Origin of the sequence: Roseomonas fluvialis (assembly GCF_022846615.1) — a bacterium.
GTDB lineage: Bacteria > Pseudomonadota > Alphaproteobacteria > Acetobacterales > Acetobacteraceae > Neoroseomonas > Neoroseomonas fluvialis.
Genome location: NZ_AP025637.1, coordinates 2,112,887 through 2,557,942, shown reverse-complemented (window position 1 = coordinate 2,557,942; position 445,056 = coordinate 2,112,887). Strand labels below are relative to the sequence as shown.

Genomic DNA, 445,056 nt, shown 5'->3' with positions numbered 1-445,056 from the left:
CATCCGCCGCGCCGGCAGTTCGCGCTGCGCCGCGTCGGTGCGTTCGGAATGCACGATGCCGCGCCCGGCGGTCATCCAATTGAGTTCGCCTGGGCGGATCGGCTGCTGCGACCCGAGGCTGTCGCGGTGCAGGATCTCGCCCTCGAACAGGTAGGTCACGGTGGACAGGCCGATATGCGGGTGCGGGCGCACATCCAGCCCCTGCCCCGTCAGGAATTCCCCCGGCCCCATCTGGTCGAAGAAGATGAAGGGGCCGACCAACTGGCGCTCACGCGCCGGCAGGGCGCGCCGCACCTCGAAGCCACCCACGTCGTGGGCGCGCGGGATGATGACGGTCTCGATGCCGGGCGGGGGCGGCGGGCAGAGCGGGTCGGTCTCGTCGAGCGTGGACATGGCGTCTCTCCTGGGGCTGTCCCCCATGTCGGATGGCCGCGAGGGATTGCCCAGCGCAAGCTTCAAATGGCGGCGATCACCGGCGCTGATGGCCGGGAGCGACATCCGACCCGATCACGATGCGCCCGACAACCGTGCCGCTCGCCAACGTCACCGCCGCGGACGTTGAAGCGCGGATCGCATCGCATGCCATTCAACCCAGGGTGCGGAGCAGGCACGCCACCGCCCGGAGTGGAGGCCAGGGTGCGTGAGCATGCCTACCATCCGCGCTGATCGATCCGAAGTCCGCCGGCCTGGTCTGGAGGGGCCCTGACAGCCGGTGGGGAGGCGCAGCGTTCAGGCGGCGTCGCCCTCATCCGAGGCGCCGGGGGCTGGATACAGGATCGTTACCACCTCGACCTCCTCGGCGCCGGCGGGGGTGCGGATGCGCCGCAGGTCCCCCACCCGCGCGCCCAGCAGGGCGCGCGCCACCGGCGCCACCCAGGCGATGTCGCCGCGCTCGGCATCGGCCTCGTCGACGCCGACGATGCGGATCGTCACCTCCGCGTCGTCCGAAACGCGCGCATAGGTCACCGTTGCCCCGAAGAAGACCTGGTCGCGCTTCGCCTGCGCCGCCGGATCCACCACCTGCACGCGGTCCAGCCGCTTGCGCAGGAAGCGCACGCGCCCGTCGATCTGCCGCAGCCGCCGCTTGCCGTACTGGTAGTCGGCGTTCTCCGACCGGTCGCCGAGCGATGCCGCCCAGGAGACCACCTCCACCACCTTGGGCCGTTCATCCTCCCACAGGGCGCGGATCTCCTCGCGCAGGGCGGCCGCGCCGGCAGGGGTCATGTAGAAGGGCGTGCCGGGGGGAAGGCCGGGCGGGGTGTCCTCGCCCTCGTCGTCGTCGCTCACGGGTCGAGCAGCGCGGCGCGCAGCGCCTCCCAGGACGCGCGGTCCGGCGCACAGATCAGCCCGCCATCGCGATGCGTGGGCCGATAGTCGCTGCCATCGAAGCGCGCCGCGTAACCGCCGGCCTCGCGGTGCAGCAACCAGCCCGGCAGGTGGTCCCAGGGCATCAGCCGGTTGTACAGCTGCGCATGGGCATGCCCGCCCGCCGTCAGCCGGTATTCATGCGCCGCACAGCGATAGCCCACCGTGCCGGCCAGCCGCGGCAGGCGCGCCGTGACCCGCGCGCGCAGCGGTTCCGGCAGATAGGTCCAGGACACCGCCGCCACCATGCGCTCCACCGGCGCGGGCGCCGCCACGCGCAAGTCGGCCATGTGGCGGCCCTGAGCATCGGCGAGCCAGGCCCCCTCACCACGCAGCGCCATGGCGGTGTCGTCGCCGAGCGGGTCGTGGATCCAGCCCGCCACCACCTCGCCCTTCACGACGGCGGCCGCCATGCAGCCGAACAAAGGCACGCCCGCGGCGAAATTCGCCGTGCCATCCACCGGATCCACCACGAAAGCCAAGTCGGCATCCACCAACCGGTCCAGCACGGCCGGGTCGGCGGCGCAGGCTTCCTCCCCCACCACCACGCAGCCGGGGAACAGGCGTGTCAGGCCGGCTTCGATCACGCGCTCCGCGGCCTCGTCGGCATCGGTGACCAGGTCTAGCGGGCCGGACTTGGCGCGCACCGCGCCCTGCGCCAGGCGGCGGAAGCGCGGCAGGATCTCGGCGCGCGCGGCCTCGCGCAACAGGGCCGCGACATCGGCCGCGCGGGCGGCGCCGATCATGCGCGGCCTTCGAAGCGCGCGCGGTCGGCGGACGAGATGCGTACGGTCAGGCGGATCGCCTCCTCGCCATCCTGGCGCGCCAGCACCTCGGCATGCGCATAGAGCCAGGCCAGGCCGGCGCCGTCGGTGGTGGGCAGGCTGACCTCCATCGTCTCGAGGCCCGCCGACAGGCGCGCATCGATGGCGCGGCGCAGTTCGTCCAGGCCTTCGCCGGTCAGCGCCGAGACCGGCACCGCGCCGGGCGCGCGGCGTGCCACGGAATCGACGCCGCCGAGCAGGTCGGACTTGTTCAGCACCTCGACCACGCGTTCCTCCCAGTCGGCTTCGAGCGCGGCATCGGGGCCCTCGGCCATCTCGGCCATGACGCCGAGCACATCGGCGCGCTGCGCGGCGCTGTCGGGATGCGCGATGTCGCGCACATGCAGGATGATGTCCGCCGCCGCGACTTCTTCCAGCGTGGCGCGAAACGCTTCCACCAGCTGCGTCGGCAGGTCGGAGATGAAGCCCACCGTGTCCGACAGGATCGCCGTGCGCCCGGACGGCAGCCGGATGGCGCGCATCGTGGGATCGAGCGTCGCGAACAGCTGGTCCTGGGCGTACACGCCCGCCCCGGTGAGTTCGTTGAACAGCGTGGACTTGCCGGCGTTGGTATAGCCGACCAGCGCGACCACAGGGTAGGGCACGCGCGCCCGCGCGCTGCGATGCAGGCCGCGGGTGCGGCGCACCTGCTCCAGTTCGCGCTTGAGCTTCACGATGCGGTCGGTAATCAGGCGGCGGTCGAGCTCGATCTGGCTTTCGCCAGGCCCGCCCAGGAAGCCGAAGCCGCCGCGCTGGCGTTCGAGGTGCGTCCAGGACCGCACCAGGCGCGTGCGCTGGTAGTCCAGATGGGCCAATTCGACCTGCAGCGCGCCTTCCTTCGTGCGCGCGCGCTCGCCGAAGATCTCGAGGATCAGGCCTGTGCGGTCGATCACCTTGCAGCCCCAGGCGCGTTCCAGGTTGCGCTGCTGCACGGGCGTCAGCGCAGCATCGACGACGACGACGCCGACCTCCTGTTCCTTCAGCGCCTGGCCGATCATCGCGACCTGGCCTTCGCCCATCAGGGTGGAGGGGCGGCGCTCACGCAGCGGATGCACCGCGGAATGCACGATGGTGACGCCGATCGAGGCCGCGAGCCCGACGGCTTCGGCCAGCCGCGCCTCGGCCGCGCGATGCCCGCCGGCATCGCCGATGGCAACGCGGTTGGACCGTTCGTGGGGCAGGATGACGGCGGCGCGGGTGGGTACGCCGCCGCGCGCGTCAGTCGCTTCCGCCAGGGGCCACCTCGCGCGACAAGGTCATGCGCGTCTCGGACGGCGACGAGGTGCCGGCGGACGGCGCGGTGCCCTGGGTCGCCCCCTGGGCGGCCGCGTCGAACAGCATGATCGGCGCGCCTGGCATCACCGTGCTGATTGCGTGCTTGTAGACCAGCTGGGTATGCCCATCGCGGCGCAGCAGCACCGAGAAGTTGTCGAACCAGGTGATGATGCCCTGCAGCTTCACGCCGTTCACCAGGAAGATCGTCACGGGGGTCTTGGATTTGCGAACATGATTCAGGAACACGTCCTGCACGTTCTGGGACTTCTCGGCGGCCATTGGGACCGGTCCTTCTGTTCTTGCCGGTCACCGACCGGTCTGCGGACCGGCGAAAACCATTTCCGGCCGCCGGCAGGCGAGAGTTTCCCCGCCCTGTCAGGCCTTGGCAAGGGAAAGCAGGTGCGCTTCCAGCGCATGGCCATCGCGGAATGCCGCATCGGGCTGCGCGGCCGTCACGCCGCCGTCATGTGCCGCATCGCCGAGCAGCACGGCGCGGCAGCCCGCGGCGCGCGCCGCCTGCATGTCGAGCACGGTGTCGCCGATGTACCAGACCTGCGACGATGCCGGCACGCCAAGGCGTTCGAGCGCCAGCAGCAAGGGTGCGGCGGAAGGCTTGTCGGCGCTGGCATCACCGGCCCCGACAAGCGCGCCGAATCGCGTGGCCCAGCCCAGATGGGCGGCCTCGGCGCGCAGCAGCGCACCCTGCTTGTTCGACACCACCGCCTGCGGGCCCAGCGCCGCCGCGGCCCCGATGGCCTGCGCCGCGCCGGGCATCGGGTGCAGCACGTCCAGATGGCAGGACCGCACCGTGGCGTAGAAGATGTCGCGCGCACGCTCCCACTCCGCGCCGAACATCGGCGGGAAGGATTCGGGCAGCGACTTGCGCACACGTGTGAGCACCGTCGCGCGGTCCCATTCGGGCAGGGCAAAGGCGCGGAAGGCGGCGTTCAGCCCGGCCTCGATCGCCGCCCAGCCGTCGACCAGCGTATTGTCCCAGTCCCAGAGAATCGCGGTGGGGCGGGTCATCCGCGGAGCTGATTCAGCAGGCCGAGCATGTCGCCCATCACCCACAGATGCCGGATGCGCCCGACATCGAGCGTGAAGAACCCCACGCCTTCCCAGGCGAGCGTCCGCCCGCTGGGCGGCGCATCAAGGAACGGCCCGGCATCATGCACGCCGGAGAAGCGCACCCGCGCCGCGACGCGCTCGCCATCCACCAGCAGGTCCAGCACCTCGCAGCGATAGGTCGAGAAGGCATGGCGGACCGAGCGCACATAGGCGCCGAAGGCCTCAAGGCCCCGCATGGTCTGCCCGAAGGTGCCCTGGAAGGCGACGTCCTCGTGCATCAACGCGGGCAGGCGCGCGAGATCGCCGGCTTCCCAGAGCTCGGCGTAGAAGGCGCGGATGACCTCGGCGTTGCCGGTGGTCACGCGGCGTTCTTCATGCCGCCCTTCACATGGCGGGCGAAGATGTCGAAGAGCTGGCGCACCACCGGGCCGACCTTGCCATCACCGACCGGCGCGCCGTCGATCTTGAGGATCGGCTTCACGAAGGAAGTGGCGGAGGTAATGAAGGCCTCGCGTGCGCGCTTCATCTCGTCCAGGGAGAATTCGCGCAGCTCCACCGCGATGCCGGCCTGCTGCAGTTCCGCGATCAGCGCCGCGCGCGTGCAGCCGGGCAGGATGGCGTCGTCCAGGTGCCGCACGCGGATCACGCCGTGCTCGTCCACGATCCAGAAGGAGGTCGCGGCACCTTCGGTCACCATGCCGGTCTGCGGGTCGAACAGCACGGCCTCGATCGCGCCCTGCTCGCGCGCCGCCTGGCGGGCCAGGCAATTGGGCAGAAGGTTCACGGTCTTGATGTCGCAGCGCGCCCACCGCAGGTCGGGCGCGGTGATGACCGACGCGCCCCAGCGGTCCACATCGGTCGGGTAGGGCGCGATGCGCTTGATGGTGACAACCAGCGCCGGCGGCGTGGGCTGGGTCGGGAAGGCATGGTCGCGCCGGGCCACGCCGCGCGTGACCTGCATGTAGAGCAGACCCTCGGTCACGCGGTTGCGGCGCGCGACTTCGCGCAGCACCAGCCGCAGCGCGGCGCGCGACATCGGCATGGGCAGGCGGATTTCCCGCAGCGAGCGTTCCAGCCGGTCGAGGTGCAGGTCTTCGTCGATGTAGCGCCCATCATACAGGTGCACGACCTCGTAGATGCCGTCGCCGAACTGGTAGCCGCGGTCCTCGATGTTCACGCTGGCTTCGGGCTGCGGCACGTAGCGGCCGTTCACATAGGCGATGCGGGACATGCGGTCCTGTCCTTCAGGCGTTGCCGACGGTGCCGGCTGGGCTCGCGCGGTCCTCGGCATGCACGCCGAGGAATTTCAGCTTCCGGTGCAGCGCGCTGCGCTCCATGCCGACGAAATTCGCGGTGCGCGAGATGTTCCCCCCGAAGCGCAGCAGCTGCGCCTCGAGATACTGGCGTTCGAACAATTCCCGCGCCTCGCGCAGCGGCAGCGTCATGATCTCGGAACTGCGGTCGAGCTTGAGCACCGCGGGTGCCGCGGCGCCCACCTGCGGGGGCAGCATGTCGGGGCGGATGGGTTCGCGCGCCTCGCCCGGCGCCATGATGAGCAGCCAGTCGATCAGGTTGCGCAACTCGCGCACATTGCCCGGCCAGTCATAGGCCTGCATGGCGGCCAACGCGTCTTCGCTCAGCTCGCGCCGGGCCATGCCGGTCGTCTCGGTGGACCGGCCGATGAAGTGGCGTGCGAGCAGGGGCACGTCCTCGCGACGTTCGCGAAGTGCGGGCACGCGCAACGGCACGACGGCGAGGCGGTAGTACAGATCTTCCCGGAAGCGCCCGGCCGCGATCTCGGCCTGCAGGTCGCGGTTCGTGGTGGAGAGCACGCGCACATCCACCTTCACCCGCGTGCCGCCGCCGATGCGCTCGAAACCCTGTTCCTGCAGGGCGCGCACGATCTTGCCCTGCGTCTCCAGCGGCATGTCCGCGATCTCATCGAGCAGCAGCGTGCCGCCATGGGCGCGTTCCAGCACGCCGGCGCGGCGCGGCTGGGCGGAGGCATCGGCGCCGGCCTCGATGCCGAACAGCTCCTCCTCGAAGCGGGCGGGGTTCAGCGTGGCGCAGTTCAGCACCAGGAAGGGTCCATCGGCGCGGCGAGAACGCGCATGGATCATCCGCGCCGCGACTTCCTTGCCCGCCCCCGCGGGGCCGGTGATCAGCACGCGCGATCCGGTCGGCGCGACCTTCTCGATCGCCCCGCGCAACTGTCCGACCGGCGCGGACCCACCCAGCAGGTCGGTCTCGGGCCCGGCGCGCAGGCGCAATTCGCTGTTCTCGCGCCGCAGCTTCGCCGCTTCCAGTGCGCGTGAGACGATCAGCAGCAGGCGGTCGGACTTGAAGGGCTTCTCGATGAAGTCGTAGGCGCCCTGCTGGATCGCCTGCACCGCGGTCTCGATCGTGCCGTGGCCGGAGATCATGATCACCGGCACCTGCGGTTCCTCGACATGCAGGGCTTCGAGGATGCCCAGGCCGTCCAGCCGCGAGTTCTGCAGCCAGATGTCCAGGATCACGAGCGAGGGCCGGCGCTGCCGGAAGGCCGCGATGGCGCTGTCCGAATTGTGCGCCTGGCGCGTCTCGTAGCCCTCGTCGGACAGGATGCCCTCGATGAGCGTCCGGATGTCCGGTTCGTCGTCTACGATCAGGATCTCATGCGCCATGCGCGACCTTCGCTCCCTCGCCGGTCCTGGCGGCATCGGGGCCGGCCTCCGCCGCGGCACGGACGGGCAGCACCAGCATCACCCGCGCGCCGGGGCCATCCCCCCGGTCTTCCAGAACAAGCTTCCCGCCATGGTCCTCCATGATCTTCTTCACGATGGCAAGGCCAAGCCCGGTTCCCTTTGCCTTGTGAGTGACATAGGGCTCGGTCAGGCGGTCGCGGTCCTCCTCCTGTGGCAGGCCGACTCCGTCATCGGCGACGGCGATGGTCACCTGATCGGGGGTCGCGCGGACGGTCGCGGTGATGCGCCCGGCCCCCTCGGCGGCACGCATCGCGACCGCATCGGCGGCGTTCTGGAGCAGATTCGTCAGCGCCTGGCCGATCAACCGGCGGTCGCAGGGGATCACCGGCGCGGGGTCGGCATAGTCGGTCTCGTAGGTGATGTCGGGATGCGCGTCGCGCTGCAGCACGAGCGCCTCGCGCAGCAGGTGGTTGGCGTCCTCGGGGCGGATCACCGGCTGGGGCATCCGCGCGAAGGCGGAGAATTCATCGACCATCCGCCCGATGTCGCCGACCTGGCGCACGATGGTGTCGGTGCATTGCCTGAAGGTGTCGGGGTCGTCAGTGATCTGCTTGAGGTAGCGGCGCTTCAGCCGTTCCGCGGAGAGTTGGATCGGCGTCAGCGGGTTCTTGATCTCGTGCGCGATGCGCCGCGCCACATCGGCCCAGGCGGCCTTACGCTGGGCCGACAGCAATTCAGTGATGTCGTCGAAGGTCAGCACGTAGCCCTCGACCCGCCCGCCCTGCATCTCCGCGCCCAGGCGCGCGATGAAGGTGCGCCGGGCATTGGGCGAACCCGACCGGATCTCCGCGGTCTGCGGCCGGTCGGGCGTGGCGCGCGCGGCGTCGATCAGCGGCGCGAATTCCGGCGCCACGCCGGCCAACGGCAGCCCGATCGCGGCATCGAGGTCGACACCCAGCAGCGCCGAGGCCGAGCGGTTCGGCAGGTTCACCCGCCCCTCCGCATCCAGCCCGATCACGCCCGCGGTGACACCGGACAGCACCGTTTCCGTGAAGCGCCGCCGTTCGTCGATCTGCCGATAGGCCTCCATCAGCTCGCCGCGCTGCGCACCCAACTGGCTGGTCATGCGGTTGAAGGCGCGCGACAGGGATGCGACCTCGTCATCCGCCTCGCCCTCCTGCACACGCGTGGCGAGGTCGCCGGCGCGCACGCGCTCCGCCGCCGTGATCAGGCGCGAGATGGGGCGCGCGATGCGGTTCGCGATCAGCAGCCCGAGCAGCACAGCGCCCAGCAGCACCAGCAGCGTCGCGATGGCGAAGATCAGCACGAAGGTGATCTGCAGGTCGCCGCGGTTGCGGTCCAGCCGGTCGTATTCCTGGAAGGCCAGTTCCGTGGTGCGCATGTGCTCCAGCACGCCGGGATCGACCGGGCGCGAGATCATCAGCAGCAGTCCGGGCGGGATATTGAGCTGCACCAGCGCGCGCACCCGCCCCTCCCCGCTCTCGCCCGGCAGCACCGCGACTTCGCCCGCGCGCGCCGCCTCCATGGCCCATGATGGCGGGACATCCACCACCGATCCCGTGGTCAGCCCCGCCGAGGCGATCACCTGGCCGAGCGTCGGTTCCACCACCAAGGATTCGGTCAGGCCACGGATGCCGGTATGCGTGGCCAGCAGGCGCGCGAAGGCGATGCCGTTGTCGGGCAGCAGCACCGGCGCGGCACGGTTCAGGTCGTTGGCGATGGCCAGGATATCGGCGCGGATGGTGTTGCGGTGTTCCTCGAGATAGGCGCGCGAGGCCACCAGCGAGGCTTCCAGCGTGTCCCTCACCCGGTCGGAGAACCAGGACTGGATGCCGAGGTTGAAGAACAGCGCCGCGAAGCCCGCCACCAGGATCGACGGGCCCACCGCCACCACGCCGAACAGCAGCACCAGGCGCACATGCAGCCGCGACCCGGCCGACCCGCGCCGGCGTTCCACCCACATGCGCACCACGCGCGCCACCAGCGACGCCGCCAGGAGCAGCAGCACGGCCAGGTTCGCCAGGATGATGCCGACCACCTGCCCCGGCCCGGTCGGACCCAGCGGGGTGCCCCCGGACAGCACGGCGAAGGTCGCGAGCCCGAGCACCAGGGCCAGAAGGGCCATGCCGATGGTGGCACTCGGCCCGAGCAGCGCATCGCCGAGTCGCCGCCCCCAGGATCCCGGCGCGGTCGGTTCGCCCCCGATCGGCCCGGGGGGCTGGGCAGCGCGCGATTCCGGGCGGCCCGCGGCGCGGCGTTGGAACAGGCCCTTCATGTCAGGGCCTGTACACCCTCAGGACAGCCCGCGCACCACCGGCAATTCGAGCTCCCGGATCTTCTTGCGCAGGGTGTTCCGGTTCAGCCCCAGCATCGCTGCGGCCTTGATCTGGTTGCCGCGCGTGGCGCCGAGGGCGAGGCGCAGCAGCGGGCGCTCGACCTCGGCCAGCACGCGCTCGTACAGGTCGCGCACCGGCATGCCGTCCTTGTGCGCCGCCATGAAGGTCGCGAGGTGGCGCTCGACCGCCTGTTCGAGCGTGGCGGGCATGGCCTGGCCATCGGGGCCGGCGGGCTGCACGGCCTCCGCGAGTTCGGCCGCGACCGCATCGGCGCCGATCATTTCCTGGGGATAGAGCGCCGCGAGCCGGCGCATCAGGTTTTCGAGTTCGCGCGCATTGCCTGGCCAGGCATGGCCCTTCAGCGCGTCCATCGCCTCGGGGCTGAGCTGCTTGCCCGGCAGGCCGGCGGCGCGCGCGCGGTCGAGGAAGTGGCGCGCCAGCAGCGGGATGTCCTCCATGCGCTCGCGCAGCGGCGGCAGGCGGATGGGCACCACGTTCAGGCGATAGAACAAATCCTCGCGGAACAGGCCCTGGCGGATCAACTGGCGCAGGTCGCGGTGCGTGGCGGCGACGATGCGGACATTCGCCTTGATCGGCTGGCGGCCGCCGACCGTGGTGAACTCGCCCTCCTGCAGCACGCGCAGCAGGCGTGTCTGCGCCTCGGGCGGCATGTCGCCGATCTCATCGAGGAACAGCGTGCCGCCGGCGGCCTGCTCGAACCGGCCGATGCCGCGGTTGAGCGCGCCGGTGAAGGCGCCGCGCTCATGGCCGAACAATTCGGCCTCGATCAATTCGCGCGGGATGGCGGCCATGTTGATGGCCACGAAGGGCCCGGCGCGGCGCTTGCCGTAGTCGTGCAGCGCGCGCGCGACCAGTTCCTTCCCGGTGCCGCTCTCGCCCGTGATCATGGTCGTGAGGTCGGTGGTCGTCAGGCGCGCGACGGTGCGGTAGATTTCCTGCATGGCGGCCGACCGGCCGACCAGGGGCAGCTTTTCGCCCTCGCCGTCCTCGCTGGCGGCCACGGCGCTGGGCGGCGCCGCCAGGGCGCGTTCCACGACGGCCAGAAGTTCCTTCAGGTCGAAGGGCTTGGGCAGGTATTCGAAGGCCCCGCGCTGGGTCGCCTTGATGGCGGTCGCGAAGGTGGATTGCGCCGACATCACCACGACGCGCAGTTCCGGGCGCACGCGCTTGATGCGCGGCACGAGATCCAGCCCGTTCTCGTCAGGCATCACGACGTCGGTGATGACGAGGTCGCCCTCGCCATCCTCGACCCAGCGCCAGAGCGTGGCGGCGGAGGATGTGGCGCGCACCTGGTAGCCCGAGCGTCCGAGCGCCTGGCTGAGCACGGTGCGGATGGCGCGGTCGTCGTCGGCGATCAGGATGGTGCGCGCGTCGTTCATTGGGCGGTCCCGAAACTTCCCGGCGGTGGCGTTGGCATCGAAAGCCGGAACACGGTCCTGCCGGGACGGCTGTCGCATTCGATGAGCCCCCCCTGGTCCGCGACTAGCTTCGCGACGAGCGCGAGGCCGAGCCCCTGCCCGCCCCGCTTCGTGCTCACGAAAGGTTCAAAAAGCGTGCCGCGCACCTCGTCGGCGATGCCCGATCCATTGTCCCGCACGCTGATCTGCAGCGGCAGGTGCACACGGTCCGACGAACCGGGCACCGCGATGCGCACCCCGTGGTGATAGGCGGTGGCGAGCACGATCTCGCCATTCAGCGGGTCAACCGCTTCCGCCGCATTCTTCACCAGGTTCAGCAGAATCTGTACCAGCAGGTCGCGATTGCCCCAGACCGGCGGCAGGGACGGGTCGTATTCCTCGAGCAGCCGGAGGTGCGACGCGAAGCCGGTCGACGCGATGCGCCGCACGTGGTCCAGCACCTGGTGAATGTTCACCGGCCCGAGGTCGACCGGGCGTTCGGAGAACATGTCGAAGCGGTCGACCAGGCCGCGGATGCGGTCGGCCTCGTCCTGCACCAGCTGGCACAATTCGCGGTCGCCATCCGAGGCGGCGGATTGCTCGAGCAGCTGCGCCGCGCCGCGGATGCCCGAAAGCGGGTTCTTGACCTCATGCGCGAGCATCGCCGCCATGGCGGAGGCACCGCGCGCCGCGCCACGGAAATTCAGTTGCCGGTCGAGCATCTGCGCGGTCGACCCATCCTCGAGCGTCACCACCACGCCGCCCGGCAGTTCGGGCAGCGGCGCGGCATGGACCGTGACGCCGCGGCGCGACAGGCGCGGGCTGTCGAGCGTGAGGTCGTGGTCCGACACCCGCGCATCGAGGTGGCGCACCTGCGCGATGACCGCGAAGATGCGGCTGTCCTCCGGCACCAGGTCCGACAACGACATCTGCGACAACGAGGCGATCGAGGTGCGGAAGAACTGCTCCGCCGCCGCGTTCGCGCTGCGGAAGCGGTTCTCGCCATCCAGCACCACCACGGGCACGGCGATGGCGCCCAAAATGGCGGCGGCATCGGGCACCGGGCGGCCCTGCCAGCCGCTCGGGCGGATGGCGCGGCGCAGCAGGCTGCCCTTCATGCCGCGATGCGCTCCCCGCCCGCGTCCTGTGTCTCGCCGGCAGCGCGGAAATCCTCTCGCGCGGCCTCGACGCCATGTTCGATCAGCGGGTCGTAGAAGGCGTGCACGAGGTCGAGCACGGCGTCGGCGGTGTCGCAGCGGTTCACCTGCACGCGGAATTCCGCCGACCCGGGCAGGCCCTTGGAATACCAGGCGACATGCTTGCGCGCGAGGCGTACGCCGGGGTCGCGGCCATGGTGGTCGAGCATGTCGGCGTAGTGGTCCAGCAGGATGCGCTTCTGCTCCGCCAGGACCGGTTCGGCCGCCGCGCGCCCGGACAGCCGTGCCGCCACCACGGCCGGCAGCCAGGGACGACCGTAGCAGCCGCGGCCGATCATCACGCCATCCGCGCCTGACTGGCGCAGCGCTTCCTCCGCATCCTCGGCGGTCAGGATGTCTCCGTTCGCGATCACTGGGATCGTCACGGCGTCCTTCACCTGGCGGATGAAGGCCCAGTCGGCGGTGCCGGTGTAGAACATCTGCCGGGTACGGCCATGCACCGTGACCAGGCGGATGCCGCTTTCCTGGGCGATCCGCGCGAGGCGCGGCGCGTTCAGGCTCGCGTGGTCCCAGCCCATGCGCATCTTCAGCGTCACCGGCACCGACACCGCGCGCACGGTGGCTTCCAGGATGCGCGCGGCGGCGATCTCGTCACGCATGAGCGCCGAACCGGCGGACTGCCCCACCGCGACCTTCTTCACGGGGCAGCCGAAATTGATGTCGACGATGGCGGCGCCACGATCGACCACGAGGCGCGCCGCTTCCGCCATGGTCTCGGGATCGCAGCCGGCCAACTGGACCGAGGCCGGGCCGCCGAAGCCGTCCACCTCCGCCATCTTCAGCGTCTGGCGGTTGGTGCGGACCATCGCCTGGGAGGCGATCATCTCGCTGACCACCATCGGCGCGCCGAGGCTGCGCGACAGGCGCCGGAAGGGCAGGTCCGTGACCCCAGACATCGGGGCCAGGATGACCGGTGTGTCGATGCGGATGTCGCCGACCATGATCGGCGCCAGGCGCGGCGCGGAGGTGTTGCTCATGATTTGTGCAAGATAGAGCCAGTGCCGCCGTTCCGCAACGGTGGCACCGGCCCTCCGGTCACGGAATGGGCAGGACGCCCCCGCCGTTTGCACCCCGGCCGAAGCGCCGTATCAAGCGGCATGACGATCGCAGCCCTTCTCATGGCCGCGGGCACCGGCCAGCGCTTCGGCGCACCGCAGCCCAAGCAGTACCTGCCGCTGCTCGGCCGCCCGGTGATCCGGCACGCTGCCGAATCCCTGCTGGCGGACGGCCTCGTGGACCGCCTGTTGCCGGTGGTCGCCGCTGGGGAGGAGGCGCGTGTCGCGGCCATCCTGGATGGCCTGCCCGCCCTGCCGCCAGTTGCCGGCGGCGCGACGCGTGCCGAGAGCGTGCGCGCGGGGCTGGAGGCGCTGGCTGCAGACCCGCCCGCGATCGTGCTGGTGCACGATGGCGCCCGCCCGGTCATCCCGCCCGGCACCATCGCCGCGCTGCGCGATGCGCTGGCCCGGGCCCCCGGCGCCATTCCGGCCCAGCCGGTGACGGACACGCTCAAGCGCGGCGCGGCGGGCCGCATCATCGAGACGGTGCCACGCGAGGGCCTGTTCCGCGCCCAGACGCCGCAGGCCTTCCGCTTCGACGCCCTGCTGGCGGCGCATCGCGCCGGCGACGGCAGCGCCACCGACGACGCCGCCCTTCTGGAAGCGGCAGGGCTCGCGGTCACGCTGGTGCCGGGCGGGGAAGCGAACATCAAGATCACCTGGCCCGAGGACCTGATACGCGTGGAAGCCCACCTGTCTGCCCGCCTGATCCCCCGCATGGGCACCGGCTTCGACGTGCACCGCCTGGTCGAGGACCGCCCGCTGGTGCTGTGCGGCGTCACCGTGCCGCATCCGCTCGGCCTGTCTGGCCATTCCGACGCCGATGTCGGCATCCATGCGCTGTGCGACGCGATCTACGGCGCGCTGGCCGAAGGCGATATCGGCCGCTGGTTCCCGCCGAGCGAAGCACGGTGGAAGGATGCCGATAGCGCCCGCTTCCTGCGGCACGCCGCGGCGCGCATTGCCGCGCGCGGCGGGATCCTGGCCAATGCCGACGTCACGCTCATCTGTGAGCGCCCGAAGATCACGCCCCATGCGCCGGCCATGCGCGCGCGCCTGGCTGAACTGCTCGGTGTCGACATCGGGGCGATATCGGTGAAGGCGACCACGACCGAGCGCCTGGGTTTCCCCGGCCGCGGCGAGGGCATTGCGGCGCAGGCCGCCGCGGTGGTGCTGGTGCCGCCGGCCCGTGATACCTGTGCCAATACGTAATTCATTATCTTTTTCCGAGACACGGTTCCGGCCTATCCTATTCGCCAAGCTTCGACCGAGTCCGATCGCCAGAATGAACGCCGTCACCCTCATCGCCTCGCATGCGAGCCTCGCCTGCCCGCTATGCGGACTGCGTGACGCCCCGGCGGCGGGGGCGGCCGGTCGCTGCATCTGCGCCCTGCACGATGAAGCGCTGGAAGGCCTGGTGCTGCGGGCCGTAGCGCTCGACCCCGAGGGTCGTGACCATCCGGTGCGGGTCGGGCATATCGCGGCGCTGCTGGCCGAGGTGCTCGGCATCGAGGCGCCGGAACGGGCCCTCCTGCGCCGTGCGGCCGTGCTGCACGACATCGGCAAGATGGCATTGCCCGAGGGCGTGCTCGGCCACAGCCACGTGCTCGACCCCGCGGCGCGACGCGTGATGGAACGCCATACGACGCTCGGTGCGAGCATCCTCGCGCATGCCCGCGCGCCATGGATGCAACTGGCCGCAACGATCGCCTTGAACCACCATGAGCGCTGGGACGGCAGCGGGTACCCCGCGGGCCTGGCGGGCGAGGAGATTCCGCTGGCGGCACGGCTGGTGGCCGTGGCGGATGTCTACGACGCGCTCCGGTCGGATCGCCCCTACAAGGCGCCGCTCGAACATGACGAGGCGCTGGCGCGCCTGCGTGACGGCGATGGGCGAATCGCGCCGGCGCAGTTCGACCCGCAGGTGTTGGCGGCACTGCAGGATTGCGCGGCCGCGGTCGGCGCCATCGAACACTGACCGCGCTGCAGGCGTTCAGGTGAGTGCGGGGGTGCGCAGCGAGTCGATCACGCCGGGCACCTGGTCCGGCGGCACCGGACGGCCGAACAGGTAGCCCTGCGCGGCGTCGCAGCCCTCGGCCAGCAATTCGCGCAGTTGCGCATCGGTCTCGACACCCTCGGCGATCACCGCGATGCCGAGGCTGCGTCCGAGCCCGGTCACGGCACGCACGATGGCCGGCGCATCGCCGCCCAGCGGGAGGTCCTTCACGAAGGACCGGTCGATCTTGATCCGGTCGAAGGGAAAGACCCGCAGCTGTGTCAGCGAGGAATGCCCGGTGCCGAAATCATCCATGGCGATGCGCACGCCGGCTTCGCGCAGCGCGAGCAACTGGCTCAGCGCCGCGTCGCCATTGGCCAGCAGCACCGTCTCGGTCACCTCGAGTTCGAGCCGATGGGGCGCCAGGCCGCATTCGGCGAGCAAGGCGGCGATACTGCCGGGCAGGCAGCCATCCTCGAACTGCGCCGGAGCCAGGTTGACCGCGACGGAGAGTTCGCCAGGCCAGCGCATCGCGGTCTCGCAGGCCTCGCGCAGGACCCAGGATCCGATCCGACGCATCAGGCCGAGCCGTTCGGCCATCGGCAGGAAGGCGCCCGGCGCCAGGAGCCCGCGTTCGGGGTGGCGCCAGCGGATCAGCGCCTCGAAGCCGGTCAGCACGCCCGACGGCAGGGCCACCTGCGGCTGGAAGTGCAGTTCGAACTCCTGTTCGGCGACCGCGCGGCGGAGCGCGGCTTCCATCACGCGCGCCTCCTGCCAGCGGACGTCCATGTCCGGCGTGAAGCGGCGCCATGCCCCATGGCCTTCGGCCGGTGCGTCGTGCCGGGCCATCGCGGCGCGGCGCAGCAGCAGCGCGGCATCGGCGCCATCCGCCGGGGCCAGCGCGATGCCGATGCGCGGCACGATCACCACGGTCTCCCCGGCGATGAGATAGGCGCGGCCCAGAAGGTCGACCAGCCGCGCCGCGAGGGCTGCGGCGTGGGAGGCCTCGGTGACCTCGCTTTGCAGGACGGCGAATTCCTCCCCGGCCATGCGCGCCACGAGGTCGCCGTCGCGCACCGCGGCCTGCAGGCGCCGTGCGGCGGCCCGCAGCAGGTCTTCCCCGATGGCGTGGCCCAGCACCTGGTTGACCGCGCGGATGCCGTCGAGGTCGACCAGCAGCACCGCGGCCCCGCCGCGGCGCCGCGCCGGGCGGTCGAGTGCCGCGGCGAGGCGCGCCTCGAACATGGCGCGGTCGGACAGGCCGGTCAGCGGGTCGATCCCGCCGCCGCCGGCGAGCACCGTCTCGGGCGTGATGGCGAGCACCCAGGTGCCCTGGGTGGCGCGGCGGATGCCGAAGCGCAGGCCCGGCGCCCCGGCCAGCCGCAGGTCGGCCTCGGCATCGCCATCGGGCAGCGTGGCGGTGAGGCACGCCGCGGCGATCACGGCCACCGCCTCGCGGTCCAGGCGCGGGCTGGCTTCCAGCAGGTCGCACACGCCCTGAGCGTGGCGCGCGGTGCGGGCCAGGCCGAGCAGCGCCGCGGCGCGGCCGCTGACCAGGCCCACGCGCAGGTCGGCATCGAAGCTGACCACGCCGTCGGGAAGGGTCTCGAGCGCGGCCGCCGCCAGCTGGCCACGACCGGGCGGCTTCTGGGGCTTGGTCGCGCCGCCGGCTTCCGCCATCCCGTCCATCGCGCGCTGTCGTCCTCCGCTGGGCGTCCGGGACCCGGGCGGGGGCGCCGTCCGGGGTCCGGTCGAAGCGGCAATGTCGCGTGCGAGAGGTGAAGAAAGCGTGGATGGCGTGCTGGCGGCGGTCTCGCGAAGGGCTTCGCGCGGCGCTTCGCATTCTGCAAACCGCATTGGGCAAAAAGAAGGGCCATCCCTGCGGATGGCCCTGAGGCAAGGTTGAGGAAGGCTAAGCTGCCAGGCCCGGGAGGATCCCGCTGCCAGACAAGCCGGGACTTGCATGGCCCGTGCCAGCCCTGCCGGCGGCACCGTCGCCCAGTCGCGGGGCCGCAACGGCGGGGTGCACTCTCCCGGGGCAGGCCAGCAGGGCACGGCGCGCGACGGATCGGCGCCACGGGCACCCCGGCGCATGGCGCGCGCTGTTCAGGCGGCCCTCCGCACGGCCCGCGCACCGGCCAGTGCCCGGGCCTCGAGCCGGGCGCGCGTGGCACGCGGCAATTGCCGGGCGGATTTGGCGTGCGGCAGCGCCATCTCCCCGATCTCGCGCCCCTCGGGATAAAGCGCGGCAAATTCGGCGTGGTTGTCGAAGGCGTCGCGGCCGATGTGGTCGCAGAATGTCTCGACCGGCGCGCCGTTGGCCAGCACCACCTCATGCGCCTCGGTTTCGATATTGTAGTAGACGAAGACCGGCGCGGGCGCGGGCATGCGCCGGATCGACAGGCCGTTCACCAGCGCCTGGGCCGCCACCAGCATGCCGTCCACCACGATGCCGTGCTGTGGCGAGGCCTGCAGGTCGCGATGCGGCACGCCATCGGCCAGCGCCCCCGCCTCGATCAGGATGGGCAAGCCCTGCGCGCCGCGGGCGGTGCGCGCTTCCACCGTGGTGCGCCCGGCGAACAGGATCGGCACGGCGCGGCCATCGGCGGTCAGCACCAGGTCGCCCACGCGCAGGGTCTCGATGGCGCGGTCCCCGGCGGGGGTGGCGATGAGGGTTCCGGCGAGGAAGCAGGGCGTCGGCAGGATGACCGCGTTGGACGGGTCGTTGTTGTTGTAGAGGACGTATTCGATGTCGTCGGCGACGAAGTCGACACCGTCGTTGGTGCCGAGCTGCGTCTCATTGTCCGTGACCCGCCAGCCGCCGGCGACGCGCTCCCAGGTGTATTCGTCCGGTGCGCCGTTGAACACGACGGTGTCGCTGCCGGTGCCCCCGAACATCTCGTCGTCGCCGGGCTGGGCGTCCATGAAGTCGTCGCCGGCGCCGCCGTCGAGCAGGTCGTTGCCGGTGCCCCCCTGCAATTCATCGTTGTCGTTGCCGCCGAAGACCTGGTCGTTACCGTCGCCGCCGGACAGCACGTCGTCACCGCCGCGGCCTTCCATCGTGTCGTTGCCGTTGCCGGCGAAGATGTTCGCGACGGTCGGAAAACCGTCGGCGTCGAGCTCGAAATCCTTGTCGTTGCTGCCGACATAGATGTCGTCGTCGTCGGTCCAGGTGTCCGGGTTGCGGGCCACCCCGCTGGAATCGTTCCAGGTTCCGGACATCGCGCACTCCTCGCCGAGATCGGCGGGCGGATCCGCCGAATTCAACTAGAGCGCGATTTTATCGAATCTCAACATAAAGTAATTGGTTTCACGCCGCATTCACGCGCGCGGTGATTACCGCGCCCGTTCCAGAATCGACACGTAGTTCGCGACCGCCGCGCCGCCCATGTTGAATACACCGCCGAGTTCCGCCTTCGGCAGTTGCAGCGCACCCGCGGTGCCGGTCAGTTGCATCGCCGCCAGCACATGCATCGACACCCCGGTAGCCCCGATCGGGTGGCCCTTCGCCTTCAGCCCGCCCGAGCGGTTCACCGGCAGGCGCCCGCCCGCCGCGGTCCAGCCCTCGATCGCGGCGCGCCCGCCCTGCCCTTCGGCGGCCAGGCCCATCGCCTCGTATTCAATGAGTTCGGCGATGGTGAAGCAGTCATGCGTCTCGGCGAAGGACAGGTCGCCGACGCCGATGCCGGCCTGGTCGTAGGCCCGGGCCCAGGCCTCGCGCGCGCCCTCGAAGCGGGTGATGTCGCGCGCGGCGATCGGCAGGAAGTCGTTGACCTGGACCGCGGCGCGGAAGCGCACCGCCTTGGCAAGCCCCGCGGCGGTGTCGGCATCGGCCAGCACGACAGCCGCGGCGCCGTCGCTCACCAGCGAGCAGTCGGTGCGCTTCAGCGGCCGCGCAACATAGGGGTTCTTCTCGCTCTCGGTGCGGCAGAACTCGTAGCCCAGGTCGCGGCGCATCTGCGCCCAGGGGTTGTCCACGCCGTTGCGGTGGTTCTTCGCCGCGATCGCGGCCAAAGCGTCGGACTGGTCGCCATGCTTCTGGAAATAGGCCTCGGCGATGCGCCCGAAGACGCCGGCGAAGCCGCCCTCGATGTCGTGCTCGGTCTTGCGGTAGGACGCGGTCAGCAGGATGTCGCCGACCTTCGGCCCGGGGGTCGCCGTCATCTTCTCGGCACCCACCACGAGGGCGAGGCGACCGCGCCCGGCGGCGATGAAGTCCCGCGCGGCGTGGATTGCGGCGGAGCCCGTCGCGCAGGCGTTCTCCAACCGCGTGATCGGCTTGAAGCGCAGTTCCGGCAGCGATTGCAGCACCAGGGAGGCCGGGAAGCCCTGCGGGGTGAAGCCTTCCCCGAACACGCCGACAAAGCCGGCATCGATCTCCGCGGGCGTAACGCCGGCGTCCTCGATCGCGGCGCGCGCCACGCCGGCCATTAGCGTCTCGAGGTCGGGCGCGTCGTCGCGCTTGCCGAAGGCGGAATGGGCCCAGCCCACGATGCAGGCGTCGGTCATGGCGGATGCTCCCTCGGTTCGCGTCGCAGTCTATCCCCGGGCGTGGCGAGGCGCGAGGCGCTCAGCGCGTCGGCTTGATGGGCAGCGACGGCACGGCGGCAGGCGTCAGCGGCGAGGCCGCCAGCCGCGCGCGAAAGCTGCCGACCTCGAGGCTCGGCGCGGTCGGGGCCGTGGGCGGAGACCAGCCCATCGCCTCGGCCCGCCAGGCGAGCAACGCGCGCAGCGTGGCGTCGGGCGGGCAGCGCGGCGCGCAGGGCGACGAACCGGGCTCGGGCGGCGCTGTCTCGACCGCCGCGCCGCAGGCCAGCACGGCATCATGCCCGGCCAGGACGATCTGCACGGCCGCGAGGGCCGCACCCGCCTCGACCAATATGCCGCGGTCGTCAGCGAGGTCGCCGACGGTCACCAGCGTGCCGTCCAGCAGCACCGCATGGCCTGGCGGGAGCACCAGGTCGTCATGCGGGGACCCATCAGCCAGGGCGCCGGCGCGCAGGCGCACGAACGGCCCCGGCAGCAGGACGCGCCGCAGTTCGACGACCGACTGGAACGGTGCGGCGCCCCCGCCAACGGCCAGCACCAGCATGCCCGGCACCAGCGCCTCGACCGCCACTTCGCCGGTGGGGGTGAGCACGGGCGTGCCGAGCGGCAGGCCGAGCGGTGGCGGAGCTTCGGGCACGCGGATGACGGTTCCTCGGATCGTTGGGCGCAACTGTGGCGTGATGCGGCTGGCGGCGAGGCGACACTTCGCTTGCCCGGAGCGCGGCGGTCAACCGGGGCGCGTGGTGCCTTAGGCGTGGCGGGAGGCGCGGCCCGTTCCCGCGCCCTCCGGGCAGCGGCGCGTGCGGCGTCGGTTGGGCTGACTGCGGTTCACGACGGCACCAATGCCCAGGAGCAACGCCCGTGACCGGACCGACTGCGGTGGTGGCCGCGACGCATCGGCGCCTGGCGACGAGCGATCACGCGCTCCTCGTTCGTCGGTTGCGTGGAAGAATCTTGACGTCGACGGTCCGCGAACGCCTCGCAGCGCGTTCGCGCGCGCCCTGCAGGTTGACTGAATATCCTCCGGACGTCCCGCGGCTGTCCCCTGAGGCGCAGCGAACCGCGCCCACCATCGATGATCATCATCCAGCCGAAAATGATTGTTGACTAGGAAATGAAAGGCGTTTAGTTTCCTAGTCAATAAGGATGTAGCATGGCCTCCCCCTCAGCACTCACCGATCACACCGGATACTGGCTGCGCGTGGTGTCGAACGCCGTATCGCAGGAATTCGCCCGCAAGGTTTCCGCCGAGGATGTCACCGTCGCGGAGTGGTCGTTCATGCGCGCGCTTTTCGATGTGGAGCCCACGCCTCCTTCAGTCCTGGCCGAACGGATGGGCATGACCAAGGGGGCGATCAGCAAGCTTGCCGAAAGGCTCGTCGCCAAGGGGTTGGTCGAGCGGACGGAAAACCCACAGGACCGGCGCGCCCATAGCCTGTCCCTCACGACGGCCGGTCGCGCCAGGATCCCGGTCCTGGCATCGCTGGCCGACATGAATGACGCTGAATTCTTCGGCGTGCTGACTGAGGACGAGCACGACATGCTCGGCCGCATCCTGAAGCGTCTCGCCGAACGGCGCGACCTGAAAGCGACGCCGGTGGACTGAACGCGCCGCCGAAAGTGCCGTTCACATGAAAGGAACTCCGCCATGGACGCGGAACGGATCTCGGTTGCCGAAACCTGCCTGCACGCTGCGCATGATGGCAGCCTGAGTTTCCCGGCGATCATCGGCAAACTGCTCGCCGCCGGCTTCGAGGGGTACACGGTCGACTATCGCCGCAACAGCCAGACCTTCTACCTGCCGGACGGCGACAGCGTCGCGTTGGACATGAAGGCATCCGCCGGCACCGTCCCCGCCGCCTTCGATGCCAACGAGGTCGAGCGCCTGGTGCGTTGGGCGCAGTCGAACGCCGCCGACTACAGCTTTGCCGCCTTTTGCGAGAAGGCGAAGGTCGCGGGCTGCGCGGGATACCTCGTGTCGTTCCTGGGCGGACGCGTGGTCTATTTCGGCCGGACCGCCGAAACCCATGTCGAACACTTCCCGAAGTGACGGTGGGCCGGGCAGGACGATGTCTGAACTCCCGGTCGGAGGCATTGTACCGGCCATCTACCTCGGGCGCGGTCCGAGCATCTTCACGCTGGGGGCGGCGGTCGGCCATCTCCAGCAAATGGTGAGCGCGCACAACTTTGCGCCGGGCAATACCGGTACCATCTCCTGGACCGGTATATTCATCCCACTATTCAGATTTACACTGCTGCGACTGAGCCCTTGCACCGCGGATTCCGGCACGGCGCCAATATTGGCGTGACCCGGCACAAAGGATTGGCGCGCCTCGATAGCGCGACTTCGAACGAGTTGCTCGAAGTCCTTGGCCATTGGAACACCATCCTTGAGCACCGTGGGGCCTCTGTCCCGCCGGTGCCGCCATGTCCATAAGCGGCACCTTCAACGAAAAGCAAGGCTCGGCCTCCCTTCCCGCTCCGGCGCAGCCGCACCGGAACCGCCTCGCGCCGTTCAGCCTGCGTCTATCCGAGGATGAGCGCGCGCGGCTAACGGTGGAAGCCGGGGGCGCGCCGCTCGGTGCGTATATGAAGGCGAAGCTGCTCGGCGAGACGATTCCCGTCCGCATGCGGCGCAGCGGCCTCGCGGTCGAAGACCGGCAGGCGCTCGGCAAGGCGCTGGCCCTGCTGGGCCAGTCCCGGCTTGCCAGCAATCTCAACCAACTCGCGCACCTCGCCCATATCGGCGCGCTCCCGGTCTCGCCTGAGATTGAATCCGAACTCAAGAACGCGGTGTCCGAGGTGCGCGCCATGCGCTGCCTCCTCGTGACCGCACTCGGCCTCAAACCGGGGGCCGAAGAATGATCCTCAAAGGCTCCCAGCGCGGCGGCGGCCAGGACCTGGCCCAGCATCTGACCCGGCTCGATGACAATGAGCATGTGAAGATTGCGGAGCTGCGCGGCTTCGCTGCCGATGATTTACGCGGTGCCTTCAAGGAAGCGGAAGCGATCAGTCGCGGCACGAAGTGCCGCCAATACCTGTTCTCGCTGTCCTTAAGCCCGCCCGCCCAAGTGAACGTCTCGGAAGAAGTGTTCCGGGGAACGATCGACACGATCGAGACGCGGCTCGGGCTGGAAGGCCAGCCGCGCGCGATCGTCTTCCATGAGAAGGAAGGCCGCCGCCATGCGCATTGCGTGTGGTCTCGGATTGATGCCGACACAATGACGGCGCGCACGCTGCCCTACTTCAAGAACAAGCTCATGGGCGTGTCGCGCGATCTCTACCTCGAACATGGGTGGAAGCTGCCGCGCGGCCTCGAAACCCCCTCGGAACGCGATCCCACCAACTTCACGCTGGCCGAATGGCAACAGGCCAAGCGCCAGGGGATTGACCCGCGCTGGATCAAACAGACCGTCCAAGGCTGCTGGGTGGGTTCTGACAACCGCCAATCCTTCGAGCGCAGCCTCGAAGAGAAAGCCCTGTTCCTCGCCAAGGGAGACCGGCGAGGCTTCGTGGTGCTGGATCATGGCGGCGAGGTCTATGCGCTGCCGCGCCTATTGGATGTGAAGACGAAGGATGTTCGCGCCCGCCTCGGCGAAGGCGACGGGCTTTCCAGTGTCGATGAGACGAAGGCCAAGATCGGCGAGCGGATGACGCCCGCGATCAAGCGTCATGTCGAGGAAGCGCGGGACCGCTTCCGCGAACGCTCCGCCGAACTCGGCGCGGCCAAGGAAGCGATGACGCGGGCGCACCGCAAAGCGCGCGCAGAATTGCAATCCGGCCAGGCGCAGGAATGGGAGCGCGAGACGAAGGAACGCGCAGGCCGTCTGCCCAAAGGCTGGCGCGGCCTCTGGCAGCGATTGACTGGCACCTACCAAGAAATCCGCACGGCAAACGAAGCCGAGGCTGCCCGCACCCAGGCGCGCCACGCAGGCGAGCGGCAAGGCTTGATCGAGAGCCAGCTCGATCAGCGCCGCGCCCTGCAATCGGACTTCAAGGCGCTGCGAAGCGCGCAGGCGGCGCAGCTGGGTGAGCTTCGTCAGGACATAGGCCGGTATCTGCGCTTCTCGCGCGGGCAAGGCGAAAGCCAGGCCCGCCAGCGCGAGACGTCGCGCGGCCTTGGCCTGTCCCGGTGAGTGAACAGGAAGGAGGTCAACGATATGTCGAACCAGAACAACGAGGCGGCGGGGTTTGCGATGGTGTTCGTCTTTATCGCCATGGCGATTTTCATTTGGGCGGCGCTCATCTTCGCGCTCGCGACCTTCGCGGCGGTGGTGTTCACGTTTGTCGCCCTGTGGGCTTGGGATCGTCCGCGAAGCATCTTTGGCCAGGCGATCTACCCGCATGAAGCGCGCGCCTTCGTCTATCGCGGCCTGCTCGGCATGGTGCTGTTGCCGCTCTTCGTCATCTTCTGCGCGGCCATGTTCAAGCTGCACATCGTCGATGAGGCGTGGGTCTACATCATCATCGGCGGCTACACGGCGGGCTCGGTCGGGATCGAGTATCTGAAGGCGCAGTACGAACAGGATGCGGCGGCCAATGCCACCTATATCCCGCCCGCGCCTCCGGCTGCCCTGCCGCAACCGAAGGAGACGGCGCGGCCCGAGCCGCGCAAGCCCTTCGTGTTCGGCGATTGGGATGATGAGGAGCGGCCCCGGTGAGCCTCTCCCGCGTCGTCGAAATCTATCAGTTCTTATGGATGTTTGAATCGCACGCGCAGCAGCGCCTGTCGTGGGACGATGCGGCGCAGGCCCGTATCGCGCGCCTGCGGGCCGAACAACGGGCGGCGGCGCAGCTTCACGCCATGTTGGCTGCGAACCCCAGCGGCCAGCTTGGGCATGCGCGGCTGAATGACCGGGATGCGCTTATCCGGGCGGGGCTGCTGTGAGTGAGATGATCGTCCCGCGCCAGGTTGTCCGGCGCGGGATCGAGCTGGGTTTCTTCGAGGGACGCCCACTCATCTATGACGGGACAGAACCCGTCGCCATCGACGCGCAGGCGGGCAAGGGAAAGCTCACCCGCTTCCTTGGCGTCAATCTTGTCTCGCCGCGCACGGCGCACCTCACCAAGATCATCACCGACCCGAAAGACGGTGAGCTCGCCTGGGTCTCGTGGAAGACGTTGGAGCGCCAGGGCTACAAGGTCCGCTTCATCAATCCGGGCAGGCTCTACGGCTATCCATCCGAGACGTTCAACTTCAACACGCGGCTGATTGAGGTCGCGGGGATGCCTGCGCTGCGGCCTTTGGTCGGCCAGGCTGCCTATGATGCCGCGAGCTATCTGCTTCCCGTCGATCCGCATCCGGGACACCGATGGATCGGCCAGGGCGCGCGCACGTGCGCCGCGCTCTACTACAAGCTGACCGCGCTCTATCCGTCACCCCGCTGGCCCTGCACACCGAGCGGGCTGTGGGATTTTTACGGGCGCGGCGTCGAAGATATCCGGGATGATCTGCTCGTCTGGGCGAGTGATGGCCGGATGCAGGACGATGCGGGCATGTGCCTTCAGGTCGCGAGCCTGACCAACTCGCGCGATCAGTGGAACGCTTATTCATCCACGCTGATAGAACGGCTGCAAGGCTTCCAGCCGGGATCGGCGGCGCGGATTGCCACGGATACCAACTCCTTCGATCCGGCCGATATGAAGCGGGAGCGCACGGCGCTCTTCATCATCGGCTCGGCGCGCAGCGATACCAGCCGCACCCTGGTCGGCGCGATGGCGGCGGCCATCATCGAGCGTTTTGCCGATGCGCATGGTCCGCTGCGCGCCCTGGTGGTCGGCGAGGAATGGGGCCAGCTCTATGTTTCCAACTTCTATGAGATGCTGACCCTGTTTCGGGAGGGCGGTATCAACTTCCTCGGCGTGTTCCAGAACGCGAGCGCGCAGATTGAAACCCGCTATGGGCGGGAGACGGCACGCATCTGGAAGAAGGCGGTCGCGCACACGCTTTATCGGGGGCTGCCGGACACCGACACGCTGAAGGACATCGAGCACCGCTCCGGCAAGACGAGCGTGATGGTGCGGGGCTTCAACGTCTCGAACAACCAGGTGAACGGGTCCGGCGATAACCTGGTCGAGCAATCCCGGCCTCTGCTTCAGGTTGAGGATATTCGGGAGGCGACGGGCGGCGATTGCGGCCTGCTCGATGCGCGGGATTCCGGATTCTTCGTGGTGGATATGCCGGAGTTCTGGGAGCGGCCCGAGCTGGCCGGGATGCTCCGAGATGTGCGGCAAAGGCCGGACAAGCATGCCTGGCTGATGCGCGGCGGCGGCGATCCCGCGCGGGTCCATCGTCGATCCGTGCGGGAGGGGTGAGCATGGGAACCGTCATCAGCCTCAAAGGACGCTTCGAGGCGCATGTCCGCCGCCAGATGGAGGAATGGGCCAGCGGAGATCCCGCTCGCTACCTCGGCACGGATTGGTGGCAGCTCTCGCCCGCCGAGGAAGAGGCGTTCGAGATTGACCGGGAGCGCTTCCCGGTCATGGCCTGCGCGCTCTTCGCCTACGAGACATTCAAGGATATCGCCCAGGTCGATGACTTCGGCCCTGGTGCTGTCCTGCACGATGCGCGGCTGCGGTTCCCGCAATGGGCGCGGCTCCGCGTGATCGAGGTCAATGAGTTCATCGCCTTCGCGGCGCACTTCTGCGGCCTGACGGCGCGAGAGGCGCATGCGATCTACTGGAAGCATGACTTCTGGAACGTGCGGGCCAGTATCACTCACTTCGTCGATGAGGGCGTGGATTGAAACAGAGGTTCAGCTCGTCTGAACCTCTGCCCTTCGGCGAGAATGGGGGTGCAAGCGAAGATGCGCCTTCGCAGGGACCCGGCTGGCAGGATCGCGCTTGCGATCCGAAGCTGGGTGGAAGGCGCTTCGCAGCGCGCCGGGGGCGAAGCCCCAAGTCTTAGTGCCTTACCGCACCGCTTCGTGTGGATTGACCTACCTTGACCTCGAACATGTCTAAATCAATTTGGAGTGGGAAATTTGAGATCAGTAGCTCCGTCGTTGACCGCCGGTGGCTGGAGTCGGCTGATATGACGCTCGGCCTAGAAACAATATATTGGTGCCAACCGTCAGCATACAAAGCTGAGATCGATTCGTGATCAGCATTGCTAACGACGACGCGTGCGCCTCGCCTGCTAGCAGCAGAGAGACAGTCTCTCAATAATTCCTGATCGCGCCATTGGAAAAGTTTTTCATTGTATTTCACAAAGCCATTTAGGTTATGCTTCACGGTATAAGGCGGGTCTGCATAGATAAAGTCATTCTTACCCGCTCGGGAGATAGTTTCATTATATCCGCACACTGATAAAGTCTTCCCGGAGAGCGCTCTGGCAATTTCACAAAAATCATCGGTTGGAAGAATCACAGCAGTCTTACTTCCTATCGGGACATTAAATACGCCATTCAGATTGACTCGGTAAATTCCATTGAAGCAGGTTCGGTTCAAATAAACGAATTGCACAGCACGCTCGAAATTAGAGGAGTATATCCTCTCTCTCTCCTCATAATAGAAAGATGTGGAGTGAAGTTCTTGATACGCTTTCAGTTTGGCTTCGAATTGTCTGGGACGGCAGCGAATTTGCTTGTAAACATTAATGAGCGCCTCGTTCGAATCAGATAGATGGGCGCGCTCGGGCTGCGTGAGGAAAAATACTGCCCCGGCGCCCAGGAACGGCTCGTAATAGGTGCCTCGCACAGGCACAAAGGCTGCGCCGAAATCTTGTACGAGCCAACGCTTACCGCCTGGCCATTTCAAAAATGGGAGTATCATGCCGCTTTTGCCGCAACCTCGACGATAACCTTAGAAGCTCGCTTAAAAAACTCCTCATGGATCATCTCGATAAAGTCCAACTCGGCCTCTGTCAAAGGGCGTCCTGCTGACTTATGGGCAGTTTTCTTTCTGACATCGTTAAGCTTGTCCATCCAGCGCAGATACTTTGCTTGCCCACCTTTTTCATCGGCCAACTGTATACTAAAGATGTCTTGAAACCAGCCCCAGTGCTCCGATTTTTCTACAACTTTCTTGTAGTCTATGAGATTTAGATATTCCTCAAGCGCGCCACGTTCACTAATGTCATCGTCTTGCGCTCGTCCATAGGCGTCTGTTTTCATCTGCTTGTTGGTGACTCCTCGATCCCAGTAGTCTTTCTCTCCATACTCGCGCTTGAAGATGCCGAATATGACGGCGCAGATCCGATCATTGAGCTCCTGGACCTTGTCAGAAGCGTCCTTCGCGCGCTCCTGGCTCTGCGCAGAGCGCCAAACATCAAAGTCAGCCGGGCCAAATCTAGGCGTCGTCTCACGGATAACGCCCACAAGTTTCAAGAAGAGCTCCCGAACACCGCTTGAGCCGTAGGGCACGTCATCACGGAACAGCTTCGAAATCTGAGCCAACGTCTGCGCCTTAATTCTAGCTGTAATCGGCGCGATGAGATCCTGCACCTGCTCAGCTATCTCCTCTGCCGACAATTCCTTGCAGTCCAGCTTCGTAGCTGCTTCGTAGTGTTCAATCGCCGCCGCGATGATCAACAGCAGGGCGGAAACGCCTGTGTTCGTCCAAACGTGGCCGTCGGCACCAAGCCGCCAGACCTCCGGATTTGCTTCCTTGAGCAGGGAGAAGATGTCTTCAAGCGCATGCCGAGCGCGATCCAGCGTTGCGAAATCGTCTTTGCCCGTGAACGGCCCAGGCTGATACGATTTCAGCTTACGATGGACGCCCCCCAAGAGATTTGATCTTCGGAGCCCTTCCACCAGGGCCGGTAAGGTGAGGCATGTTTCTCGTGTTGTTCGTAGGCCAGTTTGCACAACCCGCGTGTGGAACGGACCGCCGGGCTCGCTGTTCAATATATTCACCAAGCGCGAACACATCGCAACGACACGTTCCCGAGGATCGTCAGATCCCCATTTCAACTCGCCCTGCAAATCATCCAAAAGAGTCCGAGGAACTGTCTTTTGCTCGTTATTGATGGTAACAAAAAGGTTCGCTTCATCCTCAATGGGCATCTGCTGAAACGCAAGCACCACAATGTTATGATTTTTTTGGAGATCAGCGTGCTTCGAATACCCATACAGACGATGCTGACCATCGATGACCCAGGCAGACTTATACTTGTCAGGAAGATATAGAGTGCCGAAATGGATATCTGCCTCTTCTTCTTTTAGTTTGATCTCGAATTTTGGCTTCGTGGTAAAATTGATGATGATATTGGTTGGGAAAAATCCGCCTTCGCTAAGGAAGTTATGAATGTCCTTGAGCCTGTTCCTCGCGATCAGCCTTTGATACGTTGGCATCCCCTTCGGATCGTTAAGAGTTCGATGGTTCACGAAGGCGATCTTTAGAAGGCGCTCAGGGGTGGTGACGAAAGCATAAAACTGCCTGCCCCCGAGCTTTCCGCGTAGTGCGGGCACTCGTCTATCGTCTAAGCCAGGCACCTTCTGGTTCTCTAAGAAGTGAGCTAAGAACTGATAGCGCCCGGCGGGGCCCAGATGCTTTGCAAGTTCAGAAAAGTAGCGGAGTTCTCGCTCCGTAATGACAGATATATTTTCGCCTGCTGCTCGCTTTTTGTCTTCATTGGTCCAAATAATTTTGTCTGTTGCGAAAGCCCATATAATTTTAGGTTTGAATCCTGAACCATAATGCTGTTTGATCGCCTCAGAAATCTTGCCCTTGAGATTGGCGAATTCTTCGATATCCTTCTGCAGAGATTTTTTTCTAATTTCGGCCGAAGCCTTACACTCAACAACAACAACTGTCTCATCATCCTTGGCAAAAACATCAATCTGTTTTTCACCATCAATTTTATTATTCCGCCGGAAGCGGATTTTGAATTTCCTGCCCTGGTTGAGTTCCGGAAATCCTAGTTCAGCTAGTAGAACCCAAACTCTATTCTCCAGATCCTCGTCGATTGAGTTCTGACGTCGCACGCGTGTACGGTGCTTAAGTTTTTTATCTAAGATCCAGCCTGACGCTATTAAGGATTCGGCTTCACCGTTTGACACGGTTTGGTACGTAAACTGGTCGCGCCTCTTCTTGCGCTCAGTACTACGCGAACTGGGCGTGGTGATCAGAGGATTTAGAAGGAGTAGTTGCTCCACCCGGTGTCTCCCAGAACGTCATTTTCTTCAAGATTGTTACAAATAGCTGATTTTTGTAAACTCGCAAGCAAAACCACTTTCGGAAAAAGGCCCTGGATGCTTGCGCCGCTCCAGATTGAGGGGGCGGGCGTTTACGACTCGATATTCTTGAGAGGCTAGCACGGACTGAGTTGGCGGCATGCGTATGCTCATGGCTTAGAGCTTTGGAGGCGAGCTTGTCAGCCCGGCGATATTGGAAGTTGCGGCTCCGCCCCCGTCGAGGCCAAGACACGAAGACGGATGAGAGTGTTCCGAAGTTCCTGAGCAGACGCTGGATCGCCAGTGCAGCCGCTGGTTGGTCTGGGAGTCGAGGGGCAGGCGAGCTCCTCGGTCGATGGGGTCCAGGCGAGAGCGAAGTCTCCCCGGTCGCAATCCACCCGCGATGAGGGTGGCAGCATCCAATCCGCGTAGGGTTGGCCGCTCGGGAGAGGCAGGGTTCCAAGGGGCAGGCACGCCCCTTGCCCATGGGGTGTCGGGGAGCATGGAGGCTCACTGACTGGCGATCCAACGGCCAGACGTTGGGCCGGGAGGGATGCAACGGGAGGCGCGCAGCGGGCCTCCCTTGCCAAGATTGCGGTACTACCCCGCACATCTTGCACTTAACGAAAGGGGCAAACTCCGCGGATAACAACGCGTCAGGGCGGAAATGAAGAACGAGATCAGGCCTATCACCTTCGGTGTGGCGGAGTGACCTCAGCGGACGCGCAAAAAATGACCTCAGCGGCCTCGAACCTGCCCCTCCAAGCCTCGATGGTCTTTGGTAAAGTTGTTTTAAATGAGGGCACGTTTGTAAAATAATATACCTTTGAATCATTAAGATATGCTACCCACATTTCGCCAGCATTGTTTAGCATTACAATACTTTCCATGAATGTATATAGTCCAGCTACGCCCCCAGTAATAACTTGAGCGTTGAGTTCATGATCAAGATTTTCGGAGCTTCCAATATCGCTGGTACAATCTAATAGCTTATCGAAATGAGACCCTGTGATATTGTACAATCGTGAAAGCTCTAGCTCATTTATGAGGCCAATATCAAACCAGGGGGCACGATCTCTAGAGTATTTTCCTGAGAAAGTGGCGCGCATTCCATGATAAAAACTGCATAGGGCGGTTTCTTCAATCTCTATTATTCGGTTAGAGCCCACTAAGCTGCGTTTAAATACTAATTCACCGTCATTGCCAGTGTCACCATTGGCTAGGCGGCAATAGGCCAGGTCATTGGAGACTATGCGGGCGTAGGCTGTAACGGAGCCGTTGTGTGCTCCATGAACAACGTCAAGGTCAAATAGGAATCCACAAGGACCGACCTCCCTTATAAAGAGGTAGCCTCCCGCCGAGCCTGAGGAGAAATTCCATTTTCCCCACCACAAGTTACCGCTGCTGCCAGTAGGTAGATTGGCGGAGGCGCCATCTTTAAGAGAAGTGCGCAAGAATGCTTCCAGGCGTCCTTGTAGTAGCCCCTGAGACTCTTTGCGGTCTCCATTTTCTGTTGCATCGTAAACCGCGACGCGCCGACCGCGCAAATCGAAAGGCAGTAGCTCCGGACCACCGAAAGCCGCGTTCATGACCAGTATCACGTTGTCCCACCCAAGTTCTGCTATAGCGTAACCAAGCTCTATGAGGACGTTTGGGTTAGGTGTTGGGCGTGTTGTGCCTTGAAATATAATGCTAACATCTGCAACAAACACATCCGATGCGGAAATTTTTGTAAGTATGCTCTGAGTAATATCGGGTGTTCCAGGTAATCCTGCTGTATCACGATCGAGTACGGGGAGAATTTTTGCATCATCTTCGCGGCCAATGGCACGCATGGCTTTCTGTAATGATCTTTCAATCAAGTTTCTATTGCAGGCGGCAGGAAGGTCAGATTGCCAGGAATAAAAAACTGTTCGTTTCATGGGACCCTCAAGAAAGAATAGACAGAAATTGCTCTTAGCCTATAGATATTTATTCGAAGATATTAGTTTATTCAAAGTGGATCGATAGATAAGTCATTTAATATCATATTCAGAAGAGCTCCCCCACTGAGAAACGATTGTTCCTCGGGATCGAAGAACCCATTCGTCCGTTTGCGGCTATGGGCTTGGACCGTTCCCATGACCGTAGCATGAATCAGCCGTTCCCGGAACATCAGCACGGCCAGCCGCTCCTTCTCGCCCCGGATGCCGATGCGCTCATAGAAGTCGTGCACGGCGTCGATCACCGCATAGGCCTCGGCCCGCCGCTCATCCGAATAGACCCGTGCCAGCGGGCAAGCGCGGCACTGCCGCGCCTTGCGGTTGCCGAGGCGGAAGTTGCGCCTGCATGTCTCGTTCATGCCGCAGACGGCCAGCGTCTCGAAGTACTCCATGCGGATGATCCGCTCGTGCTCCGGCTGCGCGATGCTGGTGAGCATGCGGTTCGTGCCGTGCCAGCGATTGAAGGCGGGCTTCAGCAGGCGAGCGCGAAGCTCCAGGTAGAGCCCCCTCACCGTCTTGACGCTGAGGCCCGTGTTGCGCGCCGCGACCTTGGTCCCGATGCCCTGGCAAAAGCAGTAGGCTAGCCGGATGAGTGTCGTCTCGTCGAACTTCGCACCCGGCTTGAACTGGTTGTCGCCCTCGGCGACGCGGCGCGGCGGCCTGGCCTTGCGTTTACGAGGCGGGGCCTCAGAAATCGCGCCATATCATCGGCTTAGCGACAACCCTCCTTCCACAACTGATTAGACGCCTCGCGCAGCGTCTTCAACGCACCGCCGCTCGGTGCGATCTTCCACGGCGAAGCATCGCCCTGAACGGCTTGGCATTCCAAGCCGAAGCGGCGCTCTGCGGAATGGCTTCAGGCGGCAGCGAAGAACAAGCTTGGGATTCTGACAAGGAATTTATTCCTTGTTTATGTTCCTTATTTGTTCTATACTCGGCAGCTTCCTGTAACCACGAAACAGACAAGGAGGCGCGCGATGGAATTGGACAATAGCAGGCCCTCTGGGCCGTTCGGCCAGGCGGTCAGCGTGGGGCCTGCGGGCATGGAACCCGACATCGCCAAATACGCGGGCGAGTTGGACGATCTGGACATCACGGAAGACCAGAAGCGCGAGCTTCTCGAAACGCTCTGGTCGATCATGCGCAGCTTCGTCGAGATGGGCTTCGATGTGGATATCTGCGCCGCCCTGACCGATGGCGGCACCGATGCCGATTCGGCTGAGATAGAGTGAAGGCAGGCAGCAACAGAAGGAGACGCCAGCAGGCGACACGGAAAGGACGCGGGTTTGAGCAATGAGCGCTAACGAATACAAGCAGGCAGTAATCTACTGCCGGGTGTCAGACCCCAAGCAGGTGAAGATGGGGAACGGCCTGGAATCGCAAGAGACCCGCTGCCGCGAGTTCGCGTCGATGCGGCGTTTCGATATCGTCGGCGTGTTCAAGGACGATATTACCGGCGAGACCGCCAATCGCCCCGGCATGAAGGCGCTTCTCGCCTTCGTGCGTAAACACCGCGCGAGCGGGATGATCGTCATCATCGACGATATCTCCCGCCTCGCCCGCGACATTCACACGCACACCGATCTTCGTGGCGTGATCGCCAAGGCGGGCGGCATTCTGAAATCGCCCTCCATCGAGTTCGGCGACGACGCGGACTCCCGCCTGCATGAAAACCTCATGGCGAGCGTGTCGCAGCACCAGCGGCAAAAGAACGCCGAGCAAACCAAGAACCGCATGAGAGCCCGCGTCCAGAATGGCTACTGGGTGTTCCAGGCCCCTATCGGGTTCCGGTTTCAGCGCGTCACCAATCGCGGGATGATGCTGACGCGGGATGAGCCTGTTGCCTCAATCGTCCAGGAAGCCCTGGAAGGCTATGCCAGCGGGCGTTTCGAGACGCAGGCCGACGTGATGCGCTTCCTGCAAGACAACCCCCTCTTCCCCAAGGACAGCCGGGGCATCGTCCGTCATCAGCGCGTGGGCTGCATCCTCAGCCAGGTCGCCTATGCCGGATATATCGAGGCCCCGAATTGGGATGTGTCGCTGCGCCCCGCCCAGCACGAAGGGCTGATCTCCTTCGAGACCTATCACCGCATCCAGGAACGGCTTCGCGGCATTGGGCGGCTGCCCAAGCGCCGCAACCTCAACGCGGACTTCCCCCTGCGCGGCCATGTGCTCTGCGCGGACTGTACGACGCCGCTGACGGCGTGTTGGTCCACGGGTGCCCATGCGCGCCATCCCTACTACCTCTGCCCAAAGAAGGGATGCGCCAGCTACGGGAAGTCGATCCGCCGGGACAAGATCGAGGGCGAGTTCGCGGAGCTGCTGAACACGCTCCGCCCGTCCGACAAACTGTTCACGGTGGCGCGGTCCATGTTCAAGGAACTATGGGCGCGGCGGGTATCGCTCGCGCAGGAGCAGAAGAAGGCCATGGCGCTGGAACTGGCGAAGATCGACGGCCAGGTGAAACAGCTTCTGGAACGTATCCTCGATGTGAGCGTTCCGAGCGTCATCGCGGCCTATGAGCAGCGGGTCCAGCGATTGGAGGAAGAGCGCTTCGCGCTGTTGGAAAAAATCGCCAGCAGCGGTCGTCCGGCGAGCGATTTTGACGGGGCACTTAGAACGGCGCTCGATTTCCTCGCAAACCCTTGGAATCTCTGGCGTTCGGAGCGTCTGGAAGACCGGCGGGCGGTGCTCAAACTCGCCTTTGCCCGGCCCCTGCACTACGTCAGAAATGAGGGGTTTAGAACGGCGGATTTGTCCTTACCGTTCAAGGTTTTAGGCGGTGCTTTGGGTGGTGAAAACAAAATGGCGCGCCCTGAGGGATTCGAACCCCCGACCCACGAGGTAGAAGCTCGTTGCTCTATCCAGCTGAGCTAAGGACGCGTGCCGCGCTCATAGCACGGCGCGGGCTGGTCAGTGGGACCAGTTCTCGGCCCGGCCAAAGCGGAAATTCTCGGCATAGACCTTCGGCTTCATGGTGGCGCGCGCGGGCGGCGCCTCGACCTCGTAGGCGATGCCTTGCGCCAGGGCATAGGCGACCGCCTGGTCGCGCGTGTCGAATTGCAGCCGCACCTGGCCCAGCATGTCGCCCGACCCGTACCAGCCAGTCAGGGGGTCCAGGACCTTGGACTCGGCGGGTTCATAGGACAGCACCCAGCCCTGCGCCTTGGCGCGGCCGGACTGCATGGCCGACTTCGGCGGCTGGAAGATGCGGGCAAGGCCCTTGTGCTGCGCCATGCGTGACGTCCTCGAAAGCCGAATCGGGGCGACTGGATTCGAACCAGCGACCCCTTGGTCCCAAACCAAGTGCGCTACCAGACTGCGCTACGCCCCGTCGCGGCGCACCCTAGGGATGGGGGGCGGCGTGGGCAAGCGGCTTGCTCCGGTACGGGATGCGACCGACCTACGAAAAGACGCAAGGCGGCAGGGCCTGACCGGCCTTGAGGGCGGCGACATCCTCTTGGGTGATCTCGCCGAAATGGCCATAGCGCGTGACAGCCGCATTCACCGTGTTGGTGAGCAGCAGGACCTTGTTGGCCGTGGGCACGCGCTGCCCGAAGCCGCGCTCGAAGGCGCCAAAGGCATAGGTTTCGACGTGCCCGATCTCGGTCTCGCTCGCCAGGTCGCGATGGAGCATCACCACGAGATGGACGGCGGTCGGGTCGGTGATGCCGTAGAGCTGGGCAAACACGCCGGCGATGTCCTCGACCTCCTCGTCCCGCTTGGCGGCCAGGTGGGCAAAGGCGAGCGCCTGCAGCGGAGTCTCCAGCGAGCGCGTCGGGTTTCGAACCATCGCCGCGAAGGGCCAGCAGCCGCCGGACGCCGCCTGGGTCCAGAGGATTTCCTCGAGGTAGCCGGGGCCGCAATCCGCGGTGAAATGGCCGCTCTGGCCATTGGCGGTCATCGGCACTTCCGTCTCGAGGACACGGCCGACGTAGCCAACCGTCAGGCGCACGCTACCGGCAGGCGGCAAGGCCCAGGGCGTGCAGGCGGCGCGTGGCGCGTCGGGCGGATTGTCCAGGACGATCATGGCGGCGCTGCCCCCGTGCGTGCGTGGCGCTGCGTCGCGCTCAGGGCGCGGTGCCGAAGATCCGGTGCAGAACGCGGTCGCCGGCGCGGATGTCCATCCGTTCCGTCACACCCGCGCCCAATTCCAGCGTCGCGCGCACAGGCCCGTTCGACGACACGGTCGCGAGGCTGAGCGGCACCGTGCGCTCCGCGATGCGATGGATGCGCCCGTCGGCGGCGATGAACACCATGTCCAGGCTGGTGATGGTGTTGCGCATCCACATGCTGCTCTCGCGCGGCGCACCCCAGTCGAACAGCATGCCCTCGTCTGGCTTCACTTCGGGGCGGAACATCAGGCCGATCATCTGGTGTTCGGGTGCCACCGCCATCTCGACCGTGAAGGGCAGCCGGCGGCCATCGCGGGTGACGATCACCAGCGGTTCGGTGGGCAGGCGCGGCTGCGGGCGGTCGACGCCCGGCTGTGCGCGCAGCGGCACGGGGGCAAGGGCAGCCAGGGCGAGCATCACGGTTCGGCGGAGCATCATGGGCACCGTCATGCCACGCGCGGCGGGTCGGCGTGAAGGCCGGCCAGGGCGGCGGCAGCGGCGCGCCGGACCGCCGCGCGCACCACACCCGGGCGCGGAGCGTCGGCCAGGGTGGTGAACCAATGCTCCGGCGGGTCCCGCCAGGCGGCGCGTGCCGACATAGCTGGCTGCGCGCGCAGGTTCCGCAGCACGGCCTCGGCTGCCGGGGGCAGGCGGTCGGGCATGGCGTGCCCGGCCAGCACGCCCCAGACCCCCGCCCAGCAGCGCGCCACCGACCACGGGTTGTAGCCGCCGCCGCCCAGCACGATCAGCCGCGGGGCGCGCGCCATCACCGCCGCCACCACCGCGCGATGCGCGTTGTTGGACAGGCTCAGCTTCGCCAGCGGGTCTTCCTCCAGCGCGTCGGCGCCGCACTGGACCATGATGGCTTGCGGGCGCAACCGGTCGATGACAGGCAGGATCGCGTGGTGCAGCACCCAGCCGAATTCGCTGTCGTTGAAGCCTGGCGGCACGGGGATATTGGCGGCATGACCCCCGGCACGGTCGTCGCTGGCGCCAGTGAAGGGCCAGCGCCCATCCTCGTGGATGCTGAGGGTGAAGACGCGCGGATCATCCTGGAAGGCATCCTGCACGCCATCGCCGTGATGCGCGTCAAGGTCGAGATAGAGAATATTATTCAACCCCTGGTCGATCCATGCGAGCAGGCCCAGCACCGCGTCGTTCAGGTAGCAGAACCCGCTCGCGCGGTCGGGGCGACCGTGATGCGTACCCCCACCAGGCACGTGCACCACGCCGCCATGGGCGGTCAGCCGTCCCGCCAGCAGCGTGCCGCCCGCCCCCGTGGCGGGGCGCGAGAACACCTCGCGGAATACGGGGTTGCCGTCGGCGCCGATGCGGAACCGCGCGCGGTCGTCGGCACTCACGGTCTGCGTGTGTTCGGCCCGCAGCAAGGCGTCCAGGTAGTCGCGGCGATGAAAGCGCAGCAGCTCACCGACGCTCGCGCGCGGGCTGTCGCGGTACTGCGCGGGGTCGACCCAGCCCAGCGCCTGCACGAGGTCGAGCATGGTCGACACCCGCGGGATCGCGAGCGGATGCTTCGGCCCGTAGGTCGAGCCGCGGTAGATCTCGGAGCCGATCAGCAGCGGTGTCATGGAAGCTTCACCCGGGAGATGGAGCGTGCAGCGGCGTCATCAAGCACAACCGCATGGACCGGTGGCCCCGGCGCGATTAGCGTCAGCCGGCGTCCGCGATTCGGCTCGCCGCGCCTGCAGCGCGGACCCTGCGCGACAGCCGGAGGTGGCCCTTGCGTTTCAGTGATCTGATCGTCGCCCTCGAACTCATCTCGCGCCAGGACGCCGACGAGGCGCTGGAGCGCCAGGCGCGCACCGGCCGCAAGTTCGGCGAAGTCCTGGTCGAGCTCGGCATGCTCAGCGCCCACCAGGTGCACGAGCTCGAGGACGGGCTGCCCGCGCCGCCCGACAGCGTGCTCGAGCTCGGCATCGAACCGCGCATCGTCTTCGACATCATGGTGAAGTTCCTGAGCACGGCGGGCCAGGGCAATGCGGCGACCATCGCCGAGACGCTCTCCATCTCCCGCAGGCTGGCCTCGGTGCTGATCGAACAGGCGCGCGCGCAAGGCATCGTCGAACTCAAGCCGGGCATCGTGGCCGGCGAATTGCGCATCGAGCTGACGCCGCGCGGGCGGTCCATGGCGGTCGAGGCCTTTGCCAGCAATGCCTATATCGGCCCGCTGCCGGTCTCCCTGAAGGAGTATTCGGCCCGCGTGCTGCGCCAGACCATCCGCGGCGAGACGGTGACCGCGCACGCCGTGCTCCAGGCCATGCAGCCGCTGGTGGTCAACGATGAATTGCTGGCCAAGGTCGGCATCGCCGCCAATGCGGGCCGGTCCATCCTGCTGTATGGCGCGCCTGGCAACGGCAAGACCTCCATCGCCGAGCGCATGGTCAAGGTGTTCGGCGCCATGGTGCTGATCCCGCATTGCTTCGAGGTGGGCGGGCAGATCGTCAAGGTCTACGACCCGTCGGTGCACAAGCGCCTGGGCACGCGGATGGAGGCGACGCATGCCTCCTCCCTGCTGGCCGATGAATTCGACCCGCGCTGGGTGCCCTGCCGGCGGCCCTTCGTCGCGGCGGGCGGCGAACTCAGCCTCGACATGCTCGACCTGAAGTTCGAGGAGACGGCGCGCTTCTACGAGGCGCCGCTGCACGTCAAGGCGATGAACGGCGTGCTGCTGATCGACGATTTCGGCCGCCAGCTGGTGCGCCCCGAAGCCATGCTGAACCGCTGGGTGGTGCCGATGGACCGGCGCATCGACTTCCTGAAGCTGCACACCGGCCAGTCCTTCCAGATCCCGTTCGACCAGCTGCTGGTGTTCTCGACCAACCTCAGCCCGCGCGACCTGATGGACCCGGCCTTCCTGCGGCGCCTGCCCTACAAGATCAACGTGAGCGGTCCCTCGCCGGAGGAATTCGCGCATCTGCTGCGCAACAACGCGCAGGATCACGGCGTGGCCTATACGGTCGACGCGATCGCCTACACGGTGGACCAGATCGTGCGCCACGGCACCCCGCTGGCCTATTACCAGGCGACCGAGATCCCGCAGCAGATCAAGGATTTCTGCGACTTCCTCAATCGCCCGCCGATCGCCGACGAGCAGACGATCCGCTTCGCGCTGGGGAATTTGCTGGTGAGTTAAGGCGCCCTCAAGCGCCGGGGGCCGGCATCCGCCGGTTTGGCTTGCGCGCCACACGCTGGTGCGCCCGGCGCGGCCGTTGGTCTGGGCGCGGTCGCGCTTGGCGCTGCCGGGCCGTGCCTTCGTACAATCCGAAAGTCAGGCGCCCGACGGCGCGGGTCAGCCCTGCGGCATCCCCTCGGGCACGACGGTGCGGATCAGGCTCGCGTCCAGCGCCTCATAGGCGTGGTAGCCGATCGTCTCGTACAGTTGCGCGCGGGTCTGCATGCGCCCGACCATCTTCTGCGTGCCGCCGTCGCGCGCGATCGCGGCATACAAATCCTCCATCGCGCGCGCGGCAATGCGCAGGTGGCTGACCGGCCAGATCACCATGGCGTAGCCCATCGCCTGGAATTCCTCGGCGGTGAAGAACGGCGTGCGGCCGAACTCGGTCATGTTGGCCAGCAGCTTCACGCCGGGCATGCGGTTCGCGAATTCCTCGAACATCTCGCGCGTGGTGAGCGCCTCGGGGAAGATCGCGTCCGCCCCGGCGTCGAGGTACATCCGCGCACGCGCCACCGCGCCCTCGATGCCCTCGCTGGCGGCCGCATCGGTGCGCGCGATGATGACCAGGTGGCGCCGGGCGCGCCGCGCGGCGGCGACCTTCGCGGCCATGTCCTCCGCACTCGCGAGCTTCTTGTCGTTGAGGTGCCCGCACTTCTTGGGCAGCAGCTGGTCTTCCAGGTGCACCGCCCCTGCCCCGGCTTCCTCGAAGCAGCGGACCATGTGCATGACGTTCAGCGCCTCGCCATAGCCGGTGTCGCCATCGACCAGCACCGGCAGGCCCGAGGCTCGCACCACCTGGCGGATGTGCCACGCCACGTCGTCCACCGTGATCATGCCGAGATCCGGCAGGCCCATGGTGGCGGACATCGCGGCACCGGACATGTACAGCGCCTCGAACCCCGCCTGCTTCGCCAGCAGCGCCGAGATGCCCAGATGCGCGCCGGGCATCTGCAGGATGCCGGGCGCATCCAGCATGCGGCGGAAGCGCACGCCCGCGGGTTCGTCGGGCAGGTCGTCGGCGATCACGTAGGGCATCGGGCCCTCCTCAGAAGAAGATCAGCGTCACCAGTATGAACAGCGGGATCAGGAACACCACTGCCCAGCCGACATAGCCGAAGAAGGAGGGCATGCGCTCGCCGTTCTCCTCCACGATGGCCTTGACCATGAAGTTGGGCGCGTTCCCGATATACGAATTGGCCCCCATGAACACCGCGCCGCAGGAGATCGCGGCCAGCGTGAGCGCGCCCTGCGTCATCAGGTAGCCTGGGTCGCCGCCCGCCAGGTTGAAGAACACCAGGTAGGTCGGCGCGTTGTCCAGGAACGAGGACAGCGTCCCCGTCAGCCAGAAATACACCCACGGGATCGGCTGGCCCGCAGCGTCCGTCGTCATGGCCACCAGCGGCGCCGCCGCACCCTCCATGCCCGCGCGCAGGATCGCGAGCACCGGCGCCATCGTGACAAAGATCGCGGCGAACAGCTTTGCCACCTCCAGGATCGCGCCCCAGGCGAAGCCGTTCGCTTCCCGCAGTTCCGGCGTCGTCAGGCGCATCGACAGCCAGGCGATCGCGACGAACACGGCGATGCCGACCAGGCGCTCGAGGCCGATGGTCTCGCCGAGCAGGTAGGCATTGCCCGGCCGCCAATAGCCCTGCACCAGGACCATCACCACCACCGCGCCGATCAGCGCGAGGTTCACCAAGCCCTCGACGCGCAGCGGTTCCTTCGCGCCGGTGCCGGGCACCACCGGCTTCTCCCGCGCCCAGGCGATGGAATCCAGCACGTAGTAGATCGCGAGCAGGATGACGGCGCAGACCATGAATTCCCAGAACATGTGGGTCGTGGTCCAGAAGAACGAAACGCCCTTGAGGAAGCCGAGATACAACGGCGGATCGCCGAGCGGCGTCAGCGACCCCCCGATGTTGCTCACCAGGAAGATGAAGAAGACGAAGGTGTGCGTCTTGCGCTTCCGGAACGCATTTGCCCGCAGCACCGGGCGGATCAGCAACATCGAGGCACCGGTGGTGCCCATGACGGACGCGATGACCGTCCCGAAGGCCAGCAACGCCGTGTTGGCGGCAGGTGTGCCAACCAGCGTGCCCTTCAACAGCACACCGCCGCCGGTCACATACAGTGCCAGCAGCAAGGCGATGAACGGGATGTATTCCTGCAGGATGATGTGCCAGACCTCGCTGGCGGCCACTTGCGGGCCGAACACGATGGCGAAGGGCAGCACCAGCAGCACCGCCCATCCCGCGGCGATCTTGCCGTAGTGGTGGTGCCACAGGTGCCCCGCCACCAGCGGCATCAGCGCGATCGACAGCAACAGCCCGGCGAAGGGAATGCCCCAGGCGAGCGACATCCCTGCCCCCGATACGCCGGCCGCGGCGGCGGGCATGGCGCCGGCGGCCAGCATCCCGGCGGCCAGCAGGGTCGCGGCAAGGGGGCGGCTGAAGCGCATCGTCGGTCCTGTCTCCCATTGCGGCCGGTGCCCCCGGCCCTTCCCGGTGGCTTGCAGGAACATCGCACCGGCCACAAGAGGGGCGCGCCCCCTTTTCCCACCCCCTCCCCGGCCCTAGGTTGCCCGCCAGACAGGAGACTTCGTCATGGACATGAGCGGCGAGCGTCGCATCCCCGCAGCCCGCACGCGGGTGTGGGAGGCGCTGAACGACCCCGAGATGCTGCGCGCCGCGATCCCCGGCTGCGAATCCGTCACGCGCACCGCGGACGACGCCTTCGAGGCGAAACTCGCCCTCAAGATCGGCCCCATGGCCGCCAAGTTCGGCGCCAAGGTGAAGCTCGAGAACGTCAACCCGCCCGCCTCCTACACGATCAGCGGCGAGGGCAATGGCGGGGCGATGGGCTTCGCCAAGGGCGGCGCCGACGTTTCGCTCGAGGAACTCGGCCCCGAGGAGACGTTGCTGCGCTACACCGTGAAGGCGCAGGTCGGCGGCAAGATGGCGCAGCTCGGCGCGCGGCTGATCGACAGCACGGCCAAGCAGATGTCCGACCAGTTCTTCGATCGCTTCGCCGCGGCCCTGACACCACCGGCGCCGGAGACCGAGGCCGCGCCGCAGGCCGCCCAGCCGGCTGCCGCGCCGCGCCCGCCCATCACCACCCCCGCCGGCATCTCCATCTTCGACCTGCTGCCCGAAGCACCGCTCGGCATCCCGCTGATGGCCTGGGTTGGCAGCGCGATCATGCTGGTGATCCTGGGGCTGATGTTCCTGTGAGGGCGCCGGGCGCAGGGGCGCCGCGATGACCCTCACCCTGCCGGCCAGCGTTCAGGACACCCGGGCCCTGCTGGGCGCCGGCGGCTATGTCGCCGACCGTGCGCTCGCGACCACCGTGCATCTGGCGCTGCGCATGGGCCGTCCGATCTTCCTGGAAGGCGAGCCCGGCACCGGCAAGACCGAGATCGCGAAGGTGCTCGCGAAGATGCTGCCGCGCCACCTGGTGCGGCTGCAATGCTACGACGGTCTCGACCTGTCCGCCGCCGCGTACGAATGGAACCACGCCAAGCAGCTGATGGCGATCCGCCTGGCGGAGGCCTCCGGCGAGACCGACCGCGAGGCGCTGGAACGCGGCATCTACGACCGCCGCTTTCTCCAGCCTCGCCCGCTGCTCCAGGCGCTGGAGGGCGAACCGTCGGTGCTGCTGATCGACGAACTCGACCGCGCCGATGAACCCTTCGAGGCCTTCCTGCTCGAGATCCTCGCCGATTTCCAGGTGACCATCCCTGAACTCGGCACGATCCGCGCCGAGACCCCGCCGGTGGTGGTCATCACGTCGAACCGCACGCGGGAGGTGCACGACGCGGTGCGCCGGCGCTGCCTGTACCACTGGGTGGACTACCCCGACGCCGCGCGCGAACGCGCCATCCTGGCGCTGCGCGCGCCCGGCCTGCCGGAGAAGCTTTCGGCGCAGATCGTGGCCTTCGTTCAGAAGGTCCGGCAGGGCGACTACTTCAAGCTACCTGGCGTGGCGGAGACCATCGACTGGGCGCAGGCGCTGGCCGCGCTCGACGCCAAGGAACTCGAACCCGGCGCGGTCGACGAGACGCTGGGCGTGCTGCTGAAGTACCAGGACGACATCGCCAAGCTCCGCGGCGCCGAGGCGGCGCGGATGCTCAGCGACCTGCCGGACTGAAGACCGGGCGCGCCGTCGCCCAGATCAGCAGCGGCGACAGCAGCAGGCCCGCGAGGACGGGCGACATCCAGGCCGCGAGGCCCGGATCGACCGCCAGCGCCGCGCCGAGCATCAGCAGGCCGAGCACCACGCCCGCGCGGGCGAAGCGCCAGGCCTCGTCGAACGGCAACAGAACGTCGCCGCGCGCCTGGGATTTCCACCCTGAATCCCGGCCCAGCAGGACCGAGACGACATGCCCCGCCTGGCGCACCATGGTCGCCGGGGAGATCAGCGCCGAGACGATGATCTCGACCCCCGCCCCGCCGACCAGGCGGCCCCAGCCGCGCAGGCTGCGCGGCCGGCCCGCAATCAGGGCCACGGACAGTATCCCCAGCAGCTTGGGCGTCAGCAGCAACAGGATCGTGCCGGCGAAGACCCAAAGCGCGCGCTGCGCATCGACCACCGGCCATTGTGGGAACAGCACATGCGTGTCGGGGAAATAGGCCGGTGTCAGGAAGCGTGCCTGCAGGGCGGTGGCGATGCCCAGCACCAGGAACACCAGCCACAATGCAGCGCTCAGATACGATCCGATGCCGATCGCCAGGTGCACGCGGCTGAGCGGATGCAGCGCCGGCGCGCCGATCACCGCCGCATGCTGCAGGTTGCCCTGGCACCAGCGCCGGTCGCGCGCATCGAGGTCGGGCAGCGTTGGCGGCCCGCCTTCGAAACTGCCGCCCAGGTGGGGCAGCATCTGCACGCCCCAGCCGGCGCGGCGCAGCAGCGCGGCCTCGACGAAATCATGGCTCATGATGTCGCCGCCGAACGGCTTCGGGCCGCGCAGCGCCGGAAGGCCGCAGGTCTGCGCGAAGGCGCGAGTGCGGATCAGCGCATTGTGCCCCCAGTAGTTGCCGTCCGCCCCGTGCCAGGCGGCCGCACCGGCAGCGAGGATCGGCCCGTAGACCCGGCTCGCGAATTGCTGGAGGCGCGCGAAAACCGTGGTGCCGCCGCGCAGCACGGGCACGGTCTGCAACAGCCCTGCTTGGGGCATGGCGTGCATCGCCGCGACCAGCCGGCGCAACGTGTCGGCCCGCATCAGACTGTCGGCATCGAGGATGAGGAAGGCCTCGTAGGCGCCGCCGAAGCGCCGCACCCATTCGGCGATGTTGCCCGCCTTGCGGCCGGCATTGTCGCTGCGCTGCCGATAGAACACGCGGCAGCCGGGGGCCGCGCGCAGGCGCAGCACGGCATCGACCTCGGCCGCGGCAATCGCGGGGTCGCGGCTGTCGCTCAGGACAAAGATGTCGAACGCGTCGTCCGCGCCATCCGCGTGCAAGTCGGCACGCATCGCCGCCAGCGCGGCCGCGACATCCTCGATGTTCTCGTTGCGGATGGGCGCCAGAAGCGCGGTGCGCGACCCCGGCACGGCCGGCGCCATGGCCTGCGGCGCTGGTCCGCGCAGCAGTTCCACGAAGCCGAGCACAGCCGTCGCGAAGGACAGCGCGATCGGGACCAGCAGCACCGCGAACAGCGACGTCATCACCACGCCCGTGATCGTCCAGCGCGCGAGGCCGAGCACCTCCCACATCTCCGCGGTGGCGAACAGCGTGAGGATGACCGTCATCGCGAGCACGAATGCGCGGCGGCGGCGCGTCCCCCGCGGCGAGGCGGGCGCGGGCTGCGTCAGGTCCGGCAACGCATCGAGCGGGCGCACCGGCATCTCAAGCCGCGCCTCCGCCGGCAGCAGAGCGGCGGTGCGGGTCAGCCCGTCCATCGGAACGTCCAGGTCTCACTGACCGGCCCGGCCTCGCTCGCGAGCACGGCAGCCACCTCGCTCAGCCGGCTGCGGTCGGTCTCGAGGTCAAAGGATAGGCGCAGCCCGCCGGTCTCGGGATTGGGCTGCACGACCGGGTTGGCGATGCGCCCCGCGCTCGCGCTCACCTGCGCCTGCGGGAGCGTGTCCATCCGGCCCTGCAAGGGCGTGGTGTCGAGGACAAAGCGCAACGCACCGCTGCCGTTGCCCGCACCGCTGCGGGTCGCGGCGAAGCGCAGCAGGCCGCCCGGCAAGGGCGGCTCCGAGACCCAGTGCAGGCGGTACCGGACCCGGCGCGCCTCGCCTGCCTTCAGCCCTTCGCGCGGGACCCAGGCGGCGACGATGTTGTCGTGGATCTCGCTCGGCGTCGGGATCTCCACGAGCTGCACCTCGCCCGGGCCCCATTCGTCCATGGGTTCGACCCACAGGCCGGGCCGGCGGTGGTAGGACGCCTCGAGGTCCTGGTAGTCGGCGAAGTCGCGGGCGCGCTGCATCAGGCCGAAGCCGCGCGGCGCGCTGTCCTGGAAGCCGCTGACCTGAAGCCGCCGCGGGTTCGACAGCGGCCGCCAGATTTGCACGTCGCGCCCGGTGCGCATGAGCAGCCCGTCGGAATCATGCACCGCGGGGCGGAAGTCGCTGACCGTGCCGCGATGGCCGGGGTTGAACAGGAACATGCTGGTGCCGGGCGCGATCCCGAAGCCGTCGACCGCCACGCGCGCAAAGATCTCGGCCTGCACCTCCATCACGGTCGATGCGCCAGGGGCGATCGCGAAACGGTAGGCGCCGGTCAGGCTCTGGGACTCGAGCAGCGCATGCACCACGATGCTGCGCGCCCCCGGCGCCGGGCGTTCGATCCAGAAGGCGGTGAACGCCGGGAATTCCTCACCCTGCGGGTGCCCCGTGCGGATCGACAGCCCGCGCGCCGACAGCCCGTAGGCATGCCCGCGCCCCAGCGCCCGGAAGTAGCTGGCGCCGAGGAAGCTGCACAGCTCGTCGAAATGATCCGGCCGGTTCAGCGGATGCGTGATGCGGAACCCGGCGAAGCCGATGTCACCCAGGTCGGCCGGCGGCGGGCCGTTGTCGAAGGTGAAGTGGGATGCGTCATAGCTGATCGGCATCGCCTGCCCGTCGGCCACCTCGAACAGGTCGACGCGCTCCTTGAACAGGAAGCCGAGGTGATGTGGCTGCACCTGGAAGTCGAGCCCCGCGCCCGCCCAGAGCGCGCGTTCGGCACGAAAGCGGATGCCGCGATAGCCGTCGTAATCGAGCGTATCCAGCACGCGCGGCAGGTTGCCGCGACGCGGCCGGTGCGGGCGTGTGGAGAGCTCCCGCGCCAGCGTCGGGACGATCTGCGCATCGAAGGAGCTCGGCGCCGCCGCGCTGGTCGCGCGAGCGGTGGAGATCTGCCGTGGCGCGGCCAGCGCGGCCGCGCCCGCGACCACGGCGAGATGCCTTCGGCGCAGCGTCGGCGCCGCGTCGCGGATCGCGGATATGCGGAATCGTTCGGGCAGCACCACAACCTCCATCGATGGGCATTCCTCCAGGCCCACCAACGCGACGCGACGCACAGGGTTGCCGGCGGTCCTGGGCATGGCGCGCGAAGGCGCTATGCTCGCCACGCAGCCATTACGGACCCCATGACCCCCGATCGCGACGCGTCCCGCATCATTGGTGTCGCCCAGGCCCGCGCCGCCGGTGCCGCAACCGCGCCGCGCGGCCACCTGGCCGCGAACCTGCTCGCCTTCACGCGGCTGCTGCGGCGTACCGGCCTGCCGCTCGGTCCGGGCGAGGCGATCGCAGGGCTCGAGGCGCTGACCGAGATCGACCTCGCGGACCGCCGCCAGGTGCATGCCGCGCTGCGCGCCGTCATGGTCCATCGCCGCGAGCATTTCGAAATCTTCGACCAGGCCTTCCAACTGTTCTGGCGCGACCCCGAGGCCGCCGCCCATGCCGCCGCCATGGCGCTGCTGGACGGCAACAAGCCCAAGGACGAAAAGCCGCCCCCGGCGTCGCGCCGCCTCGCGGAGGCGATGCAGCAGAACGCGCCCAAGCCCAAGCCGCCCGAGGAACCGCCCCCGCGCCACGACATGACCTTCACGGTCAGCGAGCGCGAGCGCCTGCAGCAGATGGATTTCGAGGCGATGTCGGCCGACGACATCACGCAAGCCAAGCAGGAGATCCGCCGCCTGGCCCTGCCTCTCGATGAACAGCGCACCCGCCGCTTCCGCCCCGACCCCTTCGGCCCGGCGACCGATCTGCGCGCCACCGTGCGGCAATCGCTGCGCACCGGCGGCGAGATCCTGGACATCGCGCGCCGCCGCCGTGTGACGCGCCCGCCGCCGCTGGTCGCGCTGTGCGACATCAGCGGCTCCATGGCGCGCTATGCGCAGATCCTGCTGCATTTCATGCATGCGGTGGCGAACGACCGGGACCGCGTGCACAGTTTCCTGTTCGGCACCCGGCTCACCAACATCACGCGGCAATTGAAGCACCGCGACCCGGAAGTGGCCTTCCAGATGATCTCCCACATCGTGGAGGACTGGTCGGGCGGTACGCGCATCGGAGAATCGCTCGCGCTGTTCAATCGGCAGTGGGGGCGGCGCGTGCTCGGCCAGGGCGCAGTCGTGCTGCTCATCACCGACGGCCTCGACCGCGAGGGTGCCAAGGGGCTCGCGGAAGCAACGGAACGCCTGCGCGGATCGTGCCGGCGGCTGATCTGGCTCAATCCCCTGTTGCGGTTCGATGGCTTCCAGCCCAAATCCCAGGGCATCCGGGCGATGCTGCCCCATGTGGACGACTTCCGCCCGGTGCATAACCTGAACAGCCTGCGCGAACTGGTCGCGACCTTGTCGGACCCTCACGCCGCGCAGCGCGGGAGGATGGCGGCATGACCACCGACACCACGCATTCCGAGGATATCCTCGCCATCGCCGCCGATTGGCGCGCGGCGGGCGAACAGGTCGCGATCGCGACCGTGGTCGAGACCTGGGGCAGCAGCCCCCGACCGGCGGGTTCGCGCCTGGCGGTCACGGCATCCGGCCGGCTGATGGGCTCGGTCTCGGGCGGCTGCATCGAGGGCGCGGTGGCCGACGCCGCGAAGCAAGCGATGGCGACGGGCCAGCCGCAACTGCTCGACTTCGGCGTCTCCGACGAACGCGCCTGGGAGGTCGGTCTGTCCTGCGGCGGCAAGGTCAAGGTCTTCGTGGAGCCGCTCGCGTGAAGACCGAAACCCTCGCGCGGCTGCAGGCCGAACGCGCGGCGCAGAACCCTGTCGTGCTCCTCACCCGCCTGTCCGACGGCGCGCAGCACCTCTGGCCCCAGGAGAGCCTGCCCGACGCGCTGGCCGATGCGGCGCGCACGACGCTCGGCACCGAAAAGGCGGCGAGCGTAACCATCGATGGCGAGGCATGGTTCATCCACCCGCACAACCCGCCGCTGCGCATCATCGTGGTGGGTGCCGTGCACATCGCGCAGGCGATGGCGCCGATGGCCGCGCCGCTTGGCTTCGAGATGATCGTGGTCGACCCGCGCCGCGCCTTCGCCACCGCAGAACGCCTCCCCGGCGTGTCGCTCAACACCGACTGGCCGGACGAGGCGATGGCCGCGCTGAAGCCCGATGCGCGATCGGCGGTCGTGACGCTCACGCACGACCCGAAGCTCGATGACCCCGCGCTCGATGCCGCGCTGCGCAGCGCGGCCTTCTACATCGGCGCGCTCGGCAGCCGGCGCACGCATGCCAAGCGCGTCGCGCGACTGAAGGATCTCGGCCATGACGACGATGCGATCGCGCGCATCCATGCGCCAGTCGGCCTCGACATCGCCGCGGTCACGGCGCCCGAGATCGCACTGTCCGTGATGGCCGAAATCGTCGCCGCACGCCGCGGCGCGGCGCTCGGCGCACCGCGCCCACAGCCAAGCGAAGCGCGCATCAGCATCGGCATCTCCGCATGATCTTCGGCCCCACGCCGCTGGACGAGGCCAAGGGCGCGATCCTCGCCCATTCCCTGCGCCTGACCGGCCGCGTGCTGAAGAAGGGTACGGTGCTGGACGAGGACGCGATCGCCGCCCTGCGCGAGGCCGGCAAGCGCGACGTGATCACCGCCCGTCTCGAGGCCGGCGACGTGCCGGAGAACGACGCGGCGGACCGCCTGGCCACGGTCCTGACCGCGCCGCTAATTGCGAAGTCGCGTGCGGCCACGGGGCGCGTGAACCTGCTGGCCGAGACGGCCGGGCTGCTGGTCATCGACGCGAAGCGCATCGATGCGATCAACGATGTCGACGAAAGCCTGACGGTCGCGACCCTGCCCAACCACACGCCGGTCTCCCCGAGGGAAATGCTGGCGACCATCAAGGTCATTCCCTTCGCGGTGCCCGGTGCGGTGCTCGGCGTGGCCGAGGCCGTGGCGCGCGGCCGCGGGCCCGTCTTCGCCGTGCATCCCTTCCGCCCGCTCAAGGTCGGCCTGGTGCTGACGGAATTGCCGGGCATCAAGGAAAGCGTGATGGAAGGCGCGGTGGAGGCCACCAGCGCGCGGGTCGAAGCGCTATGCGGCACCATGCTGCCGGTCGAGCGCGTGCGGCACGAGGAAGCACCGGTGGCCGAAGCCCTGGGCCGCCTGAAGCGCGCCGGGGCGCAGGTGCTGCTGGTCGCCGGCGCCTCGGCCGTGGTGGACCGGCGCGACGTCGGCCCCGCTGCGATCGTGCGCGCCGGCGGGCGCATCCACCATTTCGGCATGCCGGTGGACCCGGGCAACCTGCTCTGCCTCGGCGCCATCGGCGACATCCCGGCCATGGTGCTGCCCGGCTGCGCGCGGTCCCCGAAGCTCAACGGCTTCGACTGGGTGCTGCAGCGCATCTTCGCTGGCGTGCCGGTGGCACCGGCCGACGTGATGGCGATGGGCGTGGGCGGCCTGCTCAAGGAAATCGAGGTGCGCCCGCTGCCGCGCGACCAGGCGCCGCGCGTGGCCCCGCCCGCGCTGGCGCCGCGCCGCGCGCGCTCCGTCGCGGCCATCGTCATGGCGGCCGGGCGGTCGCGCCGCATGGCGCCGCTCAACAAGCTGCTGGTGGCCGACGCGCAGGGCACACCGATGGTCGCGCGCGTGGTCGACAACGTCATCGCCTCCCATGCGCGGCCGATCATCGTGGTCACCGGCCATGAGCGCGACCGGGTCGAGGAAGCGCTCGCCGGCCGCCCTGTCATCTTTGCGCATGCCGAGGACTATGCCGAAGGCCTGTCGGCCTCGCTCAAGGCCGGCATCGCGGCCCTGCCGCCTGACGCCGAGGGCGTGCTGGTCTGCCTGGGCGACATGCCGCTGGTGGCCGGCCCGATGCTCGACCGCCTGATCGCCGCCTTCGACCCGGAGGAAGGCCGCGCCATCGTCATGCCGACCTTCCGCGGCAAGCAGGGAAACCCGATGCTCTGGGCGCGCGAGTTCATCCCCGAGATCATGACCATCACCGGCGATGTCGGCGCCCGCCACCTGGTGGGCCGCCACGGCGAGCGCATGGTCGAGGTCGAGATGGCCGACGACGCCGTGCTGCGGGACTTCGACACCACGGATGCGCTGAAGGGGCTGCCGGGCGGGGCGCGCGGCGGATGAGCCTGACCGAGGGCGCGAGCGCGCCCTCCCTCGGCAAGGTCGTCTTCCGCGACATCGCGGCCGTGCCGATGCGCTTCTGGCGCCCGCCGGAGGACGGGGCGCGGCTGCCCGGGGGCGTCGTATTTCCCGGCGATGCGCCGCGCTGGGTGCACATGCCGCTGCTGGGCGGCAAGGTGTGGGCCGAGGGACCGCCGGCCGACCCGCCGGAGGCCGAGCCGCTGCCCGGTCGCTACGCCTTCGTCGGCCCGACCGCGCACCATTTCGGGCACATGTGCGCAGAATTCCTGCACCGGCTCTGGGTGCTGCGGGACGACCCTGACCTCGTGCCGCTGCTGGTGAATGCCGAGCCCGCCCGTCCGCAGATTCCCCGTTTCGTGCGCGACTACCTGCGCCTGATCGGGGCGCGCGAGCCGGTCCTGGTGACGCAGCCCGTCCGGATCGAGGAATTGGTCGTGGGCGAGCCGGGCCGGATCTACCGGACAACCTGCACCGCCGCCTATGGCCGGCTGGCCGGCAGCCTGCTGCCTGCCGCGGTGGTCGAACCGACCGGCCAGGCGCGGCACCTGGCGGTGCTGCGCGGGCACCTGCAGACCGGCCGCTGCCTGGGCGAGGCCTGGATCGAGGCACAGCTGGCCGCCGCCGGCTACCGCGCCTTCCACCCCGAGAAGCACACGATCGAGGAACAGATCGCCGCCGTCATGGGGGCGGAGCGCATCGTCTTCTCCGAAGGCAGCGCGCTGCATTTGCTCGACCTGCTGCCGCCGCTGCGTGCGCAGGTCGCCGTCATCGGGCGGCGACCGGGCATGGCGCTGGTCCGCCACAGCCTGGAGGAAAAGGCGGCGCATCTCGCGTTGTATCGCCCGCCCTTCATGATCGGGTCGCTGTCGAAGCGCGGGCGTCGCGCGAGCGCCCTCACCTTCCTCGATCCCGCCGACGTGCTGCGCTTCCTCGCCGAACGGGGCTTCATCGACCCGCCCGCCGCCGCCGGCTTCATCGAGGATGACGAGCTGTTGCGCGCGGATATCGCCGCCTATGCTGGCTATTGGCGGACTGCACCCGGCGACGGCGAGGCGGCCGCCTTCATCGACGCCGCTCTGGCGTGCTGCCGCAGCCGCAAGCCCAACCCGCAACTCGCCCTGACGTTGCGGCCGCTGGCAGACCCGGCGAGCAGCCCGCCTGCCCCCCCTGCGTCGCGCCCTGCCGGCGCAGCCACGAGAGACACGCCTGTGCCTGAAGCCAAACGCACCGCCATTCTCCATATCGGCGTGATCAAGACCGGATCGACCTCCGTGCAGGCGTACCTTGAGGCCGCACGGCCGCAACTCCAGGCGGCCGGGCTGCACTATGCCGGCGCCGTCGGCGGGCGCGCCCACAAGGCGCTGGCGGATGCGGTGCGGGACGCGGCGCAGGGCGGCGACGGCGCGGGCGCGGCGCAGGATCGGCTCGACCGCATGATGGTCGCGCTGCAGGCCGAGCTTGCCGCCCTGCCCCCGCACACCGACCGCGTGATCTTTTCCTCCGAACATCTCTCGGGGCTGCCGGATGCCGCGGTGTCGCTGCTGCGCGCGCGGCTCGCGCCGATGTTCGGGCGCTTCCTCGTGGTGGCGTATTTGCGCCGCCAGGATCACTTCGCGATCAGCCGCTACACGAACATGGTGCGCGGCGGAAAGGGCGTGGCCTCGCCGCTCGACGTGCCCCCGCCCGACTACGAGCGCCTGCTGAACCGCTGGAGCCTGGTCTTCGGCGCCGAGGCGCTGCAGCCGCGCATCTTCGACAGCCGCAGCATGCCGGGCGGCAACGTCGTGCTCGACTTCGTGTCGCTGCTCGGCGTGGAGGGGCTGCCGGAACCGACGGCCGAGCGCGCCAACCCGAACCTCACGCCGGCGGCGCTCGAGCTGCTGCGCCGCTTCACCGACCTCGCGCAGCGCGATGGGGTCGCCGGCATCGACAAGGTGCGCGAAAGTGTCACGGCCAGGCTGCAGCGTGTCGCGCCGGGGCGCGGCCACAGGCTGGCCCGCGCCGAGGCTACCGCCTATGTCGCGCGCCGCGCCGCCTCCAACGAGGCCGTGCGCCGGCGATGGTTCCCGCAGGCGCCGAGCCTGTTCTCCGAGGATTTCTCGGATTACGCAGAGACTGCGGAACCGCCCGTCGACATCGACGCCGTGCTCGACCTGGCGCTGCGCCTTCTGGCTGCCGAGGACGACTGAGCGTCCTGTCCACGCGGGTCAGTGCCCGCGGCACACCGCGACCGTTGGTATGTGCATGGGCCCGCCCGGCCACACCATGCGACCCGTTCCAGAATGCCGGTCGCCGGGTGGGGCCGCGGATCGGCGCCGGACTCGTCAAACAGGCACCGATGCCGAGGCAGACGGCGCGGTGGCGAAGAAATGGTCTTCCTCGACCAGCCAATGCAGGCGGTTGATGTGCTCGAGCGTCGCGCGCACGATCTCGGGCCTGTCGAAGCGTTCGAGCATCCGTGTCGTGCCCTGCTTCACCATGCGCGGCGCGGCCGCCACCGGCGCGACGATGCCGATCGCGCGCGCGGCGTTGCGCAGCAGTGCGGGGTTCGACAAGTGCTGGTATTCGACCAGGTGGATCGCCTTGCCCGCCTGGTCGCATTGCGCAACGAGGCCGGCATAGAAGCGGCGATACAGCTCGTATTCGTGGAGGAATTCCTCCGGCGCGAAGGGCAGCGTTGGCGGCGGGGCGGGTTCGCCGGCACGCTGGATGTAGCGACCGGTCAGCCGCGCGGTCCGCTGCGAGGCGAACAGCGCCAGGAAGTTCTCACGGTACAGAAGGATGACACGCCAGGACGGGTCGGCCACGACATGGTCGCGTATCGTGGCATCGTGCCCACGGAACCACTTGAAGCCGAAGATGCGGGTCGGGCAGGCCGCAATGGCCTCGGCCAGGAAGCCGCGCGGATCGCGGTCGCGCCGGGTGCGCAGCGCGGCCTGGTCCTGGGTCGGCTTCGCCATGAAGGGGGGCAGGTGCAGCTTTTCGCGGTGGAAGATCTCGTGCGCGAAGCTGGTGTCGGGCTGATCGTTCAGGAACTCCATCAGCATGGTGGAGCCCGAACGCGCATGCGCTAGCATCACCGCCTTAATTTCGACCGACACCGCGTCGCTCCCCTAGGGCAGATCCCGACCGGCTGGAATCACCCGGTCAGGCGAAGATGGTCGCGAAAACCAGACCTTGCCGCGTGCCCAGAGCGGGCCGGTGCCGACACCGACAGGTCGCGGAACGCGCCACAGGCATTGACGTGAGCCATGGCGAACGGACGCGGCTCTAGCCCAGCGCCGCGCGCACCCATTCCCCCCAGGCCAGCACGGCGGCGTCGTCCCCGATCCGCCCGGCCACCTGCACGCCGAGCGGCAGGCCGCGCGGCCCGGCTCCGGCCGGCACCGTCACGCACGGCCCGTGCAGCAGCGTCCAGAGCGTGTTGAAAGCCGGGTCGCCGGTCCAGCCGAGGCCCTCGGGCGCCTCACCTGGCGCCGCGGGGGTCAGCACCGCGTCGAAGCCCTGGATCGCGTCGGGGAACGCGGCGCGGGCTGCGGCGAAGGCGGCGCGGCCCTCGGCCAGCGCGGCGGCGCCCTGCGCCCGGCCCCAGTCCATGCGCTCCTGCAGCACCGGGGTGATCAGCGCGCGTGCCTGGGCCAATTCCCAGCCTAGCGCCTCCGCCGATTCCGCGTTCATCACCGTGGGGTGCGCGGCGTAGGCGGCCGCGAATACTTCGGGCAGGGTCAGCGGCGTGACGGTGGCGCCGGCGCGGCGGCAGGCCTCGGCCACGCGGTCCATCAGGGCCAGCGTCTCGGGCGCGGCCTGGTCGGCCGACGGGCCCATCACCAGCGCGAGGCGCGGTGCGCGCGGCGCCTTGGCCTCGGGCGCGCCGAAGTCGCTGCCGGTCATCGCCGCCATGGCCAGGGCGCAATCGGCGACCGAGCGCGCCATCACCCCGATGGTATCCAGGCTCTCGCTCATCACCTTCATGCCGGCGCGGTGCAGCGTGCCGTAGCTCGGCTTGAAACCGACCGCGCCGCAATACGCCGCCGGGCGGATGATGCTGCCGGCGGTCTGGGTGCCGAAGGCCAGGGGAAAGAACCCCGCCGCCACCCCGGCGGCGGACCCCGATGAAGACCCGCCCGGCGTGTGCCGCGGGTTCGCCGGGTTGGCGGTCGGCCCCGGGTGGCGCGTGGCGAATTCCGTCGTAACGGTCTTGCCGATCACCACCGCCCCGGCGCCGCGCGCTGCCGCCACGCAGGCCGCATCGCCGCGCGGGCGGTGCCCGGCCCAGGCGGGCGATCCGTACTGGGATGGCAGGTCGGCGGTGTCGATCACGTCCTTCACGCCGATCGGGATGCCGGCCAGCGGCCCCTGCCCCGCCGCGGCCGCCGCGCGGCGCGCCTGCGCGGGATCGAGCCAGGCGAAGGCACGGATGGTGCCCTCCCGCGCCGCGATGCGGTCGAGGCAGGCTTCCATGAGATCGGCGGCGGACAGCCGCCCGGCGCGGATCGCGGCAAGGGCGGCTGTGGCGGTGAGGTCTGCGGTCTCGGTCATGCCGGCATGTCGCGGCCCGGCGGGCAGGCCGTCAAGACGACGATGCCTGGGCGCCTGTCACACTGGCGCCGTCGCCCGCCCCGCACGCCGTCGCGCGCCTCATCCCCGCGCACCGTCGCGCACTTCATGCCGGCGCGCGCTTCATCCCCCGCGCGCCTTCACGCGACGCACGCGATCGCCACTGGCGCACCACCGTCACGCTTGCGACACTCGGCCATGCCCACCCCGATCCGGGTCGCGCGCGCCTCGGATGGCGTGCTGGCCTACGCCATCCCGCTGCCGCCGGAAGCCCTGCCCCCGGTTGCCCCGCGCGACCTCGAAGCCGCCTGGGACCGGGCCCGCGCCGCCGCCGCCGCCGAACGCTGGGGCGCGCCGCGCCGGCTGCTGTTCCGCCGCCAGGACGGCAGCGCCCAGGAACTGCTGCTGGCCGACGCCGATGCCGCCTGCTGGGCCGAGGCCGTGGATGCCGGCCATGACCTCGGCACCCTGGCGGGGCTGTCCTTGTGCCTGCGCCTGCTGGCGCTGGTCGAGGTGATGACGCGCGCGCCCTGGATGCGCGGCCTGTTCACCCTGGCCGCCGACGGGATCGAACTGCACCCCACCCTGCTGCGTGCCGCCGCGGCCATGCCCCTGGACGCGGCGGCCCGGTTCGACGAAACCGCGCTTCGGCGGCTATTGTCGCGCCCGATTCCTTCCGGAGCATCCGCATGACCCGCCTGGCGCCCACGCTGTCGCTCCCTGCCATGCTGCTTCTGGCGGCCTGCGCGACCGCCGATGCGCCGCGCAGCCTGTCCTCGGCGACCGCCGGCGCGGGCACCGACAGCGTGCTGCGCGCCACCTGCACGGCCGAGGCGGAGCGCGCGGTCAATTTCCGCGAACGCGGCCAGTCGGCGCGCGACGACCAGGCCATGTTCATGACCGACCAGACCAACAACATCCCGACGCTGCGCGTGCAGGCCGACCAGTTCAACCGCCGCGTCCTGCGCGAGGACCTGATCCGCGAGTGCATCCGCGCCAATACGGCGGGCCCGCAACCACAGGATCCCGCTGCGCCGGCCGCGCGCGGCCGCCGGAGCTGACGGCGCGGGCACCGCCCCGCCATGGCCTCGCTCGGCACGCTCGGCCGCGCACTCTCCCACCGTAACGCCCGCATTTTCTTCGGCGCGTCGCTCACGGCCTGGACCGGGCTGTGGATGCACCGCATCGCGGTGTCCTGGCTGGCCTGGGAACTGACCGGCAGCGCCTTCTGGGTCGGCGTGGTGGCGTTCTGCGACCTCGCACCCGCCGTCGTCGTCAGCCCGATCGCGGGCGCCATCGCCGACCGCGCCGACCGGCTGCGCCTGACCATGTTCAGCCAGGCCGCGATCGGCCTGAATGCCGCGCTGATCGCGCTGCTGGTCGCCCTCGGCTGGATGGATATCTGGCTGCTGCTGGTGCTCGAGGTTCTGGGCGGCATCGCCGCGTCCTTCGCGCAGCCCGCACGGCAATCCCTGATGCCCGGGCTGGTGCCGCGCGCCGACCTGCCGGCGGCGGTGGCGCTGAATTCGCTCACCTTCAACGTGGCGCGCTTCATCGGCCCCGCGCTGGCCGGGCCGATCATTGCCGTGGCCGGCGTGTGGCCCGCCATCGCAGCGAATGCGGTGGCCTACCTGCTGGCCACGCTGACCACGCCGATGCTGCGCGTGGAGGCCGCGGCACGGCGCGGCCATGCCGCCACCGCCTCCCTGATGGGCGAGACGCTGGATGGAATACGCTACGCTGCGCGCCACCCCGGGCTGGGCCCGATCCTGCTGTTCGCCGCGGTCTCGGCGCTGCTGCTGCGCGGCGTCCAGGAGATCCTGCCCCCCTTCGTGGAACGCGCCTTCGGGCGCGGGGCAGAATCGCTTGCGGTGCTGACGGCGGCCTTCGGCGTGGGCGCGCTGGTATCGGGCCTGGCGGTGGCGGCGCGTGGGCGGATGGAGGGCACCACGCGCCTTGCGGTGCTGGGCGTGCTCGGGCTCGCGCTGTCCACCGCGGGCTTCGCGGCGACCGGCTGGTTCGCCTTCGGCGTGCTCTGCGCGGCGCTGATGGGGGCCGCGGGGTCGGTGCATGGGATCAGCGTGCAGACCCTGGCGCAGAATGCGTCCGACCCGGCGATGCGCGGGCGGGTGCTGAGCCTGTGGGGCCTGATCACCCGCGCCTTCCCGGCGCTGGGCGCGCTGATGCTCGGCGCCGCCGGCGAGGTCTGGGGCCTCGCCTGGCCGACGCTGGCCGCGGTGCTGCTCTCGCTGCTGGTGGTGGCCTGGGGGATGTGGCGTCTGCCGCGCATACGCGACGCGCTGGAAGGGCCGCCGGACGGCGCGGCCGCGCGGTGAGCGGCAACGCGGCCCCACGAATGGGGAGCGGATCCATGCCCAGCGCGCGCCGGCGGCTCGCGGACGAGAACGGGATCCTGCCGACCCTGCCGCGGCACGGCTTTCGCCTGATCCATGCCGAGGCCATGACCGTGGCCGAACCGGCGCAGCGTTTCCGCGTCGCGCGGATGGTCATGCGCCTGAACGGCGCCGGCCTGTCCACCCTGATCCTCACCGCGCCCGGCTGCCGCGTCATCGAGCTTTCCGCGGAGGGCGAGAGGGACTTGCCCGCCCATGTCCGGCAGCTTTCGGCGGGCTGCAGGCACGACTACGCAACGGCCCGGCTGGAAGGCGATGGCACGGATGCCTACCGGATCGCCCCGGCGGACCTGCTGGCGGCGCTCGCTGCCGCCGGCGCGCGGGCCGGTTGACCGCCGCCGCCGCCGCGGCCATTCACCACGCCCGCCACGCAGACCTTCGAACAGCAGGATCACAACATGCTCGACACCGCCATCATCGGCATGGGCCGCTGGGGCCAGACGCTGGTCGACAGCGTGCAAGGCCGCAATGACGCCGGCATCCGCTTCGTCGCCGGCTGCACCGGGCGGCCCGAACGCGCCGCCGACTGGGCCGCGCGCCAGGGCGTGCGGATCCTGCCCGACTTCGCAGCGGTGCTGGCGGACCCGCAGGTGAAGGCGGTCGCGATCGCCTCGCCGCACGGGATGCATGCCGAACAGGTGATTGCCGCGGCAGCCGCGGGCAAGCACGTGTTCGTGGAGAAGCCCTTCACCATGACCAAGGCCTCGGCCCAGGCCGCGGTCGAGGCCTGCCGCGCCGCCGGCGTGGTGCTGGCGCTCGGCCATAATCGCCGCTTCCTGCCGGCGGTGGCCGAGATGAAGGCGATGCTGGCCGATGGGCGCCTCGGCACGCTGCTGCATGTCGAGGGTCAGTTCAGCGGTCCCGGCGCGGTCGCCTACAAGCCGGGCATGTGGCGCGCGGATCGCTCGGAAAGCCCGCTGGGGGGCATGGGCGGCATGGGTATCCACATGGTCGACATGTTCATCAACCTGGCGGGGCGCATCGCCGAGGTGACCGTGCAGTCGCATGCGCGCGTGCTGGACAACGGCCTGGATGACACGACCGCGGCGCTGTTCCGCTTCGACAGCGGCGTCACGGCGAATTTCGCGACGCTGGCCCTCGCACCGCGGCTGTGGCGCGTCGGGCTGTTCGGCACCGATGCCTGGGCGGTGCTGCACGGGCACGAACACCTGACCACCTGCACCCGCGACGGCACGCCACAGGAGCATGTGTTCCCGAAGACCGACATCGAGGCGGCGGAACTCATGGCCTTCGCCGCCGCCGTCGCGGGCGGGCCGGCCTATCCGCTGCCGGTCGAGGACGCCATCCACGGCGTGGCGGTCTACGAGGCGATGATCGGCGCCGCGGCCTCGGGCAGCACCTATCGCGTGGCATGACGCGCCGGGCACGGCCGTTCATGCCGAATTGACGCACGTGGCCGACCAACCGGGCGAATCGGTGCTGCGGGATGCGCCGGCGCGGCCTAGGGTCGTCGGGTCCGAACCGGAGTCCGCGATGAACCGACGTCGCCTTGCCGGACTTGCCCTGCTTCCCCTGCTCGCGCTGCCGCGCGACGCCGGGCGCGCCGCCGCCGTGGCCGGCCCGGAGCCGCGCCGCAATTGCGGAGACCCCGGCGGCCGCTTCATCGCCTGCGAGGCCCTGCAGGACAGCCTGCCGCTTGCGAGCAACGGGCGCTGCCCGCTGTGCGGCGGGCGGCACCGTGTCCCGGTCACGCCCTGAACCGTTTCGCTGACGACGGGCCGGGTGCGGCGCAGGATGACCGCATGAACACCACGCGCCGCGCCCTGTCCGCCACCGCCCTGCCGCTGCTGCTGTTCGGCGCCGGCTTGCGCGCCGCAGCGGCCAAATCGGCCGGTCCGGATACGCCGGACGCGGAGGCTTGCGTGCCGGGCGAGCCCTCCAAGCGATGCGCCGCCGCCAAGGCGCGGTTCCTCGCGGATGGCGGTGAGGCCGCCAGCGGCTGCCCGCACTGCGCCGCCGTATCGAAGGATTGGCGTTAGCACGCGGGGAGACCAGGCGGCGCCCCTTCCAAGATGCGGTCGTTGGCCGGGCGGCAGGGCCAGCGGGCCGATCCCGACAGGACGTCAGCGCGCTGACCGCCGACCCGCCCCGAGATTGCGCGTGCGTCACGCCGCGCGAGGCCGCATGATGCCGGCATGAGAACGACCCGCCGCCTGGTCTGCACCGCCGCCCTGCTGATGCCCGCCGCTGCCCTCGCGCGCCCGGCCGACCTGCCGGTGGCGCCCGACGCCTGCGAGGCGCCCGCGTTGCACGAGACGCTGCGCACCGACCTTCTCCGGCGCGCCGGCCAGCCGCCGGGCGCCGGCACGCCGCCGGACCTGGCGCAGGCCCGCTGCCCGCGTTGCGGTTGCGACCTGTTTGGCGCCGGCTCCGCGCCGCGGGACATTCCCGACCCGCGCAACCTGTTCTAGAAGCGAGGCCGCGCGCGAGCGCCGCACCGCGCCCCTGCCCGGGGTGCGCCTGGCACCCGCGCCCGTGGCGCATATCGCAAAGGAACGGCCCGCATGAGCAAGATCACCCGCCAGGGGACCAACAAGATCCTCTCGACCTCGGTCGAGTACCACAACTTCGTCTACCTCGCGGGCATCACCGCCGATGACCTGTCCAAGGACATCAAGGGCCAGACGGCCGAGGTGCTGGCCAAGATCGACGCCGCGCTGGAATCGAACGGCACCGACAAAACCCGCCTGCTGACTGCGACCATCTGGGTGAAGCACATCGCCGACCGCGCCGCGATGAACGAGCTCTGGACGCCGTGGCTGCCCGAGGGCGCGGCCCCGGCACGCGCCTGCGTTGAGGCGAACATGGCCGATCCTCGCCACCTGGTTGAGATCATGGTCACCGCCTGCCGCTGACGCTTTTCCCGCCCCTCAGTGGGGTTCGGAAACATTTCCTCGACTCTGATGACAACGCCCGGTGCCATCCGCACCGGGCGTTGTTGCTTTCCGGACACCACACTGTGGCTCGGTCCAGATCCTGCCCAATTCCGGGGTATATCTTCCTGATACCGGACCCGCGCCATACGAGTTGCGCGCAAATCACCCAAGATTACGCCCGGTAACAGACGCACGGGTTGCCTGCCCGCCGCCTGGGTTGTTAGCCACGTCACACGGCGATGCGTCCATGACGCGACGCCAGGGGGTTACCAGGGGGTTCTGGGGCAATGACGGCAAAAGGCGCAGCGATCGTCGCGGCGATCTTGTTCGGCGGCTTGGGACTGGTGGCGCAGGATGCCGCCGCCCGGGCACCCGAGGCACGGCAGGGCAAGCCCGCCGCCCGGGCAGCGAGTGCACCGGCGCCGAGCGCCGCGCGGCGCGAGGCGGCCCGCCCGGCCAATCCGACCGCGCGTTCCACCGCCCAGCGCGGCCAGAACCGCGCTGTGCAGGTCGCCGCGACCGGGCGCGGGGCCACCGCGCGAAACGGGCGGCGTAGCCTTGCCGGCGGCCGCGGCGGTGGTGGCATCTCCTGCGTGCCCTATGCGCGCCAGGCCACGGGGATGGACATCAGCGGCAATGGCCGCGACTGGTGGTACAACGCGGCGGGCCTCTACGCCCGGTCGAACCGTCCCGAAGTGGGCTCGGTGATGGCCTTCCCCGGGTCGGGCGGGATGCGATCCGGCCATGTCGCCGTGGTCGAACGTGTGGTCTCCTCGCGCGAGGTGCATATCCACCACGCGAACTGGGGCGGCCCCGGCATCCGGCGCGGCAGCATCATGCGCGGCGTTTCGGTGATCGACGCTTCGCCCAACAACGACTGGACGCAGGTGCGCGTGCAGGTTGGCCACAGCGCCGAGAACTACGGCCGCACCTACCCGGTCTATGGCTTCATCCACAATCGGCCTGACGCGACCGGCGGCACCATGATGGCCGGGCGCGCGCCGCTGCGGGTGAATGCGGCGCAGGCCGCGACCGCCTCGCTCGGCTATGACGAGGTTGCGCAGGCGCCGGCCCGCCGGCGCTGACGCGCGAAAACTTCGCATCAAGCGATTGAGGTGGGAGGGCCACTCCGGCGACGGGGCGGCCCTTTTCACATTCAGGCGGCGAGCGTGTCCCGGCTGCGGTCCCACAGGTTCGGCACGGCGGTGTTGTCGTAGCCCGACACGAAGCGCTTCTCCGCCCCCGTCGCGGCGTCGAAGACGCTGCGGATGACTGCGCCGATATTGCCGCCGTAGACATGAATGCTGATCGACGCGCGGTCGCGCAGCGCGTTCTCGACCACGTGGATGTCGTATGTGTCGGCGCTGACCGCGACGACCTCGCCCTGCTTCAGATGGTCCACCTGGCCGGTCCGCATGGGCGCGCCGCGGACCATTTCGGTCGAGACCTCCTCCCCGCGCAGCATGCCGACCAGGCCCCACACGGTGTGGTTGTGGATCGGCGTCCGCTGGCCAGGGCCCCAGACGAAGGAGACGACGCAGAAGCGCTCGAGTGGGTCGCAATGCAGCAGGTACTGGCGGTAGCGCGGACCGGGTTCGGCGAAGGCATCGGGCAGCCAGGCCTCGTCGGCGACCAGGCCGCGCAGCAGGGTGGCGCCCTCGGTCAGCCAGCGCGTCTCGGATGCGTCCTCGTTGGCCAGGCGGGTCATGGCACGGATGAAGTCGCGCAGTGGTGCCACGTCGGTCATGATGGAACCCTCCCGGCAGAACCTTGCGAAGGAGGCAAGGTTCCCATGGAAGACGGAGAACGGGCAATGCACGAACATCGGCGCGACGGGGCGGAGATACTGTTTCTCCGGCAGGATCCGGAGATCCCGAACAATCCCCGGCTGCCGGTGGTGGTTCATCGCGGCGCCGTGGCGCCCGACGCCGTGGCGGCCGAGGCGATGTTCCGCCGCCACGGCTGGCGCCCCGCCTGGCGCGGCGGGATCTTCGACACGCATCACTACCATTCCAACGCGCATGAGGCGCTGGCTGTGGTCGCGGGCCAGGTCCGGGTGCAACTGGGCGGCGAGAGTGGCGTTTTGCTGGACCTGTCGGCCGGCGACGTGGTGGTCCTGCCAGCCGGGACCGGGCACCGCAACCTCGGCGCCGACGAAGCACTTCTGGTCGTCGGCGCCTATCCCGACGGCGCCGCGCCGCCCGACCAGTTGCACGGCGCGCTCGCCGAACGGGCACGGGCCCTGCACGCCATCGCCGCGACCCCGGATCCGGCGACGGATCCGGTGACGGGCGGGGCCTACCCGCGCGGCTGACAGCGCACCGACCCGCGCCAGGCAGACGTCTCGGTTTCCAACGAATTGCGGGGCTGGCCGGCGGGGCGCGCGCGGGGCGCACCCCGCCCTGCCGTCACGCCGCGGTCAGCACGATGCGCCCGACCACCTTGCCGTCCTTGAGCCGGTTCAGCGCGGCATCGGCCTGGTTGAGCGGCATGGTGGTGATCGGGATGGCGGGAAGTGCGCCAGATGCTGCAATACCAACGAGTTCACACAGTTCTTTCACGTTGCCGACATAGCTGCCCTGGATGGTCAGGGCACGGATCGGCACCAGCGGAAGCGGGATGTTCATCTCACCGCCGAACAGCCCGACCTGGATCAGTTTTCCGCCCTTGCGCAGGGACTCGAAGGCGAAGCGGGCGGTCTCGGTGCCGTTCACCAGGTCGATGATGGCGCCGACCGCGCCATCGGCCGCGGCCATGATGGCCTTGGCGGTATCGGGGCCGTTCGCGAGGACGGTGTCGGTGGCACCCGCGGCCTTCGCGGCGTCGAGCTTCGCCTGCGCCACGTCCACCACCACGATCCGCCGGTGGCCCTTGGCCTTCAGCACCGCGATGGCGTTCAGCCCGAGCCCCCCGGCGCCGACCAGCACGATGGGATCGTCGGGATCCATCGGCATGACCTTGTTGATGGCGCTGAATACCGTGATGCCGGAACACGCGTAGGTGGCGGCCAGGGCGGGATCGAGGCTGCCGACCGGGACCAGATGGCGCGGTTCCGGGGCCAGCACATGCGTCGCGTAGCCGCCATGCTGATACACACCCAGGCTGCGAGGCGTGAGGCACATGTTGTCCTCATCCGCCAGGCACTTCGCGCATGTGCCGCAGCCGACCCAGGGGAAGACGATCATGTGGTCGCCGACCTTCAGGCCGGCGGCGTTGGCCTCCGGCCCCCATTTCAGCACGCGGCCGACGATCTCGTGCCCCATCGCCAGCGGCAGCGTCACGCCGCGGTCAGTCAGGCGCATCTTGCCGCGGGAGCCGAGGTCGTATTCGCCCTCCCAGATGTGCAGGTCGGAATGGCAGACGCCGGCATGGGTGATCTCGAGCAGGACCTGCTTGCCGGTGGGTTCCGGGGTGGGGAGCTCGATTTCCTGCAGGGGCTTGCCGGTCTCGATGACGGCCCAGGCGCGCATGGTTGGTTCCTCCGGTTGATCTCTGGCGTGAAGCCATCGGACCAAGGGGGGTGCGGCGGGTCAAGCGGGCCAGCAATGTGGATGCGCGCGCGCAACCGATGCGCGTAGGATCGCCGCCACGACGATCGCGACGGGAGGGACAGGATGTCGGACAGGATGGGCGGCGGCCTCGAAGGGCTGCTCGGGTTGCTGGCCGGGGGCCAGGGCGGCGCGCAGGGGCTGGGATCGCTGGTGGACCGGCTGCGCCAGGCCGGTCTGGGCGAGGAGGTGGACAGCTGGGTCGGCACCGGGGCGAACAAGCCGGTGGCGCCGGAGCGGCTGGAGAGCGCCTTCGGGCCGGATACACTGGCCGGCCTGGCGCAGCAGTTCGGCGGCGGCAGCGGCGGTGCTACCGGCGCGGGCGGTATGGCCGGCGTGCTGGCCGCCGTGCTGCCGCAGCTGATCAACGGGCTGACGCCACAGGGCCGCGTGCCGCAGCGGGACGAGGAGTTTGGCGCCGGCGGCGTGGGCGGGATGCTGGCGCAGATGATGGGCGGCCAGGCTGGCGGCGCGCCGCAGGGCGGCGGCGGGCTGGGTGCGCTGCTCGGCGGGCTCATGGGCGGCGGCAGCGGCGGCGCGGCGCCGGCGGCGGGCGGGTTAGGGGCGATGCTCGGGGCGCTGATGGGGGGTGCTGGCGGCACTGCGCCATCGGCGCCGGAACCCCAGCCCGGGGGCAAGCATTTCGCGCCGGACCAGGGCGGACCGCTGCCGCAGAAGCCGCGGCCTCTGGGCTGAGGCAGGCGGCTACGCCATCAGGAAATCGAGAGGCATCGAGGCGCGCGTGGCGTCAGGGGGTGGCGCACCGCGCGGCGAGCCGGTCGCGGAGGTGGGTGGCCTTTGCGATCTGCCGTGCTGCCCCGGCGCGGCGATACTCTTCTAGGGCCGCTTCTGCTTGGACCAGGGCTCCCGACCTACGGTTTTGGCGGCCTCACGTTCGGCGAGCACTTCTAGGGTCCGAGCGCAATTTTCGGTTGTCTGCGCCCAGAGGAAGGGCTCGCGGTCGCGCGAAACCACTTGCAGCGCCGCGTGGTAGGCCAGCACCGCCTCCTCCAGCCGCGCCGTACCGCGTTCGCGCTCTCCTAGTACTGTGAGCGCAGTGCCCAGGTTTTGCTGCACGGCCCCCCATTGGAGCGGCGTGCGATCGCGAGTGTATTCCTCCAGCGCTGCCCGATGGGCCAGCACCGCCTCCTGAAGCCGCGCCAGGCCACCTTCGCGCTCACTTGGTACGACGAGTGCAGTCCCTAAATTGTCCTGTGTCATTGCCCATCAATATGCTGCCACCAAATGCCGCGGCCGGCCAACGCCCATCATGGCAAGTCCATCTTTTCGGCGGATGGCCGGTTCGCCCTCTCTCAGGGGGCGATTGAGCCTGATTCTGCGTTATCGCGCGGGTACCTCGCTCAGAAACCCCAGCACCGCGCGCACCCCCTGCCCGCGATCGTCGTTCAGCACCGCCGGATGCGCCCCGCCCGGCAGCACGACCAAACGTGCATCGCTGGCCCCCGCCGCCATCCGCCGCGCATGGTCCACCGGCGTGATCCGGTCGCCCTCGCTCGCCACCACCAGCACCGGCGCGCGTATGCCGGGTAGCCGCGACAGGCTCTCGAAGCGGTGGCGCAGCAGCAGGTCGGTGGGCACCACCGGGTACATCCCGCGCGCCAGGTCGGCCACCGAGGTGAAGGGGCTCTCCAGCACGACCGCCGCGATGCCCGGGCGGTTCTCGGCCAGGCGGGTCACCACACCGGTGCCCAGGCTCTCACCCCACAACACCAGCGGGCGGCGGGGAAAGCGCGCCTGGGCCCAGGCCAGCATGGCGACGGCATCGGCGGCGATGGCGTCCTCGCCCGGCCGTCCCGGATTGCCGCCATAGCCTCGATATTCTGCAAGAACAATGCTGTAGCCAGCACGGTTGAGGGCGGAACCGAGCCCTGCGCGGTCCTCGGCATTGCCGCCATTGCCGTGGAAATGCAGCACGACCGGCGCGCCGGGTCGGCCTTCCACCGCCAGCACGGCCAGGTCCAGCCCGTCAGTGGTGCGGATCACCGGCCGCTCCCAGCCCGGCGGCGCCGCGATCACGCGCGGGTCGGGCATGAAGATCAGCCTCTCCTGCCCTGCCCAGAGCGCCCCCACCAGCAGCAGCGGCAGGCTGGCGATGATGGCGATGGCGGTCAGCACGCGGCGCATGGCGGGGTCATGGGGCTGATCTGCGGGCGCGCGCCGCATGGCGCAAGCGCAGCACTTTCAAGCGCGGCACCTGGCCGGCGCGGCGCCGGTCGCGTCGTACCGCGCGCTTCGTCGGGGCATCGCCATGCGGTCGCGCCGCGGCCTGCCCGCGTGCCGGGCGCCCGGCCGCGGGGTCCACGCAAGCCGGCGGCCTCCGGCTGGGCGCGGGCGCCTCGCATCGGCACAGCCACGGCGGCGGTCTACTTCGGGGTCTCGCACGGCACGCTGCCGATCGCAGCGCCAGCGAGCGCGCCCACGCCGGCCCCGATCAGTGCCCCGCGCGCGGCATCCGCCTGGGTCGATCCGGCGATGGCGCCCATGCCGGCCCCGATCGCCGCACCATAGGCCGCCCCCATGGCCGGGTCGTCGCAGACCGGCGAGGACGGGACCGGCAGCGGCACGGGCTGCACCACCACGCAGGCAACGAGCGGCAGGGCCAACAGCGGGACAAGCGCCTTCATGCCCACAGCCTGCCACGCTGGCCGTGGCAGCGGTGTGGCGCGTTTCATGGCAGCGCTGGACCGGCCTGAACCGGACGGGGCTGCGCCACAGCCGTCAGGCCATGGGGTCGGCGCGCAGCGGTCCACGGCGCGGCATCGTCCTGGCCGGTGGCAGCACCCGGCCGCACGCTCCTGTGCTGCGCGGCATCGTCCCCGCCGGTGGCGGCATCCGGCCGGACGCTGCCGTGCACGCCGGGGCCACGTCGATCAGTCGGGGCGGATGTTGTTCTCGCGCACCACCTGCGCCCAGACCTCCATCTGCCGCGCGACGAAGGGGCCGAACACCGCCTCCCCCTGCGGGTCGAGGTCGATGCCCAGGCCCAGCACGCGGCTGCGGATCTCCGGCACATCGAGCGCGCCGCGGATCGCCGCCTCCATCCGCTGCTTGACCGCGGCAGGCAGGTTGGCGGGGCCGAGGAATCCCCAGAAGGCCCGCGCGTCGATCCCCGGGATGCCGGATTCCGCCAGCGTTGGGATGTCGGGCATCGAGGGCGATCGCGTGGCGCCGGTCTGCGCCAGGGGGACCAGCGCGCCGGAGTCGATATGCACGCCGATCGCCGGGCGCGTCGCGATGGGCAGGTCGACCTCCCCGGCCACCGCCGCGACCGCGAGCGGCCCGCCGCCGCGATAAGGCACGTGCACCAGGGAGAAACCGCCCGCGCGCTGCGCCAGCGCCATGGTCAGGTGCGCGAGCGACCCGTTGCCGATGGTCCCGTAGGTCACGGTCTCGGGCCGCGCCTTGGCGGCCTCGACCACCTGCGCCACCGACCGATAGGGACGCGTGCGATGCGCCGTCAGCACCATGGGTGCGGTGCCGAACAGCAGCAGCGGCGTCAGGTCACGCTGCGTGTCGAAGCCGATCGTCGGGATCAGCGCGGGGTTCACCGCATGGGTGTCGAAGACCAGCACCCAAGTATTGCCGTCAGGGGCCGCGCGCGCCGCCGCGGCGGTGCCGAGCGCGCCCGAGGCGCCGGCGCGGTTCTCGACCACCACGGGCACGCCGAACTCGGCGGACAGGCGCGGCTGCAGAAGGCGCGACAGCGCATCGGTGGACCCGCCCGGGGGGAAGGGCACGATGATCCGGATGGGTCCGTTCGGCCAGGCGGCCTGGGCGTGGGCGACCGCCGGGGCGGCGAGCAGCCCCGCCGCAGCCAGCAGCGAGCGTCGTTCCATCATGGCGTTGTTCCTCCGCGGTTTGTCTTGGCCGCGGAGGTCGCCCAGCCCCGGGGCCGCGTCAAGGCCCGCGCGGCGAGGGCCCGGCCGAGAGGGCGGCCAGCGCCGCGCTGGCGCTGGGGATGCGCGGCGGCTGGGCCAGGCGGCGCAGCGTCTGGTCGGGGCCGGCGGTGAAGATGCTACGCGGCAGCGCCTGCGCCGCGGCGGCACGGTCATTCGCGTCGAGCGCATCGGCCGCCCGGGTCAGCCCGTCGATCACGTCCTGTGCCGACGCAGTGCGCGGAATGCCGAGCGCCTGGCGCGCCTGGTTGCGCGCCTGGATCAGCTGCACCTGGGCCGAACTGGAGGCGGTCTGCCAGCGCGGGTCGGCCGGCACCGCACCGGCGAGGTATTCGATATCGGCAATGGCGCGCGCCGCGACCGCCGGCTGGTTGGGCTGCGGGCGGCGGAAGAAGGCGGTGGCGTTGTTGCCGGCGCGCACGATGGGGTCGATCACGCGCTCGCCCGGGGCGGCGCTGACCGGGATGGTCGGTGGCGGCGTGACCGGGCCGCAGGCGGCGATGGCGAGCGTGCCGAGCAGGATGGTGCGACGGATCATGGGGGGTTCCTCCGGAGGCGGGGGTAGTCTGCCAGGGGTGGCGGCCCTGCGGGATGATTTCGCGCAATCCGGCGCTTCGGTTAGCGGGCAGGTGCGGTGCGGTCGCGCGGGAGGGGCCGGAGCCGCTGCCGCTCGCCCCGGCTCTCGGTGACGCCTCCAGCCCTTGGTGTCACGAGCATCTTCAACCGGTCGGGTAACTCGGCCTCACCGGGTTCGGCGCTACCCGTAGCCGGCCTCGCGGATGCGCGCGCCGAGCACATTCACCTGCACGGCCAGCGCCGCGCTTTCCTCCTCGCGCAGGCGGGTGCGCAGGCCGGTGGCGGCGGCCTCCATCTCCCGCAACAGGGATGGCAGGCCTGGCGGCGGCTCGGCGCCGGCCGACAGGCGCGCGGCGATGCGTTCCAGCCCGTCGAGGTTCACGCCGAGGAAGCGGCGCGCTTCCTCCAGCCGTTCAGGGCGGCGTTCGAACTCGTCCAGCACCGCGCCGATGGCGGTGGCGACCGGCAGCAGGCGCGGTTCGGCCAGGCGCTGGGCAGTCCCGGCGATGGCTGCGAGGCGCGCGCGTGCGTCGTCCAGCGGGCGGGGCGGCGGCGGCGCGGCCGGTTGCGGCGGCGGCGCCGCTTCCTGCACACCGGTATAGAGCAACCGCGTACCGCCCCAGGCGCCGAGCGCGAGCAGCCCGGCCGCGATCGGCCCGGCATCCGCCCCCAGCCAGGCGACCGCGGCGACGGACGCACCCATGGCGAGCGCTGCCCGACCGGCATCCCCGGCCTGTCCCCGGCGCATCAGCCAGGCGGCCAGCAGCGGGAAACCGAGCCCGAGCAGGCAGCCCAGCAGCGCCCATTCGCGGCCGGCGAACAGGTTGAACAAGGTGGCCGGGATCAGCGGCAGGATGGTGAAGGGCAGCAGCCAGCGCCGCCAGAAGGCCGACAGCATCAGGGGACCACCGCCATGACCGACCGGAACAGAGCGAGCAGCCCGGCGATCCACATGGTGCCGCCAAGCAGGAAAAAGCCGATCAGCCGCGTGCCGAAGGGCGGCGGCGCCGTCGGCGGGGCCATGGGGAGTGTGCGGTTGCTCATCACGCCGCCTTAGATCGCCCCCCTGCCCCGCCCGATCAAGGCGCCCCGGTACGCTGCAGGGCGCGTGGCACGCATCGCGGCGGTGGGCAGCCGGGCGCGAAGGGTTGGCCCTGGCGCGCCCAGGCCGTGCGGGGCGGCCCGGCGCGGGCGTGCTGCCCACTGGATCGGCGGCGCGAAGCCGGCAATGCTGCCCGCGGATGACGGAGTGTCCGGCATGACCAACCTCCAGGCGGCGCCGCGCGCCGGATCGGTGCGGTAGGACCATGAAGCGCATCCTGCCCTGGCTGCTGGTGCTAGTCGGCCTCGGGTTGCTCGGCGGCGGTGGCTTCGCCGCGTGGCGCGAAGTCGAATTCCGCCGCGGCGCGATCGAGACCGATGGCCGCGTCGTGCAGATGCTCGCGCGCAGCAGCCGCGACCGCGACCGCGGGTCCTCGACCACCTACACCCCGGTCTTCACCTTCGAATTGCCAAGCGGAAAACTGCAGCGGGTGGAAGGCGGCGTTGCCTCCAACCCGCCCTGCTGCCGGGTGGGGGATACCATCCGCGTGCGCTACAGGCCCGAGGCACCCGATCGCGCGCAGATGACCGGCTTCATGGAAAGCTGGTTCGTCGCGACGCTGCTGGGCGGCATGGGCCTGGTGTTCACGCTGGTCGGCGCGGCCGTGATGCGGGCAGTGCGCCCCGGGACGGCCGGCCTGGCGCAGGCGGCGGGCCTTGCGCAGGCGCCGCCCGGCGCGCCGCCGCTGACCTTCAGCGTGCCGCTCGCGGGACTGCGGCGCGACGGTGCGGGGCGCTGGATCCTGCAGGCACGCTGGGCGGACCCGCGCGGCGGCGTGCAGCGTCTGTTCGAAAGCGAGCCCCTGCCCTTCGACCCGGTGCCGCAGATGCGCAGCATGACCGCGGTGAATGTCAGCTTCGATCCCGGCCAGCCGGACGGCCCCTACTGGATGGACCTGTCCTTCCTGCGCGAGCCCGATCCCGACGCCACCGTCGTGCAGCGGCGGGGGTAACGCGCGTGGTGTGACCGGCGGCACGCCGTGCCGCGCGGCACCGCCGCAGGCTGGTGCGCGGTGCAGGGAGGCGGTCGATGCGGCGGCGCGTGACGGCGGAAGCCCTGATCTTCGGCGGCGTGATGCTGGTCGGCCTTGCGCTGCTGGCCGGCGCGGCTTGGGCGATCCTGGCCGAACTGTCCTTCCGCGCCGGCGCGCGCATGACCGATGCACGCATCGTGGAGATGCGCCCAAGTACCAGCCGCGGATCCGACGGGCGGGACAGCACGGTCTACTACCCGGTCCTCGAATTCGCGCTGCCCGATGGGCAGGCGGTGCGCGCCGTCGGCCCGATCGGCAGCGGGGCGCCCTGTTGCGAGGTGGGCGACGTGGTTGCCATCCGCTACGACCCCTCCAACCCGCGTCGCGCCGCGCAGGACAGCTTCGAGGACAGCTGGCTGCTGCCGACCGTGCTCGGCGGCTTCGGCAGCCTGGTGTTCGGCATGGGCTTGCTGTTCTTCCGCGTCTTCGGCGGCGCGCCCGCGGCGAAGGCCCCGGCCTATGCGCCGCCGCAGTTCCAGGAGCGCGGACTCGCCCGCATCACGCGGGTGCAGCGGACCGACACGGCAGACGGCCCACGCTGGGTGGTCCAGGCGCGCCTCACCGACCCGCTGACCAACGAGGAACGGGTCTTCGAGGGCGCGCCGCTCGACTTCGACCCGAAGGCGCGCTTCGCCGTGCTGCCGACGCTGCTGGTGCAGTACGACCGCGGGCCGGGCGCGGGGTATGTGCTCGACCAGACGATCCTCCAGCCGGTGCGGCCTGCGGCAGCCGCGGCGCCGCCGGCCGGACGCGAGTCCCGGAGCCTTGTTGGGTTGGTGCCGATCGGCATCGGCGTCGCCTTCCTGGCCGGTGCCGCCGCGCTGGCCTGGCCGCAGACCGCCTTCATCCGCGCCAGCCAGAGCGTGCCGGGGCGCGTGGTGGACATGCGCGTGACCAGCGGCGGCGCCTCGCCCGTCTTCGTGTTCACGCCGCGCGGCGGTAGCGAGCAGCGCGTGACCTCGCGCATCGTCTCGAACCCGCCGTGCTGCGAGGTGGGCGAGGAGGTCACGGTGCGCTACCGGCCCGAGGCGCCGCGCGACGCCCGCATCGCGAGCTTCATGGATGCTTTTCTATGGCCGACCGTGCTGGGCGGGTTCGGGCTGTTCTGGCTCGGCATCGTGGTGATGTCCGGGATGTCCGAGCGCGCACCCGCGCCGCGCCCCGGCGGGCGCGCGCAGGGCGGCGCAGGGGTGGCGCGGGGCCGCCCCGCGCCCGGGCCGCGCGCGCAGGCCGCGGCGGCGCCGGCCGGGCTCGCGGCGATCGAGCTGCCGCTCGCGGGCCTGCGCCGCGCCGAGACACAATCCGGCCCGCGCTGGTTCGTGCAGGCGCGCTGGCAGGACCAGGCGCGGGGCGGCGAGCGCATCTTCGAAAGCGCCCCCCTGCCCTTCGACCCGGTGCCGCAGATGCGCGACAGGACCAGCGTGCGGGTGTTGTTCGACCCCGGCCTGCCGGAGGGGCCGCATCAGATGGACCTGGCCTTCCTGCACGATCTCGACGCGGATGCGGCCAGGGTGCGGCGGCAGGGATGACGCCGGACGCTCCGCGCGACCGCGAGCAACGATCCGGCATGGCGCCGCCCGGCTGTGCCCCCGGGGCTGCACGTGCGCCGGCGCCGGCAGATGGCACGACCCACGCCGCTGCGACCGGGCGGCGGGCTGACATGGCACCGGCAGAGGCGAAGTCGGGTGCCTTGATGGGCGGGCTGCTGCTGGTCGGCGTGGCGCTGCTGCTCGGTGCCGCCTGGCCGGCCGGGTCGCACATCGCGTTCCTGAGCCGCGCGACGATCACCGAGGCGCGCATCGTCGACTTCCATCTCGTGCCCCGCAGCAGGGACTCCGGTCGGTTGCGGCGGGTCGCGATCTACGAGTTCGCACTGCCTGACGGCAGCCTCCAGCAAGCGGTGGGACCCATGTGCAGCAAGCGTGGGTGCAGCGAGCGCGTCGGCACCATCCTGCGCGTCGGGTACGACCCGGCCGACCCAGGCAGCGTCAGGCGCCTCGGATTCCACGATGCCTGGGCGCTGCCGGCGGCGCTCGGCGGCTTCGGCGCGCTGTGGATGGCGATCTGGGGGTTGGGGGCATGGCTCGGCGTCCGCGAGGCACGATTGCTCCGCGCGACCGAGCGTGCGGCGAGCGGGCGCCTCCGCCGCAGGCAGGATGGCGGCCGCGGTGCGGACGACTTGGTCGTGGTGCTGTCGGTGGTCATCGGCATCTTCGCGCTGGGGGCGGTGGCGGCGGCGCTGGGCGGCTTTCCGTGGCTCGCCGTGGCGCTGGTCGGCTTCGGATTGTTCTGGCTGCTGCTTGGGTGGCTCGTGAGCCGCGACCAGGGGTGATCCGCGATCAGGCCTGCAGGAAGCCCAGTGTGGCGCCCTCGAACACGCCGCAGGTGAGCGGCCCGCCCGACCAGGCGGCGGTGTCGAGGCAGATGCGGTTGTCGCGCACCACCGGCTGGAAGCCCGCCGTGTGGCCGTGGACCACGACGATGCCGTGGTCGCGCTCGGACCCGAGGAAGTCGTGGCGGATGCGCAGCAGGTCCTCGCGCGACTGGTCCTCGAGCGCGATGCCGGGGCGGATGCCGGCATGCACGAACAGGTAGCCGCCTTCCTGGTGGAACAGGTGCAGCCGGCGAAGGAAGCGCAGGTGCTGCGGGGCGAAGTGCTGCGGCCAGTCCTCGCGCGGCGTGTCGGCGCTCACGCCCCAGGCGTCGAGCGTGGCGCGGCCGCCGCCCCACAGCCAATCCGCCGCCGCAGCACCGTCGCCATCGAGGGCGGCGAGCATCGTCTCCTCGTGATTGCCGGTGAGGTTGAGCGTGTCGATGCCAGGCACCGGATCGGTCTCGATCAGGTGGTCGAGCACGGCGCGGCTGTCGCCGCCCTTGTCGACGTAGTCGCCGAGGTGGATCAGCAGCGCGGAGGCGACCGGGCGGACGCGCAGGTCGGCGGCGATCTGCCCGTGCAGGTCGCGCAGCTGCGCGATCGAGCCGTGGATGTCGCCGATGGCGTAGATACGCCGCCCGCGCGGCAGGGTGGCCGGTGCGGCGCGCAGCGCGATCATTTCTTGTCGGCGCGCGGGTCGAGCGCGTCGCGCAGCCCATCGCCCATCAGGTTGAAGGCCAGCACCACGATCATGATGGTGAGCCCCGGGAAGATCGAAAGCCACGGCGCCTGCGTCAGGAAGCGCTGCGACGAATTCAGCATCGACCCCCAGGACGGGTTGGGCGGCTGCATGCCCAGGCCCAGGAAGGACAGCGCGGCCTCGGCGATGATGGCTTCCGCGATGGCGAGCGTCGCCTGCACCAGCAGCGGCGGGATGATGTTGGGCAGCACATGCACGAAGGCGATGCGCCAGGGCGGGTTGCCCAGCGCGCGCGCGGCTTCCACCCAGTCGGTCGATTTCGCATCCAGCGCCATGCCGCGCGCAAGCCGCACGAAGACCGGGGATGCGGTGATGGCGATGGCGAGCATCGCGTTCTCGAGCGCGGGTCCCAGGAAGGCGGCGAGCGCGATGGCGAGGATGAGGAACGGGACGCTCAGCATCGCATCCGCGATGCGAGAGATGACGGCATCGACCCAGCCGCCGGCGAGCCCGGCGATGAGGCCGAGCGGCACGCCGATGATGAGCGCGCCCAGCACCGAGATCACGCCCGCCATGAGCGACGCCCGCGCACCCCAGATGACGCGCGAGAGCACGTCGCGCCCGTTCTCGTCCGTGCCCATCCAGTGTTCCCAGGATGGCGGGCGGCGGATGCGCGACCACGAGGTCTGCAGCGGGTCGTAGGGCGCGATCAGCGGCGCGAGCGCCGCGACCAGGATGAACAGCACGACAACAAGCAGGCCGAAGACCGCCAGGCGGTGGCGCAGGAAGCGGCGGATGGCGCGGCGGGTCGGGCTTTCGGCGGTGATCGCGGTCGCGCTCATCGGCGTGGCAACCCGGCTTCCAGTGCGGCGGGATGCGCCACGCGGCGCGGCCATTGCGCGCGCCAGAACCAGTAGACGAATCCGGCGAATACCAGCGCGAGGGTGCTGGTGAAGCCCCGGGCGATCCAGCGCTCGACCACGGCATGAGGCGGGTCGTGCCAGGTCCAGGCCGCAATCGCCGCCATCGCCGCAGCCGGCAGCGCGATGAGCCCCGTGAAGATGGCGGTCGAGGCCTTGCCGACGCCGGTCTCGATGCGGACGGGATGGCCCGTCGCGACCAGCCGCTGCGCGAGAGCTCGCACGAAGTCGGGGTAGGAGCGGCGGGCAGCGGCGGCATCTCCGGGGTCGGCCACGGGGTCGAGGCGCAGCGTCTCTCCGCTGGCGAGGAACAGGCGGAGTTCGGGCGCGTGGCCGTAGGTGGTCTGCCCGAGGCCGGCGCGCAGGCCGGCGATGTTGCGGATGGGGATGGGCCGGTCGCCACCCTCGGCGCCGACCAGGCCGACGAGGTCTGCGGTCAGAACGACCGTCACCGTCCTGCCGTGGAAGCCTGCCTGCCGCAGGGATCGCGGCATGCGGGCGGTGAAGCTGGGGCCGAGGGCGGACATGCGCCTAGGCGTTCCTCAGCCGCGGATTAATGGCCATGTAGAGCATGTCGGCGATCAGGCTGAGGACTACGAAGATCAGCGCGGTCGCCAGCACCACGCCCTGCACCACCGGGTAGTCGCGGTTGAACACCGCATCGACGATGAGTTTGCCGAAGCCGGGGATGGTGAAGATCTGCTCGGTCAGCACGGCGCCGGCCAGCAGGCGGCCGAATTCGATGGCGCCGAGTGTCACCACCGGGATCAGTGCGTTGCGCAGCGCGTGCTTCCAGACGACGACGCGTTCGCGCAGGCCCTTGGCGCGCGCGGTGCGGACGTAGTCCTGCGACAACGCGGTCAGCATCGCCGCGCGGGTGTGGCGCATCAGCACGGAGGCCACGCCGGTGCCCAGCACGAAGGCCGGCATGATGGTGGTCGCGAGGGACTGCACGGGGTCCTCGAACAGCGGCACGTAGCCCGAGGGCGGCAGCCAGCCGAGCTCCACGCTGAACAGCAGGATCATCATGATGCCGAGCCAGAAATTCGGCGTGGAGATGCCGAACAGCGCCGCGCCATTCGCCGCCCAGTCCGCCGGCGTGTCGCGCCTCACGGCACTCAGGATGCCGAGCGGCACGCCGATGATGATGGCGATGATGAAGGCCATGGTGGCCAGCTGGAACGTCACCGGCAGCTTCGTGAGGATCAATTCCGACACCGGCACGCGGATGCGCCAGGAGAACCCGAAATCCCCGGTGAGCACCTTGCCCATCCAGAGCAGGTATTGCTGCCAGATGGGCCTGTCGAGGCCGAGCTCAGCGCGGATGGCTGCGAGCACCGCGGGGTCGCCGCGTTCCTCGCCTGCCAGGATCAGCGCCGGGTCGCCAGGCATGAGCTGCTGCAGCCCGAAGATCAGGATCGACAGGATCAGCAGCGTGGGAATGACCTGGCCCACGCGGCGCAGCAGCCAGATGCCCATGGCGGGCTACGCCCCCGCTCGCGCGAGCAGCCCCGTGGGGATCGCGCGCATGCGCGATCCGGGAGCGCAAAGCGCGACTGCTTCCGGACCGACCGACGCGCCGGGCACAACAGTGCCGGGCGCGAAAGCCAAGGCGCGTGGATACGTGGCGCCGGCGCCTGAGGGCGTCGCGCCAGCGGCGCTCACGGTCACTGGAACCTCATTCCCTGCAGTCGGATCATGCCGTCCGCGATCGGGCGGTAGCCCACCAGGCGCGTCTGGTGCGCCATGATGTTCTTGCGGTGCCAAAGGTAGATGCGCGCGACATCCGTCCCGATCGACTGGCGCAGCGCGCGGGCATAGAGGTCGCGTCGCTTCTCGATGTCGAGTTCCGTGCGCGCGGCCTCGAGCAGCGCATCCACGTCAGGGTTGGAATAGCGCCCGTCGTTCTGGCCGCCGCCGGTGCGGGTGAAGGTGTAGAAATTCCCGTCCGGATCGGTGCGGCCGGACCAGCCCACCAGGTACAGCTGGTATTCGCCGCGCGTGGCCGCCTGCAGGGAGGAGGCGAATTCCATCGCGCGCAGCGTCACCTGGAAGCCGGCCTCGGCGACCATGGACTGGATCACCTCGCCGACCTGGCGCAGGTCGGGGTTGTTGGGGACCGTCATCTCGATCTGGATCGGCGTGGTGATGCCGGCTTCGCGCAGCAGGGCGCGGGCGCGGTCCACGTTGCGCGCGGGCGGCGTGAAGTCGCGCACATGGAAGGGGTTGGCCGGCGGCCAGGGCTGACGCGTGGGCGTGTACATCCCTTCGTAGACCACCTGGTTGATGGCGGCGCGATCCAGCGCCAGCTCGAAGGCCTGGCGCACCCGCGCATCGCGGCCCATCGGGTTGTTCGCCCGTTCGCCGTTGTTGTGGTTGATGGTGATGGACTGGTAGCCGAGTTCGTCCACGTTCACCGCGCGCAGGTTGCGGGCGCGCTGGATGGTGCGGATGTCGTCGGGTTCCATGCGCTCGACGAATTCGACCGCGCCGGATTGCAGGTTGGCCAGGCGCACCGTGTTGTCCGGGATCGGCAGGTAGGTCACGCGGTCAAAGTGGATATTGGCGGCGTCCCAGTATTCGCGGAAGCGTTCGACCACGATGCGTTCCTGTGCGACGCGCTCGACGAAGCGGAAGGGGCCGGCGCAGACCGGGCGGGTGCCGAAATTGCGGCCCAGCGCCTCGGCGGCCTTGGGGCTGACGATCATGCCGGCGCGGTCGGTCAGTGCGGCGAGGAAGGATGCCGAGGGGGTCTTGAGCACGATGCGGACCGTGCGCGGGTCCACCACCTCGACTCGGTCGATCTCGCTGATCTCGGACCGACGGAAGGACCCCTGCATGGTCAAATGGCGATTGATGGAATAGCGCACCGCCTCGGCGTCCATCGCCTCGCCATCGTGGAAGCGCACGCCCTCGCGCAGGGTGATGATGAGCGTCGTCGGGTTCTCCCAGCGATGCGCGGTGGCGAGCTGGGGCACGATCTCGAGCCGTTCGTTGATGTCGAACAGCTTGTCGCACAGCGCCATGTAGACGATGCGCCCGACATAGGTGCGCGACAGGGTGGGGTCGAGGATGTCGGGATCCTCGCGCAGGCCGATGCGCAGGTTCTGCGCGCTGGCCGAGGCCGCGCCCGCCAGCAGCGTGAGCGCGGCCAGCATGGTCCTGATCGTGGTCTTCATTGTGGCACTCCCGGTTGCGGGCTCGGGGCCCGGAAGAAGGATTGCAGGCGCTTCAGCCTTTCGCCACCCGCCATGCGTTCGGCCCGCGGTGCCGGGGGCGGCAGGCGGCCGTCCAGATGGCACGCGACGCGGTGCGGCGGAGCGGTGAGTTCCGGCGACGCCTCCCGGCAGGCGGCTTCGGCGAAGGGGCAGCGCGTGTGGAAGCGGCAGCCCGGCGGCGGCGCGATGGGTGATGGCACGTCGCCTTCGATCGGCGGCGCCTTCACGCCATGGCCCGGGACGGCGGCGAGCAGCGCGCGCGTATAGGGGTGCTTCGGCGCGGAAAGCACGGCGTCCGCCGGACCTTCCTCGACGATGCGGCCGAGGTACATCACCGCGACACGGTCGGCCACGTGGCGCACCACACCGAGATCATGGCTGATCAGCACGAAGGTGAGGCCGAGGTCGCGGATCAGGTCCGACAGCAGGTTCACGACCTGCGCCTGCACGCTGACATCGAGCGCGCTGACGGGTTCGTCGCCCACGATCAGCTTCGGCTGCGAGGCGAGCGCCCGCGCGATCGCGATGCGCTGGCGCTGCCCACCGCTGAATTCATGCGGCCAGCGGCGCGCCAGTTCCGGCCGCAGCCCAACGCGCAAGAGCAGGTCCGCCACCCGCGCGGCTTCCTGCGCGCGCGGGACGATGCGGTGCAGCCGCAGCGGTTCCGCCACCGCCTGTTCGACCGTCATGCGCGGATCGAGGCTCGCGAAGGGATCCTGGAAGATCAGCTGCATGTCACGCCGGCGCGCGCGCAACGCGGCGGGCGAAAGCCTGACGAGGTCGTCGCCGCAAAAGCGCACCGTGCCGGCATCGGGCGTGATGAGGTTCAGCATCAGGCGGCCGAGGGTGGATTTCCCGCAGCCGGATTCACCGACGATCGCCAGCACCTCACCCTGCGCAACGCTCAGCGAGACGCCATCCACCGCATGCACGGCCCCAGCCCTGCGCCCGAGCGCATCGCGCACCGGGAACCGCTTCACCAGCCCGTCGAGTTCCAGCAGCGCGGTCATGCCGCCAGCACTCCGTCGAGCGGCGCGCGCCAGCAGGCCGACAGATGCCCCGGCGCCACTTCCGCGAGCGGTGGCGTGGTCGCGCAGCGCTCCACCACGAAGGGGCAGCGCGGGGCGAAGCGGCAGCCGGGCGGGGGCGCGCGCAGGTCGGGCACGGTGCCCTCGATGCTGGCCAGGCGCTGCCCGGGTTCGCCCTCGCCCGGCGCCGCGCCGAGAAGGCCGGCGGTGTAGGGGTGTTCGGGCCGCGCGAACAACGTCGCCGCCGGCGCCTGCTCGGCGATGCGCCCGGCATACATCACGGCGACCTCGTCGGCATGGTCGGCCACCACGCCGAGGTCGTGCGTGACCAGCACCACCGCGGTGCCAGTCTCGCGCTTCATATCATCGAGCAGCGAGAGGATCTGCGCTTGCACCGTCACGTCCAGCGCCGTCGTGGGTTCGTCGGCGATCAGCAGCTTCGGCCGGCAGGCCAGCGCCATGGCGATCATCACGCGCTGGCGCATCCCGCCCGAGAGCTGATGCGGGTACTGCCGCGCGCGGCGCGCCGCATCGGGGATACGCACGCGGTCGATCATGCGGGTGGCTTCGGCGAAGGCGGCGGCGTCGTCCAGGCCCTGGTGAAGGCGCAGCGCCTCCGCCACCTGTTCGCCGGCGGTGAAGGCCGGGTTCAGGCTGGTCATGGGTTCCTGGAAGATCATCGCCATCTCGCCGCCGCGCAGACGGCGACGTTCTTCGCGCGACAGCGCCGTCAGGTCGCGGCCGGCGAGGCGGATGGCCCCGCCGATGCTCGCGGTATCCGGCAGCAAACCCATGATCGCGAGGGCCGAGACCGATTTGCCGCAGCCGGATTCCCCGACGATCGCGAGCGTACGCCCGGCCTCGACATGGAAGGAGACGCCGTCCAGCACGCGCAGGCTGCGCCCGTCCTGGCGGAAGTCGAGCGTCAGGCCGGCGACCTCGAGCGCAGGCGCGCCAGCGTTCCCCTGCCCCTTCCTGCCTGCCGCGGGATCCAAGACCATGGCGCGAGTAACCGCGCCGCGCGCCGGGGCGCAAGGGGGATGGCCGCCCGAATGGTGCCCGTCGGCCGGACACCTGCCCGCGTCGCTCGCAGGACTGCCTCGCGATTGCTCAGTGATCGCTTGAGAATGCCGGCATCGATCGGATCGAACCTGCTGCGCAACAGCCAGCGCGCCGACGCGCGGGAAGGCGTCGCGCTGCCACCGCGCACCGTGTAGCCTGTGCCGGTCCTGGAGCCCGTGAGCCGATGCGCCGCATGATCCTTTGCCTGCCCGCCGCGTTCCTGCTCGGCAGCCTCGGTGCCGCCGCGCAGATGCCAACGCCACGCGCGGAGCGCGAGCCCTCGGCGGGCGCGGTCCGCGAGGCCGAACGCGCCGCGGGCGTCGCGCCCAGCGCGGCCGAGCAGGCGCGCGACGCGCGCACGGAAGACCAGCTCTACCGGGAACTGACCGGCCAGAATCCGAACACGCCGCCGCCGCCCGGGCCCCTGCCCGGCTTGCGGCAGGGGCCGCAGACGCCCGCGGTGGAGCAGATCTATCGCGAGCTCACGCCGCCCGCGCCACGCTGAGCGGCGCGGCCGGAGTTCCGCCCGGCGCCCGGTGCGCCGCCCGCTTCGGCAACGCGTGCATCATCGGGCGCAGCGCGCCCCCAGCCATCGGTCTCAGCACTCCGTGCATCATCGGGCACGGCGGGCCTTCATGCGTCTGCCTATTCGGCAGCCGGCTTCAGCACGCCGCGACGCACCTGGTCCAACTCGATGGATTCGAACAGCGCGCGGAAGTTGCCCTCGCCGAAGCCCTGGTCGCCCTTGCGCTGGATCAGTTCGAAGAAAATCGGGCCGATCACCGTGTTGGTGAAGATCTGCAGCAGTCGCCCGCCCGACGGCGAACCATCCATCAGGATGCGGTTGCGGGCCAGGCGCGCCATGTCCTCGCCGGTGTCGGGCAGGCGCTGGGGCAGCAGCTCGTAGTAGGTGTCGGGCGTGTCGAGGAAGCGCACGCCGCCCGCCGCCAGCCCTTCGACCGAGGCGTAGATGTCGTCGCTGCCCATGGCGATGTGCTGAATGCCCTCGCCATTGTAGGCGCGCAGGTATTCCTCGATCTGCGAATGGTCGTCGCTGCTCTCATTGATCGGGATGCGGATCTGGCCGCAGGGGCTGGTCATGGCCTTGGACTTGAGGCCCGTCAGCTTGCCCTCGATGTCAAAGTAGCGGATTTCGCGGAAGTTGAACAAACGCTCGTAGAAGCCGGCCCAGGCGTCCATGCGGCCGCGGTGCACGTTGTGGGTCAGGTGGTCGATGACCGTGAGGCCGGCGCCGACGGGGTTCGGTTCGGCACCGTCGATCGGACGGAAATCGACGTCCCAGATGCTGCCGGCCGGACCGTAGCGGTCGACGAAGTAGATCAGGCTGCCACCGATGCCCTCAATGGCCGGGATGTTCAGTTCCATCGGGCCGACGCGGCCATGGAAGGGGCGCGCGCCGAGCCGCACAGCCCGGTCGAAGGCGGTCGCGGCATCGGCCACGCGAAACGCCATGGCGCAAGCGCAGGGGCCGTGCACGCGGGCGAAGGCCTGCGCGAAGGAATCGGGTTCGGCGTTCACGACGAAGTTCACCTGGCCCTGGCGCCAGAGCGTGACCTGCTTCGAACGGTGCCGCGCCACCGGCGCGAAGCCGAGGGAGCGGAACACGCCTTCCAGTTGCGCGATGTCGGGTCCGGTGAATTCAACGAATTCGAAGCCGTCCGTCCCCATCGGGTTGGCATCGCAGACGCGGCCGGCGACGGCGGTGCGGTCGGGCGGGATGTCCATGGCGCGGGTCCTTGCTGCGTGGGTGCAGGATCGCCTCGGTCACGCGCCATTTTCCGGCGATCTTGGTAAACTGTGCAGCTATTCTGGGCGGAATTCTCCAGAAATGGCCGAAATCATGCCGGAATCCACCATCGATCTCGATGCCACCGACCGGCGCCTCCTGCGCGAGGTGCAGCGGGACGGCCGCGCTTCCGTCGTGGCCCTTGCCGAGCGGATCGGGCTTTCCGCGACACCCTGCCAGCGGCGGCTTAAGCGCCTGGAGGAAGCCGGCATCATCGCTGGCTATGCGGCGGTCCTGGACGCGCCGCGCCTGGGACTCGGGCTGACCGCCTTCGTGCAGGTCAGCCTGGCCTCGCGATCCGAGGAGACCGTCGAGGCCTTCCATGCCGCGATCGGACGCATGCCCGAGGTGCTGGCCGCCTGGGCCATGAGCGGGGAGACCGACTACCTGCTGCAGGTGGTGGCCGCCGACCTCGAGGCCTATGGCGAGTTCGCCACGCGCCGGCTGCTGCGCCTGCCCGGCGTGAAGGACACGAAAAGCGCCTTCGTGCTGCGCACGGTGAAGCCGCCGGCCGGGCTGCCGGTGTGATGCGCGCGCCCGCTATCGCAACCCGAGGCGCATCAGCGGTGCCACGAAGCGTTCGTCGTACAAGGCGAGGAACGCCGGCTCCGCGGACATCGCGTGGTCGCGCAGCGGCCGCGCCAGCACGTCGGGCCAGCGGCGCTGGATCTCCGCCAGCACCTCGCGCGCCGCGTCCTCCTGCCCGTCCATCGCCAGGGCCGCGGCGCGATACAGCAGGCGCTCCCCGCGCGGCATGAAGGCGCGGGTGGGCCCCGCCGGGTCGAACAGCGCCTCGCCGAATCCCGGGCGGCCCGCGAGCAGTTCCGCCAGCGCCAGGTACAACCGCCAGGTGCCGGCGAAGACGTGGCGCGGGCTCTCGGCCAGGACGCCGCGCAACGGTTCGATCGCCGCGTCCGGATCGCCGAGGAGGAGCAGCATCAGGCCCACATTGGCGCGCGCGCTGGCGCGTTCGGGGTCGGCGCCGGCCAGGCGGTAGAAGGGCAGCGCCTCGGCGTAGCGGCCCGCATGGCGCAGCGCGATGGCGCGCGCATTCAGCGCCTTCGGATCGGCCGCATTCGCCGCCATCGCGAGATCCGCGTAGCGGTCGAGCTCCGCGCGGTCGAAGGCGATGTTCGTGGACCCACGGACGGTCAGCAGGTTGCCGTGGACGAAGGCGGCCTCGGCTGCGGCCGCGGCGTTGGTCGGGTCGCTTGCGAAGGCGTCGCGGAAGAATGGCAGGCTGCTGCGCAGCCGTTCCTCGAAGGTGCCGGGCCCCCGCTGGATCGTGAGGCCGTGTTCGAGCAGCCGGTGGGCGACGAGCCGCGCATCCGGGGTGGGCATCGGCACCGCGACCGGCGCCGGTGCCGGCCGCGGCATCAGCGCCGCGAGAGGAAACGCGAGCGTGCCGAGCGCGAGCACCGCGACGGTCCAGACCATCCGCGAATGACCCGGCGCGGCGACCAGCAGCGGGAGCAACGGCACCCGGGACGCCCGGGGCAGGCTCGGCGCCGCCCCCTGCGTCACCGAGGCTGCGAAGATGTACCCGCGCCCACGCACCGTGCGCAGCAGGCGCGGCCCGTCCGGACCCAGCGCCTGGCGGATGTCCGTGACGCATTGCGTCAGCCCGTCATCGACCACCGCGATGCCCGGCCACACGGCATCCAGAAGGTCTTGTCGCGTGACCAGCGTCCCGGCATGGCGCAGCAGGTGGCCGAGCACATCGGCCGCCTTCGGGCGCAGCGTCAGCGGCGCGCCATTGACCCACAGCAGGCCCGCCGCGGGGTCGAACGCATAGCCTTCGAACAGGAGGATCGAGGGGCCTTTCGACATGTATTTACTGAAGCGTGAGTCGATGCCGCGGTGCAACATGAACCTGATTTGCACCCTGTCGGTGATCACGCGCCCGGGGCTCAAGGCTGCCCGCCGGCGCGGGTGACGTAGCCGGTGGAATGCGCAAGACTTCGTGCTTGAACGGAATGCGGCCCGCAGACGGCCGCCCAGGAGGAACGTCATGACAGTTTTTCGCCGGTCCCTGCTGCCTGCCGTGCTGGCCGCGGCCTGCGCCGCGCCTGCCCTCGCGCAGGAGTATCCGACCCGCACCATCACCATCGTGGCCGGCGCCGCCGCCGGCGGGCCGACCGACGTGATCTCCCGCCTGGTGGCCGAGGCGATGGCGAAGCACCTGCCGCAGCCCGTGGTGGTCGAGAATATCGGCCCCGCCCATGTCGGTGCGCAGCGTGTCGCGCAGGCGCGGCCCGACGGCTACACGCTGCTGATGACCAATGTCGGCATGGCGGCAGGGGCCACGTTGTTCCGCCGCCTGTCCTTCGACACGCTGAACGGCTTTGCGCCGCTCGGCCTGGTCTCCGATGCGGCGATGACGATCATCGCCAAGCCGGGCTTCCCGGCCGAGAACCTGGCCGGCCTGGTGGCCGAGTTGAACCGTCGCGGCGAAGCACTGAACCTCGGCACTGCGGGGCTGGGTTCGGCGGCGAACCTGTGTGGCTTGCTGCTGCAGCAGGCGGCCGGCAATCGCGCGACCATCGTAGGCTTCCGCGGGACGGCGCCGGCGATCACGGAACTCATGGCCGGGCGGCTCGACCTGCTGTGCGACCAGGCGACCAACACCGCGCCCTTCATCCGCGACAACCGGGTGCGCGCCTTTGCCGTGACCAGCCCGCAACGCCTGCCCGGTCTGCCGAATATTCCGACCACGGCCGAGGCCGGCGCACCGGCGATCAGCATGAGCACCTGGCACGGGCTGTATGCGCCCGCCGGCACGCCCGAAGCGGTGCAGCAGCGCCTCAATGCCGCGCTGCTGCTGGCCCTGCAGGACGAACGCCTGCGCACGCGCTTCGCCGAACTGGTGACCGATCCGGCCACGCCGGAGCGCGCCAGCCTGGCGTTCCACCGCCGCTACCATGCCGAGGAGATCGCGCGCTGGCGGCCGATCATCACCGCCGCGGGGTCCTTCGCGGACTGACGCGGCGGGCGGCTTCGCCGGACCAGTCTGCGCGCAGGATCGATGTGCTCCCGGTGCGGCGGTTGCGCGCCGCATCGTGCGTGTGCAGGCGGCGTTTCGCGGGACTGACGCGGAACCGTCACACCGCCATCGCGCGAACGGGCTACAGCGGAGCGGGGCCGGTGCGAGAGGTCCGGCGCAGCCAATGGGCCGGCCCGGCGTTGCGCCGGTGTCCCAGGAACGCCTGCGAGAGCCGCTACATGACCGACGCCACTGAAGACCGCCCCTGGCTCGACCTCGAGCTCGAGGATGATTTCGACGAGGAGCTGGAGCAGGAGATCGACGACGCACGCATCCCGGCGGAGCTGCGCGCGCTGCTTGGCAAGCGGCAGAAGGCGACGATCGACCGCGGCGTCTACTTCCGCGAACTGCTGCGGCTGCAATCCGAACTGGTGAAGCTGCAGGATTGGGTGAGCCACAAGGGCCTCAAGCTGGTCGTGCTGTTCGAAGGGCGCGATTCTGCCGGCAAGGGTGGTGTCATCAAGCGCATCACCCAGCGCGTGAACCCGCGATCCTGCCGCGTGGTGGCCCTGCCGGCGCCCAACGACCGCGAGAAGACGCAGTGGTATTTCCAGCGCTACGTCCCGCACCTGCCGGCGGCCGGCGAAATCGTGCTGTTCGACCGGTCCTGGTACAACCGTGCCGGCGTCGAGCGGGTAATGGGCTTCGCCAGCGAACAGCAGGTCGAGGAATTCTTTCGCGACGTGCCGGAGTTCGAGCGCATGCTGGTGCGGTCGGGCGTCGTGCTGGTGAAGTACTGGTTCTCCATCACGGACGAGGAGCAGCAGTTCCGCTTCCTCATGCGCATCCACGACCCGATCAAGCAGTGGAAGCTCAGCCCGATGGACCTGCAGTCCCGCGTGCGCTGGGAGCAGTATACCAAGGCCAAGGAGGCGATGTTCGAACGCACCAACATCCCCGAGGCGCCCTGGACCATCGTGGAAGGCAACGACAAGAAGCTGGCGCGGCTGAACTGCATTGCGCACCTGCTGTCCGTGATTCCCTATGGCGAGGTGCCGCACGAACCCGTCGTGCTGCCCGAACGCGTGTTCAACCCGGACTACGAGCGCGCGACGCTGCCGCGCGAATTGTACGTGCCCGATGTCTATGGGCCGAAGGCGCGGTAGGACGGGTCGCGAGACGGTCCCGCCCGCGACCCGCGCGGTCGAGGCCGCGACGGTCGTCCGGCGCCTGCGGCGCAAGGCTGCCGGCGCGCGGCGAAGGCTCAGAACGCCAGCAGATTGTCGCGGAACATCGCGTGGTCGTAGGAGCGGCGCGTCAGGCCGCGGCGCTGGAGTTCAGGCACCAGTCCGTCGGCGATCTCCGCGATGACACGCCGCGAGGTCTGGTTTGTCGTGATCAGGAAGCCGTCGCCGCCGATCTCCTCCATGGCCGCGCCCATCTGCTCGGCCACCTGGGCCGGCGTGCCGACCAGCGGGATGGAGCCGGCGTCGGAGTAGATCTCGGCGGCCTCGCGCAGCGTGCGGTTGCCGGCCTTGCGCAGGAACTCGTCCAGCGACTGCTGGTGGCCGTTGGTGGTGAGCGAGCCCAAGGGCTTGTCGAGAGGCAGCGCGCCGAAATCGAGGTTGGTGATCTTCGACAGGTGCGCGAGCCGGCGCGCGATCTCGTCCTCGGTGGTGGCCAGGCGCCGCTTGTGGCGCGCGCGGGCTTCCTCCTCGGTGTCGCCCAGCACCGGGGAGACCAGGAACAGCACCTTGCAGTCGTCAGGGTTGCGCCCGTGCGCGACCATGCGCGCGCGAATGTCGTCGCGGTAGGCCTTCATCCCCTCGGTGCCCTTCACCATCGCCACGATGGTGTCGGAATGGCGGGAGGCGAATTGCCGGCCGCGCGGTGACCCGCCCGCCTGGGCGATGACCGGCTGGCCCTGCACGCAGGGGCCGGAATTGAGCGGCCCGCGCACCTTGAAGTGGGGTCCGTCATGGTTGATGGCGTGGACCTTGGTGTGGTCGACCAGGATGCCGCGCTCGCGGTCGGCGATGATCGCACCGGGCTCCCACGAGCCCCACAGCTTGCGCGCCACCTCCATGTATTCGTCGGCGATGTCGTAGCGCGTGTCGTGCGGCGGCATGCCGTCCAGGCCGAAATTGCGCGCAGCGAAGTCGGAACTCCCGGTCACCGCGTTCCAGCCGATCCGCCCCGACGATACCTGGTCGAGTGTCGCGACCAGGCGCGCGAGCAGGTAGGGCGGATAGGCGAAGGTGCCGAAGGTCGCGACGATGCCGATGCGGCTGGTTTCGCGCGCCAGCAATGCGGCCACGACAGACGGGTCCTGCCGCGGCACGGACAGGCCGTGGTGCAGGTAAATCTCGCGCGACCCGCCGTAGGATTCGCCGATGTAGGAACTGTCCTCCAGCAGCACGTAGTCGAAGCAGGCGCGCTCGAGGTTCTTCGTCATCTCGATGAAGAACTCCGGCACCATCCATTCGGTGCCGATGTTGCCGGTCCAGTCCTCGCCCCAGGCCTGCACCGAGGAGCCCTGCAGGAACCAGCCGAGGTGGAATTTCTTCGCCGCCATGATCGCCCTCGCGCCTGTGCTGCGGTGCAGCGTGGCGCGGGATGGGAGGCGCGTAAAGCCGGGGCGCGTTGACCGGCGGTCGGGCGCCGAACAGCATCGCGCCATGGACACCACCGCCGAGACCCGCCTGATCCGTCACCTGGTTGAAACACCGGACAGCGCCATACCGGCCTCGGCCCTGGCGGCCGCGCGGCGCTTCATGGTGGATGCGCTGGCGGTGGGGCTGGCCGGTTCGGCGCATCCGGCGCAGCCGGGGATGATCGCCGCGGCGGGGCGCTGGGGCGGCGGCGAGGAAGCCTCGGTCTGGGGCGAGGCGATCGCCCTGCCCGCTCCGCAGGCCGCCTTCGTCAACGCCTTCCAAGCGCATGCGCTGGAATTCGACGCCATCCACGAAGCTGCCGTCGTGCACGCCATGACGCCGGTGCTCGCGGCCGCGCTGGCGGAGGCCGAGCGCGCCGGCGGCGTCAGCGGCACGCGGTTGCTGGGCGCGGTCGTGCTGGGGCTCGACCTGGCCTGCACCATCGGCGCGGCGGCGCGCGGGGCGATGCGCTTCTTCCGGCCCGCGACCGCCGGGATGTTCGGCGCCTATGGCGCGGTGGCGCGGCTGCGCGGGCTGGATGCGGCCACCGCGGCGGCGGGCGCGGGGCTGCTGCTGGGGCAGATCCCCGGGACCATGCAGGCGCATCACGAAGGATCGGTGGCGCTGGCGGTGCAGATGGGCTTCGCGGCGGCGGCGGGGTTCCGCGCGGCGGATCTGGCGCAGGCGGGGCTGGCGGGTCCGGCGGCCTGGCTCACGGGGCCGTCGGGTTTCCTCGCGATGACCGAGCCGGAGCACGACATCGCGCCGGGGTTGGCGGCGCTCGGCCGCGACTGGCAGGTCGAGCGACTGTCGCACAAGCCCTTCCCCTCGGGTCGGCTGACGCATCCGGCGATCGATGGCGTGCAGCGCATCCTGGCGCAGGGCGCCGTGGAAACCGCGCGCGTATATGAGGTCCGGCTGCTGCTGCCGCCGCTGGCGATGCGCCTGGTGGGACGGCCGCTGGTGCCGGGGCTGACCGCCAATTACGCTCGGCTGTGCCTGCCCTATGTCGTGGCGACAACCCTACGATTCGGGACGGTGGGGTTGCAGGATTTCACGGCGCCGCGGCTGGTGGATGCCGACACGCTGGCACTGGCCGCGCATGTGGCGATGCTGCCCGATGGCAGCACCGACCAGAACGCCGTGGTGCCGCAGGTGGTGGAAATCGCCATGGCGGATGGCGCGCTGCACCGCGCCGAGGTGCAGGCGACCATCGGCAGCCCTGAGAATCCGCTCAGCGATGCGGCGCAGCGCGCGAAGGCCGAGGCCTGCGCCGCGGCCGCGCGGCACCCGATGCCTCCGGCACGGCTGTACGAGATGGCGCGCCTCGTGGAACGCCTGGCGTCGCTGCCGGACGCCGCGGTGCTGGGGCGCGCGCTGCGCACGGCGTGACGGCGGCGGGCAGGACCGAAGCCCTGCCCGCGCGCCGCTACAGCTTCACGCGCAGCAGGTTCGCGATCTCGCCCACGATGCCGCGCCGGAAGGCCAGCACGACCGTGACGAAGATGGCACCCTGGATGACGGTGACCCAGGCGCCCATCTCCGCCAGGTAGTTCTGCATGGTCACGATGACGGCCGCACCCACCACCGGGCCGAACACGGTGCCGAGGCCACCCACCAGCGTCATCAGCACCACCTCGCCCGACATCGACCAGTGCACGTCGGTCAGCGTGGCGATGCCGAAGACCAGCGACTTCACGCCGCCCGCGACACCCGCCAGCGTGGCCGACAGGATGAAGGCCACCAGCTTGTAGTCATCCGTGCGGTAGCCGAGCGATGTGGCGCGCGGTTCGTTCTCGCGGATCGCCTTCAGCACCTGGCCGTAGGGCGAATGGATGATGCGGTGGATCATCAGGAAGCCGGCCAGGAAGATGGCGGCGACGAACCAGTACATGTTCATGTCGGAATACAGGCTGATGCTGCCGAACAGCGCGCCGCGCGGGATGGCCTGGATGCCGTCCTCGCCGCCCGTGAAGGGCGCCTGCACGCAGACGAAGTAGATCATCTGCGCCAGCGCGAGCGTGATCATCGCGAAGTAGATGCCCTGCCGGCGGATGGCGATCCAGCCGAAGATCCAGCCCTGGAAACCCGCCACGGCGGCACCGACCAGCACAGCCAGTTCGGGGGTGAAGCCATAGGCCTTGGCGGTATAACCCGCGATGTAGCCGCCCATGCCGAAATACGCCGCATGGCCGAAGGACAGCAGTCCGACATAGCCGATCAGCAGGTTGAAGGCGCAGGCGAATAGCGCGAAGCACAGCAGTTTCATCAGGAAGACGGGGTAGAGGAAGAAGGGCGCGGTCGCGAGGAAGGCGACCAGCACGCCAAGGGCCGCAAGTTGCGCGCTGGAGAAGCCCCAGATCACGCCCTGGTCGTTCGCGACGGGCGCGATCGCGCCGGCGGTGGTTTCGGACGCCATGGCTCACGCCCTCCCGAACAGGCCGGCGGGACGTGCGAGCAGCACGATCGCCATGATGACGAAGATGACCGTGGCGGATGCCTCGGGCCAGAAGACTTTCGTGAGTCCCTCGATGATGCCGAGCCCGAAGCCGGTGATCACCGACCCCAGGATGGACCCCATCCCCCCGATCACCACCACCGCGAAGACCACGATGATGAGGTTGGTGCCCATCTGCGGGTTTACGGAGTAAATCGGCGCAGCCAGCACGCCGGCAAGGGCCGCCAGCGCCACGCCCGCCCCGTAGGTCAGCGTGATCATGCGCGGCACGTTCACGCCGAAGGCCTGCACCAGGGCGGCGTTCTCGGTCGCCGCGCGCAGATAGGCCCCCAGGCGCGTCTTCTCGATCACCAGCCAGGTCGCCAGACAGCAGACCAGCGCGAAGACCACCACCCAGCCGCGGTAGATCGGCATGAACATGAAGCCGAGATCCCAGGCCCCCTGCAGTTCCGCGGGGATGCGGTAGGGCAGGCCGGAGGAGCCGAATTCATTGCGGAACACGCCCTCGATCATCAGCCCGATGCCGAAGGTGAGCAGCAGGCCATACAGGTGGTCCAGCTTGTACAGGCGCGAGATCATCAGCCGTTCGATGACCACGCCCGTGGCGCCCACGATCAGCGGCGCGATCAGCAGCGCCCACCAATAGCCCAGCCCCCCCCACGCCAGCAGCATCCAGGCAACGAAGGCGCCCATCATGAACTGCGCGCCATGGGTGAAGTTGATGATGTTGAGCAGCCCAAAGATCACCGCGAGGCCAAGCGAGAGCATCGCATAGAAGGCACCGTTGATGAGGCCGAGCAGCAACTGTCCGAACAGCAGCGGCGCCGGGATGCCGAGGGCGTTCTCGATGATATCGAGCATGGGCAGTCAGATCCTTGTCAGGAACGCACGAGAGAGCAGCCGCCCTCGGCCAGCGGGCGGAAGGCTTCCTCCGCCGGAGTGGTCGCGGCGACCTTGTAGTAGTCGTAGGGGGCTCGGGATTCAGCTGGCGACTTCACCTCGAACAGGAAGACCGGGTGGATCTTGCGGCCATCCTCGCGGATGCGCCCAGGGCCGAAGGCGTCGTCGTCGGTGGGCATGGCCTTCATGCGCGCGACCGCCGCGCGGCCATCGGCCTTGGCGGCGGCGGCCCCCATGTCGGCCACAGCTTTGAGATAGTGCAGCGTGGCGCCATAGCAGCCGGCCGGCACCATGGCGGGCGGACGGTTCTGGTTGGCCTGGCGCACGCGCTGCGTCAGCGCGCGGGTTCGGTCATTGAGGTCCCAGTAGAAGGATTCCGTCAGCAGCAGCCCCTGCGCCGATTCCAACCCCAGCGCATGGATGTCCATGACACCCATCAGCAGGGCGGCGAACTTCATGCTGCGATGCAGGCCGAATTCACGCGCCGACTTGATGGTGTTGACCGTGTCGGTGCTGGCATTCGCCATGCCGAGCACCTTGGCGCGGGACGACTGCGCCTGCAGCACGAAGGCGGAGAAATCGGTGGTCGCGGGAAACGGATAGCGCACCTGGCCCAGCACCCGCCCGCCGGCCGAGCGCACGAAATTCGCTGTGTCGCGTTCCAGCGCATGGCCGAACGCGTAGTCGGCCGTGATGAAGAACCAGCTGTCCCCGCCGGTGCGCACGATGGCCGCGCCGGTGCCCTTGGCGAGCATCCAGGTATCGTAGGTCCAGTGCACCGTGTTCGGGCTGCACTGCGCGCCCGTGAGGTCCGAGGACGCCGCGCCGGAATTCAGGAAGACCTTGTTTTTCTCGCGCGCGATGGTGTTGACCGCAAAGGCGACCGACGATGTCGGCACGTCGACGATCGCGTCCACCCCTTGGTCGTACCATTGCCGCGCGATGTTGGCGCCGACATCGGGGCGGTTCTGGTGGTCGGCCTGCAGCACTTCGACCGTGAAGCCGCGGTTGGCGAATTCGGCGGCGGCGGCCTGCGTCAGCACCACGGACCCGGGGCCCGTGGTGTCGCGATAGGGGCCGGACATGTCGGTCAGCACGCCAATGCGGATGGCGGTGCCCTGCGCGCGGGCACGCGCCATCGGAAGCGCCGCGCTGGCGGTGGCTCCGGCAAGAAGGCTTCTGCGGCTCGTGTCCATCATCTGTCCTCCCAGGGTGTTGCGTGGTGCGCCGGCGGGCGGGGTCTTGGGGCCCCGTCCCGCCGGGCGATCGGTCTCGTCAGCTCCGGACCAGGCTGCAGCCGCCTTCGGAGATCGGGCGGAAGGCCTCGTTCGCCGGGGTGGTCTGCAGCAGCTTGTAGAAATCCCACGGGCCGCTGCTTTCGGCCGGGGCCTTCACCTCGAAGAGGAAGGACGGGATAAGCCGGCGGCCATCGGCGCGGATGGTGCCGGTGCCGAAGCAGTCGTCCTCGCTGGGTGTCGCCTTCATGCGGTTGATGAGTTCAACGCCCGACGCCTTGGCGGCCGGCACGCCCATGGCGGCGACGGTCTTGAGGAAGTGCAGCGTGGCCGAATAACAGCCGGCATGGATCATGTTCGGGTAGTTGGTCGGCGTGCGGCGAATGATGCGCTGCGTCCAGGCGCGGGTCTTGTCGTTCATGTTCCAGTAGAAGGATTCCGTGCAGACCAGCCCCTGCGCGGTCTGCAGGCCGATGCCCTGCACGTCGTTCACGAACAGCAGCAGAGCCGCGAGCTTGATGCCGCGCCGCGTGATGCCGAATTCGGCCGCCTGCTTGACGCAGTTCGCGGTGTCCGCACCGGCATTGGCCAGGCCGATCACCTTCGGCCGCGCGGCCGCCGCCTGCACCAGGAAGGAGCTGAAGTCGGTGGTGCCCGGGAAGGGCGTGCGCACCTGCCCCAGCACGCGCCCGCCAGCAGCGCGCACGAAATTCGCGTTGTCGCGCTCGAGAGCATGGCCGAAGGCGTAGTCGGCCGTGATGAAGAACCAGCTGTCACCGCCTGCGCGCACCATCGCGCCGCCGGTCGACTTCGCCAGCATATAGGTGTCGTAGGCCCAGTGGATGGTGTTGGGCGAACAGGCCGGCCCGGTCATGTCCGCAGTGGCAGAACCGACATTGAGGTAGGCCTTGTTCTTCTCGCGCGCGATCTGGTTGACCGCGAGGCCGACGGACGAAGTCGGCACGTCCACGATCACGTCCACGCCCTGGTCGTACCACTGGCGCGCAATGTTCGACCCGACATCGGGGCGGTTCTGGTGGTCGGCCTCAACCACCTCGACCGTGAAGCCGTGGCTCGCGCCGAACTCGGCCACGGCCTCGCGCGTGCAGGCGACCGAGGTCGGGCCGGTATTGTCGCGGTAGGTGCCCGACATGTCGGTCAGCACGCCGACGCGGATCGTGTTGGCCTGCGCGCGGGCGCGCGACAGCGGCGCGATCGCGGCGGCGGTGCCGGCGGCGAGCGCAGTACGGCGGGTCAGTTCCATGGGGCACGTCCTCCTTGTCGTTGTGAAACCGGGCGGGGTTGGCTCCCCGCGCCGGAGGCATTCAGGGAATGCGCGCGGGCGCATTCCGAGGTCCGGCACCGGGCCCCTCCCGGCACCGACGGTATGCTCGTCGGTGACCAGGGGGTCGGTGCCGGCATATCAAGAAGCGGTCAGCTGCGCACGAGCGAGCAGCCGCCTTCGGCGAGCGGGCGGAACGCCTCGTCCGCCGCGGTGGTCTGCAGCAGCTTGTAGTAGTCCCACGGTGCGCGGCTTTCGGCCGGCGTCTTCACTTCCAGCAGGTAGGCCGGGCAGAGGCGCCGGCCATCGATGCGGATCGAGCCGGGGCCGAAGGCGTCGTCCTCGGTGGGGATCGCCTTCATGCGCGCCACCGTCGCGGCGCCATCGGCCTTGGCGGCTGCGACGCCCAGCTCCATCACCGCCTTCAGGTAGTGCATGGTGCCGGAATAGCAGCCGGCCTGCGCCATGCCCGGACGCAGCCCCTGCGGCATGTTGGGCAGCACGCGCTGGGTGAAGGCGCGGGTATTGGCATTGAGGTCCCAGTAGAAGGTCTCGGTGCAGACCAGGCCCTGCGCGGTCTGCAGGCCGAGCGAATGCACGTCCGAGATGAACATCAGCAGCGCGGCCAGCTTCACGCCGCGGCGCGTGACGCCGAATTCGGCCGCCTGCTTGATGGAGTTGATGGTGTCACCGCCGGCATTGGCCAGACCGATCACCTTGGCGCGCGACGCCTGCGCCTGCACCAGGAAGGAGCTGAAATCCGTGGTTCCCGGGAAGGGCGTGCGCACGGCACCCAGAACCCGTCCGCCAGCCGCGCGGATGAAGTTGCCGGTGTCGCGTTCCAGCGCGTGGCCGAAGGCATAGTCCGCCGTGATGAAGAACCAGGTGTCGCCACCGGCGCGCACCATCGCACCGCCGGTCGACTTCGCCAGCATGTAGGTGTCGTAGGTCCAGTGCACCGTATTGGGCGAGCAGGCCGAACCGGTCAGGTCGGACGTGGCGCCCGAAGAATTGATGAAGACCTTGTTCTTCTCGCGCACCACCGTGTTGACCGCGAGTGCCACCGACGAGGTCGGCACGTCGATGATCATGTCCACGCCGTCGCGGTCGATCCATTGGCGGGAGATGTTCACGCCCACATCCGGGCGGTTCTGGTGGTCGCCCACCACGACTTCCACGTTGATGCCGCGCGCCGCGAGGCCGAGGTCGGCGATTGCCTGTCGCACGCAGGCGACAGAGCCCGGGCCGTTCACGTCGCGGTACAGGCCGGACTGGTCGTTGAGCACGCCGATCTTAATGGTATTGGCGGCCTGTGCGCGGGCGCTGCGATAGGGCAGCGCGCCCCAGGCGGCGCCGGCGGCACCGGCGGCAAGGACGCTGCGGCGGTTGACTGCGGACATCAGTATCTCCCTGTGGTCGTCTGTCGGCGCCGGGCGCCGCGGGTTGAACTCAGCTGCGCACCAGCGGGCAATTCCCGTCCGCCACCGGGCGGAACGCCTGGTCGGCCGGCGTGGTCTGGAGCAGCTTGTAGTAGTCGTAGGGCGCGCGGCTTTCGGCCGGCGTCTTGACCTCGAACAGGTAGGCGGGCGTCAGCTTGCGGCCGTCGCCGCGCACCGAGCCGGGGCCGAAGGCGTCGTCGTCGGTCGGCATCGCCTTCATGCGCGCCACCGCTGCCGCGCCGTCCTTGGCGGCCGCGACGCCCATGTCCTTCACCGCCTTCAGATAGTGCAGCGTGGCGGAATAGACGCCGGCCTGCACCATGGTGGGTGGCGCCTGGTTGGGCATGCGCGGGCGCACGCGCGTCGTGAAGGCGCGGGTGCGATCGTTGAGGTCCCAGTAGAAGGTCTCGGTCAGCACCAGGCCCTGCGCGGTCTGCAGCCCCAGCGAATGCACGTCGCTGAGGAAGACCAGCAGCCCGGCCAGCTTCACGCCACGCCGCGTCAGGCCGAATTCGGCCGCCTGCTTGATGCAGTTGGTCGTGTCCGACCCCGCATTGGCGAGCCCGACCACCTTGGCGCGCGAGGTCTGCGCCTGCAGCAGGAAGGACGAGAAGTCCGACGTGCCCGGGAAGGGCGTGCGCACCTGCCCGAGCACGCGGCCGCCGGCGGCGCGCACGAAATTCGCGGTGTCGCGTTCCAGCGCATGGCCGAAGGCGTAGTCGGCGGTGATGAAGTACCAGCTGTCGCCGCCCGCGCGCACCATCGCGCCGCCGGTCGAATTCGCCAGCATCCAGGTGTCGTAGGTCCAGTGGATGGTGTTGGCGGTGCAGGCCGCGGCCGTGAGGTCGGAGGTCGCGGCCCCCGAATTCAGCATGACCTTGTTCTTTTCCTTGACGAGCTGGTTCAGCGCCAGCGCGACGGAGGAGGTCGTGCCATCGGTGATCATGTCCACGCCGTCGCGGTCGATCCACTGCCGCGCGATGGTGGAACCGACGTCGGGGCGGTTCTGGTGGTCGGCTTCGACCACCTCGACATTGAAGCCCTGGGCGCCGAATTCCTGGATGGCCTGGCGCACGCAGACCGTCGACCCCGGCCCGCCGAGGTCGCGGTACATGCCCGAGCCATCGCCCAGCACGCCGATCTTGATGGTGTTGGCGGCCTGTGCGCGCGCGCGCGACAGCGGCAGCGCGCCCCAGGTGGCGGCAGCCGAACCGGCGGCGAGGACACCGCGGCGCGTGAGGTCAGTCATGGTCGTCTCCTTGTGCAAATCATGCGCGGCGTGCGGGCCGTTGGCCCCTCAGACGCCGAGGTATTCGTGCAGCCGGTCCATCGAGGCGTTGAGGTCCTCGTTGCGGACCATGTCGACCACGCGGCCGTGCTCCATCACGTAGTGCCGGTCGGCGACGGTCTGGGCGAAGCGGAAATTCTGTTCGACGAGCAGCACGGTGAAGCCGCGGCGCTTCAACTCGCGGATGGTGCGCCCGATCTGCTGCACGATGACCGGTGCGAGACCCTCGCTGGGTTCATCCAGCAGCAGCAGCTTCGCACCCGTGCGCAGGATGCGCCCAATCGCGAGCATCTGCTGCTCGCCCCCGGACAGCTTGGTGCCCTGGCTGCGCGCGCGTTCCTTAAGGTTCGGGAACAGTTCGTAGATCTCACTGACTGCCATCCCGCCGGGCCGTACCACCGGGGGCAGCATCAGGTTCTCGGTCACGTCCAGGGAGGCGAAGATGCCGCGCTCCTCCGGACAATAGGCGATGCCCGCACGGGCGATCACGTCCGACCGCGCGTTGATCAGTTCCTGCCCGGCATGGCGGATGGAGCCGGCGCGCCGCGGCACCAGGCCCATGATCGAACGCAGCGTCGTGGTCTTGCCCGCGCCGTTGCGCCCGAGCAGCGTGACCACCTCGCCCTCGTGGATGTCGAGGGTCACGCCATGCAGCACGTGGCTTTCGCCGTACCAGGCCTCGAGACCCTTCACCGCCATCAGCGGCGTGCCAGTGGCCTGGCTGCGGGCCGGCGCGGTGTCGATTGCGTCAGCCATGGGCGGCCTCCATCGCGGGCGCTTCGCTGCCGAGATAGGCGGCGATCACTTCGGGGTTGCGCGCGACCGTCGCGTAGTCGCCCTCGGCCAGCACGGACCCGCGCGCCAGCACCGTGATGGTGTCGCACAGGCCCGAGACGACCTTGAGGTTGTGTTCGACCAGCAGAACCGTGCGCCCGACCGCCACGCGCTTCACCAGCGCTACGATGCGGTCGACGTCATCATGCGCCATTCCGGCAGTCGGTTCATCGAGCAGCAGCATCACGGGGTCGAGGGCGAGCGTGGTCGCGATCTCGAGCGCGCGCTTGCGGCCATAGGGCAGCTCGCCCGCCGTCAGGTTGGCGTAGGTTGACAGTCCGACATCATCCAGCAGTTCGCGCGCCCTCGAATCGTAGGACCGCAGGATGCTGTCCGATCGCCAGAAATCGAAGGACCCGCCGCGCTGGCGCTGGAGTGCGACGCGCACATTCTCGAGCACCGACAGGTGCGGAAACACTGCCGAGATCTGGAAGGACCGCACCAGCCCCAGCCGCGCCACCTGCGCGGGCTTCATGCCCGTGATGTCGCGCCCGTCGTAGCGGATGGTGCCGCGCGTCGGCGGCAGGAACTTGGTGAGCAGGTTGAAGCAGGTGGTCTTGCCCGCGCCGTTCGGGCCGATCAGCCCGTGGATCGTGCCGCGCTTCACTGACAGGTTCACGTCGTTCACGGCCACGAAGCCGCGGAACTCCTTCGTCAGGCCGCTGGTTTCCAGAATCGCGTCGGACACGCCGTCACTGCTCCCCTTGCCTCGCCGGCCTGGGCGGCCGATCGCGTTTCGATGACAAGGGTGTAGGCGAGGCGCGGTGCGCCGCGCAAGGCAGGCCCGCGGCCTGCGCATGAATTTCCGTGACGCAGGCGCTGCATGGCGTCCCGGCGTCTTCGCCTGCACGAAAAAGGGGCAGCCGGTCGCCCGGCCGCCCCCTGTCGTGTAACCGCGCGTGGCGTCAGGCGACGGCGGCGGAGAGCTCGTCGGGCGTCACCTGGCGGTCGGTGACCTTGGCGAGTTCGATCATGAAATCGACCACCTTCTCCTCGAAGATCGGCGCGCGGAGGTTCTCGGCCGCCTGCGGATTTTTGCGGAAGAACTCCAGCACCTGCTGCTCCTGGCCCGGATAACGCGAGGCCTCCTGGCGCACGGCGCGGGCCAGTTCGTCCTGCGCGACCTGGACGTTGTTCGCGCGCCCGATCTCCGAGAGCATCAGGCCGAGGCGGATCCGACGTTCCGCGATGGTGCGGTATTCGGCCTTCAGTGTCTCCTCGTCCTTGCCCTGGTCGTCGGCGTCGAGCCGTCCGGCCTTGAGATCGGCCTCCACGCGCTGCCAGATCTGCGTGAATTCCTGCTCCACCATGCCATCGGGCACGGGGAAGGACGCGCGGTCGGCCAGGACATCCAGCAGCGCGCGCTTCACCTTCATGCGCGACAGCGCGTCGTATTCGCGCTGCAACGACCCGCGGATCGCATCCTTCAGCGCCGCCAGGTCGGCCATGCCGACGGCCTTGGCGAGGTCGTCGTCGATGGCGACGGCGCGGCGCGCCTTCAGCGCCTTGGCGGCGATGGTGAAGCGGGCATGCTTGCCGGCCAGTTCGGCCGACCCGTAGTCGGCCGGGAAGGTCACGTCGATGTCGCGGCTGTCGCCCGGAGCCATGCCGACCATCTGCTCCGTGAAGCCGGGGATGAAGCCCTGGCCGGCGACTTCGATGGGCATGTCAGTGGCGGCACCGCCGGCGAAGGCCGGGGCCTCCGGTTCCTCGGCGCCGGGCACGACGCGCATCGGGCCCACGCGCAGCGTGAGGTCCACGGTCGCGCCGGCGGGCACCGAAATCTCGATGACCGGCCGCGCGAAGGCCAGCGCCGCATCGTCGACCAGTTCGAAGGTGGCGCGGTCGCCATGCGGGTTCAGGCTGCAGGTGGCGCGGGTACCGCGCAGGAAGGCGTCGGCCGAACGCTCGTTGAAACCGAACTGCGCCATCGCGCCCTGCGGCAGCGCGCCGGCGGCGACATGGGCCTGCACCGACAGCGTGTAGGTCGCGGCCGGCTTGGCCGCCAGGCCATTCGGACGGGTGGCGAAAATGCGGATGAAACCGCTCTCGGTGGCGGTGCCGCTGACCTTGGCGTCGAAATACGGCAGGCCGCGTTCGGAACCGATCGCGGCCACTTCATGCGACAGGCCGGCAGAGACATCGACCGACCAGTCGGTCGGCGGCTCGCCCGGGCTGCCCGGGCGTGCGCCCAGGCCCACGCCGTTCTTCAGCAGGTTGACCGGCAGGCGGCCGGTGAAGTCGCAGACCAGGATGTCGCCGGCGCCGGCGGCGCGCGGCTCGGCGTCCGCGAGTGTGCCGTTGCGCTCGGCGATGGAGGCCAGCGCCTTGTCGATCGCCTCGTCGGTCGGTTCGGTCCTGAGGCGTTCCAGTTCGATGCCGGCGAATTCGGGCATCGGCACCTCGGGCAGCACCTCGAGGTCCATGCGGAATTCGAGGTCCGAGCCGTCGGCGAAGTTCACGATGTCGATCTTGGGCTGCAGCGCCGGCTTCAGGCCGCGGTCGCTGACCACCTGGCGCGATGCGTCGGACACCTGCTGTTCCAGCACCTCGCCGAGCACGGCGGCGCCGTAGCGCTGCTTGACCACCGACATCGGCACCTTGCCGGGGCGGAAGCCAGGCATGGAGACGGTCTTGGCGATCTCGGCCAGGCGCTTGTCGCGCGTGGAGGCGATATCCGCCGCGGTGACGGTGACGGAATAGGCGCGCTTCAGCCCGTCATTCGCGAGCTCGGTGACCTGCATCGAGGGACGTCCATCCAAAAAGCTAGAGAAAACCGGCAGCGCCTTTGGTGCGGGCGAAGGGATTCGAACCCCCACGGCTTGCGCCACCGGAACCTAAATCCGGCGTGTCTGCCAGTTCCACCACGCCCGCAAGGCGCCGAAGGCGGCAGGAGGCGGGGTGTAGCGCAAGCCGGCGGGGTTTCCAAGGCGCCGCATGGGCGGGCTGGACGGTGGCCGGGCGGCCAGTCCAGTTTCGCCCGATGCCCCCGTCCGCCATCCCACCCTGGCACCCCCCGGCGCGCGGCGGCCCCCTGCCCGCCTTGCCGCCACCCTTCTCGGCCGCCCCGTCGGTCTTTGCCTTCTCCCTGGCCAAGGCCGGTTCGACCCTGCTGAACGACCTGCTGCGCGTGCTGGCGCCGGCGGCGGGCCTCGCGTTCTTCTCGATCGAGGACGCGTTGTTCGCCAGCGGCATACCAGCGCCGATCGACTGGCCGCAGGCGGCGCGGCTGTTCCACCCGCGCGGCTATTGCTACGGCGGGTTCCGGGCAATGCCACGGCACCCGCTGCCGCCGCTGGCGTCGTGCCGCGCGGTGCTGTTGGTGCGCGACCCGCGCGACATGATCGTGAGCCAGTTCCATTCCTTCCGCGCGAGCCACCTGGTGCCCGAGGATGCCGGGCCCGACCACCCGATGCACCGCGCGCGCGAGGCGGCGCAGCGGCAGACCCTAGCGCAATTCGCCCCCGGCGCCGCGCAGCGCTTCGCCAGGCGCTTCGAGGGCTACCTGGCGCAGGGCTTCGCCTTCCGCGAGACCACGGCGGTGTTCCGCTACGAAGACGTGGTCTTTGCCAAGCGGGCCTGGGTGGAGGGACTCTGCGCCTGGTTCGGCTGGGACCTGCACGAGGCAGTGCGCGCCGAGGCCGCGGCACGCTTCGACGTGTTGCCCGCGGCCGCGGATCCCGCGCGCCACATTCGCCAGGTGCACCCGGGCAACCACCTGTCCGAGATGAGCGCGGCAACACGCGCGCAGGTCGAGGCTGTCCTGGCGGAATCAATGACGGCCTTCGGGTATCGCTGACGTCGCGGGCGCCGAGGGGCGCGGATGCGCCAGAAGGCGCATCCGCGAACAGACGGTCAGTGGCCCAGCAGCGCCTCGGCGCAGGCATCGAGGATCGCGTCGGTGTCGAGGCCGTACTCGCGGTAGAGGTCCGGGATGTCCCCGGCCTGCCCGAAGCGGTCCACGCCGAGCGGCACCACCCGCTGGCCACGCACCGCGCCCATCCAGGCATGGGCGGCGGGGTGGCCGTCCAGCACCGTGACCAGCGCGGCGTCGCGCGAGAGCGGCGACAGCAGGCGTTCGACATGCGACTGCGCGCCTTCGCCGCGGCGCGCCGCGCGCCGTGCCGCGAGCCAGTCCGCATGCATGCGGTCGGGGCTGGTGATGGCGAGCAGGCCGGCGGTCGGTTCCTCGCTGCGCAGCTCCTCGAAGGCGGCGATCGCCTCGGGCGCGAGCGCGCCCTGGTAGGCGACGGCGATGCGCGCCCCCGGAGCCGGCGGCACCACCCAATGGCCGCCGGCGATCACCGCCGCCGGGTCTAGCGCGCGGGCCGGCTGTTCCAGCCCGCGCGTGGACAGGCGCAGCCACACGGCGGAGCCATCGGGCTTCTGCATGTGGTCGAAGGCGTGGCGCAGCAGGATGGCGAGTTCATCCGCATGGGCCGGTTCGAATGACGCGAGGCGGTCCGCCGCCATGCCGATCAGCGGCGTGTTGACCGACTGGTGCTGCCCGCCCTCGGGTGCGAGCGTCAGGCCGGAGGGCGTGGACACCAGCAGGAAGCGTGCATCCTGGTAGCAGGCATAGATCAGCGCATCGAGGCCGCGGTTCACGAAGGGGTCGTAGACCGTGCCGATCGGCAGCAGCCGCGCGCCGTACAGGCGGTCCGCCATGCCCAACCCGGCCAGCATCAGGAACAGGTTCTGCTCGGCGATGCCGAGTTCGACATGCTGGCCTTCGGGCGACATGCCCCAGCGCTGCGCGGAGGCGAGCTTCGCATCGCGGAAGACGTCGTTCTTCTTGTGCCGGTCGAAGATGCCGCGGCGGTTCACCCAGGGACCGAGATTGGTGCTGACCGTCACATCCGGGCTGGTGGTGACGATGCGCTTCGCCAGTTCGGCATACTCGCCGTGCCCGCGGCCGATCTCGGCCAGGATGTCGCCGAAGGCGGCCTGGGTGGATTGGCGGCGGCCCTCGCCCACCTTGGGCGCGGTGAAGGCCGCCGGCACGTGGATGGCAGGCGAGGCGAGCCGGCGCCCGCCCGGCGTGAGGGGCTGCGCGAAGGGCACCTGCGCGAGGAAGTCGCGCAACTCCGCCTCGGGGATGTCGAGGCCCTCGAACAGGTCCCATTCATGGTCGGGACGGATGCGCATGGCGTCGCGGAAGACGGCCATCTGCTCCTTGGTCATCAGCCCCGAATGGTTGTCCTTGTGGCCGGCGAAGGGCAGGCCCATGCCCTTCACGGTGTAGGCGATGAAGCAGGTGGGCTGGTCGCCTTCGGCATCCTGGGCGCGAAAGGCATCACCGAGCGTTTCGATGTCGTGCCCGCCGAGGTTGGTCATCAGCGCCGCCAGCTCATCGTCGGTCAGCGGGTCGATGATGGCGCGGATGCCAGGGATGCGGCCGAGTTCGGCCAGCAGCGCGGCGCGCCAGGCGGCCCCGCCCTGGAAGGTGAGCGCGGCATAGAGGCTGTTGGGGCAGTCATCGATCCAGCGGCGCAGCGCGTCGCCGTCGGGCCGCGCGAAGGCGGCTTCCAGCTTGCGGCCGTATTTGATGGTGACAACGTTCCAGCCCATGTCGCGGAACAGGCCCTCGATACGGCCGAACAGCCGGTCGGGCACCACGGAATCGAGCGACTGCCGGTTGTAGTCCACCACCCACCAGACATTGCGGATGTCGTGCTTCCAGCCTTCCAGCAGGGCTTCGTAGATGTTGCCCTCGTCGAGTTCGGCATCGCCCACGATGGCGACGTGGCGGCCGGCGGGCAGACCCTCCGGCGCGAGATTGTGCAGATGGACATAGTCCTGCACCAGCGAGCCGAAGGAGGCGAGCGCAACACCCAGGCCGACCGACCCGGTCGAGAAATCCACCTCGGCCCCGTCCTTCACGCGCGACGGATAGGGCTGGATGCCGCCGAAGGCGCGCAACGTGGACAGACGTTCGCGACCCTGCCGCCCCAGCAGGTAGTTGATGGCATGGAAGACCGGCCCGGCATGCGGCTTCACCGCCACCCGGTCCGCCGGCTTCAGGATGCCGAAATACAGCGCCGAGAGGATCGACACCGAGGACGCGCAGGACGCCTGGTGCCCGCCCACCTTCAGCCCGTCGCGGTTCGGGCGGATGTGGTTGGCGTGGTGGATCATCCAGGCGCTCAGCCAGAGCAGCTTGCGCTCGAGCGCGTGCAGGATCTCGACGCGCCGCGCGGAATCCGGCGTATCGACCCGCCGGCCCCTGCCCTGCACCGTCATTCGTGGTCCTCCCGCACCGCGTACGGACCCGAGTATGGGCGTTCCGCCGGGCCGGGAGAAGGCCGCGAGGGGCGCCAGCGTTCAGCCGGCGCGACGGTGCCGCTGGAAGGCCACCGGGTCCCCGCCGCGCCGTGCGCGTAGCGGCACCACGCGGCGAACGCAGGCCGCGGCAAGCAGCGCCGGCGCGGCTGCTAGGGTCAGGATGAAGGCGAATTGCACGAGTGCCACCATGGCGTTGTTTCCTCTCGACCCGCCATGCTTGGCGTGCGGGGCGACCCGGCTGCCGTAATGCGGGTCACGTCCCGGCGGGGCGCCGTGGCGCCCGGCGTTGCCGCATCGCGTGCGGTGCGATCCGGCCCGCGGCGGGGGGCTTCAGCCCTTCGCGAGGCGCTTCAATGCGGTGGAGACGGCGCGCTTGCCCTCGCCCACGTAGCCCTCGTGGTTTTCCTCGATCCGGTCGGGGTCGTAGACGTAGTTGACCATCAGGCCGAGGGCCTGACGCATGCCGTTGTCCGACGTATCGGGACGCCAGTTCAGCCGGTCGATCCGGGCACCGTTCGACAGGTGGAAATGCGCGACCGGGTCGCGCGCGCGTCCGGCGCGGCGCGGCGCGTCCTCACGCACCAGGTAGCGGGCGCACAGGCGCACCAGAAGCGGTTCCAGGAGCTTCGCCACCGCCTCCTCCCGCGACCAGCCGCGCCGCGCGATCAGCCGCTGGAGCGCGGCCAGCGCGTCGTCGCCGGGTGGCGGGGCCTCGGCGCCCTCGGGGGCGGGCAAGGCCAGCAGGGCGGGCGATGCGGCCAGCAGCGCGCGGCGTTCCTCATCCGTGAGCGTCACGGCGCCGTTGGCGATCGCGCCATCCAACCAGCGCCGGAAGCCCGGGATCGGCGAGAGCGTGCAGAAGGATTTGAGGTTGCGGAATTCGTCGGACAGCAATCCCACCACCCGCTTGATGAGGAAATTGCCGAAGGAGATGCCATCGAGCCCGCGCTGGCAGTTGTTGATGGAATAGAACACCGCCGTGTCGGCGAGCTTCGGGTCGAGCACCGGCGCCTTGTCATCCAGCAGGCGCTGCACGCTGTCGGACATGCCCTGCACCAGCGCGACCTCGACGAAGATCAGCGGTTCCTCGGGCATTCGGGGGTGGAAGAAGGCGTAGCAGCGGCGGTCGGATTCCAGCCTGTTGCGCAGGTCCCGCCACGACCGGATGCGGTGCACCGCCTCGTACTGCACGAGCTTTTCCAGGATGATGGCGGGCGAATGCCAGTCGATCCGGCGCAGATCGAGGAAGCCCACGTCGAACCAGGCGGCGAGCAGGCCCTTGAGGTCGGTCTCGAGTGCCGCAAGCAGCTTGTCGCCATCGAGGCGCGCGAGCAGGTCGGCGCGCAGGTCCACCAGGAACTTCACCCCGTCCGGGATGGCGGCGAAGGCGGTCAGCAGCCGGATGCGCGGCGGTTCGAGGGCGCGGCGCAGGCGCGCGGTGGCGACCGCGCGTTCCGCCGCATCGGCGGCGGCGGCGACCTTCTCCATGGCGCGGGCGACAGCATCGGGGTCGGAATCGAAGGCCGCGAGGGCGCGCAGGAATTCGGTGCGGCCATCGGCGTCCAGCGTGCGGTAGGCCTCGGCCAGGCCCGCCGCGCGGTTGCGGGCGGAGACCTCACCGCCGCGGGCTTCGAGGCATGCTGCCAGGCGAGCGGTGAGGTCAGGATCGGGCTCCCCCACGCCAACCGCTGCGGCCATGTCGCGCCAGAGGTTGGAGACGCGCTTCAGCGCCCTGTCGAGCAGCCCGGCCTGGGCGGCAACGTCCGACATCCCCTATCCCGCTCCCGTTGGGGCCTGAAATCTATCGACACAATCCGTGAAGCGCCAGGGTTGAATGATCCCGATGCGACAAGGCCGCGCACCTTGCGGAGCGCGGCCTTGCGAGAAGGTTGACGACACCCGCCGCGCGGCGGGCGCGGATCAGGCCTTGCCGATCCCGAGCAGGGCGGCGCGGACCGACGAGACGACGCCGGCCGGTTCTTCCTGGGCGACCGCGCTGGTCGCGACGGCGCCCATGGGCGCGCCGGTGGTGCCGTTGCGCGGCATCTCGGCGGCGGGTGCCTCGCTGCCGACCGGGCCGGGCATCGCGATCGGCATGCTGGCGGGCAACGGCGGCGCCAGCTGGATGACAGGAGCGGTGCCGCGGTCGGCATCCGCCGATGCAGCGCCGAGGCTGACTGCGACCGACGGTTTCGCGTCGTACAGCGACAGCAACTTGTGGATGCCTTCCAGCCTTTGGAAGGGCTTGGAGGCGCGAAGTTCCTCGATGATGGAGCGCTCTTCGCTGTGAAGGGCGCTGACGAGAGTGCTGCTCATTGGATCCCCCGGGGTTTTCCCTGGCGTTAACCTAACGTGGGAGCTTCGCGGGCTTCAACACATTCATCGAGGATTGTGTTAAAATTGGAATAACACAGGATGTTGCGACCGGAAAGAAGTCGACCGCCTACATCTGGTTCGCGCATAGGTAGTTTGAGCCCTGACATCCTGCACGCAACACGGAAAGTTGAAAACCTGACGCACGCCCTGGAGTGCAGCGCATCTGCGTCATCAAGTCAGCCAGTCTCCCCAATTCATTGATTTTAATAACTTACCGCTGCCGTGCGCTCGCGCGCCGCGATTTCGGATACGCGCCGCGTCTTCTTTTTCAGCCGCCCCGCGCTACGGCCGCCGCCATCGCCGCCGGCAGTCGGGGCGCGAGGTCCTCCGCCAGCAGCCCAGCGCCGCAGGCGAAACCCGCCTCGCCATGCAACCACGCCGCTGCGCAGGCGGCCTCGAATCTCGCCAGCCCCTGCGCCAGAAGTGCTGCAACCAGCCCCGCCAGCACATCCCCCGTCCCGCCCGTGGCCAGCCAGGGCGGTGCATGGTCGTTGATCGCGGCACGCCCATCGGGTGCCGCCACCACCGTATCCGGCCCCTTGAGCAACACGACCGCACCGGTCAGCGCCGCCGCGCGCCGCACCGCCGCCAGGCGGTCCTCGCCGGCCGGGCCGAACAGCCGCGCGAATTCCCCCTCGTGCGGCGTCAGCACCGCACAACCCGCCACCGCCGAGGGGTCCGCGGCCGCCGCCCCCAGCGCACCCGCATCCGCCACCACCGCCCGCCCGGCCGCGACCACGCGTCGCAGCAGCCCGAGCGTCGCCGGGTCCGGTGGCAGGCCGGGTCCGATCACCCAGGTCGCGTGGCGCGGATCGGCCAGCAGCGCCTCGGGTGTGGCTTCGGTCACGATGGCGCCGGGCGCGCCGGCGCGCAGCACATGCGCCGTGGCAGCATCCGGCGCGACCAGCGTCAGCAACCCTGCACCGCCGCGCCGCGCCCCCGCTGCCGCCAGCCGCGCCGCACCGGTCATGCCTGCCCCGGCCACCACGGTGACCTGGCCGCGGGTATGCTTGTGCGCGCCCGGCGCGATCGCCGGCAGCCGCCACAACCCCGGCAGGTTATGGACGCAGCCGGGCGCGACCTGCGCCAGCACGCCGCTGGGCAGGCCGATGTCCGCCAGCACGACCTCGCCGCATAGGAGCCGGCCGGGCAGCAGCAGGTGGCCCGGCTTGCGGCGGAAGAAGGTGACGCTGAGCGCCGCCTGCGGCGCGTAGCCGCGGACCTGGCCGGTCGCGCCATCGACGCCCGAGGGCATGTCCACCGCGACCACCGGCCCGCCCGCAGCGGCGAGCGTCGCCGCCACCAATCCTTCGACCGGGCGCGCCAGGCCGGCGCCGAACACCGCGTCGACGACCAGGTCGGCGCGCCCCGCCGCGTCGGGCCCGAAGGGCAGCACAGGGCCGCGCCAGCGCGCCGCCGCCGCCGCGGCGGCACTGCCCGTGCGTGGCAGCGCCAGGGCCGCGACCGCCACCGGCCATCCGGCCTGGTCCAGCAGCCGCGCGGCGACGTAGCCATCCCCGCCATTGTTGCCCGGCCCGGCCAGCACCAGCGTGCGCACCGGGCGGAACCGGCGCATCACGGCGCGGGCGACGGCGCGCCCGGCCGCGTCCATCAGCCGTTCCACCGCCACGCCGCCGGCGGCGGCCAGGGCATCGGCGCGGTCCATCTCCGCGGGTGTCAGTAACTCGGTCGGACTTGCCCGGCCGGGTCGGGCTGCGACATGCTTCATGCGTAAATCACGATCAACAAAGGGAGGCACCACGACCATGCCGGGCAATACCAGGATCGAACGCAGCGCCGCGGAACTCTACCGCGATGACCCCGAACGTGCCGATGCGCTGGTCTGGGGGCGGCGGGACACGCTGAAGGGTGCGGCGCTCGCGGCGATGGGCCTGGCGGTGGGCAGCGCCATCCCCTTCGCCCGGCACCTGCCGCGGGGCGTCGTGCCGGCCGCCCTGGCCCAGTCCGGGGCGCCGCAATTCCTCGAAATGGAGGGCAAGGCGCGGCTGATCCTGCAGGGCGAGCGCCCGCTGAATGCCGAGACGCCCGAGCACCTGCTTGATGACGACATCACCCCGGCCGACAAGTTCTTCATCCGCAACAACGGATCGGTGCCCACCCCGGCGGCCGATCCGCGCGCCTGGAAGGTTACTGTCGATGGCGAGGTGAACACGCCGCTCGAGCTCACGCTGGGCGAGCTTGAAGCCCGTTTTCCGCTGGTGACGCTGCGGCTGCAGATGGAATGCGGCGGCAATGGCCGGTCGGGCTTCGCGCCGCAGGCAGCGGGCAATCAATGGGGCAATGGCGCGATCTCCAACGCCGAATGGACCGGGGTGCGGCTGCGCGACGTGCTGCGCGCCGCCGGCCTGAAGGAGAGCGCCAAATTCACCGGCCAGCACGGCGCGGACACGCATCTCTCGGCGCAGGGCCCGGCGATCAGCCGCGGCATGCGCCTCGACAAGGCGATGGACGAGGACACCCTCATCGCCATCCGCATGAACGGCGCGGCCATCCCGCAGATGCACGGCGCGCCGGCGCGCCTGATCGTGCCGGGCTGGCCGGGATCGCTCAGCCAGAAGTGGTTCACGCGCATCGAACTACGCGCGGCACCGCATACCGGGCGCGGCATGGGCGGCACCTCGTACCGCATACCGGTGCGTCCGATCGTCCCCGGCAGCCGCAACAACGGCGCCGACTTCGTGGACATGGAGAGCATGCCGGTGCGTTCGGTGCTGACCAGCCACGCGCATGGGACGCGCCTGCCGGCGGGGACCCGCAGCCTCGATATCCGGGGCCAGGCCTGGGCCGGGGACCTGTCCGTGCGCGCGGTGGATGTCTCAGTCGATTTCGGCCAGTCCTGGCAGGCCATGGCGGTCGCCGCGCCGCCAAACCGGCATTCTTGGCAGCGCTGGAGCGGGCGCGTCGCCTTCCCGTCTGACGGGTATTTCGAGATCTGGTACCGCGCCACCGACAGCAACGGGCGGATGCAGCCGCATGTCGCGGCCAACTGGAACCCGCAGGGCTACGGCGCCAACCCGATCAGCCGCGTCGCGGTCCTGGTCGGCTAATGCGGGCATGGATGCTGCTTGCGGTGGGCGCGCTGCTCACCGCCAGCCTCGCCCTCGCGCAGGATGCCGACCTGGCGCGCCGCCAGGCGGAGGCGGCCGCCGGGATCGCCGCGCGCGCCGAGGACGAGACCGTGCTGGCCGAGGGCGAGGGCCGGTCCGAGACCTTCGCCTACTGCACCGTGTGCCACAACACGGCGCTGATCCGCCGGTCCGCCTTCACGCGCGACCGCTGGGACGAGCTGATGGACTGGATGGCCGAGAAGCACGGCATGAACCCAATCGAGGGCGAGTTCCGCGCCACCATCGTGGACTACCTAGCGCAGCACTATGGGCCGCGGGCGCGCGGGCCGCGCGGGGGGAATCCGTTCCTGAACTGACAATCCCGTGTGGCCGGAGGCCCCGCCGCAACCGATGGTCGCAAGCCTACTACCGTTGCGCTACCGTTGCGGCAAATCGGGCGGCATCGGGCCGGCCGGCGGAGTGCGCAGCATGAGCGAAACCAGGACCGCCAGCAGATCCCTGCCCGCCAGCGTGTCGACCAGCTGGACCATGATCGGCGCGACCATCGCCGGCGCCACGCGGCGCGTCTCCCTCGACGCCGATGGCGGGATCGAGGACATGGTGGACGCCGCGACCCGCTTCCGCGACGTGACCCATATCCGAGTCTACAGCGGCGTGCATGGCGATCCGCAGGGCATGATACAGATCGACGACCCGGACTTCACCGCGGACGACCTCGAGGCGCTGGCGGAGGAAGCAGACGGGCTCACCATCGACGTCCGCGCCATGCCGATGCCCGATGGGCCGAACGACCCGATCCCGGAGGCGCTCAAGGCGGATCTCGATGACCCGGCGATCTTCGTCATTCTGGGCTGGTGCTACAGCGCGAACTACCTGACCTTCATGTCGTACGAGCCGCCAGGCTGACGCGCGGGGGCGCGGCGCATGGTTCTGCTATGCTGCACCGCCACACACGGAGTCGCGCATGGCCTTCGTCATCGCCGTCGCGCAGCGCAAGGGCGGGGCGGGCAAGTCCACCATCGCCGCCAACCTCGCCGCCGCCTATGCCGAGGAGGGCGCGCGCGTCGCCCTGCTGGACATCGATCCGCAGCGCACCCTGGCGCGCTGGGATGAGGTCCGCGGGCGCGCTGCGAAGGCGCGCCCGCTGCATTTCGAGGCGCCGACCGGCTGGCGCCTGCCCTCCATCCTTGACCGGCTGCGGCGCGAGAGCGACGTCGTGCTGCTGGATACCGCGCCGCATGACGACAGCGATGCGCGCACGGCCGTCCGTGCGGCCGACCTGGTGCTGGTGCCGCTGCAGCCCTCGGCGGCGGACCTGTGGTCGATGGATGCGACGCTCGACCTCGCGAAAAAGGAAGGGCGGAAGGTCGCGCTCGTGCTGAACCGCGCGCCGGCCTCGGGGCGCTTGCTCGACCAGGTGCGCGCGCAGATCGCCGAGCGCGGGCTGCCGCTGGCGGATGCCGTGCTGGGCAACCGCACCGCCTTCGCGCAGGCCTTCATGGCCGGGCTCGGCGCGGTGGAGGCGGCGCCGAAAGGAATCGCAGCGAACGAAACCCGCGCGTTGGCCGCCGCGCTGCGCGCGTTGCAGGGGCGCTGAGCATGGCCACGCTGCTGTTCGTGCTGCATGTGCTGGGCGCGGTGGTGTGGGTGGGTGGCATGGCCTTCGCGCTGCTGGTGCTGCGCCCGGCCGCGCATGAGGCGCTGGAACCGCCCCAGCGCCTGGCCTTGATGGATGGCGTGTTCCGCCGCTTCTTCCGCATCCTGTGGCATGTCGTGCCGATCGTGGTGCTGACCGGCTGGGCGATGTGGCTGGGCTGGTACTGGGGCTTCGGCGCCAGCATCTGGCATGTCCACCTGATGCACCTGACCGGGCTGGTCATGGCCGCCATCTTCGGGTTGGTCGCGCTGGGGCCGGGGCGGGCGATGCGCGCGGCACTCGCGGCGGGCGACCGGCCTGGCGCTGCGACGGCGCTGGACAGGATCCGGAAAGGCGTGAGTGTCAATCTGGCGCTGGGGCTGCTCACGGTGGCGGTCGCGGCATGGGGACGGTTTGGCGGATGAGCATGGCTGAGACGCGCGGCTTCGAGATCGTCGAGGATGCCGCGCCGGAATTCGAGGCAGTCGGCGCCATCCAGCGCGGGCTGCACGCCTTCAACCAGTCCATGGGCGGGGATTACGACCGCGAGCCCGTGACGCTTCTGGTGCACGACCCCGACGGCAAGACGCTGGGCGGTCTGCTGGGGCTGACCTTCTGGGGCTGGCTGTTCGTCGACTGGCTATGGCTGAGCCCCGAGATGCGTGGCAAGGGCGTAGGCGCGGAACTGCTCGCGCGCGCCGAAGCCATCGCGCGCGAGCGCGGCTGCACCAACGCCTATACCGACACCTTCAGTTTCCAGGCGCCGGGCTTCTGGCAGCGGAACGGCTATGCCGAGTTCGGGCGGCTGGAAGGCATGCCGGCGGGGCATGCGCGGGTCTGGTTCCGGAAGGCGCTGTAGCAGGCGCCGGCCGGGATCAGATGTCCCGGTCCAGCCATTCCGAGACGTTCCCTGCGGCGCGGATCTGGTCCGGTTCGCCATCGTCGCCGATGCGCGCGAAATCCATCACGGTGGCGAGGTGGTCGCGGTCGATGGGCAAATCGTCGATCGACAGCGCCTCCTGCGCTGCCTTGGCGCGATAGGCCTGGATCGCCGCCTTGATGGCGCGGATCGCGGTCGCCAGCGGGTGGAGGTGTTCGTGCGTCTCCGGCGCGTCGATGCCGGCCAGGTGCTTGTCTTCGACATAGCGAAGCGTCGTGTCCAGGTCGCCCAGCATGTCGAGCGGAAAGGGGATGCGGGATTCCTGGGGGTCCATCGTCGCGCGCTCCGTGCCTGATGCCTACAACGGAGACCAGGCCGGGCCGGCGCGTCAACGACCTTGGTGCGCTGCGCGCCGCGCCGCAGGGTCAGCGCTTGACGCCAAGCACCACCTCCCGGTGCCAGATGTACAGCCCGGCGCCCACCAGCACCGCGATGCCCGCGAAGTCCCAGGCATCGGGCAGTTCGGCCCAGATGAAGCCGCCCAGCGCGGTGGTCCAGACAATGCCGGAATACTCGAAGGGGGCGAGCAGCGTGGTCTCCCCGCTGCGATAGGCGCTGGTCATCAGCACCTGTGCCAGCGCGGAGACCAGGCCGATGCCCAGCAGCAGCAGCCACTGCAGCGGCGTCGGCCACACCCAGACCGGGAGGGCCGCGATGCCGGCCAGCACGGCGGAACCGACGGCGAACCAGAAGACGATCGCGACCGCGCTCTCACCCGCCTCGCCCATGCGGCGGATCGTGATCATCGCCAACGCCCAGCCGACCGACCCGAGCAGGCAGAGCGTGACCGCCAGCCCCTCCCCGCGCATGCCCTCCCCGCCCGGACGCACCATCATCAGGACGCCGAGGAAGCCGACCAGCACCGCGGCACCGCGGCGCCAGCCAACGCGTTCGCCGAGCAGGGGCACCGACAGCACCGTGAGGAACAGCGGCATGGTGAAGCCGAGCGCCGTGACGGTCGCGATCGGCAGGTGCACATAGCCGTAGAAGGCGCCGATCATTCCCATCATGCCGAACAGGGTGCGCGCGGCGTGGCTCATGGGGTTGCGCGTGCGCAGCGCGGCCCAGCCGCCGGCCGCCAGCACCACCGGCAGCAGCGCCGGGATGGCGAACAGGTTGCGGAACAGGATGACCTCGGCGACCGGCACGGCGGCACCGATCGCCTTGGCGAAGGCGGCGGCCAGCGCGAAGGTGGCGGAGGCCATCAGCACCAGAGCGATGCCGCGCCGCCGCGCGCGCGAGAGGGCCGCGGGGTCGGGCGGTGCCGGGGGATCGGGGTGCATGGACGGTTCCAGGCGGCAAGGGTAGGGTCCGCGGCGCATGAACGCCAGACCGCCGAAGGCGAAGCCCATTCCCGCGCATCAGGGCCTTGAGGTGCTCTCGGACGAGGTGGTCTGGGACGGGCGCTTCCCGCTGCAGCGCGTGCGCTTCCGCCGCACGCGGTTCGATGGCGGGGCGGGCGGCATCCAGACCTGGGAATTGTGGCGTCGCGGCCAGGCGGTGGCGGTGCTGCCCTGGGACCCCTGGGACGACCGCGTCGCGCTGATCGAACAGTTCCGGCTGCCCGCGCTGGCCGGCGGCTTCGCCCCGGTGATGCTGGAATGCCCGGCCGGTCTGCTGGAGGATGGCGAGGACCCGCAGGACGCCGCGCGCCGCGAACTGGCCGAGGAGACCGGCCTGGTCGCCGACCGCATGCTGCCGATGGGGCGCTACATCCTGAGCCAGGGCGGCTGCGACGAGGGCATCACGATCTTCCTCGCACGGACGCGCCTGCCTGAGCCTGGCCATGCCGGCACGCATGGCCTGCATGCCGAGCACGAGGATATCCGCCTGCTGGTGCTGGACGCCGACGACGCCATCGCCATGCTGGACGACAACCGCATGGCGAACGCCACCGGCGCGCTGTGCCTGTCGGGCTTCGCGCGTCGGCGCGCGGCCCTGCTCAAGGACTGGACGGACTGAATGGCGACCGGACTTCTCTATCGCGAGGATGCCTACGCGCGGGAGGCCACCGCGCGCGTGGTGGCGGCCGGGCCCGAGGGCTTGGTGTTGGACCGCACGAATTTCTACGCCCGCGCGGGCGGGCAGCCGGGCGATGCCGGCGTGCTGCGTTGGGTGGGCGGCGAATGCGCCATCACCGAGGCAGTGAAGGGGCCGGAGGACACCGTGCTGCACCTGCCCGCCCCCGGCGTCGCGCTGCCCGCGCCAGGCACCGAGGTGACCACGGTGCTGGACTGGGACCGCCGCCACCGCTTCATGCGCCTGCATACCACGATGCACCTGCTGTGCAGCCTGATCCCGGGTGCCGGCGTGACCGGCGGACAGATCGCGGTCGAGAAGGCGCGGCTCGACTTCGACCTGCCGGAGCCGCCGACCAAGGAGGCGTTGACCGAGGCGCTGAATGCACTGGTTGCGGCCAACCATGCGGTGAGCGAGACCTGGATCACCGAGGCGGAACTCGACGCGAACCCATCCCTGGTGCGCACGCTGTCGGTGCAGCCGCCGCGCGGGTCGGGCCGTATCCGCCTGGTGCGGATCGGCGATACGGCCGCGCCGGTGGACCTGCAGCCCTGCGGGGGCACGCATGTGCGCAGCACCGGCGAGATCGGGCGCGTCGAAGTCAGCAAGATCGAGAACAAGGGCAAGGCCAACCGGCGCGTGACGCTGGTGCTGGCGGGGGAGTGACGCGGATGGAGATGCTGGTCTCGACCGAATGGCTTGCAGCGGAGCTCGGCAACCCGGACCTGGTGGTGTTCGACTGCTCGACCTTCCTGCCCAACGAACCCGGCAACAAGCACGACGCCTTCCGCGCGGCGCGGATTCCCGGCGCGCGGCTGTTCGACATCGACAAGATCGCCGATGACGAGACCGAGCTGCCGCACATGGTTCCCACGCCGGCGAAATTCGCGCGGATGGTCGGCGCGCTCGGCGTTTCGAACGCCACGCGCGTGGTGTTCTACGACCAGCACGGGCTGCGCGGTTCCCCGCGTGGGTGGTGGATGATGCGGTTGTTCGGCCACGACCAGGTGGCGGTGCTGGATGGCGGGCTGCCGGCCTGGATGAAGGACGGCCGACCGGTCGAGAGCGGCGAGGCCCCTACCCCCGCGCCCACGACTTTCGTGCCGGATTTCCGGGCCTCGATGCTCGCCGGAATCGGCGACGTGAAGCGCATCGTGGCCGATGGGTCCGCGCTGATCATCGACGCCCGCGCCAAGGGCCGCTTCGACGGCAGCGCAGCGGAACCGCGCGTGGGCCTGCCCTCCGGCCACATGCCCGGTGCGGCGAACGTGCCCGTGAGCGAGATGGCCGGCCCCGATGGCCGCGCGAAGGACCCCGCCACGCTGCGCGCCATCTTCGCCGCGGCGGGCGCCACCGGCGGCAAGCCTGTGGTGACGTCGTGCGGGTCGGGTGTCACGGCCTGCGTGCTGGCCTTCGGCATGGTGCGTGCTGGGCTCCCCGAACCTGCCGTCTATGACGGATCCTGGACCGAATGGGCCTCGCGCCCGGAAACCATCAAGCAGAAGAGCGCCTGACCATGCCCGACGATCACGCCCCCAAGGCGACCCAGGGATTCGCCACCCGCATGTCCCATGCCGGGCGCGCCGGCACGCGCGCGCATGGCTTCGTGAACCCGCCGGTGCATCGCGGATCGACGGTGCTGATGCCCTCCGCCCAGGCGCGGCGGGACTTCGCGAAGGACCGCTTCAACCGCGTGATGACCTATGGCACCGCGGGCGGGCCGACGCATTACGCCCTTGAGGACGTGATCTGCGAGATCGAGGGTGGCACCCGCTGTGTGCTGGTCGGCACCGGGCTGGCCGCGGTGACGGTGCCGCTGATGGCGTATCTCAAGACGGGCGATCATTGCCTGATGCCCGACAGCGTCTATGGCCCGGCGCGCAACATCGCGAACGGGCTGCTCGCGCAATACGGCGTCGCGACAACCTTCTACGATCCCACCATCGGCGAGGCCGAGGTCGCCGCGCTGATCCAGCCGAACACCAAGGTCGTCTATACCGAGAGCCCCGGCAGCCACACCTTCGAACTGCAGGACATCCCGGCGATTGCGCGCGCGGCCCATGCGCGCGGCTGCACCGTGATGATGGACAACACGTGGGGCATCCACAATTTCATGCCGTTCGAGCACGGCGTGGATGTGTCGATCCAGGCGCTGACCAAGTATGTCGGCGGGCATTCCGACGTGCTGCTCGGGTCGATCACCACGAACACCGAGGAAGACTACCTCAAGGTGCGCACCGCGGCGTCGCAGATGGGGCATTTCGCCGCACCCGATGATTGCTGGCTGGCGCTGCGCGGAGCGCGCACCATGCCGGTGCGCCTGAAGCACCAGGAGCAGAGCGCGCTGACCGTGGCGCGCTGGTTCGAGAACCGGCCCGAAGTGCAACGCGTGCTGCATCCGGGCCTGCCGTCGCATCCGCAGCATGCGCTGTTCACACGGGACTTCCGCGGGTCGTGCTCGCTGTTCGGCGTCGTGCTGCAGCCGGCCTATACCGAAGCGGACATGTTCCGGCTGATCGACAGCCTGAAGCTGTTCGGCATCGGGGCGTCCTGGGGCGGATACGAGAGCCTGGCACTGCCCACCACCGGCTTCATCACGCGCACCGCCACCAGCGAGGATCTCGGTGGCCAGACCATGCGGATCCATATCGGGCTCGAGGACGTGGCGGACCTGATCGCGGACCTCGAGCAGGGCATGGCGACGCTGCCGCGCTGACGGATGGTGGCCGCGCCCGGCGTCATCATCCGGCCGGCCACCGCGGCCGACGCGCCCGGCATGTCGCGCGTGCTGCGCGACATCGTCGCCTGGAACGGGCGGGCGCGCGAGACCGGGCCGGAGCACGTGCTCGCCACCTATGTCCGCCATCCGTCGGGGCTGCTCTGTTCTGTCGCCTGCGAGGCGGACGGGGCGGTGCTCGGCTTCCAGTCCATGCTGTCGGCCGCGGCGGACAATGCGTATGGCACGCCGGAAGGCTGGGGGATCATCGGCACGCATATCGCGCCCGGCGCGCATGGGCGCGGCATCGGGCGCGCGCTATTCGCGGCGAGCCTGGACGCGGCGCAGCAGGCCAGCCTCACGCGCATCGAGGCGCTGATCGCCGCGGACAATAACGGCGCGCAAGCCTTCTACGAGAGCCTCGGCTTCCGCACGCGGGTCGCGGATGCGGATTATCTGCGCAAGGTCTTCGTCGTCGCGCCGCGCTGAGTCTGATTGTCACGCGCGGCACCGGCCCGCGCTTCGCGAGTGCGCCAAAGGACGCACTCCCAAACACGCACCGAGCCAGGCGCCTCCCGGAGCCCCCGCGCTGCGCGCTACTGCGACGTGGTGCTGCGGTGCTGCCGCTCGCCCTGCTGCACCCCGCGCTGGTAGGCGGCGTTGAGTTGCGCCTGGCGGCGTTCGGCGGCCTGGCGCTCGGCGATCTCGTGCTGGTTCCACAGGTAGCCGCCGACCACGCCCACGCCGGCACCGATCAGCGCGCCCATGCCGGCACTCGCGGTGAAGGACCCGATCGCCGCCCCAGCCAGCGCGCCGCCCGCGCCACCCAGCAGCACGTCGCGCCCGCCCGCGGTCATTTGGTCGCCTCCGGCGCAACCGCCGAGCCCGAGCGCCAGCGCGGCGACGGGAAGAATGATGATCCTGCGCATCTGCGCTCTCCCTCTCAGCGGGATGCCGGCCGGCGCGTGGGCGCGGCCGGGCACGGGTAGGTGGCGATGAACCAGCGCGCGACGCCGTCCACCGCGAGTTCGCCGCCCGCCTGCGGGTTGGCGCGCGCCCAGGCGGCAAAGGCGGCGGCCGCCTGCTCGCCGCTCGGAGCCGGGTCTGGCACGCAGAACAGCGGGCGGTGGCGCGTGCCGGGCTGGGTCATTGCCGCGTGGTATTGTGCGAAGCCGGCCAGGAAGCCGCGGCAGAGGCCGCTGGCATGGGCGAAGGATGGGTCGCCCGCGGGCACCGCACACAGCGTGCCGAGTTCCGCGACCGTGGCGGTGTGGGACCCGCGGTTGGCGGCGGCGCTCCCCTGCGCCGCGGCGGGCCCGGCGGCGAGCAGCGCCAGGGCCAGCAGGTGGGGGATTTTCATGCGGCGGCTCTCCTCATGCGCGGGCGTGTCGCACGCCCGTGTCGACGTCCGGTCCCGACTCGCCAGCGCCATGGAGAGCATCGGCGCGTCGCCGCGCAGTCGCAAGGCAGGCGTGGGCGCTGCGCGCAGCGGCGGGGCGGCCGCAACCGCGCCGGCGGTGGCTAGGCGGCGGGCACCGCCTTGCCTGGTACGCGGCGCGTGGCCGCCCCGGCGCCGTTGGCTCAGCGCCGGCCGCGGTCGATCGCGTAACCGCTGACGCCGCCGACGCCGGCGCCGATCAGCGCGCCCCAGCCGGCATTGCCCGACAGCGAGCCGATCGCGGCGCCGCCCAGCGCACCGATGCCCGCACCGGTGGCGGTGGCACGCTGGCTGTCCGACATGCCGGCGCAGCCCGTCAGGCCGATCCCGCCGGCGAGCAGCACCACGAGGCGAAGGGACTTGATGGTGGTCATGGCGTTCTCCTTCGGCTCAACGGCGGCGCGCGGGGGCTGCGGGGGCGGCGCAGGGGTAGCTGGCGGCGGCGAAGCGCAGGACGCCCTCGGCCGCGCGCACGCCGGCAAATTGCTGGTTCGCCGCAACCCAGGAAACAAAGGCCGCCGAGACCGTCTCGATCGCCGGCGACGGGTCGGGCAGGCAGAAGACCGGGCGCGCAGCGTCGCGGCCCGTGGTGTAGATCGCGTGCGTCTGGCCGATCGCGACCAGCGTGGCGTAGCAGGCCGCGCGCGAGGCCGGCGCATTGGCATCATTCGCCGCCGGGCCGCAGGCGCGTGCGAGGTCCGCCGTGGTGAAGGCGGGCGCCGCCGCCGGCGTGGTCTGTGCCATGGCCGGAGCGGCGGCGCAGGCCACGGCCAGCGCAATGGCGGGGATGATGGATCGGAAGATCATGACGGCCTTTTTCCTCCTGCGCCGCGTCGCGATGGCGCGGCTCTGACGTGAGTCCCGTGTCCCGAGTGCGAAAGCGCTGCGGCCTTCGTTCTCGCGCCACGAGCGGTAGTCCCTGGTGGCCTGCGTGTTCGCTGCCTGGTGCAGCGGACGTCGCGGGCTCGACAGTAGTGTGTTTCGCCGCCGCGCGGGAATGGCCCTGCGGCGCATGAGCAAACCGCGCCGCCCCGCCGCGGGGAAGGGCGGACCGCCACCGCGGCACGCCACTGCGACAGGCGCTACGGTGCTGGGACGCAGGGCCAATTCAGGCGGCGGCGCAGCGCGCGCATTTGCCCTCGATTTCCACCGTCGCGACCGCCAGCACGAAGCCGGCCCGCCGCGCCGCCGATTCGATGGCGTGCGAGACGGCGTGGTCGGCGATCTCGGCGGTCGCACCGCAGGTGCCGCAGATCAGGAACTGATGCGGGTGGCCGTGATCGTGCGCATGGCCGTGCCCCGCGTCGGCGCAGCCGATGAACGCGTTCAGCCGCTCGACCTTGTGGATCAGGCCGTGCTCCAGCAGGAAATCCAGCGCGCGATATACCGTGGGCGGCGCCGCCCCCGGGCGGTCCGCCTTGAGCCGGTCGAGCAGAGCATAGGCGCCGACCGGGGCCTCCGACTGCAGCACGAGGTCGAGCACCTGGCGGCGCAGCGGGGTCAGTTGCGCGCCGCGGCGCAGGCAGGCCTGCTCGGCTTCCTTCAGGGCGCGTTCGCGTGCCGCAGCATCCGGCATGGTGTGATCCTCGCCTCGGGTCCCGGGTATATTGTATCATCTGGCGATGACAACGACCGACGCCACCGCCCGCTTCCTTGCCGCGCTCCGCTTCGATGCCGCCGGCCTCGTGCCCTGCATCGCACAACAGCACGATACCGGCGAGGTGCTGATGATGGCCTGGATGAACGCCGAGGCGGTGGCCGAGACACTCGCCACCGGGCGCGTCTGCTACTGGTCGCGGTCGCGGGGCGCGCTGTGGCGCAAGGGCGAGAGCTCGGGCCAGGTGCAGCGCCTGGTCGACCTCAGGATCGATTGCGACGGCGATACGCTGCTGGCGCTGGTGGACCAGACCGGGGTCGCCTGCCACACGGGTCGGCGCAACTGCTTCTTCCAGGCGCTGCGCGACGACGCGCTGGTCGAGATCAGCCAGCCGCTGGTGGATCCGAAAGCGCTCTACGGCGCATGAGGGTTCCGGTCACGGTGCTGACCGGCTTCTTGGGGGCGGGCAAGACGACGCTGCTGAACCGGCTGCTGCGCACGCCGGACTTCGCCGGGGCCGCGGTGCTGGTGAACGAATTCGGCGAGATCGGCATCGACCACCTGCTGGTGGAGCGCCTGACCGAGGAGGTCGCGCTGCTCGAAGGCGGCTGCCTGTGCTGTATGGTGCGCGGCGACCTGGTGCGCGCGCTCGAGGATCTCGCGGCACGGATCGCGGCGGGCACGCCGGTGCGGCGCGTGGTGATCGAGACCACCGGCCTGGCCGACCCCGCGCCGATCCTGCAGACGCTGATGACCGACCGGCGCGTGCTGCGCGGCTTCGCGCTTGATGGCGTGGCGACGCTGGTGGACGCGGTGGCGGGTGCCGCGACGCTCGATGCGCAGAGCGAGGCGATGGCGCAGGTCGCGGTCGCCGACTGGCTGGTGCTGACCAAGACTGACATCGCCGCACCCGGCGTCGCGGCAGCGCTGACGGCGCGGCTGCGGGCATTGAACCCCGGCGCACCGCTGTTCGAGGCCGCGAGCGTGCCGGCCGCAGCACTGCTGGACGCCGCGAACATCTCGGCCGGCGGCCGCGCAGTGGCGGTTGCGGCACAGCCCGCGCCGCAGGCAGGCCGGCATGACCGGTCGATCGAGTCCTTCACGCTGACCTTCGATGCGCCGCTGCCCTGGCAGGGCGTTTCGGCTTGGCTCGGGATGCTGGCGCTGACGCGCGGCGAGAGCCTGCTGCGGGTCAAGGGGCTGCTGAACATCGCGGGTGAGGACAGCCCCGTGGTCGTGCATGGCGTGCAGCACGTGTTCCATCCACCCGCCATGCTGGCAGCCTGGCCCCAGGGCCACGACCGCAAGTCACGGCTGGTCTTCGTGCTGCGCAACCTGCCGCGGGAGGTGGTGGAACAGGGCCTGTCCGCCTTCATCGCCGCAACCGATGAAAAAACGATCATGGAGGTTCGGTGACGATTGCGTGGCTACCATTTTGAAGCCGCGCTGCGATAGGCTGCGCGAACTCTCGGGAGGTTTGGATGCACGCAGCAAAGGTCACCCGCGCATTGTCTGTTCTCGCGGGTGTCTTCGTGGTCACGCTGGCGGCGGCGCCGGCGATGGCGCAGCCGGCCTCACGCACACCGTTCCGCGACTGCCCGGATTGCCCCGAGATGGTCATGCTGCCCGGCGGGACCTTCAGCATGGGCGTGCCGGCCATCGAGGAGGAGCGCGAGGGCGTCCCGGCCGATGTGCGCGGGCGGTCCTCGCCGCAGATGCGCGTGGTGATCGCGCCGGGCCTCGCGATGGGGGCGCGCGCCATCTCGCGCGGGGAATTTGCCGCCTATGTCGCCGAGACCGGCTTCGAGCCCGGCACCGGCTGCTGGACCTTCGTGAACAACGGCGCCTCCTACGAATACCTGGAGCAGCCCGGGCTGTCCTGGCGCGACCCGGGCTTCCCGCAGACCGACGATCACCCGGTGGTGTGCGTCACCTGGGAGGACGCGAACAACTACGCCGCCTGGCTGTCGCGCAAGGCGGGCCGGCGCTACCGCCTGCCCAGCGAGGCCGAATGGGAATTCGCCGCACGCGCGGGCACCAGCAGCGCGCGCTTCTGGGGCGACAGCAACACCATCGCCTGCCAGTTCGGCAATGTCGCGGACCTGACCCTGGCCAGCGCGCTGAACCTGGACCGCCGTCCGGCCTTCACCTTCCGCTGCACCGACAACTTCGTCTACACCGCGCCGGGCGGCAGTTTCCGGCCGAACGCCTTCGGGCTCTACGACATGCTCGGCAATGTCTGGCAATGGGCGCAGGACTGCTTGAACCCGTCGCTGGAGGGCCAGCCGGCGAACGGCACGGCGCGGCTGACCGGGGATTGCTCGACGCGCGCGATGCGCGGCGGGTCCTGGAGCCACCTGCCCTGGTATGTGCGCGCCGGCAACCGGGTGCGCGGCGGGGCGACCGACCGCTTTTCCTTCGCCGGCTTCCGCCTGGTGCGCGACCGGTAGCAGGCCCCCTTCCCGCCCGGGGCGCGGCCCCGTATGCATCGCGCCATGGCTGACGGATTGCGCTTCGAGACCCTGCAGGGCGACGCGCTGCGTGCCTGGCTGCCGCGCCTGGCGGGGCTGCGCATCGCGGTGTTTCGCGACTGGCCGTACCTCTATGCCGGCGAGGCCGGCTACGAGGAAGGCTACCTCGCGGCCTATGCCGCGAGCCCGGGCGCCGCGGTCGTCGCGGCGATCGAGGGCGATCGCGCGGTGGGCTGCGCCACCTGCCAGCCGATGCGTGAATCGGCGCCGCGCGTGCAGGCGGCGTTCAGCGGGCGCGGCATCGACCCCACGCGCTTCTGCTATTTCGGCGAGAGCGTGCTGCTGCGTGCATTTCGCGGCCAGGGTGCGGGCGTGCGCTTCTTTGCCGAACGCGAGGCGCATGCCCGATCGCTGGGCCTCGAGGCCACTGCCTTCTGCGCGGTGGTGCGCAACGCGAACGACCCGCGCAAGCCGCCAGGCTACGTGCCGCTGGATGCCTTCTGGGGCAAGCGCGGTTACCGGCGCCGCGCCGACATCTCCGTCGTGTTCGACTGGAAGGAAGTCGGCGACGATCGCGAAACGCCGCATACGCTCGGCTTCTGGGTGAAGGACCCGCTGTGAGCGCGCCGCTGCGCCTGGGGCTGCTGCAATACGGTGTGGGGCGGCCCGCATCCGTCGCGGCATTCGCGCGCGCGCTGGAGGCGCGGATCGAGGCCGGGCGCGCCGGGGCCGACCTGCTGGTGCTGCCGGAATATGCCTGCGTGGAACTCGGCACCACGCTGGCCGGCGCGGATGGCGCCGACGAGGCGGGCGAACTGGCCGCCATGGTCGCCGCCGCGCCTGACATCCTGGCGGCGATGCGCGCGGCGGCGATGCGCGCCGGCATTTGGCTGCTGCCAGGGAGCCTGCCGATGCGGCGCGAGGATGGCGCGGTGATCAACCGCGCGCCGCTGATCTCCCCGGATGGCCGCCTGGCCTTCCAGGACAAGCGCGCCATGACGCGCTTCGAGGCCGAGCGCTGGGGCGTTTCGCGCGGCGCCGATCCCTGCGTGTTCGACACGCCCTGGGGGCGGATCGGCATTTCCATCTGCTACGACGTGGAATTCCCCAAGCATGTGCGCGTGCAGGTCGAGGCCGGCGCCTGGCTGGTGCTCGCCCCGTCCTGCACCGACACGCCGCATGGCTTCAATCGCGTCGCGATCGGCGCGGCCGCACGGGCGATGGAGAACCAGTGCTACGTCGCAATCACGCCGACGGTCGGCGACGCACCGTGGTCGGCGGCGCTGGACGTGAACCGCGGCCATGCGGCGGTCTTCGGGCCGGTCGATCGCGGCTTTCCCGAGGATGGCGTGCTGGCACGGGGCACGCCCGATATCGAGCAATGGGTGTTCTGCGAGCTCGACCCCGCGCGGATCGGTCGCGTGCGCGAGGATGGCCAGGTGCGCAACCATCGCGACTGGCCGCGCATGCCCTTCGCACGGCCGGTGCCGGCGGTCTTCACATGACGCTGGTCTATATCGTGGCCGGCGAGGCCTCGGGCGACGTGCTGGGAGCGCGGCTGGTCGCGGCCCTGCGGGCGAAGCGGCCGGACCTGGATTTCGCCGGCATCGGCGGCCCGCGCATGGCCGAGCAGGGCGTGGCGAGCCTGTTCGACTATCGCGAATTGGCGCTGATGGGGCTGCTGGAAGTGCTGCCCAAGATCTTCCGGCTGAAGCGCCTGCTGGCCGATGCGGCGGCCGATATCGCGACGCGTCGTCCGGCGGTGGTGGTGACCATCGACAGCCCTGGCTTCACGCTGCGCCTGGCGGAGATGGTGCGGCCCTTCGGCCAGCCGGTGGTGCACTACGTCGCGCCGCAGGTCTGGGCCTGGCGGCCGGGGCGCGTGTTCAAGCTGAAGCGCAAGGTGGACCGTATCCTGTGCCTATTGCCCTTCGAGCCGATCTTCTTCGAGGCCGCCGGCATTCCCGTGACCTTCGTGGGCCATCCGGTGCTGGAGAGCGGCGCGGATGCGGGCGACGCCGCGGCCTTCCGCGCGCGGCACGCGCTGGCCGAGGGCGACCGCCCCGTCATCGTGATGCCCGGCAGCCGGCGCATGGAGGTGAGCCGCCTGCTGCCGGTATTCGGCGCCGGGTTGCACTTGGCCGCCCAGCGCATGCCGGGGCTGCGCCCGGTGGTGGCGGTGGGGCCGATCGTAGCCGATGCGGTACGTGCCGGCGTCGCCGACTGGCCCGGCGCGCCGATCCTTGTGGATGGGCTGGCCGACAAGCACGACGCCTTCGCCGCCGTCGCGCAATCGGGCGGGGCCGGATTGATCAAGTCCGGCACCTCGTCGCTCGAGATGGCGGTGGCGGGCATTCCGCATGTCGTGGCGTATCGCGTGAACCCCATCACGGCGGCGATCGTGCGACGGCTGGTAAAGGTGCCGCATGCGTCGCTCGTGAACCTGCTGGCGGAGCGCGAGGTGGTGCCGGAACGCATCCAGGACGACTGCACGCCCGAGGCACTGGCCGAGGCGCTGCTGCGCCCGATGCTGGACCCGCAAGCCGCGGCGATGCAGCGCGCGGGCTTTGCCGAGGCGCTGGCGAAGCTGCGCGCGCCGGAGGGGCTGCCCTCGGTCGCAGCGGCGGAGGCCGTGCTGGGGACGCTCGGGTAGAGCCGCCCCCCGACCAGATGGATTCATCCGATCTGGTGCGGATGTTCGCGCATACACGGGGTTCGCGGCGTTGCCGCAGGCGGGCACGTCGCTAGCTGTCGCGGCGGCGCCGCAGCGCCAGGTCCAGCATCAGCAGCAGCGTTGTGAACAGCACGAGCAGCACCGCGACCGCGGCCATCGCGGGGTCGAGGTTTTCGTTGATGCCATCCCAGATGCGGCGCGGCAGCGTGAACACGTCGCGCGAGGCGATGAAGAGCACCATCACCAGCTCGTCCCAGGAATGGATGAAGGCAAAGATGGCGCCGGAGAAGATGCCCGGCGCGATGCGCGGCAGGATCACCCAGCGCAGCGTCTGCGCCAGCGACGCCCCCATGCCGCGGGCCGCCTGTTCGAGGCGTGGATCGAAGGCGGCGAGCGCCGTCGAGACGGTGATGACCACATAGGGAATGCCGGTGACGCCGTGCGCGATCACCACGCCGGCGAAGCGGTCGAGCAACCCGAGCGGGCCGAAATAGCGATACAGCCCGATGGCATAGACGATGGACGGGATGATCAGCGGCAGCAGCATCAGCACGCGCACGAGTTCCGTTGCGCGGCGGGAGATCCGCCAGCAGCCGATGGCGCAAAGCGTGCCGGCCACGACGGACAGCACCGTCGCAAAGACCGCGATCACGAAGGACTGCCAGATCGACCCGAGCCATTCCGGCGAGGTCAGCACCGTCGCAAAATGCCGGAAGGAAATGCCGTCCTGCGGCAGCGACAGGAAGCGCTGGTCGGTCAGTGCCACCGGCAGCACGATGAGGATCGGCAGCACCAGGTAGAGCGCCGTGGCCCAGGCGAGGCCGCGCGCGGTGCGTCCGGGCGGGTGGATGCCGTCCATCGCCTCAGGCCCCGGAGCCGAAGATGCGCCGCAGATCTACGATCCGCGAGAAGACCGCGAGCGTGACCAGGATCGCGATGATCAGCATGGTGGCCATCATGGTGCCGAGGCCCCAGCGGATCAGGTCGAGGATCTGCAGGCTGATCCACTCCGCCACCATCAGCGTCTTGCCGCCGCCGAGGATGGCGGGGGTGATGTAGAAGCCGAGCGAGAAAATGAAGACCAGCACCGCGGCAGCGATCACGCCGGGCATCGACAGCGGCAGGAAGACGCTGCGGAACACCTGCGCGCGCGAGGCACCGAGGCCGCGCGCGGCGGCGAGCAGCCGCGGGTCGATCTCGCGCATCGAGGCCAGCATCGGCAGCACCGCGAAGGGCACCATGTAGTGCACCATGCCGACGATGATGCCGAATTCATTCCACACCAGCGGCAGCGGCTCGGTGATGACGCCGGCATTCATCAGCGTATTGTTGACCAGCCCTTGCCGGCGCAGCAGCGTGACCCACGCGAAGGCGCGCACCAGCACGCTGATCCACAGCGGCACCAGCACTGCCATGATCCACCAGCCCCGTGCGCGCGGCGAAGCGAGCGTGATGGCATGGGCGATCGCATAGCCCAGCAGCAGCGCCAACACCGTGGTGATCAGGCAGATGCGCAGCGTGGTCAGGATGACACGCTGCACGGATTCCGAGGTGAAGATGCGTTCGTAGTTGCCCAGGCCTGGTTCCGGTTCGGTCACGCTGATAGCGAGCACCTGCAGGATGGGTGCGACATAGAAGACCAGCAGCAGCAGCAGCGCGGGCAGGATCAGCAGCCACCAGCCCAGCGCGGGCCGACCGGCGGCGGTCATGGCGCGTCGTCCTCGACCGGCACGGCGGCGTCGGCGGACCAGCCGAGGCGTACCGGCAGCCCTTCCGATGGCGCGAAGGCGGCCTGCCAGGCCGGCAGCGTGGCGCGGAGTTCGCCCAGGGTATCGGTCTCGACCCGCAGCGCGAAGCCGGCGCCGAGGTAGGACCAGGCGAGGATGCGCCCGTCCACCGCATTGTCCGCGGTGTCGCCATCGGCCAGCAGCGCGATCTTCTCCGGCCGCAGCGAGAGCAGCCGGCGCGTGCCTTCCGGCGCCGTCTGGCCACGCACACCGATGCGGGCTGCCCCGGCGGCCAGCACGAATCCGTCGGCATCCGACGCCGCGACGGTGCCTTCGATGAAGTTCGACTTGCCGAGAAAGTCCGCCACGAAGCGTGTGCGCGGGCGCTCATAGAGTTCCCCCGGCGCGCCCGCCTGGATCAGCTTGCCGTGGTTGAGGATGGCGATCCGGTCGGACAGGGAGAGCGCTTCCTCCTGGTCGTGCGTGACGTTGATGAAAGTGCGCCCGACCCGGCGATGCAGCGCCTTCAGCTCCTCCTGCAGTTCAGCCCGCAGCTTCTTGTCGAGGGCCGAGAGCGGCTCGTCCAGCAGAAGCAGGTTCGGGTCGAACACCAGCGCGCGGGCCAGCGCGACGCGCTGCTGCTGCCCGCCGGAGAGCTGCTTCGGCAGCCTCTCCGCGAAGCCCGAAAGTTGCACCAGATCCAGCGCCGCCCGCACCTTCGAATCGCGATCTGCACGCGACATCCCGCGCACGCGCAGCGGAAAGGCGACGTTGTCGGCGACGGTCATGTGCGGGAACAGCGCATAGCCCTGGAAGACCATGCCGAAGTTGCGCTTCTCCGGCGGCAGCGGCGTGATCTCGCGCCCGTCCAGCAGGATCGAGCCTGCCGTGGGTGCGACGAAGCCCGCCACCGCCATCAGGATCGTGGTCTTGCCCGACCCCGATGGGCCGAGCAGCGTCAGGAACTCCCCCCGCCCCACATCCAGCGAGACATCATCGACCGCGGTAAAGCTGCCGTAGCGCTTGGTCAGCCCAAGCAGGCCGAGCGCGTGGCCGGCGGCAGCACTCACGCGACGTAGTCCGGCTGCTCGCGGTCCAGTTTCCGGCGCAGCGCCTGCCAGGGCAGCCAGCCCTTGGTCGGGCCGGTGCCGAATTGCTCGCGCGCGCGACGCACCACGGGCGCCGGCGGCACGGCCAGCGGCGCGCCGGATGACTGTGCGGCCAATTGGATGCGGCAGGCCTGTTCCAGGTAGTACATCCAGTAGAAGGCCTCGGCGACCGTGCGCCCCACCGTGAGCAGCCCGTGGTGGCGCAGGATCATGCAGGGGCGATCGCCGAGGTCCTGCACCAGCCGGTCGCGCTCATCCAGGTTGTCGTCGGCGGCGATGCCTTCGTAGTCGTGCAGCGCAACGCGGCCGTCGAATTCCATGCTCATCTGGTTGAGCGGCAGCAGCGCGCCGGTCTGCGCCGCCACCGCCATCCCAGCTAGAGTGTGCGTGTGCATGACGCACATCGCGTCGTCGCGCGCGCGATGCACGGCGGAATGGATGACGAAGCCGGCGGGGTTCACCGGCCAGTCGGTCGGCTGCGCCGGTTCGCCATCGGCATCGACGACGACCAGCGACGACGCGGTGATCTCCTCGAACAGCAGGCCGTAGGGGTTCACCAGGAAGCGGTGCCCTTCGCCCGGCAGGCGCGCGGAGAGATGCGTGAAGACCAGGTCGGTCATGCCGAAATGGGCGACCAGGCGGTAGGCGGCGGCGAGGTCCTCGCGCACCTCGCGCTCGGTCGGCACACGGTTCGGATTAGGCTTCGCGGGCGGTGGTGGCAGCGGCATCAGTAGCCTCGCTCGGGGTCGTAGACATTGGGCGGCGCCTCGCCGCGTTCGATACGCGCGATGCAGTCAGCGACATAGCGCGCACGCTCCAGCCTGCTGGGCAGCGAGCCGACATGGGGCGTGACGGTAATGCGTGGGTGCGACCAGGCAGGGCTGCCGGGCGGCAGTGGCTCCGGGTCGAACACGTCGAGCACCGCGCCGGAGAGCTGCCCGCTATCCAGCGCGTCGATGATGTCGGGCAGCACCTGCTGCACGCCGCGGCCGACCTGCACCAGGCCCGCACCGCGCGGCAACTGCGCGAGCAGCGGGGCGGCAATGAGGCCGGTGGTCTCCGGCGTCGCCGGCAGCAGGCAGACCAGAACCCCGCTGCGCGCCAGGAATGCCGGGAGGTCGGCGACGCCGGCGAAGGTTTCGACGCCCGGAACGTCCTTGCGCGTACGTGACCAGCCGACCACGGGAATGCCCAAGCCCAGCAGCATCTGCGCGCTGCGCAGGCCCATCGCCCCCAGGCCCATGATGCCCACGGTCTGCGCGGACGCGGCGAAGGGTGGTTCGAACCAGTCCCATTCGGCGCGTGCCTGCGCCAGCGCCATGCGGCGCGCATCCTTGTTCAGCGACAGCACCGCCCAGCACACGAATTCGCCCATGCGCTGCGTCGCCTCAGGCGGCACGCAGCGCACCAGCGGCACGCCGCGCGGCAGATGCGGGTCGGCGACGATGCCATCCACCCCCGCGCCGGAGCCGAAGATCGCGCGCAGCTTCGGCAGGCGCGCCAGCCGCCCGGGTTCGGGGTCCCAGACCAGCGCATAGTCCACGCTGGCGGGGTCGAGCGATGGTTCATCCCACCAGCGCACCTGCAGTTGCGGCGCCACCGCGGCGAAGCACGCCTGCCATTCCGGCACGGCGCGCTCGCCGCCCGACTTCACGACCAGGATCACGGGGCTGGTTCAGCCTGTGACCATGTCGATGTAGTCGGCATTCACGCGGGCGTAGTTCTCGCCCCACCAGCGGCCATTCTGCGCCACTTGCAGCGCGGCATTGGCTGGTTCGGTCGGGTTGAAGCGCTTGAACTCCTCGGGCACCAGCGCGGCGGCGCGCGGATTGGTCGGGCCATTGCCGAGGAACTTCAGGAGCTCGACCTGCGGTTCGGCGTTTGCCAGCATGGAGGCGAGCAGGCGCTGCGCCATCTCGCCACCGGGATTGCCGCGCGGGATGACGAAGATGCCCGGCTGCAGGATCCCCTGGTTCCAGATGAACTTGAAGCGGCCGTTGCTCTCCTGCTCCAGCACCTTCGCACGGGTATGCCAGATCTGGCCCATCACCGCCTCGCCGGTGCGGATGAACTGTTCGGATTCCGCGCCACCGGTCCAGAAGACCAGGTTGCGGCGGATTTCGCGAACGCGGGCGAGCGATGCGCGCACGTCGAGCGGATAGAGATTCGCCATGTCCTTGCCGAGCGACATCTGCGCGGCATCGAGCGTGCCGGCGGCGTCGCGGCGCAGCAGGCGCGTGCCGGGGAATTTCTGCAGGTCCCAGAAATCCGCCCAGCCGGTCGGCGCGGTCGGGAATTTGCTGCTGTCGTAGACCAACACGTTCGAGAAAGAATACGGCGCCGCCCCGTGGTCGAGCGCGAAGGTCGGCCCGATCACGTTCTCCCGGTTGACGATGTTGTAGTCGATCCGGTTCAGCAGGTTCAGCCCGCCCAGCAGGAAGGACGAGGTGGCCGAGGAGTCGCACAGGTCCCAGGTGACGCGGCCGCTCTCGACCATCGAGCGGATGCGCCCGGCGGACGGGCCGGTGCTGTCCTGCACCACGGTCCAGCCGGGGTTCGCGGCGACGAAGGGCGCGCCGTAGTTGTTGCCGAAGCCCTGGTTGGCGATGCCGCCCCAGTTGACCATCACCAGCTGCCGTGCCGCCTGCGCCTGCGCGTCGTTGCCGGCAAAGACGGCGGCGCCGAGCGCGGCCAGGCCGGTGAGCAGCGTACGCCGGTCGACCTCGCCGCGCCGGTACTTGCGGTAGGCCAGGTCCACGCAATCCTGCTGGAAGCTTTGCATCACCGTCTCTCCTCATGGGTGGCGTAGCGGGCCGCTCGCGCCTGGGTTGAAAATCGCCCAAGGTGCAGCAGCACGGCGCGGCACCACTTGCGGTTGCCGCCGTGCCGGCGTGAACTCTCCCGAACAAATCTGACCATGGGCAGGCTGATCGGGCAATGACCTCCGCGCACGCGCTATTGGCGCCAGGCTTCAAGACCACGCCATGGTGGTGGGAGGCTGCCGAGCCACCCAAGCGCGACAGCGTGTTGCCCACCGATGTCGGCGTGGCGGTGGTGGGCGGCGGCTATGCCGGGATGTCGGCTGCGCTCACGCTGCGCCGGCTGGGGCATGACGTGGCGGTGATCGATGCGGAACGGATCGGCTGGGGCGCCTCCTCGCGCAATGGCGGCATGGTCTCGGGCGGGCTGAAGGTCGCTTCCGGCGCCCTGCAGAAGCTGCACGGGGCCGACCGCGCAAAGGCGATCGCCCAGGCCGCCGCGGCATCCTTCCCCTTCATCGAGGAGACGATCGCGCGCGAGGGGATCGACTGCGACTACGTTCGCTGCGGGCGCTTCGTGCCGGCCTGGACGCGCAAGCACTACGACGCGCTGGCCGCGCGAGCCGACTTCATCGCGGAAGTGACCGGCCTGCCCACCGCCATGCTGCCGAAGGAACGCCAGCACGAGGCGCTGGGCAGCGACCACTATCATGGCGGGATGCTGGCCGAGGCATCGGGCAGCCTGCATCCGGGCAAGTACGCGCGCGGGCTCGCGGCGGCGGCTGACCGCGCCGGTGCACGGCTGGTCGATGGCGTCCGCGTGAATGCAATCAAGCGCGACGGGACCGGCTTCCGCGTGGCGACCGATCGCGGGTCGCTGCGCGCCGGCGCGGTGCTGGTCGCGACCAACGGCTATTCGCGCGACGACAAGGGGCGGTCCGCCATGCCCTGGCTCGCGCGCCGCATGATCCCTGTGGGGTCCTACATCATCGCCACCGAGGAACTGCCGCACTACGCGATCGACAAGTTCTTCCCCGGGCGGCGCATGATCAGCGACACCAAGCGCGTGCTGAACTACTTCCGGCCGTCGCCCTACGGCAACCGCATCCTGTGGGGTGGGCGCGCGAGTTTCGGCCCCACCGACCCGGCCACCGCCGCACCGGTGCTGCACCGCTTCATGACCGCGGTGTTTCCGGAACTGAAGGACGTGCAGATCACTCACGCCTGGACCGGCAACGTCGCCTTCACCTTCGACTTCCTGCCGCATATCGGCGTGCAGGACGGCATGCACTACGCCGCCGGCTGCCAGGGGTCCGGGGTGGCCATGGCGACCTGGCTCGGCCATCGCGCCGCGCTCAAGATCGCAGGGGCCGAGAATGAGGCCTTCGCGCTCGATGGCCTGCGCTTCCCGACGCTCCCGCTGTACAATGGCAATCCGAACTGGTTCCTGCCACTGATCGGCGGCTGGTATCGCCTGCGCGACCATATCGACCGAGTGGCGGCATGAACGCCGATTTCGTTTTGCTCGACGGGCGCGTCGCCACGCTGGATGCGGCGGGCACCGAAGCGCAGGCGCTGGCGGCGCAGGGCGGACGCATCGTGGCGCTGGGCAGCAGCGACGCAATGCGCGCGCACATCGGCGCGGGCACGCGCGTGCTGAACGCGCAGGGCCGGCGCGTCATTCCCGGCGTCGTGGACAGTCACGCGCATCCGGATAGCTATGCCGTGCGGCTGCGCACGTGGACGCTGCTCTCGCCCGACCGCGTGCGCACGCGCGCCGAGGTATTGGCCACCATCAACCGCGTATGCATCGCGCTGCCGCCAGGCCGCTGGGGCGCCTTCTACCGGCTGAACGAACGCGCCTGCGGCGGTTATCCGACACTCGATGAACTGGATGCGGCGTCGGCCGGGCATCCGGTCTTCATCCTGCGCACGGACGGGCATCTGGGCCTGGCGAACCGCGCCGCCTTCGCCGCCTGCGACGTCCCGGCCGATGCGCCCGACCCGCCCTTCGGCGCCTTCGACCGCGACCCCGCCAGCGGCGCCTTTACCGGCCTGGTGCGCGAGACCGCGGCGCATGTCTTCCTGAATGCCATACATGGCGCGGACAGCGAGGCCGACATCGCGGACGGCATGGAGATGGTGCAGGACGAATGCCTGCGCCACGGCATCACATCCGTTGCGAATTCACTGACGCCGTCGAAGGCCATCCGCGCCTATCAGCAGATGCGCAGAGACGGGCGCTGGCGGATGCGCATGGGCATCATCGCGTCCGGGCGCGACGAACCGTTGATCCCGCATCTGATCGGTGCGGGCGTCCGGTCGGGCTTCGGAGACGACTGGCTGAGGTTGATCGGCGTGGAGTGGTGCCCGGACTGCTCCACCTCCGGCCGGACGGCGGCGTATTGGGAGCCCTATCGGGGTACGCCGGTGCCCGGCGAACCGGTGCCGAACACCGGGATGCTGCTGTATGACCGCGACGACCTCACGCAGCGTGCCACAGCCGCTCACAAGGCCGGGCTTCAGGTGATGATCGAGGGCGTCGGCGACCGCGGCATCGACTTCGCGCTGGATGTGATGGAGGCCGCGCTGGCCGCACACCCCGTGGCGGACCACCGGATGCGGGTGGAGCATTGCTGCTACGTGACGCCGCCGATCCTCGAGCGCCTCAAGCGCGGCGGCTTCGTCGATTCCTCAGCGACTGGCTTCATGGACGAACTGGGCGAGGCCTATGTCGCCAATCGCGGGCAGGACGCGATGCGCCACATGTGGCCGCATCGCAGCCTGATCGCCGCCGGCATTCCTGCACCTGGGCATTCGGATTTCGCGGTCTGTCGCGTGAACCCCTTCACCGCGATCGGCGCCATGGTCACGCGACGCAGCCAGACCGGCGCCGACCTCGATGCCGCCGAGGCCGTGACGCCCGTGCAGGCGTTGGCGGCCTACACCACGCTCGGCGCCTGGGCGCAGCGCGAGGAGCATGACAAGGGCAGCCTCGAGCCCGGCAAGCTGGCGGACCTGGCGGTGCTCGACACGGACATCCTGGCCTGCGATCCGTCCGCGATACGCGGCACGAAGGTGGTCGCGACCGTGGTCGGCGGTGTGCTGCGCCACGGAGGCTGACACCCCCTTCCCCGGGCAGGATGCGGGGTGCAACATCCGCCGCGTCACCGTGCGCCGAAAGGGTGCCCCGATGCGTCGTCTGCTGCTTGCGTGCCTCCTGTTCACCCCGCTGCCGGGCGCGACCCAAGGCCTGGTCAGCGAACGCAACATCAGCGCGTCACTGGCCGCCGAGGCTGTCGCGGCCGCGGTCGAAGCCTGCGCCGGGCGCGGCTTCCGCGTGAGTGCAGCGGTGGTCGATCGTTCGGGCGTGCTGCGAGCGCTGCTGCGCGCGGATGGCGCCGGGCCACATACGGTCGCGTCGGCTCGCGCCAAGGCCTACACGGCAGCGAGCATGCGCGCGAACACCACGCAGATCCTGGAGACGGTGCGCACCAACCCCGCCGCCGCGCGACTGCCGGACATCGAGGGGTTCTTGGTCGTGGGCGGGGGCATTGCGATCCGCGCGGGCGAGGAAGTGGTGGGCGCGATCGGCGTGGGCGGCGCACCGGGCGGACACCTGGACGACCAATGCGCCGAAGCCGGAATCGAGCGGATCCGCGACCGGTTGGGCTAAGCCCGGCTCCCGCGGCGAGGCTCGCCGGATCGGCTCACGCACAGGGGATGATCATACGGCCACGCCGATTCCGTTGGTCGTTTTCTGTGTCAGCGCTTCAGGGCGAGCCGCTTCGCCGCAGCACCCGTCGCGCGCTTTTCCAAGCGCGACAGCACGTCATCCGGCCAGGCGCCGACGCGGCGCGCGGTGAGGTCCACGCACAGGTACAGGACCTCGTTCTCCGCGGCCTGCCAGCCTTCGGCGGCATGGAACATGGTGTGACGACACAGAAGGCGCTTGGCGTCGAAGGACAGCACCTCGCTATCGAAGGCGAGCGGCGCGCCCTCGGTCACTTCGCGGTTGTAGGCCTGCCAGGACTCGGCCGCGAAGGTCCCCAGGCCGCGGTCACGGAAGCCATCGCCCAGCCCCAGATCCGGCCACAGCGCATCGGTCGCGATGTCGAAGGCCACAAGGTAGTAGGCGAGGTTCATGTGCCGGTAGTGGTCCACCCACCCCGGCAGCACGGTGCAAAGCGGCCGGCGCATTGGGCTCAGTGGATGTCGTCGGACTGCGCCAGCGCTTCCTTCAGCCGATCGATGTTGAAGCCAGGCGCACGCGCCATGTCGAGGATCACCTTCTCCTTGCGCGTCAGCAGGTCGACGGCGGCGGGAATCTTCGTGACCACGTCGTGCGGGATGACGACCGCGCCGTGCAGGTCGGCATGCACCACGTCGTCGTGCTTCACCTGCATGCCGTGGATGGTCACCTCGACGTTCACCGCGACGATGTGGACATGGGCATGCGAGGGGTTCACCACGCCCGCGATGCCCTGGAAGCCGGGGGCGAACATGTCGAGGTCGCGCACTGACCCGTTGGTCACAACGCCCTGCGCGCCGAGGCCCTTGTGCACGGCGGAATTCACCTCGCCCCAGAAGGCGCCGACGCCGGGCGTGTCATCGAGGTCCTGCAGGCAGACCACGGTCGGCAGCGCGGCATCGGCGACGTAGGTGTACCAGGCGATGCGCATGGCCTTGTCGGCGTCCTTGCTGCGGCCCGAGGGGAAGGCTGCGCGCTGCGTGCCGGTGCGCGCCAGGCCGCAGATCGGCGGCAGCTTCGGGAAGACGGCGGTCATCGGCCGCACGGTGAAGCCGTAGCCACGGCGTGCGGGAGCGACGACTTCCAACGCGTTGCAGATGGTGGGCGTGTCCCACTGGCGCAGCGCCTCGAGATCCGCGGCAGTGAAGGGATAGGTCATGGCGTTGGTTCCTCCGTTGCCGGCAGCATCGACCGGCCGCGCGCTGCGGTCAAAGGGGGTCAGTCGGCGCGGACATTGCCGTCGCGGACCACGCGCAGCCAGCGCGCGCGCTCGGCCGTGACCAGCGCCGCGTAGTCGGCCGGCGGGCCGCCGCGCGGGGTGGTGCCGCGTTCGGCGAGCTGGCGGCGCATGGCTGGGTCGGTGAGCGCCGCCTGCGCCGCCGCGGCCATGCGCGCGACCACGGCATCCGACGCGGTCTTGTGCGTGTGCAGGCCGAACCAGGCCTCCGCCTCGAAGCCCTCCATGCCGAATTCGGCGCCGAGTTCGGACAGCGCCGGCACATCGGGCAGGTCCGGCACGCGCGTGCGCGACGTGACGGCCAGCGCGCGCACCGTGCCGGCGCGGATCTGCGGCAGCGCGGTGGGCAGGTTGTCGATCAGTGTATCGACCTCGCCGCCGATCACCGCGGTCATGGCGGGGCCGGCGCCGCGATAGGGCACATGGGTGATGCGCGCGCCGGCCAGCTGGCCGATCAACTCGCCGGTCAGGTGCGTGGAGGTGCCATTGCCGGCGGACGCGAAATTGCGTTCGTTCGGCTTCGCGCGCGCCTCGCGCAGGAAGGCGCGGATGTCGCCATCTGGCACCTTGCGCGGATTGGCGACCAGCACGTTGGGCACGGTCACCAGCAGCGTGACGGCGCGGAAGTCGGCCTCGGGATCATAGGGCAGGTTGCGATACAGCGCCGGGCCGATGGCATGTGAGGCGATCTGGCTGAGGAACAGCCCGTGGTCGTCCCCTTCGCGCGCGAAGCGACCGGCCGCGAGCGTGCTGCCCGCACCCGGCTGGTTCTCGACCACCATGGTGCGGCCGAGCGGGTCGCGCATCGCGGCCGCCATCAGGCGCGCTACCACGTCGGTCGTGCCGCCCGGTGGAAAGGGGCAGACCAGACGCAGGTCGCGGTTGGGCCAGGCGGGCTGCGCGCGCGCCGCGCCGGCAGTGACCGCAGCACCGGCGAGCCCCAGCACGCCGCGGCGGGTCATATCGGTCATGGTGTGTCTCTCCCGGTTGGCCCCGCGAGGATGCTGGCGCGCGCGCCCCCTGTCGAGATGGCGGCGCTGCTGGCACCATGCCGCCCTGGAGGATGCCATGACCCACCCCGACCACGCCCCGCACGATGCCGGTGGCCGCTTCGACGCGCCGATCGCGCAGGAGGACGACCACCAGGCCGCGCATTGGGAAAAGGAAGCCGACGCGCTGCGCATGCTGCTGGCCGACCGCAAGCGGCATTTCTTCACGACCGATGAAAGCCGCCGCGTGCAGGAACAGCTCGACGGCGAGACGTACTGGTCGCTGCCCTACTACCAGCGCTGGATCCACGCGACCTCATCGCTGATCATCGATAAGGGCGTGGTGACGCTTTCGGACCTCGAGGCCGAGGAGGCACGACTGCGCGCCACGGGTGCGCACCGCATCGAGGGCGAGGCCGCCGGCCATCATCACCACGACCACGATCACGATCACGATGACCATCCCTACCAGGAGGATGATGATTCCGGCCTCGATGAGGTCCCGCCGCTGCGGCTGCGCGGCATGGCGCTGCGCAACCTGCTGCTGGCGCGCGGAATCGTCACGGCGGAGGAAATCCGCGCCGAGATCGAACGCATGGACGCCCGCGGCCCCCATAACGGCGCGCGCGTGGTCGCGAAAGCATGGGCGGATGCGGCTTACGCCGCGCGGCTGGCGGCAGATGCGGGGTCCGCGGTGGAGGAATTGGGCCTCGCGCGGGGCGAGACGGTTCTGACGGCGCTGTTCAACACCGACCGACTGCACAACCTGGTCGTGTGCACGCTGTGCTCCTGCTATCCGCGCAGCGTTCTGGGGCGCCCGCCGGCCTGGTATAAATCGCGCGCCTATCGTGCGCGGGCTGTGCGCGACCCGCGCGGCGTGCTGGCGGAATTCGGCACGGTGCTGCCGGAGGGCACGGAGTTGCGCGTGCACGACAGCAATGCGGAGTTGCGGTACCTAGTGGTGCCGGCACGCCCGGCGGGCACGGATGGCTGGGACGAGGCGCGCCTCGCGACGCTGGTGACGCGGGATTCGATGATCGGCGTGACGCCGGCGCGCAGCCCGTAGAATCGCTATCGCGCGCGGCGCTACCCGGCCGGATGGTTCCGTACGATCGGGATGTGCTTCAGCACATGCGTTGCGCGTAGCGGTCGCGCCAGCCTTCGCCGGCGATCCAGCAGCGCAGCGTGTCACCATTGGGCGCCACGCCGCACAGCGCCGTCACGCTGCGCCAGCCCAGCGCCGTCATGCAGGAGATGACCGGCGCGCCGTCCACCGCCGGGTTGTCCAGGATCGGCTTGAGCGTCGGCATGCCGGTGCCGAGCAGGATGATCGCATCCACGCCCGCGCCCGTCATGCCGGCGAGCGCCTCGGCCGCGCTGCCGGCGGACATGGCATAGATCGGGTGGAATGCGGCGTCCGGTGCGGCCGCGGCCACGATGCGCCCCACCGTGAAGCCGCGCGACGCCCAATAGGCCGCGGAGGCTTCCGTGAGGTCGAGCGGATAGGGCGACACCAAGCCGATGCGGCGTGCGCCCAGCGCCTGGAAGGCATCGCAGACCGCCCGCGCGGCGGTGATGAACGGCACGCCCGTGCGCGCCTCGATCCGCGCCACCGCCGCGTCCTCCGCCGCCGCACCGACCAGGTAGGACGCACCGGTGCAGGCGAAGGCGATCGCACCCAGCGGCGCATTCGCGAATTGCGCGACCGCGGCATCGAGGCCATCCACATAGTCCACCAGGCGCGCCGCGATCGTCGGCTTGGGGCTGGTGAGGCGCGCATTCAGCATGGCCATGCGCGGCGGCAACAGGATCCCGAGTTCGGGCTCGACCGTCGTGTTGGCCTGCGGCGTCAGCACGCCGAGCAGTCCTTCCGCACCGTATTCCACCGCCATGATTGACCGTCCCCTCTTCACGCCGGGCATGTCGTGGGCGATATGCCGGCGACGCGCCGCTGAGGATAGACGCATGACGGCAGAACGCGACCCGGTCGCCATCATCGGCGCCGGCCCGGTCGGGCTGGTGCTGGCGCTGCTGCTGGCGCGGGCCGGCATTCCCGCCGTGCTGCTGGAGGCGGAGGGCGACATCAGCGAGGAGCTGCGCGCCTCGACCTTCCATCCGCCGACGCTCGACATGCTCGACGGGTTGGGGCTGGCGGCGCCGCTGATCGCGCAGGGGCTGGTCACGCCGACCTGGCAAATCCGCCGGCACGAGGATGGCGCGCGCGCGGTCTTCGAGCTGGGCGTGATCGCGCCCGACACGGCGCATCCGTATCGGCTGCAGGCGGAACAGTGGAAGCTATCGCGCCTGGTGCTCGCGGACCTGAATCGCGCGGGTGTGGCGCCGCGCTTCGGCTGCGCGGTCGAGGCGCTGACGCAGGATGCCGATGGCGTCACGGTGACCGCGCGAGGCTTCGAGGCCTTCCGCGCGGCCTTCGTGGTCGGCTGCGATGGCGCACGATCGGTAGTGCGGCGCGCGATGGAGATGCCCTTCGCGGGCGATACCTATCCCGAGACCACCATCCTCGCGACCACGCCCTTCGACTTCGGCGCGGTGTTCGATGGCCTGTCCAACGTCAACTACATCTGGACCGAACACCCGACCTTCTCGGGCACCTTTTCCCTGCTGCACGTGCCGGGAAAGTGGCGCGCGAGCCTGCACACCGCGCCGGGCGAGGATGTCGAGGCCGCGCTCACGCCCGAGGCTATCGAGTGCAAGCTGCAGGCGATCCATCCGAAGCCCACGCCGTACGACGTGCCGGACCTGCGCCCATACCGCATCCATCAGCGCATCGTGCAGGACTATCGGCGCGGGCGGATGCTGCTGGCGGGCGATGCGGCGCATCTCAATTCGCCCTCGGGCGGGATGGGGATGAATGGCGGTATCCATGATGCGTTCGAACTCGCCGCGCATCTTGTGCCGGTCTGGCGCGGCGAGGCGGAGGCGGCGCATCTGGATCGCTACACGCGCCGCCGCCGCCCGATCGCCGAGCGCGAGATCATCGCTCAGGCCGACCGCAACCGTGCCCGCATGCGCGAACGCGACCCCGGGCGACGTGCGGCAATGCTGGCCGACCTGCAGGCGACAGCGGGCGATCCTGTCCGCGCCCGCGAACACCTGCTGCGATCGTCCATGATCACCGGCCTGCGTGCCGCCGCCGCGGTCGAATGAAGGGTCACGCCATGAAGCGCCGCTCGGTTCTCGCCTCGCTGTTCGCCACACCTGCCATCGCGCAGACGCAAGCCTGGGCGCCGAGCCGCCCGGTGCGCCTGGTGGTGCCCTTCCCGCCCGGCGGCGCGACCGACGTGGTGGCGCGCCTTGTCGCGCAGCGCATGGGCACGGCGCTCGGCCAGCCCGTGGTGGTCGAAAACCGCGCTGGCGCCGGCGGGACGGTCGGCAGCGACTTCGTCGCCAAGAGCACGCCGGACGGGCACACGCTGGTGGTCTCCAACATCGCCAGCCATGGCGTCGGGCCGAGCGTCTATCGCGCCCTGCCCTATGATGCGATGCGCGACTTCACGCATATCGCGCTGCTGGCCGCGATCCCGAATGTGCTGATCGTCAATGCCGCACGCCCGGAGCGCAGCGTGGCAGACTTCATTGCGACCGCGCGGCTCGACCCGGGCGGTGTGCGCGTGGCCTCGCCCGGCAATGGATCGTCGAGCCATGTCACCCAGGAATTGTTCAAGCGCCTGGCCAATATCGAACTGACGCATGTGCCCTATCGCGGCAGTGGACCGGCCTTCAACGACATCGTCGCCAACCAGATCGAAGGCATGATCACCACGCTGCAGGAGGCCGGGCGCAACGAGCGTGTGCGCATCCTGGCGGTGATGAGCCGCGAGCGTGTTCCCGGCTGGCCCGACGTGCCCACCATCGTGGAGCAGGGCTTCCCCGACCTGGTGGCCTCCACCTGGTTCGGGCTGTCCGGTCCCGCCGGCCTGCCCGCCCCGGTGGCCGACCGGCTGCATGCCGAGGCAATAGCGGCGCTGGCCGCGTCGGATGTGGCGCAGCGGCGCGCGGAGATCGGCGCGCAGTCCCCACCGCTTTCGCGCGCCGACTATACCGCCTTCGTCGCCGCCGAGATCGCGCGCTGGTCGGAGGTGGTGCGCGTCTCAGGCGCGCGCGTGGACTAGAGCCGGTCCCGATCGGATGGAAGCATCTGACCCGGTCAGCACGCTCGTGAGAACGAGAGCTGGGGGCATTCCCGCAAGCCGGGTCGAGCGGAGGCGGCTCTAGCGGGCGAGCGCGCGCCAGACGCTCTCGGGCGTGAGCGGCATGTCGATGTGCGACACACCCAGCGCGTCGCACACCGCCGAGACGATCGCCGGCGGCGCGCCGCAGGCCCCACCCTCCCCCGCGCCCTTCACGCCGAGGTCGTTGGACGGGTTCGGCACGATGTTGAGGCCGAGCTTGAACGCCGGCGCGTCGTTCGCGCGCGGCATGCAGTAGTCCTGGAAGGTGGCGGTGAGGAACTGGCCGCTCTCGTCGTCGTAGCGCGCGTGCTCGAGCATGGCCTGGCCGATGCCGGACATGATGCCGCCATGGCACTGACCGTGCACGAGCATCGGGTTGATCACCACGCCGACGTCATCGACCGCGGCGTAGTTGACCAGCGCGACCTCGCCGGTGTCGGGGTCGATCTCGACCTCGGCCACGTGGCAGCCATTCGGGAAGTTGCACTCGGTGTCGCGGGTGTAGGTGAGGTTCTCGTCGAGGCCAGGGGCTTCGCCGTCCGGCAGGCGCGCCGGGTCATGCGCGGCGGCGACTACGGCGGGCCAGTCCACCGAGAGGTCGGTGCCGGCCACGCTGAAGCGGCCATCGGCGAATTCGATGTCGGCCACGCCGGCTTCCAGCAGATGGGCCGCGATGCGCCTGGCCTTGTCCAGCACAAGGGTCGCGGTGCGGCTGATCGCCACGCCGCCCATTTGCGACGACCGCGATCCACCCGTGCCGGCACCCTTCTGCACGACCTCCGTATCGCCCTGGATCAGGTCGATGCTGTCGTAGGGGATGCCGAGCTTCTCGCTCAGCACCTGCGCATAGGCGGTCTCGTGGCCCTGGCCGTGGCTGAATGTGCCGACAGTCAGCTTCGCGCGGCCCTCGGGCGTGAGGGCCACGCGCGCCCATTCGAAGGGCTGGCCGCCGGAGGCCTCGATGAAATAGCCCAGCCCGATGCCGCGCTTCCTGCCGCGTGCGGCGGCATCCGCGCGGCGCTGCTGGAAGCCTGACCAGTCGGCCAGGCGCAGGGCCATCTCCTGCGTCTCCTCGAAGCGACCGGAATCGATCACGTTGCCGGCGGCATTCGCGTAGGGGATCTGTTCGGGCTTCACGTAGTTGCGCCGGCGGATCTCGTCGCGCCCGATGCCGAAGGCGATGGCCCCCTGGTCGAGCAGGCGTTCCAGCACATAGGCCGTCTCCGGCCGTCCCGCGCCGCGATAGGCGTCGGTGGATACCGTGTTGGTGAAGACGCAGCGCACCTGCACGTTCAGCGCCTGGATGTCATAGACCGTGCCGTTGATGCGCCCGCCCGCGAGTGTCGGGATGCGTGGGCCGAAATCCAGCAGATAGGCGCCCATCGCCGCGGTGGTGCGGATGCGCACGCCGGTCATCTTCGCATTCGCATCGAAGGCCATGTCAGCCTGGGTGACGTGGTCGCGGCCGTGAGGGTCGGACAGGAAGGTCTCGGTGCGCCCGGCCCGCCACTTCACCGGCCGGCCGAGGCGCTGCGCGGCCCAGAGCACCATCGCGGATTCCGGAAACAGCTTGCCACGCAAGCCGAAGCCGCCGCCGACATCAGGGGAGATCACGCGGACCTTTTCGAGCGGCACCTTGAAGGCGTATTTCGCGAGGGACTCTCGGACCTTGATCACGCCTTGCGTCGGCGAGGTGAGCGTCCAGCGTTCGCCGTCCCATTCGCCAATCGCGACGCGCGGTTCCATCGGATTGCCGACCAGGCGGTTCTGCACGAGTTCCACGCTGACGGTGCGATGCGCTGTGGCGAAGGCGGCGTCGGCCTGCTCCGCACGGCCGCTGTCCCAGTGGACACAGAGGTTGCTGCCGTTCTGCTCCCAGATCACCGGCGCGTCGGGATCGAGTGCGCGGGCGGTCTCGGTGATGCTGGGCAGGATGTCATAGTCGATGGCGATGAGTTCGCAGGCATCCAGCGCCTGTTCGCGGGTCTCCGCCACCACCAGCGCGACGGGGTCGCCGACGTAGCGCACACGGTCGGTCTGCAGGATGCGCCGCGGCGGGCAGAACAGCGGCTTGTCCTTGCCAGGCACGTCGACATGCACGGGCAGCAGGCCGATCCCGTCGGCATCCGCGTCATGGCCGGTCAGCACCGCCAGCACGCCGGGCGCAGCCAGCGCCTCCGTCACATCCATCGAGACGATGCGCGCATGGGCGTGTGGCGAGCGCAGGATGGCGGCATGGGCCTGGCCGGGCTTGTCGATGTCGTCGGTGTAGGTGCCGCGCCCGGTCAGCAGGCGCAGGTCTTCCTTCCGCCGCACGGGCTGGCCGATGCCGAACTTGTCCATGGTGCTGGTCCCGAGAGTAAAAGCGCCCGATAGATGACAGGCGACGCCGCCTTGTCCAGGGGGTCAGCTCAGCGCGGCGAGCGCATCCGCGACGGTGGTGACCGCTGCGACGGGGCGCAGGCCCTCGACGGCGGCGTCGTGGATCGCCGGCGCGAAGGCGGCACAGCCGTCTTCCAGCAGCGTCACGTCGAATTCCCGCACGTGCGCGCCGCGCACGGTGGAGGCGACGCCGCCATTGGTCACGATGCCCGCGACCTGCAGGCGCGTCACGCCGGCGCGCCGCAGCACCCATTCCAGCCGGCTGTTCCAGAAGGCGTCGTAGCCGAGCTTCTCCACCGCCAGGTCCGACGGCGCGAGGTCATCCACCAACGCATGACCCCAGGATCCCGGCGCGAAATCGCCCTTGCCGAGGAAGGGGCGCATCTGGCGCAGGTGGTCGGCGATGAAGGGCTCGCCCCCCTTCCCCGGCACCAGCGTGAAATGCGTGGAGACGATCCAGCCGCCTTTCGCTCGCAGCGCATCGGCCAGCGGCTTCAGGCGCGCCGGCAGCGCGGCGATGGCCGGTGCGGATTGGCCGGCACGGCCATAGGCGCCCTCCGGATGGATGAAGTCGTTCTGCAGGTCGCACAGCAGCAGCGCGGTGGTGTCGTGCATCACAGGCCCAGATAGGTGCGTTGCAGATGCGGGTCGGCGCGCACCTGCGCCGCCGTGCCGCTGATGGCGAAGGCGCCGTTCTCGAGAACATGCGCGTCATCCGCGACATCGAGGCTCTGCGCCACGTTCTGCTCGACCAGCATGATCGCCAGGCCATCGGCGTGCAGGCGGCGGATCAGCGCGAACATCTCCTCGACCAGCAGCGGCGAGAGGCCGAGCGAGGGCTCGTCGAGGATCAGCAGCCGCGGTTCCGCCATCATGCCCCGGCCGATCGCCAGCATCTGCTGTTCCCCGCCAGAGAGCGTGCCGGCGAATTGCCGCGCACGTTCGCGCAGGCGCGGGAAGGTGTCGAAGACGCGGTCCATGTTGCGCGCGCGGTTGGCACCCGCGCGGCGATAGGCGCCGAGGTCGAGGTTTTCCCGCACGCTCAGGTTCGGGAAGATCTTGCGGCCTTCCGGCACATGCACGAGCCCGGCCGCGGCGATGGCGGGCGGCGAGAGCCCGTCGATGCGCTGCCCCTCGAAGGTGATGGACCCGGCGCGCGCCTTCACCAGGCCGCTGATGGTCATGTTCAGCGTGGTCTTGCCAGCGCCATTCGCACCCAGCACCGCCACGATGCGTCCGGCGGGGACGGACAGGTCCACGCCGCGCAGCACGGTGACCAGGCCGTAGCCGGCCTCGAGGCCGCGGATCTCAAGCATGGGCGCCGCCCTGCAGCCGCGCGGCCGCGCCGTGGCCGAGATAGGCCTCGATCACCTGCGGCGCGGCGACCACTTCCGCTGGCGTGCCGGAGCAGATGATGCGTCCCTGTGCCAGGACGTGCACGCGCTCGCACAGGTTCATCACGGCCTGCATAACGTGTTCGATCATCAGCACGGTCACGCCTGAGTCGCGGATCGCGCGGACTACGGGGACGATGTCGCGGACCTCGGAGGGGTTCAGACCCGCCAGCACTTCATCGAGCAGCACCAGCTTCGGGCGCGTGGCCAGCGCGCGCGCCACTTCCAGGCGCTTGCGCCCGGCCACCGTCAACGCGGCGGCGGGCTTGTCGAGCTGGTCCGTCAAGCCGACCTGCGCCGCGACCTGTTCAGCGACAGCCAGAGCGGCGGCGCGCCGGCTTTCGCGCAGGAAGGCGCCGACGGCGATGTTCTCGCGCACCGACAGCCCGGCGAAGGGCTGCACGATCTGGAAGGTGCGCGCGAGGCCCATACGCGCCAGGTCGTGCGGCTTGCGGCCGGTGATGTCTTCGCCTTCCAGCATCACCAGGCCCGAGGTCGGCGTCTCGAAGCCCGCCACCACGGCAAACAGCGTGGTCTTGCCTGCGCCGTTCGGGCCGATCAGGCCGGTGATGGAGCCCTCCGCGACGTCCAGCGTCGCGTCGTTCACCGCGACCAACCCGCCGAAGCGCTTGGTGATGCCGCGCACGGCCAGGAAGGCGGGGTCGGGGCCGGTGCCGGTCATCGCCGCCACCGCTTCAGCAGGCCGGGGATGTCGCGCGGCGGGAAGCGCACGACCAGGATCAGCACGATTCCGAAGACCACCAGGTCGATGCCCGGGATGCGCCCGGCGATGGTCTTGGTCGCCTCCGCCAGCCCGTGCAGGATCACGGCGCCGAGCAGCGGGCCGAAGACCGTGCCGGCACCGCCGACGATGGGCGCGAGCAGCGCCTCGACCGAGATCCAGGTGCCGTAGGCAATCTGCGCGTCGAGGTAGAGGAAGTACTGCGCGTAGAGCCCGCCCGCCGCCCCCGTCATGCCCGCAGACAACACGATGGCACGCAGCTTGACCGCCAGCACGTCGACGCCGAGCGCCTGGGCCGCGGCTTCGTTCTCCCGCACCGCGACCAGCTGCGCGCCGAGGCGGGAGCGTTCCAGCGCAAGCGTGGCGAGCAGCGCGAGCGTCACCAGCGCCGCCGCGACCCACAGGAAGGTTCCGCGTTCGGCAAACTGGAAATTCATCGGGTCGGCGCGCAGGCGGATCAGGATGCCGGCCGCGCCGCCGGTGACCTCCGAGGCATTCGCCAGCACGCGGAACACTTCGGCGAAGGCCAGCGTCACCAGCGCGAAATACGACCCGCGCAGCCCGGATCGGAACGCCATGAAGCCGATCGCCAGCCCGACCAGCGCCGCCAGCGCGATGCCGGCCGCGAAGGCCGGATAGGCGTTCATCCCATAGCGCACCTGCAGGATCGCCGTGAGATACGCCCCCGTGCCGAAGAAAGCCGCATGGCCGAAGGAATACTGCCCGCCATAGCCACCGAGCAGGTTCCACCCCTGCGCGGCCAGCGCGATGATCAGCGTGAAGACCAGGAAGTTCAGCACCACGTTGCTGGTGACGAACAGCGGCACGCAGGCCGCCAGCAGCGCGAAGACGGCGATCGGCAGCAGGTCCCGACCGGTCATGCCCGCGCCCCGAACAGGCCCGTGGGGCGCACCAGTAGCACCAGGATGAAGATCAGGAAGATGCCGATCTGGCCCAGGCTCTCACCGAGATACAGGCCGCTCAGGCTCTCCACCACGCCGATCACCAGCCCGCCGACCAGCGCGCCCACCACCGACCCCATGCCGCCCAGCACCACGATGGTGAAGGCCACCAGCACGAAGGCATTGCCCACCCGCGGCGAGACATAGAACGACGGCAGCAGCAGCGCCGCCGAGATCGCCAGGCACGCGGTGCCGATCCCGAAGGTCACGGCGTAGATATGCGCGACGTCGATGCCCACCAGCGCCGCCCCGGTGCGTTCCTTCGCCACCGCGCGGATCGCCTTGCCGGTCGCGGTGAAGCGCATCAGCACGAACAGCGCGATGCCCACCAGGATGGTCGCGCCGAAGCCGATGACGCGCGGGTAGGACAGCAGCGCCGGGCCGAACTCGATAACCTCCATCGCATAGGGCACGTCGATGCTGCGCGTGTCGGATCGGAACACCGCCAGCATCAAGTTCTCGATGATGATGGACAGGCCGAGCGTCACCAGCAGAATGTTCTCGTCCTTGCCCCGGCTGGCCGGGCCGATCACCAGGCGCTGCACCAGGTACCCCACGCCGAAGAACAGCGCGGCCAGGGGCAACGCCGCGACATAGGGGTCCACGCCGAAGGACGCGCGCGCCACATAGGCGGCATACATTGCCGCCGTCAGCAGCGCGCCATGAGCGAAGTTGATGATATGCAGCACGCCGTAGACCAGCGTGAGGCCGAGCGCCACCAGCCCATAGACGGCCCCAGTCAGGAGGCCGTTCAGCACGGCCTCCAGGATGATGTCCGGCGGGAAGCCCACGCTCAGCCAGTGACGGGATAAACGGGCTGCGCGTCGGCGAAATCGCGGGGGAAGATCACCTTGATGTCGCCGCCCTGCACCTGCGTGTTGACCGGTGCGCCAGCCTGGTTCTGGCCATTGACGAAGCGCGTCGGGCCATAGGGCATGATGTGCTTCGTGAAGGCGCCATCGGTCGCGGCCAGCGCGGTGGTCAGCGCGGCGCGGTCGTTGCGCCCGGCGCGCTCCAGCGCATCGGCCACGAGCATCACCGCGGAGTAGTTCAACGGCACGTTATACAGCCAGAAGCGGTTCTGCGCCTCGACAGCGCGGCGCAATTCCGCGGTGCGCGGCTTGCGCGGGTCGGGCCAGTGGTTGCAGTCCATCACCAGGTTCGCCGCATCGGGGAATTCGCGCACGAAGCGATAGTTGGACGCAGCACCATTCAGCACGCAGTAGATGCCCTTCGGGCGGATGCGCTGCTGCTGCATGGTGCGACTGAGCAGCACGAATTCCGCATAGTACGACGACGGGATCACCAGGTCCGGCCGCAGCGACCGGATGCGCAGCGCGACGTTGTTCATGTCGCGCGCCGGGGTCGGGTGGGCGATGGTCTCGAGCACCTCGAAGCCGCGCTTGGGGAGTTCGGTGTTCAGCAGCCGCGCCATGCCCGAGCCGAACAGCCCGTCCTCATGCACGATCACCACGGTGCGCGACGGCTTGCCCGCCGCGTCGTTCAGCGCAACCAGGTTGTCGAGCGCGGTCTGCGTCACCACGCCGAAGCCGGGGCCGAAGCGGAAGGTGTTGCTGAGGCCGCGGCTGACGATCTGGTCGGACACGCCGACATCGACCACATAGGGGAGATCGTAGCGCGACGCCGCCTGCGAGGCCGCGAGGCAGATCGGGCTGGCGAAGCCGCCGACGATGGCGGTGACGCCCTCGGCCTGCATCTTCTCGACCTCGGCGACGCCACCCTCGGGGTTCGACCGCGCATCTCCGAACACCGTCTCGATGCGCGCACCGCCCAAGGCGCGGATGCCGCCGCCGGCGTTGATCTCGGCGATTGCGAGTTCGGCGCCGAGACGCCCGTATTCGCCATCCTGCGATAAAGCGCCGGTGACCGGCTGGAGGATGCCCAGCTTCACCGCGGGCGCCTGAGCGCCTGCCACGAGTGGCGCGCCAAGCACGCCGGCGCCGCCGAGCATCAGGCTGCGCCGCGCGATCCTGTTCGTCGACATGATCCTGCTCCCATTATGGCCGCCCTGAGCCGGGCGGTATCGATGCCGCGTTCTGGCGCCTGGACGGCCCCGACGCAAGGCGTGGACTATTCCGGACGGAGAACGCGGAATGCATGGCGTTCCAGGAAATCGACCCTGGCCGCGATGTCGTCCACCGCGCAGATCATCGCGCAGGTCACGCCGGCCCCGGCGATGCGGCTATCAGGCCGCTCGGGCGTACCGAGCGCGACCCCCTTGCCGCCATCGATCTCGACCAGGATCTCGCGGCCAGGCTCCGCGACCTCGATCACACAGGTCTGCGGCGCATAGGCCGTGAGTGCGACACTCACGAAGGCCGGCGGCGCGGCATTCACACCGAAGGCGCGCAGACCGACCGTGACAGCCGAAGCCGGGCCAAGCAGCCCGAGATAGACGCGCACCGGCCCAATCGGCGCGTCCTCGGGCAGCGTCAACCGCAATCGCGCCACACCGGGGCGCGTCCAGACGCCCCAATGCTCGCGCGCGCACCAGTTCAGCCCGTCGCGCATCAGGTCGCTGACGGCCTTGGCCCGGCTTGGCTGGCCCCCGCCCTGCAGGCCCAGGGCATAGGTCTCGCCGGGGACCAGCGCCATGCGCTGCGTCGAGGCGGGCTTGCCGGCATGCGCGGCGACCTCGCGCATGACCTGGTCCGCGACATCGCCCCAGCTGCGCAGGCGCGCGGAAGTGGCGATGTTCGCTTCGCGGCGCTCGCGTTCCGCCGTGTCGAAGATCAACATCTCGAGCTGTGCCACCAGGTCGGGCTCGTTCATCGACTCGAAGTAGACGGCAGCATCTCCGCCGGCCTCGGTCAGCGACGTGTTGCGCGCGACCAGCGGCACGCGGCCGAAGGACAGGCTTTCGGTGACCGGCAGGCCCCAGCCCTCGTAGAAACTGTTCGTGACGGTGAACATCGCGCGATCATACAGCGCGGCGAGCGCCACGTCGGGCACTCCATGCGCGATCGAGACCTTGGCCTGCAGCGCTGGCGATCGCTGCCACAGCGTCATTGCCGCCTCGGCCAGCCAGCCGGCCTTCCCGATGCACACCAGGCGCGGCACGCGTGCGGCGCCGTGCTTGCGCAGCAGCGTTAGCCAAGCGTGGAATAGCATCAGATGGTTCTTGCGGCTCTCGATCGTACCGACGCACAGCACGAAGGGCTCGTGCGCGGCCGGCAGGTCGGGGCGCTCCGGCCAGTCATGCTGGGTCGTCGGTCCCAACTCGCGCCGCAGATCCGCGTCGAGGCGCACCACGGTCACGTCGAATTGGCGCTGCGGGGCCACTTCGCGCGCCAGGCGGCGGGCATCGGCGGCCGACCATTCCGAGATGGCGAGAGCGGAATCCGAGAGCGCGACCATGCCAGAGAACCAGTCCGCGAATTGTTCGACCAGCAGCTGCTGGCAGTGTTCGGGTGCAACCAGCGGAATGCAGTCGTAGATCAGCGGCACGTAGCGTACGCCGTAGAGCCGCGCGGCGTTGCGCACCCGCAGAAAGTAGTCCGGGATCCACCAGGATGTGCCGAGGTTCACCAGGCTTGCCCCCGGCGCGAAGGCGAACTCTTCGCCGCCCTGCAGCGCCGCCTCGAGCGTGGCAATCGCCTCTGCCCAGTCCGGCGCCAGCGGGTCGCCGCCGATCCGCGACAGACGCCATAGGCGCAGGAACAGGTCGCGTCTGATCTCGCGCCACCCGCCCGAGGCGGTATCGAAGGCGACCGCAACCGTAGCCACGCCTTCGATCGGGTCGAGCAGGGCCCGCGCAGTGATGCTGAGCTGCACGCGCTGGATGCCGGTGGGCGTCCGATCAGAACGGAAATACGCCATCAGGTCGGAGGTGTCGAAGACCACCTGAACCGCCTGGCCAGGTGTTGGCGGCGATAGCACCATTGGCGAGGCGAGGCGCGACAGGGCGGCGGCCTCGCGCGAGGCTTCCTCGTTCGCCGGGTCGAGCTCCAGCGCGCGAGCATAGGACCGCCAGGCCTGCGCGGCATTGCCGGTGAGCTTCAGCGCATGGCCGATCTGCAGGTGGATGTCGGGGTTGTTGGCTGCCAGTGCTTCCGCCGCGCGATAGGCAACCAGCGCTGCCGACGGGTCGCCTGATTCCTTCAGGCAGTGGCCGAGCTGGAGCTGCGCGCGCCAATCCTCGGGGTTCCGTTCAAGGTGGCGACGATAGGCGGTGGCCGCGGCATCCCACAGGCGCTGGTCGCGCAGCGCATCGGCCTGGCGGAGCCGGTCATCGGGGGTTGGGTCCTGGCGTTGCCCGTCCATGCATGTCCTCGTGGAGCCGGGGCGCGCGGCCCGGCGTCAGGTGTCGATGGTGACGCCCATCTTGGCATAAGCGTCACGCAGCCGCACCCGATAGCGCTCCGGTGAAAACAGCGCGGCCTGGCCAGGCCCGGCCTGTGACAGCCGGCCGCGCAAGTCGGCATCGGTGTCGAGCGCGCGAATCCCCTCGACCAGGGCCCGCACGTCGTAGGGGTCCGCCTTCATGGCGGCAGCGCCCACCACCTCGGGCATCGAGGAAGTGTTGGAGGTCAGCACCGGCGTGCCCAGCAGCATCGCCTCCAGCGCCGGCAGACCGAAGCCTTCGTACAGGGATGGGAACAGCACCGCCTTCGCGCCCCGGATCAGGCTGACGAGCAGGGGGAACGGCGCGTAGTCGAGTTGCTGCACACGATGCCGCTGCTGCGTCACGCCGTCCTGCGTAAACAGGTAGCGGACATGATCGTTGCCGAACAGCAGACGCAGCTCCTCGCTCGACTGCCAGGCCTTCTTGCCGACGATAACAAGCGGATCCTGCACGCCCGAGGCGAGGTAGGCCTCGATCATGCGGCCGACGTTCTTCTTCGGTTCGATGGCGCCGAAGAACAGGAAGTACTTCTGATAGGTGAGGCCGAAGGTGCCCTCGATCTCGGATTTCACATCCGTCAGGGGCTTCTGGGCGTAGGGCGCCGGGATGTCGACCGCCTGGTAGGTATTCGAGACCTTCTCCTCGGGCACGCCGAGCAGGCTGACGATGTCGCGCTTGGAGGCCTCGCTGACGGTGATGATGTGGTCGCTGCGGCGCGCCAGCTGCTGCGTGAGGCGGAAGTAAATGCGCTTGTTGTCGAGCGTGGTGTAGGGCAGGCGCAACGGCACCAAATCGTGCATGGTGTAGACGTTCTTTGCACCGCGCACCTTGATCGCCAGCGGATAGGTCCAGTGCATGATCTGCGGCGCCTGCCGGAAATACACGTTCATGCGGTTGCGATAGAGCTTGAAGTGCAGCCGCTGCATCTCGAACAGGTTCTGCACGTTCCAGACATGGTCGAAATGCGGCAGGCGGGACTTGAAGGTGTCGCGCACGACGCGCCCGGTGATGGGCACCTGGGTCGCGATCTCGCCGAAGGGGCTGCTGAGCGCACGGCGCATCGCGCCCGCGGCCTGGGTGATCTTGGACGGCTGACCCACGCGCGGGTCGAAGAAGGCGATCTCGCGGATCAGTGAATTCGTGCTGATGGTCGAGGTCCTGGTGCCGTACAACACGCCGACCTCGGCACCCATGTCGCGCAGGCAGAAGGACAGATTTCGCGCATAGGTCGCCACACCCGTCCCCTGTTCGAGGGCCAGGTTGTAGCCATCGATGAAGATGCGCGGCGAACGGTCGGAGGGCATCAGCGGCGTAGTCCGTTCCAGGCGAGGCAGTCCGCGCCGGATCGTGGCGCCTTGGCGCGGCAACCTGAGGCGTGGCCGGCGCGAGGTCAAGCAACCCTGCGCCCCGCAACCACCGGCGTCAGTCGAGGAATTCCGGCGATACCAGCCGCGGCAGGAACAGCGTTACCTCCGGCCACATGATCACCAGCACCAGCACCACAAACATCGGGATCAGCATGATGAATGTGTCCTTGAGCGCGTCCATCATCCGCATCCCGGCCACGTGGCAGGCGATCATCAGGCAGAGCCCATAGGGTGGCGTGACCAGTCCGAAGGCGAGGCTGATGATGCCGATCATCGCAAAGTGTACCGGGTCGATGCCGACCGCCGCCGTCAGCGGCTGAAGGATGGCGCCGACGATGATGATGGAGGGGATCGCATCGAGGAAGCAGCCCACCACCAGGAACACCGCCGCCACGAAAAAGCCCGTCGCGATCTTCCCCATGCCCCAGGCCGAGACGCCGGTGAGGATCGCCTCGGGTATCTTGTAATAGGCCAGCAGCCAGCCAAAGGCGGATGCGGTGCCGACGCAGAACAGCGTAACGGCAGCGAGGCGCCCGGTCTCGCCCAGCGCACCCCAGAATTCGCGCAGTCCCATCTCGCGATAGACGAACAGCGATAGCGCGCCGGCATAGAGCACGGCGATGCACGCGCTCTCGGTCGCGGTGAACCAGCCGAAGACCTTGCCGCCGATGATGATCAGCGGCGTCATCAGCGCGGGGCCGGCGACGAAGATGGCGCGCGCGAACTCGCCCCAGGCGGCCTTCGGATAGGTCGGGTAGCCGCGGCGCTTCGCATAGGCGTGCACCGTCGCCATCTGGACGCCGGCGATCAGCGCGCCCGGTATGATGCCGGCGAGGAACAGTGCGCCGATCGAGGTGGTCAGCACGCCGCCCCAGACGATCATCAGGATCGAGGGCGGGATGATGACGGCCAACACCGCCGAGACTGCGGTGATCGCGACCGAGAAGCTGTCGTCGTAGCCTTCCTTGCGCTGGGCCTCGATGAAGATCTTGGATTGCGACGCTGCGTCTGCAGTCGAGGATCCGGAGATGCCCGCGAAGAAGAACGACAGCACCACGTTGATCTGCGCCAGCCCGCCCGGGAAATGCCCGACCATGGTGCGCGACAGGCGCATGAGCCTATCGGTGATGCCGCCCACATTCATCAGGTTCGCGGTCAGCAGGAAGAAGGGCACCGCCAGCAGGATGAAGGAGTTATAGGCGTTGAACGTCTCCTGCATCAGCGTCATCGGCCCCAGGCGGGGCTCGAGTGCCATCACTGGCAGGCACGCGAGGCCAAGCGCCACCGCAACCGGCACGCGCAGCGCCAGCAGCGTGAAGAACACGCCGAACAGGATCCAAGCCGCCTGGCCGGGCTCGAGGACATTGCCACCCATCAGGCCGCTTCCCCATGGATCAGCACGCGCAGGTCGGCCACGAATTTCTCGCCCCCGAAGATGAGCCAGGAAAAGCCCAGGATCGGCCAGGCCAGGTGGATCAGCCACAGCGGGAGTTCCGCCAATTCGCTGATGCGGAACCACGCGAAGTCCACGAACTCGATCCCGAACCACAGGAAGACCGCGCCGAAGCTCAGCACGAACACGCCCGAGACCAGGTCCATGAAGGCGCGGAAGCGTCCTGTCAGCCGTGGCCAGAGATCCACGATGAAATGGATGCCCTCGCGCTGGCCGACGATGGCGCCGATCATGATGGTCCAGACGAGCAGGAAGCGGGCCATCTCCTCGGTCCAGATGTAATGCGGCAGCAGCGAGGTCTGGCGCGAGACCACTTGCAGCGTGACCGGAAACACCAGGATGAGGACCGAGATGGCAAGCAACGTCGAGAGCAGCCGCGCATAGGCGTCGGCCACCCGTCGCACCAGGCCGCGCAGGGGCATGGAAAGCTCCGGATGTGGCGCAGGGATGAGTCGGCCGGCGGCATGCGTGCCGCCGGCCGGGCGCGGGTCAGGCGCTGATGGCGTTGATGCGGGTGTAGATGCCCTCGGCATCCACTTCCCGCGCATAGGCGATCATCACCGGATCCACCGCGCGCTTCAGCGCGGCGCGTTCGGTGAATTCAACACGCCGCAGGCGTCCGGCGCGTTCGAGCGCCTCGACCTTCTGGCCGTCCTCCGTGCTCTCGGCCTGCCGACCGAACACGCCGGCCTCGCGCCCGGCGCGCTTGACCGCTTCCTGCAGCGGCGCGGGCAGGCGCGAGAGCGTCTGGGTCGAGAAGCAGATCGGGCGAATGGTGATGGCGTGCTGCGTCATGATGAGGTTCGGCGCGACTTCGTAGAAGCGCATCGCCTCAACGCCCGCGGCCTCGTTCTCGCCGGCCTCGATGACGTTGTTCTGGATGCCGTTGTAAACCTCGTTGTAGGCGATGACCGAGGGCGACATCCCGGCCGCCTGGAAGGTGCGCGACCAGATCGGCGCGCCCTGCACGCGCACCTTGAGGCCGCGCAGCTCGGCCATGTTGGTCACGCGCTTGTTGGCAAAGATGTTGCGCACGCCGCCGCCGGCATAGCCGATCAGCGCCACGCGGGCACGGCGTTCCACTTCCTGTGCGACCGGCGCGAACAGGTCCTGGTCGAGCACGGTGTTCCAATGCGCGAGGTCGCGGAACAGGAAGGGCGCATCCACGAAGGGCGCGGCGCGCGAGAAGGTCGACATGTGCGCGGGCGAGACGATGCCGTAGTCCACGGCGCCGCGCCCGGCCGACATGTACTCGAAATACTGCTTCTCGAGGCCCAGGCTAGAGTTCTTGTGCAGCACGAAATTCACCGGGGACGCGGTGTAGTACTGCTTCACCAGTTCCTCGAAGCGCACAAGGGCGCGGGTGAAGACGTGGTCGTCGTTGAACTGCACCGCGCCGTTCAGGGTGATGGCCTGCTGCGCGCGCGCCACATGGGGGCTGGCCAGCAGAGCCGCGCTGGCGGCGACGCCGCCGAGCAATTGCCTACGGTTCATGGAACGGACTCTCCCTCATCTCAGCGCCGGCTTGGTGCCGGCTGTCCGGCGACTATAGGGGTGGAATTGCGCCCATGGGAACCGTGCGGTTACTGCCCCCTTCCCGCCGCGGCGCCGGTATCCGAGACTGACTTACGAATGCAAAGGGGAAACGCATGAACCGCATCGACCTGGCCGGGCGCGTGGCCATCGTGACCGGCGCCGCGCGCGGCATTGGCCTCGCCATCGGCAAGCGCATCGTAGAATCGGGCGGCGCCGTCGCGGTGTGGGACATGGACCGCCCTGCAGCGGAGGAGGCGGTGCGCGTGCTCGGCCGCGCCTCCGCGCATGTGCTGGACCTGACGGATGAAGCGGCGATCGGTGGCGCGCTGGCGACGACGCAGGCGGCGCATGGGCGCGTCGATATCCTGGTCAACAACGCCGGCATCACCGGCGGCAATGCGCCCGCCTGGGAACTGCCCGTGGCGGAATGGAAGCGGGTGATCGAGGTGAACCTGGTCGCGCCCTACATGGTCTCGCGCGCCGTGGTGCCGGTGATGATCGCGGCGGGCTATGGGCGCGTGGTGAACATCGCCTCGATCGCGGGCAAGGAGGGCAATCCGAATGCCTCGCACTACAGCGCGTCGAAGGCGGGGCTGATCGGCTTCACCAAATCGCTCGGCAAGGAACTGGCCAAGACCGGCGTGCTGGCGAACTGCATTACCCCGGCAGCGGCCGAGACCGATATCTTCAAGCAGATGACGCCCGAGCAGGTGGCCTGGATGCGGTCCAAGATTCCCATGGACCGCTTCGTCAACATCGAGGAGATCGCAGCACTGGCCTGCTGGCTATGTTCTGAGGATTGCTCGTTCAGCACCGGCGCGGTGTTCGACATCTCGGGTGGGCGCGGGACGTATTGACGAGCCCTCAGGCGCCGGACGCCAGCAGCGCCGGCTTGGCTTTCGCCGGACCACCGGCGGATAGCATTCCGGGACCCCGCACGCGTTGCGAAGCAACGCTGACGGGAACCCGTGGCGGCCTCGGCACGAGTCTGAAGCTCGTGCCGCCGATCTACAGCCCATCCAGCGCCGGCAGCAGGTAGTCGAGGAACAGCGGCGGGTTCTCGGCGAAGGGGAAATGGCCGATCCCGTTCATGCGGGTGAAGCGCGCGCCGGAGATCTTCGCCGCGGTCGCTTCGGACATCTCGGCCGTACAGGAATAATCGTACTCGCCGGTGAGCATGACCAACGGGCAGCGCGTGGTGTCGATGCGATGGACACGATCGCGCGCATCCCATTCGCCCGAGTAGAATCCGATGTCGCGGTGGAAGGTGGCGAAGCCGCCCTGCGAGTAGTGCCACCAGATCTGCGCGGCGCAGTCTGCGGGGCTTTGCGGCGCCATCAGCCCGTGGATCCATTCGGGCGCGAAGATCGCCTGGTTGATGCGCGGGTCGGCGGACCAGGGGGTGCGCCGGCCAGGCACATGGTCGCAGGCCTCGCAGGCGATGATGGCGCTGAACGCCTCGGGATGGCGCAGCGCGATCTCCAGGCAGATCTCGCCTGACATGGAGGCGCCGAGCAGCACGGGCTTGTTCAGCCCCGCCGCGGCGACCACGCCCATGATGAGGTCGACATAGCGGTCCGTGGTCAGCCGCCACGCGCCGGGCACTTCGGCCGGCGGTGGGCTCTTGCCGTGCCAGGGCATGTCGAACGACGTCAGCCGGTAGCGCTCGGTCAGCCGACGATCGGCCATGATGCCGTGGAACTGCCGCCCATCCGCGCCGGCGGTGTGCAGGCAGAGCATGTCGCGCCCCTGCCCGGCTGACTCAGCATAGAGCCGCCAGTCGCGCCCATCCGCGCTGACGACCAGGTAGCGGCCAGCGACGTCAGGTGCTGGCGACAGCGGCAACACGGGGCGTGGGAAGGCAGGCACCGGGCCGTCGCCATGCAGCACCAGCCAGCGGCCGATCTCGAGCACGCGGCGCGTCAAGTGGCAGTGGCGCAGGAAGGCGATCTCCTCCCCGATGACGCGGAATTCCGGCACGCGGTGGCGCATCGCGAAGATCGCGTGGTGGTGGCGCGGCGGGATGGGTAGCAGGTGCAGCGCCCAGACATGCGGCGGTGCTTCCAGGGCGAAGTCGGCTGCGGCGGGTGCATCGCCGAAGGCGAATTCCGCGCGCGCATCGCCGCTGACGATGGCGAAGCGCGTCGCAGCACCCGCACGCCATTCCGCCAGCACGGCATCCCCCGCGCAGGCGGCCTGCCAGCGCGCGACGAATGCCGACCACGCCTCGCCCTCCGGCCACCCCGCCATGTGTTCCTCCCTGGTGCAGACGGGACGAATCATGCCGGCAGCCCCCTGCCCCGGCAACCGGCGTTGCCAGCATCGCAGCGCCCGCGCACATTGCGGCCCGCAACGCAGCGGAGGAAACGCGCATGTCCACCAAGATCGCCGTCGTCACCGGGGCCGGCACCGGCGTTGGGCGCGCTGCCGCCCTCGCGCTGCTCGGGGGCGGCTGGTCGGTGGTGCTGACCGGACGGCGCAAGGACGCGCTGGAGGAGAGCATCGGCCTCGCAGGCGATGCTGCTTCGCGCGCTATGGCGGTGCCGTCGGACGTGGCCGACCCCGCTTCGGTCGATGCGCTGTTCGCCGCGGTGAAGGCGAAGCACGGCCGCATCGACATGCTGTTCAACAATGCCGGCCAGAACGTGCCCGGCATGCCCTTCGAGGACCTGACCTATGCCGACTGGACGCGGGTGGTCTCGGTCAACCTGACCGGGTCGTTCCTGTGCGCGCAGGCCGCCTTCCGCATGATGAAGGACCAGTCCCCGCAGGGCGGGCGCATCATCAACAACGGGTCGATCAGCGCGCATACGCCGCGCCCCGACAGCGCGCCCTATACCGCGACCAAGCACGCCATCACGGGGCTGACCAAGTCGCTGATGCTGGACGGCCGGAAGTACGACATCTGCGCCGGGCAGATCGACATCGGCAATGCCGCCACGCCGATGACCGCGCGCATGTCGAAGGGCGTGAAGCAGGGCGACGGGTCCATCGCGGTGGAGCCGACCATGGATGTAAATCATGTCGGCCAGGCGATCCTGCACATGGCGAACCTGCCGCTGGAATCAAACATCCTGACCATGACGATCAAGGCGTCGAAGATGCCCTTCGAAGGGCGCGGCTGAGGCCGCTCAAAAGTCCGGGCGGCGTGAAGGGCGTCGCTGTCCCCGGTGCAACCGCGCGGCGCGCAACTCCGGCGCCGCGCGCGTGTTCTTCCGTTGACGCGCCGCCGCGTGCGCGCAGGAGAACACGAATGCCCGACCCCAAGACCACGCCCCCGCCCCCCGAACCCGACGCCACGGGCCAGGGCACGATCCCTGTGCCGACCCCCGCCAACGCGAAGCACCCCGAACCCGCGCCCGAGCCCGACCCGGCTGAGGAACGTGCCGACGAACACGGCAAGGGCGTGATCGACGCGCCGACCCCGCCCGCCGGAAAGCACCCGGGCTGATAGGCTACGCCTCCCCGCGTTCGGCCAGCAGGCGCTTGACGTCGGCCTTCGGCACCTTGCCGTAGCCTGACCGCGGCAGCGCATCCCACACCACGATGCGCGCCGGGTGCTTGTAGCGACCCAGCCGGCCGTGCAGATGCGCCAGCACAGCGGCCGGGTCGATGGTCGCGCCATCGGCCGCCACGAGGACCGCCACGCCGGTCTCGCCCCACTTCGCATCGGGCATGCCGACCACGCAGGCCTCGGCGATGCAGGGGTGGGTCAGCAGCGCTTCCTCGACCTCGCGCGGATACACGTTCGACCCGCCGGAGATGTACATGTCCGACTGCCGCCCGGTGATGAACAGGAAGCCGCGCTCATCGAGGTGACCGAGGTCGCCGGTGTGGAACCAGCCGCCGGCAAACGCCTTCGCGTTGGCGTCATCATTGCCGAAATACCCGGCCATCACGGCCGGGCCGCGCACGCAGATCTCACCGGTCGCTCCGGCGGGCAGGCGGGCTTGCGTGGCGTCCAGGATCGCCACCTCGATTCCCGTGCGCGGGTAGCCGCAGGAGCCCAACGGCATTGTCGGGTCGTCCTCGACGCTGTGCCATTCGGGCGGCAGCACGGTGATGTTCCCGGTCACTTCGCCCAGACCAAAATACTGCACCAGGCACGGACCCAGCTTCCGCAAAGCGTGCTTCTGGTCCTCGCGATACATCGGCGCGCCGGCGTAGATCACGTGGCGCAGCGATGAATGGTCATATGCGTCCACGCCGGCATCGCGCACCAGCGCGTTCAGGATGGTCGGCACGGTGAACATGTTGGTCACGCGGTGCTGCTCGACCAGCCGCCAGGCTTCCGGCACGTCGAGCCGCTCGCCCGGCAGCAGCACCGAGACCGCGCCGCGCGCCACCTGCGCCATGGCATGGATTCCCGCACCATGGGACAGCGGCGCCACCACCAGGGAGGCATGGTGTTCGTTCAGCCCCGGCATCAGGTCGGCGATGTGGTTCACCACCACGAAGGCGAGTTGCCCATGCGTCAGCGTACCGCCCTTGGGCCGCCCCGTGGTGCCCGAGGTGTAGAACAGCCAGGCCGGATGGTCGCGATCCACCGCCGCCGTCTCCGGCACCGACGCGCCCCTGCCCTCGGTGACCAGGTCTTCCCAGGACAGGCCCGAATCCTCCCCAATCGCGACATCGAGCACGCAGGCGAGGTTGTCGGCGCGCGCGGCGGCGCGATGATCGGGAAAGCCCGTGTCGAACACGTGCGCCCGGCAGCCGGCATTAGCAGCCAGGTAGGCGACTTCCGGTGGGCTCAGACGAAAATTCGTCGGCACCCAGACCGCGCCAATGAGCCAGCAAGCCCAGCAGGATTCGAAGATAGCATTACCGTTGCGCGCATGAACGAGAACGCGGTCGCCGGCGCCAATGCCGCGCGCTCGCAGCGCGGTCGCCGCGGCGCAGACGCGCGCAGCGAGGTCCGACCAGGTCCATGTCCGCTCGCGCCAGGCCAGCGCCGGGCGGTCGGGCAACCGCCGCGCCGTGTGCAGCAGGAGCGAAGCCAGGTTCGACGTCGGGATCATGGCGCATCCTCCGAATGCTTGATCTGCCGCGACGCGGCGCCTATCGCAAGCACGGGTTGGAAACGGAGGGCACGCGCATGCGGCTCCAGGACCAGGTCGCGGTCGTGACCGGCGGGCTGTCGGGCATCGGCGCGGCCATCGCGGCACGCTTCGCAAGCGAGGGCGCACGGGTGGTCGCGGCCGACCTCGCCGCGCCGGAAGGCCCGCTGGATGCCGGCGCCACCATCGCGCCTCTGCACGTCGACGTGACGCAGGAAGCCTCGACCGATGCGATGGCCGCCGCGGTGATGGACGCACATGGCCGGATCAACATCCTGGTGAACAGCGCCGGCTTCGGACTGGATATCCCCTTCCTCGATACGCCAGTCGCGGTGCTGGACCGGATCCTGGCCGTCAATGTCCGCGGGACCTTTCTCGCCGCGCAGGCCTGCGGGCGCGCCATGCGCGACGCCGGGTCGGGCGCCATCGTGAACATCGCGAGCGTGTCGGGGCTGCGCGGGTCCTCCGGGCGCGCCGCCTATGGCGCGTCGAAAGGGGCGATCGTGACGCTCACGCAGGTCATGGCGATGGACCTGGCGCAATACGGGATCCGGGTGAATGCCCTGGCTCCGGGGCCGGTCGACACGCCGCTGACGCTGCGCGTGCACACGCCCGAGACGCGCCAGGCCTGGACGCGCGCTACCATGCTGCGCCGTTACGGGACCCCGGAGGAGATGGCCGCCGCCGCGCTGTTCCTTGTGAGCGCGGAAGCGGCCTACATCACCGGCCACGTCCTGCCGGTCGATGGCGGCTTCGCGGCCGCCGGCATGGACAGCCGCGCATAAGGGCGCTTGCCGCGGCGCCCCCGGCCGGGCCAGTCTTGCCTCCAAGCGCCGGGCCACGGCGCATGTCCATCCCAGGGAGCGACACCAGATGACGATCCATCCCCCGCGCCGTGCGCTGCTGCTCGGCGCCGGCGTTCTCGCGCTGCCGACCGTGGCGCGCGGGCAGACGCAATACCGCGCCGAATACAAGCTGTCCGTCGTCGGCAACCGGCCGATCCCGCTGTCGGAGGGCGCCTTCCAGTGGGCCGACCTCGTCACGCAGCGCTCCGGAGGGCGGATCAACGTGAAGGTCTATCCGGGCAGCCAGCTGGTCGGTGGCGACCAGACGCGCGAACTGGTGGCGATGCGCCAGGGCGTGATCGACATGGCGGTGTTCAGCACCATCAACATCTCGCCGCAGGTACGCGAGATGAACATCTTTTCCCTGCCCTTCCTGCTGCGCGACCATCGAGGCTTCGACGCCATCATCAATGGCGAGGTCGGCCAGGACCTGTTCCGCGTGCTGGCGACGCGCGAAGTGGTGCCCGTCGCCTGGGGCGAGAACGGCTTCCGCGAGTTGTCGAATTCGAAGCGCGAGGTGCGCCGGCCGGAGGACCTGCGCGGCATGAAGATCCGCTTCGCCGCCGGCGCCATCTTCAGCGAGATCTTCACCGCCATGGGGGCGAACCCTCTGCAGATGTCCTTCGCCGACCTGCAGCCCGCGCTGTCCACGGGCGCGGTGGATGGGCAGGAGAACCCGGTCAACCTGTTCCTCGCCTTCCGCATGGACACGCTGGCGCAGAAGTACCTGACCATCTGGAACTACGTCGCCGATGCCGGGATCTTCGTGGTCGGCAAGCAGATGATGGACAGCCTGGCACCGGCGGACCGCGAACTGGTGGTGGCCTGCGCGCGGGAAGCCGCGGCCAAGCAGATCGAGGCATCCCGCAAGGGCACGGGCATCGGCGGCGACCGCTCGGCGCTCGAGGAATGCGCGCGGCGCGGCGTCGCGGTGGCCGAACTCACCGCGGCGGAGAAGGAAGCCTTCGCCCGCGTCACCCGTCCGGTCTACGACAAGTGGGCGCAGACGGTCGGCACGGCGCTGGTCGAAAAGGCGCAGGCCGCCATCAACCGCGCCATCTCCTGACGCGCCGGTGAGCGCCGAGCTCGACCCGGCTGCGGCGCAGCCGGAACCCCGCACGCGCCTGCCCCTGACCTTCGAGCGGGTGCTGCTGGCACTCGCGATGTCGGCGATGGCCCTGATCACCGCAGCGAACGTGGCGGCGCGCTACCTCACCAATGTCTCGCTCGCCGTCACCGAGGAATACTCGGTGGTGCTGATGGTGATCGTGACGCTGGTGGGCGCCGCGCTTGCCACGGCCGCGGGTCGCAACATCCGGGTCGAGTACTTCACCGGCCTCATGCCCGCGCCCTGGCAGCGACGCGCCGAGATCCTGGCGCTGCTGCTCGCCATCACCTGCTTCGGCCTGCTGGCGTATTTCGGTGCGAAGCTGGCTTACGACGAGTACCGCTTCGAGGTGCTGTCGAACGGTCTGGGCAATCCGAACTGGCTCTATACGGGGTGGCTGCCACTGCTGTCGCTGCTGGTGATCGGGCGCGCGGCGGGGCGGCTGGTGCGCATCGCGCGCGGTGAAGCGGCATGATCGCCGCCACGCTGTTCCTCGGCTTCGGCGTGCTGCTGGCGGCCGGCGTGCCGGTGGGCATCTGCCTCGGGCTCGCCGGCGCCTTCGCGATCTGGCTGGCGGACCAGTCGATCATGGCGATGCCGACCAACGTCTATGCCGGCATCGCGAAGTATCCGCTGATCGCGATCCCGATGTTCGTGCTGGTGGGCTGCGTTTTCGAACGCACCGGCGTGGCGTTGCGCCTGGTGCGCTTCGCCAGCGCGATCGTCGGTGCGGGGCGCGGGGCGCTGGCCTCGGTCGCGGTGCTGGTGGCGATGGTGCTGGGCGGCATCACGGGGTCCGGCCCTGCCAATTCGGCCGCCGTCGGGCAGGTGATGACGAAGGCGATGGTCGAGGACGGCTACCCCCGCCCCTTCATCGCCAGCACGGTGGGCGCGGCGGCGGCAACCGACATCCTGATCCCGCCCTCGATCGCCTTCATCGTCTATGCGGTGCTGGTGCCGGGTGTGTCGGTGCCGGCGATCTTCGCCGCGGGCATGATCCCGGGCGTGCTGGCGGGGCTTTTCATCATCGGCGCGGTGGTGGCGATCTCGATCGTCAAGGATTTCGGCGGCAAGGCGCGCAGGACCGAGGTGCTGCACGTCTGGCAGACCTTCAAGGAAGCGATCTGGGGCTTGATGGCGCCGGTGGTGATCCTGGGTGGCATGCGGATCGGCATCTTCACGCCGACCGAGGCCGCCGTCGTCGCGGTGTTCTTCGGCCTGTTCGTCGGCTTCGTGGTCTACCGGTCGCTGACCCTGCGCGACGTCTACGAGATGCTGATCGAAGCCGGCGAGATCTCGGCCGTCATCCTGATCGTGGTGGCGCTGGCGACCGTCTTCGCCTGGTCGACCAGTACGCTCGGCATCGTGCGCCCGATCGCGGAATGGGTGGTGGGGCTCGGCTTCGGGTCGGCTGGCACGCTGGCACTGCTGACAGTGTTCCTGATCATCGTCGGCATGTTCCTCGATGGCATCTCGATCTTCCTGATCCTGCTGCCGATCCTGCTGCCGATCGCCGCCACCTTCGGCTGGGACCTCACCTGGTTCGGCGTGGTGCTGACCATGATGATCGCGATCGGGCAGTTCACCCCACCCATGGCGGTGAACCTGATGGTGTCCTGCCGCATCGCCGGCGTGCCGATGGAGACCACCATCCCCTGGGTGACCTGGATGGTGCTGGCCATGACCGCGGCGGCAGCCTGCGTGATGGCGGTGCCGGACCTGGCGCTGTGGCTGCCGCGGGTGATGGGGCTGGGCTAGGACGCGCGCAGCCCGAGTTCCTGGACGGTGCGCTTCTCCTCCTCGTTCTGCATCATCGCCGCCGTCGCGTAGTCCTCGGTATTCAGGTAGCGCACCGGCATGTCGAAGCGCGCGATGGTCGCGAGATGCGCCGGGTCGTACAGCGCCTCCTTGAAGGCATCGTGCAGGATGCGCACCACGCCTGGGTCCATCCCACGCGGGCCAGCGATGCCGTAGGTGCTCTCGCCGAGCACGTCGAAGCCGGCCTCGCGGAAGGTCGGCACGTTCGGGAAGCGCGCGGCGCGCTCGCTCATCCACACGCCGATCGGGCGCACGCGACCTTCCAGTGCCATGTCGGCCCAGGCGCTGGTCTCGGCCGAAAAATGGATCTGCCCGCCGAGCAGCGCCTGCAGGTTCGGCGCCGCCCCCCGGAAGGGCACCGCCACCCAGTCGATGCCGGCCAGCCGCGCGAGACGCGTCATCTGGATATCGGTGGTGTTCGCCCCCGGCGTGCCGTAGCTGAGACGGCCCGGATGGGCGCGGGCATAAGCGACCAGTTCCTGCATGGAATGCCAGGGCGAATCCGGACGCACCACCACGCCGCCCATGTAGCCGACCAGGCGAATGATCCAGGTGAAGTCCCGCGTCGGATCCCATTGCGGCCTGTCGGTCATGGCCGGCATGCGGAAGGTGCCGTTGGGAACCTGGCCGAGGGTGTACCCGTCGGGCCTCCCCTCGCGTGCCAGGAACTGCACGCCGAGCGTGCCGGACGCACCCGGCTTGTTCTCCACGATAACCGGCTGGCCGAGCCGGCGCGATGCCTGGTCGCAGATCGACCGCATCTGGATGTCGGTGGCCCCGCCCGGCGTCCAGGGTACGATCACGCGGATCGGTCGATCCGGGAAGGGCGGCTGCGCCAGCGCAGGGCGCGCGAGAATCGCGCCGGCAGCGAGCAGGATGGCGCGACGGCGCGCGAGCAATGCGTGCGGCATGCTGTTCCCTCCCAATGTCGTTGGCGGGAACGCTACCACCCTGGCGTGCCGGCGGGGCAGGATTTTCGCCTGCCCCGCCGGAGCCTCAGCCGCCCGGCTGCGGGACGATCCGGATGTAGGGCTTGGGCTCGCGCCAGCCGTCCGGGAACAGCGTCTTAGCGTCCTCGTTGCTGACCGAACCGGCGATGATCACGTCCTCGCCATGCTTCCAGTTGGCCGGCGTGGCGACCTTGTGCTTCGCGGTCAGTTGCAGGCTGTCGAGCAGGCGCAGAACCTCGTCGAAATTGCGCCCTGCGGTCATCGGATAGGCCAGGTACGCCTTCACCTGCTTGTCCGGGCCGATGAAGACCACCACGCGCACCGTGGCGTTCGTCGCGGCGGTGCGCCCTTCCGAGGTCGCGCCCGCATCCGCCGGCAACATGCCGTAGGCCTTGGACACCGCGAGCGTCGGGTCCCCAATCATCGGATAGGTCACCGCGTGGCCGGTGACCTCGGCGATGTCGCCTTCCCAGCGGTGGTGGCTCTCCACCGGGTCCACCGATAGGCCGATGATCTTGCAGTTCCGCTTGTCGAACTCGGGCTTGAGGCCGGCCATGGTGCCGAGCTCGGTCGTGCAGACCGGTGTGAAGTCCTTGGGGTGGCTGAACAGGATGGCCCAGCCATCGCCGATCCAGTCATGGAAACGGATGCGGCCCTGGGTGGTGTCGGCCTCGAAATCGGGCGCGATCTGGCCGATCTGGATGGACATGGCGGATGCTCCTGCGGATGTCAGGCGCGGACCCGAGCACGGCTGCGCCGGATCGCGCAAGCGCGGCAATGCGCTGCTTCACCGCGCGCTGCGCGGAGCAGCATCGGCCACCGCACATGCCTGCGGCGCAAAATCGTGCCGAAGCCTCGGCTCGCGCGCGTCAGGTATTGGCGACGCGCCGGATCGCCTGCGCCACGCGCGCGGGCGTAATGCGCATCGCATCCTCCAGCGGCGGGCTGAACGGCACCGGCGCGCGCGGGGCGCCGAGGCGCTCGATCGCACGCAACCCGCCGGGGCCCACACCTTCGACCACGCGCGCGACGATTTCCGCCCCGAAGCCCGAGACGGTCACAGCCTCATGCACCACCAGCAGCCGTCCGGTGCGCCGAACCGAGGCCACCACCGCCGCCTCGTCCCAGGGCCAGAGGCTGCGCAGGTCGAAGACGTCGCAGGCGATGCCGCTCTCGCGCGCCGCCTGCTCGACCACCGGCACGGTCGCGGACCAGGTCACGACGGTGAGCGCATCGCCCTCCGCCGCGTGGCGGGCAATGCCGAACGGCACCGGCGTGATGTCGTCGGGAACCTCGCCTTCCGTCGTCCAGAGGTTCTTGGGTTCCATCAGCACCACCGGATCGTCGGAGCGGATTGCCGCGGCCAGAAGCCCGGCAGCATCCGCCGGCGTGCCGGGTGCCACCACGACGAGCCCCGGGATATGGGTGAGCCAGGCTTCCAGGCATTGGCTGTGCTGCGCGGCAGAATTGCGCCACATGCCCTGCGGCATCCGCACGACCAGCGCGGCGCGTCCCTGCCCGCCGAACATGTAGCGCACCTTAGCGATCTGGCTGACGAGTTCGTCCATCGCACACAGCGTGAAGTCGGCGATGCGCATCTCGATCACCGGCCGCGTGCCGCACAGCGCCGCACCCAGGCCTGCGCCCATGATGGTGCTTTCGCTGATCGGCGTGGAGACGATGCGGTCGGTACCGAACTCGCCGGCCAGGCCCTTGTACTGTCCGAAGATGCCGCCCTGCACCAGGTCCTCGCCGAGCGCCCAGACCAGCGGGTCGCGGCGCATCTCGGCGGCCAGCGCGCAACGGGCGGCTTCCGCGAAAGTCATGCGCGTCATGCCGGCGCCCCCGCATCCTGGACGTCGGAATAGGCTGCACCCGGATCAGGCCAGGGCGCGGCCATGGCGGCGGCGCGGTGCGATGCCATCTCGGCCGCGGCCTGTGCCTCGATGCCGGCGATCTCGCCGGCGGCGATGCCTTCGGCCTCCAGCACGGCGGCGAGGCGGCGGATCGCGTCGCGCCCGCGCGCGGCGGCCGCTTCGTCGGCCGGCCTGTACGCTGCGGCGTCGGTGCCGGTGTGGCCTTCCCAGCGATAGCATATCGCATGCAGGAATTGCGGGCCGGCGCCGGCGCGGATGCGCGCGACCAGGTCAGCGGTGACGGCATCGACGGCCAGCACGTCCTCGCCATCCACCGCCGTGGCGGGCACGCCGCAGGCCTCGGCGCGCACCGCGGGGCCGCCGCCGGCCGTCACCGCGCTGTTGCGCGTGAAGGCGGCGAAGCCGTTATCCTCGCAGACGAACAGCACCGGCAGGCGATACAGCGCGGCCCAGTTCATCCCTTCCAGGAACGGCCCACGATTCACCGCGCCATCGCCGAAGAAGCACGCCACGATCGCGTCTTCCTTGGTCAGCCGGATCGCCTGCGCCGCACCGCACGCGATGGGAATGCCCGCGCCGACGACCCCGTTCGCGCCGAGCATTCCCACCGCGAAATCCGCGATGTGCATCGACCCGCCCTTACCACCACAGGACCCACCAGCGCGGCCATGCAGTTCCAGCATCATCGCGCGCGCATCCGCGCCCTTGGCGATGGCGTGGCCATGCCCGCGATGCGTCGACGTAATCCGGTCTGCGCGCTTGAGGTTCGCGCAGACACCGACGGCGACACCCTCCTGCCCGATGGACGGATGCACCACGCCCGGCGCTTCGCCCGAACGCATCGCCGCCACCGCCTCGCGCTCGAAGGCGCGGATGCGCGCCATGTCGCGCAGCATCGCCATCCGCCGCGCCGTCTCGTTGGACGTGCCCGACATGCCGATCCCTCCCCCTGTTGCCAGTCCTCCGCCCGCGCTCTACTCCCGCCACGGGAGCAAGGAACGCCGCATGCTGGACCGGCTGATCGTGGTGGACAGCGTCACCCGGCTGGGGCCGGAGGCGCAAGGGCGCGTCATCGTCGGCGGGTCGCATGGCGGGATCTATGCGGCGTATCTCGCGGCCAAGGCGCGCGTCGCCGGCGTGCTGCTGAACGATGCCGGCATCGGGCTGCAGGGCGCGGGGATCGCGGGGCTGGATTACCTGGACCCCCTCGGCATACCGGCCGCCTGTTGTTCGCACCGCACCGCACGCATCGGCGATGGCTTCGACATGCTGGGCCGCGGAATCGTCACCGAGGTGAACGCCGCCGCGGCAGCCCTGGGCGTTGAACCTGGCATGTGGTGCCGCGAGGCCGCGCGCCGGCTGGCCGGCGCGCCGGTGCCCGCGGTCGATGCACCGGCCAGCGTGGAATCGCGCTTCGCCATCGGACCGCGCGCATCCGCGATGGATTCCAATTCGTTGATGACGCCCGCCGATGACGGCACGGTCGTCGTCACCGGCAGCCATGGCGCTCTGCTCGGCGGACGACCCGAGACCGCCGCGCGCGCCGCCGTGTTTGCCGCGCTCTACAACGATGCCGATGGCGGGATCGACGGCGCAGGCTTCACCCGCCTGCCCGCGCTGGATGCGCGTGGCATCGCCGCGGCCACCTATTCCGCCTGGACGGCGCGGATCGGCGATGGCCGTTCCGCCGTCGAGACCGGCATCGTCTCCGCCGTCAATGCGCGCGCCGCATCGCTGGGCCTGACGCCCGGCGGGACGGTCCGCGACGCCGTCGCCCTGCTCGCCGACGCCAGCATGAAGGACCACCGCGCGTGAGTGCATCCAACACGACCCTCACCATCACTGGCGGCGAGGCTCTGGCGCGCATGCTCCAGGCCCACCAGGTGGGCCCGATGTTCGGCATGGGCGGTTTCCAGCTGCTGCCCTTCTACGAGGCCTGCCGCGCGCTCGGCCTCAAGCACCACCTGATCAACGACGAACGCTGCGGCACCTTCGCCGCCGATGCCTGGGCGCGCGTGACCAACCGGCCGGGCGTGGTGGACGCCACGCTCGGGCCGGGGGCGACCAACCTCGTCACCGGCCTGGTGGAATCGCTGAACGCCGGCATCCCGATGGTCGCCATCACCGGCGACGCCAACCGCGAGCACGCCTGGAAGAACATGACGCAGGAGGCCCGGCAGGTCGAAATCCTGCGCCCCGCCTGCAAGGAACTGATCCGCGTCGAGCATACCAAGCGCATCCCCGAACTGGTCCGCCGCGCCTTCGCCATCGCCACCTCCGGCCGCCCCGGCCCCGTGGTGCTGGACGTGCCCGAGGATGTCGCCCACGGCGAACACGACTTCGCCGCCGACGAGATCTGGGCCGACCCCGGCACGCTGATGGCGCAGGCCCGCCGCACCCGCCCCGACCCGGACGAGGTCGAGCGCGCCGCCGCGCTCCTGGCGAAGGCCAAGCGCCCGATGCTGCTGGTGGGTGGCGGCATCCACATCTCCGGCGCGCATGACGCGCTATTGGCGCTGGCCGAGGCGCAGAACATCCCGGTCGCGCACACCATGTCCGGCAAGGGGGCCATCCCCTGCACGCATCGCCTGTCGCTTGGCGTCTTCGGGCGGTATTCGCGCATCGCCAACGATTTCATCGCGCAATCCGACCTGCTGATCGTGGTCGGCTGCAAGCTCGGCGAGATTGCCACCAGGCGCTTCGCCCTGATGCCGGCCGGCGTGCCGGTCGTGCATATCGAGATCGTGCCGGAAGAAATCGGCCGCACCACCCGTGCCGATGTGGCGCTGGCCGCCGATGCGCGCCTGGCGCTGTCCGACCTGTTGATCGCCCTGCCGCGCGGCGCCCTGCCCGAGGAACGCGCCGACTTCGCCGGCGCCGTCGCCCCGCGCATGGCCGCCTGGCGCGTGGGTGCGGCCGACCGGCTGGAATCGAACGAGACGCCGATCAATGTCGGCCGCCTGATCAACGAACTGAACATCGCCATGGCGGCAGACGATATCCTGGTGGCGGATGGTGGCTTCGCCGGCCATTGGGGCGGGCTGTTGTTCGACACCAAGGCGGCCGGGCGGCATTTCATCGCCGATCGCGGCTTCGCCTCCATCGGCTATGGCGCGCCGGGTGCGATGGGCGCGCAGATGGCCGCCGGTCCGAAGCGCCGGGTGGTCGGCCTGACCGGCGATGGCGGCTTCAACATGACCATCGGCGAGATCGAGACGGCGAAGCGCATCGGTGCCAACTATGTGCTGTGCGTGTTCAACAACGGCGCGTCGGGCTACGTGAAGGCGCTGCAGCATGCGGTGTACGGGCCGGGGAAGTATCAGTCCTCGGACCTGGGGGAGACCGACTACGCCGCCGCCGCGCGCGCTTTCGGCTGCCATGGCCTGCGCGTCGAAAGCCCCGATGCCCTGGCCGGCGCCATCCGCGAGGGCCTGGCGAACACCTCGACGCCGACCATCCTCGACGTGATCGTCACGCGCGACCCGGCGCGGATGCTGCCCGGCACCGACAACCGGACATTGAAGGTCGAAAAGGGCGACAGGCCAGTCTGAATTCCGCCGCAACATGCGCTATGATGCGCGCATGAACGCCACGCAGCGCCAGCGCGCCTGCCTCGTTGCCCTGCTCGCGGCGCTTGCGCTCCCGGCCGGGGCACAGACGCCGGAGCGTGGCCTGCCGCGCGTCTTCTATGGCACGCCCCCACCACAGGTGTTCTACGGCACGCCGCTGGAGCCCGCGCCGGCCCCCGGCCCGGTCGCGCCGCCCCCACTGGCCGCCCTTCCGCCGCAGGTGCCGGACACAAGCCTGACCATCCAGACCGGCCCGGCCTACCTGCCGCCGCCCTCCTACTGGAACCGGCCGCCGGCCTGGCTCGGCCAGCCGGAACGACCGCCCCGCCAGCCGCGGGCGCAGCCGCGCCGCACCGTGCGGGAGCCCGGCCCGTATGATTCGCCGCTCCCGGATGCCCGTCGCGTCGGGCGCCCTTCGGACGCACCCTTGCGCGCGCGGCCCTGGCCAACGCCTGAACGCCCGCTCTATGGCCGCCCACCGGGCTCCTGAACGCCGCCATCGCGTCGCCATAGGTCGACCCTAGCCTGCTTCCAGGAATCGTACCGACCGTCATGGTCCGGTCTTTCCAGGAGGATCGCGGATGCACCGCAGCGCAATGATGGCCCTTGGCGCGGTCGCCCTGGTCGGGACGGCCTGCACCAACCCCTACGACCCTGGGCAGCGCGCGGTAGGTGGCGGGCTGATCGGCGCCGGTACGGGCGCGACGATCGGCGCGCTGGCCGGCGGCGGCCGCGGCGCAGCGGTGGGCGCGCTGGCCGGGGGCCTCGGCGGCGCGGCGATCGGTGCGGCGACCACGCCGCCTCCGCCGCAATATGGCGGCGGCTATGGCGCGCCGACCTATGCGCCGCCGGGTTATGCGCAACAGGGCTACGCGCCCCAAGGCTACGCAGCTCAGGGATATGCGCCGCAACCCTACCAGGGCGGCTGGCAGCAGGCGCCGCAGGGGGGTGGCTATGTTGGCGCGCCGTACCCGCAGCAGCCCCCGCCGCCGCAGGCCTACCAGCCGCCGCCGGGGTCCTATTGGCAGCCCCAGCCCTACTACGCGCCACCGGATGCGGCGGGGTACTACCGCTACTGACGCTGCCGGCGTCGCGCGACGACCCGGACTCAGCCTCCCCCGGCAAGGATCGCCGCGAGGCGCGGCAGGGACGGCACCGCGCCCGCCTGCTGGCAGGCCAGCGCCCCGGCCACCACGCCACGCCGCAGCACGGCCGAATCCTCCAGGTGCTCCGCCAGGCCAGCGGCGAAGGCACCGATGAAGGCATCGCCGGCACCCGTGCTGTCGACCACGCGCACCGCGGGTGCAGGCACATGCAGCAGCGCGGCGCCGGGCCGCCCCCACACGGCGCCTGCCGCGCCCGCGGTCAGCACCGCACCGCGACGAAAACGCGGTGCGAGCGCAGCGGCGAGGTCCTGCGGCCTACCGTCACGCCCGACGATGCGCGCGGCCTCCGTCTCGTTTACCACCAGCAGGTCGGTCGCATAGAGCAGCGCATCGGGCAGCGCCTGCGCCGGCGCGGCGTTCAGCAGCGTGACCGCACCGGCGGCGCGCGCGGCGGCGAAGGCGGCGATGGTGGTCGCGACCGGCGTCTCGAGTTGGGCCACTGCCAGCGCGGCGCCAGCGAAGGCATCGCCGGGCGGCGGCGCCAGCGCCGCATTGGCGCCGGCCACGATCACGATCTCGTTCTCGCCGGCATCATCGACGAGGATCAGCGCCTCGCCAGTCGACAAGGCGGGATCGCGGATGACATATCGCGCTTCGACGCATTCCGCCGCCCAGAGGTCGATCGCCCCCCGCCCCGGCGCATCGGCGCCGATCGCGGCGACCATCGCGACTGTCGCCCCGGCGCGCGCGGCGGCGACCGCCTGGTTGCTGCCCTTGCCGCCGTGGAAGCGCGCCATGCCCGCCGCGGCCAGCGTTTCGCCGGGCTGCGGGAAGCGCGGGACGCGCAGCACGGTATCGCGATTGTAGGACCCGACGACGACGATGCGGCCCATGCACGCCTCCCCTGCGCGCGCCACGCTGGCGCGCGGCCGCGCGCAGGGTCAAGGCTGCGCCGAGGAGGAGTGCCCGCCATGTCCGAAGCCCTGCAGGTCGTCTGCCCGCGTTGCGATGCGGTGAACCGCGTGCCTGCCACGCGTATCGCGGACCACCCCGTCTGCGGCGCCTGCAAGGGCGCGCTGTTCACGGGCAAGCCTGTCGCGCTGGATGAGGCTCGGTTCCGGCGCCAATTGCGCGCGTCCTCCCTGCCGCTGCTGGTCGATTTCTGGGCGAGCTGGTGCGGCCCCTGCCGCGCCATGGCACCACAGTTCGAGGCAGCGGCAGGCATCCTGGAACCCGGTATGCGGCTGGTGAAGGTCTCGACCGAGGACGCCCCGGCGTTGGCGCAGGAGATGGCAATCCAGTCGATCCCCACGCTCGCGCTGTTCAGGGGCGGGGCAGAGGTAGCGCGCCAGGCCGGTGCGATGGGCGCAGCGCAGATCGTAGCCTGGGCGCGCCAGGTGGCCGGCTGACCGCGCGCGGGTTGCGGGCCGGCGGATGCGGCCCATCCTTTGCATCGAACGCCGCAACGTTTCCCGAGGACACCCATGCCCGACACCAACCTGGCCGACCCCACCCTGCTGAAGTTCGGCATCGGCCAGCCCGTGAAGCGCCAGGAGGACCCGATCCTGCTGCGCGGCCAGGGCCGCTACACGGACGACATGGCGGTCGAGGGCCAGGTGTGGTGCGTGATGGTGCGCAGCCCCTACGCGCATGGCGTGATCCGCGGCATCAGCGTGGATGAAGCGCGGGGGATGCCGGGGGTGCTGGGCGTGTTCACCGCGGCCGACATGGCGGAATACGGGCCGATGCGATCGGTGCTGCCGCTGAAGAACAAGGACGGCACGCCGCTGATCAACATCGACCGCGGGCCGCTCGCCGCCGACCGTGTGCGCTTCGTGGGCGACCCGGTCGCCTTCGTGGTGGCCGAGACGAAGGCGCAGGCGAAGGACGCCGCCGAGGCGGTGGAGATGGACATCGACGCGCTGCCCGCCGTGACCGAGGCCTCGGTGGCCGCCGCGCCGGGCGCACCGCTTCTGTACGACCACGTACCCGGCAACGTGGTGCTGGATTTCCGATTCGGCGATGCGGAGAAAGTCGAGGCGGCCTTCGCCAAGGCCGCGCATGTCACGACCCTCAACATCCGCAACAACCGAATCGTCGTGGCGGCGATGGAGCCGCGCAGCGCGATCGGGGAATGGGACGCGGCCGAGGGTCGCTACGTGCTGCGCGTCGGCAGCCAGGGCGTGTTCGGTCTGCGCAACCAGATGGCCAACGACATCCTGAAGGTACCGGTGGACAAGGTGCGCATCATCACCGGGAATGTCGGCGGGTCGTTCGGGATGAAGGCCAGCGCCTATCCGGAATATGCCTGCGTGCTGCATGCGGCGAAGCTGCTCGGCCGGCCGGTCAAGTGGACCGACGAGCGCAGCGGGTCCTTCCTGTCCGATTGCCACGGGCGCGATCACGAGACGGAGGCGTCGCTGGCACTGGATGGCGATGGCCGGTTCCTGGCGGTGCGCCTGCGGTCCTACGGCAACATGGGCGCCTATCTGTCCACCGTGGGCAACCTCATGGGCACGGGCAATTTCAGCAAGAACATCCAGTCGAACTACGCGACACCGCTGCTGTTGGTCGAGACGAAGAACGTGGTCACCAACACCACGCCGGTGAGTGCGTATCGCGGCGCCGGGCGGCCCGAGGGCAACTACTTCATGGAGCGACTGATCGAGACGGCCGCGCGCGAGACCGGGCGCGACGCGATCGCCCTGCGCAAACTGAACCACATCAAGCCGGAGGCCTTCCCGTTCAGCGCACCGTCGGGGTCTGTGTACGATTCGGGTGATTTCTCTGCGGTGCTCGATCGCGCATTGGAAGCGGCCGACTGGAACGGATATGCGGCACGCAAGGCAGAGAGCGACGCACGCGGCGTGCTCCGCGGGCGCGGTATCGGCAATTTCCTTGAATGTACGGCGCCACCGATGAAGGAACAGGGCGAACTGGTGTTCGAGGCGGACGGGACCGTCACCATCGTCACCGGCACGCTCGACTACGGCCAGGGGCATTGGTCGGCCTTTGCCCAGGTGCTGCATTCGAAGCTCGGCGTGCCCTTCGAGAAGATCCGCCTGATGCAGGGTGACTCCGACCGGCTGGTCGCGGGGGGCGGCACGGGCGGGTCGAAGTCGCTGATGGCCTCGGGTGCCGCCATCCTTCAGGCGGCTGACATCGTCATCGAGAAGGGCCGCGCGGCGGCCGGCTACGTGCTGGAAGCGGCGGCCGAGGATATCGAGTTCACCGCCGGGCGCTTCAGCATCGCCGGTACCGATCGCGGTATCGGCATCATGGAACTGGCGGCGAAGCTGCGCGCGATCGGGCCGCTGCCGCAGGAGGTGCCGAACAGCCTCGATGCGCAGACCGTCTATGACCAGGCGCCGATGGCCTATCCGAATGGCTGCCACGTGTGCGAGGTCGAGATCGACCCCGACACCGGCATCGTGCGCATCGACCGCTACGTCACGGTCAACGACTTCGGCGTGATCGTGAACCCCATGCTGGTCGAGGGCCAGGCGCATGGCGGCATCGTGCAGGGCATCGGCCAGGCGCTGCACGAGCGCGTGGCCTATTCCGAGGACGGGCAGCTGCTGACCGGCACCTACATGGACTACGGCCTGCCGCGCGCCGACGACCTGCCCTCCTTCGGCTTCGAGAGCGCGCCCAGCCCCTGCACGACCAATCCGCTGGGTGCCAAGGGGTGTGGCGAGGCCGGCTGCGCGGGATCGCTGCCGGCGGTGATGAACGCGATCTCGGATGCGCTGGGCGGGCGGCATATCGACATGCCGGCGACGCCGGAGCGGGTCTGGGCTGCGCTGCGAGGCTGACGGGCAGCCTCTTCCTGATTGGCCCGTGTCGTTCCATACCGGTGGCGCGCGCAACCCGTCGCGCCACCGGTTTCACGACACGACCCGAGGAACGCCCCCATGACGCCACCCGAAAGAATGCGCGCCCTGCTCAGCCAGCCGGGCTTCGTCGCCATGCCTGCCGTGTGGGACGGGCTGTCGGCGAAGCTGACTGCGGCGGCAGGCTTCAAGACCGCCTTCCTGTCTGGGTCTTGCGTGGCGGCGAGCCGCCTCGGCGGGCCCGACCTCGACCTGCTGTCGTTCGCAGAGATGCTGAACAGCCTCGAGATGGTGCGCGGCGCGGCACCGGACCTGCTGGTTCTGGCAGATGGTGACCATGGCTACGGCAATGCGATGAACGTGCAGCGCACGGTGCGCGCCTATGGCCGCGCCGGTGCCGCCGCCATCCTGATCGAGGACAAGATCACCCCGCGCGCGCTCACCTCCGACGGCAAGCCCTGCATGCCGCGCGAGGAAGTGCGCATGAAGATCCGCGCCGCAGTCGAGGCCGCGAAGGACAGTGGCATCCTGGTCATGGCGCGCACCGATTGCCGCCCGACCGCCGGCATCGAGGAGGCGCTCGCGCGCATCGAGATGTATGTCGAGGAAGGCGCCGACATCCTCTTCCTCGACAGCCCGAAGGACGAGGACGAGGTGAAGCGCGGCGTCGCGGCGTCAAAGGGCCGTCCGCATTTCGCCGTGCTGTCGCCCGGCGCGGGGCGCGAGACGCCGACGCAGAAGCGCGCGCATGAACTGGGGTTGAAGATCGGGACCTTCCCGACCGGCACGCTTTCGCCCGCCATGGCGGGGATGAAGGCGGGGCTGGCGGCGCTGGCGGCTGGCGCTTCCGCTGCCGAGAGCGCGCTGCCGACGAAGGAATTCCGCGATACGCTGGGCTACGCCGACTACGACGCCCAGGCGAAGAAGTTCATCGGCTGACGGGGTCGGGGGGCGTGGCGCCCCCCGCCCTTTTCACGCCGCGACGAAGACGCCGCCTTCCTCGCTGAGCGCGGCCAGGTGGTGGTCCATGTCGCCGAACATGTTCTCAATGACGGTCAGCCGCTTCAGGTAGTGGCCACCGGCATATTCCATCGTCATGGCGATGCCGCCATGCATCTGGATGGTCTGCTGGCCGACGAAGCGGGCGTTGCGGCCAATCTCGATCTTCACGGCGCGCATGTTGCGGCGGCGTTCGTCATCGTTGCGCTCGCTCGCCATCATCGCCGCCAGCATCGCCATCGATCGCGCCTGCTCCAGGCAAACCATCATCTCCGCCGCGCGATGCTGCAGCGACTGGAAGGAGCCGATCGGGCGGCCGAACTGCTTGCGGGTTTTCAGATAGTCGATGGTGAGGTCCTTGGCCGCCTCCATGCAGCCGATCGCCTCGGCGCCGAGCGCGGCGATGGCTTCGTCCGCCACGCGTTCGACCAGCGCGAGCCCGCCTTGCAGCTCGGCGGCAGCGTCTACCTTTACCGCATCGAAGGTGATGTCGGCGGCGCGCTGCCCGTCGGAGGTGCGGAAGCCGCGGCGCGTGACACCGGTCGCATCCGCCGGTACCAGGAACACGCCGATGCCGTCGCGGTCGCGCCGCCCGCCCGAGATGCGCGCCGTCACCACCAGCTGGTCGGCGGTGTCGCCATGCACCACCACGCCCTTACGGCCCTCGATGACCCAGCCGTCGCCATCCTTCTTCGCGGTGGTGGCCACATCATGCAGGTCGAAGCGCGATTGCTGTTCGGTATGCGCGAAGGCCATCAGCAGCTTGCCTTCGGCGATCATCGGCACCAGCGCGCTGCGCTGCTCCGGCGTCGCGCCATGGCGCAGGAAGCCGCCACCCAGCACGACCGTGGAGACGAAGGGTTCGAGCGTCAGCGCGCGGCCCATCTGCTCCATCACGATCATCGTCTCGACGGCGCCGTAGCCCAGGCCGCCATCGTCTTCCGCGAACGGCATCCCCAGCAGGCCGAGGTCCGCGAAGGCCGCCCAGACCTCGCGCGACCAGCCGGTCTCGGACTTCAGGTAGGCCTTGCGCTGCTCGAAACCGTACTTGTCCTTCAGCAGCTTCGCCAGGCTGTCCTGGAGAAGGCGCTGGTCTTCAGAAAGGTCGAAATCCATGTGTGCTCAGAGCCCCAGAAACGCTTTGGCCATGATGTTCTTCTGGATCTCGGTGGACCCGCCGTAGATCGACTGCTTGCGCCAGTTGAAATAGGTCGCCTGCGCCAGCGTCTGCCAATCCGCCGCGACATCCGGTTCGTTGCGCCCATCGGCTTCCGGGTCGTGCGGGGCGGCCAGGCCGTAGGGGCCGGCAGCCATGACATACAATTCGCTGATCGCCTGCTGCAGTTCCGTACCGCGGATCTTGAGCACCGACGAAGCCGGGTTCGGCTTGCGCTGGCTGAGCGCGCGGTTCTCATCCGCCAGCACGCGAAGCGTGGTCATCTCCAGCGCCTTCAACTGCACCTCGACATCCGTCAGGCGCGAGCGGAACCGCGGGTCCTCCATGACCGGCCGCGCGCCGCCCGGCGTTTCCTTCGCGATCAGCTTCAGCCGGCGGATGCGTTCCTTGGACGCACCAACGCGCGCCTGCCCGGTGCGCTCGTTCGACAGCAGGAACTTCGCGCAATCCCAGCCGCGGTTCTCCGTGCCGACCAGGTTTGCCATCGGCACCTTCACATCGTCGAAGAAGACCTCGTTCACCTCATGCGCGCCGTCGATGGTGATGATCGGCCGAACCGTGATGCCCGGCGTCTTCATGTCGACCAGCAGGAAGGAAATGCCCTCCTGCTGCTTCGCCGCACCGGCATCGGTACGCACCAGCAGGAATATCCAGTCGGCGTGCTGCGCCAACGTGGTCCAGGTCTTCTGGCCGTTGACGATGTAGTGGTCGCCCTCGCGCTTCGCGGCACACTTCAACGACGCAAGGTCGGACCCCGCGCCGGGCTCGGAGAAGCCCTGGCAGAACCACAGATCGAGGCTCGCGAGCTTCGGCAGGAAGTGCTTCTTCTGCTCATCCGTGCCGAAGGCGATCAGCACGGGACCGAGCATGTTGCAGTTGAAGCCGAGCGGCGATGGCGCCGGCGTCGACTGGATTTCCTCGGACAGGATGAAGCGCTTGATGGCGCTCCAGGGCTGCCCGCCCCATTCCACCGGCCAGTGCGGCACCGCCCAGCCCTGGGCATAGAGGCGCTTCTGCCAGTCCACCTGCATCGCCTTGGTGGGCGTGCGGCCCGACGCCATGCGCTCGCGCGTCTCGGCCGGCAGGTTGGCGTCGATCCAGCTGCGGACTTCCTCGCGGAAGGCGCGCTCCTCATCGGTGAAGCGGAGTTCCATCCTCGTCTCTCCCCGTTCGAAATTCGGTCAGCGGCCCATGCCGGCGAAGGTCCCGCCCTCGGCCGCGAGCTTTTCGATCAGCGCCGTCGGCTTCAGGTTGGCGTCGTTGGTCGCCTCGGCATAGCGCGCCAGCTTGTCGCGCACGGTCTTCAGCCCCTGGGTATCCGCCCAGAACATCGGCCCGCCGCGGAAGGCAGGCCAGCCGAAGCCGTTGATGAAGATCACGTCGATGTCGATGGGACGGTAGGCGATGCCTTCCTCGAGAATGCGCGCGCCTTCGTTCACCATCGGCAGCAGCATGCGGTCGAGGATCTCCTCGTCGGATATCTTGCGCCGCCGCACCTGCATCTTCTCCGCGACGTCGAGGATGATCTTCTCGACCTCCGGGTCCGGCAGGCGGTTGCGCTTCTCGTCGTACATGTACCAGCCCTTGCCGGTCTTCTGCCCGAAGCGCCCCAGCGCCACGACGGCGTCGGCCACCGGTGCGACCGTCCCGCGCGCCTTGCGCACCGCCGCGCCGATATCGAGGCCCGCGAGGTCACCCGTCGCGAGCGGCCCCATGGCCATGCCGTAGCCTTCCATCACCTTGTCGATGTCGGCCGGCAGGCAGCCTTCCAGCAGCAGCTTTTCCACCTGCGGGCCGCGCTTGCCGGTCATGCGGTTGCCGACGAAGCCGTCACAATTGCCGACCAGCACCGGCAGCTTGCCGATCCGCTTGCCGAACTCCGTTGCCGTCGCGATCGTCGCCCAGGAGGATTTCGACCCGCGCACATTCTCCAGCAGCCGCATGACATTGGCAGGCGAGAAGAAGTGCATCCCAACCACCAGTTCCGGGCGAGACGTCGCGCTGGCGATCTCGTCGATCGACAGTGTCGAGGTATTGGACGCCAGCACCACGCCCGGCCGCGCTGCCTTGTCGAGTCGTGCGAAGACTTCCTTCTTCACGGCCATGTTCTCGAACACCGCCTCGATCACCAGGTCGGCCTTTTCCACGGTGCCTTCGAAATCGGTGCTGCCGGTCAGCAGGGCTTTGCGCTTCTCATAGTCGGCCTGCGACAGCCGGCCCGACGCCACCGTCCGTTCCCAATTCGCATGGCAGCGCGCCAGACCCTTTTGCAGGGCTTCCTCGCTGGTCTCGACGATGGTCACCGGCACGCCATTGTTCGCAGCCGACATGGCGATGCCGCCGCCCATCGTGCCGCCGCCGATCACCACCAGGCGTTCGACCGGCAGCGACTTCGCCTCCGCGGGCATGCCCGGGATTCGCAGCACCTCGCGCTCGCCGAAGAAGATGTGGCGCAGCGCCTTGGACTGCTCGCCCGCCACCAGCGTCGCGAACAGGTCGCGTTCCTTCGCGAGGCCCTCCTCGAACGGCAGCGTGAAGGACGCGCGCACCGCCTCCGCACAGCCCTTCGGGCTTTCCTGCCCGCGCGTGCGCTTGAGCAGACCTGCCACCACGGCCTCGAACGCCGCCGGATCCTGGCCGCTGATCTTGTCGGTGCGGTTGCGCGCCAGCGTGAAGGTCTTCCCAATCGCCGCCTTCGCCCAGGCCACCGCGCCGGCCTCGAGGTCGCCCTCGATCACCGCATCCACCACGCCGAGCTTGACCGCCTTCTCGGCCGGGATCGGGTCGCCGCTGATGATGATCTTGGCCGCTTCCTCCGGCCCGATCAGACGCGGCAGGCGCTGCGTGCCGCCCGCGCCGGGCACGAAGCCGCGCTTCACTTCCGGCAGCCCGACCTGCGCGCCCGGTGCGGCCACGCGCGCATGGCAGGCCAGCGCCAGTTCCAGCCCGCCGCCCAGCGCCGAACCATGGATCGCCGCGACCACGATGCCGGGGAAGCCCTCGATCGCGTCGAACACCTCGGTCAGCGACGGCGGCTGCCGCGGCTTGCCGAATTCGGTCATCTCGGCGCCGGCGCAGAACATGCGGCCGGTGCCGATCAGCACCACCGCCTTCGCGCCGCCGGCCTTCGCCGCCGCCAGCCCGGCATGCAGCCCGGCACGAATCTCTGTCCGCAGCGTGTTCACCGGCGGGTTGGCCAGGCGCAGCACATGGACATCGCCATGCTGCGCGTGCTGCACGAAGTCGGACACAGGCGTTACTCCCTCAATCGCGTGTGGGCCTGGACAGCCCTTCTTGGCGGCGGAGTGTCCGGCAGAACCGCGCCGACGGCAAGCACGACGCACCCGGTTGCCCGCGCGCCCCGCGCATGCTGCGCTGCGCCCCGCGCACAACAAAGGGAGCGGAACGCATGACCCTGTTCGACCTGACCGGAAAGGTCGCCGTCGTCACCGGCGGCAGCCGCGGCATCGGCCGCGCCATCTGCGAACGCATGGCCGAACACGGCGCCAAGGTCGTCGTTTCCTCCCGCAAGGTGGATGCCTGCCAGGAGGTGGTGGACGCCATCACGGCCCGCGGCGGCACCGCGATGGCGCTGGCCTGCAACATCGGCCGCAAGACCGAATGCCAGGCGTTGATCGACCAGACCATCGCCGCCTGGGGCCAGGTGGACATCATGGTCTGCAACGCCGCCATCAACCCGCATTTCGGCCCCGCCGTGACCATGCCGGACGAGATCTTCGACAAGATCATGGCGTCCAACATCAAGTCGAACCTCTGGCTCGCCCACATGACGGCGCCCGGCATGGCGGAACGCGGCGGCGGGTCGATCATCGTCGTCAGTTCGATCGGAGGCTTCCGCGGCTCGCCCGTCCTCGGCGCCTACGCGATCTCGAAGGCGGCGGACATGCAGCTCGTGCGGAACCTCGCGGTCGAATGGGGTCCGAAGAATGTGCGCGCGAATGCCATTGCGCCCGGCCTGGTGCGCACCGACTTCGCCCGCGCGCTTTGGGAGGATCCCGGCATCTACAAGAAGCGAACCAAGGACACGCCGCTGAAGCGCATTGGCGAACCGGACGAGATCGCAGGGGCAGCCGTGTTCCTGGGGTCCGCCGCGGGGTCCTTCATGACCGGCCAGACCATCGTGATCGATGGCGGCGTGCTGGCCGGCCCGCCGTCGCGCTCCGACGACGACTGATCAGCGCAAGCCGAGCGGCTTGCCGGTCGGGTCGAAGCCCGAGGACGGCCCGCCGCGCTGGATCGGCGGCTTCACGCTGATCCCCGGGCCTTCGCGCACGGGTGGCGCGGGCGCGGGCGCGGGTGCACGCGGTGGCGTCACAGGCAGGCGCGGGGACTGCGCCGCCTGCGAAGGGCGCGATGCCGCCGGCGGCTCGGGGTCGGCGGTGACGGGCGGCAGCGGCGGCGGCGGCAATACGGCCACGGGCGGCGGGGCGGGTGGGGCCTGCACCGGGGGCTGCGGCGGGGGCGCCGTCGGTCGCGTCGCCGCCGGCTGGGTGGGGCGCTGCGGCGTGGCCGGCGGTGGTGCCACGACGGCTTGCGGCGGCACGGCGCCGCGCGCGGCTGCCAGCACCTCCTCGCGCAGCCGGTCGCGCGCGGGCAGGCCGCGATCGCGCGAATCCGCCGCATGCCGGGCCGCCACGTCCAGATAGGGGCGCAGGTCCGGTACGCCGCGTGCCTCGGTCTCGCGCGCCACGACGCCGGCTTCGGTGGTCAGCGTCGCGCGGTCCGCACTGCGGCCCAGATCAGCGACGATGCGGGCATAGCCATCGAGCGAGAGCTCGCGCTCGATCCGCAACTGCTCCAGTGCGCGCGCCCAGCCAGCGCGCATCTCGGGGCTCGCCTGCACCACGTCGGCACCGGCGAGCAGCGGCTCGATCCCGTCCATGCGCCGCTGCGACTGGCCCGCGGCACGCGCAAGGACCGCGGCACCTTCCAGCTGCGCGCGCAGCCCTGCGCGTTCCTGTTCGAGGCGCGCACGCTCGGCCGCCATCAGCCCGGCCTCCAGCCTGTCGAGGCCCTGGCGCAGGCGCGGATCGGCGCCTTCGCGCAGTGCGGCGATCTGGCGGCGCGCGTTCTCGGCCTCGGTGCCACTGGCACGGCTCTCGGCCTCGAAGGCACGGTTCAGCGCCTCGGCACGGCGCAGGCTCGTGGTGACATGGGCTGCGAGCGCGACCCGGAAGCCCACGGATGCCAGGCGCGTGGGCTGGCCATCCGTCGCGTCATAGGGCGGCACCTCGATGCGCAGCGAGGACCGCAGCGCCGCCTCCGGCGTGCGGTAATCCCCGCCCTTCACCACCACGCCGCCCGCCTGGCCGTGCAGGCGCCCGACGCGTACCGCGCGGAAGGGTTCCAGCACCAGTTCGCCGACATTGCCCAGCATGTCGTGCAGGCCCAGCGGATTCGGCTCCAGCGCGCCCACCGGCTGCGCGCGGCCCGATGCCGACCGCGGCCCCTGGAACCAGGCGTAGCGCGACGTGCCCTCGGGCATCGGGAAGGTGCGGCCGAGGAAATCGAGTTCGCTGACGGCGGCGCCGCCGCGCGCCGCGTATTCCCATTCCTCCTCGGTCGGCAGGCGCACGAAGGCGGGCGTGCCGTCGGCGTGGGGCAGGCGCGCGGCCGCATTGCGCAACAGCCAGGTGGTGTAGCGCTGCGTGAAGGCCACCGCGTCGAACCAGGACAAGCTGGCCGCCGGCAGGCGCCCGGCTGCCGAGGCAGCCGGGCAGCGGTCCTCCATCACCGCGGCGTATTGGTCGCGGGTGACCTCGTACTTGCCGATCCAGAACAGCGCGACATCGCGGCCGGCCGCAGCAAAGGGGCCGGCAACGGCTTCGCGCCGCGCGAATTCCGCCACGCCACCGGCCGGGTCCGTTGTGCCGAGCGTGACGGGCCGGTCCTCCAGCGCACCAGGACCGGCCGGTGTCTCGATCGGGCGGAACGCCATGGCGGCGCCGCAGGGCATGGGCAGCACCAGATCACGCTCGGCGGGGCGGGGATTGGTGAACTCCTCGGGCCAGGGCGACTGCGCCTGCAGCGGCGAGGCGAGCAGCAGCGCGCACAGGATCGCGGCGCCGCAGTGCGCAACGCCCGACCCGCGCGAAGCTGTTGTCGCGAGCGTGGCAGCGAACCGCCGCCGGGATTCGATGCGTGCCATCATCCCTCCGCCAGCCCTTCGGCCGGCGCCACGCCCGCGGCCCGAATGCCCGCCAGCACCGACGCCATCATCGCACCCAGCAGAGTCACGCCGGCTGCGCCCAGGCCCATCGCCGCCGTCAGCAGGCAGACCGGGCGGTCCCCGGCGACCGTCCCGGCGAAGGCACGGTTCAGCACGCCCGCCACCGCCGCCGCCACGGCGAAGGCGCAGATGGCGCCGGCCAGCGCGACCGCGACCGCCTGGATCACCGGCAGCATCAACAGCGCGCGGCGCTTCAGCCCGAGCAGCGACAGCAACGCGATGTCACGCCGCTTGCGTTCCACCTGCGCCCAAAGCCCGACGCCCAGGCTGATCAGGTAGCCCGCCCCCCCTGCCCCGGCGAGCGCCAGGAACAGCAGCGCGAGGTTGCGGTCGAGCCGCAGCAGCCCCGCCACGGCCTCGGCCCGCGAGGCCACCTCGATCCCGGCCAGGCGGAATTCGCGATCGAGCGCGGGCACATCCTCGATCCGCGTGGCATGCAGGCGGAAGCCGGCGAAGGGGCGCGTGCGCGCGAGGTCCTCGCTGACCGGGCGTGCATCCGGGCCAACGGTGCCATCGAGGAAATCCTCGACCAGCAGCAGCACGGGCACGGCGGCAAAGGCGGCATCGCGCGTCGCGGCCGACAGCGGCGCGACGCCGCCCACGCGCATCGGCAGTGTCAGCGCCTCCCGCTGGCCATCGCGAAGACGCGGGATCGAGGCGAGCACCGGCTCACCGGCCCGCAGGCCAAGACGCTCCAGCGCCGTGGTCGAGACCACGAGTTCATCCGCATCGGCCACGCTGCGTCCGGGCAGCAGCGGGTCCTGCGCCGCGGTCGGCAGCAGTTCCACGCGAAGGCCGCTGCCAGGACGGGCCGGGTTCTCCAGCACGATGGTCGCCGAGAGCGCGCGCGTGCGAGGCACCAGGAAGGCGATGCGCGGATCGGCGGCGAGGCGTTCGAACAGGGCCGGTTCCAGCGTTCGGTTGACGACCGAGACCACCTCCCGCGCACGCGGGTCCTCGAGCAGTTCGGCGCGCAACCCGGCCACGACCCCCTGCCGCAACCCGAACAGCACGATGAGCGGCGCGAGCACAGCCGCGCAGCCGAGCACCGAGCACAGGAACAGCACCCGTTCGTGCCAGAGGTCCGCGAGTGCGAGGCGCAGCATGGTCAGGCCGCCTGCGCGACCGGCGCGCGCACGAAGATCGACCGCGCGACGCCATCGGCACCGGGTGCGTGCGTCTCGCAGGACAGCACGGGATAGCCCGCGCGCACGGCGCGATCGGGGTCGTGGGTCGCAACCAGCAGGGCCGCGCCGGCCGTCTTGCATTCCCGCCGCAGCAGCGCGAGCACGACATCGGCCAGTTCGGGATGCACCGCGGCGGTCGGCTCGTCCGCCAGGACAAGCGCCGGGCGATGCGCCAATGCCCGCGCGATCGCCGCGCGCTGCCGCTGGCCCACCGAGAGCTCAGCCGGTCGCTTGGCAAGCTGCGCGCGGATGCCAAGTTCCTCGGCGAGGGCACGCACACGCGCCGCATCCGGCCGGCCCGCGATGCGCTGCGTCAGCGCGATATTCTGCTCGACCGAAAGGAAGGCCAGCAGCCCGCCGGTCTGCGGCACCACCCCGATGCGCCGTGCGCGCAGGTCGGCGAGCGCATCGCGCCCACCGCCCCTCCAGTATCGCGCGATGTCCTGCCCGGCGAAGCTGAAGCGCTGCGCGGCATCCGGTGGCGCGGCGAGGGCCAGCATCATCAGCAGCGTGGACTTGCCGCTGCCCGAGGGGCCGGCCAGCGCCAGTGCCTCACCCTCATCGAGGTCGAATTCCGGGACCTCCAGCGCGAAGGGCGCGGCATCCCCGCGATAGGCGCGCGTCACGCCACGCAGGGACAGCAGCGGGGTCACGGGAGCGCGTCCAGCGGGACGGGGAAGAACGCCTCGCCGCCTGGCCGCCCGTCCAGCGTGACCCAGAGGTCAGGACGCGCGGCGAATTCCTGGTAGAGGCGCAGCTTCGTCTCGATGCCATTGATGAGTTCGCGCTGTGCGGCGGCACCCATGGCGAGCCATTCCTGCTCGGTGAGTTCCATGACCTGCGACTGGTATGGCAGCCCATCGAGGTATTCGCCGAGTGCCTGCCCGACGCGCGCGAGGTTGCCCAGCCGCGCCGGGTCGCGCGCCGTGGCCGCGAAGGCCGCGCGCAGCTGCCCGAAGAACGACCGCGGATCGGTGCGCCCCGCAAGTCCCGCATCGAGGATCCGCGTCAGCGCCTGTGACAGGTCCGACAACTGGTTGCGCGTGAGTAGCACCCGGATGTCCAGAGCGGCGAGCGTGGGGTCTCGCAGGTCGCGGTCGGTGGTGAAGGACCGCACCACGTCGGGCGCCGTGGTGCCGCCTTCCCGCCCCAGATACGCAAGGCGCATCGCGGTCGCGACGATCTCGATCTGCTGGGCCATGCGCTCGGCCTCGGGCGTGCGTGCGGGTTCCACGCCGCCGACCGGGCGGCCGACCGTGTCCGCGACCTGGCGGAACAGTGCGTTCGTCAGGCCGTTCACGACCTGCTCGAAGGCCTGCGGGCTGCCGCCGGCGACGGGGAAATACAGCGATCCGGCGGCGCCGTAGCGCGTCAGCTCGGTGTACTGCGCGCGCGCGCCGGCGTGGTTGGACCGGCCCTCCGGCGTCTGGAGGTGGATGGCGAACAGAGCGACGCCGCGCGCCTCGGCCAGCGCCTTGATTTCGGGAATGCCGAGCCGCGTCTGCGACTTCGGGTCGGTGGCGTCCAGCGCGCCGGCATCGGTGATCAGCACGACGTAGCGGCCACCGAATTGCGACCAGTCCACCTGGTCGATCGCCACGCGCAGGCCGGCGATGGCGTCCTCGTCGAACTGCTCGGTCGAGACGGTGGCGGCGCGCACCGTCTCGAGCGCCGGCAGGATCGCCGCCGGCGGTTGCGAGAAGTCCGGCGCCGCCACCAGGCGCGTCACGTATTCGAGTTGCGGCCGCGTGCTGATATCGGCGCGATAGGCCACCATGCCGAAGCGGAAATTGTCGCGCACCGCGCTGTCGCCGATGCGCCCGACGATGCGCCGGATCGCCTCGCGCGTGCGGTCGATGTAGGGCTGCATCGACACCGTGCTGTCGATGACGAACACGATGCCGCCGCGGAAGTCGCGCAGGCGCGACGGGTCGGCCTGCGTCGGCGCCTGGCGTAATTCAGCGGGCGCGGAGATCACTTCCAGCGAACGCATCTGCGTGCCGTCGCGGCGCTGGATCGTCTCGGCCTCCAGGATCGGCAGCAGGTAGAAATTGCGCTGGATGTCGATGAAGGTCTCGGGCTCCAGCGCCACCACGGGACTGCCGGGCTGGCCGGCGGCGGCCCGCAGCGCGACGGCATCCTGGGTCATGGTCGGCGAGGCGAGCAGTCCGCGCAGCACATCGGCATCGCGCAGGAACATGGTGCGCTCGCGCCCGGCGGGGTTGGTGAAGGCGCCGACCATGGTGTGGCGCCAGTCGATCGCGCGATCCTCGCGCACCCAACCCTGCACCTGGCCGTCGGCCTCGCGGCCGATCTCGATCCAGCCATCGCGACGGGCATAGACATGCGCCACGGTGAAGCCCGCGAGCGGGCGGCCCTGCGGCGCATTCGGCTGGGCATGCAACGTGGCGCCGGGACGCATGATGACGCGCTGGAACAGCGTGGTCTTGCCCGGAATCAGCAGTGGAGCGCGCGGTGCTGTGCGGATACCGCGCTGCTGTGCCTGCGCGACCTGCGGCAGCAGGGCGGCGGTGGCCAGCAGCAGGATGCGTCGCGGCGTCATTGCCAGAAATCCCTGATGGTCAGCGGCGCGTTGATGTCGCCCTCCCGTGCGCGGTCGTCGAGCCATTGGCGCAGCCGCGCGCGCGGTGCGGCGGCGGCGGCGTCACCGGCGGTCACCGCCTCGCGGTAGTGGCGCGCGGCCTGGCGCGGGTCGGGGTCTCGGAAGGGCCGCCCCGGGGTGAAGCCGACAGGATCATAAAGCCCCGCGAGCCGCGTGAGCGACGAAGCATTTCCGGCCCGCGCGGCGGCCTCCCAGAGCAGCAGGGCGTCGTCATAGCGGCCGGCTTCGTAGCGCCGCGCGGCTTCGCCGGCGATTGCGGCGGGGGATGTGGCGCGGGCGACGACTTCGGGCACCGACAGGCCATCGAGCGTGACCGGCGCCTGCGGTTCGGCCTGCGGGCGCACCGGCGGCAAATCGGGCGGCGGCAGCGCGGGGCGTTCAGGGCGAGGCAGCGGTTCGGGGGCGATGATGATCGGTTCGCTGGTCGGTTCCGATTCGGTCGGCGGCGCTGGCGGTTCGCGTCCATACAGCCACCAATAGGCGCCGCCTCCGCCCGCGGCGAGCAGTAGCAGGACCAGCAGAATCCAGGGCAGCGCCGACCCGCGTTTCGCCATCGCCGCGGGCTGCGGCACCGACAGCGCCGGTTCGGGTGCGGGCACCGCGCGCGGCAGGACGATGGTCGCGTCCGGATCCTCGATGCCCGGCAAGGGCGCCGCGGCGGGCGGCGGCGGCGCGGCGCGCGGCACGGGCGGCGGCGGGACCGCCATGGTGTGGCCCGACCCGCCATGCAGCGGCGGCACATCCGGCCAAAAGAGCGGTGCGTCGATGCGCGCATCCGGCAGGCGGAAGATCACCGGTCCGGCTTCCAGCCAATCGACAACCTGCGGGCCGAGATACAGCCGCACGCCCTGCGGCGAGGCCTCGACGCGATCTGGTGCGATCAGCGCGTCGCTCACCTGCCAGCCCTCGGGTCCGAGCGTCCCCTTGCCCCAGCCTTCGCGCAGGATGCGGAAGCGTGGGTCAGCGGGGATGTCCATCAGGCCCTGCAGCAGGATGATGGCGTGCCCGCCCTCGGGGTGCGCCGGGTCGGCGGCGGCGCGCACCACGCTCATGCGGCGGCGCCGAGCGCACCCAGGATGCTGCCCAGGCGCGCATTCTGCGCGACGTCGATCTCGAGCCCGCCCGGCGCGGTCACGTTCTCCTCTGCCAGGCGTGAGAAGGCGCTGATCCAGTCGACGTGATACTGCTTGTCGTAGGGTTCGGGCTGCGGGCCCAGCACCGGCATGCCGTTCACCGGCGCGCGCGGCGCGAAGACCGGGCGGTCGGTGCGCCCAGCGCGTGGTCGCTGGTCCACCGGCAGGTCGGCGTAGCCCAGCGAATGGACGTAGCGGTTCACCACGCCCTCGGCGACCATCACGGGCTTCGCTGCACTTTCCGACAGCTTCTGACGATAGGACGCCGCTTCGCGCAGGCGTTGCGCAATCCGCGCGGACAAGCCCGTGCGCCGCGCGCCGGCGCCGATCTGCGCGACCAGCGCCGACGCCGCCTCGCGCGGCAGCTTGAGCTGGTCCGCGGTCTCGGGTTCGGCCGCGGCGCGGTGCATCTTCTCCAGCCATTCGACCACCGCCATGTCGGCGTAGCGTTCGAAGGCGTCGCGCGCGCGGTGCTCGCCCTGCGCGGCGGGTGCCACCAGGTCGCCGAGTTCGGCCAGGTAGTCCTCCTCCCCTGCCCGCGCGCCGACCGGGGCTTCTTCCGCCGGCTCGGTCTGCATGCGCCACCAGGCGGAGGTCAGTTCCTCATGCGTGACCTGCAGGCTGCGGATCAGCCGCCCGAAGGCCTGGGCGGAGGCGCAGGCGACCAGCGCACGACTGACGACGCGCGCTTCCTCGCGCCGCTTGTTCAGTTCCGCCGTGAGGTCGCCCGAATGCCAGTACGGCGAGAGCCGCGCCATCATGTCGATCCGCAGCGATTCCAGCCGCGCGGCGATCTGGTTGCGCTTGATGGCGGGGTCGCAGACCGGGCGCAGGCTCTCCGCGAGATACGAGATGCCGCCATCATTCAGCGTCATCGCCGCATCCCAGGCGCGCTCGGGATCGGAGAAGTGACGACGTGCGTCGTCGTTCGACAGGAACTCCTCGCGCAGCCGCGCGATGCGCGGCGCCTCGGACGCGCGCGGCGCGGCCTCCCGCCCCTGCTCGTCGTAGTCGAGGATATGCTTCGCCGCGACATTCGGATTGCGCAGCCAGTAGGAATTCGCAAACGGCGCACCGGCGGCCCAGTTGCGCGGCCAGTCGTATTCCTTGCCGAAGAAGTCCAGCAGCGACGCATTCAGCCGGATGGTCCAGCGACTGCCGGTGCCTTCCGTCGCGCCCTTCTTTTCCTCGAACTCCGTGTCGAACTTCGTCAGCACCAGGAACAGCGCGTTGCGGTGGCGCGCGCGTTCCTCTGGCGTGGTGCCCAACGTGCCGTCCACCCAATCCTTGATCATCCGCGGCAGGGTGCGGACTTCCTGGTTGGACGGCCCGATGCACAGCAGCATCGAGGTGATTTCCTGCTCCGCGCAGTAGCGCTGGTACAGGTAGGCGACCTTGCCGCGCAGGAACAGGCCGGGGAGCTTGCCCTTCTCGGCCAGGAACCGCCCCGGCTGCGTCAGCTTCTCGCGCGACCGCGCGCCAGGGAAGTCGAGCAGGTCGGTGACCTCGAAGAAATCCCAGGGCTTGTCGCGCAGCGCGATGGTCAGTTCCGCGACCAGCGCGGCGACGGCGGCGCGCGGCAGCACAGCCTGGCGCCCGGCGCGCGTCCGCAGCGCCAGCTTGCCGTCGGACGGATCACCGAGGCCCGACAGCGTGCGAACATCGATGATCGAGGTCTCGCGCGGCGACAGGGCGTCCAGTGGCGCGAAGGCCTCGTCCGGGAAATCGAGTGCCGCCAGCGCGGTCAGAAGTTCGCGCGCGGCGGCGGTGACGGCCTCATGCCCGTTCCACAGGATCGAGAAGAACGCCGCGCGTTCCGCCACGGGCAGCCGCGGCGCGATGGACGCCGCCTGCACCCAGAAGGCGGAGCCCAGGCCGGGCACCAGCGGGTGGCCGCGGAACAGACCCTCGAAGTACTCGCGCAGGTCGTCGACATCGTCTTCGGTCAGCCGGTCGGTCGGTTCCGCGGCGATGCGCGAGGCGAAGCGCGCGCAATGCGACTGCACGAGTTCCGGCGAGGGAATATCCACCTCCGCCGGATCGAAATCCTCGAGGAATGTATTGCCCAGGATCTTGATGACATCGGTCTGCGACAGCAGCCGCAGCACCACCGGATGGCCCGGCATTGCCGCCGGCGGGCGCAGCGTGAAGCGGGTGACCAGGCCCGTCGCTTCCTGCCCGCCCTCGGGGTTGATGTCGCGCACGAAGTCGAGCGCGGTGCCGTCGAACATCGCGGTCACGCTCTCCTGCCCGCGTCGCGCCAGCGCGCTGATCAGGTAGGACTTCCCCGACTGCGACGGCCCGAACACCGACACGCACATCGGCCGTTCGGCCGCGACTTCCAGCTTACGCGCACGCCGCGCGAATTTGCGGAAGTCGCGTGCGACGGCCTGCGCTTCCTCGCGCACCTTGGCGCGGTTGTCGCCGAGCCAGTCGATCGCTTCTGCGGCGGCTTCGGCGGTGGACCGCGCGGCAGCGGCCAGCGCGGCGTCGGTGCTCACGGAAAGCCTCACGACAGCCCCACCACGCCGGTGTCGCGCCAGTAGCCGGCCTCGTTCTTCATCGTCTGCAACCGAATCTCCACATCGGATCGCCTGAGCGCGGTGCCTTCCGAATCCTCGATTTCCTCGACGCGGAAATCCTCGCGCTTTTCTTCCTGGCCGGGCGCGTCCGGGTCCATGTCGGCGCGGCGAATCTTCACGCGCAACGGCAGCGCCATGCGCGGAACGCTTTCAGGGTTGGCGAACTCCAGCGCATAGAGCGGCGTCGCCGGCCAGCGTTCGATCGGCAATTGGCGGAAGCCGAGGAAGGTCGGTGCCGCGAAGGTCATGGTGAATTCGACGCCCTCCGAGGATGCCGGGCGCTTCTCCAGGTCCACTTCCGACAGCAGCACGCCCTGCTCGCGGATCTGCCCGGAAATCTCCATGCGTCCGATAAATCGCGCGGTGGATTTCATGGCGAGTTGCGAGGTCCGCATCAGGAAGGATTCGAGCCGCCCCTCAGCCAGCGCGCAGAGCATCGCGCCGACCGCCGCACTTGTCTTGGGATCCTCGATGCGCGCATTCGCGTCACGGAAAGGGTACCAGCCGCCGACCGCATAGCGATGCATGCCGATCATCCGATGCGGCGGCACAGGTGACTTCGCCAGCACGATGTCGGTCACCGCGCGCAGGCGCGACGGCCGGCCCGACAACAGCAACACGTCGCAATCATAGTGCCAGACCACCTCACACAGATCGGCCAGCACCGGGCCGAGCGTGGCCTGGATCACCGCCTCGACCCGCCGCGCATCAGCGGCGACCTCGACATCGGCGATGGCAAAGCCGCGCGCGCCGGCCTGGCGCGCCGCGGTCTCGAAGAACGCCACGGCGCGGGCATTCGCCGGCTGCGCGCAGGCATCCAGCACCGCGCGCACGGTCGAGCGGAACACCTCTCCCATCTCGCGCCCTTCAATCCGCTCATAGGCATGCAGTACGCCGAGCCCGACCGGTTCCAGCACCTGCGAGACGAATTGCCGGCGCAGGTGGCGTTCGACCTCGCTCTGCCCGCCGCGATCGCCGCCCAAGGTCTGGCGCAGGAAGGCGTTCGGGTCGGACATGCCGGCGGCGCGCAGCGCATCGGCGACCTGCGGCAGCACCAGGTGCGTGATGAGCCCTTCCAGGACCTCGTCGCCGGCGATCTTGAAGCCCTCTCGGAATTCCTGGCGCGGCACGATGGTGTCGCGATTCTCGACCGACCAGGTCACCACCATCAGGTCCGTCGTGCCGCCGCCGATGTCGATCGACGCCACGCGCAGGCACGGGTTCGGCCCGCGTTCCGGCCGCACGCGCCCGGCCAGTTCGAACATCCCCTGCGCGTCGCCCTGCAGGCGCTGGGTGATCTCGGTGTAGAGCCAGACCACCTGCGTGGCGGTCGCTTCATCCAGGTTCAGCAGCACGCGCGGTTCGGGCGGCGCGGTAGGACCCGCCTCGGTCCAGCCCAGCATGTCCCAAGCGAGCTTGATCGCGCCCTCGGCGCGTTCGCGCAGGATCTTCTGTTCGGCGAGGGGCATGGCTGGCGGCAGCGTCAGGATCACGCGGCGCAGACGGCGCGGCACGTCGGCGAAGCGGCGTGCGGCACGCGTGGCGGGCGCGTTGATCTGCGTGATCGCCTGCATCAGCAATTCGGCCAGCAGGAAGGTGTACATGGCCGATCGTGAAAAGCGCGCGCGCACCGCAGGCTGCCCGCGGCCACGCAACATGCGCAGCGCCTCGCCGGTCTCGGTCACATGCGCCATGAAGGGGCCGCTCACCGGCGGTTCCGTCGTCACGCCATCCGATGCGCGGCCATTGAAGCGCCAGCCCTGAACGTTCGGCCGGCGGTCCCATAGGTACCGCTTCGGCGACGAAATCCCCGTCGCACCTTCGTTGCCCTGCGTCGCCGCGGCGAGGCGCATGGCTTCCGGCCCGACGCGCACCGGCGATGGCCAGCGGAAGGCATTAGCACGCCCCGACCGGCGCGAGATGGCGTCCCGCCCGAACGACCCCACGGCGAATTCCACGCGGCTTTCGAAGGGCCGTGCATAGACGTCCTCCGGGTGCGACAGGTCGCGCAGGGCCAGCACCTGCGAATTGTTCAGCGACGGCGCGTCCTGGCTTTCCTCGACGAGCAGGCCGCAGGTGCGCGCATTGCCCACATCCAGCACCAGGTCGACATTGATCGGCGCATAGCCGCGATTGTCGGAGACCACATCGACCAGCCGGATGCGCGGCAGGATGCCGATGCCCTCCAGAAGCCCGAGGAAGCCGAGATACCGCGCCCAATGCTCGCAGGCATGGGGAGAGTCCTCGGGGCGCAGCGGGCGCCCGCCGCGCTGCGCCTGGCGCAATTCGCGGAAGCCTTCCTCGAGCCATTGCCCGACCCAGGCTTCGTTGAGGAACCAAGCATTCTCGCCATGCCCGCAGACCGGCGCGAATTCCTGCTGCCGCGCGGAATCCTCGGGCGCCGGCGCGACATAGGGGCGTTCCGCGATGCGCGGCATCAGCGCCGTATCGAAGGCCAGCACCAGCCGGTGCGACTTGCCATCCGGATCGCGCACCGGCTTCTCGGCGACGTAGGCGCGCGCCCAGTTGGACGGCCCACGGTCGAACACTTCCTTGCCATCCGCCCCGCGCGCATGAACGCGGAAGTACGGCAGCGGCACCCACTTGTTTAGGAACGGCTCCAGCGCCTGCGCGCGGGAGATCGCATAGGTTTCCTCCTGCGGCGGCACCTGGCGCGTCACGGGGTCCGCCAGGTTGCCGTCGGCGTCCTGTTCCAGCACGCGCAGGATGGTGGGCGACTTGCCCTCATGGTCCACCTGTTCGCGCAGCTGTTCCTCCCAGAAAGACCGCGACCCACGCGGCAGCCGGTCCATGTCGAAGTCGATGTCGAGGAACTGGATGCCGGAGGACGGCACCAGGCTGACCAAACCGGCAGGGGTGGCGGAACTGCTCATGAACATTCCATCTCGCGCCCGCGAGTGTGCCGCAGCGCAGGCCCTGGCGCCAACGTGGCAGTCATGGGCAGTTCAGCCGGTAGCGCCACCGGGTGTTCGAGAAAGGCCCGATTACCACAACCTCCACCACATTGTCCCCGCCCTGCGGCCGCCAGTCGAAGCCGATCCGCCCGCGGCCGCTGACCATCCCCGGCGTCGAGGCGATGACCTGGCCGCGATAGCGCACCTCGATGCGGTCCGGCACGGTCTGGGTATCGTAGTCGAGCGTGACCGGACCCGGTGTCGGGCCAACGTAGTGGCGCGTGCGCGTTTCCCCGGCCCCGCCCGACTGCGTGTCCACGTTGCAGGGTTGCGTGCCGGGCGGCGGCCCGGGCGGCGGCTGCGGGGGCCGCTCCGGCTCAGGCGGGGGCGGCGGCGGCTCAGGCGGGGGCAGCGGCAGCGGGTCCTCGCGCGGCGGTTCCGGCGCCGGGGGCGGCGGTGGCTCGGGCGGGCGCGGCGGTGGGGGCGGCTCCGGTGCGCGCGGCAATGGGCAGGCCAGCCGCCGGCGACCGAGTTCCTCCTCCAGCCGCGCCAGTTCGGTGCGCAGATCGCGCTCGCCGCGCTCGGCCTCGACCAGGCGGGCCAGGGCTTCGAGATCGCCCGGCGCCGCGACGCATTGTGCCTGCGGCGGGGTGAAGAAGCGCCAGGCCAGCAGCGGGCCGAGCAGCCCGGCCAGCAGCGCCAGCACCGCCAATGCACCGAGCGTGACCGCCCAGACCCCCCAGGGCCGGCGCGGCGGCGGCTGCCAGTGGCGGCCATCGTCGAACCGCGCCAGCAGGCCGAGCGGCCCGGGTGCCGCCCCGCCCACATGGCCCCAGCCTGCCAGCACCGGCCGGCCATCGACCGCGAAGACCAGGTCGAAGGATGGGATCTCGGCCAATGCCGGCCACAGCGTCGTCAGCGGGCCGCCGCCGCTTGCCGCCTGGCGTTCGGCCTCGCGCCGCAGGTCGGACAGAATGCGCCCGGCCTCGGTGGTCAGTGCGGCGCGGGAGGCGGCGTCGATGTCGGCATAGCGCGCCGAACGCTGCCCCGGCGCGCCCCAGGCGATGCCCCCTTCCTCCGCCAGCGGCTGTGCGAACAGCGCGGCATGGGCGGGCGAGAGCCGCCCGGCCTCGGCCTGCAGGACGGCAAAGGCCTGGTCGGGCGGCATCGGCAGCAGCGGCCGCAGATCCTGCGCGCGCGTCGCGACGAGGCGGATCATCGGCCACCCCCACGACCCGCGGCCCGATGCCTTGCAGCGGTCCGGTAGCGCACGGCGCGACTGCGCGCAAACCACCCGCCGCGTCCGGCGCAACACCGCACGACGCGCAAGCCAAGCCCACGGATGCGGGCGCCCGGCGCCTGAGGGCCGAAAAGACTCCTCCCGCTCATGGCACCGTGAACTCCCCGACCACCTGGTCGCGCATGCCCTGTCGCGCGGTGCCGGTGAAGACCTGGTCGGGCCGCCCCTCGCGGCGCACCGTCACGCGGTAGGGCGTGGTGGGGCCGTCGGCCCGGTCGAAGTAGTCCACCACGATCCGGTAGGTGCCGGGCTGCGGGTCGCGTTCGAACACGACGTTCTCGACCGGAGTGCGCGTGGTCGGCCCGCCCGCGGCGTTGCGGTCGATATCGAGCGATCCGCCGCAGGCCGTACGGTTGCGGAAGTCGATCCGCTGCCCACCCGGGCAGATCACCGCGAGGTCGAGGTCGTTGCGGTCATCCCAGGCCAGGATGACCTGCGTGCGCCCGCGCCGCGCGCCCTGCCGGTCGGCGCGATCGAGGTCGGTGTTGCGCGGCTGCTCCGGCGGCGGTTGCTGGGGCGGCGGCTGCGGCGGTGGGTCCGGGCGGCGCGGCGGCTCGGGCGGGCGCTGAGGCGGTTCGGGCGGGCGGGGTGGTTCCGGCGGGGGCGGCGGCTGGCACAGCAGGCGGCGCTCGCCCGCCTCGGCATAGATGCGCGCGAGTTCGGCACGCAACGCGCCCTCACGCGCTTCTTCCTCGCGCAGGCGGTCCAGCGTGCCGACCTGCGTTGGTGGTGCCACGCATTGCGCCTCGGGCGTCGCGAACCAGCCGGAGGGGTCGCGCCAGAGCAGCCAGAGCGCCAGCAGCAGCGCGAGCAGCATCAGCAGCGCGGCCAGCAGCCAGGGCCAGATGCGCGCCCTCGCCACGGCCATGGCGGCCGGTGCGCCGACCATCGCCATCGGCGCCACCGGCGTCGGCACCATCTTCACCAGCAATTCGCGCACGCCGCCCGGGCCAGCCTGGGTATGGCCCCAGGGGGCGAGCACCGGCACGCCGTCACGCACGCGGATGGCGCCCTGGTCGGGAATCTCCAGCGCCAGGCGCAGCAATTCGCCGAGGAAGCGTTCGCCTTCGCTGGCGGAGCCGCGCAGCTTTTCGGCTGCCGCCTGGATTTCGGCGACCATGGGCATGAGGAGCGCGCGCGTGGCCTCGGCGGCGGCGGGGTCGAGCTGCGGCAGCGGCACGGCCGGCCCGGTGCCGGGCGCGTACCAGTCGATGCTGCCCTTTTCCGGATCGGGATTGGGTTCAGCAAACAGCGCGGCATGTCGCGGCGAGAGCGCGCGGCGCAAATACTGCGTCAGTTGCTCCCAATGCTGAACCGCGAGCTGCCCGCCGACACCCTGCGCCAGCAGGTCTCGGTTCAGCGTGGTGGCGATCAGGCTGTCGTCCACGGGGGCGGGCCGATCAGCGCGGGAAAGGCGGCATAGGGATGCCGGGCATGCCGGGGATCGCCGGAGCGGGCCCCGGGACGGCCGGCGTCGCATCGGCCGGCGGCGCGGCCGCGGGTGGTCCGGTGGGCGCGGCAGGCCCGGGGGCAGGTGCCGGAGCAGGAGCAGGAGCAGGTGCGGCCGGCGCACCGGCCGCGGCGGGCGCCGGGGTGCAGGCGCCGGTCACCTCAGCCACCGTCACGTTGTTCGCCGTGAGGAAGGCCAGCAGCGAGTCGACCTTCTGCGCGTAGGAGACACGCTCCCCCTGTTCGGCATTGAAGAAGCCAAAGGTGTTGACGCCCACCACGCGCCCGCAGCGGTCGACCAGCGGCCCACCGGAATTGCCGCGGCTGATGGCGGCGGTGTGCGGCATGACCACCAGGCCGGAGGGCAGGTTCTGCACCGCGCTGATCAGCCCGTCCGTCACCGCGAGTTCGGGGATGGACTGGATGTTGCCGTCCAGCAGCGCCTGGAAGTTGGCGTCCGTCTGCATGATGGCCTGCGGGAAGCCGGCGGCGATCACCGGATCGAGGCGGCTGGCCACCCGCGTCAGGCCGAGCGGGCTGAGGGCGGGTGCGTCGGCCGGCAGGCGCAGGATGGCGAAGTCGGTGCGCCCCGGCGCCGGGTCGGGCGTTTGCGCCACCACCTGCACGGTGCGCGGTCGGCCCAGCACGCGATTCACCACATAGGTCCGCGCGGGGTCGAGGTTCGCGACCACATGCGCGTTGGTCACGACGATGCCGGGTGCGACGACGAAGCCGGTGCCGGTGCCCACCCCCTGCCCGTTCGCCAACGGCCCCAGCACGAGAACCGTCGCCTGGTCGAGCAGCCCGATCAGCGTGCCCTGGAAAGGCTGTTGCCCAGGTGCGGGTGGCGGCAGTGCGGAAGGCTGCACCGGCGTGATCTGCGGCGGCGTCAGCGGCGAGAGCCCGAAATCGCCCGGCCGGCAGACATCGCCGGCGAGCGCGGCGCGGGCCTGTTCGATCTCGGTGCGCAGCGCGTCGTTGGTCTGGCGCTGGCGGGTGATCTGCTCGGTGATGCGGGGTTCGTCGGCCACGTGCGCGACCAGGCGCTGCTGCGCGATGCGGTCGGAAATCAGCTGCCAGCCGAGCCAGAAGCCGAGGCCGAGGAAGATGATCGCGACCAGCAGCCCGACCGGCAGCAGCCACCAGTTCCAGGCGGAGCCGGTGGCGCGCGCGGCCGGCGCAGCGGCGGCGGCGGGCGCGACCGGCGGCGGTGGTGGTGGTGGCGGTGCAGCGGCGCGCGGCGCCGGTGGGGGTGCCGCGGGGCGTGGAGGTTCGGCGGCGGGTGCGCCCTCCGCGGCCAAGGTCGGCGGCAAGGCCGCGCCATAGACTCCGCGCAGATGGGCAGCGCGCGAGGCGGGGTCGCGCAGCGCGCCGGCCGGCGACAGACCCCAGCCGGTCAGCACCGGGCGGTCCTCGATGGCAAGGATCGACTCCGGCCCGGCCAGCACCAGCGCGCCGCGCAGCAGCGGGTCGCTCAGCAGCGGCGCGAGGGCTGCGAGTTCGGCGGCCAGGCGTTGCTCGACCATGGCGCGGCGCGCCGGCGGCAATGCGGTGATCGGCACCGGGTCACCGGCGGCCTCGGCATACCACGAGACTGACCCCGCATTGCGCCCGTTGCCCCAGGTGACCGTAGGTTCGGCGAACAGCGCCGCGCGGTCGGGGCCGAGCAGCGCGCGCAGCCGGGCATCGGCGTCGAGCACCGCGGCGCCGCCGACGGCGACGGGCTCCAGCCCCTGGAGGTCGGTCTTCAGGATGAAGCGCGGGCTCGCCATGGTGTCGTCGGCTCCGGGCGGAAGGCTGCGGCGGCGCGGTCGAGTCCCGCGTCGCCATCGACTGTAGAAGCCAGCATGGCGCGCGAGAATGGCGTTGCCGTGGCGGGGATCACCTTGCGGCAGCGCAAGGTGGCGCGTCGGTGAAGCGGTTCACGCCTCGGCGGCGGGGCCTAGGCCTCGACCACCACGTAGCTGTCCTCGACGCGCACCGGGAAGGTCTCGGCCGTGTAGGGCCCTTCGACCAGCGCGGCGCCAGGCTCCACATGCGCCGGGAACGGCCGCACCTTCACCCGCCTCGGGTCGAACCACGATTTCCCCGTGCGGATGTCGAATTCCCACTGGTGCCAGGGGCAGCGCAGGAACTCCCCGGCGCGGGAGAAGCGGTAGGTGCCCGGCGCGTCGGACTGTGTCAGCCCGCATTGCAGCCCGCCCGACAGCGGCCCGCCCTGGTGCGGGCAGCGGTCCAGCAGGGCGAAGAAGTCGCCATCGAGGTTGAACACCACGATGCGCTTTCCCGCCGCGTCCACCACCTTGCGTCCGCCGGGTGGGATCTCCGCCACCGGCGCCACCACGTGCCGCGCCATCAAAGGCTGTACAGCGCCCGCGCATTGCCGCCATAGATCGCGGCGCGCTTCGCTTCGGGGATGAAGGACGGGATCGCCAGGCGCGGATCGTCGAAGTCCCAGTGCGGGTAATCGGAGGCGTAGAGGATCCGGTCCCAGCCGATCCAGCCCATGGTGTCGAGCAGGTGCTCGGGCCGCTCCGGTTCCTCGATCGGCTGGGTCGAGACGTAGACGTGTTCGCGCATGATTTCGCTGGGCGCGCGCTTGAGGTGCGGCACCTCGTCGCGCAGCCGCTTCCAGGCGCCATCGAGCCGCCAGGCGAGCGATGGCATCCAGGCGAAGCCGCATTCGATCATCAGCACGCGCAGGCCGGGGAAGCGGTCGAAGATCCCCTCGACCACCATGGAGGCCACCTGCGCCTGCGCGCTGGTCGCGTGTTCCTGCACCTCCTCGACATAGAAGGACGGCCAGCCGCCATTGGTCATGGCATGGCCCGAATAGCCGAAGGCGTGGATGCCGACCGGCAGGCCGCATTCCGCCGCCGCCTGCCAGATCGGCCAGTAGCGCGCTCGCCCCAGCGGTTCGCTGGTTCGGCTCATCATCAGCACCTGGCAGAAGCGGTTGTCGCCGGCCCAGTGGCGGATCTCGGCCGCGGATGCCGCGCCGTCCTCGTAGGGGACCACGATGGAGCCGCGCAGATGCGGTTCATGCCGCAACCAGTGCTCCACCTGCCATTCGTTCACCGCGCGCGCCATCGCGACCGACAGCCCGTCATTCGCGTCGCCCTGCCCCGAGGGCTGCAGCGGGTTCAGCACGCCCACATCGATGCCGTGCTGGTCGAGCATTTGTTGCTGCAGGAACGGCAGGTCCGAGGCCGGTGGCCCGCCGCCCGGCGGCCAGGCATCCCGCCGGCAGGCCAGCGGCGCCGCCTTCGGGAAGGGGTAGCCCTTGGCGAAGCCGTGACGCTGATGGATGCCGTAGGTCGCGAGCCGATGCCACGCGGCATCGCTCAGGAAGGGCCGGAACTCCGACAAGTCGCGCACCCGCGGATGGATGTCGCAGTCGATCAGGCCAAGCGTGGCGGCCGCCGGGCGACCGGGCGCGGCAATCGGGCGAACGAGGTTCATGCGCTGGCTCCTTCCCTGAGGCGAGCATAGGTCGCCAGCGGGTTCTCCACCATGATCTTCGGCAGCAGCCCCGCCGGCAGGCCAGGCGGCAGGATGGCGTCGCCCTCGAAATGCGCATGCGGCCAGTCGGTCGCCCAGAGCAGCATCTCGTCGGAACGCAGGTGATCCAGGACGCGTTCGATGGTCTCGCCATCCTCCGGCGCGTCGAAGGGGCGGATGGTCAGGCGCACCTGGTCGCGCACGATCTCGGCCGGCGGGCGGTCCACCCACGGGATCTCGAAGCGCACGCCCTTCCAAGCCTTGGTCAGCCGCCACAGGAAGCCCGGCAGCCAGGACACGCCGGATTCGATCAGCACGACCTTGAGGCCCGGATGCTTGCCGAACACGCCCTCGGTCAGCAGCGAGGCGAGGCTCGCCTGGAAGCCATAGACGTTCGAGGTGTATTCCTCGACATGCCAGGACGGCCAGCCGACCGAGGTCGGTGGATGCCGCCAGGCGCTGCCGGCATGGATGCCGAGCGGCAGACCGTGGCGCTCCAGCGCCGCATGGACCGGCCACCATTCGCGCCGGCCGAGCGGGATTTCCCCCATGCAGAGCACCAGGCCCTGCACGAAGCGGTGGTCGGGGGCGAGGCGCTCGATCTCGGCCACCGCGTCATCGACCGCGTTGGGCAGCACGATGGAGGCGCGCAGGCGCGGGTCGCGGTCCAGCCATTCGGCGCGGATCCAGTCGTTCAGCGCGCGCGCCATGGCCGCCGACATGTCGCGCGAAAACGGCAGTTGCACCGGGAACAGCGGGTTCAGGATGCCGATCCGCGCGCCCCAACGGTCCATCGCCTGGGATTGCAGGGCGGACACGGTGGCGGGCGCCTGCCCCTTCGGCCCGCGCCAGTCGGCCCGCACGGTGGTCGGGGCATTCGGCGGGTAGGAGGCGCTTTCGAGGGATTCGATCCCGCGCTCCACCAGCGTATGGCGCCAGTAATCGTCCATGTAGGGCAGCAGCGTCGCCACACCCGGCACGGCCGGATGCAGGTCGCAATCGATGGCGGCGTTGGTCACGTTTCCTCCGCGCCCCGTTCGTGGCGTCACGCACAGGTTCGGCCGGTTCGCCGCCGCCGGCAATGGCAGCCATGTGCGCGGCGGGGTTGAGCCCCCCGCCGCGGCGCGCCACGCTGCCGCCGCATGGACATCGCCCCCCCTCTGCCCGGCCAGGCCCGCGAAATCCTCCCCGGCCTGCGCTGGATGCGCTTCCCCCTACCCTTCCCGCCGCATGACGTGAATGTGTGGCTGCTGGAGGACGGGCCCGGGTGGTTCGCCATCGATGCCGCCATCGCCAATGACGAGACGCGCGGCCACTGGCGCACCGCGCTGCATGGCGAGGCCTTCGGCAATCGTCCGCTGACCAGCCTGCTGGTGACGCATTTCCATCCCGACCATGCCGGGCTGATGGGCTGGCTGTCGGCGGAGCACGGCCTCACGCCGATGATGACGCGCATAGAATGGCTTCAGGCACGCTCCCTGTGGTTCGACACGGGGCCGGAGATGATCGACCACCAGGCGGAATTCGCGCGGATCGCCGGCGCACCGGAGGAATACTGCGCCTTCCTGCGCGGGCGCGGCGCGCTGTACGTGCGCGCGGTGTCGCCCCTGCCGCGGGCCTTCGCCGCGATCGCCGACGGCGATGTGCTGACGATCGGCGGGAGAGACTGGCGCGTGCTGACCGGCCAGGGCCATGCGCCGGACATGGCCTGCCTGTTCTGTGCCGAAGCGCGCGTGCTGATCGCGGCCGACCAGGTGCTGCCGCGCATTTCGCCGTATATCGGGCTGCATGCGGGCGAGCCGATGGCCGATCCGCTTGGCGCCTTCCTGGCCACGCTGGAGCACTTCCGCGCGCTGCCGGAGGATACACTGGTGCTGCCCTCGCACGGGCTGCCCTTCACGCCGCTGCACGCGCGGCTGGACGCGCTGGCCGCCCACCACGCGGACCGGTTGGCCGCGCTGGAGGACGCCTGCGCCGCGCCCGCCACCGCCCATGCGCTGCTGCCCGCTCTGTTCCGCCGCCCGCTCGACCAGCGCAACCTCGGCTTCGGGCTGGGCGAGGCGCTGGCACATCTGCGGCGGCTGGAAGCGGCGGGTCGCGTGGAACGGATGCCTGGCGCCGATGGCGTCATCGCCTGGGGGAGAAAGTAGCCATGCCACGTCCCGCCCGCCGCATCCCCACGCCGCGCGCCATGATCGTGGCGCCGCAGCCCGAGGCGGTGGAGGCCGGCGCCGCCGTGCTCGCCGCAGGCGGTAACGCCATGGACGCCATGGTCGCCTGCGCGCTGACGCAGGGCGTGGTGGACCCGATGATGTGCGGCATCGGCGGGTTGGGCGTGATCACGCTGCATGACCCGCGCAACGGTACGCAGGTGGTGTTCGACGGGCTTTCCCCCTGTCCCGCCGGCGCGCATGCCGAGATGTGGTCCAACCTTTTCGAGCGCGAATGCTCCGACGGTTACGGCTTCGTGCTGCGCGGCGCGGTAAACGAGATGGGGCGCAGCGCGGTGACCGTGCCCTCCATCCTGCGCACGCTGGCCGATGCCCATGCGGCGCATGGGCGGATGCCATGGTCCGGCCTGTTCGATGGTGCGATCGCCTGCGCGCGGGACGGCTGGATGGTGCGCCCGCACGTCCACACCATGATGGCGATGGACGAGACCGCCTACGGCCGCGTCAATACCGCCGAGAAGCTGAAGCTCACCGAGGATGGCGCGCGGCTGTACCTGCGCGCCGACGGCACCCCGAAGCGGCCGGGCGATCGCGTGGTGAATCCCGAACTGGCGGCGACGCTCGGCATCATCGCGCGCGAAGGCGCGGACGCTTTCTACACCGGCGACATCGCACGCCGCATCGCCGCCGATATGGCCGCGCATGGCGGGCTGATCACCGAGGCCGACCTAGCCGCCGTTCGCTCCCGCCGTGTCGCGCCCCTACGCGTGGACTACCACGGCCGCACGCTCGTGCTGCCGCCGCCCCCGGCCGGCGGCGTCTTCGTGGCCGAGGTGCTGCGCATCCTGGAACACTTCGACCTGCCGGCGATGGGCCACAACAGCGCCGCCATGGTCGCCGTGCTGGCCGAGGCGATGAAGATCGCCGGCATCGACAAGGACACCCATGTGGGCGATCCGGATTTCGCGCCGGTGCCGCTCGACCTGTTGCTGGGAAATACGCACACCGCCGCGGCGGCGGCACGCATCCGCGCGGGGGAACGTGCGGACCTCACGCGCGTCGGCGCCGAGCCGAAGGGCACCACCACCATCTCCTGCGTCGATGCCGACGGGCTGGTGGTGAGCATCACGCATACGCTCGGCGTGCCCTCGGGCGTGGTGGTGCCGGGGCTCGGCTTCATGCTGAACGGGGCGATGAACTGGTATGATCCGCGACCGGGGCGGCCGACCTCGATCGCGCCGGGCAAGCGCCGTTATTCCTCGATGTCGCCGTTGATCGTCATGGAGGGCGCCACGCCCGTCGCGACGCTGGGCGCGCCGGGCGGTGCGTGGATCGGGGTGGCACTCGCGCAGGTCCTGGTGAACCTGCTGGATTTCGGCATGGGCCTGCAGGAGGCGGTGCTTGCGCCGCGCGTCAGCGCGACCAGCGCGACGCTGGATATCTCCCTGCGCATCCCGCGCGCGACGGAGGCCGCACTCGCCGCGCAGGGCTATGCCGTGAAGCGCGTGCCCACCACCTACGCCTTCGCGGGCGTGCACGGCATCGCGATGTGGGACGGCATGCTGGAAGGCGCCGCCGACCCGCAGCGCGACGGCTACCCCGCGGGGGTCGCGTGATGGAACTGGCCGCCTTCTGCCGCGCGCTGCCGAAGGTGGAGCTGCATGTCCACCTGCTCGGCGCCATCCGGCTGGACACCCTGGCCGAGATGGCGGCGCGCCAGGGCGCCGGCTACACCGCCGACGAAGTCGCCGAGCTGGCGCGGCGCGACGCGAAGCCCAAGGGCGTGCTGCACATCCTACGCGCACTGGAACAGCGCATCCTGCGCGGGCCGGAGGACCTGCATCGCATCACCTACGAATACCTGGCCGACGCCGCGGGACAGGGAGTGCGCCATGCGGAGATCTTCTGGAACCCGACCGGCACCGCGCGCGACAGCGGCATCCGCTATGCGGCCGGCGCCGACGCAATCCTCGCCGGCTTCGACGACGCGAAGCACGATCACGGCGTCTCAGCCCTGCTGATCCCCTCCATCGACCGTGAAGCCACGCCCGAGGAGGCGGTCGAGATGGTTGGCTGGATGACCGCGCATCGGCGCGAGCGGATCATTGGCCTCGGCATCGACTACCGCGAGAATGATGGTCCGCCCGAGGCCTTCTGGAAGGCCTATCGCGATGCGAAGCGCGCCGGCTTCCGCCTCACGGCCCATGCCGGCGAATTCGGCTGCCACTGGCGCAACGTCGAGACGGCGATCGACCTGCTCGGTGTCGAGCGCGTCGACCATGGCTACACCGTGCTGGACAATCCTGAGCTCGCGCGCCGCTGCGCTGATCGCGGCATCGTCTTCACCGTGGTGCCGACCAATTCCTACTATCTGCGCACCCTGGCCCCGGATCGCTGGGCGGCCGACCACCCGATCCGCCACATGCCCGCCGCCGGGCTGCGCATCCACCCCAACACCGACGACCCGCCGCTGCATCGCGTCGATCCGCAGCGCTGCTGGTCCATGATGGTGCAGGATTTCGGTTTCACCCTGGACGACCTGCGCGGCTTCATGCTGAACGGTATCGACGGCGCCTTCATCGCTGACGCCGACAAGCCCGGCCTGCGCGCCACCTTCACCGCGGAGTTCGACCGCCTCCGCGCCGCCATGGATACGCCCGCATGAACGCCAACCAGACCATCGCCGCCATCCGCGCCGATGCCCGCTTCGCCGCCGCCGCCGCCACGCTCGCCGCCGAGCACGACCGCACCGTGGCCGACCTCATCACGCTCACCGAAATCCCGGCGCCACCCTTCGCCGAGGAACAGCGCGCCGCCGCGTATCTCGATATGCTGCGATCGCACGGCCTCGAGGAGGTCGAGCAGGACGAGATCGGCAACGTGATGGGCATCCGCCGCGGCTTCGGCAATGGCGACGTGCTGGTGGTGGCCGCGCATCTCGACACCGTCTTCCCCGCCGGCACCGATGTGCGCGTGCGGCGCGAGGGGACGAAACTATTCGCCCCTGGTGTCTCCGACGACACCTGGTCGCTGGTGGTGAACCTCGCCTTCATTCGCGCGCTGGACGCTGCCGGCATCCGTACGCGCCACGACCTGCTCTTCGTGGGCGATGTCGGCGAGGAAGGGCTCGGCGACCTTCGCGGCGTGCGACACCTGTTTGCGCAATCGCGCCACCGCCCGCGCATTCGCGCGTTCCTCAGCGTGGACAGCCCACAGGTGGATCGGATCGTCTCGGGCGGCGTGGGATCGCGGCGCTACCGCGTCACCTTCCGCGGGCCGGGCGGGCATTCGTATGCCGCCTTTGGCCTGGTGAATCCGATGTATGCGATGGCCGAGGCGGCGCGTGGCCTCGCTGCGGTGAAGGTGCCGACGGACCCGCCCACCACGCATTGCGTGAGCGTGGTCTCGGGCGGTACCTCGATCAACGCGATCGCGAATGCGGTGACCATCGAAGTGGATCTGCGCTCCGCCTCGGCCGCGGAGCTGGAGCGCCTCGACAGCGCCTTCCTCGCCATCGTCGATCAGGCGGTGGCGGGCGAGAACGCCGCGCGCTCCACCGCCGCGGGCGCCATCGCCGCCGAGATCACCCGCGTGGGCGACCGCCCGGCCGGCGAGACGCCCGCCGGCGCGCCGATCCGCGGCCTCGCCGCCGCCGCCGTCGCGGCCGAGGGCTATGCGCCCCGCTTCGAATTCTCCTCCACCGATTCCAACGTGCCCATGAGCCTCGGCATCCCCGCGCTGACGGTGGGCGCCGGCGGGACCGGCGGACGCGCGCATTCGCTCGAGGAATGGCTCGACGTGGAACCGACCGAGAGCCTGCGCGGCATGCGCACGACGCTCGCGACCATCCTGGCGGTGGCGGGGATGGAGGGGATTGGCTAGCGCACGACGCCCGCGCGAGGGCAGCCCGTCGCGCGGTCAGCCGCCGCTCATGGCCGTCGTCACCAGCATCTCCGCCGCAGGATGCATCGGCGTGCGCAGGGCCGCACGCTCTCCGTCCACGAAGACGTTGATGTGACGCCGGATGGCGGGCGTGGAATCGACCAACCGGTCGGCCATGCCTGGCCAGCGCGCATCCAGCACGGCGATCGCGGCGGCAACGTCGCCCGCCGTCACATCAACCTCCCGCGGCGCGCCGGGAAACAACCGCACCAGCGCCTGGGGCAGCAGCACGCGCACCATCACTAGCCCTCCATCACCTCGACCGAGGTGATGGTCGGCAGATGCTGCGCGATGCACGCGAAATGCGCGCCTTCATCTGCGCTGGCATAGAGTGACCCACTGCTGGTGCCGAAATACAGCCCAGCCGGTGCGAGCGTGTCGGTCGTCATGGCCTGGCGCAGCACGCCGAAGAAGGCGCTGCGTTGCGGCAGGCCCTCGCGCAGCGCCGTCCAGGTCGCGCCGGCATCCTGCGTGCGCCAAACCGCGGCCGCGGCCTCGGGCACATACCGCCCCGCGGTGTCCCCGTTCAGCGGCACCAGGAACAGCGTATCGGGGTCACGCGGATGTGCCGCGGCAGGAAAGCCGAAGGTGGAGGGCAGCCCGTCCTCGATGCTGACCCATTGCCTTCCGGCATCCTCGCTGCGGTACATGCCGCAATGGTTCTGTTGGTACAGCCGGTCGGGCATGCCGGCCGCCATCACCAGCGAGTGCACGCATTGGCCGTGCTCCGGGTAGAGCTGATCCTCCGGCGCATAGTCCTGCCGCGTGCCGCGGTTGCGCGGTTCCCAGGTGGCGCCGCCATCGGCGGTGAAGAACACCCCACCGGTCGAGATCGCCACCCACAACCGCTGCGCATCGGTCGGATGCGGCAGGATGTGGTGCAGGATCAGCCCGCCGCCGCCCGGCTGCCATTCGGGGCGAGAGGGATGGTCGCGCAGCCCGTGCAGATGCGTCCAGGTCGCGCCGCCATCGGCGCTGTGGAACAGACCCGCCGGCTCGACACCGGCATAGAGCCCGCCCGGGCCCTTCGCGAGGGACCAAACCGATTTGACCGGCGTCTCGCCGGCGGTGTAGGCGAGGCCGGCGCTAGAATGCGTCCAACTCGCTCCGCGGTCGTGCGAGGTCCAGACCGCCGGGCCGAACCATTCATTGCCGCCGCCGGCATGGATGGCGCCGGTGGCGGGGTCTGCGACCACGTGATTGACGGGCCAGGCATCGCAGAACGGTCCGCGCAGCGTCCAGTCGCGGCGCTGAACGTCACCCTCCATCAGGAAGGCACCTTTCTTGGTGCCCACGAGCAGCGTCACGCCGCCTGCCATGCGAACCTCCCGTTGTCGCGCAATGACGATCAACCGATCCGGCGATAGCGCGCCGACATCACCTCGACCCAGCTGCCGTCCGGCTTCTGCATGCGTGATGTCAGGGTGCGCGCGTCATCACCCTGCAGGGCGATGATGTCCTGGTAGCGCGCCATGGCGCCGCTCCCGAAATCCGGTCCCTCGGTGTCGAGCGTGAGCGTGTCGTCCGCAAGCGTGCCGCGATACGACCAGAGATGCGTCATCATCGATGCCACGAAGGTGCCCACGAAGGCGCCCTGCACAGGGTCGAAGCCCAGCGTCATGAGGCTGTTCGCGGTGCCGCCGCCGGGCATCTCGCCCTCGCCCTCGGCCAGCACCCACAGCCCGCCCAGGCTGCGCACGCGCTCGGTGCCGGTCATCTGCACCGCCGCCTCGCCGGGCGGGGCCGCGCATTCGCCCTCGGTCCGCCAGGTGCCGACCAGGCGCTGGAGCCAGCGATGCTCGATGCCGGGTTGCGGGATGTCCATGCTGCGTCTCCGTGTCAGGCGGCGCCGAAGCGCGTGGTCAGGCGGTCGAGCGATTCCGTCCAGCCGCGGCGATGCCGCGTCGCGGTGCCTTCATCGGCGAAGCGGTCATGCGTGAGCGTCACCTCGGTGCCCTCGGCGATCTGCCGCAGCACGACCGTCACGCGCGACACGCGCTCCGGCGCATTGGTCCAGGCCCAGGAGAACACCAGGCGCTCCGGCGGCGCGACCTCGGCATAGGTGCCGCTGATCTCGTGCCGCGCGCCGGTATCCTCGACGAGCACGACGCGGAAGCGGCCGCCCTCGCGCGGGTCGATCTCGGCCTCCAGTACGCGGGTATGGTGCGGGCCCCACCAAGTCGCGAGGATCTCGGGCCGCGTCCAGGCGTCGAACACCGCGGCCGGCGCGGCCTTGATGCGGCGCACCAGGGTCAGGCTGGGCACCACGGCGGTCATGGCTTGGCCTCGAGCGCGGCGGCGAGGCGATCGAGGCTCTCGGACCAGAAGCGCTGATAACGCGCGAGCCAGCCCATGGCATCCTCCATCGGTGCAGCGACCAGGCGGCAGGTGACGGTGCGCCCGGCCTTGCGACGCGCCACCAGGCCCGCGTTCTCCAGCACGTCGAGGTGCTTCATTACCGCCGGCAGCGACATCGGCAGCGGGCGCGCGATCTCGCTGATGCTGAGCGCGTCCTGCGCCGCGAGGCGTTCGACGATGGCGCGCCGCGTCGGGTCGGACAGAGCGCCGAAGATCCGATCCAGCCCGGGCTGCTGCAAGTCAACCATTCGGTTAACTTACCGCGCCACGGCAGCCCCGGTCAATCCCTGCGACCCGTTCAGGGTGCGAGGATGATGACGCGCACCTGGCTTGGCACGATCCGGCAACCCGGGATGTTGGTGCTGTTCTGCAGCGACATCGAGGTGAGGCGCGTCGCGGGCATCCCGCCCACGAGCATCGTGAAGGACCCGAGGAGGTGGCGCGAAGGACCCATCACGGTGCCCGACGCGACGCCGGTGGCGACGCCGGCATTGTCGCCGTTCGTCAGCGGCGTCGTGGTGCCCATGTTGTGCATTGGCGCGCCCAGCACCATCGTGGTGACCTGGCTGGGGATGGCGGTCGGACCCATCGCTATGTTCGGGTACGGGATCGGGATCGGCGCAGGCACCGCGGGCGTGAGGCAGACATCGGGGAACCCCATGTCCATGCCCATCATCTGCGTATTGGCGAACATAGCGCCTCTCCTCAGCCCATGTGGATCTGCGCGCCGTCGATCTTGACGACCAGGCCGGCCTGCAGCGTGGTCGTGTCCCCCTTCAGCGTCATGTGGCCGCTGGCGCGCTGGTCGATGTCGCGCGCGCGCAGGTGTTCGCCTTCCTCGACGAAGCGGTAGCTGCGGCGGAAGCGGCCGATGATCCGTGTCGCGATGGTCTCGATCGCCTCGGCGATGGCGGAGACGCGGCCCAGACGCGCCTCCGTCTGCGTCGCCGCAACGCCGAGCGTCTGTGTCGCTACCTGCGTCGTAGCCGCCTGCATCACCAGCGTTTCCGCCGAGAGGTTGAGGCGCCCGCCATCGGCGGCGACCGTCGCACCGTCAGGTAAGGCGAGGCGCATCGCGGCCGTGCCACGCCGTTCCAGCACGGCAAGGATGTAGGGCGAAGCCGCCCCCTGCGCGACCAGCACGACATCGCCGGGCTCGGGCTCGACCAGGCAGGAGAAGGCGCGCCGTGCGGCCTCCTCGCGCCCGTCCTGCAGCACCAGGCAGTCCTCGCCCTCGCGGGAGAGCACCTCCGCCACCTGGCCGCCGGACATCGCGAAGGCGCTGAACCCCGTGATCGCGTTCATCTGCTGTGCTCCGTCTCGATGTTCATCTCAGGCCCCTGCCCAGCGCTGCTGCCACTGTTCCGCGCGGGCGCGGTCGGTATCCGGCTGCAGTGCCGCGCGTCGGTCCGGGATACGCGCGCCGGCCTCGCGGATCATATGAAGGTTTGCACGGAACAGCGTCACCCCCGCGAGATCCGCCCCTTCGAGGTTCGCGTGGCTGAGGTCCGCATAGGTCATGTCGCATTGCCCGAAGCGCGCCTGCGGTGCCGTCATGCCGACGCAGATCGCCTGATACATGCGCGCGCCGGTCGCATCCGCACCGGTCAGGTCGGCGCCCGACAGGATCGCGTTGGATAGGTCGGCCCCGCGCAGCACGGCCCCGGGCAGCAAGGCTTCCATCAGGATGGCCTTGGCCATGACGGCACCTTCGAAGCGCGCGCCGGCGGCCTTCGCCTTCTGCATCCCCGCCTGCGTCAGGTCCGCACCCGACAGGTCGCAACCGGTGAGGTCGCATTCGGTGAACTGGCAGCCGGACAGGCCGAGGCCCTGCAGCGAGCGCCCCGCGAACATCCCGAACATGAAGACCGTGCGGAAGAATCGCGTGCCGGCGAAGTTCGCCTCGCGCAGGTCGGATTCGATGAAGACCGCGTCCTCGCACCCCGCGCTGCTGAGGTCGATGCCGTCCACGCGGCACTTCATGAAGCGCCCCTTGGTCAGGTTCGCCTTGGCGAAGGAGGCCCGTGTGAGGCGGCATTGCGCGAAGGTCGCCACCTGCAGATCGGCATCCGCAAAGACCGCGCCGCGCATGCCGCAGTTCGTCGCGGTCCAGATCTGCGCCTTCACGCCGGCCAGGCGCGCATGCGTCATGTGGCATTCGGTGAAGGTCGAATGCGCCAGGGTTGCACCCGACAGGTCCGCCCCGTCGAAGCGCACGCCAGCCACGACGGACTCCCGGAAATTCGCCCCGCGCAGATTCGCATTCGCGAAATCCGCGCCCTCGATGATCGCGCCCGACAGGTCCGCCCCCGCGAGATCCGTACCCGCCCAGCTCCGCTCGCGCCCGATCACCTCGCCGTCGCGCACCAGCGCCTCGATCGCATCGCGGCTCATGTCGGGCTCCGGCGCGGATGGATGCGGGCGCGGCTGCGGTGGACGCGTTCGTAGCGCGTGGCGGTGTCGCTCTGGATGCGGGCGAGGTCGGCCTCGTGCAGGCTGCTGTCGCTGAGGTCGGCGCCGCTGATGTCGGCGCGCGACAGGCTCACCCCCATCAGGTCGGCACGGGTGAGGCGCGCGCCGCGCAAGTCGGCCACGGTGAAGCGCGCCGCGCGCGCGCGCGCCAGGTCGAAGGACGCGCCCTGCAGCTTGCACTCCGACAGGTCGGCATCGTCGAGCACCGCCCGGTCGAACACGGCGCCTTCGAGGTTGCTGCCGCGCAGGTTGGCGCCGGCGCAACGCGCGCCGGTGAAGCGTGCGCCCGGCATGGTGCAGGCCTCGACGAACACGGCCTTCGTGAGGTTCGCGCCGGCGAAGACGATGCCCGGCGCCGCCGCGCCCAGGAAGGTTGCCTGCGTGAGGTTCGCGCCGCTGAAGTCGGCATTGCCTAGCTTGGCGTTGATGAAGGACGCCTTGGCGAAATTGGCGCGCGCCGCCGTCACGCCGGAGAGATCCGTCTCGAGCATCATCAGCCCGGCGCAATTGACCTCCGAGAGGTCCGCACCCGCCAGGGAGGCATCGCCCAGCATCGCATCCGACAGGTCGGCTCGCAGGAAGCGCGCCCCGCTCAGGTCGGCACCGCGCAGCACGGCGCCGCGCATCCGCGCATGCGCGAGGTCCGCCCCGGCGAGCTTCGCACGGCCGAGATTGGCGCCGTCCAGTTCGGCCCCGGCCAGCACCGCGCGCTCAAGCCGCGCATGCGCCAGCACCGCGCCCTGAAGGCGCGCGCGGCCAAGATTCGTGCCCGCCAGGTCCGCGCCATCGAGCCAGGCACCGGTCAGGTCGAAGCCTGACAAATCGAGGCCGGACAGGTCGGCGCCGCACAGGTCAGCCCCCGCGGCGTTGCGCCGCCCATCCATCAGCCGTTCGCGCAGCGCAGCATTGGCCGCGGCATCGAGCCGCGGAGCGGGGTCCTGCTGGTCGGCACTATCGACATAGGCCTGCCGCTGCGCCGCCTCGAAGTCGGTGAGGCGCTTCATCGCGACCGGGTCGGCCAGCATGGCGCGCAGCACGCCGGCATCGCCGTCCCCGGCCTCGATGCGTTCGGCGTTGGCCTGCATCTCCGCCATCGTCGCCGCGGCCGAAAAGCGCGGCGGCCCGGACGGGCGCTTCTTCGGATCGACCGGTTCCATGCCGGCCTGCACCGCCACCTCGCGCGACTGCGCCTCCATCTTCGCGCGCGTCTCGTCGGCGGCGACCTGGCGCTCGGCGGCTTCCTTGCGGACGCGCTCGATCACGGCGGGTAGATTCTCGAGGGTCGGCACCGGTTCGTGTGCCACGGGCGGGGGCGGAGCATACAGATCCGGGTCGAGCTTCATGTCGACCATCCGCCGGCGCGTCGCGGCGTTCTGCTTGAGCGCGCGCTGGTGGGCGCGCTGCGCGAGCAGGCCCTTCTCCTCGTTCATCATGCGCTCCGCCTCCATGTCCGGGTCGGGCACGATGAGGTCGGCGGGCACCAGCGCGCTGTCGCGCAGCGCTTCGAGCGTGCCGAATTCGGGATGCAGCCGCTGGTCGACGGCCTCCTGGAAGGCAGCAATGGGGCGCGGTGCGCCGAGCATGTCGGCGCCGAGCACCAGGCGCGTCACGTCGCGCGCATCCTCCTCCGTCACGCGGGTGCGGCCGTGGTGGATCATTACCAGGCGCTTCTGCGTCGGGAAGAACCACACCGTGGTCAGCGACAGCGGGATATCCTCGAGCCCCGAGCCACCGCGGCGCTGGATCAGGATGCGCGGCAGGATGCCCGGCAGGCGCCCGGTGATCTCGGGCTCGCTGGGGTGCATGTTGCCTATGGCGTAGTCCTCGTCGCCGCGCAGGAAGCCAGGGAAGCGCTGGTCCGGGCTCGCGGCCATGAAGACGCGCCAGTCGGTGTCGCGCGCGAAGCCGGGGAAGTCCTCCTCGAGCCATTTCTGGTCATGCGTGCCGGCCAGGCGCTGGCGCTGCGGCCAGCCGAGGTCCATCGGACCATAGTTGACGGGCTCGGGCGCCGATGGGCGCGGCGCGCCGGCGGGCAGCACGACGTTGGGCAGCGCCACGCGGAAGCCGACCCCCTGGATGGGCACTTCGTCGATGCCGCGCCCGAGCGGGTTCTGCGCGTACTTCTTGCCGCCATAGGACCGGTCCCAGCCCATCGGCATCTCGACGAATGGCCGCGGCTGGGTGGGTACGCCGTCCTCGATGTAGCGCTCCCCCACGGCCGAAAGGCGCTTGGTCACGGCGCCGAGGCGCACCGATGTCGTGATGGTCTGAACCGGCACCCCGCCCGGCGCGAAGGCACTGCCGGAAACCAGGAATTCGCCCGCGGTCTTGGGCAGCACCATGTCAAGCGGCGTCTCGGGCGGCAGCGCCTTCGCGAGGAACTTCCACATCGCAACCTCGCCCAGCAGCGCCGGATGGTCGCCCATGGGGCAGAAGCTCACGGCGGCGACGCTGAGGAAAAAGCGGCGGCCGAATTCCATCGGCCGCGTGAGCACGCTGAGGGCGAGCGGCTTGAAGGTCTTCATGCGGTGCGACCGGGCGGCGTCACGGGGCGATCGCGACCAGTTCGGGCCGGGCTGGGTCGTAGCGCACCTGTAGCACCGTGCCGGGGCCCACGGTTGTTACCTCGATCACCGACATGACGCGGCGGATCGAGGCCTGCCAGGGCGGGCGCCCCTCGGCCGTCACTTCAAGATGGATGTCGACGATGGGCATGCTGTTGCGCCGGCTTCCGGTGTCCTCGAGGCGCAGAATGCGCGCGGTGGCGGGCAGCCCATCGGCGCGCACACGCGCCTCCTGGCGATGGCGCAGATACGCCGGGCCGAAGAAGAATGCCGGGATCGCCAACACGATCGCAGCGATCAGCGCCAATTGCCAGAGACCGCGCATGCGCCATTCCCCTTCAAGCGTGCAGCGTGAAGCCGGTCTTGAGCTGAAACGTGTAGGTCCTGGCGATCATCGACTTGTTCTTGATCTCGACCGCGCCGTTCGCGATGGCGATGCCGAAATTGTCGATCTTCACGCCCACGGTACCGATCACCATGCCGATGTTCTCGATCTTGAAGCCGCAGTTGCTCTGCACGAAGCCGTAGGCGTCGCCGTTCGTGGCACCGGTGTTGTAGAAATTAGGCGTGGTCTGCAGCAGGCTGGGCGCGACGTGGTTGATGACGGCGGCACTCGTCACCGTCATGGGCGACGGCGTGGTGACGGTGATGGCGCCGGCGACTGTCATGCTCAGCGTGCCGCCAATGGTGTCGGTAACCGCGGCGCCGATGGTGCGGGTGACGTTGGACGCCACCGTCTCCGTGATCGAACCGCCGATCGTGCGTGTCTCGTTCGCCGCATAGGTCTCGGTCACGTTGCCGGTGACCATGCGCGTCTCGGTGCCGCCGATCGTCTCGTCGAACTTCTTGGTGACCTTCGTGGTCTTGTTGCCCAGGATGGTGGTGGTCTCGTCGTTCTTGATGTCGGTGGTTCGGTTGCCGATGCCCTTGCCGCCGACCTTCCGCGTCTCGTTGTTCTCAATGAGGCTATTGAGGTCCTTCTCGGCGTGGAAGTAGACTTCCTCCGAGCCCTTCTTGTCCTCGAAGCGGAACTCGTTCGAACCGCCGCCGCCCTTCGAGGAATTCGACTTGATGCCCGACTGGGTCTTATTGGCCGGCAGCGTGTAGGGGACGGTGTTCTCGGCGTTGTAGACGCGCCCGGTGATGATGGGGCGGTCCGGGTCGCCCTCCAGGAAGTCAACGATCACTTCGTGGCCGATGCGCGGTATATGCATCTGGCCCCAGCCCTGCCCTGCCCAGCCCTGCGAGACGCGGATCCAGCAGGATGTCTTGTCGTCCCTCTGGCCCAGTCGGTCCCAGTGGAACTGGACCTTCACCCGGCCGTGCTCGTCGGTGTGGATTTCCTCGCCGGACGGGCCGGTCACGATGGCGGTCTGTGGGCCGTGCACGAAGGGCCGCGGCGTCACGCGCTCGGGCCGAAACGTCACGGTCTTGGGGATGGCGACGAAGCTGTTGGTGTAGATCGGGTCGCGCGGCTCCCGGCCCCAGTTCTCCATGGTCCAGTGGCTGAAATCCTCGGCGTGGTGGTGCACCTCGGTCAGCAGGAAATTGCGCGTCTGCCGCACGTCCGCCTCGAACACCATGCCGGCGCTGAAGCAACTGACCTGGCCGTCGCCGCGGCGGACGAGGTGGAAGGTCTCCTCGTTCTCGATGCGGTGCTTGGCCACCGTCCGTCCATCGGCGGTCACCTCGAAGATGCCGGGGTAGTCGTAGCGCTCGCGGTTGGCCATCTCGGGGATTGCGACCGTGGTCGGCTCGGTCCCTTCCAGGATCGTCGAGGGCGTGAGGAAGTTGAAGTCGCGCACGGTCCACTTGCCCGACCGCACAACCGATTCGTCATCCAGGCGCGAGAGCGACATCGCACCGCCATCGCCGCCCAGGATCCCCACCGCGCCCACCGGGCAGGTGGTGGCCGCGGTGTTGCTGTCGGCGAGCACCATCGTGTGCTGCGATTCCGTGTGCTCGTGCCAGTAGAAGATACCTTCCTGTTCCATCAGGCGCTGCACGAAGTCGAGCGCGCTTTCGCGGTATTGCACGACATAGTCGCGCGGCGCGTAGGTCCCCATCAGGCGGTCGTCGACCGACGTGACGCCGTGCATCTGCAGCACTTCCTTCACGATGTCCGGGATCGATTTCTCCTGGAAGATCCGGCAGTCGCTGGTGCGCGAGAGGAACCACAGGTGGGGCACCACCTCGGCGTACCATTCCTCGGCCATGCCGGTGCGGTCGCCCGCGCCGCGCCGCAGCTTCCGCACCAGGCCGTGCAGCTTGCGCCGGCCGTCCGCGAAGGCGCTTTCGGGATAGCCGAACTGGATCGACACCGCCTTGCCGAGCAGATCCTTGGGCGTGACGTTCAACTCGGTCACGAAGCGGATCTTGAACACATAGGGTTCGGAAATCCGCTCCTCCCCGTCCAGTTCGACAAGCATGAGGGCGTCCGCGCCCAACGGGCTCTGGATCTCGAGGATGCGGTCGGTTTGCGAGTAGGGCATGTCACTTGGCCTCCATCAGCACGGTCCGTACCGCGACAGCATCATACTGCGCTGGCCTCGGGTGGAAAATCCATGATCGGGGCGCGAAGCTGCGACGCGGCCGCCATGGGCGCGATGAAGCGTTGCACAGGCGGGCAGCGGGCGCACGCACGCGCGGGCTTGGCAAGCCGGCGCGGGTGGGGCTTCCTGCCGCCGCATGCGCGTCCTGATCCTTCCTCCCCGCCGCGTGTCACGGGCCGTGATGGCGCTGGTCGTCCTGCTGCCGGGCATCGCGGGCGCGCAGGCGCCGCGCCCCCCGGCCGGCGGCGCCCCGTTGCGCGACGAACCCGGAGACTGGTGGGGCGACGTGCATCGCTGGACGGGGTCGGATGCAACCCGTCCGCGGGGGGGGGCTGCCAGATCCGCCGCGCCGGCGCCCCCGACCGGCCGGACGGTGACAACGGTGCGCACCGGCCGCGCCAACCTGCGGCGCGACCCGTCGATGACGGCGCCGGTGGCACGCATGCTCCCGCCTGGCACGGTGCTGAACGTCTTCGCCGAGGGGCCGGATGGATGGCTTCAGGTCGGCGAGGGAGACCGTCCGGCGGGCTGGATCCATCCCACCGCGCTTGCGGCGCCTTGAGGGCGCGACGCCGCGGCACAGCGTAAGCGCTGCCGGGCGTGAGCACGGGCCGGATCGGCGACCGCCCGCGCCGTTGGCTCGCCTCCCGGGCCCCGGGAACATCGGACAGTTCCTCGGTGCGCCGCGCTTGTGTGGCAATCCGGCACGGTTGATGCGGCCGATGTGGCTGTCCGTTCAACCGGTCGCACGATGGGTGACGGCGGACGTCAGACACGGCGAACACCCCCCGGCCATCGCAGGCCCCGCGCCGATGCCCTAACCTGCGGGGCGAACGTCATCGTCGGGGCTGGCCGCCATGCAGTCGGAACGTGGTCTGCGCCGGATGATGTTCCTGCTGCCGGTGGTGGCCACCGGCCTCGCAGCCTGGGCGATGCGGCTCTACGCCGACGACCTTGGCGCGCTGTGGCGTGATCCGTATCACGACCGGAATGCGCATTTCTCGTCGGCATTGACGATCGCATTGGCGTTGCGGACGGGCGATCTCGCGGCACTGCTCCACGAAGTCGCGCGGCCTTCAGTTTGGCCGCCGCTGCAGGCGCTGCTGCTTGGCGGCTGGATGGCGGTGGCCGGGCCGGATCTGCGCTGGGCGGTCCTGCCGGCGACGCTCGGCTGGATCGGGACCATGGGCGGGCTGGCGGTGCTGTGCAGGCGCGCCGCCCGCGACCCGGTGCAGGCGCTGTGGGCCGGGAATGTGGCGGTGGCGCTCGCGGCCACGAGCCCGGCCTTCGCGCTGCTCGGCGCCGACGCGATGATGGAGACACCGGGCGCGGCGCTGACCGTGCTGGTGCTCGCCACCGCCCTCGCCCGGCCCGTGCCGTGGCGCCTGCTGGCCGTGCTGCTGACGCTGCTGGCGCTGCACAAGTACAACTATTGGGTCATGGTCGTCGTGGCACTTCCGTTGGCCGCGCCGCGCGACGCGATGGGCTGGGCATGGCGGCTGATCGGCACGGTGGATCGGTCTCGCCTGACGCACGATGCGCCGTTGCGCGCGGGCGCGCTTGTCCTCGCTGTCACCGCAGTGCTGCTGCCAGTCGATCCGCCCTGGCGTGTCCTCGGCATCCAGCTGCTGCCGGGGCATGTCGCCGCGCTGGCCTGGGGCCTGGGGCTGCTTGCCGCTGCGCGTGCTTGGCGGCGACGCGGCGCGGCCTTCGACGCGGCGCTGGGCGACCCCGCGCGGGTGCTGCTCGCCTGGCACGCCCTGCCCGTTGCGCTGTGGCTGCTGGTGCCGGGCAAGCTGCCGGCGCTGTTGTGGTTCCTCTCCCCCGGCCATCGCGGCGCGACGGTGCCTCACGGGCTGCTGGAGGCGATCACCTTCCACTGGCAGGGCTTCGCCGAGGGCTTCTCGCCGCACCCGGTCGTCGGCGCCGCAATCCTGGGCCTCGCCGCGCTTGGCGCCTGGTGCGCGCCGCGGCTGATCGTCATCTTTACCGGCCTCGGCATCGCTGCACTTTTGCTGCATCCGCAACTGCAGTGGCGCTTCCAGGCCACGGTGCTGCCGGCGGTCTGGGCGCTCGCGGGGCTGGGTGCGGCGCGGCTGCTCGCCCCGGTCCGCGTGCCGCTGGCGGCGGTGGCGGTGCCGCTGCTGCTCGTGGTCGCCTTGCGATCGCTGCCGATGCCCGCTCTGGCCGACGCCGTCGCGATCCGCCGGCCGGACCTGCCGCGCGACCTCGACCTTGCGCTGGCCTGGCGAGACCTTCCTGTCGAGCCGCAGGGCGTCATCGTGCTGGCCAGCATCGGCCGGTCGGAGCTGTTCGACTGGACCATCCGCCTGCGCTGCCGCTGCCTCGCGCCGGTCGACCAGCCGCCCTGGATGGAGTTCGGCGATGCTGCCGCGGTCGCCGCCATGGCGAACAGCAGCGCGCCCTGGCTGCTCGCGGTCACGATGCCCGCGCCCTATCCGATCGCGGGGCATACCGGACCGCTTGCGCTGCCAGTCGAGCCGGTGCTGGCGGCGCAATCACGCTACCGGCGCGAGGCGACCCACGAAGGAGCGGCCCATGCTGCGCAGGTCGCTTGGTGGCGCGCCGCGGCGCCACCGGAGGGCCCGCCCCCGCCCCGCCGCCGCGGCCTCATCGAGGTCGCGACCGGTCTGCTCGCCCTCGCGACCCTGCTCACCGTGGTGTGGCGGCGCGCATGACGGCTTGCCGCCGGCGCGCCACGCGCCAAGGATTGCCGCCATGCGCATCGGCCTGATCCTCGAGACTTTCGATCCCGCCGGCGGCGGGGCCGAGCGCTGGACCGCGCAGTTCCACGACCACCTGCGCCGCGCGGGGCACGAGGTGCATGTCATCGCCTTCGCCGCGCGCGGGCACGATACGGTGGAGCACCTGCACCTGCTCACCGACCCGGGCACGTTGCTCGGCCGCGCCGAAGCGGTCGCCGCGGCCGTGGCGCGCCTGCCGCCGATGGTGCTGCACGACAGCGGCACCGGCTGGTCGGCGCATGTCTTCCACCCGCAAACCGGATCGCGGCTGCTCAGCCTCGAACGCATGATGTCGGCGCGCGGGATCGCGGGGCGGCTGCGCTGGCGGGTCGACCCGCGAATGATCCGGCTGCGCCGCATCATGGCGCGCATCGAAGACCGTGCGGCGCGCCAGGCCACGCGCGTAATCGCGGTATCGCGCGTGTTGCGTGACCTCCTCGCCGCACGCCACGGCATCGACCCCGCGCGCATCGCGACCATACCCAACGGCGTGGATACCGCGCGCTTCGACCCCGCGCGCCTGGCGCCGCTGCGTGCCCTCGCGCGCGAGCAGCTCGGGCTGGGGGCGCAAGAGTTGATGCTGTTGATGGTCGCGCACAATCTGTGGCTGAAGGGCGTGGACACCGCGCTGCGGGCGCTGACCCTGGCGCGTGCGCAGGGCGCGGTGGCACGGCTGGTAATCTGCGGCGGCGTGCCGGATGCCGACTGGCATGCCCTGGTCGCGCGGCTCGGCGTCGCGGAGCATGTCGTCTTCGCCGGCGATGTGCCAGAGGTGCAGCGGCTCTATGCCGCCGCCGACGCCATGCTGCACCCCACGCGCTGGGACGCCTGCAGCCTCGCCACCATCGAGGGCATGGCGGCGGCGCTGCCGGTGGTGAGCAGCACCGCGAACGGCGCCGCCGACCTGATCGAGGATGGCGTGAGCGGCCACCTGCTGCACCGCGCAACGGACCACGAAGCGCTGGCGGCGATCATCCTCGCGCTGCGCGATGGGGCACTGCGGCGGCGCATCGGCCAGGCGGCGCACCACGCGGCGCGCAGCGCCGACATCGCGCGCAACTGCGCCGCGGTCGAGGCCGTGCTGCACGTGGCCGCGGAGCAGGCCGGTCAGTCGTTGCCGGGATAGGCCGCGCGTAGCTTCGCCATCAGCGGGTCGAGGTAGCGCGCGCGCGAAACCTGGCCCTCCGTCTCACGCACGACCTCCTGCTCGGTGTGCAACAGGCGGGAGGTGTACCAGCAGTGGAACACGCCGCCTGCGACGGTCGGCACGCGCGGATGCCCCACGTCGAATGCGGCGCAGAAGGCGATCTCGTGCCCGATCACGCCGCGGCCCGCGGCCAGCACGCGGATGGTCGCTTCCTCGCCGGTGTCGGTGTCGTCGCCGCGCAGCTTGCGCAGCACCACCAGCCCGCCCAGGTCGCGCTTGCGGAACGCCATGAAGTGCGGGTGGATGTACCAACCATGCGGGTTGCCGCGATGCGGGCTGCGGAACACCGCGCCGGCGATCGGGCGCGCATCATCGATCAGGTCCACGCTGGTGGCGAGCCAATCGTCGGCGATCGGGAAGGCATCGGAATCGAGCAGCACGACGTGCTCGTGGCGGGCCGCGCGGGCGCCGCGCTCGGCGGCCTCGCCATGGCGGTGGCCGGCGCGGCGGAACCAGTTGCGCTGGCGCAGCACCCGAAGGTCGGGCTGCGCGCGGCACCAGGCGATTGTGCCGTCCGTGCTGCCCTGATCCACCACGATGACCTCATAGGGCCGGTCGCGCACGGTGGCGCGCACGCGCTCCAGCAGCAGTCGGGTGAAGAACAGCCCGTCGCGCGTGACGGTGAGGATGCTGACGGGGCGCGGGCTCATGCGCTACAGGTCCTGTCTTGGCGCCCCGGTCCGCGGGCTCCGGAGGAATGGCCGCGCGCATGTCCCGCCCCGCCGTCACGGTGCTGATGCCGGTGCGCGACGGGGCGCGCCACCTGCCCGAGGCGCTCGGGAGCATCCTCTGCCAGACTTGGCGCGACTTCGAATGCGTGGTCTGCGACGACGGCTCCGTCGATGCCACACCGGAGATCCTGGCCCGCGCCGAGGCCGCCGATGCGCGGCTGCGCGTGCTGCGCCTGCCGCGGTCGGGCATCGTCGCGGCGCTGAATGCGGGCTTGGCGGCGGCGCGCGCCGACTGGGTCGCGCGCATGGATGCCGACGACATCGCCGCCCCCGACCGGCTGGAACACCAGATGGCGGCCGCCGCACGCCACCCGGAGAGCGCTGCGATCGGCGGTGCCTGGCGCGTGGTCGGCGCGGATGGGCGCGTGCGCCGGCACATCGCGCCGCCCACCGAACCAGACGCCATCGCCGAGGCGCTGCTGCGCCACAACCCGCTCGCGCATCCGACCATGCTGCTGCGGCGCGATGCGGTGCTCGCGCTCGGCGGCTATCGCGCCGCCTTCCACAGCGCCGAGGACTACGACCTCTGGCTGCGCCTCGCCGAACGCCACCCGATCCGCTGCGTGCCGGAGACGCTGATCGACTACCGCGAACATGCCGGGCAGACCGCCTGGCGGGAGATCGCGCATCGCGTCCATGCCGAACTCGGCGCGCGGGCCGCCGCGCGCGCGCGCCGCGCCGGCCTTCCCGACCCGGCCGACGGTGCGGAGGCGATCGGCGCTGTCTGGCTGCGCGCGGCGGGCGTCAGCGAGGCCGAGATCGTCGCCACCATGACCTCGCGCGCGCTCGGCACAGCGAAGGATGCGCTGGCGGCTGGACAGGGGCCGGCGGCGCGCGCGGCGCTGCGGTTGCTGCGCGCGCAGCCCGGCCTGCGCCCGCGCACCCGGGTGCATGCGGCGCTGCTGTGGCTCTGCAGCCTCATGCCAGGGCAGCGGCAATGATGCCCTCCGCGGCCTCGGGCCAGGACAGGTGGCGGAACTCGTCGCGGATGCGCGCCTCCCATGCGCCGCGCGCCGCGGGGTCGGTGATCCAGCCGGCCATCGTCGCGATCCAGGCCGGTACGTCGAGCGGGTCGAGGCAGGGTGCGAGGCCACCCGCCGTCTGCGGCACCGCCCCGCCGGTCGAGGCGATGACCGCCTTGCCCTGCGCCATCGCCTCGATGATCGGCAGGCCGAAGCCCTCGGCGCGCGAGGGATAGAGGCAGAAGGCGGCATCGCGGTACAGCCGCGCGAGGGTTGCATCCGATGGCCCATCCAGGTGCAGGAACTGCCCGTTCGCCTTGTCCGATAGCGCCGCGATCTCCCGCATCACTCCATCCACCATCCAGCCGCGGCGCCCGGCGAAGACCAGGTGAAAGCCCGCACCCTGCGGCACCCCGCGCGCCAGCAGCGCGCGCCACGCCTCGAGCAGCACGGCGTGGCCCTTGCGCGGTTCGATGGTGCTGACGAACAGCGCGAAGTGGCCGGGTGCCAGCGGCGCGGGCAGCGGCGGCAGTGCGGCCGGCAGGCGTGGTGGCGCGTAGCCGAGCGGCACCACCACGGGATCGCAGGGACCGAGCGCCTCCGCGCGCGCGAAGTCGCGCAGGTCCTGCGCCACGCAATCGGCGTTGCACAGGATACGCGCGGCAGCCGGGATGGTCTGGCGCCAATAGGCTCCGAATCGAGCGACATCCTCAGGAAAGAACCATTCGGGATGGGTCAGCGGCAGCAGGTCGTAGCACAGCACCACCAGGCGGAAGCCGTGGCGCCGGCTGAATTCGACCAGCGCGCCGCCCTTGTGGAGCCAGTCCGTCCCGGCCGAGAGCACCGTATCGCCCGGCCCCGGCGCAACCGGCGCGCCGAGCGCGGTGTTGAAGGGCACCACCGCCATGCGCCGCCCAGCATCATCCACGAAGGGATGCACGCGCCCGTGCCGCCCCAGCACCAGCCGTTGCGCGGCGCCGGCCAGCGGCAGCCCGGCGAGGCGTGCGCGTTCCAGCGCCATCACCACCGGATAGCGCGGTGCCAGCGCGCGGCGCCAGCGCGGTTGGTGCCGCCGCACATCAAGCCAGATCGTCTCCAGCACCGCATCCGGGCCGACCAGCAGGTCGCGCCAGCCCGGCGCGACCGGGCGCAGCATGCCGGACGATGGATCGTGGAAGGCGAGATCGACATCGCCGCCGCGCCGCAGCGCCTGCAGCGCGATCTCCTGTTCCACCCGCACGATGCCGACCGGCGGGCCGGACCAGCGCGCATTGGTGGAGATATCGACGATCAGCCGCGCCATGGCGCCATGATCCCGACGGCCAGGTCGTGCAACGCGACGGGCGTCGGCATAAGGCCAAGCGCGCGCAGCCGCGACGGATCGCCCACAACTCGCTGCGGGTCGTCGCGGCGTAGGCCGTCCTCGCGCAGGGCGATCCGTACCGGCACGCCGCGCGCGGCGGCCAGCGCGCCCACCATGTCCCGTACCACGGTGCCGCTCCCCGAACACAGGTTCAGAAGTGGGGGCAGCGCCCCCGCTTGCGCGGCGATGGCCGGCACCAGCCGTCCGATCTCCGCGACCGTCAGGTAGTCGCGCTCGCGCAAAGGCCCGGCGACGCGCACCACGCCGCCGCTGGCGGGCAGTGCGGCGATCTCGGCGGCGATGCGGCCGAGCAGCGTGAAGGGCGGCGCATGCGGCCCCGCCGCGGTGAACAAGCGCAATACGCAGGCCGGCCCGCGCCCTTCCCGCGCATGGCGCAGCACCGCCTGCATGGCTGCGTGCTTGGCTTGGCCGTGGGCGGAGGTCGGCGCGCAGGGATGGTCCTCGGTCAGGTTGGGGGAACCGACCGGCACGGGACCGAATTCCGCCGCGCTCCCGAAGGCCAGCAGCAGCGGCGGGTCCGCCATTCCAGCGAGCGCGTCCAGCAGCGATTGCGTGCCGGCCACCGTCACGGCGTGCTGGTCTGCGGCCGGCAAGGCCGGTGCCGCGGCCGCGAGATGCACCACGAGACCCGGGCGCAACGCCGCCAGGGCGCGCGCGAACCCAGCCGAGTCCGCTGCTGATTCGACGGCCACATGGTCCGGCCCATCGCCCGGCCGCGGGATGCCGATGGTCACGGCGCGCAGCCCGGCTGTGCGCAGCCCCTCCACCACATGCCGACCGACGAAGCCGCGCCCGCCCGTCACCAGGGCCGTACCGGAACCCAAGCTCATTCGCCCCCGCGCGCCGCAGGCGCCCATGGCGACGCTTGGCACTGGGCGATGGTGACGTTACGAAACGAGAGTGGCAACCACGCCCCTGGCCGAGCCCGGCCCTCCGATCCTCGGACCCTTGCACCGCATGTGGCGGCTGCTGCCCCCGCGCACTCGCCGCGAAGCGCTGTTCACGCTGACCGAATTCGCGGCGCCGCGGCCGGCCCGCCTGCCCGCGCAACCCGGCCTGCCGGTGACCGTGGCAGGGTATTTCCGCGCGCCCAGCGGGCTCGGCGAAGGCGCGCGACGGCTCGCGACGATGCTCGAGGCCGCCGGGGTCGCGGTGCATCGCGCCGACCTGACGGCCGCGCTGCGGCAGGGCCCTGCCGGACCGGGGCCGGAGATGCCGGCAGGGCCAGGCACGCTGGTGCTGCACGTGAACGGGCCGATGGTGCCCTGGGCGCTGCTCGCGCTCGGGCGGCGGCGCGTGGCGGACAAGCGCGTGCTCGCCTTCTGGAACTGGGAATTGCCGACGCTGCCGCGCGACTGGACCCGCGGATATCGCTTCGTCGAGGGCATCCTGGCGGCGTCGGGATACGCGGCGGCGGCGATGCGCCGGGCGGAGGGACCGCCGATTTCCGTGGTACCCTATCCCGTGGTCGCGCCCGCGCGCTCGGCGCTGTCGCGCGAGTCGTTCGGGCTGGCGCCAGAGGCCTTCGTCACGCTCTCGGTGTTCGACGCGGCGTCCTCGGTCGAGCGCAAGAACCCGCTCGCAGCCATCGCGGCACATCGCGCGGCCTTCGGCGGGCGCGCCGACCGCGTGCTGGTGCTCAAGACCTACAACACCGCCATGGGCGGCGCGGCCTGGCGGGCTGTGGCGGCGGCGGCCGAGGGCCAGGCGAATATCCGCATCATCGACGGGCACATGACGCCGGCCGAGGTGGCGGGGCTGATCGGTCTGGCGGATGTCATGCTCAGCCTGCACCGCGCGGAGGGCTACGGCCTGGCGCTGGCGGAGGCGATGAGCCTCGGCCGGCCGGTGGTCGCCACCGGCTGGTCGGGCAACATGGAGTTCATGGACCACGGCAGCGCCCTGCTGGTCGGCCACCGCTTCGTGCCCGCGGGCGATGCGCGCGGCACCTACGACGTGCCCGGCGCCAGCTGGGCCGAGCCCGACATCGCCGAGGCGTCCGAGGCGCTGCGCCGCCTTGCGGCAGATGCCGACCTGCGCGCGCGCATCGGTGAGGCCGGCCGCCAACGCGTCGCGACCCTGACGCCCGAGGCCTGCGGCGCTCGGGCGCGCGCAGCGATCGGCGCATGAGGCTCTGGCTCGATGTCGAGGACCTATTCGGCTACGCCGCCCATCACGCACGCCCGACCGGCGTGCAGCGTTTCTGCTGCGAACTCTACGGTGCACTTGTGGACGCGCATGGCGATCGCATCGGCTTCGTGCGCCACGACCCGGCCGGCGACGGGCTGCGCGTGATCGGCGCCGAGGCCGTCGCGGCGCTCTACGCCCGCATGGCCGAGGCACCCGCGCCGAAGGTGGCGCGGGCGGCACCTGACGCGCCGGCGCAGCGGCGGCCGCGGGCTGGCTGGCTGCCGCGCGAGGTTCGCGCACCGCTCGGCCGCGCCGCGCGGGCGCAGCGCACGGCGCTGCTGGCGGGCTTCGAGGCGCTGCGTGCGCTGCCGGCGACCTGGCGCGGCGGCGCACGCACGGTGCTCGGCCCTGATCTGCGAGAGGTGGCGCAGCCCGGCGATGTGCTGGGCGCCTTCGGCTCGCCCTGGTCGGAACCCGGCCAGCCCGCGCGGCTGGCGCGCGTGGCGGCGGCGACGAGCGCGCGCATCGCCATCCTGGTGCACGACATGATCCCGCTGGAGCGGCCGGAGTTCTGCGACCGTGCGCAGATCCTGGCATTCCGCGAGCATATGCGCGCGGCGCTGCCCGCGGCCGACGTCATCTTCGCCAATTCACGCGCCACCGCCGGGGCTGTGGAAGCCTGCGCGCGGCGCGAAGGCGTGGCCCTGCGCGGGGCACCCGACGTCGTGCCGGTGGGCGCGCGCCCCCCGCCCTCGCCTTCCGCTCTTCCAGAAGGGCTCGCAGCCGGGGGCTACGTGCTGATGGTCGCGACGCTGGAAGCACGCAAGAACCACCTGCTGGCCTTCCGCGCCTGGCGGCGCCTGGTTACCGAAATGCCGCGCGGGCGCGTCCCGACGCTGGTCTTTGCCGGGCGGCGCGGCTGGATGGTCGAGGACCTGCTGCAGGCGCTCGAGAATTGCGGCTGGCTCGACGGCATGATCCGCTGGGTCGAGGAGCCGGACGATGCCGCGCTCGCCGCACTCTACCAGGGCTGCCGCTTCACGCTGTTTCCCTCGCATGTCGAGGGCTGGGGGCTGCCGGTGACCGAGAGCCTGGCAATGGGCAAGCCCTGCGTCGCGAGCGGCCATGGCGCGATCGCCGAGGCCTCCGGCGGCCTGACGCTACAGATCGACCCGGACGATGCGACCAGCGCGACAGCCGTGCTGCGTCGCGCGATCGAACAGCCGGAGGAGATTGCAGCCCTGTCCGAGCGCATCCGGCAGGAGTTCCACCCGGTGACCTGGGCCGAGACCGCGCGAGCCCTCATGGCGGCACTGGAGAGGGCCAGGTGACGTGCTGCGTCGAGGTCGGATGGAAGTGGCGTCCCGTACGGGATTCGAACCCGTGCTGCCAACGTGAAAGGCTGGTGTCCTAGGCCTCTAGACGAACGGGACAGGCCGGAGCGCGGGGTTACTGCCCGCACGCCACGCGGTCAATACCCTCACGCGACCGCCGCATCCACCACCTGCATCGACGGTGCCGTCTCGCCGTTCCATTGCTCGGCGCGCAGATGGCCGCACAGGTGCAGCGGCACGCGGTCGGAGGCCAGCAGCGCCTGCGCCAGCGGCCCTTCCTTGGCACGAAAGCAGATCGTCTTGAGCCGCCCGCCGCCCTCGCCTTCCACGATGGCGCGCACGGTGGCGCCTTCCTTGCCCACGCGATCGGCCTTCACCACGCGGGCGCGCTGCAGGGCGAAGATCGGTTCCTCGTTGCCCGGCCCGAACGGCGCGAGGCGCGCGACCTCCTGCGCCAGTCCGGTCTGCGCGGCGATCACGTTGAGCGTGCCTTCCACCATCAGGTCCGCCGCGCTGGGCAGCAACGCGGCGTGGCTGAGGCGCTCTTCCAGGAAGGCGTGGAACTCGGCATCGCGTCCCGCTCGGAAGGAGAACCCCGCCGCCATCGCATGCCCGCCGCCGGTCTCTAGCAGCCCGGCCTGGCGCGCTGCGATGACCGCCGCACCCAGGTCCACGCCAGGCACAGACCGGCCCGACCCCTTTGCCATCCCGTCCGAAAGGCCCGCCACGCAGGCCGGGCGGTTGAAGCGTTCCTTCATGCGCCCGGCGACGATGCCGACCACGCCGGGGTGCCAGCCCTCGCCCACCAGCAGCAGCACGGCGCGGCCCTCGGCGGCCTGGCGCTCGGCCATGGCGTGCGCGGCGCCGATCACCTCGCCCTCGACCTCCTGCCGGCGGCGGTTCACCGCATCCAGCTTCTCGGCGATGGCGCGCGCCTCGATCGGGTCCTCGCAGAGCAGCAGCCGCAGGCCGAGATCGGGCTCGCCGATGCGGCCGGAGGCGTTGATGCGCGGCCCCAGGAGGAAGCCCAGCGTATGCGCCGTGGGCGCATCGCGCGCGCCCGTCACCTCGAGCAGCGCCGCGATGCCCGCGCGGCCCCGCTGGCCCATCACCTTCAGCCCCTGCGCCACCAGCGCGCGGTTGAAGCCCGTGAGCGGCATGACGTCGCAGACCGTCGCCAGCGCGACCAGGTCGAGCAGCCCGAGCAGATCAGGCTCTGGCCGGCGCGCGAACCAGCCGGCGCGTCGCAGCACGCGCGTCGTCGCGGCCGCTGCCAGGAAGGCAACCGCGGCGGCGCACACATGGTGCAATCCGGACCCGCAATCGAGCCGATTCGGGTTCACCGCCGCCAGGATGCGCGGCAGCGGCCCCTCGGCCTTGTGGTGGTCGAGCACCACGACGTCGGCACGGCCCTCGGCGGCGGCGAGCGCCTCGCCCGCCGCGATGCCGCAGTCGACGCAGACCACCAGCGACGCGCCGCGGTCGCACAGCGCGCCCACCGCCGCCGCGTTCGGCCCGTAGCCCTCCTTCAGCCGGTCGGGGACATAGGGCGTGACCTCGCAACCGAGGTCGCGCAGGAAGCGCGACATCAGCGCGCCGGAACACGCCCCGTCCACGTCGTAGTCGCCGAACACCGCGACATGCTCGCCGCTGCGCACCGCGGCCGCGATGCGGTCCGCCGCCAGGTCCATGTCGAGCAGCGAGGACGGGTCGGGCATCAACGCCTTGAGCGTCGGCTCGAGGTAATGCCCCGCAAGCTCCACCCCGATCCCGCGCGCCGCGAGCAGCCGCCCGACCATCTCGGGCACGCCCAGCCGCTGCGCGATGCCCAGGCCCGTGCGCGAATCAGCCGGCCGCCACACCCAGCGGCGCCCGGTGACCGAGCGCTGGACGCCGAGAACCGCCGCGTCAGCGTCCATCAGGCGACGAAGGCGCTGGGCTTGCGCGCGAAATTGTGGTGGCCCTCGACGTAGCGCACCGTGCCGGACTTCGACCGCATGACGATCGAATGGGTGTAGGCGCCGCCGGGCGTGCGGCGCACGCCGCGCAGCATGGCGCCCGAGGTCACGCCGGTCGCGGCGAACATGACGTTGCCGCGGGCCATCTCGTTGACGGAGTAAATGCGCCTGGGGTCGGTGATGCCCATGGTGGCGGCGCGCGCGACCTGGTCCTCGTCCTCGAACATCAGGCGGCCCTGCATCTGCCCGCCGATGCACCGCAGCGCGGCGGCCGCCAGCACGCCTTCGGGCGCGCCGCCCGACCCCATGTAGATGTCGATGCCGGCCTCGGGCTGGCTGACGTTGATCACGCCGGCCACGTCGCCATCGCCCAGCAGCGTGATGCGCGCGCCGGCGGCGCGGCAGGCCTTGATCAGGTCCTTGTGGCGGTCGCGATCGAGTGTGCAGACCATCAGGTCGCTGATCTCGCAGCGCTTGGCTTTCGCGAGTTCCCGCAGGTTCTCGGCCGGGGAGGCATCCAGGCTGACGACGCCCTCCGGCAGGCCGGGGCCGACCGCGAGCTTGTCCATGTAGATGTCGGGCGCGTGCAGGAAGCCGCCCTTTTCGGCGAGCGCCACGGTCGCGATGGCGTTGGGCCCGCCCTTGGCGGTGATCGAAGTACCCTCGAGCGGATCGACCGCGATGTCGACTTCCGGCCCGCCGCCGGCACGCGCGTAGAGCCCGACCTTCTCACCAATGTAGAGCATCGGCGCCTCATCCATCTCGCCCTCGCCGATCACGACGGTGCCGGTGATGGCGACGGTATCGAAGGCACGGCGCATGGCCTCGACCGCGGCGCCGTCGGCGGCGTTCTTGTCGCCCCGGCCGATCCAGCGGGACGCGGCGAGGGCGGCGGCCTCGGTCACGCGTACCAGTTCGAGCGCCAGGTTGCGGTCGACGAGCAGGCTGGGAACGTCCGGGCTCTCGGGCATTGGCGGCTTCCTCCGAATCGGGGGGATGTGCGGCACCACCCCCCTGCTCCACAGCCCATAGCCGGAATCGCGCGCCGCGTCAGCGCAGCGACAGCAGCGGCGCCCCCGCGCGGCAGGCGGCGGCCGAGGGCGCGTCCGGCGCGCGTTCGACCCGAAAGAAGGAACAGCCAGGACCCTGGACCCGGCCCTGGATCTCTCCGCCATCGGCCGAAAGATGCCCCTCCAGCCCCACCATCACGTAGTTGGGCGGCCGGCGCAGCCAACGCTGCGGGCCGAGCGTGACCTGGCGCGTCGCCGGCGTGTAGCCGCCCTGCATCTCGTAGCAGCCGGTCGGCACATCGGGATTATCGGGCGCTGCCTCGAAGTGGAACAGCGCCGACAAGCGGCCGTCCTTGGCGGGTTCGATGGTCAGCGCCAGGGCGGTGTTGCCCTGGGCGCAGATATAGTCACCGCGCCAGGTGCCGCGCAGTTCCTCCTGCGCCACGGCCGGCGTGGCAAGGGCCAGCGCGCCAAGCAGCGCGGCGGCCGCCCGGATCACAGCGCCTCGATCCGGATCAGCGCCGGCTTCTCCACCACGGCATCGAGCGCGGTGATCCGCGCCAGCGCCGCCCGCACCGAGGCCTCGCTGGTCTCGTGCGTGGTCAGCACCACCGGCACCGCCTCGCCGGGCGACCTTCCGCGCTGGAGCATGGATTCCAGGCTGATGGCGTTGTCGCGCAGAACGCCGGTCACGTCGGCGATCACGCCTGGCCGGTCCACCACCATCAGGCGCAGGTAGTAGGCACCGGTGTGGCGGTCCATGGGCAACGAGGGCTCGGGTTTCAGCGTCGCGGCCTCCGCGCCCCAAACCGGGGTGCAGCGCCCGCGCGCGATGTCGATGAGGTCGGCCACGACGGCGGAGGCCGTCGGCCCACCGCCGGCACCGCGGCCTTCCATCATGATGCGGCCAACGAAGTCGCCTTCCGCCACCACGGCATTGAACACGCCATCGACGCGCGCGATCGGCGCGCCGACCGGCACCATGCACGGATGCACGCGGGTCGAGATGCCACCGTCCTCCCGCCGTGCGATGCCGAGCAGCTTGATGCGGTAGCCGAGTTCCTCCGCCAGCGCGATGTCGAGCGCGCTGACCTCGCGGATACCCTCGACATGCACGGCACCGAAGTCCACCGGTCGGCCGAAGGCCAGCGCGGCCAGGATCGCCAGCTTGTGCGCGGCATCGATGCCATCGATGTCGAAGGACGGGTCGGCCTCGGCGTAGCCAAGCTTCTGCGCTTCCGTGAGCACTTCCGCGAATTCGCGCTTCTGCTCGCGCATCGTGGTCAGGATGTAATTGCAGGTGCCGTTCAGGATGCCGGCCACGCGCGAAATGCGGTTGGCCGCGAGCCCTTCGCGCACCGCCTTGATGGCGGGGATGCCGCCGGCGACCGAGGCCTCGAAGGCCAGGGCCACGCCCTTCGCCTCGGCCTGGGTGGCAAGCGCCGCGCCATGCACCGCGAGCAGCGCCTTGTTCGCCGTGACCACATGCTTGCCCGCGGCGAGCGCCGCTTCCACCAGCGCCTTGGCGGGCCCATCCGAGCCGCCGATGCATTCCACCACCACCTCGACCTGCGGGTCGGCGGCGAGTGCGACAGGATCATCGTACCAGCGCAGCCCGGACACCGGCACGCCGCGGTCGCGCGAACGGTCGCGCGCGGAGACGGCGGTCACCGCGATCGGCCGACCGGCGCGCGCGGCGATGATGTCGGCATTCGCGCGCAGCACGTTCACCACACCGGCGCCGACCGTGCCCAGGCCGGCGACGGCAACGGAGACAGGTCGGCTCATGCGTTGATCGCTTCCTGCTGGGCTTCCACAGGCGCGGCATTGTCGCCCGACAGGAAGGTCTTGATGCCGCGCAGCGCCTGGCGGATGCGGTGGTTGTTCTCCACCAGAGCGATGCGCACATGTTCGTCGCCGTGCTCCCCGAAGCCGAGGCCCGGCGCGACCGCGACCTTCGCCTTCTCGAGCAGGAGCTTCGAGAAGCCGACGGAACCGAGGTGGCGGAAGCGCTCGGGGATCGGCGCCCACATGAACATCGAAGCCTCCGGCGAGGGAACCTCCCAGCCGGCGGCGCGCAGCCCCTTCACCAGCACGTCGCGGCGGTCCTTGTACAGGACCCGCATCTCCTCGATGCAGTCCTGCGGTCCGTTCAGCGCGGCGGTGGCAGCGATCTGGATAGGCGCGAAGGCGCCATAGTCCAGATAAGACTTCACCCGCGCGAGTGCGGCGATCAGCCGCGGATTGCCCGCCGCGAAGCCCATCCGCCAGCCCGGCATGTTGTAGGTCTTGGACATCGAGGTGAATTCCACCGTGATGTCCTTGGCCCCCTCCACCTCGAGAACCGAGGGCGGCGGCGTGTCGCCGAAATACAACTCGGCGTAGGCAAGGTCGGACAGGATGAACAGCTCGTGCCGCCGGCACAGCGCGACCAGTTCGCGGTAGAACTCGATGCCCGCCACCAGCGCCGTCGGGTTCGACGGGAAGTTCACGATCACCGCGGTCGGCTTGGGCACCGAATGGCGCACCGCGCGGTCGATCGCCGAAAGCATGTCGTCATTCGGCGTATACGGAATGGAGCGCACGGACGCGCCAGCGATGATGAAGCCGAACTGGTGGATCGGATAGGACGGGTTGGGCACCAGGATGGTGTCGCCCGGGCTCGCGATGGCCTGCGCCAGGTTGGCGAGACCCTCCTTCGAACCAAGTGTGGCGACCACCTCGGTCTCCGGGTCCAGCTTCACGCCGAAGCGCCGGTCGTAATACCCCGCGAGCGCCTTCCGCAGGCCCGGGATGCCCTTCGACATCGAGTAGCGGTGCGTGCGCGGGTCCTGCACGGCCTCGACCAGCTTGGCGACGATGTGCGGCGGCGTCGGGCTGTCGGGGTTGCCCATGCCGAGGTCGACGATGTCTTCCGCTGCCGCGCGCGCCTTCGCCTTCGCCGCGTTCACCTCGGCGAATACGTAGGGCGGCAGGCGGCGGATGCGGTGGAAGTCCTCGGTCATGGCCATGGTCCGTGGTGCAAGGGCGGCGAGCTATAGAACAAGGCTCGGGCGCTGTGTATCGCTGCGTCAGCGCGGGCGGGGTGCCAGCAGTTCCGCCGGCGGTGGCGGTGGCGGAGCGCTGGGGGACAGCAGTTCGGCCGGTGGCGGCGGAGGCGGCGCGTTGTCCATGACGGGCGGCGGCGCAGCCGCCGGGCCGGGCCGGGTCTGCGGTGCCGGCGCGGGGCCCGGCTGGGGCACGGCGGCCGGGGACGCCGGCGGCGGCAGGCCGGGCGTCTCCCACGGCACGCGCGGCGCCGCGGCGACCGGCGCGGCACCAGGCGGGCGCATCGGCAGGCTGGCGTCCCCCGCCGTACCGGCCGGGCGTATCGGCTCCGGACGCATCTCGGGGTCGAGAGGATTGCGGCTGCGCTGGCGGTCCTCGGCCAGCGCCGCGGTCAGCGCATCGCGTACCGCGGGGTCCGCCACCGCCGGGCGGGCCGGGATGGTGCCGAGGTTCGGGAAGGGCTGGTCGGTCCCGGGCGGCGGCTCGCGTCCCTCGAAGGCCGGGCCGGTGATGCGCGCGAAGACCGGGCCGATCGATTCCGGCCCCTGCCCCGGGCTGCAGGCGGCCAGCAACAGAAGCGCGAGCAGGGCCGGCCGCGCTTGATCGCCCCCCGCCCGCCCCCTACCGTTGTGGCTCACATTCACGTGGCCCATCCCTAAGGTCATGCCGCCTTCTGTCCGCATCACACGGAAGCGGTAACCCGAATCGGAGGTCGCGCGAAGCCGGGCATGCTGCCCCACCGACCGGAACGCCCATGGCCGACAAAGATCCGACCAACCCCACCTTCCGGCTGCCGGACCCCGCGCTGGTCAGCCGGACCATGGCGGATGTGGCGGAACGCGGTCAGCGCATCGTCTCGGATTTCCTGAAGCGCCAGGCGGGCGAATCGCCCGACCCCGATCCGCTCAAGATCGGCCACGCCTTCCTCGAGATGACGACGCGGCTGATGGCGAACCCCGCGCGGCTGGTGCAGGCGCAGCTCGGCTTCTGGCACGACTACCTGACGCTCTGGCAGAACACCGCGCGGCGCATGATGGGCGATGTGCCGGCACCGGTGATTGCCGAGGACGACAAGGACCGCCGCTTCAAGGACGACGCCTGGCGCGAGCACGAGGTCTTCGACTTCATCCGCCAATCCTACCTGCTCTCGGCGCGCTACTTCCGGTCGGTAGTGGAAGGGGCGGAAGGGCTCGAGCCCAAGACCGCGCAGAAGGTGGATTTCTACACGCGGCAATTCGTCGATGCGATGAGCCCGACCAACTTCCTGATGACCAATCCGGAGGTGCTGCGCCGCACCGCGGAATCGGGCGGCGAGAACCTGCTGCGCGGGTTGTCGAACCTGCTGAGCGACCTCGAGCGCGGACGCGGCAAGCTGCGCATCCGCATGACCGACGACACCAAGTTCAAGGTCGGCGAGAACATCGCCGTCACGCCGGGCAAGGTCGTGTACCAGAACGACCTGATGCAGTTGATCCAGTACGCGCCCAGCACCGGGAAGGTGCTCAAGCGCCCGCTGCTGATCATCCCGCCCTGGATCAACAAGTTCTACATCCTGGACCTGCGGCCGAAGAACTCCTTCATCCGCTGGGCGGTCGAACAGGGCCACACGGTCTTCGTGATCTCCTGGGTGAACCCGGACGAGACGCTCGCGGAGAAGGGCTTCGACGACTACATGCGCGAAGGCCCCTATGCGGCGCTCGATGCGATCGAACAGGCGACGGGCGAGAAGGGTGCGAACGTCATCGGCTATTGCCTGGGCGGCACGCTGCTCGCGTCCACGCTCGCGCACATGGCATCGAAGCGCGACACGCGCGTGAAGTCGGCGACCTTCTTCACCACCATGGTGGATTTCGCCGAGGCCGGGGAACTGGGCGTCTTCATCGACGAGGAGCAACTCGCCGCCCTCGAGGAGAAGATGCAGAAGACCGGCTATCTGGAAGGCCGCGAAATGGCGACGACCTTCAACATGCTGCGCGCCAACGACCTGATCTGGTCCTTCGTGGTGAACAACTACCTGATGGGCCAGGAGCCCTTCCCCTTCGACCTGCTGTACTGGAACGACGATTCCACGCGCATGCCGGCGAGAATGCACAGCTTCTACCTGCGCCGCATGTACCAGGAGAACGACCTGGTGAAGCCGGGCGGGATCGAGCTGGCCGGCGTGAAGCTCGACCTGCGGAAGATCAAGCTGCCGACCTACATCCTCAGCACGCGCGAGGATCATATCGCGCCGTGGAAATCCACCTACCGCGCGACGCAGATCTACAAGGGACCGACGCGCTTCGTGCTCGCGGCGTCCGGGCACATCGCCGGCGTCGCGAACCCGCCCGATGCCGGCAAGTACAGCCACTGGGTCAGCGACGACCTGCCGGCCGATGCCGAGGAATGGTTCAAGGGCGCCACCGAACTCGCCGGCTCCTGGTGGCCGGACTGGCATCGATGGGTCAGCGCGCTCGACCGCACGCAAGTTCCCGCCCGCATCCCGGGCGACGGCGCCCTGCCAGCCCTCGAGGACGCCCCCGGGTCCTATGTGAAGGTGATGGCGACCGACTGAGACCGGCGTCGGCCAGCGACGATCGCCGGCGGGGCGGCACCGCGCGCCTATGCGGCCAGCAAACCGCTGGCGGCGTGCCTACTCGCCGAGGCCGAGCCCGTCCGTGATCGCCCCGGGTGCGCCGGCCTGCCACCAATTCCCCGCCCCCGCCCAGCCGCGGTCGAGGTCGAGCCGGCGCACGTCGCGCGCCAGGGCCGCTGTCGCCTGCTCGGCCGCCGGCAGCGGTCCGATGGCCGCGAGCCGGTCGAGCGTCGCCTCCCCGCCCGGTTCGAACAGGGTGGCCGGCAGTGCATCCACGGCACCCGCGCGGTTGCCGGCGCGGAGCCTCGAAGCCACCAGCGCCAGTGCGCGCACCACATCCGCCCCCGGCGCACGCTGGGCAATGCCAAGTGCGGCGCGCGTCTCGTCGCGCGCGGTGCGCATGGCGAAGCCGACGCTGGGCGAGAGCGCGGGCCAGGCGCGGCGGTCCGCGACCTCGATCTCCAGCGCTTCGAGCCGCGCGATGGCGAGCGCGGCCTCGGCCGGCTGGCCCTGCAGCGCCGCGCCCTGGTTGGCAAAGGCCGCGGCAGTGGCGAAGACCGCCGCGCGCAACGGCGCGCCGGTGCCGGGCGCGGAGGCCAGCACGCCCGGCGGCAATGCGGCCGGGGTGCGCAGTTCGGCACAGGCCGGCAACGTGAGGGCACCCAGCAGCACGCGTCTGCGCAGCGTCATGGCCACCGGTCCCGGCTCCCCTGGCGCTGGATGCGCCACAGCTCGTTCTGTGCGCGGATGGCCGCCCAGGCCGTTTGCGGCAGCGGCGGCAGCGCCGACAGCCGCGCGAAGGATGGCGCGCCGCCCGGCGTGACCAGGGGCGGCGCCAGCGCGGCGGCGGCGGCGGCCTCGTCCCCGGCGCCTACGCCCATGCGCACCCGAGTCATCGCGTCGATCACCGTCTGCGGTTCGGCCTCCGGCGCGATGCCGAGGGCGCCGCGCCATTCCGGACGCGCCTGCAGGAAGGCGATCTGCACGAGCGGCAGCATCTCGGTCCAGCGCTGGTTGGTGCTGAGGTCGATCGCCAGGAACTCGGCCTCGGAGATGGCCTGCGCGGCCTCGGCCGGGCGTCCGGCCAGGCGCTGCGGGTCGGCGAAGGCATAGGCGGTGTGCAGGATCCCCTGCCGCGCCAGGTCGGCGAAGGGATTGTTCGGATCGGCAGGCAGCGCGACGAAGGGCGGCGGCGGGCGATTGCAGGCGGCAAGCGTGCCGAACACCAGCACGGCGGCGGCGCGGCGCGGCAGGGCGAGATGGGTCATGGCGGCGGCGTCCCGCCCGCGCATCCGCCGCCGCGCGCAAGCCGTCGCCATGGCGCGCGCGGGCATCACAGGCAGCCGGCGGCGCGTGCCCGGGCCCGCACTAGCGCCAGCACGGTGCGGCAGGTCGGTGCCGGCTCGTTTACCAGGTCGGCGAGTTCGACCACGGCGCCGAGCAGCGCCTCGACCTCCATCGGGCGGCCGCGCTCGAGGTCCTGCAGCATGGAGGTCTTGTGCGCGCCCACCTCGGCCGCGCCGGCGATGCGCTTGTCGACATCGATCGCAAAGCGCACGCCAAGCGCCTCGGCCACGCGCTGGCCTTCCAGCATCATGGCGCGCGCCACGCCGCGCTGCTCGTCATCGGCGATCAGCACGTCGAGCGTCGCGGTTGTCAGCGCCGAGATCGGGTTGAAGGCAAGATTGCCCCAGAGCTTGACCCAGAGTTCGTCGCGGATGCGCGGACGCACTGGCGCCTTGAAGCCGGCGGCGATCAGCGCCTCGCTCAGCCGCTGCGCGCGCACAGAGCGCGACCCGTCGGGTTCGCCGAGCGAGAAGCGATCGCCGTAGGTGTGTTCGATGATCCCGGGCGCGCTGACCTCGGCCGCCGGGTAGACGATGCAGCCGATGGCCCGCGCGGGCGGCAGCAGCCGCGTGACGGCGCCGCCGGGGTCGACGCTCTCGACGATGCGCCCGGCATGCGCGCCCTCGATGCCGTGGAAGTACCACCAGGGCACGCCGTTCACCGCGCTGACGATCGCCGTGTCCGGCCCGATCAGCGGCTGCATCTGCTGCGCGGCGCCCGGAAGCGAATGCGCCTTCAGCGTGACGACCACATAATCCTGCAGGCCGGCTTCCTGGGCGCTGGCGACGCAGCGCGGGCGGGCCACCACTTCCTGGCCCTCGGAGACCAGGCGCAACCCGTCGGCCTGCATCGCTGCCAGATGCGGACCGCGCGCGATGACGGTAACCTCGGCCTCACCCTTGAGGGCCAGTTTCGCGGCCATCAGCCCGCCGATCGCGCCGGCGCCGAAGATGCAGATCTTCATGCGGTCAGCCCCAGCTTCTCGGCGAGCCCGATGCGCATCAGCTTGCCCGTCGCGCCCTTCGGGATCTCGGGCAGGAACACCACCTTCCGCGGCACCTTGAAGTCGGTCAGGTGCTGGGCACAAAAGTCGCGCAACTCGCGCTCGGTGCACTCCATACCCTCGCGCAGCACAACAGCCGCGCCCACTTCCTCGCCGAGCTTGGCGTGCGGAATGGCGAAGGTGAGTGCCTGCGCCACCGCCGGGTGGCCCGACAGCACGCCATCGACCTCCAGCGGGCTGACCTTCTCGCCGCCGCGGTTGATGAGCTCCTTGAGGCGGCCGGTCAGCGTCAGGAAGCCGTCCTCATCGAACGCGCCCTGGTCGCCAGTGCGGAACCAGCCATTTGTGTAGGCCTTGGCGTTGGCCTCGGGGTTCGCCTCGTAGCCGGCGGTCACGTTGGGGCCGCGGATCACCACCTCGCCGATCTCGCCCTGGGGCAGCAGCGTGCCGTCATCGGCCATGATCGCCACCTCGGGCCCCGCGGGCTGGCCCACAGAACCGGGCTTGCGCGGACCGGCCAGCGGGTTCGAACACATCTGGTGCGAGGCTTCCGTCATGCCGTAGCTCTCGACCAGCGGGCATCCGAAGACCTGTTCGAGCTGCTGCATCACCGGCCCCGGCAGCGAGGCCGAGGACGACCGCAGCAGGCGCAGCGGCGCGCGGCGGATGACGTCGGCATTGCGCTCCGCACGCGACAGGATCGCCTGGTGCATCGTCGGCACGGCGGTCACCCAGGACGGGCGTTCCTCATCCAGCCAGCGGAAGAAGCGCAGCGCATCGAAGCCCGGCGTGCAGACCACCGCGCCACCCGCACCGACCGATGCCAGCACGGCCGCCATCAGCCCATGGATATGGAACAGCGGCATGATGTTGAGGCAGGCATCGTCCGGCGTCAGCGCCAGCGTGCGCGCGATGTTGCGCGCCGAGGCGCAGACATTCGCCTGGGTCAACGGGACGATCTTGGGCCGCGCCGTGGTGCCCGAAGTATGCAGCACCAGCGCCACATCCTCCGGCCAGGCCAGGCCGGGCTTCTCGGGATTGGCTGGGCTGCCGCCTTCCAGTGTGAAGTCGCCCGCGGCCTCGCCCGGCACCAGGTCGAGCACCGGGATGGACAGCCGCGCGGCCACCTCCCGCGCATCCGACGCAACGCCCTGCAGCACGACCAGGGCCTTCGCGTTGAGGTCGGTCAGGTAGAAGGTGAATTCCTCAGCCCGGTAGGACGGGTTCAGCGGCGCTGTGGTCGCACCGGCGCCGATCGCGAGGAAGGCGGCGGCCATCTCCGGCCCGTTCGGCAGCACGATCGCCACGCGGTCGCCGCGACCGATGCCGATGGCGTTCAGCGCCTTCACCGTGCGGGCGCACAAAGCGCGCAGCGCGCCGAAGCTCAGCGGCGGGCGTTCGTTGGTGCCGCGCAACGCGGGGGCCTCGGCGGCACCGTCGGTGATCAGGAGGGAGATGGTCTCGGTCATGGGCGTCCTTGGACCTCCGGGGACGGCCCCGGTTCTGGCAGGGATCGCCAGGCGCGTCAGCCCCCCGCGAGGGAGCGCCGGTGCCGCCCGGCCAGTTCGACATAATGCGGCGCCGTCCGGTCGAAGCCGGCCCGACGTTCCACCGTCAGCACCTGGACCATCTTGGCGGGGTTGCCCATCCAGAGCTCCATCGCCTTGATGACCTTGCCCGGGGGCAGGACGGAGCCCGCGGCCAGCACGCCGCCTTCCTCGATGACGGCATCATCCAGCACGGTGGCGCCCATGCCCACGAAGGCGCGGTCCTTCAGCGTGCAGGCGTGGATGATGGCGGCGTGACCGACCGTCACGTCGTCGCCGATGGTGGTGCACTGACGCCCAGCATTCACATGGACGATGGTGCCGTCCTGGATGTTGGTGCGTGCGCCGATGGTGATGGTGTTGGTGTCGCCGCGCAGGACGCAGTGGTACCAGATGTTCGACCCCTCCCCCACCGTCACCTGGCCGATCACCGCGGCGGTGGGCGCGACGAAGGCACTCGGGTGGATGACCGGCACGTGCCCTTCAAAAGTATAGAGCGGCGGCAGGGTCAGGGTCTGGTTCGTGTCCATGGCGGGTCCTCCCGGAAAGCCGGCGCAGGATGCGCCGGCTGGCGCGGCGGTGGAAGCCGCGCGCCGCATTCTGCCCCGGGCCCGACACGCGCGTTTGTGTGCCCGGCCCGATCGCGCCTTCCGCTCCCGGCCCGAGGCAGCGCCCCGGGCCGCCGGAACCGTTGCGCCTATTCCGCGGCGGCGGGACGTGCCGCGGGCAGGTCGGCCTGTACCGGGATGCCTAGCATCAGCCCGAGGTTCTGTACCGCCGCACCCGACGCCCCCTTGCCGAGATTGTCGTAGCGCGCGACCAGCACCGCCTGGCCCAGCGTGGCGTCGCCATGCACGCGGATCTCGAGCCCGTTGGTGCCGTTCAGCGCCTGGGGTTCGATCTTGCCCGAGGCTTCGGCCGGCACGACGCGGACATACTGGCTGTCGGCGTAGCGCGCGGCGAGCAGCGCCTCGATCTCCGGAGGCGTCACGCGCTTCGCGAGCGTGTCTAGATGCAGCGGGATGGCATCGATCATGCCCTGCGCGTAGTCCGCCACGGCCGGCACGAAGATCGGGCGGCGCGCCAGCAGGGCGTATTTCTGCAGTTCCGGCACGTGCTTGTGCTTCAACGCCAGGCCGTACATCTCGAAATCCGGCGCTGTACGCGATTCGTACGCCGCGACCATCGCCTTGCCGCCACCGGTGTAGCCAGAGACCGCGTTCACCGTGACCGGATGGTCGGCCGCCATGATCCCGGCCTCGACCAGCGGGCGCAGCATCAGGATCGCGCCGGTGGGGTAGCAGCCGGGGTTCGAGACGCGCATCGCGGCCGCGATCGCGGCCGGCTGGTCGGGCGTGAGTTCCGCCAGGCCATAGACCCAGTCCGGATCGACCCGGTAGGCGGTTGAGGCATCGAGCAGCTTCGGTGCTGCGGCACCCAGCGAGGCCGCCATGGAAGCGCTCTCCTTCGCCGCGTCATCGGGCAGGCAGAGAATGACCAGGTCCACCTCGGCCATCATCTCGCGGCGCGCGCCGGGGTCCTTGCGGCGGTCGGCGGCGATCGATCGCAGGGCAACATGCGGGTTCGCCGCCAGCCGCTCACGGATCTGCAGGCCGGTGGTGCCGGCCTCGCCGTCGATGAACACCGTGGGGGTCTTGGGCATGGGATGGACCTCCGTTGCGATGCGGCATTTGCCGCGAAACGACCCTAGAAAAGCAAGAGGGGCGGGCCCCTGCGGACCCGCCCCCTGATGGAACCAGCCATGCGGCCGGGCGTGGCGCCCGGTCCGCCGGGCGTCAGCGCTTGGAGAACTGGAAGGAGCGTCGCGCCTTCGCCTTGCCGTACTTCTTGCGCTCGACCACGCGGGGGTCGCGCGTCAAGAAGCCGGCCTTCTTCAGAATGGCGCGCAGTTCCGGCTCGTAGTTGGTGAGCGCGCGGGAGATGCCGTGGCGCACCGCGCCGGCCTGGCCCGACAGACCGCCGCCGACCACGGTGCAGATCACGTCGAACTGCTGGTAGCGGTCGGCCACCAGGAAGGGCTGGGTGATCAGCATGCGCAGCACGGGACGGGCGAAATAGCGCGCCGCCGGCTTGTCATTGATCAGGATCTGCCCCTTGCCGGGCTTCACCCAAACGCGGGCCACGGCGTCCTTGCGGCGGCCGGTGGCATAGGCGCGGCCGAAGGCATCGCGCTTCGGTTCGCGCTTGATCGCGGCCTCGGGCGCCGCCGGCGTGCCGGCGACGAGCTCCTTGAGGTCCGCGAGGGTACGGGTCTCGCTCATGACCTCAGGCCACCTTCTTCACGAGGACGGAGTTCTTGCGGTTCAGCGCCGCGACGTCGATCGCCTCGGGCTGCTGGCCGGCATGGGGGTGCTCGGCACCTGCATACACATGCAGGTTGCGCATCTGCGCCCGGCCCAGCGGGCCGCGCGTGATCATGCGCTCGACCGCTTTCTCGATGACCCGCTCGGGGTACTTGCTCTCGAGGCGCTCGCGCACTGTGCGCTGCTTGATGCCGCCGGCGTAGCCGGTGTGCCAGTAGAACACCTTCTGCTCGGCCTTCGCCCCGGTCACGCGCACCTTGCGGGCGTTGACGATGACGACATGGTCGCCGCAATCGACATGCGGGGTGAATTGCGGCTTGTGCTTGCCGCGGAGGCGATTGGCGACGAGGGTGGCGAGGCGGCCGAGCACGAGCCCATCCGCATCGATCAGCACCCAGGCCTTCTTCACCTCCGCCGGCTTCAGCGAGGTTGTCTGTCTCGTGAGCATCGGTTTTCCAGGTTCAGGCGTGTTTGGTGACCGGCTTATCGGCACTGGGCGCGGGAAAGTCAAGCGATCCGGCGCATTCCCGGTGACGGTATCCCGATACCGCAGACCTCAACCCGCCATCAAGCCGTCGAACCACGTCTTCCACGCCGGCACGGACCGCGCATAGGTCCCGCGATGGGTGGCGTCGGCACCGGCGGAGATCGCCTCGACCTTGTCGTTGCCGAAGGCGCGCTGGAACTCCATCGCCAGCCGGCCTATCCCCACGCGGATCGCCTCGTCGTTCTCGCCGAAATAGTTGCGGACCGGCGTGCGGATCACCCAGCGATAGGCCTGGTTCGCCGCCAGCAGCCGCCCCAGCACGGAGGCCGCGAAGAAGGCCGGGTCGAAATACGCATCGTTCACCAGGTCGTGCAGCGCGGTCGGGATCTGCGCCGGATCGACCGCCGCCCCCTGCCAGGCGCGCTGCGCGACGTCGTAGTGTTCGGGCTTCAGCACGGACCGGGCGAGGCCAGGCACCGCGTAGTAGGTCTCGAAGGAGAACGCGACCAGGATGAACAGCGTCGTTATCCAGGATGCGTCATTGGGTCGCGGGAAGGCCAGGAAGCCACCCAGCGTCGCCCAGGGATCGACCGGCGCGCTGGCGGTGACCGCGGCGCGCACCGGCAGGCCGATCGCCTCGAGCCGTTCGAGCAGCGCCATCGTCACGTAGCCGCCCTGCGACCAGCCGGCGAGGCACAGGCTGGGCGCCGCAAGGCCCAGTGCCTGCAGCACCGCCCGCGCGGCCGGGATCAGGTCCGCGCAGGCCTGCTGGTGGCTGCCCTTCACCATGTAGCCCTGCGGTTCGGCGGATTCGCCCATGCCGATATAGTCCGCACCCGCCAGCGCGTAGCCCTGCCCGGCGAACTGCGCGAGCATCAGTTGCGTCTCCGGCGACTGGTCGGGAAACGAGGGCACCTGTTGCCGCCCGTACACCGTGCCGTGCTGGTACGACACCAGCGGCAGGGTCGTCGCGCTGACCTCCGGCACGGCAAGCAGGCCGCTCAGCGTGACGGGCCGGTTGCCGCGCTCCGGGACGACCGAGGGGTAGCTGACCCGGTACAGCCGCACGGCGTTGCGCGCGGGGGAATAGGCGACCGGCACGCCGAAGAAAGATGGCGTATCGACCGACAGGATCCGGTTGAGCCGGCCGACATCCCAGCGCCCGACGAGGCGGTAGGTGATGCCGCCCGCAACGGATGCGGCGGCGCCGGCCTGCTGCGCGGCAGCCCGCGGGGTGGCGGCGGCCGTCGCGCCGATCATGAAGGCCGCGCCGCCCAGCACGCGGCGCGACAAGGGCGGGGACGGGTCGGCTCCGGTCATGCGATCTCCTGGTCGGGCGTGGTGCGGTGGCGTGCGCAGCATGCCGGGCGCGTGCGAAAATTCCATTGAAGTCCGCGGCATGTGGTGCGCGCCCCAACGCGCTGGACAGCGCCGCGCCGCGCGCGGCAGGCTTGGCGCAATCCAGGGAGAAACGCCGCATGACGGCCATGAATCGCCGCGCCTTGCTGATCGCGAGCCCCGCCGCCCTCGCGGCCCCTGCCCTGGGCGCCCAGGGTGCCTGGCCCGGCAGCGGGACGGTCGCGGTCGTCATCCCGTATTCGCCGGGCGGCGCGTCGGACGTGGTCGGGCGACTGGTCACCCAGGGCCTGCAGGAGAAGCTTGGCGGGTCCTTCGTCATGGACCACAAGCCCGGGGCATCGACCTCGATCGCCGCACGGCACGTCGCCAGGGCGCGGCCCGACGGCATGACGCTGCTGCTCGGCACGATCGCCACCTTCAGCCTGACGCCGCTGGCGCTGCGCAACCCGGGCTACGACCCGGTCGCCGACTTCATCCATGTCAGCCAGGTCTGCGAGACGCTGTCGCTGCTGGTGGCGCATCCGCGCTGGAACAGCCTTGATGAACTGCTGGCCGCGGCGAAGGTGCGGGCAGAGGCGGTCTCCTATGCCACCTGGGGGGCCGGGACCACGGCGCACCTGCCGATGCTGGACCTGGGTGTCCGTGCCGGCGTGAACATGCTCCACGTACCCTACAACGGCGCGCCGCCGGCGCTGACCGACACCATCGCGGGGCGCACCGACTGCATGTTCGCGCTGCTCGCGGCAGCGAAGGGGCACCTCGAGGCCGGGCGCGTGCGCGGCCTGGCGGTGCCAACCGCGCAACGCCCGCCCCAGTTGCCCGAGGTCCCGACCTTCGTCGAGAAGGGCTTCGACGGCTTCATCTGGGGCGGTTGGTATTCCGTGCAGGCGCCGCTGGGCACGCCGGCGCCCGTGATCGATCGGCTGACCGGCGCGCTGAACCAGGTCTTTGCGGACCAGCGCACCATCGACTTCATGGCGACCCAAGGTCTCGCGCCGGCGCCGATGGGCAGCAGCGCACTGGTGGCGCGCATCCAGCGCGAACTGCCGCTGCATCGCGGCCTGATGCAGCGCGCGGGTCTCGAACCCTCCTGATCCGCAACCCGGATCAAGCGCCGCGGCGCTAGCATCGCGCCGCGGTGCAGGAGGCCGCACGCATGTACAGCCACACCACCCTCGGCACGAACGACATCCGCCGTGCCGTCGCCTTCTACGATGTCGTGCTCGGCGGCCTCGGCATCGCGCGGCAGGAATCCGACATGGACAAGGGCTATGCCGGGTATGCCGCAGCCCCCGAGGCCACGCCGCAATTCTGGGTGACCGGGCCGTTCGACCGCCAGGTCGCCAGCGTCGGCAACGGCGTCACCATCGCCTTCGAGGCCCCGGACCGCACCAGCGTGGATCGCTTCCATGCGGCCGGCCTGGCCCATGGCGGCACGGACGAAGGCGCACCCGGGATCCGCGCGCACTACCACCCCGACTATTACGGTGCTTATCTGCGCGACCCAGACGGCAACAAGATTTGCTGCGTGTGCCACCACCCCGGATAGACGGCGGTGCCGCGCCGCGGTGCGGAGGACACGCATGACCGACAAGAAGCCCGGTGACGATGGACGGGGCGCGGCCCCGTTCGGCCTCGGACGCAACGCATCGAACTACGGCGACCCGGCCTTCGCGCTGTACCTGCGCCGGTCCTTCGCCAAGTCCATGGGCTATTCGCAGGCCATGCTCGACAAGCCGGTGGTCGGCATCGCCGACACCGCGTCCGACTACAACAACTGCCACCGCACCATCCCCGAACTGATCGAGGCGGTGAAGCGCGGCGTGCTCGCTGCCGGCGGCCTGCCGCTGTCCTTCCCGACCATCAGCATCTGCGAGCCCTCGCTGTCCCCGTGCTCGATGCACTACCGCAACCTGATGGCGCTCGACACCGAGGCGATGCTGGCGAACCAGCCAATGGATGCTGCGGTGCTGGTGGGTGGCTGCGACAAGACCGTGCCGGCGCAGCTCATGGCCGCGATCAGTTCCGGCACGCCCTCGGTCATGCTGGTGGTCGGGCCCATGCTCGCGCAGGCTTTCGAGGGCGAGCGCCTGTCCGCCTGCACCGATTGCCGCCGCTACTGGGCGCGCTACCGCGCCGGCGAGGTGAGCGACGAGAAGATCGCCACGCTGGAAGGCAAGCTCGCCACCACCGCGGGCACCTGCGGGGTGATGGGAACGGCCAGCACCATGGCGTGCCTGGCCGCCACGCTCGGCTTCATGCCGCTCGATGCCGCGAGCGCGCCGGCCGTGCACGCCGACCGGCTGCGCATCGCGGAGGAAGCCGGCGCGCAGGCCGTGCGCCTGATCCACAAGCCGGTCGCGCCGCTGTCGCTGATGACGCAGGGCAACCTCGACAATGCCGTGCGCGTGCTGCTGTCGCTGGGTGGGTCGACCAACGCCATCGTGCATCTCGCGGCCATTGCCGGGCGCGCGGGGCTCGACCTGGACCTGAAGCGCCTCGATGCGCTGAGCGAGACCACGCCTGTACTGGTGGACCTCAAGCCGACCGGCGAGGGCTACATGGAGGATTTCCACAGCGCCGGCGGCATGCGCGCGCTGCTGTGGGAATTGCGCGACCTGCTCGACCTGACGACGAAGGACCTGGACGGCGTCTCGCTCGCGGACCGCATTGGCGATGGCACCCACTTCGTCGACCGGCGCATCATCCGCGCGCGGGGCGCACCGGTCTCCCCGGTCGGTGGGCTGGTCGCGTTATTCGGCTCGCTGGCGCCGGACGGCGCGATCCTGAAGCGTTCGGCGGCCACACCGGCCCTGTTCGAGACCGAGGCGCGCTGCCTCGTCTTCGACGGGCTGAAGGACCTGTCCGACCGCATCGACGACCCCGACCTCGATGTCACGGCGCAGGACATCCTGGTGCTGAAGGGTGCGGGGCCGCGCTCGCCCGCCGGCATGCCCGAAGCGGGCTACCTGCCCATCCCGAAGAAGCTCGCACGGCAGGGCGTGAAGGACATGGTGCGCATGAGCGACTGCCGCATGTCCGGCACCGCCTTCGGCACCATCGTGCTGCATATCGCGCCGGAGGCCTCGGTGGGCGGGCCGCTGCAATTCGTGCAGACCGGCGACCGCATCCGGCTGTCGGTGAAGAACCGGTCCCTCGACCTGCTGGTCGACGAGGCGGAACTGGCGAAGCGCCGCGCCGCCTGGGCGCCCGCACCCGCACCCAAGCGCGGCTGGGACAAGCTTGTGCACGACCAGGTGACCCAGGCGCCGCTTGGCGCCGACCTCGCCTTCCTGCGCGCGGAGCCTTGACCGCGCATCCCGCCGCCGGCGCACCCATATGCGCGGGGTGCGCCGCGTGACCCTTCTGATCCTATTGTTCTGTGCCCTGGCTGGGGCGGCCCTGCTGCTGCCGCGCCTGCCCGAGCCCTGGAATCCCTTTGCACCGATCGACCTGGCGGGGCCGACGGGGCCGCTGACGCGGCACAAGCTGCGCGGCCTGGCGCGCGACCCCGCTGCGTGCTTCGCGGCGCTCGCGGCAGCCGGCATCCAGGCCACGCCACTGCCGGATGCCGAGGCCGGCGCGGATTGTCCGCTGCGGGCCACCACGCGCCTGCCGGGGCCGCTCGATCCAGCACGCCCGCTGGTCACCTGCCCTATGGCCGCGGCGTGGACGATCTATCAGCGCCAGGTGCTGGATCCAGCGGCGCAGACACACCTCGGGACGGGCATCGCGCGCGTGCGCCACCTCGGCACGCTGTCCTGCCGCAACGTGCGCGGCGGGACACGTCGCAGCGAGCATGCCAGCGCCAATGCCATCGATATCGCCGCGCTGCGGCTGGATGACGGGCGGGAGGTCTCGGTTCTGCGCGACTGGGGCCGCGACACGCCGGCCGCGGCCTTCCTGCGCGATGCCCGCGACGGCGCCTGCCGCATCTTCGCCGCCGTGCTGGGGCCGGAGCGCGATGCGGCGCATGCGGATCATTTCCACCTCGACCTCGGACGCTGGACGGCCTGCCGATGACAATCGCCCTGATCGGCGCGACCGGCCGGTCCGGCGCGGCGCTGGCCCGCGCCCTGGCGGCGGAGGGCAAGCCCTTCATTCCCGTGGCGCGCGATGGGGCGAAGTGGCAGGCACTCGGCCTGCCCGGGATGCTGCGCACGGCCGACCTGCGCGATGCCGAGGCGCTCCGGCGCGCCCTGGCGGGCGCATCGTGCATCGTCAGCACCGTCCATGCGCGCTGGGCGCCGGCCCTGCTGGCAGCGGCGGACGCCGGCGCATCCTTCGTGCTGATGGGATCGACGCGGCGCTTCTCGCGCTGGCCCGATGCGCATGGGGATGGCGTGCGCGCGGGCGAAGCGGCCTTCCTCGCATCGGGCCGCGCCGGCGTGATGCTGCACCCCACCATGATCTATGGCGCGCAGGGGGAGGACAATGTCCGCCGCCTGGCCGCCCTGCTGGCACGCCTGCCGGTGGCCCCGCTGCCCGGCGGCGGCCGCGCGCTGGTGCAGCCCATCCATCAGGGCGACGTGACGCGCTGCCTGCTCGCGGCGCTGCGGCACGATTGGCAGGACCCGCAGACCATCGTCATCGCCGGGCCTGCGGCGATACCCTATCGCGACTTCCTGCGTGCCGTCGCCGCCGCCGCGGGGCTGCGCGCCCCGCCCATCCTGCCCATCCCGGCGCTGGCGCTGCGGATGGCGGCCCCCCTAACCCGCATCATTCCCGGCCTGCCGCACGTCGGCGGCGACGAGGTCCGCCGCCTGACGGAGGACAAGGCCTTCGACGTCGCCGCGATGCGCACGATCCTGGGAGTCGAGCCCATCGCGCTCCATCAAGGCCTTGCCCTCACCTTTGCGCCGCCCCACACCACCGGCTGACACGACGGAGGCCCCCCATGCCCGTGCACAACCGCATCGCCGATTTCCATGCCGAGATGACGGCCTGGCGGCGCGACTTTCACGCCCATCCGGAACTCGCCTTCGAGGAAGTCCGCACCTCGCGCATCGTTGCGGAGAAGCTGCGCGAATTCGGCTGCGACGAGGTGGTGACCGGCATCGCGCGGACCGGGGTCGTCGGCGTGATCCGCGGCCATGGCGCCGCATCCGGCCGCGCCATCGGCCTGCGCGCCGACATGGATGCGCTGCCTATCCACGAGGAGACCGGCGCAGCGCATGCCTCCACCTTTCCGGGCAAGATGCATGCCTGCGGCCATGACGGTCACACCACCATGCTGCTGGGTGCGGCCAAGTACCTGGCCGAGACGCGCAATTTCGACGGCACCGTCTATGTCATCTTCCAGCCCGCCGAGGAGAATTTCGGCGGCGGCGAGGTGATGGTGAAGGAAGGCCTGTTCGACCGCTTCCCGATGGAGCGCGTGTTCGGCCTGCACAACTGGCCCGGCGCGCCGGCCGGCACCTTCCTGTGGCGCGAAGGGCCGGTCATGGCCGCGGTGGCGAACCTGGAGGTCACCATCACCGGCAAGGGCGCGCATGGCGCCATGCCGAACAATGGCAACGACCCGATCGTGGTCGCGGCTGCCATCGTGCAGGCGTTGCAATCCATCGTGGCGCGCAATGTCGAACCCGTCGAAGGCGGCGTCATCACCATCGGCCACATCAATGGCGGCTTCACCTACAACGTGATCCCGGAGCAGGTGCGCATGCTGGGCACCGCCCGCTGGTTCGCGCCCGAGGTCGGTGACCTGCTGGAGAAGCGTTTCCTCGAGACCGTGAAGGGCATCGCGGCGGCCTTCGGCGCGGAGGCCGAGGCGCTGTTCATCCGCCTCTATCCCGCCACCATCAACGAGGTGACGTCGGTCCACCTTGCGGCGGATGCCGCCCGCGCCGTGCAGGGCGAGTCCCGCGTGCTGCCCCTGCCCAAGCCGACCATGGGGGGCGAGGATTTCTCCTTCATGCTCAACGCCAAGGACGGCGCCTACCTGATGCTCGGCGGCGGGCGCGGGGGGGATGACGCGCAGGTCCACCACCCGAGATACGACTTCAACGACGACATCCTTCCGATCGGCGCCTCCTGGTGGGCAGCGCTGGCGGAGCGTCTGATGCCGCGCCAGGGGTGATGCAGGGCGCGCGTTAGCGGGTTGGCAAGATTTGCCGGCGAAGGTTGCGAAGTCCTGTCCTTCGCACCGGAGCCCCCGACCATGCGCCACCCCAATCGCAGCATCGATGCCTGGCCGTTGCTGCCGCGCAGCACCGCCGCCTGGGCCCATGGCCGCCCGGTCGATGAACCGGCCCGCGCCGCGATCGATGCCATGGCCGGCATCGCCGCAACGTTGCTCGCACTGCGCTGGCTGCTGCCGGACGCCGCCCTGGCCAATGCCTTCGCGGCGCAAGTCGCGCTGTGGGGCGGGCTTGGCGGGATGGCGGTGACGGCGGCGCTCCTGGCGCTGCTCGCGGCCATGCCGCTGGCCATGCCGCTGATGAACGGCATGGGGGCGCTGAAGGACGCCGCCCTGCGCGCCTTCGACCATGCGGTTCACCTGGCGCTGGTGCTGAGTTGCGCCGGCATGCTCGGCGCGCTGGTGCTGTTCGGCTACGTCAGCGTGCCAGTGCTGTGGTTTGCCGGCCAGGCGGCGCTCCTGCTGCTGTGCCATCGCACGCGCATCTGGCTCGCCGGGGAACGCACGGCCTGAGGGCGGCGGCGGCCCCGGATGGTCGCCGAACACCGTTCCACCGAAGGCAGGCCGGGGAGCAGCCATTTTCAGTCGGCGCACCATTACGGCAAGGCCATCGCTTTTTGCACCGCAGGGCTTGCGGCCGCGCCATTCCGCCGTTTCACCTGCGCCACCACGACGTGCCGCAGGAGATCCGCATGCCGCATGACGGCCACGACCACGCCAGCATCCCCGAGGATGGCTGGAAGCATTCCGGGGTCCGGGTGATCCCAGCCGGCAGCCTCGACCCCAATACCGCCCAGACGCCCGGTATGAATCGCGCCGCGGCCATCAACGCAGCGCGTGTCGGCGCGCAGAAGATCTGGGCCGGCACGGTCCATATCCACCCTGATGCCAAGACCGGCGCGCATCACCATGGGCACCTCGAGAGCGTCATCTACGTCGTGAAGGGGCGCGCCCGCATGCGCTGGGGCGAGGCGCTGGAATTCGTCGCCGAGGCCGGCCCGGGCGACTTCATCTACGTGCCGCCCTACGTGCCGCACCAGGAAATCAACGCCTCGGCCGACGAGACGCTGGAATGCGTTCTGGTGCGATCCGATAACGAGGCGGTGGCGATCAACATCGACCTCGAACCCGTCGAGAAGCCCGAGACGGTGCTCTGGGTGGACCCGATCCACCGCGCGCCGGGCTGAGGACAGCGCGGCACCCGCCATTGCGCAGGGCGCGGCCAGGGGGAACACTGTTTGCCCCTTGCCCGGGAGAGCCGCCGCCATGCGCATCCTTGCCACGTTGCTGACCCTCGCCTGCCTCGCGGCGCCTGCGCAGGCGCAGCACCTGCGCATCGGCCTCACCTCCGACCCCGACGTGCTTGACCCCACCCTGTCGCGCACCGTGGCAGGCCGGCAGGTCTTCGCCGCCATGTGCGACAAGCTGGTGGACATCAACGAACGGCTCGAGATCGTCCCGCAGCTCGCCACCGCCTGGCGCTGGGCGGATGACGGACGCGCGCTGGTCTTCACGCTGCGCGCGGGCGTGCGCTTTCATGACGGCGAGCCCCTGACCGGCGAGGCGGCCGCGATCGGCCTGCGCCGGCACCTCGAGACGCCAGGCTCCACCCGCCGTCCGGAGATGGGCCCGGTCAGCGAGGTGGTCGCGACCGGCCCGATGGAAGTCACCATCCGGCTGACCGAGCCCTTCGCGCCCCTGCTGGCGGCGTTGGCCGACCGCGCGGGGATGCTCGTCTCGCCCCGCCAGGCCCGCGTGACCGGCGCGGATTTCCAACGCGAACCCGCCTGTGCCGGCCCGTTCCGCCTGGTGCGGCGCATCGCCCAGGACCGCATGGAACTGGAACGCTTCGAGGGCTACTGGGACCGCGCGAGCATCCACTACGAGCGTGTCACCTATCGCCCGGTCACGGATGCCACGGTGCGGCTGGCGAACCTGCGCGCCGGTGCGCTCGAGGTGATCGAGCGCGTGAGCCCCTCGGATGTCGGCGATTTCAGGCGCGACCAGCGGGTCCGTCTGCATCAGGGGCCGTCGCTCGCGACCTTTTACATCGCGATCAATGTCGGCAACGGGCCGCGGTCGCAGACGCCGCTCGGACAGGATGCCCGCGTGCGGGAGGCGCTGGAGCGCAGCATTGACCGCCAGGCGCTGGTGAACGTGGCCTTCGAGGGGCTGTGGAAGCCGGCCAATCAGGCGGTGCCGCCGGACCACCCTTTCTACGCGCGGTCGGTGCCGATCCCGCCGCGCGATGTCGCCCGCGCCCGCGCGCTGCTGCGCGAGGCCGGCCACCAGCGCGTGCGCATCCGCCTGTCGGTGCCCAACACCACCGACTACCAGCAGGCCTCGGAAGTGATCCAGGCGATGGCTGCCGAGGCTGGCATCGACATCGACATCCAGCAGGTCGAGACCGCCACGCTGCTCAACCAATGGAGCGTGGGGGACTTCGAGGCGCTGATGATCCAGTGGTCGGGGCGCGTGGACCTGGATGGCAACCTGTTCGCCTTCCATGCCTGCGGCGCGCCGTTGAATGGCGGGCGGTACTGCAACCGGGATGTCGAGGCAGCGCTGACCGATGCGCGGCGCAGCGTGGACCCGGCGGTGCGCGCCTCCGCCTATGACCGCGCGGCGCGGATGTATCTCGCGGATCGCCCCTACATCAACCTGTGGCAACCGCTGACGCTGCATGGTGCGCTGGCGTCGATCCAGGGCTTGCGCGTGGTGCCGGATGGCCTCATTCGCGTGCAGGGATTGCGGGGAGCACGGTGAGATGAGCGGCATGATGCGCGCGGCGGTGGTGACGGCAGATGGCGTGAAGGTACAGGAGGCACCGCGCCCGATCCCCGGACCGGAGGAGGTGCTGGTGCGCGTGCGCGCGGCCACGCTGAACCGTGCGGATCTGGGCGTTGCCGCTGGCGGGTCGCATGGCGCGATGGGCGGGGCGGGCACCATCCTGGGGCTGGATTTCGCAGGGGAAGTGGCGGCTGTGGGCAACGCCGTGACCGGCGTGAAGCCGGGCGACCGCGTGACCTGCTCGGGCGCGGGCGGCTACGCCGAATATGCCGTCGCCGATATCGGCCGCGTGCTGCCGGTGCCGGACCGCAACCTGTCCTGGGAACAGGCGGCGACGCTGCCCGTGGCGTTGGCCACCATGCACGACGCGCTGGTGGTGAACGGGCGCTTCGCGAAGGGCGAGAGCGCGATGATCCTCGGCGCCTCCTCGGGCGTCGGGCTGATAGGAATGCAGATCGCGAAGTTCCTCGGCGCAAAGGTCGTGGTGGGCACGTCGACCGACGCGGCGCGGCGCGCGCGGCTGGCGGAATTCGGCGCCGATGTCGCGGTGGACACCAAGGATTCCGGCTGGGTGGACCAGGTGCTGGGCGCCACCGGCGGGCGCGGCGTGGATGTGGTGGTGGACCAGATCAGCGGCGCGACCATCAACGCCGCGATGCGCGCCACCGCCATCACCGGGCGCATCGTCAATGTCGGGCGCCTGGGTGGCGGGCGGGCGGAGTTCGACTTCGACCTGCATGCCAACCGGCGCATTTCCTACATCGGCGTCACGCATCGTACCCGCTCGCGCGACGAGATCCGCGCCGAATACGCCGCCATGAAGCGCGACCTGTGGCACGCCGTGCAGGAGGGCCGCTTCGCCCTGCCGATCGACAAGGTGTTCCCGTTGGAGCAGGCCGTCGAGGCGCTGGCGCACATGAAGGCCAACCTGCATTTCGGCAAGATCGCCCTGTCCGTCTGAAGGAGCAGCGCCATGCATGACCTGGTGATCCGTGGCGGCACGGTGGTGGATGGCACAGGCGCCGCGCCGTTCGAAGCGGATGTCGCCGTCGCCGGTGGACGCATCGTCGCGGTTGGTCGCGTGGCTGATCGCGGCGCGGAGGAGATCGATGCGAGGGGCCTGTTGGTCACGCCCGGCTTCGTCGATATCCACACGCATTACGATGCGCAGGCGACCTGGAGCGAGCGCCTGGTCTCCTCCTCGATCAACGGCGTCACCACCGCGCTGATCGGCAATTGCGGCGTTGGCTTCGCGCCCTGCCGGCCGGACAAGCGGGAGGCGCTGGTCAAGCTGATGGAAGGCGTCGAGGACCTGCCCGAAGTCGTGCTGACCGAGGGCCTGCCTTGGGCCTGGGAATCCTTCCCCGACTACATGGATTTCCTGTCCCGCCGCCGCTTCGACACCGACATTGCCGCCATGGTTACCCACGCGCCGCTGCGCGTGCACGTGATGGGCGAACGCGCCGAGGCCCATGCCGAAGCGACGCCGGCGGAATGCGCGGAGATGGCGCGGCTCGCCGCGGAAGGCCTAGCCGCGGGCGCGGTCGGCATTTCGACATCGCGCGCGCTGGCGCATCGCACGCTGGATGGCCGGCACATTCCGACCCTCGGCGCGCCCGAGGCCGAGCTGGAAGCGCTGGCCGGCGCGTTGCGCGCACATGGCAGCGGCTGGCTGCAGGTGATCTCGGATTTCGATGATCCGGCGGAGGAGGAATTCGCCCGACTGAAGCGTGTCGCGGCGGTGGCGGGGCGCCCCCTCACCTTCTCCCTGCTGCAGCGGGAATCGAAGCCGCGCTTCTGGCGCTGGCTGCTCGACCGCGTGGACGAGGCGAATGCCTCGGGCGTGACCATGCTCGGCCAAGTGATGGGCCGCCCGGTCGGGCTTATGTTCGGCTTCGAATTGTCGCAGCACCCCTTCCTCACGCGGCCATCCTTCCGCGAGGTTGCGCACCTGCCGCTACCGGCGCGCGTCGCCGCCTTGCGCGACCCGGCACGCCGCGCGCGGATCTTGGCCGAGGCCACCGAGGACCCTGCGCTGAAGGCGCGTCTGAACACTTGGGACAAGATCTTTCCGCTCAACGACCCGCCGGACTACGAACCGCCGCCCGAACGCTCCGTCGCCGCCATGGCCGCCGCGCGCGGCATCACGGCCGAGGCGCTGTGCTACGACCTGATGCTGGAGCGCGACGGCCGCGCCATCCTGAACCGCCCGCTGCTGAACTACGCCGATGGCGACCTGGCGGCGATCCGCGAGATGATGACCCATCCGCACACGCTGATGGGGCTAGGCGATGGCGGGGCGCATGTCGGCTACATCTGCGATGCGTCCTGCATGACGCATATGCTGGTGCATTGGGCGCGCGACCGGCAGCGCGGCCCGCGACTGGCGGTGGAGCAGGCCGTGAAGCGCATCAGCCGGGACAATGCTGCGGCGATGGGCCTGGCGGATCGCGGGGTGGTGGCGCCTGGATACAAGGCCGACCTGAACGTGATCGATTTCGCCCGGCTCCGCATGCGCGCACCCGAGATGCGCTACGACCTACCCGCCGGCGGCAAGCGCCTGGTGCAGGAAGCGGAGGGCTATGTCGCGACCGTGCTGTCGGGTGGGGTCACCTATCGCGAGGGCACGCCGACCGGCGCGCTGCCCGGTCGCCTGGTGCGCGGGCCGCAGCGCGCTTGATCCCTTGCGTTTGAAGACCGCGCGCTCCGGCGACCTGCGGGACGCACCATGAACGCGCTATTCCTTGTCCACGCATTCCGGCCAGGAGGCTTCTCCTTGGGTGGCTTCACCGCCGTGTGAGTCGCTTCGCAGGATCTGGTGTCGCAGCCCTGGCTGCGTCGAGTTGGATCGCGGAGCGGAGCGACCGATGCGTTCGGTGGTTGCGCCTTCTGTCGAGACGAGGGAACCAGCGTGTGCTGCCTGGGCATATGGGAGCGGCGGAACGCCGCGCGGCTCCGAACAATGGTGTGCGACGCAGGCGCAACACTTCACCCTGTAGCTGCGGCGCCACCAGCCCGGCGTGCATGGTTCGGGCGCCAACGGGTGAGGCCGCGCACGGGTTCCTTCTGACGCTCCGGACCCTTAAGGGAGCCTAGGACCAGACCTGCTCCAGCGTCAGCGGTCTCGCGATCAGCCCCTGTGCTGCACACCAACGCGAGGCCAGGTCGATGGCCGGCGCCAGCGCCTCGCGCGTCGTGGTGGCCGGCCCGAAGATTCGCAGCAGTTCCGCGACCACAGCGGCGTCCTCCGCGACCTCGGTGCGCACCACCACCAGGTGGTTCACCGGCACGAAGCCGTAGCGCGCCTGGAAGTCTCGCCCAGCCGCGGCGACGTCCGGAAACACCGGGCGGAAGTCATGGCCCGGCGGCAGTTCGGCACCGAAGATCGCGGCGTCCAGGTCGCCATCCCGGAGCATCGCCGTCATGTCTGCGCCGCCCGATGCGCGCTTCGCGAAGGGCGGGTCGGTGAAGCCCGGCACATGCGCGTCCTCGAAGGTCGTCCAGGCGATCGATTTTGGCGCGACGCCATGCGCATGCGCCAGCACGCCGCGCAGCCACATCCCCGTGGTCTGGCTATAGGCACGCACGCCCACGCGCTTGCCAGCCAGGTCGGCCGGGCCATGGATGGCGCTGTCGGCACGGCACAACAATGCGCCTTCCTGGAAGCGCGCCGCCATCACCACCGGCAACAGCGTGACCGGGATGCCCGCGGCCTTGGCCATGAGCAGGGTTGCGATCGCCATCTCGGAGACGTCGTAGCGCGCCTCGCGCACCATGGGCGCGAAGGCGCGGCTGATCGGCTTCACCGTCACGCGGTCGAGACGCAGCAGCGTGGACTCCGGTAGCGCGGCGGTATGCGGGTAGTCGCCGAGCGCGGCGCTCAAGACACGCTGGTTCATGCGGCGATCTCGGCGAAGAAGGCCTCGACCTTCGCGTTGAAGGCGGCGGCGTGTTCGAAATGGCCGGAATGGCCGGCTTCGGGCAGGGGCGATACGCGCGCGCCGGGAATGTCGGGGGCCATGCCGGCCGGCGCGAAGGGCGGGATCACGACATCCTCCTCGGATGGGACGAACAGCACCGGCGTCTGGGCCGCGGCAAACGCGGCAGGCGCGCGGTTACGCGCGGCATGCAGCCTGGTGCGCAGCGCCTCGCGGTCGAAGCCCTGGGTCAGGCCGTAGATGTGCTGGTAGATCTGCGCCAGCGCCGGCTGCTCCTCCGCCATACGCGCCCCCGAGGCGGGCAGGATGTTGCGCGCCAGCAGGTCGCTCCGCGCCTCGGCGCTGGACTTGCTCCAGGCGGACAGGCGGGATCGCTCCGGCTCGCGCATCTGTCGCGGGTCGAGCGACCCGGTCGTGGCCGCCAGCACCAGGGCCTTCACACGCCCCGGTCGCATGAGCGCGTATTCCACGCCCGACCAGCCGCCCATCGACTGGCACACCATCCGGATGTCACCGAGGTCGAGTTCATCCACCAGCGCCGCCACGTCGCCCGCATACTGCGCCGGATCGGGGCCGTCTGCCGGCGCGGTCGAGGGGAAGAAGCCACGATGCGAAAACGCCACGCAGGTGTAGCGCGTCGCGAAATGCGCGACCTGCTGCCACCAGGAGAACAGGCAGCCGCCCAGGCCATGCGCGAAGACGATGGCCGGCCCCTGCCCGGTCGCTTCGTAGCGGATGCGCGCGTCGGGGCGCTCGATCCAGCCGGCGCGGCGCGGCGGTGCGGCGAAGCTCACGCCAGGCTCTCCACCACATGCGGGAAGACGGACTGGTAGCCCTCGCCCCAGGTAATCGACTTGTCGGAATTGCGCGCCGCCTGCGCACCGCGCTGCTGGGCGACGCGGGTGTAGTACTCCCACAGGTGCTCCTGCCCGGCCATGCATTCGATGGCGGCGCGCTTCTGCGGCCAGGCGCTGCCGATATCCAGCAGCACGTCGGGCTTCCAGCCGCATTGCTCGGGCTGGTGGGGTTCGAACAGGAAGACCGGCGGCGCGCCGAGCACCTTCTGCCCCGGGTTGTGCCCATGTGCCTGGGCGGTGATGCGCGCATGCTGCGCGAAGTCAGTCACCGCCGGGTGGTCGCGGTTGTAGATGTCCTCCTTGCTGTGGGTCAGCACGAAGGCGGGGTGGATGTCGCGATACACATCCACCAGGCGGAACAGCGAATCGTTGGTCAGGGTGATCGGATAATCGCCCAGGTCCCAGAACTGGATGTCGTGGACGCCCAGCACCTCCGCAGCCTTCTTCGCCTCGGCCTCGCGCTCGGCCTTCACGCGCTCGAGCGTCATGCCCGGCACGCGCCAGAGCTTCGCGGATTCGCCCCGCTCGCCATAGGACAGGCAGACCACCGTGACCTTCCAGCCCTTCGCGGCATGCAGCGCGATGGCACCGCCGGCACGCCAGACGAAATCGGCGGAATGGGCGGAAACAACCAGGGCGGTCTTGGACATGCGGTTCCTCCAACGGGACAATCGGCGCGCAGTCTGGCGGGACACGGCGCGCCCGCCTAGGCTGCCCGGAACGGAAACCCCAGGGAGCCGACCGCCCGCCATGGCCAGCACGCCCGACACCTTCGACTACGTCATCGTCGGCGCCGGCGCCGCGGGGTCCATCCTGGCCGCGCGGCTGACCGAGGACCCCGGCGTCACGGTCTGCGTGCTCGAGGCCGGCCCGCCGGACCGCAACTTCTTCATCCACCTGCCCGCAGGCTTCATCAAGACGCTGGTGGACCCGTCCGTCACCTGGCAGTTCAAGACCACGCCCACCGAACGCACCGGCGGTCGCGGCATCGCGACGACGCAGGGACGCACCCTTGGCGGGTCGTCATCGGTGAACGGCCTGATCTACAACCGCGGCCAACCGAACGACCTGAATGCCTGGGCACAGCGCGGCAATCGCGGCTGGGGCTATGCGGATTGCCTGCCCTACTACATGCGCACCGAAAAGCGTGTCGGCCATGGCCGCGAGGATCGCCGCGGGCGCGGCGGCGCGCTGCCGGTCACCGACATGGACTGGTTCCACCCGCTCAGCGAGGCCTTCATCGAAGGCTGCATCGCCGCCGGCGTGCCGCGCGCGCCGGACTACAACAGCGGCGACCAGGCCGGCGTGGGCTACTACCAGCGGCTGATCCAGAATGGCTGGCGTGTCTCGGCCGCGCGCGCCTTCCTGCATCCGGCAATGGCGCGCCAGGAGCTCGAGGTGCGCACCAATGCGCGCGCCTGCGGCATCGTCTTTGAAGGCCGCCGCGCGGTCGGCGTGCGCTACCTGACCGAGCGCGGCGGCACGCCGGTCGAGGTGCGCGCGCGGCGCGAAGTGATCGTCTCCGCGGGCACGGCCAATACCGCGCGGCTGCTGCAGGTCTCGGGCATCGGCCCCGCTTCGACCCTCGCGCGCATCAACGTACCGGTCTTCCATGAATTGCCGGTGGGCGAGAATTTCCGCGATCACTACGCATCCCGCTTCGTGATGCGTGCCAAGCCCGGCGTGGAAACGCTCAACGAACTCGCGCGCGGCTTCAAGCTGGTGAAGCAGGTGGCGCGCTGGGCGATGGGCAAACCGAACATCCTCGCCACCTCGCCATCGCATGTGCACCTGTTCTGGAAATCCTTCGAGGGTCTGGACGAACCCGACTTGCAGGGGGTCTTCACCCCGGGGTCCTATGCCGCGGGCAAGACCTACGTGCTCGACGACTATCCTGGCTGCTCGGCGGGCACCTGGCAGCACCGGCCCGAGAGCATCGGCTGGGTGCGCTCGAAATCCGCCGACGTCTTCGAGGACCCGGACATCCAGCCCAACTACCTGAGCGACGAGAACGACCGGCGCGTCCACCTGGGCGGCATGCGCTTGATGCGCCGCCTGCTGCAGACGCCGCAGATGATGCGCCTGCTGGAAGGCGAGGTCCTGCCGGGCCCAGATGCGCAGACGGACGACGAACTGCTCGACTTCGCCTACCGCAACGGGACGACGACGTATCACCTGATCGGCACCTGCCGCATGGGGCCGGAGACAGACAAGACGTCCGTTGTGAACGACCGGCTGCAGGTTCATGGGCTCGAGGCGCTGCGCGTTGTCGATGCGTCGATCATGCCGTCCATGCCATCCGCGAACACCTACGCGACCACGATGATGATCGCCGAGAAGGCGTCCGACTTCATTCGTGGTCGTGCGGCCCTGCCCGCGGCGGAGGCGGCGTGAGCGATCGTCCCTGGTCCTTCGACCGGCCCGTCTCCTCGCGCGGGTATCGGTGGTGGTATGTCGACGCGCTGTCGGATGATGGCGCGCATGGCATCACCATCATCGCCTTCATCGGCACGGTCTTCTCGCCCTGGTATGCCTGGGCGCATCGCCGCGGCGAGGTCGATCCCGCTGAGCATTGCTGCGTGAATGTCGCACTGTATGGCACGCCGAAGCGCTGGGCGATGACGGACCGGCGCGCCTCGGCCCTGACGCGCGACGCGGATACGTTGGCGATCGGCCCGTCGGCGCTGCGCTGGGACGGCACGGCGCTGACCATCGACATCGAGGAAGTGACGGCGCCGATCCCTTCGCGCTTGGCGGGCCAGGTGCGGGTGCTGCCCGATGCGGTGTCGGACCGCGCCTTCGTGCTGGACGGCGCCGGCCGGCACCGTTGGCAGCCGATCGCGGCGCGCGCGCGGGTGGAGGTGACGCTTGCGCACCCGTCACTAACCTGGTCAGGCCCGGCCTATTTCGACACCAACAGCGGGACCGCACCGCTCGAGGACGACTTCGCGGAGTGGGACTGGTGCCGCGCGCCGATGCCCGACGCAACGGCGGTGCTCTACAACGCCACGCGTCGCGACGGCACGTCGCAATCCCTGGCGCTGCGTGTCGGCCGCGACGGCAGCGTCGAGGATTTCGAACCGCCACCGCCGGCCAGCATGACGCAAACGCTATGGCGCCTGCCGCGCCCGACGCGCGCGGAGGGCGGCCAGGCGACCGCCACGCGCACGCTGGTCGATGCGCCCTTCTATTCCCGGTCGGAGATCCGCACGCGCCTGCTCGGGCAGAATGCGACGGCGGTGCATGAATATCTGAACCTCAAGCGCTTCCGCTCGCCGATCCTGTATTCAATGCTGCCCTTCAGGGTGCCGCGGACGCTGCGCTGAGGGCGTGCTCGGCGCGCCAGCCGACATCGAGCGTCGCGACCTCCCCGAAAGTCGCGCGCTGCGCCATGGCGGCGCGGATGATCGGCCAGGTCGTGTATGTCATGGTCAGGAAGGGCATGGGGTCGCGCGCGCTCCAGGTCACGTCGCGCGTCGTGACCAGCGCGCGCAGCTTGGGCAGGAAGCCACCGCCACGGAACAGCGAGAGCTGCGTCTCGGTCAGGCAGGAATAGAATTGCTGCAGGCGGGTCTCGGGGCGGTGGCGCAGTGGATGCGCGGGGTCGACCACGGCGCGCGCGATGTCGTCGGTACCGAAGAAGTGCAGGCCGCTGGTGGTGCGCGGGTTGCACTCGATCGCGAAGGGATGGCCCGTCTCGTCCAGCATGAAGTCGAAGGACAGGAAGCCCGTCCAGCGCGTCGCGGCGGCGTAGCCGCGCACGAAGGCTTCGATCAGCGGGTCGTCTACCCGTTTGAACGCGATGCTGACCGAGCCCGACTGCATCACGCCCTGGTAGACGACGGTGCCGCTGACCACGCCGTCATGGGCCAGCGAACAGGTGCTACGCTCGTGGCCCAGGATGCGGGCCTGTACGATGGCGGGCGTCTCGGGCGCAGGCAGCGCCGCACCGCGCGTGATGATGCGCACGCCTCGCCCCGAACACGCATGCAGCGGCTTCACCACCACGTCCTGCTGCTGCGCGAGCGCCTCGGCCTCGGCACTGCCGAGCGGATGCGTGGCAGGCACCGATAATCCCCAGGATGCCGATTGCGCGGCAAAGCGGCCCTTGTCGTGGGCGGCCAGCACCGCCTCCTGCGGCATGGCGAAGATCCGCGTACGCGCCGGTACGCGGCCATGCAGCGCCGCGACATGCACGATCTCCTCCGAGACCGGCACGACCAGGTCTACATCCTCCTCGGCAACGACGCGCAGCAGGTCCGAGAGATAGGTCTCCCGATCCTGCGCCGGCGCCGTGACCTGCACGCTGCGCGCCACCGTGTTCGACGCGCCGACGAGATGACGCCTGAACGGTTCCGCCACCACCACGCGCCAGCCGGCGGCATGGAAGGCGCGCGCCAGGTCGAGCGCCTTGGGCAGCCGACCGAGCGTCAGCAGGACCGTGTTCATCGCGCCGGCGTCACGGTGACCATGATCTGCCCGACCGGGCGGGTCGTCAGCCGCGCGGCTGGGCGCACCGCCTCGGGTGCCGCGACATGGAAGTCGAAGCGGCGGAACAGGCGCGCGACCAACAGCACGGCTTCGACCTGCGCGAAGGCGGCGCCGGCGCATACGCGCGGGCCGATGCCGAAAGGGATATAGGCGCCCGCGGTCATCTCGGCCTCGCGGTCGAAGCGGTCCGGGTCGAACAGATGTGGGTTGCGCCAGTAGGATTGGTGCCGGTGCAACACCCAGGGTGCGACCATGACCAGCGCGCCGCGCCTGATGCGGTACCCATCGAGCGAGGTCGCCTCGTTCGCCACGCGCGGCAGGAAGGTGATGGGCGGATACAGCCGGAGCGTCTCGCGGAAAACATTGCGGATGAAGGGCATCCGGCGCGTCTGCTCGAAGGTGACAGGGCCGTCGCCACAGACGGCCTGCACCTCCGCGCGCAGGCGTGCGACCAGCGCGGGCTGCGTGGCCAGGATGAAGAACACCCAGGTCAGCGCGCTGGCGCTGGTCTCGTGCCCCGCGAGGAACAGCACGCCGAGCTGGTCAATCAGTTCCTTGCGCGTGAAGGCGCGGCCCTCGATGTCGCGCGCCTCGATCACCGCGGCGCAGATGTCGTCGAAGGACGCGCCGGCTTCGAGATGCGTGTCCAGCAGCGCGCCCAGATGGCCGCGGATCAGCGTGCAGGCGTCGAGCACATGTTGCTTCTGCGGAATGCGCGTCCAGGCGCGGTCCATGATGAGGCGCCGGATCTCCACCTGCGCGACCGAGCGTTCGAAGTCGGTGAAGGCGTCGAACACCTCGTGCGCGACCTGGCTCTCCAGGCTGGTGGAGAAGACCGTGCGGCAGATGATGTCGGCCGTGAGGTGGCTCATCATCAGGTCGAGCGAGATGGGCTTGTCCGCCCGCGCCAGCGTCTCCTCGGTGGCGGCCGCGCCGGCCTCCATGGCGGGAAAGGCACGGTTCACGCGCATCATGGTCAGCGCGGGATCGATCATTTCGCGCTGGCGCCGCCAGGTGTCACCGGAGGAGACGAAGATCGAATCGCCGATCAGCGGGTCCAGCGCCTCCACCATCAGGTCTGATTTCGGATAGATCCCTTCGGGATCCGAAAGCACGTGGCGCACCAGATCCGGCCGGTTCACGATGATGGTCGATCGTCGCGACCACCCCAGCGGGCCGATCGGCATGCGGTACGCCTGTGCCGGCAGGAGGCCGAGCAGGTTGCCCTCGCCTTCCAGCATCGCGCGAATCAGCGCGACCACGGCCGGCAACGACCGCGGATGCGGCGGTTCGAAGGGCGCCCATGGCGCAACGCTGTCCATGAATGCGGCGCTCATGGCCGATGCGCTTTCGCGCCAGTGTCGGGTCGCTTCACGACCTGCCCGTATCCCTTGCAGCGCCGCCATTGGTTTGCTTGACAGCACCATCTGTCAAGGTCGATTGTCGGGCAGTAGCGCGAGGGCCATCGAGGATGGAACTGCTCCTGTTCCATAGCCTGGTTGCCGCCCACATCGTGACGGGCGCGACCGGCGCGATCGCCTTCTGGGTCCCGGTGATTGGGCGCAAGGGCGGTGCCAATCACCGCTGGTGGGGGCGGCTCTTTAACCGCTGCATGCTGATCACCGGGTGCCTCGCGATGTGCATGGCGAGCCTGACGCTGATAGACCCAATCGGTACGCATCCGCATCTCGAGGGGCGCTTCGACGACGCCTTCCTGCGCGGCATCTTTGGCTGGATGATGCTGACCACGGGGCTGCTGACGGTGAACCTCGCCTGGTATGGCTGGCTCGCGGTGCTGAACAAGCGCGGTGCGCATGAGCGCAACCGCACGCCGCTCAACATCGCGCTGCAATACCTGCTGCTGATCGCCTCGCTGAACTGCGCGCTGCAGGGATGGCTGATCGCGCAGCCGCTGATGTACGGCATTGCGGTGGTGGGCGTCGCGACGGTGGTGACGAACCTGCGCTTCCTCTGGGCCGCCTCGCCAGGCCCGACCTACTGGTTGAAGGAACACGTGAAGGCGTTGGTCGGGGCTGGCATCTCGGTCTACACGGCCTTCATGGCCTTCGGGTCGGTGCGCGTCCTGCCCGAACTGGCGCTGCATCCCATCATGTGGGCGATTCCCTGCGCGACGGGCATCGGCATCATCCTGTGGCACTGGCGCGCGGTGGATCGGCAATTCGCCGCTCGCCGCGCCGTCCCTGCCTGAGGCGCCATGCCCGAGCCGCGCGTCATCGTGGTCGGCGCGGGCATGGGCGGGCTCGCGGCCGCGGCCGACCTGGCGCGGCGCGGTGCGCGCGTGACGGTGCTGGACCGCGCCGACGCGCCCGGCGGCAAGATGCGCCGCATCGAGGTGGATGACGTCGGCATCGATGGCGGCCCCACGGTCTTCACAATGAAATGGATCTTCGACGGGCTGTTCGGCGATGCCGGGCAGCGGGTCGAGGATCACCTGACCCTGCACAAGGCGGACATCCTCGCACGGCACGCCTGGCGCCGCGGCGGCCGGCTCGACCTGTTCGCCGACGTCGGGCGTTCGGCCGAGGCGATCGGCGACTTCGCCGGCGCGCGCGAGGCAGCGGCCTACCGCGCCTTCTGCACGCGCGCGCAGGGCATCTACCGCACGCTGGTCGGGCCCTTCATTGCCTCCGAACGCCCCTCGCAATTCGACCTGGTGCGACGCATCGGCTTCGCGCATGTGGACAGCCTGGTGCGCACCTCGCCTTTCGCGACGCTGTGGAACGCGCTGGGAGAACACTTCGCAGACCAGCGGCTGCGGCAATTGTTCGCGCGCTACGCGACCTATGTCGGCTGCTCGCCCTTCCTGGCACCGGCCACGCTGATGCTGATCGCGCATGTCGAGCAGGAGGGCGTCTGGCTCGTGAAGGGGGGCATGCGCCGCGTGGCGGAGGCCGTGCGCGGCCTCGCGGAATCGCAGGGTGCGGTGTTCCGCTTTGGCACGCAGGTGCAGCGCATTCGCGTCGAGCGTGGCCGCGCAACGGGCGTGGACCTCGCCGATGGCGAACGCATCGAGGCCGATGCCGTGGTGTTCAACGGCGCGCCGGATGCGCTTGCGGCGGGGCTGCTCGGCGATGCCGCGCGACCCGCGACGGACCCCGTGCCGCGCGAGGCGCGCACCCTGTCCGCCGTGACCTGGTGCGTACATGCGCCGACCGAGGGCTTCACGCTCGATCACCACAACGTCTTCTTCGCCGAGGACTATCGCGCGGAATTCGAGACGATCTTCCGCCGCCGCGCGATCGTCCCGACCCCGACCGTCTATATCTGCGCGCAGGATCGCGGCGGCATCGACCGCCCTGCCCCGGGTGCGCGCGAACGCCTGCTGGTGCTGGTGAACGCCCCGCCCGATGGCGACCGCGCCCCGATGGACGCGACGGCAACCGAGGTCGTGGCCGGGCACGCCTTTGCCCTGCTGCGCGACTGCGGGCTGACCATTCGGCGCGAGGACGGCGCGGCCGTCGCGACGACGCCCGCCGGCTTCGATGCGCTGTTCCCCGCAACCGGGGGCGCGCTGTACGGGCGGCTCGGGCATGGCTTCAATGGCAGCTTCGCACGCCCTGGCGCGCGCAGCGCGGTGGCGGGGCTCTACCTGGCCGGCGGCGGGGTCCACCCCGGCCCCGGCGTGCCGATGGCAACGATGTCGGGGCGGCTTGCGGCGGCGCGCCTTCTCGAGGACCGCGCAGGTCGCCGGCGGACCGTCATTGCCATGAAGGTCGGTCGCTGACGGAATAGCGCCGGCCGGATGCTGCGACGGAACAGGCCCGATCGTCGTTCGCGCGTGGTCGTTGCGTTGCGAACAGGACCGCGCAACCTGTTGTGGCGACAGGCCGCGACGCGCGCCGCGGGCGTGCCCCGAGGTACCGGACGATGGCTCAGCGCAGCGCGGCCGCCGCGGCGTTCCAGGCCGCGCCTTCCGGCACAACCTGGTCGAGCAGCTTGGCCGAGGAAATCACCCCCGGCACACCCGCGCCCGGGTGTGTGCCGGCACCCACCAGGAACAGGTTCGTCACTTCCTCGCTGACATTGTGCGGGCGGAACCAGGCGCTCTGGAACAGCTGCGGCTCCAGCGCGAAGGCCGCGCCGTTGACCGAGAGCAGCCGGTCGCGAAAATCCTGCGGCGTCATCACGCGCGAGGTCACGAGTGCATCGCCCAGGCCGGGCAGCACGGTCTCCTCCAGGCGCTTCTGGATGGCGGCGCGATAGGGTTCGGCGTGACGCGCCCAGTCGGTACCGCTGCCCAGATGCGGCACGGGTGCGAGCACGTAGAAGGAATCGCAGCCTTCCGGCGCCAGCGACGGGTCGGTGGCCGAAGGGCGGTGCAGATAGAGGCTGAAGTCGTCAGCGAGGCGCTTGCGGGTGAAGATGTCGCGCAGCAATTCGCCGTAGCGTGGGCCGAGCACCATGGTGTGGTGGTACACGTCCTCGTAGCGACGCCTGGTGCCGAAGTACCAGACAAAGAGGCTCATGGAATAGCGCGCGCGCGCGATCTTGCGGTCGGTCCAGCGGCGCCGCTTGTGGTGGCCGAGCAGCTTCGAATAGGTCCAGGCGACATCGGCGTTGGAGACGACGATGTCGGCGTCGATGCGTTCGCCCGAGGCGAGCGTTACGCCGGTCGCGCGTCCGTCGGCAACCTCGATCCGCGCCACCTCGGCATTGCAGCGCAGCGTGCCACCGAGCCGGTCGATCAGCCCGGCCATGCCGGTCACCAGTGAACCCATGCCGCCCATCGCGTAGTGCACGCCGTGCATGCGCTCGAGATGCGCGATCAGGCAGTAATAGGCCGTGGTGGTCAGCGGATTGCCGCCGATCAGCAGCGGATGAAAGGAGAAGGCGATGCGCAGCTTCTCGTTGCTGAAGTAGTCGCTGACCCGCGAATAGACGGTTCGGTACCCCTGCAGCCGGATCATGTCCGGCGCGGCCTTCAGCAGCGTGCCGAAGCGGTGGAAGGGGCGATCGGCAAGTTCCTCGAAGGCGACCTTGTAGATCTTCTCGCTCTCGAGGATGAAGCGCTCGAAGCCGGCGAGGTCCTCGGGCGCGATGCGGCGGATCTCGGCGCGCGTGGCCTCGAGGTCGGCAGAACAGCGCATGACGGTGCCGTCGTCGAAGCGGATGAAATAGAACGGGTTCATCTCGCGCAGGTCGACATCGTCGGACAGGCGCCGCCCTGCCAGCGTCCAGAGTTCCTCGAGCAGGTAGGGCGCGGTGATGATGGTGGGGCCGGCATCGAAGGTGAAGCCGTCCTGGCGGAACACATAGGCGCGCCCGCCGGGGGCATCGAGCTTTTCAAGCACCGTCACGCGCCAGCCGCGGGCGCCGAGCCGGATCGCGGCGGCGAGGCCACCGAAGCCGGAGCCGATCACCACCGCATGCGGCCGGCCGTCGCGTGGTGTCTCGTTGCCGTCGCGTGCCATGCCGCAACCCTCCGGAAGAAAAAAAGGGGGGAGCGGACAATGCCGCTCCCCCTACCTATCCCCGGCGGCGACCGGGGAGTGGCGCCGCCGCCGTAATCACTGCGGAACGAGAGCTGCCGACCTGGCAGGTCCGCCGCTGATTGCACGCAGTTCGGGATAGTCCTGGAGCATCGGGGCGCCGTTGAGCGGGCGGTTCAGACCCCGATGGCAAGTCGCACAATTGACCTTGAGAGCGTCGCCCGTCGGACCAAGGCGAGCCACGCGCGGCCCGGCTTCCGGCGGGCCGTTCGGATGGGCCGCCCAAAGCGGCGTGAGCGGCACGATGTAGGAGGTGTTCACCTCGCGCACCATTCGGATGCCGTGCCAGGCAGTCGCGCGCTGCGGGGGGCTGCCATCCCAGTTCGCGAAGGAACGGCTGTTGTGACAGAAGGTGCAATTGGCCCCGAGGCTCGAGGACATGTGCATCATCAGCGCGTAGGTGCCTTCGGTCTGCTGGATGCTGGTGGTGTTGTACCGCGGCAGCGAAGTCTGGCTGATCACGCGGATGTTCTGGTCCCCCAGCAGGTAGGGCGAGTAGGGATCGACCGGCATCGAGGAAGACCCCGCTGCCGGCGAGACGCGGTTCTGGCCAGTCTGCGCCTGCAGCCCGTGCGTGGGCAGCATCGGCGTGGACCACACCTCGGCAGGCACGGGCCGGCCGCGGTGGCAGGTGTAGCAGGTGACACCGGTCTGCCCCACATGCGGATGGTTGTTGATGGTACGCACCATCTGCAGCATCCGGCGCGAGACCACCTTCGTGTAGACCTCGTCCGAGGCCATGTTCTCGACATTGTGGCAGTAGGCGCAGCCATTGCCGGCGTCGCGCACCTCCTGCGGGACCACCCACTCCGTCATCGCCTGCATGATGCGCAGGAACTGGGCGTTCGACAGGTCGCCCAGCAGCTGGACGTTCTGGTAGATCGTGCTGGCGCGGTCGCCGTCATTGTCGGCCGCCTCCGGCGCTTCGGGCACCTGGTTCGCCGCGATGATCGGCGCACGCAGCCGCGGGTTCACCACCTGGACCATGCCCGTGCCGCGGAAGCCGTTCTGCACGGATACCACCGGAGGCCGTTCGAAGGTTGGCACCAGGATCGCCGCGAGGACGAGGGCGCCGACGGCGGCGCCCACCTTGAGGTTGAAGGTGCTCATCGCGCCGCTCCCTGCGTGATGGAAGGATCGACCGTCGCCGGCCACGGCGTCGGGTAGGCAGGGGCGAAGTGGCGATCGACGGCCCAGATGTACCAATTGTCGACCACGGTGCCGGTCAGCAGGATCCCGATGCCGCCCGCGATGGGGCAGAGCACGGCAAACCACCAGGCCCAGCGATGGATGCTCTCGAAGGTGGCGTTGAAGCCCATCGTCCAGCGCCAGAACAGGCCACCGCGTTCGGCTGCGGTGCCGCGGTTCAGCGTCAGTTCGATCTCACGCTCGCCGCCGTAGCGGCCCAACGCGAGGATCGTGGCACCATGCATCGCAAACAGCAGGGTCGAACCGTAGAGGAAGACGATGCTGAGCGCGTGGAACGGGTTGTAGAACAGGTTCCCGTACCGGATGGAGAAGGCCGCGGTCCAGTCGAGGTGCGGGAAGATGCCGAAGGGCACCGCCTCGCTCCAGGAGCCCATGGCGATCGGGCGGATGAAACCGAGCACCAGGTACAGCCAGATGGCAGCGGCGAAGGCCCAGGCCACATGCGTGCCCATGCCGAGGGCACGTGCGCGGCGATAGGTGCGCACCCACCACAGCAGGATCGACAGCGTCAGGAAGAAGCCGGCGACCAGCCACCAGCCGCCTTCGCGCATCGGCGGGAAGCGCAGACCGTGCTGCGGGCCAGGCGGTTCGAGTGCCAGCCAGAACAGCTGGCGGACGAACTGCACCGGGTTCCAGTTCACCGAGGCCAGCATGTTCAGGCCGATGATCTCGAAGGCGATGAACCCGAACAGCAGCGACAGGATGCCGGTGTAGCCAAGGTAGATCGGCCCGATCTGCGCATCGCCCAGCCGGCCGAACAGGTGAACTTCCGTCGGCTTGCCGTCGCGGGCGTCGTTATCGGGACCGAGCGGGATGCCCGGGTAGGGTGTTGGTCCGCGGACCTGCACCCGGGTGAAGATGTTTTGGTATTCGGCCATGGTGTCTGCCCTTTCCTTCCCGTCAGTTCCAGATCGGCAGGTTCAGCCACCAGCCCCACCATTCGGGCCAGCCCCGCGTCCAGAAAGGACCGCTGATGACGATGCACACCGCGCTCCAGAACCCGGCGGAGAGCGCGAGGAACAGCCCCAGGCGGTGAATGCCCAGCGTGCCGATCGAGTAGCCGATGAAGTCGCGGAAGAAGGTGTTCTCGTGCTCAGGCGCCTTGACCGGTTCGCCTTCCGGCGGGTTCAAGGCTGACAGCACCAGGCCGCCATGCAGCGACAGCGCGAAGGTCGTCGTGAAGAAGAACGACACCGCGATCATGTGCGCCGGGTTGTAGTGGAAGTGCAGGTACTGGTAGCCGACGTTCGACACCCAATCGAGGTGGCTCCAGATCCCGTACGGAAAGCCGTGGCCCCAGGCACCCATCAGCACGGGGCGGATCACCACCAGCGTGATGTAGGCGAAGACCGCGACGCCGTAGGCGATCGGGATATGGTAGCCCATGCCGAGCTTTCGGCTGATCTCCGCCTGGCGCAACGCCCAGGAGACAAAGGCGCCGATCGCGCAGATCGTGATCATCTGCCACAGCCCACCTTCGCGCATCGGCGCCAGGCGCAAGCCGTAGGAGAGATCGGGCGGGGCGATGTTGATCAGCCACGGGTTCCAGGTGCCCTGGATCGCAGCCCCCATCAGGATCAGCGCCGTGCCGACGATCGTGAAGAAGATCGTGGTCACGCCGAAGAACCCGACCCAGAACGGCCCGACCCAGAAGTCGAACAGATCGCCGCCGATCAGTGTGCCACCGCGGACGCGGTACTTGCGTTCAAAACTCAGCATGGCCATCGCTTCAACTCCTCCCTCGGGCGGATGCGTCCCGCCGTCCGGTCACGGCCTTCTTCGGGTGTGCGGGCGAGGCCCCGTGCGAGGCCTCGCCCAGTCCGCCGCAGAGCGGCGTGGTTTGCGGGTATCAGCCGCCGACGCGCTGGCCCGGGACGAAGGTGGGCGACGTCGCGCACCAGCCCCAATGGTCGCAGTAACGCGGCGAGCTCATGACCACGAAGTGCAGGATCGTCGCCACGGCCATGACACCGGCCGCGCCGAGGAAACCCACGCGACGCGCGTCGATCACCATCCAGATCTTATGCATGTTCTATTTTCCTTTCCCGTTCGGCTTCAGAAGAAGCGCCAGTCGGGCGGAACCATCTGGCCAGTGTAGACCAGGGGCCTCCAGAGCCAGACAAGGATATGCGCGCCCATGGAGGCGAAGACCGCGAAGACCCAACCCTGGACAACCAGGGAATGGACCTCGCGGGCCTGCTCCTCCGTGAGACGCGTGCGTGCTTCGGTCATTGTGAGACCTCCAGCGTCGCCTTTCGGCGGTTACCGCGCACTTCCCGCGCGGCTAGGATCGATCGGACGGCGAACCGCCCTCGTCGATTGGTGGCGCGGCCCTGTGCGGGGCGGCGCGATGCATTCGGGCTGGCGTGGGTCATCACACGCCCTCCAATTCAAGACTGAGCGCCACGCGCCCGGCGGTGACGCGATCTTCCTGCGCCGCACGCGCTTCACGTTCGATGCGTTCGCGCAGGCGCTTCGCGGCCGAGATGCGCAGCAGGAAGGGCTCGCTCTCGACCATACGGTCGAGCAGCGCGACGGCCTCCGGCTCCCAGCGTTCGGCAGGGCGGGCCGGCGTCGGCTCGACCTTGTCCATCTCGGTCGCGAGCGGGAGGATGTGGAACAGCGCGTCGAACAACGCGTTGCAGTATTCCTGCACGACATAGGTCGCGCCGGCGTAACCCATGAACGGAGTGCCGGTGGCGCGGCGAATGATCGCGCCAGGGAAGGATGCCGGGATGTAGGCGGCGCGGCAGCCCGCTTCCTGCGCGTACATCCGTTCGTTGAAGGACCCGAAGATCACGAGCGGCGGCTTCGCCTTGATGGCGTCGCGGACCGCCTGGTTATCGGGCTTCTCGCCGGGCTTGCGCGCGAAGGAGAAGGCGCAGGGCACGCCCATCTCGTCCGACAGGAAGCGCGTCAGGCCGCGGGTGTAGGTTTCTGTCGCGTGTACGCCGAAGGCGGCGGTGGCGAAGAAGTCCTGTGTGACCGAACGCCACAAGTCCCAGATCGGCTTGATGGTGGTGTGCTTCTCGCGCTCGATGAAGGGCTCGGGGTCGAGGCCGGTCAGTTCACCGAGCTTGCGGAGGAAATTCGTGGTGGCGAAGATGCCGAAGGGCGCCATGAGGTACGGGCGTTCCAGCGTCTCGCACAGCCGCCGCCCGAATTCTCGGTACATGCAGATGTTCACGTCGGCGTCCGGCAGCTTGCCGATATCCTCGACATGGCTGCCGAGCGGGAAGACCAGGTTGATCTCGCAGCCGATGCCTTCGACCAGCCTTCGGATCTCCGCGAGGTCGGAGGGCATGTTGAAGGTGCCGTAGATCGGCCCGATGATGTTGACGCGCGGCTTCTCACCATCCTTGCGCACACGCGGCTTGATCTTGCCGCGCTTCGATCCGAATTCGGTCCAGAGCCAGTTGATGGCCCGGTCGGCGGACTGCCACTGGTCCTCGTCGATCGTGCGCGGGATGAAGCGCTGCAGGTTCGACCCCTGCGGCGTGACACCACCGCCGATCATCTCGGCGATAGACCCCGTCACCACCACCGCGGGCAGGTCGGGGTCCTGCGTGGCGGCGGCGCGCTTCATCGGCCCTTCGGTGCCGGTCTGCGACAGCGCGCCTTCATCAAGGCCCGTGACCACAATCGGCAATTCATGTGGCGGCAGCGCATCGGTGTAGTGCAGCACCGCCGTCACCGGCAGGTTCTCGCAACCGACGGGTCCGTCGATGATCACGCGCAGCCCGCGTACGGCGGAGAAGGCGTAGACGGCACCCCAGTAGCCCCCTGCCCGATCGTGATCGAGGACAAGCATCGTCAGGTCCCCACCGCTTCTTCGGCCTTGGCCTTCGCAGCGCGCAGCTTGCGCTGGCGCTCCCGGAAACCTGGCGGATCGGAAGGCTTCTCGCGGAAGCCGTAGCCTGCACCGTCCGGCGTACCGACCCCGTCGAAGAAGCCGACCATCCGTGACATGCGTTCGCGTTGCCCGGTCTGCGCCGCGACAATCCCCGCGAGCGAGGCCGCCCCGGCAGGTCCGAACAACGGACGCGCGCTCACCATATTGGTGAAGTAGAGCGCGGGGATGCCGAGCTCCTTGGCCTTCTGCACGAGCGGCGTCGTTCCGAGCGCCAGGTCCGGGCGCACATCCTTCATCGCCGCGAGATCCTGCTCGAGCGAGGCGCGGTACTGCACATGCACCCCGCGAGCCTCGAGCCATTCACGGTCGGCATTGCTCCATTCGGTGCGCGGACACGCGGTGCCGACATAGGGCACCTCCGCACCAGCCTCGACCAGCAGCCGCGCGACCAGGAGTTCCGAACCTTCATAGCCGGAGACCGTCACGCGGGCCTTCACCGGAGCCGCGGCCAGCGCACCAGCGATGGCCGGCAGGAAACGCTGCTTCGCGCCATCGATCTTCGCTTGCGGCAAGCCGGCCGCACCGCCGATCGCGTCCAGCCAGGCAGCCGTGCCATCGACTCCGACCGGGCCGGACCCCACCACCGGACGCCCCGCGGCTTTGAATTCGCGGATGCTCGCCGTGTAGAAAGGATGAACCGCGGCGGCGACCACGCAGTCGAGCGCCGCATACAGGTCGCGCCATTCCCGGCATGGCGTGGACGGCGCCAGCGACAGCCCCATGGCAGCCAGCATCGCGCCGACACCTGGCGGATCGCCGGGGAACATCTCGCCGATCAGCGAGACGGTCGGTTCGCCCTCGACCAGGTTGCGCGGGCGCGCCACGGCGCCGGCTTCGGCCTCGTTGCGCGCGTAGCGCAGCATCGCGCCGGCCAGCACGTCCTTGGCTTCCGCATGTGTCGGAACGCCGAAGCCCGGCACGTCGATGCCGATGATCCGCACGCCGTTGATCTGCTTCGGCAGCAACTCCAGCGGCACGCCTGACGCCGTCGGCACACAGAGGTTCGTGATGACGACCGCGTCGTAATCCTCGGGCCGCGCGGTGGCGTGCACAGCGTCGCGGATGTCCTCGAACAGCTTGCCCGTGACCAGCGTCTCGGAATTGAAGGGCACGTAGCCCACGGTCCGCTTCGCGCCGTAGAAATGGCTGGTGAAGGTCAAGCCATAGACGCAACACGCGCTGCCCGAGAGGATCGTCGCCACCCGCTTCATCCGCAGGCCGACGCGCAACGACCCGAAGGCCGGGCACATGGATTGCGGCTGGTCGTGCGGACCCTTCGGATAGTCGGCGGCGAGGCGTTCCATCGCCTCACCCTTCCCGGCGGCACGCGCGGCTTCCAGCATGGTCTCGCGACCACCGTGGCAGCCGCCGTCACTGGCAGCGGGAGGCCCGACAGGAGGGAGCGCATCCATCGCTCAGGCGCCCTCGTAGACCACTTCGAGCGACGGCTTGGTGATCACCTCGGCGCCGCACATGTCTTCCATGGTCGCCGGGTTCAGCACCACACCGCGACCGACCGCCTCGCCCTTGAACAGGCCGAGCAGCTCGTCGTGTGTCAGGGGCTTCGGGCGCAGCGGCGGCGCCTCCGCCACCTGCACGCCCAGCGCCTGGAACAGCGGGCCCCATTGGCTGTCGGGCGTGCCGATGATCTCGTAGTTCGCGCTCTTGCGACGGATGTCGTCGTCCTGCGGGATGGCAGCGAGCACCGGGATGCCGGCGGCGGCGGCGAAGGCCGCGGCCTCGCCCGTGCCGTCATCCTTGTTCACGACCATGCCGGCCACGCCGACATTGCCGCCCAGCTTGCGGAAGTATTCCACCGCCGAGCAGACGTTGTTCGCGACGTACAACGACTGCAGGTCGTTCGACCCGACGACGATGACCTTCTGGCACATGTCACGGGCGATCGGCAGGCCGAAGCCACCGCACACCACGTCGCCCAGGAAGTCGAGCAGCACGTAGTCGAAGTCCCACTGGTGGAAGCCCAGCTTCTCCAGCAGCTCGAAGCCGTGGATGATGCCGCGTCCGCCGCAGCCGCGTCCCACTTCCGGTCCGCCGAGTTCCATCGCAAAGACGCCATCGCGCTTGAAGCAGACATCGCCGATCGCGACCTGCTCGCCGGCGAGCTTCTTCTTCGACGAGGTCTCGATGATGGTCGGGCAGGACCGCCCACCGAACAACAGCGAGGTTGTGTCAGACTTCGGGTCGCAGCCGATCAGCAGCACGCGCTTGCCCTGCTGCGCCATCATGTAGGACAGGTTCGCCAGCGTGAACGACTTGCCGATGCCGCCCTTGCCATAGATGGCGATGACCTGCGCCTCCTTCTTCACCTCACCCACATGCACGGGATCGGGTTCGATGGCGGCTTCGGCACGCAGCGAGGCGGCCTGGTCGGCAGCGGGCGAGAAATCGGTCGGGGCGTTCATGCGCAGTCTCTCCAGTCGAGGACCATCTTGAGGCAGGCCGGGTCGGTGAAGGCCTGCGCGTAGGCCTGGGGGGCGCGCTCGGCTGCCTCCTGGTGCGTCACCAGGCCATCGAGCCGCAGATCACCATTGGCGATCACGTCGCGCGTCGCGCGCAGATCCGCTTCCTGCCATTCGGCGGCGATGCGGATGCGTGCCTCCCGCATGAAGGCGGGAGGAAACGAGAAGCCGATGCGGTCGCTGTAGAAGCCAGCGAGCACGATCTCTCCGCCCGGTGCCATGCGCTGGACCAGCAGATCGATGATGCCGCTGTCGCCGCTCACGTCGTAGATGCTGCGGTAGTCGCGCCGCGCATCGGCGTCGGGATCGATCACCTCGTAGCCGCGCGCGCCGTCGCGCCGCGCGGCGTCGCGCTCCCAAACCACCGGCGCGCCGCCCTTGAGCACTGCGATGCGGGCCAGCAAGCGGCCGAGCACACCATGCCCGACGATCAGATCCGGCAGGGCCGCGTTGGGTGCTGCCATCGCATGCCACGCGGTCGCGGCCAGCGCGAGCAGGACGCCCTCGGACCCGGTCGCTTCGTCCAGCAGGACCGCCCGCTTGTCGGGCACGACAAGCCGCGCTGCGGCGCCGCCGAACAAGCCGCGCACATCGCCGAAGCAGCGCGCGCCGGCCACGAAGACGCGCTCACCGGGCCTGCGGATCGCCTGGCTACCCGCCGAGACAACACGTCCGACCGACTCATAACCCGGCACCAGCGGGTACCCCATGCCTGGGAAGTGCGGCATGCGCCCCGACCACAGCAGGCGTTCGGTTCCGGTGCTGATGCCGCTCCATTCCACGGCGACGACAATGTCGTCATCACCCGGCGGCGTGAGCGTGAGGCGGCTCAGCACGAGGTCTTCCGGGGCCTTCAGCAGGACTGCGATGGTATCCACGGCGGCCCTCCCAGGAGCAGGTTGTAAGTCAGCGTAAAGTGACAGCCAAAACTGTCAAGCCAAACTGACAGCCAATTGAGCATTACGCGGGCACCCGCGCCAGCACGGCGCGCGTCAGCAACGGCGTTGGTGTTGACAACATGCGACTTTCCGAAAAACCGGCGGCCAAAAGCATGGTGCGGATTTCTTCAGGTGTGCGCGGGCGGCCACGGCCCATCGCCAACAGGTAGAAGCCGAAATAGGCCTCGCCCATCGGCTCGGCGCCGCTGGTGCCCGCCATGGGTTCGGCCAACAGCAGCGCGCCGCCTACCGGCAGGGCCGCGCGAATCCGCCGTAGCAGGCTGAGTGCGACGTCGTCGTCGTGGTCGTGCAGCACACGCACCAGCGTCACCAGGTCGGCGCCGCGCGGCAGTTCGTCCTGCGTGAAGTCGCCGCCATGCACGAAGGCGCGCCCGCCGAGTCCCGCTGCCGCGAATCGGGCACGCGCTTCCTCGGCCACCGCCGGCAGATCGAACAGCATCAACTCGAGCCGCGGCGCTTCGGCCGCCACCGCGCGCAGGAAGGCGCCGTTGCCACCGCCGACATCGAGCACGCGCACGTGCCGGTCGAACCGGTAACTGGCCAGCACTTCCTCGGCCACCATCGGCTGGCTCGCCGCCATCAGCGCGGTGTAGTCGCGGATGCGATCCGCGCTGACGGAACCGGGCTGCTCGGCCCCGGAATAGGCCCAGTAGTCCGACAGCGCGTTGCCGCCGCGCGGACGCCGCAGCATCGCCACCGGATCGGTCAGGTCGGCGTAGAGCATGGCGTGGTGCTCGACCATCGCCGCGATGCCGTCATTGCCGATCATCGCCGCGCCGAGTTGCCCCAGCGTCCAGGCGCCGTCGCCACGCCGCGCCGTCAGTTGCAGCGCGGCAGCGGCGGCCATCAGACGTTCGGTCGCCTCGATGCTCAACGACAGGCGCGGGGCGAGTCGCGCCGTCGTCAGCGGCGCTTCCGACAGGATCGCGAACACCCGCAGCTGCACGCAGGCCAGCAACACCTGCGTGTAGACGAAGCCCGCGCAGATATCGAACAAGGCCCGCGCGCGACGCCGCGCAAAGGGCCGCGTCAGCGGGAAGCGCGCCGCCCAGCGACGGAAGCCGGGCTTCGCCGCCATGCCCTCGCGGAAGGCGCGGAATCGGTCGAGCAGCGAGACCTGCGGCGCCGCCAAGGTGTCGGCCCCTGACATGCTACGCGCGCTCAGACAGTCGCCAGCTTAGCGGGCAACAGGCGGCGCGTCTCCGCCAGGATCAGCCCGCGCAGCAGCGTCTGGCCCTGGCAGTCCGGGATCGACGCCACCGCGCCATCGGCCAACGTCGCCAGCCGCGCGATCGCGCCCTTCAGCCCGAATTCCGCGACCGCGCTCGGCCGCCCGAGTGCCTTGTCGCGCCCCACCGGCTTGCCGATGGTGGCTTCGTCCTCGACTGCGTCGCGCAGGTCGTCGGCAACTTGGTAGGCCTCGCCCAGCCGGTCGCCCAGCAGGCGCCAAGCCTCGGCGTCCGTCGACCCGGCCGCGGCTGCGCCGGCCACCGCGGCGGCCGCAAACAGCGCGCCGGTCTTTTGCCGCTGATAGTCCGAGAGGTTCACCTCCGGCTCGCATTCCCAGGCCTGGCCGGCGACGATACCGAAAGGCACCCCGACCCCATCGCCCACCGCGCCTATCACGTGGCCGAGGCGCTCCGGCGCGCAGGGCGCCGCCCGTGCCAGGGTCTGGAAAGCCAGGATGATCAGCGCATCGCCCGCCAGCACCGCCAGCGGCTCGCCGAAGGCGCGGTGCACGGATGGCTTGCCGCGCCGCGTATCGGCGTCGTCGAAGCAGGGCATGTCGTCATGCACGAGGGACGCGCAGTGCAGCAGCTCGATCGACGCGGCCGCCGCGCTCGACAGACGCGGCCGGTCGTCGCCGCACGCCATGGCGACGGCGATGGTCAGGCGTGGACGGATGCGTGCGCCCTTCGGAAAGACCGCATGGCGCATGGCGGCGGCCAGGCGCGGCGGGGCGCCGGTGGCCTCGGCCAGCAGGACGGCATCGGCCAGCGTGCTTTCGATGCGGGTCGCGGGGTCCATCATGTGGCGTTTTCCTCCGGCGTGGCGGCACGGGGGGCCGCGGTTCGATCGCGGCGCGCATCCGTCATCACGCCCTGTCAAACTCGACTGTCAACTTTTTCTGACAGTGCCGTCAACGCCTTTCCTGACACACCCCCTGCCGTCGCGCTCCGGACGCACCATCTCCTGGTTGCGGAGCGCCTGTCGGCACCCGCCGGCAGGGTCCATCCGCACCACATCTGGCGGAGGACAAGATGGCTCGAGCCTTGACGTCGACGGCGCCGCTGGCGCACGCCACACCCGAATTGCGCCGCATCGGCCTCGCCGACCTGCGGGACGCGCTTTCGCGCGGGTTCGATGATTTTCTCGCCGCACCGACGCAGTTGGTCTTCCTGGGGCTGCTCTATCCCGTCATCGGCTTCGTGGCGGCGCGCGCCGCCTGGGGCGGGCCGCTCCTGCCCTTGCTTTATCCGCTCCTCGCGGGGCTTTCGCTGATGGGTCCGCTGATGGCGATCGGCCTGTACGAGATCAGCCGCCGCCGCGAACAGGGGCACGCCGTGTCGTGGCTGGACGCATTCGCCGTGCTGCGGTCCCCGGCCATCGTATCGATCGTCCTGCTGGGCCTGATGCTGCTCGGCATCTTCCTGCTTTGGCTAGTGGCCGCGCAGGTGATCTACGGCAGCACGGTCGGTGCGGTGCCGCATGCGACGCCGGGCGCCCTGTTGCACGACGTCATCGACACGCAGGCAGGCTGGCGCATGCTGCTGATCGGCAACCTGGTGGGCGGCGGCTTCGCGGTGCTGGTCCTGGTGCTGACCGTGGTGTCCTTCCCCATGATTCTCGACCGCCAGGTCGGCCCGGGTGTCGCCATCCGCACCTCGGTCCGTGCGGTCATACTCAATCCGATGGCGATGGCGCTGTGGGGGGTGGTGGTCGCGGCGGGGCTCGTCATCGGAACCGTCCCGCTGTTCATCGGCCTCGCGGTGGTGGTGCCGGTGCTCGGCCATGCCACCTGGCACCTGTACCGCAAGGTGGTGGTGGCCTGACCTACCAACGCGCCTCGAAGATGCAGGCGGGCGCGCCGCAAGCCTCGCAGGCGGTCTCGACCACCTGCGTCGCCGGGTGCACCAGCACACGGAACAGGCCCTGGAAGGTCGCAGCGTAGTAGTCGCAGACGGGCGCTGCAGCGCGCCCTCCACGCGCGAGCGGCCCGCCGGCGATGCTGAAGCGCACTGCGCGGCCCCGCAGCACGGAAAAGTGCCCGCTGCCGGCAAAGGTCCAGGCGTGGCGCCCGATAGCCATCAGAAGGATGCGCGCCGCCCATCGAGCCGGCAGGCGCGGCAGCACGGCGCGCATCACCCGCGGTATGCGATGCGCGATCAGGTAGTCCGCGGTGCGCCGCCCGGCATCGGCGGCGATTGCCGCTGCCTGGTCGCGCGGCACCAGGCCGCGCAGGGCGCCGTGCAGCGCGACGACTTCGGCTTCGTCCACCATGCGCTCGGGCGGCTCGTGCAGCCTGTGCGAGAGGCCGGCCCGGGCGAAGACCGCGAGCGTGTCGGCGTGGCCGCGCAGCGCGTCCAGCGCCTCGGCGAGGCGCGTGACAGCGTTCGGGCCGATGCGCGCTGCGACATGCGCCATGGCGTCAATCCCCCAGCAGCGTCGCCCTTTCGCGCGGCGCCGCGGCGGCATCCATTTGCGCCTCGGTCAGTTGTTCATCGCCGCCACCGCAGGCGCGAACATCCGCATTCGCCGCCGGGATCTTCACCTTCGGGCGATGCATTGTCTTCCACATCGCGTTGTGCGGCGCGCGCGCGGCCTCGGTTGTCAGCGTGCGCGATTCGTCGAAGTGGAAATCCACCTTCTTCTTCGACTGCGGCCCCCAGTAGCCGACCTTGCCGAGGTCGTAGAACGTCCGCTGGAAGCCGGACTTCGCAAAGGCCCACAGGCAGCCGAGCATGTACTTCCGCTTCACCTTGTCCCGGATCCACGGGTAGCCGAGCAGCGCCTTGCGCAGGTAGAAGCGCCGGTAGTTGTGCATGGTCCGGTCGAGCAGCGTGGCGCGGTCGATCGCGTCTGGCTTCATGATCGGCGTGACGAAATTGTACTTCGAGAAGTCGAACACCTCGACCTTGTCGCCCAGCTCCTTGAACAGGTCGTTGAACGGCCAGGGCGTGTACATCGCCCAGTTCGCCATGTCGGGGTTCCAGTCGAGTGCCATGCGATAGGTCTCTTCCAGCGTCTCGACCGTCTCGTTCTCGAGGCCGACAATGAACTGCGCCTCGGCGACGATGCCGTTCTGGCGCAGCAGCTGGATGGCCTTCTTGTTCTGCGCGACCGTGGTCTCCTTGTTGAACCGGTCGAGCTTCAGCTGCGCCGCCGCTTCCGTGCCCAGCGAGATGTGGATCAGCCCGGCCTTGCGATAGAGCGGCAGCAGCGCCTCGTCGCGCAGGATGTCGGTGACGCGCGTGTTGATGCCCCAGAGCACCGGCAGGTTGCGCTCGATCAGCGCCTCGCAGAACTCCACGAACTTCTTCTTGTGGATGGTGGGTTCCTCGTCCGCCAGGATGAAGAAACCGACGCCGTGGTTGCGCACCAGGTCCTCGATCTCGTCCACCACCTTCTTCGGGTCGCGCACGCGGTAGTCACGCCAGAATTTCCACTGGCTGCAGAAGGAACAGGTGAAGGGGCAGCCGCGCGCGAGGTTCGGGATCGCGACCTTCGTATTCATCGGGATGTAGATGTACTTCGACCAGTCGAGGATGCCCCAGTCCGCGACGATGCGGTCCACCTCCTTGATCGGCGGGCAGGCGGCGTTCGCCACGACCGTGCCATCCTCGGCGGCGAAGGCGATTCCCTTCACGCTGGCGCGTTCGGTGGGCCAGCGGCCTTCGTCGATGCAGCGCACCAAGTCGAGCAGCACCTGCTCGCCCTCTCCGCGCACCACCACGTCGATCCAGGGCGCTTCGGCCAGCACCTGAGGGTACATGAAGGTGCCGTGGATGCCGCCCAGCACGGTGACCGCCTGCGGGCAGGTCTCCTTCGCCAGCTTGAGCAGCGACTCGGCCTCGTAGATCGCAGGCGTGATGGCGGTGGCACCGATCAGGTCCGGCTTCAGTTCGGCCAGACGTTCGCGCACCTGGTCATGCGTCAGGTGGTTCGTCATCGCGTCGATGAAAGTGATGTCGGTGTAGCCCGCCGCCTTCAGGAAGCCGGACAGGTAGGCAACCCAGGATGGCGGCCAGTTCCCGGCGATCTCGGCGCCGCCGGAGTGGTAGTTCGGATGAATGAGAACGATGCGCATCCCTGGCCTCCCGCCGCATCCCTCGCGGCGTTGGACAGGCTGGGGCGCTTCAGGCCCTCCGCGCTTTGCGCTGTGTCAATCTGCGCTGACAGTTGACGGATTGAACGGGCGCGGCTGCTGCGCACCGTCCCGGTCGATCTGGTCCATGAGCTCAAGCGCCCAGACAAGGCGCGATCCCCAGCCGCGCGGGATCAGGCCGCGCGGGCGCGGTGCCGCGGCCACCGCATCCACGAGGTAGGTCGCCGCTTCGCAGGGCGGCTCGGTCGCACCGTCGCGCCGCCCGACCAGCGACCCAGCGGCGCGCGCCAGCAGCACGGCCTTGCGCCAGCCCGGCACCACCGCGCGCCGGCTGACGGAATCGAACCCGTTGCGTTCCACCTCGCGCCCAATCTCGGCGTAGATCACACGCGCGGCGCCGATCCCCGCGCGGCAATCGCGCGGCAGCAGGCGGATGCCGGATTCGGCGCGCGTGTAATGCCGGTCAGCTGCCGAAAGCAGCCGCGCCGTCAGCCGACCGATCGATGGCGTGAACCGTGGCGCGGCGAGGAAATCCTCAGCCGAGATGCCCTCCTCGCGCAGCCAGCACAGCGGCAGGAACAGTCGGCCCTCGCGCGCATCCTCGCCGATGTCGCGCGCGATGTTGGTCAGTTGCATCCCGAGACCAAGGTCGCAGGCCCGCGCGATTGCATCGCTGTCGCGCACGCCCATGAGCAGCGTCATCATCGCGCCCACCGCGCTCGCCACGCGCGTGGCATAGGCCTCGAGCTCGGCCATGTTCTCATAGCGCCGCCCGGCTGCATCCCAGGCCAGGCCCTCGAGCAGCGCGCCGGGCAAGGCGCGCGGGATGCCGAAATGGTGCACCACGGCGGCGAAGGCGCGGTCCACGGGGTCATCCTGCGGCGTGCCGGCATAGGCGGCATCTAGCCGCGCGAGCAGCCGGAGCATCGCCGCCTGCTTACCCTGCGACAGGTCGATCTCGTCATCCGCCACGCGGCAGAAGGCATAGAGCGCCGTGGCAGGTGCCGCGATGCGCCGCGGCAGCAGCATCGACGCCGCATGAAAGGACTTCGATCCCCCCGCCAGCAAGCGCCGGCAGTGATCGAGGTCGGACTCGGCAATGCGAAATCCGGTCATGTGTCCTCCCGCTCCATGCGGCGCCGCACGCGGCGCGTCGCTGAATACACAAGCAGTGCGACCAGCGGCACCGCGAGGCCCGTCACCACATCGTCGCGGATCGGCAGCCGCGTGTCCGACAGCGCCTTCGCCGCATAGGCGATCAGCCCGACCACGTAGTAGGTGATGGCCGCGACCGAGAGCCCTTCGACCGTCTGCTGCAGGCGCAATTGCTGCCGTGCACGCCGGTCCATCGAGGCCAGCAGCGCCTGGTTCTGCCGTTCGCGCGTCAGGTCCACGCGCGTCGAGAGCAACTGCGTTGCGCGCGCGACGCGCTGCGAGAGCATTTCCTGCCGCTGCGCCATCGCCAGGCAGGTGTTCATCGCCGGTGCCAGCCGCCGCTCGGTGAATTCGCGCACCGTCTGCATGCCCTCGATGCGGCCCTCGCGCAGGTCGTCGATGCGGCGCTGCACGATCTCGTAGTAGGCTGCAGCGGCGGAGAAGCGGTAGCGGTTGCGCGCCTCCCCGCTCTCGGTCTCGGCAGCGAGACGCGTCAGGCGATCGAGCAGCACGGGTTCGTCGTTCTCGCCGCAGTTCACCAGCGCATCGGCCACGGCCGCCAGTTCGCGCTCATGCGCCGCCAGCACGGGCGAGAGTTCGCGCGCCAACGGGAAGGCGAGCAGCGCCATGACGCGGTAGGTGTCGATCTCGAGCAGCCGCTGCACGATCCGCCCGGCCTGCCTCTCGCCGGTTCCTCGGTCGAGCAGCAGAAAGCGGCTGAAGCCGTCGGCCTGGATGCGGAAATCGGTGATGGCGGTGGCGCGCCCGCCGCTGACCTCCGCGCCGATCAGGTGGTTGCCGGCGAAGTAGCGCGCCGAGAGCGCGGCAAGGTCGAGCGGCGCGCTGTCATCGGGCACCAGCGCCACATGCTGCGCGGCGATCACCCGGCCGGGCAGCGCCTCGATCCAGTCGGCCGGCAGGACGTTGAAGGCGGTGGTCGAGAAGGGATCGGCCGCGACGCCGCGCACGATCACCATGAAGCGGCTGAACTCGGTGTGGCGTTCCCACTTCAGGCGGTACGGGCCGAGGTCGGCGCTGTAATGCGCCGCCCCGGCCTCCGGCGGCGGCGCGCCGTGGCGCCGCGCCAGATCCTGCACGGCGGCCAAAGCCTGGTCGCGCGGCGCGCCCTCCGGCGGGATCAGCGCGATATGCGAGATGCGGCAGGGCGGGGCAAGCGCCTCCGGCGGGCGCGCATGCACCTCGTCGTTCAGCTCGACGCGCAGCGGGTGGGAAGCGGGGATGCTCAAGGCTCGGCCATCTCCGCCGTCAGTTCGCGCAGCAACAGGTCCGCCACGATGTCGGGGCGCTCCTCATGCGCCAGGTGCCCGAGCCGTGGCAGCGTCTCGATCCGCGCGCGTGGCAGCAACTGCTGGATGCGGCGCGCCTTGCTCGGCGCGATGGTGCGGTCATTGGCGCCCACCACCAGCAGCAGGTCAGGCGTGAGGCGCGGCAGATCGCGCAGCAGCGGCCGCAGGTCCCAGTTCGCCATCATGCGCAGCGCGCCCGCGAGATGCCCAGCGCGCCGGAACAGCCGGGCATAGAGGTCCACGCCGCGCGCATCGATGGTCGATCCGGTGTCGCGCAGCAGCCGTGCGGCCACTTCACGATTCGCGGCACGCCAGGCGAACAGCTTCGGCACGAAGGGCAGGCCCACCAGCAGCCGGGCAGCGCGTGTGAAAAAGGCGGCGTGCTCCTCCCCGAGCGGCGTGAGCGCGCCGTTCAGGCTGACCACCTCGCGCGGTGTGATTCGCCCATCCAGCGCCATGCGGAGCGCCACGGCGGCGCCGGCGGAATGCCCGACGGCGAGGTCAGGCTTCAGGCCCAGCGCCCCGAGCAGCGCTTCGACCAGCCGCGCCATGCCGGGCAGCGTCAGCCCCGGATCTCCCGGCATGCTGGTGAAGCCGTGCCCGGGCAGGTCGGGCGCCACCACGGTCGCGTGCCTTGCCAGCAGCGGCAGGACGTCGCGCCAGGAATGCGTCGCCGCCGCGGTGCCGTGCAGCAGCAACACAACCGGCCCCTGCCCCGCCACCTGCACGTGCCAATCGACGCCGCCGGCCCGCAGGAACCGGCTGTGCTCCCGGTTTGGCCAGTCGCGGCCATCAACGGGCCAGGCAGGGCGATCGCTCATGGTCAGGCCGCCGCATCGCGCACGGCGCCGGACAGGCGCGCCGCATCGGCCATGGGCAGCGGCAGGTAGCGCGCGCCCATCGCGGCCGCGAGATCCCGCGCGAAGGCTTGCGGCCGCGGCGCGGTATCGACCAACAGCGCCGGAACGCCCGCGATTCGCAGCGGCTTCGCGGCATCGAGCGCATCGGCTTCCGCCTGGGCCCGCCCGCCGGTGCCATCGCGCGCGACATTGGCGCGGCCATCGGTCAGCAACACCAGCAGCGGCGTGCGCCCGGCGCGCCGGCAGGCCTCGGCCATGCCGCGCGCTGTATCCAGTCCAGCCGCGAGCGGCGTGCCGCCCCCGCCGGGCAGACCCGCCAGCGATCGCTTCGCCCGCACCAGCGATGCGGTGGGCGGCAGCAGCACATCCGCGCCGCGCCCGCGGAAGCCGATCAACGCCACCTTGTCGCGGCGCACGTAGCAGTCGGCCAGCAGAAGTTCGACCGCTCCCTTGGCTTCCGACAGCCGGTGCATCGCGGCGGAACCGGACGCATCCACCACGAAGATCGCGGTCGTCTCCTGCGGGGCTTCGAAACGGCGCAGGCGGATATCCTCGCGCTTCACGAGCAGGCGCGGCCCGCCGGTGCGCCCGCGCCGACGGATGGGCTGCCACGGTGCTGCCGCGCGCAACGTCTCGACCAGCGCAAGCCGCGCACCAGCACGCCATTCGCCCTGGCGCGTGCCGGCCGGGCGACCGCGCAGCGGAGTGGCGTGGCGAGACCCAGCGCGACCATCCGGCGACGACCGCCGCGCTGCATCGCGCAGCCCGGCGCCGAGGCCCGCCAGCAGTCCCTCCGGCAGCACGGCGCGCGCGGCATCCAGCACCCGGTCCTCGAGCGGCGCATCGGTAGCTTCGCCCTTGGGGGCGTCCCGCGCCTCACCCTGTTCGGGCGGCGGCGGTTCCTCGGCGGGCGGGGCTTCCGGCAGGCGCGTGGCGCGCGGCGCCAGCACCAGCCGGGCCGCCAGCGCCGCATCCTCGGGCGCGACGGTGTCGCGACCGGCCAGCGCGGCGGCGGCAATGGCAGCGCGCTGCGCCAGCATCGGCGCGCGCAGCGACGCGATGCCGAGCGCGACGGCCGCACCACACAGCGCCTCGGTCACCTCATCCGGTACCTGCACGGCGTTCAGCCGGGCGCGCGCGGCCACCATGTCGGGCAAGGCGTCCGGCGCGCCAGGCGGCAGCGGTACGATGTGGAAGGCGAGGCGGTCGCACAGCGGTTGCGCCACGCCCTCATCCTCGATGCCCTCGTCCAGCGCGACCAGGCCGAAGCGCGCTGGCAGGCGCCGCGCGATACCATCGCGTTCCAACGCGACCTCATGCGCATCCATCACGGCCGCGATGCGCGCAGCCATGCCGGGCGCGGCGCGTTCCGCCATGGCGAGCAGCAGCACGCCGCCATCGGCTTCGGCGAGCACGCCACGCTCCGCGACCGGCCGCCCCGCCGCCAGGGTCGCCGTGAGGTCGAGGCCCCCCAGCAGGCGCGAATCCGGCACCGAGGCCGGCATGCGCCGCCACGCGCCACCCAGCGGCAACGCCGCGCGCAGCAGCGCAAGCCATCCATCGCGCTCGGGACCCGGTCCCGCACGCAGCACGGCGCCGCCCAAACCGACAGGATCCACCGCGAGCAGAAAGGCGGCGGCGCGCTGGTCCGCCGCCACTGCAGGGTCCGGCGCCGCGCGCGGCGGAGCGCGCCCGTCGCCGGCCTGGCTCACGGCCCGAACAACTCGCCGACGGCGCGATCGACCCGGGTGGAGGAGGACGTCTCGTCCAGCGGATTGCGGCGCAGCCTGTGACGTAGCGCGGGACTGGCCACGGCGCGCAGTTCCGCATCGCCGACGCTCGAGAGCCCCTCCAGCGCCGCATGCGCGCGTGCGGCGCGGATCAGCGTGAGCTCTCCGCGCAGCCCATCCGTGCCGAGCGCCATGCACAGCTGCGCGGCGCGTTCCAGCGCGGCATCCGGCACCTCGATGGCGGGCAGCGCGGCACGCGCGGCGAGGATACGACGGCGCAGCTTCGCCTGTTCCTTCTCCCACGCAGCACAGAAGGCGGCGTGGTCACGTTCGTAGGAATCGCGGCGGCGGATGACCTCGATGCGCGTCGGCAGGTCGGTCGGCGTGCGAACTTCGACACACAGGCCGAAGCGGTCGAGCAACTGCGGGCGGAGTTCGCCTTCCTCCGGATTGCCGGATCCCACCAGCACGAAGCGTGCGGGATGACGGATGCTGATGCCCTCGCGTTCCACCAGGTTCTCGCCGGACGCTGCGACATCAAGCAGCAGGTCGACCAGGTGATCCTCGAGCAGGTTCACCTCGTCGATGTACAGGAAGCCACGATGCGCGCGGGCCAGCAGCCCGGGTTCGAAAGCCTTTACGCCATCGGCCAGGGCGCGTTCGATGTCGAGCGCACCGGCTACGCGGTCCTCGGTGGCGCCGAGCGGCAGGTCGACCACCGGCACCGGCACCTCGATCGCGCGCAGGCGAGCCTTGCCGCGGCACGCGTCGCACAGCGCAGCGACATCGGACGGGTCGCAGCCGAAGCGGCAGCCCTCCACCGCCTTCATCGGCGGCAACAGCGCGGCGAGCGCGCGCACTGCGGTGGACTTGCCGGTCCCGCGGTCCCCCAGGACCAGTACGCCGCCGATGCTGCCATCCACCGCGGCGACCAGCAGCGCGCGGAGCATTTCCTCCTGCGCGACGATTGCCGCGAAGGGGTATGGCGCGCGTGCCGCCGGGCGCGCGCGTGGCGTCTTCGTACGGGTCGAGACGGCAGCCGCCTCCCCGCCCCGGCCGTGATCGCCGGGCAGCGAGTCCATCAAGCCGCGCGCCTCAGGCTGAACCTTGACCACACATCCTCCAGCGACGCGACCAGGTGGTCCATGTCGGCATCCGTATGCACCGGCGAGGGCGTGATGCGCAGCCGCTCCGTGCCGCGTGGCACGGTGGGGTAGTTGATCGGCTGCACATAGACGCCGTGCTCGTCGAGCAGCAGGTCCGAGATGTTCTTGCAGATGACGGGGTCGTAGACCATCACCGGCACGATGTGGCTGTCGTTCTGCAAATGGGGCACACCCACCGCGTCGAGGCGGCGGCGCAGCGTGGCGGCCCGTTCGTGCAGGCGTTCACGCTCCATGGTGCTGGCGCGCAGATGCTGGATAGCGGCGCGCGCCCCGGCGGCGACGGCCGGCGGCAACGCCGTCGAGAAGATGAAGCCGGAGGCGAAGGACCGCACGAAGTCGCACATCGCGTGGCTGCCGGCGATATAGCCGCCGATCACGCCGAACGCCTTGGCGAGTGTCCCCTCGATGACGGTCAAGCGATGCGACGCGCCGTCGCGTTCGGTGACACCGCCGCCGGTCGGCCCATAGAGGCCCACGCCATGCACTTCGTCGCAATAGGTCATGGCGCCGAACTCCTCGGCGACGTCGCAGATGTCGTGGATCGGCGCGATGTCGCCGTCCATCGAATAGACGCTCTCGAAGGCGATCAGCTTCGGCGCCTTGGGGTCGAGTTCCGACAGCACGCGGCGCAGGTCCACGACGTCGTTGTGGCGGAACAGGCGACGCTCGGCGCGGGAGTGGCGCATGCCTTCGATCATCGAGGCATGGTTCATCTCGTCGGAGATGATGACGCAGCCCGGCATCCGCGAACCCAGCGTGGACAGCGACGCCCAGTTCGACATGTAGCCGGAGTTGAACAGCAGCGCGGCTTCGGTGCCGTGCAGCGCCGCCAGTTCCTGCTCCAGCAGCACATGCGCGTGGTTGGTGCCCGAGATGTTGCGCGTCCCGCCGGCGCCGGCGCCGTAGCGGTCCAGCGCCTCGTGCATCGCGGCGAGCACCTTCGGATGCTGCCCCATGCCGAGATAGTCGTTCGAGCACCACACCGTCACCTCGCGCGCCTTGCCGGCGTCGTGGCGGATGGCGCGGGGGAATGCGCCGGCCTGGCGCTCGATGTCCGCAAAGACGCGGTAGCGGCCTTCGCGCCGAAGACCGTCAAGTTGCCCGCGGAAATAGGCTTCGTAGTTCATGGCGTCACCCCCCGGGTGCTCTGTTGCGCCTTGGTTGGCCAGCATGCGCGACGGCGCGGCGCGATGCGGTAAGAATTGTCGGTGCGGCGTGCAGATTCATTGACCTCGATCATGCCGCGGCGGGCCTCAGGCAGGCGATGAGCGCGGCGCGCAGGCGCATCAGGTCCTGCGTCGCGCCCACCGCGACCACGCGCGGCGCCGCATTGGTCGCCGGCGTGAAGGCGGCGACTTGCGCGCGCCCGCCGGTCAAGTCGAACTCGACCCAGCCGGAGGAGGAGCGCAGCGTGCCGCGCAGGCTCTCGACCGGGCCATAGGCGCCGTCCGCGACATCGCTGAGCAACCGGCCGAGCCGATCGGCGTCGCAGGGTGCAGACAGGCCGGATTCCCAGGCGGCCACGCGCGGCGCGGGTCGTCCCGACGCCTCGCGGCGGTCCATCGCCCAGCGCCACAGCCGTTCGATCGGCAGCGGCATCATCAGGAACCAGTGCTCGAGCACCGCAAGCGCGGCCAGCGTGCCAAGCAGGCTGGCGCCCGTCACCTCGAAGGGTGTCGCCCCCGCCTTCACAGCGTGGTGGAACAGCCAAGCGCAGAATAGCGTCGAGGCCATGACGGAGACGGGAAACAGCAGGTTCATCGACCGGTGGCGGAAATAGGATCCGATGTAGCGCAGATGGTCCGGCAGGAAGACTTCGCCAGTGTTCCGCGCACCCAGGAAAATGTTGAGCTTGGTCGACTGCCGCATGATCCACAGGATCATGAAGGTCCACACCGCGACCTGGTTGGCCGCCCCCCAGGACAGCGCCACCAGCATCGCCGCTGCGACGATGATGGCGAACTCGTGCCACAGGATGGCGCCGATCGCGGCCGCCACGCGTCGCGGCCCCGACAGCCCCGGCGGACAGGGCGTGCGCCGCGGGCCGGTGATCAGCCCGGTCAGGAAGGACAATTCGATCCAGCCCCAGACCGCGAGCCCGCACAGGAAGCCCAGATAGGCGCCGGTCACCGATGTGTCCTGCCCGATCGCCCAGACGCCGAACAGCGCAGCCAGCAGGAAGGCCGTGGCGAAGGCCATGGACCGGCGGAAGGTCTCCCGCCGCAGCCCATCGAGCAGCAGGATCAGCCCGGTGCTGAACCACCAGGCAAAGACCGTCACCAGTGCGGGGATGCCGATCTCGGCCATGCGCTGTCCCGCGCCTACCAGGCCGGCGCCAGCCGGGCGTCGGCCGGCAGCGCGTGCCGGCGCGGCCGCCGCAGCAGCGCACGCAGGAAGGTGGTGCCGGCCGCAATGGTCAGGCCGACACGCTTCGCCCCGCCCATCAAGCCGCCCTGCGCCTTGGCCGCGGCGATGCCCTCGCCCAGCACCCGCAGCTTTTCCATGTCACGCAGGAAGCCGGGATGGTCGATGTCGAGCGTCGCAGGGAAGACCTGGCGGCAGATCTCCTCGGTGATGCGGAACACGCGCATGTCGTAGTCGGTCGGCGTCATGCCAAGCGCCTTGTGGAATTCCGGTCGCGCGTGGTCGCGCACGTACATCGTCGCGAAGACCGCGAGCTGGAAGAAGCGGCACCACCAGACATTGACGCCGCTGACCAGCGACGGGTTGGCGCGCATCAGCAACGCGAAGGCCTCGCCGTGGCGGAACTCGTCGTTGCACCACTTCTCGAACCACTGGAAGATCGGGTGGAAACGCAGTTCGGGATGCTTCTCGAACTGGCGGAAGATGGTGATGTAGCGCGCATAGCCGATCTTCTCGCTCAGGTAGGTGGCGTAGAAGATGAACTTCGGCTGGAAGTAGTGGTACTTCTTGGCGCGCGTCAGGAACCCCAGGTCCACGCCAACGCCGATGTCCTTCAGGCTGTCGTTGATGAAGCCGGCATGGCGGCTTTCGTCGCGGGCCATCACGGAGAACAGCTCCTTGATGTCAGGGTTGGTCACGCGCTTCTTGATCTCGGCATAGAGCACGCAGCCGGAGAATTCCGCCGTGACGCTGCTCACCAGGAATTCGACCAGTTCCTTCTGCAGCCCGGGCGGGAGGGTGCTGAGGTCGAACTTGTCGAAATCCTCGTTACGGACGAAATGGCCCTTGTTCGGGTCGGCGCGGAACTCGTCCATCAGCCGGTCCCACTGCGCGCGCAGGGGCTCGACGTCCACCTTGTCCATGGCGGCGAAATCGGTGGTGTAGAAGCGCGGGCTGAGCACCGTCTCGGTCAGCGCCATGCGCGTCGCGGCGGCGGACGACCCCTGCTTGGTTCCAAGCGGCAGCGCCTCGGTGGCGTCGAGCACGAGGGCCTCCATCACGCGGCCTCCTTCGGCTCAAACCCGCAGTGGTACAGTTCGGTCAGTTCGAAGATCGCCACCCATTGCGTCCAGAACCGCGTGAGCGGGCCGGCGCGATAGACCGTGGCGCGCGTCTCGAAGGACATCTTCTCGCCGAAGGCCACGTGGTCGGGCGTGCCATGCACCACCACGCGGTCGCCGGGGCGCAGCTCCACGCCCTCGGGCACTGCATAGGCGTGGAAGCTGTCGAAGCTGCGCTCGATCTCCACCGTGCAGGGAACCTCGAATGTCGAGGGCCCACCCAGCCATCGCGGCCAGCCATTGCCATTCGTCGTCATGTTTATTTCTCCCCGGTGGGCAGCAGGCGTGCAAACGCCTCTGCCTGCGTCTGGCCAAAGGCCAGAAGATCCAGACGCCGGCCTGTGGCCGTGTCGTCCAGCGTGAGTCGCCCGTCACTCCACGAGGACAGGCGGAAAGGTGCCTCGGGACCGAGGTCGCGCAGCCTGCGGTCGCGCGCCAGGCCGCGCAGCGTCGCGCGCATGAAGCCATCCTCGCCCGGTGCGATCAGCAGCACATCGCGCCCGGTCGTGGCGTCGGTCAGCACCACCGCGCCGTCGCCGCGGTCGGCGGCGACGAAACTGCGCTCGCTGCGCAGCGCGGCGGCCGTCTCAGGCGCGCGGACCGACGGGAGCGGCGCGATGGTCAACCCCACCAGCGCAAGGATGGCGAGGCCCATGGCAATGACCGGGGCTCTGCCGAAGACATCCTGGCGCATGGTGCGGGGCATCGTGGTCGCTCCTCTGTGTCGTCTCAGGCCATCGCCTCGGCGCCGGAACGCGCCGATGCGTGCCCGGTGCCGGCGATCGGGGTCACGGGAACCGATCCCGCGGCGGCAAGCGCGCGGCCGAGCACCTGCGCCACCGCCTCGGCGTCGGGCAACGCACGCAGCATGGGCTCTGGGCGGTTGAAGCGCCAGGGCCGGCAATGCGGCCACAGCGCGATCCAGGATGCGCGTTGCTTGCCAGCGAGCCGCAGGACCACATCACCGCTGCCATCGCCCCGGCGCGACAGCGACGCGCTCTCGATCAACGCGAAAGGCAGGTTGATCGTGACCGGCAGCGCCACGCCAACCCGCATCACGATGCGACGGCTGGTGATGGTGTACACCGCGCCGCGCGCCGCCATCCAGGCATAGGCCAACAGGAAGGCTATCGGCAGCGCACCGATCAGCATCATGAGCGCGGCGGAGGCCACGGCCTCGACCGGGCTGCCGCCGGAGGTCGCGACCGAAGCACCCTGCCAGGCTGCGACCAGCGCGAAATACGCGGCGATACCACGCACATGCAGTGCCCCGCGCGCCAGGCCACGCCAGCCGGGGCGGCCCTGCCAGAGCAGGGTCTCGCCGTCCGGCAGTCGTTCCGGCAGGCCGGGCACGGGTTCGAAGCCGTGCTCGGTCACGCTCGGGCGAGCGGGGTCGGCGCTCATACCAGCGGCTCGCTGCGCTCGGGCGTCGCGTGCAGGTGACCACCGCCGAAATAGGCGGCGATCTTGTCTTCCTCGAGCAGGGTGATCTGCTCAGGGCTCTTGATGCCCGGCGCGGCGGCGAATTGCGACGCCGTCACTGACACCACGCGCACGTCGCCATCGTCGTTGATGGTCGCGAGGAACATCGGCACCAGGACGCGCCGCCCGCCGACCGCGTCGACCTCGATGTAGCGCAGCACGTATTCCGACCGGTCGGTCCACAGGTCGACCACGGTGCCGACGGTCGCGCCGTCGAGCGTCGTGACCGAGCGGCCGATCGGGTTCGGGTCCTCCTCCGCGATGTGCCAGCCCGGCGCGGCGCGCAGCGGCACGATCTTGGGCAGGTTGTCGTCATAGGCGAGATCCGGCGCGTCATGCCGCATCGCGTAGGACGCCGCGCCGAGGCCATCGCGCATCGCATCGCCCTTGGGCGTGATGGGCGTGCCGTTGTAGGGGTCCTCGACCACCAGCGCGCTGATGTCGCGCTCCGGCTGGTCGCCCTGCGTCACCGTCGCGCCCGGCGGGTAGTGCAGGCGGAACACCTTGGCCGGCGGCGTCTCGGGGAAGCCGTGGATCGTGCCGAAATTCGGCCGGTCGGACCGGTCAGGCACCAGCGGGTAGCCCTCGCGCTTGTTCTCCCGGTGCAGGTAGAAAACCAGCCCCGCGAAGAAGGCGAAGAACAGGTACAGCGACAACGCCGCGAGGTCGAGAAACACCGGGGTGGGTGGTGGCGTGGGCATGGTGGCCTCCGCTTCCTTCAGGGTCGGATGGATGCCGGATCGGCGACGCCGGTCCGGATGGGCACTGGATTCCGCAGCCGGGCCACGAGCGGTCCGACAGCGGCAATGGTCGCGAAGAGCAGCGCGATCTCGAACGCATAGACGGTGACGTATCCGGTGACCGGGCCTTCGAGCCCGGTACCCAGGAAGCCGGCTTCTGCCAGCGCGGTGACGCCGTCGCGCAGCGCGCCGCCGAAAGCGATCGCCACGCCGGCGCAGGTGGCCTGCACCGCGCCCCAGAGGCCGAGCGCAAGGCCGACACGATCCGGCGGCGCTGCGCGCATGCAGGCGGTCAGCGTCGCGTGGGCGAAGAAGCCCGCGCCGAGGCCTATCAGCGCAGTGCCCGCGGCGAACAGGAACGTCGAACCGGCCGCGCCCGCGAAAATCACCAGCGCGAAGCCGCCGATGCCGGTCAGCGCGCCATAGCCGCAGATACGATAGGGATCCCGCCCGGCCGAGAGCCAGCGTGCGGCCAGGATGAAGCCCAACACGCCTCCACCGGCCATCAGCGCTGTCAGCCCCGTGGTCGCACCCACGCCCAGGCCCAGCACCTGGCCGCCATAGGGTTCCAGCAGGACGTCCTGCATCGCAAAGCCTGCCGTCCCGAGGCCCACGGCCGCCAGGCGGCGGTTCCACGGCCCCTCGCGGCGCAGCAGATGGAAGCTCTCGATGAAGCCGGGCTCGTGCTGGCCGAGGCCGGTGGTGCGCGACGGATCGAGCGCCTCCTGCTTCCACACGGCGATGAAGTTCAGCACCAGCGTCGCCGCGGCCACGCCCTGGATCAGCTGGATCAGCCGCAGCTGGCTGAAATCCGAGAGCAACAAGCCGAAGCCGATGGCCGCGACGACCATGCCGGCCAGCAGCATCATCGACAGCAGCGCTACCACGTTCGGCTGCGCGCGTTCCGGCACCAGGTCGGTCGCGAGCGCCAGGCCCACCGTCTGCGTCGTATGCAGGCCCGCGCCAACCATCAGGAAGGCGATCGCCGTGCACACCTGGGCGACCCAGGGCGGTGCCCAGGTGTCGCCCGACAGGATCAGCAGCGCGAAGGGCATCATCGCGAGCCCGCCGAACTGGATCACGCTGCCCAGCCAGAAATACGGCACCCGCCGCCAGCCCAGCACCGACCGGTAGGTGTCCGACCGGAAGCCGATCAGCGCGCGCAGCGGCGCAAAGACCAGCGGCAGCGCCACCATCAGCGCGACCAGCCCGGCGGAGACGCCGAGCTCAACGATCATCACGCGGTTCAGCGTGCCGATCAGCAGCACCGTCGACATCCCGCACGACAGCTGGAACAGCGACAACCGGAACAGGCGCGACCAGGGCAGGTCGCCCGTATGCTCGTCGGCGAAGGGCAGAAGGTCGCGACCGACCTTCATCCATACGCGGGAGATGCGGGCGTTGAGGCCGCTCATCGCTTGAGCAACTCCATGGCCTGGGAGGTGTAGAAGCCCGACGCGATCCGCTTGCTGTGCCGAGGCGCGAAACCGGCCAGGCCGGGATCGCGTTCGATCAGCCGGCGCAGCGCGGCCTCGGCCACGGGTTCGATCGCCGGGGCGCGGTCGCCGCGCGGGAAGATCCGCCCGACGGTGTGCATCGCCGCCAGCAGCGGCGTTCGCGGGGCGAAGGTGAACAGAATCGACCCGCGCGTACGCGCCGCCAGCCCGGACAGCGCGCGCACCGCATCCGGCGCGCGGTAGTGGATCAGGCTGTCCATCGCGACAACATGGTCAAAATCGCCCAGGTAGGGGTCGAGCATGTCGCCGACCTCGAAGCGGATCTCGCCCGGCGTGCCTGCGGCGCGTTCGCGCGCCACCTGCACCAGCGAGCGCGACACATCGATCGCGACAACCGAGGCCCCCCGCTTGGCGGCCTCAACCGACAGCGCGCCCGTGCCGCAACCGGCATCGAGCAAGCGCAGCCCGCGCATGTCAGCCGGCAACCACGACAACAGCGTGGCGCGCATCGCATCACGCCCAGCGCGCACCGTTGCGCGGATGCCGGAGACCGGCGCATCCGAGGTCAGCCGCTTCCAGGTCTCCGAAGCCGTGCGATCGAAATAGGTCTCGATCTGCGTCCGCCGGGCCTGCCAGGTGCCGCTGGTCATCTCAGTCGAATCCCAGCAGGTCGAAGATGTCGCGGTCCTTGAGCGGTTCCGCCTGCAGCGGATCCACACCAGCCCACAGCAGCTCCGCGAGGCGAATGTATTCCGCCTGAACGGCCAGCATCTCGGGCGTGCCGTCCATCTCGAACAGGGTCGCCTTCTTGAGCCGCGACCGTCGGATGGCGTCGAGGTCGGGGAAATGCGCGAGCGTCCTCATCCCCGTTGCCTTGTTGAACTTTTCCACCTGGTCGGTTGCCGCGGAACGGTTGACGATCACGCCACCGAGCCGCACCGGGTAGTTCTTCGACTTCGCCTTGATGGCCGCGACGATGCGGTTCATCGCGAAGATGCTGTCGAAATCATTCGCCGCAACCACGATGCCGCGATCGGCATGCAGCAGGGGCGAGGCAAAGCCGCCGCAAACCACGTCGCCCAGCACGTCGAAGATCACCACGTCCGTCTCGTCGAGCAGGTGGTGCTCCTTCAGCAGCTTCACTGTCTGGCCGACCACGTAGCCGCCGCAGCCGGTGCCCGCCGGAGGGCCGCCCGCTTCGACGCACAGCACGCCGTTGTAGCCTTCGAAGACGAAGTCCTCGGTGCGCAGTTCCTCCGAATGGAACTCCACCGTCTCCAGCACGTCGATCACCGTCGGGATCAGGCGCTTGGTCAGCGTGAATGTGCTGTCGTGCTTGGGGTCGCAGCCGATCTGCAGCACGCGCCGGCCGATCTTGGAGAACGCCACCGCCAGGTTGGAGGATGTGGTGGACTTGCCGATGCCGCCCTTGCCGTACACGGCGAAGACCTTGGCGGTGCCGACCGCGGCCATCGCGTCCATGTGCACCTGCACGCTGCCTTCCCCGTCACCGCGACGGCTCGAGAGCGTCTGAATCGGCGGCGGGTTCATCACGACGGTCATGCAGGAACCCCTTCGGAAATGCCTTCGATACGGTCTTCGAGTTCCTCGCCCGCGCGCCTTAGCGCATCGAGGACGTCGTCGCTCGGCTGCCAGTAGCGGCGCTCATGCGCCTCCAGCAGCCGGTTCGCGATGCGCGCGGCACCGGTCGGGTTCAGCGCGGCCAGGCGATGGCGCATCGCCTCGTCGAGCATGTAGGTCTGCGCCAGGTGCTGGTAGACCCAGGGGGCGACCTGCCCCGTGGTGGCCGACCAGCCGAGCGTGTTGGTCACCTGCGCCTCGATCGTTCGCACGCCCTCGTGGCCGTGCTGCAGCAGGGGTTCGAACCACTTGGGGTTCAGCGCGCGGGTGCGGGTCTCGAGCGCGACCTGTTCGGCGACGGTGCGGATCTTGCCCTCGCCGCGCGTCTGGTCACCGACATAGACCGCGGCATCCTTGCCGCGCGCGGTGCGCACCGCGCGGCTGATGCCGCCCAGCGTGTCGAAGTAGTGGTCGACGCTGGTGATGCCCAGTTCGACGCTATCCAGGTTCTGGTACGTCGCCTCGACGGTGCCGAGCATGTGCGACAGCACTGCATCCTGCCGGGCCGGGCGGCCGCTGACGCCGTAGGCGAAGCCCTTGCGGCGCACATAGGCGTCGCCGAGTTCGTCCTCCTCCTGCCAGGAGCCCTGCTCCAGCATGAGGTTGACATTCGCGCCATAGGCACCGTCGGCGTTGCCGAAGACCCGCAGCGCCGCCTGTTCCATCGTGCCGCCATTTTGCGCGATGAAGGCCAGCGCGTGCTTGCGCACGAAGTTCATATCGGCGGGTTCGTCGGCCTCTGCCGCCATCAGCGCGGCTTCCGCCAGCAGCTTCGTCTGCATCGGCAGCAGGTCGCGGAAGATGCCCGAAAGCGTAACCACCGCATCGACACGTGGCCGGCCAAGCCGTTCCAACGGTACAAGCTGCGCACCCGCCAATCGCCCGTAGCTATCGTGCCGCGGTTCCGCGCCCATAAGCCACAGCGCCTGGGCGATCGGTCCGCCTTCGGTCTTCAGATTGTCAGTGCCCCAGAGCACGACCGCGACCGTCTCGGGCAGCGCGCCATTGTCCTCGACATGGCGTGCCAGCAGGCGCTCGGCCTGCTTTGCACCGTCCTGGACCGCGAAGGCCGAAGGGATGCGGAACGGGTCGAAGCCGTGCAGGTTGCGCCCGGTCGGCAGCACATCGGTATTGCGCAACAGATCGCCGCCAGGTGCGGGGCGGGTATAGCCGCCATCCAGCGCATGCAGGATCGCCGGCGTCTCGTGGTCCTGGGCGAGCAGCGCGTCCAGTTCGGCGCGCTTCGCCGGGTCCGTGACGCCGGCCGCGTCGAGCATCTGCGCCCGCGCCTCGGGTCCCGGGGGTTCGCCGATGATGTGCAGGCCCTGCGGGATCAGCTCATATTCCAGTTCGAGCAGCGCCGCGCTCAGCTTCAGGATCTCCGCGGGCGCGGTATCGCCCCAGACCGGTTCAGGGGTCGCGAGATCGACCTGCGATGCCTGCGCCTGGATCAACCCGGCAAGCGCGGCGCGCGTGCCGTGGTCGGTATCCGGCGCCAGGTTGCGCCAGCGATCGAGCGACGCCTTCAGGTCGAGCAGCCCGCGATACAGCCCGGCATGCGCCACCGGCGGCGTGAGGTAGGAGATCAACGTGGCCGCCGCACGACGCTTGGCCAAAGCGCCTTCCGACGGATTGTTCGACGCATAGAGGTTCAGGTTCGGCAGGTCCGCGATCAGCCTATCCGGCCAGCATTCGCCCGACACACCCGTCTGCTTGCCCGGCATGAATTCCAACGCGCCATGCATGCCGTAGTGCAGCACCGCATGCGCGCCGAAATCCTCGCGCATCCAGCGGTAGAAGGCGGAGAAGGCATGCGTTGGCGCGAAGTCGCGCTCGAACAGCAGGCGCATCGGGTCGCCTTCCCAGCCGAAATTCGGCTGGATGCCGATGAACACGTTGCCCAGACGCAGCCCGTAGATCAGCAGCGAAGACCCATCGGTCTGCACACGGCCAGGCGCCGGGCCCCAGGTCTTCTCGATCTCGGCGAGGTGCGGCTCGCGGCGCACGTGATCGTCGGCCGTGACCAGCGCCTCGACATTGCAGGGCGCGCCGTAGCGCGCGGCATTGCCTTCCAGCACGACCTTGCGCAGTGCCTCGACGCTCTCAGGCACATCGACCGTGTAGCCACCGGCCTTCATGGCCTTCAGCGTCCGGAACAGCGATTCGAACACCGACAGGTAGGCCGCGGTACCGGTCGCCCCGGCATTGGGCGGGAAGTTGAACAGCACGATGGCGACACGCTTGGCCGCGCGTTCGGTGCGCCGCAGCGCCACCAGCTTCGCCACGCGTGCCGCCAGCATCGCCACGCGTTCGCGGTGCGGCACCATGTCGGAGGCGCAGGACACGCCGTCGCACCCCTCGCAGGGCTTGCCCGACCCGCGCGCACCGCAGCGCCCGCCGAAGGTGATCGGCGCGATGGCACCGTCGAGTTCCGGGATCGCCACCATCATGGTGGCCTCGACCGGCGTCAGGCCGCGGGCGTCGCCCTGCCACTGCGCCAGCGTCTGGAATTCCAGCGGATGCGCCGCCAGGTAGGGAACATCCAGACGCGAGAGCATGTCCTCGGCCGCGCGGGCATCGTTGTAAGCAGGCCCACCGACCAGCGAGAAGCCGGTCAGCGATACCACCGCATCCACCGTGGCGCGCCCGTCGCGCAGGAAGAACTGTTCGATCGCCGGGCGCTGGTCGAGCCCGGACGCGAAGGCCGGCACCACCTTCAGCCCCTTCGCCTCGATCGCAGCGATCACGCCGTCATAATGCGCGGCGTTTTCGGCCAGCAGGTAGGACCGCATGACCAGCAGCCCCACCGTGCCTGCATGGCCTTCGCGCGGCAGGGAATCGAGGCGCTCAACGATGCGTCCCTTCGCCCGCGGATGGTACAGCCCGACATCGGGGTATTGCACCGGGGCGGCCACCTTCAGCGACCCGGCCAACTTCGCGCGCGGCCCTGCAGCGTAGCGGTTCACCAGCAGCCGCACCATGTTGCCGAGGTTCTCCTCGGTGCCCGCCAGCCAGTACTGCAGCCCCAGGAAATACGCGCGCACGTCCTGCGCCGTGCCGGGAATGAAGCGCAGCAGCTTGGGCAATTCGCGCAACATGCGCATCTGCCCTGCGCCGGACGACGCACTGCCCTTCCCCTTCGACCCGCGCAGTCGCTTGAGCAGCCCGAGAATTCCGCGCGCCTCGGCCGACATGTCGAAACGGCCGAGCCTGGTCAGCTTCACCACCTCGCCCGCCGACAGGCAGCACAGCATCGCGTCGCAATCCGCGCGGCGCGCCTGCAGCGCCGGCAGCACGGCGCGGATGTGTTCGTCGAGGAACAGCATGGTCGCGACGATGATGTCGCCCTGCGCGATATCGGCCTTGCAGGCCGCGAGCGCGACCTCGTCGCTCGCCCAGTCCTCGGCGGCGTGCACCACGAAGCGAAGACCCGGGATCTCGCGCTTCAGCACCAGCGCCGCACGGTCCGCCGCGCGCGCCAGGTGGCTGTCCATCGTGACCAGCACGACGCGGACGGTCGCGCCCTGCGCGGGCGCGGCCTCAGCGGGAGTAGTGCGCTTTGGCATCATACAGCGTCTCGATCGTGATGGTGGCGAGGCCACGTTCCAGGGCGAATTTCTCGGTGTTGCGGCGCGCCTTCCCGCGCACGAAGAACGGGATCTTCTTCAACTCGCTCTCGGCCTCCGCCGCCCAGGTGGCGGGACCGGCGGCAACCGGTTCTGGCGGCGCCTCGCGCACGGGCGCATGGCCCAGATGCGAGGGCGCAGCGCCGTCGGCGAATTCAAAATCCTCGCGGAACATGCCCAGCAGGTGTTCCTCGAGCCCCATCATCAGCGGATGGACCCAGGTATCGAAGATGACGTTCGCACCCTCAAACCCCATCTGGGGCGAGTAGCGCGCCGGGAAGTCCTGCACATGCACGGGTGCGGAAATGACGGCGCAGGGTACGCCGAGCCGCTTGGCGATGTGGCGTTCCATCTGCGTGCCCAGCACCAATTCGGGGCGCAGCGCGGCGATCGCTTCCTCGACCTTCAGGTAATCGTCGGTGATCAGCGCCTCGATGCCATGGGCCTTCGCGGCCTCGCGCACCTCGCGCGCATATTCGCGGGTGTAGGTTCCGAGCCCGACCACGACGAAGCCCAGTTCCTCGGCCGCAATGCGTGCCGCGGCCACGGCGTGGGTGGCGTCGCCGAAGATGAAAACGCGCTTGCCGGTGAGGTAGGTGCTGTCGACCGAACGCGAATACCACGGCAGACGAGACGCCTCCTCCGCCAGCATCGCCGTGGCGTCGATGCCAACGAGCGCCGCCACTTCGGCGATGAAGTCACGAGTCGCACCCACGCCGACCGGCACGGTCTTGGTTGCCGGAATGCCGTGCTGGCGCTGCAGGAAGGCGGCAGCCGTGCCGGCGGTCTCAGGATACAGCACGACGTTCACGTCGGCCTCGCCGAGTCGTGCCAGATCCGCCGGCGTCGCACCCATCGGCGCGACCACGTTCACATCGATCCCGAGCCGCCCCAGCAGGCGCGTCACTTCCACCACGTCGTCGCGGTGCCGGAAGCCGAGCGCCGTCGGCCCCAGGATGTTCGCGCTCGGGCGCGATCCTTCGGCGCGCGCCACGCGCGGCCCGGCGCAGGCGCGCACCAGGCGGTAGAAGGTCTCCGCCGCGCCCCAGTTTTCCTTCTTCTGGTAGGATGGCAGCTCGAGCGCCACGACCGGGACCGGCAGCCCCAGCGTCTTGGCCAGGCCACCCGGATCGTCCTGGATCAGTTCCGCCGTGCAGGACGCACCGACCAGCATCGCCTGCGGCTTGAAGCGCGCATAGGCATCGCGGGCCGCTTCCATGAACAGTTCCGCGGTGTCGCCGCCTAGGTCACGCGCCTGGAAGGAAGTGTAGGTCACCGGCGGCCGCTTGCTGCGCCGCTCGATCATCGTGAACAGGAGGTCGGCATAGGTATCGCCCTGCGGGGCGTGCAACACGTAGTGGACGCCCTCCATGGCGGTGGCGATTCGCATCGCCCCCACATGCGGCGGCCCTTCGTAGGTCCAGACGGCCAGCTCCACGGCGCTACACCATCAGCCTGGCGCGGCGCACCAGCGGCCGCGCGAACAATTCCGCCAGATCACCGGCCTGCTCGAAGCCCTGGATGGGCGTGAAAACAAGCTCGATGGCCCACTTCGTCGTCAGACCCTCGGCCTCCAGCGGATTCGCGAGGCCAAGGCCGCAGACCGTGATGTCCGGCCGCGCCGCGCGGCAGCGGTCAAGCTGCCGGTCGACATGCTGCCCTTCGGACAGAGTGATGCCCCCGGGCAGCATCGCCAGTTCCTCCGCCAGATGCTGGCGGTGCAGGTAGGGCGTGCCGACTTCCGTCAGCGTCATGCCGCATTCGCGCGACAGAAAGCGCGCCAGCGGGATTTCGAGCTGCGAGTCGGGGAAGAAAAAGATCGACTTGCCGGCCAGGCGTTCGGCGCGCTGCGCGAGCGCGGCACGGGCACGTGCCTGGCCAGGCGCCACCACCGCGTCGAACTTCGTGGCATCCACACCCCATTCGCGCGCGGCGGCGCGCAGCCATTCCGTGGTGCCCTCGGCCCCAAGCGGAAAGGGTGCGGCGAGTCGCTGCGCACCGCGGCCTTCGAGCAGCCTGGCCGTCTCGGCCAGGAACGGCTGCGCGAGCAGGTATCGCGTGCCCGGCCCGACCGCCGGCAGCTCTGCCGCGCGACGCGACGGCAGGAACCGCACCGGCCCGACGCCGAGTGCGGCAAAGAGCCGCAGGAACTGGTCCTCGACCACCTCGGCCAGGGCGCCCACCACCAGCAGCGACCGGGCGGAGCCGGGCTCGGCCGGCATCTCGGGCACCAGCGCCGCGAGGCAGGCATCCTCGCCCTGGGTGAAGGTCGTCTCGATGCCGCTGCCGGAGTAGTTCAGCACGCGCACCGCCGGGCTGAACTGCTTCGACAGCCGCTGCGCCGCACGCGACAGATCGAGCTTGATGACCTCCGACGGGCAGGATCCCACCAGGAACAGCATGCGGATGTCGGGCCGGCGTTCGATCAGCCGCGTCACCACGCGGTCGAGCTCGTCATTGGCATCCGACATGCCCGCCAGATCGCGCTCGTCTATGATGGCGGTGGCGAAGCGGGGCTCGGCGAAGATCATCACGCCGGCAGCCGATTGCAGCAGATGCGCGCAGGTGCGGCTGCCCACCACCAGGAAGAAGGCGTCCTGGATCTTGCGGTGCAGCCAGATGATCCCGGTCAGCCCGCAGAAGACCTCGCGCTGGCCGCGTTCGCGCAGCACCGGGACGTCGCCGCAGCCCGCCGCCGCGGCAGGACCGCTGCTTGCAGGGCTGCCGGCTAGGCCATCCATCAGGCGGCTCCCGCCGCCGCGCCGTGGTCGTCGCGCCAGCGGCCTTCGTCGCGCCGCGCCGCGCGCAGCTTCAGCAGGAACTGCGCAGCGTTGAATACATAGGCAGCGTAGGCGGCGAGAGCGAGCATCATCTGCGCCCGTCCGTCACCGATGCCCGCCACCACCACGCCCAGATAGGCGGTGTGCAGCGCGAGGACGAGCATGCTGAACACGTCCTCCCAGTAGAAGGCCGGCGCAAACAGGTAGCGCCCGAACACGCGCTTCTCCCAGATGCAGCCCGTCACCATGATGAGGTAGAGCAGGCCCGTCTTCGCGACGACCGACCAGGTCGCCGCCGACAGCCCTTCGCCCGTCAGCAGGTAGCGCGCGACCAGGCCCAGGCTGACCAGGAAAACTGCGAACTGAACCGGCGCCAGCACGCCCTGCACCACCGTCCAGGGCGAGCTATCGCGGCGCACCCGCTCCTCGGCCGTGTAGAGCGGGCGTGACGCTGCTGCAGCGCGTCGGCCGCGCCCGCAGGACGCCCCCCAGGGCGAGCAATCGAGCGCATCGAGAAGCCCGCCACTGCGCCTAGAACCTTGCATTGCTTGACATCCCCTTGCACGCGTCGTCGCCTACCGGCTTGGCCACGACCCACCCGCACAGGGCGGGGTGGGCGGTCAGGGAGGTCCGAAGCCTTGCGTGTCGTTCCCGACAAACTGTCATCAGCCCCTCCCGTTCCCAGTGCTGCTGGTTGATCGAAGGCTAGGGGGGGCTGCTGCAGAGTGTCAAGCGAGATTGACGTATTGATCGCTTGACAGTCTGGGGCACGAGGCATCTAGTCAGCGACAGGAGATGTCGATGGTGGGCAAGCCCATGCCGGGCCAGGAGCGCGATACCGAGGCCGAGCAGCCCGGGCAGGACAATGGTTCGGCGCTCGACCAGGCGCGCGACCGGCGTCCCGTGGCCGCACCGCGTCAGGCGCCGGCCAGCGGAGCGGCCCGTCGTCGCCGCAACCGTGTTGCCGCTCTCGCGCGCACGCTGGAGACCGACATCATCCCGCGCCTGGTGCTCGCGTACCGCACGACAGTCACCGCCGCCTACATCGACTCGGGCCCGGGCGGTGCGCCTGGACCGGACGACGTCAGCGCACTGACCAGCCTGGCCATTCAGGCCGATCTGCCCGGCGCGCTCTCCTACCTCGAAGGACTGCGCGCACGCGGCATGTCGCTCGAACGGATCTACCTCGACCTGCTCTCGCCCGTGGCGCGCCGTCTCGGCGTGATGTGGGAGGAGGATGAATGCGACTTCACCACCGTGACCATCGGCCTGTCGTGCCTGCACCAGGTGGTGCGCGAATACAGCCCCGCCTTCACCTTGCGCGCCAAGCGCGCCGAACCGGACCGCCGCGTGCTGCTGGCCCCGGCGCCGGGGGAACAGCACAGCTTCGGCATCCTGGTGGTCGAGCAGTTCTTCCGCGGCGCCGGCTGGGATGTCTGGTCGGGGGCCGGCGTCGACCGTGCCGAGATCCTTGAGGCCGCGCAGCGCGTGTGGTTCGGCGTCGCCGGCTTCTCGCTCGCCTGCGAGGACCATCTCGGCGACCTCGCGATGCTGATCCGCGACGTGCGGCGCGCGTCGCGCAATGCCGGCGTCGGGATCCTGGTGGGCGGGCCGCTTTTCGTCGATCGGCCGGACCTGGTCGCCCTGGTGGGCGCAGACGCGACAGCGGCCGACGGCCGCCAGGCGACGCTGCAGGCCGAGACGATGCTGGCACTGCTGGGGCGCGGCGCATGACCGCCGCCGGCTGGCCCAATAACAGATTTGCGCGCGTCAGGCGCGGCCTATGCCCTGACCGAACGCCCTTCCTGAACGTTGTGGGGAACAGGCACAGCAAGCAAAGGCGGTACAGTCCGTGAAGGCCTTCAGCACCCCCCGCAAGTCGCTCGGCGACTTGGATGCGGACGCGGCCGCTGCGCTGATCAGCGCAGCAGCAGATATCGCCCTCATTCTCGACGAGCGCGGCATCATCCGCGACGTCGCCTTCAGCAACGCCGAGCTGTCGCGCGAATTCGCCTCGCACGGCAACTGGCTCGGCCAGCCCTGGATCGACACGGTCGCCAAGGACAGCCGTCCCAAGGTCGAGGAAATCACACGCCGGGGCGCCGCCACCGATGCCGGGCGCTGGCGCCACGTGAACCAGGTCGCCGGCGATGGCGCCTCGGTGCCGATCCTCTATTCCGCCGCGCCGGTGGGCAAGGCGGGGCGCATCGTGGTGTTCGGACGCGACCTGCGGCCTGTCTCGCGCCTGCAACAGCGCCTGGTCGAGGTGCAGCAGTCGATGGAGCGGGACTATTCCCGACTGCGCCAGGCCGAGACGCGGTATCGCCTGCTGTTCCAGATGTCGCCCGACCCCGTGCTGGTGCTGGACGGCACGACACTGCGCGTGACAGAGGCGAATCCCGCCGCGCTGCGCCTGTTCGGCAAGAACGACAGGCGTGCCGTGGGCCGCACGATCGGCGAGGCCTTCGCCGCGGAGTCGCGCTCGGGCGTGCAGGCGCTGCTGGCCTCCGTGCGCGCGGCTGGACGCGCGGACGATGTTCAGGCGCGCCTCGCCGAGGGCGGCAGCGACGTCACCGTCTCCGCCTCGACCTTCCGCCAGGAAGGGACGCTGCTGTTCCTGGTACGCATCGCCCTGCCCGACCAGGCGGTCGTCTCGCTGCCGCCGGTCAAGACCAAAATGCTGAAGCTGATCGAAGGCGCGCCCGATGCCTTCGTCGTCGCCGGGTCGGATGGCCGCGTCATCACGGCCAACGCCGCCTTCCTTGAGATGATCGAGGTCCCGGGCGAGGACCAGGCGCGTGGCGAACCCCTCGAACGCTGGCTCGGCAACCAGGATGTCGAAGCCGAAGTGCTGTTCGGCCACCTGCGCAACCGCGGCACGGTGCGGCTATATTCCTCCGTTCTGCGCGGCGAACACGGCGCGCGCACCGAGGTCGAGATCTCCGCCGTCACGGTGATGAACGGCGGCAAGCCAGTCTTCGGCTTCACCATGCGCGATGTCGGCCCGCGGGTGCGCGCACCGGTCCCGACCGGCGCGCGGCCGACCCGTTCGGTCGAACAACTCACCGAACTGATCGGCCGCGTGCCGCTCAAGGACCTGGTGCGCGAGGCGACCGACGCGATCGAACGGCTCTGCATCGAAGCGGCGCTGGAGCTGTCCGGCGACAACCGCGCCTCGGCAGCCGAGATGCTCGGTCTGTCGCGGCAGTCCCTGTATGTGAAGCTCCGCCGCTATGGCCTCGGCGACCTCGGCGCCGAGCCGGGCGAGCAGCTTTAGGGCGCCATGTCGGGCCGCACCGACAGCCCCGACGCGCCGGTGCCGCTGGCGCGCAGCCACCCCGCCCCGGGCGTGGTGCTGGAACTGCTGAAGCCGATCACCTGGTTCCCGCCGATGTGGGCCTTCATGTGTGGCGCCGTGTCGTCCGGCGCGCCCTTCGGCAGCACATGGCACCTGGCGATCGCCGGCATCATCCTGGCCGGACCGCTGGTCTGCGGCATGAGCCAGGCCGTGAACGACTGGTTCGACCGCCACGTCGACGCCATCAACGAACCGCAGCGACCGATCCCCTCGGGGCGCATGCCGGGCCGCTGGGGGCTGTATGTCGCAGTGGCCTGGACCGGCGTGTCGCTGGCCTGGGGCGCGATGCTCGGCTTCTGGGGGTTCCTGGCGACGCTGCTCGGCGTCGCACTGGCCTGGGCCTATTCGGCGCCGCCGCTGCGGCTCAAGGCGAATGGCTGGTGGGGCAACCTGGCGTGTGGGCTCGCGTATGAAAGCCTGCCCTGGATCACCGCAGCAGCCGTGCTCTCCGCCGCGGCGCCGAGCCTCGAAGTGCTGCTGATCGCAACGCTCTACGGCCTGTCGGCACACGGCATCATGACGCTGAACGACTTCAAGGCGATCGAGGGCGACCGGCGCATCGGCATCCTCTCCCTGCCCGTACAGCTTGGCCCGGAACGCGCAGCACGGGTCGCCTGCTGGTTCATGGGCGTGCCGCAGGTCGTGGTGGTGGCACTGTTGGTCGCGATGGACGCACCGGTGCATGCCGCCATCGTCGCGCTGCTGCTGGCCGGCCAGAGCTGGGCAATGGCGCGGATGCTGCGCGACCCGAAGGCGCTGGCGCCCTGGTACAACGGCACGGGGGTCCTGATGTTCGTGCTCGGCATGCTGACCTGCGGCTTTGCGCTGCGCGCCGGGGCGGTGCTGTGATGCGCGCGCCGCTGGGCTGGTTTGGCATTGTCAGGTTGGGGCTGGTCCAGACGGCACTCGGCGCCATCGTCGTGCTCACCACCTCGGCGCTGAACCGCGTGATGGTGGTGGAACTGGCGCTGCCGGCGACGCTGCCCGGCGTGCTGGTGGGCATTCACTACGCGCTGCAGATGCTGCGTCCGCGCTGGGGCTACGGGTCCGACATGGGTGGGCGGCGCACGCCCTGGATCCTGGGCGGCATGGCGGTGCTCGGCATGGGCGGGGTCCTGGCTGCGGCCGCGACGGCGCTGATGGGCAGCGACTTCAATGCCGGGCTGGCCCTGTCGGTCCTGGCCTTCCTGATGATCGGCCTGGGCGTGGGTGCGTCCGGGACCTCGCTGCTGGTGCTGCTGGCCGCGCGCGTCGATGAACAGCGCCGCGCGGCGGCCGCCTCGATCGTCTGGATCATGATGATTGCCGGCTTCATCCTCACCACCGCGATTGGCGGGCGGTTGCTTGACCCCTATTCGCCGGAACGGCTGGTGGCGGTATCGGCTGGGGTGTCGCTGATCGCGATGCTGCTGGCCACCATCGGCGTGCTTGGCATCGAAGGCCCCTCCCCCGCGCGCCCGGCCGCCGCACCCTCCGCCAAGCCGCCCTTCCGCCGCGCGATCGCGGAAGTCTGGGCGGAACCCGAGGCGCGGCGCTTCACCATCTTCATCTTCCTGTCGATGCTGGCCTACAGCGCGCAGGACCTGATCCTGGAGCCCTTCGCCGGCGCGGTCTTCGGACGAACGCTGGGCGAGAGCACGCAGCTTTCCTCCCTGCAGAATGGCGGCACGCTGGCCGGGATGGTCATGGTCGCGGTGATCGGCTCCGCCTTTCACGGTCGCTTCGCGCATACGCTGCGCGGGTTTACCATCGGCGGCTGCCTCTTTGCCGCCAGCGCGCTGCTGCTGCTGGCCGCGAGCCCGGCGATGGGCGACGCCTTCCCGCTGGCGCCCGCCTTCTTCGCGCTGGGCCTGGGCAACGGCATCTTCGCCGCCGCGGCCATCGCTTCGATGATGCAGATGGTCGGCCAGGGCCGTGAGCAGCGCGAGGGCACGCGGATGGGCCTTTGGGGCGCGGCGCAGGCCGTCGCCTTCGGCATCGGCGGCCTGGCCGGTGCCGCGCTGGTGGATGTGGCGCGACTGGTTCTCGGTGCGCCGCACGCCGCCTACGCGACCGTTTTCGTGATCGATGCGCTGGTCTTCGTCGCCGCGGCGATGCTGGCTGCGCGCATCGGGCGGCAACGCCGCGAACCGGGCTACGGCCCCATGCTTCCCGCCGAATGACACCGGAGACCGCCATGCACACGCAGGATCGATTCGACGTGGTGGTTGTGGGCGGGGGGCCGTCCGGCGCCATCGCCGCCGAGGACCTGGCGCGCGCCGGTCGTCGGGTGGCCCTGCTGGACCGCGCGGGCCGCATCAAGCCCTGCGGCGGCGCCATCCCACCGCGCCTGGTGCGCGACTTCGCCATCCCCGACCACATCATCTGCGCGCGGGTGAACAGCGCGCGCATGATCGCGCCCTCCGACAAGACCGTCGACATGCCGATCGACGGCAATGGCTACGTCGCCATGGTGGACCGCGAGCATTTCGACGAATACCTGCGCGCCCGCGCCGCGCATGAGGGCGCGGAGCGCTTCACCGGCACCTTCGAAGCCATCGAACGCGAAGCCGATGGCAGCCCCGTCGTGGTCTACGAGGACAAGGGCGGCGTGACCCATCGCCTGCGCACGCGCCTGGTCATCGGCGCCGATGGCGCGCGGTCGAAGGTGGCGAAGCAGGAAGTGCCGGCGGCAGCCAAGATCCCCTTCGTCTTCGCCTATCACGAGATCATCGAGGCGCCCGCGGCGTCCGATGCCTACGACCCGAAGCGCTGCGACGTGTTCTACCAGGGCAAGCACTCGCCCGATTTTTATTCCTGGGTGTTTCCGCACGGGACGACGGCGAGCATCGGCACCGGATCGGCACAGAAGGGCTTCGCGCTGCGTGCGTCCATCGCCGAACTGCGCAAGTCGACCGGGCTCGATACCGCGCGCACGCTGCGCCACGAAGGCGCGCCGATTCCGATGAAGCCGGCCAAGCGCTGGGACAATGGGCGCGACGTGCTGCTGGCCGGCGACGCCGCCGGCGTGGTGGCGCCTGCCTCAGGCGAGGGGATCTACTATGCCATGCTGGGCGGGCGACTCGCGGCCGAGGCCTGCGAGACGTGCCTGGCCAGCGGCGACGCCCGTGCGCTGAAACTGGCGCGCAAGCGCTTCATGAAGGGCCACGGCACGGTCTTCATGGTGCTCGGGATCATGCAGTACTTCTGGTATTCTTCCGAGAAGCGCCGCGAGAAATTCGTCAAGATCTGCGCCGACAAGGATGTCCAGCGGCTCACCTGGGAATCCTACATGAACAAGGAACTCACGCGCCGCGACCCGATGGCGCATGTGCGCATCTTCTTCAAGGACCTGGCACACCTGTTCGGCTTTGCCCGCGCATGAGCGAGATCGCCGAACGCCCGCTGGCGCCCCTGCGAATCGGCACTCGCGCCTCGCCGCTCGCGCTGTGGCAGGCACGGCACTTCCTCTCGCGCATCGGCGGCTTCTGCCCGATGCTGCAGGGCGACACCGCCTTCGAGGAAACCGCGCTGTCGACCGCGGGCGACCGCATCCAGGACCGCCGGCTGGCCGAGATCGGCGGCAAGGGCCTGTTCGCCAAGGAGATCCACGAAGCGCTGCTGGACGGCCGCGTGGATTTCGCGGTGCATTCGTTGAAGGACCTCGAGACCGAATTGCCGCCCGGAATCGTGCTCGCGTGCCTGCTGAAGCGCGAGGATGCACGCGACGCGATCGTGCTTGGCCCCGACTGTGGCGAACCCACGCGCGGCGATCCGCTGGCCTGCCTGCCCCATGGCGCGCTGGTCGGCACCGCGTCCGTCAGGCGGCAATCGCAACTGCTGCACGCGCGCCCCGACCTGCGTGTCGAGACCATCCGCGGCAATGTCCAGACCCGCCTGCGCCGCCTGCGAGAGGGCGAGTTCCACGCCACGCTGCTGGCCTATGCGGGCCTCAAGCGCCTCGGGCTCGAGGCTGAGGCCGGCGTGGTGCTCGAGGCCGAGGAGATGGTCCCCGCCGCCGGCCAGGGTATCGTGGGCATCACGGTGCGCGAGGACGACATCGCGCTGCGCGAACTGCTGCACGCGATCGAAGACCCGGCCGCGCGCGCCGTCGCCGCCGCCGAGCGCGCGCTGCTCGCCGCGCTCGACGGGTCCTGCCGGACGCCGATCGGGGGGCATGCCCGCATTCTGATGGACGGCCAGCTCTATCTGACGGGGCTGGTGGCGCGCAGCGATGGGTCGTTCCTGCTGCGCCGGCGCGTCAGCGGTGCCGTCGCGGATGCCGAGCGGATCGGCCGCGAGCTCGGCGACAGCCTGCGCCGCGACAGCCCGGCCGATGTCCTGACCTGAGCCGCGATCGGAGCCCCCGCCCAGCGCCGCATCGCCGCGGCGTCTGACGTCAGGCGCGGGCCGACGCCTCAATGCGGCCGGCTGCGCGGGGATAGCGGCGTCGCGCGTCACGCGCGCATGTGGATGTTGCGCGTCGCGCGCGCATCTGGATGTCGCGCGTCACGCGCGCATCTGGACGTCGCGCAAGCAGCGCGATCGTGGCTGTCGCGTGGTAATCAGCCTGTGGACGCTGTGCTAATGGCGCACCCGAAGACGTCGCGCCAGCCGCATGCCTGCTGCACGACGCCGCCCAGGTCAGCGCACGGCCGACTGCCGGACCGTCCGCCGTATGTCAGCCGAACCAGCGCGCATATTGCGCGACCGGGCGACGGCGCGGCGCATAGGTTTCGGCCACGCTGTCCTGGCGGCGTCGACTCACCTCGTCCGCCATCACGCGCTGCAGCAACCGCAGACGTTCGTCATCCAGCGTTGCGACCCACAGCCTGGTGAAGGATGCGTCGTGCACCGGGTCGAGCACCATGCGCGGGATCTCGGTCTCGGCGGCCAGGCGCTCGACCTCGGCCGCTGCGGCCGCGCTCGTGCGCGCCAACGCGCGCAACCGGCGCGGGTCGGTCACCATCGCTGCGACGAATGCGTCCATGTCGCCGCGTGCACGCTCCAGGGCCTCGACATCGGTGCCCAATTCCGCCCGCTGGAACCCGGCCCTGAGCCTTTCGAAGGCGATCCGGTAGCTGCTCCCGTTCATGGTGGCCCTCCGTCATTGTGCGAAATGTTGGACAGCCATGACTGTCAAATCAAGTTTACACACACCCAGTCCGCTGCGTCATCCGAAACCATGCGACCGGACCGCCTCATGACCGCAGGCGCGCGCGCAGGTCCCACAGATGCGCCGCCAGCGCGCCCACCAGGACCACTGGGATCAAGGCCCAGGCCTCACCGGTCAGCGCCAGGCGCAGCGCCAGCACCAGGAAGGCTCCGGGCAACAGCAGCGCCGCCACCGCGCCCGGCGCCAATCCGCGACCGGTCGCGCGGTGCCAGGCCAGCAGGGCCATCGCCTCCAGCACCAGACAGGCCAGGATGACATCCGCGACGTGACCGCTGCGCACCAGGCTTTCCATGCCGCCACCATTCCTTCGTCTCGCCGCGGTTTCGCCTTGCCAGAATGGCAAAGGTGATTAATTGGCTGGAACCGGTCACTTGAGGCACTTGCCCCGCGCCCGCAACCTTCTGCCGCGGACGCGCGTTCACCTTCGGGAGGGAGTTACGCATGCGTCGAATGATGATGACGATGGCTGTCGCAGCCGTGGCCTTCGCGCCGGGCCTGGCATCTGCCCAGGCGGGCGATGCCGCAGCGGGCCAGCGCGTGTTCAACCAGTGCCGAGCCTGCCACACGCCGGACCAGGGCGGGCGCAACGGCGTCGGCCCGAACCTGTGGGGCGTCGTGGGCCGTCCGGCCGCCTCGATCGAAGGGTTCCGGTACTCGGCGAACATGCGTGAGCTCGCCGCCGGCGGCCTGGCCTGGAACGAGGATCGTCTGCGCGCCTACATCACCAATCCGAAGGCGGTGGTGCCGCAGGGCAGCATGTCCTACCCGGGCCTGCGCAACGAGGAACAGCTGAACAACCTGATCGCCTACCTCAACACGCTGAAGTAGTCGTAGCTCGGGCGGCGGTTCATGCCGCCGCCCGTCGCTGCCGATACGCCGTGAGCGTGCCGGCATGCATCAGGCGCCCCGGCAGCGGGCGGCCGATGATCCGTTCCGCGAGGCGCGCCGCCTCGACCAGCGCTTCCAGATCGATGCCGGTCCCGATGCCCATTTCGTGGCACAGGAAGACCATGTCCTCGGTGCAGATGTTGCCCGCGCCGCGCGAATCGCCATGGCCCGCGAAGGGGCAGCCGCCCAGGCCGGCCACCGAGCTGTCGAAATGCGACACGCCCATCTCGAGCGCCGCCATCACATTCGCAGGGCCAAGTCCGCGGGTGTCGTGCAGGTGCAACCCCACCTCGGCTTCGGGCAGCGCCTCGCGCAGCAGACCGACCGCGCGGCGGATCGACTGCGGGTTCGCCCATCCCATGGTATCGGCCAGATACAGTCGCGGTGAGGCCATGCCGCGCGCGCGACAGGTTTTCCAGGCCCACACCAACTCGCCGACCGCGCGCGCCGGATCCACCGAACCTTCGAAATTGCACCCGAAGGCCGCCATCACCAGCGCGCGTTCCATCGGCACGCCATCGGCCGCGTAGCGATCCAGCCAGCCATCGACGCGCGCGCGCATCTCCGCCGCCGTGCAGTTGTTGTTGCGCAGCGCGAAGGCGTCCGATGCATAAAGCGCGATGCGCCCGGTGATGTGCACGCCCGTCGCGGCGCGCGCGCGTTCGTAGCCACGTTCGTTCAGCCAGACGGCGTCGTAGCGCACGCCGGGCTTGCGCTTGATAGTATCGAACAGCGCCTCGGAATCCGCCATCTGCGGCACCGCCTTGGGCGAGACAAAGGACGCCACCTGGATCTCGTCCAGCCCGGTCTCCGACAGCGCATCGACCAGCGCGGCGCGATCGGCCAGCGGGAAGGTCCCGCGTTCGATCTGGAAGCCCTCGCGCGGGCCTTCCTCGTGGAAATGGACGTGCTTCGGCAGGTCGGGCATCGCTGCTCCCTCCGTCCCGCATGGGCCGGGCGTTGACACCCGGGCATGGTCGCAGGGACGTTGTTGCTTGCGGTGAAGCCTAGGACCGCGCCACGCGCCCCGCCAGAGGGCGATGCACCGGAGGAACACCCGATGCCCCTCACCCGCCGTGCCGCCTTCGCAGCGCTCGCCGGCCTGCCCGCCGTGGCGGCCGCACAGACCGCCGAGCCCGCCTGGCCCGCCCGCCCCATCCGCTTCATCGTGGCGTTTCCCGCCGGCAGCGGCACCGATGTGACCACGCGACTGTTCGCCGACCCGATCGGCGCGGAACTCGGCCAGCCAGTGGTCGTGGACAATCGTGGCGGCGCGAACGGCTTCATAGCGTCCGAGGCGGTCGCGCGCGCCAGGCCCGATGGCTACACCTTCCTGTGGACTGCCAACACGACGCATGGGTCGAACCCCGCGCTGTTCCGCCGCCTGCCCTATGATCCTGTGGCGGATTTCGCGCCGGTCGCGGTGATCGGCGTGGGCGTGCTGCTGGTGGTGGTGAACAACGACCTGCCGGTGCGATCGATGCAGGACCTGGTCGCCTATGCGCGCGCCAATCCGGGGCGGCTGAACTTCGCATCCGGCTCGGCCTCCTCGCGCGTCGCGGGCGAGATGTTCAAGGCGCAGGCCGGCATCGACATGGTGAACGTGACCTACCGGTCGAACCCGCTCGGCATCACCGATGTCATCGGCGGCGTGGCCCAGGTGATGTTCGTCGATGCGACCACCTCGGCGCCGCATGCGCGCGAGGGCCGGGTGCGCGCGATCGGCGTCACCAGCCGCCAGCGCGTGGCGCTGCTGCCGGAGATCCCGACGGTCGAGGAACAGGGCTTCCCGGGCTACGAGATGCTGTCCTGGAACGCGGTCTATGCGCCCGCCGGCACGCCAGCGCCGATCGTGCTGCGGATGAACCGGCTGATCAACGACGTCATGGCGCGCCCCGCCACGGCCGAGCGCCTGACCGCCAACGGCATGGTGCTGCGCCCGGGGTCGCCGGAGGACCTCGCGACCTTCCAGGCGGCGGAGATCGACAAGTGGAAACGCCTCGTGACGGCAGCCGGGATCGAACTGCAATGACCAGGGGTGTTCTGGATGGGCTGCGCGTCGTCGAGCTTGGCCAGGTGCTGGCGGGGCCTTTCGCGGGCGCGATCTTCGCCGACCTCGGCGCCGAGGTCATCAAGGTCGAGAAACCCGATGGCGGCGACGATGCGCGCCAGATGGGCGCGGCGTTCCGCCACGGCGATGCGCTGAACTTCCACGAATTCAACCGCGGAAAGAAGTCGGTCACGCTGGACCTGAAGTCTGAAGCCGGCGTGGCGGCCCTGCATGGCTTGCTCGCCGACGCCGACATCATGCTGCACAACCTGCGCCCCGGCGTGGCGGAGACGCTGGGCATCGGGCCTGACGCGGTGACGGCGCGCCACCCGCGGCTGATCTACTGCGCCATGGCGGCCTTCGGCCATGTCGGGCCGGAGAAGCTGCGCCCGGGCTACGAGCCGCTGCTGCAGGCCTTCGGCGGGCTGTCGTCCATCACAGGCGAGCCCGACGGGCCGCCGGTGCGCATGGGCGCCTCCGTGGTGGACCAGGGCACGGGGATGTGGACCGTGCTGGGCGCGCTGGCCATGCTGGAACGGCGGCATCGCACCGGGCGCGGCGGGGTGGTGAACACATCGCTGCTGGAGACGGCGGTGATGTGGGCCGGACAGAAAATCAGCGGCTATGTGAACACCGGCAGCGTTCCGCCGCGCCATGCCTCCGGCCATCCGAACCTCGTGCCCTACCAGGCCTTCGATGCGGCGGATGCGCCAATCCTGGTGTGCTGCGGCAATGACCGGCTGTTCACGCGCTTCGCGGCCGAGCTCGGCCACCCCGAATGGCCCAGCGACGCGCGCTTCAACACCAACCGCGCGCGGCTGACGCACCAGGGCGAATTGCTGCCGATGATCGCGGCCATCATGCGTGCGGTGCCGCGCGCCGAATGGCTCGCGCGGCTGCAGCGCATTGGCGTGCCATGCGCGCCGGTGAACTCGATCCCCGACGTGCTGGCGGAACCGCAGGTGCAGGCGATGGGCATGGTGAACCAGGTGCCGGGCGAGGATTTCTCGCTGGTGTCGATGCCGCTGTCCTTCGATGGCGAGCGGCCATGCATGCAGGGGCCGGCGCCGCGGCTGGGCGCCGACAATGCGCTGGTGGCGAAGCGTGCGGCGGAATAGCGCGCCGCCGCGGCGCGCCGGCCGGTCTATCGAGGGCACCCTAGCCGAGCAGCCGCCGATCAGGGGCCTGCCCTACTCCTTCTCGATCCCCGCGAGTTGGACGACACGGCCCCAACGCTCGCGATCCTCGGCGAGCATGCGGTCCATGTCCTCGGGCGTGCCGCCGAGCGGTTCCGCACCCCAGGAAACCAGGCGTTCGCTGATCGCGGGTGCCTTCACGATGCGGTCGATCTCGGTTGCGAGGCGGCGGCGGATCTCGATCGGGGTGTTCGCCGGCGCGCCGTAGCCCATCCAGGCATTCGCCTCGTATCCCGCCAACCCGGCCTCTTCCATCGTCGGCACATCCGGCAACAGCGAGAAGCGGCGCTTCGTGCCGACCGCGAGTGGACGCAGCCGCCCGGCGCGGAAATCCTCGAGGAAAGCAGGCGCCTGTTCGATCACCAACTGGATGCGCCCGGCGATGAGGTCGGTGCGCGCGGGCGCGCCGCCGCGGTACTGCACCATCTCGAGCTCGATCCCGCCGGCCATGGCGCGGAACATCTCGACCGTCAGCCGCGACGCCATGCCGGAGGTCGCGAAGTTCAGGCTGCCCGGACGCGCGCGCGCCAGGGCGATGAACTCCTGCACGGTGTTCACCGGCAGCGAGGCCGGCACCGCCATGACGTAGGGAATGTTCGCCACCATGCAGACGCCGCACAGGTCGCGCGCCGGGTCATAGGGCAGGTTGCGATAGACGTGCCCGTTCACGGCCATCGGCCCGGGGCTGCCGGCGAGCAATGTGTAGCCATCCGGCGGCGCCTTCGCGACCGCATCGGCGCCGATGACACCGAAGGCGCCGGCGCGGTTCTCGACCACCACCTGCTGGCCAAGCGGCGCGCCGAGGTTGTCCGCCACCAGGCGCGTCATCAGGTCCGTCGTGCCGCCCGGGGCGAAGGGGACGATCACGCGGATCGGGCGGGTCGGGAAGGTCTGCGCGAAAGCCGGCCGCGCGAGCGCGACGGTGGCGGGCAGGACAAGGGCGCTGCGGCGGGTGGTGGTCGTCATGGGTGGCTCCGGCTGGGGCCGGTCATTGCCGGCGCGGCGTTCCTCGGGGATTGGGCCTGATTTGAATTCAAAACTCAAGCCGCGCGGGCCGGCTGCTGGTCCAGCGCTGGAACGCACGGCACCCCGCGGGCGTACGTCAGGCCTTCCCGAGCGTGCGCAGCAGCCGCGCCCCGGCATCATGTACATGCAGCCGCAGCAGCAGGCCGAGACGGTCGGCGTCGCCATCGCGCAGCGCGGCCAGGATGTCGCGGTGCTCGCGGTTCACCTGGGCGCGGCTGTTGGCGATCTGCCCGCCGAGGCGGATGTAGCGTTCCACGCGGTTGGCCAGCACGCCCAGCAATTCGCCGGTGACGCGCCGGCCGCTGGCGGCGCGGATTCGGTCGTGGAAGCGGCGGTTGTGCAGGGCGAAGGCGCGGCCGCCCTCGGGCGTGCCGGCGGGCAGCGCCTCCATCGCCGCCGCCTCGGCCTCGATCGCGGTGATGTCGGCGTCGCTGCGGTGGCGCGCGGCGGCCTGGCCGATGCGTTCCTCGAACAGGGCGCGGATCTCGAAGATCTCGGCGATATCGGCGGGGTCGAGGGCGGCAACCACATAACCGCGCCGCGGGCGGGATTCCGCCAGGCCCTCTGCCGCCAACTGCCGCAGCGCTTCGCGCACCGGCGGACGGGAGACGCCGAGCCGCGACGCAATGTCCTCCTGCCGCAACAGCGCCTCGGGCGGGATGGCGCCGGACAGGATGGCCTCGCGCAGTTCCGCCGCGACGAAATGCGGCAGGCTGTCGTGGCGGTCCTGCGCGCCGGCGCGCGGCTTGGGCAGGCGCAGATAGGGGGCACGGGTCATGGCAGAATTGAATTCAAAATGATGGACAGGCCCGGCCGATGCAAGCAGCATCCGCGCGTGGAGCCGATCCCGTTTGCCTTGGCTCACGGCACCGTCTCCAGGTTTGCGGTCTCGCAAGCCTATTCACCCGATCAGGTGATTCGACCTGATCAGGATCTGCTCTAGCGACCGGAACGCGCCCATGCCGATGATCCTCGCCGCCAATGCCAATGCCCAGGGCAGCCATGTGGGCGAATGGCGCCACCCCGATGCCTGGGACCGGCCCGCGGCGAATATCGCGAATGCCGTGCGCCTCGCGCAGATCGCCGAGGCCGGCAAGATGGACCTGCTGTTCCTGGCCGATGGCAACGGCGTGCGGCAGATGGACAAGCCGGACCTGTTCGCCGCGACCTCGCCGTCCGACCGCCCCGGCGTGTTCGAACCGGTCACGCTGCTGTCGGCGCTGGCGATGGTGACGAAGCATATCGGGCTGGTGGCGACCACCACCACGACCTACGACCAGCCCTTCCATGTGGCGCGGCGCTTTGCCTCGCTGGATCATCTCAGCGGCGGGCGTGCGGGGTGGAACCTGGTGACCACGTCGAACCCCGGCGATGCGCTGAACTTCAGCCACACCGAGCATGTCGGCCGCGACGACCGCTACGAACGCGCCAATGAATTCGCCGAGGTGGTGAAGGGGTTGTGGGATTCCTGGGCCGACGACGCCTTCCCGCAGGACAAGACGAGCGGGCGTTTCCTGAACCCCGAGCGCGTGCGTGTCCTGGCGCATAAGGGCAAGCATTTCCAGGTGGCGGGGCCGCTGAACGCACCACGGCCGCCGCAGGGGCATCCGGTGGTGTTCTCGGCCGGGCAGTCCGAGGCCGGGCGCGAGTTGTCCGCCCGCCATGCCGATTGCATCTTTGCCATCGAGGCGACGTTGCCCGCCGCGCAGGCGATGTATGCCGACTTCAAGGCGCGGCTGGCGAAGTACGGGCGCGGGCCGGACGACCTCAAGATCCTGAGCGGCGTCACGATCATCGTTGGCGACACGGCGCAGCAGGCGGCCGATATCGCGGCTGAGCTGGACGACCTGGTGCCGCCTGCGGTCGGCGTGGACTACCTGTCGAAGATGGTCGGCCGCAGCATGAAGTCCTTCCCGCTCGATGGCCCGATGCCGGCTTTCGACGAGGAGCATGTCGGCCATACCGGCATCGGCCGTGCCATCGTGAAAGTGGCGCAGCAGGAGGGTCTGACGGTGCGCCAGACCTATCGGCGCATCCTGCCGCAGATGGCCGGCAACATGTTCACGGGCGATGCGAAGCAGGTCGCCGACAGGATGGAGGAATGGTACGTCGGCAAGGGCTGCGACGGCTTCATGGTGGCCGCGCCGGTGGTGCCGACGGGCATGGAGCGCTTCACCCGCCTGGTGATCCCGGAATTGCAGCGTCGCGGCCTGTTCCGGCGTGACTACGAGGGCCAGACCTTGCGGGATAATCTCGGCCTTCGGCGCCCGCCCGATCGCTTCTGATTGTTCGCGGTCCAGGGGGCCGTAGCCCCCTGGCGGGGTGGCTGGGAGGGGCAGCGCCCCTCCATTACGCCTTCATCAGCAATTCCGGCCCCAGCGCATCCATCGTATTCACACCGACCAGCGCCAGGTCGCGATGGATCTCCTCCTGCAGCAGGTCGATCGCGCGCTCGACCCCCGCCTGCCCGCGCACTGCCGCCGCGCAGAGCATCGGCCGCCCGACGAAGACAAAATCCGCCCCCAGCGCATAGGCCTTCATCACGTCGGTGCCGCGGCGGATGCCGCCGTCGTAGATCACCGGCAGCCCGCCCGCGACCTTTACCACCTCGGGCAGCATGCGCAGGCCGGAGACGGCGCCATCGAGCTGCCGCCCGCCATGGTTCGACACCATGAAGCCGTCCACGCCGATCTCCTTCGCGCGCACCACGTCGTCGGGGTGCAGCACGCCCTTGATGAGCAGCTTCCCCGGGAAGCGCTTCCGGATCAGTTCCAGGTGCGGCCAGGACAACCCGTCGCGGGCACCGAAGGCGCGCTCGAGGTCGCGCGAGAGGATCGGCGGGCCGCGCCCGGCATCCATGTTCTCGAAATGCGGCATGCCGTGGTTCTGCAGCGTCTTGAACCAGGTGCCGAAGGCCCAGCGCGGATGTGTCGCGCCCTGCCAGAACAGCCGGAAGGTGGGCTTCAGCGGGATGGTGTAGCCGTTGCGGATGTTGTTCTCGCGGTTCGACGAGACCTGCACGTCCACCGTGAGGACGAAGGTCTTGAACCCTGCCGCAATGACGCGGTCGACCAGCGGTTCGATCCGCGCGGGCTCGCCTGGCAGGTAGGCCTGGTACCAGGCGTCGGGGTTGGCCTTGGCCACGTCCTCCATCTTGATGAGCGAGGACGCGGACAGGATGTAGGGAATGTTCTTCGCGCGTGCCGCCTGCGCCAGCGCGATGTCGCCGCGATACGCCAGCAGCGCGGCCGAGCCCATCGGCGGGATGCCGAAGGGCGCATCGTAGTCGCGCCCGAACAGGCTCACCTTCGTATGGCGCGCGCGCGCATCGGTCAGGCAGCGAGGGATGAAGCCCCATTCGGCGAAGGCGCGGCGATTGTCGTTGAGCGACCAATCGGTCTCGACCCCGCCGGCCATGTAGCCATGCAGCATGCGCGGCAGGTGCTTCTGCGCCGCTGCCTCGAAATCATGCAGCGAGAGGAAGCCCTGCAGGCTGGGCGGCACCGGCGGCGCGGCGCGCTTCTGGGACAGGGTCTCGGCAGCGACGGGCGCGCGGGATTGCGCGGGGCCTTCGGCGGTCATGGCAGGAACACCCGGAATTGCGATGGATCCATGATGGCGGGGATGCCGGCGCGAGGCCAGGGGCCGGCGCCGCATGGCGGCGTTGAATGTTGACCCTTGCGCGAATTGTAGCCAGGACTACATGATCCGGTCGAAGCCTCCGTGGAGCCCTCGATGCGCACGCACGTCCTCCCCCGCAGATCCCTCCTCGCCGTCACGCTCGCAGCCGTCGCCGCACCCGCACTGGCGCAACCGGCGCGCCCGAAGCGCGTGGTTGCCACTTTCACCGTGCTGGCCGACATGGCGCAGAACGTCGCCGGCACCGCTGTGCTGGTCGAAAGCCTCACGCGGCCGGGCGCGGAGATACATGACTACGAACCCACCCCGCTCGACGTGGTGCGCGCGCAGGCGGCGGACCTGGTGCTGTGGAACGGCCTCGGCCTCGAACGCTGGTTCGAACGGTTCTTCTCCCGCGTGAACGGCGTGCGCGACGCGGTGCTCACGCTCGGCATCACGCCGGTCGGCATCGGCGGGGGCCCCTACGCCAACCAGCCCAACCCGCATGCCTGGATGTCGCCCACCCTGGCGCTGATCTATGTCGAGAATATCCGCCGCGCGCTGACCGCCGTCGAACCCCAGCACGAGGCCGCCTTCCAGGCGAACGCCACCGCCTATGCCGCGCAGATCCGCGCTGTGGATGCGCGGCTACGCGAACGCCTCGCCACCATCCCGGCCGAGCGCCGTGTGCTGGCGACCTGCGAGGGCGCCTTCAGTTACCTCACGCGCGACTACGGCATGCGCGAGGCCTATCTGTGGCCCATCAACTCCGAGGATGAGGGCTCGCCCCGCCAGGTCCGCGCGTTGATCGACGCGGTACGGCGGTCGCGCGTGCCCGCGGTGTTCTGCGAATCCACGGTGAACGACCGCCCGATGCGCCAGGTGGCGCGCGAGACCGGCGCACGCTTCGGCGGCGTTCTGTATGTCGACAGCCTGACCGGCCCGGATGGCGCCGCCCCCACGTACCTCAAGCTGCTAGAGGCGAATGCCGAGACCATCCTGCGCGGCCTGACCGCCGCGCCGGCCGCGCGGTGATGCTGGCCCAACCGATCAGCCTCGCGGTCGAGAACATCTCGGTCGCCTATCCGAACGGGCATCTCGCGCTGAAGGATGCCGGCTTCGCGCTGCATGGCGGGACCATCTGCGGGCTGGTCGGCATCAACGGCTCCGGCAAGTCGACCATGTTCAAGTCGATCATGGGCCTGGTGCGCCCGGGCCAGGGGCGCGTGCTGGTGGCGGGCGGGCCGGTCGAGGCCGCGCTGAAGCGCAACTTGGTCGCCTATGTGCCGCAGGCGGAGGAGGTGGATTGGACCTTCCCCGTCTCGGTGCGCGACGTGGTGATGATGGGCCGCTACGGCCACATGAACCTGCTGCGCATCCCGCGCGCGGCCGACCATCGCGAGGTGGCGGCCGCGCTCGACCGCGTGGGCATGGCGGATCTCGCGGAACGGCAGATCGGCGAGTTATCAGGCGGGCAGCGCAAGCGGGTGTTCCTGGCGCGCGCCCTGGCGCAGGGCGGGCAGTTGCTGCTGCTCGACGAACCCTTCACCGGCGTCGATGTCACCACCGAGGAAGCAATCATCACCCTGTTGAAGGCGCTACGTGACGAAGGGCGGATCGTGCTGGTCTCGACCCACAACCTCGGCTCGGTGCCGACCTTCTGCGACCAGGTGGTACTGGTGAACCGCACGGTGCTCGCGGCGGGCCCGACCGCCGAGGTCTTCACCGCGCCCAACCTGATCCGCGCCTTCGGGGGTGCGTTGCGCCAGCATTCGCTGCCGGGCGCGACACCCCTGCCCGCCGATGCGGTGGTGGTGCTGTCGGATGACGAACGCCCGCTGGTCATGGCCCCCGACGGCCTGGTGATCGGCCGGCTCGAACGCGACATCTGACGATGTTCGAGGAACTGCTGGTTCCCTTCCAGTACGACTACATGATGCGCGCCATGGGCATCAGCGCGCTGGTCGGCGGCGTGGCCGGCCTGCTGTCCTGCTACGTGGTGCTGAAGGGCTGGTCGCTGATGGGCGATGCGCTGTCGCATGCCGTCGTGCCGGGCGTCGTGCTGGCCTGGCTGGTGGGCATTCCCTTCGCCATCGGCGCCTTCGCCGCGGGGATGCTGGCGGCCCTGGCGATGGCCGGGCTGCGCGACCGCACGCCGATCCGCGAGGATGCGGTGATCGGCGTGGTCTTCACCGGCTTCTTCGGCCTCGGCCTGTTCCTGATGTCGATCTTCCCGTCGAACGTGCGGCTGCGCACCATCGTCTTCGGCAACGTGCTCGGCATCGCCGACGAGGACATGATCCAAATGGCGATCATCGCCGTGGTGGTGCTGGGCGCGCTGCTGCTGCGAGGGCGAGACCTCATGCTCTCCCTGTTCGACCCCGTGCAGCTGGTGGTGGCCGGCGGCAGCCCGGCGCGGATGCGCATCCTGCTGCTGGTGCTGCTGGCCGCGACAGCGGTGGCCGGACTGCAGGCGGTCGGCGCCATCCTGGTGATTGGCATGCTCGTGACACCCGGTGCGACCGCCTACCTGCTAACCGACCGCTTCGGGCACATGGCTGGCCTCGCAGCGTGCATCGGCGCCTTCACCGGCGTCGCCGGGGCGTATCTCAGCTACTTCCTGGACGGAAGCACGGGCGGCAGCATCGTGGCGCTCCAGGCCGCGCTGTTCGTCGCTGCGCTGGTCTTCGCCCCCAAGCACGGAATCCTCGCCAGCCGCCGCGCCGCCAGGGCCGCCACCGCATGAGCGCCCTGATCGCCCCATGGACGCACGGCTTCATGGTCGATGCGCTGGTGGTGGGGCTGATGGTGGCGGTGCTCGCCGCCATCCTGTCCTGCTTCGTTGTGGTGAAGGGCTGGTCGCTGATGGGCGATGCGGTCAGCCACGCCATCCTGCCCGGAGTGGTCATCGCCTACCTGGTCGGCGCGCCGCTGGTCATCGGCGCCTTCGTCGCGGGCTTCGCTTGCGCACTGGCATCGGGCGCCATCCGCGCGACCAGCCGCATCAAGGAGGACGCTGCGATGGGCGTGGTGTTCTCCGGCATGTTCGCCGTGGGCCTGATCCTGCTGACTCAGGTGCGGTCCAACGTGCATCTCTCCCATGTGCTGTTCGGCTCCATCCTCGGGATCGAGGCGGAGGATTTCTGGCAGACCCTGGTGATCGCCGGTGTGGGCCTGATGATCCTGGCGGTACGCGGGCGCGACCTGGTGCTGTTCTGCTTCGACCCAGGCCAGGCGCGCATCGCCGGGCTGAACGTTGGGCGGCTGCGCCTGCTGCTGCTGGCGGTGCTGGCGGCCAGCATCGTCGCCGGCGTGCAGGCGGTGGGCGTGATCCTGGTGGTGGCACTTCTGATCACGCCGGGCGCGATCGGTCTGCTGCTGGCCGACCGCTTCGGGCGGATGGTGTGGGTGTCGGTGGCTGCCGCCTGCACCGCGACGGTCGTGGGCATCCAGGTGAGCTTCATGCTCGATGCCTCGACCGCCGGGTCGATCGTGCTGGCGCTGAGCGCGCTGTTCGTGGCCGCGCTGCTGGCCTCGCCCAGGCACGGGCTGTTGCGCCGCCGCCGTACGGCGGCGGGGTGAAGCATACGCTACAAATTCCATTTATGCGTCAGACATGGTAGCCATCCGTATGTCCGACCCGGAGACCGCGCCGCCCGATGAGGCCGCCCGCCACGCTTCCGCCCGCACCGCGCGGGCCTCGGCGCTCGCGCAGGACTACGTCGAGATCATCGCCGACCTGCTGTCGCGCGAGGGCGAGGCCCGCCCCACCGACATCGCCAGGCGCCTGGGTGTCACGCATGCCACCGCCATCAAGACCATCGGCCGGCTGAAGCGCGACGGGCTCGCGCATTCCAAGCCCTATCGCGGCGTCTTCCTCACCGAGGCCGGGCACGACCTTGCGCGCCGGGTGCGTGCGCGGCACCTCACCGTGGTCGCCTTCCTGGCCGCGCTCGGCGTGCCCCCGCAGGTCGCCGAGGCCGATGCCGAAGGCATCGAGCACCATGTCAGCGACGAAACCCTCGCCGCCTTCGAACGATTCCTGACCAAGGGCGCCGCTGCCTGAATCCCTTCATGCGCGCGCCACAGTCCTGCGTGCAGACTGGCCCATCGCAACGAGAGAGACACCCCGCATGCGCACTATGCTCGCCGCCGCCCTGTTCGCCGCCGCCCTGCCGGTCGTGGCTCAGGCGCAGGACCGCCCGCAGATCTTCCCCACGCGCGACGTGGCTGTGACCTACCGTGTCGCCGGCCAGGGCCAGCAGGCGGAACTCACGATGCAGTGGCAGGCCGCGACGCGCATGATGCGCATGAACATGCCTGGCGGCGTCGGCTACATGGTGGCCGACCACCAGAATCAGCGCGGCTTCATGGTGATGGAAGCGATGCGCACCATCATGGACGTGCCGATGGCCCAGGCAGCCGGCATGCAGCGCGACTTCGAGAACGCCCGATTCACCCGTGGCGGGACCGAAAAGATCGCCGGCACCGATTGCACCGTCTGGCGCTACCAGGGGCCCTCGCAGTCCGGCGAGGCCTGCATCACCGCCGATGGCGTGATGCTGCGAGCGCAGGGCCAGGCGGAGGGCCAGCAGGGCCGCATGGAGGCGGTGCGCGTCGCCTACGGTACGCAAGACCCCGCGCAGTTCCAGCGCCCGCAGGGCTACCAGTCGATGCAGATGCCGCAGGGCATGCCGGGCCAGCGACCGGCCGCCCCGCGCTGAACACGGACGTGGGGGGAACGGAGGCCCTTACGCCCCTTCCCCCGGACGCGCCCGCGCGCCACATGACGATCATGAATCGCCGTACCGCCCTGATCGCGCCGTTCCTGTTCGCCACGCCCGCGCTCGCGCAACGCGCCGCTGCGCCCGCTGCTCCGGCACTGTCCGACCGCGATCGTGCCGACCTCACGCGGATCGAGGCCTACCTCAACGCTTTGACGACGTTGCGCGCGCGCTTCCTCCAGATCGCGCAGAACGGCGCCGCGGCCGAGGGCACGGCCTGGATCTGGCGCCCGGGCCGCATGCGTTTCGAATACGACCCGCCCGAGCCCCTGCTGCTGGTCGCCGATGGCGGGCAGTTCCTGATGTATGACCGCGAATTGCGCGCCCCCACCACGCTGCTGGTCAGCCGCACGCCGCTCGGCATCCTGCTGCGGCGCGAGGTGCGGCTGTCCGGAGACGTGACGGTGGCGGGCCTGGAACGCTCGGGAGGTTTCTTGCGCGTGACGGTGTTCCGCACCTCGGAACCGAACGAGGGCCGCCTGACGCTGGTCTTCAATCCCGACCCGCTCGAACTGCGCCAATGGGCGGTGACCGATGCGCAGCGGCGCGAAACCCGCGTGACCCTTTCGCGAATCGAGACCGGCCTGCGCTTCCCCGCCGGACTGTTCCAGTTCAACGACCCACGCTTCTTCGAACCTGGCGGGTTCGGGCTGCCCCAAGGGGGCTGATGCCTGCGGCTGACGCCCGCGTTCCAGGCGCCTGCGGGGCCCGGTTGCATGGCATCCGTGCAACGCATGCCCCGCATTCACGAAAAACCTACCACGCGCCTTGATCCTGACACGGCGTCGCGGAAGTGTAGTGATCCATGAGACCTCTCGTCGGCATATCCTGCTGCCAGAAGCCCTTCGGCATCTTCGGGACGCCGAACCATGCCGCCTCCGACAGCTACATCCGGGTGGTGCGCGGGCCGGTGTCGGGCACCCCGGTGCTGCTGCCGGCCGCCGGCGAAGACCTATCCGCCGAACTCCTGCCGCACCTCGATGGCCTGATCCTGACCGGCAGCCGGTCGAATGTCTGGCCTGGCTACTATGACGGCCCGGCCCATGCCGAGGGCACGCCCGAGGACCGCTTCCGCGACGACACCACCCTGCCCCTCATTCGCGCCGCAATCGACCACGGCGTGCCCCTGCTCGCGATCTGCCGGGGCATGCAGGAACTCAACGTGGCGCTGGGTGGCAGCCTCGACCAGCGCATCCAGGACCTGCCGGGGCGGATGGACCATTCCACCCCGTCCGACCAGCCGATCCCTAAGGTGCGCACCGGCAAGGCCCACGCGGTCCGGATCGAGCGCGAGGGCGCGCTCGGTGCCGTCCTGACCCCCGGCGGCCGTGCCGCGGGGCGGCTTGCTGTGAATTCGCTCCACAACCAGGGCGTGCAGCGCCTGGCCCCGCGCCTGGTCGCCGAGGCCTGGGCGCCCGACGGCACGGTCGAAGCCGTGCGGGTGGATGGCGCGCGCGGCTTCGCGCTGGGTGTGCAGTGGCACCCCGAATACGACTGGGAACACGACGCCGACAGCCGCGCCATCTTCGAGGCCTTCGGGCGGGCCTGCGCCGCGCACCGCGCCGCCCGCACCGCGGACCCCGGCCTGGCGCAGGCCGCCGAATAGCCTTCGGGCGTGACCAGCGTCACGCCATTTCCATGTTTTTGCGTTTTGATTTTCAACGATTGAAGGCGTAGTCTTCGATCTGCCGGGGACAACCACCCCGGTGGACGAACCCCGGTATCCCCTGCCGGCTCGCCCGACTATTCCGATCGGAAGAAAATACCGCGCCCGGTCACCCCCCTGACCGGGCGCACCTTTTTTGTCCATTGGCCCTGAATACTCGAAGTTGCGGCACGAAGTTCAGAAACTGGTTGAGGTTCGCCGTGGTGCGTCCACCGCCTTTCGGCTGAGGCGCAAGGGGGGTATAGGGCAGCATTCCATCCCGATCCGGAGCCTCGCCCGCATGGTCGCCTATGTCTTCGCCCCGCCGCCGGTTGCCGCTATCCCCGTGAAGGGCAGCGACGCCATGTTCCCGGTCCGGCGGATCTTCTGCGTCGGGCGCAACTATGCCGAGCACGCCATCGAGATGGGGTCCGACCCGACCCGCGAACCGCCCTTCTACTTCGCGAAGCCGGCGGATTCGGTGGTCATCAACGACGCCGACATGCCCTACCCGACGGTGACGAAGTCGCTGCACCACGAGATGGAACTGGTCGTGGCCATCGGCACGGGCGGCAAGAACATCGCGGTCGCCGACGCGTTGAAGCATGTCTGGGGCTATTGCTGCGGCCTGGATATGACCCGCCGCGACATCCAGAACGAGGCCAAGAAGACCGGCCGCCCCTGGGACATGGGCAAGGGCTTCGACAAGTCCGCGCCCATGGGCGCGCTGGTGCCGGCCGCCGGCATCGACCCGTCCAAGGGCAAGATCGAGCTCAAGGTGAATGGCAAGGTCACGCAGACCTCCGACCTGTCAAAGCTGATCTGGTCGGTGCCGGAAGTCATCGCGAACCTGTCCGAGCTGGTTGAACTGGCCCCGGGCGACCTGATCATGACCGGCACGCCCGAGGGTGTCGCCGCCGTGGTCCGCGGCGACGTGCTGGAAGGCTTCGTCGAGGGCGTGGGCGAGGTGAGGACGAAGATCGTCTGATGCCCCGCAAGGCCGCCGCCGGGCGCGGCACGCTGCGCATCGCCACCTGGAACATCAACAGCGTGCGGCTGCGGCTGGCGCTGCTCAAGGACCTCGTGGCTGCGCTCACGCCGGACGTCATCTGCCTCCAGGAAACCAAGTGCCCGGACGAGTTCTTCCCGCACGAGGGTGCGGATGCGCTCGGTTTCACGCACCGCCTGGTGCGCGGCATGAAAGGCTACAACGGCGTTGCCATCCTCTCGAGGCGCCCGATTCTGGCGCGCGATGGCGACCCCGACTGGTGCTCGCGCGGCGATTGCCGGCATCTGGGCGCCACCATCGACGCGCCGGGCGGGCCGATCGAACTGCACAATTTCTACGTCCCGGCCGGCGGCGACGTCCCGGACCGCGAGGCCAATCCTAAGTTCGGCCACAAGCTGGACTTTGTCGCCGAGGCCACCGCGTGGTCGGCCGCGCGACCGGCGCGGCGCGCCATCCTGGTAGGCGACCTCAACATCGCCCCTCTCGAACACGATGTCTGGTCGCACAAGCAGTTGCTGGACGTGGTGTCCCACACGCCTATCGAAGTCGCCGCGCTGACGGCATGGCAGCAGGCCGGCGGCTGGTACGACGCGCTGCGCCACTTCGTCCCCGCCGACCAGAAGCTCTACACGTGGTGGTCGTACCGCGCGCGGGATTGGCGCGCGGCAGACCGCGGCCGGCGGCTCGACCATGTCTGGGTCAGCCCGGACCTGGCCGGCGGGTTGCAGCAACACGTCGTCCTGAAGGATGCGCGGGACTGGACGCAGGCGTCCGACCATGTCCCGGTGATGGTGGAGATTGCGGCATGAGCGGACCCGTCAATGGCCGGCGCGCCGCGCTGCTCGCGATGCTCGCGGCCCTCGCCGCCTGCGCCACGCCGGAGCCCCCTGCCCCTGTCGTGGTGTCCACCCCTGACCCGGATCCCGAGGCCGTCTATACGCCCGGGCCGATCCCCTGGGAGAACCTGACCGACGAGCACAAGCGCCGCGCCCGGCAAGGGCTGACGCGGCTCGGTGAGGACGTGCCCGATGACGCGACGCTGCAGGCGCGCTGGATGATCACGCCGCCGGCGCAGCAGCGCTTCCTGATCCGTCGTCCGCCGCCGCCGCCGCCGCGCGTTGTCACGCGCGGGCGCGGTGCGCCGGCGCGGGGCACGGCCCGGAGCCAGGCCCGCGGCGCGGCACCCGTACGACGCAGCGCGCCGCCGCCCGCGCCGCGCCGTCCACCGCCGCCTCCACCGCGGCGGTAGCGCGGCACGGAATCGACGGACGTCCGGCCACGCACGGCCGCCGCACCGGCGGCAGCAAGCCGCGCGGCACCACGACCGCTGTCTACGGCACGCGTCGGCCACGTCCGCTCGTGCGATGGCGTGCCCCGACGTGCAGGCCGCTTTGGAGAAGCAGGACACCGCGGGGCGGCAACGCTACTGAGCGTGCTACGTCCTGCTCAGCCGCCTGTACGCGGCCGGGGTCGTCCCGTAGCGGGACCTGAAGCAGCGCGTGAGGTGTGCTTGATCTGAAAACCCGCAGCATACAGCCACTGACGTGATCGATTGGGACGTGCGCGCGAGAAGCCGCAGGGCGTGCGCCAGCCGCCGGGCCATGACGAACTGATGCGGCGTCTGGCCCGTCGCAGCCTTGAAGGCCCGCGCGAAGTGCCAGAGGCTGAGGCCAGCCGCCCCGGCGAGTTCGCTCAGCATGAGCCCGCCGGCGAGATTGCCTTCGACAAAGTCTTCGACCCTACGGATCTGCGTCAAGGACAGACCTCCACGACGCTGCGGGATAGGTCGACCATGCGGCGGCACTGCGAGATTCGCGGCAAGCAGCAGCGCGGCTTCGCTTGGTCCTGGGACCTGGCCGGTCCCGTCCTGCAGGTGCCGGATTGCGTCGTTGACCCCGGACAGCAGGGCCGCATCGCGAACCCCGAACTGCGCTGCGCAGCCGAAAGGACGACCGTCGCACACCTGCCGAACGAGGGAAGGAGCCAGCACAACCCCAGCCCATCGCGCGGCAGCGCCGACCCTGAAGGAGAAGGCCTCGCCGTAGGGATGAATGACCAAAGTTCCCGGCGGAACGACTTTTCGAACGAAGCGGCCGCGTTCGCGGCTTTCGATGACGAGCGGCCGGTCGTCGATGTTGACGGCCAGGTAGTAGCCATCGACCACGAGGTCATCGACGATCCACCCACGATGCGAGCCAATCTCGGCCGTGATCCCGTCCCACCCCAGGGCGCGGCTGCTGTGATGGATAATGGCAGGTTCGAGAGCATCGATCGGACGGCGCGAAATGCCGGTCCGAAACGGTACGGCGCTGCGTGCGGTCACCATGAACTGGGCGCGCCTCCCTGCGTGACTCGACCCGCCTCCATGTTCTGGAAAGCCGCAAGAATCTTCAAGCGTCGCGCCAGCGGGCAGCCAAGATGCCGGGAGCGTTTCATTCCTGCCGTGGGAGTCTGCCGTGGGGCCGAACAAGACGTTCGAAAAAGTGACGTTCAGGAGCGGCGAGACCGTCTGTGTCGGCGATCTTTATCTCCCGGCACAGGCGCCGGCGCCGGCGGTGACCATCATCGGCCCCATGACCTTCCAGAAGGAACAGGCGCCCACTCAATACGCCAGGAAGCTTGCGGAACTCGGATACGCCGCGCTCGCCTTCGACCCGCGCTACCGCGGTGAAAGTGGCGGGGAGCCCCGGTGTTGGGAGAACCCCGCGGCAAAAGTCGAGGACCTCAAGAACTCGCTGCAGTATCTTGCAACCCGACACGACATCGACGCTGAGCGGATGTTTGTCCTGGGCATCTGCCAAGGCAGCTCAGAGGCATTGAAGGCCGCCGCGGAGGCACCTGCCGTGAAAGGTTTGGCGACGATCGCCGGGCATTACCGCGACCGCGAGGGCGACATCGATTGGTTGACCGAGGACGGCCTCACGGCGCGAAAGGCGGCCGGGGTGGCGGCCAAGCAGCGCCATGAAGCCACCGGCGACGTTCAATACGTGGCGGGTGTCGACGAGCACGACATGAATGTCGGCATGCCAGGCAAGTTCGTCTGGGACTGGTATCACCCCTGGGCCGAAAGGGGGCTATGGGAGAACCGTTATGCGGTCATGAGCGACGCTGATTTGCTCGACTACGAATCCATCACCTCAGCTCGCGCCATGTCAAAGCCCTGGCTCATGATCCATGGGCAGTACTGCTTCCTGCCGACCGCCGCGAAGCGACACTTCGACGCTGTTCCGACGACCACGCGGAAGTACATCGTCTGGGACGAGACCCCGCATCTCGACTACTATGACAAGCCCGAAATCATTGATCGCGCGGCGCGGCGCGTGGCCGACTGGTTCGCACAATCGTAGTCGGTCACCGCGTCAGCCCGGGACTTATGGACGATCCCTCGGTCACGAAGGGCCGCCCTTGACGCGGTGAAAAGCCTGGCTCCCATCATCGCGGCCTGGGCAGTCAAGCCGGTCTGACGTTCAGGCTGTATTGCGGCGCTTCTCAATCCACCCGCGCGCCCGAAATCTGCACCAGGCGCTGCCAACGCGGCGTCTCGCTCGCGATCATCGCCGCCATCGCCTCCGGACTGTCGCTGACCGCGGGGTCGTAGCCGAGCGGGCGCAGCGCATCGCGAAAGCCGGCTTGCGTGCCCACCTGGCGCAGCCCGGCGAACAGGCGCGCGACCTCGGCATCCGGCGTGCCGGCCGGCACCATCATCGCGTTCCACGACCGGATGTCGATGTCGCCCAGGCCAAGCGCCGGATATTCCGCGAAGGACGGCACATCCGGCAGCAGCCCGAAGCGTCGGCGGCTCGAGACACCCAGCGCGCGCAACCGCCCCGCCTCGACATGCGGGATCAGCGCCGTCGGCAGGTCGGCCGACCCGTCCAGCACGCCCGAGACCGCATCCGTGGTGGCCTGCGCGCCGCCGCGATAGGGCAGTTCGGTGATCTGCACCTGCGCCGCCTGGCCGAGCGCCGCCAGCGTCAGGTGGCTGACCGTGGCCACGCCGGAATGCGCCAGGCGTAGCGCGCCCGGATTGGCGCGCGCCCAGGCGAGTGTCGCCGGCAGGTCGGTCCAGCCGCGTTCGGCCGCACGCTGCGCGTTCACCACCAGCAGCACCGAGGCATCGGTGATCTGCGTGACGGGACGCAGGTCGCGCGTCGGGCTGAACGGCATCGAGGCCTGCAGGAAGGGCGCGGCACACAGCGTCGCGGCGCCGATAATGCCGATCATGGTGCCGTCGGGCGGGCCCTTCGCCACGGCATCGGCGCCGATCAGCCCGCCGGCGCCGCTGCGGTTGTCAACCACGACCGGCTGGTCGAGCACGGCCGGCAGCCGGTCCGCCAGCACGCGCGCCAGGCTGTCCACCCCGCCGCCGGGGGGAAACGGCACCACGACGCGCAGCGGCCGGCGCGTGCCCTGCCCGAGGGCCGGCGCGGCGAACACGGATGCACCGCCGAGGATGAAGGGCCTTCGCCTGATGATCATGCTGTTGTCTCCCGAACGTGATGACGGTAAGGCGCGCGCGGCGCGAACGGAAGCCGCGGACTGGCGGCGGCTCCTTGCTCGTCAAGCCGCATCCGGCGCCGCGTCGGCGGATGGCGTGGGGCAGTCGCGCCATTCAGGCCGTGCGCCATCGCGCATCGTCGGCGCGCCGCGGGGCATTGCTGCGTCGCATGGGGCGCGGACGCGCCACTGGCTTCGCCGCGCTATCGCGCAGGGCGTCCCGCGCGTGCCGCCACGCTTCGCGGAATCCGCCCGCGTCGCAGCGCCTCCTGCCAGACGCGCTCGACCGCCCGCGCGCCGCGCCGTGTGACCGCGCGCTCATCCGCCACCGTCACGCGCCCGTCGCGCAACAGCACGCGGCCCTCCACCATCGCGAGCGACAAGTCGGACGCCGCGCCATTGGTCAGCAGCGCCTTCAACGGGTCCCACACCGGCTGGTAGCGCGACGAACCGAGGTCGAACGCCACCAGGTCCGCCCGCGCGCCGGGCGCGATCACGCCAAGGTCGTCGCGCCCCAGCGCCAGCGCCGCGTCGCGCGTGGCGGCGCGCAGCACGCGCTCGGCCGACAACCCATGCGCCGTGCCGGACTGTACCTTGGCGAAGATCGACGCCGTGCGGATCTCCTGCACCATGTCCAGCGTCACGCCATCGGTGCCGATGCCAAGCCGCACGCCGGCGGCCTCGAAGCGTGCCAGCGGCACGAAACGGCCGCTGCGCGCGAAGGCCAGCGGGCAGGACGCCACCGCGGCGCCACCCGCGCGCGCCATCTCCAGCTCCTCATCCGTTGCGTACATCGCATGCGCCAGCACCACGCCGTCGCGCAGCAGGCCGAGGCCGCGCAGGTGCTTGAAGGATCCGGTGCCGTGGCGCGCCCGCACCAGGTCGATCTCATGCAGGTTCTGCGCGGCATGGATGGACACGATGGTGCCGAGTTCGCGCGCCTTGGAGTCAACGCGCCGCAGCAGTTCGGGGGTGCAGGAATCCGGCCCATGCGGCCCGAACCCGATGCGCGTGCGTCCGCGCTGGCCTTCGTCATGCCGGTCGAACAGCGCGACGATGGCATCGAAGCCGGGATCGGCGCTGCCCTCCGGCCGGTAGAGCGGCGTGCCATCCGCCGCCATGTCGAGCCCCGGCGTCGAGAACAGGTAGGGGCAGGAATAGCTGCGCAGGCCCAGCGCGCGCGCGCGTTCGATGAAGGGCGCCTGCTGCAGCCGGAACACGTCGAGCACGGTGGTGGTGCCGCAGCGCAACCCTTCCAGCAGCGCCATCTCGGCCACGTCGCCGATCTCCTCCGGCGTCATGATCTCGGCCGCCAGGTCGCCAATCGGCATCAGCAGCGAAAAGACGATGTGCCCCGGCAGGTCGCCCGGCGCGATGTCGTCGGCCAGGCCGCGGAACAGCGGCGCCGAGACGGCGTGGTTGTGCAGGTTCACCAGGCCGGGCAACAGCAGCGCGTCGGGCAGGTCGATGCGTTCGGCGTCGATGCCGGCGGCATCTGCCAGCACATCCTGGATCGCGCCATCGGCGCCGATCAGCACGGCGTGGTTCTCCCGCAGCCCGCCCTCGGCGCACCAGGTCCAGCGTGGTGTCAGAAGCGTCGATCGCATGTGGTGGGTCCCGGAGATGGCGGCCCGCGCATTCGGCGGCCTTCCGGGCGGCGGCGCAATGGGGCGCGCTAAGGCCGCGAGGGCGCCGATCCGCACGGCCGTTGGCGAGCACCAGCCACCGTGCGATGCCGCGCGTCAGGCCTGCGCCATCCCGATCCGCCCGAGCCCCGGCAGTTTCACCGCCGGGCGCCGCAGGTCGATCCCTGCCACGCCACCGAGGATGTTCACCTCGATGCCCTCGATCCAGCCCAGCGTCACACCCGCATATCCGCCGAGCGACAGGCGGAGCCCGGTCCCGGAGCCGGTGCGGCGCAGCCACCACCCGTCATGGGGGTAGTCCTTGCCGATCGCGTTGGGCGGCAGCACGGCCTGCGCCTCGGGCACCGCCTCGAGCACGGCGGCAACGAAGGTATTGGAATTGGGCCCCGGCCAGACGCGGTAATCGCCGCGCTCGCGCCAGGGATAGGCCGCGATCGCGGCGCGCATGCGCGGGATCAGCGCCGCGGCGGCATCGCCATCGGCAGCGAAGACGATCTCGGGCGCGCGGCCGAACCAGCGGCCATCCGGCACGAAGCCGTTGACGCGGATCGGCTCGCCCCAGGCGGTGTAGTCGTAGCGCGTGTAGTCGGCGGCGCCCTCGGGCTTCACCACGATCCATGTGTGCACCGCGAAGATGCCGCGCCAGCGCACCGTGGGCGCGGCGAAGACCCGCACGATCGCGCCCGGGTGTTCGCCGGCGGGCGGCAGGTGGCCGATGCTCGACCGGTCCGCCGCCGCCCAGGCGGTGCCGATGCCCTGGCGCTGGTGCAGCGCTGCGGCAATGCCGATCGGCACCAGCCACAGGATGACGAACAGGATCAGCATGCGTCGCGCGATCTTCATGGAAGGCCATGATTTGTGGCCCGTAGGGCCATCGGCAAGCCCGCGCGCGCCGCTGCCCCCCTGGCGATGCCCCCGCTGCGCCCCGATATCCCACCTACCCTGATCAGGATGCTTCATCATGAGCCAATCCGCCGACTATACGCCGCCCAAGGTCTGGGCGTGGAACAAGGCCAATGGCGGCCGCTTCGCCAACATCAACCGCCCCATCGCCGGCCCCACGCACGACAAGGACCTGCCGGTCGGGCGGCACCCCTTGCAGCTCTATTCGCTCGGCACGCCGAACGGCGTGAAGGTGACCATCATGCTCGAGGAGCTGCTCGCGCTCGGGCATGCGGGCGCGGAATACGACGCCTGGCTGATCCGCATCGGTGAGGGCGACCAGTTCGGTTCGGGCTTCGTCGCCGCGAACCCCAATTCCAAGATCCCGGCCCTGGTGGACCGCAGCGGTCCCGGGCCGATCCGCGTGTTCGAATCGGGCGCCATCCTGATGCACCTGGCGGAGAAGTTCGGCGCCTTCCTGCCGACCGAGACCGCCGCGCGCGCCGAGACACTGTCCTGGCTGTTCTGGCAGATGGGCAGCGCGCCGTATCTCGGCGGCGGCTTCGGCCACTTCTACGCTTATGCGCCCTTCAAGATGGAATACCCGATCGACCGCTTCTCCATGGAGGTGAAGCGCCAGCTCGATGTGCTGGACCGGCAGCTGGCCGACAACGCCTTCATCGCGGGCGCGGAGTACACCATCGCCGACATGGCGATCTGGCCCTGGTATGGCGGTCTGGTGAAGGGCTGGCTCTATGGCGCGGCGGAATTCCTGGACGTGCAATCCTATCGGCACGTGAACCGCTGGGCCGACATGATCGGCGAACGCCCCGCGGTGCAGCGCGGTCGCATGGTGAACCGCGTGCAGGGCGACCCCGCCACGCAATTGCACGAGCGCCACGACGCCGCGGACTTCGACACCCGCACGCAGGACAAGCTGAAGGCGGCGGAGTGATGCGCGCGAGCGGCCGTTTTCGTCGCGCCACCGCGCGCGGGCCGCTGATTTAACCGTCGATTAGCCCGGCCATCCTACCACTGGGGCGTGCGCCTTCGCGGCGCTTCGGTGGCAGGAGGCCCCTCGATGACGACCCTTCCCTCGTTGGCCGCGACGCGGCCCGCCGCCCTGGGCATCACGGGCGACCCCACGGCCCTGCAGTACGCCTTCGACGAAACCTGTTCGGTCCTGGTCGGCTGGCAGCGGCGCGACGGTGTGCTGCGCATGCTCTCGCCGACCGCAGCGGTGGTCGGCGGCGTCGCAGGCTTGCGGCCCGGAGACAAGCTGCGCCTGGTGATCTATCGCGACGACGTGGTGGTGCGCGACTGCCGCGTGACGCGCACGACGCTGCAAGGCGTGGAACTCGTGCACGCCGCGCCGGGCACGCCCGCGCTGCAATAGCGCGCCGTGCCGGCATCAACCTCTCCTTGAGGCTTCGTCCTGAAAACTCTCCCGCCGCGGCGCCGCACGCGCCAGGCGCAAGGGGCTGGCCATGCTGCACGCGACCGACGCATCCGGATCGCACGCGAACGAACGTTGCGCGGTGCTGATCGGCGGCCAGCGCCACGCGACCATCCTGCGCAGCGCATTGCGCGGCCGCTTCGTGATCGCCGGCTGGCCCGGCCTGGCGCTGGGCACGCGGCTGCACCTGATCCTGGATCGCGGTCGGTCGGTGGTGCAGGAATGCGAGGTCATCGGTGCGACGGCGCTCGGCATCGAACTGGCCCGCGTTGAGGGGGCGGCGGTGCCGGACGGCGCTGCGGATGAGTCCGTGCCGTTGCCGCAGGCGGAACCGGCGGCGCCCCGGCGGCGAACGTAATCGCCGTGAATGCGTTGCTGCACACGGGGTCGTCGCGGACGAGTTGTGCCTGAACGCAGAAAGCGGGCAGTGCCGCGCCCGACGTCGGACGGCAGGGGTGGTGGCGGAGGGGATGGGATTCGAACCCACGATAGGACTTGACATCCTATAACGGTTTAGCAAACCGCCGCCTTCGGCCACTCGGCCACCCCTCCGCAGGAGTGGAAAGTCTCACGGCGTTTGAGAGGTCGTATCTACCGGCCCAGCCGCGCAGCGTCAAACACGGCGCGCTGCGGCAAATGCGCCGCGCGCCGCGCCGCTGTCAGGACAGCGCGATCTCCATGCCACGCTTCACCGCTGGCCGCGCCATCAGCGCGTCGTACCAGCGCGCGACGTTCGGGTAGTCCGACATCGCCTTGCCCTGCGTCGGCAAATGCCGCTCCGCCCGCCAGGCCCAGCCCAGGATGGCGAAATCCGCGATCGAGGGCTCGCCCGCCGTCGCCACGAAATCCCGCCCGGCGAGGCGCTTGTCGAGCACCCCATACAGCCGCAGCGTCTCCTTCCCGTAGCGGTTCAGACCGTAATCCTTCGCCGGACCGTCGGGCTGCATCATGAAGTGGTGCACCTGTCCCGGCATCGGCCCGAAGCCGCCCATCTGCCAGTTCAGCCATTCATAGACGGGCACGCGTGCGCGCAGGTCGGCGGGCAGGAACTTGCCCGTCTTCTCCGCCAGGTACAGCAGGATCGCCCCGCTCTCGAACACCGTGATCGGCTGCCCGCCCGGCCCGTCGGGGTCCTTGATGGCGGGGATGCGGTTGTTCGGGCTGAATGCGAGGAAGTCGGGGTTGAACTGCTCGTCCTTGCTGATGTTCACGGGCTTCACCGTATAGGCGAGGCCCATTTCTTCCAGCGCCACGCTGATCTTGCGCCCGTTGGGCGTGTTCCAGGTCCACAACTCGATAGCCATGCGGCGATCCCCCTGACGGCGATGATGCGTCCGCTTCGCACGCCGGCGCCCCAGCGTCCACCGCGCCGGTCAGGCTGCCCTCCGCCAGGCGCGGAGCAACCCATGCGCCACCGCCAGCAGCGCCGGTCCGACGAACAGCCCCAGGAACCCGAAGGCGATCAAGCCCCCGAACACGCCCAGGATGATCAGGCCGAGCGGCATTGCACTGCCGCGCTGGATCAGCAGCGGCCGCACGATGTTGTCGCTGCCCGACACCGGCAGGATGCCCCAGACCAGCATGAAGATCGCCCAGCCGGTCTGCCCCTCGGTGTACAGCCAGGCGGCCGCGCCAACCCAGGTCACCACCACCAGCGGGCTCAGCACCTGGCTGATCGAGAACACCATTGTCAGGAAGCCCAGCACCGCGGCCCCGGGCACGCCCGCGATGGCAAGCCCGATCCCCATCAGCACAGCCTGCAGGATGCCGGTGCCGACCACACCCCAGGCCACGCCGCGCACCGCCCCGCCGGCGGCCTCGATCGACGCCACGCCGGTCTTTCCGCCCAGGCGCTCGGCGATGTCGCGCAGTTGCGCCGCGATGCTGTCGCCGCTGGTCCAGAACATCGCCGCCACCAGCAGCGCCAGCAGCACCTGCACGATACTGCCCGCCGCCGCCTGGCCGAGTTCCACCAGGATCCGAGCGATCTGCCCGGAATAGGGCGCGACCAGCGCATTGATGTTGCCCTGGAACCCATGCAGCCGCACCCAGGCGCGCGCGGCGGTGTCGCCCACCACCGGCAGGTCGGTCAGCCAGGCCGGCGCGGTCGCGGGCAGTTCCTCGATCAGGCCGCGGGCCCGCAGCGCGATGGTGCCGATCTGCTCGGCCAGCCCCGGCGCCATCAGCAGCAGCGGTAATGCAACGGCCAGCACCAACACCAGCAGCAGCGCCGCAGCCGCAAGCCCGGGCCGCACGCCGTGCCGTACCAGCCAATCCCGCGCCGGCCACGTGCCGATGGCAATGAAGGCGCCGAAAGCGACCGCCATGGCGAAGGGTTCGAGCACCCGGAACACGCCGTACAGCAGCAGCGCAAGCAGGATCAGCACCGCCGCGCGCTCGGCGAGGTGCAGCGTCTCGGCATGGCGCTGGTCGGGCGCCGGCGACTCACTCTCCATGGTACTTCCCCGCACTCCCCGGCGTCAGCGAAGCACGCCAGGGCGCGGCAGGGGAAGGCGGCTGTCAGCCAAGCTTCTGCTTCAGCACCTCGTTGACCAGGGCGGGGTTCCCCTTGCCCTGCATGGCCCGCATGGTTTGGCCGACAAAGAAGCCGAACAGCTTGTCCTTGCCCGAGCGGTATTCCGCCACCTTGTCGGCATTGGCGGCGAGCACGCCGTCGATGACCGCCTCGATCGCACCGGTGTCGGTCACCTGCTTCAGGCCGCGTTCCTCGACGATCACGCCGGGTGCGCGGCCGGTCTCGACCATCGCCTCGAAGACTTCCTTCGCCAGCTTCCCCGACAGCGTGTTGTCCGCCATCAGGTCAAGCAGCGCGCCAAGATCCGCCGCCGAGACCGGCGGTTCGGCAATCGACGTCTTGGTGCGGTTGATCGCGGCGAACAGGTCGCCCATCACCCAGTTCGCCGCCTGCTTGGCGTCGCGGCCCTTGGCCACGGCCTCGTAGTAGGCGGCGGTTTCCTTCTCGAGCGTGAGCACATGCGCGTCGTAGGGCGTGATGCCGTAGTCGTTCACGTAGCGCGCGCGGCGCTGGTCCGGCAGTTCCGGCAGCGCGGCCTTGAGCTGATCCACCCAGGACTGCTCGATCACCAGCGGCGGCAGGTCGGGGTCCGGGAAGTAGCGGTAATCATGCGCGTCCTCCTTCGACCGCATGGACCGCGTGATGCCGCGCGACGTATCGAACAGCCGGGTTTCCTGGTTCACCTCGCCGCCCGATTCCCAGACGTCGATCTGCCGGCGCGCCTCGGCCTCGACGGCCTGCATCACGAAGCGGATGGAGTTGACGTTCTTCACCTCGCAGCGCGTGCGGAACCCCTCGCCCGCGCGGCGCACCGACACGTTCACGTCGGCGCGCATGGACCCTTCCTCCATGTTGCCGTCGCAGGTGCCGAGGTAGCGCAGGATCTGTCGCAGCTTGGTCAGATACGCGCCGGCTTCCTCGGGGGACCGCATGTCGGGTTCCGACACGATTTCCATCAGCGCCACACCCGACCGGTTCAGGTCGATGAAGGACTTCGTCGGATGCTGGTCGTGCAGCGACTTGCCCGCATCCTGCTCGAGGTGCAGGCGCGTGATGCCGATGGTCTTGGTGGTGCCGTCCGACAGGCTGATCTCGACCTCGCCGGTGCCCACGATCGGGTGCGCGAACTGGCTGATCTGGTAGCCCTGCGGCAGGTCCGCATAGAAGTAATTCTTGCGGTCGAAGCGCGACCACAGGTTCACCTGCGCGTTCAGCCCCAGGCCCGTGCGCACGGCCTGCGCCACGCATTCGCGGTTGATCACCGGCAGCATGCCCGGGAAGCCGGCATCGACGAACGACACCTGGCTGTTCGGCTCCGCGCCGAACTCGGTCGCCGCGCCGGAGAACAGCTTGGCGTTGCTGACGACCTGCGCGTGGACTTCCAGACCGATGACCAGCTCCCACGGGCCGGTGCTGCCTTCAATGGTGTACGACATCGCCACCCTCCTGCTTCGCCCAGGCGAAGACGCGTTCCTGTTCCTCGGCGAGGAACGCCGCCGCGTCCCCACCCACGATGCGCCCGCAGCGCTCGGCACAGCGCGCGAAGCCGACCAGCGGCCGCCCGCGCATCCGCCCATGCGCGACCGATCGCACATCCACCACCACCGCCGAGACCAGCGGCCAGCCGCGCGCCGTCGCGTCCCGGCACAGCGCGAACAGATGCGGGTCCATCCGCCGGCGCGCCACCGACCACGGCACGCCGCTCGCGTCCGCCACCGCGCCATAGCTGACGCAGCGGCGCGCCGCCGCGGCGCGGCGGATCAGCGCCAGGCTCGCCGCGGCATCGAGCATCGCGTTCACAGCCCGGCCCGGATCGCCGGCAGCGCCTTGAACTCCGCCGCCCGCTCGATCGCCGCGCCGACCGCGAACACCGTCTCCTCGTCGAAAGGCCGCCCGATCACCTGCAGCCCGAGCGGCAGCCCCTGCCCGTCCAGCCCCGCCGGCACCGACAGCCCCGGCAGCCCCGCCAGGTTCGCCGTCACCGTGAACACGTCGTTCAGGTACATCTTGATCGGATCGTCCGAGTTCTCGCCCTCGGCGAAGGCAGCGCTCGGCGTCGCCGGCGTCAGGATGGCATCCACCTGGCCGAAGGCCTGCGTGAAGTCGCGCGCGATCAACGCCCGCACCTTCTGCGCCTTCAGGTAGTACGCATCGTAGTAGCCGGCACTCAGCACATAGGTGCCGATCATGATGCGCCGGCGCACCTCCTGGCCGAAGCCGGCTTCGCGCGTGCGCTCGTACAGGTCGCGCAGGTCGGAATCCTTCTCCGCCACGCGCAGCCCGAAGCGCACGCCGTCGTAGCGCGCGAGGTTCGACGACGCCTCGGCGGGGGCCACGATGTAGTAGGTCGGCAGCGCGTATTTCGTGTGCGGCAGCGTGATGTCGACGATCTCCGCCCCCGCCTCGCGCAGCCAATCGAGGCCCTGTCGCCACAGCCGCTCGATCTCCGGCGGCGTGCCGTCCAGGCGGTATTCCTTCGGCACGCCGATCCGCAGCCCCTTCACCGATCGCGTGCAGGCGCGAGAAAAGTCCGGCACCGGCTTGTCGGCGCTGGTCGAATCCTTCGGATCGAACCCCGCCATCGACCGCAGCAGGATCGCGCAATCCTCGACCGTGCGCGCGAATGGCCCCGCCTGGTCGAGCGAGGACGCAAACGCCACGATCCCGAATCGCGAACACCGCCCATAGGTCGGCTTGATGCCCGCAATGCCGCAGAACGCCGCCGGCTGGCGGATCGACCCGCCGGTGTCGGTGCCGGTCGCGCCCAGCGCCATGCGCGCCGCCACCGCCGCCGCCGAGCCACCCGAGGATCCGCCAGGAACGAGCCGCACATCCGGGTCGTTGCGCCGCGACCAGGGGTTCACGACACCCCCATACGCCGAGGTCAGGTTCGACGACCCCATTGCGAATTCGTCGAGGTTCGCCTTGCCCAGGAACACCGCGCCGTCACGCTTCAACTGCGACGTCACCGTGCTCTCGTAGGGCGGGATGAAGCCGCCCAGGATCTTCGACCCCGCCGTGGTCTGCACGCCCTCGGTGCAGAACAGGTCCTTGATGGCGAGGGGTATGCCCTCGAGCCGCCCGGCCTCGCCGCGCGCGCGCTTCGCGTCGGACTGCTTCGCGGCCTCGAGCGCCGCTTCGGGCGTCGTGGTGATGAAGGCATTCAGGCGCGGATTCAGCGCCTCCATCGCGTCCACATGCGCGCGCGTCAGTTCCACGGCGCTGATGGCACCTTCGTCCAGCGCGACGATCGCGCCGGCCAGGGTGAAGTCGGTCGGATGCATCACTCAACCACCTTCGGCACGCCGAAATACACGCCCTCGCGGTCCGGCGCGTTGGCCAGCACCTTCTCCGCGATGCCGCCATCGGTCACCACGTCGTCGCGCAAAGGCATCGCCGCGATGCCCTGGGGCGTGCCGCCGGCCATGGGCTTCACGCCGTCCGTGTCCACCGCCTGCAATTGCTCGATCCAGCCCAGGATGCCGTTGAGCTCGCCCTGCACACGGGCGACCTCCTCCTCGGGCAGGCGGATGCGGGCAAGGGCGGCGACGCGCCGCACGGTGGCGGTATCGAGGGACATAGCCGGGTCTTCCAGGGAAACGGGGGGCGGACCATAAGGCCGTGCATGGCCATCATCAACCTGAAGGACCTGCGCGCCGCCCTGCCCCGCCATGCGCGCCTCATCGGCCTCGATCCCGGGGCGAAGGTGATCGGCGTGGCGCTGTCGGACGTCACACTGATGCTCGCCAGCGCCTATGGCGCGCTCAAACGGGGCAAGCTTGCCGCAAACGCGGCCGAAATCGTCGCGATCGCGCGCAAGGAGGGCGCCGGGGGCATCGTGGTCGGCCTGCCGCTGTCGATGGACGGTTCCATGGGCCCGGCCGCGCAGGCGGCGAAGGACTGGGCGCGGTCGCTCAGCGACGCGACGGGCATCGATGTCGCGCTGTTCGACGAACGCCTGTCCTCGGCCGCGGTGAACCGGATGCTGGTGAGCGAGGCCGACCTGACGCGCGCCAAGCGCGCCGTGGCGGTGGACCGCGCCGCGGCGGCGTACATGCTGCAGACGGCGCTGGATGTCTCGCGCCACTGAACAGGGCGCGCTACGATAGTCTTGCATGGCCGCGCCCGCCTTCGAGATCCGCAACCGCATGGCCGCCGTGGGCTGGGGCTTCATGGCGGTGTGGCTCGGCATGGTGGGGCTGTTCACCTTCATCATGGGGCGCGACGGGCCGCACCCCTCCCAGCCGGCGCTGCTGCAGCAGGGCGTGCTGGCGGGATTCTGGATCGTCGGGCTGACCGTGGCGGGGCATGTGATGTCGAAGCCCTGCACCAGCCTGTCGGTCGCGACCGACGGCACCGCGACGCTGGTGCGCCGCACGCCGCTGCGGCGCGAGGTCGAGACCTGGCCCCCAGGCGCGATCACCGCCATCGAGGTCCGCGCCGGCAAGGATGATGAGGGCGACCCCTACTGGCACACCATGCTGGTCGCGGCCGATGGTGCCGAGCACATGATCCGCGAGGGCCGCGACCCCGACGACCAGCGCGCCATGGCCGCCCGGCTGCGCGCCGCGCTGCGCCTGGCCTGACGCTGGCCGAATCCCGCCCGCCGCTTTATGACGGCCCCCGGGCCCCGGGCCGTGCGGCGCTGCACCGGCGCCGCGGCTGGGGGCCGCAGCGTCTCCGGGGTCCGGCCGTGTCGCATCCATCGAAGCACCTGTTGGCCATCGAGGGCCTCGAGCCGCCGCATATCGCGGATCTGCTCGACCTTGCGGAATCCTATGCGCTGTTGAACCGCAGCGGGAAGACGCAACGCGACCTGCTGAAGGGCCGCACGCTGATCAACCTGTTCTTCGAGGACAGCACGCGCACGCGCACCTCCTTCGAACTCGCCGGCAAGCGGCTGGGCGCGGACGTCATCAACATGTCGGTCAGCACGTCGTCGGTGAACAAGGGCGAGACGCTGCTGGATACGGCATCGACCCTGAACGCGATGCAATGCGACCTGCTGGTGATCCGCCACGCGCAGTCGGGCGCCCCGGCCCTGCTGAGCCAGAAGGTCGACGCCGCAGTGATCAATGCCGGAGACGGCACGCATGAGCACCCGACGCAGGCTCTGCTGGATGCGCTGACCATCCGGCGGCACAAGGGGCGGCTGGAAGGCCTGATCGTGGCGATCTGCGGGGACATCGCGCATTCGCGTGTCGCGCGGTCGAACATCCATTTGTTGGGCACGATGGGCGCGCGGGTGCGGATCGTTGGCCCACCCACGCTGATCCCGGCGGATGCGGCGCGGCTTGGGGTCGAGGTCTTCACCGACATGAAGGCGGGGCTCGCCGGCGCGGACGTCGTGATGATGTTGCGCCTGCAACGCGAACGCATGGCGGCCGGCGGGCTCGTTCCCTCGGCGCGGGAGTTTTTCCGCTTCTACGGGCTGGATGCCGAGAAGCTGGCGGTGGCCAAGCCGGACAGCATCGTGATGCATCCGGGGCCGATGAACCGCGGGGTGGAGATCGACAGCGCCATCGCCGATCACCCGACGCGCAGCGTGATCGGCGAGCAGGTGGAGATGGGGGTCGCGTGCCGGATGGCGGTGCTCGACATCCTGGCGCGGCGGCTGCCGCGGAACCGGTGAGCGCGCCGCGGCTTGCCCATGCGGACGAGGCCGGCGCGCTGCGCGACCTGGTCCGCGCGGCCTATGCCATCTACATCCCGCGTCTGGGCCGCGAACCCGCGCCGATGCAGGACGACTACGGCGCGCGCATCGCCGCCGGCGAGGCCTGGGTGCTGGAGCAGGACGGCGCGCTGGTCGGCGCGCTGGTACTCGAGGACGAGCCCGACGCGCTGATGCTCTACAACATCGCCGTGGCACCCACCGCGCAGGGCCAGGGCGTGGGCAAGCGCCTCATCGCCTTCACCGAGGCTGAGGCGCGTCGGCGCGGCCATGCGGTGCTGCGGCTGTTCACCAACGAGAAGATGGTCGAGAACGTCGCGATGTACCCGCGCCTCGGCTTCATCGAGACGCATCGCGGCAGCGAGGCAGGCCACCGGCGCGTGTATTTCGAGAAGCGGTTGTGACAGCGCTGAGCAACCTGCTGGAGAACGCCATCGCGCTGCTCGCTCTCAGCGCTATTCCGGCCTTGCTTGTCGGGCGTGTACAGCGGCCAGGCGCGCTTTCGTTCCTCAAGGTCCATGCCGCCGTCTTCACGGCCTTGGTGGGCTTGGCGCTGATCGTCTTCCCGCTGCGGTCCGCGGCCGATCCATGGTGGCCGCACCCGATACAGGTCACGTTCTGGTTCGTGGCGTTCCTCGCATGGGCGATGGAATTGCTGGCGCTCCGCGCGATCATCTATGTGGCGCGGTTACGGACCCGGCACTCACTGCCCCGGCAGCATCCGCCGGAGTAGACCGTGGCTGTGCAGCAGCGTGTGCCGCAGCACGACCGTCAGATGCGCCGCCAGCGCCGCCGCCAGCAGCAGCGCGCCCGCGATGTGCGTCCACTTGCCGGCCAGCGCGAGCCACGCCCATCGCGGCAGCGGGTTAGGCAGCGCCAGAACGCCCGCGAACAGCACGCCATACCCACCGGCCATCACGTAGACGAAGCCGCTGACCGGCATGACGAACATCGCAAGGTACAATCCGCGCTCGGCATGATGGACAATGCGCTGGTCCAGAACCGTCAGCCCGGGCGCCCAAGGGGGCAATTCCCCCGCGCGGCGCGCCCAGAGCCGCACCAGCGCGACCGCGAGCGCCACCAGGCCCAGCGTCTTGTGCCAGTTGTAGATGGCATCGCGCGCGGTGCCGGATTCGTCCGGCAGGCGCGTCATCACCAGGCCGGCGGCGACCTGCACGGCGAACAGGGCGGCGACGATCCAGTGCAGCGCCTTGGTCAGGCTGCCGTAGCCCTGGGGGGAGTTCAGCATCGGCATGGGCGGGTCCTTCGGGCAAGGCAGCGGTCCGGCCGCGGGCAATGGTCGAGGCCAGGGCAACGGCGTGGGCGAAGTGAGTCAATGGCGGTGGATAACAGCCCGAGGCGATGTGCGCCGAGCGCGGCGGCGTCGCCACGGCCGGTTGCCCGGACCGACAGCCGGGGCGCACCGGCGCAGTGGCCAGCCGCCCCGTGGCGCGACACGCGTCGGCGCGAACGACCCCATGGGGGCGGCTGGCGGGACTCGCGGGGGCGGCTATAACGGCGGCGATGCTCGACCTGCTGATCACGAATGCCCGGCTGCTGGACCCCGCCTCCGGCCTCGATGCGGCGGGGGCCGTGTTGGTGCGCGGTGGGGCTATCGTGGATGTCGGGCCGGCGCTGTCAGCGCCCGAGGGCGCGGAGACGCTGGATGCCGGCGGCGCGTGCCTGGCGCCCGGGCTGGTCGACCTGCGCGCCAACCTGGGCGAGCCGGGCGCCGAGCACCGGGAGAGCATCGCGAGCGCCGCGCAGGCCGCGGCGGCGGGGGGGATCACCACGCTCTGCGTGCTCCCGGATACCGACCCGGCGCTGGATGACCCGGCGCTGCTTTCCTTCATGATCCGTCGCGGCGAGGCGACCGGGTCGGTGGCGTTGCTGCCCTATGGCGCCGCGACGGCGGGCTGCGCGGGGAAGGAACTGGCGGAGTTCGGGCTGCTGCGCGAGGCCGGGGCGATCGCCTTCACCGATGGCGCCAAGGCGATCGGCTCGGCACGGATGATGCGCGTCGCGCTGTCGTATGCGCGGGCCTTCGGGGCGTTCGTGGTGCAGCACCCGGAGGAGCCGTCCTTGTCCATCGGCGGCGCGGCGACGGAGGGGGAGCTGGCGACGCGGCTTGGCCTGCCGGGCATCCCGCCGGCAGCGGAAGCGATGATGGTGGCGCGCGACATCGCGCTGGCGCGGCTGACGGGCGGGCATGTGCATTTCGCGCATCTGTCGACCGGCGCGGCGCTGGAGGTGGTGCGCGCCGCCAAGGCCGAGGGCCTGCGCGTCACCTGCGACACGGCGCCGCCGTATTTCGACCTGAACGAGACGGCGATCGGCGATTACCGGACCTACGCTAAGCTGTCGCCGCCGTTGCGGACGGAGGCGGATCGGCAGGCGGTGGTGGCAGCGCTGGCGGATGGCACGATCGATGCGATCGCGTCGGACCACCAGCCGCGCGATGCGGACGACAAGCGCCTGCCGTTTGCGCAGGCCGAGGCCGGGGGCGCGGGTCTGGCGACGCTGCTCGGCGTGACGCTGGCGCGGGTGCATGGGGGGGATCTGTCCATGCTGGCCGCCCTGGGTCTGCTGACGTGCAGGCCGGCGGCGCTGCTCGGGCTGCCGGTGGGGCGGCTGGCGGTGGGCGCGCCGGCGGACCTGGTGCTGTTCCATGCAGAGCGGGGCTGGATGGTCGAGGCCGGGAAGCTGCCAGGGAAGGCGCAGAACTCGCCGTTTGACGGGCGGGCGCTGGAGGGACGCGTGCTCGGCACCTGGAAGGCCGGGCGGCGGGTCTTTGGGGCATGATCACCGACCCGTCGATGGGGTTCCTGGTGGCGCTGGTCGGCGCCTACCTGATCGGGTCGATCCCCTTTGGGCTTTTGCTGACGCGCTGGGCGGGGCTGGGGGATATCCGGGCGATCGGGTCGGGGAATATCGGCGCGACGAATGTGCTGCGGACCGGGCGCAAGGGCCTGGCGGTGGCGACCCTGCTGCTGGATGCGCTGAAAGGCGTGGTGGCGGTGCTGCTGCTGCGCTGGGTGGCGCCGGAGCAGGATCTGGTCGCGGGCACGGCGGCGGTGCTGGGGCATACGCTGCCGGTGTGGCTGGGGTTTCGCGGCGGGAAAGGCGGGGCGACGGCGCTGGGGGTATGCGCTGCGGCGATGTGGCCGGTGGCGCTGTGCTGCGTGGCGTTGTGGCTGGTGACGGCGAAGGTGGTGCGGATTTCCTCGGTGGCGACGCTGGTGCCGATGGCGGCGTCGCCGCTGCTGGCGCTGGTGTTCTCGGATGCCGAGCATGCGCTGATGGCGCTGCTGGTGGCAGTGCTGGTGGTCTGGCGGCATGAGGGGAATATCCGGCGGTTGCTGGCCGGAACGGAGCCGCGGATCGGGGAGAAGCGGTAGGGTGCGGTTTCGGACAAATGGCTGGCCGCGGGTGGCAGGGGGTTTTCTGCTGACCGAGGGCAGCCGGCAGCTTTGTACGTTTTCGGACAACAGGATCGGGTTGAGCCGGCGGTGGTCTGCGAAGCGCTGCGGCGAAGTGAGCCGCATCGCGTTTTCGGACAAATTGGCGGGCAGCGGCGCGGGATGGTTTTCGCGGCGGTCGAGATGCGCGTGCGCTTGGTCTGGCGGACACTCTCCGTGAACGCGGGCACGGACCATCGCGACGCTGAGACGTAGCGGTCTCATCCTTGCAGCCCCTCTGCCCCGTAACAGAAACATTGCGGAAGCAAGCTTTGGACACGTCTGTTCGCACCCCTTGCGGGTGATGATCGGGCGGATGGACGGCTTCAAAGAGCGGATGAGAACATAGTAAGAACATGGTTCGGTGACAAGGAAAAAGCTGCGCGAGATCGTTGCGGGGCGGCGGTCGGGCGAGAGATGATCGCGGCGGTCCGAGGCGCGCCTGGGCGGAACCGCGCGCTCTGCGCATCGTAACACTGAAACCGGGGAGCGACTTGTAGCGATGCGACGCCGTCAACTTCTCGGTGGGCTTGGCCTTGCCGTAGCCGTCGGCCCCGGGTGTGCCGAGTATGCTGTTCCGTCCTCGCTCCCGCCGATCTGGGTTCGGTCGGAGCCCTCAGTCGCGATGCTGCGGGACGTGCGTGCCATCCGCATTTATCCCGTCGTCGAGGTCTTTGAACGCGTCTGGAGCCAAGCGTCCGACGCCACCACCGGCCAACAGACCGGACCGGACAGCCTCGTTCCGCCGAGCTTCGGGACGGCCGCGCTACTGCGTTGCAACGAGGTGGCGCGCGAGGCGATCGGCCCGCCGAGCCCAGCTTCGGTCGATCCATCCGGTCGTCTCGTGCGAACGCCGTTCCCGCGCATATGGAGCCAGGAGGAACGCCTGGCCTGGAACCAGCGGCCGCCAGCGGAACAGGCCCAGGATCTGAACATCTGGCCCACCATCAGTATTCGCGACGCGATGGGCCCCGCGTCGTCGCCTCGGCAGGGCCGATCGCTGATTGTGGTCAACTATGCGACACGGTGGCAGCGGTCCTCCACGGTCCCGTCCGAGGCCTGGACGCGCGGCGATGCCTTCGCGCTGCTGGTGGAGCGACGGGAGGTTCCGTCCCTCATGCTCACGGTGCTGGAAACGTTGACGCGTCAGGCCGTGGCGCCGCTGCGCGGGGAGCCGCCGCTGCCATCGCGTGCGTGATTTGAAGCCTGCCTGCCGTCGGCGCGACTCGCCAAGCGGCGGACCCAGTTCCCGGCGGGGGTCTGGGGGCAGCGCCCCCATAACCTCCTCCGCTCAATGCACCCCCGCCACCGGAATCCCCCCCGGCCCCGGCCGCCGCACTCCCAATACCCGACGCAAGTCCTCCACCCGCCCCGCCGCCACACACGCCCTCAGCAGCGTGAACTCCACCAAATCCGTCTGCGCCCGGCTGCCGCCGATACGTTCGCTCTCGGCCAGCAGCGGTTCCAGCGCCTCGATCGCCGCGTCGAAATCGCCGCGCGCGAAGGCTGTGAAGCCGCGTGACGCGGCCGGGATCACCGACCCCGAGGGATAGCGCCCGGCCCGCGCCAATTCCTCCATCTGCCGGATTCGCGCCTCGAGCCCTTCGCCGTCGCCGGCCACACTCTGCGCCAGCACGACATGCAAATCAGGGAAGGACGCGCCGGCGCGTGGGAAGTGACTGACCGCGAAATCATGCATCTCGCGCCAGGCGGCATAATCCCGCGGCGCGCCGGCCAGTTCCATGCGCCAGAGGAAGGACACCGCATCCTGCAGCTTCTGCCGCGGCAACCCGCTGTGCCCGGCCAGCGAGAAGGCCGCGCGATACAGCCGCGCCGCCTCCGCCAGGTCGCCCTCGGCCAGCGCACTCAGCGCTTGGTGCCAGTGCAGGTGGCCATGCAGGATGCCGCCGCGCGGGTAGGTCTTGAGCCACTCCGCCAGGAAGGCGCGGGCCGCACCTGGTTCGCCATCCTCGTAGAACAGATGCGCCTGGGAATGGGCGATCCAGCCGCTGGCCGGCTGCTGTGCGTAGGACCGCGCGATGAGGGGCCGCGCGGCGTCGCGCTGACCGTCCTCGTTCAGCGCCATGGCGTAGCTGGAGCCGAACCACCAGTCATCGCCGTAATGCGGTGCGAGTGTCGTCATCAGCGCGGCCAGGCGCGCCTTCTGCCCGCGCTCGCCCGACGACCCATGCAGCCCGTTCGGATTGGCCGTGGTGTTCAGCACGATCGCATCGCGCGGCCATTGCGACAGGTGGGCTTCGAGCGCGGCGATCGTCGTGGCGACCGGCTCGGTCATCATGGTGCGGAAGAAGCGGACCTGGCTCGCCTCGCGCGCCGTCGCACCTGGCAGCAGGGCTTCGGCCTGGTCGAGCGCCGCACGGGCACCCGGCGCGTCGGCGAACATCAGCAGCACCTGGGCGCGGGCAGCATGCGCCAGCGCGAAGCCGGGGTCGGCGGCCACCGCCGCGTCGAAGGCGTCGAGCACGCCGTCATGCAGCATCAGCAAGCGGTCGAGGCCGCGGACGTAGGCGTCGCGCGCGGCGCTGGAGGCGGTGGAGACGGGCAGGTCGTAGCGGTCGGTGAGCATGCCGTTCCTCCGAGCAGTCCTGGGCAGCGTAGCCCAGGATCGGAGCGATGCACCCGGGGGGGGGGGCGCGGAAGCGCCACTGGCGCAGCGGGGCATGCGGTTACGTCATCGCGAGGTGACATCAAGGATCAGGACTGCGAACCACCCTGCGAAGGCGAGCACAGTCAAAAAGCCGCGGAGATCTCCCAGATCGTCTTGGCCAGCCTTGATGATCCGTACTTCGTCCAAGGCATGCTGTCCCGTTCCGTCGTGGACCGATCCGGCTTGCCGGTCAGATGATTCAGGAACGAAGCGCCCGACTGGTAACGATTATGGACTATCCCGTATGTTCCATAGCTTGCGTAGAATTCGTTGAACAAACCTCGCCCCCTGAGCTTCGCCCAATGTTTCCGGGCAATGCATCTTGCGATGATCGCGTAGAGCGAAAGAACCGGTGCAATCAGAACAAAGAAAGCGACGACAGGAGACAAACACCCTCGACGAGCTTCGGGGGAAGCGAGCACGCCCAGCCTCACCGACGACAGCGGCAGGCGGCATCGTTTCACCGAACCGTCCTGAGCGGCGGATCAGCCGTCGAGCATATCGCCAAACGGCGATGCCGCTCCGCGAGGGAAATCCGTGACAGGACGATCTCGCCTTCTGATTGAATTATCTCATATAAATTGTCGCGATGATCTCCAGGCCCCAAGCCAACACCTACGATTCCGTCGGCCCCGGGGATCGGCGTCCGCCCACGGGTGGCGCCCGCGGCAGCATCGACGGGCGCCTGGCGAAGGTGCGGCGCGCGTCACGGGCGCATACCGCGACATGACCCTCTCCCTGCTGCGCCTCGCCCGCACCGACGGCATTGGGCCCCTCACCTTCCGCAAGCTCGTCGCGCGCCACCGGGACGGCGACGCCGCGTTGGCCGCCCTGCCCGCGCTCTCGGCGGGCCGCACCACGCCTTACGTCCCGCCGCCGATCGCCGAGGCGAAGCGTGAGGCTGCGGCGCTGGCGAAGCTCGGCGGACGATTTGTGTACCTCGATGACCCGCTGTATCCGCCGCTGCTGGCACTGCTGCCGGATGCGCCGCCGGTGCTCGCGGTGCTGGGTGATGCCGCGCTGCTCGCCGCTCCCGCCGTCGCCATCGTCGGCGCGCGCAATGCCTCGGCCGCCGGGCTGCGGGTGGCGGCGGACCTCGCGGACAGCCTCGCCGCCAAGGGGCTGACCATCGTCTCGGGCCTCGCGCGCGGCATCGACACGGCAGCGCATGAGGGCGCGCTGCGCACGGGCGGGACCATCGGTGTCCTGCCGGGCGGGATCGACATCGCCTATCCGCCCGAGAACGCCGCGCTGATCGCGCGGATCGCGGCACGTGGCGCCGTGGTCGCGGAAGCGCCGCTCGGCACCGCGCCGACCAACCGGCATTTTCCCAAGCGCAACCGGATCGTCGCCGGGCTGTCGCTGGGCGTGGTGGTGGTGGAGGCCGCGCACCGATCCGGCACGCTGATCACGGCGCGCCTGGCGCTGGAACAGGGGCGAGAGATCTTCGCCGTGCCTGGCTCGCCGCTCGACCCGCGCTGCCGGGGGTCGAACGACCTGATCCGCCAGGGCGCACACCTGACCGAGACGTCGCAGGATGTGCTCGATCACCTGCCCGAACAGCCCAGCGCCGGGCCTCTGTTCGACCCTGGCCGGATCGCCGAAACCGCCGAGGACCCGTCCGACGCCCTCGGCCCGCCCCCGGAAGGGTCGAGCGAAGTACTTGAATTGATTGGAATGTCACCGGTATCGGTTGACGAGGTGCTGCGACGCTGCCACCTGACGGCTCCCGAACTCCAGGCCGTGCTGACCGACCTGGAGCTGGAGGGCCGAGTGGAACTTCTGCCCGGCCACCGCGTCATGCGCAGCACGAACGGGTGACCCTGGATCAATATGACCGACGTCGTCGTGGTGGAATCGCCGGCCAAGGCCAAGACGATCGAGAAGTATCTCGGGCGTGACTTCACCGTGCTTGCCTCCTTCGGCCATGTCCGCGACCTCGAGGAGAAAGACGGCGCGGTCCTGCCCGACCAGGACTTCGCCATGGTCTGGGGCAAGGATGGGCGCGGCGAGGCGCAGGTCGCCAAGATCGCGACCGCGCTGAAGGGGGCGAAGCGGCTGTGGCTCGCCACCGACCCGGATCGCGAGGGCGAGGCCATTTCCTGGCACGTGAAGGACATGCTGGGCCAGCGCGGTGCTCTGAAGGGCAAGGATGTCCAGCGCATCACCTTCAACGAGATCACCAAGCGCGCGGTGCAGTATGCGGTGGCGCATCCGCGCGACCTCGATATCCCGCTGATCGATGCGTATCTGGCGCGGCGCGCGCTGGACTACCTGGTGGGCTATACGCTCAGCCCCCTGCTGTGGCGCAAGCTGCCGGGGTCGCGCTCCGCGGGCCGGGTGCAGTCGGTCGCGCTGCGCCTGCTGTGCGAGCGCGAGGCCGAGATCGAGGCCTTCAAGCCGCGCGAATACTGGACGCTGGAGGCGAAGTTCTTCACCCCCGCCGGCGCACCGTTCAACGCGCGGCTGACGCATCTGGACGGGAAGCGCCTCGACCAGTTCGACCTGCATGATGCGGGCACGGCGAATGCGGCCAAGGCGCGCGCGGAAGCGGCGACCTATGCGGTCGCGTCCGTCGAGAAGAAGCGCACCCGGCGCAACCCGCCGCCGCCCTTCATGACCTCCACGCTGCAGATGGAGGCATCGCGCAAGCTCGGCATGGGCGCGCAGCAGGCGATGCGCACGGCCCAGGCGCTGTATGAGGCCGGGCACATCACCTATATGCGCACTGACGGCGTGCAGATGTCGCGCGAGGCGATCGCCGCCATCCGCGACCATGTGAAGGAGGCCTTCGGCGCCCCCTACATGCCCGCCGCGCCGCGCGAATACACATCCAAGCAGAAGAACGCGCAGGAAGCGCACGAGGCGATCCGCCCGACCGACGTGACGCGCACGCCCGAAGCGATGGCGCGCGAGCTGGATGGCGCCCAGGCCCGGCTGTATGAGCTGGTCTGGAAGCGCGCCGTGGCGTCGCAGATGTCCTCGGCCGAACTGGACCAGACGGCGGTGGACATCGACAGCTCGGATAAAGCGCTGCGCTTCCGCGCGACGGGTTCCGTGGTGGCCTTCGACGGCTTCCTGAAGCTCTACCGCGAGGACGAGGACGACCGCGCCGCCGATGCCCGCGCGGGCTTGAAGACCGCCGAGCCGACCGAGGACGACGACACGCGCATCCTGCCCCCCATGGCGGAACGCGATGCGCTGAAGCGGGGCGACGTCACCGCCAGCCAACACTTCACCCAGCCGCCGCCGCGCTATTCCGAGGCGTCGCTGGTCAAGCGGCTGGAAGAGCTCGGCATCGGGCGGCCCTCGACCTACGCGTCGATCCTGCAGCGGCTGCAGGATCTGAAATACGTGACGCTCGAGAAGCGGCGCTTCATCGCCCAGGACCTCGGGCGGATGGTCACCACCTTCCTGGTGCGCTTCTTCGACAAGTACGTGGACACCGGCTTCACCTCGGCGATGGAGGAGAAGCTGGACGAGATCTCGGCCGGCCAGACCGACTGGCGCGCCGTGATGCGCGCCTTCTGGAGCGAATTCTCCGCCGCGGTCGAAGCTACGCGGGACCTCAAGATCCGCGATGTGATCGATGCGCTGGACGAGGATCTCGGCCCGCACATGTTCCCCGCACGGGCGGATGGCACGGATCCGCGCGTGTGCCCCACCTGCGGCAATGGGCGGTTGGGCCTGCGGCTCGGGCGGACGGGTGCCTTCATCGGCTGCTCGAACTACCCGGAATGCCGTTACACGCGCCCCTTCGGCGTCGATTCCGGCACCGGCGAGGGCGCCGCCCCGGCCGAGCAGGAGCTGGGCGAGGACCCCGCGACCGGCGAGAAGGTCACGCTCAAGCGCGGCCCCTATGGCTTCTACATCCAGCTCGGCGAGCCTGGCACCGATGCCAAGGGCAAGCCGACCAAGCCGAAGCGCACGAGCCTTCCCAATGGCGTGGCGCCCGATACCGTCACGCTGGACCAGGCGCTCGGCCTGCTATCCCTGCCGCGCATCATCGGCCGCGACCCCGAGACCGGGGACGAGATAACTGCCGGCCTCGGCCGCTTCGGCCCCTATGTCCGGGCGGGCACGGTGTTCAAGTCGCTCGACAAGGACGACGACGTTCTGGCCGTGGGCATGAACCGCGCGCTGGCGCTGCTGGCCGATGCGCGGGCACGGGTGCGCGAACTGGGCCCGCATCCGAAGGACAAGGACCCGGTCACGGTCCGCAAGGGCCGCTTCGGCCCCTATGCCCAGCACGGCAAGACGGTGGCGAACCTGCCGCGCGACGTCGCGATGGAGGACATCACACTCGAGGATGCGGTGGCGCTGCTGGCCGAGAAGGGCAAGGCGCTGAAGCCGCGCGGGCCGGCCGGGCGCAAGGCGGCGCCGGCCAAGGCCGCCGCGCGCAAGCCATCCGGGGACGCCGCGCCGGGCAAGACGGCCGCGCCGCGCAAGGCCGCCCCGGCCAAGGCGCCAGCGCGCGCCGCGGCGGCGAAGGCCAAGCCCGCTACCGCCAAGGCCAGGCCGGCCGCCAAGGCCAAGCCGAAGCCTGCCGGCAAGTCGCCGCGCTGATGGTCCGGCGCGGGCCACCGCCCAAGGGACACAAGGCGCGGGCGCGCAAGGGTGTGGCGGTGGCGGGTGGCCGTGCCGCGCGGATCGCCGCGGCATCGAAGGGCGAGCGCGACACCGCGGCCGCTGGCGAACCGCGCGGCGCCGTCGCGAAGCGTGGGTCCCGTCGCGCAGAGGCGTCCGACACGCCGCAGGCGGCACCGGCGCGCACCGCGCGACCGGCCAGGCGCGGCGCGGCGCCGGAGGACGCCGCAGCGCGGAGCGCGCAGGATCCGCAGGATGCCGCGCAACGGGGCGGACGGCGCGGTGTCGCGCGAAACGCGCGGAATGATGAGGCGCGAAGCGCGCACGAAGGCACGACGCGACACGCGCGGGGGCCCGCCTCGGACAGCGCCCATGACCACGCATCGCGAAACGCCGCGGATGATGCGACCGGCGGCGACGCCCCCTTCGACACGCCCCGCCGCACACACGACGATGCCGACGCCGCGCCGCCCCGGCCCATCACCGGTGCGCGCGACGCCGCCAAGCGCGGGCCCGCCGCCGAACCACGCGCCACCGTCCGCCCGGCCGCCGCATCCCGCCGCCGCGCCGCCGCGCGCCCGTCCGAACCGCCGCCGCTGCCGACCAAGGCCGAACTGCGCGCCTTCCTCGCCCAGGCGCGCGGCCGCGTGGGCAAGTCCGACATCGCACGCCACTTCGGCCTATGGCCCGACCAGCGGCAGGACCTGCGCGCCCTGATGCGCGAACTCGCGGCCGAGGGCGGCGCCACGCCCGCCGGCAAGCGCGCCATCATCGCGCCCGGCAACCTGCCCGAGATCGCCCCGGTCGAGATCACCGGCACCGACCCCGACGGCGACCCGGTCGCGCGCCCGCTGCAATGGCAGGGCGAGGGCCGCCCGCCCATCATCTACATGCACCCCGAACCGCGCGGGCAGCGCGCGCTGACGGCGGGCGAACGGGTGCTTGCGCGCCTCAAGCCGATCGGCCCGGGCAAGTACGAAGGGCGTACCTTCAAGCGGATCGCCGGCGCACCGCCCGCGCGCATCCTGGGCGTGTTCGAGGAAGGGCGCATCATCCCGACCGACCGCCGCCAGAAGGGCATCTGGGAGGTTCCGCGCGGCGAGGAGGGGGGCGCGAAGCCCGGCGAGATCGTGCTCGCCGAACCCCTGCCCTCGATCCGGCATTTCGGCGCGAAGCCCGCGCGCATCGTCGAACGGCTCGGCGTGATGGGGGAGCCGCGATCGGTCTCGCTGGTGTGCATCCACGCCCATGGCATCCCGGACGTGTTCCCGGCCGAGGCCGTGCAGCAGGCCGAACGCGCGCGCGGCGTGGCGGCGCGCGGGCGCACCGACCTGCGCGACGTGCCGCTCATCACCATCGACGGCGCCGATGCGCGCGACTTCGACGACGCGGTCTTCGCCGAACCGGACGGCGACGGCTGGCGCATCCTGGTCGCGATCGCCGATGTCGCGCACTACGTCACGCCGGGCTCGGCGCTGGACCGCGAGGCCTGGGCGCGCGGCAATTCCGTGTATTTTCCCGACCGCGTCGTGCCCATGCTGCCCGAAGCGCTGTCGAATGGCTGGTGCTCGCTGCGGCCCGATGAGGATCGCGGCTGCCTGTTCGTGGACATGCGCTTCGACCGGCAGGGCATCAAGCAGTCGCATCAGTTCGGGCGCGGGATCATGCGTTCGGTCGCGCGGCTGACCTACGAACAGGTGCAGGCGGCGGCCGATGCGCCTGCGGGTACGCCAACGCCCGTGACGGCGGACGCGCGTGCGTCCTCACGCGGCACCGGCCAGGCCAGCGACGCCGCAGAAGCGCAAGGCGCGAGCCCCGCGGGAGCATCCACGGGCGCGAAGCCCGCCTGCCCCGCCACGGCAACCGCCCCCTCGCCGGCCGACACGCTACCCGAGGGCCACATCGCGCGCCTTTACGGCGCCTTCCGCGCGCTGCTGGGCGCACGCGAGAAGCGCGGCACGCTCGACCTCGACGTGCCGGAGCGCAAGGTGGTGCTGGACGCGCACGGCCGCGTGGCCGAGGTCGCGCCCCGGGCGCGGCTCGATTCGCACCGGCTGATCGAGGAATTCATGGTCGCCGCCAATGTCTGCGCGGCGGAGGAACTTGAGCGCCTCTCGCAGCCCTGCATGTACCGCGTGCACGACCGCCCGTCCGACCAGAAGCTGGAAGGTCTGCGGCAGTTCCTCGGCACCTTCGACATCACCCTGCCGCAGGCCGACCGGCTGCACCCGCGCGACTTCGCCCGCGTGCTGGACAAGGTGCGTGACACGCCGCAGGCGCGCCTGGTGAACGAAGCGGTGCTGCGCGGGCAGTCCCAGGCCGCCTACGCGCCCGACAACCTCGGCCATTTCGGCCTGGCGCTGCCGCGCTACGCGCATTTCACCAGCCCGATCCGCCGCTACGCCGACCTGCTGGTGCACCGCGCGCTGATCCGCGGCCTGAAGCTCGGCACTGATGGCCTGCAGGAGAGCGAGGCGGCGCGCTTCCCGGACACCGCCGAGCACATCACCAGCACCGAACGCCGCGCCGCGGCGGCCGAACGCGATGCGGTGGACCGCTACCTCGCGGCCTTCATGGCAACACGTATCGGAGAAGCCTTCGATGCGCGCATTTCCGGAGTGACTCGCTTCGGCCTGTTTGTCACCCTGGAGGAGAACGGGGCGAGCGGGATCGTGCCGCTCGGCTCACTGCCGGATGACAGATGGGATCTGGACGAGGCCACGCAGACGCTGGCCGGTCGCAGGACGCGACTGACCTTCAGCCTGGGACAGGCGGTGGAGGCCCGACTCGCCGAAGCCACGCCGCGCACCGGCGGCATGGTGTTCCATATCCTGCAGGGCATTCCCGGGAGCGGCCGCAAGCGCCCCGCAGGCAAGGGTGGCCGCGCGCGTCGCTGATCGCGCTGCTGCTGGCACTGCTGCTGCCGGCCCTGGCCACCGCCCAGGAGGCGGTGCGCAACGCCCCCTACCCGCGCGAGGAAATGCGCCTGGTGCTGGGTGCGGGCTTCGCGGCCATCCTGGAACGGCACCTCGAGGCCGCGACGCCGGCGGACCTGCTGGCCTGGGGCATGGCCGGCATGGCCGGCATCGACCCCGCGCTGCGCGTGGCGCGCACCACGCGCGACATCACCCTGCTGACCGGCGACCGGCGCATCCTGGCGCGGCCCGTCCCGGCCCCCGACCCGCGCGAGGCGCCGGCCGTGGCCGGCGGGGCCGCGGCGGATACGCTCACGCTGTTCCAGCAGGCGGCCTGGGCGGCATCCCCGCCGCTGCGCAGCGCCGGCGCGCCGCGGCTGATCGCCGAGACCTTCGAGGCGGTGTTCGGCCACCTCGACCCCTTCAGCCGCTACGTGACCCCCGACGAGGCCCAGGCCGCGCGGGAACGCCGCACCGGCGAGGCGGGGCTGGGCCTGCGCCTGGCGCCCCCGCGCAGCGGCGCCGGCACGATCATCGTCGCGCTGAACCCCGAGGGGCCGGCCGCGGCGGCTGGGTTGCGCGTCGGCACGCGGGTCTTCGCGATCGACGGCGTGGCGCTGCGCGGTCGCGACGCGGGCGTGGCCGCGGGGCTGCTCGAAGGCCCCGCCGGCACGCCCGTCACCCTGCTGATCGAGGCCGGGCGCAGCCGGCGCGAGGTGACGCTGATCCGCTCCCTGCCAATCGGCAGCCCGGTGGTGGCGGAGCGCATCGAGGACACGCTGGTGCTGCGCATCCCGTCCTTTACGGCGCAGACCGAACGCCAGGTCTCCGCCGCGGTGCTGACCGGGCTGGCCGAACGGCCGCCGCGCGCCATCGTGCTGGACCTGCGCGGCAATCGCGGCGGGTTGCTGGCGCAGGCGGCGGCGGTGGCGGACGTGTTCATGGGCGATGGCGAGGCCTTCCGCACGGTGGGCCGCCACCCCGATGCCAGCCGCATCTACGCCACCGGCCGGCCCGACCTGTCGGAGGGGCTGCCGCTGGTGGTGCTGGTGGATGGGCGAACCGCCTCCTCGGCCGAGATCCTGGCTGCCAGCCTGGGCGACCGCGGCCGCGCGGTGGTGTTGGGCACCGGCACCACCGGCAAGGGGCTGGTGCAGCTGGTGGTGCCGCTGCCCGATGGCGGTGAGTTGCTGATGTCCTGGTCGCGCCTGGTGATGCCGGCGGGATGGCCGCTGCAGGGGGTGGGCGTGCTGCCGGGGCTATGCACCGCGGCCGGGCCCGAGGCGGCGGCGCAGGGGCTGGCGGCCTTGCGCACCGGGTCGCGGCCGATGGGTGCGGCGCAGGCCCGGCAGAGGGCGCTGCGCCACCCGGTGCCACTGGCGGAGACGGAGGCGTTGCGCGCCCTGTGCCCGGCGGGGGATCCACGCGAGGGGGACGTGCCGCTGGCGCGGGCGCTGGCGGCGGACCCGGCTGCGATGGCGGCGGGGCTGGCGAGGTAGCGGATTCGCACGCTGCCCCCGGCCGCGTCGCGACTTCGGCGTGACGCGCCCGCTCCACGGCCTTGGCTTGCTCGCCCTGCACGGCTGCGCGGGAGCCGACGGGCGGCTTGGACGCGGTCGCGCCGCGCGCTGACGGATCGTTGCGCGATCCGACATGGTGGCGCACCGGCGCTTCGGGGGCCGACTGCACCGCCGCAGGCAGGCCTTGACGTGGGCGCGGCGGACGCTAGTTTCCGGTCCCTCGCGCCCGGGGCGGCTTCGCCCGCGGGCCACGGAGTCATGACATGGCCAAGTCGAATACCATCCTCATTCGTCTCGTGAGCAGCGCCGATACCGGCTACTTCTACGTGACGAAGAAGAACACCCGGACGATGACCTCCAAGATGGAGAAGAAGAAGTACGATCCGGTGGCGCGCAAGCACGTCGTCTTCCGCGAAGCGAAGATCAAGTAGCACCCGCCGGGATCGACCACGGCGCGTGAGCGGGGGCGGCACCTAGGCCGCGCCGGTCGCGCTGGTGCTGCGTTGATGGGGCCGGCGCGGCGCTACTCGGCCAGCGCGCTCCAGTCCTCGGCGGTTGCCGATTCGACGCGGTTGCGACCGCTCTCCTTCGCCCGATAGAGCGCAGCGTCGGCGGCCGCGACCAGACGGTCTGCGCTGACCGGCCCGCGCGTGATGGCGGTGCCGATGCTCACCGTCAGGTTCAGCATTGCACCGGGCACCGGGACCGGGCGCTCGGCGATGGCGGCGCGCAGGCGTTCGGCCACGGCGCCAGCTTCTTCCTCCCCGGCGCTCGCCATCACCACCATGAATTCCTCGCCGCCGTAGCGGGCCACGATGTCGACCGCGCGCAGGTGTTCGCGCAGCGCATCGGCCACCACCTTCAGCGCCACGTCGCCGGCCGCATGGCCATACCGGTCGTTAAGCGGCTTGAAGCGATCCACGTCGATCAGCAGCACCGCCACCGACGCGCCGCTGCGCAGCAGCCCATCGAGGTGCCGGCGCACATATCGCCGGTTGCGCAGCCCGGTCAGCGCATCGGTCACCGCGAGTTCGAGCGACCGGTCGAGGCTTTCGCGCAGCAATTCCTGGTAGCGGCGCCGGCGCAACTGGTTGCGCACCCGCGCGCGCAGTTCAGGCGGGTCGACCGGTCGCATCACATGGTCGGAGGCGCCGAGGTCGAAGGCCCGCAGCACCGCCTGGCGCTGGTCCTCGGCGGCCAGCAGCACCAGTGGCATGTCGCGGCTTTCGGTGCGCGCCCGCATGCGGGAGGCGAGGCGCAGCGCGTCGCCGCCGGCCAGGGGCAGGCTGAGGAGCGCCAGGTCATGTGTCTCGTCCTGCAGGCGTTCCCAGGCGGAGGCTTCGTCCGGCGCATGGTCGAGCAGGATGCCGTCGGCGGCGAGGGCCGCGCCGACCGCCTCGGCCTCGGCAACGCCGCTGCCGGCAAGCAGCAGGCGCGCGCCGATGAACACGTCCTCAGGCACGTCGGTCGCGTCGAAGCCCATGTCGCGGGCGGTCTCGCCACGGATGCGCCAGGCATCGAGCACCTGCTTCACGCGCAGCAGCGCGCGCAGCCGGGCGAACAGCAGCGCGGTGTCGACCGGCTTCGAGATGAAGTCGTCCGCGCCCGCCTGCAGGCCGCGCACGCGCTCGGCCTGTTCGGTGAGCGCGGTGACCATCACGACCGGGATATGCGCGGTGCCGGGCTGCGCCTTCAACCGGCGGCAGACCTCGTAGCCGTCCATGCCCGGCATCATGATGTCGAGCAGGATGACATCGGGCGCCCAGGCGCTGCTGAGCGCCAGCGCCTCGGGCCCCGAGGCGGCCAGCGCCACCTCGAAGTATTCGGCGCGCAGCTTGGCTTCCAGCAGGCGCAGGTTGGCCGGCACGTCATCGACCACGAGCACGCGGGCGGTCATGCGCGCGCGACCTCGCCACGGAACGGTAACTGGCCCGTCCGGCGGGGCCGCCCTATCAGCGACAGCGCGATGATAAATCCTTGATCTGAAACAGTTCTGTCATGGAGAACGCGATGTCCGGACTGACCCTCGAGCAAGGCCCGAAGCACGGGCGCGGTGGTGGCCTCGGCCTGTTCCTGCGCCGCTGGGCGGCCAATCCGCTGCAGATGGGGTCGGTGGTGCCGTCCTCTCCCGCGCTCGGGCGGCGCATCGCCGCGCTGATCGAACGCAGCGGCGACGAGGTGGTGGTGGAACTGGGCGCCGGCACGGGCGCGATCACGCGCGCGCTGCTCGATGGCGGGGTGCCGCCCGAACGCCTGGTGGTGGTCGAGATCGTGCCCGACATGGCCGAGCACCTGGCGCGCCGCTTCCCCGGCGTGCGCGTGGTGCAGGGCGACGCCTTCGCCCTGCCCGAAGCGCTGCCCGCCGCGCTGCATGGGCGAATCGGCACGGCGATCTGCGGCATCCCGCTGGTGCTGCTGCCGCTGGAGCAGCAACGGCGATTCGTCGCGGCAGTGGAGGCTGTCGCACCCGGGCGCGGCTTCCTGCTGTACACCTATTGCATCACGTCGCCGCTGCCGTGGCGCGCGCTGGGCCTGACCGCCCGGCGCGAAGCCTGGACGCCGCTCAACCTGCCACCGGCCAGCGTCTGGCGGTACCGGCTTGCGGGGTGATCCTTGCATTCGGCTCCTCATGGCGGTGCGCGCGGAACGCACGACCCAAGATGCTACAGGTCGATCATCGACGGAAGGTTGAGGACCCTGCGCGCCGTTCAGGCGCTGGTCAGGGTCACCTCCCGACCGTCGCGGTGGCGCAACTGGGCGATCAGGCGCGGATGCGGGCTGGGGCGCACCTTCACCGCATCGCCCAGGCCGCGGTCGCCCAGCGCGCCGCGCAGGGCCTGCGCATCCGGGTGTTCGGCTTCCAACGCGCTCAGGCGCCAGCCGGAATCGCGGATATGCTTGCCGGCGCGCTCACCATCCCACTGGATCAGCGGCGGGATCAGGTTGTCCATGTCCTGGCGCTGCGGCGGGAAGGCCATGCGCCAGGCGAAATTGCCGCGCGACATCGCCTTGATCTCCCCGGCGTGGGAGGGACCGAGCCGCGCGATCACGGCATCGAGCGCCGGGGTGGAGGCGACATAGGCGATCAGCCGCGGCTCTGCCTCCAGCATGGTACGGAGCGATGGGTCGTCGAGGTCGAAGGGGCGCGGATGCGGTGGTTCGGGCTGCGCCGGGTCGGGGGCGATGACCTCGAGGTAGCAGCCCGCACCCATGCCCAGCAGCATGTTGTGCGTGCCGACACCGGGATGCGCGCCGCCCCTGGAGGGCTTCACGCCGAGCAGGTCCTCGATGTAGCGCGCGCCTTCGTCGAGCGTGCGGGCGCCGATGACGATGTGGTCGATCTCGGCCATGGGTTTCCTGGCGTTCCTGTTGGTCCGCGGCGGGGTCAGCGTGCCGTGAACTGGGTCTTGCCGAACATGATCTCACGCTCGGCATCGGTCATGGTGCCGCGGCGCTGGTTGTCGGCCAGCACCGCGACCCCGCGTTGCACCGCCGGGCGGGCGGCGATGGCATCGTGCCAGCGCGCCACGTTCGGATATTGACCGAGATCAACGCCGCGGCGTTCGGGGTTGCGGATCCAGGGGAAGGTCGCGATGTCGGCGATGGAGTAGTCGGGCCCGGCCAGATACGGGCTTTCGCCCAGGCGCTTGTCGAGCACGCGGTGCAGGCGCGCGACCTCGTTGGTGTAGCGTTCGATGGCGTAGGGGATCTTCTCCGCCGCGTAGTTCGCGAAATGGCCGTACTGGCCGAACATCGGCCCGACGCCGCCCATCTGGAACATCAGCCATTGCAGGCAGGCATAGCGCGCCACTGGGTCCACCGGGATAAGGGGCGAGCCCGCCTTCTCGACCAGGTAGATCAGGATGGCGGCGCTTTCGAACAGCCGCAGCGGCGCCCCGCCGGGCCCGTCGGGATCGACGATGGCTGGGATGCGGTGGTTGGGCGTGATGGCGAGGAATTCCGGGCGGAACTGTTCGCCCTTGCCGATCGCGACGGGGATGATGCGCCAGGGCAGGCCGTGACCGGCCTCGACCAACTCCTCGAGCAGAATGTGGACCTTGTGGCCATTTGGCGTGGGCCAGGTCCAGACCTCGATGGCGGCAGTGTCGGGCATGGGCGTTCCTTGCGCGTCAGGGGCACGATGGACGCGCCGGCGGCGGCGGCGCAAGCCGCATGGGCACGGCCGGGCATGGCGGGCTGCGTGACGCTTCGGCGACATCGCGCCGCGCCGTCGCGTGCCCCGCCCTGCCCTTGCCGGCGCCACGCGGATGCCGTGCCGGCCCATCCGCATTGACGCGCCTGCGCGCCCGCCCTGTGCTCGCGCACGACGCCCCAGGACCGCCGCCATGGACCACCCGCCTGCCCGACCCAAGATCGCCGAGACGGTCATCCACCCGAGCGTGCGCCTGCGCGAGGCCACCATCGGGCGCTGCTGCGAGGTGCTGGAGCGGTCGTCGATGGAATACGCGACGCTCGGGGACTACTCGTACCTCGGGCATGACTGCCAGGTGGCGGATGCCAGCATCGGGAAGTTCTGCGCCATCGCCGCGCATGTGCGCATCGGCCCGCCGAACCACCCGATGGAGCGCGCGGCGCAGCACCGATTCACCTATTGCCCGGAATACTACGACGCGACGAAGGCCCGCGACGCCGGCTTCTTCGAGCGCCGGCGCGCCGCGCGCACCACGATCGGCCACGATGTCTGGATCGGGCATGGCGTGACCGTGCTGGCCGGCGTGACCGTGGGCGACGGCGCGGTGCTGGCGGCGGGCGCGGTGGTGGCGAAGGATGTGGCACCCTACGCCATCGTGGGCGGCGTGCCGGCACGGCGCATCCGCGACCGCTTCGCCCCGGAGGTCGCCACGCGGCTCGCCCGCATCGCCTGGTGGGACTGGCCCTTCGAGGTGATCATGGAGCGCCTGGCGGATTTCCAGTCCGATGACGCCGCGGCCTTCTGCGACCGCTGGGACACGCCCTGAAAGACGGTTCGGGCATGCCGGCGCCGGCCCACACGCCACGGCGCATTGTCGAGCGGTCCGCGAGACGGGCTTCCGGCATCGCGCGGCGCGGCGCATCCTGCCCGCGCATCCACCGGAGCGCACCATGCCGGCCGACTACGCCATCACCTTCTTCTACTACGACGACATCGCCCCCGCGGCCGCCTTCTACGAAGGCGTGCTGGGCTTCGAACTGGTGCTCGACCAGGGGATGGCGCGCATCTATCGCGTCGCGGGGCGGTCGTACTTCGGCATCGTGGACGGCACGCGAGGGCACCTGCGCCACCAGCCGAAAAGCGCCGTGCTGCTGACCATCGTGGCCGAGGACGTGGCGGGCTGGCACGCGCGCATGCTGGCGGCAGACGTGCCGGCGCTGACGCCGATCCAGCGCGGCACCTATTGCGAGCACTTCTTCTTCGAGGACCCGGCCGGCTACGCGATCGAGGTGCAGCGCTTCCACGACGCGAAGGTGGCCGCGCTGTTCTGAGGCGCGCCTCGCTAGGGCAGCAGCGCGCCCGCGATCGACGCCCATTCCTGGTCGAGCGGCCCCGTGGCCACCGGCCGGCCAGCGCGCCGGTACCAGTACCCGGCATTGGCGAGGTCGCCTTCCTTGCGGTGCAGGTAGGCGTGCACCCAGGCGCTGGCGGCATCCTCGCCGGCCTGCGCAGCCTCATGCGCGCGGGTCCAGTCGCCGCGCGCATCCCACCAAAGCGCCAGCAGCGGCCCCGCCAGGTGTGGCGGCGGGGCGCTGCCCGCCCTCGCACCGCGGCGGAAGGCCGCGACGCGGTCAGGCATTGCCCGACAGGTAGTCCATCGCCGCCTGCACGCCGCCGGGGCTGTGCGGCACGCCGGCCGCGCGCAGGCCCATCTCGACGCCGCCCAGCGTGCCGACCAGCTGCAGGTCGCCGAAATCGCCCAGGTGGCCGATGCGGAAGACGCGGTCGTTCAATTGCCCAAGGCCGTTGCCGAGCGACATGTTGTGCCGCTCGAGGATGGTGGCGCGCAGCGCGTTGGCGCTGTGGCCCTCGGGCAGGCGCACCGCGGTCAGCACGGATGAGTAGTGGCGGGGTTCGGCGCACTGGATCTCGAAGCCCCAGTGGCGCACGGCACGGCGCGTGGCTTCCGCGTGACGGTCATGGCGGGCGAAGACGTTCTCGAGCCCTTCCTCGAGCAGCATGTTCACCGCGGCATCGAGGCCGTAGAGCAGGTTCGTCGCGGGCGTATAGGGGAAGTAGCCTGTGGCGTTGGCCGCCAGCATCGGCTGCCAGGCCCAGAAGGACCGCGGCAGCTTCGCGCTCTCGCTCGCCTTGAGCGCCTTATCCGACACCGCGTTGAAGGACAGGCCGGGCGGCAGCATCAGCCCCTTCTGCGAGCCGGAGACCGTCACGTCCACGCCCCAGTCGTCGTGGCGATAGTCCATCGAGCCGAGCGAGGAGATGGTGTCCACCATCAGCAGCGCGGGATGGCCGGCGGCGTCCATCGCACGGCGGACTTCGTCCACGCGGGAGGTGGCGCCCGTGCTGGTCTCGTTGTGCACCACGCAGACCGCCTTGATGGCGTGGGCCTTGTCCTCGCGCAGGCGGGCTTCGATCTGCGCGACGTCGGCGCCGCGGCGCCAGTCGGTACGCACCAGATCTGTGACGATGCCGAGTCGGTCGGCCATCTCCTGCCACAGATGCGCGAACCAGCCGGTCTCGCACATCAGCACGCGATCGCCGGGCGACAGCGTGTTGGCCAGCGCGGCTTCCCAGGCGCCCGTGCCCGAAGCCGGGTAGATGATGACATGGCCCTTGGTGCCGAAGACGTGGCGCACCTTCTCGAGCAACTGCTTGCCGAAGATCCCGAAATCCGGCCCGCGGTGGTCCATGGTCGGGTTGTCGATGGCGCGCAGCACGCGGTCGGGCACGTTGCTGGGCCCGGGGATCTGCAGGAAATGGCGCCCGGCGGTGGGCTTCGACTGGAAATAGGCCATGGGACGTCCCTCTCGTGTGGGGACTACATGGCCGAGGATGCGCGCGGGCGCCAATGAGTTCGGCTGGTCGCGCCCATGAGCGGGCGCGATCCACACGAAGCGCCCTGCTTGGCAAGCGCGGCACCGGCCCGCCGCCCGCACCTGTCCACCCCCATCAGTATCCTGGGATGGGTGGCCGAGTGGCGAAGCCGCGCCCGAGCGGGGTCGCGAGCGTCTGCGCATCCATGGTCGCGCGCACCGGCGGGGGGAAGTCGATGTCGCCGAAGGTCTCGACATCGAGCGCCATCACCTCGGCGGTGCCGCGCTTTTCGAACTGGAAGGCCCAGAAATCGTCGAAGGTGCCGATGTCGAGCACGCGCTTGCCGCTGAGATCCGCCGGCAGGCCGTATTTCGCCAGATGCGGGATGTGGTTGAACTCGCCGGGCGTGAGCACCCGTGGCCAAGGTCGATGGTCTGGTACCAGCCGACCGAGGCAACGCGCTGGGCCAGCGCCGCCGTGGCGGCATCCGGCGCGGCGACGGGTGGGGTGGGCAGGGCGGCGTTCCAGGAGACGTCGCGCGCGGCATGGCGCCGGTCGGCCACGCCCTTGTACCATCGGTGCCAGGTGGACCCGCCGAGGCTGAGCTCGGCGCCATCGCGGCCGGCGGCCAGGCTGGCTTGCACCGGGCCGAGCCTGAGGGTCTTGCGGGGCGTGGGACATCTCACGATTGGCTGTTCCGCAAGCGTTGCGAAAGCGTGGTGCCGCTATAAATAGATTGCTGGCCATGTGCCGGGCGATGAGCCCCGCTTGTGAGACCGATCACAACTATCCATCGGACTTGCGCGCACGGGGCGGCTAAACCGGCATCACGGGCGGACGCTGTGCGCCGCCGCGCAGTCCGGGATGCCAGCATGAACGTAGTCTCGACGAACCGACCCGGCCTGGGTGACAGCCGCATCGCCGGCCGGCTGCGGCGCGAGACGCGCGGCGAGGTGCTGTTCGGCGCGGCGGATCGCGGCCGCTACGCAACCGATGCCTCCATCTACCAGGTCGAGCCCTATGGCGTGCTGGTCCCGCGCAGCATCGAGGATGTGCAGGCGGCGATGGCGCTGTGTCGCGACGAAGGCATCCCGGTGCTGGCGCGCGGCGGCGGCACATCGCAATGCGGGCAGACGGTGAACCGCGCGCTGGTGCTGGACTGCACGAAGTACCTGCGCGAGGTCGTCGAGGTGGATGCGGATGCGCGCATGGCGCGCGTACAGCCGGGCATCACGCTGGGCGCGCTGAACGATGCGCTGAAGCCGCATGGGCTGTTTTTTCCGGTCGATCCCTCCACCTGGCAGCGCTGCACCATCGGTGGCATGGCCGGGAACAATTCCTGCGGGTCGAAGTCGATCCGCTACGGGCTGATGGCGGACAACGTGACCGCCATTGATGCGCTGCTGGCGGATGGGTCAAGGTTCGTGTTCGGGGATTTGCCGGACAATCTGGGCGGCGACGTCCCTGCCGCCACGGCGGAGCTGATCCAGCGGCTGCGCGCGCTCGGTGCGCGGGAAGCTGAGGAGATCGCGGCGCGCTTCCCGAACCAGCTGCGGCGCGTGGGTGGCTACAACATCGAATCACTGACGCCGGCGGCGCGGGCGGAAGGGCGCGGCAACCTCGCGCGCGTGCTGGTGGGTTCGGAAGGGACGCTGGCGTTCTCGGCCGCGCTGGACCTGAAGCTGTGGCCGATCAAGCCGCGCAAGATTCTGGGCATCTGCCAGTTCCCGAGCTTCCGCGCGGCGATGGCGGCATCCCAGCACCTGGTCACGCTGGATCCCGAGGCGGTCGAGCTGGTGGACCGGACGATGATCGACCTGGGGCGGTCGATCCCGATCTATCGCGCCACCATCGACCGGATGGTGAAGGGCGAGCCGGACTCGCTGCTGATCGTCGAGTTCCACGGGCACGAGGATGCGCCGCTGCTGGCCGCGCTGGATCGGCTGGAGGAGATGATGGCGGACCTGGGCTATCCGGATGCCGTGGTGCGCGCCACCGATGCCGGTTTCCAGGCCGCGATTGCGGAGGTGCGCGAGGCCGGGCTGAACATCATGATGTCGATGAAGGGCGACGGGAAGCCGGTGTCCTTCATCGAGGATTGCGCCGTCGCCCTGCCGGACCTGGCCGACTACACGGAACGGCTGAACGACGTGTTCGCGAAACACGGCACAAAGGGCACCTGGTACGCGCATGCCAGTGTCGGCTGCCTGCACGTGCGGCCGGTCCTGAACATGAAGGACGGCGAGGACGTGCGGAAGATGCGCGCCATCGCCGAGGAATGCTTCGCCCTGGTGCGCGAATACAAGGGCAGCCATTCGGGCGAGCATGGCGACGGCATCGTGCGGTCCGAATTCAACGAGACGATGTTCGGCAGCCGCATCGCGCGCGCCTTCGAGGAAGTGAAGGATACCTTCGACCCGAATGCGCTGCTGAACCCAGGGCGCGTGGTGCGCGCGCCGCGCATGGATGACCGTTCGCTGTTCCGCTACGCGCCCGGCTATGCGGCGGACGGGGCGATCACGCCGGTGCTCGACTGGTCAGAGTATCCGGGGCCGCTCGGCGGGCTGCTGAGCGCGGTCGAGATGTGCAACAACAACGGTACCTGCCGTAAGTTCGATGCGAACGTCATGTGCCCGTCCTATCGCGCGACGCGCGACGAGCAGCACCTCACGCGCGGGCGGGCGAATACGCTGCGGCTCGCGCTGACCGGGCAGTTGCCGGGCGCGCTGGCTTCGGACGAGGTGGCCGAGGCGGTGAAGCTGTGCGTCTCCTGCAAGGGCTGCAAGCGCGAATGCCCGACCGGCGTCGACATGGCGCGCATGAAGATCGAGGTACTGGCGGCGCGCGCGAAAGTGCATGGCATCGGCTGGCGGGAGCGCATCATCGCGACACTGCCGCGCTGGGCGCGCTGGGCGTCGCTGCTGCCGCCGGTGGCCAATGCGCGCGGCTGGGTGCCGGGGCTGGCGACGCTGTCCGAACGGCTGCTTGGGCTGGCGGCCGACCGCCCCCTGCCCCGCTTCGCCTGGGGCGCCTTCCATGATGCCGAGCTGCGCGCGCCGGACGGGCGCGAGCGCGAGGTCATCCTGCTGCCCGACGCCTTCAACCGGTATTTCGAACCAGATAATCTGCGCGCTGCGATCCGCGTGCTGCGCGCCGCCGGATACGACCCCGCCGTGGCACGTCCGCCGCGCGGGATGCGGCCGCTGGATGAAGGGCGCACGCTGCTCGCCGCCGGGTTGGTCGACCAGGCGCGCGCGGAAGCTCGGCGGACAGTCGAGGCGCTGTCGGCCTGGAGCAGCCCGGTGGTGGGCATCGAGCCGTCCTCGCTGACCACGCTGCGCGACGAATTCCTCGCACTCCTGCCGGGCGAAGCCGCGCGCGCGCTGGCCGACCGCGCCTTCCTGCTGAGCGAATTCCTCGACCGCGAGAAGGCCGTGCTACCGCTGAAGCCCCTTCCCGGCGAGGCGCATATCCATGGCCATTGCCACCAGAAGGCCTTCGGCGCCTTTCCGCCAGCGCTGGCACTTCTGCGGCGCATCCCGGGGCTGACGGTGACACCCATTGCGTCGTCGTGCTGCGGCATGGCCGGGGCCTTCGGCTACCAGGCGGAGACGCTGTCCGCTTCAAAGGCGATGGCGGAACTCTCGCTGCTGCCGGCGGTGCGTGCGGCGGCGCCGGCGGCCTTCATCGTGGCGGACGGGACATCCTGCCGGCACCAGATCGGGGATCTCGCGGGGCGGGAGGCGATCCATTCCGTCCGGCTGCTGGAAAGGGCATTGGCATGACCACGCCGGCAGATGTGCTGGGCTTCTGGTTCGCGGAGGGGCCCGACACCTTCCGCGAGGCCTGGTTCAAGCGTGACGACGCCTTCGATGCCGCCATCCGCGACCGCTTCGCGGTGGCCACGCAGGCGGCGCGGGAGGGCGCGCTGGATGACTGGGCAACGCAGCCTGACAGCGCGCTGGCGCTGCTGGTGCTGCTGGACCAGTTCCCGCGCAACCTGCATCGCGGCAGCGCGGAAGCCTTCGCGAGCGACGCGCATGCCCGCGCGATCGCGCGCGATGTCGTGCTCGCGCATCGCTTCGACCTGGCACTGGCGCGCACCGAGCGCGTGTTCCTGTACCTGCCCTTCGAGCATTCGGAATCGATGGCTGACCAGGATGTCTCGGTCGCCCTGTTCGAAGGCCTGCGCGACGATGCGCGCATGGCGAAGCCCGACGGGACGATCGACTATGCCTGGCGGCACCGGGCGGTGATCGCGCGGTTCGGGCGGTTTCCGCACCGCAACGTGGCGCTCGGCCGAGACAGCACAGCGGCGGAAGCGACGTGGCTGGCGGCGGGGGGCGGGTTCTGAAGGGAGCATCGCCGTGCCGTCAGGGCGTGGCGGCCCGTTCAAGCCCTTCCTGGCGTTCGCGGGCATCGGTGATGCCAGGCGCCTGCTTCGCGTGACCTGGGGCCTCAGGATCCAAACCCAATCATCTGCCGGGCGCCTGGCCGGTCTCGCGCGGCATCCGCGGCGTCAGGCCGCTTGCCGATGCCACCAGCATCGGCAGCGCGTCCGTCCTGGCGGCCTGCCACGCGAACCTCGGCCATCCACATCGGGCCTGATTGGGTTTGAACCCTAGCCCTGCGGCCCGATCCGCAGCGGGGCGGGCGAGTGTGACGATGGTGACACAGTGACGTTACCAGTACGTTATGGCCGGAGAGGGCCTGCCAGGGGCGACGGCGCATCGAGCAGGGTGCGCACGGGGCTATGTGTGTCAGTGCACCGCTTACGAATTCTGTTGCCGGTCCATCGACGGCAGGCGTATAGGAATTAAATCAACGCCGCCACTGCGCCCGCGTTGCCTCCTTCCAGTGCAATCTGACCATTGACGCCGTGGCCTTGAGCGCCGCGCGTGCGATCTGCTAGTCGTTTACGCAAAATTGGTCAGAATCGCTCACTCTCTTGTTGCGCCGCACAATGCCGTCTGGCATTCCAGGCGTCGACCTTCGGACAGAAGGCGCGAGGAAGGACAGCACCCGGACGCACGGCCCCATCGGAGGTGTTCCCCATGTCGCGCACCCTCTTGTCCCGCCGCCTGATCCTCGCCGCCGGCCTTGCCGCCCCGGCCCTGATCGCCGCCCGCTCCGCCCATGCCACGGAGGAGGTCGATGTCGAGCTCGTGCTCGCCGTCGATGTCTCGCGGTCGGTCGATGCGCAGGAGATGGAGATGCAGATGACCGGCTATGCGGCCGCCTTCCGCGACCCGCGCCTGGCCGAGGGCATTGCCGGCGGGCCGCTCGGCGCCATCGCGGTCACGCTGTTCGTCTGGTCGGACTGGAACATCCAGCACACGCTGGTGCCGTGGATGCGCCTCGACGGCGCGGCGAGTTGCGCGCGCTTCGCCGCCGCGGTCGAGGGCGCGTCGCGCGAGACGTATCTCTACACCTCGATCTCGGGGGCGATCGACTATGCCGCGCGACAGTTCGGCACGCGGTATTCGGGGTTGCGCCAGGTGGTCGATATCTCGGGCGACGGGGTGAACAATTCCGGCCGGCCGCTGGCCGTGGCGCGGGAGGAGGCGTTGGGCAAGGGCATCGTGCTGAATGGCCTGGCGGTGCTGGACCAGACGCCGCAGCCCTCGGCCCTGCTGGCCGGCATCCCGCCGGTGGACGAGTACTACCGCGACCAGGTCATCGGCGGCCCCGGTGCCTTCCTGATGGTGGCCGAAGGCTATGACGCCTTTGCCGGTGCCGTCCGCCGCAAGATCATCCGCGAGATCGCGACTGCTCCCGGACCTTTGGTGGAGCGTGAGTACGCCTAGGTTCTCGCGGTCCAGGGGGCCGTAGCCCCCTGGTGGGGGAGCCCGAGGGGGCGACGCCCCCTCGGAGTCTTGCGCCCTCCGCGAATACCGCCATACCCGCAGCCATGATCGCCATCATCGGCGCCGGCCTCGCCGGCCTCTCCGCTGCGCGCGCGCTCGCCGCGCATGGAGTGCCCGTTCGCCTGTTCGACAAGGGCCGCGCGCCGGGGGGCCGGTTGGCGACTCGCCGCGCCGAGCAGGATGGCGTCCGGCTGCAGTTCGACCATGGCGCGCAGTATCTGCGGGCGGAGGGCGCGGACTTCGCCACGGCGCTGGCGGCTGCCGGCGCGCAGCCCTGGCCGGATGCCGCGCGGCGGGTGGGCGTGCCGGGGATGTCGGCGCTGCCGCGCGCGCTGGCGGAGGGCCTGGACATTGTGGCGTCGCGCCATGTCGGGCGCGTGGTGGGCGAACCGGGCGCCTGGCGCGTGCAGCACTGGGATGCGCGGGAGGCGAAGCCCGGCGCGCCGCTGCCCGCGACACCGCCGGTCGAGGACGGGCCCTTCTCCGCCGTGCTCGTGACGGTGCCGGCGCCCCAGGTGCTCGACCTGCTGCCGGGCTACGCCGCGGCGCTGGGCGGCGTGCGGTACGCGCCGTGCTGGACGGTGATGGCATCCTTCGAAACGCGCCTGCCATTGCCCGATACGCTGCGCCCCGATGGCCACGCGATAGGCTGGGCGGCGCGGGATTCGTCGAAGCCCGGGCGCGACGGCGGGACCGAATGCTGGGTCGTGCAGGCCGGGCCGGGCTGGACGCGGGCGCATCTGGAAGACCGCGCGGAGACGATCGTCGCAGCGCTGCTGGGCGAATTGGCGGCGTTGGCCGGTGCCCCGCTGCCCTCGCCGCGGTACGCGGCCGCGCATCGCTGGCGGTACTCGCTGCTGGAGGCATCGCTCGGCCAGCCCTGTCTGTGGGATGCGACGCAGCGGATCGGCCTGGCCGGCGACTGGTGCCTGGCGGGGCGCGCCGAAGCCGCGTGGGACAGCGGGGCGGCGTTGGCCGCCGCGGTGGCATGACTCGCCCGGCGCCGCCCGCCACGCCGCAGGAGGCGCTGGCGCAGGCCTTCGCACTGCTCTCGCGCGGCGTCGCCGACCGGCGCAGCCCGTTCCATACGCCCACGCTGGCGACGCGGGGGCTCGATGGCGCGCCGAGCCTGCGCACGGTGGTGCTGCGCGCCTTCGACCCCGCCGCGCGGCTGCTGCGCGTGCACACCGACCGGCGCAGCGGCAAGGTGGGCGAGATTGCCGCCGACCCGCGCGCCGCGCTGCATGTCTATGATGCCGGGGCGCAGGTGCAGCTGCGCGTCGCGGGCATTACCACGCTGCACGTCGATGATGCGGTGGCGCAGGCCGCCTGGACCGCGAGCCGGGAGATGAGCCGCATGACCTATGCCACGTTGCATGCGCCGGGTGCGCCGGTCGACGCACCGCCGGACGCACCGCAGGATGCCACCGCCGGCGCGGTGAACTTCGCCGCGCTCAGCCTGCGCATCGATGCGATGGACTGGCTGCTGCTGGCGGCGGCGGGGCACCGGCGCGCGCGCTTCGCCTGGGATCCGGATGGCGTGCTGTCGGCCGGATGGATCGCGCCATGAGCGAGCCCGCCATCCGCGACGCCATCCTGGCGCAGACCGAAGCGCGTGGGGCGGCGAAATCCATCTGCCCGTCCGAAGTCGCGCGCGCGCTGGAACCCGACGACTGGCAGAAGCTGATGCCGCGCATCCGGCGCGAGGCGGCGGTGCTCGCGCGCGAGGGGCGCATCGAGATCCTGCGCAAGGGCAAGCCGGTGGATCCCGAGGCGGAGATCCGCGGTGTCATCAGGTTGAGGATACGGGGATGATCGGGATGCTGTTCTCGCGTGGGGCGGCGGGCGTGCCTGCGCCGGCGCCGGTGGATTTCGCCACGCTGGCTTTGCCGGCCTCGCCCAATACGTGCCTGCTGACCCCCACCAGCGCGCCGGGCGTCGGGCATCTGCAACGTGACCCGTTTCCGGTCGCGGTCGATGCCGCCTTCGATGCCATTCGCGCGGTGGCGGCGGGACAGCCGCGGGTGTTCGCTCTGGCCGACTATGTGGAGCGGCGCCAGGCGCAATGGGTCGCGCGCACGCGCCTGATGAACTACCCCGACATCGTGGTGGCGGAGGTGGCGCCGACGGGCGGGGGCACGGGGCTGTGGCTGTATTCGCGCAGCCTGGTCGGCTGGTCGGACCTGGGTGCGAACCGTGCGCGGGTGATGGCCTGGCTGGCGGAATTCGAGCAGCGCCTGCGGCGCGGCTGAGGAGGCGCGCATGCGGCGGATCGGCCCCTTCCTGCGCGACGCCTGGGCGCTCGCGCGGCCCTATTGGTCGAGCGAGGATCGCTGGCGGGCGCGCGCGCTGCTCGCCGCCGTGGTCGGGCTGAACCTGTCGCTGGTGGGCATGACGGTGGTGCTCACCTTCTGGCAGCGGGCCTTCTACAACGCGCTGGAGGCCAAGGATTCGGAAGCCTTCATGGCGCTGCTGTTCACCTGGCACGTGACGCCGGATGAAGGCTTCCTGCCGTCCTTCACGATCGTGGCGTTCACCTACATCCTGATCGCGGTCTATGCGCTGTACCTGCGCCAGGCGCTCGAGATCCGGTGGCGGCGCTGGCTGACCGAGGTCTACCTGACCCAGTGGCTGGACGGGCGCGCGTATTACCGCATGGCGCTGACCGACCCGGTGACGGACAACCCGGACCAGCGCATTGCCGAGGATGCGCGGCTATTCGTGGACGACACGCTCGCCCTGGGGCTGGGGCTGATGCGGTCGGTCGTGACGCTGTTCTCCTTCGTGCTGGTGCTGTGGTCGCTGTCGGGGCCGGTGACGGTCTTCGGCGTGACGATCCCGGGCTACATGGTGTGTGTGGCGCTGGTCTATGCGGTGGTGGGGACCTGGCTCGCGCACCTGATCGGGCGGCGCCTCATCGCGCTGAACTTCAACCAGCAGAAGGTCGAGGCGGATTTCCGCTACGCGCTGGTGCGCTTCCGCGAGAACATGGAAGGCATCGCCCTGCATGGCGGCGAGGCGGACGAGAAGCGCGGCCTGACGCAGCGCTTCCGCGCGTTGATGGAGAACTGGTGGGGCATCATGTCCGCCACCAAGCGGCTGACGCTGTTCACCGTCGGGTACCAGCAGGTGGCGAGCATCTTTCCCATCGTGGTGGCCGCGCCGGCGTATTTCGCGGGGCGCATTCCGCTGGGCGGGCTGATCCAGACCTCGAGCGCCTTCGGCCAGGTGCAGGATTCGCTGTCCTGGTTCGTGGAGAACTATGCGCGACTGACCGAATGGCGCGCGACGGTGGAGCGCCTGACCGGCTTCACGCGCGCGGTGGCGGCGGCGCGCACGGCGCAGGGCGGGCCGGTCGCGGCGAAGGGCGATGGCGCAGGATTGGCGGTGCAGGACGTGACGCTGTCGCTGCCGGATGGGCGCGTGCTGGTGCAGGGCGCGGAGGCCGCGGTGGCGCCGGGCGAGAGCGTGGTGGTGACAGGCGCGTCTGGGTCGGGGAAGTCCACTCTGTTCCGCGCCATCGCCGGCATCTGGCCCTTCGGATCGGGGCGGATCGCGCTGCCCGCCACCGGGCGCGCGCTGTTCCTGCCGCAGCGGCCCTACATTCCGCTCGGGTCATTGAAGCGCGCGGTCTGCTACCCGGATGACGAGGCAGGGTTCAGCGATGCCGATGTCGCGGCGGCGCTGGAGGCGGCGGAGTTGCCGCAACTGGTCGGTCGCCTGCACGAGAACGAGCCTTGGGACCGGCGCCTGTCGGGCGGTGAGCAGCAACGCCTCGCGCTGGCGCGCGCGCTGCTGCTGAAGCCCGACTGGCTGTTCCTGGATGAGGCGACGGCGAGCCTCGACCCCGGCGCGGAGGAACGGCTGTACGCGAAGGTGAAGGACGCGCTGCCGGGAACGGCGATCATCTCCATCGCGCACCGCCCGGCGGTAGCGAAGTTCCATGACCGCGGGCTGCGGGTGGAGGGCGGGAGGCTGGTGCCCGGGTGAGCGACGCCTGGGTGCACATCCTGCTGGTCGCCGCCGTCACCCTCGGCGGTGCTGGGCTGGCAGGCCTCGTGGTGAGCTGGCTGGCCTGGCGCCGCGCCGGGCGGGACGTGCCGTTCGGCGCCTACTACGCCGCCACGCATCGCTTCTTCATGTTCAACCAGCCTATGCGGCAGGGGATGGACTGGGAGACGACACGCATCGCCGGGCGTCGCGACGTGATCCTGTGCCAGCGCATCATCCTCGCCATCAGCGTCGCGGCGCTGCTGGCCTTCCTGACGATCGCGCCGCGCTGACGGCGCGCGTCAGCCAAACAGCAGTGGTGCGGCGGCCTCCGCCATGCCGGCGTTGGAATGCCCCACGCCCGGGACGGTGACGACACGCCAGGCGAAGGGGGCGCCAGCCTCGGCCGCGGCGCGGCGCGACGTATCGAAGAAATGCCAGCCGCGCGCGAAGCGGTGGCTGCCCTGCGCCACCGCCCAGGGCTGGCGCGGCAGGCTGGCATGGTTGGGGTCGGTGTCGGCCTCGCCGAGTTGCAGGATGACGGGCCGGGCGAAGACCGCGCGCAGCACGGCAGGGTCGGCCGCGGTGCCGCCCAGGCCCTCGACGAAGGGGCGGTCGAAACGCGGCAGGGTGTAGGAGCCGCTGTTGGCGATCACCACCGCCTCGGCCCGCGGCGCGCCGGTCAGCAGCAGGAAGCGATGGACGAATTGCGCGCCCGCCGAATGGCCATAGAGCACGTAGCCGGGGCGTGTGGCGCCCGCGGCCTGCATGGCAGCGGCGACCACGCGGTCGAAGGCATGGAAGGACCACGCCTCGGGCGGCATGGCGCGGCCAGCCTCGTCCTGCAGGTTGCCGAAATTGTACCAGCGCGTGCCGGGGAATTTCTCGCGGCCGAATTCCGGCACCAGCAGCAGAAAGCCGTCGCGGTCGGACAGCGGGCGCCATTCGTCGCGGTAGCGGTCGGCATCGCGCTGCAGGCCGTGCATGACGACGCCCACCTTGCCGGCCGCCGTCCAGCCGGCGGGGCGGTGGAACCAGACGGGCATGGGCGCTGCGGTGGCGCCGGCGGGTTCGGGCACCTCGATGCGGCCGCTGCCGGGCGCGATCGGCTGCGCGCGCGCCGCCGCCGGCAGCGCGAGCGCGGCAACCACCAGGTCACGGCGGCGCAGTCGCATCATCCGACTTGCGCCCGCCGACGCGTGACGGCGCCGACCCGCCCCTGCCGTGTCACCGGTTGCCTCAATCCACTGTCGCGCCCGAACGGCGCACCACCTCGGCCCAGCGGGCGACGTCGGCGCGCTGGGTCTGCTGGAACTGCTCGGGCGTGTTGGGGGCGGCGGGCGGCGTGATGGCCTGGTTCTGGATCAGCCATTCGCGGAACTCGGGCGTGGCGATGATGCGGTTCACCTCGGCATTCATGCGCGTCACGATGGGTGCGGGCAGGTTGGCCGGGCCAAAAATGCCGTACCAGGTGGAGGTGTCCATCGGCGGCAGGCCGCAGGCCTCGCCCACCGTGGGCACGTCGGGCAGCGCGGCGAGCCGTTCGCGCGTGAGGACGAACAGCGCGCGCACCTGGCCCTGCCGGATCGGGCCCATCGCGGCGCCGGTCTGGTTGAAGAACAGGTCGATGTCGCCCGAAAGGAGGGCGGCGATCGCGCCGGGCTGCCCGCGGAAGGGCACGTGCAGCAGATCGAGCCCCGCGGCGGTGGCGAACTGCGCGCCGGCCAGGTGGGTCGAGGCACCATTGCCGGTCGAGCCGTAGGAGACCGCCTGCGGGCGGGCGCGCGCGGCGGTGAGCACCGCCTGGCAGTTGGTGAGGTTCGCGCGCCGCTCCGGGTTCACGATCAGCACGTTCGGCACGTCGCCCAGCAGCACCACCGGCGTGAAGTCGCGCAGCACGTCGAAGGGCAGCGAGCGGTAGAGGGCCGCGTTGATCGCATGGGTGCCCGCGGTGCCCATGTAGAAGGTGTAGCCATCCGGGCGCGCCTTCGCGACCAGGTCGGAGCCGATGTTCCCGCCCGCGCCGGTGCGGTTGTCGATCACGATGGGTTGGCCGAGCGCGCGCGCCAGCGGTTCGGCCAGGCGGCGGGCATAGATGTCGGTGCCCGCGCCGTTCGGGAAGCCGCCCATGAGGGTGATGGGGCGGTTCGGCCAGGGTGCATCCTGCGCCAGCGCAGGCAGGGCGGCGGCGGCGAGGGCGGCGGCGAGAATGCTGCGGCGGATCATGTCCCGGTCTCCTTCATTCAGGGCAAGGCGGCATGGCTGGCAGGGCCGCGGCGCGTGCCCCGGGCCGATCCTGGACAGGGCCGGCGGCCGACGGCCAGGTGCGGTTCCACCCGGTCGGTGGCTGTTCTACCGGGTTTTCCGACCGGACGGCACCGGCCTGCTCCCACCCACCCATCCAGGACCCCGTGATTGGGTGGGCGGGGGCGGGCCGGTGCCGATACCGACAGGTCGCAAAGCGCGCTAGCCTTGCCAGCCATGAACGCCCCCTCTCCTGCCCCGAGCCTCGCGCGGATCGCGCGCGGCGGGAAGTCCATCTATGGCGCGCCGCTCGGCATCCTGATGCTGGAGGCGCGCTTCCCGCGCATTCCGGGCGACATGGGCAACGGCGAGACCTGGCCGTTCCCTGTGCTGTTCCGCGTGGTGCGGGGGGCGACGCCCGAACGCGTGGTCCTGCAGGGTGCGCGCGGGCTGCTGCCGGAGTTCATCGCCGCCGCGCAGGACCTCGTGAACCTGGGGGCGGAGGCCATAACCACCAATTGCGGGTTCCTGTCGCTGTTCCAGGCGGAGCTCGCGGCGGCGGTCGGCGTTCCGGTCGCGACATCCTCGCTGATGCAGGTGCCCTGGGTGCAGGCGACGCTGCCGCCGGGGAAGCGGGTGGGCGTGGTGACGGTGAGCAAGGGGTCGCTGACGCCGGCGCATCTGCAGGCCGCCGGGGTGCCGCTCGACATTCCAGTGGTGGGAACCGAGGGCGGACGCGAATTCTTCCGCGTGCTGATCAGCGCGGCGAAGACCGACCTGGATGTGGGCCTGGCCGAGCAGGACATCCTCGAGGCCGGCCGCGCGCTGGTGGCGGCGCATCCGGAGGTCGGCGCGATCGTGCTGGAATGCACCAACATGCCGCCTTATGCGGCCGCGCTGGCGGAGGCGGTGGGGCTGCCCGTCTACGACATCTATTCGATGATCACGTATTTCCACGCAGGCCTGCGGCCCCGGCGCTTCGTCTAGAGTCGTTTGCTGTAGCGACCATCGTCACCCGGCCAGATGATTCCATCCGAGCGGGACTCTGCCCTGGGTGACCCTCGGACGGCCGGCGCGGCGCATCCCGGCGGCTTGCCGTCGCGCCGTGCACCGGCGCGCCGAGGCCGGATGTCGGCTATTCGCGGTCGCGCCTTGCCTGCCCGGATCGCACCGCGACCCGCGCGGTGTGCGGCCGCTTGCCGTGATCAACCCTGGAACAGGCTGAGCAGCGACTGCGGCGCCTGGTTGGCGATCGACAGCGACTGCGTGCCCAGCTGCTGGCGGATCTGCAGCGCCTGAAGCCGCGCCGATTCCTTCGCGAGGTCGGCGTCGATCAGCGCGCCCAGACCACCATCCAACGCATCGAGCTTGTCGCGGTTGTAGCCGATCTGCGCATCGACGTAGCGCGCATCGGAGCCGTACTGGTTCAGCGCATTCGCGATGACCGTGTTGATCGTGCCCCAGTCCCCGCCGGCGCCGAGCGCCGCCTGCGCGCCTGCGGCATCGGTCGGTGCGGCGGCCACGATCATGGTGCCCGCGCCGTCCACGGCGGTGAGGGTATAGGTGGTGCCGGCCTCGTTGCGGGTGGTGGTGATGTCCCCGCCAGCCGGCGCGGTGGTCGAGAGCAGGGTCCGGCCGTTGTAGGTCGAATCCTCGATGAAGTTGGTGATTTGGGTACGCAGCGCCTCGTACTGTGCCTCGTACTGCGCGCGCTGGTCGGTGTTGAGCGTGTCGTCGGCCAGGCGCACCAGCGTCTCGCGCACCTTGATCATGGTGTCGGAGACCTTGCGCAGTCCAGCGAGCGCCGTGTCGAGCACGCCCTTCACGCCGCCGAGCTGTTCATTGGCAGCCGTGAGGCCCGCGACATCCGCCCGGACCGACTGCGCGACGGCGAAGGCCGCGCCGTCATCCTTCGCGTCGGAGACGCGATAGCCGGTGGAGACGCGCTTCTGCGTGGCGTTGAGCGCCTCATTGGTGCGATTCAGCGACTGCAGCGCCACCATGGCGCCGAGATTCGTGTTCACCGAATTGAGGCTCATCGGGATCTTCCCTTCACTCGGACGGGATATTCCCGCCGCGCTGCTACTGTGGCGCCGAGTGATGAAGCGAGCGTTAAGCGCGAAGATTTTTTGTGCGCCCCCTGTCGCCGGGCACCGGCATGCGCTGGCCTGGCTGCGCGGTCCGCGCTGGGACGGCTGGCAGACGGGGCGCGGTCGCACCGTGCGCTCCCGGATCCGCTGCGCGGTCCGACAGGGTGTGCGGTGGCGCTCGCGTGCCGTCGCGTCCGACCATGCGCCCCGCGTACTGAACGCCAGGCAAAGAAAAACCCCGCGGCCTTGCGACCGCGGGGCTGTCCCGAACCGATCCGCGAAGGATCAGTCCTTCATGTTCACGGCCTGGCGGCCGCGCTGGCCGTCGCGCACCTCGAGCGAGACTTTCTCGCCCTGCTGCACGTCCTGCTTGCCCGCGCGCTGCAGGACCGAGGAATGCAGGAACACGTCCTGGCCGCCATCTTCCGGCGTGACGAAGCCGAAGCCGCGGACCTGGTCGAACCACTTGACCGTGCCGGCCACGTCGTAGGTCGGGCCACCTTCGTCCCGGCCGCCGAAATCGCGCCGCGGCGGACGGTCGCCGAAGGCGCGCGGCGGACGATCGCCGAAGCCACCACCACCACCGCCGAAGCCACCGCCGCCACCGAAGTCGCGCCGCGGGGGACGATCGCCGAAGCCACCGCCGCCGCCGCCGCCGAAGTCGCGCCGCGGGGGACGGTCGCCGAAGCCGCCGCCGCCGCCGAAGTCGCGCCGCGGCGGACGGTCGCCGAAGCCACCACCGCCACCCGGGCCGCCGAAGTCACGCCGCGGCGGACGATCGCCGAAGTCGCGCCGGGGCGGGCGCGCACCGGCGCCGCCGCCTTCGCCACGCTTCAGCTCAACGATGCGGGTCACGAGGCGACGGCCCTGGCGGTCCGTGCCGATTTCGCACACCAGCTTGTCGCCGGTGTCCGGGGGTTCGATCCCGGCCTCGGTCAAGGCCGAGGCATGGAAGAAGACGTCGGTGCCGTCCGGTCCAAGCACGAAGCCGAAGCCCTTGCGGCCATTGTACCACTTCACCTCGGCCTCGATCGGCCCGGCGCCACCCTGATTATCGAATTCAGACACGTTCCTGCAGGTCCACAAACTAGAGGCGATCCTGCGGGATGCAGGGCCGCTACGTGTCAAGATGGCACTGCGCAAATGGGAAAGCGAGTGAAAAAGGGGTTCTCGCGCCTTACGCGAATCGGCGGGGGTCAAAGGATCCGATCGGGATTTCCGGCGCCCGCCCGCCCAGCAGCGCGGCCACGATCCGCCCGGTCCGCGCGCCCGCCACCAGGCCGGTATGGCCATGGCCGAAGGCATGGATCACGTCGGCCGTGGCACTGGACGGGCCCAGGCAGGGCTTGCCATCCGGCATGGAGGGGCGATGGCCCATCCAGACCTTCACGCGGCTGGCCGGCAGGTCGCGCGGCAGGCCGGGGAAGCAGGAGACCAGGTGGTCGCGCAGGATTTCGGCGCGCTTCCAGTTCGGCGCGGCCTCGAGGCCCGCGATCTCGACCTGGCCGGCGCAGCGCAGCCCGCCCGCCGTGCGCATGATCGACATCTTGCCATCCGAGGGCATCAGGCCGTGCCGCGGCGCGACCTCGGGGTCTGTCAACTGGGCGTGGTAGCCGCGCTCGGTCTCGAGCGGGACGGCATCGCCCAGCGCGGCGGCGAGCGGCTTGGCGTGCGCCCCGGCAGCGATCACGGCGGCATCGGCGGCGACCTCTCCCTGGTCGGTCGTGACCGCGCGCAGGCGGCCACCCTCGACCCGGAAGCCGGTGGCGCGGGCGCGCACCAGCGACGCCCCCTGCCCCACCGCATGGGCCACCAGCGCAGCCACATAGGCGCCGGGGTCGGTGCAGTGCCCGCCTTCCTCGACCATGACGCCGAAGGTGTAGCGGCGGTCGAGGTCGGGTTCGCGCTGGCGCAGGTCATTCGCGTCGAGTTCCATCCAGCGGACGCCGACCTTCTGGCGAATCTCCCAGGCCTTGGCCTCGGCCGCGAAATCGGCGCGGGACGGATAGATGTAGATCAGCCCACGCCGTTCGATCAGGTGGCCGACGCCGGCTTCCTCGGCGAGGGCGGCGTGCAGCGCGGGGGCATCGACCACCAGTGGGCGCAATGCGCGCGCGGCGTCCTCGACACGGGCCCAGGTCCAGCCGGCGCGCAGGTATTGCACCAGCCAGGGGGCAACGCGCGGGAGGTAGGACCAACGGATGGCCAGCGGGCCCAGCGGGTCGGCCAGGAATTTCGGAATCTTCTTCCACAGCCCGGGGACGGCCGGCGGGATGACCGACATCGGGCTGAGCCAGCAGCCATTGCCGTAGGAGGCCGCCTGTTCGCCGCCCGGGTCGGCCGGGTCGATCAACGTGACGCGGTATCCCTCGCGCAACGCCTCGATGGCCGAACACGCGCCGACGATGCCCGCACCGATGATCGCGACGTGGCGGCTCATGAGGCGCGCGTCTTGCCGATCACCTTGGACGGGCCGGACTGCACCTGCACGCCGGACAGGTACTGGTCCAGGAAGAACAGCCGGTCCTGGCCCCAGAGGAACAGGTCGTCGCAGAAGAAGGTCGGCGCACCGAAGACGCCGCGGGCCACGGCCTCCTGGTTGTTGCGGTCCCATTCGGCCATGACGGACTGGCTTTCTTCCTCGCGGTGCAGGGCATCGCCGGGCAGGCCTTCGTCCTCGGCGATGGCCACGCGCACGCGCGGGTCGGCGATGTCGCGTTCATCGACCCACAATGCGTGCAGGATGGCGTGGCTGAGCGCCTGCGCGTCCATCCCGCGCGCCTGCGCGGCCATCACCATGCGCCCGGCGGGGCGCTGGTCGGTCGGCGGATAGTGCTTCGGCTTCAGCTTGATGGGCATGTTCAGGTGGCGCGACCAGCGGTCCAGTTCCAGCGCGTGATAGTCCTGCCTTGGTTCGGGACGCGTGCGCAGCGGGATGCCGCCGGTGTGCTTGATGACCAGGCGGAAATCATAGGGCTTCAACACCAGCGTCGCGCCCTGGCGCTTCACGATGTCGGTGAGTTGCGGTCCCGCGAAATACATCCACGGGCTGGACAGGGTGTAGAAGCACTCGACGGTCTGGCCCATGGCGCCCTCACCCTTTCTGCGTGCGGCCGGGATCATGCCCCGCGAGCAGCGAGACATGCGCGGATACCACGCGCCAGCCGTGGTCGGGCAGGCGCACCATGATCTTGGTCTCGCGCCCCACCAGGCCGGTGCCGACGCGTTCGTATTCCAGGTGCGTGCAGGCGAAGTCGCGGCCGAAGGATGTGATGTGGACCTTTCGCGTGATGCGCGCGGCGTAGGTCTTCACCGTGGCGCGGAAGGCGCGGATGGCGTCGATGCCATACAGGATTTCCGTCACGCCGAAGCGCACGGTGCGCGGGTCCGGCCAGAAGGAGGCATCGAGCACATCTGTGTCGTTGCCGGCGATCGCGGCCTCGTAGCGGTCGAAGACCGCACGGGCCTCGGCGATCACGTCGGGGTTGTCGATCTCCATCGCATGCGACTCCCGGTATTTGCGCGAGCATGACGCGCAGCGGCCCGGAACGCAAAAGGGCCGGGCGTGGCGCGCCCGGCCCTTCGCGGTGCCGCGATACGTGTCAGCCGGCGGCGGCGATCGCGCGCTTCGCCATCACGCCGACCAGGTGGGCGCGGTATTCGGCGCTGCCATGGATGTCGGAGTTCAGGTCGTCCGGCGCCTGCTTGATGTTCGCCACCGCATCGGGCGACCAGTTGGCGGCGAGCGCGGCCTCCATCGCCGCCTGGCGGAACACGCAGGGGCCCGCGCCGTTCACCGCGACGCGGACCGTGCCGCCGGCCTTCGAGACGAAGACGCCCGCCATGACGTAGCGGCTGGCCGGGTTCTTCATCTTGGCGTAGCCGGCCTTGTCGACGATCGGGAATTCGACGGCGGTGAGGATCTCGCCGGGTTCCAGCGCGGTGGTGAACATGCCGAGGAAGAAGTCGTCGGCGGCGATCTTGCGGCTGCTCGTGTGGATCGTGGCGCCCAGCCCCAGCACCGCGCCGGGGTAGTCCGCCGCCGGGTCGTTGTTCGACACCGACCCGCCGATGGTGCCGCGATTGCGCACCTGCACGTCACCGATATGCGAGGCCATGTACGCGAGCGCGGGGATCGCGGCCTTCACCTCGGCGCTGGTGGCGACATCCACATGGCGGGTCAGCGCGCCGATCACGATGGCGTTGCCGACGCGCTTGATGCCCTTCAGTTCCGCGATGCCCGACAGGTCGACCAGCGCGGAGGGCTTGTTGAGCCGATGCTTCAGCGCGGGCAGCAGCGTGTGCCCACCCGAGATGGCCTTGGCGTCCGGATCGGCCAGGAGCTTCACCGCATCGGCGACGGAGCCCGGCTTGTGGTAGGCGAAATCATACATGGTCGTCGCTCCTTGCGTCGCGGACCGCGGGGCGGGGCTGCGCGGCCCCGGCCCGGCGGGCCTTCCGGTTGTCTATTCCGCCGCCATCCGGCGGCCACCATTGACGATCTGCCAGATCTTGGACGGTGTCGCGGGCATGTCCAGGGTCCGCACGCCATAGTCGCGCAGCGCATCGACCACGGCGTTGATGACGGCGGGCGGCGAGCCGATCGCGCCGACCTCCCCGCAGCCCTTCACGCCCAGCGGATTGTGCGTGCACAGCGTGGTATGGGTCGCGACAGACACGGGTGCCAGGTCGTCCGCGCGCGGCATCGTGTAGTCCATCATGGACCCCGACAGCAGCTGGCCGTCGGCGTCGTAGACGCAGGTCTCGAGCAGCGCCTGGCCGATACCCTGCGCGATGCCGCCCTGCACCTGCCCTTCCACGATCATCGGGTTGATGACGCGGCCCACATCATCGACCGCGGTGAAGTTCACCATGGAGACCTTGCCGGTGTCGGGGCAGATCTCGACCTCGGCGATGTGGCAGCCGCCGGGATAGGTGAAGTTCTTGGGGTCGTAGAAGGCGGTTTCCTCGAGCCCGGGTTCGAGTTCCTCGATCGGGTAGTTGTGCGGCACATAGGCGGCGACGGAGATGTCGACCAGCGCCTTCGTCTTGTCGGTGCCCGCCACGCGGAAGGTGCCACGGTCGAATTCGATGTCGTCGACATCGGCTTCCATCAGGTGGGCGGCGATGCGCTTGCCCTTGGCGATGATCTTGTCCATCGCCTTCATCATCGCGGAGCCGCCGACGGCGAGCGAGCGCGACCCGTAGGTGCCCATGCCGAAAGGCACCTTGGCGGTATCGCCATGCACGATGTCGACCTGCGCGGTCGGCACGCCGAGCTTGTCGGCGACCAGTTGCGCGAAGGTGGTCTCGTGGCCCTGGCCGTGGCTGTGCGCGCCGGTCAGCACCGTGACGCTGCCGGTGGGGTGCACGCGGATGGTGCCGACTTCGTACAGGCCGGCGCGCGCGCCGAGCGAGCCCACCACGGCCGAGGGCGCGATGCCGCAGGCCTCGAGGTAGGTCGAGATGCCGATGCCCCGCAGCTTGCCGCGCTTCGCCGCTTCGGCGCGGCGTGCTTCGAAGCCGGCCCAGTCGGCGGTGACCAGCGCCTGGTCGAGCGTCGCCTGGTAGTTGCCGCTGTCGTATTGCAGCGCGACCGGCGTCTGGTAAGGAAACTGGCCGGGCTGGATGAAGTTGCGCCGACGGAGTTCGACGCGGTCGATGCCGGTCTCCTGCGCCGCCACGTCCATCAGGCGTTCCAGCAGGAAGGTCGCCTCAGGCCGGCCGGCGCCGCGATAGGCATCGACCGGGACGGTGTTGGTGAAGACCGCCTTCACCTCGCAATAGATCACCGGCGTGGTGTAGGTGCCCGCCAGCAGCGTGGCGTACAGGTAGGTCGGCACGCAGGGCGCGAAGGTGGACAGGTACGCGCCCATGTTCGCGTGGGTGTGCACCTTCAGGCCGAGGATCTTGCCGTTGGCATCGAGCGCGAGTTGCGCGTTCGAGATGTGGTCGCGCCCATGCGCGTCCGACATGAAGGATTCCGAACGGTCGGCGGTCCACTTCACCGGCCGGCCGAGCTTGCCGGCGGACCAGGTGACGATCGCTTCCTCGGCATAGTGGTAGATCTTGGACCCGAAGCCACCGCCGACATCGGGTGCGACCACGCGCAGCTTGGATTCCGGGATGTGCAGCACGTTCGCGCCCATCAGCAGGCGGATGACGTGCGGGTTCTGGCTGGTGGTGTGCAGCGTGTAGTCGCCGGTCGTCTGGTCGAACTCACCCAGTGCCGCACGCGGTTCCATCGCGTTCGGGATCAGCCGGTTGTTGACCATGTCGAGCGAGACGATCTTGTGCGCCTGCGCAAAGGCCGCATCCAGCACCGCCTTGTCGCCGATGTGCCAGTCGTAGCAGAGGTTCCCCGCCACGCCATCATGCACCGCCGGTGCCCCCGGCTTCACCGCGTCCAGCATGTTCACGGCGGCGGGCAGCACATCGTAGGTGACGGCGATGGCTTCGGCCGCGTCGCGCGCCTGTTCGCGCGTGGCGGCGATGGCAACGGCGACCGGGTCACCCACATGGCGCACCTTGTCCTGCGCCAGCACCGGATGCGGCGGCTCGGCCATCGGCGAGCCGTCCTTGTTGTGGATCTGCCAGCCGCAAGGAAGGCCGCCGATATTGTCCTTCGCCATGTCGGCGCCGGTGAAGACCGCGACCACGCCGGGCATCTTCGCCGCCGCCGACGTGTCCACCGCGGCCAACCGCGCATGGGCATGCGGGCTGCGCAGAATCCACGCATGCAGCTGGCCCTGGCGGTTGAAATCGTCGGTATAGGCGCCGCGGCCGCGCAGGAAACGGAAGTCTTCCTTGCGGCGCAGACTGGCGCCGATGCCCTCGAAGGGTGCCACCACGTTCATGGTCGTTTCGCTCCCAATTGTTGTATCGCCCGGGATTTGCCGGGCCGGTTGTTGGGGCGCATCTGCGCGCCCTCTCGCGGTCCGCGCGCCCTGCTGCGCGCCTGCGCGTTCGGCGCGCCCTGGGGCGCACCTGCGCGGTCCGCGCGCCTCGCGGCGCGACGCGGCCCTATTCGGCCGCGCGCGCGATCTCGCTGCGCTTGCCGTGCATCACGTCCGCCGCCGCGGCGATGGCGCGCACGATGTTATGGTAGCCGGTGCAGCGGCAGAGGTTGCCTTCGAGACCCTCGCGGATCTGCTGTTCCGTGATGCCGTCGGGGTGCTTGTTCACCAGGTCGATGGCGGACATCACCATGCCCGGCGTGCAGAAGCCGCACTGCAGGGCGTGGTATTCGCGGAAGGCCTCCTGCATGGCGTGCAGCGTGCCATCGGCGGCGGCAAGACCTTCGATGGTGGTCACGTTCGCACCATTCGCCATGACGGCGAGCGTGGTGCAGGACTTCACGCTCTCGCCGTTGATGTGCACCACGCAGGCGCCGCACTGGCTGGTGTCGCAGCCGACATGCGTGCCGGTCAGGCGCAGCTTCTCGCGCAGCAGTTCGACGAGCAGGGTCCGGCCCTCGACCTCCGCCGTGTGGGTCTGGCCGTTCACGGTCAGCGTGACCTGCGGCATTGCGCGTCTCCCCAAGCTTGTGTCTGGATTTCGGGCATGTGGCGCCCGGGCGTGATGGCGCAAGCCTCGCCCTGCAGCCCCCGCTTCGTCAAGCGTCCGACAGCGCGCGCAGCGAGGCGGTCCGAAGATTGCGAACCGCTCGCAACAGCGCGGTCAGTGATGTGCGATCACCGCCGCACCGCGCGCGCCGGACAGCGGGTTCTCCGCGGCGGGGCGGTCGTGCAGGTGGCAGGCTGCCCAGTGGCCTTCCTCGGTCTGGCGCAGCTGGGGTTCGTCCTTGCGGCAGCGGTCGAAGGCATAGGGGCAGCGGGTGTGGAAGCGGCAGCCCTTGGGCGGCTTGATCGGGGACGGCACATCGCCGGTCAGGATGATGCGTTCGCGCTGCGCGCCGGGTTCGGGCACCGGCACGGCGGAAAGCAGGGCTTCGGTATAGGGGTGCTTCGGCGCCGAAAAAAGTGCACGCTTCGGCGCGACTTCCACGATCTTGCCGAGATACATCACAGCGACGCGGTGCGTCATGTGTTCGACGATCGCCAGGTCGTGGCTGATGAACAGCATCGCGAGGCCCAGTTCCTTCTGCAGGTCCTGCAGCAGGTTCACTATCTGCGCCTTCACGGACACGTCGAGCGCGGAGACCGCCTCGTCGCAGATGATCAGGTCCGGGTCGGCCGCCAGAGCGCGCGCGATGCAGATGCGCTGCCGCTGCCCGCCCGAGAATTCATGCGGCCAGCGCCCCACCGCATCGCGCGGCAGGCGCACGCGGTCCATCAGTTCGGCCACCTTGCGCTCGATGTCGGCAGAGTCCTTGGCGAGGCCGAAGTTGCGGATTGGTTCGGCCAGGATGTCGCGCACACGCATGCGCGGGTTGAGGCTGCTGAAGGGGTCCTGGAAGACCACCTGCATCCGCCGGCGCATGGGCCGCAGCGTGCCGGCCGCCATGTCGTCGATGCGCTTGCCGTCCAGGATCACCTGGCCGGAGGTGAGCGGGAACAGCCGCAGGATGGCCTTGCCGACTGTGGATTTCCCGCAGCCCGATTCGCCCACCAGCGACAGCGTCTCCCCCTTGTTGATGGAGAAGGAGACGCCATCCACTGCGAAGACCGAGCCGGTCCGCCCGCCGAAGAACCCGCCATGGATCGGGAAGTGCTTCTTGAGGTCGTTGACCTCGAGGATCGGGGTGCTCATGCGGCGACGGCGTCCTTGATGGCGTAGTGGCAGGCCGCGATGTGGCCCGGTGCCTTTTCCTCGAGCGCGGGCGCGACCTTGGTGCAGAGGTCGGTCGCGTGCGGGCAGCGCGAGGCGAAGACGCAGCCATCGAGCTTGCGCTTCAGGCTCGGCACCAGGCCCGGGATCTCCTGCAGCCGCGTCTCGGTGCCCGTCAGCGACGAACCGAGCTTCGGCATCGAACCCAGCAGCCCCTGCGTATAGGGGTGGCGCGGGTTGCGGAACAGCGGGCCGACGGCCGCTTCCTCGACCTTGCGGCCGGCGTACATGACGATGACGCGCTCCGCGACCTCGGCCACCACGCCCAGGTCATGGGTGATGATGACGATGGCCGCGCCCACCGTGCGCTTGAGGTCGCGCATCAAATCGAGGATCTGCGCCTGGATGGTCACGTCCAGCGCCGTGGTCGGTTCGTCCGCGATCAGCAGCTTCGGATTGCACGCCAGTGCGATCGCGATCATCACGCGTTGCCGCATGCCGCCGGAGAGTTGATGCGGGTATTCGCGCACGCGGCGCTTGGCTTCCGGGATGCCGACCAAGTCCAGCATCTCGACCGCGCGGGCCTCGGCGGCCTGGGCCGACAGGCCCTGGTGCAGGCGCAGCGTCTCGCCGATCTGCCGGCCCACGGTCAGCACCGGGTTCAGCGAGGTCATCGGCTCCTGGAAGATCATGCTGATCTCGTTGCCGCGGATGGCGCGCATCTCGCGGTCCGAGCACTTCAGCAGGTCGCGACCTTCGAATCGGATGGAACCGGCGATCTTGCCGGGTGGCTCGGGGATCAGCCGCAGGATAGACATGGCGGTGACCGACTTGCCGCAGCCGGATTCGCCCACGATGGCGACGGTCTCGCGCGCCTCGACCTGGAAGTTCAGGCCATCGACGGCGCGGTTGACGCCATCGACGCCGCGGAAATGCGTCTGGAGGTTTTCGACTTCGAGCAGCGCCACCGCATCAGATCCTTTTCGCCATGCGCGGGTCGAGCGTGTCGCGCAGGCCATCGCCGAGCATGTTCACCGCCAGCACCGTGATCGACAGGAAGATCGCGGGGAAGAACACGATGTAGGGCTTCACCTGCCACAGGGCCCGGCCCTCGGCCATGATGTTCCCCCAGGACGGGATGATCGGCGGGGTGCCGGCACCGATGAAGGACAGGATGGATTCCGTGATCATCGCGGCCGCGCAGATGAAGGTGGCCTGCACGGTCATGGGCGCGATGGTGTTGGGCAGGATGTGCCGCCAGATGATCACCGGCGTACGCGTGCCCGCCGCCACCGCGGCATCGACATAGGGCTGTTCGCGCAGGCTCAGCACCACGCCACGCACCAGGCGGGACACGCGCGGCACTTCCGCGATGGTGATGGCGAGGATGACGTTGCCGACCGACCCGCGCGTCAGCGCCATCAGCGCGATCGCCAGCAGGATCGGCGGGATCGACATCATGCCGTCCATCACGCGCATGATGATGCTGTCCGCCCAGCGCACGAAGCCCGACACCAGGCCGATGGTCAGCCCGATGACGGATGCGCAGATGGCGACCGAGAAGCCCACGATCAGCGACACCCGCGCGCCGTAGATCACGCGCGAATAGACGTCGCGCCCCAGCATGTCGGTGCCGAACCAGTATTGCGCCGAAGGTTCGCGCGTGCGTCGCGCGGGCGCCAGCGAGGTCGGGTCCGCATAGGTCAGCAGCGGCGCGAAGATCGCCATCAGCACCATCGCGAGCACGATGGTGCCGCCCACCGCGATGGTGGGGTTGCGGTACATGAAGCCCCAGAAGCCGCTGCGCGTCTTCACCGGTGGCATGATGTCGCCCATCGGCGCCGCGACGGCGACATTCGCCGCCGTGATGCCACCCGGGCTGAGGACGGATGCGGAGGCCATCAGTAGCGGATCCTCGGGTCGAACAGTGTGTAGAGAATATCGATGAACAGGTTCACCAGCACGTAGGTGAAGGAGAACAGCAGCACCACGCCCTGGATGACCGGGTAGTCGCGCCGCAGGATCGCATCGACCGTCAGGCGCCCCAGGCCGGGGATGGCAAAGACGCTCTCGGTCACCACCGCGCCGCCGATCAGCAGCGCGATGCCGATGCCGATGACGGTGACGATCGGCACCGCCGCGTTCTTCAGCGCATGCAGGAACAGGATGGAGCGCTGCCCCGCCCCCTTCGCCCGCGCGGTACGGATGTAGTCCTGCTGGAGCACTTCCAGCATCGATGCGCGCGTGATGCGCGCGATCAGCGCGATATAGACCGACCCCAGCGCGATGGCTGGCAGGATGAGGTTCTCGATCCAGGGGAAGAAGCCGTTGGCGAAGGGCGTGTAGCCCTGCACCGGCAGCCATTCCAGTTCGAGCGCGAAGATGTAGGCCAGCAGGTAGCCCACCACGAAGACCGGCACCGAGAAGCCAAGCACCGCGAAGGCCATGACGAACTTGTCGATGAAGGTGCCCACCCGCGCCGCAGCGATCACGCCCATAGGCACCGCGATGGATACCGCAAGGATGAGCGTCACCACCATCAGCGACAGGGTCGGTTCGAGCCGCTGCTTGATCATCAGCGACACCGGCAGGTTGGTGAAGATCGAAACCCCGAGGTCACCGCGCAGGATGTCGTAGACCCAGGCCCCGAACCGCACGAGATACGGGCGGTCGAGGCCGAGGCTTGCGCGGATGCGTTCGACATCCTCAGGGGTAGCCTGGTCACCCGCGATCACCGCCGCCGGGTCGCCCGGCGCGATATACAGAAGCGAGAAGACGAACAGCGCCACCACCGCCATCACGGGGATGGTGGCGAGCACGCGTCGGACGATATAGGCGAACATGATCGCGGGTTACCTGTCAGTGCATCAGGACTTGGACACGCCCCAGGCGAAGGGGATCGGCCCCTTCACGATGCCCGAGACATTGCGCCGCCAGGCCTGGTAGCTGAGGAAGAAGCCGGTCGGGCAATAGACCACGTTCTCGACCGCCGCGCGGTTGAGGCGCCCGATCGCGGCGCGTTCCTCCTGCAGATTGTTCGCCGCCAGCCAGTTCGGCACCTCGGCCTCGACAGCCGGGATGTTCGGCCAGCCGAACCACGCGCCGTCGCCATTGGCGCGCACCGCGTTGTAGACGACCGGGTTGATGGCGTCGGCGCCGGCGTGCCAGGTGTGGAACATGCTCCAGCCACCCTGGTTGGGCGGGTTCTTCATGGCGCGGCGCTGGCCGACGGTGCCCCAGTCGGTCGCGACGAAATCCACGTTCATGCCCAGGCGCTTCAGCAGGTCGGCGGTGACGTCGCCCTGCGCCTTGGTGATCGGCTGGTCCTGCGCGACCACGCAGATGACCGGTTCGTTGTTGTAGCCGGACTCGCGCAGCAGCTGTCGGCCGCGTTCGAGGTTGGCCATCTTCAGCATCTCGCCGCCTTCCTCGGTATAGAGCGGCGTGTCGGGCGTGAAGAAGCCGCCCAGAGTCTTGCGCAGCGCGGGATCGTTGCCGACCACCGCGCCCATGTAGTCGTCCTGGCTCAGCGCGGTCATCACCGCCTGGCGCACCTTCAGGTTGTTGAAGGGCGCATGCAGGTGGTTCATGCGGAACGAGCCGATGTTGCCGAGCGGGTCGGCGATGTCGACCGCGATATTGCGGTTACGCCGCAGCACCGGCACCAGGTCGGTGATCGGGTTCTCCCACCAGTCGATCTCGCCGTTCTGCAGCGCGGCGGAGGCGGTGGCCGGGTCGGGCATGATGACCCATTCCACGCGGTCCACCATCATGCGCTTGCCGCCGGCCAGCCACGACGCGGGTTCGTTGCGCGGCACGTACTGGTCGAACTTCTGGAACACCGCGCGCGCGCCCGGAACCCATTCGTTGCGCACGAAGCGCATCGGACCGGAGCCGACATACTCGTTGATCTGGGTGAAGCTGTCGAAGCGCGTGGCGATGCGCTCGGGCATGATGAAGCACATCGGCGTCGCGTTCTTGCCGAGCGCCATGGTCATCTTGGGGAAGGGAGCGGACAGCACCCAGCGGAAGGTACGGTCATCGACCGCGCTCAGCTCCACGTTGATGGCGCGCAGCAGCTGGCCCATCGGGTCGCGCGGCATCCAGCGGTTGATCGAGGCCACCACGTCGCGCGCACGCACGGGCTCGCCATCGTGGAAGCGCAGGCCCTCGCGCAGCTTGAAGGTCCAGGTCTTGCCGTCGGAGGAGGTCTCCTCGCCCTCGACCATCTGCCGCTGGGGCTGCAGGCGTTCGTCGAAGCCGTACAGCGTGTCCCACACCAGCACCGCGGCGTTGCGCACCACGTACTGCGTGCCCCAGATCGGATCGAAATTCGCGAGGTTGGCCTGGGGGACGAAGCGCAGCGTGCGCGCGTTGGCGCCCTGCGAGAGCGCGGGGGCGGACATGCCGCCCATCGCCGCCACGCCTGCACCCGCCTTGAGGAACGTTCTGCGGTCCATCACCGTCTCCCTGTCTCGAACGGGCGGGGATTGCCTGCCCGGTTCGCAGTCACATTGCATCAAACTTAAGCGTGCGGCCAGCACCCCCGCCAGCATGACTGCCGGTGGACCGTGCCCGCGCCAACGCGCCCGCAGCGACGCAGCACATGCCGTGCCACGCCGCGCGGGTGGTGCGTCAGCTCTTGCCCATGTTCCAGAAGACCGTCGCCGGGGCGCGGAAGGCACCGGTCACGTTGCGGCGCCAGGCCGAGGGCTGCCAGTAGTAGCCGAGCGGGACGTAGTACATGGCCTGCATCGCCTCGCGGTTCAGCGCCTCGGCGATGCGGCGGCTCTCCGCCGGGTCGCCGCCCTTCTCGACCCATTCGGCGCGCAGGCGCTCGACCTCGGGCACGTTGGGCCAGCCGAACCAGGCGTCGTTGCCGTTTGCGCGCAGGAACAGGTGGAACACCGGCAAGGCCAGCGACTGGCCCGACGACGTGGTGTGGATGATCGACCAGCCGCCGCGCTCGGTCGGCTCGCGGGAGGTGCGGCGCTGCACCAGCGTGCCCCAGTCGGCCGAGATGAGTTCGAGGTTCATCCCCAGCCGCCGCAGGATATCGGCCGTCATGAGCGACAGGGCGTTGATCTGCGGATAATCGCCGGGCGCGATCAGCACCACCTTCTCGTTGTTGTAGCCGGCCTCGCGCAGGGCGGCGCGCGCGCGATCGATGTTGCGCACCTTCAGCAGGTCGGACCCGTTCTCATTGGCCAGCGGCGTGTCGCAGGTGAACACGCCTTCGCAGGCGCCCCAGCCGGCCGGATCATCGCCGGCCACCGCGCGCAGGTAGTCGCGCTGGTCGACCGCCATCGCCACCGCGCGGCGGATGCCCGGGTTGTTGAAGGGCGGCTGCAACGTGTTGAAGCGCGCGATGCCGTAGGTGCCATCCATCAGCCGCTGCTCGACCACCACGTTGCGGTTGCGCCGGAGCATCGGCAGCAGGTCGTGCAGCGGGTATTCCCAGTAGTCCTGTTCGCCCTGCGCGATGGCGTTCGCGCTGGTCGCGGGGTCGGTGATGATGGTCCACTCGACCTTGTCGATGCGCGGCACGCGCCCACCGGCCAAGCCATCGACCGGTTCCTGCCGCGGCACGTAGCGTTCGTTCTTCGCCCACGAAGCGCGCTGCCCGGGGTTCCATTCATCCTGCAGGAAGCGGAAGGGACCGGAGCCAATGGTGTCGCGGATCTGCGTGAAGGCGTCGGTGCGTGCGATGCGCTCGGGCATCACGAAGCAGGGGAACTGTGTCTGGCCCAGCGCCATCAACAGCAGCGGCGTGGGCCGGTGCAGGCGGAAGCGGAAACGCGTGTCGTCCACCGCCTCGATCGCCGCGACATTCGCGCTGAGCACCTGCATGAAGGGGTCGCGCCGGCGCCAACGTTCGATGGACGCGACGCAGTCCTTGGCGAGAACCTTCTCGCCGTCGTGGAACATCAGCCCGTCACGCAGCGTGAAGGTCCAGGTCAGCTGGTCCTGGCTGATGTCCCAGCCCGCGGCCATCTGCGGCTTCACGTTGCCCGCGGCATCGGTCGCGCAGATCTGGTCGTAGATCAGGAAGGCGTTGTTGCGGGTGACCACCGCCGTGGTCCAGACCGGATCGAGGCTGGTGAGGTTCGCCTGCGGGATGACGCGCAGCGTGCGCGCCGCCGCACCCTGCGACAGGGCCGGTGCCGATATGCCGGCTGCCGCGACACCCGCCGCGCCGCCCAGGAAGGTCCTGCGTTCCATGTTCGCTCTCCCGTTCACGTGCGCCGAAGGTTCCAGAACAGCGCAAGCCCGGGCACGCGGCCCGTGAGGTTGCGCTTGATCGCCGTCATCGACAGGTAGGAGCCGACCGGGACATAGGGCAGTTCGTCCATCGCGACGGTCTGCATCTCGCGCGCCAGGCGCTGTTCGGTGGGCAGGTCCGGGGCTTCGAACCAGGCGTCGCGCAGTTCCTCGAGCTTCGGGATGTTCGGCCAGCCGAACCAGGCATTGGTGCCGTTGCCGCGCAGCGGGAAATGCGCCGCCGGGTCGACGAAATCCACCGACGAGAAGGAGGTGAACAGCATCGACCAGCCGCCGCGCTCCACCGGTTCGCGCGAGGTGCGCCGCTGCACCGTGGTGCCCCAGTCGGTCAGGACGATATCGGCGTTGAAGCCGAGGCGCCGCACCAGGTCGGCACCCACCTGCGTCATGGCGGAAGGGGCCAGGATGTCGGTCGGCCCGATCAGGCGCATCTGCTGGTTGGTGTAGCCGGCCTCGCGCATCAGCGCCTTCGCGCGGTCGACGCTGCGCGGGCCCGCCAGCGCGCCGAGCGCCGCATCGTTCGCGAGCGGCGTGCCGGGCGTGAACAGCCCGACGCCGGTGCGATAGGTCGCAGCATCGGTGCCGACGATCGCCTGCATGAAGTCTTCCTGGGCGATCGCGGGCAGGATCGCCTGGCGGAGCTTCTTGTCGTTGAAGGGCGCGTGCAGGTGGTTGAAGCGCAGGATGCCGGTCAACGGCAGCGGATCGATCGCCTCGATCGCGATGGTGCGGTTGCGGCGCAGCAGCTGCTGGATCTCGGGCGGCGGCTGTTCGTACCAGTCGATCTCGCCGGTCTGCAGCGCGGCGGCGGCGGTCGCGGCATCGACGATGATGTTCCATTCAACGCGGTCGAAATGCGCAACCTTGGGGCCGGCGGTCAGGCTCGGCGTGCCGACCGGGGATGGCACGTAGTCGGCAAAGCGCTCGTACACGACTAGGCTGCCGGAATTGTATTCGTCCGGCTTGAAGCGGAACGGACCGGAGCCGATCGCCTCGCGCACCTGCTGGAAGGGGTCGGTGCGCGCCAAACGCTCGGGCATGATGAAGGCGGGGCTGTTCGACACCTGGCCGAGCGCCTTGAACAGCAGTGGGAAGGGTCTCTTCAGCTTGAAGCGCAGGCGGCGATCGTCCACGACCTCGAGTGCATCAACCACGGTCTCGAGCTTCTGGCCGAAGGGGTTGCGCTTCATCCAGCGCGTGATGGAGGGCACCACGTCCTGCGCGCGCACCGGTTCGCCGTCGTGGAACTTCAGCCCCGGGCGCAGCGTGATGGTGACGGTGCGCCCGCCATCGTCGAGCACGTGCCCCTCGGCCATCTGCGGTTGCGGGGCGAAGTTGGCATCCAGCCCGTACAGGCTGTCGTAGATCATGTGCCCGTGGTTGCGGGTGATGTTCGCCGTGGTCCAGATCGGGTCGAGGCTCGTGAGGTTGGCCTGCGGCACCATCTTGAGCACGCGGTTTTGCGCGGGCTGTGCGGTCGCGGTACGCGGCAGTGCGCCGGCGGCCCCCGCGGCGGCGGAGGCCTTCAACAGGTCACGACGGTTCATGTCAGTCTCCCGAGCCTTGTCCGTGGCATCAGACCAGCCAGCGCCGCGATGGGCAAGCCGCATCGGGGCGCGCCAGCACACCGCGCGCAAGCCAAGCCCGCGCATGCGGGCGCCCGGCGCCTGAGGTCGCAAGGCACGGATCGAGCGGATGCACGATCCGGGAGCGCACAGCGCGACCGCGCCCAACCCGCCCGCAGCCCCCGGCGCACCAGCACACCGCGCGCAAGCCAAGCCCGCGCATGCGGGCGCCCGGCGCCTGAGGTCGCAAGGCACGGATCGTGCGGATGCACGATCCGGGAGCGCACAGCGCGACCGCGCTCAACCCGCCCGCAGCCCCCGGCGCACCAGCACACGGCGCGCAAGCCAAGCCCGCACATGCGGGCGCCCGGCGCCTGAGGTCGCAAGGCACGGATCATGCGGATGCACGATCCGGGAGCGCACAGCGCGACCGCGCTCAACCCGCCCGCAGCCCCCGGCGCACCAGCACACGGCGCGCAAGCCAAGCCCGCGCATGCGGGCGCCCGGCGCCTGAGGGCAAAAAAAGTCAGCGGGGCTTCAGCCCCGCTGAATGTTCCAGAACACCGGCAGCCCCTTCAGCATGCCCGACAGGCCGCGGCGATAGGCGGTAGCCTGGAAATACTGGCCGAGCGGCAGGTACGGCGCCTCGCGCAGCGCCTCGGTCTGGATCTCGCGTGCCAGGCGCTGCTCGGCCTCCAGGTCCGGCGCGTCGAACCATTGGGCGCGCAGTTCCTCGAGCCGCGGCATGGTCGGCCAGCCGAACCAGGCGCGGTCCCCGGTGCCGCGCAGCGCCTGGTTCACGCCAGGGTTCAGCATGTCGAGCCCGGTCCAGAAGGTGAAGAACATCGACCAGCCGCCGCGCTCCGGCGCGTCGCGCCGCGCGCGCCGCTGGATCAGCGCGGACCACTCGCCCGAGACGACCTCGACATCCATGCCGACGCGCCTGAGCGTCTCGGCGCCGACAGTCGCGATGGCTGCGAGTGTCGGGAAATCGGTGGCGGCGAGCAACACCACCTTCTCCCCTGCATAGCCGGCTTCCGACAATTCCCGCTTCACGCGGTCGGGGTCGCGCGCGGTGGTCAGTGGCTCGAGCCCTGCATCATTCGCGAGCGGCGTGCCCGGCGGGAAAATCCCGACATCGTCGCGCCACAGCGACCGGTCGGCGCCGACCACCGCCGCCATGAAGGCATCCTGGTCGATCGCCCCCAGCAGGATGCGCCGGATGGCAGGCTTGTCGAAAGGCGGATGCAGCGCATTGAACCGCGCCATGCCGATGAAGCCGACCGGGTCGGGCACTTCCAGCACGACGCCGCGGTTGCGCCGCAGCGTGGCCTGCATCTCGCCCTGCGGGTTCTCCCACCAGTCGACCTCGCCGGCCTGCAGGGCCGCGGCGGCGGTCGCCGCATCGGGCTTGATATGCCATTCGACGCGGTCGAAATGCACGCGCTTGGGTCCCGCCGTCCAGGTCGGGATGCCCTCGGCGCGCGGCACGTAGTCGGCAAAGCGGTCATAGACCACGCGCGTGCCGGGGATGCGCTCGATGAAGCGGAAGGGGCCGGAGCCGATGATCTCGCTGACCGGGCGCGCCGGGTCGGTGGCGGCGAGCCGTTCGGGCATGATGAAGCAGACCGGCGCGGAGGGCTTGGCCAGTGCGGCGAACAGTTGCGGAAAGGGCCGTGACAGCCGCAGCAGGATGGTGCGGTCATCCGGCGCGGCCAGTTCCTCGATGCGCGTCAGCAGCACTTGCCCGAGCGCGTCGCGTGCTGCCCAGCGGCGGATCGAGGCGACGCAATCCGCCCCGCGAACCGGCGTGCCGTCGTGGAACTTCAGCCCCTCGCGCAGGCGGATGGTGATGTGCCGGCCATCCTGCGCGACCTCGTGGCCCTCGGCCATCTGGGGTTCCGCGGCGTAGTCCTGGTTGAAGCCGTACAGCGTGTCCCACACCGCATAGCCGTGGTAGCGCGCGACATTCGCGGTGGTGACGATGGGGTCCAGGACCGCGAGGTCGGATTGCGGGACGAATTTCAGCACGCGCGCCGCGCCGGCGGTGCCCTGGCCCAGCGCGGGGCGCGCCAGCGCCAGGGATGCGGCGGCAAGCAGGGTGCGGCGGTGCAGGATGGGGCGGCGCATGGCGCGCAGTCTCCAACAGATCGCCCGCACATGTGCAAGGGGCCAGGCCCGGTGCAAGGGCCCTGCCCCTGCGCAACGGGCCTGCGGTTATCGTCATGTTGGACGGGCTGCGCCGCGCGGCGCAGCCCGGTGGCACGCCGGCTCAGGCGCGGCGGATGTTCCAGAACAGCGGCGGCTGCCCCTTCAGCATGCCGGTCAGATTCCGCCGGTAGGCCGTCGGCTGGTAGTACATGCCGGTCGGCACATAGGGCACCTCGTCGAAGGCGATGCGCTGCATCTCGGTCGTGGCGGCCAGTGCGGCGGCATCGTTTGGCGCGTCGAACCAGGCGTTGCGCTGCGCTTCCATGGCCGGGATGGTCGGCCAGCCCGGCCAGGCATTGTCGCCATGCCCGCGGATCGACGCGTGGCTGGCGGGGTTCCAGTGGTCGACGCCGGACCAGAAGGTGAAGAAGCCGGACCAGCCGCCCTGGTCGATCGGGTTCTTGCTCGCGCGGCGCGCCACCAGCGTGCCCCAGTCGGTGCTGACCAGGTCCACGTTGAAGCCCATGCGGCGGAACAGGTCGGCGCCGACCAGCGTGGCCGCGTTGATCGACGCGAGGTCGGTCGCGTTCAGCAGCACCAGGCGCGCACCCATCGCACCCGCGGCCTGCAGTTCCGCGCGCGCGGCGTCGATCGACTTCTTCAGCCGGTCGAGCCCGACGGTCGAGGCCGAGGGCGATTCCGGCGCGAAGTAGCCGATCCCCTCGCGCTTGAGCGTCGGGTAGCCTTGCACCGTCGCATCGCCGATCACGGCGGTCATGAAGTCGATCTGGTTGATCGCGGTCAGCACCGTGCGGCGCACCGCGGGGTTGTTGAACGGCGCGGTCAGGTGGTTGGGGCGGAAGATGCCGATCAGCCCGGTCGCGTTGATGACATCGACCGCGACGTTGCGGTTGCGCGCCACCAGCGGGAACAGGTCCGCCGTGGGCTGTTCCCACCAGTCGATCTCGCCCGACTGCAGCGCGGCCGCCGCGGTCGAGGCGTCGGGGATGATCTTCCATTCCACGCGGTCGAAATGCGCGACCTTCGGACCGGCGGTCATCGACGCGGTGCCCGACGACAGCGGCACGTAGTCCGCGTTGCGCACGTAGGCCAGCGAAGACCCGGGCACCCATTCGTTCTGCACGAAGCGGTAAGGCCCACTGCCCACGGCTTCCGTGATGTTGGTGAAGGCGTCCACGTTCGCCAGGCGCTCGGGCATGATGAACAGGCAGGATGTCGTGACCTTCGAGAAAGCCTCGAGCATCTTGGGGAAGGCGCGGTTCAGGCGGATCGCGAAGACGCGGTCGCTTTCCTCGGTCATGTCGGCCACGCGCGACATCAGTTCCTGGCCGAAGGCATCGCGCCGGCCCCAGCGGCGGATCGAGGCGATGCAGTCGCGCCCGCGCACCGGGGTGTTGTCGTGGAACTTCAGCCCATCACGCAGGGTGAAGCGCCACAGCAGGCCGTCATTCTCGACCACATGGCCCTGCACCATCTGCGGCTGCGGGCGGAACTGCTCGTCCATGCCATAGAGCTGGTCATAGACCAGGAAGGCGTGGTCGCGCGCCACGAAGGCGGTGTTGGTGAAGGGGTCGATGTTCGGGATGTTGGCGTGCGGCACGTAGCGCAGCGTGCGGGCAGCGGCCGGCTGGGCGATGGCGAAGCGCGGCAGGGCGGCGGCGGTGGCGCCGGCCGCGGCACCGGCGAGCAGGTCGCGACGGAACATGCGGGGAAGTCTCCGTTGGGTGAAGCCGGGCGGACCTTAGCGGCCAGCGCGCGCGCGATCCAGCGGCGCCGGATGCAACCGCTGCAAGGTCAGTATCCGGCCGGGCGATGGCCAAAGCCGGAGGCGGGTGCCTCGGCCGTGTCGATCCAGACCGCCTTGGTCTGGGTGAGTTCCGCCAGCACCTCCGCCCCCGAGGACCGCCCGTAGCCCGAGGCCCCGAAGCCGCCGAAGGGCACCGAGACATGGATCGTCCGGTAGCCGTTCACCCAGAAGGTGCCGGCGCGCACGGCGGCGGCGACGCGGTGCGCCCGCCCCACGTCGCGCGTCCAGACCGCGCCGGCCAGGCCGAAGCGCGTGTCGTTGGCGATGGCGATGGCCTCCGCCTCGTCCTCGAAGGGAATAGCGGCGACGACGGGGCCGAAGATTTCCTCCTGCGCCGGGCGGGCGGCATTGGTCAGCCCGGCGATCAGCGTGGGCGGCACCCAGAAGCCGCCGGCGGGCAGTGTCGCGGGGACCGGCGGCGCGATCACCTGCGCGCCATCCGCCCCGCCGACCATGGCGCGTACATGCGCGAATTGCCGGGCATTCGCCACGGGGCCCATCTCGGTCGCTGCGTCCAGCGGGTCGCCGAGGCGGATGCGGGATGCGGCCTCGGCCAGTGCGGCGACGAAGCGGTCATGCAACGACCGCTGCACCAGCAGCCGCGACCCCGCCACGCAGGACTGCCCGGACCCGGCGAAGATCGCCTGCTGCGCGCCCTGCACGGCGGCGCCGAAGTCGGCGTCGTCGAACACGATGTTGGCCGACTTGCCGCCCAGTTCCAGCACGCATGGAATGGTGCGCGCCGCGCAGGCCGCCGCCACCGCGGCCCCCGCCGGCGGACCACCCACGAAGGTGACGCGCGCGACCTCGGGCGCGGCCAGCAGCGCCCCACCGGTCCCCTGCCCAGGCCCGCAGACCACCTGCACCAGGCCCGACGGCAGCCCCGCCTCAAGGCACAAGCGCCCCAGGACCAATGACGTGAGCGGCGTGAACTCGGACGGCTTCAGCACCACCGCATTGCCCGCCGCAAGGGCCGGAAACACGTTCCACCCCGCGGTGAACAGCGGCGCGTTCCAGGGCGTGACCGCCAGCACCACGCCATAGGGTTCGCGCCGGATGATCACGGTATGGCCGGACGGCACGGGCACGGTGCGGCCCTCGATCTTGTCGCACCAGCCGGCCCAGTATTCGGCCATGTCTGCCACGCGCGCGGCCTCGGCGCGGGCGTCGCGGATCGGCTTGCCGGATTGCGCGGATTCGAGCGCGGCCAGCGCTTCCGCCTCGCGCCGCACCAGGGCGCCGATCGCCCACATGCGCCGCCCGCGCTCGGCGGCGGGCAGCGCCATCCAGGCACGCTGCGCCCGCGCCGCGCCGGCGCAGGCGGCGGCAACGGTGGCGGCATCGGCCGCGGCGTAGCGCAGCAGGTCCGCGCCCGTCGCCGGGTCGGTCAGCGCGACCAGCGCGCCTCCGCCGGGGACGACCGCGCCATCGACCAGCGAGCCGACCCGCCCGCCGAGCAGCGCGGCGATGCCGCGGTCCAGCGCGGCCTGCGCGGTCATGGCGTGGCTCCGTCCAGAATGGCCGCCGCCAGGCGGTTGAAGTCGGCATCGTCGGGCACGGCGGCAGCCAGGCCGTCCCAGGCCGCGGCGGCGCGCGCCGTGGCATCGAGCGGCGCGCCCACCGCCTCGGCCAACCCCAGCGCCAGCCGCACATCCTTGCGCATCAGCCCGGCCGTGAAGCCGGAATCGAAGGTGCCGGAGGCGATCCAGCGCGGCCAGTTCACCTCGGTCGCGGCGGAACGCCCGGTCGCGCCATTGATGACGGGCAGCAGGGCCTCGGGCGGCACCCCGGCGCGCACGCCCAGGCGCAGGGCCTCGCCGGCCACTACCAGGTTGGTCGCGACCATCAGGTTGTTCACCAGCTTCGCCACCTGGCCCGCGCCCGAGCCGCCGATATGCACGATGCGGGTGGCCAGCCGGTCCAGCACCGGCCGTGCCGCCGCAAGCGCCGCCGCGTCGCCGCCCACCATCATGGCGAGCGTGCCGGCCGCCGCCCCCGCCGCCCCACCGGAGACCGGCGCATCGAGGTACGCGCAGCCCCTCGCGGCCGCCTGCTCCGCGAAGCCGCGCACGGCGACCGGCGACAGCGTCGAGGTATCCGCCACCACCGCGCCGGGCGGGAGCACCGATAGCAGAGGGGCAAGTACCGCCGCCGTCGCTGCCTCGCTGGGCAGCGAGAGCACGATCACCTCCCCCACCGCGCCCGCCAGGGTGTCGGGCACCTCGGCGCCCAGCGCGGCGGCGGCGGCGCGCTTGCCCGCATCGAGGTCATGGGCGCGCGGCGGCGTTCCCGGGCCGACCAGGCGCCCCAGCATGGCCATGCCCATGTTGCCCAGGCCGATCACCGCAACCATCGCCGTCCCTCGTGCAGGGTTCGCTCGGCAGGGTGGCGGGGCGTGCCGGGCCGGGCAAGGCGCGGGGGTGCCTTCGCAACGCCACACCGGCGGGCTACAGCGCGAACATGGCCCTGACCGAGACGCTCGACCGGCTGCTGATCCGCCTGCTGGGGCCGCGCCTGGCCGGGCTGGCGTGGGAATTCCTGCGCTTCGGCACGGTGGGAACGGTCGGCTTCGTGGTGGATACCGCGGTGCTGTACGGGGCGCTTGCGATGGGCGCGGGGCTCTATGGCGGGCGCGCCATTTCCTATGTGACGGCGGCGACCACGACCTGGGCGCTGAATCGCGCCTGGACCTTCCGCCACCGTGGCGGCGGGCAGCAGGTGCACCGGCAATGGGCGCTGTTCCTGGTGGTGAACCTGGGTGGGTTCGTCCTGAACTACGGCACCTACGCGACGCTCGTCACCTTCGTGCCGCTGGTGGCGACGCACCCCGTTCTGGGGGTCGCGGCAGGGTCGATCGCCGGCATGTTCAGCAACTTCATCCTGTCGCGCCAGCTGGTGTTCCGGGCGCGGGCCTAGACGACCTGCCGACCGGACGGACTGGCCCGATCGGCAGAAGCGGCTCGCGATACCCCGCAACGGCGAGGGCACCTGCGCCCGGGCGAATGGATGCGACGTTAGCGCGCGCGCATCATCCCGAGCAGCGCCACGAAGAAGGCTCCGAAGGCTAGTTGCAGGCCGAGCAGCATGGACGTGACCGAAGCGATGGACAGCCGCATCGCCGCGGTGCCGTGGATGTCGCCGAACCGCTCCCCGCCCCAGATTACGACCGTCGTCGCCCCCAGGCCGAAACCCAGCACCACCAGCAGCCCTGCCACGATGAGCGCCGGTTCCAGCCCGAAGCGCGCCAGTGCCGCGGTCAGGCGCCTGGCCTCGGGCACCACGCCCTGGTTCGCGCCGTAGATCCTGGCAAAGACCCAGAACTGCACCGCCTGGAAGCCCATGACCGTCGCCCCCGCCGCATAGAGCAGCGTATGGACATCGAAGGTCAGGCCGCCGATCCGCGCGGGGCCGGGCAGCAGCACCGCCATCGCCAGCAACCCCGCCGCGAACAGCGCCGCGCCGGGCACCAGGAACAGCCAGCGCGGGCAGAACACCAGCAGGAAGCGCAGGTGGCGCCAGCCATCCCGCCAGGACCGCAGGTGCGGCGGGCGCGACCTTCCGTCGGGCGAGAGCGTGGTCGGCACTTCCGTGATGCGCAGGCCGTTGACGGTCGCCTTGACCACCATCTCGGAGGCGAATTCCATGCCCGGCGCGCGCAGGTCCAGCGCCAGCATCGCGGCCCGGTCGAAGCCGCGCAGGCCGCAGTGGAAATCCTTCACGGGGCTGCGGAAAAAGATGCGCCCGATGGTCGAGAGCACCGGATTGCCCAGATAGCGATGCAGCGGCGGCATCGCACCGGGCTTGATGCCGCCGCGGAAGCGGTTGCCCATGACCAGCTGGTAGCCCTCCCGCAGCCGCTCCACGAAGGGGTCGAGCGCGGTGAAATCATAGGAATCGTCGCTGTCGCCCATGATGACGTAGCGGCCGCGGGCGGCGGCGATGCCCGCGATCAGGGCTGCGCCGTAGCCGCGTTCGGCCACCGGGACGACCCGCGCGCCCAGGCTTCGGGCGATCTCCTGGCTGCCGTCGGTGCTGCCGTTGTCGGCCACCAGGACCTCGCCAACGATACCGCTGCGGGCCAGGTAGCCCATGGCCTTGCGCACGCAGGTGCCGAGCGTCTCCGCCTCGTTCAGGCAGGGCATGAGGATGGTGAGTTCGAGCACGGCGGGATCCCCCGCCACCCCGGTACGGAGCGGTTCGACGCTGTCCATCTGGCCTTCCGGCGCTCCCTTGCGCGGGCCCTGGGGCGCCGCGATCTCACTAAGGTGATGTTGATGCAGTCTGTGATATGGTGTCGAAAGTCACCGCGGCATCCGGTTTCCCCTCCAATCCAGGCGGGATGAAGGCGGGGCCGGCGGCGCGGCCACGGCCGGGCGGCCAGAGGCGGCGAGTTTGCAGGCGGAACCGGGATGAGGCGGGCAACGGCGGAACGGCATGGCTACTGACCCACGCGTCTTGCTGGGCGAGACCCCGGCGGCATCCACGCCGCTGGCGCGCGCCATGGCATCCTGCCGCGCCCAGTTCATCGCAGTTGGCGTGTTCAGCGGCGTGGTCAACGTGCTGCAGCTGACCGTGTCGCTGTACATGATGCAGGTGTTCGACCGCGTGCTGTCCACTCGGAACCTGAACACGCTGCTCTACCTCACCCTCATTGCCATGGTGGCGCTGGCGCTGATGGCGCTGCTGGAAGGTGCGCGGTCGCGCATCATGCAGCGCATCGGCGCCTGGATGGAGGAGAAGGTCGCCCCCGAGGGCTTCGCCCGCGCGGTGGAAAGCCAGCTGCGCGGCCGCGCCTACCGGATGGAGGCGCTCCGCGACCTGGGCGTGGTGCGCGGCTTCATGGGGTCGCCGGGCGCGCTGGCGCTGTACGACGTGCCCTGGGTGCCGGCCTACCTGTTCGTGATCTTCCTGCTGCACCCTTTGCTTGGCTGGGTCTCGCTGGTGGGTGCGGCGCTGCTGCTGGGCCTGACCATCTTCAATGAACTGGCGACCTCGAAGCTGCTGCGGGAGGCGAATACCGCCGCCATGGGCAGCCAGCGCCGCGCCGAATCCATCGTGCGCAACGCCGAGGTGATCGACAGCATGGGCATGCTGCCGGCCGTCATGGCGCGCTGGCAGAAGGGCGTCGCCGAGATGTCGGGCCCGATGAACCAGGCGATGGACCGCGCGGCGCCGCTGCTCGCCATCACCAAGTTCTTCCGCCTGGCGGTGCAGGTCGCGATCCTGGGGATCGGCGCCTACCTGGTGCTGGAACAGCAACTGACCGCCGGTGCGTCGATCGCGGCATCCATCATCATGGGGCGCGCGCTGGCACCCGTGGAGCAGATGATCGGCGGCTGGAAGCAACTGGTACAGGCGCGGCAATCCTGGAAGCGCCTGCAGGCCTTCCTGGTGTTGCCGCGGCTGCGCCCGCCGGGCATCGCCCTGCCCGAACCCACCGGGCGCCTGACGGTCGAGCGGGTGACCTACGGCTTCCCTGGCACCAACGTGGCCGTGGTGAAGGGGGTCGCCTTCGCGCTCGAGGCCGGTGAAAGCCTCGCCATCATCGGCCCGTCCGCGGCGGGCAAGACCACGCTGATCCGGCTGCTGACCGGCACGCTGGCACCAGCCTCGGGCACGGTGCGGCTCGATGGCGGGGACGTGCACACCTGGCAGCGCGAGGATTTCGGCCGCCATGTCGGCTACCTGCCGCAGGATGTGGAGCTGTTCGACGGCACCGTGCTGGACAACATCTCCCGCATGGCGGTGGCGCCGGCCGACGCGGTGTTCGACGCCGCCCGCATGGCGGGCTGCCACGACATGATCCTGCGTCTGCCCAAGGGCTACGAGACCGAGATCGGCGAAGGCGGGCAGCATCTGTCGGGCGGCCAGCGCCAGCAGATCGGCCTGGCACGCGCCATGTTCGGCAACCCGAAGTTGCTGGTGCTGGACGAACCCAACTCCAACCTGGACGGGGATGCGGAATCGGCGCTGCTGCGCGCGCTGGCGGACCTCAAGCGGCAGGGCACCACGGTGGTGCTGGTCTCGCACCGCCCGGTGCTGGTGCAGGGGGTCGAGAAGGTGCTGTTGATGCGCGACGGTGCCGTCGAGATGTTCGGCCCGCGCGCCGAGGTGCTGAAGAAGATCATGAAGCCCGCCACGCCGATCGCCCCCCCGCCGGGGCGCATCGAAGGCCGGGAGGCGCAGGCATGAGCGAACCCGTGCCCACCCCGCCCCCCGCCGCGCCGCCGGTGGTGCAGGCCGCGCGCACGCCGGAGGTGATGCCCCGCCGCCTGCCACCCGTGACCCTGACCCTGCCCGAGATGCCCGCCGCCGCGCCGCGCCCGCGCACCCGCGGCACGGTGCTGTTCGGCTTCGCCGCGATCGGCATGTTCTTCGGCGCCTTTGCCGCCTGGTCCTCGCTCGCGCCCCTGTCCGAAGCCGCCATCGCGCCCGGCATGATCAAGGTCGAGGGTACGCGCCGCACCATCCAGCACCTGGAAGGCGGCATCGTGCGCGAGATCCTGGTCCGCGACGGCGAACGCGTGCGCGCCGGCCAGGTGCTGGTGCGCCTCGATGACGTTCGCTCAGGATCGGATGTCGAGACGCTGCGCAGCCAGCGCTGGTCCTTCATGGCGCAGGATGCGCGCCTGACGGCGGAACTGGCTGGTGCCGACACCATCACCTTCCCGCCCGAACTGGTCGACGCCGACGAACCCCGCGCGCAGGACGCCATGACCGGCCAGCGCGCGGTCTTCGAGGCCCGACGCGCCAGCCTGATGGCGCAGGTGTCGGTCCAGGAGGCGCGGATCGGCCAGCAGGAGGCGATGACCGCCGGCGCCACCGGCCAGCTGCGCGCCCAGCGCCAGCAGCTGGAGCTCATCCGGCGGGAGGAGGAACTGACCCGTACGCTGGTCCAGCAGGGGCTGCAGCGCTTGCCCACGCTGCTGGCGCTGCAGCGGTCCGCCGCCGCGCTGGAAGGCCAGGGGGAGGATCTGCAGGGGCAGCTCGACCGCGCCTCCCAGGCGATCCAGGAGGCACGCAGTACCATCGCCGGCATCATCGGCCAGCGCCGCCAGGAGGTCGCGGCCGAGCAGCGCGAGGCGCGCACGCGCCTTGCCGACGTCGAGGAACGCCTGCGCGCCGCGCGCGACGTGGCCGTGCGCCGCGACATCCTGGCCCCCGAGGACGGCACCATCCTGAACCTGCGCTTGTTCAACATCGGCGCGGTGGTGCGCCCGGGCGAAGCGGTGATGGACCTGGTGCCCGCGCAGGACCGCCTGATCGCCGAGGTGAACATCCAGCCCAACGACATCGACGTGGTGCATGTCGGGCTGCAGGCGGAGGTGCGGCTGCCCGCCTTCAAGCAGCGCCTGGTGCCCTACCTGCACGGGCATGTCACCTTCGTGGCGCAGGACGTCACGATGGATGAACGCACGCGCATGACCTACTACCGCGCGCATGTGCTGATCGATCAGGACCAGCTGTCGCGGCTGGATGGCGTGAACCTGGTGCCGGGTATGCCGGTCGAGGCGATGATCATCATCGGCGAACGCAGCTTCCTGCGCTACATAACCCAGCCGGTGCGCGACAGCTTCACGCGTGCCTTCCGCGAACAATAGAACAGGGAAATACTCACATGGCCGACAACCGCCCGACCGTCTTCGCCGACGGCGTGATCGAGGCGCAGGTAGCGCATGGCGTCGCGCGCATCACGCTGGCCGTGACCGGCAATGACGGCAAGGCTTCGCCCTGCGCCACGCTGTGCGTGCCGGTCACGCAGCTGCCCAGCCTGGTGAACGGCATGGGGAACCTGCTCAAGCAGATCGAGGAGCGGGTGCGTGCGCAGCTCCAGCAGCAGCAGCCCGCCGCGCCTGCCGCGCCCGCCGAAGGCAACGCCGCGCCGGCCGATGGCCAGACCGGGGCCTTCCGCTTCCAGAACTGAGGGCGACCCCGCGCGGCACCATCACCTGGAGCGGGCGTGCCGCGCGGTAGCGTCGGAGACTAAAGCCCGCGCGGGTTGCGGGGGCCAATGTCGCGGTCGTCCACAATTCGCCGTCCCAGTACGTGCGGAAAGTGTCGCCCTCGCGCCGGATCTCGAAGCAGCGCTCCTCGCCCCCGCGCAGTTGGGGCGATTGCGTGCAGATCATGTTCTCGGACGTCCGAACCTGACCGGCGTAGTGCGTTTCCCGACCCAAGTAGTTGGCAACGCCCCGATACTCCGTTCCCAGTGAGAGATAGGTCCAGAAGTTCGCACCATCGCGCGTTCGGCCGACGCTCGTATTGCCGCGCCACGCAGCGAGGTAGGCATCGCCGCTCATCGGCTCACCCGGGGGCGGCCCGGACGCGCACCCTGCCAGCACTAGGCAACCGGCGACCGCGATCGCCAAGGCCGGGCCCGTCTTGTCCCGAAGCCGAGACCCGGTCGCGCGTTGCCGCCCGACGCGCCCCGCCGCGAGGCTGGCCGGCGACCGCCCCTGAGCGATGCCGGCATCATCCTGCGCCGCCGTGACGGCACGCAGCAGCACTTCGTGCTGGAACATGGGCGTCCTCCGTCGCGATCGTCTCGGGAAACGGCGTCAGCCGGGCGGGGCCGGCAGGTCCATTGCCTCGGACACCGCCGAATAGGGAATGCCGGCGGCGTCGTTGACACGGCGCACGGCCTCCGCGCTGTCAGCCTCGAACAGGCAGACGCAGCGCGCGTCGGCGGGCAGGAAGACGGAACGCACGTAGCGCACCGGCTCGCCGCACGCGGTGGATTCCCCCGCGGCGACGATCGCTGCCGCCTGAGCGCCAGACAGCGCCTCCATCGTTACGCCGGGCAACGACCTCTCGACTGCATAGACTGTCATGGGACGATCTCCTTCGACGCTATCGACCCAAGCTTCGCCGGTGGCGGGGACGAGGCGACAGCAGGTTTCGTCTATGCGCCCATAGGCGGCGCCTTCACGCCGGCCCGTGTTGATTCGTTGACGCGGGGCCGGCGCGCTCCGCAGGCTGCCGCGATGGAGATGCACCAGGTCCGCTACTTCATCGCCGCGGCGCGCACGCTGTCCTTCACGCGCGCAGCCGAGCAATCCCACGTCTCCCAGCCGGCCCTGACCGCCGCGCTGAAGAAGCTGGAGGCGGAACTCGGCGGGCCGCTGTTCCACCGAGAGCATAACCGCCTGACCCTGACGGAGCTCGGCCGGCGCATGGAACCGCTGCTCGCCGAGGTGCTCGATCGCGCCGATGCGGCGCGCAGCGCAGCGGAAAGCCTCAGGCTGCTCAAGCAGGCGCCTGTGCGCGTCGGAGTCATGCCGACCCTCGGGCCGGTGCGCCTCGCGCGCTTCCTGTCGGGCTTCGAACAGGCGCATCCGGGGATCGAGGTGGCGATCCGCGAAGGGCGCCCGGCCGACCTCGGCGCCTGGCTCGACGCCGACATGCTCGACGCCGCCATCCTCAACCCTCTCGATCTTCCCGCGGAGACCTGCCGGATCGAGCCGCTCTACACGGAACGCTACGTCGTGCTGCTGCCGCCCGAGCACCCGTTGCGCGACCGCGACGCGCTGGCGCTGACGGATCTGACGCGGCAACCCTATGTGGACCGGCTGGCCTGCGAGATGCGCGAACGGGTGGTGGCGACATGCGGGGCGAAGGGGGTGGAGCTCTACGCGCGCTACCGTTCGGAGCGCGAGGACTGGGTTCAGGCGATGGTCGCGGCCAATCTCGGCTTTGCCTTCATGCCGGAGCATTCGATCACCCACCCCGGAACCATTCAGCGCGCGCTGTCGGACCCGCATGTCGAACGCACCGTTGCGCTCGCGACCATGCGCGGGCGCCCACAGCCGCCGGCGGTTGCGGCCTTCGTGCGGGCTGCGCGGGCGCATCGCTGGCTGGCCTGACCGGGCGGGCGAGGCCTGGCGCCGACGGCAGGCCCGCCCGGTCGGTCGCTGCGGGTGGCGGTGCTACTCCGCCGTCGCGCCGGAACTGCGCACCACCTCCGCCCAGCGCGCCGCCTCGGCGCGCGCATAGGCAGCGGCGGCATCGCCATGCAGGCCGGGATCGGTCAGTGACAGGGCCGCGAGCCGCGCCACCAGGTCGGGCGCGGCCATCGCGCGGGGTACCTCGGCCAGCAGGCGCTGCACGCCCTCGGTCGGCGTGCGCGCGGGCGCGAAAAGCCCGAACCAGGTGCTGGCCTCGAAGCCCGGGAAGCCCTGTTCGGCAACCGTCGGCACATCCGGCAGCGTCGGGTCCCGCCGCGCGCCGGCCACCGCGATACCGCGCACACGCCCCTCGCGGATCAACGGCAGCGCCGGCGGCAGGGAGGTGCTGCCGATCGGCGCCTGGTTGCCGACCACCGCGGTCGCTGCCTGCGCCGGACCGAAGGCGACCGGCGTGGCCTGCACGCCGGCCAGCGTGCGGAACAGCAGTTCGGCGCCCAGGTGCGGCGTGGTGCCGGTGCCCGAATGGGCGTACGCCGCGCCCGGGTTGGCGCGCATCCACGTCAGCAATTCGGCCAGGGTCGTCGCTGGCACCGACGGATGGACGAAGAACGCATTGGGCGCCGTCGCCACCACCGCAACCGCGGAAAAATCGTCCAGCGTGTAGCCGGCGTTGCGGTACAGCGTCGGGTTCACGCTGATGGCGGTGGAATGCATCAGCAGCGTGTGGCCATCGGTCGCCGCCTTCACCGCCTGGGCACCGAGGTTGCCGCCCGCGCCGCCGCGATTCTCGACCACCACTGCCTGGCCGATGCCCTCGGCCAGCTTCTGCGCCAGCGCGCGCGCCACCACGTCGGTCGAACTCCCGGGCGGGAAGGCGACGACGATGCGCACCGCGCGTTCGGGCCAAGCTGCACGGGCGATGCGCGGGGCCATCGGCGTGGCGATCGCGGCGGCAATCACGGCGCGGCGGCCGGCGGCGATGGTCATGGCGGAACCTCCCTGCCCCCGCGCGCGGGCGGGGTTGGCCGCAGTATGGCCGCCGCGGCGCGCCCTGTCAGCGCGTCGGGCGGCGTTCGCCGAGCGAATCCAGCAGGCGGCGCAGTTCGTCGCGCGGCGGCCCGGGCCGGTCGATCAGCGTGTCCGGCTCCTCCTCGCGCGCCAGGCGTGCGATCCGCGCCAGGGCACGCATGCGCTGCTGGCGGCTGCGCTTGAAGGTCGTTGGCGCCCAGGTGAGGAAGACGCGCCGCAACTCGCCTTCGCCGAACAGCGCGTTCAGTTCGTCGGCCGTGACATAGACCAGGAACAGCACCAGCACCCAGATCTGCACCGCCGCGAAGCGGTCCCAGGAGAAGCGCGCATGGGCCGCGTCGAAGGCGGCGACCACGCTGCCATCGGCGATCAGCCCTTCGACCAGCGCCTCGACCAGGCGCAGCGCCAGCACCACCAGCCAGTAGACGAAGGTCTTGAACAGGATCGGGTAGAGCAGCGGCGCATTGTCGAAGCGGCGCAGCAGCGGCATGGCATTGGCCAGCAGCACGCCCTTGCCGACCAGCAGCGCGCCGGTGGTGGCGAGGGTGAAGGTGAACAACTGCCGCCCGTAGCTGCCGGTCATCAGGTGGCTGGTCAGCACGATCAGGTTGAAGCCGAGCGCGAAGAAAAGGGTGGGCGGGAGCATCTCCCGCATCTCGTGCCCGATCACCGCCAGGATCCGCCGGCCCGCCATCGCTCACCCTTTCGTGCAGATGCGCCGGGTCGCTCTACACGCGCGCCACGGCGGGCGCGAGGGGGCTCTGTTCAGCCCCGGTCGGCGTAGCCCTTCGGGTGCGCCTCGCGCCAGGTCCAGGCGGTGCGCACGATATCGTCCAGCGCGCCGTAGCGCGGGGCCCAGCCGGTCTCGGCGCGCAGCCGGTCCGAGGCCGCGACCAGCACCGGCGGGTCGCCAGCGCGACGCGGGCCGATGGAATGCGGAACGGGGCGGCCGCCGACTCGCTCGACCGCCGCGATCACGTCCTTCACCGAGGCCCCCGTACCGCTGCCCACGTTGTATCGGCAGGACCCATGCGTCTCGAGCCGCGCAAGTGCGGCCAGATGGGCCTCGGCCAGGTCGGTGACGTGCACGTAGTCGCGGAGGCAGGTGCCGTCGGGCGTGGCGTAGTCCTCCCCGAACACCGTCAGCGCCGGGCGGCGGCCGAGGGCCGCGTCGATCGCCAGCGGGACCAGGTGCGTCTCGGGGTCGTGGTCCTCGCCCGCACGGCCCTGGGGGTCGGAGCCGGCAGCGTTGAAGTAGCGCAGCGCGGCGTAGCGCAGGCCATGGATGCGCGCGGCCCATTCCAGGCCCTCCTCGACCATGCGCTTGCTGTCGCCATAGGGGTTGGACGGGGCGATCCGGCACGCCTCGTCGATCGGCACGCGGTCCGGGTCGCCGAACAGCGCGGCGGTGGAGGACAGCACGAAGCGCAGGCAGCCGGCGCGCACCGCGGCGTTCGCGAGGTTCAGCGAATGCGCGACATTCTCGGCGATGTAGTGCAGCGGGTCGCGCATCGACGCACCGACGATCGACAGCGCCGCGAAGTGCAGCACGGCGTCGAAGCGCCAGGTGGCGAAGACCTCGGCCACGCGGGCGGCGTCGGCGAGGTCGGCCTCGACCAGCGTGGCGGCGGCGGGCACCGCGGCGCGGTGGCCCTGGGTGAGGTTGTCGAACACCACGACCTCGTGCCCGCGGTCGAGAAGGGCCAGCACCGCATGGCTGCCGACGAAGCCGGCACCGCCGGTGACGAGGTAACGGGACACGCGGCGAACTCCGTGAAGTCTGTCCTGGCGACGTACCGCGCCGGGTCTAGAGCAGATCCCGACCGGAGGGAATCATCTGACCGGGCGAAGATGCCCGCAAGCACGTGGCCGGAGGCGTTGCCGCGCGCCACGTCGCGCCGCATCGGCTCCGGCGCACCGGCACCGCCGCCGGAAGCCGAACGGCGGAGCGGGCGTGCCGTCCGATCGGAAAACGCGCTAGCAATGCGGCATGGGCAAGGCATGGCTGTGCTGGATCGTGGTCGTGGTGCTGGGGCTGCCGGGTGTGGCGCCTGCGCAGGACATCTCGCGTGCCGAGGTCTGGGGCGCGGTGTTGATGCCGGCGCCGGGACCGCCGCGCGTGATCGGCGGGACGTCGCTCGGCTGCATCGCCGGTGCGGTGCAACTGCCGGCGGACGGGCCTGGCTGGCAGGCGGTACGGGTCGGCCGCAACCGGCACTGGGGGCATCCGGCGACCATCGCCTGGGTGCAGGGCTTCGCCGCGGCGGCCCGCGCGCAGGGCTTCCCCGACCTGTGGATCGGCGACCTGTCGCAGCCGCGCGGCGGGCCCATGACCTTCGGCCATGCCAGCCACCAGACTGGCATCGACGTGGATGTATGGCTCGATCTCGGCCCCAAGCCGCGCGTGCCGCCGGCACAGCGGGAGGAGATCCGCATCACCTCCCTGGTGCTGCCCGACGAATCGGGCGTCGACACCCGCGTATTCACCGACCGGCACGTGGCGCTGATCCGCCTTGCCGCCGAACGGCCGGGGCTGGACCGGCTGCTGGTGAACCACGCGATCAAGCGCGAATTGTGCCGGCGGCATCGGGGCGAGGCGTGGCTGCGCCGGGTGCGGCCGTGGCGGGGGCATGATTCGCACATGCACATCCGCCTGCCCTGCCCGGCCGGCCAGGCGGAATGCCGCGACATCGGCCCGCCGCCGGCCGGCGATGGCTGCGATGCGAGCCTCGATTGGTGGCTGACGCCCGATGCGCGGCGGCCGGCACCGCGCCCACCGGGGCCGCCACCACGGATGCCGCAGGCCTGCGCGGGGGTGCTGGCGGCGCGGTAGAGCCCTGCCCGGCCAGCCGCAACCGGCCTGGTCGGATGTCCGGCCCAAGATGCCACTGGCTTTCCGGCACCACAGCCGTTCAGACCGACTCCGCGTGACCGGATGGTGCTGCTGCGCCTGGTCCGCCAGGACGGTCGTGCCTTGGCGAAGAACCCGCCGCTCGACAGCCGCTACCAGCGCCGGGCCGGCCCGCAATCCAGGTGGACGAAGCCGTCGCGACGATACAGGCCGACGCCGCCGATCTGCAGGTCCGCCGCCGCCCGCGCGATGCCGAGCGACTGCGTGCCCGGCAGACGCACATCCGCCGCCATGCCGGACATATGCAGCGACACGCGCGAGACACGGCGTGACTGGCGCGCGCGCGCGGCGTTCGTTTCGGGCGCGCGGTAGCCGCTGATAACCTCGTAGAACTCATCCGAGCGGACGTGCCGGGCGATGGTGAACAGCACGTCGAACAGGCGCGGGTCCATGGGCGTCGTTTCGTCCATGGAGGGGTCGCGGAACAGCACGTCCAGCCGGCGCAGCGCGTCGCGGTCGTAGCGGCCGTCGCGCCAATAGATGCCCTCGAAGGATTCGCCGGTCTGCACGCGGCGGATGCGGATGGTGCGTGCGCCGGAGGCCACCGCCTGCGCCTGCGCAGCCGCCGGCAGCGCGGCCAGCGCGGCCAGGCCGCCAAGCCCGGCGCGGATCACCTCCCGCCGCTTCGCGACCACGGGATCACAGCACGGGCATTGCAGCCCGTGGAACATGCGCGCCATGGATCAGCGTGCCGCGGCGCCGCGCGCGTTGCCCCCTTCGGCGGAGGCAATCCGTTGCGGTGTGCCGCGCTCCATGGCGCGGGCGTAGTCGGCATCGAGGCCGTAGATATCCGTGCGCATGACGACCCGGCCTCCTTCCACGATGGTTGTCGTGTAGTGCAGCCGCACCGGGATGGAACGCGCGAGCGTCGCCCCCGTGGTGGCGCGGCCGGCCAGCACGCGGTCTGCCCGCGCCCTGTCCCAGCCCGCTGTGCCCGAGAGCGCCTCGGAAAGCAACTCCATGGGTCGTTCGAGCCGAATGCAGCCCGACGAGAAGGCCCGCTGCCCGCGGCTGAACAGGTGCCGGTCGGGCGTGTCATGCATGAAGATGTCGTCGTTGTTGGGCATGTTGAACCGCATGCGCCCCAGCGCATTGCGGTCGCCCGCGTCCTGCCGGACGAAATAAGGGAAGTGGTTGCGGTTGTAATTGCTGAAATCGACCTGGGTGGCGTCGACCTGCACCACCTCGCCGTCGATGCGCTGGAACAGGCGGTAGCCAGCGGCCTGCATGGCAGCCGGGTCGCGCCGGAAGCGCGGCAGCAGGTCCTCGCGGGCGTTGCGCTCCGGCGCACCCCAGGACGGGTTGAAGGTGACCGAGGTCAGGCGGACGTTCAGCATCGGCGTCTGGCGGTCACGCCGGCCGACGATCACGGCCATGTCCTGCACCACCCGCTGCCCTTCGAGCAGGTGCAGGCGGAAATGCGGGATGTTGACCTCGATCCGGCGTTCGGTCGGCTGCGCCGGCTGGGCGCGGCGCATGTCGAGGGCGACGCGCAGCTGGTTGATGCGCGATTCGATCGGGGTGTTCAGCACATCCCAGGTGATCGGGCCGACGCGGCCGTCGGGCTCGAGCCCCTCAGCGGCCTGGTAGAGCCGCACCGCGGCCAGCAGCCGGTCGTCATACAGCGGGTTGTTCGCGGCCGGACCTTCCACCAGTCCGGGGTCGATCGACGCGAGGCGCGCGCGAAGTTGCGGCACGCGGGCGGCATCCATGGTGCCGGGTTCGAGCGTGCCGCGGGTATTCCCGGAGATGCGCGGCCAGCCGCCGGCAGCAGCCAGCGCGCGCAGCCGTGCGAGTTCCGCCTTCAGTGCGCGGGCGTCGGGCGGCAGGTCCGCGGCGCGGTCGATCACGGTCGCTGGGTCGGAAGCCGAGGCGAGTTCCGCCATCCAGGCACCGAGCGGGACCGCGGCGGTGTCGCGGCGCAGGTCGACACGCCCGCGGATCGGCCCCGCGCGGCCCAGCAACAGGTCGGTCAGCGCAGCCTGGGCGGCGCGCAGCGTCTCGGCGCGGAAGCGGGCCGGGTCGGCGGCGGCGAGGTCGGCCGCGGGCACCGCGTACCAGCGCGGATCGAGCCCATCCTCGGCCAGGCGCGAAAGCCGTTCGGCCAGGCGATGAACGGCGGCGTCCGAGGCAGCGGCGGCAACGGCCTGGGCCTGCGCGGGACCGACCAGACCGGAAGCCGGCAGGGCAAGCGTGGCGAAGGCCAGGAAAGGCAGGGCAAGAACAGCGCGCATGCCGTACATGTAACGCAACGACGATGCATCGCCAATCATCTGTTGCGCAGATGTCGCGTTATTGGGCGGTGTGTTGCGCGGATTCCGCACCTGCCATCTGGCCGACCGTGATCGGCTTGTAGGGCGCGCGCGGGCGCAGGGGCGGGACGGCCTGGGGCGGGATGCCGCGAGCCTCGGCAATCAGCGCCGCCACGGTCGGCGCGCACAGCCGGCCCTGGCACGGCCCCATGCCGCAGCGCAGATAGGCCTTGAGCTGGTTCGGTCCCGTCGCCCCGAGGCGCGCGGCGGCGCGGATGGCGCCCGCGGTCACTTCCTCGCAGCGGCAGGCGATGGTTGCGTCGCCGGGCGCCAGCACGGCGCCGGGCGGGGCGTAAAGCGCATCGAGGAACGGGCGCAGCGCCAGCGCGGCGCGGCGGGCGGCCAGCGGGGCCACGACGCGCGCGTCGAAGCCGTGGTCGTCGAGCCGGCCCAGCCGCCGCGCAGCATCGAGCGCGGCGAGCCGCCCAGCGGCCACCGCCGCCTCCCACCCGCCGATCCCGGCCCCGTCGCCCGCCACCGCGATGCGGCCATGCGACGAAGCACCGAAGCCATCCGCCACCGGCCGCCAACACTGCTGCGCCGCATCCCATGCGTGATCGAGGCCGATGGCGCGGGAGACGTGGGTCTGCGGGATCACGCCCTCATGCAGCAGGAGCAGGTCGCAGGGCGCGCTGCCGCCCTCCCAGGCGATGCGTTCGACGCGGCCGGTGCCCTCGGCGCGCAGGGCACGCACGCCGCGCAGCACGCGCACGCCGCGGCGGCGCGCCTCGGCCACCAGCAGCGCGCCTTTCAGCAGCACGCGGCGGCCGGCCCAGAGCCCGCCTTGCGCGAGCGCGGCCACGACCGGCGTGGTGCGGGTTTCCAGCACCAGTGGCGGCGCGCCGGCACGCGCGAGCTGCACGGCCAGCAGCCAGACCAGCGGCCCCTGCCCGGCCAGCACCGCGCTGCCGGCGGGCACGGCGCCAGTCGTCTTGAGCATGATCTGCGCAGCTCCGGCGGTCATCACGCCCGGCAGCGTCCAGCCCGGGATCGGCACCGGGCGTTCCTGCGCGCCGGTCGCGAGCAGGATGCGGCGGGCCTGTGCCTCGTAAACGGACTGCGCATCGGCCAGCGAGAGCAGGCCCTCGTCGGGGTCGAGGTGCCAGAGCGTGGTGCCGGCGCGGTGGTCGGCGCCGCTGGCGCGGAAGGCACCGATCAGGGGCAGGCCGGGGGCGATCTCGGGCCCGACCGCGGGGTCGGCGGCGGCGGCTTCGGCGGCACGGAACACCTGGCCGCCGGGGTTGGCGCCCTCATCGACGACGACCACGGACAGGCCGCAGGCGCGCGCCTCCACGGCCGCCGCCATGCCGGCCGGCCCGGCGCCGATGATGGCGAGGTCGTGGATCACGGCAGCACCCTTGCGGTTGCGACGCCACGGCGCGCCATGCAGGCTGGCCTCGCGCCAAACGACCGGGATCCGACGACATGAACTTCGACGTCATGACCCTGACCGGGTCGCATACGGTGCTGAGCCTGGTGGCGCTGGGCGCAGGGATCATCGTGATCCTCGGCATGGCCTCGGCGCGCGACCTGCCGGGATGGGCCGCGCTGTTCCTGGCGACGGCGGTCGCGACCAGCGCGACGGGCTTCCTGTTTCCCGTTGCCGGCATCCTGCCGTCGCACATCTTCGGCGTGGTGTCCCTGGTGGCGCTGGCGGCGGCGATGCTGGGGCGCTACCGGCACGGCTTCGCGGGGCGCTGGCGCATCACCTATGTGCTGTGCGTGGTGCTGGCCACCTGGCTCGATGCCTTCGTGGCGGTGGTGCAAGTGTTCCTCAAGGTGCCGGCGGCAACGGCGCTGGCGCCGACGCAGGCGGATCCGCCCTTCGCCATCGCGCAGGGGATCACGCTTGTGGTGTTCGTCGTGCTGGCGGTGCTGGCGGCGCGGCGCTTCCGCCCGGCCGGCTGAACGGCGCCTCACGGCCGCGCCGCCCGCGCGCCGTGCTGGCGCGCGATGCGCATGCCCGGCGCTGCCGGCACCATGCAGGATTGCCGGTTCGGCACGCCGTCGATCTCGGCCAGGCAATCGAAGCACACACCCATCAGGCAGAGCGGGGCACGCGGGCTGCCGGTGACCGGCGTCGCTCGGATCGCGGGCAGGCCCGCGAGCAACACCGCCGCAGCGGCTGACGCGCCTTCCGGCACCAGGACGGGGGTGCCTTCGACCAGCACCTCGATCGTGGCGGGGCGCGCCTCAGGCCGCGCGCGGAACATCGAAGCGCTTCGCGGAGAAAGGGGCCAGCATGGGGTCGAGCGCGCCGGCGGCGATCATCGGCGCGAGCAGCCGCGCATGGGCGCCGGCCAGCGTGACGCCGGAATGGCAGTTGGCGGTGAAGGCGCCCGGGAAGCGGTCGGACTGGTCGTAGATCGGCAGGCCATCGGGCGCCATGACGCGCAGCGCGGACCAGGCGCGGATGACGTTGAGTTCCGCGACCCAGGGGAAGGACAGCGCGGCGCGTCGTGCGATCTCGGCCATCACGGGCGGGGATTGACGCGTGTCGAACCCCACTTCCTCCATGCTGTCGCCGAGCATGATGGTGCCCTCCCCGGTTTGTCGGATGGTGGTGGTGGGCATGGAAAGGATGGATCGCGCGCGTTCGGTCACGAGGATCTGGCCGCGCTGCGGGCGGACCGGCGTGTTCAGCCCGAACAGCGGCGCGAGGTCCGCATTGCCGAGCCCGGCGGCGAGCACGATGCGCGGCGCGGCGAAGGCGCCGGCGGCGGTCTCCACCCGGAAATCATGCGGCGCGGCGGTGGCGGCGGTGACCTTGGCGTTCGGGATGTAGGCGCCGCCGGCCTCGGTGAAGGCGCGGTGCAGCGCCTGCAGCAGCCCGAGCGGGCTGGCATGGCCGTCATAGGGCGTCCAGGACGCGCCCACGACCTTCGGGCCGAGGCCGGGCAGCATGTCGCGCAGTTCGGGCGCGCGGATCATGCGGTAGTCGTAGCCGTGGTTGCCCGATTCGGCCTGCATCCGCGCCATGCGTTCGGCGCGGTCGTCGAATTCCGCTTCGCTCAGGCACAGGTGCACGCCGCCGGGCTGCGAAAGCGCCGTGTCGATGCCGGTGCGCGCCGCGAGGTCGGCGGCGAGACCCGGCCATTCGCCTGCGGACCCGCGGGTCCAGCGCTGGTACCAGGGTGCGCCGAGGCCCTTCGACTGCACCCAGACCAGGCCGAAATTGCCGCGGGAGGCCCGGTGCGCGATGTCGCCCTCGTCCAGCAGGACCGTGCCCAGGCCCTGCCCGCGCAGCCCGTGCGCAATGGCGGCACCGACCAGCCCGCCGCCGATGACGATGGCGTCGTGCGTCATGCACGCCATCCCAAGTCGTGCGTCATGCACGCCATCCCAAGTCGTGCGTCATGCACGCCATCCCAAGTCGTGCGTCATGCACGCCATCCCAAGTCGTGCGTCATGCACGCCATCCCAAGTCGTGCGTCATGCACGCCATCCCAAGTCGTGCGTCATGCACGCCATGCCAGGTCGTGCATCATGCGCGCTTCAGCGTGACCATGCCGGGCAGCGCCGCGAGGCGCGCGACCCAGGCCAGCACGCCCGGCCAGCGCGCCAGGTCGAAGCCACCCTCATCCGCCACATGCGTGTAGGCGAACAGCGCCAGGTCGGCGACGGTCGGCCCGGCATCGGTCAGCCAGTCGTGCCGCGCGAGGCGATGTTCCATCGCGTCCAGCGCGCGCGCGCCGGCCTCGTCGCAGCGCGCCAGGCGTTCGGCATTCTGCGCGGCGGTGCCGAGGTAGGCGCGGATGTTGCGCGCCACGGCGATGTACGGCTCGTGGCTGTATTGCTCGAAGAACAGCCATTCCATCACGCGGGTGCGCGCCAGGCCCGGGGCGGGGAGCCAGGGCGTGCCCTCGGCGACATGCAGCACGATGGCGTTCGATTCCACCAGCACCGTGCCGTCGTCGAGTTCCAGCACCGGCACCTTGCCGAAGGGGTTGCGGGCAAGGAATTCCGGCCGGCGGGTCTCCCCGCCATTGGTGTCGACCTCGACCCAGCGGAAGGGCATGTCCACGAGGCGGAGGATCTGCGCCACCTTCCAGCAATTGCCGGACGGCGCCATGCCATACACGGTTGCCATGCCGGCAAGCCTAGCCCCGCCACGCCCCGCCGCAACCCCGTTTCCGGTTGACGCGCCGGGACGCCGGCGCGAGCCTTCGCGACCCCGTCGGAGAGATGCCCCATGAGCCCGCTCGACGCCCCGCGCGACCCGCGCAATTCCGACCTCGAGGCCGCGCTGGTCGAGGCGCGGGAGGCGTATTCGGCCGCACGCCCGCGCAGCGCGGCGATCCATGCCAGGGCGCGCGAGGTCATGCCCGGCGGCAATACCCGCACGGTGCTGTTCTACACCCCCTTCCCCACCGCCATGGTGCGCGGCGAAGGCGCGCGTGTGTGGGACGCGGACGGGCGCGACTACGTCGATTTCTGCGGCGAATACACGGCCGGCCTGTTCGGCCATTCGGAACACCGCATCCTCGATGCCGTGAAGGCGGCGATGGACCACGGCGTGAACCTGGCCGCGGTGGGCGAGAACGAAGGCAAGCTCGCGGCACTGATCTGCGCACGGTTTCCTTCGGTCGAGCAGGTGCGCTTCACCAATTCCGGCACGGAAGCCAACATCATGGCGCTGGCCGGGGCGCGCGGCTTCACCGGGCGTACCGAGGTGCTGGCGTTCCGCGGCGGCTACCATGGCGGCGTCTTCACCTTCCCGGTCGGCGTGCCGACCAGCCCGGTCAACCTGCCGATCCCGATGCGCTTCGCCGACTACAACGACGCCGAGGGCGCGGCGCGCGCGATCCGCGAGGCGGGCGACGCGCTGGCGGCGGTGATCGTCGAGCCCATGCAAGGGTCCGCCGGCTGCATCCCGGCCACGCGGGAATTCCTGATCGCGCTCCGCGAAGCCTGCACCGAGACCGGCGCCGTGCTGGTGTTCGACGAGGTGATGACATCGCGCCACGGCTTCGGCGGCCTGCAGCAGCGCATGGGCGTCACGCCGGACATGACAACCTTCGGCAAATACATGGCCGGCGGCATGTCCTTCGGTGCCTTCGGCGGGCGGCGCGACATCATGGCGATGTTCGACGGCCATCGCGCCGGGGCCATGCCCCATGCCGGCACCTTCAACAACAATGTGCTGTCGATGGCGGCCGGCTGCGTGGCACTCGGCGAGATCTTCGACGAAGCCGCCGCCGAGGCACTTTTCGCGCGGGGCGAGGCGCTGAAGGCCTCGGTCAACGCGGCTTGCGCGCGGCACGGCGTCGCGGTGCACTTCACCGGCACGGGGTCGATGCTGAGCCCGCATTTCCGCCCCGGCCCGGTCACCGCGCCGTACAAGGCGAGCGTGGCGGAGGAGCAGATGCGCGAGTTGTTCTTCTTCGACATGCTGGCGGCGGGCATCTACCTGGCGCGGCGGGGCATGGTGGCGCTGATGCTGCCGGTCACCGATGCCGATTGCGCGCGCTTCGTGGCCGCGGTCGAGGAATTCTGCGCGGCCCGCAAGCCGGTGCTGGCCGCCGCCTGAGGGCGGGGTCGCCCGGGCTGTCCTGCCGCGGGTTCGCAGCAGACGCCAGGGGCCGGTAGGCCCGGGCAGGCAGCGCAGGAAGGTCGTCTCCGGCGCAGCGCCGCAGGCTGCCTATGCCGTCATCTCGTCGGTGAACACGCTGAAGCCCGCAAGGGTGCAGGGGCCGAAGGTCGTCGCGATCGCCACGTCGGTCGCGTCGCGCCCGCGCGCCATCAGGATGCGCCCGATGCGCGGCTGGTTGTTGCGTGCGTCGAAGGTGTGCCAGCGGTCGTCGAGAAACACCTCGAACCAGGCGGCGAAATCCATCGGGCCATAGGGCGGCGGCATGCCGATGTCGCCCAGGTAGCCCGTGCAGTAGCGCGCGGGGATGTTCACGCAGCGGCACAGCGCGATGGCCAGGTGCGCGTAGTCGCGGCAGACGCCGCGGCGCTCGGCGAAGGCCTCCGATGCCGTGCGCGTCGCGCGGGCGTGCTCGTAGCCGAAGGTGATATGGTGGTGAACGTAGTCGCAGATCGCCTGCACCCTGTCCCAGCCGCCAGGCCCCTGGCCGAACAGCGACCAGGCGACATCCGAGAGGCGATCGGTGTCGCAATACCGGCTGCCGAGCAGATAGATCAGCATGTCGTCCGGCAGGTCCTCGATCGTGCGCTGCCAGGCGGCGCGCTCGACCGGGTCCGGCAGGCCGGAATCCTCGATCACCAGCCGTGTTGCGATCGTCAGGCGGCCGGTCGGGGCGACGATGCGCGTGCAGGCATTGCCGAAGCTGTCGATGTAGGACCTGGATGGGATCGGCGGATCGAAGGCGACCTCGTGCGGACCCACCAGATCCACGGCACGCGCGGGATACGGCGAGACCATGAGCAGCATCGGCGTCGGTTGTGGGCAGTCGTAGACGATCTGGCAGCCGGCGCTGATCCGCATAATGACGTCCTTATGAAGGGGTGCGACGCATCCGGGGATGCTCCGTTGGGCAAGACGCCGGCGGGGCGCGCAGGTTTCGCGTCGGCGGAGTCACGATCCCGTTTCGGCTTCCGTGACATGCACCTGGACGGTCATGCCGAGATCGTCGGCAGGAAACCCTGTCCATGTCCCGTGCAGCGGCAGCACCTGCCGATGGTCGCGGGCGACGGCCACGCGGATCAGGTCGCGATTGCCGATGATGCCGTTGGTCGGGTCGAGTTCGACCCAGCCGGCGCCGGGCACATAGACCCGCAGCCAGGCATGCGTCGCGCCGCCGCCGATGCGGCCGCCGCGCGCCCCGCCATAGATGTATCCGGAGACGAAACGCGCCGCGAGGCCGAGCGCGCGCAGCGCCTCGATCATGAAGACCGCGAAGTCGCGGCAGGTGCCGCTGCCCAGGCGCATCGTCACCAGGGGTTCCTGCACGCCGCGCTCGCTGCGCGCGATGTAGGTGAAGCGCTGCCGCACGCCGTGGGTCATCGCCGAGAGCAGGTCCCGCGTGCCCGTGGCGCCATCGCGCCGGATGAAGCTGCGCGCCCAGCGTTCGACATCGTGGTCGGGGTCGGCGTATTGCCGCTCGATCGACCGCGCGAGGTCGGGCATGTCCTCGACATCGTAGGTGAAGGGGTAGGTCTCGGCGTCCTGCCCGATCGGGTAGTCCAGCGCATTCACCGGCGCGTGCTCCAGCAGCACGCGGCTGTCGAAGCACAATTCCCGCGCGCGCCCGGTAAAGCGAGCGATGCCCACGCTGTTGCCGAAGACATCGTGCTGCCAGCGCAGTTCGGCCGGTTCGGGCGTGATCTTGAGCTTCGCTTCGATCAGCCGCTGGTCGTGGCCCTCGCGCGGGCGGAACATCATCCGGTGCTCGCCGAAGGCGACCGGCTGGCGGTATCGATACGTCGTGACGTGATGGACGCCGAGGACGGGCATCGCGTTCCTTCAGGGCTGGGCCATGGCCGCACCTCAGGCGCGCGGGTCAGTTCGGTGGGGCAGCTGCTTGCCTCGCCACAATGGGCCGGGCCGCTGCGGACTGCGCATTCCACTGGACATGGGCGGTGCAACGCTCGGTTACAAGCCGCGCGGTCGGGGTCGCGCAGGCGGCGGCGTAAATCTCGGTGTCGATCAGGCCGGGATTGACGGCGTTGACGCGGATGCCGTTGGTGCCGACCTCGAGCGACAGGCCGATCGTCAGCGTGTCGCGCTGCGCCGCAAGCACCGCAGTCGCCGAGCCGATGCCACGCGATCCACACGTCACCATCATCACGCGCCGTGGCATGTCGCACCTCCGGCCGGCGCGCGTCGTCGCGCCAGGCGGTGGCGCTGTCAGCCCGATGACCTTGCTAAGCGCCGGGGCGGGCGCAAGCATGGTGTATCCGAGGAGACGCCCCATGCCCCTGCCTGCGCCGCAAACCTATTCGCCGGATGGCTTTCGCCCGCTGACCTTCCACGACGCGGTGCCGGGCTTCCGCGACGGGTCCGATACGCCGCGCGCCTATCTGGAACGCTGCCTCGCGACCATTGCGGAGGTCGAGCCGCAGGTCATGGCCTTCGCGTCGTTGAACGAGGCCGGTGCGCGCGAAGCGGCGGATGCCAGCGCGGCGCGCTACAAGGCAGGTGCACCGCTGTCGCCCATCGACGGGCTGCCGATCGGCGTGAAGGACCTGCTGGAGACCCGCGACCTGCCGACCGAGATGGGCAGCGCCTTCTACAAGGGAAACCGGCCGGGCCGCGACAGCGCGCTGGTGCAGGCGCTACGCCAGGCCGGCGCGGTGATCGTGGGCAAGACGGTGACCACCGAACTGGGCATGTCGCATCCCGGGCCGACGCGCCACCCCTTCGACCTGCGCCGAACGCCGGGCGGATCGTCGTCAGGCTCGGGTGCGGTGATCAGCGCGCGCATGCTGCCGGCGGCGATCGGCACGCAGGTGCTGGGCAGCGTCATCCGCCCGGCATCGTTCAACGCGAACTGGGCGCTGAAGCCGACCCAGGGCGGCATCAATCGCGGGGAACGCCAGGGCTTCAGCCAATCGACCGTCGGCATCCATGCGGGTAGCGCGCAGGACATGTGGCAGATCGCTGTCGAGATCGTGAAGCGCGTGGGCGGCGATCCCGGCGCGCCGGGGCTGTACTTCACGCGGGAGGACCCGCCGGCGCCGGTGGTGCCGCGGCGCCTGGCGGTGCTGGAAACCGAGGGCTGGGCGGTGGCCGAGCCCAAGGCGATCGCCGCCTTCGAGCAGGCGCTGGATGTGCTGCGCGCGCAGGGTATCGCGATCCTGCGCCGCGGCGACCATCCGCTGCTCGAGGCGCTGGAGCAGCGCGTAATGGGGGCGATGGGCCTGGCCACCGACGTCTGCGCCTACGAAAGCGCCTGGTCGGTCGCGAACATGATGGCGAAGAACCCCGATGCGCTGAGCGAGAGCCTGAAGGCGCGCTTCGAACTGGGCTGCTCAGTCACGCTGGCGCAATACCGCATGCGGCTGCTGCAGCGCGAGGAGATGCGCCGCGCCCAGGCCGCGATGGCCGGCGAGGTCGATGGCTTCATCGGCCTGCCCGCCTGCGGCCCCACGCCGATGCCGGGCGATACCGGCGGATCGTCCAACCGCATCCTGCACACCACGGGCAATCCGATCATGAACACGGCGTCCTCGGGGCTGGGCTGCCCGGTCGTGACGGTGCCGCGCATGGCGGTGGACGGGTTGCCGCTGGGTATCTCCATCACCACGCAGCCACACCAGGATGAACGCGCCGTCGCGATTGCGCGCTGGATCGCGGAGGCGGTTCCGCCGATCATGGTCTGAACGCCATCGGAGGAACGCCATGAGCGAGATCGAGGTCACCGACGATGCCGGGCTGCGCACCATCCGCATCGCCCGGCCGGAGAAGAAGAACGCGCTGACACGCGGCATGTACGGCGCGATGGCGGCCGCGTTGCGCGATGCGGCCGGCGCATCGACGGTGCGCGCCGTGCTGATCACCGGCGGGACGGAGTGCTTCACCTCCGGCAACGACGTCGGCGACTTCAAGGCGCGCGGTGACCAGGCGGCGGATGTGCCCTCCCCGGCGCGGGAATTCCTGGCGGCGCTGCGCGCCTGCCCGAAGCCGGTGGTGGCGGCCGTTGCCGGCTATGCGGTGGGCATCGGCACCACGCTGCTGCTGCATTGCGATGTCGTCTACGCCGCGGAGAACGCCGTCTTCCGCATGCCCTTCGTCGATCTGGGCCTATGCCCGGAGGGCGGATCCTCGCTGCTGGTGCCGCAGCGTGGTGGGCAGTTGTTGGCGAATGAATTGCTGATGCTGGGCGACGCCTTCCCGCCGGCCACAGCGCTGCGCGCGGGCATCGTGAATGCCGTGGTGCCGGTGGATGCGCTGATGGCGACGGCGGAGGGCATCGCGCGCCGCCTCGCCGCCAAGCCGCCCGCCGCCATGGCCGTGACGAAGCGGCTGCTGCGCCAATCCGGCGAGGACGCGCTCTCGGCCCACATGACCGAGGAATTCGCCCGCTTCGGCGCCCTGCTGCGCGGCCCGGAAGCCGCCGAGGCCGTTGCCGCCTTCCAGGAGAAGCGCAAGCCCGACTTCACGCGCTTCCACGCCGCGGCGGAGTAGCGGCGATGTTTCGCGCTGGGCTGTTCGACGGCGCGCGCGTGCTGGTCACCGGCGGCGGCACGGGCCTGGGCCGGATGATGGCCGAGCGCCTGATCGAACTCGGCGCCAGCGTCGAGATCTGGGGCCGGCGTGGTGATGTTCTCGCCACCGCGGCCGCCGCGATGAACGCTGCGCATCCCGGCCGCGCCCATGCCCGCGCCGTGGACATCAAGGACCCCGAAGCGGTGGACGCCGCCATCGCCGCCATGTGGGACGAAGGCCGCCCCGCCACGCACCTGGTCAACAACGCGGCGGGCAACTTCGTCAGCCGCACCGAGGACCTTTCGCCGCGCGCCTTCCACGCCATTGCCGACATCGTCTTCCACGGCACCTTCCAGGTGACGCAGGCGGTGGGAAAGCGATGGATCGCGGACGGCACCGGCGGCGCAGTGGTGTCGATCATCGTCACCTGGGTGCGCACCGGCGCGCCCTTCGTGGTGCCCTCCGCCATGTCGAAGGCGGGCGTGGATGCCATGACGAAATCGCTCGCCGTGGAATGGGGGCGGCACGGCATCCGACTGAACGCGATCGCACCGGGGCTGATCCCGACCGAGGGCATGCTCGCGCGCCTGCGGCCCGGGGAGAACAGCCCCGAACACCGCGCCGCCGCGACCAACCCGATGCGGCGCGTGGGCACCGCGGAGGATATCGGCGACCTGGCCGCCTTCCTGCTCAGCCCGGTCTGGATCAATGGCGAGACCATCGCGCTCGATGGCGGCAACTGGATGACCGCGGGCGGGGGGTTCCACGACGCGCTCGCCTGGTCGGACGCGCAGTGGGAGGAGGCGCGCGCACGGATCAAGGCGCGCAATGCGGCGGATCGCGCCGGGCGCGGTTGACGGGGAATTCATCCGCGATCACTCGCTTCATGGTTGCAGGCTGCCGCGATGCGGCGCGATGCTTCCTCCAACGACAAGATCCGGAGGAGGAACCGCACCATGGAATTCGGCTATTTCGCCATGCCGTCGCACCCGCCCGAGCGCGGCCTCAAGGAAGGCCACGACTGGGACCTGCAGGTGCTGCGCTGGCTCGACGAGATGGGCTTCTCCGAAGCCTGGATCGGCGAGCATCACACCGCGCCCTGGGAACCGCATCCGGCGCCTGACCTGCTGATCGCGCAGGCGCTGCTGCAGACCAAGCGCCTGCGCATCGGGCCCGGCGGCTTCCTGCTGCCCTACCATCACCCGGCCGAACTCGCGAACCGTGTCGCGATGCTGGATCACCTGAGCGAGGGCCGGCTGAACTTCGGCATCGCTGCATCAGGCCTGCCGTCGGACTGGGCGATGTTCAACGTGGACGGCATGTCGGGGGCGAACCGCGACATGACGCGCGAGGCGCTCGACATCATCCTCCGCCTCTGGAGCGAGGACGAACCCTTCCACTACGAAGGGAAGTTCTGGAAGGTCGACAAGCCGGGCACGATGTTCGGGTTCCTGAAGCCCCACATCAAGCCGGTGCAGGCGCCGCATCCGCCGATCGGCGTGGCCGGCCTGTCGAAGAATTCCGACACGCTGAAGCTCGCCGGAGAAAGGGGCTTCCTGCCGCTCTCGCTGAACCTGAACCCGGCCTACGTGTCATCGCACTGGGACAGCGTCGAGGCCGGTGCGCGCAAATCCGGCCGCACGCCCTGGCGCGGTGACTGGCGCCTGGTGCGCGAGGTCTTCGTCGCCGAGACCGACGAGGAAGCCTGGCGCCTGTCGGTGGGATCCCACATGGGCCGCATGATGGGCGAATACTTCCTGCAGTTGCTCGCGCAATTCGGCTTCAAGGACTACCTGAAGCACGACCCTTCGGTGCCGGATTCCGACGTGACGGTGGACTACTGCGCGAAGCACAACTGGATCATCGGCAGCCCGAAGACCGTCGCGGAGAAGATCGAGCGCATCTACGAGGAAGTCGGCGGCTTCGGCCAGTTGCTGGTCTTCGGCTTCGACTACATGGAGAGCAGCGAGGCGTGGAAGACTTCGCTCGGCCTGCTGCAGTCGGAGGTCGCGCCGCGCGTCCGGCACCTGGTGCCGCCACGCCAGGCGGCGCTGGCCGCGGAGTAGTTGCCGGCGCGCGCCCGCCACCGCATCCTTCCGGCACGCATGGAGGACGCAGGAATGGGCGCGCATCTGCATCAATGGCCCGCGCAGGGCCGCGTGCACCATGGCGCGGCGCTGGTCGACGCCTTGCCGCGCGAAATCGCGGATGCGTCGCGCGTGGTGCTGGTCACGACGCGATCCCTGGCCGGCGGTGCGCTGGTCGCGTCCGCCACCGCGGCGATCGGTGCGCGGCTGGCCGGTACCTTCGCCACCATGCGCGCGCATAGCCCGGTCGAGGACGTGCTGGCCCTCGCCGCGCTGCTGCGCGACAGCGATGCCGACCTGGTGGTGGCGCTCGGCGGCGGGTCGGTGATCGACGGGTCGAAGGTGGCCTGCCTCGCGGTGTGGCGCGGCATCGCCGATGCCGGCGAACTGGTCGCCGCCGCGGCATCGCGCGGCGCCGCACCGGGCCACTGGGATGGCGCGCCGCCCGCCCCGCGCATGGTCGCCATTCCCACCACGCTGTCGGCCGCGGAATTCGCACCGCATGCGGGCTACACGGACCTCGTCGCGGGGCGGAAGTACCGCGCGCTCGATCCCTGGATGGTGCCGCGCGCGGTCATCCTCGATCCGGCCGCCACGCTCGAGACGCCGGCCGAACTGCTGCTCTCCTCCGGCATCCGCGCGCTGGACCATGCGGCGGAGCGCTGGTGCTCGACCGAACCGCAGGCCTTCTCCGACGCCGTCTCGCGCCAGGCAATGCTGATGCTGGCCGAAGGCCTGCCACGCGTACACCGCCACGCCCACGACCTCGACGCGCGCGCGCTGTGCCAGCAGGCGATGTGGCTCTCGGTGATGGGGGGCTGGTCGGGCGTACCGGTCGGGGCAAGCCACGGGATCGGCTATATCCTGGGTGCGGCAAAGGGCGTGCCGCACGGCATCACGTCCTGCCTGATGCTGCACGCGGTGATGCGCTGGAACGCACCGGTCAACGAAGGCCGACAGCGGGACCTGGCGCATATCCTGGGCGGCGAGGAAGCGGGACCGGCGATCGAGGCCTTCGTGCGCGGGCTCGGCCTGCCGACGCGGCTGTCGGAACAGGGTATCGGGCCCGGTGACATTCCCGGGCTCGCGGCGCGGTGGACCGGCGATGCGCCGATCGCGACCAATCCGCGCCCGGTGCGCGGGGCGGCCGACCTCGAGGAGATCCTGCACCTGGCCGCGTAGCGCGATGCCTCGCCTTCGCCACGCCCTGCGATATGCTCGGCAGCCCATGGGAAGGACGTCGCGCCGATGCACATGCTGATGGTCATGCTCGCAGGGATCCTGCTGCTCGGTGTGTTCCTTTTGTTCGGTTGGCTCTGGGGGCACAGCCTGGCGGGCGTGGCCACCGGGGCCAAGGTGTTCCTGCCGGCCTGGCTGATCGTCGCCACCGTGAACCTGTGGGTCGGCGTCAGCCGCGCCGGCTACACGGTGATGCAGGAACTTCCGATCCTTGCGGCGAATTTCGCGGTGCCGGCGGCGATCGCGGTGCTGGCGGCGTGGCAGGTCTCGCGCGCGTAGCGCAGGTCAGCGGAAGCGTTCGACGCCGAAGGGCGCGAAGTCGAAGTTGGGGCGTTCACCGGCCAGCGCCGAGGCCACCAGGGCGCCGGTCGGGGCGGACCCGGTCAGGCCCAGATGGCCATGGCCGAAGGCGCACCAGAGGCCATCCCACGCCTTGACCGGCCCCATCACGGGCAGGCTGTCGGGCAGGCAGGGGCGATGGCCCATCCAGGTCGTCGCACCTTCGGTGCGGACCTCCGGGAACACGGCGCGCAGATCCTTCAGCAGCAGTTGGGCGCGCGCCTCGTTGGGCGGTGCGTCCAGGCCGCCGAACTCGACCGTGCCGGCCACGCGCAGCCCCTCCTCCATCGGCGAGATGAACACCTTGCGGTCATAGGGCGAGATGACGCGCCCGATCCGCACGCCGGCGTCGGGCAGCATCACGTGATAGCCGCGCTGTGTTTCGAGCGGCACCTTGATGCCGAGCGGCGCGAGCAGCCGCGCCGACCACGCACCCGCCGCCAGCACCACGCGGTCGGCATCGACATCGCCGGCATCGGTGACCACACCCGTCACGCGCCGGCCCTCGGTGCGCAGCGCGCGCACCTCGCCCTTGCGGATCTCCCCGCCCATGCGCCGCACGCCATCGGCCACCACGCGCGCGAAACGCGCCGGGTTCACCGATGACCCGTGGTCGGGCAGGAACAGCGCGGCGGTGTAGGCGTCCGACACCTCGGGCTCGAGTGCGGCCAGCGCGGCGCGGTCCAGCACTTCCATCCGCTGCCCGTGCCGGCGGCGCAGGGCCAGCGCGGGCTCGTCCTTCGCCATCTGTTCGGGCGAGCGATAGACGTAGAGCTGCCCTTCCTGGCGTATCAGGTCGAGCGCGTCCTCCTCCGCGAGGATCTCCCGGTGGCGCTCCAGCGCGCCGAACAGCAGCGAGGCCATCGCGCCGGCCGCCGCCTCCACCTGTGCAGGCCGCGCCGAGGCCACGAAGCGGGCAAGCCAGGGCATCGCACGCAGCCAGTAGCGAACCGGGATATGCAGCGCGCCCTCGCGGTCGGTCAGCATCTTGGGCACCTGGCGCAAGACGCCGGGCATTGCCAACGGTGCGACCGATCCATGGCTGATGGCGCCGGCATTGCCGGTATAGGCAGCGTGCGGCTTGCGCGCTTCGATCACGATCGGCTTCAGCCCGCGCCAGGCCAGGTGCCAGGCAACGCAAAGCCCAACGATGCCGCCGCCGACCACGACGATGCGCGGCTTGTCCAGGGTGTTCCACATGCCGCCATGCTGCCCTGCCCGCGGGCACGACGGAAGCCGCCGCGGTGCGTTGACGTCCAGCGGGGTGCGTCGCACCCTTGGGTCCAGGAACGCCGAGGAACGTCCCATGAAGATTACCCCGAACAATGCCGGGCTGGGCGCACGCGTGGCAGGTATCGACCTCGCTCGGCCGCTGGCGCCGGATGATTTCCGCACGGTACTGCGCGCGCTCGGCCAGTACGGGGTGCTGTGCTTCCCGGGGCAGGACCTGGATGCGGGCGCGCTGTCGGCCTTCGGGTCGCGCTTCGGCGACCTGGAAGTCAATGTCGCGAACCTGTTCCACGCCGAAGGGCATCCGGAAGTGATGCACCTGTCGAACATGAAGGATGCGGCGGGCAAGCCGATGGGCCTGTCGGATGCCGGCCAGGGTTGGCACACCGACATGTCCTATTCGAAGGAGATCGCGCTGGCCAACGTCCTGCATGCCAAGCGCGTGCCGCGGCGCGACGGCCGCGCGATCGGCTGCACGCAGTTCCGCAACATGCACGCGGCGTATGACGACCTGCCGGCGGAGGTGAAGCAACGCATCGAAGGCCGTAACGCCCTCCATGACTTCGTGAAGTTCTGGGACATGATGCGCATCCGCCCCGGTTCCATCCGCGGGCCGCTCACGCCCGAGCAGCGCGCGAAGAAGCCGCCGGTCTCCCAGCCCATGGTGCGCGTGCATCCGATCACGGGGCGGCGCGTGCTCTACTGCAATTCCGGCTATGCCATGCACATCGAGGGCATGGAGCGTACGGAATCCGATGCGCTGCTCGACTACCTGTTCCGCCACCAGGCGCAGGAGAAGTTCTTCTACGAGCACGAATGGAACGAGGGCGACGTGCTGATGTGGGACAATATCGGCACGCTGCACAATGCGGTGGCCGATTACGGCCCGGACGAGCCGCGCTTCATCCTGCGCGTGCAGGTGATGGCGAGCCTCGACTACGCGGCGCTGGCGGCATGAGGCTGGTCACGCTGGAAGGCCGGGTGCTGGGCGGGCTGGTGGGCGACAGCGTGGTGGCGCTACGCCCGGCCTTGGCCGCCGCGCAGCGTGCCGCCGGGGAAGTCCCCACCGACATCATCCCCGACGACATGGTGGCGCTGATCGCCGATGAGGCCGCGATGGTCGCGGCCGCGCGCGCGCTGGCCTTCGCAGCACGGTCGGACAACGCGGCGCTGCGTGCGCCACTCTCGGCAGCACGGCTGCTCGCACCGCTGAAGCCGGGCAAGATCCTGGGCGTCGGGCGCAACTACGGTGACCACGCGAAGGAGGTGGGCGGGCCAAAGCTTGAAGCACCGCGCATCTTCCTCAAGCCTGCCTCGTCGGTGGTCGGCCCTGGCGCGGCGGTGCGCATCCCGCCCGCGGTGAAGAAGCCGGATTGGGAAGCGGAGCTCGGCGTCGTGATCGGCCGCCGCGCGAAGGATGTGAGCGAGGGCGTCGCACTCGAATACGTCGCCGGCTACACCGTTCTGGACGACATCAGCGCGCGCGAATTCCAGTTCGACGTGCCGCTGGCCATGACGTCCTTTGCCAAGGGCATGGATGGTTTCTGCCCGATCGGTCCCTGCATTGCGACGGCGGATGAGGTGGGCGAGCCCTGGGCGCTCGATATCCGCTGCTGTCTGAACGGGGAGGAAGTGCAGCACGGCAATACGCGCGACCTGATCTTCCCGGTCACGACGCTGATCGCGTTCCTGTCGCGCTACATGACGCTGGAACCGGGCGACGTCATCGCGACGGGAACGCCCGCGGGCGTCGGGCATTTCCGCGACCCGCCGCGCTACCTGAAATCCGGCGACCGGCTGCGCATGGAAGTCGAGCGCGTCGGCATCCTCGAACATAGCATCGCCTGAACGAACGGGAGGACAACGAACATGATCCGCAGGACGCTCCTCGGCGCCGCGATGGCGCTGGCCGCGCTGCCGGCCTTCGCGCAACCGCGCGCGCCGGGCACCGACTACCCGAACCGGCCGGTGCGCATCGTCGTCGCCCTCGCCCCGGGCGGCAATGCCGACATCAATGCGCGCCTGGTCGCGACCGGCCTGTCGCAGCGCCTCGGCCAGCAATTCGTGGTGGAGAACCGCCCATCAGGCGGCGGCACGGTAGCCTTCGAGACGGTCGCGCAGACCCCGCCCGATGGCTACACGCTGCTGGTCGGCGCGCTGGGGTCGCATACGCTGAATGTCGGGCTGTATGGCGACCGGCTGCGCGTGCATCCGCTGACCGGCGTGGACCACATCACCATCTCCAGCCATTCGGCGATCGTGCTGGTGGTGAACAACAATTTCCCGGCGCGCACGCTCGCGGAATTCCGCGCCCAGCTCGCGGCCAATCCGAACCGCTTCGATTTCGGCTCCTCAGGCAATGGCACCACGGGGCACATCGCAGCCGCGCTGATGCTGCACCTGATGGGCGCGCAGGCGCAGCACGTCCCCTATCGCGGATCCGCCGCGGCCTTCCAGGACCTGCTGGCCGGGCGCACGGCGTTCCAGGCAGACACCATCTCCTTCGTGACGGAACCCATCCGCGCCGGCCAGGTGCGTGGCCTGGTGATCGCGACGCCGCAGCGTTCGGCAATGATCCCTGACGTGCCGACGAGCGCCGAGGCCGGCCTGCCCGACTTCCAGGCCACCACCTGGACGCCGTGGTCCGCCACGCTCGGCACGCCGGCGCCGATCCGCCAGTTCCTGTATGAACAGATCACCGAGGTGCTGCGCACGCCCGAGGTGCGCGACCGGCTGATCGCGCTCGGCAACACCATCCCCAATGGCATGACGCCCGACGCCACGCGCGCCTTCATCGCGTCCGAGATCGACAAATGGGTGCCGATCGTCCGCGCCTCCGGCGCGCGGGTCGATTGAACGCTTGATCGCGGGCGCCCCGGCGCGCGAGCCTCCGTTCCCCAACCGGACGGAGGCGCGCATGCAGACCGAGGCTACCCGGGCACTGATCACGGCGCTGTATGATGCGTATCGCGCCGGCGACATGCCGACGGTGATGTCCAGCCTCGCCGAGGACATCGACTGGCATTCGGTGGCGCAGGCGCCGCTGCCCTGGTGCGGCGCCTGGCGAGGACATGCGGGTGTCAGCGCGTATTTCGCCGCCCTGTCCGGGATCTGCACCATCACCGCCTACGACATCGAACGCATCCTGGCCGATGGCGCTTGGGCGACGGTGCTGGCGTCGATCCGCGTGCGCTACCACGCGGATGGGTCGGAGGCCGGCTACACCAAGGTGGATGTGCTGCGCGTCGATGGCGGTCGTGTCGCGGAGTTCCGCGAATACTACGACACCGCGGCGATCCAGCGCGACCTTGGCCGCGCGAACACCGCGCGGTCGGACTGACCTATTCGCGCACGTCGGCGCGGAACACCTTGCTGACGATCTTCCAGCCCTGGGCCGTCTTCAGCAGCACCAGGTAGTCGGTGAAGTAGCGCGGCGGGATCTGGCAGTTCACCTTGGCCATCGCGAGTTCCGGGCCGGGCTGGTCGATCATCAGCACCCGGTCGTCGCGGGCCAGGCCCTGCGCCTTGGGGTTGGGGCGGTTGCGCACCCATTCGAACCATTGCTCGCGCGGCAGGTCCTGCACCGTGCCGTCCTTGTCGGAATACAGGTGCGCGCAGGGGTGGAAGGCGGCGTCGAGCTTCGCCGTGTCGCCCTCGTGCAGCCCATCGAAATAGGTGTGCAGAACGGCCTCGATGGCGGCGATGTCGGTGGCGGGCATGGGGCGTGTCCTTCCGGTGTGGTGGGGGCGATCCTGGCCCGGAATGCGGGGCGTTTACAGGGGCGCCCCGACGGAGGAATGTCCGCCCCAGGGAGAAACGACATGAGTCCGCGCCGCCGCCACCTGCTGCTCGCCCCCGCCGCCCTGGCGCTTCCCGCGCGGCTGCGCGCGCAGGGCACCTGGCCCTCGCGCCCGGTGCGCGTGATCGTGCCCTATGCGGCCTCCGGCGGCACCGACATCCTGGCGCGTGCGCTGGGGGAGGCGCTGCGCCCGACCCTGCCGCAGCCCTTCGTGGTCGAGAACCGCGCCGGTGCCGCCGGGGTCGTGGGATCGGAGGCCGTGGCGCGTGCCGAGCCCGACGGGCACACGCTGCTGGTAGTGGTCTCGACGCATGTGATGAACCGCTATCACCTGCCCTCGATGCCCTATGACGCGGTGCGCGACTTCACGCCGATCGCGATGCTGACGCGCAACACGATGGTGCTGGTGGCGGGCGCGAACCAGCCCTTCGACAGCCTGCGCGCCATGATCGACTACGCGAAGCGCAACCCGGGCCGTGTCGGTACCGGCAGCACCGAGGCGCTGTCCTCCTTCATCGGCCAGGAGCTCGCGCGCCGCGCCGGCGTGGACATGCCCGATGTGGCGTATCGCTCCGGCGGGCAGTTGATGAACGACATCGTCGCGGGGCACCTGCCGACGGGCTGGACCAGCACCGTCAGCGCCGCGCCGCACATGCAGACCGGGCGCGTGCGCATCCTGGCGGTCTCGACGGCGCAGCGTTCCGCCTTCTTCCCCGACGTACCGACCGCCGCCGAACAGGGTGTCGCGGAATTCGACCTGTCGGGCTGGGTCGCGATGCTCGCACCGCCGCGCATGGACCCGGCGCTGGCCGCGAGCATCGGCGCCACGGTGCAGCGCGTGTTCGACGACGCCGCCTTCCAACAGCGGCTGGTCGCACTCGGCGTCGAGCGCGATTTCCGCCCCGCCCCGGCGCTGCTGGAAGCGATGCAGCGCGACGACCGCATCTGGGCCGCCGCCGCGCAGGCCGGCCACATCCGATCGCAGCAATAGGACCGAACCACCATGGCACATCCGGCACTCCGCCAGGCTTTCGCGCAGAGGAAGTTCATCGTCGCGCCAGGCATCTTCGACATGATCTCGGCCAAGGTCGCCGACGGCATGGGCTTCGACTGCCTCTACGGCACCGGCTTCGGCACCGTTGCCTCGCATCTGGGCGTGCCGGATGCGGGCATCGCGACCTACACCGACATGGTCGCGCGCATGGGCCAGATGGCGCGCGGCGTGCGCACGCCGATGATCGCCGATGCCGATACCGGCTATGGCGGGCTGCTGAACGTGCGCCACACCGTGATGGGCTACGAGGCCGCCGGCATCTCCGGAATCCAGCTGGAGGACCAGGAAATCCCGAAGAAGTGCGGCCATACGCCCGGCCGCCGCGTCATCCCGGCCGAGGAGATGGTGCTCAAGATCAAGGTCGCCGCCGAGGCGCGCGTGAGCCCCGACTTCCTGATCGTCGCACGCACCGATGCGCGCACCACGCTGGGGCTTGAGGAAGCGATCCGCCGCGGCCTGATGTTCGGAGATGCGGGCGCCGACGTGGTGTTCATCGAAAGCCCCGAGAGCGAGGCGGAGATGCGCGCGATCGGCAAGGCCATTTCCAAGCCGCTGCTCGCCAACATGGTCGAGGGCGGGCGCACGCCGCTGCTGCCGGCGGCGACGCTGGCCGCGATCGGCTACGCCATCGCGATCTATCCGGCGGTGGGCTTCCTCGCGATGGCCGCGGCCATGGAGCGTGTGTACGGCCACCTGAAGCAGCATGGCGACAGCATCGCCATCGGCGAATCCTACGGTTTCAAGCGCATGACGGAGCTGATGGGCTTCCCGGAAGTCTGGGATTTCGACCAGCGCTGGGCGCAGCCTGAAGCCGCGAAGGCCGCCGAATGAGCGCGCTGCCTGGCGTGAAGGCGCTGGTCTTCGACGTGTTCGGCACCGTCGTGGACTGGCGCACCGGCATCGCGCGGGATGCGAAGACCGTCCTCGCGAAGCATGGCCGCGGCGATGTCGATCCGCACGCCTTCGCCGATGCCTGGCGGCGGCGCTACCAGCCGGCGATGGAGGAAGTGCGTTCCGGCCGGCGTCCCTTCACGCGGTTGGATGTGCTGCACCGCGAGAACCTCGATGCGCTGCTCGCGGACCACAGCATCACGGCGGACGAGGCCGATCGCCAGTGGCTGAACCGCGCCTGGCATCGCCTCGACCCCTGGCCCGATACCATCCCCGGGCTGATCCGGCTGAAGTCGCGCCGCTTCATCGCGCCGCTGTCCAACGGCAACATCCTGCTGCTGGCGAACATGGCCAAGCGCGCGGGCATTCCCTGGGATGCCATCCTGGGTGCCGAACCCGCCCGCGCCTACAAGCCACAGCCGGAGGCGTACCTCCGCACGGCCGAGATCCTCGGCCTGGCGCCGAGCGAGGTCGCGCTGGTCGCCGCCCACAACGGCGACCTGGCGGCGGCGCGCAAGGCGGGGCTCGCCACCGCCTTCGTGCTGCGCCCGACCGAGCACGGCCCCGAACAATCCACCGACACCCGCGCCGAACAGGAGTGGGACACGATCGCCGGCAGCTTCGAGGAGCTGGCGGACAAGCTCGGCTGCTGAAGCCTCATCGGCCTGCTTCCGGGTGGAAGCGGGCCGACGCATCACTCGGCGCGGATGTTGCCCTCGCGGATCACCGGGCCCCACTTCGCGATGTCGCCGGCGACCAGTGCGGCGAATTCCGCCGGCGTGCCGGCCACCACCTCGGCCGCCTGGCGCGTCTCGACGAAGGACTTCACCTCGGCGCTGGTGATGATGGCGCGGAAGGCGGCGTTGATGCGCTGCGTGAGCGCCGCATCCATGCCGGCTGGGCCCGAGATGCCGTGCCAGGTCATCGCCTCGAAGCCCGGGAAGCGCGCCGCCACCGCGGGCACGCCGGGAAGCGCTGCGACCGGGCGCGGCGTGCCGATGGCAATCGCGCGCACCTTCTCCTCGCGGATGAAGGGCAGCGCGGTGGAGACCGAGGGGAAGGAGAACTCCGTCTCGCCGGCGATCACGCTCCGCAGCACGTCGGCGCCACTGCGATAGTGCACCGCGGTGAACTTCACGCCGGCCTTCTGTGCCAGCAGTTCCGAAGCCAAGTGGCTGACATGCCCGACGCCCGGCGATGCATAGGGGATGCCATCCGCGCGCGAGCGCGCCAGCGCCGCCAGGTCATCGACCGTGCGCACGCGGCTCGCCGCCGGGACGATCACCACGATCGGCAGGTTCACCAGGTGGATGATGGGCGTAAAGGCGGTGGCGGGGTCGTAGGCGAGGCCCGGCTGCAGCAGCTTGCCGATCGCATTGGCACCGAGGTCCGCCATCATCAGCGTCTGCCCGTCCGGGCGCGACTGCGCGGTGAACTGCCCGGCGATCGACCCGCCGGCACCCGAGCGGTTCTCGACCACCATGGGGTGTCCGTTGGAATGCGGACCGAAGGCATTCGCCACCGCGCGCGACAGCGTATCCACTGCGCCACCGGCGCCGAAGGGCACGACAAGGCGCACCTGGCCGGACGGCCAGGCGGCGGCCTGCGCATGCGCCAGGCCCGGCAGGGCGGCGGCTGCCAGGCCGATGGCACGGCGCGTGAGGCGGATGGTCATGGCGTTGGTCCTCCCGTTGATTGGTGCTGTCATCGGCGGCCGGGCGGCCTGCTGTCAACAGCGGCGCGACGGTGCAAACTGGGCGAGCAGCACGGAGCCGCCCGCCCATGACCTGGTCCATCGTCGCGCATGATCCCTCGACCGGCGCCTTCGCTGTCGCGGTCACCACCTGCAACCTGGCAGTGGGTGCCGCCTGCCCGTTCATCCGCACCGGCGTGGGTGCGGTGTCCACGCAATCGATGAGCAACCGCTACCTCGGCCCCGCGGTGCTGGAGGCGCTAGCGCGCGGGCTCTCGCCGCGCCTGGCGCTGGACAGCGCGCTGGCGGGCGACGAGGGGCGCGGGCTGCGACAGATCCATGTGGTCGATGCGGCGGGCCGTGTCGCCGCGCATACCGGAGACAACTGCGTGGAATGGTGCGGGTCGGTCGCCGGCGAGGGCTTTTCGGTCGCCGGTAACATGCTGGCGAATGGCCGCGTGATCGACGCCACCGCCGACGTCTTTGCCGCGCGCACCGACCTGCCCTTCGCGGAACGGCTGATGGAAGCGCTGCACGCCGGCCAGGCCGAGGGCGGCGACAAGCGCGGCCGCCAATCCGCCGCGTTGATGATCACGACCACCGAGGATTTCCCCGACATCAACCTGCGCGTGGACGACCACCCCGATCCGCTGGTCGAACTCTCCCGCTTGCTGGCGCTGTGGCGCGTGCAGGCGGAACCAACGCAGCACACGCGGCCGTCGCGCGCGAACCCGGCGGGGTTGCTCGACCTCGATGCCATCGAGGCCGGCTGGAAGGCGCGCGGGATGGACCTACGCCTGCGCCGCTGAGGGCTTGCGCGCCGCGCCGCCGCGCGCGAAACGGGCACCCGGACAGGAGGACAACGCATGCGCCAGCACAGGATCGCCGCCATCGGGGGCGACGGGATCGGACCCGAGGTGATCGCCGCGGGCTGCCGCGTGCTGGAAGCGACCGCGGCGGCGCAGGGCGGCTTCTCCGTCGCCTTCGAAACCTTCGACTGGGGCAGCGAATTGTATCGCCGCACCGGCAAGATGATGCCGGAGGACGGGCTGAAGGCACTCGAGGGCTTCGACGCCATCTTCTTCGGCGCGGTCGGCGCGCCCGACATTCCCGACCACATCACCCTGTGGGAACTGCGGCTGGCGATCTGCCAGGGCTTCGACCAGTACGCGAATGTGCGGCCCACCCGCCTGCTGCCCGGCGTGCGCGGCCCGCTGCGCGAGGATCTCGGCCGCCAGATCGACTGGGTAATCGTGCGCGAGAACAGCGAGGGCGAATACGCCGGCGTCGGCGGGCGCGCCCATCGCGGTCTGCCGATCGAGGTCGCGATGGATGTCGCGGTCTTCACGCGCGAGGGCGTCGCGCGAATCTGCCGCCATGCCTGCGAGGTCGCGATGTCGCGCCCCCGCAAACTGCTCACGGTGGTCACCAAGTCCAACGCGCAGCGCCACGGCATGGTGATGTGGGACGAGGTCTGCGCCGAGGTCACCGCGCAATATCCCGCGCTGACGGTGGACAAGATGCTGGTCGATGCGATGACCGCGCGCATGGTGATGAAGCCAGGCACGATCGACACTGTCGTCGCCACCAACCTGCATGCGGATATCCTGTCAGACTTGGCCTCCGCTCTGGCCGGGTCGCTCGGCATCGGCGCGACCGGCAACATCGACCCACAGCGGCGCCGCCCGTCGATGTTCGAACCGATCCATGGCTCGGCCTTCGACATCACCGGCAAGGGCATCGCTAATCCGCTCGGGTCCTTCTGGACGGCGGCGATGATGCTGGACCATCTGGGCGAACCCGCCGCCGCGCAGCGCCTGATGCGTGCGGTGGAAGTCGTGACCGCGCGCGGCGATGTGCTGACGCCCGACCTTGGTGGCAATGCGACAACCGACCAGGTCACCCAGGCGGTCATCGCAGCGCTGTCGGGCGCCAACACGTAGCGGGTTGCGCGACTGTCCGTTTCGTCGTCTGCTTCGCATCCGGGACTACGCCGCGCGGCAGCAAACGAAACAGGGAGACGGACGATGATGCGCAACTGCATCGCGGCCGGGCTGTTCGCGCTCGCGGCCTTGGCCGCACCGGCTGCCCGCGCCCAGGACAGGGTTCTGCTGCAACTCGATTGGATCCCCACGGGGGAACACGCGGCGTACTTCTCGGGTGCGGCGCGCGGCGCCTGGCGGGAGCAGGGGATCGAGATCTCGCTGACCCGCGGCTACGGCTCTGGCGACACGGTCAACAAGGTGGCGGCGGGCACCGCGGCCTTCGGCGTGGCCGACATCAGCGCGGTGATGGCGGCGCGCGCCAGGCAGAACACGCCGGTGCGCGCCATCATGCAGATCTACACGCATTCGCCGCATTCGATGTTCGTGCTGCGGTCCTCCGGCATCACGAATTTCCAGGGGCTGGAGGGGCGGCGCATCGGCATCACGCCGGGCAACAGCCACCGTCTGTATTTCCCCGAGGTAGCGCGCCGCGCCGGCACCAACCCCGACCGTATCGTGTGGGTGAACACGGATGCCTCGGCGATGGCGGCGCTGCTGATCAGCCGCCGGCTCGATGCGGCGCCCTTCTTCGCGATCCACCACTACTACCAGAACAAGGCGGCGCAGCGGGCGGGCGAGGAGATCGTGGTGCTGCCCTTCGTCGAGACGGGCTTCGCGATCTACGCCACCACGCTGATGGCCACCGACGAGACGATCCAGCGCAACCCCGACCTGGTACGCCGATTCCTGCGTGGGGCGACCAACGCCCTGACCTGGGCGAATGCGAATCAGGAGGAAGCCTGCCGCCTGCACGTGCAGCGCAACCGCGAGGTCGAACTGGATGACTGCCAGGGCTCGCTGCGCGCCACCATGTCCTATGTCTTCACCGATCACGCGCGGCAGACCGGGCTCGGCCGGCAGGACCCGGAGCGGCTGCGCTTCACTTGGGAACAGGTGGCGGCGTCGCAGCAGATCGACCCGGCCTGGGACTACCGCCAGGCGGTCGACACCAGCCTGCTGCCGTGATCCGGTTCGAAGGCATCTCCAAGACCTTCCGCGGCCGCGACGGTGCGGCCGTGGAAGCCCTGCGCGACGTATCGCTCGAGGTGAAGGAGGGCGAGTTCGTCGCCATCGTCGGCGCCTCGGGTTGCGGGAAGTCGACGCTGCTGCGGCTCGCGGCCGGGCTGGTGCCGCCGAGCGGCGGAGCCACGCTGATCGACGGGTCGCGCGTGACCACCCCGCGCGCCGAGACCGCCATGGTGTTCCAGGCCGCGACGCTGCTGCCCTGGGCGGATGTGCTGCGCAACGTGACCTTTCCGCTGCGGCTGATGGGGCGCATGGCGAGCGATACCGAGGAGCGCGCGCGGAAGCTGCTGGCGACTGCGGGCCTTGCAGGGTTCGAATCGAAACTCCCCCGCGAGCTCTCGGGCGGCATGCAGCAGCGCGTGGCGATCTGCCGTGCCCTTTTGCAGGACCCGCGGCTGCTGCTGATGGACGAACCTTTCGGCGCGCTCGATGCGCTGACGCGCGAGGAAATGTCGATCGAGCTGCTGCGCCTGTGGGCGGCGCGGAAGATGGGCGTGCTGTTCGTCACGCATTCGATCCCGGAAGCCGTTCTTCTCGCCGACCGCGTGGTGGTGATGTCCCCGCGGCCAGGCCGCATCGTGGACGTGGTGCAGGTGGACCTGTCCCGCCCACGATCCTTCGACCAGGAGGGAAGCGATGAGTTCCAGCGCTGCGCACGCCGCATCCGCGACCACATCTTCGGCGAACGCGCCGCCCGCGCGGCGTGAGACCATGACGCGTTTCAAGGCCGCGCTGCCGGCCTGGATCGCCGTGGTCGCGCTGTTCGTCGTCTGGGAAGTCGGCGTGCGCTTCTTCGGCATCCGCGAATTCCTTCTGCCGGCGCCATCGGCCATTTGGACCGCGACTATCGCCGTCTGGCCGATGGTGCTGGAACACACGATGTCCACGCTGATGACGGTGCTGCTGGGCTTCGCGGCCTCGGTGCTGGTCAGCCTGCCGCTGGCGATGCTGATAGCGTCGTCGCGGGCTATCTCGGCAGCGATCTATCCGCTGCTGGTGGTCACGCAATCCATCCCGAAGGTGGCGCTCGCGCCCATCCTGATCGTGGCGCTCGGCGCGAATGAATTGCCACGTGTGATCGTCACCTTCCTGGTGGCCTTCTTTCCGCTGGTGGTGGCGTCCGTCGCAGGGCTGATGGCGACGCCGCCGGAACTGATCGAACTTGGCCGCGCCTGCCGCGCGGGGCGAATCCAGGAATTGCTGCGCATCCGTCTGCCCTTCGCCGTGCCCTTCGTCTTCGGCGGGCTGAAGGTGGCCGCGGCGCTGTCGGTGGTCGGCGCGGTGGTCGCCGAATTCGTCGGCGCCGATGCCGGGCTCGGCTACCTGATCCAGACCTCGATGGCCTTCTTCCGCACGCCGCTGGCCTTCAGCGCGGTGGTGATCCTCGCCATCATGGGCATCGTCCTGTTCCAGGCCGTGTCCATTGCCGAACGCATCCTGTTCCCCTGGTCGAGCGGTGCGGAGACCTCCGCCCCGCCCACCGCCTGACGAGAGACCGCACCATGGCTGCGAACGAACCCGGCACCACCATCATCCGCGGCGCGCTGCTGGCCGATGCGGGCCTGCGCCGCGCCGCACCCGCCGATGTGCTGGTCCGCGATGGCGTCATCATCGAGGTCGGCGCCGGCATCGCCGCCCCGCCAGACGCGAAGGTAGTCGATGCCACGGGCTGCCTGATCCATCCCGGACTGATCAACGCGCATACGCACGGCCATGGTGGGCTGGCGCGCGGCCAGGGCGACAAGTGGACGCTGGAGTTGCTGCTGGCGGCCGCACCCTGGATCGGCGGGTCGCGATCGCTGCAGGACAAGAAGCTCACCACGCAGATCGTCGCGGCAGAGATGGTGCTGAAGGGCTGCACCGCGGCCTACGACCTCTACTACGAATTCCCGATGCCGTCCGCCGAAGGGCTGGATGCCGTGGCCGAGGCCTACCATGGCATCGGCATGCGCGCGGTGATCGCGCCGATGGTCGCCGACCGCACGGTGTATGAAGCCATCCCTGGCCTGTATGACGCACTGCCCACGCCCTTGCAGGCGCGCGTGGACAAGCTGCGCCTGCCGGCCTGGGAGCGCACCGTCGATGCGATGCGCGGCGTGCTGGCGAATTGGCGCTGGAATGGCCACGACATCCGCGCGGCCGTCGCGCCGACCATCCCGCACCACTGCTCGGACGCGTTCATGTGCGGCTGCCGGGATCTCGCGCGCGACTACAAGGTCGGCCTGCACAGCCATGTCGGCGAGAGCAAGGTGCAGGCGCTGGTCGGCATCAAGCGCTACGGCAAGACGCTGGTGCAGCACATGGACAGCCTCGGCCTGGTCGGGCCGGATTTCGTCGCCGCACATGCCATCTGGCTGGATGACGACGACCTCAAGATCCTGCGCGACCGGGGTGCGTCGATGGCGCACAACCCGGGCAGCAACATGCGCCTCGGCAATGGCATGTTCCGCTTCCGCCGCGCACGCGATGTCGGCGTGAATGTCGGTATCGGCACCGATGGTGCGAACTGCTCCGACAACCAGAACATGTACGAAGCGATGCGCTACGCCTCCATGCTGTCGAAGGTCCAGACGCCCGACCCGCGGCACTGGGCCGGCGTCGAGGAAATCTACACCGCCGCGACGCAGGGGTCCGCGCGTGCGCTTGGCTTCGACGACATCGGCGCGATCGCGCCGGGCAAGAAGGCGGATATCGTCTTCCTCGACCTGGCTTCCATCAACTGGATCCCGCACAATTGGTCGGTCAACCAGGTGGTGCACACGGAAGACGGCACCGGCGTGCGCCATGTGATGATCGGCGGGCGCTTCGTGGTCCAGGACCGCAAGCTGCTGACCATCGACCTGGCGAAGCTGGCCGTGGAGGCTGAAGCGGCGCGCGAACGGCTCGAGGCGCTGAACGTCGAGTTCAAGGACCTTTACGACAAGCTCGAACCCGTCGTTTCCTCCTTCTGCCCGGCCTTCGCGGCGCAGCCCTACCACCTGCGTCAATATCTGTGCGACGCGCCGGCCTGAGGGAACGAAGTCATGGAAATCATCGATCTCAGCCGCGAGATCTTTCACCGCACGCAAACACATCCGAGCCACCCGCCGGTGGTGATGACGGTGTGGAACGACCACAGCGAGAAGAAGCACGCCGGCAACACCACCTTCAGCAGCAAGGCGATGTTCCTGTCGCTGAGCGACCATGCCGGGTCGCATGTCGACGCGCCCGTGCACTTCGACCCGCGCCCCGGCGCGCAGTCGGTCGACGAAATGCCGCTGGAGAAGTTCTACACGAGCGCATTCTGTATCGACCTGTCGCACATTCCGCTGAAGACCGCGGCGACGCTGGAGG

Annotated in this window: 432 protein-coding genes, 5 tRNA genes and 2 pseudogenes (2 of these 439 only partly in view); 187 read left to right on the top strand and 252 right to left on the bottom strand. The window is 70.1% G+C overall.

The window, feature by feature from the left end:
• The 13 genes from MWM08_RS12430 to dusB all read right to left on the bottom strand — a co-directional run.
• Nucleotides 1-393 carry the 5' end (the start) of a pirin family protein gene (locus MWM08_RS12430; RefSeq protein ID WP_244459756.1) on the bottom strand. 561 nt of this gene lie to the left of the window's left edge, so 393 of the gene's 954 nt are visible here — the first part of the coding sequence; its start codon is at nucleotides 391-393; its stop codon lies off the left edge, out of view.
• A 336-nt stretch (nucleotides 394-729) separates the two neighbouring features.
• The gene (greB, locus tag MWM08_RS12425) at nucleotides 730-1,224 is read right to left on the bottom strand and encodes a transcription elongation factor GreB (RefSeq protein WP_423816048.1); all 495 of its coding nucleotides are present in this window, start codon (nucleotides 1,222-1,224) and stop codon (nucleotides 730-732) included.
• A gap of 59 nt (nucleotides 1,225-1,283) precedes the next feature.
• Nucleotides 1,284-2,111 (bottom strand): inositol monophosphatase family protein, encoded by an 828-nt coding sequence (locus MWM08_RS12420; RefSeq protein WP_244459754.1) that lies wholly within the window; start codon nucleotides 2,109-2,111, stop codon nucleotides 1,284-1,286.
• Nucleotides 2,108-3,424 (bottom strand): GTPase HflX, encoded by a 1,317-nt coding sequence (gene hflX / locus MWM08_RS12415; protein ID WP_244459950.1) that lies wholly within the window; start codon nucleotides 3,422-3,424, stop codon nucleotides 2,108-2,110. Before hflX ends, MWM08_RS12420 begins: the two co-directional genes overlap by 4 nt.
• Nucleotides 3,408-3,743, bottom strand: coding sequence for an RNA chaperone Hfq (gene hfq / locus MWM08_RS12410; RefSeq protein ID WP_244459753.1), 336 nt, complete (start codon nucleotides 3,741-3,743; stop codon nucleotides 3,408-3,410). Before hfq ends, hflX begins: the two co-directional genes overlap by 17 nt.
• Nucleotides 3,744-3,839: 96 nt before the next feature.
• On the bottom strand, nucleotides 3,840-4,490 hold the full coding sequence (locus tag MWM08_RS12405; protein ID WP_244459752.1) for an HAD family hydrolase: 651 nt from the start codon (nucleotides 4,488-4,490) through the stop codon (nucleotides 3,840-3,842).
• A complete protein-coding gene (locus MWM08_RS12400) occupies nucleotides 4,487-4,894 on the bottom strand; it encodes an ester cyclase (protein WP_244459751.1) in 408 nt (135 codons plus the stop codon). The genes MWM08_RS12405 and MWM08_RS12400 overlap by 4 nt, the downstream gene beginning before the upstream one ends.
• The gene (locus MWM08_RS12395; RefSeq protein WP_244459750.1) at nucleotides 4,891-5,763 is read right to left on the bottom strand and encodes a D-amino-acid transaminase; all 873 of its coding nucleotides are present in this window, start codon (nucleotides 5,761-5,763) and stop codon (nucleotides 4,891-4,893) included. Before MWM08_RS12395 ends, MWM08_RS12400 begins: the two co-directional genes overlap by 4 nt.
• Nucleotides 5,764-5,776: 13 nt before the next feature.
• Nucleotides 5,777-7,195 (bottom strand): nitrogen assimilation response regulator NtrX, encoded by a 1,419-nt coding sequence (gene ntrX, locus MWM08_RS12390; protein WP_244459749.1) that lies wholly within the window; start codon nucleotides 7,193-7,195, stop codon nucleotides 5,777-5,779.
• The gene (locus tag MWM08_RS12385) at nucleotides 7,185-9,512 is read right to left on the bottom strand and encodes a sensor histidine kinase NtrY-like (protein ID WP_423816035.1); all 2,328 of its coding nucleotides are present in this window, start codon (nucleotides 9,510-9,512) and stop codon (nucleotides 7,185-7,187) included. The genes ntrX and MWM08_RS12385 overlap by 11 nt, the downstream gene beginning before the upstream one ends.
• An 18-nt stretch (nucleotides 9,513-9,530) precedes the next feature.
• Nucleotides 9,531-10,973 (bottom strand): nitrogen regulation protein NR(I), encoded by a 1,443-nt coding sequence (gene ntrC / locus MWM08_RS12380; RefSeq protein WP_244459748.1) that lies wholly within the window; start codon nucleotides 10,971-10,973, stop codon nucleotides 9,531-9,533.
• Nucleotides 10,970-12,109: a two-component system sensor histidine kinase NtrB gene (locus MWM08_RS12375; protein ID WP_244459747.1), complete on the bottom strand. Its 1,140-nt coding sequence runs from the start codon at nucleotides 12,107-12,109 to the stop codon at nucleotides 10,970-10,972. The genes ntrC and MWM08_RS12375 overlap by 4 nt, the downstream gene beginning before the upstream one ends.
• Entirely contained in the window at nucleotides 12,106-13,185 is a 1,080-nt protein-coding gene (dusB, locus tag MWM08_RS12370; protein ID WP_244459746.1) for a tRNA dihydrouridine synthase DusB, read from the bottom strand. The genes MWM08_RS12375 and dusB overlap by 4 nt, the downstream gene beginning before the upstream one ends.
• A gap of 120 nt (nucleotides 13,186-13,305) precedes the next feature.
• Here dusB and MWM08_RS12365 point away from each other — a divergent pair, with 120 nt between their 5' ends.
• The gene (locus tag MWM08_RS12365) at nucleotides 13,306-14,475 is read left to right on the top strand and encodes a bifunctional 2-C-methyl-D-erythritol 4-phosphate cytidylyltransferase/2-C-methyl-D-erythritol 2,4-cyclodiphosphate synthase (protein WP_244459745.1); all 1,170 of its coding nucleotides are present in this window, start codon (nucleotides 13,306-13,308) and stop codon (nucleotides 14,473-14,475) included.
• Between the two features lie 73 nt (nucleotides 14,476-14,548).
• On the top strand, nucleotides 14,549-15,241 hold the full coding sequence (locus MWM08_RS12360) for an HD-GYP domain-containing protein (protein WP_244459744.1): 693 nt from the start codon (nucleotides 14,549-14,551) through the stop codon (nucleotides 15,239-15,241).
• Between the two features lie 15 nt (nucleotides 15,242-15,256).
• Here MWM08_RS12360 and MWM08_RS12355 read toward each other — a convergent pair whose 3' ends face one another.
• The 4 genes from MWM08_RS12355 to MWM08_RS12340 form a co-directional block, all read right to left on the bottom strand.
• Nucleotides 15,257-16,948, bottom strand: coding sequence for a putative bifunctional diguanylate cyclase/phosphodiesterase (locus tag MWM08_RS12355; protein WP_244459743.1), 1,692 nt, complete (start codon nucleotides 16,946-16,948; stop codon nucleotides 15,257-15,259).
• Between the two features lie 417 nt (nucleotides 16,949-17,365).
• Nucleotides 17,366-18,481, bottom strand: coding sequence for a Hint domain-containing protein (locus MWM08_RS12350; RefSeq protein WP_244459742.1), 1,116 nt, complete (start codon nucleotides 18,479-18,481; stop codon nucleotides 17,366-17,368).
• A 114-nt stretch (nucleotides 18,482-18,595) separates the two neighbouring features.
• Nucleotides 18,596-19,768, bottom strand: a complete 1,173-nt coding sequence (locus tag MWM08_RS12345; RefSeq protein WP_244459741.1) for an acetyl-CoA acetyltransferase — start codon at nucleotides 19,766-19,768, stop codon at nucleotides 18,596-18,598.
• Between the two features lie 61 nt (nucleotides 19,769-19,829).
• Entirely contained in the window at nucleotides 19,830-20,444 is a 615-nt protein-coding gene (locus MWM08_RS12340; RefSeq protein WP_244459740.1) for a Hint domain-containing protein, read from the bottom strand.
• Nucleotides 20,445-20,960: 516 nt separating this feature from the next.
• Here MWM08_RS12340 and MWM08_RS12335 point away from each other — a divergent pair.
• From MWM08_RS12335 to MWM08_RS12300, 9 genes are all read left to right on the top strand, one after another.
• A complete protein-coding gene (locus MWM08_RS12335) occupies nucleotides 20,961-21,413 on the top strand; it encodes a MarR family winged helix-turn-helix transcriptional regulator (RefSeq protein ID WP_244459739.1) in 453 nt (150 codons plus the stop codon).
• Nucleotides 21,414-21,455: 42 nt separating this feature from the next.
• Nucleotides 21,456-21,857, top strand: coding sequence for a DUF1398 domain-containing protein (locus MWM08_RS12330; RefSeq protein WP_244459738.1), 402 nt, complete (start codon nucleotides 21,456-21,458; stop codon nucleotides 21,855-21,857).
• Nucleotides 21,835-22,116, top strand: coding sequence for a DUF6790 family protein (locus MWM08_RS26535; protein ID WP_423816034.1), 282 nt, complete (start codon nucleotides 21,835-21,837; stop codon nucleotides 22,114-22,116). Before MWM08_RS12330 ends, MWM08_RS26535 begins: the two co-directional genes overlap by 23 nt.
• A gap of 118 nt (nucleotides 22,117-22,234) precedes the next feature.
• Nucleotides 22,235-22,672, top strand: a complete 438-nt coding sequence (locus MWM08_RS12325; protein WP_244459737.1) for a hypothetical protein — start codon at nucleotides 22,235-22,237, stop codon at nucleotides 22,670-22,672.
• A complete protein-coding gene (locus MWM08_RS12320; protein ID WP_244459736.1) occupies nucleotides 22,669-23,943 on the top strand; it encodes a relaxase/mobilization nuclease domain-containing protein in 1,275 nt (424 codons plus the stop codon). Before MWM08_RS12325 ends, MWM08_RS12320 begins: the two co-directional genes overlap by 4 nt.
• Before the next feature lie 24 nt (nucleotides 23,944-23,967).
• On the top strand, nucleotides 23,968-24,468 hold the full coding sequence (locus MWM08_RS12315; protein ID WP_244459735.1) for a hypothetical protein: 501 nt from the start codon (nucleotides 23,968-23,970) through the stop codon (nucleotides 24,466-24,468).
• The gene (locus tag MWM08_RS12310) at nucleotides 24,465-24,695 is read left to right on the top strand and encodes a hypothetical protein (protein WP_244459734.1); all 231 of its coding nucleotides are present in this window, start codon (nucleotides 24,465-24,467) and stop codon (nucleotides 24,693-24,695) included. The genes MWM08_RS12315 and MWM08_RS12310 overlap by 4 nt, the downstream gene beginning before the upstream one ends.
• Before the next feature lie 5 nt (nucleotides 24,696-24,700).
• Nucleotides 24,701-26,122, top strand: coding sequence for a type IV secretory system conjugative DNA transfer family protein (locus MWM08_RS12305; protein WP_244459948.1), 1,422 nt, complete (start codon nucleotides 24,701-24,703; stop codon nucleotides 26,120-26,122).
• A gap of 2 nt (nucleotides 26,123-26,124) precedes the next feature.
• A complete protein-coding gene (locus MWM08_RS12300; RefSeq protein WP_244459733.1) occupies nucleotides 26,125-26,553 on the top strand; it encodes a hypothetical protein in 429 nt (142 codons plus the stop codon).
• A gap of 157 nt (nucleotides 26,554-26,710) precedes the next feature.
• On the opposite strand, the gene MWM08_RS12295 is transcribed toward MWM08_RS12300, so the two are convergent.
• The 4 genes from MWM08_RS12295 to MWM08_RS12280 form a co-directional block, all read right to left on the bottom strand.
• Entirely contained in the window at nucleotides 26,711-27,580 is an 870-nt protein-coding gene (locus MWM08_RS12295) for a DNA adenine methylase (RefSeq protein WP_244459732.1), read from the bottom strand.
• Nucleotides 27,577-29,904: a DGQHR domain-containing protein gene (locus MWM08_RS12290; protein WP_244459731.1), complete on the bottom strand. Its 2,328-nt coding sequence runs from the start codon at nucleotides 29,902-29,904 to the stop codon at nucleotides 27,577-27,579. The genes MWM08_RS12295 and MWM08_RS12290 overlap by 4 nt, the downstream gene beginning before the upstream one ends.
• Nucleotides 29,905-30,611: 707 nt before the next feature.
• Nucleotides 30,612-31,844 carry a nucleotide-binding protein gene (locus MWM08_RS12285; protein WP_244459730.1) on the bottom strand — a complete coding sequence of 411 codons (1,233 nt, stop codon included), beginning with the start codon at nucleotides 31,842-31,844 and terminating at the stop codon, nucleotides 30,612-30,614.
• A gap of 71 nt (nucleotides 31,845-31,915) precedes the next feature.
• Nucleotides 31,916-32,341 carry a hypothetical protein gene (locus MWM08_RS12280; RefSeq protein ID WP_244459729.1) on the bottom strand — a complete coding sequence of 142 codons (426 nt, stop codon included), beginning with the start codon at nucleotides 32,339-32,341 and terminating at the stop codon, nucleotides 31,916-31,918.
• Between the two features lie 540 nt (nucleotides 32,342-32,881).
• Here MWM08_RS12280 and MWM08_RS12275 point away from each other — a divergent pair.
• A complete protein-coding gene (locus MWM08_RS12275) occupies nucleotides 32,882-33,136 on the top strand; it encodes a hypothetical protein (RefSeq protein WP_244459728.1) in 255 nt (84 codons plus the stop codon).
• A 61-nt stretch (nucleotides 33,137-33,197) separates the two neighbouring features.
• Nucleotides 33,198-33,605: pseudogene (locus MWM08_RS26530) on the top strand (recombinase family protein); the annotation flags it as partial.
• Between the two features lie 144 nt (nucleotides 33,606-33,749).
• Here the strand turns inward: MWM08_RS26530 and MWM08_RS12265 are convergent.
• Nucleotides 33,750-34,073 (bottom strand): hypothetical protein, encoded by a 324-nt coding sequence (locus MWM08_RS12265; protein WP_244459726.1) that lies wholly within the window; start codon nucleotides 34,071-34,073, stop codon nucleotides 33,750-33,752.
• On the opposite strand from MWM08_RS12265, the pseudogene MWM08_RS26525 reads away from it, so the two are divergent.
• Nucleotides 34,074-34,169: pseudogene (locus MWM08_RS26525) on the top strand (hypothetical protein); the annotation flags it as partial.
• A 541-nt stretch (nucleotides 34,170-34,710) separates the two neighbouring features.
• On the opposite strand, the gene MWM08_RS12260 reads toward MWM08_RS26525, so the two are convergent.
• From MWM08_RS12260 to MWM08_RS12235, 6 genes are all read right to left on the bottom strand, one after another.
• A tRNA-Arg gene (locus tag MWM08_RS12260) sits at nucleotides 34,711-34,787 on the bottom strand.
• 30 nt (nucleotides 34,788-34,817) lie between these two features.
• A complete protein-coding gene (locus MWM08_RS12255) occupies nucleotides 34,818-35,141 on the bottom strand; it encodes an ETC complex I subunit (protein ID WP_244459725.1) in 324 nt (107 codons plus the stop codon).
• 23 nt (nucleotides 35,142-35,164) lie between these two features.
• Nucleotides 35,165-35,238, bottom strand: a tRNA-Pro gene (locus MWM08_RS12250).
• A 69-nt stretch (nucleotides 35,239-35,307) separates the two neighbouring features.
• Nucleotides 35,308-35,934 carry a hypothetical protein gene (locus MWM08_RS12245; protein WP_244459724.1) on the bottom strand — a complete coding sequence of 209 codons (627 nt, stop codon included), beginning with the start codon at nucleotides 35,932-35,934 and terminating at the stop codon, nucleotides 35,308-35,310.
• Nucleotides 35,935-35,974: 40 nt separating this feature from the next.
• Entirely contained in the window at nucleotides 35,975-36,457 is a 483-nt protein-coding gene (locus MWM08_RS12240) for a DUF192 domain-containing protein (RefSeq protein ID WP_244459723.1), read from the bottom strand.
• A gap of 8 nt (nucleotides 36,458-36,465) precedes the next feature.
• On the bottom strand, nucleotides 36,466-37,608 hold the full coding sequence (locus tag MWM08_RS12235) for an acetoin utilization protein AcuC (protein ID WP_244459722.1): 1,143 nt from the start codon (nucleotides 37,606-37,608) through the stop codon (nucleotides 36,466-36,468).
• A 152-nt stretch (nucleotides 37,609-37,760) separates the two neighbouring features.
• On the opposite strand from MWM08_RS12235, the gene MWM08_RS12230 reads away from it, so the two are divergent.
• Nucleotides 37,761-39,173, top strand: a complete 1,413-nt coding sequence (locus tag MWM08_RS12230) for a cyclic di-GMP-binding domain-containing protein, MshE-related (RefSeq protein ID WP_244459721.1) — start codon at nucleotides 37,761-37,763, stop codon at nucleotides 39,171-39,173.
• 156 nt (nucleotides 39,174-39,329) lie between these two features.
• Here MWM08_RS12230 and prpB read toward each other — a convergent pair whose 3' ends face one another.
• Both prpB and MWM08_RS12220 read right to left on the bottom strand, forming a co-directional pair.
• The gene (prpB, locus tag MWM08_RS12225; RefSeq protein ID WP_244459720.1) at nucleotides 39,330-40,250 is read right to left on the bottom strand and encodes a methylisocitrate lyase; all 921 of its coding nucleotides are present in this window, start codon (nucleotides 40,248-40,250) and stop codon (nucleotides 39,330-39,332) included.
• 10 nt (nucleotides 40,251-40,260) lie between these two features.
• Nucleotides 40,261-41,673 (bottom strand): sodium:proton antiporter, encoded by a 1,413-nt coding sequence (locus MWM08_RS12220; RefSeq protein ID WP_244459719.1) that lies wholly within the window; start codon nucleotides 41,671-41,673, stop codon nucleotides 40,261-40,263.
• Nucleotides 41,674-41,818: 145 nt separating this feature from the next.
• On the opposite strand from MWM08_RS12220, the gene MWM08_RS12215 reads away from it, so the two are divergent.
• Entirely contained in the window at nucleotides 41,819-42,445 is a 627-nt protein-coding gene (locus MWM08_RS12215) for an SRPBCC family protein (protein ID WP_244459718.1), read from the top strand.
• Between the two features lie 25 nt (nucleotides 42,446-42,470).
• Nucleotides 42,471-43,361, top strand: a complete 891-nt coding sequence (locus MWM08_RS12210) for an AAA family ATPase (RefSeq protein WP_244459717.1) — start codon at nucleotides 42,471-42,473, stop codon at nucleotides 43,359-43,361.
• Here MWM08_RS12210 and mdoH read toward each other — a convergent pair.
• Entirely contained in the window at nucleotides 43,342-45,111 is a 1,770-nt protein-coding gene (mdoH, locus tag MWM08_RS12205) for a glucans biosynthesis glucosyltransferase MdoH (RefSeq protein ID WP_244459716.1), read from the bottom strand. The two genes, MWM08_RS12210 and mdoH, sit on opposite strands and share 20 nt — an antisense overlap.
• The gene (locus MWM08_RS12200) at nucleotides 45,099-46,742 is read right to left on the bottom strand and encodes an OpgD/OpgG family glucan biosynthesis protein (RefSeq protein ID WP_244459715.1); all 1,644 of its coding nucleotides are present in this window, start codon (nucleotides 46,740-46,742) and stop codon (nucleotides 45,099-45,101) included. Before MWM08_RS12200 ends, mdoH begins: the two co-directional genes overlap by 13 nt.
• Nucleotides 46,743-46,787: 45 nt before the next feature.
• Between MWM08_RS12200 and MWM08_RS12195 the strand changes: the two genes are divergently transcribed.
• Genes MWM08_RS12195 through MWM08_RS12175 form a run of 5 tightly spaced genes read left to right on the top strand, consistent with a single transcriptional unit; the run spans nucleotide 46,788 to nucleotide 52,954 of the window.
• Complete coding sequence (locus MWM08_RS12195) at nucleotides 46,788-48,041, top strand: vWA domain-containing protein (RefSeq protein WP_244459714.1); 1,254 nt, start codon at nucleotides 46,788-46,790, stop codon at nucleotides 48,039-48,041.
• A complete protein-coding gene (locus tag MWM08_RS12190; RefSeq protein ID WP_244459713.1) occupies nucleotides 48,038-48,370 on the top strand; it encodes an XdhC family protein in 333 nt (110 codons plus the stop codon). Before MWM08_RS12195 ends, MWM08_RS12190 begins: the two co-directional genes overlap by 4 nt.
• Nucleotides 48,367-49,101: an XdhC family protein gene (locus MWM08_RS12185; RefSeq protein WP_244459712.1), complete on the top strand. Its 735-nt coding sequence runs from the start codon at nucleotides 48,367-48,369 to the stop codon at nucleotides 49,099-49,101. The genes MWM08_RS12190 and MWM08_RS12185 overlap by 4 nt, the downstream gene beginning before the upstream one ends.
• Nucleotides 49,098-50,747, top strand: a complete 1,650-nt coding sequence (locus MWM08_RS12180; RefSeq protein WP_244459711.1) for an NTP transferase domain-containing protein — start codon at nucleotides 49,098-49,100, stop codon at nucleotides 50,745-50,747. The genes MWM08_RS12185 and MWM08_RS12180 overlap by 4 nt, the downstream gene beginning before the upstream one ends.
• Nucleotides 50,744-52,954, top strand: a complete 2,211-nt coding sequence (locus MWM08_RS12175) for a glycosyltransferase 61 family protein (protein WP_244459710.1) — start codon at nucleotides 50,744-50,746, stop codon at nucleotides 52,952-52,954. The genes MWM08_RS12180 and MWM08_RS12175 overlap by 4 nt, the downstream gene beginning before the upstream one ends.
• 135 nt (nucleotides 52,955-53,089) lie before the next feature.
• Here MWM08_RS12175 and MWM08_RS12170 read toward each other — a convergent pair whose 3' ends face one another.
• Together MWM08_RS12170 and MWM08_RS12165 are read right to left on the bottom strand one after the other, a co-directional pair.
• The gene (locus tag MWM08_RS12170; RefSeq protein ID WP_244459709.1) at nucleotides 53,090-53,866 is read right to left on the bottom strand and encodes a hypothetical protein; all 777 of its coding nucleotides are present in this window, start codon (nucleotides 53,864-53,866) and stop codon (nucleotides 53,090-53,092) included.
• Nucleotides 53,867-54,035: 169 nt separating this feature from the next.
• Nucleotides 54,036-55,304, bottom strand: coding sequence for an amidase (locus tag MWM08_RS12165; protein WP_244459708.1), 1,269 nt, complete (start codon nucleotides 55,302-55,304; stop codon nucleotides 54,036-54,038).
• 216 nt (nucleotides 55,305-55,520) lie between these two features.
• Here MWM08_RS12165 and MWM08_RS12160 point away from each other — a divergent pair, with 216 nt between their 5' ends.
• The 10 genes from MWM08_RS12160 (at nucleotide 55,521) to MWM08_RS12115 (ending at nucleotide 61,718) form a co-directional block, all read left to right on the top strand.
• Nucleotides 55,521-56,015 (top strand): hypothetical protein, encoded by a 495-nt coding sequence (locus tag MWM08_RS12160; RefSeq protein WP_244459707.1) that lies wholly within the window; start codon nucleotides 55,521-55,523, stop codon nucleotides 56,013-56,015.
• A complete protein-coding gene (locus MWM08_RS12155; RefSeq protein WP_244459706.1) occupies nucleotides 56,012-56,383 on the top strand; it encodes a hypothetical protein in 372 nt (123 codons plus the stop codon). The genes MWM08_RS12160 and MWM08_RS12155 overlap by 4 nt, the downstream gene beginning before the upstream one ends.
• A gap of 21 nt (nucleotides 56,384-56,404) precedes the next feature.
• Entirely contained in the window at nucleotides 56,405-57,658 is a 1,254-nt protein-coding gene (locus MWM08_RS12150) for an MFS transporter (protein ID WP_244459705.1), read from the top strand.
• A 35-nt stretch (nucleotides 57,659-57,693) separates the two neighbouring features.
• Nucleotides 57,694-58,068, top strand: coding sequence for a glycosyltransferase 61 family protein (locus MWM08_RS12145; protein WP_244459704.1), 375 nt, complete (start codon nucleotides 57,694-57,696; stop codon nucleotides 58,066-58,068).
• A gap of 66 nt (nucleotides 58,069-58,134) precedes the next feature.
• Nucleotides 58,135-59,112: a Gfo/Idh/MocA family protein gene (locus MWM08_RS12140; protein ID WP_244459703.1), complete on the top strand. Its 978-nt coding sequence runs from the start codon at nucleotides 58,135-58,137 to the stop codon at nucleotides 59,110-59,112.
• Nucleotides 59,113-59,230: 118 nt separating this feature from the next.
• Entirely contained in the window at nucleotides 59,231-59,455 is a 225-nt protein-coding gene (locus MWM08_RS12135; RefSeq protein WP_244459702.1) for a hypothetical protein, read from the top strand.
• Between the two features lie 44 nt (nucleotides 59,456-59,499).
• The gene (locus MWM08_RS12130) at nucleotides 59,500-59,736 is read left to right on the top strand and encodes a hypothetical protein (protein ID WP_244459701.1); all 237 of its coding nucleotides are present in this window, start codon (nucleotides 59,500-59,502) and stop codon (nucleotides 59,734-59,736) included.
• Nucleotides 59,737-59,892: 156 nt separating this feature from the next.
• A complete protein-coding gene (locus MWM08_RS12125) occupies nucleotides 59,893-60,168 on the top strand; it encodes a hypothetical protein (protein ID WP_244459700.1) in 276 nt (91 codons plus the stop codon).
• A gap of 93 nt (nucleotides 60,169-60,261) precedes the next feature.
• Nucleotides 60,262-60,612, top strand: coding sequence for a RidA family protein (locus MWM08_RS12120; RefSeq protein WP_198373579.1), 351 nt, complete (start codon nucleotides 60,262-60,264; stop codon nucleotides 60,610-60,612).
• Nucleotides 60,613-60,920: 308 nt separating this feature from the next.
• Nucleotides 60,921-61,718 (top strand): CHAP domain-containing protein, encoded by a 798-nt coding sequence (locus MWM08_RS12115; RefSeq protein ID WP_244459699.1) that lies wholly within the window; start codon nucleotides 60,921-60,923, stop codon nucleotides 61,716-61,718.
• A 71-nt stretch (nucleotides 61,719-61,789) separates the two neighbouring features.
• On the opposite strand, the gene MWM08_RS12110 is transcribed toward MWM08_RS12115, so the two are convergent.
• Nucleotides 61,790-62,380, bottom strand: a complete 591-nt coding sequence (locus MWM08_RS12110) for a cysteine dioxygenase family protein (RefSeq protein WP_244459698.1) — start codon at nucleotides 62,378-62,380, stop codon at nucleotides 61,790-61,792.
• A gap of 66 nt (nucleotides 62,381-62,446) precedes the next feature.
• Between MWM08_RS12110 and MWM08_RS12105 the strand changes: the two genes are divergently transcribed.
• Nucleotides 62,447-62,947, top strand: coding sequence for a cupin domain-containing protein (locus MWM08_RS12105; protein ID WP_244459697.1), 501 nt, complete (start codon nucleotides 62,447-62,449; stop codon nucleotides 62,945-62,947).
• A gap of 94 nt (nucleotides 62,948-63,041) precedes the next feature.
• Here the strand turns inward: MWM08_RS12105 and MWM08_RS12100 are convergent, their stop codons facing one another.
• Entirely contained in the window at nucleotides 63,042-64,103 is a 1,062-nt protein-coding gene (locus tag MWM08_RS12100) for an alcohol dehydrogenase (protein WP_244459696.1), read from the bottom strand.
• Between the two features lie 144 nt (nucleotides 64,104-64,247).
• On the opposite strand from MWM08_RS12100, the gene MWM08_RS12095 reads away from it, so the two are divergent.
• Entirely contained in the window at nucleotides 64,248-64,877 is a 630-nt protein-coding gene (locus MWM08_RS12095; RefSeq protein WP_244459695.1) for a YidB family protein, read from the top strand.
• Between the two features lie 141 nt (nucleotides 64,878-65,018).
• Here the strand turns inward: MWM08_RS12095 and MWM08_RS12090 are convergent, their stop codons facing one another.
• The 7 genes from MWM08_RS12090 to MWM08_RS26305 form a co-directional block, all read right to left on the bottom strand.
• Nucleotides 65,019-65,402, bottom strand: a complete 384-nt coding sequence (locus MWM08_RS12090) for a hypothetical protein (protein WP_244459694.1) — start codon at nucleotides 65,400-65,402, stop codon at nucleotides 65,019-65,021.
• Nucleotides 65,403-65,522: 120 nt separating this feature from the next.
• Nucleotides 65,523-66,326, bottom strand: a complete 804-nt coding sequence (locus tag MWM08_RS12085) for an alpha/beta hydrolase (RefSeq protein ID WP_244459693.1) — start codon at nucleotides 66,324-66,326, stop codon at nucleotides 65,523-65,525.
• Nucleotides 66,327-66,565: 239 nt separating this feature from the next.
• Entirely contained in the window at nucleotides 66,566-66,826 is a 261-nt protein-coding gene (locus MWM08_RS12080; protein ID WP_244459692.1) for a glycine zipper domain-containing protein, read from the bottom strand.
• A 246-nt stretch (nucleotides 66,827-67,072) separates the two neighbouring features.
• Nucleotides 67,073-68,041, bottom strand: a complete 969-nt coding sequence (locus tag MWM08_RS12075; protein ID WP_244459691.1) for a tripartite tricarboxylate transporter substrate-binding protein — start codon at nucleotides 68,039-68,041, stop codon at nucleotides 67,073-67,075.
• Nucleotides 68,042-68,099: 58 nt separating this feature from the next.
• On the bottom strand, nucleotides 68,100-68,636 hold the full coding sequence (locus MWM08_RS12070; protein WP_244459690.1) for a hypothetical protein: 537 nt from the start codon (nucleotides 68,634-68,636) through the stop codon (nucleotides 68,100-68,102).
• A 219-nt stretch (nucleotides 68,637-68,855) separates the two neighbouring features.
• Entirely contained in the window at nucleotides 68,856-69,572 is a 717-nt protein-coding gene (locus MWM08_RS12065) for a hypothetical protein (protein WP_244459689.1), read from the bottom strand.
• Nucleotides 69,572-69,697: a hypothetical protein gene (locus MWM08_RS26305; protein WP_255751401.1), complete on the bottom strand. Its 126-nt coding sequence runs from the start codon at nucleotides 69,695-69,697 to the stop codon at nucleotides 69,572-69,574. Before MWM08_RS26305 ends, MWM08_RS12065 begins: the two co-directional genes overlap by 1 nt.
• Before the next feature lie 284 nt (nucleotides 69,698-69,981).
• Between MWM08_RS26305 and MWM08_RS12060 the strand changes: the two genes are divergently transcribed.
• The 3 genes from MWM08_RS12060 (at nucleotide 69,982) to MWM08_RS12050 (ending at nucleotide 73,141) form a co-directional block, all read left to right on the top strand.
• The gene (locus MWM08_RS12060; protein WP_244459688.1) at nucleotides 69,982-70,728 is read left to right on the top strand and encodes a DUF3592 domain-containing protein; all 747 of its coding nucleotides are present in this window, start codon (nucleotides 69,982-69,984) and stop codon (nucleotides 70,726-70,728) included.
• An 89-nt stretch (nucleotides 70,729-70,817) separates the two neighbouring features.
• Complete coding sequence (locus MWM08_RS12055) at nucleotides 70,818-72,338, top strand: DUF3592 domain-containing protein (protein ID WP_244459687.1); 1,521 nt, start codon at nucleotides 70,818-70,820, stop codon at nucleotides 72,336-72,338.
• A 131-nt stretch (nucleotides 72,339-72,469) separates the two neighbouring features.
• Nucleotides 72,470-73,141: a DUF3592 domain-containing protein gene (locus tag MWM08_RS12050; protein ID WP_244459686.1), complete on the top strand. Its 672-nt coding sequence runs from the start codon at nucleotides 72,470-72,472 to the stop codon at nucleotides 73,139-73,141.
• Between the two features lie 7 nt (nucleotides 73,142-73,148).
• Here the strand turns inward: MWM08_RS12050 and MWM08_RS12045 are convergent, their stop codons facing one another.
• From MWM08_RS12045 to MWM08_RS12015, 7 genes are all read right to left on the bottom strand, one after another.
• A complete protein-coding gene (locus tag MWM08_RS12045) occupies nucleotides 73,149-73,862 on the bottom strand; it encodes a metallophosphoesterase (protein WP_244459685.1) in 714 nt (237 codons plus the stop codon).
• Entirely contained in the window at nucleotides 73,859-74,725 is an 867-nt protein-coding gene (locus MWM08_RS12040; protein WP_244459684.1) for an ABC transporter permease, read from the bottom strand. Before MWM08_RS12040 ends, MWM08_RS12045 begins: the two co-directional genes overlap by 4 nt.
• Nucleotides 74,722-75,330, bottom strand: a complete 609-nt coding sequence (locus MWM08_RS12035; RefSeq protein WP_244459683.1) for a hypothetical protein — start codon at nucleotides 75,328-75,330, stop codon at nucleotides 74,722-74,724. The genes MWM08_RS12040 and MWM08_RS12035 overlap by 4 nt, the downstream gene beginning before the upstream one ends.
• A 4-nt stretch (nucleotides 75,331-75,334) precedes the next feature.
• Nucleotides 75,335-76,282, bottom strand: a complete 948-nt coding sequence (locus MWM08_RS12030) for an ABC transporter permease (RefSeq protein ID WP_244459682.1) — start codon at nucleotides 76,280-76,282, stop codon at nucleotides 75,335-75,337.
• A gap of 188 nt (nucleotides 76,283-76,470) precedes the next feature.
• Nucleotides 76,471-77,982, bottom strand: coding sequence for an ABC transporter substrate-binding protein (locus MWM08_RS12025; protein ID WP_244459681.1), 1,512 nt, complete (start codon nucleotides 77,980-77,982; stop codon nucleotides 76,471-76,473).
• Complete coding sequence (locus MWM08_RS12020; protein WP_244459680.1) at nucleotides 77,979-79,031, bottom strand: ABC transporter ATP-binding protein; 1,053 nt, start codon at nucleotides 79,029-79,031, stop codon at nucleotides 77,979-77,981. Before MWM08_RS12020 ends, MWM08_RS12025 begins: the two co-directional genes overlap by 4 nt.
• A complete protein-coding gene (locus MWM08_RS12015) occupies nucleotides 79,028-80,050 on the bottom strand; it encodes an ABC transporter ATP-binding protein (RefSeq protein ID WP_244459679.1) in 1,023 nt (340 codons plus the stop codon). Before MWM08_RS12015 ends, MWM08_RS12020 begins: the two co-directional genes overlap by 4 nt.
• Before the next feature lie 254 nt (nucleotides 80,051-80,304).
• Between MWM08_RS12015 and MWM08_RS12010 the strand changes: the two genes are divergently transcribed.
• Nucleotides 80,305-80,616 carry a hypothetical protein gene (locus MWM08_RS12010; RefSeq protein WP_244459678.1) on the top strand — a complete coding sequence of 104 codons (312 nt, stop codon included), beginning with the start codon at nucleotides 80,305-80,307 and terminating at the stop codon, nucleotides 80,614-80,616.
• 140 nt (nucleotides 80,617-80,756) lie between these two features.
• Here MWM08_RS12010 and hppD read toward each other — a convergent pair whose 3' ends face one another.
• Nucleotides 80,757-81,857, bottom strand: a complete 1,101-nt coding sequence (gene hppD, locus MWM08_RS12005; protein ID WP_244459677.1) for a 4-hydroxyphenylpyruvate dioxygenase — start codon at nucleotides 81,855-81,857, stop codon at nucleotides 80,757-80,759.
• Nucleotides 81,858-81,960: 103 nt separating this feature from the next.
• Between hppD and MWM08_RS12000 the strand changes: the two genes are divergently transcribed.
• Nucleotides 81,961-82,446 carry an Lrp/AsnC family transcriptional regulator gene (locus MWM08_RS12000; RefSeq protein ID WP_244459676.1) on the top strand — a complete coding sequence of 162 codons (486 nt, stop codon included), beginning with the start codon at nucleotides 81,961-81,963 and terminating at the stop codon, nucleotides 82,444-82,446.
• A gap of 12 nt (nucleotides 82,447-82,458) precedes the next feature.
• On the opposite strand, the gene MWM08_RS11995 is transcribed toward MWM08_RS12000, so the two are convergent.
• Nucleotides 82,459-83,817 (bottom strand): winged helix-turn-helix domain-containing protein, encoded by a 1,359-nt coding sequence (locus tag MWM08_RS11995; RefSeq protein ID WP_244459675.1) that lies wholly within the window; start codon nucleotides 83,815-83,817, stop codon nucleotides 82,459-82,461.
• 112 nt (nucleotides 83,818-83,929) lie between these two features.
• Here MWM08_RS11995 and MWM08_RS11990 point away from each other — a divergent pair, with 112 nt between their 5' ends.
• Together MWM08_RS11990 and ppk2 are read left to right on the top strand one after the other, a co-directional pair.
• Nucleotides 83,930-84,901, top strand: coding sequence for a tripartite tricarboxylate transporter substrate-binding protein (locus MWM08_RS11990; protein WP_244459674.1), 972 nt, complete (start codon nucleotides 83,930-83,932; stop codon nucleotides 84,899-84,901).
• 239 nt (nucleotides 84,902-85,140) lie between these two features.
• The gene (gene ppk2, locus MWM08_RS11985) at nucleotides 85,141-86,067 is read left to right on the top strand and encodes a polyphosphate kinase 2 (RefSeq protein WP_244459673.1); all 927 of its coding nucleotides are present in this window, start codon (nucleotides 85,141-85,143) and stop codon (nucleotides 86,065-86,067) included.
• A 98-nt stretch (nucleotides 86,068-86,165) separates the two neighbouring features.
• Here the strand turns inward: ppk2 and MWM08_RS11980 are convergent, their stop codons facing one another.
• Nucleotides 86,166-87,476, bottom strand: coding sequence for an NtaA/DmoA family FMN-dependent monooxygenase (locus tag MWM08_RS11980; protein ID WP_244459672.1), 1,311 nt, complete (start codon nucleotides 87,474-87,476; stop codon nucleotides 86,166-86,168).
• A gap of 103 nt (nucleotides 87,477-87,579) precedes the next feature.
• Between MWM08_RS11980 and MWM08_RS11975 the strand changes: the two genes are divergently transcribed.
• Complete coding sequence (locus MWM08_RS11975) at nucleotides 87,580-88,947, top strand: MmgE/PrpD family protein (RefSeq protein WP_244459671.1); 1,368 nt, start codon at nucleotides 87,580-87,582, stop codon at nucleotides 88,945-88,947.
• 37 nt (nucleotides 88,948-88,984) lie between these two features.
• Here MWM08_RS11975 and MWM08_RS11970 read toward each other — a convergent pair whose 3' ends face one another.
• The 10 genes from MWM08_RS11970 to MWM08_RS11920 form a co-directional block, all read right to left on the bottom strand.
• Nucleotides 88,985-89,974 carry a branched-chain amino acid ABC transporter permease gene (locus MWM08_RS11970; protein WP_244459670.1) on the bottom strand — a complete coding sequence of 330 codons (990 nt, stop codon included), beginning with the start codon at nucleotides 89,972-89,974 and terminating at the stop codon, nucleotides 88,985-88,987.
• 3 nt (nucleotides 89,975-89,977) lie between these two features.
• Nucleotides 89,978-90,874, bottom strand: coding sequence for a branched-chain amino acid ABC transporter permease (locus MWM08_RS11965; RefSeq protein WP_244459669.1), 897 nt, complete (start codon nucleotides 90,872-90,874; stop codon nucleotides 89,978-89,980).
• Nucleotides 90,875-90,891: 17 nt separating this feature from the next.
• On the bottom strand, nucleotides 90,892-92,052 hold the full coding sequence (locus MWM08_RS11960) for an ABC transporter substrate-binding protein (RefSeq protein ID WP_341482865.1): 1,161 nt from the start codon (nucleotides 92,050-92,052) through the stop codon (nucleotides 90,892-90,894).
• A gap of 136 nt (nucleotides 92,053-92,188) precedes the next feature.
• Nucleotides 92,189-93,412 (bottom strand): ABC transporter substrate-binding protein, encoded by a 1,224-nt coding sequence (locus MWM08_RS11955; RefSeq protein ID WP_244459668.1) that lies wholly within the window; start codon nucleotides 93,410-93,412, stop codon nucleotides 92,189-92,191.
• A gap of 170 nt (nucleotides 93,413-93,582) precedes the next feature.
• Nucleotides 93,583-94,830, bottom strand: a complete 1,248-nt coding sequence (locus tag MWM08_RS11950; protein ID WP_244459667.1) for an ABC transporter substrate-binding protein — start codon at nucleotides 94,828-94,830, stop codon at nucleotides 93,583-93,585.
• Nucleotides 94,831-94,879: 49 nt separating this feature from the next.
• Nucleotides 94,880-96,118 (bottom strand): ABC transporter substrate-binding protein, encoded by a 1,239-nt coding sequence (locus MWM08_RS11945; RefSeq protein ID WP_244459666.1) that lies wholly within the window; start codon nucleotides 96,116-96,118, stop codon nucleotides 94,880-94,882.
• Between the two features lie 48 nt (nucleotides 96,119-96,166).
• Nucleotides 96,167-96,913, bottom strand: coding sequence for an ABC transporter ATP-binding protein (locus tag MWM08_RS11940; RefSeq protein ID WP_244459665.1), 747 nt, complete (start codon nucleotides 96,911-96,913; stop codon nucleotides 96,167-96,169).
• Nucleotides 96,906-97,679 carry an ABC transporter ATP-binding protein gene (locus tag MWM08_RS11935; RefSeq protein WP_244459664.1) on the bottom strand — a complete coding sequence of 258 codons (774 nt, stop codon included), beginning with the start codon at nucleotides 97,677-97,679 and terminating at the stop codon, nucleotides 96,906-96,908. Before MWM08_RS11935 ends, MWM08_RS11940 begins: the two co-directional genes overlap by 8 nt.
• 217 nt (nucleotides 97,680-97,896) lie before the next feature.
• Complete coding sequence (gene tig, locus MWM08_RS26520) at nucleotides 97,897-99,735, bottom strand: trigger factor (protein WP_423816033.1); 1,839 nt, start codon at nucleotides 99,733-99,735, stop codon at nucleotides 97,897-97,899.
• 45 nt (nucleotides 99,736-99,780) lie between these two features.
• Nucleotides 99,781-99,865: transfer RNA gene (locus tag MWM08_RS11920), tRNA-Leu, on the bottom strand.
• A 109-nt stretch (nucleotides 99,866-99,974) separates the two neighbouring features.
• Between MWM08_RS11920 and MWM08_RS11915 the strand changes: the two genes are divergently transcribed.
• Nucleotides 99,975-100,790: a sulfotransferase domain-containing protein gene (locus MWM08_RS11915; RefSeq protein WP_244459663.1), complete on the top strand. Its 816-nt coding sequence runs from the start codon at nucleotides 99,975-99,977 to the stop codon at nucleotides 100,788-100,790.
• Nucleotides 100,791-100,846: 56 nt separating this feature from the next.
• Here the strand turns inward: MWM08_RS11915 and MWM08_RS11910 are convergent, their stop codons facing one another.
• From MWM08_RS11910 to MWM08_RS11890, 5 genes are all read right to left on the bottom strand, one after another.
• On the bottom strand, nucleotides 100,847-103,234 hold the full coding sequence (locus MWM08_RS11910) for a transketolase (protein WP_480461567.1): 2,388 nt from the start codon (nucleotides 103,232-103,234) through the stop codon (nucleotides 100,847-100,849).
• Between the two features lie 81 nt (nucleotides 103,235-103,315).
• Nucleotides 103,316-103,465 (bottom strand): hypothetical protein, encoded by a 150-nt coding sequence (locus MWM08_RS11905; protein ID WP_244459662.1) that lies wholly within the window; start codon nucleotides 103,463-103,465, stop codon nucleotides 103,316-103,318.
• A 141-nt stretch (nucleotides 103,466-103,606) separates the two neighbouring features.
• A complete protein-coding gene (locus MWM08_RS11900) occupies nucleotides 103,607-105,046 on the bottom strand; it encodes a malonyl-CoA decarboxylase (protein ID WP_244459661.1) in 1,440 nt (479 codons plus the stop codon).
• A gap of 150 nt (nucleotides 105,047-105,196) precedes the next feature.
• Entirely contained in the window at nucleotides 105,197-105,592 is a 396-nt protein-coding gene (locus tag MWM08_RS11895) for a hypothetical protein (protein WP_244459660.1), read from the bottom strand.
• A gap of 328 nt (nucleotides 105,593-105,920) precedes the next feature.
• Nucleotides 105,921-107,381, bottom strand: coding sequence for an NAD(P)H-hydrate dehydratase (locus MWM08_RS11890; protein WP_255751400.1), 1,461 nt, complete (start codon nucleotides 107,379-107,381; stop codon nucleotides 105,921-105,923).
• A 37-nt stretch (nucleotides 107,382-107,418) separates the two neighbouring features.
• Here MWM08_RS11890 and MWM08_RS11885 point away from each other — a divergent pair, with 37 nt between their 5' ends.
• From MWM08_RS11885 to MWM08_RS11860, 6 genes are all read left to right on the top strand, one after another.
• On the top strand, nucleotides 107,419-108,720 hold the full coding sequence (locus MWM08_RS11885) for a sulfite oxidase (protein ID WP_244459658.1): 1,302 nt from the start codon (nucleotides 107,419-107,421) through the stop codon (nucleotides 108,718-108,720).
• Nucleotides 108,721-108,731: 11 nt separating this feature from the next.
• Nucleotides 108,732-109,097 carry a hypothetical protein gene (locus MWM08_RS11880; protein ID WP_244459657.1) on the top strand — a complete coding sequence of 122 codons (366 nt, stop codon included), beginning with the start codon at nucleotides 108,732-108,734 and terminating at the stop codon, nucleotides 109,095-109,097.
• A gap of 112 nt (nucleotides 109,098-109,209) precedes the next feature.
• Nucleotides 109,210-109,647 carry a hypothetical protein gene (locus tag MWM08_RS11875; protein ID WP_244459656.1) on the top strand — a complete coding sequence of 146 codons (438 nt, stop codon included), beginning with the start codon at nucleotides 109,210-109,212 and terminating at the stop codon, nucleotides 109,645-109,647.
• A gap of 58 nt (nucleotides 109,648-109,705) precedes the next feature.
• Nucleotides 109,706-110,338 carry a ParA family partition ATPase gene (gene parA / locus MWM08_RS11870; protein ID WP_244459655.1) on the top strand — a complete coding sequence of 211 codons (633 nt, stop codon included), beginning with the start codon at nucleotides 109,706-109,708 and terminating at the stop codon, nucleotides 110,336-110,338.
• 2 nt (nucleotides 110,339-110,340) lie between these two features.
• On the top strand, nucleotides 110,341-110,802 hold the full coding sequence (locus MWM08_RS11865; RefSeq protein ID WP_244459654.1) for a CopD family protein: 462 nt from the start codon (nucleotides 110,341-110,343) through the stop codon (nucleotides 110,800-110,802).
• Nucleotides 110,803-110,804: 2 nt separating this feature from the next.
• A complete protein-coding gene (locus MWM08_RS11860; RefSeq protein ID WP_244459653.1) occupies nucleotides 110,805-111,236 on the top strand; it encodes a GNAT family N-acetyltransferase in 432 nt (143 codons plus the stop codon).
• A 16-nt stretch (nucleotides 111,237-111,252) separates the two neighbouring features.
• On the opposite strand, the gene MWM08_RS11855 is transcribed toward MWM08_RS11860, so the two are convergent.
• Both MWM08_RS11855 and MWM08_RS11850 read right to left on the bottom strand, forming a co-directional pair.
• Nucleotides 111,253-111,591, bottom strand: a complete 339-nt coding sequence (locus tag MWM08_RS11855; RefSeq protein ID WP_244459652.1) for a hypothetical protein — start codon at nucleotides 111,589-111,591, stop codon at nucleotides 111,253-111,255.
• 91 nt (nucleotides 111,592-111,682) lie between these two features.
• Complete coding sequence (locus tag MWM08_RS11850) at nucleotides 111,683-112,600, bottom strand: DMT family transporter (RefSeq protein ID WP_244459651.1); 918 nt, start codon at nucleotides 112,598-112,600, stop codon at nucleotides 111,683-111,685.
• A gap of 37 nt (nucleotides 112,601-112,637) precedes the next feature.
• Between MWM08_RS11850 and MWM08_RS11845 the strand changes: the two genes are divergently transcribed.
• The 5 genes from MWM08_RS11845 to MWM08_RS11825 are packed head-to-tail and all read left to right on the top strand — an operon-like array spanning nucleotide 112,638 to nucleotide 116,541.
• Nucleotides 112,638-113,279, top strand: coding sequence for an NUDIX domain-containing protein (locus MWM08_RS11845; RefSeq protein ID WP_244459650.1), 642 nt, complete (start codon nucleotides 112,638-112,640; stop codon nucleotides 113,277-113,279).
• Nucleotides 113,280-114,002 (top strand): alanyl-tRNA editing protein, encoded by a 723-nt coding sequence (locus MWM08_RS11840; protein ID WP_244459649.1) that lies wholly within the window; start codon nucleotides 113,280-113,282, stop codon nucleotides 114,000-114,002.
• Nucleotides 114,003-114,007: 5 nt separating this feature from the next.
• A complete protein-coding gene (locus MWM08_RS11835; protein ID WP_244459648.1) occupies nucleotides 114,008-114,850 on the top strand; it encodes a sulfurtransferase in 843 nt (280 codons plus the stop codon).
• A gap of 2 nt (nucleotides 114,851-114,852) precedes the next feature.
• Nucleotides 114,853-116,052 carry a cystathionine beta-lyase gene (gene metC / locus MWM08_RS11830; RefSeq protein WP_244459647.1) on the top strand — a complete coding sequence of 400 codons (1,200 nt, stop codon included), beginning with the start codon at nucleotides 114,853-114,855 and terminating at the stop codon, nucleotides 116,050-116,052.
• Nucleotides 116,053-116,055: 3 nt separating this feature from the next.
• On the top strand, nucleotides 116,056-116,541 hold the full coding sequence (locus tag MWM08_RS11825) for a GNAT family N-acetyltransferase (RefSeq protein WP_244459646.1): 486 nt from the start codon (nucleotides 116,056-116,058) through the stop codon (nucleotides 116,539-116,541).
• A gap of 107 nt (nucleotides 116,542-116,648) precedes the next feature.
• On the opposite strand, the gene MWM08_RS11820 is transcribed toward MWM08_RS11825, so the two are convergent.
• From MWM08_RS11820 to MWM08_RS11800, 5 genes are all read right to left on the bottom strand, one after another.
• Nucleotides 116,649-116,981 carry a glycine zipper domain-containing protein gene (locus MWM08_RS11820; protein WP_244459645.1) on the bottom strand — a complete coding sequence of 111 codons (333 nt, stop codon included), beginning with the start codon at nucleotides 116,979-116,981 and terminating at the stop codon, nucleotides 116,649-116,651.
• A gap of 14 nt (nucleotides 116,982-116,995) precedes the next feature.
• The gene (locus tag MWM08_RS11815) at nucleotides 116,996-117,412 is read right to left on the bottom strand and encodes a Rap1a/Tai family immunity protein (RefSeq protein ID WP_244459644.1); all 417 of its coding nucleotides are present in this window, start codon (nucleotides 117,410-117,412) and stop codon (nucleotides 116,996-116,998) included.
• 221 nt (nucleotides 117,413-117,633) lie between these two features.
• On the bottom strand, nucleotides 117,634-117,864 hold the full coding sequence (locus MWM08_RS11810; protein ID WP_244459643.1) for a glycine zipper family protein: 231 nt from the start codon (nucleotides 117,862-117,864) through the stop codon (nucleotides 117,634-117,636).
• Between the two features lie 16 nt (nucleotides 117,865-117,880).
• Entirely contained in the window at nucleotides 117,881-118,297 is a 417-nt protein-coding gene (locus MWM08_RS11805) for a Rap1a/Tai family immunity protein (RefSeq protein ID WP_244459642.1), read from the bottom strand.
• A 301-nt stretch (nucleotides 118,298-118,598) separates the two neighbouring features.
• Nucleotides 118,599-119,066 carry a Fur family transcriptional regulator gene (locus tag MWM08_RS11800; RefSeq protein ID WP_244459641.1) on the bottom strand — a complete coding sequence of 156 codons (468 nt, stop codon included), beginning with the start codon at nucleotides 119,064-119,066 and terminating at the stop codon, nucleotides 118,599-118,601.
• A 46-nt stretch (nucleotides 119,067-119,112) separates the two neighbouring features.
• On the opposite strand from MWM08_RS11800, the gene hisI reads away from it, so the two are divergent.
• The 6 genes from hisI (at nucleotide 119,113) to lpxB (ending at nucleotide 124,211) form a co-directional block, all read left to right on the top strand.
• Nucleotides 119,113-119,514, top strand: coding sequence for a phosphoribosyl-AMP cyclohydrolase (gene hisI, locus MWM08_RS11795; RefSeq protein WP_244459640.1), 402 nt, complete (start codon nucleotides 119,113-119,115; stop codon nucleotides 119,512-119,514).
• Entirely contained in the window at nucleotides 119,511-120,503 is a 993-nt protein-coding gene (locus MWM08_RS11790) for a CobW family GTP-binding protein (protein ID WP_244459639.1), read from the top strand. The genes hisI and MWM08_RS11790 overlap by 4 nt, the downstream gene beginning before the upstream one ends.
• Nucleotides 120,504-120,568: 65 nt before the next feature.
• The gene (locus MWM08_RS11785) at nucleotides 120,569-121,537 is read left to right on the top strand and encodes a formylglycine-generating enzyme family protein (protein WP_244459638.1); all 969 of its coding nucleotides are present in this window, start codon (nucleotides 120,569-120,571) and stop codon (nucleotides 121,535-121,537) included.
• 45 nt (nucleotides 121,538-121,582) lie between these two features.
• Entirely contained in the window at nucleotides 121,583-122,179 is a 597-nt protein-coding gene (locus tag MWM08_RS11780) for a GNAT family N-acetyltransferase (RefSeq protein ID WP_244459637.1), read from the top strand.
• Nucleotides 122,176-123,063 (top strand): carbon-nitrogen hydrolase family protein, encoded by an 888-nt coding sequence (locus tag MWM08_RS11775; protein WP_244459636.1) that lies wholly within the window; start codon nucleotides 122,176-122,178, stop codon nucleotides 123,061-123,063. The genes MWM08_RS11780 and MWM08_RS11775 overlap by 4 nt, the downstream gene beginning before the upstream one ends.
• The gene (gene lpxB, locus MWM08_RS11770) at nucleotides 123,060-124,211 is read left to right on the top strand and encodes a lipid-A-disaccharide synthase (protein ID WP_244459635.1); all 1,152 of its coding nucleotides are present in this window, start codon (nucleotides 123,060-123,062) and stop codon (nucleotides 124,209-124,211) included. Before MWM08_RS11775 ends, lpxB begins: the two co-directional genes overlap by 4 nt.
• Nucleotides 124,212-124,302: 91 nt before the next feature.
• Here lpxB and MWM08_RS11765 read toward each other — a convergent pair whose 3' ends face one another.
• The 6 genes from MWM08_RS11765 to MWM08_RS11740 are packed head-to-tail and all read right to left on the bottom strand — an operon-like array spanning nucleotide 124,303 to nucleotide 129,850.
• Nucleotides 124,303-125,091, bottom strand: coding sequence for an ABC transporter permease (locus MWM08_RS11765; RefSeq protein ID WP_244459634.1), 789 nt, complete (start codon nucleotides 125,089-125,091; stop codon nucleotides 124,303-124,305).
• 4 nt (nucleotides 125,092-125,095) lie between these two features.
• Complete coding sequence (locus MWM08_RS11760) at nucleotides 125,096-125,941, bottom strand: ABC transporter permease (RefSeq protein ID WP_244459633.1); 846 nt, start codon at nucleotides 125,939-125,941, stop codon at nucleotides 125,096-125,098.
• Nucleotides 125,938-127,029, bottom strand: coding sequence for an ABC transporter ATP-binding protein (locus MWM08_RS11755; protein ID WP_244459632.1), 1,092 nt, complete (start codon nucleotides 127,027-127,029; stop codon nucleotides 125,938-125,940). Before MWM08_RS11755 ends, MWM08_RS11760 begins: the two co-directional genes overlap by 4 nt.
• On the bottom strand, nucleotides 127,026-127,796 hold the full coding sequence (locus MWM08_RS11750; RefSeq protein ID WP_244459631.1) for a class II aldolase/adducin family protein: 771 nt from the start codon (nucleotides 127,794-127,796) through the stop codon (nucleotides 127,026-127,028). Before MWM08_RS11750 ends, MWM08_RS11755 begins: the two co-directional genes overlap by 4 nt.
• On the bottom strand, nucleotides 127,796-128,734 hold the full coding sequence (locus tag MWM08_RS11745; RefSeq protein WP_244459630.1) for a 2-hydroxyacid dehydrogenase: 939 nt from the start codon (nucleotides 128,732-128,734) through the stop codon (nucleotides 127,796-127,798). Before MWM08_RS11745 ends, MWM08_RS11750 begins: the two co-directional genes overlap by 1 nt.
• A gap of 9 nt (nucleotides 128,735-128,743) precedes the next feature.
• On the bottom strand, nucleotides 128,744-129,850 hold the full coding sequence (locus MWM08_RS11740; protein ID WP_244459629.1) for an extracellular solute-binding protein: 1,107 nt from the start codon (nucleotides 129,848-129,850) through the stop codon (nucleotides 128,744-128,746).
• 155 nt (nucleotides 129,851-130,005) lie between these two features.
• Here MWM08_RS11740 and MWM08_RS11735 point away from each other — a divergent pair, with 155 nt between their 5' ends.
• The 3 genes from MWM08_RS11735 (at nucleotide 130,006) to MWM08_RS11725 (ending at nucleotide 133,503) form a co-directional block, all read left to right on the top strand.
• Entirely contained in the window at nucleotides 130,006-131,334 is a 1,329-nt protein-coding gene (locus tag MWM08_RS11735) for an NAD(P)/FAD-dependent oxidoreductase (RefSeq protein ID WP_244459628.1), read from the top strand.
• Nucleotides 131,331-132,950: an amidohydrolase gene (locus MWM08_RS11730; RefSeq protein ID WP_244459627.1), complete on the top strand. Its 1,620-nt coding sequence runs from the start codon at nucleotides 131,331-131,333 to the stop codon at nucleotides 132,948-132,950. The genes MWM08_RS11735 and MWM08_RS11730 overlap by 4 nt, the downstream gene beginning before the upstream one ends.
• 70 nt (nucleotides 132,951-133,020) lie before the next feature.
• The gene (locus tag MWM08_RS11725; protein WP_244459626.1) at nucleotides 133,021-133,503 is read left to right on the top strand and encodes a GlcG/HbpS family heme-binding protein; all 483 of its coding nucleotides are present in this window, start codon (nucleotides 133,021-133,023) and stop codon (nucleotides 133,501-133,503) included.
• An 89-nt stretch (nucleotides 133,504-133,592) separates the two neighbouring features.
• Here MWM08_RS11725 and MWM08_RS11720 read toward each other — a convergent pair whose 3' ends face one another.
• The 3 genes from MWM08_RS11720 to MWM08_RS11710 are packed head-to-tail and all read right to left on the bottom strand — an operon-like array spanning nucleotide 133,593 to nucleotide 135,786.
• Nucleotides 133,593-134,027, bottom strand: coding sequence for a thioesterase family protein (locus tag MWM08_RS11720; protein ID WP_244459625.1), 435 nt, complete (start codon nucleotides 134,025-134,027; stop codon nucleotides 133,593-133,595).
• A 5-nt stretch (nucleotides 134,028-134,032) separates the two neighbouring features.
• Nucleotides 134,033-134,737, bottom strand: a complete 705-nt coding sequence (locus tag MWM08_RS11715; protein ID WP_244459624.1) for an RraA family protein — start codon at nucleotides 134,735-134,737, stop codon at nucleotides 134,033-134,035.
• 59 nt (nucleotides 134,738-134,796) lie between these two features.
• On the bottom strand, nucleotides 134,797-135,786 hold the full coding sequence (locus tag MWM08_RS11710) for a Bug family tripartite tricarboxylate transporter substrate binding protein (protein ID WP_244459623.1): 990 nt from the start codon (nucleotides 135,784-135,786) through the stop codon (nucleotides 134,797-134,799).
• 97 nt (nucleotides 135,787-135,883) lie between these two features.
• Between MWM08_RS11710 and MWM08_RS11705 the strand changes: the two genes are divergently transcribed.
• On the top strand, nucleotides 135,884-136,870 hold the full coding sequence (locus tag MWM08_RS11705; protein WP_244459622.1) for a nitrile hydratase subunit alpha: 987 nt from the start codon (nucleotides 135,884-135,886) through the stop codon (nucleotides 136,868-136,870).
• 58 nt (nucleotides 136,871-136,928) lie between these two features.
• On the opposite strand, the gene MWM08_RS11700 is transcribed toward MWM08_RS11705, so the two are convergent.
• The gene (locus tag MWM08_RS11700; protein WP_244459621.1) at nucleotides 136,929-137,726 is read right to left on the bottom strand and encodes a maleate cis-trans isomerase family protein; all 798 of its coding nucleotides are present in this window, start codon (nucleotides 137,724-137,726) and stop codon (nucleotides 136,929-136,931) included.
• 43 nt (nucleotides 137,727-137,769) lie between these two features.
• On the opposite strand from MWM08_RS11700, the gene MWM08_RS11695 reads away from it, so the two are divergent.
• Together MWM08_RS11695 and MWM08_RS11690 are read left to right on the top strand one after the other, a co-directional pair.
• Nucleotides 137,770-138,972, top strand: coding sequence for an FAD-dependent oxidoreductase (locus MWM08_RS11695; RefSeq protein ID WP_244459620.1), 1,203 nt, complete (start codon nucleotides 137,770-137,772; stop codon nucleotides 138,970-138,972).
• 11 nt (nucleotides 138,973-138,983) lie between these two features.
• Nucleotides 138,984-139,937 carry a Bug family tripartite tricarboxylate transporter substrate binding protein gene (locus MWM08_RS11690; RefSeq protein WP_244459619.1) on the top strand — a complete coding sequence of 318 codons (954 nt, stop codon included), beginning with the start codon at nucleotides 138,984-138,986 and terminating at the stop codon, nucleotides 139,935-139,937.
• 99 nt (nucleotides 139,938-140,036) lie between these two features.
• Here the strand turns inward: MWM08_RS11690 and MWM08_RS11685 are convergent, their stop codons facing one another.
• The 12 genes from MWM08_RS11685 to MWM08_RS11630 all read right to left on the bottom strand — a co-directional run bounded on the left by MWM08_RS11685 (nucleotide 140,037) and on the right by MWM08_RS11630 (nucleotide 154,157).
• The gene (locus MWM08_RS11685; protein ID WP_244459618.1) at nucleotides 140,037-142,340 is read right to left on the bottom strand and encodes a xanthine dehydrogenase family protein molybdopterin-binding subunit; all 2,304 of its coding nucleotides are present in this window, start codon (nucleotides 142,338-142,340) and stop codon (nucleotides 140,037-140,039) included.
• A gap of 63 nt (nucleotides 142,341-142,403) precedes the next feature.
• Entirely contained in the window at nucleotides 142,404-142,994 is a 591-nt protein-coding gene (locus MWM08_RS11680) for a cysteine hydrolase family protein (RefSeq protein WP_244459617.1), read from the bottom strand.
• A complete protein-coding gene (locus tag MWM08_RS11675; protein WP_244459616.1) occupies nucleotides 142,994-143,695 on the bottom strand; it encodes an ABC transporter ATP-binding protein in 702 nt (233 codons plus the stop codon). The genes MWM08_RS11680 and MWM08_RS11675 overlap by 1 nt, the downstream gene beginning before the upstream one ends.
• The gene (locus MWM08_RS11670; RefSeq protein WP_244459615.1) at nucleotides 143,688-144,455 is read right to left on the bottom strand and encodes an ABC transporter ATP-binding protein; all 768 of its coding nucleotides are present in this window, start codon (nucleotides 144,453-144,455) and stop codon (nucleotides 143,688-143,690) included. Before MWM08_RS11670 ends, MWM08_RS11675 begins: the two co-directional genes overlap by 8 nt.
• Nucleotides 144,452-145,396 carry a branched-chain amino acid ABC transporter permease gene (locus MWM08_RS11665; RefSeq protein WP_244459614.1) on the bottom strand — a complete coding sequence of 315 codons (945 nt, stop codon included), beginning with the start codon at nucleotides 145,394-145,396 and terminating at the stop codon, nucleotides 144,452-144,454. The genes MWM08_RS11670 and MWM08_RS11665 overlap by 4 nt, the downstream gene beginning before the upstream one ends.
• Complete coding sequence (locus tag MWM08_RS11660) at nucleotides 145,393-146,235, bottom strand: branched-chain amino acid ABC transporter permease (protein ID WP_244459613.1); 843 nt, start codon at nucleotides 146,233-146,235, stop codon at nucleotides 145,393-145,395. The genes MWM08_RS11665 and MWM08_RS11660 overlap by 4 nt, the downstream gene beginning before the upstream one ends.
• Nucleotides 146,236-146,270: 35 nt before the next feature.
• Entirely contained in the window at nucleotides 146,271-147,482 is a 1,212-nt protein-coding gene (locus MWM08_RS11655; RefSeq protein WP_244459612.1) for an ABC transporter substrate-binding protein, read from the bottom strand.
• Between the two features lie 86 nt (nucleotides 147,483-147,568).
• Complete coding sequence (locus tag MWM08_RS11650) at nucleotides 147,569-149,761, bottom strand: glycosyltransferase family 4 protein (protein WP_244459611.1); 2,193 nt, start codon at nucleotides 149,759-149,761, stop codon at nucleotides 147,569-147,571.
• A gap of 36 nt (nucleotides 149,762-149,797) precedes the next feature.
• Nucleotides 149,798-151,147, bottom strand: coding sequence for a glycosyltransferase family 4 protein (locus MWM08_RS11645; RefSeq protein WP_244459610.1), 1,350 nt, complete (start codon nucleotides 151,145-151,147; stop codon nucleotides 149,798-149,800).
• A gap of 118 nt (nucleotides 151,148-151,265) precedes the next feature.
• Nucleotides 151,266-152,585: a TRAP transporter large permease gene (locus MWM08_RS11640; RefSeq protein ID WP_244459609.1), complete on the bottom strand. Its 1,320-nt coding sequence runs from the start codon at nucleotides 152,583-152,585 to the stop codon at nucleotides 151,266-151,268.
• On the bottom strand, nucleotides 152,585-153,085 hold the full coding sequence (locus MWM08_RS11635; protein ID WP_244459608.1) for a TRAP transporter small permease: 501 nt from the start codon (nucleotides 153,083-153,085) through the stop codon (nucleotides 152,585-152,587). Before MWM08_RS11635 ends, MWM08_RS11640 begins: the two co-directional genes overlap by 1 nt.
• Nucleotides 153,086-153,152: 67 nt before the next feature.
• Complete coding sequence (locus MWM08_RS11630) at nucleotides 153,153-154,157, bottom strand: TRAP transporter substrate-binding protein (RefSeq protein WP_244459607.1); 1,005 nt, start codon at nucleotides 154,155-154,157, stop codon at nucleotides 153,153-153,155.
• 155 nt (nucleotides 154,158-154,312) lie between these two features.
• On the opposite strand from MWM08_RS11630, the gene MWM08_RS11625 reads away from it, so the two are divergent.
• Nucleotides 154,313-155,056 carry an SDR family NAD(P)-dependent oxidoreductase gene (locus MWM08_RS11625; protein WP_244459606.1) on the top strand — a complete coding sequence of 248 codons (744 nt, stop codon included), beginning with the start codon at nucleotides 154,313-154,315 and terminating at the stop codon, nucleotides 155,054-155,056.
• 151 nt (nucleotides 155,057-155,207) lie between these two features.
• On the opposite strand, the gene MWM08_RS11620 is transcribed toward MWM08_RS11625, so the two are convergent.
• Nucleotides 155,208-156,482: an alpha/beta fold hydrolase gene (locus MWM08_RS11620; protein ID WP_244459605.1), complete on the bottom strand. Its 1,275-nt coding sequence runs from the start codon at nucleotides 156,480-156,482 to the stop codon at nucleotides 155,208-155,210.
• An 89-nt stretch (nucleotides 156,483-156,571) separates the two neighbouring features.
• Between MWM08_RS11620 and MWM08_RS11615 the strand changes: the two genes are divergently transcribed.
• Together MWM08_RS11615 and MWM08_RS11610 are read left to right on the top strand one after the other, a co-directional pair.
• Nucleotides 156,572-157,324, top strand: a complete 753-nt coding sequence (locus MWM08_RS11615) for an SDR family oxidoreductase (RefSeq protein ID WP_244459604.1) — start codon at nucleotides 156,572-156,574, stop codon at nucleotides 157,322-157,324.
• A gap of 128 nt (nucleotides 157,325-157,452) precedes the next feature.
• Nucleotides 157,453-157,650 carry a hypothetical protein gene (locus tag MWM08_RS11610; protein ID WP_244459603.1) on the top strand — a complete coding sequence of 66 codons (198 nt, stop codon included), beginning with the start codon at nucleotides 157,453-157,455 and terminating at the stop codon, nucleotides 157,648-157,650.
• A 4-nt stretch (nucleotides 157,651-157,654) separates the two neighbouring features.
• On the opposite strand, the gene MWM08_RS11605 is transcribed toward MWM08_RS11610, so the two are convergent.
• Nucleotides 157,655-159,217: an acyl-CoA synthetase gene (locus MWM08_RS11605; protein ID WP_244459602.1), complete on the bottom strand. Its 1,563-nt coding sequence runs from the start codon at nucleotides 159,215-159,217 to the stop codon at nucleotides 157,655-157,657.
• Between the two features lie 14 nt (nucleotides 159,218-159,231).
• On the opposite strand from MWM08_RS11605, the gene MWM08_RS11600 reads away from it, so the two are divergent.
• From MWM08_RS11600 to MWM08_RS11585, 4 genes are all read left to right on the top strand, one after another.
• Complete coding sequence (locus MWM08_RS11600) at nucleotides 159,232-160,041, top strand: SDR family NAD(P)-dependent oxidoreductase (RefSeq protein WP_244459601.1); 810 nt, start codon at nucleotides 159,232-159,234, stop codon at nucleotides 160,039-160,041.
• Between the two features lie 88 nt (nucleotides 160,042-160,129).
• Nucleotides 160,130-161,167: a DctP family TRAP transporter solute-binding subunit gene (locus MWM08_RS11595; protein ID WP_244459600.1), complete on the top strand. Its 1,038-nt coding sequence runs from the start codon at nucleotides 160,130-160,132 to the stop codon at nucleotides 161,165-161,167.
• 7 nt (nucleotides 161,168-161,174) lie between these two features.
• Nucleotides 161,175-161,684: a TRAP transporter small permease gene (locus MWM08_RS11590; RefSeq protein WP_244459599.1), complete on the top strand. Its 510-nt coding sequence runs from the start codon at nucleotides 161,175-161,177 to the stop codon at nucleotides 161,682-161,684.
• Nucleotides 161,681-162,967 carry a TRAP transporter large permease gene (locus MWM08_RS11585; protein WP_244459598.1) on the top strand — a complete coding sequence of 429 codons (1,287 nt, stop codon included), beginning with the start codon at nucleotides 161,681-161,683 and terminating at the stop codon, nucleotides 162,965-162,967. The genes MWM08_RS11590 and MWM08_RS11585 overlap by 4 nt, the downstream gene beginning before the upstream one ends.
• Here MWM08_RS11585 and MWM08_RS11580 read toward each other — a convergent pair.
• The 4 genes from MWM08_RS11580 to MWM08_RS11565 form a co-directional block, all read right to left on the bottom strand.
• Entirely contained in the window at nucleotides 162,964-163,938 is a 975-nt protein-coding gene (locus tag MWM08_RS11580) for a tripartite tricarboxylate transporter substrate binding protein (protein WP_244459597.1), read from the bottom strand. The genes MWM08_RS11585 and MWM08_RS11580 overlap by 4 nt on opposite strands.
• 85 nt (nucleotides 163,939-164,023) lie before the next feature.
• Nucleotides 164,024-164,686: a peroxiredoxin gene (locus tag MWM08_RS11575; RefSeq protein WP_244459596.1), complete on the bottom strand. Its 663-nt coding sequence runs from the start codon at nucleotides 164,684-164,686 to the stop codon at nucleotides 164,024-164,026.
• Between the two features lie 160 nt (nucleotides 164,687-164,846).
• Entirely contained in the window at nucleotides 164,847-165,812 is a 966-nt protein-coding gene (locus tag MWM08_RS11570; protein ID WP_244459595.1) for an alpha-ketoacid dehydrogenase subunit beta, read from the bottom strand.
• Nucleotides 165,809-166,789 (bottom strand): thiamine pyrophosphate-dependent dehydrogenase E1 component subunit alpha, encoded by a 981-nt coding sequence (locus MWM08_RS11565; RefSeq protein ID WP_244459594.1) that lies wholly within the window; start codon nucleotides 166,787-166,789, stop codon nucleotides 165,809-165,811. The genes MWM08_RS11570 and MWM08_RS11565 overlap by 4 nt, the downstream gene beginning before the upstream one ends.
• Nucleotides 166,790-166,859: 70 nt before the next feature.
• Between MWM08_RS11565 and MWM08_RS11560 the strand changes: the two genes are divergently transcribed.
• The 4 genes from MWM08_RS11560 to MWM08_RS11545 all read left to right on the top strand — a co-directional run bounded on the left by MWM08_RS11560 (nucleotide 166,860) and on the right by MWM08_RS11545 (nucleotide 170,502).
• Complete coding sequence (locus MWM08_RS11560; protein ID WP_244459593.1) at nucleotides 166,860-167,669, top strand: hypothetical protein; 810 nt, start codon at nucleotides 166,860-166,862, stop codon at nucleotides 167,667-167,669.
• A complete protein-coding gene (locus tag MWM08_RS11555) occupies nucleotides 167,666-169,405 on the top strand; it encodes a thiamine pyrophosphate-binding protein (RefSeq protein ID WP_244459592.1) in 1,740 nt (579 codons plus the stop codon). The genes MWM08_RS11560 and MWM08_RS11555 overlap by 4 nt, the downstream gene beginning before the upstream one ends.
• 31 nt (nucleotides 169,406-169,436) lie before the next feature.
• A complete protein-coding gene (locus MWM08_RS11550; protein WP_244459591.1) occupies nucleotides 169,437-169,913 on the top strand; it encodes a hypothetical protein in 477 nt (158 codons plus the stop codon).
• 91 nt (nucleotides 169,914-170,004) lie between these two features.
• Entirely contained in the window at nucleotides 170,005-170,502 is a 498-nt protein-coding gene (locus MWM08_RS11545; protein WP_244459590.1) for a DUF2076 domain-containing protein, read from the top strand.
• Nucleotides 170,503-170,531: 29 nt separating this feature from the next.
• Here MWM08_RS11545 and MWM08_RS11540 read toward each other — a convergent pair whose 3' ends face one another.
• Nucleotides 170,532-171,422, bottom strand: a complete 891-nt coding sequence (locus tag MWM08_RS11540; RefSeq protein WP_244459589.1) for a ribokinase — start codon at nucleotides 171,420-171,422, stop codon at nucleotides 170,532-170,534.
• A 78-nt stretch (nucleotides 171,423-171,500) separates the two neighbouring features.
• Here MWM08_RS11540 and trxC point away from each other — a divergent pair, with 78 nt between their 5' ends.
• The 3 genes from trxC to MWM08_RS11525 all read left to right on the top strand — a co-directional run bounded on the left by trxC (nucleotide 171,501) and on the right by MWM08_RS11525 (nucleotide 175,301).
• Nucleotides 171,501-171,938 (top strand): thioredoxin TrxC, encoded by a 438-nt coding sequence (gene trxC, locus MWM08_RS11535; protein ID WP_244459588.1) that lies wholly within the window; start codon nucleotides 171,501-171,503, stop codon nucleotides 171,936-171,938.
• A 75-nt stretch (nucleotides 171,939-172,013) separates the two neighbouring features.
• Nucleotides 172,014-174,344: a xanthine dehydrogenase family protein molybdopterin-binding subunit gene (locus MWM08_RS11530; protein WP_244459587.1), complete on the top strand. Its 2,331-nt coding sequence runs from the start codon at nucleotides 172,014-172,016 to the stop codon at nucleotides 174,342-174,344.
• A 117-nt stretch (nucleotides 174,345-174,461) separates the two neighbouring features.
• Nucleotides 174,462-175,301, top strand: coding sequence for an isocitrate lyase/PEP mutase family protein (locus MWM08_RS11525; RefSeq protein ID WP_244459586.1), 840 nt, complete (start codon nucleotides 174,462-174,464; stop codon nucleotides 175,299-175,301).
• A 33-nt stretch (nucleotides 175,302-175,334) separates the two neighbouring features.
• On the opposite strand, the gene MWM08_RS11520 is transcribed toward MWM08_RS11525, so the two are convergent.
• Genes MWM08_RS11520 through MWM08_RS11510 form a run of 3 tightly spaced genes read right to left on the bottom strand, consistent with a single transcriptional unit; the run spans nucleotide 175,335 to nucleotide 179,789 of the window.
• Nucleotides 175,335-176,477: an acyl-CoA dehydrogenase family protein gene (locus tag MWM08_RS11520; RefSeq protein ID WP_244459585.1), complete on the bottom strand. Its 1,143-nt coding sequence runs from the start codon at nucleotides 176,475-176,477 to the stop codon at nucleotides 175,335-175,337.
• 6 nt (nucleotides 176,478-176,483) lie between these two features.
• On the bottom strand, nucleotides 176,484-177,692 hold the full coding sequence (locus tag MWM08_RS11515) for an acyl-CoA dehydrogenase family protein (RefSeq protein WP_244459584.1): 1,209 nt from the start codon (nucleotides 177,690-177,692) through the stop codon (nucleotides 176,484-176,486).
• Nucleotides 177,693-177,719: 27 nt separating this feature from the next.
• Nucleotides 177,720-179,789 carry a 3-hydroxyacyl-CoA dehydrogenase NAD-binding domain-containing protein gene (locus MWM08_RS11510; RefSeq protein WP_244459583.1) on the bottom strand — a complete coding sequence of 690 codons (2,070 nt, stop codon included), beginning with the start codon at nucleotides 179,787-179,789 and terminating at the stop codon, nucleotides 177,720-177,722.
• A 158-nt stretch (nucleotides 179,790-179,947) separates the two neighbouring features.
• On the opposite strand from MWM08_RS11510, the gene MWM08_RS11505 reads away from it, so the two are divergent.
• Nucleotides 179,948-180,733 (top strand): SDR family NAD(P)-dependent oxidoreductase, encoded by a 786-nt coding sequence (locus MWM08_RS11505; protein WP_244459582.1) that lies wholly within the window; start codon nucleotides 179,948-179,950, stop codon nucleotides 180,731-180,733.
• Here the strand turns inward: MWM08_RS11505 and MWM08_RS11500 are convergent, their stop codons facing one another.
• The 13 genes from MWM08_RS11500 to MWM08_RS11440 form a co-directional block, all read right to left on the bottom strand.
• Nucleotides 180,734-182,707, bottom strand: coding sequence for a formylglycine-generating enzyme family protein (locus MWM08_RS11500; RefSeq protein ID WP_244459581.1), 1,974 nt, complete (start codon nucleotides 182,705-182,707; stop codon nucleotides 180,734-180,736).
• On the bottom strand, nucleotides 182,707-183,894 hold the full coding sequence (locus MWM08_RS11495) for an FtsX-like permease family protein (protein ID WP_244459580.1): 1,188 nt from the start codon (nucleotides 183,892-183,894) through the stop codon (nucleotides 182,707-182,709). The genes MWM08_RS11500 and MWM08_RS11495 overlap by 1 nt, the downstream gene beginning before the upstream one ends.
• A 2-nt stretch (nucleotides 183,895-183,896) precedes the next feature.
• Nucleotides 183,897-184,628, bottom strand: coding sequence for an ABC transporter ATP-binding protein (locus tag MWM08_RS11490; protein WP_244459579.1), 732 nt, complete (start codon nucleotides 184,626-184,628; stop codon nucleotides 183,897-183,899).
• Nucleotides 184,625-186,538, bottom strand: coding sequence for a vWA domain-containing protein (locus MWM08_RS11485; RefSeq protein ID WP_244459578.1), 1,914 nt, complete (start codon nucleotides 186,536-186,538; stop codon nucleotides 184,625-184,627). The genes MWM08_RS11490 and MWM08_RS11485 overlap by 4 nt, the downstream gene beginning before the upstream one ends.
• Nucleotides 186,535-187,650: a hypothetical protein gene (locus MWM08_RS11480; RefSeq protein WP_244459577.1), complete on the bottom strand. Its 1,116-nt coding sequence runs from the start codon at nucleotides 187,648-187,650 to the stop codon at nucleotides 186,535-186,537. Before MWM08_RS11480 ends, MWM08_RS11485 begins: the two co-directional genes overlap by 4 nt.
• Nucleotides 187,647-190,232, bottom strand: a complete 2,586-nt coding sequence (locus MWM08_RS11475) for a virulence factor SrfC family protein (RefSeq protein WP_244459576.1) — start codon at nucleotides 190,230-190,232, stop codon at nucleotides 187,647-187,649. The genes MWM08_RS11480 and MWM08_RS11475 overlap by 4 nt, the downstream gene beginning before the upstream one ends.
• A gap of 8 nt (nucleotides 190,233-190,240) precedes the next feature.
• Nucleotides 190,241-193,207 carry a virulence factor SrfB gene (locus MWM08_RS11470; RefSeq protein WP_244459575.1) on the bottom strand — a complete coding sequence of 989 codons (2,967 nt, stop codon included), beginning with the start codon at nucleotides 193,205-193,207 and terminating at the stop codon, nucleotides 190,241-190,243.
• 61 nt (nucleotides 193,208-193,268) lie between these two features.
• Nucleotides 193,269-194,447 carry a hypothetical protein gene (locus MWM08_RS11465; protein WP_244459574.1) on the bottom strand — a complete coding sequence of 393 codons (1,179 nt, stop codon included), beginning with the start codon at nucleotides 194,445-194,447 and terminating at the stop codon, nucleotides 193,269-193,271.
• A gap of 166 nt (nucleotides 194,448-194,613) precedes the next feature.
• Nucleotides 194,614-195,915 carry a hypothetical protein gene (locus tag MWM08_RS11460; RefSeq protein WP_244459573.1) on the bottom strand — a complete coding sequence of 434 codons (1,302 nt, stop codon included), beginning with the start codon at nucleotides 195,913-195,915 and terminating at the stop codon, nucleotides 194,614-194,616.
• Nucleotides 195,916-195,928: 13 nt separating this feature from the next.
• Nucleotides 195,929-197,749: a S1 family peptidase gene (locus MWM08_RS11455; RefSeq protein WP_244459572.1), complete on the bottom strand. Its 1,821-nt coding sequence runs from the start codon at nucleotides 197,747-197,749 to the stop codon at nucleotides 195,929-195,931.
• 170 nt (nucleotides 197,750-197,919) lie between these two features.
• Entirely contained in the window at nucleotides 197,920-198,333 is a 414-nt protein-coding gene (locus tag MWM08_RS11450) for a Rieske (2Fe-2S) protein (protein WP_244459571.1), read from the bottom strand.
• Complete coding sequence (locus MWM08_RS11445) at nucleotides 198,333-199,439, bottom strand: amidohydrolase family protein (RefSeq protein WP_244459570.1); 1,107 nt, start codon at nucleotides 199,437-199,439, stop codon at nucleotides 198,333-198,335. Before MWM08_RS11445 ends, MWM08_RS11450 begins: the two co-directional genes overlap by 1 nt.
• Complete coding sequence (locus tag MWM08_RS11440; RefSeq protein WP_244459569.1) at nucleotides 199,436-200,497, bottom strand: amidohydrolase family protein; 1,062 nt, start codon at nucleotides 200,495-200,497, stop codon at nucleotides 199,436-199,438. The genes MWM08_RS11445 and MWM08_RS11440 overlap by 4 nt, the downstream gene beginning before the upstream one ends.
• 123 nt (nucleotides 200,498-200,620) lie before the next feature.
• On the opposite strand from MWM08_RS11440, the gene MWM08_RS11435 reads away from it, so the two are divergent.
• Genes MWM08_RS11435 through MWM08_RS11420 form a run of 4 tightly spaced genes read left to right on the top strand, consistent with a single transcriptional unit; the run spans nucleotide 200,621 to nucleotide 205,531 of the window.
• Nucleotides 200,621-201,628, top strand: coding sequence for an MBL fold metallo-hydrolase (locus tag MWM08_RS11435; protein ID WP_244459568.1), 1,008 nt, complete (start codon nucleotides 200,621-200,623; stop codon nucleotides 201,626-201,628).
• Nucleotides 201,629-201,630: 2 nt separating this feature from the next.
• Entirely contained in the window at nucleotides 201,631-203,265 is a 1,635-nt protein-coding gene (locus MWM08_RS11430) for a gamma-glutamyltransferase family protein (protein WP_244459567.1), read from the top strand.
• Nucleotides 203,265-204,314 (top strand): adenosine deaminase family protein, encoded by a 1,050-nt coding sequence (locus MWM08_RS11425; protein WP_244459566.1) that lies wholly within the window; start codon nucleotides 203,265-203,267, stop codon nucleotides 204,312-204,314. The genes MWM08_RS11430 and MWM08_RS11425 overlap by 1 nt, the downstream gene beginning before the upstream one ends.
• Complete coding sequence (locus MWM08_RS11420; RefSeq protein WP_244459565.1) at nucleotides 204,311-205,531, top strand: M20/M25/M40 family metallo-hydrolase; 1,221 nt, start codon at nucleotides 204,311-204,313, stop codon at nucleotides 205,529-205,531. Before MWM08_RS11425 ends, MWM08_RS11420 begins: the two co-directional genes overlap by 4 nt.
• A 36-nt stretch (nucleotides 205,532-205,567) precedes the next feature.
• On the opposite strand, the gene MWM08_RS11415 is transcribed toward MWM08_RS11420, so the two are convergent.
• Genes MWM08_RS11415 through MWM08_RS11365 form a run of 11 tightly spaced genes read right to left on the bottom strand, consistent with a single transcriptional unit; the run spans nucleotide 205,568 to nucleotide 215,477 of the window.
• Nucleotides 205,568-205,831: a ubiquitin family protein gene (locus MWM08_RS11415; protein ID WP_244459564.1), complete on the bottom strand. Its 264-nt coding sequence runs from the start codon at nucleotides 205,829-205,831 to the stop codon at nucleotides 205,568-205,570.
• Nucleotides 205,832-205,833: 2 nt separating this feature from the next.
• Nucleotides 205,834-206,910: a WD40/YVTN/BNR-like repeat-containing protein gene (locus MWM08_RS11410; RefSeq protein WP_244459563.1), complete on the bottom strand. Its 1,077-nt coding sequence runs from the start codon at nucleotides 206,908-206,910 to the stop codon at nucleotides 205,834-205,836.
• A 29-nt stretch (nucleotides 206,911-206,939) separates the two neighbouring features.
• Nucleotides 206,940-207,416 (bottom strand): DUF1579 domain-containing protein, encoded by a 477-nt coding sequence (locus MWM08_RS11405; protein WP_244459562.1) that lies wholly within the window; start codon nucleotides 207,414-207,416, stop codon nucleotides 206,940-206,942.
• Between the two features lie 14 nt (nucleotides 207,417-207,430).
• Nucleotides 207,431-207,856, bottom strand: coding sequence for an SRPBCC family protein (locus MWM08_RS11400; protein WP_244459561.1), 426 nt, complete (start codon nucleotides 207,854-207,856; stop codon nucleotides 207,431-207,433).
• An 8-nt stretch (nucleotides 207,857-207,864) separates the two neighbouring features.
• Nucleotides 207,865-208,197 carry an ArsR/SmtB family transcription factor gene (locus tag MWM08_RS11395; protein ID WP_244459560.1) on the bottom strand — a complete coding sequence of 111 codons (333 nt, stop codon included), beginning with the start codon at nucleotides 208,195-208,197 and terminating at the stop codon, nucleotides 207,865-207,867.
• Nucleotides 208,198-208,247: 50 nt separating this feature from the next.
• Nucleotides 208,248-208,643, bottom strand: coding sequence for a DUF4150 domain-containing protein (locus tag MWM08_RS11390; protein WP_244459559.1), 396 nt, complete (start codon nucleotides 208,641-208,643; stop codon nucleotides 208,248-208,250).
• An 11-nt stretch (nucleotides 208,644-208,654) separates the two neighbouring features.
• Nucleotides 208,655-209,254, bottom strand: coding sequence for a DUF3540 domain-containing protein (locus MWM08_RS11385; RefSeq protein WP_244459558.1), 600 nt, complete (start codon nucleotides 209,252-209,254; stop codon nucleotides 208,655-208,657).
• 27 nt (nucleotides 209,255-209,281) lie between these two features.
• Nucleotides 209,282-210,343 (bottom strand): pentapeptide repeat-containing protein, encoded by a 1,062-nt coding sequence (locus MWM08_RS11380; RefSeq protein WP_244459557.1) that lies wholly within the window; start codon nucleotides 210,341-210,343, stop codon nucleotides 209,282-209,284.
• Nucleotides 210,340-212,946, bottom strand: coding sequence for a DUF2169 family type VI secretion system accessory protein (locus tag MWM08_RS11375; protein ID WP_244459556.1), 2,607 nt, complete (start codon nucleotides 212,944-212,946; stop codon nucleotides 210,340-210,342). Before MWM08_RS11375 ends, MWM08_RS11380 begins: the two co-directional genes overlap by 4 nt.
• Before the next feature lie 19 nt (nucleotides 212,947-212,965).
• On the bottom strand, nucleotides 212,966-213,310 hold the full coding sequence (locus MWM08_RS11370; protein WP_244459555.1) for a DUF3592 domain-containing protein: 345 nt from the start codon (nucleotides 213,308-213,310) through the stop codon (nucleotides 212,966-212,968).
• A 13-nt stretch (nucleotides 213,311-213,323) separates the two neighbouring features.
• On the bottom strand, nucleotides 213,324-215,477 hold the full coding sequence (locus MWM08_RS11365; RefSeq protein ID WP_244459554.1) for a type VI secretion system Vgr family protein: 2,154 nt from the start codon (nucleotides 215,475-215,477) through the stop codon (nucleotides 213,324-213,326).
• Between the two features lie 226 nt (nucleotides 215,478-215,703).
• Here MWM08_RS11365 and MWM08_RS11360 point away from each other — a divergent pair, with 226 nt between their 5' ends.
• The 3 genes from MWM08_RS11360 (at nucleotide 215,704) to MWM08_RS11350 (ending at nucleotide 219,428) form a co-directional block, all read left to right on the top strand.
• Nucleotides 215,704-216,099 (top strand): SH3 domain-containing protein, encoded by a 396-nt coding sequence (locus MWM08_RS11360; RefSeq protein WP_244459553.1) that lies wholly within the window; start codon nucleotides 215,704-215,706, stop codon nucleotides 216,097-216,099.
• 295 nt (nucleotides 216,100-216,394) lie between these two features.
• The gene (locus tag MWM08_RS11355; protein WP_244459552.1) at nucleotides 216,395-218,236 is read left to right on the top strand and encodes a hypothetical protein; all 1,842 of its coding nucleotides are present in this window, start codon (nucleotides 216,395-216,397) and stop codon (nucleotides 218,234-218,236) included.
• Nucleotides 218,237-218,276: 40 nt separating this feature from the next.
• The gene (locus MWM08_RS11350; protein WP_244459551.1) at nucleotides 218,277-219,428 is read left to right on the top strand and encodes a glycosyltransferase family 4 protein; all 1,152 of its coding nucleotides are present in this window, start codon (nucleotides 218,277-218,279) and stop codon (nucleotides 219,426-219,428) included.
• On the opposite strand, the gene MWM08_RS11345 is transcribed toward MWM08_RS11350, so the two are convergent.
• Complete coding sequence (locus MWM08_RS11345; protein WP_244459550.1) at nucleotides 219,410-220,159, bottom strand: glycosyltransferase family 2 protein; 750 nt, start codon at nucleotides 220,157-220,159, stop codon at nucleotides 219,410-219,412. The genes MWM08_RS11350 and MWM08_RS11345 overlap by 19 nt on opposite strands.
• 59 nt (nucleotides 220,160-220,218) lie before the next feature.
• Here MWM08_RS11345 and MWM08_RS11340 point away from each other — a divergent pair, with 59 nt between their 5' ends.
• Entirely contained in the window at nucleotides 220,219-221,181 is a 963-nt protein-coding gene (locus MWM08_RS11340; RefSeq protein ID WP_244459549.1) for a glycosyltransferase family 2 protein, read from the top strand.
• Here the strand turns inward: MWM08_RS11340 and MWM08_RS11335 are convergent.
• Together MWM08_RS11335 and MWM08_RS11330 are read right to left on the bottom strand one after the other, a co-directional pair.
• Entirely contained in the window at nucleotides 221,159-222,505 is a 1,347-nt protein-coding gene (locus MWM08_RS11335) for a glycosyltransferase family 4 protein (RefSeq protein WP_244459548.1), read from the bottom strand. The genes MWM08_RS11340 and MWM08_RS11335 overlap by 23 nt on opposite strands.
• Nucleotides 222,493-223,416, bottom strand: coding sequence for an NAD-dependent epimerase/dehydratase family protein (locus MWM08_RS11330; protein ID WP_244459547.1), 924 nt, complete (start codon nucleotides 223,414-223,416; stop codon nucleotides 222,493-222,495). The genes MWM08_RS11335 and MWM08_RS11330 overlap by 13 nt, the downstream gene beginning before the upstream one ends.
• Nucleotides 223,417-223,543: 127 nt before the next feature.
• Between MWM08_RS11330 and MWM08_RS11325 the strand changes: the two genes are divergently transcribed.
• Entirely contained in the window at nucleotides 223,544-224,716 is a 1,173-nt protein-coding gene (locus MWM08_RS11325; protein ID WP_244459945.1) for a glycosyltransferase family 4 protein, read from the top strand.
• On the top strand, nucleotides 224,713-226,047 hold the full coding sequence (locus MWM08_RS11320) for a glycosyltransferase family 4 protein (protein WP_244459546.1): 1,335 nt from the start codon (nucleotides 224,713-224,715) through the stop codon (nucleotides 226,045-226,047). The genes MWM08_RS11325 and MWM08_RS11320 overlap by 4 nt, the downstream gene beginning before the upstream one ends.
• 26 nt (nucleotides 226,048-226,073) lie before the next feature.
• On the opposite strand, the gene MWM08_RS11315 is transcribed toward MWM08_RS11320, so the two are convergent.
• From MWM08_RS11315 to MWM08_RS11285, 7 genes are all read right to left on the bottom strand, one after another.
• Nucleotides 226,074-226,149, bottom strand: a tRNA-Glu gene (locus tag MWM08_RS11315).
• Nucleotides 226,150-226,196: 47 nt separating this feature from the next.
• Nucleotides 226,197-227,969, bottom strand: a complete 1,773-nt coding sequence (recJ, locus tag MWM08_RS11310) for a single-stranded-DNA-specific exonuclease RecJ (protein WP_244459545.1) — start codon at nucleotides 227,967-227,969, stop codon at nucleotides 226,197-226,199.
• Nucleotides 227,969-228,979, bottom strand: coding sequence for a class II fructose-bisphosphatase (gene glpX, locus MWM08_RS11305; protein WP_244459544.1), 1,011 nt, complete (start codon nucleotides 228,977-228,979; stop codon nucleotides 227,969-227,971). Before glpX ends, recJ begins: the two co-directional genes overlap by 1 nt.
• A gap of 79 nt (nucleotides 228,980-229,058) precedes the next feature.
• A complete protein-coding gene (locus MWM08_RS11300; protein ID WP_244459543.1) occupies nucleotides 229,059-229,517 on the bottom strand; it encodes a hypothetical protein in 459 nt (152 codons plus the stop codon).
• Nucleotides 229,514-230,806, bottom strand: coding sequence for a homoserine dehydrogenase (locus tag MWM08_RS11295; protein ID WP_244459542.1), 1,293 nt, complete (start codon nucleotides 230,804-230,806; stop codon nucleotides 229,514-229,516). The genes MWM08_RS11300 and MWM08_RS11295 overlap by 4 nt, the downstream gene beginning before the upstream one ends.
• Entirely contained in the window at nucleotides 230,803-232,023 is a 1,221-nt protein-coding gene (locus MWM08_RS11290) for an LL-diaminopimelate aminotransferase (RefSeq protein WP_244459541.1), read from the bottom strand. Before MWM08_RS11290 ends, MWM08_RS11295 begins: the two co-directional genes overlap by 4 nt.
• 66 nt (nucleotides 232,024-232,089) lie before the next feature.
• Nucleotides 232,090-232,719: a hypothetical protein gene (locus tag MWM08_RS11285; protein ID WP_244459540.1), complete on the bottom strand. Its 630-nt coding sequence runs from the start codon at nucleotides 232,717-232,719 to the stop codon at nucleotides 232,090-232,092.
• A 101-nt stretch (nucleotides 232,720-232,820) separates the two neighbouring features.
• Between MWM08_RS11285 and MWM08_RS11280 the strand changes: the two genes are divergently transcribed.
• Nucleotides 232,821-234,620 (top strand): PHA/PHB synthase family protein, encoded by a 1,800-nt coding sequence (locus MWM08_RS11280; protein ID WP_244459539.1) that lies wholly within the window; start codon nucleotides 232,821-232,823, stop codon nucleotides 234,618-234,620.
• A 78-nt stretch (nucleotides 234,621-234,698) separates the two neighbouring features.
• Here the strand turns inward: MWM08_RS11280 and MWM08_RS11275 are convergent, their stop codons facing one another.
• The 9 genes from MWM08_RS11275 to MWM08_RS11235 form a co-directional block, all read right to left on the bottom strand.
• The gene (locus MWM08_RS11275) at nucleotides 234,699-235,331 is read right to left on the bottom strand and encodes a hypothetical protein (protein WP_244459538.1); all 633 of its coding nucleotides are present in this window, start codon (nucleotides 235,329-235,331) and stop codon (nucleotides 234,699-234,701) included.
• The gene (locus MWM08_RS11270) at nucleotides 235,328-235,909 is read right to left on the bottom strand and encodes a hypothetical protein (protein WP_244459537.1); all 582 of its coding nucleotides are present in this window, start codon (nucleotides 235,907-235,909) and stop codon (nucleotides 235,328-235,330) included. Before MWM08_RS11270 ends, MWM08_RS11275 begins: the two co-directional genes overlap by 4 nt.
• 65 nt (nucleotides 235,910-235,974) lie before the next feature.
• A complete protein-coding gene (locus MWM08_RS11265; RefSeq protein WP_244459536.1) occupies nucleotides 235,975-236,952 on the bottom strand; it encodes a 2-dehydropantoate 2-reductase in 978 nt (325 codons plus the stop codon).
• The gene (locus MWM08_RS11260) at nucleotides 236,949-238,460 is read right to left on the bottom strand and encodes an acyl--CoA ligase (protein ID WP_244459535.1); all 1,512 of its coding nucleotides are present in this window, start codon (nucleotides 238,458-238,460) and stop codon (nucleotides 236,949-236,951) included. Before MWM08_RS11260 ends, MWM08_RS11265 begins: the two co-directional genes overlap by 4 nt.
• A gap of 56 nt (nucleotides 238,461-238,516) precedes the next feature.
• Nucleotides 238,517-239,068 (bottom strand): gamma carbonic anhydrase family protein, encoded by a 552-nt coding sequence (locus MWM08_RS11255; protein WP_244459534.1) that lies wholly within the window; start codon nucleotides 239,066-239,068, stop codon nucleotides 238,517-238,519.
• Nucleotides 239,069-239,235: 167 nt separating this feature from the next.
• Nucleotides 239,236-240,201 carry an N-acetyl-gamma-glutamyl-phosphate reductase gene (gene argC / locus MWM08_RS11250; protein ID WP_244459533.1) on the bottom strand — a complete coding sequence of 322 codons (966 nt, stop codon included), beginning with the start codon at nucleotides 240,199-240,201 and terminating at the stop codon, nucleotides 239,236-239,238.
• A gap of 133 nt (nucleotides 240,202-240,334) precedes the next feature.
• Nucleotides 240,335-240,820 carry a 30S ribosomal protein S9 gene (gene rpsI, locus MWM08_RS11245; protein WP_244459532.1) on the bottom strand — a complete coding sequence of 162 codons (486 nt, stop codon included), beginning with the start codon at nucleotides 240,818-240,820 and terminating at the stop codon, nucleotides 240,335-240,337.
• A 4-nt stretch (nucleotides 240,821-240,824) separates the two neighbouring features.
• Entirely contained in the window at nucleotides 240,825-241,310 is a 486-nt protein-coding gene (rplM, locus tag MWM08_RS11240; RefSeq protein WP_244459531.1) for a 50S ribosomal protein L13, read from the bottom strand.
• A gap of 108 nt (nucleotides 241,311-241,418) precedes the next feature.
• Complete coding sequence (locus tag MWM08_RS11235) at nucleotides 241,419-242,669, bottom strand: alpha/beta hydrolase family protein (RefSeq protein WP_244459530.1); 1,251 nt, start codon at nucleotides 242,667-242,669, stop codon at nucleotides 241,419-241,421.
• Between the two features lie 158 nt (nucleotides 242,670-242,827).
• Here MWM08_RS11235 and MWM08_RS11230 point away from each other — a divergent pair, with 158 nt between their 5' ends.
• The 11 genes from MWM08_RS11230 to MWM08_RS11180 all read left to right on the top strand — a co-directional run bounded on the left by MWM08_RS11230 (nucleotide 242,828) and on the right by MWM08_RS11180 (nucleotide 254,317).
• Nucleotides 242,828-243,802 carry a Bug family tripartite tricarboxylate transporter substrate binding protein gene (locus tag MWM08_RS11230; protein WP_244459529.1) on the top strand — a complete coding sequence of 325 codons (975 nt, stop codon included), beginning with the start codon at nucleotides 242,828-242,830 and terminating at the stop codon, nucleotides 243,800-243,802.
• A gap of 62 nt (nucleotides 243,803-243,864) precedes the next feature.
• Nucleotides 243,865-244,257, top strand: a complete 393-nt coding sequence (locus MWM08_RS11225) for a VOC family protein (protein WP_244459528.1) — start codon at nucleotides 243,865-243,867, stop codon at nucleotides 244,255-244,257.
• A 34-nt stretch (nucleotides 244,258-244,291) separates the two neighbouring features.
• Complete coding sequence (locus tag MWM08_RS11220) at nucleotides 244,292-246,019, top strand: dihydroxy-acid dehydratase (RefSeq protein WP_244459527.1); 1,728 nt, start codon at nucleotides 244,292-244,294, stop codon at nucleotides 246,017-246,019.
• A 46-nt stretch (nucleotides 246,020-246,065) separates the two neighbouring features.
• The gene (locus MWM08_RS11215) at nucleotides 246,066-246,731 is read left to right on the top strand and encodes an extensin-like domain-containing protein (protein WP_244459526.1); all 666 of its coding nucleotides are present in this window, start codon (nucleotides 246,066-246,068) and stop codon (nucleotides 246,729-246,731) included.
• Nucleotides 246,728-247,588 carry an SDR family oxidoreductase gene (locus MWM08_RS11210; protein WP_244459525.1) on the top strand — a complete coding sequence of 287 codons (861 nt, stop codon included), beginning with the start codon at nucleotides 246,728-246,730 and terminating at the stop codon, nucleotides 247,586-247,588. The genes MWM08_RS11215 and MWM08_RS11210 overlap by 4 nt, the downstream gene beginning before the upstream one ends.
• Before the next feature lie 17 nt (nucleotides 247,589-247,605).
• Nucleotides 247,606-248,787, top strand: a complete 1,182-nt coding sequence (locus MWM08_RS11205) for a M20 aminoacylase family protein (protein ID WP_244459524.1) — start codon at nucleotides 247,606-247,608, stop codon at nucleotides 248,785-248,787.
• An 81-nt stretch (nucleotides 248,788-248,868) separates the two neighbouring features.
• Nucleotides 248,869-249,360, top strand: coding sequence for a hypothetical protein (locus MWM08_RS11200; protein ID WP_244459523.1), 492 nt, complete (start codon nucleotides 248,869-248,871; stop codon nucleotides 249,358-249,360).
• Nucleotides 249,361-249,539: 179 nt separating this feature from the next.
• Entirely contained in the window at nucleotides 249,540-250,034 is a 495-nt protein-coding gene (locus MWM08_RS11195; protein WP_244459522.1) for a cupin domain-containing protein, read from the top strand.
• A 79-nt stretch (nucleotides 250,035-250,113) separates the two neighbouring features.
• Nucleotides 250,114-251,613 carry an ABC transporter substrate-binding protein gene (locus MWM08_RS11190; protein WP_244459521.1) on the top strand — a complete coding sequence of 500 codons (1,500 nt, stop codon included), beginning with the start codon at nucleotides 250,114-250,116 and terminating at the stop codon, nucleotides 251,611-251,613.
• 1 nt (nucleotide 251,614) lies between these two features.
• Nucleotides 251,615-252,598, top strand: coding sequence for a zinc-binding dehydrogenase (locus MWM08_RS11185; protein WP_244459520.1), 984 nt, complete (start codon nucleotides 251,615-251,617; stop codon nucleotides 252,596-252,598).
• Nucleotides 252,599-252,610: 12 nt separating this feature from the next.
• A complete protein-coding gene (locus MWM08_RS11180) occupies nucleotides 252,611-254,317 on the top strand; it encodes an N-acyl-D-amino-acid deacylase family protein (RefSeq protein WP_244459519.1) in 1,707 nt (568 codons plus the stop codon).
• 412 nt (nucleotides 254,318-254,729) lie between these two features.
• On the opposite strand, the gene MWM08_RS11175 is transcribed toward MWM08_RS11180, so the two are convergent.
• From MWM08_RS11175 to MWM08_RS11165, 3 genes are read right to left on the bottom strand one after another with little or no spacing between them, the layout of a single operon-like run.
• Complete coding sequence (locus MWM08_RS11175) at nucleotides 254,730-255,536, bottom strand: ABC transporter substrate-binding protein (protein ID WP_244459518.1); 807 nt, start codon at nucleotides 255,534-255,536, stop codon at nucleotides 254,730-254,732.
• Complete coding sequence (locus MWM08_RS11170) at nucleotides 255,533-256,369, bottom strand: alpha/beta fold hydrolase (RefSeq protein ID WP_244459517.1); 837 nt, start codon at nucleotides 256,367-256,369, stop codon at nucleotides 255,533-255,535. Before MWM08_RS11170 ends, MWM08_RS11175 begins: the two co-directional genes overlap by 4 nt.
• Complete coding sequence (locus MWM08_RS11165) at nucleotides 256,366-257,082, bottom strand: PIG-L deacetylase family protein (protein ID WP_244459516.1); 717 nt, start codon at nucleotides 257,080-257,082, stop codon at nucleotides 256,366-256,368. The genes MWM08_RS11170 and MWM08_RS11165 overlap by 4 nt, the downstream gene beginning before the upstream one ends.
• Before the next feature lie 100 nt (nucleotides 257,083-257,182).
• Between MWM08_RS11165 and MWM08_RS11160 the strand changes: the two genes are divergently transcribed.
• Nucleotides 257,183-258,826: a GMC family oxidoreductase gene (locus MWM08_RS11160; RefSeq protein ID WP_244459515.1), complete on the top strand. Its 1,644-nt coding sequence runs from the start codon at nucleotides 257,183-257,185 to the stop codon at nucleotides 258,824-258,826.
• Nucleotides 258,823-259,758 carry a carotenoid 1,2-hydratase gene (locus MWM08_RS11155; protein WP_244459514.1) on the top strand — a complete coding sequence of 312 codons (936 nt, stop codon included), beginning with the start codon at nucleotides 258,823-258,825 and terminating at the stop codon, nucleotides 259,756-259,758. The genes MWM08_RS11160 and MWM08_RS11155 overlap by 4 nt, the downstream gene beginning before the upstream one ends.
• On the opposite strand, the gene MWM08_RS11150 is transcribed toward MWM08_RS11155, so the two are convergent.
• Both MWM08_RS11150 and MWM08_RS11145 read right to left on the bottom strand, forming a co-directional pair.
• Entirely contained in the window at nucleotides 259,733-260,881 is a 1,149-nt protein-coding gene (locus MWM08_RS11150; RefSeq protein ID WP_244459513.1) for an ATP-grasp domain-containing protein, read from the bottom strand. The genes MWM08_RS11155 and MWM08_RS11150 overlap by 26 nt on opposite strands.
• A complete protein-coding gene (locus MWM08_RS11145; RefSeq protein WP_244459512.1) occupies nucleotides 260,878-262,260 on the bottom strand; it encodes a cytochrome P450 in 1,383 nt (460 codons plus the stop codon). The genes MWM08_RS11150 and MWM08_RS11145 overlap by 4 nt, the downstream gene beginning before the upstream one ends.
• 134 nt (nucleotides 262,261-262,394) lie before the next feature.
• Here MWM08_RS11145 and MWM08_RS11140 point away from each other — a divergent pair, with 134 nt between their 5' ends.
• Both MWM08_RS11140 and crtD read left to right on the top strand, forming a co-directional pair.
• Nucleotides 262,395-263,132 (top strand): hypothetical protein, encoded by a 738-nt coding sequence (locus MWM08_RS11140; protein ID WP_244459511.1) that lies wholly within the window; start codon nucleotides 262,395-262,397, stop codon nucleotides 263,130-263,132.
• 6 nt (nucleotides 263,133-263,138) lie between these two features.
• A complete protein-coding gene (gene crtD, locus MWM08_RS11135) occupies nucleotides 263,139-264,668 on the top strand; it encodes a 1-hydroxycarotenoid 3,4-desaturase CrtD (protein ID WP_244459510.1) in 1,530 nt (509 codons plus the stop codon).
• Nucleotides 264,669-264,816: 148 nt separating this feature from the next.
• Here the strand turns inward: crtD and MWM08_RS11130 are convergent, their stop codons facing one another.
• The 12 genes from MWM08_RS11130 to MWM08_RS11075 all read right to left on the bottom strand — a co-directional run bounded on the left by MWM08_RS11130 (nucleotide 264,817) and on the right by MWM08_RS11075 (nucleotide 277,025).
• Nucleotides 264,817-266,355 (bottom strand): phytoene desaturase, encoded by a 1,539-nt coding sequence (locus tag MWM08_RS11130; protein WP_244459509.1) that lies wholly within the window; start codon nucleotides 266,353-266,355, stop codon nucleotides 264,817-264,819.
• A gap of 96 nt (nucleotides 266,356-266,451) precedes the next feature.
• Nucleotides 266,452-267,543 carry a photosynthetic reaction center cytochrome PufC gene (pufC, locus tag MWM08_RS11125; protein ID WP_244459508.1) on the bottom strand — a complete coding sequence of 364 codons (1,092 nt, stop codon included), beginning with the start codon at nucleotides 267,541-267,543 and terminating at the stop codon, nucleotides 266,452-266,454.
• Nucleotides 267,540-268,520 carry a photosynthetic reaction center subunit M gene (gene pufM / locus MWM08_RS11120; protein ID WP_244459507.1) on the bottom strand — a complete coding sequence of 327 codons (981 nt, stop codon included), beginning with the start codon at nucleotides 268,518-268,520 and terminating at the stop codon, nucleotides 267,540-267,542. The genes pufC and pufM overlap by 4 nt, the downstream gene beginning before the upstream one ends.
• 22 nt (nucleotides 268,521-268,542) lie before the next feature.
• Nucleotides 268,543-269,367 (bottom strand): photosynthetic reaction center subunit L, encoded by an 825-nt coding sequence (gene pufL, locus MWM08_RS11115; RefSeq protein ID WP_244459506.1) that lies wholly within the window; start codon nucleotides 269,365-269,367, stop codon nucleotides 268,543-268,545.
• A 124-nt stretch (nucleotides 269,368-269,491) separates the two neighbouring features.
• Nucleotides 269,492-269,671: a light-harvesting protein gene (locus MWM08_RS11110; RefSeq protein ID WP_198369332.1), complete on the bottom strand. Its 180-nt coding sequence runs from the start codon at nucleotides 269,669-269,671 to the stop codon at nucleotides 269,492-269,494.
• Between the two features lie 26 nt (nucleotides 269,672-269,697).
• A complete protein-coding gene (locus tag MWM08_RS11105; protein WP_244459505.1) occupies nucleotides 269,698-269,874 on the bottom strand; it encodes a light-harvesting protein in 177 nt (58 codons plus the stop codon).
• A gap of 142 nt (nucleotides 269,875-270,016) precedes the next feature.
• The gene (bchZ, locus tag MWM08_RS11100; RefSeq protein ID WP_244459504.1) at nucleotides 270,017-271,453 is read right to left on the bottom strand and encodes a chlorophyllide a reductase subunit Z; all 1,437 of its coding nucleotides are present in this window, start codon (nucleotides 271,451-271,453) and stop codon (nucleotides 270,017-270,019) included.
• Between the two features lie 2 nt (nucleotides 271,454-271,455).
• Nucleotides 271,456-272,898 carry a chlorophyllide a reductase subunit Y gene (gene bchY, locus MWM08_RS11095; RefSeq protein ID WP_244459503.1) on the bottom strand — a complete coding sequence of 481 codons (1,443 nt, stop codon included), beginning with the start codon at nucleotides 272,896-272,898 and terminating at the stop codon, nucleotides 271,456-271,458.
• Between the two features lie 72 nt (nucleotides 272,899-272,970).
• Nucleotides 272,971-273,978: a chlorophyllide a reductase iron protein subunit X gene (locus MWM08_RS11090; RefSeq protein ID WP_244459502.1), complete on the bottom strand. Its 1,008-nt coding sequence runs from the start codon at nucleotides 273,976-273,978 to the stop codon at nucleotides 272,971-272,973.
• Nucleotides 273,975-274,913: a chlorophyll synthesis pathway protein BchC gene (gene bchC / locus MWM08_RS11085; RefSeq protein ID WP_244459501.1), complete on the bottom strand. Its 939-nt coding sequence runs from the start codon at nucleotides 274,911-274,913 to the stop codon at nucleotides 273,975-273,977. Before bchC ends, MWM08_RS11090 begins: the two co-directional genes overlap by 4 nt.
• An 82-nt stretch (nucleotides 274,914-274,995) precedes the next feature.
• On the bottom strand, nucleotides 274,996-276,144 hold the full coding sequence (locus tag MWM08_RS11080; RefSeq protein WP_244459500.1) for an acetylserotonin O-methyltransferase: 1,149 nt from the start codon (nucleotides 276,142-276,144) through the stop codon (nucleotides 274,996-274,998).
• A gap of 11 nt (nucleotides 276,145-276,155) precedes the next feature.
• Nucleotides 276,156-277,025 carry a polyprenyl synthetase family protein gene (locus tag MWM08_RS11075; RefSeq protein ID WP_423816024.1) on the bottom strand — a complete coding sequence of 290 codons (870 nt, stop codon included), beginning with the start codon at nucleotides 277,023-277,025 and terminating at the stop codon, nucleotides 276,156-276,158.
• 230 nt (nucleotides 277,026-277,255) lie between these two features.
• Here MWM08_RS11075 and MWM08_RS11070 point away from each other — a divergent pair, with 230 nt between their 5' ends.
• On the top strand, nucleotides 277,256-278,047 hold the full coding sequence (locus tag MWM08_RS11070; RefSeq protein ID WP_244459499.1) for a DUF2189 domain-containing protein: 792 nt from the start codon (nucleotides 277,256-277,258) through the stop codon (nucleotides 278,045-278,047).
• Between the two features lies 1 nt (nucleotide 278,048).
• Here the strand turns inward: MWM08_RS11070 and bchJ are convergent, their stop codons facing one another.
• From bchJ to bchF, 21 genes are all read right to left on the bottom strand, one after another.
• Nucleotides 278,049-278,639 carry a bacteriochlorophyll 4-vinyl reductase gene (bchJ, locus tag MWM08_RS11065; protein ID WP_244459498.1) on the bottom strand — a complete coding sequence of 197 codons (591 nt, stop codon included), beginning with the start codon at nucleotides 278,637-278,639 and terminating at the stop codon, nucleotides 278,049-278,051.
• 4 nt (nucleotides 278,640-278,643) lie between these two features.
• Nucleotides 278,644-280,302 (bottom strand): magnesium-protoporphyrin IX monomethyl ester anaerobic oxidative cyclase, encoded by a 1,659-nt coding sequence (bchE, locus tag MWM08_RS11060; protein WP_244459497.1) that lies wholly within the window; start codon nucleotides 280,300-280,302, stop codon nucleotides 278,644-278,646.
• A 75-nt stretch (nucleotides 280,303-280,377) separates the two neighbouring features.
• Nucleotides 280,378-281,436 (bottom strand): phytoene/squalene synthase family protein, encoded by a 1,059-nt coding sequence (locus MWM08_RS11055; RefSeq protein ID WP_244459496.1) that lies wholly within the window; start codon nucleotides 281,434-281,436, stop codon nucleotides 280,378-280,380.
• Nucleotides 281,433-282,722 carry a DUF3422 family protein gene (locus MWM08_RS11050; protein WP_244459495.1) on the bottom strand — a complete coding sequence of 430 codons (1,290 nt, stop codon included), beginning with the start codon at nucleotides 282,720-282,722 and terminating at the stop codon, nucleotides 281,433-281,435. Before MWM08_RS11050 ends, MWM08_RS11055 begins: the two co-directional genes overlap by 4 nt.
• Nucleotides 282,719-283,603 (bottom strand): alpha/beta fold hydrolase BchO, encoded by an 885-nt coding sequence (gene bchO / locus MWM08_RS11045; protein ID WP_244459494.1) that lies wholly within the window; start codon nucleotides 283,601-283,603, stop codon nucleotides 282,719-282,721. The genes MWM08_RS11050 and bchO overlap by 4 nt, the downstream gene beginning before the upstream one ends.
• Nucleotides 283,604-283,605: 2 nt before the next feature.
• Entirely contained in the window at nucleotides 283,606-285,354 is a 1,749-nt protein-coding gene (locus MWM08_RS11040) for a magnesium chelatase subunit D (RefSeq protein WP_244459493.1), read from the bottom strand.
• On the bottom strand, nucleotides 285,351-286,454 hold the full coding sequence (gene bchI / locus MWM08_RS11035) for a magnesium chelatase ATPase subunit I (RefSeq protein ID WP_255751399.1): 1,104 nt from the start codon (nucleotides 286,452-286,454) through the stop codon (nucleotides 285,351-285,353). Before bchI ends, MWM08_RS11040 begins: the two co-directional genes overlap by 4 nt.
• A complete protein-coding gene (gene hemA, locus MWM08_RS11030; protein ID WP_244459492.1) occupies nucleotides 286,454-287,665 on the bottom strand; it encodes a 5-aminolevulinate synthase in 1,212 nt (403 codons plus the stop codon). The genes bchI and hemA overlap by 1 nt, the downstream gene beginning before the upstream one ends.
• A 109-nt stretch (nucleotides 287,666-287,774) precedes the next feature.
• A complete protein-coding gene (gene puhE, locus MWM08_RS11025) occupies nucleotides 287,775-288,845 on the bottom strand; it encodes a putative photosynthetic complex assembly protein PuhE (RefSeq protein WP_244459491.1) in 1,071 nt (356 codons plus the stop codon).
• A gap of 14 nt (nucleotides 288,846-288,859) precedes the next feature.
• Entirely contained in the window at nucleotides 288,860-289,960 is a 1,101-nt protein-coding gene (acsF, locus tag MWM08_RS11020) for a magnesium-protoporphyrin IX monomethyl ester (oxidative) cyclase (RefSeq protein WP_244459490.1), read from the bottom strand.
• Complete coding sequence (locus tag MWM08_RS11015; protein WP_244459489.1) at nucleotides 289,960-290,280, bottom strand: hypothetical protein; 321 nt, start codon at nucleotides 290,278-290,280, stop codon at nucleotides 289,960-289,962. Before MWM08_RS11015 ends, acsF begins: the two co-directional genes overlap by 1 nt.
• Nucleotides 290,281-290,282: 2 nt before the next feature.
• Complete coding sequence (gene puhC, locus MWM08_RS11010) at nucleotides 290,283-290,729, bottom strand: photosynthetic complex assembly protein PuhC (protein WP_244459488.1); 447 nt, start codon at nucleotides 290,727-290,729, stop codon at nucleotides 290,283-290,285.
• Nucleotides 290,730-290,752: 23 nt separating this feature from the next.
• The gene (gene puhB, locus MWM08_RS11005; protein WP_244459487.1) at nucleotides 290,753-291,427 is read right to left on the bottom strand and encodes a photosynthetic complex putative assembly protein PuhB; all 675 of its coding nucleotides are present in this window, start codon (nucleotides 291,425-291,427) and stop codon (nucleotides 290,753-290,755) included.
• A complete protein-coding gene (gene puhA, locus MWM08_RS11000; RefSeq protein ID WP_244459486.1) occupies nucleotides 291,424-292,206 on the bottom strand; it encodes a photosynthetic reaction center subunit H in 783 nt (260 codons plus the stop codon). Before puhA ends, puhB begins: the two co-directional genes overlap by 4 nt.
• 17 nt (nucleotides 292,207-292,223) lie before the next feature.
• Nucleotides 292,224-293,660 carry a PucC family protein gene (locus tag MWM08_RS10995; protein WP_244459485.1) on the bottom strand — a complete coding sequence of 479 codons (1,437 nt, stop codon included), beginning with the start codon at nucleotides 293,658-293,660 and terminating at the stop codon, nucleotides 292,224-292,226.
• A complete protein-coding gene (bchM, locus tag MWM08_RS10990) occupies nucleotides 293,657-294,352 on the bottom strand; it encodes a magnesium protoporphyrin IX methyltransferase (protein ID WP_244459484.1) in 696 nt (231 codons plus the stop codon). Before bchM ends, MWM08_RS10995 begins: the two co-directional genes overlap by 4 nt.
• A 1-nt stretch (nucleotide 294,353) precedes the next feature.
• A complete protein-coding gene (bchL, locus tag MWM08_RS10985; protein WP_244459483.1) occupies nucleotides 294,354-295,265 on the bottom strand; it encodes a ferredoxin:protochlorophyllide reductase (ATP-dependent) iron-sulfur ATP-binding protein in 912 nt (303 codons plus the stop codon).
• Nucleotides 295,262-298,912 (bottom strand): magnesium chelatase subunit H, encoded by a 3,651-nt coding sequence (locus MWM08_RS10980; protein WP_244459482.1) that lies wholly within the window; start codon nucleotides 298,910-298,912, stop codon nucleotides 295,262-295,264. Before MWM08_RS10980 ends, bchL begins: the two co-directional genes overlap by 4 nt.
• Nucleotides 298,884-300,407, bottom strand: coding sequence for a ferredoxin:protochlorophyllide reductase (ATP-dependent) subunit B (gene bchB, locus MWM08_RS10975; protein WP_244459481.1), 1,524 nt, complete (start codon nucleotides 300,405-300,407; stop codon nucleotides 298,884-298,886). The genes MWM08_RS10980 and bchB overlap by 29 nt, the downstream gene beginning before the upstream one ends.
• 4 nt (nucleotides 300,408-300,411) lie before the next feature.
• Nucleotides 300,412-301,710 carry a ferredoxin:protochlorophyllide reductase (ATP-dependent) subunit N gene (locus MWM08_RS10970; RefSeq protein ID WP_244459480.1) on the bottom strand — a complete coding sequence of 433 codons (1,299 nt, stop codon included), beginning with the start codon at nucleotides 301,708-301,710 and terminating at the stop codon, nucleotides 300,412-300,414.
• A complete protein-coding gene (gene bchF / locus MWM08_RS10965) occupies nucleotides 301,710-302,294 on the bottom strand; it encodes a 2-vinyl bacteriochlorophyllide hydratase (RefSeq protein WP_244459479.1) in 585 nt (194 codons plus the stop codon). Before bchF ends, MWM08_RS10970 begins: the two co-directional genes overlap by 1 nt.
• A gap of 256 nt (nucleotides 302,295-302,550) precedes the next feature.
• Here bchF and MWM08_RS10960 point away from each other — a divergent pair, with 256 nt between their 5' ends.
• From MWM08_RS10960 to hemC, 6 genes are all read left to right on the top strand, one after another.
• A complete protein-coding gene (locus MWM08_RS10960; RefSeq protein ID WP_244459478.1) occupies nucleotides 302,551-303,483 on the top strand; it encodes a cobalamin B12-binding domain-containing protein in 933 nt (310 codons plus the stop codon).
• Nucleotides 303,484-303,601: 118 nt separating this feature from the next.
• Entirely contained in the window at nucleotides 303,602-305,026 is a 1,425-nt protein-coding gene (ppsR, locus tag MWM08_RS10955) for a transcriptional regulator PpsR (RefSeq protein ID WP_244459477.1), read from the top strand.
• A gap of 6 nt (nucleotides 305,027-305,032) precedes the next feature.
• The gene (gene chlG, locus MWM08_RS10950; protein ID WP_244459476.1) at nucleotides 305,033-305,956 is read left to right on the top strand and encodes a chlorophyll synthase ChlG; all 924 of its coding nucleotides are present in this window, start codon (nucleotides 305,033-305,035) and stop codon (nucleotides 305,954-305,956) included.
• Entirely contained in the window at nucleotides 305,956-307,269 is a 1,314-nt protein-coding gene (locus MWM08_RS10945) for a BCD family MFS transporter (RefSeq protein ID WP_244459475.1), read from the top strand. Before chlG ends, MWM08_RS10945 begins: the two co-directional genes overlap by 1 nt.
• Nucleotides 307,266-308,471: a geranylgeranyl diphosphate reductase gene (locus tag MWM08_RS10940; RefSeq protein WP_244459474.1), complete on the top strand. Its 1,206-nt coding sequence runs from the start codon at nucleotides 307,266-307,268 to the stop codon at nucleotides 308,469-308,471. Before MWM08_RS10945 ends, MWM08_RS10940 begins: the two co-directional genes overlap by 4 nt.
• The gene (gene hemC, locus MWM08_RS10935) at nucleotides 308,468-309,436 is read left to right on the top strand and encodes a hydroxymethylbilane synthase (RefSeq protein ID WP_244459473.1); all 969 of its coding nucleotides are present in this window, start codon (nucleotides 308,468-308,470) and stop codon (nucleotides 309,434-309,436) included. Before MWM08_RS10940 ends, hemC begins: the two co-directional genes overlap by 4 nt.
• 331 nt (nucleotides 309,437-309,767) lie before the next feature.
• Here the strand turns inward: hemC and MWM08_RS10930 are convergent, their stop codons facing one another.
• Entirely contained in the window at nucleotides 309,768-310,181 is a 414-nt protein-coding gene (locus MWM08_RS10930; RefSeq protein ID WP_244459472.1) for a hypothetical protein, read from the bottom strand.
• A 106-nt stretch (nucleotides 310,182-310,287) separates the two neighbouring features.
• Complete coding sequence (locus tag MWM08_RS10925) at nucleotides 310,288-310,554, bottom strand: hypothetical protein (RefSeq protein ID WP_244459471.1); 267 nt, start codon at nucleotides 310,552-310,554, stop codon at nucleotides 310,288-310,290.
• 170 nt (nucleotides 310,555-310,724) lie between these two features.
• On the opposite strand from MWM08_RS10925, the gene MWM08_RS10920 reads away from it, so the two are divergent.
• Nucleotides 310,725-311,090: a c-type cytochrome gene (locus tag MWM08_RS10920; RefSeq protein WP_244459470.1), complete on the top strand. Its 366-nt coding sequence runs from the start codon at nucleotides 310,725-310,727 to the stop codon at nucleotides 311,088-311,090.
• Nucleotides 311,091-311,109: 19 nt separating this feature from the next.
• Here the strand turns inward: MWM08_RS10920 and MWM08_RS10915 are convergent, their stop codons facing one another.
• Entirely contained in the window at nucleotides 311,110-312,078 is a 969-nt protein-coding gene (locus tag MWM08_RS10915) for a hydroxymethylglutaryl-CoA lyase (protein WP_244459469.1), read from the bottom strand.
• A 132-nt stretch (nucleotides 312,079-312,210) separates the two neighbouring features.
• Here MWM08_RS10915 and MWM08_RS10910 point away from each other — a divergent pair, with 132 nt between their 5' ends.
• Both MWM08_RS10910 and MWM08_RS10905 read left to right on the top strand, forming a co-directional pair.
• The gene (locus MWM08_RS10910) at nucleotides 312,211-313,182 is read left to right on the top strand and encodes a Bug family tripartite tricarboxylate transporter substrate binding protein (RefSeq protein ID WP_244459468.1); all 972 of its coding nucleotides are present in this window, start codon (nucleotides 312,211-312,213) and stop codon (nucleotides 313,180-313,182) included.
• The gene (locus tag MWM08_RS10905; protein ID WP_244459467.1) at nucleotides 313,179-314,318 is read left to right on the top strand and encodes a CaiB/BaiF CoA transferase family protein; all 1,140 of its coding nucleotides are present in this window, start codon (nucleotides 313,179-313,181) and stop codon (nucleotides 314,316-314,318) included. The genes MWM08_RS10910 and MWM08_RS10905 overlap by 4 nt, the downstream gene beginning before the upstream one ends.
• 72 nt (nucleotides 314,319-314,390) lie before the next feature.
• Here MWM08_RS10905 and MWM08_RS10900 read toward each other — a convergent pair whose 3' ends face one another.
• The gene (locus tag MWM08_RS10900; protein ID WP_244459466.1) at nucleotides 314,391-315,362 is read right to left on the bottom strand and encodes a Bug family tripartite tricarboxylate transporter substrate binding protein; all 972 of its coding nucleotides are present in this window, start codon (nucleotides 315,360-315,362) and stop codon (nucleotides 314,391-314,393) included.
• Nucleotides 315,363-315,498: 136 nt separating this feature from the next.
• Nucleotides 315,499-316,200, bottom strand: a complete 702-nt coding sequence (locus tag MWM08_RS10895; protein WP_244459465.1) for a GntR family transcriptional regulator — start codon at nucleotides 316,198-316,200, stop codon at nucleotides 315,499-315,501.
• A gap of 181 nt (nucleotides 316,201-316,381) precedes the next feature.
• On the opposite strand from MWM08_RS10895, the gene MWM08_RS10890 reads away from it, so the two are divergent.
• Nucleotides 316,382-317,707 carry an LLM class flavin-dependent oxidoreductase gene (locus tag MWM08_RS10890; RefSeq protein ID WP_244459464.1) on the top strand — a complete coding sequence of 442 codons (1,326 nt, stop codon included), beginning with the start codon at nucleotides 316,382-316,384 and terminating at the stop codon, nucleotides 317,705-317,707.
• 64 nt (nucleotides 317,708-317,771) lie between these two features.
• On the opposite strand, the gene MWM08_RS10885 is transcribed toward MWM08_RS10890, so the two are convergent.
• Nucleotides 317,772-319,004: an alpha-hydroxy acid oxidase gene (locus MWM08_RS10885; protein WP_244459463.1), complete on the bottom strand. Its 1,233-nt coding sequence runs from the start codon at nucleotides 319,002-319,004 to the stop codon at nucleotides 317,772-317,774.
• A 153-nt stretch (nucleotides 319,005-319,157) separates the two neighbouring features.
• Here MWM08_RS10885 and MWM08_RS10880 point away from each other — a divergent pair, with 153 nt between their 5' ends.
• The 11 genes from MWM08_RS10880 (at nucleotide 319,158) to MWM08_RS10830 (ending at nucleotide 327,727) form a co-directional block, all read left to right on the top strand.
• Nucleotides 319,158-320,075, top strand: coding sequence for a metal ABC transporter substrate-binding protein (locus tag MWM08_RS10880; RefSeq protein WP_244459462.1), 918 nt, complete (start codon nucleotides 319,158-319,160; stop codon nucleotides 320,073-320,075).
• Nucleotides 320,075-320,932: an ATP-binding cassette domain-containing protein gene (locus MWM08_RS10875; protein ID WP_244459461.1), complete on the top strand. Its 858-nt coding sequence runs from the start codon at nucleotides 320,075-320,077 to the stop codon at nucleotides 320,930-320,932. Before MWM08_RS10880 ends, MWM08_RS10875 begins: the two co-directional genes overlap by 1 nt.
• Before the next feature lie 2 nt (nucleotides 320,933-320,934).
• A complete protein-coding gene (locus tag MWM08_RS10870; protein ID WP_244459460.1) occupies nucleotides 320,935-321,786 on the top strand; it encodes a metal ABC transporter permease in 852 nt (283 codons plus the stop codon).
• Nucleotides 321,783-322,622: a metal ABC transporter permease gene (locus MWM08_RS10865; RefSeq protein WP_244459459.1), complete on the top strand. Its 840-nt coding sequence runs from the start codon at nucleotides 321,783-321,785 to the stop codon at nucleotides 322,620-322,622. Before MWM08_RS10870 ends, MWM08_RS10865 begins: the two co-directional genes overlap by 4 nt.
• 34 nt (nucleotides 322,623-322,656) lie before the next feature.
• Nucleotides 322,657-323,106 carry a manganese-binding transcriptional regulator MntR gene (gene mntR / locus MWM08_RS10860; RefSeq protein ID WP_423816023.1) on the top strand — a complete coding sequence of 150 codons (450 nt, stop codon included), beginning with the start codon at nucleotides 322,657-322,659 and terminating at the stop codon, nucleotides 323,104-323,106.
• Between the two features lie 67 nt (nucleotides 323,107-323,173).
• A complete protein-coding gene (locus MWM08_RS10855; protein WP_244459458.1) occupies nucleotides 323,174-323,764 on the top strand; it encodes a DUF4412 domain-containing protein in 591 nt (196 codons plus the stop codon).
• Nucleotides 323,765-323,835: 71 nt separating this feature from the next.
• Entirely contained in the window at nucleotides 323,836-324,492 is a 657-nt protein-coding gene (locus tag MWM08_RS10850) for a LolA family protein (RefSeq protein ID WP_244459457.1), read from the top strand.
• Between the two features lie 137 nt (nucleotides 324,493-324,629).
• On the top strand, nucleotides 324,630-325,430 hold the full coding sequence (locus MWM08_RS10845) for a gamma-glutamyl-gamma-aminobutyrate hydrolase family protein (RefSeq protein WP_244459456.1): 801 nt from the start codon (nucleotides 324,630-324,632) through the stop codon (nucleotides 325,428-325,430).
• Nucleotides 325,431-325,770: 340 nt separating this feature from the next.
• Complete coding sequence (locus MWM08_RS10840) at nucleotides 325,771-326,457, top strand: fumarylacetoacetate hydrolase family protein (RefSeq protein WP_244459455.1); 687 nt, start codon at nucleotides 325,771-325,773, stop codon at nucleotides 326,455-326,457.
• Nucleotides 326,457-327,287, top strand: a complete 831-nt coding sequence (locus tag MWM08_RS10835; RefSeq protein WP_244459454.1) for an exodeoxyribonuclease III — start codon at nucleotides 326,457-326,459, stop codon at nucleotides 327,285-327,287. The genes MWM08_RS10840 and MWM08_RS10835 overlap by 1 nt, the downstream gene beginning before the upstream one ends.
• Entirely contained in the window at nucleotides 327,284-327,727 is a 444-nt protein-coding gene (locus MWM08_RS10830) for a hypothetical protein (RefSeq protein WP_244459453.1), read from the top strand. The genes MWM08_RS10835 and MWM08_RS10830 overlap by 4 nt, the downstream gene beginning before the upstream one ends.
• 186 nt (nucleotides 327,728-327,913) lie before the next feature.
• Here MWM08_RS10830 and MWM08_RS10825 read toward each other — a convergent pair whose 3' ends face one another.
• Nucleotides 327,914-328,804, bottom strand: a complete 891-nt coding sequence (locus MWM08_RS10825) for an AraC family transcriptional regulator (protein WP_244459452.1) — start codon at nucleotides 328,802-328,804, stop codon at nucleotides 327,914-327,916.
• A gap of 130 nt (nucleotides 328,805-328,934) precedes the next feature.
• On the opposite strand from MWM08_RS10825, the gene MWM08_RS10820 reads away from it, so the two are divergent.
• A complete protein-coding gene (locus tag MWM08_RS10820; RefSeq protein ID WP_244459451.1) occupies nucleotides 328,935-329,825 on the top strand; it encodes an alpha/beta hydrolase in 891 nt (296 codons plus the stop codon).
• Between the two features lie 142 nt (nucleotides 329,826-329,967).
• Here MWM08_RS10820 and MWM08_RS10815 read toward each other — a convergent pair whose 3' ends face one another.
• The 3 genes from MWM08_RS10815 to MWM08_RS10805 form a co-directional block, all read right to left on the bottom strand.
• Nucleotides 329,968-330,957 carry a Bug family tripartite tricarboxylate transporter substrate binding protein gene (locus MWM08_RS10815; RefSeq protein ID WP_244459450.1) on the bottom strand — a complete coding sequence of 330 codons (990 nt, stop codon included), beginning with the start codon at nucleotides 330,955-330,957 and terminating at the stop codon, nucleotides 329,968-329,970.
• Nucleotides 330,958-331,178: 221 nt separating this feature from the next.
• Nucleotides 331,179-332,582 carry an amidohydrolase family protein gene (locus MWM08_RS10810; RefSeq protein ID WP_244459449.1) on the bottom strand — a complete coding sequence of 468 codons (1,404 nt, stop codon included), beginning with the start codon at nucleotides 332,580-332,582 and terminating at the stop codon, nucleotides 331,179-331,181.
• Between the two features lie 135 nt (nucleotides 332,583-332,717).
• Nucleotides 332,718-333,464 (bottom strand): DUF3750 domain-containing protein, encoded by a 747-nt coding sequence (locus MWM08_RS10805; RefSeq protein WP_244459448.1) that lies wholly within the window; start codon nucleotides 333,462-333,464, stop codon nucleotides 332,718-332,720.
• A gap of 118 nt (nucleotides 333,465-333,582) precedes the next feature.
• On the opposite strand from MWM08_RS10805, the gene yghU reads away from it, so the two are divergent.
• From yghU to MWM08_RS10790, 3 genes are all read left to right on the top strand, one after another.
• Nucleotides 333,583-334,458, top strand: coding sequence for a glutathione-dependent disulfide-bond oxidoreductase (gene yghU, locus MWM08_RS10800; protein ID WP_244459447.1), 876 nt, complete (start codon nucleotides 333,583-333,585; stop codon nucleotides 334,456-334,458).
• A gap of 126 nt (nucleotides 334,459-334,584) precedes the next feature.
• A complete protein-coding gene (locus MWM08_RS10795) occupies nucleotides 334,585-334,899 on the top strand; it encodes a hypothetical protein (protein WP_244459446.1) in 315 nt (104 codons plus the stop codon).
• Between the two features lie 91 nt (nucleotides 334,900-334,990).
• Entirely contained in the window at nucleotides 334,991-335,317 is a 327-nt protein-coding gene (locus tag MWM08_RS10790) for a hypothetical protein (protein WP_244459445.1), read from the top strand.
• 101 nt (nucleotides 335,318-335,418) lie between these two features.
• Here the strand turns inward: MWM08_RS10790 and MWM08_RS10785 are convergent.
• The 7 genes from MWM08_RS10785 to gatC all read right to left on the bottom strand — a co-directional run bounded on the left by MWM08_RS10785 (nucleotide 335,419) and on the right by gatC (nucleotide 341,075).
• A tRNA-Ser gene (locus tag MWM08_RS10785) sits at nucleotides 335,419-335,511 on the bottom strand.
• Nucleotides 335,512-335,618: 107 nt separating this feature from the next.
• Nucleotides 335,619-336,263 (bottom strand): glutathione S-transferase family protein, encoded by a 645-nt coding sequence (locus MWM08_RS10780; protein WP_244459444.1) that lies wholly within the window; start codon nucleotides 336,261-336,263, stop codon nucleotides 335,619-335,621.
• Between the two features lie 69 nt (nucleotides 336,264-336,332).
• Nucleotides 336,333-337,415 carry an AI-2E family transporter gene (locus MWM08_RS10775; RefSeq protein ID WP_244459443.1) on the bottom strand — a complete coding sequence of 361 codons (1,083 nt, stop codon included), beginning with the start codon at nucleotides 337,413-337,415 and terminating at the stop codon, nucleotides 336,333-336,335.
• Between the two features lie 64 nt (nucleotides 337,416-337,479).
• Entirely contained in the window at nucleotides 337,480-338,931 is a 1,452-nt protein-coding gene (gatB, locus tag MWM08_RS10770) for an Asp-tRNA(Asn)/Glu-tRNA(Gln) amidotransferase subunit GatB (RefSeq protein WP_244459442.1), read from the bottom strand.
• Nucleotides 338,915-339,295, bottom strand: coding sequence for a hypothetical protein (locus tag MWM08_RS10765; protein ID WP_244459441.1), 381 nt, complete (start codon nucleotides 339,293-339,295; stop codon nucleotides 338,915-338,917). Before MWM08_RS10765 ends, gatB begins: the two co-directional genes overlap by 17 nt.
• Complete coding sequence (gatA, locus tag MWM08_RS10760; RefSeq protein WP_244459440.1) at nucleotides 339,292-340,779, bottom strand: Asp-tRNA(Asn)/Glu-tRNA(Gln) amidotransferase subunit GatA; 1,488 nt, start codon at nucleotides 340,777-340,779, stop codon at nucleotides 339,292-339,294. Before gatA ends, MWM08_RS10765 begins: the two co-directional genes overlap by 4 nt.
• On the bottom strand, nucleotides 340,779-341,075 hold the full coding sequence (gene gatC / locus MWM08_RS10755) for an Asp-tRNA(Asn)/Glu-tRNA(Gln) amidotransferase subunit GatC (RefSeq protein WP_244459439.1): 297 nt from the start codon (nucleotides 341,073-341,075) through the stop codon (nucleotides 340,779-340,781). The genes gatA and gatC overlap by 1 nt, the downstream gene beginning before the upstream one ends.
• A 45-nt stretch (nucleotides 341,076-341,120) precedes the next feature.
• Between gatC and ruvX the strand changes: the two genes are divergently transcribed.
• The 5 genes from ruvX (at nucleotide 341,121) to MWM08_RS10730 (ending at nucleotide 343,899) form a co-directional block, all read left to right on the top strand.
• The gene (gene ruvX, locus MWM08_RS10750; protein WP_244459438.1) at nucleotides 341,121-341,585 is read left to right on the top strand and encodes a Holliday junction resolvase RuvX; all 465 of its coding nucleotides are present in this window, start codon (nucleotides 341,121-341,123) and stop codon (nucleotides 341,583-341,585) included.
• A 25-nt stretch (nucleotides 341,586-341,610) separates the two neighbouring features.
• Nucleotides 341,611-342,081, top strand: a complete 471-nt coding sequence (locus tag MWM08_RS10745; RefSeq protein ID WP_244459437.1) for a hypothetical protein — start codon at nucleotides 341,611-341,613, stop codon at nucleotides 342,079-342,081.
• Between the two features lie 107 nt (nucleotides 342,082-342,188).
• Nucleotides 342,189-343,127 carry an aspartate carbamoyltransferase catalytic subunit gene (locus MWM08_RS10740; protein ID WP_244459436.1) on the top strand — a complete coding sequence of 313 codons (939 nt, stop codon included), beginning with the start codon at nucleotides 342,189-342,191 and terminating at the stop codon, nucleotides 343,125-343,127.
• The gene (locus tag MWM08_RS10735; protein ID WP_244459435.1) at nucleotides 343,124-343,570 is read left to right on the top strand and encodes a GNAT family N-acetyltransferase; all 447 of its coding nucleotides are present in this window, start codon (nucleotides 343,124-343,126) and stop codon (nucleotides 343,568-343,570) included. The genes MWM08_RS10740 and MWM08_RS10735 overlap by 4 nt, the downstream gene beginning before the upstream one ends.
• Nucleotides 343,567-343,899 carry a hypothetical protein gene (locus tag MWM08_RS10730; protein WP_244459434.1) on the top strand — a complete coding sequence of 111 codons (333 nt, stop codon included), beginning with the start codon at nucleotides 343,567-343,569 and terminating at the stop codon, nucleotides 343,897-343,899. Before MWM08_RS10735 ends, MWM08_RS10730 begins: the two co-directional genes overlap by 4 nt.
• Here MWM08_RS10730 and MWM08_RS10725 read toward each other — a convergent pair.
• Nucleotides 343,870-344,421 carry a cytochrome b gene (locus tag MWM08_RS10725; RefSeq protein ID WP_244459433.1) on the bottom strand — a complete coding sequence of 184 codons (552 nt, stop codon included), beginning with the start codon at nucleotides 344,419-344,421 and terminating at the stop codon, nucleotides 343,870-343,872. The genes MWM08_RS10730 and MWM08_RS10725 overlap by 30 nt on opposite strands.
• Before the next feature lie 269 nt (nucleotides 344,422-344,690).
• On the opposite strand from MWM08_RS10725, the gene MWM08_RS10720 reads away from it, so the two are divergent.
• From MWM08_RS10720 to MWM08_RS10710, 3 genes are all read left to right on the top strand, one after another.
• A complete protein-coding gene (locus tag MWM08_RS10720; RefSeq protein WP_244459432.1) occupies nucleotides 344,691-345,968 on the top strand; it encodes a dihydroorotase in 1,278 nt (425 codons plus the stop codon).
• On the top strand, nucleotides 345,965-346,564 hold the full coding sequence (gene plsY / locus MWM08_RS10715) for a glycerol-3-phosphate 1-O-acyltransferase PlsY (RefSeq protein WP_244459431.1): 600 nt from the start codon (nucleotides 345,965-345,967) through the stop codon (nucleotides 346,562-346,564). The genes MWM08_RS10720 and plsY overlap by 4 nt, the downstream gene beginning before the upstream one ends.
• A gap of 685 nt (nucleotides 346,565-347,249) precedes the next feature.
• Nucleotides 347,250-347,822 (top strand): hypothetical protein, encoded by a 573-nt coding sequence (locus MWM08_RS10710; protein WP_244459430.1) that lies wholly within the window; start codon nucleotides 347,250-347,252, stop codon nucleotides 347,820-347,822.
• A gap of 93 nt (nucleotides 347,823-347,915) precedes the next feature.
• Here MWM08_RS10710 and MWM08_RS10705 read toward each other — a convergent pair whose 3' ends face one another.
• Nucleotides 347,916-349,211: a tetratricopeptide repeat protein gene (locus MWM08_RS10705; RefSeq protein ID WP_244459429.1), complete on the bottom strand. Its 1,296-nt coding sequence runs from the start codon at nucleotides 349,209-349,211 to the stop codon at nucleotides 347,916-347,918.
• Between the two features lie 164 nt (nucleotides 349,212-349,375).
• Nucleotides 349,376-349,756: a hypothetical protein gene (locus tag MWM08_RS10700; RefSeq protein ID WP_244459428.1), complete on the bottom strand. Its 381-nt coding sequence runs from the start codon at nucleotides 349,754-349,756 to the stop codon at nucleotides 349,376-349,378.
• Between the two features lie 262 nt (nucleotides 349,757-350,018).
• On the opposite strand from MWM08_RS10700, the gene dprA reads away from it, so the two are divergent.
• From dprA to rpmG, 5 genes are all read left to right on the top strand, one after another.
• The gene (gene dprA, locus MWM08_RS10695; protein WP_244459427.1) at nucleotides 350,019-351,113 is read left to right on the top strand and encodes a DNA-processing protein DprA; all 1,095 of its coding nucleotides are present in this window, start codon (nucleotides 350,019-350,021) and stop codon (nucleotides 351,111-351,113) included.
• Between the two features lie 12 nt (nucleotides 351,114-351,125).
• The gene (topA, locus tag MWM08_RS10690) at nucleotides 351,126-353,858 is read left to right on the top strand and encodes a type I DNA topoisomerase (RefSeq protein ID WP_244459426.1); all 2,733 of its coding nucleotides are present in this window, start codon (nucleotides 351,126-351,128) and stop codon (nucleotides 353,856-353,858) included.
• A complete protein-coding gene (locus MWM08_RS10685) occupies nucleotides 353,858-356,776 on the top strand; it encodes an RNB domain-containing ribonuclease (RefSeq protein WP_244459425.1) in 2,919 nt (972 codons plus the stop codon). Before topA ends, MWM08_RS10685 begins: the two co-directional genes overlap by 1 nt.
• A gap of 53 nt (nucleotides 356,777-356,829) precedes the next feature.
• Nucleotides 356,830-358,293 (top strand): S41 family peptidase, encoded by a 1,464-nt coding sequence (locus MWM08_RS10680; RefSeq protein WP_244459424.1) that lies wholly within the window; start codon nucleotides 356,830-356,832, stop codon nucleotides 358,291-358,293.
• 284 nt (nucleotides 358,294-358,577) lie between these two features.
• Nucleotides 358,578-358,745 (top strand): 50S ribosomal protein L33, encoded by a 168-nt coding sequence (rpmG, locus tag MWM08_RS10675; RefSeq protein ID WP_168041378.1) that lies wholly within the window; start codon nucleotides 358,578-358,580, stop codon nucleotides 358,743-358,745.
• 92 nt (nucleotides 358,746-358,837) lie between these two features.
• On the opposite strand, the gene MWM08_RS10670 is transcribed toward rpmG, so the two are convergent.
• Nucleotides 358,838-360,211: a PleD family two-component system response regulator gene (locus MWM08_RS10670; protein WP_244459423.1), complete on the bottom strand. Its 1,374-nt coding sequence runs from the start codon at nucleotides 360,209-360,211 to the stop codon at nucleotides 358,838-358,840.
• Between the two features lie 113 nt (nucleotides 360,212-360,324).
• On the opposite strand from MWM08_RS10670, the gene MWM08_RS10665 reads away from it, so the two are divergent.
• The gene (locus tag MWM08_RS10665; protein WP_244459422.1) at nucleotides 360,325-360,924 is read left to right on the top strand and encodes a class I SAM-dependent methyltransferase; all 600 of its coding nucleotides are present in this window, start codon (nucleotides 360,325-360,327) and stop codon (nucleotides 360,922-360,924) included.
• A 98-nt stretch (nucleotides 360,925-361,022) separates the two neighbouring features.
• On the opposite strand, the gene MWM08_RS10660 is transcribed toward MWM08_RS10665, so the two are convergent.
• Nucleotides 361,023-361,664: a VOC family protein gene (locus tag MWM08_RS10660; protein WP_244459421.1), complete on the bottom strand. Its 642-nt coding sequence runs from the start codon at nucleotides 361,662-361,664 to the stop codon at nucleotides 361,023-361,025.
• A 35-nt stretch (nucleotides 361,665-361,699) separates the two neighbouring features.
• Nucleotides 361,700-362,428, bottom strand: a complete 729-nt coding sequence (locus tag MWM08_RS10655) for a glutathione binding-like protein (RefSeq protein WP_244459420.1) — start codon at nucleotides 362,426-362,428, stop codon at nucleotides 361,700-361,702.
• Between the two features lie 232 nt (nucleotides 362,429-362,660).
• Between MWM08_RS10655 and MWM08_RS10650 the strand changes: the two genes are divergently transcribed.
• The gene (locus MWM08_RS10650) at nucleotides 362,661-363,293 is read left to right on the top strand and encodes a DapH/DapD/GlmU-related protein (protein WP_244459419.1); all 633 of its coding nucleotides are present in this window, start codon (nucleotides 362,661-362,663) and stop codon (nucleotides 363,291-363,293) included.
• A 124-nt stretch (nucleotides 363,294-363,417) separates the two neighbouring features.
• A complete protein-coding gene (locus MWM08_RS10645) occupies nucleotides 363,418-363,798 on the top strand; it encodes a VOC family protein (RefSeq protein ID WP_244459418.1) in 381 nt (126 codons plus the stop codon).
• An 11-nt stretch (nucleotides 363,799-363,809) separates the two neighbouring features.
• On the opposite strand, the gene MWM08_RS10640 is transcribed toward MWM08_RS10645, so the two are convergent.
• From MWM08_RS10640 to MWM08_RS10630, 3 genes are all read right to left on the bottom strand, one after another.
• Nucleotides 363,810-364,106 (bottom strand): hypothetical protein, encoded by a 297-nt coding sequence (locus MWM08_RS10640; RefSeq protein ID WP_244459417.1) that lies wholly within the window; start codon nucleotides 364,104-364,106, stop codon nucleotides 363,810-363,812.
• On the bottom strand, nucleotides 364,099-365,283 hold the full coding sequence (locus MWM08_RS10635; RefSeq protein ID WP_244459416.1) for a pyridoxal-phosphate-dependent aminotransferase family protein: 1,185 nt from the start codon (nucleotides 365,281-365,283) through the stop codon (nucleotides 364,099-364,101). Before MWM08_RS10635 ends, MWM08_RS10640 begins: the two co-directional genes overlap by 8 nt.
• A gap of 154 nt (nucleotides 365,284-365,437) precedes the next feature.
• Nucleotides 365,438-365,716, bottom strand: a complete 279-nt coding sequence (locus MWM08_RS10630; RefSeq protein ID WP_244459415.1) for a hypothetical protein — start codon at nucleotides 365,714-365,716, stop codon at nucleotides 365,438-365,440.
• 458 nt (nucleotides 365,717-366,174) lie between these two features.
• On the opposite strand from MWM08_RS10630, the gene MWM08_RS10625 reads away from it, so the two are divergent.
• The 9 genes from MWM08_RS10625 (at nucleotide 366,175) to MWM08_RS10585 (ending at nucleotide 375,452) form a co-directional block, all read left to right on the top strand.
• On the top strand, nucleotides 366,175-369,087 hold the full coding sequence (locus tag MWM08_RS10625; RefSeq protein WP_244459414.1) for an FAD-binding and (Fe-S)-binding domain-containing protein: 2,913 nt from the start codon (nucleotides 366,175-366,177) through the stop codon (nucleotides 369,085-369,087).
• Complete coding sequence (locus MWM08_RS10620; RefSeq protein ID WP_244459413.1) at nucleotides 369,084-369,656, top strand: DUF924 family protein; 573 nt, start codon at nucleotides 369,084-369,086, stop codon at nucleotides 369,654-369,656. Before MWM08_RS10625 ends, MWM08_RS10620 begins: the two co-directional genes overlap by 4 nt.
• Nucleotides 369,657-370,356: 700 nt before the next feature.
• Nucleotides 370,357-371,109 (top strand): DUF1194 domain-containing protein, encoded by a 753-nt coding sequence (locus tag MWM08_RS10615; protein ID WP_244459412.1) that lies wholly within the window; start codon nucleotides 370,357-370,359, stop codon nucleotides 371,107-371,109.
• A 104-nt stretch (nucleotides 371,110-371,213) separates the two neighbouring features.
• Nucleotides 371,214-372,161 carry an NAD(P)/FAD-dependent oxidoreductase gene (locus MWM08_RS10610; protein ID WP_244459411.1) on the top strand — a complete coding sequence of 316 codons (948 nt, stop codon included), beginning with the start codon at nucleotides 371,214-371,216 and terminating at the stop codon, nucleotides 372,159-372,161.
• A complete protein-coding gene (locus tag MWM08_RS10605; protein ID WP_244459410.1) occupies nucleotides 372,158-372,739 on the top strand; it encodes a pyridoxamine 5'-phosphate oxidase family protein in 582 nt (193 codons plus the stop codon). The genes MWM08_RS10610 and MWM08_RS10605 overlap by 4 nt, the downstream gene beginning before the upstream one ends.
• The gene (locus MWM08_RS10600; protein ID WP_244459409.1) at nucleotides 372,736-372,984 is read left to right on the top strand and encodes a DUF3253 domain-containing protein; all 249 of its coding nucleotides are present in this window, start codon (nucleotides 372,736-372,738) and stop codon (nucleotides 372,982-372,984) included. The genes MWM08_RS10605 and MWM08_RS10600 overlap by 4 nt, the downstream gene beginning before the upstream one ends.
• On the top strand, nucleotides 372,981-373,421 hold the full coding sequence (locus MWM08_RS10595; RefSeq protein WP_244459408.1) for a DUF1499 domain-containing protein: 441 nt from the start codon (nucleotides 372,981-372,983) through the stop codon (nucleotides 373,419-373,421). The genes MWM08_RS10600 and MWM08_RS10595 overlap by 4 nt, the downstream gene beginning before the upstream one ends.
• Before the next feature lie 10 nt (nucleotides 373,422-373,431).
• The gene (locus tag MWM08_RS10590; RefSeq protein ID WP_244459407.1) at nucleotides 373,432-375,159 is read left to right on the top strand and encodes an ABC transporter ATP-binding protein/permease; all 1,728 of its coding nucleotides are present in this window, start codon (nucleotides 373,432-373,434) and stop codon (nucleotides 375,157-375,159) included.
• Complete coding sequence (locus MWM08_RS10585; RefSeq protein ID WP_244459406.1) at nucleotides 375,156-375,452, top strand: hypothetical protein; 297 nt, start codon at nucleotides 375,156-375,158, stop codon at nucleotides 375,450-375,452. Before MWM08_RS10590 ends, MWM08_RS10585 begins: the two co-directional genes overlap by 4 nt.
• A gap of 9 nt (nucleotides 375,453-375,461) precedes the next feature.
• On the opposite strand, the gene MWM08_RS10580 is transcribed toward MWM08_RS10585, so the two are convergent.
• Together MWM08_RS10580 and MWM08_RS10575 are read right to left on the bottom strand one after the other, a co-directional pair.
• Complete coding sequence (locus MWM08_RS10580) at nucleotides 375,462-376,337, bottom strand: alpha/beta hydrolase (RefSeq protein WP_244459405.1); 876 nt, start codon at nucleotides 376,335-376,337, stop codon at nucleotides 375,462-375,464.
• 61 nt (nucleotides 376,338-376,398) lie between these two features.
• A complete protein-coding gene (locus tag MWM08_RS10575; RefSeq protein ID WP_244459404.1) occupies nucleotides 376,399-377,385 on the bottom strand; it encodes a Bug family tripartite tricarboxylate transporter substrate binding protein in 987 nt (328 codons plus the stop codon).
• A 255-nt stretch (nucleotides 377,386-377,640) separates the two neighbouring features.
• On the opposite strand from MWM08_RS10575, the gene MWM08_RS10570 reads away from it, so the two are divergent.
• Nucleotides 377,641-378,390: an aspartate/glutamate racemase family protein gene (locus MWM08_RS10570; RefSeq protein WP_244459403.1), complete on the top strand. Its 750-nt coding sequence runs from the start codon at nucleotides 377,641-377,643 to the stop codon at nucleotides 378,388-378,390.
• A 218-nt stretch (nucleotides 378,391-378,608) separates the two neighbouring features.
• On the opposite strand, the gene MWM08_RS10565 is transcribed toward MWM08_RS10570, so the two are convergent.
• The 19 genes from MWM08_RS10565 to MWM08_RS10475 form a co-directional block, all read right to left on the bottom strand.
• A complete protein-coding gene (locus MWM08_RS10565; RefSeq protein WP_244459402.1) occupies nucleotides 378,609-379,442 on the bottom strand; it encodes a flagellin in 834 nt (277 codons plus the stop codon).
• Between the two features lie 336 nt (nucleotides 379,443-379,778).
• Entirely contained in the window at nucleotides 379,779-380,561 is a 783-nt protein-coding gene (locus tag MWM08_RS10560) for a cold-shock protein (RefSeq protein ID WP_244459401.1), read from the bottom strand.
• A gap of 109 nt (nucleotides 380,562-380,670) precedes the next feature.
• Nucleotides 380,671-381,933, bottom strand: a complete 1,263-nt coding sequence (locus MWM08_RS10555) for an NAD(P)/FAD-dependent oxidoreductase (protein ID WP_244459400.1) — start codon at nucleotides 381,931-381,933, stop codon at nucleotides 380,671-380,673.
• Nucleotides 381,930-382,580: a 2-hydroxychromene-2-carboxylate isomerase gene (locus MWM08_RS10550; RefSeq protein WP_244459399.1), complete on the bottom strand. Its 651-nt coding sequence runs from the start codon at nucleotides 382,578-382,580 to the stop codon at nucleotides 381,930-381,932. The genes MWM08_RS10555 and MWM08_RS10550 overlap by 4 nt, the downstream gene beginning before the upstream one ends.
• A gap of 7 nt (nucleotides 382,581-382,587) precedes the next feature.
• Entirely contained in the window at nucleotides 382,588-382,992 is a 405-nt protein-coding gene (locus MWM08_RS10545) for an AtzH-like domain-containing protein (protein WP_244459398.1), read from the bottom strand.
• A gap of 103 nt (nucleotides 382,993-383,095) precedes the next feature.
• Complete coding sequence (locus tag MWM08_RS10540) at nucleotides 383,096-383,887, bottom strand: FAD binding domain-containing protein (RefSeq protein WP_244459397.1); 792 nt, start codon at nucleotides 383,885-383,887, stop codon at nucleotides 383,096-383,098.
• A 72-nt stretch (nucleotides 383,888-383,959) separates the two neighbouring features.
• Complete coding sequence (locus MWM08_RS10535; RefSeq protein WP_244459396.1) at nucleotides 383,960-386,350, bottom strand: xanthine dehydrogenase family protein molybdopterin-binding subunit; 2,391 nt, start codon at nucleotides 386,348-386,350, stop codon at nucleotides 383,960-383,962.
• A 166-nt stretch (nucleotides 386,351-386,516) separates the two neighbouring features.
• Nucleotides 386,517-387,020 (bottom strand): (2Fe-2S)-binding protein, encoded by a 504-nt coding sequence (locus MWM08_RS10530; RefSeq protein WP_244459395.1) that lies wholly within the window; start codon nucleotides 387,018-387,020, stop codon nucleotides 386,517-386,519.
• 153 nt (nucleotides 387,021-387,173) lie between these two features.
• A complete protein-coding gene (locus MWM08_RS10525) occupies nucleotides 387,174-388,205 on the bottom strand; it encodes an ABC transporter ATP-binding protein (RefSeq protein WP_244459394.1) in 1,032 nt (343 codons plus the stop codon).
• Nucleotides 388,202-389,191 (bottom strand): ABC transporter ATP-binding protein, encoded by a 990-nt coding sequence (locus MWM08_RS10520; RefSeq protein WP_279323242.1) that lies wholly within the window; start codon nucleotides 389,189-389,191, stop codon nucleotides 388,202-388,204. Before MWM08_RS10520 ends, MWM08_RS10525 begins: the two co-directional genes overlap by 4 nt.
• A gap of 4 nt (nucleotides 389,192-389,195) precedes the next feature.
• Nucleotides 389,196-390,125, bottom strand: a complete 930-nt coding sequence (locus tag MWM08_RS10515; protein WP_244459392.1) for an ABC transporter permease — start codon at nucleotides 390,123-390,125, stop codon at nucleotides 389,196-389,198.
• Nucleotides 390,125-391,066, bottom strand: a complete 942-nt coding sequence (locus MWM08_RS10510) for an ABC transporter permease (protein ID WP_244459391.1) — start codon at nucleotides 391,064-391,066, stop codon at nucleotides 390,125-390,127. Before MWM08_RS10510 ends, MWM08_RS10515 begins: the two co-directional genes overlap by 1 nt.
• 24 nt (nucleotides 391,067-391,090) lie before the next feature.
• The gene (locus MWM08_RS10505; RefSeq protein WP_244459390.1) at nucleotides 391,091-392,683 is read right to left on the bottom strand and encodes an ABC transporter substrate-binding protein; all 1,593 of its coding nucleotides are present in this window, start codon (nucleotides 392,681-392,683) and stop codon (nucleotides 391,091-391,093) included.
• A gap of 175 nt (nucleotides 392,684-392,858) precedes the next feature.
• Entirely contained in the window at nucleotides 392,859-394,445 is a 1,587-nt protein-coding gene (locus tag MWM08_RS10500) for an ABC transporter substrate-binding protein (RefSeq protein WP_244459389.1), read from the bottom strand.
• 14 nt (nucleotides 394,446-394,459) lie between these two features.
• Nucleotides 394,460-396,052 carry an ABC transporter substrate-binding protein gene (locus MWM08_RS10495; protein WP_244459388.1) on the bottom strand — a complete coding sequence of 531 codons (1,593 nt, stop codon included), beginning with the start codon at nucleotides 396,050-396,052 and terminating at the stop codon, nucleotides 394,460-394,462.
• Between the two features lie 555 nt (nucleotides 396,053-396,607).
• The gene (locus MWM08_RS10490; protein ID WP_244459387.1) at nucleotides 396,608-398,200 is read right to left on the bottom strand and encodes an ABC transporter substrate-binding protein; all 1,593 of its coding nucleotides are present in this window, start codon (nucleotides 398,198-398,200) and stop codon (nucleotides 396,608-396,610) included.
• Between the two features lie 142 nt (nucleotides 398,201-398,342).
• The gene (locus MWM08_RS10485; protein ID WP_244459386.1) at nucleotides 398,343-399,947 is read right to left on the bottom strand and encodes an ABC transporter substrate-binding protein; all 1,605 of its coding nucleotides are present in this window, start codon (nucleotides 399,945-399,947) and stop codon (nucleotides 398,343-398,345) included.
• Between the two features lie 89 nt (nucleotides 399,948-400,036).
• Nucleotides 400,037-401,548 carry an aldehyde dehydrogenase family protein gene (locus tag MWM08_RS10480; protein ID WP_244459385.1) on the bottom strand — a complete coding sequence of 504 codons (1,512 nt, stop codon included), beginning with the start codon at nucleotides 401,546-401,548 and terminating at the stop codon, nucleotides 400,037-400,039.
• On the bottom strand, nucleotides 401,545-402,402 hold the full coding sequence (locus tag MWM08_RS10475; RefSeq protein ID WP_244459384.1) for an NAD(P)-dependent oxidoreductase: 858 nt from the start codon (nucleotides 402,400-402,402) through the stop codon (nucleotides 401,545-401,547). Before MWM08_RS10475 ends, MWM08_RS10480 begins: the two co-directional genes overlap by 4 nt.
• Nucleotides 402,403-402,509: 107 nt before the next feature.
• On the opposite strand from MWM08_RS10475, the gene MWM08_RS10470 reads away from it, so the two are divergent.
• Entirely contained in the window at nucleotides 402,510-402,965 is a 456-nt protein-coding gene (locus tag MWM08_RS10470) for a GtrA family protein (RefSeq protein ID WP_244459383.1), read from the top strand.
• 98 nt (nucleotides 402,966-403,063) lie between these two features.
• Here MWM08_RS10470 and MWM08_RS10465 read toward each other — a convergent pair whose 3' ends face one another.
• Complete coding sequence (locus MWM08_RS10465) at nucleotides 403,064-404,260, bottom strand: glycosyltransferase family 2 protein (RefSeq protein WP_244459382.1); 1,197 nt, start codon at nucleotides 404,258-404,260, stop codon at nucleotides 403,064-403,066.
• Nucleotides 404,261-404,483: 223 nt separating this feature from the next.
• On the opposite strand from MWM08_RS10465, the gene MWM08_RS10460 reads away from it, so the two are divergent.
• From MWM08_RS10460 to MWM08_RS10450, 3 genes are read left to right on the top strand one after another with little or no spacing between them, the layout of a single operon-like run.
• Nucleotides 404,484-406,241: a type I secretion system permease/ATPase gene (locus MWM08_RS10460; protein ID WP_244459381.1), complete on the top strand. Its 1,758-nt coding sequence runs from the start codon at nucleotides 404,484-404,486 to the stop codon at nucleotides 406,239-406,241.
• Nucleotides 406,238-407,650: an HlyD family type I secretion periplasmic adaptor subunit gene (locus tag MWM08_RS10455; RefSeq protein WP_244459380.1), complete on the top strand. Its 1,413-nt coding sequence runs from the start codon at nucleotides 406,238-406,240 to the stop codon at nucleotides 407,648-407,650. The genes MWM08_RS10460 and MWM08_RS10455 overlap by 4 nt, the downstream gene beginning before the upstream one ends.
• Before the next feature lie 17 nt (nucleotides 407,651-407,667).
• On the top strand, nucleotides 407,668-407,973 hold the full coding sequence (locus MWM08_RS10450; protein WP_244459379.1) for a hypothetical protein: 306 nt from the start codon (nucleotides 407,668-407,670) through the stop codon (nucleotides 407,971-407,973).
• A gap of 634 nt (nucleotides 407,974-408,607) precedes the next feature.
• Here the strand turns inward: MWM08_RS10450 and MWM08_RS10445 are convergent.
• Nucleotides 408,608-408,880 (bottom strand): nickel-binding protein, encoded by a 273-nt coding sequence (locus MWM08_RS10445; protein ID WP_244459378.1) that lies wholly within the window; start codon nucleotides 408,878-408,880, stop codon nucleotides 408,608-408,610.
• A gap of 153 nt (nucleotides 408,881-409,033) precedes the next feature.
• On the opposite strand from MWM08_RS10445, the gene MWM08_RS10440 reads away from it, so the two are divergent.
• Nucleotides 409,034-409,912 carry a LysR family transcriptional regulator gene (locus tag MWM08_RS10440; RefSeq protein WP_244459377.1) on the top strand — a complete coding sequence of 293 codons (879 nt, stop codon included), beginning with the start codon at nucleotides 409,034-409,036 and terminating at the stop codon, nucleotides 409,910-409,912.
• 63 nt (nucleotides 409,913-409,975) lie between these two features.
• Here MWM08_RS10440 and MWM08_RS10435 read toward each other — a convergent pair whose 3' ends face one another.
• The 3 genes from MWM08_RS10435 to galE form a co-directional block, all read right to left on the bottom strand.
• The gene (locus tag MWM08_RS10435) at nucleotides 409,976-410,941 is read right to left on the bottom strand and encodes a tripartite tricarboxylate transporter substrate-binding protein (RefSeq protein WP_244459376.1); all 966 of its coding nucleotides are present in this window, start codon (nucleotides 410,939-410,941) and stop codon (nucleotides 409,976-409,978) included.
• 67 nt (nucleotides 410,942-411,008) lie between these two features.
• Complete coding sequence (locus MWM08_RS10430) at nucleotides 411,009-411,629, bottom strand: hypothetical protein (RefSeq protein WP_244459375.1); 621 nt, start codon at nucleotides 411,627-411,629, stop codon at nucleotides 411,009-411,011.
• Between the two features lie 119 nt (nucleotides 411,630-411,748).
• Nucleotides 411,749-412,744, bottom strand: a complete 996-nt coding sequence (gene galE / locus MWM08_RS10425; protein WP_244459374.1) for a UDP-glucose 4-epimerase GalE — start codon at nucleotides 412,742-412,744, stop codon at nucleotides 411,749-411,751.
• A gap of 229 nt (nucleotides 412,745-412,973) precedes the next feature.
• On the opposite strand from galE, the gene mepA reads away from it, so the two are divergent.
• A complete protein-coding gene (gene mepA, locus MWM08_RS10420) occupies nucleotides 412,974-413,816 on the top strand; it encodes a penicillin-insensitive murein endopeptidase (RefSeq protein WP_244459373.1) in 843 nt (280 codons plus the stop codon).
• A 170-nt stretch (nucleotides 413,817-413,986) separates the two neighbouring features.
• On the opposite strand, the gene MWM08_RS10415 is transcribed toward mepA, so the two are convergent.
• From MWM08_RS10415 to MWM08_RS10405, 3 genes are read right to left on the bottom strand one after another with little or no spacing between them, the layout of a single operon-like run.
• A complete protein-coding gene (locus MWM08_RS10415) occupies nucleotides 413,987-414,574 on the bottom strand; it encodes a peptidoglycan L,D-endopeptidase MepK (RefSeq protein ID WP_244459372.1) in 588 nt (195 codons plus the stop codon).
• A 3-nt stretch (nucleotides 414,575-414,577) separates the two neighbouring features.
• Complete coding sequence (locus MWM08_RS10410) at nucleotides 414,578-416,128, bottom strand: L,D-transpeptidase family protein (RefSeq protein WP_244459371.1); 1,551 nt, start codon at nucleotides 416,126-416,128, stop codon at nucleotides 414,578-414,580.
• Nucleotides 416,129-416,186: 58 nt separating this feature from the next.
• The gene (locus MWM08_RS10405) at nucleotides 416,187-417,554 is read right to left on the bottom strand and encodes an FAD/NAD(P)-dependent oxidoreductase (RefSeq protein ID WP_244459370.1); all 1,368 of its coding nucleotides are present in this window, start codon (nucleotides 417,552-417,554) and stop codon (nucleotides 416,187-416,189) included.
• Nucleotides 417,555-417,631: 77 nt separating this feature from the next.
• On the opposite strand from MWM08_RS10405, the gene MWM08_RS10400 reads away from it, so the two are divergent.
• Nucleotides 417,632-418,114, top strand: a complete 483-nt coding sequence (locus tag MWM08_RS10400) for a hypothetical protein (RefSeq protein WP_244459369.1) — start codon at nucleotides 417,632-417,634, stop codon at nucleotides 418,112-418,114.
• 8 nt (nucleotides 418,115-418,122) lie between these two features.
• On the opposite strand, the gene MWM08_RS10395 is transcribed toward MWM08_RS10400, so the two are convergent.
• From MWM08_RS10395 to MWM08_RS10385, 3 genes are all read right to left on the bottom strand, one after another.
• The gene (locus MWM08_RS10395; RefSeq protein ID WP_244459368.1) at nucleotides 418,123-418,419 is read right to left on the bottom strand and encodes a (2Fe-2S)-binding protein; all 297 of its coding nucleotides are present in this window, start codon (nucleotides 418,417-418,419) and stop codon (nucleotides 418,123-418,125) included.
• A complete protein-coding gene (locus tag MWM08_RS10390; RefSeq protein WP_244459367.1) occupies nucleotides 418,400-419,512 on the bottom strand; it encodes an NAD(P)/FAD-dependent oxidoreductase in 1,113 nt (370 codons plus the stop codon). Before MWM08_RS10390 ends, MWM08_RS10395 begins: the two co-directional genes overlap by 20 nt.
• A 178-nt stretch (nucleotides 419,513-419,690) precedes the next feature.
• A complete protein-coding gene (locus MWM08_RS10385) occupies nucleotides 419,691-420,296 on the bottom strand; it encodes a glutathione S-transferase family protein (RefSeq protein ID WP_244459366.1) in 606 nt (201 codons plus the stop codon).
• Nucleotides 420,297-420,398: 102 nt separating this feature from the next.
• On the opposite strand from MWM08_RS10385, the gene MWM08_RS10380 reads away from it, so the two are divergent.
• A complete protein-coding gene (locus tag MWM08_RS10380) occupies nucleotides 420,399-421,736 on the top strand; it encodes an aspartate aminotransferase family protein (protein WP_244459365.1) in 1,338 nt (445 codons plus the stop codon).
• A gap of 111 nt (nucleotides 421,737-421,847) precedes the next feature.
• Here the strand turns inward: MWM08_RS10380 and MWM08_RS10375 are convergent, their stop codons facing one another.
• From MWM08_RS10375 to MWM08_RS26465, 3 genes are all read right to left on the bottom strand, one after another.
• Nucleotides 421,848-422,657 (bottom strand): transglutaminase-like domain-containing protein, encoded by an 810-nt coding sequence (locus MWM08_RS10375; protein ID WP_244459364.1) that lies wholly within the window; start codon nucleotides 422,655-422,657, stop codon nucleotides 421,848-421,850.
• A gap of 90 nt (nucleotides 422,658-422,747) precedes the next feature.
• Nucleotides 422,748-423,626: a transglutaminase family protein gene (locus MWM08_RS10370; protein WP_244459363.1), complete on the bottom strand. Its 879-nt coding sequence runs from the start codon at nucleotides 423,624-423,626 to the stop codon at nucleotides 422,748-422,750.
• 46 nt (nucleotides 423,627-423,672) lie between these two features.
• A complete protein-coding gene (locus tag MWM08_RS26465) occupies nucleotides 423,673-423,960 on the bottom strand; it encodes a hypothetical protein (protein WP_341482864.1) in 288 nt (95 codons plus the stop codon).
• Between the two features lie 124 nt (nucleotides 423,961-424,084).
• Between MWM08_RS26465 and MWM08_RS10360 the strand changes: the two genes are divergently transcribed.
• From MWM08_RS10360 to MWM08_RS10335, 6 genes are all read left to right on the top strand, one after another.
• Nucleotides 424,085-425,494: an amidase gene (locus tag MWM08_RS10360; RefSeq protein WP_244459362.1), complete on the top strand. Its 1,410-nt coding sequence runs from the start codon at nucleotides 424,085-424,087 to the stop codon at nucleotides 425,492-425,494.
• A 19-nt stretch (nucleotides 425,495-425,513) separates the two neighbouring features.
• Complete coding sequence (locus tag MWM08_RS10355) at nucleotides 425,514-426,299, top strand: enoyl-CoA hydratase-related protein (RefSeq protein WP_244459361.1); 786 nt, start codon at nucleotides 425,514-425,516, stop codon at nucleotides 426,297-426,299.
• A gap of 5 nt (nucleotides 426,300-426,304) precedes the next feature.
• A complete protein-coding gene (locus MWM08_RS10350; RefSeq protein WP_244459360.1) occupies nucleotides 426,305-427,177 on the top strand; it encodes an SDR family oxidoreductase in 873 nt (290 codons plus the stop codon).
• A gap of 99 nt (nucleotides 427,178-427,276) precedes the next feature.
• The gene (locus MWM08_RS10345; RefSeq protein WP_244459359.1) at nucleotides 427,277-428,386 is read left to right on the top strand and encodes an LLM class flavin-dependent oxidoreductase; all 1,110 of its coding nucleotides are present in this window, start codon (nucleotides 427,277-427,279) and stop codon (nucleotides 428,384-428,386) included.
• Between the two features lie 39 nt (nucleotides 428,387-428,425).
• A complete protein-coding gene (locus MWM08_RS10340; protein ID WP_244459358.1) occupies nucleotides 428,426-429,589 on the top strand; it encodes an iron-containing alcohol dehydrogenase in 1,164 nt (387 codons plus the stop codon).
• Nucleotides 429,590-429,655: 66 nt separating this feature from the next.
• On the top strand, nucleotides 429,656-429,925 hold the full coding sequence (locus MWM08_RS10335) for a hypothetical protein (protein WP_244459357.1): 270 nt from the start codon (nucleotides 429,656-429,658) through the stop codon (nucleotides 429,923-429,925).
• 6 nt (nucleotides 429,926-429,931) lie between these two features.
• On the opposite strand, the gene MWM08_RS10330 is transcribed toward MWM08_RS10335, so the two are convergent.
• Complete coding sequence (locus MWM08_RS10330) at nucleotides 429,932-431,185, bottom strand: NAD(P)/FAD-dependent oxidoreductase (RefSeq protein WP_244459356.1); 1,254 nt, start codon at nucleotides 431,183-431,185, stop codon at nucleotides 429,932-429,934.
• 106 nt (nucleotides 431,186-431,291) lie between these two features.
• Between MWM08_RS10330 and MWM08_RS10325 the strand changes: the two genes are divergently transcribed.
• From MWM08_RS10325 to MWM08_RS10310, 4 genes are all read left to right on the top strand, one after another.
• Nucleotides 431,292-432,173, top strand: coding sequence for a TauD/TfdA dioxygenase family protein (locus MWM08_RS10325; protein ID WP_244459355.1), 882 nt, complete (start codon nucleotides 431,292-431,294; stop codon nucleotides 432,171-432,173).
• The gene (locus MWM08_RS10320) at nucleotides 432,170-433,063 is read left to right on the top strand and encodes a fumarylacetoacetate hydrolase family protein (RefSeq protein ID WP_244459354.1); all 894 of its coding nucleotides are present in this window, start codon (nucleotides 432,170-432,172) and stop codon (nucleotides 433,061-433,063) included. The genes MWM08_RS10325 and MWM08_RS10320 overlap by 4 nt, the downstream gene beginning before the upstream one ends.
• Before the next feature lie 21 nt (nucleotides 433,064-433,084).
• Nucleotides 433,085-434,071, top strand: a complete 987-nt coding sequence (locus MWM08_RS10315; protein WP_244459353.1) for a Bug family tripartite tricarboxylate transporter substrate binding protein — start codon at nucleotides 433,085-433,087, stop codon at nucleotides 434,069-434,071.
• 61 nt (nucleotides 434,072-434,132) lie between these two features.
• Complete coding sequence (locus tag MWM08_RS10310) at nucleotides 434,133-434,555, top strand: nuclear transport factor 2 family protein (protein ID WP_244459352.1); 423 nt, start codon at nucleotides 434,133-434,135, stop codon at nucleotides 434,553-434,555.
• A gap of 1 nt (nucleotide 434,556) precedes the next feature.
• On the opposite strand, the gene MWM08_RS10305 is transcribed toward MWM08_RS10310, so the two are convergent.
• Complete coding sequence (locus MWM08_RS10305; RefSeq protein WP_244459351.1) at nucleotides 434,557-434,934, bottom strand: nuclear transport factor 2 family protein; 378 nt, start codon at nucleotides 434,932-434,934, stop codon at nucleotides 434,557-434,559.
• 102 nt (nucleotides 434,935-435,036) lie between these two features.
• On the opposite strand from MWM08_RS10305, the gene MWM08_RS10300 reads away from it, so the two are divergent.
• From MWM08_RS10300 to MWM08_RS10290, 3 genes are read left to right on the top strand one after another with little or no spacing between them, the layout of a single operon-like run.
• A complete protein-coding gene (locus MWM08_RS10300) occupies nucleotides 435,037-436,005 on the top strand; it encodes a Bug family tripartite tricarboxylate transporter substrate binding protein (protein ID WP_244459350.1) in 969 nt (322 codons plus the stop codon).
• A 12-nt stretch (nucleotides 436,006-436,017) separates the two neighbouring features.
• On the top strand, nucleotides 436,018-436,899 hold the full coding sequence (locus tag MWM08_RS10295; RefSeq protein ID WP_244459349.1) for an isocitrate lyase/PEP mutase family protein: 882 nt from the start codon (nucleotides 436,018-436,020) through the stop codon (nucleotides 436,897-436,899).
• Nucleotides 436,896-437,612, top strand: coding sequence for a haloacid dehalogenase type II (locus MWM08_RS10290; RefSeq protein WP_244459348.1), 717 nt, complete (start codon nucleotides 436,896-436,898; stop codon nucleotides 437,610-437,612). The genes MWM08_RS10295 and MWM08_RS10290 overlap by 4 nt, the downstream gene beginning before the upstream one ends.
• A gap of 41 nt (nucleotides 437,613-437,653) precedes the next feature.
• On the opposite strand, the gene MWM08_RS10285 is transcribed toward MWM08_RS10290, so the two are convergent.
• Entirely contained in the window at nucleotides 437,654-438,634 is a 981-nt protein-coding gene (locus MWM08_RS10285) for a Bug family tripartite tricarboxylate transporter substrate binding protein (RefSeq protein WP_244459347.1), read from the bottom strand.
• A 107-nt stretch (nucleotides 438,635-438,741) separates the two neighbouring features.
• Between MWM08_RS10285 and MWM08_RS10280 the strand changes: the two genes are divergently transcribed.
• The 7 genes from MWM08_RS10280 to MWM08_RS10250 form a co-directional block, all read left to right on the top strand.
• Nucleotides 438,742-439,461: a DUF1028 domain-containing protein gene (locus tag MWM08_RS10280; protein WP_244459346.1), complete on the top strand. Its 720-nt coding sequence runs from the start codon at nucleotides 438,742-438,744 to the stop codon at nucleotides 439,459-439,461.
• 57 nt (nucleotides 439,462-439,518) lie between these two features.
• The gene (locus MWM08_RS10275; protein ID WP_244459345.1) at nucleotides 439,519-440,595 is read left to right on the top strand and encodes a tartrate dehydrogenase; all 1,077 of its coding nucleotides are present in this window, start codon (nucleotides 439,519-439,521) and stop codon (nucleotides 440,593-440,595) included.
• Between the two features lie 84 nt (nucleotides 440,596-440,679).
• Nucleotides 440,680-441,663, top strand: a complete 984-nt coding sequence (locus MWM08_RS10270) for an ABC transporter substrate-binding protein (RefSeq protein ID WP_244459344.1) — start codon at nucleotides 440,680-440,682, stop codon at nucleotides 441,661-441,663.
• On the top strand, nucleotides 441,660-442,430 hold the full coding sequence (locus MWM08_RS10265; protein WP_244459343.1) for an ABC transporter ATP-binding protein: 771 nt from the start codon (nucleotides 441,660-441,662) through the stop codon (nucleotides 442,428-442,430). The genes MWM08_RS10270 and MWM08_RS10265 overlap by 4 nt, the downstream gene beginning before the upstream one ends.
• Before the next feature lie 4 nt (nucleotides 442,431-442,434).
• A complete protein-coding gene (locus tag MWM08_RS10260) occupies nucleotides 442,435-443,211 on the top strand; it encodes an ABC transporter permease (protein ID WP_244459342.1) in 777 nt (258 codons plus the stop codon).
• Nucleotides 443,212-443,225: 14 nt separating this feature from the next.
• Nucleotides 443,226-444,734 carry an amidohydrolase family protein gene (locus MWM08_RS10255; protein WP_244459341.1) on the top strand — a complete coding sequence of 503 codons (1,509 nt, stop codon included), beginning with the start codon at nucleotides 443,226-443,228 and terminating at the stop codon, nucleotides 444,732-444,734.
• A 12-nt stretch (nucleotides 444,735-444,746) separates the two neighbouring features.
• A protein-coding gene (locus MWM08_RS10250; RefSeq protein ID WP_244459340.1) for a cyclase family protein crosses the window boundary here: on the top strand, nucleotides 444,747-445,056 show its start. The gene runs 380 nt beyond the window's last position; the window shows 310 of its 690 coding nt (coding positions 1-310); the start codon lies at nucleotides 444,747-444,749; its stop codon lies beyond the right edge, outside the window.

Bases quoted from the DNA above. Each gene is read 5' to 3' on its own strand.
- greB (WP_423816048.1), bottom strand. From the start codon at position 1,224: ATGACCCCTGCCGGCGCGGCCGCCCTGCGCGAGGAGATCCGCGCCCTG.
- MWM08_RS12420 (WP_244459754.1), bottom strand. From the start codon at position 2,111: ATGATCGGCGCCGCCCGCGCGGCCGATGTCGCGGCCCTGTTGCGCGAG.
- hfq (WP_244459753.1), bottom strand. From the start codon at position 3,743: ATGGCCGCCGAGAAGTCCCAGAACGTGCAGGACGTGTTCCTGAATCAT.
- MWM08_RS12405 (WP_244459752.1), bottom strand. From the start codon at position 4,490: ATGACCCGCCCCACCGCGATTCTCTGGGACTGGGACAATACGCTGGTC.
- MWM08_RS12395 (WP_244459750.1), bottom strand. From the start codon at position 5,763: ATGTCCCGCATCGCCTATGTGAACGGCCGCTACGTGCCGCAGCCCGAA.
- ntrX (WP_244459749.1), bottom strand. From the start codon at position 7,195: ATGGCGCATGAGATCCTGATCGTAGACGACGAACCGGACATCCGGACG.
- MWM08_RS12385 (WP_423816035.1), bottom strand. From the start codon at position 9,512: ATGAAGGGCCTGTTCCAACGCCGCGCCGCGGGCCGCCCGGAATCGCGC.
- ntrC (WP_244459748.1), bottom strand. From the start codon at position 10,973: ATGAACGACGCGCGCACCATCCTGATCGCCGACGACGACCGCGCCATC.
- MWM08_RS12375 (WP_244459747.1), bottom strand. From the start codon at position 12,109: ATGAAGGGCAGCCTGCTGCGCCGCGCCATCCGCCCGAGCGGCTGGCAG.
- dusB (WP_244459746.1), bottom strand. From the start codon at position 13,185: ATGAGCAACACCTCCGCGCCGCGCCTGGCGCCGATCATGGTCGGCGAC.
- MWM08_RS12365 (WP_244459745.1), top strand. From the start codon at position 13,306: ATGACGATCGCAGCCCTTCTCATGGCCGCGGGCACCGGCCAGCGCTTC.
- MWM08_RS12360 (WP_244459744.1), top strand. From the start codon at position 14,549: ATGAACGCCGTCACCCTCATCGCCTCGCATGCGAGCCTCGCCTGCCCG.
- MWM08_RS12355 (WP_244459743.1), bottom strand. From the start codon at position 16,948: ATGGACGGGATGGCGGAAGCCGGCGGCGCGACCAAGCCCCAGAAGCCG.
- MWM08_RS12350 (WP_244459742.1), bottom strand. From the start codon at position 18,481: ATGTCCGGAACCTGGAACGATTCCAGCGGGGTGGCCCGCAACCCGGAC.
- MWM08_RS12345 (WP_244459741.1), bottom strand. From the start codon at position 19,768: ATGACCGACGCCTGCATCGTGGGCTGGGCCCATTCCGCCTTCGGCAAG.
- MWM08_RS12335 (WP_244459739.1), top strand. From the start codon at position 20,961: ATGGCCTCCCCCTCAGCACTCACCGATCACACCGGATACTGGCTGCGC.
- MWM08_RS12330 (WP_244459738.1), top strand. From the start codon at position 21,456: ATGGACGCGGAACGGATCTCGGTTGCCGAAACCTGCCTGCACGCTGCG.
- MWM08_RS26535 (WP_423816034.1), top strand. From the start codon at position 21,835: ATGTCGAACACTTCCCGAAGTGACGGTGGGCCGGGCAGGACGATGTCT.
- MWM08_RS12325 (WP_244459737.1), top strand. From the start codon at position 22,235: ATGTCCATAAGCGGCACCTTCAACGAAAAGCAAGGCTCGGCCTCCCTT.
- MWM08_RS12320 (WP_244459736.1), top strand. From the start codon at position 22,669: ATGATCCTCAAAGGCTCCCAGCGCGGCGGCGGCCAGGACCTGGCCCAG.
- MWM08_RS12315 (WP_244459735.1), top strand. From the start codon at position 23,968: ATGTCGAACCAGAACAACGAGGCGGCGGGGTTTGCGATGGTGTTCGTC.
- MWM08_RS12305 (WP_244459948.1), top strand. From the start codon at position 24,701: ATGATCGTCCCGCGCCAGGTTGTCCGGCGCGGGATCGAGCTGGGTTTC.
- MWM08_RS12300 (WP_244459733.1), top strand. From the start codon at position 26,125: ATGGGAACCGTCATCAGCCTCAAAGGACGCTTCGAGGCGCATGTCCGC.
- MWM08_RS12295 (WP_244459732.1), bottom strand. From the start codon at position 27,580: ATGATACTCCCATTTTTGAAATGGCCAGGCGGTAAGCGTTGGCTCGTA.
- MWM08_RS12285 (WP_244459730.1), bottom strand. From the start codon at position 31,844: ATGAAACGAACAGTTTTTTATTCCTGGCAATCTGACCTTCCTGCCGCC.
- MWM08_RS12280 (WP_244459729.1), bottom strand. From the start codon at position 32,341: ATGCTCACCAGCATCGCGCAGCCGGAGCACGAGCGGATCATCCGCATG.
- MWM08_RS12275 (WP_244459728.1), top strand. From the start codon at position 32,882: ATGGAATTGGACAATAGCAGGCCCTCTGGGCCGTTCGGCCAGGCGGTC.
- MWM08_RS12265 (WP_244459726.1), bottom strand. From the start codon at position 34,073: ATGGCCGCGCAGGGGGAAGTCCGCGTTGAGGTTGCGGCGCTTGGGCAG.
- MWM08_RS12255 (WP_244459725.1), bottom strand. From the start codon at position 35,141: ATGGCGCAGCACAAGGGCCTTGCCCGCATCTTCCAGCCGCCGAAGTCG.
- MWM08_RS12245 (WP_244459724.1), bottom strand. From the start codon at position 35,934: ATGATCGTCCTGGACAATCCGCCCGACGCGCCACGCGCCGCCTGCACG.
- MWM08_RS12240 (WP_244459723.1), bottom strand. From the start codon at position 36,457: ATGATGCTCCGCCGAACCGTGATGCTCGCCCTGGCTGCCCTTGCCCCC.
- MWM08_RS12235 (WP_244459722.1), bottom strand. From the start codon at position 37,608: ATGACACCGCTGCTGATCGGCTCCGAGATCTACCGCGGCTCGACCTAC.
- prpB (WP_244459720.1), bottom strand. From the start codon at position 40,250: ATGCCCTACGTGATCGCCGACGACCTGCCCGACGAACCCGCGGGCGTG.
- MWM08_RS12220 (WP_244459719.1), bottom strand. From the start codon at position 41,673: ATGCGCTTCAGCCGCCCCCTTGCCGCGACCCTGCTGGCCGCCGGGATG.
- MWM08_RS12215 (WP_244459718.1), top strand. From the start codon at position 41,819: ATGGACATGAGCGGCGAGCGTCGCATCCCCGCAGCCCGCACGCGGGTG.
- MWM08_RS12210 (WP_244459717.1), top strand. From the start codon at position 42,471: ATGACCCTCACCCTGCCGGCCAGCGTTCAGGACACCCGGGCCCTGCTG.
- mdoH (WP_244459716.1), bottom strand. From the start codon at position 45,111: ATGGACGGGCTGACCCGCACCGCCGCTCTGCTGCCGGCGGAGGCGCGG.
- MWM08_RS12200 (WP_244459715.1), bottom strand. From the start codon at position 46,742: ATGCCCAGGACCGCCGGCAACCCTGTGCGTCGCGTCGCGTTGGTGGGC.
- MWM08_RS12195 (WP_244459714.1), top strand. From the start codon at position 46,788: ATGACCCCCGATCGCGACGCGTCCCGCATCATTGGTGTCGCCCAGGCC.
- MWM08_RS12190 (WP_244459713.1), top strand. From the start codon at position 48,038: ATGACCACCGACACCACGCATTCCGAGGATATCCTCGCCATCGCCGCC.
- MWM08_RS12180 (WP_244459711.1), top strand. From the start codon at position 49,098: ATGATCTTCGGCCCCACGCCGCTGGACGAGGCCAAGGGCGCGATCCTC.
- MWM08_RS12175 (WP_244459710.1), top strand. From the start codon at position 50,744: ATGAGCCTGACCGAGGGCGCGAGCGCGCCCTCCCTCGGCAAGGTCGTC.
- MWM08_RS12165 (WP_244459708.1), bottom strand. From the start codon at position 55,304: ATGACCGAGACCGCAGACCTCACCGCCACAGCCGCCCTTGCCGCGATC.
- MWM08_RS12160 (WP_244459707.1), top strand. From the start codon at position 55,521: ATGCCCACCCCGATCCGGGTCGCGCGCGCCTCGGATGGCGTGCTGGCC.
- MWM08_RS12155 (WP_244459706.1), top strand. From the start codon at position 56,012: ATGACCCGCCTGGCGCCCACGCTGTCGCTCCCTGCCATGCTGCTTCTG.
- MWM08_RS12150 (WP_244459705.1), top strand. From the start codon at position 56,405: ATGGCCTCGCTCGGCACGCTCGGCCGCGCACTCTCCCACCGTAACGCC.
- MWM08_RS12145 (WP_244459704.1), top strand. From the start codon at position 57,694: ATGCCCAGCGCGCGCCGGCGGCTCGCGGACGAGAACGGGATCCTGCCG.
- MWM08_RS12140 (WP_244459703.1), top strand. From the start codon at position 58,135: ATGCTCGACACCGCCATCATCGGCATGGGCCGCTGGGGCCAGACGCTG.
- MWM08_RS12135 (WP_244459702.1), top strand. From the start codon at position 59,231: ATGAACCGACGTCGCCTTGCCGGACTTGCCCTGCTTCCCCTGCTCGCG.
- MWM08_RS12130 (WP_244459701.1), top strand. From the start codon at position 59,500: ATGAACACCACGCGCCGCGCCCTGTCCGCCACCGCCCTGCCGCTGCTG.
- MWM08_RS12125 (WP_244459700.1), top strand. From the start codon at position 59,893: ATGAGAACGACCCGCCGCCTGGTCTGCACCGCCGCCCTGCTGATGCCC.
- MWM08_RS12120 (WP_198373579.1), top strand. From the start codon at position 60,262: ATGAGCAAGATCACCCGCCAGGGGACCAACAAGATCCTCTCGACCTCG.
- MWM08_RS12115 (WP_244459699.1), top strand. From the start codon at position 60,921: ATGACGGCAAAAGGCGCAGCGATCGTCGCGGCGATCTTGTTCGGCGGC.
- MWM08_RS12110 (WP_244459698.1), bottom strand. From the start codon at position 62,380: ATGACCGACGTGGCACCACTGCGCGACTTCATCCGTGCCATGACCCGC.
- MWM08_RS12105 (WP_244459697.1), top strand. From the start codon at position 62,447: ATGCACGAACATCGGCGCGACGGGGCGGAGATACTGTTTCTCCGGCAG.
- MWM08_RS12100 (WP_244459696.1), bottom strand. From the start codon at position 64,103: ATGCGCGCCTGGGCCGTCATCGAGACCGGCAAGCCCCTGCAGGAAATC.
- MWM08_RS12095 (WP_244459695.1), top strand. From the start codon at position 64,248: ATGTCGGACAGGATGGGCGGCGGCCTCGAAGGGCTGCTCGGGTTGCTG.
- MWM08_RS12090 (WP_244459694.1), bottom strand. From the start codon at position 65,402: ATGACACAGGACAATTTAGGGACTGCACTCGTCGTACCAAGTGAGCGC.
- MWM08_RS12085 (WP_244459693.1), bottom strand. From the start codon at position 66,326: ATGCGCCGCGTGCTGACCGCCATCGCCATCATCGCCAGCCTGCCGCTG.
- MWM08_RS12080 (WP_244459692.1), bottom strand. From the start codon at position 66,826: ATGAAGGCGCTTGTCCCGCTGTTGGCCCTGCCGCTCGTTGCCTGCGTG.
- MWM08_RS12075 (WP_244459691.1), bottom strand. From the start codon at position 68,041: ATGATGGAACGACGCTCGCTGCTGGCTGCGGCGGGGCTGCTCGCCGCC.
- MWM08_RS12070 (WP_244459690.1), bottom strand. From the start codon at position 68,636: ATGATCCGTCGCACCATCCTGCTCGGCACGCTCGCCATCGCCGCCTGC.
- MWM08_RS12065 (WP_244459689.1), bottom strand. From the start codon at position 69,572: ATGCTGTCGGCCTTCTGGCGGCGCTGGCTGCTGCCCTTCACCATCCTG.
- MWM08_RS26305 (WP_255751401.1), bottom strand. From the start codon at position 69,697: ATGGCCCCGCCGACGGCGCCGCCGCCCTTCGGCACGCGGCTGATCGGC.
- MWM08_RS12060 (WP_244459688.1), top strand. From the start codon at position 69,982: ATGAAGCGCATCCTGCCCTGGCTGCTGGTGCTAGTCGGCCTCGGGTTG.
- MWM08_RS12050 (WP_244459686.1), top strand. From the start codon at position 72,470: ATGGCACCGGCAGAGGCGAAGTCGGGTGCCTTGATGGGCGGGCTGCTG.
- MWM08_RS12045 (WP_244459685.1), bottom strand. From the start codon at position 73,862: ATGATCGCGCTGCGCGCCGCACCGGCCACCCTGCCGCGCGGGCGGCGT.
- MWM08_RS12040 (WP_244459684.1), bottom strand. From the start codon at position 74,725: ATGAGCGCGACCGCGATCACCGCCGAAAGCCCGACCCGCCGCGCCATC.
- MWM08_RS12035 (WP_244459683.1), bottom strand. From the start codon at position 75,330: ATGTCCGCCCTCGGCCCCAGCTTCACCGCCCGCATGCCGCGATCCCTG.
- MWM08_RS12030 (WP_244459682.1), bottom strand. From the start codon at position 76,282: ATGGGCATCTGGCTGCTGCGCCGCGTGGGCCAGGTCATTCCCACGCTG.
- MWM08_RS12025 (WP_244459681.1), bottom strand. From the start codon at position 77,982: ATGAAGACCACGATCAGGACCATGCTGGCCGCGCTCACGCTGCTGGCG.
- MWM08_RS12020 (WP_244459680.1), bottom strand. From the start codon at position 79,031: ATGACCGCGCTGCTGGAACTCGACGGGCTGGTGAAGCGGTTCCCGGTG.
- MWM08_RS12015 (WP_244459679.1), bottom strand. From the start codon at position 80,050: ATGGTCTTGGATCCCGCGGCAGGCAGGAAGGGGCAGGGGAACGCTGGC.
- MWM08_RS12010 (WP_244459678.1), top strand. From the start codon at position 80,305: ATGATCCTTTGCCTGCCCGCCGCGTTCCTGCTCGGCAGCCTCGGTGCC.
- hppD (WP_244459677.1), bottom strand. From the start codon at position 81,857: ATGGACATCCCGCCCGACCGCACCGCCGTCGCCGGCCGCGTCTGCGAT.
- MWM08_RS12000 (WP_244459676.1), top strand. From the start codon at position 81,961: ATGGCCGAAATCATGCCGGAATCCACCATCGATCTCGATGCCACCGAC.
- MWM08_RS11990 (WP_244459674.1), top strand. From the start codon at position 83,930: ATGACAGTTTTTCGCCGGTCCCTGCTGCCTGCCGTGCTGGCCGCGGCC.
- ppk2 (WP_244459673.1), top strand. From the start codon at position 85,141: ATGACCGACGCCACTGAAGACCGCCCCTGGCTCGACCTCGAGCTCGAG.
- MWM08_RS11980 (WP_244459672.1), bottom strand. From the start codon at position 87,476: ATGGCGGCGAAGAAATTCCACCTCGGCTGGTTCCTGCAGGGCTCCTCG.
- MWM08_RS11975 (WP_244459671.1), top strand. From the start codon at position 87,580: ATGGACACCACCGCCGAGACCCGCCTGATCCGTCACCTGGTTGAAACA.
- MWM08_RS11970 (WP_244459670.1), bottom strand. From the start codon at position 89,974: ATGGCGTCCGAAACCACCGCCGGCGCGATCGCGCCCGTCGCGAACGAC.
- MWM08_RS11965 (WP_244459669.1), bottom strand. From the start codon at position 90,874: ATGCTCGATATCATCGAGAACGCCCTCGGCATCCCGGCGCCGCTGCTG.
- MWM08_RS11960 (WP_341482865.1), bottom strand. From the start codon at position 92,052: ATGGCGCGTGCCCGCGCGCAGGGCACCGCCATCCGCATTGGCGTGCTG.
- MWM08_RS11955 (WP_244459668.1), bottom strand. From the start codon at position 93,412: ATGGAACTGACCCGCCGTACTGCGCTCGCCGCCGGCACCGCCGCCGCG.
- MWM08_RS11950 (WP_244459667.1), bottom strand. From the start codon at position 94,830: ATGTCCGCAGTCAACCGCCGCAGCGTCCTTGCCGCCGGTGCCGCCGGC.
- MWM08_RS11945 (WP_244459666.1), bottom strand. From the start codon at position 96,118: ATGACTGACCTCACGCGCCGCGGTGTCCTCGCCGCCGGTTCGGCTGCC.
- MWM08_RS11940 (WP_244459665.1), bottom strand. From the start codon at position 96,913: ATGGCTGACGCAATCGACACCGCGCCGGCCCGCAGCCAGGCCACTGGC.
- tig (WP_423816033.1), bottom strand. From the start codon at position 99,735: ATGCAGGTCACCGAGCTCGCGAATGACGGGCTGAAGCGCGCCTATTCC.
- MWM08_RS11915 (WP_244459663.1), top strand. From the start codon at position 99,975: ATGCCCCCGTCCGCCATCCCACCCTGGCACCCCCCGGCGCGCGGCGGC.
- MWM08_RS11910 (WP_480461567.1), bottom strand. From the start codon at position 103,234: ATGACGGTGCAGGGCAGGGGCCGGCGGGTCGATACGCCGGATTCCGCG.
- MWM08_RS11905 (WP_244459662.1), bottom strand. From the start codon at position 103,465: ATGGTGGCACTCGTGCAATTCGCCTTCATCCTGACCCTAGCAGCCGCG.
- MWM08_RS11900 (WP_244459661.1), bottom strand. From the start codon at position 105,046: ATGTCGGACGTTGCCGCCCAGGCCGGGCTGCTCGACAGGGCGCTGAAG.
- MWM08_RS11895 (WP_244459660.1), bottom strand. From the start codon at position 105,592: ATGAGCAGCACTCTCGTCAGCGCCCTTCACAGCGAAGAGCGCTCCATC.
- MWM08_RS11890 (WP_255751400.1), bottom strand. From the start codon at position 107,381: ATGAAGCATGTCGCAGCCCGACCCGGCCGGGCAAGTCCGACCGAGTTA.
- MWM08_RS11885 (WP_244459658.1), top strand. From the start codon at position 107,419: ATGCCGGGCAATACCAGGATCGAACGCAGCGCCGCGGAACTCTACCGC.
- MWM08_RS11880 (WP_244459657.1), top strand. From the start codon at position 108,732: ATGCTGCTTGCGGTGGGCGCGCTGCTCACCGCCAGCCTCGCCCTCGCG.
- MWM08_RS11875 (WP_244459656.1), top strand. From the start codon at position 109,210: ATGAGCGAAACCAGGACCGCCAGCAGATCCCTGCCCGCCAGCGTGTCG.
- parA (WP_244459655.1), top strand. From the start codon at position 109,706: ATGGCCTTCGTCATCGCCGTCGCGCAGCGCAAGGGCGGGGCGGGCAAG.
- MWM08_RS11865 (WP_244459654.1), top strand. From the start codon at position 110,341: ATGGCCACGCTGCTGTTCGTGCTGCATGTGCTGGGCGCGGTGGTGTGG.
- MWM08_RS11860 (WP_244459653.1), top strand. From the start codon at position 110,805: ATGGCTGAGACGCGCGGCTTCGAGATCGTCGAGGATGCCGCGCCGGAA.
- MWM08_RS11855 (WP_244459652.1), bottom strand. From the start codon at position 111,591: ATGGACCCCCAGGAATCCCGCATCCCCTTTCCGCTCGACATGCTGGGC.
- MWM08_RS11850 (WP_244459651.1), bottom strand. From the start codon at position 112,600: ATGCACCCCGATCCCCCGGCACCGCCCGACCCCGCGGCCCTCTCGCGC.
- MWM08_RS11845 (WP_244459650.1), top strand. From the start codon at position 112,638: ATGAACGCCAGACCGCCGAAGGCGAAGCCCATTCCCGCGCATCAGGGC.
- MWM08_RS11840 (WP_244459649.1), top strand. From the start codon at position 113,280: ATGGCGACCGGACTTCTCTATCGCGAGGATGCCTACGCGCGGGAGGCC.
- MWM08_RS11835 (WP_244459648.1), top strand. From the start codon at position 114,008: ATGGAGATGCTGGTCTCGACCGAATGGCTTGCAGCGGAGCTCGGCAAC.
- metC (WP_244459647.1), top strand. From the start codon at position 114,853: ATGCCCGACGATCACGCCCCCAAGGCGACCCAGGGATTCGCCACCCGC.
- MWM08_RS11825 (WP_244459646.1), top strand. From the start codon at position 116,056: ATGGTGGCCGCGCCCGGCGTCATCATCCGGCCGGCCACCGCGGCCGAC.
- MWM08_RS11820 (WP_244459645.1), bottom strand. From the start codon at position 116,981: ATGCGCAGGATCATCATTCTTCCCGTCGCCGCGCTGGCGCTCGGGCTC.
- MWM08_RS11815 (WP_244459644.1), bottom strand. From the start codon at position 117,412: ATGAAAATCCCCCACCTGCTGGCCCTGGCGCTGCTCGCCGCCGGGCCC.
- MWM08_RS11810 (WP_244459643.1), bottom strand. From the start codon at position 117,864: ATGACCACCATCAAGTCCCTTCGCCTCGTGGTGCTGCTCGCCGGCGGG.
- MWM08_RS11805 (WP_244459642.1), bottom strand. From the start codon at position 118,297: ATGATCTTCCGATCCATCATCCCCGCCATTGCGCTGGCCGTGGCCTGC.
- MWM08_RS11800 (WP_244459641.1), bottom strand. From the start codon at position 119,066: ATGCCGGATGCTGCGGCACGCGAACGCGCCCTGAAGGAAGCCGAGCAG.
- hisI (WP_244459640.1), top strand. From the start codon at position 119,113: ATGACAACGACCGACGCCACCGCCCGCTTCCTTGCCGCGCTCCGCTTC.
- MWM08_RS11790 (WP_244459639.1), top strand. From the start codon at position 119,511: ATGAGGGTTCCGGTCACGGTGCTGACCGGCTTCTTGGGGGCGGGCAAG.
- MWM08_RS11785 (WP_244459638.1), top strand. From the start codon at position 120,569: ATGCACGCAGCAAAGGTCACCCGCGCATTGTCTGTTCTCGCGGGTGTC.
- MWM08_RS11780 (WP_244459637.1), top strand. From the start codon at position 121,583: ATGGCTGACGGATTGCGCTTCGAGACCCTGCAGGGCGACGCGCTGCGT.
- lpxB (WP_244459635.1), top strand. From the start codon at position 123,060: ATGACGCTGGTCTATATCGTGGCCGGCGAGGCCTCGGGCGACGTGCTG.
- MWM08_RS11765 (WP_244459634.1), bottom strand. From the start codon at position 125,091: ATGGACGGCATCCACCCGCCCGGACGCACCGCGCGCGGCCTCGCCTGG.
- MWM08_RS11760 (WP_244459633.1), bottom strand. From the start codon at position 125,941: ATGACCGCCGCCGGTCGGCCCGCGCTGGGCTGGTGGCTGCTGATCCTG.
- MWM08_RS11750 (WP_244459631.1), bottom strand. From the start codon at position 127,796: ATGCCGCTGCCACCACCGCCCGCGAAGCCTAATCCGAACCGTGTGCCG.
- MWM08_RS11740 (WP_244459629.1), bottom strand. From the start codon at position 129,850: ATGCAAAGCTTCCAGCAGGATTGCGTGGACCTGGCCTACCGCAAGTAC.
- MWM08_RS11735 (WP_244459628.1), top strand. From the start codon at position 130,006: ATGACCTCCGCGCACGCGCTATTGGCGCCAGGCTTCAAGACCACGCCA.
- MWM08_RS11730 (WP_244459627.1), top strand. From the start codon at position 131,331: ATGAACGCCGATTTCGTTTTGCTCGACGGGCGCGTCGCCACGCTGGAT.
- MWM08_RS11725 (WP_244459626.1), top strand. From the start codon at position 133,021: ATGCGTCGTCTGCTGCTTGCGTGCCTCCTGTTCACCCCGCTGCCGGGC.
- MWM08_RS11720 (WP_244459625.1), bottom strand. From the start codon at position 134,027: ATGCGCCGGCCGCTTTGCACCGTGCTGCCGGGGTGGGTGGACCACTAC.
- MWM08_RS11715 (WP_244459624.1), bottom strand. From the start codon at position 134,737: ATGACCTATCCCTTCACTGCCGCGGATCTCGAGGCGCTGCGCCAGTGG.
- MWM08_RS11710 (WP_244459623.1), bottom strand. From the start codon at position 135,786: ATGACCGATATGACCCGCCGCGGCGTGCTGGGGCTCGCCGGTGCTGCG.
- MWM08_RS11705 (WP_244459622.1), top strand. From the start codon at position 135,884: ATGACCCACCCCGACCACGCCCCGCACGATGCCGGTGGCCGCTTCGAC.
- MWM08_RS11700 (WP_244459621.1), bottom strand. From the start codon at position 137,726: ATGCCCGGCGTGAAGAGGGGACGGTCAATCATGGCGGTGGAATACGGT.
- MWM08_RS11695 (WP_244459620.1), top strand. From the start codon at position 137,770: ATGACGGCAGAACGCGACCCGGTCGCCATCATCGGCGCCGGCCCGGTC.
- MWM08_RS11690 (WP_244459619.1), top strand. From the start codon at position 138,984: ATGAAGCGCCGCTCGGTTCTCGCCTCGCTGTTCGCCACACCTGCCATC.
- MWM08_RS11685 (WP_244459618.1), bottom strand. From the start codon at position 142,340: ATGGACAAGTTCGGCATCGGCCAGCCCGTGCGGCGGAAGGAAGACCTG.
- MWM08_RS11680 (WP_244459617.1), bottom strand. From the start codon at position 142,994: ATGCACGACACCACCGCGCTGCTGCTGTGCGACCTGCAGAACGACTTC.
- MWM08_RS11675 (WP_244459616.1), bottom strand. From the start codon at position 143,695: ATGCTTGAGATCCGCGGCCTCGAGGCCGGCTACGGCCTGGTCACCGTG.
- MWM08_RS11670 (WP_244459615.1), bottom strand. From the start codon at position 144,455: ATGACCGGCACCGGCCCCGACCCCGCCTTCCTGGCCGTGCGCGGCATC.
- MWM08_RS11665 (WP_244459614.1), bottom strand. From the start codon at position 145,396: ATGACCGGTCGGGACCTGCTGCCGATCGCCGTCTTCGCGCTGCTGGCG.
- MWM08_RS11655 (WP_244459612.1), bottom strand. From the start codon at position 147,482: ATGTCGACGAACAGGATCGCGCGGCGCAGCCTGATGCTCGGCGGCGCC.
- MWM08_RS11650 (WP_244459611.1), bottom strand. From the start codon at position 149,761: ATGGACGGGCAACGCCAGGACCCAACCCCCGATGACCGGCTCCGCCAG.
- MWM08_RS11645 (WP_244459610.1), bottom strand. From the start codon at position 151,147: ATGCCCTCCGACCGTTCGCCGCGCATCTTCATCGATGGCTACAACCTG.
- MWM08_RS11640 (WP_244459609.1), bottom strand. From the start codon at position 152,585: ATGGGTGGCAATGTCCTCGAGCCCGGCCAGGCGGCTTGGATCCTGTTC.
- MWM08_RS11635 (WP_244459608.1), bottom strand. From the start codon at position 153,085: ATGCCCCTGCGCGGCCTGGTGCGACGGGTGGCCGACGCCTATGCGCGG.
- MWM08_RS11630 (WP_244459607.1), bottom strand. From the start codon at position 154,157: ATGAACCGTAGGCAATTGCTCGGCGGCGTCGCCGCCAGCGCGGCTCTG.
- MWM08_RS11625 (WP_244459606.1), top strand. From the start codon at position 154,313: ATGAACCGCATCGACCTGGCCGGGCGCGTGGCCATCGTGACCGGCGCC.
- MWM08_RS11620 (WP_244459605.1), bottom strand. From the start codon at position 156,482: ATGATTCGTCCCGTCTGCACCAGGGAGGAACACATGGCGGGGTGGCCG.
- MWM08_RS11615 (WP_244459604.1), top strand. From the start codon at position 156,572: ATGTCCACCAAGATCGCCGTCGTCACCGGGGCCGGCACCGGCGTTGGG.
- MWM08_RS11610 (WP_244459603.1), top strand. From the start codon at position 157,453: ATGCCCGACCCCAAGACCACGCCCCCGCCCCCCGAACCCGACGCCACG.
- MWM08_RS11605 (WP_244459602.1), bottom strand. From the start codon at position 159,217: ATGATCCCGACGTCGAACCTGGCTTCGCTCCTGCTGCACACGGCGCGG.
- MWM08_RS11600 (WP_244459601.1), top strand. From the start codon at position 159,232: ATGCTTGATCTGCCGCGACGCGGCGCCTATCGCAAGCACGGGTTGGAA.
- MWM08_RS11595 (WP_244459600.1), top strand. From the start codon at position 160,130: ATGACGATCCATCCCCCGCGCCGTGCGCTGCTGCTCGGCGCCGGCGTT.
- MWM08_RS11585 (WP_244459598.1), top strand. From the start codon at position 161,681: ATGATCGCCGCCACGCTGTTCCTCGGCTTCGGCGTGCTGCTGGCGGCC.
- MWM08_RS11580 (WP_244459597.1), bottom strand. From the start codon at position 163,938: ATGCCGCACGCATTGCTCGCGCGCCGTCGCGCCATCCTGCTCGCTGCC.
- MWM08_RS11575 (WP_244459596.1), bottom strand. From the start codon at position 164,686: ATGTCCATCCAGATCGGCCAGATCGCGCCCGATTTCGAGGCCGACACC.
- MWM08_RS11570 (WP_244459595.1), bottom strand. From the start codon at position 165,812: ATGACGCGCATGACTTTCGCGGAAGCCGCCCGTTGCGCGCTGGCCGCC.
- MWM08_RS11565 (WP_244459594.1), bottom strand. From the start codon at position 166,789: ATGTCGGGCACGTCCAACGAGACGGCGCGGCGGATGGCGATGCTGCGC.
- MWM08_RS11560 (WP_244459593.1), top strand. From the start codon at position 166,860: ATGCTGGACCGGCTGATCGTGGTGGACAGCGTCACCCGGCTGGGGCCG.
- MWM08_RS11550 (WP_244459591.1), top strand. From the start codon at position 169,437: ATGAACGCCACGCAGCGCCAGCGCGCCTGCCTCGTTGCCCTGCTCGCG.
- MWM08_RS11545 (WP_244459590.1), top strand. From the start codon at position 170,005: ATGCACCGCAGCGCAATGATGGCCCTTGGCGCGGTCGCCCTGGTCGGG.
- MWM08_RS11540 (WP_244459589.1), bottom strand. From the start codon at position 171,422: ATGGGCCGCATCGTCGTCGTCGGGTCCTACAATCGCGATACCGTGCTG.
- trxC (WP_244459588.1), top strand. From the start codon at position 171,501: ATGTCCGAAGCCCTGCAGGTCGTCTGCCCGCGTTGCGATGCGGTGAAC.
- MWM08_RS11530 (WP_244459587.1), top strand. From the start codon at position 172,014: ATGCCCGACACCAACCTGGCCGACCCCACCCTGCTGAAGTTCGGCATC.
- MWM08_RS11525 (WP_244459586.1), top strand. From the start codon at position 174,462: ATGCGCGCCCTGCTCAGCCAGCCGGGCTTCGTCGCCATGCCTGCCGTG.
- MWM08_RS11520 (WP_244459585.1), bottom strand. From the start codon at position 176,477: ATGGATTTCGACCTTTCTGAAGACCAGCGCCTTCTCCAGGACAGCCTG.
- MWM08_RS11515 (WP_244459584.1), bottom strand. From the start codon at position 177,692: ATGGAACTCCGCTTCACCGATGAGGAGCGCGCCTTCCGCGAGGAAGTC.
- MWM08_RS11505 (WP_244459582.1), top strand. From the start codon at position 179,948: ATGACCCTGTTCGACCTGACCGGAAAGGTCGCCGTCGTCACCGGCGGC.
- MWM08_RS11500 (WP_244459581.1), bottom strand. From the start codon at position 182,707: ATGGCACGCATCGAATCCCGGCGGCGGTTCGCTGCCACGCTCGCGACA.
- MWM08_RS11495 (WP_244459580.1), bottom strand. From the start codon at position 183,894: ATGCTGCGCCTCGCACTCGCGGACCTCTGGCACGAACGGGTGCTGTTC.
- MWM08_RS11485 (WP_244459578.1), bottom strand. From the start codon at position 186,538: ATGACGCCGCGACGCATCCTGCTGCTGGCCACCGCCGCCCTGCTGCCG.
- MWM08_RS11480 (WP_244459577.1), bottom strand. From the start codon at position 187,650: ATGAGCGTGGTGCGCGCCGCCGCCGACCCGGCGCACCCCGAGGGCGGG.
- MWM08_RS11470 (WP_244459575.1), bottom strand. From the start codon at position 193,207: ATGAGCAGTTCCGCCACCCCTGCCGGTTTGGTCAGCCTGGTGCCGTCC.
- MWM08_RS11465 (WP_244459574.1), bottom strand. From the start codon at position 194,447: ATGATCCGCCTCGTCGCGACGCGCGCGCAGGATCTGCGGCCGCTGCTG.
- MWM08_RS11455 (WP_244459572.1), bottom strand. From the start codon at position 197,749: ATGGCGAGCCCGCGCTTCATCCTGAAGACCGACCTCCAGGGGCTGGAG.
- MWM08_RS11450 (WP_244459571.1), bottom strand. From the start codon at position 198,333: ATGGCGCGGCACGTGGTGGCGCCGGTGGCGGAGATCCCACCCGGCGGA.
- MWM08_RS11445 (WP_244459570.1), bottom strand. From the start codon at position 199,439: ATGAACCTCGTTCGCCCGATTGCCGCGCCCGGTCGCCCGGCGGCCGCC.
- MWM08_RS11435 (WP_244459568.1), top strand. From the start codon at position 200,621: ATGGACATCGCCCCCCCTCTGCCCGGCCAGGCCCGCGAAATCCTCCCC.
- MWM08_RS11430 (WP_244459567.1), top strand. From the start codon at position 201,631: ATGCCACGTCCCGCCCGCCGCATCCCCACGCCGCGCGCCATGATCGTG.
- MWM08_RS11425 (WP_244459566.1), top strand. From the start codon at position 203,265: ATGGAACTGGCCGCCTTCTGCCGCGCGCTGCCGAAGGTGGAGCTGCAT.
- MWM08_RS11420 (WP_244459565.1), top strand. From the start codon at position 204,311: ATGAACGCCAACCAGACCATCGCCGCCATCCGCGCCGATGCCCGCTTC.
- MWM08_RS11415 (WP_244459564.1), bottom strand. From the start codon at position 205,831: ATGGTGCGCGTGCTGCTGCCCCAGGCGCTGGTGCGGTTGTTTCCCGGC.
- MWM08_RS11410 (WP_244459563.1), bottom strand. From the start codon at position 206,910: ATGGCAGGCGGCGTGACGCTGCTCGTGGGCACCAAGAAAGGTGCCTTC.
- MWM08_RS11405 (WP_244459562.1), bottom strand. From the start codon at position 207,416: ATGGACATCCCGCAACCCGGCATCGAGCATCGCTGGCTCCAGCGCCTG.
- MWM08_RS11395 (WP_244459560.1), bottom strand. From the start codon at position 208,197: ATGGTTGACTTGCAGCAGCCCGGGCTGGATCGGATCTTCGGCGCTCTG.
- MWM08_RS11390 (WP_244459559.1), bottom strand. From the start codon at position 208,643: ATGTTCGCCAATACGCAGATGATGGGCATGGACATGGGGTTCCCCGAT.
- MWM08_RS11385 (WP_244459558.1), bottom strand. From the start codon at position 209,254: ATGAACGCGATCACGGGGTTCAGCGCCTTCGCGATGTCCGGCGGCCAG.
- MWM08_RS11380 (WP_244459557.1), bottom strand. From the start codon at position 210,343: ATGAGCCGCGATGCGATCGAGGCGCTGGTGCGCGACGGCGAGGTGATC.
- MWM08_RS11375 (WP_244459556.1), bottom strand. From the start codon at position 212,946: ATGAAGACCTTCAAGCCGCTCGCCCTCAGCGTGCTCACGCGGCCGATG.
- MWM08_RS11370 (WP_244459555.1), bottom strand. From the start codon at position 213,310: ATGCGCGGTCTCTGGCAATTGGCGCTGATCGCTGCGATCGTGTTGGCG.
- MWM08_RS11365 (WP_244459554.1), bottom strand. From the start codon at position 215,477: ATGCCCTACTCGCAAACCGACCGCATCCTCGAGATCCAGAGCCCGTTG.
- MWM08_RS11355 (WP_244459552.1), top strand. From the start codon at position 216,395: ATGCAGTCGGAACGTGGTCTGCGCCGGATGATGTTCCTGCTGCCGGTG.
- MWM08_RS11350 (WP_244459551.1), top strand. From the start codon at position 218,277: ATGCGCATCGGCCTGATCCTCGAGACTTTCGATCCCGCCGGCGGCGGG.
- MWM08_RS11345 (WP_244459550.1), bottom strand. From the start codon at position 220,159: ATGAGCCCGCGCCCCGTCAGCATCCTCACCGTCACGCGCGACGGGCTG.
- MWM08_RS11340 (WP_244459549.1), top strand. From the start codon at position 220,219: ATGTCCCGCCCCGCCGTCACGGTGCTGATGCCGGTGCGCGACGGGGCG.
- MWM08_RS11335 (WP_244459548.1), bottom strand. From the start codon at position 222,505: ATGGCGCGGCTGATCGTCGATATCTCCACCAATGCGCGCTGGTCCGGC.
- MWM08_RS11330 (WP_244459547.1), bottom strand. From the start codon at position 223,416: ATGAGCTTGGGTTCCGGTACGGCCCTGGTGACGGGCGGGCGCGGCTTC.
- MWM08_RS11325 (WP_244459945.1), top strand. From the start codon at position 223,544: ATGTGGCGGCTGCTGCCCCCGCGCACTCGCCGCGAAGCGCTGTTCACG.
- MWM08_RS11320 (WP_244459546.1), top strand. From the start codon at position 224,713: ATGAGGCTCTGGCTCGATGTCGAGGACCTATTCGGCTACGCCGCCCAT.
- recJ (WP_244459545.1), bottom strand. From the start codon at position 227,969: ATGGACGCTGACGCGGCGGTTCTCGGCGTCCAGCGCTCGGTCACCGGG.
- glpX (WP_244459544.1), bottom strand. From the start codon at position 228,979: ATGCCCGAGAGCCCGGACGTTCCCAGCCTGCTCGTCGACCGCAACCTG.
- MWM08_RS11295 (WP_244459542.1), bottom strand. From the start codon at position 230,806: ATGAGCCGACCTGTCTCCGTTGCCGTCGCCGGCCTGGGCACGGTCGGC.
- MWM08_RS11290 (WP_244459541.1), bottom strand. From the start codon at position 232,023: ATGACCGAGGACTTCCACCGCATCCGCCGCCTGCCGCCCTACGTATTC.
- MWM08_RS11285 (WP_244459540.1), bottom strand. From the start codon at position 232,719: ATGGGCCACGTGAATGTGAGCCACAACGGTAGGGGGCGGGCGGGGGGC.
- MWM08_RS11280 (WP_244459539.1), top strand. From the start codon at position 232,821: ATGGCCGACAAAGATCCGACCAACCCCACCTTCCGGCTGCCGGACCCC.
- MWM08_RS11275 (WP_244459538.1), bottom strand. From the start codon at position 235,331: ATGACGCTGCGCAGACGCGTGCTGCTGGGTGCCCTCACGTTGCCGGCC.
- MWM08_RS11270 (WP_244459537.1), bottom strand. From the start codon at position 235,909: ATGACCCATCTCGCCCTGCCGCGCCGCGCCGCCGCCGTGCTGGTGTTC.
- MWM08_RS11265 (WP_244459536.1), bottom strand. From the start codon at position 236,952: ATGAAGATCTGCATCTTCGGCGCCGGCGCGATCGGCGGGCTGATGGCC.
- MWM08_RS11260 (WP_244459535.1), bottom strand. From the start codon at position 238,460: ATGACCGAGACCATCTCCCTCCTGATCACCGACGGTGCCGCCGAGGCC.
- MWM08_RS11255 (WP_244459534.1), bottom strand. From the start codon at position 239,068: ATGGACACGAACCAGACCCTGACCCTGCCGCCGCTCTATACTTTTGAA.
- argC (WP_244459533.1), bottom strand. From the start codon at position 240,201: ATGCCCAAGACCCCCACGGTGTTCATCGACGGCGAGGCCGGCACCACC.
- rpsI (WP_244459532.1), bottom strand. From the start codon at position 240,820: ATGAGCGAGACCCGTACCCTCGCGGACCTCAAGGAGCTCGTCGCCGGC.
- rplM (WP_244459531.1), bottom strand. From the start codon at position 241,310: ATGCTCACGAGACAGACAACCTCGCTGAAGCCGGCGGAGGTGAAGAAG.
- MWM08_RS11235 (WP_244459530.1), bottom strand. From the start codon at position 242,669: ATGACCGGAGCCGACCCGTCCCCGCCCTTGTCGCGCCGCGTGCTGGGC.
- MWM08_RS11230 (WP_244459529.1), top strand. From the start codon at position 242,828: ATGACGGCCATGAATCGCCGCGCCTTGCTGATCGCGAGCCCCGCCGCC.
- MWM08_RS11225 (WP_244459528.1), top strand. From the start codon at position 243,865: ATGTACAGCCACACCACCCTCGGCACGAACGACATCCGCCGTGCCGTC.
- MWM08_RS11220 (WP_244459527.1), top strand. From the start codon at position 244,292: ATGACCGACAAGAAGCCCGGTGACGATGGACGGGGCGCGGCCCCGTTC.
- MWM08_RS11210 (WP_244459525.1), top strand. From the start codon at position 246,728: ATGACAATCGCCCTGATCGGCGCGACCGGCCGGTCCGGCGCGGCGCTG.
- MWM08_RS11205 (WP_244459524.1), top strand. From the start codon at position 247,606: ATGCCCGTGCACAACCGCATCGCCGATTTCCATGCCGAGATGACGGCC.
- MWM08_RS11200 (WP_244459523.1), top strand. From the start codon at position 248,869: ATGCGCCACCCCAATCGCAGCATCGATGCCTGGCCGTTGCTGCCGCGC.
- MWM08_RS11195 (WP_244459522.1), top strand. From the start codon at position 249,540: ATGCCGCATGACGGCCACGACCACGCCAGCATCCCCGAGGATGGCTGG.
- MWM08_RS11190 (WP_244459521.1), top strand. From the start codon at position 250,114: ATGCGCATCCTTGCCACGTTGCTGACCCTCGCCTGCCTCGCGGCGCCT.
- MWM08_RS11185 (WP_244459520.1), top strand. From the start codon at position 251,615: ATGAGCGGCATGATGCGCGCGGCGGTGGTGACGGCAGATGGCGTGAAG.
- MWM08_RS11180 (WP_244459519.1), top strand. From the start codon at position 252,611: ATGCATGACCTGGTGATCCGTGGCGGCACGGTGGTGGATGGCACAGGC.
- MWM08_RS11175 (WP_244459518.1), bottom strand. From the start codon at position 255,536: ATGAACCAGCGTGTCTTGAGCGCCGCGCTCGGCGACTACCCGCATACC.
- MWM08_RS11165 (WP_244459516.1), bottom strand. From the start codon at position 257,082: ATGTCCAAGACCGCCCTGGTTGTTTCCGCCCATTCCGCCGATTTCGTC.
- MWM08_RS11160 (WP_244459515.1), top strand. From the start codon at position 257,183: ATGGCCAGCACGCCCGACACCTTCGACTACGTCATCGTCGGCGCCGGC.
- MWM08_RS11150 (WP_244459513.1), bottom strand. From the start codon at position 260,881: ATGAACACGGTCCTGCTGACGCTCGGTCGGCTGCCCAAGGCGCTCGAC.
- MWM08_RS11145 (WP_244459512.1), bottom strand. From the start codon at position 262,260: ATGAGCGCCGCATTCATGGACAGCGTTGCGCCATGGGCGCCCTTCGAA.
- MWM08_RS11140 (WP_244459511.1), top strand. From the start codon at position 262,395: ATGGAACTGCTCCTGTTCCATAGCCTGGTTGCCGCCCACATCGTGACG.
- crtD (WP_244459510.1), top strand. From the start codon at position 263,139: ATGCCCGAGCCGCGCGTCATCGTGGTCGGCGCGGGCATGGGCGGGCTC.
- MWM08_RS11130 (WP_244459509.1), bottom strand. From the start codon at position 266,355: ATGGCACGCGACGGCAACGAGACACCACGCGACGGCCGGCCGCATGCG.
- pufC (WP_244459508.1), bottom strand. From the start codon at position 267,543: ATGAGCACCTTCAACCTCAAGGTGGGCGCCGCCGTCGGCGCCCTCGTC.
- pufM (WP_244459507.1), bottom strand. From the start codon at position 268,520: ATGGCCGAATACCAAAACATCTTCACCCGGGTGCAGGTCCGCGGACCA.
- pufL (WP_244459506.1), bottom strand. From the start codon at position 269,367: ATGGCCATGCTGAGTTTTGAACGCAAGTACCGCGTCCGCGGTGGCACA.
- MWM08_RS11110 (WP_198369332.1), bottom strand. From the start codon at position 269,671: ATGCATAAGATCTGGATGGTGATCGACGCGCGTCGCGTGGGTTTCCTC.
- MWM08_RS11105 (WP_244459505.1), bottom strand. From the start codon at position 269,874: ATGACCGAAGCACGCACGCGTCTCACGGAGGAGCAGGCCCGCGAGGTC.
- bchZ (WP_244459504.1), bottom strand. From the start codon at position 271,453: ATGCTTGTCCTCGATCACGATCGGGCAGGGGGCTACTGGGGTGCCGTC.
- bchY (WP_244459503.1), bottom strand. From the start codon at position 272,898: ATGCTGGAAGCCGCGCGTGCCGCCGGGAAGGGTGAGGCGATGGAACGC.
- MWM08_RS11090 (WP_244459502.1), bottom strand. From the start codon at position 273,978: ATGAACGCCCCGACCGATTTCTCGCCCGCTGCCGACCAGGCCGCCTCG.
- MWM08_RS11080 (WP_244459500.1), bottom strand. From the start codon at position 276,144: ATGTCAGGGGCCGACACCTTGGCGGCGCCGCAGGTCTCGCTGCTCGAC.
- MWM08_RS11075 (WP_423816024.1), bottom strand. From the start codon at position 277,025: ATGATGGACCCCGCGACCCGCATCGAAAGCACGCTGGCCGATGCCGTC.
- MWM08_RS11070 (WP_244459499.1), top strand. From the start codon at position 277,256: ATGGCTCGAGCCTTGACGTCGACGGCGCCGCTGGCGCACGCCACACCC.
- bchJ (WP_244459498.1), bottom strand. From the start codon at position 278,639: ATGGCGCATGTCGCAGCGCGCATCGGCCCGAACGCTGTCACGCGCCTC.
- bchE (WP_244459497.1), bottom strand. From the start codon at position 280,302: ATGCGCATCGTTCTCATTCATCCGAACTACCACTCCGGCGGCGCCGAG.
- MWM08_RS11055 (WP_244459496.1), bottom strand. From the start codon at position 281,436: ATGACCGGATTTCGCATTGCCGAGTCCGACCTCGATCACTGCCGGCGC.
- bchO (WP_244459494.1), bottom strand. From the start codon at position 283,603: ATGAGCGATCGCCCTGCCTGGCCCGTTGATGGCCGCGACTGGCCAAAC.
- bchI (WP_255751399.1), bottom strand. From the start codon at position 286,454: ATGGACTCGCTGCCCGGCGATCACGGCCGGGGCGGGGAGGCGGCTGCC.
- hemA (WP_244459492.1), bottom strand. From the start codon at position 287,665: ATGAACTACGAAGCCTATTTCCGCGGGCAACTTGACGGTCTTCGGCGC.
- puhE (WP_244459491.1), bottom strand. From the start codon at position 288,845: ATGGCCGAGATCGGCATCCCCGCACTGGTGACGGTCTTTGCCTGGTGG.
- acsF (WP_244459490.1), bottom strand. From the start codon at position 289,960: ATGGAGGCCCTCGTGCTCGACGCCACCGAGGCGCTGCCGCTTGGAACC.
- MWM08_RS11015 (WP_244459489.1), bottom strand. From the start codon at position 290,280: ATGACGACGAATGGCAATGGCTGGCCGCGATGGCTGGGTGGGCCCTCG.
- puhC (WP_244459488.1), bottom strand. From the start codon at position 290,729: ATGCCCCGCACCATGCGCCAGGATGTCTTCGGCAGAGCCCCGGTCATT.
- puhB (WP_244459487.1), bottom strand. From the start codon at position 291,427: ATGAGCGCCGACCCCGCTCGCCCGAGCGTGACCGAGCACGGCTTCGAA.
- puhA (WP_244459486.1), bottom strand. From the start codon at position 292,206: ATGCCCACGCCACCACCCACCCCGGTGTTTCTCGACCTCGCGGCGTTG.
- MWM08_RS10995 (WP_244459485.1), bottom strand. From the start codon at position 293,660: ATGAGCGGCCTCAACGCCCGCATCTCCCGCGTATGGATGAAGGTCGGT.
- bchM (WP_244459484.1), bottom strand. From the start codon at position 294,352: ATGACCAGCGGCACCTGGCAGGCCCGGCGGACGCAGATCGAGACCTAT.
- bchL (WP_244459483.1), bottom strand. From the start codon at position 295,265: ATGACCGTCGTGATGAACCCGCCGCCGATTCAGACGCTCTCGAGCCGT.
- MWM08_RS10980 (WP_244459482.1), bottom strand. From the start codon at position 298,912: ATGATGCCAAAGCGCACTACTCCCGCTGAGGCCGCGCCCGCGCAGGGC.
- MWM08_RS10970 (WP_244459480.1), bottom strand. From the start codon at position 301,710: ATGGATGGCCTAGCCGGCAGCCCTGCAAGCAGCGGTCCTGCCGCGGCG.
- bchF (WP_244459479.1), bottom strand. From the start codon at position 302,294: ATGCAAGGTTCTAGGCGCAGTGGCGGGCTTCTCGATGCGCTCGATTGC.
- MWM08_RS10960 (WP_244459478.1), top strand. From the start codon at position 302,551: ATGGTGGGCAAGCCCATGCCGGGCCAGGAGCGCGATACCGAGGCCGAG.
- chlG (WP_244459476.1), top strand. From the start codon at position 305,033: ATGTCGGGCCGCACCGACAGCCCCGACGCGCCGGTGCCGCTGGCGCGC.
- MWM08_RS10945 (WP_244459475.1), top strand. From the start codon at position 305,956: ATGCGCGCGCCGCTGGGCTGGTTTGGCATTGTCAGGTTGGGGCTGGTC.
- MWM08_RS10940 (WP_244459474.1), top strand. From the start codon at position 307,266: ATGACACCGGAGACCGCCATGCACACGCAGGATCGATTCGACGTGGTG.
- hemC (WP_244459473.1), top strand. From the start codon at position 308,468: ATGAGCGAGATCGCCGAACGCCCGCTGGCGCCCCTGCGAATCGGCACT.
- MWM08_RS10930 (WP_244459472.1), bottom strand. From the start codon at position 310,181: ATGAACGGGAGCAGCTACCGGATCGCCTTCGAAAGGCTCAGGGCCGGG.
- MWM08_RS10925 (WP_244459471.1), bottom strand. From the start codon at position 310,554: ATGGAAAGCCTGGTGCGCAGCGGTCACGTCGCGGATGTCATCCTGGCC.
- MWM08_RS10920 (WP_244459470.1), top strand. From the start codon at position 310,725: ATGGCTGTCGCAGCCGTGGCCTTCGCGCCGGGCCTGGCATCTGCCCAG.
- MWM08_RS10915 (WP_244459469.1), bottom strand. From the start codon at position 312,078: ATGCCCGACCTGCCGAAGCACGTCCATTTCCACGAGGAAGGCCCGCGC.
- MWM08_RS10910 (WP_244459468.1), top strand. From the start codon at position 312,211: ATGCCCCTCACCCGCCGTGCCGCCTTCGCAGCGCTCGCCGGCCTGCCC.
- MWM08_RS10905 (WP_244459467.1), top strand. From the start codon at position 313,179: ATGACCAGGGGTGTTCTGGATGGGCTGCGCGTCGTCGAGCTTGGCCAG.
- MWM08_RS10900 (WP_244459466.1), bottom strand. From the start codon at position 315,362: ATGACGACCACCACCCGCCGCAGCGCCCTTGTCCTGCCCGCCACCGTC.
- MWM08_RS10895 (WP_244459465.1), bottom strand. From the start codon at position 316,200: ATGACCCGTGCCCCCTATCTGCGCCTGCCCAAGCCGCGCGCCGGCGCG.
- MWM08_RS10890 (WP_244459464.1), top strand. From the start codon at position 316,382: ATGCCGATGATCCTCGCCGCCAATGCCAATGCCCAGGGCAGCCATGTG.
- MWM08_RS10885 (WP_244459463.1), bottom strand. From the start codon at position 319,004: ATGACCGCCGAAGGCCCCGCGCAATCCCGCGCGCCCGTCGCTGCCGAG.
- MWM08_RS10880 (WP_244459462.1), top strand. From the start codon at position 319,158: ATGCGCACGCACGTCCTCCCCCGCAGATCCCTCCTCGCCGTCACGCTC.
- MWM08_RS10875 (WP_244459461.1), top strand. From the start codon at position 320,075: ATGCTGGCCCAACCGATCAGCCTCGCGGTCGAGAACATCTCGGTCGCC.
- MWM08_RS10870 (WP_244459460.1), top strand. From the start codon at position 320,935: ATGTTCGAGGAACTGCTGGTTCCCTTCCAGTACGACTACATGATGCGC.
- MWM08_RS10865 (WP_244459459.1), top strand. From the start codon at position 321,783: ATGAGCGCCCTGATCGCCCCATGGACGCACGGCTTCATGGTCGATGCG.
- mntR (WP_423816023.1), top strand. From the start codon at position 322,657: ATGGTAGCCATCCGTATGTCCGACCCGGAGACCGCGCCGCCCGATGAG.
- MWM08_RS10855 (WP_244459458.1), top strand. From the start codon at position 323,174: ATGCGCACTATGCTCGCCGCCGCCCTGTTCGCCGCCGCCCTGCCGGTC.
- MWM08_RS10850 (WP_244459457.1), top strand. From the start codon at position 323,836: ATGAATCGCCGTACCGCCCTGATCGCGCCGTTCCTGTTCGCCACGCCC.
- MWM08_RS10845 (WP_244459456.1), top strand. From the start codon at position 324,630: ATGAGACCTCTCGTCGGCATATCCTGCTGCCAGAAGCCCTTCGGCATC.
- MWM08_RS10840 (WP_244459455.1), top strand. From the start codon at position 325,771: ATGGTCGCCTATGTCTTCGCCCCGCCGCCGGTTGCCGCTATCCCCGTG.
- MWM08_RS10835 (WP_244459454.1), top strand. From the start codon at position 326,457: ATGCCCCGCAAGGCCGCCGCCGGGCGCGGCACGCTGCGCATCGCCACC.
- MWM08_RS10830 (WP_244459453.1), top strand. From the start codon at position 327,284: ATGAGCGGACCCGTCAATGGCCGGCGCGCCGCGCTGCTCGCGATGCTC.
- MWM08_RS10825 (WP_244459452.1), bottom strand. From the start codon at position 328,804: ATGGTGACCGCACGCAGCGCCGTACCGTTTCGGACCGGCATTTCGCGC.
- MWM08_RS10815 (WP_244459450.1), bottom strand. From the start codon at position 330,957: ATGATCATCAGGCGAAGGCCCTTCATCCTCGGCGGTGCATCCGTGTTC.
- MWM08_RS10810 (WP_244459449.1), bottom strand. From the start codon at position 332,582: ATGCGATCGACGCTTCTGACACCACGCTGGACCTGGTGCGCCGAGGGC.
- MWM08_RS10805 (WP_244459448.1), bottom strand. From the start codon at position 333,464: ATGAAGATCGCGCGACGCATGCTGATCCTGTTCGTCATCCTGTGGCTG.
- yghU (WP_244459447.1), top strand. From the start codon at position 333,583: ATGAGCCAATCCGCCGACTATACGCCGCCCAAGGTCTGGGCGTGGAAC.
- MWM08_RS10795 (WP_244459446.1), top strand. From the start codon at position 334,585: ATGACGACCCTTCCCTCGTTGGCCGCGACGCGGCCCGCCGCCCTGGGC.
- MWM08_RS10790 (WP_244459445.1), top strand. From the start codon at position 334,991: ATGCTGCACGCGACCGACGCATCCGGATCGCACGCGAACGAACGTTGC.
- MWM08_RS10780 (WP_244459444.1), bottom strand. From the start codon at position 336,263: ATGGCTATCGAGTTGTGGACCTGGAACACGCCCAACGGGCGCAAGATC.
- MWM08_RS10775 (WP_244459443.1), bottom strand. From the start codon at position 337,415: ATGGAGAGTGAGTCGCCGGCGCCCGACCAGCGCCATGCCGAGACGCTG.
- gatB (WP_244459442.1), bottom strand. From the start codon at position 338,931: ATGTCGTACACCATTGAAGGCAGCACCGGCCCGTGGGAGCTGGTCATC.
- gatA (WP_244459440.1), bottom strand. From the start codon at position 340,779: ATGCATCCGACCGACTTCACCCTGGCCGGCGCGATCGTCGCGCTGGAC.
- gatC (WP_244459439.1), bottom strand. From the start codon at position 341,075: ATGTCCCTCGATACCGCCACCGTGCGGCGCGTCGCCGCCCTTGCCCGC.
- ruvX (WP_244459438.1), top strand. From the start codon at position 341,121: ATGGCCATCATCAACCTGAAGGACCTGCGCGCCGCCCTGCCCCGCCAT.
- MWM08_RS10745 (WP_244459437.1), top strand. From the start codon at position 341,611: ATGGCCGCGCCCGCCTTCGAGATCCGCAACCGCATGGCCGCCGTGGGC.
- MWM08_RS10725 (WP_244459433.1), bottom strand. From the start codon at position 344,421: ATGCCGATGCTGAACTCCCCCCAGGGCTACGGCAGCCTGACCAAGGCG.
- MWM08_RS10720 (WP_244459432.1), top strand. From the start codon at position 344,691: ATGCTCGACCTGCTGATCACGAATGCCCGGCTGCTGGACCCCGCCTCC.
- plsY (WP_244459431.1), top strand. From the start codon at position 345,965: ATGATCACCGACCCGTCGATGGGGTTCCTGGTGGCGCTGGTCGGCGCC.
- MWM08_RS10710 (WP_244459430.1), top strand. From the start codon at position 347,250: ATGCTGCGGGACGTGCGTGCCATCCGCATTTATCCCGTCGTCGAGGTC.
- MWM08_RS10705 (WP_244459429.1), bottom strand. From the start codon at position 349,211: ATGCTCACCGACCGCTACGACCTGCCCGTCTCCACCGCCTCCAGCGCC.
- dprA (WP_244459427.1), top strand. From the start codon at position 350,019: ATGACCCTCTCCCTGCTGCGCCTCGCCCGCACCGACGGCATTGGGCCC.
- topA (WP_244459426.1), top strand. From the start codon at position 351,126: ATGACCGACGTCGTCGTGGTGGAATCGCCGGCCAAGGCCAAGACGATC.
- MWM08_RS10685 (WP_244459425.1), top strand. From the start codon at position 353,858: ATGGTCCGGCGCGGGCCACCGCCCAAGGGACACAAGGCGCGGGCGCGC.
- rpmG (WP_168041378.1), top strand. From the start codon at position 358,578: ATGGCCAAGTCGAATACCATCCTCATTCGTCTCGTGAGCAGCGCCGAT.
- MWM08_RS10670 (WP_244459423.1), bottom strand. From the start codon at position 360,211: ATGACCGCCCGCGTGCTCGTGGTCGATGACGTGCCGGCCAACCTGCGC.
- MWM08_RS10665 (WP_244459422.1), top strand. From the start codon at position 360,325: ATGTCCGGACTGACCCTCGAGCAAGGCCCGAAGCACGGGCGCGGTGGT.
- MWM08_RS10660 (WP_244459421.1), bottom strand. From the start codon at position 361,664: ATGGCCGAGATCGACCACATCGTCATCGGCGCCCGCACGCTCGACGAA.
- MWM08_RS10655 (WP_244459420.1), bottom strand. From the start codon at position 362,428: ATGCCCGACACTGCCGCCATCGAGGTCTGGACCTGGCCCACGCCAAAT.
- MWM08_RS10650 (WP_244459419.1), top strand. From the start codon at position 362,661: ATGGACCACCCGCCTGCCCGACCCAAGATCGCCGAGACGGTCATCCAC.
- MWM08_RS10645 (WP_244459418.1), top strand. From the start codon at position 363,418: ATGCCGGCCGACTACGCCATCACCTTCTTCTACTACGACGACATCGCC.
- MWM08_RS10640 (WP_244459417.1), bottom strand. From the start codon at position 364,106: ATGCCTGACCGCGTCGCGGCCTTCCGCCGCGGTGCGAGGGCGGGCAGC.
- MWM08_RS10635 (WP_244459416.1), bottom strand. From the start codon at position 365,283: ATGGCCTATTTCCAGTCGAAGCCCACCGCCGGGCGCCATTTCCTGCAG.
- MWM08_RS10625 (WP_244459414.1), top strand. From the start codon at position 366,175: ATGAACGTAGTCTCGACGAACCGACCCGGCCTGGGTGACAGCCGCATC.
- MWM08_RS10620 (WP_244459413.1), top strand. From the start codon at position 369,084: ATGACCACGCCGGCAGATGTGCTGGGCTTCTGGTTCGCGGAGGGGCCC.
- MWM08_RS10615 (WP_244459412.1), top strand. From the start codon at position 370,357: ATGTCGCGCACCCTCTTGTCCCGCCGCCTGATCCTCGCCGCCGGCCTT.
- MWM08_RS10610 (WP_244459411.1), top strand. From the start codon at position 371,214: ATGATCGCCATCATCGGCGCCGGCCTCGCCGGCCTCTCCGCTGCGCGC.
- MWM08_RS10605 (WP_244459410.1), top strand. From the start codon at position 372,158: ATGACTCGCCCGGCGCCGCCCGCCACGCCGCAGGAGGCGCTGGCGCAG.
- MWM08_RS10600 (WP_244459409.1), top strand. From the start codon at position 372,736: ATGAGCGAGCCCGCCATCCGCGACGCCATCCTGGCGCAGACCGAAGCG.
- MWM08_RS10595 (WP_244459408.1), top strand. From the start codon at position 372,981: ATGATCGGGATGCTGTTCTCGCGTGGGGCGGCGGGCGTGCCTGCGCCG.
- MWM08_RS10590 (WP_244459407.1), top strand. From the start codon at position 373,432: ATGCGGCGGATCGGCCCCTTCCTGCGCGACGCCTGGGCGCTCGCGCGG.
- MWM08_RS10580 (WP_244459405.1), bottom strand. From the start codon at position 376,337: ATGATGCGACTGCGCCGCCGTGACCTGGTGGTTGCCGCGCTCGCGCTG.
- MWM08_RS10575 (WP_244459404.1), bottom strand. From the start codon at position 377,385: ATGATCCGCCGCAGCATTCTCGCCGCCGCCCTCGCCGCCGCCGCCCTG.
- MWM08_RS10570 (WP_244459403.1), top strand. From the start codon at position 377,641: ATGAACGCCCCCTCTCCTGCCCCGAGCCTCGCGCGGATCGCGCGCGGC.
- MWM08_RS10565 (WP_244459402.1), bottom strand. From the start codon at position 379,442: ATGAGCCTCAATTCGGTGAACACGAATCTCGGCGCCATGGTGGCGCTG.
- MWM08_RS10555 (WP_244459400.1), bottom strand. From the start codon at position 381,933: ATGAGCCGCCACGTCGCGATCATCGGTGCGGGCATCGTCGGCGCGTGT.
- MWM08_RS10550 (WP_244459399.1), bottom strand. From the start codon at position 382,580: ATGGGCCAGACCGTCGAGTGCTTCTACACCCTGTCCAGCCCGTGGATG.
- MWM08_RS10545 (WP_244459398.1), bottom strand. From the start codon at position 382,992: ATGGAGATCGACAACCCCGACGTGATCGCCGAGGCCCGTGCGGTCTTC.
- MWM08_RS10540 (WP_244459397.1), bottom strand. From the start codon at position 383,887: ATGTATGATTTCGCCTACCACAAGCCGGGCTCCGTCGCCGATGCGGTG.
- MWM08_RS10535 (WP_244459396.1), bottom strand. From the start codon at position 386,350: ATGAACGTGGTGGCACCCTTCGAGGGCATCGGCGCCAGTCTGCGCCGC.
- MWM08_RS10530 (WP_244459395.1), bottom strand. From the start codon at position 387,020: ATGCCGCAGGTCACGCTGACCGTGAACGGCCAGACCCACACGGCGGAG.
- MWM08_RS10525 (WP_244459394.1), bottom strand. From the start codon at position 388,205: ATGAGCACCCCGATCCTCGAGGTCAACGACCTCAAGAAGCACTTCCCG.
- MWM08_RS10515 (WP_244459392.1), bottom strand. From the start codon at position 390,125: ATGGCCTCCGCATCCGTCCTCAGCCCGGGTGGCATCACGGCGGCGAAT.
- MWM08_RS10510 (WP_244459391.1), bottom strand. From the start codon at position 391,066: ATGTTCGCCTATATCGTCCGACGCGTGCTCGCCACCATCCCCGTGATG.
- MWM08_RS10505 (WP_244459390.1), bottom strand. From the start codon at position 392,683: ATGGACCGCAGAACGTTCCTCAAGGCGGGTGCAGGCGTGGCGGCGATG.
- MWM08_RS10500 (WP_244459389.1), bottom strand. From the start codon at position 394,445: ATGGAACGCAGGACCTTCCTGGGCGGCGCGGCGGGTGTCGCGGCAGCC.
- MWM08_RS10495 (WP_244459388.1), bottom strand. From the start codon at position 396,052: ATGAACCGTCGTGACCTGTTGAAGGCCTCCGCCGCCGCGGGGGCCGCC.
- MWM08_RS10490 (WP_244459387.1), bottom strand. From the start codon at position 398,200: ATGCGCCGCCCCATCCTGCACCGCCGCACCCTGCTTGCCGCCGCATCC.
- MWM08_RS10485 (WP_244459386.1), bottom strand. From the start codon at position 399,947: ATGTTCCGTCGCGACCTGCTCGCCGGTGCCGCGGCCGGCGCCACCGCC.
- MWM08_RS10480 (WP_244459385.1), bottom strand. From the start codon at position 401,548: ATGACCGCGCAGGCCGCGCTGGACCGCGGCATCGCCGCGCTGCTCGGC.
- MWM08_RS10475 (WP_244459384.1), bottom strand. From the start codon at position 402,402: ATGGTTGCGGTGATCGGCCTGGGCAACATGGGCATGGCCATGCTGGGG.
- MWM08_RS10470 (WP_244459383.1), top strand. From the start codon at position 402,510: ATGGCCCTGACCGAGACGCTCGACCGGCTGCTGATCCGCCTGCTGGGG.
- MWM08_RS10465 (WP_244459382.1), bottom strand. From the start codon at position 404,260: ATGGACAGCGTCGAACCGCTCCGTACCGGGGTGGCGGGGGATCCCGCC.
- MWM08_RS10460 (WP_244459381.1), top strand. From the start codon at position 404,484: ATGGCTACTGACCCACGCGTCTTGCTGGGCGAGACCCCGGCGGCATCC.
- MWM08_RS10455 (WP_244459380.1), top strand. From the start codon at position 406,238: ATGAGCGAACCCGTGCCCACCCCGCCCCCCGCCGCGCCGCCGGTGGTG.
- MWM08_RS10450 (WP_244459379.1), top strand. From the start codon at position 407,668: ATGGCCGACAACCGCCCGACCGTCTTCGCCGACGGCGTGATCGAGGCG.
- MWM08_RS10445 (WP_244459378.1), bottom strand. From the start codon at position 408,880: ATGACAGTCTATGCAGTCGAGAGGTCGTTGCCCGGCGTAACGATGGAG.
- MWM08_RS10440 (WP_244459377.1), top strand. From the start codon at position 409,034: ATGGAGATGCACCAGGTCCGCTACTTCATCGCCGCGGCGCGCACGCTG.
- MWM08_RS10435 (WP_244459376.1), bottom strand. From the start codon at position 410,941: ATGACCATCGCCGCCGGCCGCCGCGCCGTGATTGCCGCCGCGATCGCC.
- MWM08_RS10430 (WP_244459375.1), bottom strand. From the start codon at position 411,629: ATGCTCCCGCCCACCCTTTTCTTCGCGCTCGGCTTCAACCTGATCGTG.
- mepA (WP_244459373.1), top strand. From the start codon at position 412,974: ATGGGCAAGGCATGGCTGTGCTGGATCGTGGTCGTGGTGCTGGGGCTG.
- MWM08_RS10415 (WP_244459372.1), bottom strand. From the start codon at position 414,574: ATGGCGCGCATGTTCCACGGGCTGCAATGCCCGTGCTGTGATCCCGTG.
- MWM08_RS10410 (WP_244459371.1), bottom strand. From the start codon at position 416,128: ATGCGCGCTGTTCTTGCCCTGCCTTTCCTGGCCTTCGCCACGCTTGCC.
- MWM08_RS10400 (WP_244459369.1), top strand. From the start codon at position 417,632: ATGAACTTCGACGTCATGACCCTGACCGGGTCGCATACGGTGCTGAGC.
- MWM08_RS10395 (WP_244459368.1), bottom strand. From the start codon at position 418,419: ATGTTCCGCGCGCGGCCTGAGGCGCGCCCCGCCACGATCGAGGTGCTG.
- MWM08_RS10390 (WP_244459367.1), bottom strand. From the start codon at position 419,512: ATGACGCACGACGCCATCGTCATCGGCGGCGGGCTGGTCGGTGCCGCC.
- MWM08_RS10385 (WP_244459366.1), bottom strand. From the start codon at position 420,296: ATGGCAACCGTGTATGGCATGGCGCCGTCCGGCAATTGCTGGAAGGTG.
- MWM08_RS10380 (WP_244459365.1), top strand. From the start codon at position 420,399: ATGAGCCCGCTCGACGCCCCGCGCGACCCGCGCAATTCCGACCTCGAG.
- MWM08_RS10375 (WP_244459364.1), bottom strand. From the start codon at position 422,657: ATGCGGATCAGCGCCGGCTGCCAGATCGTCTACGACTGCCCACAACCG.
- MWM08_RS10370 (WP_244459363.1), bottom strand. From the start codon at position 423,626: ATGCCCGTCCTCGGCGTCCATCACGTCACGACGTATCGATACCGCCAG.
- MWM08_RS10360 (WP_244459362.1), top strand. From the start codon at position 424,085: ATGCCCCTGCCTGCGCCGCAAACCTATTCGCCGGATGGCTTTCGCCCG.
- MWM08_RS10355 (WP_244459361.1), top strand. From the start codon at position 425,514: ATGAGCGAGATCGAGGTCACCGACGATGCCGGGCTGCGCACCATCCGC.
- MWM08_RS10350 (WP_244459360.1), top strand. From the start codon at position 426,305: ATGTTTCGCGCTGGGCTGTTCGACGGCGCGCGCGTGCTGGTCACCGGC.
- MWM08_RS10345 (WP_244459359.1), top strand. From the start codon at position 427,277: ATGGAATTCGGCTATTTCGCCATGCCGTCGCACCCGCCCGAGCGCGGC.
- MWM08_RS10340 (WP_244459358.1), top strand. From the start codon at position 428,426: ATGGAGGACGCAGGAATGGGCGCGCATCTGCATCAATGGCCCGCGCAG.
- MWM08_RS10335 (WP_244459357.1), top strand. From the start codon at position 429,656: ATGCACATGCTGATGGTCATGCTCGCAGGGATCCTGCTGCTCGGTGTG.
- MWM08_RS10330 (WP_244459356.1), bottom strand. From the start codon at position 431,185: ATGTGGAACACCCTGGACAAGCCGCGCATCGTCGTGGTCGGCGGCGGC.
- MWM08_RS10325 (WP_244459355.1), top strand. From the start codon at position 431,292: ATGAAGATTACCCCGAACAATGCCGGGCTGGGCGCACGCGTGGCAGGT.
- MWM08_RS10320 (WP_244459354.1), top strand. From the start codon at position 432,170: ATGAGGCTGGTCACGCTGGAAGGCCGGGTGCTGGGCGGGCTGGTGGGC.
- MWM08_RS10315 (WP_244459353.1), top strand. From the start codon at position 433,085: ATGATCCGCAGGACGCTCCTCGGCGCCGCGATGGCGCTGGCCGCGCTG.
- MWM08_RS10310 (WP_244459352.1), top strand. From the start codon at position 434,133: ATGCAGACCGAGGCTACCCGGGCACTGATCACGGCGCTGTATGATGCG.
- MWM08_RS10305 (WP_244459351.1), bottom strand. From the start codon at position 434,934: ATGCCCGCCACCGACATCGCCGCCATCGAGGCCGTTCTGCACACCTAT.
- MWM08_RS10300 (WP_244459350.1), top strand. From the start codon at position 435,037: ATGAGTCCGCGCCGCCGCCACCTGCTGCTCGCCCCCGCCGCCCTGGCG.
- MWM08_RS10295 (WP_244459349.1), top strand. From the start codon at position 436,018: ATGGCACATCCGGCACTCCGCCAGGCTTTCGCGCAGAGGAAGTTCATC.
- MWM08_RS10290 (WP_244459348.1), top strand. From the start codon at position 436,896: ATGAGCGCGCTGCCTGGCGTGAAGGCGCTGGTCTTCGACGTGTTCGGC.
- MWM08_RS10285 (WP_244459347.1), bottom strand. From the start codon at position 438,634: ATGACCATCCGCCTCACGCGCCGTGCCATCGGCCTGGCAGCCGCCGCC.
- MWM08_RS10280 (WP_244459346.1), top strand. From the start codon at position 438,742: ATGACCTGGTCCATCGTCGCGCATGATCCCTCGACCGGCGCCTTCGCT.
- MWM08_RS10275 (WP_244459345.1), top strand. From the start codon at position 439,519: ATGCGCCAGCACAGGATCGCCGCCATCGGGGGCGACGGGATCGGACCC.
- MWM08_RS10270 (WP_244459344.1), top strand. From the start codon at position 440,680: ATGATGCGCAACTGCATCGCGGCCGGGCTGTTCGCGCTCGCGGCCTTG.
- MWM08_RS10260 (WP_244459342.1), top strand. From the start codon at position 442,435: ATGACGCGTTTCAAGGCCGCGCTGCCGGCCTGGATCGCCGTGGTCGCG.
- MWM08_RS10255 (WP_244459341.1), top strand. From the start codon at position 443,226: ATGGCTGCGAACGAACCCGGCACCACCATCATCCGCGGCGCGCTGCTG.